The organism is Cetobacterium sp. 2G large, assembly GCF_014250655.1.
Taxonomy (GTDB): domain Bacteria; phylum Fusobacteriota; class Fusobacteriia; order Fusobacteriales; family Fusobacteriaceae; genus Cetobacterium_A; species Cetobacterium_A somerae.
Genome location: NZ_JACHTH010000005.1, coordinates 834,214 through 1,295,586, shown reverse-complemented (window position 1 = coordinate 1,295,586; position 461,373 = coordinate 834,214). Strand labels below are relative to the sequence as shown.

429 protein-coding genes, 7 tRNA genes, 6 rRNA genes, 1 other RNA gene, 2 pseudogenes and 9 riboswitches (2 of these 454 cut by a window edge) are annotated in these 461,373 nt (G+C 29.2%); of the genes and pseudogenes, 269 read left to right on the top strand and 176 right to left on the bottom strand.

Annotated features, from left to right (window positions below):
• The 39 genes from H5J23_RS09010 to H5J23_RS08820 form a co-directional block, all read left to right on the top strand.
• On the top strand, positions 1-2,764 hold the 3' portion of the coding sequence (locus H5J23_RS09010; RefSeq protein ID WP_185891822.1) for an efflux RND transporter permease subunit. Its footprint begins 281 nt before the window's first position; only the last 2,764 of its 3,045 coding nucleotides appear in the window; its start codon lies off the left edge, out of view; it ends in the stop codon at positions 2,762-2,764.
• Positions 2,765-2,872: 108 nt separating this feature from the next.
• Positions 2,873-2,973, top strand: a riboswitch (purine riboswitch).
• Between the two features lie 266 nt (positions 2,974-3,239).
• The gene (purE, locus tag H5J23_RS09005; RefSeq protein ID WP_257162995.1) at positions 3,240-3,707 is read left to right on the top strand and encodes a 5-(carboxyamino)imidazole ribonucleotide mutase; all 468 of its coding nucleotides are present in this window, start codon (positions 3,240-3,242) and stop codon (positions 3,705-3,707) included.
• On the top strand, positions 3,694-4,785 hold the full coding sequence (purK, locus tag H5J23_RS09000; protein WP_185891821.1) for a 5-(carboxyamino)imidazole ribonucleotide synthase: 1,092 nt from the start codon (positions 3,694-3,696) through the stop codon (positions 4,783-4,785). Before purE ends, purK begins: the two co-directional genes overlap by 14 nt.
• Before the next feature lie 9 nt (positions 4,786-4,794).
• Positions 4,795-8,484, top strand: a complete 3,690-nt coding sequence (locus H5J23_RS08995) for a phosphoribosylformylglycinamidine synthase (protein ID WP_185891819.1) — start codon at positions 4,795-4,797, stop codon at positions 8,482-8,484.
• 24 nt (positions 8,485-8,508) lie between these two features.
• On the top strand, positions 8,509-9,231 hold the full coding sequence (purC, locus tag H5J23_RS08990) for a phosphoribosylaminoimidazolesuccinocarboxamide synthase (protein ID WP_023050937.1): 723 nt from the start codon (positions 8,509-8,511) through the stop codon (positions 9,229-9,231).
• 2 nt (positions 9,232-9,233) lie between these two features.
• Positions 9,234-10,631, top strand: coding sequence for an amidophosphoribosyltransferase (purF, locus tag H5J23_RS08985; protein WP_023050936.1), 1,398 nt, complete (start codon positions 9,234-9,236; stop codon positions 10,629-10,631).
• Positions 10,632-10,637: 6 nt separating this feature from the next.
• Positions 10,638-11,669, top strand: a complete 1,032-nt coding sequence (gene purM, locus H5J23_RS08980) for a phosphoribosylformylglycinamidine cyclo-ligase (protein ID WP_370523844.1) — start codon at positions 10,638-10,640, stop codon at positions 11,667-11,669.
• On the top strand, positions 11,663-12,238 hold the full coding sequence (gene purN / locus H5J23_RS08975) for a phosphoribosylglycinamide formyltransferase (protein ID WP_023050934.1): 576 nt from the start codon (positions 11,663-11,665) through the stop codon (positions 12,236-12,238). Before purM ends, purN begins: the two co-directional genes overlap by 7 nt.
• 5 nt (positions 12,239-12,243) lie before the next feature.
• Complete coding sequence (gene purH / locus H5J23_RS08970) at positions 12,244-13,773, top strand: bifunctional phosphoribosylaminoimidazolecarboxamide formyltransferase/IMP cyclohydrolase (protein ID WP_185891815.1); 1,530 nt, start codon at positions 12,244-12,246, stop codon at positions 13,771-13,773.
• Between the two features lie 14 nt (positions 13,774-13,787).
• Positions 13,788-15,038 (top strand): phosphoribosylamine--glycine ligase, encoded by a 1,251-nt coding sequence (gene purD / locus H5J23_RS08965; RefSeq protein WP_185891813.1) that lies wholly within the window; start codon positions 13,788-13,790, stop codon positions 15,036-15,038.
• An 80-nt stretch (positions 15,039-15,118) separates the two neighbouring features.
• Positions 15,119-16,576: an IMP dehydrogenase gene (guaB, locus tag H5J23_RS08960; protein WP_023050931.1), complete on the top strand. Its 1,458-nt coding sequence runs from the start codon at positions 15,119-15,121 to the stop codon at positions 16,574-16,576.
• A 52-nt stretch (positions 16,577-16,628) separates the two neighbouring features.
• Positions 16,629-16,704: riboswitch (cyclic di-GMP riboswitch) on the top strand.
• A 54-nt stretch (positions 16,705-16,758) separates the two neighbouring features.
• Positions 16,759-18,867 carry an HD domain-containing phosphohydrolase gene (locus H5J23_RS08955; protein WP_185891812.1) on the top strand — a complete coding sequence of 703 codons (2,109 nt, stop codon included), beginning with the start codon at positions 16,759-16,761 and terminating at the stop codon, positions 18,865-18,867.
• 17 nt (positions 18,868-18,884) lie between these two features.
• A complete protein-coding gene (locus H5J23_RS08950) occupies positions 18,885-20,351 on the top strand; it encodes an ABC transporter substrate-binding protein (protein ID WP_185891810.1) in 1,467 nt (488 codons plus the stop codon).
• Positions 20,352-20,367: 16 nt separating this feature from the next.
• Complete coding sequence (locus tag H5J23_RS08945) at positions 20,368-21,207, top strand: hypothetical protein (RefSeq protein ID WP_040407371.1); 840 nt, start codon at positions 20,368-20,370, stop codon at positions 21,205-21,207.
• On the top strand, positions 21,207-23,822 hold the full coding sequence (locus H5J23_RS08940; RefSeq protein WP_185891808.1) for a hypothetical protein: 2,616 nt from the start codon (positions 21,207-21,209) through the stop codon (positions 23,820-23,822). Before H5J23_RS08945 ends, H5J23_RS08940 begins: the two co-directional genes overlap by 1 nt.
• 15 nt (positions 23,823-23,837) lie before the next feature.
• Positions 23,838-24,746, top strand: coding sequence for a toxin-antitoxin system YwqK family antitoxin (locus tag H5J23_RS08935; RefSeq protein ID WP_185891807.1), 909 nt, complete (start codon positions 23,838-23,840; stop codon positions 24,744-24,746).
• Positions 24,747-24,754: 8 nt separating this feature from the next.
• The gene (locus H5J23_RS08930) at positions 24,755-25,504 is read left to right on the top strand and encodes a fimbria/pilus periplasmic chaperone (protein WP_185891805.1); all 750 of its coding nucleotides are present in this window, start codon (positions 24,755-24,757) and stop codon (positions 25,502-25,504) included.
• A 239-nt stretch (positions 25,505-25,743) separates the two neighbouring features.
• Positions 25,744-27,256 (top strand): 16S ribosomal RNA (locus H5J23_RS08925).
• A gap of 176 nt (positions 27,257-27,432) precedes the next feature.
• A 23S ribosomal RNA gene (locus H5J23_RS08920) occupies positions 27,433-30,349 on the top strand.
• Between the two features lie 86 nt (positions 30,350-30,435).
• Positions 30,436-30,552 (top strand): 5S ribosomal RNA (gene rrf / locus H5J23_RS08915).
• Together the 16S, 23S and 5S rRNA genes with 1 tRNA gene alongside form the textbook arrangement of a ribosomal RNA operon.
• Before the next feature lie 10 nt (positions 30,553-30,562).
• Positions 30,563-30,638 (top strand) — tRNA-Asn (locus H5J23_RS08910).
• 50 nt (positions 30,639-30,688) lie between these two features.
• Complete coding sequence (locus tag H5J23_RS08905; RefSeq protein WP_023051189.1) at positions 30,689-31,267, top strand: LA_2272 family surface repeat-containing protein; 579 nt, start codon at positions 30,689-30,691, stop codon at positions 31,265-31,267.
• Between the two features lie 104 nt (positions 31,268-31,371).
• Complete coding sequence (gene rplS / locus H5J23_RS08900; protein WP_023051188.1) at positions 31,372-31,722, top strand: 50S ribosomal protein L19; 351 nt, start codon at positions 31,372-31,374, stop codon at positions 31,720-31,722.
• Positions 31,723-31,810: 88 nt separating this feature from the next.
• Positions 31,811-32,737, top strand: a complete 927-nt coding sequence (lepB, locus tag H5J23_RS08895; protein WP_023051187.1) for a signal peptidase I — start codon at positions 31,811-31,813, stop codon at positions 32,735-32,737.
• Entirely contained in the window at positions 32,738-33,163 is a 426-nt protein-coding gene (locus H5J23_RS08890; protein ID WP_185891803.1) for a GNAT family N-acetyltransferase, read from the top strand.
• Positions 33,164-33,188: 25 nt separating this feature from the next.
• Positions 33,189-34,622 (top strand): adenylosuccinate lyase, encoded by a 1,434-nt coding sequence (gene purB / locus H5J23_RS08885; RefSeq protein ID WP_023051185.1) that lies wholly within the window; start codon positions 33,189-33,191, stop codon positions 34,620-34,622.
• A gap of 1 nt (position 34,623) precedes the next feature.
• Complete coding sequence (locus H5J23_RS08880) at positions 34,624-35,139, top strand: Gx transporter family protein (RefSeq protein ID WP_023051184.1); 516 nt, start codon at positions 34,624-34,626, stop codon at positions 35,137-35,139.
• Positions 35,136-36,494 (top strand): phosphoglucosamine mutase, encoded by a 1,359-nt coding sequence (gene glmM, locus H5J23_RS08875; protein WP_185891801.1) that lies wholly within the window; start codon positions 35,136-35,138, stop codon positions 36,492-36,494. Before H5J23_RS08880 ends, glmM begins: the two co-directional genes overlap by 4 nt.
• Before the next feature lie 8 nt (positions 36,495-36,502).
• The gene (locus H5J23_RS08870) at positions 36,503-37,213 is read left to right on the top strand and encodes a class I SAM-dependent methyltransferase (RefSeq protein WP_023051181.1); all 711 of its coding nucleotides are present in this window, start codon (positions 36,503-36,505) and stop codon (positions 37,211-37,213) included.
• 24 nt (positions 37,214-37,237) lie between these two features.
• Positions 37,238-37,447 (top strand): AtpZ/AtpI family protein, encoded by a 210-nt coding sequence (locus H5J23_RS08865; protein ID WP_023051180.1) that lies wholly within the window; start codon positions 37,238-37,240, stop codon positions 37,445-37,447.
• 13 nt (positions 37,448-37,460) lie between these two features.
• Entirely contained in the window at positions 37,461-37,835 is a 375-nt protein-coding gene (locus H5J23_RS08860) for an ATP synthase subunit I (RefSeq protein WP_023051179.1), read from the top strand.
• Positions 37,836-37,858: 23 nt separating this feature from the next.
• A complete protein-coding gene (gene atpB / locus H5J23_RS08855) occupies positions 37,859-38,671 on the top strand; it encodes a F0F1 ATP synthase subunit A (RefSeq protein ID WP_023051178.1) in 813 nt (270 codons plus the stop codon).
• A 45-nt stretch (positions 38,672-38,716) separates the two neighbouring features.
• A complete protein-coding gene (gene atpE, locus H5J23_RS08850) occupies positions 38,717-38,986 on the top strand; it encodes an ATP synthase F0 subunit C (RefSeq protein WP_040407557.1) in 270 nt (89 codons plus the stop codon).
• A 46-nt stretch (positions 38,987-39,032) separates the two neighbouring features.
• Positions 39,033-39,539 carry a F0F1 ATP synthase subunit B gene (atpF, locus tag H5J23_RS08845; RefSeq protein ID WP_051364176.1) on the top strand — a complete coding sequence of 169 codons (507 nt, stop codon included), beginning with the start codon at positions 39,033-39,035 and terminating at the stop codon, positions 39,537-39,539.
• Complete coding sequence (atpH, locus tag H5J23_RS08840; RefSeq protein ID WP_023051175.1) at positions 39,536-40,057, top strand: ATP synthase F1 subunit delta; 522 nt, start codon at positions 39,536-39,538, stop codon at positions 40,055-40,057. Before atpF ends, atpH begins: the two co-directional genes overlap by 4 nt.
• Positions 40,058-40,090: 33 nt before the next feature.
• Positions 40,091-41,593 carry a F0F1 ATP synthase subunit alpha gene (gene atpA, locus H5J23_RS08835; protein WP_023051174.1) on the top strand — a complete coding sequence of 501 codons (1,503 nt, stop codon included), beginning with the start codon at positions 40,091-40,093 and terminating at the stop codon, positions 41,591-41,593.
• 14 nt (positions 41,594-41,607) lie between these two features.
• Complete coding sequence (gene atpG, locus H5J23_RS08830; protein WP_023051173.1) at positions 41,608-42,459, top strand: ATP synthase F1 subunit gamma; 852 nt, start codon at positions 41,608-41,610, stop codon at positions 42,457-42,459.
• A gap of 19 nt (positions 42,460-42,478) precedes the next feature.
• Positions 42,479-43,882 (top strand): F0F1 ATP synthase subunit beta, encoded by a 1,404-nt coding sequence (atpD, locus tag H5J23_RS08825; RefSeq protein ID WP_185891799.1) that lies wholly within the window; start codon positions 42,479-42,481, stop codon positions 43,880-43,882.
• A gap of 2 nt (positions 43,883-43,884) precedes the next feature.
• Positions 43,885-44,292 (top strand): F0F1 ATP synthase subunit epsilon, encoded by a 408-nt coding sequence (locus H5J23_RS08820; protein WP_023051171.1) that lies wholly within the window; start codon positions 43,885-43,887, stop codon positions 44,290-44,292.
• A gap of 23 nt (positions 44,293-44,315) precedes the next feature.
• On the opposite strand, the gene H5J23_RS08815 is transcribed toward H5J23_RS08820, so the two are convergent.
• The 5 genes from H5J23_RS08815 to H5J23_RS08795 are packed head-to-tail and all read right to left on the bottom strand — an operon-like array spanning position 44,316 to position 50,959.
• Positions 44,316-45,668, bottom strand: a complete 1,353-nt coding sequence (locus tag H5J23_RS08815; RefSeq protein WP_023051170.1) for a HAMP domain-containing sensor histidine kinase — start codon at positions 45,666-45,668, stop codon at positions 44,316-44,318.
• Positions 45,649-46,305, bottom strand: coding sequence for a response regulator transcription factor (locus H5J23_RS08810; protein WP_023051169.1), 657 nt, complete (start codon positions 46,303-46,305; stop codon positions 45,649-45,651). The genes H5J23_RS08815 and H5J23_RS08810 overlap by 20 nt, the downstream gene beginning before the upstream one ends.
• 11 nt (positions 46,306-46,316) lie before the next feature.
• Entirely contained in the window at positions 46,317-47,636 is a 1,320-nt protein-coding gene (gene der / locus H5J23_RS08805) for a ribosome biogenesis GTPase Der (RefSeq protein ID WP_023051168.1), read from the bottom strand.
• Between the two features lie 2 nt (positions 47,637-47,638).
• Positions 47,639-49,345, bottom strand: a complete 1,707-nt coding sequence (locus H5J23_RS08800) for a YgiQ family radical SAM protein (protein ID WP_185891797.1) — start codon at positions 49,343-49,345, stop codon at positions 47,639-47,641.
• Between the two features lie 6 nt (positions 49,346-49,351).
• Positions 49,352-50,959 (bottom strand): putative manganese-dependent inorganic diphosphatase, encoded by a 1,608-nt coding sequence (locus tag H5J23_RS08795; RefSeq protein ID WP_185891795.1) that lies wholly within the window; start codon positions 50,957-50,959, stop codon positions 49,352-49,354.
• A gap of 193 nt (positions 50,960-51,152) precedes the next feature.
• Here H5J23_RS08795 and H5J23_RS08790 point away from each other — a divergent pair, with 193 nt between their 5' ends.
• The 7 genes from H5J23_RS08790 to H5J23_RS08760 all read left to right on the top strand — a co-directional run bounded on the left by H5J23_RS08790 (position 51,153) and on the right by H5J23_RS08760 (position 56,906).
• Positions 51,153-51,911: a TatD family hydrolase gene (locus H5J23_RS08790; RefSeq protein ID WP_185891793.1), complete on the top strand. Its 759-nt coding sequence runs from the start codon at positions 51,153-51,155 to the stop codon at positions 51,909-51,911.
• A gap of 9 nt (positions 51,912-51,920) precedes the next feature.
• Positions 51,921-52,295, top strand: a complete 375-nt coding sequence (gene acpS / locus H5J23_RS08785) for a holo-ACP synthase (protein WP_185892122.1) — start codon at positions 51,921-51,923, stop codon at positions 52,293-52,295.
• Entirely contained in the window at positions 52,292-52,711 is a 420-nt protein-coding gene (locus H5J23_RS08780; protein ID WP_185891791.1) for an NAD(P)H-dependent oxidoreductase subunit E, read from the top strand. Before acpS ends, H5J23_RS08780 begins: the two co-directional genes overlap by 4 nt.
• Before the next feature lie 19 nt (positions 52,712-52,730).
• Positions 52,731-53,835, top strand: a protein-coding gene (gene prfB / locus H5J23_RS08775) for a peptide chain release factor 2 (RefSeq protein WP_185891789.1) whose coding sequence is annotated in 2 segments (ribosomal slippage) — positions 52,731-52,802 and positions 52,804-53,835 — 1,104 coding nt in all. Because the reading frame shifts where the segments join, the coding sequence is not laid out codon by codon here.
• A 73-nt stretch (positions 53,836-53,908) separates the two neighbouring features.
• Entirely contained in the window at positions 53,909-55,417 is a 1,509-nt protein-coding gene (gltX, locus tag H5J23_RS08770; protein ID WP_185891787.1) for a glutamate--tRNA ligase, read from the top strand.
• Positions 55,418-55,532: 115 nt separating this feature from the next.
• Positions 55,533-56,441, top strand: a complete 909-nt coding sequence (locus tag H5J23_RS08765) for a hypothetical protein (RefSeq protein ID WP_185891785.1) — start codon at positions 55,533-55,535, stop codon at positions 56,439-56,441.
• Between the two features lie 9 nt (positions 56,442-56,450).
• Positions 56,451-56,906, top strand: a complete 456-nt coding sequence (locus H5J23_RS08760; protein ID WP_023051159.1) for a DUF2147 domain-containing protein — start codon at positions 56,451-56,453, stop codon at positions 56,904-56,906.
• 150 nt (positions 56,907-57,056) lie between these two features.
• On the opposite strand, the gene H5J23_RS08755 is transcribed toward H5J23_RS08760, so the two are convergent.
• Positions 57,057-58,229, bottom strand: a complete 1,173-nt coding sequence (locus H5J23_RS08755) for an IS110 family transposase (protein WP_185890899.1) — start codon at positions 58,227-58,229, stop codon at positions 57,057-57,059.
• Between the two features lie 259 nt (positions 58,230-58,488).
• On the opposite strand from H5J23_RS08755, the gene H5J23_RS08750 reads away from it, so the two are divergent.
• Entirely contained in the window at positions 58,489-59,796 is a 1,308-nt protein-coding gene (locus H5J23_RS08750) for an ATP-dependent endonuclease (protein ID WP_023051158.1), read from the top strand.
• 38 nt (positions 59,797-59,834) lie between these two features.
• Here the strand turns inward: H5J23_RS08750 and H5J23_RS08745 are convergent, their stop codons facing one another.
• The 4 genes from H5J23_RS08745 to H5J23_RS08730 are packed head-to-tail and all read right to left on the bottom strand — an operon-like array spanning position 59,835 to position 63,380.
• Positions 59,835-60,602, bottom strand: coding sequence for a sulfite exporter TauE/SafE family protein (locus H5J23_RS08745; protein WP_023051157.1), 768 nt, complete (start codon positions 60,600-60,602; stop codon positions 59,835-59,837).
• Positions 60,603-60,633: 31 nt separating this feature from the next.
• Complete coding sequence (locus tag H5J23_RS08740; RefSeq protein WP_185891783.1) at positions 60,634-61,170, bottom strand: chromate transporter; 537 nt, start codon at positions 61,168-61,170, stop codon at positions 60,634-60,636.
• A complete protein-coding gene (locus H5J23_RS08735) occupies positions 61,167-61,697 on the bottom strand; it encodes a chromate transporter (protein ID WP_023051155.1) in 531 nt (176 codons plus the stop codon). The genes H5J23_RS08740 and H5J23_RS08735 overlap by 4 nt, the downstream gene beginning before the upstream one ends.
• Before the next feature lie 60 nt (positions 61,698-61,757).
• Positions 61,758-63,380: an ABC-F family ATP-binding cassette domain-containing protein gene (locus H5J23_RS08730; protein WP_023051154.1), complete on the bottom strand. Its 1,623-nt coding sequence runs from the start codon at positions 63,378-63,380 to the stop codon at positions 61,758-61,760.
• A gap of 165 nt (positions 63,381-63,545) precedes the next feature.
• On the opposite strand from H5J23_RS08730, the gene H5J23_RS08725 reads away from it, so the two are divergent.
• Genes H5J23_RS08725 through efp form a run of 3 tightly spaced genes read left to right on the top strand, consistent with a single transcriptional unit; the run spans position 63,546 to position 66,240 of the window.
• Complete coding sequence (locus H5J23_RS08725; RefSeq protein WP_370523829.1) at positions 63,546-64,502, top strand: NADH:flavin oxidoreductase; 957 nt, start codon at positions 63,546-63,548, stop codon at positions 64,500-64,502.
• The gene (earP, locus tag H5J23_RS08720) at positions 64,502-65,665 is read left to right on the top strand and encodes an elongation factor P maturation arginine rhamnosyltransferase EarP (RefSeq protein WP_023051152.1); all 1,164 of its coding nucleotides are present in this window, start codon (positions 64,502-64,504) and stop codon (positions 65,663-65,665) included. Before H5J23_RS08725 ends, earP begins: the two co-directional genes overlap by 1 nt.
• Before the next feature lie 11 nt (positions 65,666-65,676).
• Complete coding sequence (gene efp, locus H5J23_RS08715; protein ID WP_023051151.1) at positions 65,677-66,240, top strand: elongation factor P; 564 nt, start codon at positions 65,677-65,679, stop codon at positions 66,238-66,240.
• 78 nt (positions 66,241-66,318) lie between these two features.
• Here efp and ffs read toward each other — a convergent pair.
• From ffs to H5J23_RS08695, 4 genes are all read right to left on the bottom strand, one after another.
• Positions 66,319-66,418, bottom strand: an RNA gene (gene ffs / locus H5J23_RS08710) — signal recognition particle sRNA small type.
• 58 nt (positions 66,419-66,476) lie between these two features.
• A complete protein-coding gene (locus H5J23_RS08705) occupies positions 66,477-67,742 on the bottom strand; it encodes a hypothetical protein (RefSeq protein WP_185891780.1) in 1,266 nt (421 codons plus the stop codon).
• Between the two features lie 63 nt (positions 67,743-67,805).
• Positions 67,806-68,531: a 3-oxoacyl-[acyl-carrier-protein] reductase gene (fabG, locus tag H5J23_RS08700; protein ID WP_023051817.1), complete on the bottom strand. Its 726-nt coding sequence runs from the start codon at positions 68,529-68,531 to the stop codon at positions 67,806-67,808.
• A 78-nt stretch (positions 68,532-68,609) separates the two neighbouring features.
• The gene (locus H5J23_RS08695) at positions 68,610-70,199 is read right to left on the bottom strand and encodes a ClC family H(+)/Cl(-) exchange transporter (protein ID WP_023051818.1); all 1,590 of its coding nucleotides are present in this window, start codon (positions 70,197-70,199) and stop codon (positions 68,610-68,612) included.
• A gap of 163 nt (positions 70,200-70,362) precedes the next feature.
• On the opposite strand from H5J23_RS08695, the gene dapF reads away from it, so the two are divergent.
• Together dapF and H5J23_RS08685 are read left to right on the top strand one after the other, a co-directional pair.
• A complete protein-coding gene (gene dapF / locus H5J23_RS08690; RefSeq protein WP_040406171.1) occupies positions 70,363-71,196 on the top strand; it encodes a diaminopimelate epimerase in 834 nt (277 codons plus the stop codon).
• On the top strand, positions 71,187-72,497 hold the full coding sequence (locus H5J23_RS08685) for a hemolysin family protein (protein WP_023051820.1): 1,311 nt from the start codon (positions 71,187-71,189) through the stop codon (positions 72,495-72,497). Before dapF ends, H5J23_RS08685 begins: the two co-directional genes overlap by 10 nt.
• Positions 72,498-72,685: 188 nt before the next feature.
• On the opposite strand, the gene H5J23_RS08680 is transcribed toward H5J23_RS08685, so the two are convergent.
• The 6 genes from H5J23_RS08680 to H5J23_RS08655 form a co-directional block, all read right to left on the bottom strand.
• Positions 72,686-73,816: a transposase gene (locus H5J23_RS08680; RefSeq protein ID WP_185891778.1), complete on the bottom strand. Its 1,131-nt coding sequence runs from the start codon at positions 73,814-73,816 to the stop codon at positions 72,686-72,688.
• A 71-nt stretch (positions 73,817-73,887) separates the two neighbouring features.
• On the bottom strand, positions 73,888-75,063 hold the full coding sequence (locus H5J23_RS08675; RefSeq protein ID WP_023051821.1) for an NADP-dependent malic enzyme: 1,176 nt from the start codon (positions 75,061-75,063) through the stop codon (positions 73,888-73,890).
• Between the two features lie 24 nt (positions 75,064-75,087).
• The gene (locus H5J23_RS08670) at positions 75,088-75,630 is read right to left on the bottom strand and encodes a Fe-S-containing hydro-lyase (protein ID WP_185891776.1); all 543 of its coding nucleotides are present in this window, start codon (positions 75,628-75,630) and stop codon (positions 75,088-75,090) included.
• Entirely contained in the window at positions 75,627-76,469 is an 843-nt protein-coding gene (locus H5J23_RS08665) for a fumarate hydratase (RefSeq protein WP_023051823.1), read from the bottom strand. The genes H5J23_RS08670 and H5J23_RS08665 overlap by 4 nt, the downstream gene beginning before the upstream one ends.
• 91 nt (positions 76,470-76,560) lie before the next feature.
• On the bottom strand, positions 76,561-77,058 hold the full coding sequence (locus H5J23_RS08660) for a PTS glucose transporter subunit IIA (protein ID WP_023051824.1): 498 nt from the start codon (positions 77,056-77,058) through the stop codon (positions 76,561-76,563).
• 148 nt (positions 77,059-77,206) lie between these two features.
• The gene (locus H5J23_RS08655) at positions 77,207-78,229 is read right to left on the bottom strand and encodes a low specificity L-threonine aldolase (protein ID WP_185891774.1); all 1,023 of its coding nucleotides are present in this window, start codon (positions 78,227-78,229) and stop codon (positions 77,207-77,209) included.
• A gap of 114 nt (positions 78,230-78,343) precedes the next feature.
• A riboswitch (purine riboswitch) is annotated at positions 78,344-78,441 on the top strand.
• A 90-nt stretch (positions 78,442-78,531) separates the two neighbouring features.
• Between H5J23_RS08655 and H5J23_RS08650 the strand changes: the two genes are divergently transcribed.
• On the top strand, positions 78,532-79,818 hold the full coding sequence (locus H5J23_RS08650) for an NCS2 family permease (protein WP_023051826.1): 1,287 nt from the start codon (positions 78,532-78,534) through the stop codon (positions 79,816-79,818).
• A gap of 25 nt (positions 79,819-79,843) precedes the next feature.
• On the opposite strand, the gene brnQ (H5J23_RS08645) is transcribed toward H5J23_RS08650, so the two are convergent.
• Positions 79,844-81,103: a branched-chain amino acid transport system II carrier protein gene (gene brnQ, locus H5J23_RS08645; RefSeq protein WP_185891772.1), complete on the bottom strand. Its 1,260-nt coding sequence runs from the start codon at positions 81,101-81,103 to the stop codon at positions 79,844-79,846.
• Positions 81,104-81,410: 307 nt separating this feature from the next.
• On the opposite strand from brnQ (H5J23_RS08645), the gene H5J23_RS08640 reads away from it, so the two are divergent.
• From H5J23_RS08640 to H5J23_RS08625, 4 genes are all read left to right on the top strand, one after another.
• Positions 81,411-82,760 (top strand): sodium:alanine symporter family protein, encoded by a 1,350-nt coding sequence (locus tag H5J23_RS08640; RefSeq protein WP_185891770.1) that lies wholly within the window; start codon positions 81,411-81,413, stop codon positions 82,758-82,760.
• 29 nt (positions 82,761-82,789) lie between these two features.
• Positions 82,790-83,644 (top strand): WYL domain-containing protein, encoded by an 855-nt coding sequence (locus tag H5J23_RS08635; RefSeq protein WP_023051829.1) that lies wholly within the window; start codon positions 82,790-82,792, stop codon positions 83,642-83,644.
• Between the two features lie 128 nt (positions 83,645-83,772).
• The gene (brnQ, locus tag H5J23_RS08630) at positions 83,773-85,005 is read left to right on the top strand and encodes a branched-chain amino acid transport system II carrier protein (RefSeq protein WP_185891769.1); all 1,233 of its coding nucleotides are present in this window, start codon (positions 83,773-83,775) and stop codon (positions 85,003-85,005) included.
• 143 nt (positions 85,006-85,148) lie between these two features.
• On the top strand, positions 85,149-85,910 hold the full coding sequence (locus tag H5J23_RS08625) for a formate/nitrite transporter family protein (RefSeq protein WP_023051832.1): 762 nt from the start codon (positions 85,149-85,151) through the stop codon (positions 85,908-85,910).
• A 40-nt stretch (positions 85,911-85,950) separates the two neighbouring features.
• Here H5J23_RS08625 and H5J23_RS08620 read toward each other — a convergent pair whose 3' ends face one another.
• Genes H5J23_RS08620 through H5J23_RS08605 form a run of 4 tightly spaced genes read right to left on the bottom strand, consistent with a single transcriptional unit; the run spans position 85,951 to position 90,369 of the window.
• Positions 85,951-86,724: an SDR family NAD(P)-dependent oxidoreductase gene (locus H5J23_RS08620; protein ID WP_023051833.1), complete on the bottom strand. Its 774-nt coding sequence runs from the start codon at positions 86,722-86,724 to the stop codon at positions 85,951-85,953.
• 12 nt (positions 86,725-86,736) lie between these two features.
• The gene (locus H5J23_RS08615) at positions 86,737-87,255 is read right to left on the bottom strand and encodes a shikimate kinase (protein ID WP_023051834.1); all 519 of its coding nucleotides are present in this window, start codon (positions 87,253-87,255) and stop codon (positions 86,737-86,739) included.
• Between the two features lie 5 nt (positions 87,256-87,260).
• Positions 87,261-87,590, bottom strand: coding sequence for a DUF1904 domain-containing protein (locus tag H5J23_RS08610; RefSeq protein WP_023051835.1), 330 nt, complete (start codon positions 87,588-87,590; stop codon positions 87,261-87,263).
• A gap of 1 nt (position 87,591) precedes the next feature.
• Entirely contained in the window at positions 87,592-90,369 is a 2,778-nt protein-coding gene (locus H5J23_RS08605; protein WP_185891767.1) for a pitrilysin family protein, read from the bottom strand.
• Positions 90,370-90,504: 135 nt separating this feature from the next.
• On the opposite strand from H5J23_RS08605, the gene H5J23_RS08600 reads away from it, so the two are divergent.
• The 37 genes from H5J23_RS08600 (at position 90,505) to tgt (ending at position 131,112) form a co-directional block, all read left to right on the top strand.
• On the top strand, positions 90,505-92,121 hold the full coding sequence (locus tag H5J23_RS08600; RefSeq protein WP_370523828.1) for a putative glycoside hydrolase: 1,617 nt from the start codon (positions 90,505-90,507) through the stop codon (positions 92,119-92,121).
• A 68-nt stretch (positions 92,122-92,189) separates the two neighbouring features.
• A complete protein-coding gene (gene truB, locus H5J23_RS08595; protein ID WP_185891765.1) occupies positions 92,190-93,047 on the top strand; it encodes a tRNA pseudouridine(55) synthase TruB in 858 nt (285 codons plus the stop codon).
• Between the two features lie 18 nt (positions 93,048-93,065).
• Positions 93,066-94,871, top strand: coding sequence for a translational GTPase TypA (typA, locus tag H5J23_RS08590; protein WP_185891763.1), 1,806 nt, complete (start codon positions 93,066-93,068; stop codon positions 94,869-94,871).
• Between the two features lie 19 nt (positions 94,872-94,890).
• Positions 94,891-95,691: an ankyrin repeat domain-containing protein gene (locus tag H5J23_RS08585; RefSeq protein WP_023051840.1), complete on the top strand. Its 801-nt coding sequence runs from the start codon at positions 94,891-94,893 to the stop codon at positions 95,689-95,691.
• A gap of 126 nt (positions 95,692-95,817) precedes the next feature.
• On the top strand, positions 95,818-97,164 hold the full coding sequence (locus H5J23_RS08580; RefSeq protein ID WP_040406173.1) for a TrkH family potassium uptake protein: 1,347 nt from the start codon (positions 95,818-95,820) through the stop codon (positions 97,162-97,164).
• 16 nt (positions 97,165-97,180) lie between these two features.
• Positions 97,181-97,837: a TrkA family potassium uptake protein gene (locus H5J23_RS08575; RefSeq protein WP_023051843.1), complete on the top strand. Its 657-nt coding sequence runs from the start codon at positions 97,181-97,183 to the stop codon at positions 97,835-97,837.
• A gap of 15 nt (positions 97,838-97,852) precedes the next feature.
• Positions 97,853-99,742 (top strand): tRNA uridine-5-carboxymethylaminomethyl(34) synthesis enzyme MnmG, encoded by a 1,890-nt coding sequence (gene mnmG / locus H5J23_RS08570; protein WP_023051844.1) that lies wholly within the window; start codon positions 97,853-97,855, stop codon positions 99,740-99,742.
• On the top strand, positions 99,743-100,447 hold the full coding sequence (gene rsmG, locus H5J23_RS08565) for a 16S rRNA (guanine(527)-N(7))-methyltransferase RsmG (protein WP_023051845.1): 705 nt from the start codon (positions 99,743-99,745) through the stop codon (positions 100,445-100,447).
• A gap of 26 nt (positions 100,448-100,473) precedes the next feature.
• Positions 100,474-104,811, top strand: a complete 4,338-nt coding sequence (locus H5J23_RS08560) for a hypothetical protein (RefSeq protein WP_185891761.1) — start codon at positions 100,474-100,476, stop codon at positions 104,809-104,811.
• Positions 104,812-104,828: 17 nt separating this feature from the next.
• On the top strand, positions 104,829-106,913 hold the full coding sequence (locus H5J23_RS08555) for an outer membrane protein assembly factor (protein ID WP_185891759.1): 2,085 nt from the start codon (positions 104,829-104,831) through the stop codon (positions 106,911-106,913).
• Between the two features lie 25 nt (positions 106,914-106,938).
• A complete protein-coding gene (locus H5J23_RS08550; RefSeq protein ID WP_023051848.1) occupies positions 106,939-107,424 on the top strand; it encodes an OmpH family outer membrane protein in 486 nt (161 codons plus the stop codon).
• A gap of 21 nt (positions 107,425-107,445) precedes the next feature.
• Positions 107,446-108,444 (top strand): UDP-3-O-(3-hydroxymyristoyl)glucosamine N-acyltransferase, encoded by a 999-nt coding sequence (lpxD, locus tag H5J23_RS08545; RefSeq protein WP_185891757.1) that lies wholly within the window; start codon positions 107,446-107,448, stop codon positions 108,442-108,444.
• Between the two features lie 131 nt (positions 108,445-108,575).
• A complete protein-coding gene (locus tag H5J23_RS08540) occupies positions 108,576-109,163 on the top strand; it encodes a TIGR03936 family radical SAM-associated protein (protein WP_023051850.1) in 588 nt (195 codons plus the stop codon).
• A 31-nt stretch (positions 109,164-109,194) separates the two neighbouring features.
• Positions 109,195-110,466, top strand: coding sequence for a serine--tRNA ligase (gene serS / locus H5J23_RS08535; protein ID WP_023051851.1), 1,272 nt, complete (start codon positions 109,195-109,197; stop codon positions 110,464-110,466).
• The gene (locus H5J23_RS08530; protein ID WP_023051852.1) at positions 110,453-110,923 is read left to right on the top strand and encodes a hypothetical protein; all 471 of its coding nucleotides are present in this window, start codon (positions 110,453-110,455) and stop codon (positions 110,921-110,923) included. The genes serS and H5J23_RS08530 overlap by 14 nt, the downstream gene beginning before the upstream one ends.
• A 72-nt stretch (positions 110,924-110,995) precedes the next feature.
• The gene (gene fba, locus H5J23_RS08525) at positions 110,996-111,973 is read left to right on the top strand and encodes a class II fructose-1,6-bisphosphate aldolase (protein ID WP_023051853.1); all 978 of its coding nucleotides are present in this window, start codon (positions 110,996-110,998) and stop codon (positions 111,971-111,973) included.
• A gap of 148 nt (positions 111,974-112,121) precedes the next feature.
• Positions 112,122-112,616 (top strand): NAD(P)H-dependent oxidoreductase subunit E, encoded by a 495-nt coding sequence (locus H5J23_RS08520; RefSeq protein WP_023051854.1) that lies wholly within the window; start codon positions 112,122-112,124, stop codon positions 112,614-112,616.
• Positions 112,617-112,656: 40 nt separating this feature from the next.
• Entirely contained in the window at positions 112,657-114,444 is a 1,788-nt protein-coding gene (locus tag H5J23_RS08515) for an NADH-quinone oxidoreductase subunit NuoF (RefSeq protein WP_023051855.1), read from the top strand.
• Between the two features lie 12 nt (positions 114,445-114,456).
• Positions 114,457-116,217 carry an NADH-dependent [FeFe] hydrogenase, group A6 gene (locus H5J23_RS08510; protein WP_023051856.1) on the top strand — a complete coding sequence of 587 codons (1,761 nt, stop codon included), beginning with the start codon at positions 114,457-114,459 and terminating at the stop codon, positions 116,215-116,217.
• A gap of 138 nt (positions 116,218-116,355) precedes the next feature.
• Positions 116,356-117,459 carry a M20/M25/M40 family metallo-hydrolase gene (locus H5J23_RS08505; protein WP_040406175.1) on the top strand — a complete coding sequence of 368 codons (1,104 nt, stop codon included), beginning with the start codon at positions 116,356-116,358 and terminating at the stop codon, positions 117,457-117,459.
• Positions 117,460-117,461: 2 nt separating this feature from the next.
• Positions 117,462-118,268 (top strand): rod shape-determining protein MreC, encoded by an 807-nt coding sequence (gene mreC / locus H5J23_RS08500; RefSeq protein WP_023051858.1) that lies wholly within the window; start codon positions 117,462-117,464, stop codon positions 118,266-118,268.
• Positions 118,265-118,819 carry a hypothetical protein gene (locus H5J23_RS08495; protein ID WP_185891755.1) on the top strand — a complete coding sequence of 185 codons (555 nt, stop codon included), beginning with the start codon at positions 118,265-118,267 and terminating at the stop codon, positions 118,817-118,819. The genes mreC and H5J23_RS08495 overlap by 4 nt, the downstream gene beginning before the upstream one ends.
• Complete coding sequence (recO, locus tag H5J23_RS08490) at positions 118,816-119,517, top strand: DNA repair protein RecO (protein WP_023051860.1); 702 nt, start codon at positions 118,816-118,818, stop codon at positions 119,515-119,517. Before H5J23_RS08495 ends, recO begins: the two co-directional genes overlap by 4 nt.
• Positions 119,511-119,981 carry a PTS sugar transporter subunit IIA gene (locus tag H5J23_RS08485; RefSeq protein WP_023051861.1) on the top strand — a complete coding sequence of 157 codons (471 nt, stop codon included), beginning with the start codon at positions 119,511-119,513 and terminating at the stop codon, positions 119,979-119,981. The genes recO and H5J23_RS08485 overlap by 7 nt, the downstream gene beginning before the upstream one ends.
• A gap of 9 nt (positions 119,982-119,990) precedes the next feature.
• Positions 119,991-120,452 (top strand): transcriptional regulator NrdR, encoded by a 462-nt coding sequence (gene nrdR / locus H5J23_RS08480; RefSeq protein WP_023051862.1) that lies wholly within the window; start codon positions 119,991-119,993, stop codon positions 120,450-120,452.
• On the top strand, positions 120,449-120,880 hold the full coding sequence (gene aroQ, locus H5J23_RS08475) for a type II 3-dehydroquinate dehydratase (RefSeq protein ID WP_185891753.1): 432 nt from the start codon (positions 120,449-120,451) through the stop codon (positions 120,878-120,880). Before nrdR ends, aroQ begins: the two co-directional genes overlap by 4 nt.
• Before the next feature lie 8 nt (positions 120,881-120,888).
• Positions 120,889-121,821 (top strand): methionyl-tRNA formyltransferase, encoded by a 933-nt coding sequence (fmt, locus tag H5J23_RS08470; protein WP_185891751.1) that lies wholly within the window; start codon positions 120,889-120,891, stop codon positions 121,819-121,821.
• A gap of 25 nt (positions 121,822-121,846) precedes the next feature.
• Positions 121,847-122,497, top strand: a complete 651-nt coding sequence (locus H5J23_RS08465; RefSeq protein ID WP_023051865.1) for a redox-sensing transcriptional repressor Rex — start codon at positions 121,847-121,849, stop codon at positions 122,495-122,497.
• 2 nt (positions 122,498-122,499) lie between these two features.
• Complete coding sequence (gene folD / locus H5J23_RS08460; RefSeq protein ID WP_023051866.1) at positions 122,500-123,354, top strand: bifunctional methylenetetrahydrofolate dehydrogenase/methenyltetrahydrofolate cyclohydrolase FolD; 855 nt, start codon at positions 122,500-122,502, stop codon at positions 123,352-123,354.
• Between the two features lie 13 nt (positions 123,355-123,367).
• A complete protein-coding gene (locus H5J23_RS08455) occupies positions 123,368-123,808 on the top strand; it encodes an ACT domain-containing protein (protein ID WP_040406188.1) in 441 nt (146 codons plus the stop codon).
• A 9-nt stretch (positions 123,809-123,817) separates the two neighbouring features.
• Positions 123,818-124,276, top strand: a complete 459-nt coding sequence (gene accB / locus H5J23_RS08450) for an acetyl-CoA carboxylase biotin carboxyl carrier protein (RefSeq protein ID WP_023051868.1) — start codon at positions 123,818-123,820, stop codon at positions 124,274-124,276.
• Between the two features lie 135 nt (positions 124,277-124,411).
• On the top strand, positions 124,412-125,671 hold the full coding sequence (locus H5J23_RS08445; RefSeq protein WP_023051869.1) for a hemolysin family protein: 1,260 nt from the start codon (positions 124,412-124,414) through the stop codon (positions 125,669-125,671).
• 3 nt (positions 125,672-125,674) lie between these two features.
• Complete coding sequence (locus H5J23_RS08440; RefSeq protein ID WP_023051870.1) at positions 125,675-126,334, top strand: DUF502 domain-containing protein; 660 nt, start codon at positions 125,675-125,677, stop codon at positions 126,332-126,334.
• Positions 126,335-127,123, top strand: coding sequence for a tetratricopeptide repeat protein (locus H5J23_RS08435; RefSeq protein WP_185891749.1), 789 nt, complete (start codon positions 126,335-126,337; stop codon positions 127,121-127,123).
• 52 nt (positions 127,124-127,175) lie between these two features.
• Positions 127,176-127,688, top strand: coding sequence for an adenine phosphoribosyltransferase (locus tag H5J23_RS08430; RefSeq protein WP_023051872.1), 513 nt, complete (start codon positions 127,176-127,178; stop codon positions 127,686-127,688).
• A 67-nt stretch (positions 127,689-127,755) separates the two neighbouring features.
• Complete coding sequence (locus H5J23_RS08425) at positions 127,756-129,936, top strand: bifunctional (p)ppGpp synthetase/guanosine-3',5'-bis(diphosphate) 3'-pyrophosphohydrolase (protein ID WP_023051873.1); 2,181 nt, start codon at positions 127,756-127,758, stop codon at positions 129,934-129,936.
• A gap of 9 nt (positions 129,937-129,945) precedes the next feature.
• On the top strand, positions 129,946-131,112 hold the full coding sequence (tgt, locus tag H5J23_RS08420; RefSeq protein ID WP_023051874.1) for a tRNA guanosine(34) transglycosylase Tgt: 1,167 nt from the start codon (positions 129,946-129,948) through the stop codon (positions 131,110-131,112).
• A gap of 42 nt (positions 131,113-131,154) precedes the next feature.
• On the opposite strand, the gene H5J23_RS08415 is transcribed toward tgt, so the two are convergent.
• Genes H5J23_RS08415 through H5J23_RS08380 form a run of 8 tightly spaced genes read right to left on the bottom strand, consistent with a single transcriptional unit; the run spans position 131,155 to position 138,100 of the window.
• On the bottom strand, positions 131,155-131,367 hold the full coding sequence (locus tag H5J23_RS08415; RefSeq protein ID WP_185891747.1) for a hypothetical protein: 213 nt from the start codon (positions 131,365-131,367) through the stop codon (positions 131,155-131,157).
• Between the two features lie 9 nt (positions 131,368-131,376).
• Positions 131,377-132,408 (bottom strand): asparaginase, encoded by a 1,032-nt coding sequence (locus H5J23_RS08410; RefSeq protein ID WP_023051876.1) that lies wholly within the window; start codon positions 132,406-132,408, stop codon positions 131,377-131,379.
• A gap of 48 nt (positions 132,409-132,456) precedes the next feature.
• Entirely contained in the window at positions 132,457-133,737 is a 1,281-nt protein-coding gene (locus H5J23_RS08405) for an adenylosuccinate synthase (RefSeq protein ID WP_023051877.1), read from the bottom strand.
• 25 nt (positions 133,738-133,762) lie between these two features.
• Positions 133,763-134,464 carry a tRNA (guanosine(46)-N7)-methyltransferase TrmB gene (gene trmB, locus H5J23_RS08400; RefSeq protein ID WP_023051878.1) on the bottom strand — a complete coding sequence of 234 codons (702 nt, stop codon included), beginning with the start codon at positions 134,462-134,464 and terminating at the stop codon, positions 133,763-133,765.
• Positions 134,461-135,690, bottom strand: coding sequence for a 3-deoxy-D-manno-octulosonic acid transferase (locus H5J23_RS08395; RefSeq protein WP_185891746.1), 1,230 nt, complete (start codon positions 135,688-135,690; stop codon positions 134,461-134,463). The genes trmB and H5J23_RS08395 overlap by 4 nt, the downstream gene beginning before the upstream one ends.
• A 3-nt stretch (positions 135,691-135,693) precedes the next feature.
• On the bottom strand, positions 135,694-136,356 hold the full coding sequence (cmk, locus tag H5J23_RS08390) for a (d)CMP kinase (RefSeq protein WP_023051880.1): 663 nt from the start codon (positions 136,354-136,356) through the stop codon (positions 135,694-135,696).
• Between the two features lie 9 nt (positions 136,357-136,365).
• Complete coding sequence (prmA, locus tag H5J23_RS08385; RefSeq protein WP_023051881.1) at positions 136,366-137,295, bottom strand: 50S ribosomal protein L11 methyltransferase; 930 nt, start codon at positions 137,293-137,295, stop codon at positions 136,366-136,368.
• Positions 137,296-137,305: 10 nt separating this feature from the next.
• The gene (locus H5J23_RS08380; protein WP_023051882.1) at positions 137,306-138,100 is read right to left on the bottom strand and encodes a TIGR00282 family metallophosphoesterase; all 795 of its coding nucleotides are present in this window, start codon (positions 138,098-138,100) and stop codon (positions 137,306-137,308) included.
• 166 nt (positions 138,101-138,266) lie between these two features.
• Here H5J23_RS08380 and H5J23_RS08375 point away from each other — a divergent pair, with 166 nt between their 5' ends.
• The 5 genes from H5J23_RS08375 (at position 138,267) to H5J23_RS08355 (ending at position 140,190) form a co-directional block, all read left to right on the top strand.
• Positions 138,267-138,479, top strand: a complete 213-nt coding sequence (locus H5J23_RS08375) for a hypothetical protein (RefSeq protein ID WP_023051883.1) — start codon at positions 138,267-138,269, stop codon at positions 138,477-138,479.
• Between the two features lie 121 nt (positions 138,480-138,600).
• Entirely contained in the window at positions 138,601-139,011 is a 411-nt protein-coding gene (locus H5J23_RS08370) for a SoxR reducing system RseC family protein (RefSeq protein ID WP_023051884.1), read from the top strand.
• A 14-nt stretch (positions 139,012-139,025) separates the two neighbouring features.
• Positions 139,026-139,520 (top strand): toxin-antitoxin system YwqK family antitoxin, encoded by a 495-nt coding sequence (locus tag H5J23_RS08365; RefSeq protein ID WP_023051885.1) that lies wholly within the window; start codon positions 139,026-139,028, stop codon positions 139,518-139,520.
• A gap of 19 nt (positions 139,521-139,539) precedes the next feature.
• Positions 139,540-139,875 carry an STAS-like domain-containing protein gene (locus H5J23_RS08360; RefSeq protein ID WP_051364117.1) on the top strand — a complete coding sequence of 112 codons (336 nt, stop codon included), beginning with the start codon at positions 139,540-139,542 and terminating at the stop codon, positions 139,873-139,875.
• 72 nt (positions 139,876-139,947) lie between these two features.
• Positions 139,948-140,190, top strand: a complete 243-nt coding sequence (locus H5J23_RS08355; protein ID WP_023051887.1) for a hypothetical protein — start codon at positions 139,948-139,950, stop codon at positions 140,188-140,190.
• 276 nt (positions 140,191-140,466) lie between these two features.
• Here the strand turns inward: H5J23_RS08355 and H5J23_RS08350 are convergent, their stop codons facing one another.
• The 8 genes from H5J23_RS08350 to mutL form a co-directional block, all read right to left on the bottom strand.
• Positions 140,467-141,162: an LrgB family protein gene (locus H5J23_RS08350; protein ID WP_023051888.1), complete on the bottom strand. Its 696-nt coding sequence runs from the start codon at positions 141,160-141,162 to the stop codon at positions 140,467-140,469.
• Positions 141,163-141,504 carry a CidA/LrgA family protein gene (locus H5J23_RS08345; RefSeq protein ID WP_040406176.1) on the bottom strand — a complete coding sequence of 114 codons (342 nt, stop codon included), beginning with the start codon at positions 141,502-141,504 and terminating at the stop codon, positions 141,163-141,165.
• A gap of 70 nt (positions 141,505-141,574) precedes the next feature.
• Positions 141,575-143,053 (bottom strand): lysine--tRNA ligase, encoded by a 1,479-nt coding sequence (lysS, locus tag H5J23_RS08340; protein WP_023051890.1) that lies wholly within the window; start codon positions 143,051-143,053, stop codon positions 141,575-141,577.
• Positions 143,054-143,074: 21 nt separating this feature from the next.
• Entirely contained in the window at positions 143,075-144,496 is a 1,422-nt protein-coding gene (locus H5J23_RS08335; protein WP_185891744.1) for a M48 family metallopeptidase, read from the bottom strand.
• 52 nt (positions 144,497-144,548) lie between these two features.
• Positions 144,549-144,917, bottom strand: coding sequence for a DUF1934 family protein (locus H5J23_RS08330; protein WP_185891742.1), 369 nt, complete (start codon positions 144,915-144,917; stop codon positions 144,549-144,551).
• On the bottom strand, positions 144,917-145,258 hold the full coding sequence (locus H5J23_RS08325) for a hypothetical protein (RefSeq protein ID WP_023051893.1): 342 nt from the start codon (positions 145,256-145,258) through the stop codon (positions 144,917-144,919). Before H5J23_RS08325 ends, H5J23_RS08330 begins: the two co-directional genes overlap by 1 nt.
• Before the next feature lie 50 nt (positions 145,259-145,308).
• The gene (gene rlmH / locus H5J23_RS08320; RefSeq protein ID WP_023051894.1) at positions 145,309-145,776 is read right to left on the bottom strand and encodes a 23S rRNA (pseudouridine(1915)-N(3))-methyltransferase RlmH; all 468 of its coding nucleotides are present in this window, start codon (positions 145,774-145,776) and stop codon (positions 145,309-145,311) included.
• Complete coding sequence (mutL, locus tag H5J23_RS08315) at positions 145,773-147,692, bottom strand: DNA mismatch repair endonuclease MutL (protein ID WP_040406179.1); 1,920 nt, start codon at positions 147,690-147,692, stop codon at positions 145,773-145,775. Before mutL ends, rlmH begins: the two co-directional genes overlap by 4 nt.
• 145 nt (positions 147,693-147,837) lie before the next feature.
• Here mutL and H5J23_RS08310 point away from each other — a divergent pair, with 145 nt between their 5' ends.
• The 4 genes from H5J23_RS08310 to H5J23_RS08295 all read left to right on the top strand — a co-directional run bounded on the left by H5J23_RS08310 (position 147,838) and on the right by H5J23_RS08295 (position 155,358).
• Entirely contained in the window at positions 147,838-149,676 is a 1,839-nt protein-coding gene (locus tag H5J23_RS08310; protein ID WP_040406180.1) for a tetratricopeptide repeat protein, read from the top strand.
• Positions 149,677-149,696: 20 nt separating this feature from the next.
• Positions 149,697-152,213 (top strand): single-stranded-DNA-specific exonuclease RecJ, encoded by a 2,517-nt coding sequence (recJ, locus tag H5J23_RS08305; RefSeq protein WP_185891741.1) that lies wholly within the window; start codon positions 149,697-149,699, stop codon positions 152,211-152,213.
• 134 nt (positions 152,214-152,347) lie between these two features.
• Positions 152,348-154,639, top strand: coding sequence for an arginine decarboxylase (gene adiA / locus H5J23_RS08300; protein ID WP_040406181.1), 2,292 nt, complete (start codon positions 152,348-152,350; stop codon positions 154,637-154,639).
• Between the two features lie 17 nt (positions 154,640-154,656).
• Entirely contained in the window at positions 154,657-155,358 is a 702-nt protein-coding gene (locus H5J23_RS08295) for a hypothetical protein (RefSeq protein ID WP_185891739.1), read from the top strand.
• A 56-nt stretch (positions 155,359-155,414) separates the two neighbouring features.
• On the opposite strand, the gene H5J23_RS08290 is transcribed toward H5J23_RS08295, so the two are convergent.
• From H5J23_RS08290 to H5J23_RS08275, 4 genes are read right to left on the bottom strand one after another with little or no spacing between them, the layout of a single operon-like run.
• Positions 155,415-155,990 carry a TetR/AcrR family transcriptional regulator gene (locus H5J23_RS08290; RefSeq protein ID WP_023051900.1) on the bottom strand — a complete coding sequence of 192 codons (576 nt, stop codon included), beginning with the start codon at positions 155,988-155,990 and terminating at the stop codon, positions 155,415-155,417.
• A gap of 23 nt (positions 155,991-156,013) precedes the next feature.
• A complete protein-coding gene (locus H5J23_RS08285) occupies positions 156,014-157,324 on the bottom strand; it encodes an OmpP1/FadL family transporter (protein WP_185891738.1) in 1,311 nt (436 codons plus the stop codon).
• A gap of 55 nt (positions 157,325-157,379) precedes the next feature.
• Positions 157,380-157,868 carry a dihydrofolate reductase gene (locus H5J23_RS08280; RefSeq protein WP_023051902.1) on the bottom strand — a complete coding sequence of 163 codons (489 nt, stop codon included), beginning with the start codon at positions 157,866-157,868 and terminating at the stop codon, positions 157,380-157,382.
• A gap of 2 nt (positions 157,869-157,870) precedes the next feature.
• Positions 157,871-158,329 (bottom strand): tRNA (cytidine(34)-2'-O)-methyltransferase, encoded by a 459-nt coding sequence (locus tag H5J23_RS08275; protein WP_023051903.1) that lies wholly within the window; start codon positions 158,327-158,329, stop codon positions 157,871-157,873.
• Positions 158,330-158,598: 269 nt separating this feature from the next.
• Between H5J23_RS08275 and H5J23_RS08270 the strand changes: the two genes are divergently transcribed.
• The 28 genes and pseudogenes from H5J23_RS08270 (at position 158,599) to H5J23_RS08135 (ending at position 188,322) form a co-directional block, all read left to right on the top strand.
• Positions 158,599-160,111: ribosomal RNA gene (locus H5J23_RS08270) — 16S ribosomal RNA — on the top strand.
• A gap of 176 nt (positions 160,112-160,287) precedes the next feature.
• Positions 160,288-163,204 (top strand): 23S ribosomal RNA (locus tag H5J23_RS08265).
• Between the two features lie 47 nt (positions 163,205-163,251).
• Positions 163,252-163,368, top strand: a 5S ribosomal RNA gene (gene rrf / locus H5J23_RS08260).
• A gap of 10 nt (positions 163,369-163,378) precedes the next feature.
• A tRNA-Asn gene (locus H5J23_RS08255) sits at positions 163,379-163,454 on the top strand.
• 43 nt (positions 163,455-163,497) lie between these two features.
• The gene (locus H5J23_RS08250) at positions 163,498-164,715 is read left to right on the top strand and encodes an FtsW/RodA/SpoVE family cell cycle protein (protein ID WP_023049556.1); all 1,218 of its coding nucleotides are present in this window, start codon (positions 163,498-163,500) and stop codon (positions 164,713-164,715) included.
• 160 nt (positions 164,716-164,875) lie between these two features.
• Positions 164,876-166,987, top strand: coding sequence for a polyribonucleotide nucleotidyltransferase (pnp, locus tag H5J23_RS08245; protein WP_023049557.1), 2,112 nt, complete (start codon positions 164,876-164,878; stop codon positions 166,985-166,987).
• 95 nt (positions 166,988-167,082) lie between these two features.
• Positions 167,083-168,423 (top strand): 30S ribosomal protein S12 methylthiotransferase RimO, encoded by a 1,341-nt coding sequence (rimO, locus tag H5J23_RS08240; RefSeq protein ID WP_023049558.1) that lies wholly within the window; start codon positions 167,083-167,085, stop codon positions 168,421-168,423.
• Between the two features lie 24 nt (positions 168,424-168,447).
• On the top strand, positions 168,448-169,017 hold the full coding sequence (gene pgsA / locus H5J23_RS08235; protein WP_040405889.1) for a CDP-diacylglycerol--glycerol-3-phosphate 3-phosphatidyltransferase: 570 nt from the start codon (positions 168,448-168,450) through the stop codon (positions 169,015-169,017).
• 9 nt (positions 169,018-169,026) lie between these two features.
• Complete coding sequence (locus H5J23_RS08230; protein ID WP_023049560.1) at positions 169,027-169,281, top strand: YggT family protein; 255 nt, start codon at positions 169,027-169,029, stop codon at positions 169,279-169,281.
• A gap of 49 nt (positions 169,282-169,330) precedes the next feature.
• Positions 169,331-170,269, top strand: a complete 939-nt coding sequence (rsmH, locus tag H5J23_RS08225; RefSeq protein WP_185891737.1) for a 16S rRNA (cytosine(1402)-N(4))-methyltransferase RsmH — start codon at positions 169,331-169,333, stop codon at positions 170,267-170,269.
• Positions 170,270-170,287: 18 nt separating this feature from the next.
• Positions 170,288-170,560, top strand: a complete 273-nt coding sequence (locus H5J23_RS08220) for a hypothetical protein (protein WP_023049562.1) — start codon at positions 170,288-170,290, stop codon at positions 170,558-170,560.
• A gap of 18 nt (positions 170,561-170,578) precedes the next feature.
• Positions 170,579-171,939, top strand: a pseudogene (rlmD, locus tag H5J23_RS08215) (23S rRNA (uracil(1939)-C(5))-methyltransferase RlmD).
• Between the two features lie 12 nt (positions 171,940-171,951).
• Entirely contained in the window at positions 171,952-172,554 is a 603-nt protein-coding gene (gene plsY, locus H5J23_RS08210) for a glycerol-3-phosphate 1-O-acyltransferase PlsY (protein WP_040405908.1), read from the top strand.
• Positions 172,555-172,567: 13 nt separating this feature from the next.
• Entirely contained in the window at positions 172,568-173,569 is a 1,002-nt protein-coding gene (locus tag H5J23_RS08205; protein ID WP_023049565.1) for an NAD(P)H-dependent glycerol-3-phosphate dehydrogenase, read from the top strand.
• A gap of 127 nt (positions 173,570-173,696) precedes the next feature.
• Positions 173,697-174,521: an RNA polymerase sigma factor RpoD/SigA gene (locus H5J23_RS08200; protein ID WP_023049566.1), complete on the top strand. Its 825-nt coding sequence runs from the start codon at positions 173,697-173,699 to the stop codon at positions 174,519-174,521.
• A gap of 16 nt (positions 174,522-174,537) precedes the next feature.
• Positions 174,538-175,659, top strand: a complete 1,122-nt coding sequence (gene dnaN, locus H5J23_RS08195) for a DNA polymerase III subunit beta (RefSeq protein ID WP_023049567.1) — start codon at positions 174,538-174,540, stop codon at positions 175,657-175,659.
• A gap of 100 nt (positions 175,660-175,759) precedes the next feature.
• Positions 175,760-176,296, top strand: a complete 537-nt coding sequence (locus H5J23_RS08190; RefSeq protein ID WP_023049568.1) for a DUF116 domain-containing protein — start codon at positions 175,760-175,762, stop codon at positions 176,294-176,296.
• Complete coding sequence (locus tag H5J23_RS08185) at positions 176,293-179,148, top strand: tetratricopeptide repeat protein (RefSeq protein WP_023049569.1); 2,856 nt, start codon at positions 176,293-176,295, stop codon at positions 179,146-179,148. Before H5J23_RS08190 ends, H5J23_RS08185 begins: the two co-directional genes overlap by 4 nt.
• A complete protein-coding gene (locus H5J23_RS08180; RefSeq protein ID WP_023049570.1) occupies positions 179,145-179,477 on the top strand; it encodes a hypothetical protein in 333 nt (110 codons plus the stop codon). The genes H5J23_RS08185 and H5J23_RS08180 overlap by 4 nt, the downstream gene beginning before the upstream one ends.
• 37 nt (positions 179,478-179,514) lie before the next feature.
• Entirely contained in the window at positions 179,515-180,126 is a 612-nt protein-coding gene (locus H5J23_RS08175) for a MotA/TolQ/ExbB proton channel family protein (protein WP_023049571.1), read from the top strand.
• A 12-nt stretch (positions 180,127-180,138) separates the two neighbouring features.
• On the top strand, positions 180,139-180,579 hold the full coding sequence (locus H5J23_RS08170; protein WP_185891736.1) for a biopolymer transporter ExbD: 441 nt from the start codon (positions 180,139-180,141) through the stop codon (positions 180,577-180,579).
• A 10-nt stretch (positions 180,580-180,589) separates the two neighbouring features.
• Positions 180,590-181,501 (top strand): energy transducer TonB, encoded by a 912-nt coding sequence (locus H5J23_RS08165; RefSeq protein ID WP_185891735.1) that lies wholly within the window; start codon positions 180,590-180,592, stop codon positions 181,499-181,501.
• A 33-nt stretch (positions 181,502-181,534) separates the two neighbouring features.
• Positions 181,535-182,926, top strand: a complete 1,392-nt coding sequence (locus H5J23_RS08160; RefSeq protein WP_023049574.1) for a sigma-54 dependent transcriptional regulator — start codon at positions 181,535-181,537, stop codon at positions 182,924-182,926.
• A 24-nt stretch (positions 182,927-182,950) separates the two neighbouring features.
• A complete protein-coding gene (gene dnaX, locus H5J23_RS08155) occupies positions 182,951-184,408 on the top strand; it encodes a DNA polymerase III subunit gamma/tau (RefSeq protein WP_185891734.1) in 1,458 nt (485 codons plus the stop codon).
• 57 nt (positions 184,409-184,465) lie between these two features.
• On the top strand, positions 184,466-185,263 hold the full coding sequence (locus tag H5J23_RS08150) for a hypothetical protein (RefSeq protein WP_185891732.1): 798 nt from the start codon (positions 184,466-184,468) through the stop codon (positions 185,261-185,263).
• 20 nt (positions 185,264-185,283) lie between these two features.
• Positions 185,284-185,730, top strand: coding sequence for a 50S ribosomal protein L9 (gene rplI, locus H5J23_RS08145; RefSeq protein WP_023049577.1), 447 nt, complete (start codon positions 185,284-185,286; stop codon positions 185,728-185,730).
• A 6-nt stretch (positions 185,731-185,736) separates the two neighbouring features.
• Positions 185,737-187,077 (top strand): replicative DNA helicase, encoded by a 1,341-nt coding sequence (gene dnaB / locus H5J23_RS08140; protein ID WP_023049578.1) that lies wholly within the window; start codon positions 185,737-185,739, stop codon positions 187,075-187,077.
• Positions 187,078-187,092: 15 nt separating this feature from the next.
• Positions 187,093-188,322 carry a U32 family peptidase gene (locus H5J23_RS08135; RefSeq protein ID WP_023049579.1) on the top strand — a complete coding sequence of 410 codons (1,230 nt, stop codon included), beginning with the start codon at positions 187,093-187,095 and terminating at the stop codon, positions 188,320-188,322.
• A 35-nt stretch (positions 188,323-188,357) separates the two neighbouring features.
• On the opposite strand, the gene H5J23_RS08130 is transcribed toward H5J23_RS08135, so the two are convergent.
• From H5J23_RS08130 to recQ, 8 genes are all read right to left on the bottom strand, one after another.
• Positions 188,358-189,143, bottom strand: coding sequence for a peptidylprolyl isomerase (locus H5J23_RS08130; protein ID WP_023049580.1), 786 nt, complete (start codon positions 189,141-189,143; stop codon positions 188,358-188,360).
• A gap of 45 nt (positions 189,144-189,188) precedes the next feature.
• The gene (locus H5J23_RS08125; RefSeq protein WP_023049581.1) at positions 189,189-189,962 is read right to left on the bottom strand and encodes an ABC transporter permease; all 774 of its coding nucleotides are present in this window, start codon (positions 189,960-189,962) and stop codon (positions 189,189-189,191) included.
• Positions 189,955-190,800 carry an ABC transporter permease gene (locus H5J23_RS08120; protein ID WP_023049582.1) on the bottom strand — a complete coding sequence of 282 codons (846 nt, stop codon included), beginning with the start codon at positions 190,798-190,800 and terminating at the stop codon, positions 189,955-189,957. The genes H5J23_RS08125 and H5J23_RS08120 overlap by 8 nt, the downstream gene beginning before the upstream one ends.
• Positions 190,801-191,919, bottom strand: a complete 1,119-nt coding sequence (locus H5J23_RS08115; RefSeq protein WP_185891730.1) for an ABC transporter ATP-binding protein — start codon at positions 191,917-191,919, stop codon at positions 190,801-190,803. It lies immediately after the preceding gene.
• Positions 191,920-192,049: 130 nt separating this feature from the next.
• Positions 192,050-192,610: a ribosome hibernation-promoting factor, HPF/YfiA family gene (gene hpf / locus H5J23_RS08110; protein ID WP_023049584.1), complete on the bottom strand. Its 561-nt coding sequence runs from the start codon at positions 192,608-192,610 to the stop codon at positions 192,050-192,052.
• 52 nt (positions 192,611-192,662) lie between these two features.
• Positions 192,663-193,343, bottom strand: a complete 681-nt coding sequence (locus tag H5J23_RS08105; protein ID WP_023049585.1) for an ABC transporter ATP-binding protein — start codon at positions 193,341-193,343, stop codon at positions 192,663-192,665.
• Complete coding sequence (locus tag H5J23_RS08100; RefSeq protein ID WP_023049586.1) at positions 193,336-194,502, bottom strand: ABC transporter permease; 1,167 nt, start codon at positions 194,500-194,502, stop codon at positions 193,336-193,338. Before H5J23_RS08100 ends, H5J23_RS08105 begins: the two co-directional genes overlap by 8 nt.
• 15 nt (positions 194,503-194,517) lie before the next feature.
• The gene (recQ, locus tag H5J23_RS08095; protein WP_185891728.1) at positions 194,518-196,437 is read right to left on the bottom strand and encodes a DNA helicase RecQ; all 1,920 of its coding nucleotides are present in this window, start codon (positions 196,435-196,437) and stop codon (positions 194,518-194,520) included.
• Positions 196,438-196,568: 131 nt separating this feature from the next.
• On the opposite strand from recQ, the gene mnmH reads away from it, so the two are divergent.
• Positions 196,569-197,609, top strand: a complete 1,041-nt coding sequence (gene mnmH, locus H5J23_RS08090; protein WP_040405891.1) for a tRNA 2-selenouridine(34) synthase MnmH — start codon at positions 196,569-196,571, stop codon at positions 197,607-197,609.
• Positions 197,572-198,147, top strand: a complete 576-nt coding sequence (locus H5J23_RS08085; protein WP_023049589.1) for a hypothetical protein — start codon at positions 197,572-197,574, stop codon at positions 198,145-198,147. Before mnmH ends, H5J23_RS08085 begins: the two co-directional genes overlap by 38 nt.
• Here H5J23_RS08085 and H5J23_RS08080 read toward each other — a convergent pair whose 3' ends face one another.
• Genes H5J23_RS08080 through H5J23_RS08055 form a run of 6 tightly spaced genes read right to left on the bottom strand, consistent with a single transcriptional unit; the run spans position 198,148 to position 204,890 of the window.
• Complete coding sequence (locus H5J23_RS08080; protein ID WP_185891726.1) at positions 198,148-198,714, bottom strand: xanthine phosphoribosyltransferase; 567 nt, start codon at positions 198,712-198,714, stop codon at positions 198,148-198,150.
• Positions 198,711-199,988: a selenium cofactor biosynthesis protein YqeC gene (gene yqeC, locus H5J23_RS08075; protein ID WP_185891725.1), complete on the bottom strand. Its 1,278-nt coding sequence runs from the start codon at positions 199,986-199,988 to the stop codon at positions 198,711-198,713. The genes H5J23_RS08080 and yqeC overlap by 4 nt, the downstream gene beginning before the upstream one ends.
• 27 nt (positions 199,989-200,015) lie before the next feature.
• A complete protein-coding gene (locus tag H5J23_RS08070; protein ID WP_185891723.1) occupies positions 200,016-202,268 on the bottom strand; it encodes a xanthine dehydrogenase family protein molybdopterin-binding subunit in 2,253 nt (750 codons plus the stop codon).
• A complete protein-coding gene (locus H5J23_RS08065; RefSeq protein WP_023049593.1) occupies positions 202,255-202,719 on the bottom strand; it encodes a (2Fe-2S)-binding protein in 465 nt (154 codons plus the stop codon). Before H5J23_RS08065 ends, H5J23_RS08070 begins: the two co-directional genes overlap by 14 nt.
• A complete protein-coding gene (locus H5J23_RS08060) occupies positions 202,719-203,513 on the bottom strand; it encodes an FAD binding domain-containing protein (RefSeq protein WP_023049594.1) in 795 nt (264 codons plus the stop codon). Before H5J23_RS08060 ends, H5J23_RS08065 begins: the two co-directional genes overlap by 1 nt.
• Before the next feature lie 27 nt (positions 203,514-203,540).
• Positions 203,541-204,890, bottom strand: a complete 1,350-nt coding sequence (locus tag H5J23_RS08055) for a uracil-xanthine permease family protein (RefSeq protein WP_023049595.1) — start codon at positions 204,888-204,890, stop codon at positions 203,541-203,543.
• Positions 204,891-205,032: 142 nt separating this feature from the next.
• A riboswitch (purine riboswitch) is annotated at positions 205,033-205,130 on the bottom strand.
• Positions 205,131-205,547: 417 nt separating this feature from the next.
• On the opposite strand from H5J23_RS08055, the gene H5J23_RS08050 reads away from it, so the two are divergent.
• Positions 205,548-206,447: an aldo/keto reductase family oxidoreductase gene (locus H5J23_RS08050; RefSeq protein ID WP_023049596.1), complete on the top strand. Its 900-nt coding sequence runs from the start codon at positions 205,548-205,550 to the stop codon at positions 206,445-206,447.
• A gap of 54 nt (positions 206,448-206,501) precedes the next feature.
• Here the strand turns inward: H5J23_RS08050 and ebgR are convergent, their stop codons facing one another.
• On the bottom strand, positions 206,502-207,479 hold the full coding sequence (gene ebgR / locus H5J23_RS08045; RefSeq protein WP_185891721.1) for a transcriptional regulator EbgR: 978 nt from the start codon (positions 207,477-207,479) through the stop codon (positions 206,502-206,504).
• A 198-nt stretch (positions 207,480-207,677) separates the two neighbouring features.
• Between ebgR and ebgA the strand changes: the two genes are divergently transcribed.
• The 6 genes from ebgA (at position 207,678) to H5J23_RS14090 (ending at position 216,428) form a co-directional block, all read left to right on the top strand.
• The gene (gene ebgA / locus H5J23_RS08040) at positions 207,678-210,725 is read left to right on the top strand and encodes a beta-galactosidase subunit alpha (protein ID WP_185891720.1); all 3,048 of its coding nucleotides are present in this window, start codon (positions 207,678-207,680) and stop codon (positions 210,723-210,725) included.
• A gap of 10 nt (positions 210,726-210,735) precedes the next feature.
• A complete protein-coding gene (locus H5J23_RS08035) occupies positions 210,736-211,188 on the top strand; it encodes a beta-galactosidase subunit beta (protein ID WP_185891718.1) in 453 nt (150 codons plus the stop codon).
• A gap of 125 nt (positions 211,189-211,313) precedes the next feature.
• Positions 211,314-212,531, top strand: a complete 1,218-nt coding sequence (locus H5J23_RS08030) for an IS256 family transposase (RefSeq protein ID WP_221892802.1) — start codon at positions 211,314-211,316, stop codon at positions 212,529-212,531.
• 180 nt (positions 212,532-212,711) lie between these two features.
• Positions 212,712-214,109, top strand: coding sequence for an amino acid permease (locus tag H5J23_RS08025; RefSeq protein ID WP_370523843.1), 1,398 nt, complete (start codon positions 212,712-212,714; stop codon positions 214,107-214,109).
• A gap of 61 nt (positions 214,110-214,170) precedes the next feature.
• Positions 214,171-215,226: a hypothetical protein gene (locus H5J23_RS14095; RefSeq protein ID WP_221892794.1), complete on the top strand. Its 1,056-nt coding sequence runs from the start codon at positions 214,171-214,173 to the stop codon at positions 215,224-215,226.
• On the top strand, positions 215,187-216,428 hold the full coding sequence (locus H5J23_RS14090) for a trehalase family glycosidase (protein ID WP_221892793.1): 1,242 nt from the start codon (positions 215,187-215,189) through the stop codon (positions 216,426-216,428). The genes H5J23_RS14095 and H5J23_RS14090 overlap by 40 nt, the downstream gene beginning before the upstream one ends.
• A 44-nt stretch (positions 216,429-216,472) precedes the next feature.
• On the opposite strand, the gene H5J23_RS08015 is transcribed toward H5J23_RS14090, so the two are convergent.
• The 3 genes from H5J23_RS08015 to yedF form a co-directional block, all read right to left on the bottom strand.
• Positions 216,473-216,566 (bottom strand) — tRNA-Sec (locus H5J23_RS08015).
• Positions 216,567-216,594: 28 nt separating this feature from the next.
• Positions 216,595-216,870, bottom strand: a complete 276-nt coding sequence (locus H5J23_RS08010; RefSeq protein ID WP_023049597.1) for a DUF3343 domain-containing protein — start codon at positions 216,868-216,870, stop codon at positions 216,595-216,597.
• A complete protein-coding gene (gene yedF / locus H5J23_RS08005) occupies positions 216,870-217,457 on the bottom strand; it encodes a sulfurtransferase-like selenium metabolism protein YedF (protein WP_185891715.1) in 588 nt (195 codons plus the stop codon). Before yedF ends, H5J23_RS08010 begins: the two co-directional genes overlap by 1 nt.
• 166 nt (positions 217,458-217,623) lie before the next feature.
• Here yedF and H5J23_RS08000 point away from each other — a divergent pair, with 166 nt between their 5' ends.
• Complete coding sequence (locus tag H5J23_RS08000) at positions 217,624-219,048, top strand: amino acid permease (protein WP_185891714.1); 1,425 nt, start codon at positions 217,624-217,626, stop codon at positions 219,046-219,048.
• 40 nt (positions 219,049-219,088) lie between these two features.
• Here H5J23_RS08000 and H5J23_RS07995 read toward each other — a convergent pair whose 3' ends face one another.
• From H5J23_RS07995 to aroB, 5 genes are all read right to left on the bottom strand, one after another.
• Positions 219,089-219,556 carry an SRPBCC family protein gene (locus H5J23_RS07995; RefSeq protein WP_040405898.1) on the bottom strand — a complete coding sequence of 156 codons (468 nt, stop codon included), beginning with the start codon at positions 219,554-219,556 and terminating at the stop codon, positions 219,089-219,091.
• 66 nt (positions 219,557-219,622) lie between these two features.
• Positions 219,623-221,464, bottom strand: a complete 1,842-nt coding sequence (gene selB, locus H5J23_RS07990) for a selenocysteine-specific translation elongation factor (RefSeq protein ID WP_185891713.1) — start codon at positions 221,462-221,464, stop codon at positions 219,623-219,625.
• Between the two features lie 2 nt (positions 221,465-221,466).
• On the bottom strand, positions 221,467-222,852 hold the full coding sequence (gene selA / locus H5J23_RS07985) for an L-seryl-tRNA(Sec) selenium transferase (RefSeq protein WP_185891712.1): 1,386 nt from the start codon (positions 222,850-222,852) through the stop codon (positions 221,467-221,469).
• A gap of 10 nt (positions 222,853-222,862) precedes the next feature.
• A complete protein-coding gene (gene selD / locus H5J23_RS07980; RefSeq protein ID WP_211231148.1) occupies positions 222,863-223,840 on the bottom strand; it encodes a selenide, water dikinase SelD in 978 nt (325 codons plus the stop codon).
• A 96-nt stretch (positions 223,841-223,936) separates the two neighbouring features.
• Positions 223,937-225,916: a 3-dehydroquinate synthase gene (gene aroB, locus H5J23_RS07975; protein WP_185891711.1), complete on the bottom strand. Its 1,980-nt coding sequence runs from the start codon at positions 225,914-225,916 to the stop codon at positions 223,937-223,939.
• A 141-nt stretch (positions 225,917-226,057) separates the two neighbouring features.
• Here aroB and H5J23_RS07970 point away from each other — a divergent pair, with 141 nt between their 5' ends.
• The 9 genes and pseudogenes from H5J23_RS07970 to H5J23_RS07930 all read left to right on the top strand — a co-directional run bounded on the left by H5J23_RS07970 (position 226,058) and on the right by H5J23_RS07930 (position 235,349).
• Positions 226,058-227,650: an FAD-binding protein gene (locus tag H5J23_RS07970; RefSeq protein WP_185891710.1), complete on the top strand. Its 1,593-nt coding sequence runs from the start codon at positions 226,058-226,060 to the stop codon at positions 227,648-227,650.
• 105 nt (positions 227,651-227,755) lie between these two features.
• The gene (htpX, locus tag H5J23_RS07965; RefSeq protein ID WP_023049606.1) at positions 227,756-228,592 is read left to right on the top strand and encodes a zinc metalloprotease HtpX; all 837 of its coding nucleotides are present in this window, start codon (positions 227,756-227,758) and stop codon (positions 228,590-228,592) included.
• A gap of 65 nt (positions 228,593-228,657) precedes the next feature.
• Complete coding sequence (locus tag H5J23_RS07960; RefSeq protein ID WP_023049607.1) at positions 228,658-228,810, top strand: hypothetical protein; 153 nt, start codon at positions 228,658-228,660, stop codon at positions 228,808-228,810.
• Positions 228,811-228,901: 91 nt separating this feature from the next.
• Complete coding sequence (locus tag H5J23_RS07955; RefSeq protein ID WP_023049608.1) at positions 228,902-229,750, top strand: DUF2156 domain-containing protein; 849 nt, start codon at positions 228,902-228,904, stop codon at positions 229,748-229,750.
• A gap of 12 nt (positions 229,751-229,762) precedes the next feature.
• Positions 229,763-231,004 carry a M17 family metallopeptidase gene (locus H5J23_RS07950; RefSeq protein ID WP_185891709.1) on the top strand — a complete coding sequence of 414 codons (1,242 nt, stop codon included), beginning with the start codon at positions 229,763-229,765 and terminating at the stop codon, positions 231,002-231,004.
• Between the two features lie 698 nt (positions 231,005-231,702).
• Positions 231,703-233,334: a group II intron reverse transcriptase/maturase gene (ltrA, locus tag H5J23_RS07945; RefSeq protein WP_185891708.1), complete on the top strand. Its 1,632-nt coding sequence runs from the start codon at positions 231,703-231,705 to the stop codon at positions 233,332-233,334.
• 115 nt (positions 233,335-233,449) lie between these two features.
• Positions 233,450-233,662, top strand: a pseudogene (locus tag H5J23_RS07940) (aminopeptidase); the annotation flags it as partial.
• A 51-nt stretch (positions 233,663-233,713) separates the two neighbouring features.
• Positions 233,714-234,856, top strand: coding sequence for an enhanced intracellular survival protein Eis (eis, locus tag H5J23_RS07935; protein WP_185891706.1), 1,143 nt, complete (start codon positions 233,714-233,716; stop codon positions 234,854-234,856).
• A gap of 25 nt (positions 234,857-234,881) precedes the next feature.
• Positions 234,882-235,349 (top strand): DUF2628 domain-containing protein, encoded by a 468-nt coding sequence (locus H5J23_RS07930; RefSeq protein ID WP_185891705.1) that lies wholly within the window; start codon positions 234,882-234,884, stop codon positions 235,347-235,349.
• A 34-nt stretch (positions 235,350-235,383) separates the two neighbouring features.
• On the opposite strand, the gene H5J23_RS07925 is transcribed toward H5J23_RS07930, so the two are convergent.
• Together H5J23_RS07925 and H5J23_RS07920 are read right to left on the bottom strand one after the other, a co-directional pair.
• Entirely contained in the window at positions 235,384-236,061 is a 678-nt protein-coding gene (locus tag H5J23_RS07925) for an SIMPL domain-containing protein (RefSeq protein ID WP_023049612.1), read from the bottom strand.
• 9 nt (positions 236,062-236,070) lie between these two features.
• Positions 236,071-236,649, bottom strand: a complete 579-nt coding sequence (locus H5J23_RS07920) for a nitroreductase family protein (RefSeq protein WP_023049613.1) — start codon at positions 236,647-236,649, stop codon at positions 236,071-236,073.
• Between the two features lie 140 nt (positions 236,650-236,789).
• Between H5J23_RS07920 and H5J23_RS07915 the strand changes: the two genes are divergently transcribed.
• On the top strand, positions 236,790-239,300 hold the full coding sequence (locus H5J23_RS07915) for an AMP-binding protein (RefSeq protein ID WP_023049614.1): 2,511 nt from the start codon (positions 236,790-236,792) through the stop codon (positions 239,298-239,300).
• A gap of 125 nt (positions 239,301-239,425) precedes the next feature.
• On the top strand, positions 239,426-241,888 hold the full coding sequence (locus H5J23_RS07910) for an AMP-binding protein (RefSeq protein WP_185891703.1): 2,463 nt from the start codon (positions 239,426-239,428) through the stop codon (positions 241,886-241,888).
• Positions 241,889-241,924: 36 nt separating this feature from the next.
• On the opposite strand, the gene H5J23_RS07905 is transcribed toward H5J23_RS07910, so the two are convergent.
• The 4 genes from H5J23_RS07905 to H5J23_RS07890 all read right to left on the bottom strand — a co-directional run bounded on the left by H5J23_RS07905 (position 241,925) and on the right by H5J23_RS07890 (position 243,930).
• On the bottom strand, positions 241,925-242,269 hold the full coding sequence (locus tag H5J23_RS07905) for a histidine triad nucleotide-binding protein (RefSeq protein WP_023049616.1): 345 nt from the start codon (positions 242,267-242,269) through the stop codon (positions 241,925-241,927).
• A 25-nt stretch (positions 242,270-242,294) separates the two neighbouring features.
• Positions 242,295-242,723 (bottom strand): ribose 5-phosphate isomerase B, encoded by a 429-nt coding sequence (gene rpiB / locus H5J23_RS07900; RefSeq protein ID WP_023049617.1) that lies wholly within the window; start codon positions 242,721-242,723, stop codon positions 242,295-242,297.
• 32 nt (positions 242,724-242,755) lie between these two features.
• A complete protein-coding gene (locus H5J23_RS07895) occupies positions 242,756-243,241 on the bottom strand; it encodes a peptidylprolyl isomerase (protein ID WP_023049618.1) in 486 nt (161 codons plus the stop codon).
• 95 nt (positions 243,242-243,336) lie between these two features.
• On the bottom strand, positions 243,337-243,930 hold the full coding sequence (locus H5J23_RS07890) for a DJ-1/PfpI family protein (RefSeq protein WP_185891701.1): 594 nt from the start codon (positions 243,928-243,930) through the stop codon (positions 243,337-243,339).
• Between the two features lie 157 nt (positions 243,931-244,087).
• Here H5J23_RS07890 and H5J23_RS07885 point away from each other — a divergent pair, with 157 nt between their 5' ends.
• Complete coding sequence (locus H5J23_RS07885; protein WP_040405904.1) at positions 244,088-246,439, top strand: aminotransferase class I/II-fold pyridoxal phosphate-dependent enzyme; 2,352 nt, start codon at positions 244,088-244,090, stop codon at positions 246,437-246,439.
• A gap of 17 nt (positions 246,440-246,456) precedes the next feature.
• Positions 246,457-247,302 (top strand): MurR/RpiR family transcriptional regulator, encoded by an 846-nt coding sequence (locus H5J23_RS07880; RefSeq protein ID WP_023049621.1) that lies wholly within the window; start codon positions 246,457-246,459, stop codon positions 247,300-247,302.
• 26 nt (positions 247,303-247,328) lie between these two features.
• Here the strand turns inward: H5J23_RS07880 and H5J23_RS07875 are convergent, their stop codons facing one another.
• Positions 247,329-247,466: a hypothetical protein gene (locus tag H5J23_RS07875; RefSeq protein WP_023049622.1), complete on the bottom strand. Its 138-nt coding sequence runs from the start codon at positions 247,464-247,466 to the stop codon at positions 247,329-247,331.
• A gap of 181 nt (positions 247,467-247,647) precedes the next feature.
• Between H5J23_RS07875 and H5J23_RS07870 the strand changes: the two genes are divergently transcribed.
• Positions 247,648-248,976: an APC family permease gene (locus H5J23_RS07870; RefSeq protein ID WP_185891699.1), complete on the top strand. Its 1,329-nt coding sequence runs from the start codon at positions 247,648-247,650 to the stop codon at positions 248,974-248,976.
• A gap of 37 nt (positions 248,977-249,013) precedes the next feature.
• On the opposite strand, the gene H5J23_RS07865 is transcribed toward H5J23_RS07870, so the two are convergent.
• The 7 genes from H5J23_RS07865 to H5J23_RS07835 all read right to left on the bottom strand — a co-directional run bounded on the left by H5J23_RS07865 (position 249,014) and on the right by H5J23_RS07835 (position 256,025).
• Positions 249,014-250,396 (bottom strand): short-chain fatty acid transporter, encoded by a 1,383-nt coding sequence (locus H5J23_RS07865; RefSeq protein ID WP_023049624.1) that lies wholly within the window; start codon positions 250,394-250,396, stop codon positions 249,014-249,016.
• A gap of 78 nt (positions 250,397-250,474) precedes the next feature.
• A complete protein-coding gene (locus H5J23_RS07860) occupies positions 250,475-251,482 on the bottom strand; it encodes an electron transfer flavoprotein subunit alpha/FixB family protein (protein WP_185891697.1) in 1,008 nt (335 codons plus the stop codon).
• A 22-nt stretch (positions 251,483-251,504) separates the two neighbouring features.
• The gene (locus H5J23_RS07855; protein ID WP_023052071.1) at positions 251,505-252,290 is read right to left on the bottom strand and encodes an electron transfer flavoprotein subunit beta/FixA family protein; all 786 of its coding nucleotides are present in this window, start codon (positions 252,288-252,290) and stop codon (positions 251,505-251,507) included.
• A 19-nt stretch (positions 252,291-252,309) separates the two neighbouring features.
• Complete coding sequence (locus tag H5J23_RS07850; RefSeq protein WP_023052072.1) at positions 252,310-253,455, bottom strand: acyl-CoA dehydrogenase; 1,146 nt, start codon at positions 253,453-253,455, stop codon at positions 252,310-252,312.
• A gap of 20 nt (positions 253,456-253,475) precedes the next feature.
• Positions 253,476-254,684 (bottom strand): acetyl-CoA C-acetyltransferase, encoded by a 1,209-nt coding sequence (locus tag H5J23_RS07845; protein ID WP_185891695.1) that lies wholly within the window; start codon positions 254,682-254,684, stop codon positions 253,476-253,478.
• Between the two features lie 24 nt (positions 254,685-254,708).
• Positions 254,709-255,374, bottom strand: coding sequence for a 3-oxoacid CoA-transferase subunit B (locus tag H5J23_RS07840; RefSeq protein ID WP_023051637.1), 666 nt, complete (start codon positions 255,372-255,374; stop codon positions 254,709-254,711).
• Positions 255,375-256,025: a CoA transferase subunit A gene (locus tag H5J23_RS07835; RefSeq protein ID WP_023051636.1), complete on the bottom strand. Its 651-nt coding sequence runs from the start codon at positions 256,023-256,025 to the stop codon at positions 255,375-255,377. It lies immediately after the preceding gene.
• 264 nt (positions 256,026-256,289) lie between these two features.
• On the opposite strand from H5J23_RS07835, the gene H5J23_RS07830 reads away from it, so the two are divergent.
• The gene (locus tag H5J23_RS07830) at positions 256,290-256,862 is read left to right on the top strand and encodes a TetR/AcrR family transcriptional regulator (protein ID WP_051364108.1); all 573 of its coding nucleotides are present in this window, start codon (positions 256,290-256,292) and stop codon (positions 256,860-256,862) included.
• Positions 256,863-256,910: 48 nt separating this feature from the next.
• On the opposite strand, the gene H5J23_RS07825 is transcribed toward H5J23_RS07830, so the two are convergent.
• Together H5J23_RS07825 and H5J23_RS07820 are read right to left on the bottom strand one after the other, a co-directional pair.
• On the bottom strand, positions 256,911-257,750 hold the full coding sequence (locus tag H5J23_RS07825; protein ID WP_185891694.1) for a 3-hydroxybutyryl-CoA dehydrogenase: 840 nt from the start codon (positions 257,748-257,750) through the stop codon (positions 256,911-256,913).
• A gap of 27 nt (positions 257,751-257,777) precedes the next feature.
• Positions 257,778-258,557: an enoyl-CoA hydratase-related protein gene (locus tag H5J23_RS07820; RefSeq protein ID WP_023051633.1), complete on the bottom strand. Its 780-nt coding sequence runs from the start codon at positions 258,555-258,557 to the stop codon at positions 257,778-257,780.
• Positions 258,558-258,855: 298 nt separating this feature from the next.
• On the opposite strand from H5J23_RS07820, the gene H5J23_RS07815 reads away from it, so the two are divergent.
• From H5J23_RS07815 to H5J23_RS07770, 10 genes are read left to right on the top strand one after another with little or no spacing between them, the layout of a single operon-like run.
• Positions 258,856-260,352, top strand: a complete 1,497-nt coding sequence (locus H5J23_RS07815) for a Na+/H+ antiporter NhaC family protein (protein WP_023051632.1) — start codon at positions 258,856-258,858, stop codon at positions 260,350-260,352.
• A 30-nt stretch (positions 260,353-260,382) separates the two neighbouring features.
• Entirely contained in the window at positions 260,383-260,769 is a 387-nt protein-coding gene (locus H5J23_RS07810; protein WP_023051631.1) for a hotdog domain-containing protein, read from the top strand.
• 3 nt (positions 260,770-260,772) lie between these two features.
• The gene (locus H5J23_RS07805) at positions 260,773-261,591 is read left to right on the top strand and encodes a 3-keto-5-aminohexanoate cleavage protein (RefSeq protein ID WP_023051630.1); all 819 of its coding nucleotides are present in this window, start codon (positions 260,773-260,775) and stop codon (positions 261,589-261,591) included.
• A 10-nt stretch (positions 261,592-261,601) separates the two neighbouring features.
• Positions 261,602-262,636 carry a zinc-binding dehydrogenase gene (locus tag H5J23_RS07800; RefSeq protein ID WP_023051629.1) on the top strand — a complete coding sequence of 345 codons (1,035 nt, stop codon included), beginning with the start codon at positions 261,602-261,604 and terminating at the stop codon, positions 262,634-262,636.
• 60 nt (positions 262,637-262,696) lie between these two features.
• A complete protein-coding gene (gene ablA / locus H5J23_RS07795; RefSeq protein ID WP_023051628.1) occupies positions 262,697-263,938 on the top strand; it encodes a lysine 2,3-aminomutase in 1,242 nt (413 codons plus the stop codon).
• Positions 263,939-263,966: 28 nt separating this feature from the next.
• Positions 263,967-264,989, top strand: coding sequence for a hypothetical protein (locus H5J23_RS07790; RefSeq protein ID WP_023051627.1), 1,023 nt, complete (start codon positions 263,967-263,969; stop codon positions 264,987-264,989).
• Positions 264,979-266,313 (top strand): DNA mismatch repair protein MutS, encoded by a 1,335-nt coding sequence (locus H5J23_RS07785; protein WP_185891692.1) that lies wholly within the window; start codon positions 264,979-264,981, stop codon positions 266,311-266,313. Before H5J23_RS07790 ends, H5J23_RS07785 begins: the two co-directional genes overlap by 11 nt.
• A gap of 11 nt (positions 266,314-266,324) precedes the next feature.
• Positions 266,325-267,884, top strand: a complete 1,560-nt coding sequence (locus tag H5J23_RS07780; RefSeq protein ID WP_185891691.1) for a lysine 5,6-aminomutase subunit alpha — start codon at positions 266,325-266,327, stop codon at positions 267,882-267,884.
• Complete coding sequence (locus H5J23_RS07775; protein ID WP_023051624.1) at positions 267,884-268,672, top strand: OAM dimerization domain-containing protein; 789 nt, start codon at positions 267,884-267,886, stop codon at positions 268,670-268,672. The genes H5J23_RS07780 and H5J23_RS07775 overlap by 1 nt, the downstream gene beginning before the upstream one ends.
• 51 nt (positions 268,673-268,723) lie before the next feature.
• Positions 268,724-269,518, top strand: a complete 795-nt coding sequence (locus H5J23_RS07770) for a PhzF family phenazine biosynthesis protein (protein WP_185891689.1) — start codon at positions 268,724-268,726, stop codon at positions 269,516-269,518.
• A 7-nt stretch (positions 269,519-269,525) separates the two neighbouring features.
• On the opposite strand, the gene H5J23_RS07765 is transcribed toward H5J23_RS07770, so the two are convergent.
• From H5J23_RS07765 to H5J23_RS07745, 5 genes are all read right to left on the bottom strand, one after another.
• Entirely contained in the window at positions 269,526-270,119 is a 594-nt protein-coding gene (locus H5J23_RS07765; protein WP_023051622.1) for an amino acid ABC transporter ATP-binding protein, read from the bottom strand.
• A complete protein-coding gene (locus H5J23_RS07760) occupies positions 270,119-270,745 on the bottom strand; it encodes an amino acid ABC transporter permease (RefSeq protein WP_023051621.1) in 627 nt (208 codons plus the stop codon). The genes H5J23_RS07765 and H5J23_RS07760 overlap by 1 nt, the downstream gene beginning before the upstream one ends.
• A gap of 26 nt (positions 270,746-270,771) precedes the next feature.
• Positions 270,772-271,533 (bottom strand): amino acid ABC transporter substrate-binding protein, encoded by a 762-nt coding sequence (locus tag H5J23_RS07755; RefSeq protein WP_185891688.1) that lies wholly within the window; start codon positions 271,531-271,533, stop codon positions 270,772-270,774.
• Between the two features lie 308 nt (positions 271,534-271,841).
• Entirely contained in the window at positions 271,842-272,288 is a 447-nt protein-coding gene (locus tag H5J23_RS07750) for a hypothetical protein (RefSeq protein WP_023051619.1), read from the bottom strand.
• A 14-nt stretch (positions 272,289-272,302) separates the two neighbouring features.
• Entirely contained in the window at positions 272,303-272,560 is a 258-nt protein-coding gene (locus tag H5J23_RS07745) for a glycine zipper domain-containing protein (protein WP_023051618.1), read from the bottom strand.
• 140 nt (positions 272,561-272,700) lie between these two features.
• Here H5J23_RS07745 and H5J23_RS07740 point away from each other — a divergent pair.
• The 6 genes from H5J23_RS07740 (at position 272,701) to H5J23_RS07715 (ending at position 279,806) form a co-directional block, all read left to right on the top strand.
• A tRNA-Leu gene (locus H5J23_RS07740) sits at positions 272,701-272,787 on the top strand.
• Between the two features lie 97 nt (positions 272,788-272,884).
• Positions 272,885-274,282, top strand: coding sequence for a hypothetical protein (locus H5J23_RS07735; protein ID WP_185891686.1), 1,398 nt, complete (start codon positions 272,885-272,887; stop codon positions 274,280-274,282).
• Between the two features lie 147 nt (positions 274,283-274,429).
• On the top strand, positions 274,430-275,122 hold the full coding sequence (locus H5J23_RS07730; protein WP_185891684.1) for a TIGR00266 family protein: 693 nt from the start codon (positions 274,430-274,432) through the stop codon (positions 275,120-275,122).
• A 116-nt stretch (positions 275,123-275,238) separates the two neighbouring features.
• Positions 275,239-276,561, top strand: a complete 1,323-nt coding sequence (locus H5J23_RS07725; protein WP_040407178.1) for an MATE family efflux transporter — start codon at positions 275,239-275,241, stop codon at positions 276,559-276,561.
• Complete coding sequence (gshAB, locus tag H5J23_RS07720; RefSeq protein ID WP_185891682.1) at positions 276,558-278,885, top strand: bifunctional glutamate--cysteine ligase GshA/glutathione synthetase GshB; 2,328 nt, start codon at positions 276,558-276,560, stop codon at positions 278,883-278,885. Before H5J23_RS07725 ends, gshAB begins: the two co-directional genes overlap by 4 nt.
• Before the next feature lie 21 nt (positions 278,886-278,906).
• Positions 278,907-279,806, top strand: a complete 900-nt coding sequence (locus tag H5J23_RS07715; RefSeq protein ID WP_185891681.1) for a L,D-transpeptidase — start codon at positions 278,907-278,909, stop codon at positions 279,804-279,806.
• A 57-nt stretch (positions 279,807-279,863) separates the two neighbouring features.
• Here H5J23_RS07715 and H5J23_RS07710 read toward each other — a convergent pair whose 3' ends face one another.
• On the bottom strand, positions 279,864-281,417 hold the full coding sequence (locus tag H5J23_RS07710; RefSeq protein WP_185891679.1) for a Na/Pi cotransporter family protein: 1,554 nt from the start codon (positions 281,415-281,417) through the stop codon (positions 279,864-279,866).
• Positions 281,418-281,593: 176 nt separating this feature from the next.
• Between H5J23_RS07710 and H5J23_RS07705 the strand changes: the two genes are divergently transcribed.
• Together H5J23_RS07705 and H5J23_RS07700 are read left to right on the top strand one after the other, a co-directional pair.
• Entirely contained in the window at positions 281,594-282,337 is a 744-nt protein-coding gene (locus H5J23_RS07705; RefSeq protein WP_023050652.1) for a hypothetical protein, read from the top strand.
• A gap of 10 nt (positions 282,338-282,347) precedes the next feature.
• The gene (locus H5J23_RS07700) at positions 282,348-284,030 is read left to right on the top strand and encodes a cation:proton antiporter (RefSeq protein WP_185891677.1); all 1,683 of its coding nucleotides are present in this window, start codon (positions 282,348-282,350) and stop codon (positions 284,028-284,030) included.
• Positions 284,031-284,039: 9 nt separating this feature from the next.
• On the opposite strand, the gene H5J23_RS07695 is transcribed toward H5J23_RS07700, so the two are convergent.
• The 3 genes from H5J23_RS07695 to H5J23_RS07685 form a co-directional block, all read right to left on the bottom strand.
• Entirely contained in the window at positions 284,040-285,254 is a 1,215-nt protein-coding gene (locus H5J23_RS07695) for a dicarboxylate/amino acid:cation symporter (protein WP_185891675.1), read from the bottom strand.
• A 146-nt stretch (positions 285,255-285,400) separates the two neighbouring features.
• Positions 285,401-286,609 (bottom strand): ABC transporter ATP-binding protein, encoded by a 1,209-nt coding sequence (locus H5J23_RS07690; protein WP_255494365.1) that lies wholly within the window; start codon positions 286,607-286,609, stop codon positions 285,401-285,403.
• Positions 286,610-286,709: riboswitch (purine riboswitch) on the bottom strand.
• Positions 286,696-287,175 carry a nucleoside deaminase gene (locus tag H5J23_RS07685; protein ID WP_185891673.1) on the bottom strand — a complete coding sequence of 160 codons (480 nt, stop codon included), beginning with the start codon at positions 287,173-287,175 and terminating at the stop codon, positions 286,696-286,698. Its footprint overlaps the riboswitch before it by 14 nt.
• Positions 287,176-287,439: 264 nt before the next feature.
• On the opposite strand from H5J23_RS07685, the gene H5J23_RS07680 reads away from it, so the two are divergent.
• On the top strand, positions 287,440-288,309 hold the full coding sequence (locus tag H5J23_RS07680) for an FMN-binding protein (RefSeq protein WP_185891672.1): 870 nt from the start codon (positions 287,440-287,442) through the stop codon (positions 288,307-288,309).
• Between the two features lie 37 nt (positions 288,310-288,346).
• Here the strand turns inward: H5J23_RS07680 and H5J23_RS07675 are convergent, their stop codons facing one another.
• Positions 288,347-288,940: a sigma-70 family RNA polymerase sigma factor gene (locus H5J23_RS07675; RefSeq protein WP_040407159.1), complete on the bottom strand. Its 594-nt coding sequence runs from the start codon at positions 288,938-288,940 to the stop codon at positions 288,347-288,349.
• Positions 288,941-289,349: 409 nt separating this feature from the next.
• Here H5J23_RS07675 and H5J23_RS07670 point away from each other — a divergent pair, with 409 nt between their 5' ends.
• The 9 genes from H5J23_RS07670 to H5J23_RS07630 all read left to right on the top strand — a co-directional run bounded on the left by H5J23_RS07670 (position 289,350) and on the right by H5J23_RS07630 (position 300,689).
• Positions 289,350-290,522, top strand: a complete 1,173-nt coding sequence (locus H5J23_RS07670; protein ID WP_185891670.1) for a M20/M25/M40 family metallo-hydrolase — start codon at positions 289,350-289,352, stop codon at positions 290,520-290,522.
• 26 nt (positions 290,523-290,548) lie between these two features.
• The gene (locus tag H5J23_RS07665) at positions 290,549-291,196 is read left to right on the top strand and encodes a nucleoside recognition domain-containing protein (RefSeq protein ID WP_185891668.1); all 648 of its coding nucleotides are present in this window, start codon (positions 290,549-290,551) and stop codon (positions 291,194-291,196) included.
• A gap of 11 nt (positions 291,197-291,207) precedes the next feature.
• Complete coding sequence (locus H5J23_RS07660; RefSeq protein WP_185891667.1) at positions 291,208-291,684, top strand: nucleoside recognition domain-containing protein; 477 nt, start codon at positions 291,208-291,210, stop codon at positions 291,682-291,684.
• A gap of 32 nt (positions 291,685-291,716) precedes the next feature.
• Positions 291,717-292,682, top strand: a complete 966-nt coding sequence (locus tag H5J23_RS07655) for a methyltransferase domain-containing protein (protein WP_185891665.1) — start codon at positions 291,717-291,719, stop codon at positions 292,680-292,682.
• Positions 292,683-292,702: 20 nt separating this feature from the next.
• Positions 292,703-293,875, top strand: coding sequence for a hypothetical protein (locus tag H5J23_RS07650; protein ID WP_185891663.1), 1,173 nt, complete (start codon positions 292,703-292,705; stop codon positions 293,873-293,875).
• A 100-nt stretch (positions 293,876-293,975) separates the two neighbouring features.
• Positions 293,976-296,798 (top strand): DEAD/DEAH box helicase, encoded by a 2,823-nt coding sequence (locus tag H5J23_RS07645; protein WP_185891661.1) that lies wholly within the window; start codon positions 293,976-293,978, stop codon positions 296,796-296,798.
• A 96-nt stretch (positions 296,799-296,894) separates the two neighbouring features.
• Positions 296,895-297,719 carry an Mrp/NBP35 family ATP-binding protein gene (locus H5J23_RS07640; RefSeq protein ID WP_023050635.1) on the top strand — a complete coding sequence of 275 codons (825 nt, stop codon included), beginning with the start codon at positions 296,895-296,897 and terminating at the stop codon, positions 297,717-297,719.
• A 150-nt stretch (positions 297,720-297,869) separates the two neighbouring features.
• Entirely contained in the window at positions 297,870-299,258 is a 1,389-nt protein-coding gene (locus tag H5J23_RS07635; protein ID WP_185891660.1) for a hypothetical protein, read from the top strand.
• 30 nt (positions 299,259-299,288) lie between these two features.
• A complete protein-coding gene (locus tag H5J23_RS07630) occupies positions 299,289-300,689 on the top strand; it encodes an HTH domain-containing protein (protein ID WP_185891658.1) in 1,401 nt (466 codons plus the stop codon).
• Positions 300,690-300,715: 26 nt separating this feature from the next.
• Here H5J23_RS07630 and H5J23_RS07625 read toward each other — a convergent pair whose 3' ends face one another.
• On the bottom strand, positions 300,716-301,522 hold the full coding sequence (locus H5J23_RS07625) for a hypothetical protein (RefSeq protein WP_185891656.1): 807 nt from the start codon (positions 301,520-301,522) through the stop codon (positions 300,716-300,718).
• Positions 301,523-301,686: 164 nt separating this feature from the next.
• Between H5J23_RS07625 and H5J23_RS07620 the strand changes: the two genes are divergently transcribed.
• Positions 301,687-302,832: a cyclically-permuted mutarotase family protein gene (locus H5J23_RS07620; RefSeq protein WP_185891655.1), complete on the top strand. Its 1,146-nt coding sequence runs from the start codon at positions 301,687-301,689 to the stop codon at positions 302,830-302,832.
• 289 nt (positions 302,833-303,121) lie between these two features.
• A complete protein-coding gene (locus H5J23_RS07615; protein WP_185891653.1) occupies positions 303,122-303,817 on the top strand; it encodes a hypothetical protein in 696 nt (231 codons plus the stop codon).
• A 41-nt stretch (positions 303,818-303,858) separates the two neighbouring features.
• Here the strand turns inward: H5J23_RS07615 and H5J23_RS07610 are convergent, their stop codons facing one another.
• The 3 genes from H5J23_RS07610 to H5J23_RS07600 are packed head-to-tail and all read right to left on the bottom strand — an operon-like array spanning position 303,859 to position 306,960.
• A complete protein-coding gene (locus H5J23_RS07610) occupies positions 303,859-304,554 on the bottom strand; it encodes an ABC transporter ATP-binding protein (protein ID WP_185891651.1) in 696 nt (231 codons plus the stop codon).
• The gene (locus H5J23_RS07605; RefSeq protein ID WP_185891649.1) at positions 304,547-305,743 is read right to left on the bottom strand and encodes an FtsX-like permease family protein; all 1,197 of its coding nucleotides are present in this window, start codon (positions 305,741-305,743) and stop codon (positions 304,547-304,549) included. Before H5J23_RS07605 ends, H5J23_RS07610 begins: the two co-directional genes overlap by 8 nt.
• Before the next feature lie 29 nt (positions 305,744-305,772).
• Positions 305,773-306,960: an efflux RND transporter periplasmic adaptor subunit gene (locus H5J23_RS07600; protein WP_185891647.1), complete on the bottom strand. Its 1,188-nt coding sequence runs from the start codon at positions 306,958-306,960 to the stop codon at positions 305,773-305,775.
• 203 nt (positions 306,961-307,163) lie between these two features.
• Between H5J23_RS07600 and H5J23_RS07595 the strand changes: the two genes are divergently transcribed.
• The 5 genes from H5J23_RS07595 to H5J23_RS07575 all read left to right on the top strand — a co-directional run bounded on the left by H5J23_RS07595 (position 307,164) and on the right by H5J23_RS07575 (position 312,322).
• Complete coding sequence (locus H5J23_RS07595) at positions 307,164-308,294, top strand: HlyD family efflux transporter periplasmic adaptor subunit (RefSeq protein ID WP_185891645.1); 1,131 nt, start codon at positions 307,164-307,166, stop codon at positions 308,292-308,294.
• On the top strand, positions 308,291-309,112 hold the full coding sequence (locus H5J23_RS07590; RefSeq protein WP_185891643.1) for an ABC transporter ATP-binding protein: 822 nt from the start codon (positions 308,291-308,293) through the stop codon (positions 309,110-309,112). Before H5J23_RS07595 ends, H5J23_RS07590 begins: the two co-directional genes overlap by 4 nt.
• Complete coding sequence (locus tag H5J23_RS07585; RefSeq protein WP_185891642.1) at positions 309,109-310,206, top strand: ABC transporter permease; 1,098 nt, start codon at positions 309,109-309,111, stop codon at positions 310,204-310,206. Before H5J23_RS07590 ends, H5J23_RS07585 begins: the two co-directional genes overlap by 4 nt.
• A 19-nt stretch (positions 310,207-310,225) precedes the next feature.
• Positions 310,226-311,473 carry a TolC family protein gene (locus H5J23_RS07580; RefSeq protein WP_185891640.1) on the top strand — a complete coding sequence of 416 codons (1,248 nt, stop codon included), beginning with the start codon at positions 310,226-310,228 and terminating at the stop codon, positions 311,471-311,473.
• A 255-nt stretch (positions 311,474-311,728) separates the two neighbouring features.
• A complete protein-coding gene (locus tag H5J23_RS07575; protein ID WP_185891638.1) occupies positions 311,729-312,322 on the top strand; it encodes a PBECR4 domain-containing protein in 594 nt (197 codons plus the stop codon).
• A gap of 35 nt (positions 312,323-312,357) precedes the next feature.
• Here the strand turns inward: H5J23_RS07575 and H5J23_RS07570 are convergent, their stop codons facing one another.
• On the bottom strand, positions 312,358-313,194 hold the full coding sequence (locus H5J23_RS07570; protein WP_185891636.1) for a mechanosensitive ion channel family protein: 837 nt from the start codon (positions 313,192-313,194) through the stop codon (positions 312,358-312,360).
• Positions 313,195-313,431: 237 nt separating this feature from the next.
• On the opposite strand from H5J23_RS07570, the gene H5J23_RS07565 reads away from it, so the two are divergent.
• On the top strand, positions 313,432-314,031 hold the full coding sequence (locus H5J23_RS07565; RefSeq protein ID WP_185891634.1) for a sigma-70 family RNA polymerase sigma factor: 600 nt from the start codon (positions 313,432-313,434) through the stop codon (positions 314,029-314,031).
• Positions 314,032-314,067: 36 nt separating this feature from the next.
• Here the strand turns inward: H5J23_RS07565 and H5J23_RS07560 are convergent, their stop codons facing one another.
• The 3 genes from H5J23_RS07560 to H5J23_RS07550 are packed head-to-tail and all read right to left on the bottom strand — an operon-like array spanning position 314,068 to position 315,476.
• Positions 314,068-314,967, bottom strand: coding sequence for a hypothetical protein (locus H5J23_RS07560; RefSeq protein WP_185891632.1), 900 nt, complete (start codon positions 314,965-314,967; stop codon positions 314,068-314,070).
• Positions 314,964-315,278: a hypothetical protein gene (locus H5J23_RS07555; RefSeq protein ID WP_185891631.1), complete on the bottom strand. Its 315-nt coding sequence runs from the start codon at positions 315,276-315,278 to the stop codon at positions 314,964-314,966. The genes H5J23_RS07560 and H5J23_RS07555 overlap by 4 nt, the downstream gene beginning before the upstream one ends.
• A 3-nt stretch (positions 315,279-315,281) precedes the next feature.
• Positions 315,282-315,476 (bottom strand): hypothetical protein, encoded by a 195-nt coding sequence (locus H5J23_RS07550; protein ID WP_185891629.1) that lies wholly within the window; start codon positions 315,474-315,476, stop codon positions 315,282-315,284.
• A 212-nt stretch (positions 315,477-315,688) separates the two neighbouring features.
• Between H5J23_RS07550 and H5J23_RS07545 the strand changes: the two genes are divergently transcribed.
• Positions 315,689-316,000 carry a hypothetical protein gene (locus H5J23_RS07545; protein ID WP_185891627.1) on the top strand — a complete coding sequence of 104 codons (312 nt, stop codon included), beginning with the start codon at positions 315,689-315,691 and terminating at the stop codon, positions 315,998-316,000.
• 4 nt (positions 316,001-316,004) lie between these two features.
• A complete protein-coding gene (locus H5J23_RS07540) occupies positions 316,005-316,160 on the top strand; it encodes a hypothetical protein (protein WP_185891625.1) in 156 nt (51 codons plus the stop codon).
• Between the two features lie 118 nt (positions 316,161-316,278).
• Positions 316,279-316,354, top strand: a riboswitch (cyclic di-GMP riboswitch).
• A gap of 236 nt (positions 316,355-316,590) precedes the next feature.
• On the opposite strand, the gene H5J23_RS07535 is transcribed toward H5J23_RS07540, so the two are convergent.
• From H5J23_RS07535 to H5J23_RS07490, 10 genes are all read right to left on the bottom strand, one after another.
• Entirely contained in the window at positions 316,591-317,127 is a 537-nt protein-coding gene (locus tag H5J23_RS07535; protein WP_185891624.1) for a toxin-antitoxin system YwqK family antitoxin, read from the bottom strand.
• An 18-nt stretch (positions 317,128-317,145) separates the two neighbouring features.
• On the bottom strand, positions 317,146-320,931 hold the full coding sequence (locus H5J23_RS07530; RefSeq protein WP_185891622.1) for a hypothetical protein: 3,786 nt from the start codon (positions 320,929-320,931) through the stop codon (positions 317,146-317,148).
• Positions 320,924-321,238, bottom strand: coding sequence for a LysM domain-containing protein (locus H5J23_RS07525; protein WP_185891620.1), 315 nt, complete (start codon positions 321,236-321,238; stop codon positions 320,924-320,926). The genes H5J23_RS07530 and H5J23_RS07525 overlap by 8 nt, the downstream gene beginning before the upstream one ends.
• Before the next feature lie 2 nt (positions 321,239-321,240).
• On the bottom strand, positions 321,241-321,822 hold the full coding sequence (locus tag H5J23_RS07520; RefSeq protein WP_185891618.1) for a hypothetical protein: 582 nt from the start codon (positions 321,820-321,822) through the stop codon (positions 321,241-321,243).
• Complete coding sequence (locus tag H5J23_RS07515; protein ID WP_185891616.1) at positions 321,823-322,380, bottom strand: hypothetical protein; 558 nt, start codon at positions 322,378-322,380, stop codon at positions 321,823-321,825.
• On the bottom strand, positions 322,377-325,007 hold the full coding sequence (locus tag H5J23_RS07510) for a hypothetical protein (RefSeq protein ID WP_185891614.1): 2,631 nt from the start codon (positions 325,005-325,007) through the stop codon (positions 322,377-322,379). The genes H5J23_RS07515 and H5J23_RS07510 overlap by 4 nt, the downstream gene beginning before the upstream one ends.
• 34 nt (positions 325,008-325,041) lie before the next feature.
• Positions 325,042-325,767: a FixG Ig-like domain-containing protein gene (locus H5J23_RS07505; protein ID WP_185891612.1), complete on the bottom strand. Its 726-nt coding sequence runs from the start codon at positions 325,765-325,767 to the stop codon at positions 325,042-325,044.
• A gap of 28 nt (positions 325,768-325,795) precedes the next feature.
• On the bottom strand, positions 325,796-326,335 hold the full coding sequence (locus H5J23_RS07500) for a hypothetical protein (protein ID WP_185891610.1): 540 nt from the start codon (positions 326,333-326,335) through the stop codon (positions 325,796-325,798).
• A gap of 83 nt (positions 326,336-326,418) precedes the next feature.
• Entirely contained in the window at positions 326,419-327,000 is a 582-nt protein-coding gene (locus H5J23_RS07495; RefSeq protein ID WP_185891609.1) for a hypothetical protein, read from the bottom strand.
• Positions 327,001-327,053: 53 nt separating this feature from the next.
• Positions 327,054-327,773 carry a hypothetical protein gene (locus tag H5J23_RS07490; protein WP_185891607.1) on the bottom strand — a complete coding sequence of 240 codons (720 nt, stop codon included), beginning with the start codon at positions 327,771-327,773 and terminating at the stop codon, positions 327,054-327,056.
• Positions 327,774-327,943: 170 nt separating this feature from the next.
• Between H5J23_RS07490 and H5J23_RS07485 the strand changes: the two genes are divergently transcribed.
• The 6 genes from H5J23_RS07485 (at position 327,944) to ndk (ending at position 331,626) form a co-directional block, all read left to right on the top strand.
• The gene (locus H5J23_RS07485) at positions 327,944-328,576 is read left to right on the top strand and encodes a recombinase family protein (RefSeq protein ID WP_185891605.1); all 633 of its coding nucleotides are present in this window, start codon (positions 327,944-327,946) and stop codon (positions 328,574-328,576) included.
• A complete protein-coding gene (locus H5J23_RS07480; protein ID WP_185891603.1) occupies positions 328,557-328,886 on the top strand; it encodes a helix-turn-helix domain-containing protein in 330 nt (109 codons plus the stop codon). The genes H5J23_RS07485 and H5J23_RS07480 overlap by 20 nt, the downstream gene beginning before the upstream one ends.
• Before the next feature lie 83 nt (positions 328,887-328,969).
• Positions 328,970-329,716 (top strand): MurR/RpiR family transcriptional regulator, encoded by a 747-nt coding sequence (locus H5J23_RS07475; protein ID WP_185891602.1) that lies wholly within the window; start codon positions 328,970-328,972, stop codon positions 329,714-329,716.
• Between the two features lie 73 nt (positions 329,717-329,789).
• Positions 329,790-330,392 (top strand): recombinase family protein, encoded by a 603-nt coding sequence (locus tag H5J23_RS07470; protein ID WP_185891600.1) that lies wholly within the window; start codon positions 329,790-329,792, stop codon positions 330,390-330,392.
• Positions 330,393-330,402: 10 nt separating this feature from the next.
• Positions 330,403-331,140, top strand: a complete 738-nt coding sequence (locus tag H5J23_RS07465) for an EAL domain-containing protein (RefSeq protein WP_185891599.1) — start codon at positions 330,403-330,405, stop codon at positions 331,138-331,140.
• A gap of 78 nt (positions 331,141-331,218) precedes the next feature.
• Complete coding sequence (ndk, locus tag H5J23_RS07460) at positions 331,219-331,626, top strand: nucleoside-diphosphate kinase (protein ID WP_185891597.1); 408 nt, start codon at positions 331,219-331,221, stop codon at positions 331,624-331,626.
• Positions 331,627-331,811: 185 nt separating this feature from the next.
• On the opposite strand, the gene H5J23_RS07455 is transcribed toward ndk, so the two are convergent.
• Together H5J23_RS07455 and mgtA are read right to left on the bottom strand one after the other, a co-directional pair.
• Complete coding sequence (locus H5J23_RS07455) at positions 331,812-331,991, bottom strand: hypothetical protein (RefSeq protein ID WP_023050731.1); 180 nt, start codon at positions 331,989-331,991, stop codon at positions 331,812-331,814.
• A gap of 81 nt (positions 331,992-332,072) precedes the next feature.
• Positions 332,073-334,694 carry a magnesium-translocating P-type ATPase gene (mgtA, locus tag H5J23_RS07450; protein WP_185891595.1) on the bottom strand — a complete coding sequence of 874 codons (2,622 nt, stop codon included), beginning with the start codon at positions 334,692-334,694 and terminating at the stop codon, positions 332,073-332,075.
• A gap of 158 nt (positions 334,695-334,852) precedes the next feature.
• On the opposite strand from mgtA, the gene H5J23_RS07445 reads away from it, so the two are divergent.
• Together H5J23_RS07445 and H5J23_RS07440 are read left to right on the top strand one after the other, a co-directional pair.
• Entirely contained in the window at positions 334,853-338,848 is a 3,996-nt protein-coding gene (locus H5J23_RS07445) for an autotransporter outer membrane beta-barrel domain-containing protein (protein ID WP_185891594.1), read from the top strand.
• Between the two features lie 66 nt (positions 338,849-338,914).
• Positions 338,915-339,166 carry a hypothetical protein gene (locus H5J23_RS07440; RefSeq protein WP_185891592.1) on the top strand — a complete coding sequence of 84 codons (252 nt, stop codon included), beginning with the start codon at positions 338,915-338,917 and terminating at the stop codon, positions 339,164-339,166.
• Between the two features lie 34 nt (positions 339,167-339,200).
• Here the strand turns inward: H5J23_RS07440 and H5J23_RS07435 are convergent, their stop codons facing one another.
• Entirely contained in the window at positions 339,201-340,394 is a 1,194-nt protein-coding gene (locus H5J23_RS07435) for an MFS transporter (RefSeq protein WP_185891590.1), read from the bottom strand.
• Positions 340,395-340,751: 357 nt separating this feature from the next.
• Here H5J23_RS07435 and H5J23_RS07430 point away from each other — a divergent pair, with 357 nt between their 5' ends.
• Entirely contained in the window at positions 340,752-342,131 is a 1,380-nt protein-coding gene (locus H5J23_RS07430; protein WP_185891588.1) for a hypothetical protein, read from the top strand.
• Positions 342,132-342,256: 125 nt separating this feature from the next.
• Here the strand turns inward: H5J23_RS07430 and H5J23_RS07425 are convergent, their stop codons facing one another.
• Positions 342,257-342,652 carry a YkvA family protein gene (locus H5J23_RS07425; RefSeq protein WP_185891587.1) on the bottom strand — a complete coding sequence of 132 codons (396 nt, stop codon included), beginning with the start codon at positions 342,650-342,652 and terminating at the stop codon, positions 342,257-342,259.
• 88 nt (positions 342,653-342,740) lie between these two features.
• On the bottom strand, positions 342,741-343,427 hold the full coding sequence (locus H5J23_RS07420) for a type 1 glutamine amidotransferase domain-containing protein (RefSeq protein WP_185891585.1): 687 nt from the start codon (positions 343,425-343,427) through the stop codon (positions 342,741-342,743).
• Positions 343,428-343,570: 143 nt separating this feature from the next.
• On the opposite strand from H5J23_RS07420, the gene H5J23_RS07415 reads away from it, so the two are divergent.
• From H5J23_RS07415 to H5J23_RS07370, 10 genes are all read left to right on the top strand, one after another.
• Positions 343,571-344,086 carry a YbhB/YbcL family Raf kinase inhibitor-like protein gene (locus H5J23_RS07415; RefSeq protein WP_185891584.1) on the top strand — a complete coding sequence of 172 codons (516 nt, stop codon included), beginning with the start codon at positions 343,571-343,573 and terminating at the stop codon, positions 344,084-344,086.
• A gap of 12 nt (positions 344,087-344,098) precedes the next feature.
• Positions 344,099-344,722 (top strand): DUF1847 domain-containing protein, encoded by a 624-nt coding sequence (locus H5J23_RS07410; RefSeq protein ID WP_185891582.1) that lies wholly within the window; start codon positions 344,099-344,101, stop codon positions 344,720-344,722.
• Between the two features lie 114 nt (positions 344,723-344,836).
• On the top strand, positions 344,837-345,139 hold the full coding sequence (locus tag H5J23_RS07405) for a hypothetical protein (RefSeq protein ID WP_185891580.1): 303 nt from the start codon (positions 344,837-344,839) through the stop codon (positions 345,137-345,139).
• 135 nt (positions 345,140-345,274) lie between these two features.
• Entirely contained in the window at positions 345,275-346,660 is a 1,386-nt protein-coding gene (locus tag H5J23_RS07400; protein WP_185891578.1) for a hypothetical protein, read from the top strand.
• A gap of 3 nt (positions 346,661-346,663) precedes the next feature.
• A complete protein-coding gene (locus tag H5J23_RS07395; protein WP_185891576.1) occupies positions 346,664-347,596 on the top strand; it encodes a sugar-binding transcriptional regulator in 933 nt (310 codons plus the stop codon).
• A 144-nt stretch (positions 347,597-347,740) separates the two neighbouring features.
• Complete coding sequence (locus H5J23_RS07390; RefSeq protein ID WP_185891574.1) at positions 347,741-348,370, top strand: dihydroxyacetone kinase subunit L; 630 nt, start codon at positions 347,741-347,743, stop codon at positions 348,368-348,370.
• Positions 348,371-348,381: 11 nt separating this feature from the next.
• Positions 348,382-349,380 (top strand): dihydroxyacetone kinase subunit DhaK, encoded by a 999-nt coding sequence (locus tag H5J23_RS07385; RefSeq protein ID WP_185891573.1) that lies wholly within the window; start codon positions 348,382-348,384, stop codon positions 349,378-349,380.
• An 18-nt stretch (positions 349,381-349,398) separates the two neighbouring features.
• On the top strand, positions 349,399-350,280 hold the full coding sequence (lsrF, locus tag H5J23_RS07380) for a 3-hydroxy-5-phosphonooxypentane-2,4-dione thiolase (RefSeq protein WP_185891571.1): 882 nt from the start codon (positions 349,399-349,401) through the stop codon (positions 350,278-350,280).
• Between the two features lie 20 nt (positions 350,281-350,300).
• A complete protein-coding gene (locus tag H5J23_RS07375) occupies positions 350,301-350,621 on the top strand; it encodes a hypothetical protein (RefSeq protein WP_185891569.1) in 321 nt (106 codons plus the stop codon).
• Positions 350,622-350,698: 77 nt separating this feature from the next.
• Positions 350,699-354,229, top strand: coding sequence for a hypothetical protein (locus H5J23_RS07370; protein WP_185891568.1), 3,531 nt, complete (start codon positions 350,699-350,701; stop codon positions 354,227-354,229).
• A gap of 58 nt (positions 354,230-354,287) precedes the next feature.
• On the opposite strand, the gene H5J23_RS07365 is transcribed toward H5J23_RS07370, so the two are convergent.
• The gene (locus tag H5J23_RS07365) at positions 354,288-354,731 is read right to left on the bottom strand and encodes a GNAT family N-acetyltransferase (RefSeq protein WP_185891566.1); all 444 of its coding nucleotides are present in this window, start codon (positions 354,729-354,731) and stop codon (positions 354,288-354,290) included.
• A gap of 1 nt (position 354,732) precedes the next feature.
• Positions 354,733-355,185 carry a MarR family transcriptional regulator gene (locus H5J23_RS07360; protein ID WP_185891564.1) on the bottom strand — a complete coding sequence of 151 codons (453 nt, stop codon included), beginning with the start codon at positions 355,183-355,185 and terminating at the stop codon, positions 354,733-354,735.
• Between the two features lie 178 nt (positions 355,186-355,363).
• On the opposite strand from H5J23_RS07360, the gene H5J23_RS07355 reads away from it, so the two are divergent.
• The 7 genes from H5J23_RS07355 (at position 355,364) to H5J23_RS07325 (ending at position 362,922) form a co-directional block, all read left to right on the top strand.
• Positions 355,364-355,852, top strand: coding sequence for a hypothetical protein (locus H5J23_RS07355; protein ID WP_185891562.1), 489 nt, complete (start codon positions 355,364-355,366; stop codon positions 355,850-355,852).
• Between the two features lie 283 nt (positions 355,853-356,135).
• Positions 356,136-357,791, top strand: a complete 1,656-nt coding sequence (gene ilvD, locus H5J23_RS07350; RefSeq protein ID WP_185891560.1) for a dihydroxy-acid dehydratase — start codon at positions 356,136-356,138, stop codon at positions 357,789-357,791.
• Positions 357,792-357,800: 9 nt separating this feature from the next.
• Positions 357,801-359,465 (top strand): biosynthetic-type acetolactate synthase large subunit, encoded by a 1,665-nt coding sequence (gene ilvB / locus H5J23_RS07345; protein WP_185891558.1) that lies wholly within the window; start codon positions 357,801-357,803, stop codon positions 359,463-359,465.
• 3 nt (positions 359,466-359,468) lie between these two features.
• Positions 359,469-359,951 (top strand): acetolactate synthase small subunit, encoded by a 483-nt coding sequence (ilvN, locus tag H5J23_RS07340; RefSeq protein ID WP_023050710.1) that lies wholly within the window; start codon positions 359,469-359,471, stop codon positions 359,949-359,951.
• A gap of 29 nt (positions 359,952-359,980) precedes the next feature.
• Positions 359,981-360,928, top strand: a complete 948-nt coding sequence (gene ilvC, locus H5J23_RS07335; RefSeq protein ID WP_185891557.1) for a ketol-acid reductoisomerase — start codon at positions 359,981-359,983, stop codon at positions 360,926-360,928.
• A 168-nt stretch (positions 360,929-361,096) separates the two neighbouring features.
• The gene (locus tag H5J23_RS07330; RefSeq protein WP_185891555.1) at positions 361,097-361,258 is read left to right on the top strand and encodes a hypothetical protein; all 162 of its coding nucleotides are present in this window, start codon (positions 361,097-361,099) and stop codon (positions 361,256-361,258) included.
• A gap of 26 nt (positions 361,259-361,284) precedes the next feature.
• The gene (locus tag H5J23_RS07325; RefSeq protein ID WP_185891553.1) at positions 361,285-362,922 is read left to right on the top strand and encodes a BCCT family transporter; all 1,638 of its coding nucleotides are present in this window, start codon (positions 361,285-361,287) and stop codon (positions 362,920-362,922) included.
• A 53-nt stretch (positions 362,923-362,975) separates the two neighbouring features.
• Here H5J23_RS07325 and H5J23_RS07320 read toward each other — a convergent pair whose 3' ends face one another.
• Entirely contained in the window at positions 362,976-363,683 is a 708-nt protein-coding gene (locus H5J23_RS07320) for a glycerophosphodiester phosphodiesterase (protein WP_040407221.1), read from the bottom strand.
• Between the two features lie 81 nt (positions 363,684-363,764).
• Entirely contained in the window at positions 363,765-365,714 is a 1,950-nt protein-coding gene (locus tag H5J23_RS07315; RefSeq protein WP_185891551.1) for a molybdopterin-dependent oxidoreductase, read from the bottom strand.
• Between the two features lie 90 nt (positions 365,715-365,804).
• On the opposite strand from H5J23_RS07315, the gene H5J23_RS07310 reads away from it, so the two are divergent.
• The 3 genes from H5J23_RS07310 (at position 365,805) to H5J23_RS07300 (ending at position 368,602) form a co-directional block, all read left to right on the top strand.
• Complete coding sequence (locus H5J23_RS07310; RefSeq protein ID WP_023050704.1) at positions 365,805-367,187, top strand: MATE family efflux transporter; 1,383 nt, start codon at positions 365,805-365,807, stop codon at positions 367,185-367,187.
• 471 nt (positions 367,188-367,658) lie between these two features.
• The gene (locus H5J23_RS07305) at positions 367,659-367,856 is read left to right on the top strand and encodes a hypothetical protein (RefSeq protein WP_023050703.1); all 198 of its coding nucleotides are present in this window, start codon (positions 367,659-367,661) and stop codon (positions 367,854-367,856) included.
• A 71-nt stretch (positions 367,857-367,927) separates the two neighbouring features.
• Positions 367,928-368,602 (top strand): Bax inhibitor-1/YccA family protein, encoded by a 675-nt coding sequence (locus H5J23_RS07300; RefSeq protein WP_023050702.1) that lies wholly within the window; start codon positions 367,928-367,930, stop codon positions 368,600-368,602.
• A gap of 31 nt (positions 368,603-368,633) precedes the next feature.
• Here the strand turns inward: H5J23_RS07300 and H5J23_RS07295 are convergent, their stop codons facing one another.
• On the bottom strand, positions 368,634-369,587 hold the full coding sequence (locus tag H5J23_RS07295; RefSeq protein ID WP_185891549.1) for a carbohydrate kinase family protein: 954 nt from the start codon (positions 369,585-369,587) through the stop codon (positions 368,634-368,636).
• Positions 369,588-369,757: 170 nt separating this feature from the next.
• Here H5J23_RS07295 and H5J23_RS07290 point away from each other — a divergent pair, with 170 nt between their 5' ends.
• The 7 genes from H5J23_RS07290 to H5J23_RS07260 all read left to right on the top strand — a co-directional run bounded on the left by H5J23_RS07290 (position 369,758) and on the right by H5J23_RS07260 (position 375,893).
• A complete protein-coding gene (locus H5J23_RS07290; protein WP_211231175.1) occupies positions 369,758-370,972 on the top strand; it encodes a DEAD/DEAH box helicase in 1,215 nt (404 codons plus the stop codon).
• Between the two features lie 33 nt (positions 370,973-371,005).
• Entirely contained in the window at positions 371,006-371,587 is a 582-nt protein-coding gene (locus H5J23_RS07285) for an HD family hydrolase (protein ID WP_023050699.1), read from the top strand.
• Positions 371,588-371,657: 70 nt separating this feature from the next.
• Positions 371,658-371,743 (top strand) — tRNA-Ser (locus tag H5J23_RS07280).
• Positions 371,744-371,905: 162 nt separating this feature from the next.
• Positions 371,906-372,178, top strand: coding sequence for an HU family DNA-binding protein (locus tag H5J23_RS07275; protein WP_023050698.1), 273 nt, complete (start codon positions 371,906-371,908; stop codon positions 372,176-372,178).
• Positions 372,179-372,251: 73 nt separating this feature from the next.
• Positions 372,252-373,838, top strand: coding sequence for an FAD-dependent protein (locus H5J23_RS07270; RefSeq protein ID WP_185891546.1), 1,587 nt, complete (start codon positions 372,252-372,254; stop codon positions 373,836-373,838).
• Between the two features lie 84 nt (positions 373,839-373,922).
• Positions 373,923-375,131, top strand: coding sequence for a radical SAM protein (locus H5J23_RS07265; protein ID WP_185891544.1), 1,209 nt, complete (start codon positions 373,923-373,925; stop codon positions 375,129-375,131).
• A gap of 42 nt (positions 375,132-375,173) precedes the next feature.
• Complete coding sequence (locus H5J23_RS07260; RefSeq protein ID WP_185891542.1) at positions 375,174-375,893, top strand: SIMPL domain-containing protein; 720 nt, start codon at positions 375,174-375,176, stop codon at positions 375,891-375,893.
• Positions 375,894-375,958: 65 nt separating this feature from the next.
• Here H5J23_RS07260 and H5J23_RS07255 read toward each other — a convergent pair whose 3' ends face one another.
• On the bottom strand, positions 375,959-376,516 hold the full coding sequence (locus H5J23_RS07255) for a DJ-1 family glyoxalase III (RefSeq protein WP_185891540.1): 558 nt from the start codon (positions 376,514-376,516) through the stop codon (positions 375,959-375,961).
• A 103-nt stretch (positions 376,517-376,619) separates the two neighbouring features.
• Between H5J23_RS07255 and H5J23_RS07250 the strand changes: the two genes are divergently transcribed.
• The 7 genes from H5J23_RS07250 to H5J23_RS07220 all read left to right on the top strand — a co-directional run bounded on the left by H5J23_RS07250 (position 376,620) and on the right by H5J23_RS07220 (position 382,378).
• Positions 376,620-377,270, top strand: a complete 651-nt coding sequence (locus H5J23_RS07250; protein ID WP_185891538.1) for an epoxyqueuosine reductase QueH — start codon at positions 376,620-376,622, stop codon at positions 377,268-377,270.
• The gene (locus tag H5J23_RS07245) at positions 377,254-378,159 is read left to right on the top strand and encodes a TIGR01212 family radical SAM protein (RefSeq protein ID WP_185891536.1); all 906 of its coding nucleotides are present in this window, start codon (positions 377,254-377,256) and stop codon (positions 378,157-378,159) included. Before H5J23_RS07250 ends, H5J23_RS07245 begins: the two co-directional genes overlap by 17 nt.
• Before the next feature lie 15 nt (positions 378,160-378,174).
• On the top strand, positions 378,175-379,032 hold the full coding sequence (locus tag H5J23_RS07240) for a MurR/RpiR family transcriptional regulator (RefSeq protein WP_023050691.1): 858 nt from the start codon (positions 378,175-378,177) through the stop codon (positions 379,030-379,032).
• A 118-nt stretch (positions 379,033-379,150) separates the two neighbouring features.
• A complete protein-coding gene (gene nagB / locus H5J23_RS07235) occupies positions 379,151-379,981 on the top strand; it encodes a glucosamine-6-phosphate deaminase (protein WP_023050690.1) in 831 nt (276 codons plus the stop codon).
• Between the two features lie 15 nt (positions 379,982-379,996).
• Complete coding sequence (gene nagA / locus H5J23_RS07230) at positions 379,997-381,136, top strand: N-acetylglucosamine-6-phosphate deacetylase (protein WP_221892792.1); 1,140 nt, start codon at positions 379,997-379,999, stop codon at positions 381,134-381,136.
• A gap of 134 nt (positions 381,137-381,270) precedes the next feature.
• On the top strand, positions 381,271-381,789 hold the full coding sequence (locus H5J23_RS07225; protein ID WP_023050688.1) for a YeeE/YedE thiosulfate transporter family protein: 519 nt from the start codon (positions 381,271-381,273) through the stop codon (positions 381,787-381,789).
• Position 381,790: 1 nt separating this feature from the next.
• Positions 381,791-382,378 carry a YeeE/YedE thiosulfate transporter family protein gene (locus tag H5J23_RS07220; RefSeq protein ID WP_040407218.1) on the top strand — a complete coding sequence of 196 codons (588 nt, stop codon included), beginning with the start codon at positions 381,791-381,793 and terminating at the stop codon, positions 382,376-382,378.
• Between the two features lie 16 nt (positions 382,379-382,394).
• On the opposite strand, the gene H5J23_RS07215 is transcribed toward H5J23_RS07220, so the two are convergent.
• The 3 genes from H5J23_RS07215 to H5J23_RS07205 form a co-directional block, all read right to left on the bottom strand.
• Positions 382,395-383,231 (bottom strand): NAD(P)H-hydrate dehydratase, encoded by an 837-nt coding sequence (locus H5J23_RS07215; RefSeq protein WP_185891534.1) that lies wholly within the window; start codon positions 383,229-383,231, stop codon positions 382,395-382,397.
• A gap of 158 nt (positions 383,232-383,389) precedes the next feature.
• Positions 383,390-384,382 (bottom strand): tyrosine-type recombinase/integrase, encoded by a 993-nt coding sequence (locus H5J23_RS07210; protein ID WP_255494363.1) that lies wholly within the window; start codon positions 384,380-384,382, stop codon positions 383,390-383,392.
• A 51-nt stretch (positions 384,383-384,433) separates the two neighbouring features.
• Positions 384,434-385,114, bottom strand: a complete 681-nt coding sequence (locus H5J23_RS07205) for a pseudouridine synthase (protein ID WP_023050684.1) — start codon at positions 385,112-385,114, stop codon at positions 384,434-384,436.
• A gap of 249 nt (positions 385,115-385,363) precedes the next feature.
• Between H5J23_RS07205 and H5J23_RS07200 the strand changes: the two genes are divergently transcribed.
• Positions 385,364-385,906, top strand: a complete 543-nt coding sequence (locus tag H5J23_RS07200; RefSeq protein WP_023050861.1) for a hypothetical protein — start codon at positions 385,364-385,366, stop codon at positions 385,904-385,906.
• A gap of 13 nt (positions 385,907-385,919) precedes the next feature.
• Positions 385,920-386,348 (top strand): hypothetical protein, encoded by a 429-nt coding sequence (locus H5J23_RS07195; protein WP_023050862.1) that lies wholly within the window; start codon positions 385,920-385,922, stop codon positions 386,346-386,348.
• A 53-nt stretch (positions 386,349-386,401) separates the two neighbouring features.
• Here H5J23_RS07195 and nfo read toward each other — a convergent pair whose 3' ends face one another.
• Entirely contained in the window at positions 386,402-387,268 is an 867-nt protein-coding gene (gene nfo, locus H5J23_RS07190) for a deoxyribonuclease IV (protein WP_185891533.1), read from the bottom strand.
• 164 nt (positions 387,269-387,432) lie between these two features.
• On the opposite strand from nfo, the gene H5J23_RS07185 reads away from it, so the two are divergent.
• The 3 genes from H5J23_RS07185 to H5J23_RS07175 are packed head-to-tail and all read left to right on the top strand — an operon-like array spanning position 387,433 to position 391,859.
• A complete protein-coding gene (locus H5J23_RS07185) occupies positions 387,433-388,524 on the top strand; it encodes an alanyl-tRNA editing protein (protein WP_185891531.1) in 1,092 nt (363 codons plus the stop codon).
• A 59-nt stretch (positions 388,525-388,583) separates the two neighbouring features.
• Positions 388,584-389,630, top strand: a complete 1,047-nt coding sequence (gene rlmN, locus H5J23_RS07180) for a 23S rRNA (adenine(2503)-C(2))-methyltransferase RlmN (RefSeq protein WP_023050865.1) — start codon at positions 388,584-388,586, stop codon at positions 389,628-389,630.
• A gap of 18 nt (positions 389,631-389,648) precedes the next feature.
• Positions 389,649-391,859, top strand: a complete 2,211-nt coding sequence (locus H5J23_RS07175) for a transglycosylase domain-containing protein (RefSeq protein WP_023050866.1) — start codon at positions 389,649-389,651, stop codon at positions 391,857-391,859.
• A 59-nt stretch (positions 391,860-391,918) separates the two neighbouring features.
• Here the strand turns inward: H5J23_RS07175 and H5J23_RS07170 are convergent, their stop codons facing one another.
• From H5J23_RS07170 to H5J23_RS07155, 4 genes are read right to left on the bottom strand one after another with little or no spacing between them, the layout of a single operon-like run.
• Complete coding sequence (locus H5J23_RS07170) at positions 391,919-392,716, bottom strand: Cof-type HAD-IIB family hydrolase (RefSeq protein WP_185891529.1); 798 nt, start codon at positions 392,714-392,716, stop codon at positions 391,919-391,921.
• Positions 392,717-392,734: 18 nt separating this feature from the next.
• Positions 392,735-393,475: a MipA/OmpV family protein gene (locus H5J23_RS07165; RefSeq protein ID WP_185891527.1), complete on the bottom strand. Its 741-nt coding sequence runs from the start codon at positions 393,473-393,475 to the stop codon at positions 392,735-392,737.
• A gap of 16 nt (positions 393,476-393,491) precedes the next feature.
• Positions 393,492-395,294, bottom strand: a complete 1,803-nt coding sequence (locus H5J23_RS07160) for a polysaccharide deacetylase family protein (RefSeq protein WP_185891525.1) — start codon at positions 395,292-395,294, stop codon at positions 393,492-393,494.
• A 15-nt stretch (positions 395,295-395,309) separates the two neighbouring features.
• The gene (locus H5J23_RS07155; RefSeq protein WP_240218330.1) at positions 395,310-396,425 is read right to left on the bottom strand and encodes an aminopeptidase; all 1,116 of its coding nucleotides are present in this window, start codon (positions 396,423-396,425) and stop codon (positions 395,310-395,312) included.
• 136 nt (positions 396,426-396,561) lie between these two features.
• Between H5J23_RS07155 and H5J23_RS07150 the strand changes: the two genes are divergently transcribed.
• Positions 396,562-397,296, top strand: a complete 735-nt coding sequence (locus H5J23_RS07150) for a YaaA family protein (RefSeq protein WP_185891523.1) — start codon at positions 396,562-396,564, stop codon at positions 397,294-397,296.
• Between the two features lie 16 nt (positions 397,297-397,312).
• Here the strand turns inward: H5J23_RS07150 and H5J23_RS07145 are convergent, their stop codons facing one another.
• Positions 397,313-398,800 carry an NAD(P)/FAD-dependent oxidoreductase gene (locus H5J23_RS07145; protein ID WP_185891521.1) on the bottom strand — a complete coding sequence of 496 codons (1,488 nt, stop codon included), beginning with the start codon at positions 398,798-398,800 and terminating at the stop codon, positions 397,313-397,315.
• A 132-nt stretch (positions 398,801-398,932) separates the two neighbouring features.
• On the opposite strand from H5J23_RS07145, the gene H5J23_RS07140 reads away from it, so the two are divergent.
• Both H5J23_RS07140 and H5J23_RS07135 read left to right on the top strand, forming a co-directional pair.
• Positions 398,933-399,697: a DeoR/GlpR family DNA-binding transcription regulator gene (locus tag H5J23_RS07140; protein ID WP_185891519.1), complete on the top strand. Its 765-nt coding sequence runs from the start codon at positions 398,933-398,935 to the stop codon at positions 399,695-399,697.
• 123 nt (positions 399,698-399,820) lie between these two features.
• Positions 399,821-399,997, top strand: a complete 177-nt coding sequence (locus tag H5J23_RS07135; protein WP_156898027.1) for a hypothetical protein — start codon at positions 399,821-399,823, stop codon at positions 399,995-399,997.
• A 56-nt stretch (positions 399,998-400,053) separates the two neighbouring features.
• Here H5J23_RS07135 and H5J23_RS07130 read toward each other — a convergent pair whose 3' ends face one another.
• A complete protein-coding gene (locus tag H5J23_RS07130; protein WP_185891517.1) occupies positions 400,054-401,541 on the bottom strand; it encodes a mechanosensitive ion channel in 1,488 nt (495 codons plus the stop codon).
• Positions 401,542-401,755: 214 nt separating this feature from the next.
• On the opposite strand from H5J23_RS07130, the gene H5J23_RS07125 reads away from it, so the two are divergent.
• From H5J23_RS07125 to H5J23_RS07110, 4 genes are all read left to right on the top strand, one after another.
• Entirely contained in the window at positions 401,756-402,316 is a 561-nt protein-coding gene (locus H5J23_RS07125; RefSeq protein WP_051364164.1) for a YiiX/YebB-like N1pC/P60 family cysteine hydrolase, read from the top strand.
• Positions 402,317-402,392: 76 nt separating this feature from the next.
• The gene (locus H5J23_RS07120) at positions 402,393-402,965 is read left to right on the top strand and encodes a hypothetical protein (protein ID WP_185891516.1); all 573 of its coding nucleotides are present in this window, start codon (positions 402,393-402,395) and stop codon (positions 402,963-402,965) included.
• A gap of 68 nt (positions 402,966-403,033) precedes the next feature.
• Positions 403,034-403,333: a hypothetical protein gene (locus H5J23_RS07115; protein ID WP_023050878.1), complete on the top strand. Its 300-nt coding sequence runs from the start codon at positions 403,034-403,036 to the stop codon at positions 403,331-403,333.
• 23 nt (positions 403,334-403,356) lie between these two features.
• Positions 403,357-403,611 (top strand): hypothetical protein, encoded by a 255-nt coding sequence (locus tag H5J23_RS07110; RefSeq protein WP_023050879.1) that lies wholly within the window; start codon positions 403,357-403,359, stop codon positions 403,609-403,611.
• 12 nt (positions 403,612-403,623) lie between these two features.
• Here H5J23_RS07110 and H5J23_RS07105 read toward each other — a convergent pair whose 3' ends face one another.
• Positions 403,624-404,208 (bottom strand): DUF4269 domain-containing protein, encoded by a 585-nt coding sequence (locus H5J23_RS07105; protein WP_185891514.1) that lies wholly within the window; start codon positions 404,206-404,208, stop codon positions 403,624-403,626.
• A 328-nt stretch (positions 404,209-404,536) separates the two neighbouring features.
• Between H5J23_RS07105 and H5J23_RS07100 the strand changes: the two genes are divergently transcribed.
• Positions 404,537-404,905, top strand: coding sequence for a hypothetical protein (locus H5J23_RS07100; RefSeq protein ID WP_040407246.1), 369 nt, complete (start codon positions 404,537-404,539; stop codon positions 404,903-404,905).
• A 142-nt stretch (positions 404,906-405,047) separates the two neighbouring features.
• On the opposite strand, the gene H5J23_RS07095 is transcribed toward H5J23_RS07100, so the two are convergent.
• The 3 genes from H5J23_RS07095 to gltS all read right to left on the bottom strand — a co-directional run bounded on the left by H5J23_RS07095 (position 405,048) and on the right by gltS (position 407,620).
• Positions 405,048-405,479, bottom strand: coding sequence for a hypothetical protein (locus H5J23_RS07095; RefSeq protein WP_023050737.1), 432 nt, complete (start codon positions 405,477-405,479; stop codon positions 405,048-405,050).
• A 117-nt stretch (positions 405,480-405,596) separates the two neighbouring features.
• Entirely contained in the window at positions 405,597-406,394 is a 798-nt protein-coding gene (gene murI / locus H5J23_RS07090; protein WP_023050738.1) for a glutamate racemase, read from the bottom strand.
• Positions 406,395-406,420: 26 nt separating this feature from the next.
• Entirely contained in the window at positions 406,421-407,620 is a 1,200-nt protein-coding gene (gene gltS, locus H5J23_RS07085) for a sodium/glutamate symporter (protein WP_023050739.1), read from the bottom strand.
• Positions 407,621-407,910: 290 nt separating this feature from the next.
• Here gltS and H5J23_RS07080 point away from each other — a divergent pair, with 290 nt between their 5' ends.
• Complete coding sequence (locus H5J23_RS07080) at positions 407,911-408,450, top strand: HdeD family acid-resistance protein (RefSeq protein ID WP_023050740.1); 540 nt, start codon at positions 407,911-407,913, stop codon at positions 408,448-408,450.
• Between the two features lie 55 nt (positions 408,451-408,505).
• On the opposite strand, the gene H5J23_RS07075 is transcribed toward H5J23_RS07080, so the two are convergent.
• From H5J23_RS07075 to udk, 16 genes are all read right to left on the bottom strand, one after another.
• Positions 408,506-409,405, bottom strand: coding sequence for an LD-carboxypeptidase (locus H5J23_RS07075; protein ID WP_185891513.1), 900 nt, complete (start codon positions 409,403-409,405; stop codon positions 408,506-408,508).
• A gap of 13 nt (positions 409,406-409,418) precedes the next feature.
• Positions 409,419-409,958 carry a spore maturation protein gene (locus H5J23_RS07070; protein WP_023050742.1) on the bottom strand — a complete coding sequence of 180 codons (540 nt, stop codon included), beginning with the start codon at positions 409,956-409,958 and terminating at the stop codon, positions 409,419-409,421.
• Entirely contained in the window at positions 409,958-410,584 is a 627-nt protein-coding gene (locus H5J23_RS07065) for a nucleoside recognition domain-containing protein (RefSeq protein ID WP_040407248.1), read from the bottom strand. Before H5J23_RS07065 ends, H5J23_RS07070 begins: the two co-directional genes overlap by 1 nt.
• A 16-nt stretch (positions 410,585-410,600) precedes the next feature.
• The gene (locus tag H5J23_RS07060) at positions 410,601-412,004 is read right to left on the bottom strand and encodes an iron ABC transporter permease (protein WP_255494362.1); all 1,404 of its coding nucleotides are present in this window, start codon (positions 412,002-412,004) and stop codon (positions 410,601-410,603) included.
• A gap of 101 nt (positions 412,005-412,105) precedes the next feature.
• Positions 412,106-413,068 carry a thiamine ABC transporter substrate-binding protein gene (locus H5J23_RS07055; protein ID WP_185891509.1) on the bottom strand — a complete coding sequence of 321 codons (963 nt, stop codon included), beginning with the start codon at positions 413,066-413,068 and terminating at the stop codon, positions 412,106-412,108.
• Positions 413,069-413,094: 26 nt separating this feature from the next.
• Entirely contained in the window at positions 413,095-416,160 is a 3,066-nt protein-coding gene (locus tag H5J23_RS07050; RefSeq protein WP_185891507.1) for an exodeoxyribonuclease V subunit beta, read from the bottom strand.
• Positions 416,161-418,689, bottom strand: a complete 2,529-nt coding sequence (locus H5J23_RS07045) for a PD-(D/E)XK nuclease family protein (protein WP_185891505.1) — start codon at positions 418,687-418,689, stop codon at positions 416,161-416,163.
• A 9-nt stretch (positions 418,690-418,698) separates the two neighbouring features.
• Positions 418,699-419,202 carry a molybdenum cofactor biosynthesis protein B gene (locus tag H5J23_RS07040; RefSeq protein ID WP_185891503.1) on the bottom strand — a complete coding sequence of 168 codons (504 nt, stop codon included), beginning with the start codon at positions 419,200-419,202 and terminating at the stop codon, positions 418,699-418,701.
• Positions 419,203-419,212: 10 nt separating this feature from the next.
• Positions 419,213-420,634, bottom strand: coding sequence for a cardiolipin synthase (cls, locus tag H5J23_RS07035; protein ID WP_185891502.1), 1,422 nt, complete (start codon positions 420,632-420,634; stop codon positions 419,213-419,215).
• Between the two features lie 51 nt (positions 420,635-420,685).
• Positions 420,686-421,474: a RelA/SpoT domain-containing protein gene (locus H5J23_RS07030; RefSeq protein ID WP_040407251.1), complete on the bottom strand. Its 789-nt coding sequence runs from the start codon at positions 421,472-421,474 to the stop codon at positions 420,686-420,688.
• 16 nt (positions 421,475-421,490) lie between these two features.
• Entirely contained in the window at positions 421,491-422,183 is a 693-nt protein-coding gene (locus H5J23_RS07025) for a hypothetical protein (protein ID WP_185891500.1), read from the bottom strand.
• 239 nt (positions 422,184-422,422) lie between these two features.
• The gene (locus H5J23_RS07020; RefSeq protein WP_023050752.1) at positions 422,423-423,250 is read right to left on the bottom strand and encodes an SIR2 family protein; all 828 of its coding nucleotides are present in this window, start codon (positions 423,248-423,250) and stop codon (positions 422,423-422,425) included.
• Positions 423,251-423,393: 143 nt separating this feature from the next.
• Entirely contained in the window at positions 423,394-424,449 is a 1,056-nt protein-coding gene (mnmA, locus tag H5J23_RS07015) for a tRNA 2-thiouridine(34) synthase MnmA (protein ID WP_245576462.1), read from the bottom strand.
• A gap of 33 nt (positions 424,450-424,482) precedes the next feature.
• The gene (locus tag H5J23_RS07010) at positions 424,483-425,094 is read right to left on the bottom strand and encodes a LysE family translocator (protein WP_023050754.1); all 612 of its coding nucleotides are present in this window, start codon (positions 425,092-425,094) and stop codon (positions 424,483-424,485) included.
• A 99-nt stretch (positions 425,095-425,193) separates the two neighbouring features.
• Positions 425,194-425,811 (bottom strand): deoxynucleoside kinase, encoded by a 618-nt coding sequence (locus tag H5J23_RS07005; RefSeq protein WP_023050755.1) that lies wholly within the window; start codon positions 425,809-425,811, stop codon positions 425,194-425,196.
• 4 nt (positions 425,812-425,815) lie between these two features.
• Positions 425,816-426,448, bottom strand: a complete 633-nt coding sequence (udk, locus tag H5J23_RS07000) for a uridine kinase (protein WP_023050756.1) — start codon at positions 426,446-426,448, stop codon at positions 425,816-425,818.
• A 161-nt stretch (positions 426,449-426,609) separates the two neighbouring features.
• Here udk and H5J23_RS06995 point away from each other — a divergent pair, with 161 nt between their 5' ends.
• Both H5J23_RS06995 and H5J23_RS06990 read left to right on the top strand, forming a co-directional pair.
• A complete protein-coding gene (locus H5J23_RS06995; protein ID WP_023050757.1) occupies positions 426,610-426,747 on the top strand; it encodes a hypothetical protein in 138 nt (45 codons plus the stop codon).
• Between the two features lie 9 nt (positions 426,748-426,756).
• The gene (locus H5J23_RS06990; protein ID WP_023050758.1) at positions 426,757-427,038 is read left to right on the top strand and encodes a hypothetical protein; all 282 of its coding nucleotides are present in this window, start codon (positions 426,757-426,759) and stop codon (positions 427,036-427,038) included.
• A 37-nt stretch (positions 427,039-427,075) separates the two neighbouring features.
• Here the strand turns inward: H5J23_RS06990 and rnmV are convergent, their stop codons facing one another.
• Positions 427,076-427,639, bottom strand: a complete 564-nt coding sequence (rnmV, locus tag H5J23_RS06985; RefSeq protein WP_023050759.1) for a ribonuclease M5 — start codon at positions 427,637-427,639, stop codon at positions 427,076-427,078.
• Between the two features lie 165 nt (positions 427,640-427,804).
• A riboswitch (purine riboswitch) is annotated at positions 427,805-427,902 on the top strand.
• Between the two features lie 53 nt (positions 427,903-427,955).
• Here rnmV and guaA point away from each other — a divergent pair.
• Positions 427,956-429,506 (top strand): glutamine-hydrolyzing GMP synthase, encoded by a 1,551-nt coding sequence (gene guaA, locus H5J23_RS06980; RefSeq protein WP_370523825.1) that lies wholly within the window; start codon positions 427,956-427,958, stop codon positions 429,504-429,506.
• A 259-nt stretch (positions 429,507-429,765) separates the two neighbouring features.
• Here guaA and H5J23_RS06975 read toward each other — a convergent pair whose 3' ends face one another.
• From H5J23_RS06975 to H5J23_RS06965, 3 genes are read right to left on the bottom strand one after another with little or no spacing between them, the layout of a single operon-like run.
• Complete coding sequence (locus H5J23_RS06975; protein ID WP_185891499.1) at positions 429,766-430,761, bottom strand: response regulator; 996 nt, start codon at positions 430,759-430,761, stop codon at positions 429,766-429,768.
• A gap of 2 nt (positions 430,762-430,763) precedes the next feature.
• Complete coding sequence (locus H5J23_RS06970) at positions 430,764-431,216, bottom strand: response regulator transcription factor (protein WP_185891497.1); 453 nt, start codon at positions 431,214-431,216, stop codon at positions 430,764-430,766.
• Entirely contained in the window at positions 431,197-434,568 is a 3,372-nt protein-coding gene (locus H5J23_RS06965) for a hypothetical protein (RefSeq protein WP_185891495.1), read from the bottom strand. Before H5J23_RS06965 ends, H5J23_RS06970 begins: the two co-directional genes overlap by 20 nt.
• Positions 434,569-435,304: 736 nt before the next feature.
• On the opposite strand from H5J23_RS06965, the gene H5J23_RS06960 reads away from it, so the two are divergent.
• On the top strand, positions 435,305-435,643 hold the full coding sequence (locus tag H5J23_RS06960) for a hypothetical protein (protein ID WP_023051376.1): 339 nt from the start codon (positions 435,305-435,307) through the stop codon (positions 435,641-435,643).
• 325 nt (positions 435,644-435,968) lie between these two features.
• Here H5J23_RS06960 and H5J23_RS06955 read toward each other — a convergent pair whose 3' ends face one another.
• Positions 435,969-436,739, bottom strand: coding sequence for an EFR1 family ferrodoxin (locus tag H5J23_RS06955; RefSeq protein ID WP_185891493.1), 771 nt, complete (start codon positions 436,737-436,739; stop codon positions 435,969-435,971).
• A 165-nt stretch (positions 436,740-436,904) separates the two neighbouring features.
• Between H5J23_RS06955 and H5J23_RS06950 the strand changes: the two genes are divergently transcribed.
• Complete coding sequence (locus H5J23_RS06950) at positions 436,905-437,390, top strand: hypothetical protein (protein WP_185891491.1); 486 nt, start codon at positions 436,905-436,907, stop codon at positions 437,388-437,390.
• 40 nt (positions 437,391-437,430) lie between these two features.
• On the opposite strand, the gene H5J23_RS06945 is transcribed toward H5J23_RS06950, so the two are convergent.
• Complete coding sequence (locus H5J23_RS06945; RefSeq protein ID WP_185891490.1) at positions 437,431-438,465, bottom strand: dihydrodipicolinate reductase; 1,035 nt, start codon at positions 438,463-438,465, stop codon at positions 437,431-437,433.
• A gap of 163 nt (positions 438,466-438,628) precedes the next feature.
• On the opposite strand from H5J23_RS06945, the gene H5J23_RS06940 reads away from it, so the two are divergent.
• Entirely contained in the window at positions 438,629-439,411 is a 783-nt protein-coding gene (locus H5J23_RS06940; protein ID WP_185891489.1) for a nitroreductase family protein, read from the top strand.
• A 42-nt stretch (positions 439,412-439,453) separates the two neighbouring features.
• Here H5J23_RS06940 and H5J23_RS06935 read toward each other — a convergent pair whose 3' ends face one another.
• From H5J23_RS06935 to H5J23_RS06920, 4 genes are all read right to left on the bottom strand, one after another.
• Positions 439,454-439,759 carry a hypothetical protein gene (locus tag H5J23_RS06935; protein ID WP_023051381.1) on the bottom strand — a complete coding sequence of 102 codons (306 nt, stop codon included), beginning with the start codon at positions 439,757-439,759 and terminating at the stop codon, positions 439,454-439,456.
• Positions 439,760-439,795: 36 nt separating this feature from the next.
• Positions 439,796-440,332, bottom strand: coding sequence for a lipocalin family protein (locus H5J23_RS06930; RefSeq protein ID WP_023051382.1), 537 nt, complete (start codon positions 440,330-440,332; stop codon positions 439,796-439,798).
• Positions 440,333-440,428: 96 nt separating this feature from the next.
• Positions 440,429-440,505: transfer RNA gene (locus H5J23_RS06925), tRNA-Asp, on the bottom strand.
• Between the two features lie 16 nt (positions 440,506-440,521).
• Positions 440,522-440,609, bottom strand: a tRNA-Leu gene (locus H5J23_RS06920).
• Positions 440,610-440,818: 209 nt separating this feature from the next.
• Between H5J23_RS06920 and H5J23_RS06915 the strand changes: the two genes are divergently transcribed.
• Positions 440,819-441,031 (top strand): hypothetical protein, encoded by a 213-nt coding sequence (locus H5J23_RS06915; protein WP_040406337.1) that lies wholly within the window; start codon positions 440,819-440,821, stop codon positions 441,029-441,031.
• Positions 441,032-441,056: 25 nt separating this feature from the next.
• On the opposite strand, the gene H5J23_RS06910 is transcribed toward H5J23_RS06915, so the two are convergent.
• Positions 441,057-441,602 carry a hypothetical protein gene (locus H5J23_RS06910; RefSeq protein WP_185891488.1) on the bottom strand — a complete coding sequence of 182 codons (546 nt, stop codon included), beginning with the start codon at positions 441,600-441,602 and terminating at the stop codon, positions 441,057-441,059.
• A gap of 25 nt (positions 441,603-441,627) precedes the next feature.
• Positions 441,628-442,203 carry a 3'-5' exonuclease gene (locus H5J23_RS06905; protein WP_023052063.1) on the bottom strand — a complete coding sequence of 192 codons (576 nt, stop codon included), beginning with the start codon at positions 442,201-442,203 and terminating at the stop codon, positions 441,628-441,630.
• Positions 442,204-442,364: 161 nt separating this feature from the next.
• Positions 442,365-442,440, top strand: a riboswitch (cyclic di-GMP riboswitch).
• Between the two features lie 134 nt (positions 442,441-442,574).
• Here H5J23_RS06905 and H5J23_RS06900 point away from each other — a divergent pair.
• Both H5J23_RS06900 and H5J23_RS06895 read left to right on the top strand, forming a co-directional pair.
• Entirely contained in the window at positions 442,575-444,518 is a 1,944-nt protein-coding gene (locus H5J23_RS06900) for a GGDEF domain-containing protein (protein WP_185891487.1), read from the top strand.
• Positions 444,510-444,586, top strand: a riboswitch (cyclic di-GMP riboswitch). (Overlaps the previous gene by 9 nt.)
• Positions 444,587-444,683: 97 nt before the next feature.
• Positions 444,684-445,133, top strand: coding sequence for a DUF4402 domain-containing protein (locus tag H5J23_RS06895; RefSeq protein WP_185891486.1), 450 nt, complete (start codon positions 444,684-444,686; stop codon positions 445,131-445,133).
• Between the two features lie 68 nt (positions 445,134-445,201).
• On the opposite strand, the gene H5J23_RS06890 is transcribed toward H5J23_RS06895, so the two are convergent.
• Positions 445,202-445,762, bottom strand: coding sequence for a pentapeptide repeat-containing protein (locus tag H5J23_RS06890; protein ID WP_185891485.1), 561 nt, complete (start codon positions 445,760-445,762; stop codon positions 445,202-445,204).
• A 334-nt stretch (positions 445,763-446,096) separates the two neighbouring features.
• A complete protein-coding gene (locus tag H5J23_RS06885) occupies positions 446,097-446,870 on the bottom strand; it encodes a hypothetical protein (RefSeq protein WP_185891484.1) in 774 nt (257 codons plus the stop codon).
• An 886-nt stretch (positions 446,871-447,756) separates the two neighbouring features.
• Between H5J23_RS06885 and H5J23_RS06880 the strand changes: the two genes are divergently transcribed.
• From H5J23_RS06880 to H5J23_RS06870, 3 genes are all read left to right on the top strand, one after another.
• Positions 447,757-447,936, top strand: a complete 180-nt coding sequence (locus tag H5J23_RS06880; RefSeq protein WP_023050895.1) for a hypothetical protein — start codon at positions 447,757-447,759, stop codon at positions 447,934-447,936.
• Positions 447,937-448,145: 209 nt separating this feature from the next.
• The gene (locus tag H5J23_RS06875; RefSeq protein ID WP_370523824.1) at positions 448,146-448,856 is read left to right on the top strand and encodes an NAD-dependent protein deacylase; all 711 of its coding nucleotides are present in this window, start codon (positions 448,146-448,148) and stop codon (positions 448,854-448,856) included.
• A 93-nt stretch (positions 448,857-448,949) separates the two neighbouring features.
• Positions 448,950-450,473, top strand: coding sequence for an ABC transporter substrate-binding protein (locus H5J23_RS06870; RefSeq protein WP_185891480.1), 1,524 nt, complete (start codon positions 448,950-448,952; stop codon positions 450,471-450,473).
• A gap of 66 nt (positions 450,474-450,539) precedes the next feature.
• On the opposite strand, the gene H5J23_RS06865 is transcribed toward H5J23_RS06870, so the two are convergent.
• From H5J23_RS06865 to H5J23_RS06855, 3 genes are all read right to left on the bottom strand, one after another.
• A complete protein-coding gene (locus tag H5J23_RS06865; RefSeq protein WP_040407341.1) occupies positions 450,540-450,869 on the bottom strand; it encodes a helix-turn-helix domain-containing protein in 330 nt (109 codons plus the stop codon).
• Positions 450,870-450,936: 67 nt separating this feature from the next.
• The gene (gene dgt / locus H5J23_RS06860; RefSeq protein WP_185891478.1) at positions 450,937-452,310 is read right to left on the bottom strand and encodes a dGTP triphosphohydrolase; all 1,374 of its coding nucleotides are present in this window, start codon (positions 452,308-452,310) and stop codon (positions 450,937-450,939) included.
• A gap of 102 nt (positions 452,311-452,412) precedes the next feature.
• Entirely contained in the window at positions 452,413-452,805 is a 393-nt protein-coding gene (locus H5J23_RS06855; protein WP_185891476.1) for a hypothetical protein, read from the bottom strand.
• A gap of 198 nt (positions 452,806-453,003) precedes the next feature.
• On the opposite strand from H5J23_RS06855, the gene H5J23_RS06850 reads away from it, so the two are divergent.
• The gene (locus H5J23_RS06850; protein WP_185891474.1) at positions 453,004-453,369 is read left to right on the top strand and encodes a hypothetical protein; all 366 of its coding nucleotides are present in this window, start codon (positions 453,004-453,006) and stop codon (positions 453,367-453,369) included.
• 14 nt (positions 453,370-453,383) lie between these two features.
• Positions 453,384-453,809: a hypothetical protein gene (locus tag H5J23_RS06845; protein ID WP_023050909.1), complete on the top strand. Its 426-nt coding sequence runs from the start codon at positions 453,384-453,386 to the stop codon at positions 453,807-453,809.
• A 36-nt stretch (positions 453,810-453,845) separates the two neighbouring features.
• On the opposite strand, the gene H5J23_RS06840 is transcribed toward H5J23_RS06845, so the two are convergent.
• Positions 453,846-454,433 (bottom strand): DNA-3-methyladenine glycosylase I, encoded by a 588-nt coding sequence (locus tag H5J23_RS06840; protein ID WP_255494360.1) that lies wholly within the window; start codon positions 454,431-454,433, stop codon positions 453,846-453,848.
• A 99-nt stretch (positions 454,434-454,532) separates the two neighbouring features.
• On the opposite strand from H5J23_RS06840, the gene H5J23_RS06835 reads away from it, so the two are divergent.
• From H5J23_RS06835 to H5J23_RS06825, 3 genes are read left to right on the top strand one after another with little or no spacing between them, the layout of a single operon-like run.
• A complete protein-coding gene (locus H5J23_RS06835) occupies positions 454,533-454,901 on the top strand; it encodes a hypothetical protein (protein ID WP_185891473.1) in 369 nt (122 codons plus the stop codon).
• Positions 454,902-454,925: 24 nt separating this feature from the next.
• Complete coding sequence (locus H5J23_RS06830) at positions 454,926-455,333, top strand: NfeD family protein (RefSeq protein ID WP_023050912.1); 408 nt, start codon at positions 454,926-454,928, stop codon at positions 455,331-455,333.
• A gap of 10 nt (positions 455,334-455,343) precedes the next feature.
• Positions 455,344-456,222, top strand: coding sequence for an SPFH domain-containing protein (locus tag H5J23_RS06825; protein WP_023050913.1), 879 nt, complete (start codon positions 455,344-455,346; stop codon positions 456,220-456,222).
• 38 nt (positions 456,223-456,260) lie between these two features.
• Here the strand turns inward: H5J23_RS06825 and H5J23_RS06820 are convergent, their stop codons facing one another.
• Complete coding sequence (locus tag H5J23_RS06820; protein ID WP_023050914.1) at positions 456,261-456,707, bottom strand: hypothetical protein; 447 nt, start codon at positions 456,705-456,707, stop codon at positions 456,261-456,263.
• 27 nt (positions 456,708-456,734) lie between these two features.
• Complete coding sequence (locus tag H5J23_RS06815; RefSeq protein WP_023050915.1) at positions 456,735-457,463, bottom strand: murein L,D-transpeptidase catalytic domain family protein; 729 nt, start codon at positions 457,461-457,463, stop codon at positions 456,735-456,737.
• 146 nt (positions 457,464-457,609) lie between these two features.
• Here H5J23_RS06815 and H5J23_RS06810 point away from each other — a divergent pair, with 146 nt between their 5' ends.
• On the top strand, positions 457,610-458,068 hold the full coding sequence (locus H5J23_RS06810; RefSeq protein WP_023050916.1) for an FUSC family protein: 459 nt from the start codon (positions 457,610-457,612) through the stop codon (positions 458,066-458,068).
• Positions 458,069-458,121: 53 nt separating this feature from the next.
• Here the strand turns inward: H5J23_RS06810 and H5J23_RS06805 are convergent, their stop codons facing one another.
• The 3 genes from H5J23_RS06805 to H5J23_RS06795 form a co-directional block, all read right to left on the bottom strand.
• Positions 458,122-459,771, bottom strand: a complete 1,650-nt coding sequence (locus H5J23_RS06805) for an alkaline phosphatase (protein WP_185891471.1) — start codon at positions 459,769-459,771, stop codon at positions 458,122-458,124.
• A gap of 84 nt (positions 459,772-459,855) precedes the next feature.
• A complete protein-coding gene (locus H5J23_RS06800) occupies positions 459,856-460,869 on the bottom strand; it encodes an ABC transporter ATP-binding protein (protein WP_185891469.1) in 1,014 nt (337 codons plus the stop codon).
• An 8-nt stretch (positions 460,870-460,877) separates the two neighbouring features.
• Positions 460,878-461,373, bottom strand: partial view of an ABC transporter permease gene (locus tag H5J23_RS06795; RefSeq protein WP_185891467.1) — the 3' portion only. It continues 290 nt past the right edge of the window; 496 of the gene's 786 nt are visible here — the last part of the coding sequence; the start codon falls outside the window, past its right edge; it ends in the stop codon at positions 460,878-460,880.

Here is a 461,373-nt window from a genome sequence, read left to right as displayed (position 1 = left end):
GTTTGATTATGGTGTAAACATAGATTTAAAAAGAGGAGATGTTCAAAGAGAGATTGATGCTATATCAGGAGAGTTACCAGATGATGCATCAAAACCTACGACACAGAAAAAGTTAGCAGGTTCAGGAAATACTGCGATGATGCTAAACGTATCAGGTCCAAATTTCTTAGAATTGACAACATTTGTAAATGAGTTCATGACTCCAAGATTTGAAAGAATTGGAGGGGTTGGAAGTGTTGATACATTAGGATCTCCAGATAAACAGATTCAAATTCAATTTGATACAGATAAATTAGCATCATATAATTTAACACCAAATGAGTTGTATGATTTAATAAAAACATCATCAATAAATGTTCCTTTAGGAGTTATTAAAACTGGAGGAAAAGATGTTGTTGCCAGATTTATGGGAGAATTTAACTACTTAGATGAATTTGAAAATATGATTTTAAGAAGTAACGGTAAAACTCTTAGATTAAAAGATATTGCTAATGTAGTACTAACTACTGAAGATCAAAGTGAGATAACTAAACTTAATGGAAAACCATCGGTAATGTTAGTTATTGAAAAGTCTACAGATGGAAATATCTTATCGATTACAGATAATGCAAAGATAGCATTAGAAGAGATGAAGCCATACTACCCTAAAGGTGTAGAAGTAACAACAGTAATGGATTACTCTGAAAATATTAATTCATCGATTTCAGGAGTAAAAGGAAACGCTATAACAGGACTTGTTCTAGCGACAATAGTACTTTTAGTATTCTTAAAAAATATTAGAGCTACAATGCTGATATCATTAGCATTACCAATAGCCATTATATTTACATTCGCTTTCTTATCTCTTTTAGGAGTAACGATAAACGTTATCTCTTTAATGGGATTATCTATTGGAGTAGGAATGCTAACGGACAACTCAGTTGTTGTTATAGATAATATTTATAGACATATAACGGAATTAAAAAAACCAGTAATGGAAGCGTCAGAAGATGGAGCATCAGAAGTTGCTGTAGCAATATTAGCATCAGCATTAACAACAATGGTTGTATTTATTCCAGTACTATTTATTCCTGGTATTGCAAGAGAGATATTTAGAGATATGTCATTATCAATAATATTCTCTAACGTTGCCGCTTTAATAGTATCATTGACTCTAATGCCAATGGTAGCAAGTAGATTTTTAAAAGCTAATGCTGATATTACTAAAGAGGGTAAGATATTTGGAAAAGTAAAAAGTGGATATGAAAAAATAATAGAGTGGGCAATTACAAATAGAAAGAAAACAGTTGCATTAGCATTTTTAACATTTATGGTTATGATGATAATAGGACCAATGTTAACAAGAACAGAGTTTATACCAAAACAAGATTATGGTAGATATTCTGTTGTTTTAGAACTAGAAAAAGGACTTTCTGTTGAAAGAGCAGAAGAGATTACAGAGCAAGCAGTTGAAGTAGTAAAAAATAATCCTTTAACAAAAACATATATCTCTCTTGTAAAAACAGGAGTAGGTATTGTAAACGTTGATATAGGGCCAAAGACTGATAGAGATGTATCAATATTCCAAGTAATGGATAATTTAAGACCTGAATTAGAAAAAATACCTGGAATTAAGTTTAACTTAAAAGATGATTATCAATCAGCAGGTGGAAATAGAGACGTTGAATTTAGAATATCTTCTGATTCATTAGATGTTGCTGAAAATATAGCAAAACAAGTACAAGATAAAATTAGTCAAAATCCTGGTATTATAGATATTACATCAAGTATAGAACCAGGAAATGTAGAAGCTAGAGTTGTCTTAAACAGAGATAAATTAAGAGCACATGGAATTAGTCCATTTGATATAGGTAGAACAATAAGTTACTCTTTCCTTGGAGGAAATAGAGCAACTGGACAAACACTATCTGTAAAAACAGGAACAGAAGAGATTGATGTTTTAATAAGATTACCAAAAGATTCAAGAACTAAGGTTTCAACTTTAGAGGAGTTAAATGTTAGAGGAGCAGATGGTAAATTTGTAAAAGTATCAGATGTAGCGGATATTGTTATGGCAGAGGGAGCATCAGAAGTAACTAAAACAGATAAGATATTCTATGCATCAGTTTCAGCAAATGACGGTGGAATAGGATTAAGTAAAGTTCAAAGTGAAATTGTAGATGCATTTGAAGCAACTAACCCGCCAAAAGGTGTTTCTTATTCATGGGGTGGAATGTCGCAATTGTTTAACGAAGCAATTGTTCAAATGGGAATGGCTCTTGGAATTTCAATATTCTTAATATACGCTATTCTGGCATCACAGTTTGAAAACTTCTTACTTCCAGGGATTATATTAGCATCAGTACCGTTAGCAATGATTGGTGTTTATGGAGGATTATTAATCACAAACTCTCCATTTGACATGATGGTAATGATTGGAATAATAATGCTAGCAGGAACCGTTGTTAATAACGCCATAGTTCTTATTGACTTTATTAAGATTTTAAGAGAAAGAGGATATGAACTTAATGATGCTGTAAGAGAATCATGTAAAACAAGACTTAGACCAATTTTGATGACTACAATGACAACAGTATGTGGTATGATTCCTCTTGCTTTAGGATTTGGAGAGGGAGCAGAGTTATATTCAGGAATGTCTATAGCTGTTATATTTGGTTTATCATTCTCAACACTGCTAACACTAGTAGTAATTCCAGTTCTATACATTATGGTTGAAGACTTTATTGATAGAATGAAGAAAAAGTTAAAGAAGCAAAAAGTATAAGAAAAATAAGGATTCCCTGAGTATTAACTCAGGGAAATTTTTTTATAAAAAAAATAATAGTTGAAAAAAATAGAACAGTGTGTTAGTATTGAAATAGGAAAAGTATTAAAAAACAAAATAAATAAAACTTGTATAATAGTTGAAATAAGGTCAACGAGTCTCTACCTGCCACCGTAAATTGGCAGACTACAAGGATAAATTTTAAATGTATGTTTTTTTGATATATTTTAAATTTGATCTTGTAGGGAATTACTATTGTAATTTCCTTTTTTTATAGACTTTTTTTGTTGACCCAAAAAATAAAGGGGAGTCAATCAAGTGTTAATAATAACGAGAAAACAGAGAAAAGAAAAGATAAAAAATAAAAAAACTAACAAATGGAATAAGTGTGTAAAAACGCAGATTATTAAAAAGGGATAGTTGTAACCTTTTAGTAATGTGCGTTTTTTATTTTTAACTTTAGGGAGGATAAAGAGTGAAAATAGGTGTAATAATGGGAAGTAAATCTGATTTACCAACTATGAATGAATGTGTAAATGTTTTAAAAAATTTTGGAGTTGAGCATGAGATAAAAATAGTTTCAGCACACAGGACTCCTAATTTAATGTTTGACTATGCGAAAGAAGCTAAAAAAAGAGGGCTAGAAGTTATAGTAGCAGGAGCGGGAGGAGCAGCACATTTACCTGGTATGGTTGCTAGTTTAACTGACTTACCAGTTATTGGAGTACCTATTGAAAGTAAAACTTTAAAAGGAATAGATTCACTTTTATCAATTGTTCAGATGCCAGGAGGTGTTCCTGTAGCAACTGTAGCAATAGGAGGAGCTAAAAATGCCGCATTATTAGCTGTAAAGATATTAGCTTTAAAGGATGAAAGGTTAGCAGAAAAAATTGTCGAGTATAGAAAAAATATGGAAAGGATGATTTTAGATGAAAAAATCTAGAAGAGTCGGAATTTTAGGTGGAGGACAACTAGCTAAGATGCTATGTGATTCAGGAAAAAAATTGAACTGTGAAACAATAATTTTAGATCCTAATCCAGATTCATGCGGAAGATTTAGTGCTGATGAGCATATTCAAGCTGAATATAACAACAAAGAGAGTTTAAAAAAGCTATGTGAAATTACTGATGTGATAACATACGAGTTTGAAAATGTGCCAAGTGAAATAATAGATTATTTAAAAGAAAATGATGGGAATATTCTTCAAGGAAAGAGACCACTGCATTTAAGTCAACATAGAGTTAGAGAGAAAGAGGCAGTAAAACAAATTGGAGTTAAAACTGCAAAATTTAAAGGCGTTAAAAATTTAGAAGAATTAAAGAAAGCTATTGATGAAATTGGATATCCATCTATTTTAAAAACTTGTTCAGGGGGATATGATGGAAAAGGACAATGGAAATTATTAGAAGAGAAAGATTTAAAAAGTATTAATTGGAATGAAAATGTAGAGTATATTTTAGAAGAGATGATTAGATTTGATAAAGAAGTTTCATGCTTAGTTGTTAGAGGAATAAATAGAGATATAGTAAGTTTTCCAATTGGAGAAAATATCCATAAAAATGGAATTTTAAATAAAACTATAGTTCCTGCAAGGGTATCGAAAGATATTTTAGAAAAAGTGGAAAAAACATCTCAGGAGATTATAAAAAAATTAAATATATATGGACCATTAGGAATAGAATTTTTTATTAAAGAGAATGAAATTTATTTTAATGAAATGGCTCCAAGACCACATAATAGTGCACATTATACAATGGATGCATGTAATTATTCTCAATTTGATATTCATTTAATGGGGATTTTAGGAGAGAAACTACCTGAAGTAAAACTTTTAACAAAAGTAGTGATGTTAAATATAATGGGTGAAGATCAGGAGAAAGTAAAAAAAATTAAAAAAGAACATAATATGAATGTTCACATATATGGAAAGTCAGAATGGAAAAAAGATAGAAAAATGGGCCATATAAACTATTGTGGTGAAAATCTAGAAGAGCTAATTTTAAAAGCTGATTCATTTTAGGGAGGAATAATGAATAAAAGAGTATTTGTTAAGAAAAAGGATGGATTTCAAGTAGAGAGTTTAGGACTAAAGAGTGAGCTTTTAGAAAACTTAAAAGAGGATAAGATAAATAAAATAGATTTATATAACGTATATGATATTTTTAACTGCACAGAAGAGGATTTAAATCTTTTAAAAAATAAAGTTTTATCTGAACCAGTAACAGATGACGTTTATGAAGAAGTTGAATTAGATGGAAAAAAATATTTAGCAATGGAATTTTTACCAGGACAATATGATCAAAGAGCTGATTCTGCAGAGCAATGCTTAATGTTATTAAATAATAAAGCTGGTATTCAAATAAAAAGTGGTAAACTTTTAATTTTTCATGGAGAGATAAAAAGTTTTGATAAAATAAAAGATTACTTAATAAATCCTATTGAAACTAGAGAAAAAAAATTAAATGTTTTGACACTAGAGGAAAATGTTGATATAGAACCAGTGCCAACTTATGTAGGATTTATAAATAAAAATTCAGAAGAACTAGAAAGTTTTTTATTAGAGCATGGACTAGCTATGACTCTTGAAGACCTAAAACATATTCAAAATTATTTTAGAGATGAAGAGAAAAGAGATCCAAAAGAGACAGAGATAAAAGTTTTAGATACTTATTGGTCTGATCATTGTAGACATACAACTTTTGAAACATATTTAAAAAATATAAAAATTGAATGTGGAGATTTAACAAAAAATATTCAAGATGCTTTTGAAAAATATATAGATATGAGAGCGAAATTAGGTAGAGAAGAAAAACCTTTAACTTTAATGGATATGGCAACAATTGGTGGAAGATATATAAAATCAATAGGTAAATTAGATGATTTAGAGGAATCAGAAGAGATAAATGCATGTAGCATCGAGATAGAGGTAGATGTTGATGGCAAGTTAGAGAAATGGTTACTGATGTTTAAAAATGAAACTCACAATCATCCAACAGAAATTGAACCATTTGGAGGAGCAAGCACTTGTGTAGGTGGAGCTATAAGAGATCCATTGTCAGGAAGAGCATATGTTTATCAAGCTATGAGAGTTACAGGAGCAGCAGATATAACTGAAAGTATAGAAGAAACGTTAGCAAATAAATTACCACAAGAAAAAATATCTAAAGGAGCAGCACATGGATATTCTTCATATGGAAATCAGATAGGACTAACAACTACTTTTGTAAAAGAGATTTATCATAATGGGTATAAAGCTAAAAGAATGGAAGTTGGAGCAGTTGTTGGAGCAGTAAAAAAAGAGTATGTAAGAAGAGAAAGCCCTGTTCCAGGTGATGTAGTAATTTTACTTGGAGGAAAAACTGGTAGAGATGGTGTAGGAGGAGCGACTGGATCATCTAAAGAACATAATGAAACGTCATTAACTAAATGTTCATCAGAAGTTCAAAAAGGTAATGCCCCTGTAGAGAGAAGAATCCAAAGGTTATTTAGAAACCCAGAAGTCACAAAACTTATAAAAAAATCAAATGATTTTGGAGCAGGTGGAGTTAGTGTTGCTATTGGAGAGATTGCAAGGGGAGTAGAGATAAATTTAGATACAGTACCAGTGAAATATTTAGGACTTAATGGAACTGAATTAGCTATATCAGAATCTCAAGAAAGAATGGCTGTAGTAGTAGAGGCAAAAGATGTGGAGAAGTTTCAAAGATTAGTTAAAGAAGAAAACTTAGAATCGGCATTGGTTGCGGTAGTAACAGAGGAAGAAAGATTAGTAATAAAATATAAAAATGAAATACTTGTAGATATTTCAAGAGATTTTTTAGATACAAATGGTGTTAGACAAATTCAAGATGTAAAAGTTGTATCTACAGAAATAGAAAATCCATTTTTAGAAAATAAAGTAACGGATATAAAAGAAAAAGTAGAAAAAGTTTTACAGGATATGAACGTAGCTTCTCAAAGGGGAATGGTAGAGATGTTTGATGCTTCAATAGGAAGAAGCACAGTTCTTATGCCATATGGAGGAAAGTATCAATTAACCGAATCAGAGGGAAGTGTTCAAAAACTTCCAACAGATAAATTTACAAATACTTGTTCAATAATGACTTATGGTTATAACCCACTAATATCGGAATATTCTCCATATTTGGGAGCTCAATATGCAGTAATAGAATCTTTAGCAAAAATTGTTGCATTAGGTGGAAGTTATAAAAAAGCAAGATTATCTTTCCAAGAATATTTTGAAAAATTAGGAAAAGATTCAACAAGATGGGGGAAACCTTTTGCTGCATTATTAGGAGGAATTGAAGCACAACTTGAATTTGAAACTCCAGCGATAGGTGGAAAAGATAGTATGAGTGGAACTTTTAAAGACTTAGATGTACCTCCAACTTTGATATCTTTCGCAGTAACAACAGAGAGTGTAAAAAATATAATATCGTCTGAATTTAAAGAAGCAAGAAATAAAATATATCTAATAAAAAGTGAAAGACTTTTTGGTGATTTACCAAATTATAAAAGATTAAAAGAAAATTTTGAGCTATTAGAAAACTCAATAAAATCAAAAGAAGTAATATCAGCATCAACAATAAAGTTTGGTGGAATAGCAGAAGCTGTTATAAAGATGTCTTTTGGAAATAAAATCGGAGCTAAAATTGAAACAAAAGAAAATCTATTTAATTTAATGCCAGGGGATATAATAGTAGAATCAGCAAAAGAATTAGATTATGGAATTCTTTTAGGAACAACAATTGATGAGAAAGTTATTGAATTAAATAAAGAAAAGTTTGAAATAGACTCTTTAATAAATATATGGGAAAAGAGATACAGTAAAATATATCCATATACAGCAGAAACAATTGGAGAAGTAATCGAAAAAGAATATATTACTAAAAAAGAGTTTAAAGCTAAAAAACTTTATGATAAACCAAAAGTTTTAATAACAGTATTTCCAGGTACCAATTGCGAATATGATACTAAAAAGGCTTTTGAAAGAGCTGGAGCAGAGGTTGAAATATATGTATTCAATAACTTAGGTGTTGAAGAGATAAAAGAAAGTATAGATACCTTATCTGAAAAAATAAAATCAGCTCAAATATTTATGATTCCTGGAGGTTTTAGTGCAGGGGATGAGCCAGATGGTTCTGGAAAGTTTATAGCAAATATTTTACAAAATAAAAAGATAAAAGAGAGTATGGAAAAGTTCTTAGAAAATGATGGATTGGTACTAGGAATATGTAATGGATTCCAAGCTCTTATAAAATCAGGGTTATTACCTTATGGAAATGTAGATAGTGTAACTAAAGACTCACCAACATTATTTAGAAATGATATAAACAGACACGTATCAAGAGTAGTTAGCACAAAAATTGTTTCAAATAATTCTCCATGGATGAGCTCATTTACTGTAGGAGAAACGCATAATATACCAATGTCTCATGGAGAGGGAAAATTTGTAGTGAGTGAAGATTTCGCAAAAGAGTTATTTGAAAATGGACAGGTAATAACACAATATTGCGATGAAAATAATCAAGTGACAATGGATAAAAATCATAATTTAAATGGGTCAACATATGCAATAGAAGGGATTGTTTCTAAATGTGGAAAAATACTAGGGAAGATGGGACATTCAGAAAGATATGAGGATGGACTATTAAAAAATATAGATGGAAATAAGATGCAAGATATTTTTACTAATGGAGTTAATTATTTTAAAAAATAAATATTAAAATGGGAGAGTGACCAAATGTTATTAGTAGAAGCAAATAAATTATATGAGGGAAAAGCAAAGAAAGTATACAAAACAGAGAATCCTAACGAAGTTATTATTTATTATAAAGATGATGCAACAGCTTTTAATAATTTAAAAAAAGGTCAAATACACAATAAAGGAATATTAAATAGTCAAATTACAACATTAATATATGATTATTTAAAGAAAAACGGTGTAGAAACTCATTTGGTAGAAAATTTATCAGAAAGAGCTCAACTTTGTAAAAAAGTAGAGATTATTCCACTAGAAGTAATTGTTAGAAATACTCTAGCAGGATCTACTGCAAAACTTTTTAAGATGGAAGAGGGACAAATTTTAGAAAACCCAATATTTGAAATATGTTATAAAAAAGATGAGCTAGGTGATCCTATGATAAATGATTATCATGCGGTTGCTTTAGGACTTGCTACAAAAGATGAGTTAGAAAATATTTATTCTCAAACTAAAAAGATCAATGAGTTATTGAAAGATTTATTTGATAAAGTAGGGATTGAGTTAGTGGATTTTAAAATAGAGTTTGGAAAAGATAACGAAGGGAATATTATCCTAGCAGATGAGATATCACCAGATTGTTGTAGACTATGGGATAAAGAAACTAGAAAAAAATTGGATAAAGATAGATTTAGAAGAGATTTAGGAGATATCGAAGAAGCTTATCAAGAAGTTTTAGCAAGACTAAATAAAATAGTGGGGTAAAAATGATAAAAGAGATAGAGTATTTTTTAAGTGGAAAAATAAATGAAGAGTGTGGAGTGTTTGGAGTATTTAATGTAGAGGATGCAGCGCAACTAACATATTATGGGCTACATTCATTACAACATAGGGGTCAAGAGGGAGCTGGAATAGCTTCCTCTGATGGAGAAAGTATCATTAGAGAAAAAGGAGAAGGATTAGTAACTGAAGTTTTTAATACAGAAAGAATAGCTAAACTTCCTGGAAATATGTCTATTGGTCATGTTAGATACTCAACAACAGGTGGAGGAGGAATTGAAAATGTTCAACCTATATTAGTTCGTTCTCACACTGGAGACTTTGTAATTGCTCACAATGGAAATATAGTAAATGCAAAAGAATTAAAAATGCAATTAGAAGCAATGGGAAGTATTTTTCATACAACATCAGATAGTGAAATAATAGGACACTTAATTCAGAGAGAAGTTGGGGATTTTCATGAAAAAATACTTAAAGCATTACCTAAATTAGAAGGAGCTTTTTCATTCCTTATAATGAATAATGAAAATCTTTTTGTAATTAGAGATAAAAATGGATTTAGGCCTTTATCGATGGGGAAATTAGAAGATGGATATGTGTTTAGTTCTGAAAGTTCAGCTTTTGAAATAGTAGGAGCTGATTACATAAGAGGGTTAAAGCCAGGAGAAGTTTTAAAAGTTTCTAAAGATGAAATAGAGTCGTTTCAATATACAGACTGTACTCAAGATAAAATGTGTTCTATGGAATACATATATTTTTCAAGACCAGATAGTAGTATAAATGGTTTGAATGTTCATACAAGTAGAAGAAACTGTGGAGCAATACTTGCGAAAGAAAGTCCAGTTGAAGCAGATATAGTTATAGGAGTACCAGATTCATCTTTATCTTCAGCAATGGGATACTCAGATTTCTCGGGAATTCCTTATGAAATGGGACTTGTAAAGAATAGATATGTGGGTAGAACATTTATAAAGCCAAATCAGCACCAAAGAGAACGTGGAGTAAAGATGAAACTTTCAGCTATGGAAGCTGTTGTTAAAGATAAGAGAGTTGTACTTGTAGACGACTCGATAGTAAGAGGAACAACATCTAAACATATAATAAAATTATTAAAGGATGCAGGAGCAAAAGAGGTTCATATGAGAATAGCATCATCTCCAATAATAAGTCCATGTTTTTATGGAGTGGATACCTCTACATATAATGAATTGATAAGTACAAGATTATCACCAAAAGAATTAGGAGAATACATTGGAGCAGATTCGTTAGCATTTTTATCAAATGATGGAATGATAGAAGGATTAGGAAAAAATATATGTCTAGCATGTTTTACTGGAAAATATCCAACTAGTATGTTTAGTTTATTAGAAAATTTAAAGAAATAGGGGTCGATAAAAGTGAGCAATAAATATATGGAAGCTGGAGTTAGCTTAGAAGCTGGATATGAATCAGTTAGAAGAATTAAAAGTCATGTTGAAAGAACTAAAGTAAAAGGGGCAATGAATAGTTTAGGAGCATTTGGTGGAATGTTTGATTTATCAGAACTTGGAATGAAAGAACCAGTTTTAGTTAGTGGAACAGACGGTGTTGGAACAAAATTAATGCTAGCATTTGAAATGGATAAACACGATACAATAGGTCAAGATGTTGTGGCTATGTGTGTAAATGATGTTTTAGTTCAAGGTGCAATGCCATTATATTTTTTAGATTATATAGCTGTTGGGAAAAACTATCCAGAACAAATTGAAGCTATAGTAAAAGGTGTAGCTGATGGATGTGTTAAGGCAGAATGTGCATTAATAGGGGGAGAGACAGCAGAGATGCCTGGAATGTATAGTGAAGGGCATTATGATATAGCTGGATTTACAGTTGGAGCTGTAGAAAAAAAAGATTTAATAACTGGAAAGGGCATAAAAGAAGGGGATGTTCTTGTAGGAATATCATCTAGTGGAGTTCATTCAAATGGATTTTCTTTAGTTAGAAAAATAATAAAAGATGCAAATTTAGATTTGAAAAAAATATATGAGGGATTTGAAAACTCTTTAGGGGAAGAGTTGTTAATACCAACAAAGATATATGTAAAAACAGTAAAAGAAGTTTTAAAAAATATAGATATAAAAGGAATGTGCCATGTTACAGGTGGCGGATTCTATGAGAATATACCTAGAATTATACCTGAGGGGATGGGGGTAGAAATCGATTCTAAAAATATAAATGAGCTTCAAGTATTTAAATTTTTAGAAGAAAAAGGAAATATTCCTAAAAAAGAGATGTTTAATGTATTCAACATGGGAGTTGGATTCATATTTGTTGTATCTAAAGAAAATTTAGATAAATTAGTTGAAAAATTAGAAAAGTTGCAAGAAAAGCCAATGATATTAGGGGAAGTTAATAGAAAAGTAGGAGTAGAAATAAAATGGTAAAAATTGCTGTTTTTGCTTCTGGAAATGGTGGGAATTTTCAGAGGATAGTTGAAGCTCAAAAGTCAGGAGAGGGAAAAGGATACGAAGTTAAAGTTCTAATTGTTGATAAAGAGAGTGCATACGCTATAGAAAGAGCAAAGTCGTTAGGGATACCATATTATTTTATTAATCCAAAAGAGTATAACACAAAAATGGAATTTGAAGAGAAGATTATAGATATATTAAAAAAATCTGAGATAGAATATATAGTTTTAGCGGGATATATGAGGATAATATCGCCAATATTATTGGAGGAATATTTTAATAAAATAATAAATATCCATCCAGCTTATTTACCTGAATTTCCAGGAAAAGATGGTATTGGAGATGCATACAAAGCTAGAGCAAGTAAAACAGGAGTGACTATTCATTATGTGGATAGTGGAGTTGATACAGGGGAGATAATATATCAAGAAAGATTAAAAATAGACCCTCAATGGGGATTAGAGGATCTTAAAAATAAAATACATGAAATAGAACATAGAATTTATCCTATGATTTTAACAAAGTTATTTAAAAAGGGAGAATAATATAGATGAAACGTGCGTTAATAAGTGTATCTGATAAAACAGGAATAGTAGAATTAACTAAAGAGTTAGTAGAGTTAGGATATGAAATAATTTCTACAGGTGGGACAAAGAAAACATTAGATGAAGCGGGGATAAAGACATTAAGTATATCGGATATTACAAGTTTTCCAGAAATTATGGATGGAAGAGTAAAAACATTACATCCAAATGTTCATGGAGCATTATTGTGTGTTAGAGATAATAAAAATCATTTAAAAGCTTTAGAAGATAATAAAATAGATTTAATAGATATGGTAGTTGTAAATTTATATCCATTTAAAGAAACATTAGCTAAAAAAAATGTAACTCATGAAGAGTTAATTGAAAATATAGATATAGGTGGGCCAAGTATGCTAAGATCAGCAGCTAAAAATTACAAATCAGTTACAGTAATAGTTGATCCAAAGGATTATAAAGCAGTGGTTTGTGAGCTAAAAGAAGCTGGAGATACCTTATTAGAAACGAGAGAGAGATTAGCAGCAAAAGTATTTAGACATACGTCATCATATGATACTTTAATTGCAGAGTATTTAACAAATAAAGTGGAAGAAAAATTCCCAGAAATAATAACTGTAACTTATGAAAAAGTACAAGACTTAAGATATGGAGAGAATCCACATCAAAAAGCTGGGTTTTACAAAAAAAGCTTTGCAGGATACTCTATGGGAAATGCCAAACAATTACACGGGAAAGAGTTATCATATAATAATATCCAAGATGCTAATGCAGCATTAGAAATATTGAAAGAGTTTAAAGAACCAACTGTAGTTGCAGTTAAGCATATGAATCCATGTGGTGTAGGAAGTGGAAAAAATATAAATGAAGCTTGGAAAAAAGCTTATGAAGCTGATAAAACATCGATTTTCGGAGGAATTGTTGTAAGCAATTCATGTATAACAAAAATGGTTGCAGAAGATTTATCGAAATTATTTTTAGAAATTATAATAGCTCCAAGTTTTGAAAAAGAAGCTTTAGATATTATTACTCAAAAGAAAAATATAAGAGTATTGCAAATTGATATGGAAAGTGAAATTTTAAATAAAATGAAAGTAACATCTGTTATGGATGGAGCACTAATTCAAGAGTTTGATGAGATGAAAGTATCTAAAGATGAACTTATATGTGTAACTGAAAGAAAACCAACAGATGAAGAGATAGAAGCATTGATATTTACTTGGAATGTTGTAAAACATGTAAAGTCTAATGCGATTGTTGTGGGAAAAGATAACCAGACTATAGGAATAGGGGCAGGACAAATGAATAGAGTGGGTGCTGCTAAAATAGCTTTAGAGCAGGGACACAAAAAGTGTGAAGGAGCGGTTTTAGCTTCTGATGCGTTTTTCCCAATGGACGATACAGTAGAGTTAGCTGCTAAATTTGGAATTACAGCTATAATTCAACCAGGAGGATCAATAAAAGATACCCTTTCAATAGAGGCGTGTAATAAGCATGGAATAGCTATGGTATTTACAGGAGTTAGGCACTTTAAACATTAATTTTGGAGGAGTTTATGAAAGTTCTTATAGTTGGAAAAGGTGGAAGAGAACATGCAATTGCATGGAAAGTAAAAGAAAGTGATTTAGTTAAAGAAATATTTATAGCCCCTGGGAATATTGGTATGGAAAGCTTAGGTACATTGATTAATATCCCAGAAGAAAAAATAGAAGAGTTAGCAGATTTTGCTCAAAAAAATAAAATAGATTTGACAATTGTGGGACCGGAAAATGTTCTTGCTTTAGGAATTGTAAATGAATTTGAAAGAAGAGGATTAAAAATCTTTGGTCCTACAAAAGAAGCTGCAAAAATTGAATCAAGTAAAGAGTTTGCTAAAAAACTTATGAAAAAATATGGTGTACCTACTGGAGATTATGAAACATTTACTGACTTAGAATTAGCAGTAAAGTATGTAGAAGAAAAAGGTGCTCCAATAGTTATAAAAGAGGATGGATTAAAAGCAGGAAAAGGTGTAACTGTTGCGTTTTCAATACCAGAAGCAATTGAAGCTTTAGAAGTAGCTTTTAGTATCCCTAATAATAAGGTTGTAATAGAAGAGTACTTAGATGGGTTTGAATTTTCTATAATCGCTTTAACAAATGGCGAGACAGTAATTCCATTAGAAATAGCTCAAGATCATAAAAGAGCTTATGATAATGATGAAGGGCCAAATACTGGTGGAATGGGAGTTTACTCACCAGTAGATAAAATTGATTCAAATATAATAGATGAAACTTTAGAAAAAATATTAAAACCAATGGCTAAAGGAATGGAAAAAGATGGAATTCCATTTAAAGGATTTCTTTTTGGTGGAATAATGTTAACAAAAGATGGTGTAAAGACGATAGAGTTTAACGCTAGATTTGGTGATCCCGAAGCTGAGGGGATTCTTCCAAGATTAAAGTCAGATTTTGTTAAAGCAATATTGGATTTAATGGAAAATAAAGATGTGAATTTAGAGTGGGATAATAGATATACAGTAGCAGTGGTAATGGCTTCAGAAAATTATCCAAAATCATCAACAATAGGGAGTGGAATAGAGATACCAAAGGATTTGGAATCTGTAGTATTTCATATGGGAACTAGAAAAGTTCATGGCAAAATTGAAACAAATGGTGGAAGAGTATTATCCGTGGTAGCTTATGGAAATACTTTGGAAGAAGCAAAAAAGAATGCTTATTTAGATGTGAAAAAAATAAATTGTAAAAAATTATTTTTTAGAAATGACATAGGCTCAAAAATGTGCTATAATAACGAAAATAAATAAAAAAAGACCTGCACAGTACTAAAAAAAAGTGCAGGTCTTTATTTAAAAATTGGAAAATTATAATTGGAGGCAGTAGGAAAATGATGAATGGAAAAATAATAAAAGAAGCAATAACTTTTGATGACGTGCTATTAGTTCCAGCGAGATCAGAGGTATTACCGCATGAAGTGAGTTTAAAAACAAGACTTACAAAGGATATCGAATTGAATATTCCAGTTTTAAGTGCAGCGATGGATACAGTAACAGAAGGAGACTTAGCAATAGCTTTAGCAAGACAAGGTGGAATTGGATTTATACATAAAAATATGAGTATAGAAGATCAAGCTGCTGAAGTAGACAGAGTAAAAAGAAATGAAAGCGGAATGATAAAAAATCCAGTAACTTTAACTAAAGATTCTACAGTATGGCATGCTGAAGAGATAATGAGAAGATATAAAATATCAGGATTACCAGTAATTGAAGAAGATGGGTCATTGATTGGTATCATAACAAATAGAGATTTGAAGTATAGAAAAGATATGGATCAATTAGTAAGTGACATAATGACAAAAGAAAATTTAGTAACAGCACCTGTTGGAACAACATTAGAAGAAGCAAAAGATATATTATTAGAAAATAGAATAGAGAAATTACCAATAGTTGACGAAAATGGAAAGTTAAAAGGACTAATAACAATAAAAGATATTGATAATTTAGTAGAGTATCCATTTGCATGTAAAGATTCTCAAGGAAGATTAAGAGTTGGTGGAGCAGTTGGTGTTGGAGCAGATACTTTAGAAAGAGTAAAAGCTCTAGTAGAAGCTGGTGTAGATATAATAACTGTAGATTCAGCACATGGTCATTCAAAAGGTGTTATGGAAAAAATAAAAGAGATTAGAGAAAATTTTCCTAAGTTAAACATAATTGGTGGAAATATAGTAACTGCAGAAGCAGCTTTAGATTTAATAGAAGCTGGAGTAAATGCTGTTAAAGTAGGAGTAGGACCAGGATCTATTTGTACAACGAGAGTTGTAGCTGGAGTAGGTGTTCCTCAATTATCAGCAGTTAATGATGTATATGAAGTTTGTAAAACAAGAGGGATTGGTGTTATAGCAGATGGTGGAATAAAACTATCTGGAGACATGGTAAAAGCTTTAGCGGCAGGAGCAGATTGTGTAATGTTAGGAGGATTATTAGCAGGAACAACTGAAGCCCCTGGAGAAGAGATGATATATGAGGGAAGAAGATATAAAGTATATGTAGGAATGGGTTCAATGGCAGCAATGAAAAGAGGATCGAAAGATAGATATTTCCAAAATGATGCTAAAAAATTAGTTCCTGAAGGAATAGAGGGAAGAGTTTCGTATAAGGGAAGCTTGAAAGACGTTGTTTTCCAATTATGTGGAGGAGTAAGAGCTGGAATGGGATATTGTGGAACATCAACAATTGAAGATTTAAAAGTTCATGGAAAATTTGTAAAAATTACAGGAGCAGGATTAAAAGAGAGTCATCCGCATGATATTATTATAACTAAAGAGGCTCCAAACTATTCTAAATAGATATAAAAAGTTGACTTTAATGTTTTGATTGATTATAATTAAAGAGAAATCTTTATTTATAAGGCAAAGTAGGGGAAACCCTATGACGCAAAGCTATAGGGTCTTTAAAATGGCAGCCAGCTGCAGTAGTCTTTGTGATTATTGCAGTTTTTTTTTGCAAAAAATTATTTATGGAGGAAAAAATGAAAAAAATAATATTATTATATTTAATGTTAGTAAGTTGTAGTATTTTTTCAAAAGATAACATTAATATAACAATACCATCAAATACAACAGATATGTATTTGTATAAAGATTTAGAAAAAGGTGAATATCAAGGAGTTTATATAGATATTTTTGCAGATGTATTAAAAAATAAAAATATAAGTATAAATTTAGATGGTGAAGATAGTGACGTTGTACTAAGAACGATTGAAACTCTTGATGGGAAGAGAGTGTATGATTATTTTGATACTCCAATGATATATAGAGTAGGAGTTGTTGTTAATAAAAATTCCACACTTTCCAACTTAGGAAATGTAAAAAATTTGAAAGTAGCATATATTCCAAATCAACATGGATTAAAAGAGTTTAAAGAAAGATACAACAACTTAAATCTAGAAAAAATCGAAGTGAAAAACTTAGACGAAGGATTAGAAAAACTTTCAGAGGGAGAAGTTGATGCTTTTATAGCACAAGATTGGTATGATAAAAATTCAGGAGAAACAAATTATAAACTTTTAGAGAATATTAGATATAACGAACAAATAGCAATTAAGAAAAATTTGAAAAATATTCATAAAGAGATAGAGGAAACTATGGACACTATAGAAGGAGATAGTTTTCAAAAATTATTATCAAAAAATAGAATAGAATTTTATAAGTATTTACTAAAAGATACACCAAGTTATGAAAAAGTAAAGGAAAGCTATAAAACTATAAAAGTGAAATTAGGAAAAGATAAATTTATGTTACCTTTTTACTATGAACAAAAGGGTATTTACCAAGGATTAACAGTTAATATAACTAAAGAGTTAGAGCAAATAATAGGGGTGCCATTTGTTTTTATAAAAAATGGAGAATATGATATGGAAGGAATAGCCATTGAAAATAGTGAAGGTAAAAGTAAAATTAATTATACAAAACCATACTATGAAATGAAATTATCAGTGGCAAATAGAAAATCTGATGGGTTTATACAAAATATTTCAGATTTAGATAAAGCTAAAATATTAGTATTAAAAGGGGATTATAGCTGTACTTATTTAAAAAATATACTAAAAAATAGTCAGATAATAGAAGTTGAAAGTTATGAAGAGGGATTAGAAAAGTTATTAAGTCAAGATGGTGAATATTTAGTAGGTTATTTTAATATATTGACGGGAGTAATAAGTAATAATTTTTTAGATGATAAAATTAAAGTAGCTGGAATATTAAATGATTCTTTTGGAGTTAGTTTTGGAATTTCAAAAGAACAAAAAGAGTTATCAAATTTAATAGAAACAATATTAGAAAGTTTCACTGTTGATAAAACAGTTATAGATAATAATTTGTTAAAAAATTCTATAGTTACTCAAAATTATAAATTAATTTTAAAAATATCAATACCAGTAGTAATATTTATATTTATTTTAATAATATTAATAGTTAAATCTGAAAAAAATAGAAAAAAAGCTGAAGAATTAAGTTTTTCATTAATCGAAGTTTTAGAGATGGCAAATCAACTAAATGATGAAGATACAGGAGATCATGTGAAAAGACTAGGGATGTATTCAACCCTTTTATCTGAAAAGGCAAATGTTCCTACAGAATCAAGAGAGAATATTAAAAGATTTTCTTCTTTGCATGATATAGGAAAAGTTGCAATTCCATCAGAAATTTTGAAAAAACCATCTAAATTAACTAAAGATGAATTTAATAAAGTGAAAGAACATGTAAATATAGGGTATGATCTAGTAAAAAAATTAAAACTAGGAAAAGTAGCTGAAAATATAGTTAGATATCATCATGAAAAGTGGGATGGAAGTGGTTATCCTTTAGGATTGGAAGGAGAGAATATTCCGCTAGAAGCAAGAATTGTAGCTGTTGTTGATGTGTATGATGCATTGAGACAAAAGAAATTCCATAGAGGTGCACTGTCTCATTTAGAAGCCTTAACAATGATTGAAAATGAGAAAGGAAAGAGTTTTGATCCAGAACTAGTTGATATTTTTGTAGCAAATAATAAAGAATTTGAAAAGATTTATGAAGAAAATAAAGAGTCGTTAGATTTAGCAACAGAATTCTATTCTGCAATAAAAAATAATAAATAATATTAAGAGGTGAAAATTTGAAAAGATATTTATGCTTAATTTTATTTACTCTGACAATAACCTTAACTTTTGGAGAAGTGGAAACTTATTTAGAAGAGATACCATTTAATGAGTATAGTGATTTAAATAAAGATAATATAATTAATAGTAATAATGATGAAATAAAAATAGTGCAAGCAGTTAAAATAGCAACTGTAGATCCTATTTTAATGAAGGATCAGTATTCAATGAGAGTTGTAGACTATCTTTATGATACATTATTTAATTATAATGAAAAAGGTGAAGTTGTTCCAAATTTAGTTGAAAAATGGGAATGGAAAGATGACAGAGTTTTAGAACTTAAGTTAAGAGAAGATGTTTATTTTCAAAATGGGGATAAAATGTTAGCAAAAGATGTAAAAGAATCTTTTGAGAGGATGTTAAAAAGTGGTGTTTTTAAAGATTTTTTTAATGATATTCAAAACATAAAAATTATAGATATAAATACAATAGAGATAAAGTTAAGAGGGAAAAATAATCTTTTTTTATCAATGTTGACTTATTATATGTGTTCAATAACTAAATATGAAAATGGAATTATTTATGGAACTGGGCCATATAAATTGGATAAAATAACAAGTAAAGAGGTTATTTTATCTAAGAATGATAAATATTTTAAGAAAAATCCAGGTCCTTTTAAAATAGAGATTTTATCAGAGATAAGTGATAGAAAAAGAGCACTTTTATATTTTAATGAGGATGTTGATGTTATTTTAGATTTGAGTCCAAAACAAATAGAAGAACTTCAAAAAGAAGGACTTATTGATAAGAATGCAATATTAAAAAAGACAAAAGAGTTGGATACAGTTGCAATAATATTTGGAAATAAAAATAAAATTTTTACAGATAAAAAAAATAGACAAGTTATAGAAAGTGCTATCGATAAGGATGAAATTTTGAAAAATATTTTTAAAGAAAAATCTGTAAGTACATTCTTTCCAGAAAGTTTGTTTGAGTCAAAGTTATCTATTGTAAGAAAAAGTAGTTTTTCAATTGATGATTTAAATAAAAGTAGTGTAAAAAATAAAAAAATAGAGATAACTGTTTTAAATGACGATATTTCTATAAAAATTGCTAATAGTTTGAAAAAACAATTAGAATTAAAAGGGGTTTTAGTAGAAGTAGTGCCGTACCAACAAGAGGCTTACTTAATGAAGTTAGAAAATCAAGATTATGAAATAGCTATATATAGTGTTCTTTTTGATGAAAAGTATTTAATTTATAATTTAGGAAAAGTAATGGTGCATGATATAGGTGATCAAGATATGTATAATGCATCTTTACCATTTTTAGAGATTTTAAAAGATGAAGAAGAAAAGGAAAATAGAGATAAAATATATGATAAAATTGTTTTTTTAATATCTAAAAATATACCGTATATTCCATTGATACATAGAGAAAAAATTGCTGTAGAAAATGGGAAATCAAATATATTGCTGAAATAATGGGAGATGATATATTTTGAAAAAAGTTTTGTTGTTTTTTCTATTAATTTTTCGTTTAGTAATTTTTGGAGATATGAAATCAGATACGTCACGACTAGTTGAAAAAAGAGAAGTTGTAGGAGAGGGATATCAAAATATAGATTATTTAACGAATAATTTTAAGATAACAGGATTAGGTGGTTATGACAAATTAATTTATGAATTTGAAAGTTTTGGAAATGATTTTTTTAAGAAGGGTCATATGTTAGAACCGCGAATAAAGATAAAGCAAATGTGGATAGAGCCATTGGATGCAACTATAGATACGAATAATAAAGTTATTTTAGGGTTTAATGGTAATTGTAATTTAAGAGTAAGAACTGTTGTAGGAGTGAGAAATAGCTCGAGATTAAGTGGGAAATATACATCGTATCCGATTATATTAATCTTAAAAGGGAAAAGAAAAAATAGCTCTAGCTATGATAGAATTATGATAGAGGTAAGAATGGAGTTAGATATAGTAAAGACGTTAAAAATTTCAACAACTCCAATGGACTTAGGAATAGGAGTACAAGGGCAGATGCTATCTTCGTCACATGGAAATCATGGATATTTAAACATAGAGGGAGAGCCGAATAGGAATGTAATAATTAACTACCCAAGAGAAGTTGAAATGTTTAATAAAATGGGGAAAGGTAGTATAAAGGTTGAGATATCAAGTCCGGACTTATATTCTACAGGAAATGAAGAATATTCTACAAGGTTATCTGAAAGAGGTGAAAAAAAAGTAACTTTTTTTGGACAGGTTAGAGATACTAAAAAAGCAGTACCAGGTAAGTATAGTGGAGATTTAAAAATAAAGGTAAGGTATAACTAATGAAAATAATAAAAATAGCTTATGTAGGATTGGTAGCTATTTTTTTTCAGTTTTCTTCAGCTAATTTATTTGCACAAGAAGATGTAGGTCTAGATGAAGCATACATTGAAATAAAAAGTAAATCATTAAAAGATGATTTTTTTATGGCTAGATATGACTTTGAAAATGATCAAATATATATACCTATAAAAGGACTATTTTATTTTTTAGAGATTTACTCAGTTGATGTTAATTTAAAAAGAAAAACTGTACAGTTCCAAGTGGATAATGAAAAATATAAAGTTGAGATAAAATCAGGAAAAAACTTTGTAATTGATGATGATATTTATGTGGAATTAAAAGTATTAGAAAATGATTTTAAATTTAAAGAATCTAATTGGTCAAGTCAGGACTTGAAGTTAACTTTAAATCCAGAGTTTATATTGCCTTTTGAAATAAGAGAGAAAGGTAAGGTTGAGAGGCTTAGATTAAATGAAAAAAAAGAGGATGAAGAGTTTAATATAATAAGACCAGAGAAAAGGATATTAGCTCCAGGGTTGATAAAAGTAAATTATTCAAAAATAGATTTGGAAAGTAAAGAAAATCAGCTTAACTTAGAGTATGGAACTCAATTTTTATATGGAGATTTATATTTGAACTATAATTTAGAGCCAGAAAGTTCTATGAAAAATTATAATTTAACTTATAATGATGTTTATAAAAAAAACGATGTGATTTTAGGAGAGTTTTATATAAAAACACCAGATTTTTTGAATATAAATGGAATGGTTGAAGGGTTTAGTTTTGGTGAAAAAAATACGTATAGTTCTACTGTTGGAAATATAACAACGATAAAAGGTGAAGCTCAAGGAGCAGATGTAATTGAATTATATCAAAGTGGAGTATTATTAGATTATCAAAGACCTATAGAAAAGAACTTTGTATTTGAAGTGAGAGATCGAAATTATGGAGGAGACTATTCATTAAAAATTTATTATAAAAATGGCCAAATAGAAACGAGAAAAGTATACACAGTTGGAGATTCAAATTTACTTGGTGAAAATGAGTGGGATTATAATATACAATTTGGACAAGAAAAAAATAATGGAAGAAGTCAAAGTGTAAATGAAATAAATTATGGAGTTACTAAGAATTTGACTTTAGGTATAGGAGTATTAGAATTAGAATCTGAAAAAAATAGAAAATATAGTATATTAAAAAATGAGATTATATATAAAATTGGATTATCCAATAGTTATCCAATGGTAATCAATTTTCAAAATTTTTATGAAACAGAAAATCAAGAAAATAGTTATGAAATTAGAATAAATCAAAAAATAAAAGATTATAGTTTAAATATAAAGCATTTTAAATACTCTCCTTATATAAGTGAAGAGAATAATACAATAGAATATAACTCTTTTGGAATTTCTAGAGACTTTATTACAACAAGAATAGGATTAGGATATCAAGAGGAACTAAAAACTAATGAAAAAACTAGAGAAAAAGGATATTATATAAGTTTGGAAAACAGAAGCATTAGAAACTTTTCATTATTTCTAGATGCGGAAATGACCCAAAAAGAAACGAGCAAAAAAAGTTATTCTATAAATCCTGGAGTGAGCTATGGTGGAATGTCCGGATTTACAATGATTTTACAGGCTAATATAGAAAAGAATGAAGACTTGAAAACAGACTATTCTTTAAAGGTATTAGGAAGAAGAAGAGAGTTTTTTTCTACAGGAATGGAATATGTTTTAGGAACAGAACTTTTGTATAATGAAGAGGAAAAAAGCAGATTTACAATAGATTTTACTATGTATTTAGATAAAAATATTTATGTGGAACTTCCTGTATCTAGAAAAGAAAATGGAGAATTAAACACAGGGATAACCATAGAAAAAACATTTGATATATCTAATTTAAAAAGAGATGTGGGAGATAGACAAGTTGATAACTCGTGGATTTATGGGAAAGTTTATATAGATTCTAATGATAATGGAAAGTATGATGTTGAAGAAACTGTGTTACCAGATGTAACAGTAGTTGTTGATGGTAAAAAAGTAGTTTCTGATTTGAATGGAGAGTATATTGTACCTGGATTACTTCCTCTTGAGAATTATAAAGTAGAGGTAGATAGAAAAAGTATTGATCCAATGTTAACTCAAGTTATAGATAAGAAAAAAGTTCAAACAAGAGCATCAATAGGAACAAGATATGATATAGGGGTTCAAGCAGTATCAATGGTAACAGGAAATATCATTCCAGGAGAAAATATTTCATCACAAGAATTAATAAGAATACTAAGTATGACTAATATAGCCTTAGAAAAAAATGGTGAACTATATAAAGAGATAGATCCGGAGTTTGATGGAATGTTTTTCTTTGAAAATGTATTACCTGGAAAATATAAAATGAAGTTTAACTATTTAGGTAGTGATGATATAAAATTTATAAAAGATTACTTAGAGGTAGATATTAAACTTATTCATGAGGATGAAGGGGAATATTTCGAAGGTTATGACGTTATTGTGAATAAATCTATTAGTGAAGAGAATGAATCTGTATCTAATGAAGATCAAAATGATGAAAGTGATACTGGATATGATTTAGATGATATTTTAAATAATTTTTAAAAGGAGAGAGAGAGGTTGAAGAAAAGATGGGTTATAAATTTTTTAATCACTTATATTGTACTATATAATCTGACCTTTTCCAGTTTAAGGAAAGAGAATATAAATAAAAAGTCATTAAGAAACCAGATAGTTTATTTGGTAAATGAAACCTCTCCTTTTACAGGAGAGTTAATTGGTGAAGGGATAAAAGAACAATATGAAAATGGAATAAAAAATGGATTTTTTCAAGGATTTGTTCAAGATGAAAATGAAAGATTTGTATATGAAGGAAAATATATAAATGGTATTAAACATGGGGTTTGGACATTAAAATACTTGAATGGAGATACTAAGGGAATTCTGAAATATAATTATGATAAACCGAACGGTCAATGGACATATTTTTATGAAAATAAAAATATGGAAGGTTATGAAAATTTAGAGGATGGGATTTTACATGGTAAAGTTGTAAAATATTCACCAGTTGGTGAATTGCTGACAAAAGTAGAATACTATAATGGACTTTTAGAAGGTGAAGCTGTATTTTTCTATAAAGGTGAAATATTAGAAACATTAACAAATTTTAAATATGGAAAAATAGATGGTGGAATAAAAATATTTGGAGCAGATGGTGCACAAATGTTAGAGGGCACTTATAAAAATAATAAGAGAGAAGGAGTTTGGAAGTTTTTTTATAAAACAGGAGATATAAAAACTGTTGTAAATTATAAAAATGGTTTAAAAGATGGTGAAATTATAATTTATGATAAAGCAGGTTTAGTAGCTCAAAAGTCTAGATTTATACAAGGAAATGAAGTTGATAGTAATGGAAACGTATTGAAAAAAGATAAAGAGTTAAAAGATTCTATTGTAGATAGATTTAAGAAATTTAATAGAAGTTTAAAATATGAAAAATATGATAAAATATTAAGTGAAATGGAGTGAGTAAAAAAATGAAAAAATTTATATTAGGAATTATGTTTTTTTTAGTAATGTTGACAAGCTATTCTTTTAATTTTAGTGTAGCTCCAACAAGGTTTGAAATAGGATTAGATAAGATAAACACCAACGAAATAACTTTAATAAATAACACAACAAGTCCAATGAGATTAGAAAGTTTTTTAGAAAGTGCTCCTGGATATGAAAAATATAGTTTAAATAATCATATAAAGTTATATCCTAAAATGGTCGCTATCAAACCAGGTAGCAAACAAGTGGTAAGATTTAGAGTAAAGCCTGAAGCAGGAATGGAAGCTGGAGAATATAAAAGTTATGTTGTGTTTAAAGAAATTCCTTTGAAAGAGTCATTGAATAAAAATGAAGGTAAAGTAGACGCTCAAATAAAAATGATAACAGAAGTTGGAATTAGTATATATGGATATTACGGAGAGATAAAAAGAGGGACAAATATTTCTAATTTACAAATTTCTTATAATTCAAAAACTTCAAATTTAAAAATAACAGCAGATTCAAACTCTAAGGGAAATAGCTCGGAATTATTAAAACAAAAAATAGAAATTCTTGGAGCAGGAGGAACTGTAAGTGATACCATTGATTCACAATTTGGAAGAACAGAAAGAACTGGGAAATCAAAAATAGAAAGTTCAATGAAAATTGAAAAATTGAAAGGAAAAAAAGTTAGAGTAACCATATATGATTCACAAGATAAAGTTATTGATAAAAAAGTAACAGATACTTTATAATTAAATAAAAAATACACATTTGAAAAAAATGTGTATTTTTTTTAAAAAAAGTTATTGACGAACTTTTTATTTTATGATACTATATTTTTTGTCAGCGGGAAACACCGCAGACGAAGGAAAACTAAAGGACATTAACAACCGAATAGAGAAAATAGTCAGAAGTTATGAAAATAACAAAATGCCAGAAATGGCAAACCAATAAATGGTGTAAACGTAAGTCTTAGGACTTTAAATATATTTGAATGAAGAGTTTGATCCTGGCTCAGGATGAACGCTGACAGAATGCTTAACACATGCAAGTCGATTCGATTTACCTTCGGGTATTGAGGATGGCGGACGGGTGAGTAACGCGTAAGGAACTTGCCTCTTGGTCTGGGACAACTGTTGGAAACGACAGCTAATACCGGATATTATGAGATTCTCGCATGGGAAACTTATGAAAGCTATATGCGCCAAGAGAGAGCCTTGCGTTCCATTAGCTAGTTGGTGGGGTAACGGCCCACCAAGGCGACGATGGATAGCCGGCCTGAGAGGGTGAACGGCCACAAGGGGACTGAGACACGGCCCTTACTCCTACGGGAGGCAGCAGTGGGGAATATTGGACAATGGGCCACAAGCCTGATCCAGCAATTCTGTGTGCACGATGAAGGTCTTCGGATTGTAAAGTGCTTTCAGTTGGGAAGAAGAAAGTGACGGTACCAACAGAAGAAGCGACGGCTAAATACGTGCCAGCAGCCGCGGTAATACGTATGTCGCAAGCGTTATCCGGATTTATTGGGCGTAAAGCGCGTCTAGGCGGAAAAATAAGTCTGATGTTAAAATGCGGGGCTCAACTCCGTATTGCGTTGGAAACTGTTTTTCTAGAGTACTGGAGAGGTGGGCGGAACTACAAGTGTAGAGGTGAAATTCGTAGATATTTGTAGGAATGCCGATGGAGAAGTCAGCTCACTGGACAGATACTGACGCTAAAGCGCGAAAGCGTGGGGAGCAAACAGGATTAGATACCCTGGTAGTCCACGCCGTAAACGATGATCACTAGGTGTTGGGGGTCGAACCTCAGCGCCCAAGCTAACGCGATAAGTGATCCGCCTGGGGAGTACGCACGCAAGTGTGAAACTCAAAGGAATTGACGGGGACCCGCACAAGCGGTGGAGCATGTGGTTTAATTCGACGCAACGCGAGAAACCTTACCAGCGTTTGACATCCTAAGAAGTTTCCAGAGATGGATTCGTGCCGGCTTGCCGGAACTTAGTGACAGGTGGTGCATGGCTGTCGTCAGCTCGTGTCGTGAGATGTTGGGTTAAGTCCCGCAACGAGCGCAACCCCTATTGTATGTTGCTACCATTAAGTTGAGCACTCATGCGATACTGCCTGCGATGAGCAGGAGGAAGGTGGGGATGACGTCAAGTCATCATGCCCCTTATACGCTGGGCTACACACGTGCTACAATGGGCAGTACAGAGAGTTGCCAACCCGCGAGGGTGAGCTAATCTCTTAAAGCTGTTCTTAGTTCGGATTGTACTCTGCAACTCGAGTACATGAAGTTGGAATCGCTAGTAATCGCAAATCAGCATGTTGCGGTGAATACGTTCTCGGGTCTTGTACACACCGCCCGTCACACCACGAGAGTTGGTTGCACCTGAAGTAGCAGGCCTAACCGTAAGGAGGGATGTTCCTAAGGTGTGATTAGCGATTGGGGTGAAGTCGTAACAAGGTATCCGTACGGGAACGTGCGGATGGATCACCTCCTTTCTAAGGAGACTAACTTTTTCTCTATTCGATTGATAGTGTTCTTTACTATCAAACTTGGACATTGGAAACTATATAGTAGATATTGAGAAAATATTCTAAATTAACTAACAATTCATTTTTAAGTCAATCTTAAATTGAGTAGTTAGTCTGTCTAAATAATATGAATTATATTACAAGGTTAAAATATTAAGGGCACACGAAGGATGCCTAGGAAGTAAGAGCCGATGAAGGACGTGGTAAGCTGCGATAAGCTTGGTGGAGTTGCAATCGAACTGTGATGCCAAGATTTCCGAATGGAGAAATCTGCTAAGATGGAGTCTTAGCACGAAAGAGGGAACCGGGTGAACTGAAACATCTAAGTAACCCGAGGAAAAGAAAGTAAAAACGATCCCCTAAGTAGCGGCGAGCGAACGGGGGTGAGCCCAAACCGTAGATGTGCCAAGGATGCAGCCGTTGCATCTACGGGGTAGCGGGAAGGTCGTCTGAAGAACTGCAAGGTATTCGACATTATGATACGCCGAACTGGAAAGGTCTGGAAAGGCCTGCCGTAGAGAGTGAAAGCCTCGTACAGGTAAACCGTATCAAATGTATGATCTCTCCCAAGTAGCACGGAACACGAGGAATTCTGTGTGAATCTGCGAGGACCATATCTCGTAAGGCTAAATACTCTTACTTACCGATAGCGCATAGTACCGTGAGGGAAAGGTGAAAAGAACCCCGGGAGGGGAGTGAAATAGAACCTGAAATCGTGTGCTTACAAGCGGTCAGAGCCCTTTGGGGTGATGGCGTGCCTTTTGGAGAATGATCCTGCGAGTTACGTTCAGTGGCAAGGTTAAGTTTAACGGAGCCGAAGGGAAACCGAGTCTGAATAGGGCGACATAGTCGCTGGGCGTAGACGCGAAACCTGGTGATCTAAGCCTGTCCAGGGTGAAGCTGTGGTAAGACACAGTGGAGGCCCGAACTCACCGCCGTTGAAAAGTTGGGAGATGAGGTAGGTTTAGGGGTGAAAAGCCAATCGAACCAGGAGATAGCTCGTTCTCTCCGAAATGCATTTAGGTGCAGCCTTGAGTGTTCAATTATGGGGGTAGAGCACTGAATGACCTAGGGGGCATACTGCTTACCGAAGTCAATCAAACTCCGAATACCATAATTCTAGAGCTCAGGAGTGAGACTATGGGAATTAACTTCCATGGTCAAAAGGGAAACAACCCAGACCACCAGCTAAGGTCCCTAATTATAACTAAGTGGGAAAGGAGGTGGAGATTCACAAACAACCAGGAGGTTGGCTTAGAAGCAGCCATACCTTTAAAGAGTGCGTAATAGCTCACTGGTCGAGAGTCTCTGCGCCGACAATGTAACGGGGCTAAGTTATAAACCGAAGCTGTGGAGTTGCGTAAGCGACTGGTAGGAGAGCGTTCTGTAGGCCGTTGAAGGAGAATCGACAAGAGACTCTGGAGGTATCAGAAGTGAGAATGCAGGAATAAGTAGCGAGAATGGGGGCGAGAATCCCCCACGCCGGAAGACCAAGGGTTCCAGGGTAAAGTTTGTCTCCCCTGGGTAAGCCGGGTCCTAAGCCGAGGCTAGATTGCGTAGGCGAATGGAAAACAGATTAATATTTCTGTGCCACTGATATCAAGTGATGGAGGGACGCAGGAGGTTATGCACGCTGGCGAACGGAAGTGCCAGTTCAAGCATGTAGCGTGGTCTAGTAGGAAAATCCGCTAGACTAAACGTGAGGTGTGATGAGGAGTCGTAAGATGGAAGGTGCAAATACCACACTGCCGAGAAAAGCTTCTAAGCGTTATAAAGATATTAGTGCCCGTACCCCAAACCGACACAGGTGGTCAGGATGAGAAATCTAAGGCGGACAGGCTAACTCTCGTTAAGGAACTCTGCAAAATAGCCCCGTAACTTCGGGAGAAGGGGTGCCTTTTATGGTGAGCGTACACGCGACGCAAAGCTATGAGAGGCCGCAGTGAAGAGTCTCAGGCGACTGTTTAACAAAAACACAGGTCTATGCTAAGCTGTAAGGCGACGTATATGGGCTGACACCTGCCCAGTGCCGGAAGGTTAAGAGGAGGAGTGAGAGCTCCGAATTGAAGCCCCGGTGAACGGCGGCCGTAACTATAACGGTCCTAAGGTAGCGAAATTCCTTGTCGGGTAAGTTCCGACCTGCACGAATGGTGTAACGATCTGAGAGCTGTCTTGACGGGAGGCCTGGTGAAATTGTATTACCGGTGAAGATACCGGTTACCTGCAGTAGGACGGAAAGACCCCATGGAGCTTTACTGTAGCTTGGTATTGGGTTTTGGCATCGTATGTATAGGATAGTTGGGAGACTATGATGCGTGGTCGCTAGATTACGCGGAGTCACTGGTGGAATACCAACCATACTATGTCGGAATTCTAATTTGAGGTTTGTACCCTCGAAGACAGTGCTAGGTGGGCAGTTTGACTGGGGCGGTCGCCTCCGAAAGAGTAACGGAGGCGTTCAAAGGTTCTCTCAGGTTGGATGGAAATCAACCGCAGAGTGCAATGGCATAAGAGAGCTTAACTGCGAGACTGACGGGTCGAGCAGGTGCGAAAGCAGGACATAGTGATCCGGCGATTCCGAATGGAAGGGTCGTCGCTCAACGGATAAAAGCTACCCTGGGGATAACAGGCTGATTCTACCCGAGAGTCCATATCGACGGTAGAGTTTGGCACCTCGATGTCGGCTCATCGCATCCTGGGGCTGGAGAAGGTCCCAAGGGTTGGGCTGTTCGCCCATTAAAGCGGTACGTGAGCTGGGTTCAGAACGTCGTGAGACAGTTCGGTCCCTATCCACTGTAGGCGTTAGAGTATTGAGAAGATCTGTCCTTAGTACGAGAGGACCGGGATGGACAAACCTCTGATGTACCAGTTGTCACGCCAGTGGCACAGCTGGGTAGTCACGTTTGGAACAGATAACCGCTGAAAGCATCTAAGCGGGAAACTGACTTCAAGATAAGTACTCTTTAAGATACCTTCGAGACTAGGAGGTTGATAGGTTGGGGGTGTAAGAGTTGTGAGACTTTTAGCTGACCAATACTAATATATCGAAGTTTTAACCTTAATATACTACTATATAGTTTTGAATGATCCAAGAAGTGACAAAGTCACGACTATGGAAAATTCATAGTTCACACAAATAAATATTGATTGGCAACGATAGCTATGGAGGTACACCCAGTAACATTTCGAACCTGGAAGTTAAGCCCATAAACGCTGAAAGTACTTGGGGGGCAGCCCCCTGGGAGGATAGGAAGTTGCCAATCTTAAAAAAGTGCTTCTTTAGCTCAGTTGGTAGAGCGCACGACTGTTAATCGTGTTGTCGCTGGTTCGAGCCCAGCAAGAAGCGCCATTTTTTTATTTTTTGTAAAAAAAGAATTAAAAATTTTAAAGGGGATTTGAATGAAGAAGAAATTAGTAACAGGATTATTAGGATTATCATTAGCTTCTTTTGGAGCAGAGAGCTTAGAATTAGGGTTATTGTCACCAACACAACTAAATGGACCATCAACAAGTGTAAAAGGTGTAAGATTAGGTCTTATATATACTGAAAATCAAAATGTAGAGGGATTAGATGTAAATATAATAGCTAATAAAAAACAAAATTTTAAAGGGTTATCAATAGGATCTTTTTATGATAGAACTGAGGGGAATTTCGAAGGAGCAAAATTAGGTTGGTTCTTTTTACCATTAACATTTAATAGTGTTGGTGGAAATATGACTGGAGTTCAATTTGGATTAATTAACATGGTTGAACATAACACAAAAGGTGTTCAAGTAGGAGGAGCTAACTTTACAGGAACTGGAACAGGAGTGCAGTTTGGTTTCTTTAATAAAGCTAATCAAATAAAAGGTTTACAATTAGGATTTGTAAATATGGCAGAAAACTTACAAGGTTTACAAATAGGACTAGTAAACATGGCAGATAATAGTGAACTTTTTGAAGTATTACCAATATTAAACTTTAATTTCAAATTTTAATCTTCTAAATTGACAAAGTTAATATTTTATGATACACTTATATAGTTATTAAAACGAATATTCCGCTTTAATGGAATATTAAATGAATATTCAGGGAGGCTAAAATGAAAGAAAAATTAATTCAATTAGTAGAGCAAAACTACTTAAGAAACGACATTCCAGAATTCAAAGCTGGAGATACTATCGGAGTTTACTACAAAGTTGTAGAGGGTAACAAAGAGAGAATACAGTTATTCGAAGGTGTTGTAATTAGAGTAAATGGTGGAGGAATCGCTAAGACTTTCACAATAAGAAAAGTAACTGGTGGAATTGGAGTAGAGAGAATTATCCCTATGAACTCACCAATGATCGATAAGATCGAAGTTTTAAAGATCGGAAAAGTAAGAAGATCAAAACTTTACTACTTAAGAGGACTTTCTGGAAAGAAAGCAAGAATCAAAGAGATCAGAAAGTAAGATTTCTAAAGCTAAGGAAGAACAATTCCTTAGCTTTTTTCTTTTTTTTGTGTTAAAATATAAACAAATTGACTAGAGGAGTGGATTTATGAGCAGAGAGAATATAATTTTAAATACAATATTTTATGTAATTTTAACAGCATTTTTTATATACATATTTGTAAAAGAAAAGAAGATTGTTGCTAAAATAGATAAAAAAAGAACCATATTTGAAGATTACCTTGTTAATAAATTTAATTTAAATGGGAAAACATCTGAAAAGATTTTAAGAAAAACTATTAAATTAGTTGAAAGTTTAGGAAGTGCACTAATTTTAGTTTTAATTATTCAAAAATTCTACATAGGAAATTTTTTAGTACCAACTGGATCAATGATACCAACTATTGTTCCTAAAGATAGACTTTTTGGAAATATGGTAGTATATAATTTTAAAGCTCCAGAAAGAGAAGATATAATTGTTTTTAAAGAACCTATTGAGGATAAAGTTTTATATACTAAAAGGTTAATGGGATTACCCGGAGAAAAAGTACAAATAAAATACGATAGATTATTTATAGATGGAAAGAAGATATCAGATAGAGAGTATACTCCTTTAGGAGAGCTGAGTTACAATGAATGGATAGTTCCTAAAAAGGGGGATATAATAACAATTGAACCTGGACAAAATTATAATGATACATTTGAAAAAGAAAATATTGATGTAGCGAAAGTTCAGAGTCTTTTAAAAGAGAATGGAGCTTATGTGTCTCAACTATTACCAGATGTAAAATTTTTAGTAAATGGAGTACCAACAGGAATGATACTTGATTTTATACATGACCAAGAGGTTTTAAATAAATTATTAAAAGGTGAAACAGTGACAAAAACCTTAGATGAAGATTATTATTTAGCTTTAGGTGATAATACAAATGGTAGTTATGATTCAAGAATGTGGGGATTTGTAAAAGATAGCAGAATTAAAGGGAAAGCTCTTGTAAGATTTTGGCCATTAAATAGAATAGGACTATTAAAATAAATGATTATAGAAATTAATAAGCATGATGAAGAGATATTAAAAAAAATTAATTTATTAGAACAAGAAATATTTATAGAAAGTTACTATACTTTTGAAACTTTAAAAGATATGGTAAATAAAAAAGAATATAAGATTTTAGTTTTTGATGAAGATGTAAAAGGATATTTAATTTTGCATGATTCATACGATCTTTATGAAATAATGAAGATAGCTGTAAAAAAAGAGTTTAGAAATAAGAAAATAGGTGAACAGTTAATAAATTTTTATTTAAATAATTGGGAGCAAAATTTATTTTTAGAAGTTAGAGAAAGTAATGAAATAGCAAGATGTTTTTATGAAAAAATAGGATTTGTAAGTGTAGGAAAAAGAAAAAATTATTATCCTAATGGAGAAACAGCAATTTTGATGTCGCTAGAAAGAAATTAATATATATTTAGGAGGAAAACTTATAATGAACAAAGAAATTTATTCGAATCCTTTAGCAGAAAGATATAGCTCAAAGGAGATGCTAGAAATATTTTCACCAAAATTTAAATTTTCAACTTGGAGAAAATTATGGTATGTTTTAGCTGAAACTGAAAAGGAGTTAGGGCTTGACATTACAGAGGAACAATTAGCAGAAATGAAAGCTAATATAGATAATATTGATTATGAACTAGCAGATGAAATGGAGAAAAAGTTTAGACACGACGTAATGGCCCATGTACATACATTTGGAACAGCAGCACCTAAAGCTATGCCAATAATTCACTTAGGAGCAACAAGTGCTTATGTTGGAGATAACACAGATTTAATTCAAATAAAAGAAGCTTTAAATATTTTAAAGAAAAAATTAATTAATGTTATGGATGGATTAGCAAAGTTTTCTAATGAATATAAAGATTTACCAACATTAGGATTTACGCATTTCCAAGCTGCACAATTAACAACAGTTGGTAAAAGAGCAACACTTTGGTTACAAAGTTTAATTTTAGATTTAGAAGAGCTAGAATTTAGACAAGATACTTTAAGATTTAGAGGTGTAAAGGGAACTACTGGAACACAAGCATCATTCCAAGAGTTATTTAACGGAGATTATAAAAAAGTAAAAGAATTAGATGAAAGAGTTGCAGAAAAAATGGGCTTTAATAAAAGATTTTTAGTTACAGGTCAAACATACGATAGAAAAATCGATTCTGAAATATCAAATCTATTAAGTAATATAGCTCAGTCTGCTCATAAGTTTACAAATGATTTAAGATTGTTACAACATTTAAAAGAAATAGAAGAACCATTTGAAAAGAGCCAAATTGGATCATCTGCAATGGCTTATAAAAGAAATCCAATGAGAAGTGAAAGAATATCTTCTTTAGCAAAGTTTGTAATAGCGTTACAACAAAGTACTGCTATGACAGCATCAACTCAGTGGTTTGAGAGAACTCTTGATGATTCAGCAAATAAAAGATTAGCATTACCACAAGGATTTTTAGCTGTAGATGCAATATTAATCATTTGGAAAAATATATTAGAAGGATTAGTAGTTTATCCTAAGATGATAGAAAAGCATATAATGGCAGAACTTCCATTTATGGCAACAGAGTATATAATAATGGAAGGTGTAAAAAAAGGTGGAGATAGACAAGAGCTTCATGAGTTAATAAGAGTTCATTCAATGGAAGCAGGAAAGCAAGTTAAAGTTGAAGGATTAGAAAATGATTTAATTGAAAGAATTATTAATGATTTATCTTTTGATATAGATAGAGAAAAATTAATGGAAATTTTAGACCCTAAAAACTTTATTGGATTTGCTCCAGCACAAGTAGTAGACTTCTTAGAAACAGAAGTAAATCCTATTCTTGAAAAGAATAAAGAACTATTAGGAATGAATACTGACTTAAAGGTGTAGTATGACAGATAAAAGAAGGAGATATCTAACGGCATTTGTGCTATTAGCTCTTTATTTATCACTGATAGAAACTTTAATTCCAAAACCATTTCCTTGGATGAAGCTTGGATTAGCTAATATTGCAACAATAATAGCTTTAGAAAAATTTGATGAGAAGATGGCAATAGAGATATTGTTGCTTCGGATTTTTATTCAAGGAATGATGTTAGGAACACTTTTTTCACCAAGCTTTATAATAAGTTTAATTTCAGGAGGGGCTAGTACCCTCTTGACCATTTTATTATTTAGATATAGAGAAAATCTATCGCTGATTGCTATTTGTATAGCAGGAGCTTTTGTACATAATTTAACACAACTTATAGTTGTTTACTTTTTGCTTTTTAGAAGTATTAGTATTATGAGTAAATCAATTTTCATATTTATTTGGGGATTTTTGTTTATGGGATGCGTTTCAGGGTTAATAACAGGGTACATATGTGAAAAATTACAACTTAGAAGGGAGAGAGTATTAAAATGAGAAAATATTTTGGAACAGATGGAATAAGAGGAGAAGCTAATAAGGAGTTAACTGTAGAGTTAGCATTAAAATTAGGATATGCATTAGGGTATACTTTAAAAAAGGAATATCCAGATAAAAAAAGAATTAGAGTAATAATGGGATCTGATACAAGAAGATCAGGGTACATGTTAAGATCAGCGCTCACAGCTGGATTAAACTCTATGGGAATAAATATAGATTTTGTTGGAGTTATTCCAACTCCTGGAGTTGCTTATTTAACAGAAAAGAGTACAGCAAAAGCTGGAATAATGATATCAGCTTCTCATAATCCGGCAAAAGATAATGGAATAAAAATATTTTGGGAAGATGGATATAAATTACCAGATGAAGTTGAATTAGAAATAGAAAAGCTAATGGATAATGTGGAAGAAATAACTAAAGACCCTATTGCTGGAGATGAAGTTGGAAGATTTACTTATGCAGAGGATGAATATTATCTTTACAGAGATCACGTTGTTTCAACAGTAAAAGGTGATTTCTCAGGTATGAAAATTATTTTAGATGCAGCTAATGGATCAGCTTATAGAGTAGCAAAAGAGGTATTTTTAGCTTTAGGAGCAGAGATAGTTATAATAAATGATGCTCCAAACGGTAAAAATATAAATGTTAGATGTGGATCAACACATCCAGAGATATTATCTAAAGTTGTTATGGGGTACGAAGCAGATTTAGGATTAGCTTACGATGGAGATGCTGACAGATTAATTGCTGTAGATAAAAATGGAAACATAATTGATGGAGATAAGATTATTGCTGTATTAGCTCTAGGAATGAAAGACAGAGGAGAACTAAAAAATAATCAAGTTGTAACAACTGTTATGAGTAATATGGGATTTGAAAACTATTTATCAAATAAGGGAATTCATTTAATAAGAGCTAATGTTGGAGATAGATATGTTCTTGAAAAAATGAAAGAACTTAATGTAAATATAGGTGGAGAGCAATCAGGACATATAATATTATCAGATTTTGGAACTACAGGAGATGGAGTATTAACATCTGTTAAATTGGTAGAAGCTATAAGAGATTCAGGAAAATCACTAGATGAACTAGTAGGAGAAATAGTAGATTGGCCACAACTATTAATAAACGTTAGAGTAGATAATAGTAAAAAAAATCTATGGAATAAAAATGAAGTGATAGTTAAGTTTATACAAGAAAAAGAGTTAGAGATGGCAGATTTAGGAAGAGTATTAGTAAGAACATCTGGAACAGAACCAATAGTAAGAGTAATGGTTGAAGGAAAAGAGATGGCAACAGTGGACAAAGTGGCAAAAGAGATTGCTGCAGTTGTTGAAAAAGAGTTAATTTAGGAGAGAAAATGTATTATAAAAATTTTTCAAAAGTTTATGATAAGTTTATGCAACATTGCGATTATGATCAGTGGGCTAATTTAATAAAGGATAAAATTAAAGAATCTGGCGTTGAAGGTAAAAAGTTATTAGATTTAGGATGTGGAACAGGAGAAACCCTTCTTAGATTAAAAGATGATTTTGATTGTTCAGGATTAGATTTATCAGCAGATATGCTAACAATAGCTAATAAAAAATTAAAAAATAAAAATGTTAAATTATTTTTAGGAGATATGAGAGAGTTTAGTACAGGTGAAACTTATGATATAATAGTGTCACTTTTTGATACAGTGAATCATTTAACATCACTTGAAGATCTAGATGACTTAATGAACTCTATTTATTCTAATTTGAATCCAGGTGGGATTTATATTTTTGATGTTATAAATAGAGAGTTTATGGATAAAATGTTTCCAGGTGGAGTGTATTATGACGATAGAAAAGATATGACTATTATTTGGGAGCATTTTAGAGATGAAGACTTAGATATTGTTGAAGCAGTATACTTTGTTAAAAATAGAGCAGGACATTATGAAAAACTAAAAGAACTATATGAAAAGAGAATATTTGAAGAGTTCGAAATTAGAAAAATTATTGAAAAAAATAATTTAAACTTGTTAAGTATTGGTAAAAATGATAGAATAGCAGGGGAAAGATTTTTTTACATGGTAAAAAAATAATTTTGCTTAAGGAAGTGGAATTTTATGGTGTTTTTTAATAAAGATTTTATGCATTATTTTTCACTACTTGGATTTTTAGGATTTCTAATAGTTGGGAATATAGGCGTTTTTATTCTCATATACAAGTTAATAGAAAAATATTTTTTTAAAAGCACACCATTATTTATTTTTTTCGTTATAGTAGGTGTATTTAGTGCATTTTATAACGCTTATAAATTGATAATGAAAAAATAAGGTTGAGTGATATATGGATGAGTTAAAAAAAATAATAAAACGTGGAATTATAACTGCAGTGGTAGTTTTAATATACGGAGTTTTATCAGGAAATAAATACGTTTATATGGGTATGTTTTCGGGAGCAATTTTATCAGTAGTTGGGTTTTATATGATATGTCTTGATGCAAAAGCAAGCTTAGCTTCAAACTCTCCATTTAAAGTTGGAGTAATAGGATATTTGAAAAGATATTTTTTATACGGGATATTTCTAGCACTGGCTACAAAATTTTATGGTTTTCCAATGTTAGTTAGTGGAGTTATAGGATTACTAAATATTAAAATTAATATATTAGCTATAACTTTATTTAACAATATAAAAAAGTTTAAATCTAAGTATTTAAAATAAACTATTGAAAGGAGGCGAAACTTATGAGAATAGGACCAATAGAGTTTATTACCCCACCATTAGTAGAAGGACCTGCAGTAATGTTTTACGTGCCATTACCACACTTTTTACATCAAATTCCATTTTCTATGGAATATGCTGATGGAAAGTTTGGATTACCAGTTACAATAACTGTAATAAGTACATGGTTTGTAATATTAGTGTTAACACTTTTATTTAAAATGGGAACAAAAAAATTAGAAATGATTCCAGGAAGGGCACAAGTTGCTGCTGAATCAGTTTACGATTTTCTACATGGTATTATTCATCAAATGTTAGGAGGATGGACAGCAAAGTATTTCTCATACCTAGCTACATTATTTTTATTTATACTAGGATGTAACTTACTTATGTTTGCACCAATTCCTTGGGGAAGCTTCGAAGATGGAGTGTTTGCTATAGCACCTGCATTTAGAGCACCGACAGCAGATCTTAATACAACAGTTGGATTAGCGATGTTAACTACAGCTACATTCTTAGGAACTAGCATAAAATTAAATGGTATACTAGGATATTTTAAAGGATTACTAGAGCCAATGCCGTTTATGTTACCTATTAATCTAGTAGGAGAACTAGCAAAACCAACAAATATTTCTATACGTTTGTTTGGAAATATGTTTGCGGGAATGGTAATAATGGGGCTTATTTATAAAGCGGCACCAATGGTTATTCCAGCACCGTTACATCTTTATTTTGATATATTTAGTGGAGTAGTACAAAGTTTTGTATTCTTAATGCTAAGTATGGTATATATTCAAGGTTCATTAGGGGATGCAGAGTGTCCCGATGATAAATAAAAACTAACAAGATTAAATTTTAAAATAACTAGGAGGTAAATGATTATGGATTTAATGTTAGCAAAAACTATAGTATTAGCAGCATCAGCAGTAGGAGCAGGATGTGGAATGATCGCAGGTATAGGACCAGGAGTTGGACAAGGATACGCAGCTGGTAAAGCAGTTGAGGCAGTAGCTAGACAACCAGAAGCTAAAGGAGATATCATTTCTACAATGGTACTTGGACAAGCGGTATCAGAGTCAACAGGTATCTATTCATTAGTAATTGCACTAATCTTATTATACGCTAACCCATTCGTAGGAATGTTAGGATAATTTTTTATAAAATACATCAAATACTTTTAGGAAGGAGGTAGAAGACTTGGCACCAACAAATATGCCTGCAGTATCGATAGATATTAACATGTTTTGGCAAATAATAAACTTCTTCATTTTAGTGTTTATATTTAATAAATACTTTAAAGCTCCATTAATGAAGTTAATGGATACAAGAAAAGAGAAGATTGCAGCTGAATTCTCAGAAGCTCAAAAGAACAACGAGGATGCTGCATTAAAAAATAAAGAAGCTCAAAAAATATTAAAAGATGCTAAAGATGAAGCTACAAAAATAGTTCAATTAGCAGAGAAAAAAGCTGATGAAAGAAAAGAGATTATCATTTCTGAAGCGACTGTTCAAAGAGACAAAATGCTTAAATCAGCAGAGCTAGAAATTCAAAAGATGAAACATGCAGCTAAGAAAGAGCTAGAGGTTGAAATGAACCAATTAGCAGTAACATTAGCTGAGAAGATAATAAAAGAGAATTTAAACTCTGATTTAGAAGCTGCCCTAGCTGACAAATTTATAGATGAGGTAGGGGGAGTAAAATGATAGGAAACCAAATTGGTAAAAGATATGCAGAAGCAATATATGAAGTTGCTGTGCAAAAAAATGAAGTTAAATCAATATATGATGTATTAAATGCGACTATGGAGCTTTATAAAACAGATGTTGATTTTAGAAACTTTATAACTCATCCTCTAATTAAAGAGAGTGAGAAAAAAGAAACTTTAAAGAAAATTTTCTCAGACTCTAATGAAGGAGTAGAAATTCTTTTCTATATTTTAGAAAAAGGAAGAATTGCACAAATTAGAGAGATTGTAGCAGAGTATGTTAAGTTAGATTATGCAAAAAATCAAATTTTAGATGTGGAAGCTACATTTGCAGTTGCTTTAAGCGATGAGCAAAAAGAGAAACTTTCTAAAAATCTTGAAAATAAAACAGGTAAAAAGATAAAGCTAGTAGTTAATGTGGATAAATCTCTAATAGGTGGAGGAATTATCAAAATAGGTGATGAGGTAACAGACGGAAGTATCCGTAGACAATTAGAAACTCTAACACAAAAATAAAAAACTACTTGTAAAATTAGGAGGTGTAATCAGTTGAAAATCAGACCAGAAGAAGTAAGTAATATAATCAAAACTGAGATCGAGAATTACAAAAAGAGTCTTGATGTCAAAACTTCAGGTTCTGTATTAGAAGTAGGAGACGGTATCGCTAGAATCTACGGATTAAGCAGTGCAAAAGCGGGAGAGCTTTTAGAGTTTCCTAACGGAATAACAGGAATGGTTCTAAACCTAGAAGAGGATAACGTTGGAGCAGTTATACTAGGGGACTATACAAAGATTAAAGAGGGAGACGAGGTTAAGGCTACAGGAAGAATTGCCTCAGTTCCAGCTGGAGAATCTTTGTTAGGAAGAGTAGTTAACGCTTTAGGAGAGCCAATTGATGGAAAAGGTGAAATAAAATTTGAGAAATACATGGAGATAGAAAGAAAAGCTTCTGGTATTATCTCAAGAAAACCAGTATCTGAGCCTTTACAAACAGGTATCAAATCAATAGATGGAATGGTACCTATTGGTAGAGGACAAAGAGAGCTTATTATCGGAGATAGACAAACTGGTAAAACAGCAGTTGCTATTGACGCAATCTTAAATCAAAAAAATACAGGAGTAAAATGTATCTACGTTGCAATAGGTCAAAAAAGATCAACAGTTGCTCAGATCGTTAAGAGATTAGAAGATGCAGGAGCTATGGAATATACTATAGTTGTTGCAGCAACAGCTTCTGAGTCAGCTCCTTTACAATATTTAGCACCATATTCAGGAGTAGCTATGGGAGAATACTTCATGGATAAAGGTGAAGCAGTTTTAATAGTTTACGATGATCTTTCAAAGCATGCGGTAGCATATAGAGAAATGTCTTTATTATTAAAAAGACCACCTGGAAGAGAAGCTTATCCAGGAGACGTATTCTATCTTCACTCAAGATTACTTGAGAGAGCTGCAAAATTATCAGATGAATTAGGTGGAGGATCAATAACTGCCCTACCAATAATCGAAACTCAAGCAGGAGACGTATCAGCGTATATCCCTACAAACGTTATTTCGATAACAGATGGACAGATATTCCTTGATGCACAACTATTTAACTCTGGATTTAGACCAGCAATCAATGCCGGAATATCTGTATCAAGAGTTGGAGGATCTGCACAAATTAAAGCTATGAAACAAGTTGCTGCTAAAGTTAAGTTAGAATTAGCTCAATATACAGAGTTATTAACATTTGCACAGTTTGGATCAGATTTAGATAAAGCTACAAAAGCTCAATTAGAAAGAGGGCACAGAATTATGGAAGTTTTAAAACAACCACAATACAGTCCTTATCCAGTTGAAGAGCAAGTTGTATCATTCTATACTGTAATCAATGGATTCTTAGATGATATCGCTATTGCAGATGTAAGAAGATTCGAAAAAGAATTAATTACTGAAATGAGAAATACAACAACTATTTTAGATGAGATCGTTGAGAAGAAAAGCTTAGATAAAGATCTTGAGGCTAAAATTGTAGAAGCTATAGTAGCATTTAAAAAGAATTTTAATTAAAGAGAGGTGGGCAAATGGCTGGAACTAGAGAGATAAAAAATAGAATAAAAAGTGTTCAGTCTACTCACCAAATTACAAAGGCCATGGAAATTGTTTCGACTACAAAATTTAAAAAGTATTCAACAATAGTAGCTCAATCAAAGCCATATTCAGAAAGTATAGCTAAAATATTACAAAATATTGCAGCTGGTGTAAAAAGTGAAAAACATCCACTTTTTGATGGTAGAGATGATGTAAAAAAAGTTGGAGTTATTGTTATGTGTTCAGATAGAGGACTAGCAGGAAGTTTCAACAGTAATACATTAAAAGCACTAGAAAGATTGATTGCTGAAAATAGTGGGAAACAGGTCTCTGTAATTGCAGTTGGAAAGAAAGCTAAAGAATACTGTGCAAAGAGAAATTACGATGTAAAGGCTGAGTATATACAACTAATTCCTGAAACGATGTTTGATAAAGCGAAAGAAATTAGTGAAAACATTGTTGAATATTACTATAACAACATTTTTGATGAAGTGTACGTAATATATAACAAGTTTATATCAGCTTTAGTAAGTGATCTAACAGTAAGTAAATTAATTCCTATAGAAAGAGCTGAGGGAAGTGAGAATAAAGCTTATATATTTGAGCCGTCTCCAGAAGAGATTTTATCATCTCTATTACCAAAGTATTTAAATATAGAGTTATATAAAGCTTTACTAGATAATACTGCAAGTGAGCATTCTGCAAGAAAAAATGCAATGAAAAGTGCAACGGATAACGCTGAAGATATGATAAAGGGATTAACTTTAGAATATAATAGAAGAAGACAAGCATCGATAACTCAAGAGATATCTGAAATTGTTGGAGGAGCAGCAGCGTTAAATTAAGAATAATGAGGAGGCAATAGTGGAAAACAAAGGTACCCTTACCCAAATAATAGGTCCTGTTGTAGACGTTATGTTCAATGATAGATTGCCTGGAATTTACAACGCTTTAAAAGTAAAAGGTGAAGACGGAAAAGAGTTAGTTCTTGAGGTTCAGCAACACCTAGGAAATAACGTTGTAAGAACAGTAGCAATGGACGCTACTGAGGGTCTACAAAGAGGAATGGAAGTAATAGATACAGGATCAGCTATAACAGTTCCAGTAGGAAAAGCTGTTTTAGGAAGAATTCTAAATGTTTTAGGAGAGCCAGTTGATGAAGCTGGACCAGTAACAACAGAGGAGCATTTACCTATACATAGAGAAGCTCCAAACTTTGATGAGCAAGGAACAGAAGTAGAAATATTCGAAACTGGAATTAAGGTAATTGACCTTCTTGCACCATACATTAAAGGTGGAAAAATAGGTCTATTTGGAGGAGCTGGAGTAGGAAAAACAGTTCTTATAATGGAGCTTATCAACAACATTGCAAAAGGACACGGAGGATTATCTGTATTCGCGGGTGTTGGAGAAAGAACAAGAGAAGGAAGAGACTTATATGATGAGATGAGAGAATCAGGAGTTATTGATAAAACATCTCTAGTATATGGACAGATGAATGAGCCGCCTGGAGCAAGATTAAGAGTTGCTCTTACTGGACTAACAGTAGCGGAAAACTTTAGAGACAAAGAGGGACAAGACGTTCTTCTATTCATAGATAACATATTCAGATTTACTCAAGCTGGAGCGGAAGTTTCTGCCTTACTAGGAAGAATACCTTCAGCAGTTGGATACCAACCAACATTAGCTTCAGAAATGGGTAAATTACAAGAGAGAATTACATCAACTAAGTCAGGATCAATAACGTCAGTTCAAGCTGTATACGTACCAGCGGATGACCTTACTGACCCAGCACCAGCGACTACATTCGCTCACTTAGATGCTACAACAGTTCTTTCAAGAAGAATTGCATCTCTAGGAATATATCCAGCAGTTGACCCTCTAGATTCAACTTCAAAAGCGCTAGATCCAGCAATAGTTGGAAATGAGCACTATACAGTTGCTAGACAGGTTCAAGAGATATTACAAAGATATAAAGAACTTCAAGATATCATTGCAATCCTAGGAATGGATGAGTTATCTGATGAAGATAAGCAAACAGTTTCTAGAGCAAGAAAAATCGAGAGATTCTTCTCACAACCATTCTCAGTTGCTGAGCAATTTACAGGAATGGAAGGGAAATATGTTCCAGTAAAAGAGACAATAAGAGCTTTCAAAGAGATTATCGAAGGTAAGCACGATGCTCTTCCTGAACAAGCATTCCTTTATGTTGGAACAATTGAGGAGGCAATAGCTAAGGGAAGAGACCTTATGAAGGGAGCTGAGTAATTATGGCAAACTCTTTTAAGCTAGAGCTAGTAACTCCATTATCAAAGATATTATCTGAAGAGGTAAACTTTGTTATGCTAAGAACAACAGAGGGAGATATGGGTATATTACCTAATCACTCGCCTTTTGTTGCTGGATTAGCTACTGGAGAGATGAAAGTTAGAAATAATGGGCAAGAAAAGTTTTACTATGTTTCAGGTGGATTTGTAGAAATCTCTGATAATGTTGTAACAATTTTAGCAGATGAAGCTATGGATGTTAAAGATATAGATTTAGAAGCTGCGAGAAAAGAAGCTCAAATTGCTAAAGAAAAATTAGAAAAAATAGCTGAGGATATTGATATCGCTAATGTTCAAAAGACATTAACTCAAGCATTAACTAAAGTTAAATTAGCAGAAAAAATGTTATAAAAAATAAAACCCGATTAGAAATTCTAATCGGGTTTTTTTATCAAGATTTTAAATATAAAATAATTATTTTCGATTTTTAAATCAAAGTTAAATCGATGTAGCTCTAGAATTTTTTTAACTAAAGATAATCCAAGGCCACTTCCCTCAGTATTTTTATCTAAAGCATTTTCTCCTCTTTGGAAAGGTTCAAATAAATCAGTAGTTTTTTTATTGACTTCAGTAGTGATAATGTTCTTAAAAATAAGAGTACCATTCTCTAAAAATATTTCTACATTGGATTCGTCAGGTGCATATTTTAACATATTTTGAACTAAATTATTTATAGCAATTTTTAATAAATTATAATCACCATTTACTTCTATATTTGAAAAATTAGTAATAACATTAATATTTTTTTCAAATTCAATATAATCAAATTGTTCTAATGAACTTTTAATCATATTTTCTAAATTTATTTGTTGTGTTGTTAATTTATAATCAGGAGAGTTTATTTTAGAAAGGGTTAGTAAACTTTCTGTTAAAGTTCTCATCTCTAAAGATTTTTCAAGCATAGTTTTATAATATTCTTTTTTTCGTTCACTAGGAACATTATCTCTAGCTAATGCTTGAGAATATAAACAAAGAACTGAAATAGGTGTTTTTAGCTCATGAGATGCATTAGAAACAAAAAGTTTTAGATTTTCAATAGCAAAAGATAGTTCTTTAGACATTTCATTTAAACTTTGAGCAAGTTCTTCAAGTTCATCACCACTAGACAATTTTATGTTATCAGGATATTCTAATCTCGCAATTTTTTTAGCACTATTTTTTAAGTACATGATATTTCTATTTATTTTTTTAGAAAATATAGATACAAGAATACCACTTACAAATAAAGAGAAAAAAGCAGTAAAAAGATTAAATATAAAAATATCGTGAATATGTTTTGCAATAACAGCCATAGAACTTCTAATACTTAACATATAACCATTGTTTAACTTTTCATAGTAACGAATGAACATAACTCCAGATGTACCATCAACTTCACCTATTTTAAATGTAGATTCATTTAATTTTAAAGAGTTATAAATCTTTTTATTGTTATTCATATGTGAACGATTATTCTGCATAAAGTTTAAATCAATCTTAACTCCAAAATTATCCTCTGCAAAATAGATGTAATTTTCAAGTTTATCTCTATCATCAATTAGTTTAATGATGTTATTTCTAATTTCAATAATACTTTGTTTTTTCCTATAAATATAAAATTTATCTAAGAAAAAAGAGTTGAAAATAAAACTGGTAATTATAGTTAAAAAAACTATCCCTATTGTTAATAGGAATAGTTTTTTAAAGAAGTTCAGTTTTATTGGGAAATTAATCTGTTTTAAAGACATAACCAACTCCTCTTACACTTTTAATATAATTATCACAACTTCCAAGTTTTTTTCTTAACCGTTTTACAATAGTATCTACTGCTCTTTCATCACCAAAAAATTCAAATCCCCAAACTTCATTAAGTAAAGTTTCACGAGAAAAAATTATATTTTGATTTCTTAAAAAAAATTCTAAAAGTTGCGCCTCTCTTCGAGGAAGAATATTACTTTCTTCAGGAGTATCAAGCTTAAATGTATTGAAATCAAAAGTGATATCTCCAATTTTAAAAAATGTGTCATTACTAAGTTTAAATAATTTTTTTAACTTAATAATGAGAAGCTTAGGAGTAAATGGCTTTGTTATATAGTCATCAGCTCCTAATTCAAGTCCTTTAATTTCATCAAATTCACTATCTCTAGCAGTAACCATAATTATAGGTACTTGAGATAATGCCTTCAACTTTTTACAAATCTCCCATCCGTTCATACCAGGAAGATTTATATCTAATAATATAAGATCAGGTTTTTCTTTATAAAAACAATCAATTGCTTCATCACCTCTATGAGTTATAACAGTTTCAAATCCCTCATTTTTTAAAGAATCTGAAATAACTGTAGCAAGAGATTTTTCATCTTCAACAATAAGAACTTTCTTCATAATTTAAATCCTTAGCTATTTTTGTGTTCAAAAATAACGTCAATAGGAGTACCTTCAAATCCAAAAGATTCTCTTAATTTATTTTCGATATATCTACCATATGAGAAGTGAACTAACTCAGGGTAGTTACAGAAAAGAACAAATCTAGGTGGTGCAGTAGAGATTTGTGTAGCATAATTTATTTTAACTACTCTACCTTTTCTTGTAGGTGGATTATTCATGATAATAGCATCACTTATAACAGTGTTTAATAATCCAGTTGAAATTCTCTTGTTATATTCAGCAAATACAGCTTCTGCATGCTCTAATAACTTAGTTGTTCTTTGCCCTGTTAAAGCTGATACGAATTCGATTGGTGCATAAGATAAGAATGGTAACTCAGCATAAAGCTCTTCTCTCATCTTTTTCATCGTGTCATTTTTCTTATCTGGAATAGTATCCCATTTATTTATAACTATGATAATTGGTTTTTTCTCTTCATAAGCAATACCAGCAATTCTCTTATCTTGCTCAGTTAATCCTTCACTTCCATCAATCATCCAAATACATACATCAGCTCTTTTTATAGTTTTGATAGCTCTTAAAACAGAATAATACTCTAAACTTTCCTCAACTTTAGATTTTCTTCTGATACCAGCAGTATCTATAAGGATGTATCTGTTACCATCAAATTCAATAGCCGTATCAATAGCATCTCTAGTAGTACCAGCTATATTACTAACAATAGTTCTTTCTTCTCCTGATAATCTATTAACAAGAGATGACTTTCCAGCATTTGGTCTACCGATAATAGCTAATTTAAGACCTTCTTCCTCTTCGTACTCTTCAACTGTTTGATCAATAATATCTACTACTAAATCTAGCATATCTCCAAGGTTTACTTTATGCTCTCCTGAAATAGGAATTAAATGCTCAAATCCTAATCCCCAGAAATCATAAACATCGTCTTGTTGAGCTTGGAAATTATCAATTTTATTAACACAAAGGATAACAGGTTTTTTCTTTTTTCTTAAAAGGTAAGCAACCTCTTCATCTAATGGATTTAAACCATTTTTTCCATCTACAACGAATAAAATAACATCAGCTTCATTCATAGCAACTTCAGCTTGCTGTTTTATTTTAGTCATCATAAAATCATTATTTCTAGGCTCAAGTCCTCCAGTGTCAACTAGAACAAACTCTTTTCCAGCCCACTCAGTTTCTCTATATAGTCTATCTCTTGTAACTCCTGGCTGGTCATCAACGATAGCTACTCTATCTCCAACCAATTTATTAAATAGTGTCGATTTTCCAACATTTGGTCTTCCAACGATTGCAACAATAGGTTTCAATTTTAATACCTCCTAGTTTTATTTGTTTGAGTGATAATATCTTTTTGTTTTTGCTTTTTACCGTTATCCTTTTCAACAAATATTTTTTTATTGTTAAGTGGATTCATTTCAGTATAATACATAAGTGTAGAATAAGTTGATGGAGTAGGAGTAAAAATTTGTACCTGCTCTGGACTTATTTTTAGTTCAGAGGATGCGAATCTTTTTAAATCTAACATATCTTTTTCGTTACACCCAGGGTGAGCAGCAATTAAATAATAAGTTAAAAACTGTTTTTTATCATGTTTTTTATTTAACTCATAAAAACGATTTTTAAACTCTTTTAAAATGCTTTTCCCTTGTTTTCCCATAAGAGAAAGAATTTTATCCTCTGTATGTTCAGGAGCAATTTTCATCTGTCCTGAAATATGGTCTTTGATAAGTTCTTCAAGATATCTATCACCAGATTTGTTATCATCTAAAATCATATCATATCTAATTCCAGATGCAATAAATATTTTTTTAATTTTATCTATTGATTTTAACTTTTTCAAAAGAGAAATTTGTCTAGAATGATCAAGTTTTAAAGCAGGGCAAGTTTCAGGGTAAAGACATCTTTTGTGAGAACAAGCTCCATGATTTAATTTCTTAGTACATTCAAGACCATACATATTAGCTGTAGGACCACCTACATCCGATATATTTCCTTTAAATCCTTTTGAATTAGCTATATTTGTAACCTCTTTAACGATAGAGTCTTCACTTCTAGAAATAACTGTTCTTCCTTGATGAACAGCAATTGCACAGAAATTACATTCTCCATAACACCCTCTATGTGTAGTAACAGAGTGTTTTATAGTGTCTAGAGCTTTAACATGTCCATCTTTTTTATAATAAGGGTGGACATCTCTTTCAAAATCTAACCCATAAATATCATCCATCTCTTGAGAAGTAAAATTTTCACAAGGAGGATTTTGAATAAAGTATCTATCAGCATTTTTTTGATAAATTCCCTTAGCAGTTATAGGATCACAATTATGATAGAAAAGTTCGAAAGCTTTTACAAAGTTTTCTTTTTTTTCAACACATTCTTCAAAACTTGGAAGAGCTAAATATCCTTCTTTAGGTTCTTTAGAAATGTAACCTATACCTCTAATACTTTTCCAATCTATTTTATTTTTTAATGCATTAGCTAACTCAAGCATAGACTTCTCTCCCATACCATATGAAAGAATATCAGCTTTAGCATCAAAAATAATAGGACGTCTTAACGAGTTACTCCAGTAATCATAATGAACTACTCTTCTAAGACTAGCCTCTATTCCCCCTAATACAATGGGAACAGGACTATTTTTAAAGAAACGACGAATTAGATTTGTATACTGAATAGTAGCTCTATCAGGTCTTTTATTATTAATTCCACCTGGAGTAAAATCGTCACTTTTTCTTCTTTTTTTTACAGCAGTATAGTTAGCAACCATTGAATCTACACAACCAGCAGAAACTGCCCAATATAAATTGGGAGTTCCTAATCTAGTTATATCTTTATCAGAATTAATATCTGGTTGAGCGATTACTCCTACTTTAAAACCATGCTTAACTAACCATTTACCGATAATAGCAGTACCATTATAAGAAGTATCTAAATAGGTATCTCCAGATACAAGTATTATATCTAAAGAGTCCCAACCTAATTTTTTAACCTCTTCCATTGTAGTAGGTAGAAACATTTAAAATCACACTCCTTGAGAAGCAGCCATTAAGAAAGGAACAACTTGTTTCTTTCTAGATACAACACCATCAACCCATGCCGTATTATTAGTTAAAGTTGTATGGAATCCTCTTTCAACAAGCGTTGGCTCACCAACAACAAGTAGCATAGATCCAGCTTTAACGATATCTGTAATAACTAATACAGATAATTGATAATCATTTTTAGCATTTGTTTCAGCCATTGCTTTTTCAAGAGAAGCTTGTTGATCTAATACACCTTTAACGTCAACAGTATTAACTTGAGAAATAGCTAACTTTACACCATTCATAGAAAACTCTTTTTGATCCATAGTTAAAATCTCTTCAGGAGTTTTATCAGAAAGAGACGTACCAGCAATAAGCATATCCATACCGAAAGCCTCATAGTTTTCTATACCAGATATAGCAGCTAGTTCTTTTACAACTTGGATATCTTTTTCTGTACAAGTAGGTGATTTAAATAGTAGTGTATCAGATAAAATAGCACTTAACATTAAGCCAGCAATCTCTTTTGGTGGTACAATACCAGCTTCTTTATATAAACCATAAATAATTGTACAAGTACATCCAACAGTTTCAGCATTTATTTTAACAGGTTCGTTTGTTTCAAAGTTTCCGAACTTGTGGTGATCAACAACTTGAATTATTTTAGCATCCTTTAAACCAGCAACTGATTGAGCAGCTTCATTATGATCAACTAAAACAACATTTTTTCTAGTAAAGTTGATTAAGTTTTTTGTTCTTATAGTACCATAAACTTCTCCATTTTTATCAACAACTGGGAAGTTTGTTTGTGTAGATTCTTTCATAATATCTTTAATATCAATTAAATAATCATCTGTAGAGAATGAATAGAATTTCTCATGATTCATTATTGATAAAATTGAAACTGATTGAGATATTAATGGTATTGTTTTAAATAAAGATTTATTAACTCTTAAAATAGGAGTTTTAGAATCTCTAGGTAAAATAACATCATCTTTATCACAACAAAGAATAATCATATTAACACCTAAATCAATTAAATCATCGATAGAGTCAAGTAATGTCGTAGTAATAACGATATCACCAGCTGCGATGTTTCTATACTCACTTACACCTTTTAAGCTAGCTTCTATTTTACCAGAAGGATATTCTCCACTGATAACTTCTCCTTCTAAAACATCTTTTAAATTTTCATAAGTTGTGTAGTATTTAGAAAATAATTCAGAATAATCAATGTTTAAGTAAGCATTAGCAATATCTGAAACATGAATCATTCCTCTTAGGTGATTCTTACTATTAACAACAGGTAAACTAGAGAAATTCTCTTCTGTCATTATCTCTAAAGCTCTTTTTAATGAATCTTTATGATTAATAGTTTTCTTTTCAACACGAGTTAAATCTGATATTTGAGCACTTACCGTTGAAAGTAGTTTTGGTGCATCTATATTAAAGCTTTTTAAAACAAATTCAGTTTCCTTACTAATGTTTCCTAATCTACAAGCTTGAGCAAATTCTCCTTTTAATTCTTTTAGTCTAGCTAATGAAATAGCTGAACAGATTGAATCTGTATCTGGATTTCTGTGTCCAAAAATTAAAATTGGTTCCATGTAAAATACTCTCCTTTTTCTTTATAAGTCTATTTATTATTCTATCATTTTTTTGAAAATAGAACAACAAAATCTTTACTTTTCTTATAAAAAAACATAAATATTAAATAGAGTGTAGTAGAATCTGGAAAATATACTGTTATTGTGATAAAATATATTAAAAGTTTTTTGAAAATTCAAAAGAGGTGAAGTTATGAAATTAGTGGATACACATTGTCATTTAGACAATGAAAAATTCGATGAAGATAGATTAGAAATAATAGAAAGAATAAAAGAAAATTTAGAGTTTTGTGTAAATATAGGATATGACTTAGCTAGTTCTAAAAAAAGCTTAGAGTTAGCCAAAAAATATGATTTTATATACGCTGTAATAGGAGTTCATCCAATTGATATAGCTGAGTATGATGAAGAGGTTGAAAAAGAACTTGAACTCCTAGGAAAAAATCCAAAGGTTGTAGCCATTGGTGAGATAGGATTAGATTATCATTGGATGACAGAACCTAAAGAGGTTCAACAAGAGAGATTCAAAAAACAACTAGAGCTTGCAGAAAGATTAAATAAACCAGTTGTTATTCATACAAGAGATGCTATGGAAGATACTGTTAACATTTTAAAAGAGTATCCAAATATAACTGGAGTTATTCACTGTTATCCAGGGTCTTTAGAAACAGCAAAGCAATTAGTTGATAGATTTTACTTAGGAATTGGTGGAACTTTAACTTTTAAAAATAGTAAAAAAGCAGTTGAAGTTGTAAAAGATATTCCTTTAGATAGAATAGTTATTGAAACTGATTGTCCATATTTAACTCCAGAGCCTTTCAGAGGAAAAAGAAATGAACCTATTTATGTTGAATATGTAGCAAAGAAAATAGCTGAAATAAAAGAGATTAGTGTTGAAGATGTTACAAAAATAACTACAGAAAATGCTAAGAAGCTATATAGAATAGGTTAGAATATGGCTATGAAATTTATAGGAATAGGAAATGATATTGTAGAAATAGAAAGAATATCAAAAGCTATTGGAAAAAATGGTTTTAAAGAGAGAGTCTTTACATCAAAGGAGATAGCCCAAATACAGGAAAAAGGAGATAAAGCAGAAAGTTATGCAGGAAGATTTTCGGCTAAAGAAGCTATATCTAAAGCTTTAGGAACTGGAGTAAGAGGATTTAATCTTGTAGATATAGAGATTTTAAATAACTCTTTAGGAAAACCTGAGGTAACTTTAAAAGGTAATTTAGAAAATAAAAATGATAGATTTATAGTGGATATATCAATATCTCATTGTAAAAAGTATGCAACAGCTGTTGCGATAATAATGGAAAGAGAGGTAAAATGAAAGAGTTTTATCAAGAATTAGATAATTTTATAGAAAATTTAGAAGATAAAAAAAATGATTATAAGGTTTTATCTTTTGTTGTAGATGAGTTAGGATATTTACCAGATGAAGTTTTGAATTATATAGCTAAAAAAATGGATATTTTTCCATTTTCATTAGAAAGTACAATAAAATTTTATCCTAAGTTACAAAAGGCAAGAACTAAAAACTATGTTCAAATTTGTACAGGAAGAAATTGTATTCAACCTGGTTTAAAGGAGAAACTAGCAGAATTAAAATCAGAAGTTGATTTTCCAATAGAGGAAAGACACTGTTTAGGAAGATGTGGAAAGGGTAGTGCTCTAAAGATTAATGAGGAGTATTATTCGTATAAAACATTAGAAGAATTAGAAAAATTATTATTAAATTTAAAGTAAATATTAGGAGGAGTTTTTAATGGATATTTTGGAATTAAAAAGAGAATATAACCAGTTTAAAAATCAAATAGATGCTATAAGGGGGTCTCTTTGACTTAGATGGTAGAAGAGAAAAGATTGCCACTTTAGAGAAAAAAACACTAGAGGATGGATTTTGGAACGATAAACTTACTAGTGGAAAAATAATAAAAGAGATGAATGAAGAAAAAGATATTGTAAAAGAGTTTGAATCTATAGAGAATATGTTTTTTGATGAGGAAGTTTTAATAGACTTTGTTTCTATGGGAGAAGAAGATTTTGCTGATGAGTTAGAGGAAAAACATAATAAACTTATGCATATGATTGATAATTTTGACACTAAGATGCTTTTAGATGGAGAGTATGATAGCAATAACGCTATAGTTACAATTCACTCAGGAGCAGGAGGAACAGAGGCTTGTGATTGGGCTGATATGCTTTATAGAATGTATATGAGATGGTTTAATACTAGAGGATTTAAAGTTACAGAGATGGATTACATGGCAGGAGATTCTGTTGGAATAAAATCAATCACTCTTTTAGTTGAAGGAACAAGAGCATATGGGTATTTAAAAGGAGAAAAGGGAGTTCATAGACTTGTAAGAATATCACCTTTTGATGCTAATAAAAAAAGACATACATCATTTGCATCTGTTGATATAATGCCAGAAGTTGACGATACAGTAGAGATAACAATAGATTCAGGAGATTTAAGAATAGACACATATAGAGCTTCAGGAGCTGGAGGTCAGCACGTAAATATGACTGACTCAGCAGTTAGAATAACTCATATTCCAACTGGAGTAGTTGTAACTTGCCAAAGAGAAAGATCTCAGTTGAGTAATAGAGAGACAGCTATGAAACTTTTAAAATCAAAACTTTTAGAACTTGAGATGAAGAAAAAAGAGGAAGAATTGAAAAAAATTCAAGGAGAACAAAGTGATATAGGTTGGGGAAATCAAATTAGATCATATGTATTCCAACCTTATACAATGGTTAAGGATCATAGGACAGGAGTAGAGTCAGGAAACATAAGAGCTGTTATGGATGGAGACATTGACGACTTTATAAATGGATACCTGAGATGGTCAAAAAATAAAAACTAGTAAGTAATCTTGAAATTATTATCTATATGGATTATAATATAGGGTACAAATTACAAAAAAGGGAGAGATTATAATGGAAAGAAGAGTAAGAACAAGAATCGCGCCTTCTCCAACAGGAGATCCACACGTAGGAACAGCTTACATTGCGTTATTCAACTTAGCTTTTGCTTATAAAAATGGTGGAGACTTTATATTAAGAATAGAGGATACTGACCAAAATAGATACACAGAAGGATCAGAGCAAATGATATTCGATGCTTTAAAATGGCTAGGATTAGATTATGCAGAGGGTCCAGATGTAGGAGGACCAGTAGGACCTTATAGACAATCAGAGAGATTCCACTTATATGGAGAGTACGCACATAAATTAGTTGAAAAAGGTGAAGCATATTACTGCTTCTGTACTCAGGATAGATTAGAAAAGTTAAGAGAAAGACAAAAAGCTATGGGAAAAGCTCCTGGATATGATGGTCATTGTAGATCTCTTTCTAAAGAGGAAATTGAGGCTAAGTTAGCAGCTGGTGAAGAGTATGTAATCAGACTTAAAATGCCTTATGAGGGAGAAACAATAATAAAAGATAGACTAAGAGGAGATATCGTTTTTGAAAATAATAAAATAGATGATCAAGTTTTATTAAAAGGCGATGGGTTCCCAACTTATCACTTAGCAAATGTTGTAGATGATTACTTAATGAATATTACTCACGTAATTAGAGCTGAAGAATGGATTGCATCTACACCAAAACATATTCAATTATATAAAGCATTTGGATGGCAGGAGCCAGAATTTATACACATGCCACTTCTTAGAAACTCTGATAGAACAAAGATATCTAAGAGAAAAAATCCGGTATCACTAAACTGGTATAGGGAAGAGGGATACTTAAAAGAGGGTATAGTAAACTTCTTAGGATTAATGGGATATTCATTTGGAGAAAATAAAGAAATATTTACACTTCAAGAGTTTAAAGATAACTTTGATATAGACAAAGTATCTTTAGGAGGACCTGTATTTGACTTAGTTAAATTAGGTTGGGTAAATAATCAACATATGAGAATGAAAGATTTAAAAGAGTTAACAGAATTAGCTGTTCCATTCTTTAGAAATGCAGGATTAATTGGTGAAGAGTTAACAGAGAAAGAGTTTGATACTTTATCTAGAGTAGTTGATATCTTAAGAGAGGGAGCTCAAACTATAAAGGAAATTGTAGATCAATCAGAAGTTTATTTTAAAGATGAGTATACTTTACCAGTTGTAACTGAGGAAACAGATAAAAAAGAAGTAAAAGGAATTGAAAGACTTTATACAGTTATTCAAGATGAAACTGGAAAGAAATCAATAAACCTATTCCAAGAGAAAATAGCGGCATGTGATGAGGCTATTTCTATTGATAGAGCTAAAGAGTTATTAAAAGAAACTTTAGACGAAGTTGGAGAGGGACCAGGAAAGGTATACATGCCTTTAAGAGCAGTACTAACAGGACTTCCAAAAGGTGCAGACCTTTACAACCTAGTTTCTATTATTGGTAGAGATAGAACTTTAGCAAGAATAGAGAGAATGAAAAAATTATATAACATTTAATGAATAGTGGAGTTTTTTAACTCCACTTTTTTTAGCAAAAAATAAAAGAAAAATACAAATAAAAAGTAATTAGTAATATAGTTATTTATAAATACTGAAAATATAGGAGGGCATTATGAAAAATCATATTTTACTTGGCAAATTATTAATGAATGCCTTTAAAATTCTAGGAAAAGCACAAAATGAGATTGAAAGTGATTTGAAAAATTTTAAATTTACAAAGGAACTAGAAATAGATTTTAAAAATATAAATTTTAAAGAGTCATTTAAAAAGAATTTTTTTACACTATTAATAATATCAATTCTTTTAGAGAGTAAAGTTTCAAAAAAGCATATTGTTAGTTATAGTAAAATAATAACGTATTTAAGGCAAATAGTGACATCAACTGATAATATTATAGACAATGAAGATAAAGGGTTAATTTTTATAAAAAGTTTAAAAAATAAGATGGTATCAAATAGCTTAATAATGTTAATTTGTCAAAATTTTTTAACAAAAGAATGTTTAGAATTAAACGAAGGGAAAGATATCGCAGTAAAAAAAATTTTTGATAAAATATATCTTATTGCTATGAGTGAAAGTTTAAGAGATAAATCTCAGTATTTGGAATATCCAAATGAGAAATATATATTAGAAAAAATACATAGTGGAATAGGTGGAGAGTTATTAAAGATAAGTTTAGAAGCTCCATTAGTAATTGAAGAAAATTCAAAGCTAAGAGAGTATTCAAATGGAATATTTGAAATAGGTATGGCTTTACAAGCTTTAGATGATTTTTTTGATATAGAAGAAGATGAAGAGAGTGGAAAAATAAATCTTTTAAGATCAGCATTACTTTATAGTGAGAAGGATGAAGAAGTTGTAAGAGAAGAGTATTTAAAAAAAGTATCAGAAAATGCGTATAATGGGTTTAAAATTTTAGAAGATAATGAGTTTCCAATTAATAAGAAGGAAGCTAAAAAAGTCTTGAAGAAACTTTTCGAATTAAGAGGCTTAAAAGAATATGTCTCTATTTTAGATTAAGGAGGAAGGATGAAAAAATATTCTATAATCTTATTTTTAGTCATAGTTAGTCAGCTTTTTTCTAAAGATCCGTATGTTGGGTATTGGGAGATGCCAGATGGAAAAGTAATAATTCAGATTGAAAAAGTAAATAAAGAGTATGTAGGATATGTAAGATGGTTAAAAGATTTAACCTATCCAGAAGGTGATCCTATGGAAGGGATTGAACAGATAGATAGAAAAAATCCTAACTCAAGTTTAAGAAAAAGAAAAGTTATGGATTTACAAGTTGTTGGAGGGTTAAAATTAAATAAACAAGGAACTTCATTAGTAGATGGGTGGATATATGATTCTTGGAATGGAAAAAAGTATTATGGTTCAGCGAAAGTTATTGATGATAATACACTAAGTTTAAAAGGATCAATTGATCCTTGGGGAGTTTTAGGTTATTCTATGAAAGTTAAAAGAGTACAACTACCAAAATAAAAGTAGACTAACTATATGAAGTCAAGTATATAATTTTGTTTTTTCTAAAATATTTTTTAGAATTTTTTAAAAAATATGGGCGTGTTTCTAGGAGACGACTCTTTGAGAAATTTTAAAGTCGCCTTTTAAAAAATAAAATCATTAAAATATTTAGTTTTGTGGAACAAAATTAATATTATTCTTTAAAAGATGAAAAATTACTCTAAGTAGCTTCTTAGATGTATGACTAATTGCAACATAATGATGTTTTCCTTCATTCTTCTTTTTCTCCTGATAAAGTTTGAATGTAGGATCACGCATTGCTACTAAGCGTGCAGCTTGTATGATTGCCCATCGAAGATACGTAGAACCTCTTTTTACCATTGAAGTCCCTGTGGCTTGAAACTTTCCTGATTGGTAAACAGAAGGTTCTAATCCTGCGAAAGCCAATAATTTAGCTGGAGTTTGAAATCGCGAGATATCTCCAACTTCAGATAATATAATCGATGCTAGCGTATAAGAGATTCCAGGTATACTTATCAATGGTGTTTTCATTTGAATAAGAAGTTCTTTGATTTTCTTATCTAAAATATAAATTTCATCTAAATAATAATTAATTATTCTAATTGTTTGTTGAAGCTCAAAAGAAGTTCCACTACTATTGATGCCAATAGATTTGGAAGCTAGATTTTTTAAAGCTATTGCCTTATCTTTTCCATACTTTCCCTTTGAGGTTTTGGATAAAAGATTAGTTAATTTAGTTAAATGACAGTTAGAAATATCATGAGCACTTGGAAACTCTAAAAGCATAGCATAACTAGATTTTTGATGTATCGACCATATTAACGTCCCTAGTTCGGGAAATAAAATTGTAAGTAAACGCGAGACAGAAACTTTTAATTTAGCACACTGTCCGATTAATCTATAACGGTGTCTAGTTAGAGATTTTAATTCTCTAATTTCATCAGATACAAGTGCTGTTGGGGTTTGGTCTGAGTTGAATAGCAAGGTTGTAATAAACTTAGCATCAACTTTGTCAGTTTTGGTTTTTCTTAGTGTTTGAGACTTCCTAAAGGAAGCTACAGCAAGGGGATTAAATACCGTAAGTTGGTATCCCTTGGTACGCAAGAAATTTTCTAAATTGATACCGTAATGACCGGTAGATTCAAGCCCTATACGCACATCACTAGCGACTTGACAGTTTGAGGAGATAATGGAGTAAAGAGTATTAAATCCTTCAAGAGTATTTGTGATTCTTAAATTATCGCTGATAAGAACGCCATCAGAGGTAACAATGTAGCAGTCGTGTTTGTCTTTCGCGATATCAATTCCTACATAAATCATAATTCACCACCTTGAAAATATATTAAAAGTACTGTTTATTTTCCACTAAAGCTTTATACTGAATGTATCCTCGTCCTATATAAAACGTCAAGCGTTATCTAACTAATTAACAAATTAGTATAAAGCTGTGGTTATAGCCTATATTAAAATAGTCTAGTTGAACTAGCTATAGGTGAAAATAATAATCCACAGCACTTTAGTAAATTATAACAGATAAATTGATGAAGATTTTTATATCTTCATTATACGAGGTGAAAAAATGGAGATAAAAAGATTAAGCATAAAGAATTGGCAGAATATTACCTATTTGAATATTGAGTTTGAAAAATTATTAATATTAATTGGTGAATCTAATAAAGGTAAAACTAGTATTTTAAAAAGTCTTTCGGCTATTTTAGGGAAATATGAGATTCAAAATAGTGATTTTAAGAATGAGAATATGGATATAGAGATAAAAATAAAATATTTTGAAAAAACTTTAGGCTTTTGTACTTTTAAATTATTAAAAAAATTAGGAGAAGATAGTAGATATTTTATTTTGAATCATGGAAAAGAAAAAGAGTTGAGATTAGATGAAGTTAAAAATAAACTTTTGACAATAAATGGAATAATAATTACATCTAAAGACGTGGGAGTTTATGATGCACTATGCCAAATAAGAGATATTTTTATTTTAGAAAACAATGAAAGTAAAATAGTAAAAGAACTAGAAAGTAAAATTCAATATTTAAAAGATAATTTTTTATCTCAAAGCTTACAAAGAAAAGTTTTATTTAGTTTTTTAAAAAATATTTTAGATGACATTGAATACTATAAGAATAATTTAAATGGAAAATTGGATAATCTTTTTTTAATATTTGAAGAACCAGAATTACATTTAAGCCCTCAAAGAAGCAGAGAGATGTATTCTCTATTGATTAAATTATCAGAGATTGGGGTTCAAATAGTTATGGAAACTCACTCAAGCTATTTTGTGGGATTAAAGCAGTATAAGTCAATTTGTTTGATAAAAAAAATAAAAAACGACATAAAAGTTTATCAATATACTGGAAAACTTTTAAATGGTGATGAAATAAAAAATTTCAATATGAATTATTGGATAAACCCGGATAGAGGAGAGATGTTTTTTGCCAAAAAAGTAATATTAGTTGAAGGACAAACAGATAAAATAGCACTATCTTACTTAGCTAAAAAATTAGGGATTTATAATTATAATTATTCAATAGTAGAGTGTGGAAGTAAAAGTATTATTCCGCAATTTATAAAAATTTTAAATGCATATAAGATACCATATGTTGCAGTTTATGATAAGGATAATCATAAGTGGAGAAATGAGACTGAAATAGAAAATTCTAATATGAAAAATAAAAAAATAAAAGGACTTATAAATAAATATATAGGTGATTATATAGAGTTTGAAAATGATATTGAGGAAGAGGTTTATCAAGAAGAAAGAGAACGAAAAAATTATAAAAATAAACCATACTATACTCTCCAAAAAATAAGTGAAGATGAATACGAAATTCCTTTGAAATTGGAAGAAAAAATAAAAAGAATATATAAATAAAGATAGAGATTAAAAAACTCTATCTTTTTTATAAAATATCAATTAAAAGCTTTATAAACATTGAAAATATTTAATAAAATTATAAGAATAATAGAAATATTAAATATTTTTTCAATATATTCATTTGATAATCGATGATTAAGTTTTGCTCCAATAAGTCCTCCAAGAATACCACCTATAACCATTAAAGGTAACATCTCCAAGTTATAAATAGAAAATCCCGTTCCAATAAAGATTAAAAACAATTTTGAAAACTGAGATAATAAAATTATAAATACAGAGCTAATAGCAGCATTTCTAGTAGGAAAAGCAAAAAGCATAACTAAAATAGCTACATTAATTGGTCCGCCTCCAATGCCAAGAAATGAAGCGATTCCACCGAGAAAAAGTCCAACTAAAAATATAATAAAAATATTTTTAATTTTATATTTTGGAAGATAGTCTTTAAGTAAAACCAAACTTAAAAGTGCTATTAAAATTAAAGCTTGAATTCCTTTTCCGAAACTTTCATTTTTAAAAAGACTTAAAAAAATATCAAAAGATTTTTTTCCAATACCTCCCCCCAGAATAGATCCAATAGCTAAAATAATTGTATTAAAGTCAGCTTTAAATCCAGATTTAAATTGTTTAATAGTAGCTACAAGTGCCATAGAAAAAACTGTAACAGAAGATAAGACTCCTACTGTAGATAGATTGTAGTCTCCTAAAGCATCAAGAACAGGTTTGATAATTACTCCCCCACCAAGTCCAGCTAAAGATCCTAAAGTTGTAGCACAAATGGCAGTTATAAAATAAATAAAAAACATGAGACCTCCTAAGATGTTAAATTAGATAAGTTTAAAAAATAAAAATACCAAGTAAAGATGTCAGTAATAAAATAATTATAGGATTGATTTTAGAAATATATTTGGTTCCTAAAAAAACAATAAGAAAAATAAAAATTGCTTTGATTCCTTGAGAGTAATCACTTACAAAAAAAGTTGGTTTAGCAATAATTATTCCAGCAAAAGATATAAGAGCTAGAGTAACTGGTTTTACTCCTCTAAAGAATAGGTCTTTTTTAGGATTATCTTTTATTTTATAAAAAATACTAGCTACAATTAGGATAACTATAAAAGAGGGTAAGGCAGAACTGAAGGTAGCTACGAAAGCCCCAGGAATTCCAGCAACCTGATGTCCAACAAAAGTTGCTGTATTAATAGCAATAGGACCAGGTGTAACTTGAGAGATTGCAATGATATCTAAAAATTGTTGTTCTGTTAACCAATTTTGTCTAAAAACTACATCTTGCATAAGAGGAAGCATTGCTAACCCACCACCAAAAGAGAAAAGTCCTATTTTAAAAAATTCATAAAAAAGCGTAAAGTATATCATCTGTCCCCCTTAATAGTGAAAAATATAATACAACCAATTCCAAAGAATAGAATTAAGAATATAGGTGATACATTAAACAGAACTAAACTTAATAGAGATATAAAAAATATAGAATAACTTAATTTATCAACTAAAGTATTTTTAGAAAGTTTAATAACAGAAGATAAAATAAGTGCAGCAATTCCTGCTCTTAGACCAATAAATAATTTTTGCATTACAGGATTTAGAAAACTTTTGGCAAAAAATGCAGAAATTATAATAATAACTAAAAGAGAAGGTCCAACAACTCCTAAAGTAGCAGCAATAGAACCTAAAACACCCATACGTTTTTTTCCAATAAAAGTAGCAGCATTAATAGCAATAGGACCAGGTGTCATTTGTGAAATAGAGATTATTTCAAGAAGCTCATCTTTATCAATCCATTTTTTTCCATAAATCATTTCTCTCTCTATAAGTGGAATCATGGCGTATCCACCTCCGAAGGTAAACATTCCAATCTTAAAAAAAGTAAGAAAAAGTTCTAACATAAAAACCCCCTTAATTGAAATAAAAGCAGAGGAAGACCTCTGCTTTTTATATTTATTTAATTATACATTGTACATATCTTTAATTTTAGCTTGTAACTCTTCGTCAGCAATATAATCGTCATATTCCATTAACTTATCAACAATTCCACTTGGAGTTATTTCAATTATTCTGTTAGCTACAGTTTGGATAAACTCATGGTCGTGAGCTCCAAATAATATAGTTCCTTTAAAATTAGTTAAAGCTTTGTTAAGAGATGTGATTGACTCAAGGTCTAAGTGGTCAGTAGGGTTATCAAAGATTAAAACATTTGCATTAGTAAGCATCATTCTTGATAACATACATCTAACTTTTTCTCCTCCAGAAAGAACTTTAGCCTTTTTAGTAGCTTCTTCTCCAGAGAATAACATTCTTCCTAGGAATCCTCTAACAAAAGCATCGTGCTGATCAGGAGAATATTGTCTTAACCAATCAATTAAATCTAAATCACAGTTCTCAAAGAATGCAGAGTTATCTTTAGGCATATATGCTTGAGTAGTTGTAACTCCCCATGTATAAGTTCCGCTATCTGCTTCCATTTCACCAGATAATATAGAGAATAAAGTCGTTTTAACAATATCATTTTGAGAAATAAATACAACTTTATCATTTGTATTTATTGTAAATGATACGTTATCTAAAATCTTAACTCCATCGATAACTTTTGTAAGGTTTTCAACTTTAAGAAGATTGTTTCCAGCATCTCTTTCAGGTTTGAATTCAACAAATGGATATTTTCTATTAGAGATTTGCATATCCTCAAGTTGTAATTTCTCAAGTTGTTTCTTTCTAGAAGTTGCTTGTTTTGATTTAGATGCGTTAGCACTGAATCTAGCAATGAACTCTTGAAGTTCTTGTCTTTTTTGATCTAATTTTTTATTCTTGTTATTTATTAATGTTTGCATTAATTGGTTAGACTCGTACCAGAAGTCGTAGTTTCCAACATACATCTTAACTTTTCCATAGTCGATATCAGCTATGTGAGTACAAACTTTGTTTAAGAAGTGTCTATCGTGAGATACAACAATAACAGTAGTATCTTCTAAATTCATTAAGAACTCCTCAAGCCAAGCTATAGCTTGAATATCAAGTCCGTTTGTAGGCTCGTCAAGTAATAGAACATCAGGATTTCCAAATAAAGCTTGAGCTAGTAAAACTTTAACTTTATCAGGTTCGCTTAATTCTCTCATTAATTTATAATGTAGGTCAGCTGTTATTCCAAGACCTGTTAAAAGCATCTCAGCTTCAGTTTCAGCTTCCCATCCATTTAATTCAGCAAACTCTCCTTCAAGTTCAGCAGCTCTCATACCATCTTCATCAGAGAATTCACTTTTAGCATAAATTTCATTTCTCTCTTCGATTATTTTCCAAAGTTTTGTATGTCCCATTAAAACAACGTTTATAACTGACTCATCTTCGTGAGCAAAGTGATCCTGTTTAAGAACAGCCATTCTTTTATTTTTATCAAAGATTACTTCTCCCTCAGTAGGATCTAAATCCCCTGAAAGTATTTTTACAAATGTTGATTTTCCAGCACCGTTAGCTCCAATAAGTCCATAACAGTTTCCAGGAGTAAATTTAACGTTTACATCCTCGAAAAGCTTTCTACCAGAAAATCTCATACTTAGATTACTAGTTGCTATCATTTAAAAACTTCCTCCTAAATATTTATAATATAAATTTAAATTTTGAACACATATCTTAAATATTATATCATGAATTTTAAGAATAGGAAATATAATATATTTTCTTTTTTTTTAAATTATGTTAGAATATTCTATAAAATTTATATAAGAAAGAGAGGAAAAAGAGTGAATTTATTTACTCCTTTGGATATAAAAAATAAGAGGTTAAAAAATAGAGTTGTTTTACCACCACTAGTTAGATTTTCAATGGTAGGAAAAGATGGATATGTAACTGAGGAGCTTTTAGAGTGGTATAAAGATGTAGCAGAAGGTGGAACAGGATTAATTATTGTTGAAGCTAGTTGTGTAGCAGAAGATGGAAAATTAAGGGATAATCAGATAGGAATATGGGATGATTCTTTTATTGAAGGATTGTCAAAAGTGGCAGATATTGGTAAAAAATATGATGTTCCAATGCTAATTCAAATTCATCACGCAGGATTTAAAGATGAAGTGGCAAGAGTTCCAGAAGAAGTTTTAGATAAAATTTTAGACCAATTCGTAGAAGCGTTTAAAAGAGCCAAAAAAGCTGGGTTCGATGGAGTTGAAATACACGGAGCTCATACATACTTGATATCTCAATTAAACTCTAGATTGTGGAATATTAGAGATGATAAATATGGAGGATCTTTTGAAAAAAGAATGTATTTTACAAAAACTTTAGTTGAAAGAACAAAGAATTTATTTGATGATAACTTTATATTGGGTTATAGAATGGGTGGAAATGAGCCTGAATTAGAAGATGGAATAGCAATAGCAAAATATTTAGAAGCTATAGGAATTGATCTAATACACGTATCCTCAGGTGTTCCAAGTCCAGAAAAAAAACAAGAAGTAAAAATAGATATTCCTAAAAATTTTCCATTTGATTGGGTGGTTTATTTAGGAGTTGAAATAAAAAAGCATGTTAATATTCCTGTAATAGGTGTAAGAAATATTAAAAGTGAAGAACAGGCAAGTATGTTGATAGAAAGTGAAATGTTAGATCTTGTAGCAATAGGTAGAGGAATGATAGCAAGACCTAATTGGGTAGAGTTTGCTAAAAAAGAGTATTATAAAAGAACAGGAAAAATGGTGAAGTAATGATTATAAAAAGTTTAGATATATTTTGTGAAATTATCGATAATTTTGGAGACATTGGAGTAGTATATAGACTTGCAAAAGAGTTAAAAACTTTTTATAATGATAATGTTAAAATAAGAGTTATTTTAAATAGAGTAAATGAATTTGTAAATATGAATAAAAAAGCAAAAGATACAGACTATCAAGAGATAGATGGAATTATTTATATGACAAACGAATATTTAGCTAAAAATATATGTACATTTTCTCCTGCAAATGTTATAATAGAGGCCTTTGGATGTAACATTTTAGAGACGTATTTAGAAAAAGCTAAACTAGAATCATCACTATTAATAAATCTGGAGTATTTGTCTGGGGAAGATTGGATAGAAGGGATACACCTTATGGAGTCACCTCTTGGAGCTGAAAAATTAAAGAAATTTTTCTTTATGCCAGGATTTACAGAAAAAAGTGGTGGAGTAATAGTAGATAAGTTATTTTTAAATAGAAAAAAAAGTGTTTTAGAAAATAAAAAGTTTTATTTAGAGAAATATATACCTGAAATAGATGAAAGTTACTTTTTAGGAACGATATTTAGTTATGAAAAAAACTTTTTACCATTAATAGATGTCTTATTAGAAAATGGTAAGGAAAATTGCTTGTTAATACTTGGTGAAAAATCTCAAATGAGTATAAATAAGATAATTGAAAATTTAAATTTTACTTATTCAAGTGAAGGAATTTATAAATATAAAAATATTCTAATTAAATTTATGCCATTTTTAGAACAAGAGGAATATGAAGAATTGATAAATTTAGCAGATTATAATTTTGTTAGAGGAGAGGATTCGTTTGTAAGAGCTTTACTAACGGGAAAACCCTTTGTATGGCATATATATTTACAAGAGGAAATGGCTCATATGGATAAGATTGATGGTTTTATAAAAAGATATGATGAAACCTTAAAAAGTTTAGGATTGAATAAAGAGTTAGGTATTCACACAAAGCTATTAAGAGATTATAATTTAAGAGATAGTAACTCATTGGAGTTGGGAAATGAAAAATTTGATGATTTTTTTAAAGAGTTTGAAAATATTTCAAAACTTTCTCAAAGCTATTCAGAGTACATTGAATTAAAATGTAATCTTATAGATAAATTAAATGAATTTATTTTAAAATATTAGGAGGTTCAATTATGAAAACTGCTCAAGAATTAAGAGCTGGAAGTACAGTAAAGATTGGAAACGATCCTTACGTAATTTTAAAAGCAGAGTATAACAAATCAGGAAGAAACGCTGCTGTAATGAAGTACAAAATGAAAAACTTATTAAACGGAAATATATCTGACGCTATATATAAAGCTGACGATAAAATGGACGATATCAGACTTGATAAAGTTAAAGCTGTTTACTCATATAATGATGGAGATTTCTATGTATTCTCAAATCCTGAGACTTGGGATCAAATCGAGTTAAAAGATGAGGATTTAGGAGATGCTTTAAACTATTTAGAAGAGGGAATGGAATTAGAGGTAGTTTACTACGAGTCAACTCCAGTTGCTGTTGAGTTACCAACTTTCGTTGAGAGACAAGTAACTTATACTGAGCCTGGATTAAGAGGAGATACTTCTGGAAAAGTAATGAAACCAGCTAAAATAAATACTGGATTCGAAATTCAAGTACCTTTATTCGTTGAGCAAGATGAGTGGATCAAGATTGATACAAGATCTAACGAATATGTAGAGAGAATTAAAAAGTAATAAAAATTAGGTTGAAGATTATATCTTCAACCTTTTTTGTTTAATTATAAAATATCCAAAAAATAAAAATGCCACAAGGGATAACAGGAGTAATCTTATACCCGTATTAAATACCTTAGTGCTGCTTCCTTCCAGACCTGACACGGTTCGATAATAATACGCCATAGGGCTCCTGCCACCACACTTGTGACATATGTAATTATATCATTAAATAAATAAAAATACAAGTAAAAAAATTAGAAAATATTTTTAAAGAAATTTTTGATTCTATTCTTTTTTTCTTTAAGATTATTTTCATATTTATTTTTTAATTGATTTTCTAAAAAAACACTAAAAAGTTCTCGGTTATTTATTAAAGTTCTCTTAACTTCATTTGGAATTGAAGTTTTGATTGTAACAATATCTGTATTATTAGAAAAATGATTAGTAGTAGATAGAGTATGATAGTTATTTTCAGTTAATTTTATAAGCTCTTCAAGAATATTTTTTTTAATATCGTCTAATTTAGGAGAATTTAAAATAAAGTCTTTATTTAATTTAATATTATCAATAATAGTTGTTCCGTCAATTTTAAGAGTTTCTCCAGAAATAGATATTAATTGTTCACTAGATAAAGTGCCATTTGAAATATAGTTATTTACTTTATAAAAAGAATGAACATTAAAATTAGAAAGACTAACGTAGATATTACCAACTAAAGTATTTGTATTAATATCTCCATAAACTTTACCGCTTCCATTTTCATGTGATAAGAATATATTCAAAGGTAAAGATATATTTTTAGATAAATTAGTATTAAAATCTTTAAAAGAACCATTAAAATCTATTTTTGATATTTTTCCAGAAAAAGATATATTTTCGATAAAAATATTTGTATTTTTTTCTAAATTATTGTGATTTTTTATTTTTAATAAAAGATCCTTTGTTTTTTTAGAAAAGTTATTAATTTGTTCTTTAAATTGTATATTAATCTCTTTTTGTATAATTACATCAATATAATCAGTATTTTGAATTAAAAAATTTATTAAATTATTAGATAGAGTTTTTGAAAAATTATCTTTATTAAAACTAGAGCTAAAAAATTTAGATAAATTTTTATCAAACTGAATTTTATCGTCAATTTCTTTAAGAAATTCAGTAGTTTTTTCATTTGAATTATTTGTGTTAGTAAGGGGTGAAGATATCAAGTTATTATTAAAGCTAATTCCATTAAGAGTTAAATTGCTAATAGTAAAGTTATTTTTAGATTTAAAAAATGTTTTGAAATCCATTTTACATTCAACATTTTCAATTGAAATGTTATATTCAATTAAAGATAAATTTTTTAATTCAAAAGAGTTATTAAAAAAACTAAAATTAGCTTTTTTAATAGTTACTTCTTGCTTAAAAGAAGTTGAAAGCTGTTTTGTGATAATATTTTTAAAATATATATTTTTTCCCCAAAAAAGAATAATTAAAAATATTAAAATACTAGATGTAAAAACTAGCATTTTGTTTTTCATAAAATCCTCCTAAAATATTAAAGGCAAGAAATAAATTTCCTGCCTTTAAATAATTTGTTTTAATTATAATGCTAATCCACCACTAACTTCAATTGTTTGTCCAGTAATGTATGAAGATTCATCACTTGCTAAAAATAATACAGTGTTAGCAATATCTTCAGGCATTCCTAATTTTCCTAAAGCTGTTCTCTCAAGCATTCCATTGATAACATCTTCTGGTAAAACGTCAGTCATTGGAGTAGAGATAAATCCAGGAGCAACACAGTTAGCTCTAACTTGAGCACCTTTTCTAGCTAATTCTTTAGCCCAAGTTTTAGTCATTGCAATAACTCCACCTTTAGTAGCAGCGTAGTTAGCTTGACCAATGTTTCCGTATAAACCTACAACAGATGAGATAGTAACAATTGATCCTTTTTTATTTTTAGTCATTAAAGGAGCAACAGCTTGAGTCATATTGAAAACTCCTTTTAAATTAACATTAATTACAGCATCCCAAGCATCTTCACTCATTCTTACAAATGGTGCATCTTTAGTAATACCTGCATTGTTAACAAGAATATCAATTCTACCAAATTCATCTTTTATTTTTTTAACTAATTCTTTAATAGCATCTCTATCAGTTACATTTAAAATTTCATGTCTAACATTAGTTTGTTCAAAAGTAGCTTCACCCATATCACACGATATAACTAATTCAGCACCTTCAGAAGCTAACTTCTCAACTATAGTTCTTCCAATTCCTCTAGCACTTCCAGTAACTAAAGCAATTTTTCCTTCTATTCTATTCATATAGATCCTCCTATAAAATACATGTGTCATTTAATAGTATAATCATTTTAAAAAAATGTCAATAATTTCCTTAAAAAATTAGTGAGATGTTCCCATTTTGAATAAAGTTTCATTTAATTTATCAGCTTGTTTTTCTGGAAGTAAAAGAACTAAAACATCACCAGCAAGAATTTTACTACTTCCTTTAGGAATATACTCAGTTTCTCCTCTTCTGATGGCAACAACAAGAGTATTTTTAGGCCAAGCAACATCTCTTATTAATTTTTCATCGAATTCGGATTCTGCAGAAACAGGAATACAAATTAGTGTCTTTTCATGATGCTCATGACGATCTTCTTCGAAGTCATCCTCAATTTTTTTCTTAGGCATTCTTTCGTATAAAATTTCATAAATAGGCTCTAATTTTAGAATATCTGTAATATAGTATGCTACTATAGAAACTGTTGCAATTGCTAAAAGATGATCAAAGCTACCAGTCATTTCTAAAATTAGAATAACTCCAGTTATAGGAGCTCTAACAACGGCAACAAAAAATCCAGCCATTCCTAAAATCATATAGTGAATGACAAAATCACTATGAAGATTAAAAGTTGTTATAAGTGTAAGTGCATAAATTTTTCCAAGAATAGCACCTAAAACAAGCATTGGTAAGAATATACCACCTTGAAATCCCGTTGCATATGATATTGTTGTAAACAATAGCTTAACAATAAAAACTAATAAAAGAAATAGTATTGTTTGATTAAGATGAGGCAACTCTTCAACTAAGTGATGTCCACCACCTGTTATATCAGGCATAACAAAACATATAATAAACGATAATGTCATAACAGATGATATTTTTACGGCTCTAGGAAGTTTAATTCCTTTAAAAATATCTTGTGTTTTAATTAGTGAAACTGTAAAAAGCTTTCCAAAAAATGCAATGACAATTCCAAAAACTATAAAAAATAAAAATTGAAAATACGGATTAACATCTGTAGGATACTTAATATTTAAATTAAAAGATGGATCCATTCCAAAAATTCTTCTAGCTACGAAATTAGAGCAAATACTAGCTAAGAATGTGCAGATAATAAGTTTAGAAGAAAAGAAACGATGAAGCTCCTCCATGCTAAATATAACTCCAGCTAATGGTGCACCAAAGGCTCCGGCTAAACCAGCACTTGAACCAGCTGTTACAAGATACTTTTCATCAGTATAATTTCTTTTAAAAATTTTAGTAAATCCATATCCAATATATGATCCTAATTGTACTGAAGGACCCTCTCTACCTAAAGATAAACCAGCTCCAATACCAAGTAAACCACCAAAGAATTTGACTAAAAGTTCTTTTACCCAAAAGATATAATCTAGTTTTCTTAAAATTAAAGCTTTAACTTGTGGAATACCACTTCCACCTGTTGTAGGAAATTTTCTAGATAAATAATCTACAAAAAGACCTATAACGATAAAAATTCCCCATATTAAAAGAAGTTTAGAGGGATTTGTAAGAAGTTCCCTACTAATATAGTGTTCTCTAAGATTACCAGCAATTCCTAAACCATATCTGTAAATAGATACGATAACTCCAGTAATAACACCTACAAGAAGAGAGAGTCCATACAGACCTCTATTTCCTTTTTGGAGAAGTTCAACATGATTTTTGATTTCTCTTTTTCTGCTCATAAAAATCTCCTTGATGACATATTGTACTACTTGGGAATATTAACACAAAACCTATGAAAAGTAAAGTAGAATCAAACAAAAGTGAAGGGGGTTGCGTTAAATGAAAGGATAGGGTAGAATATAATGTAATGTAATAGAAAGTTATACTAATGAGGTGATTAATTTGAAATTTAATAAAATGCAAGGAGCTGGTAATGATTTTTTACTTTTTAATGGAGTAAAAAATAAATATGAAAATTATTCAAAGATGGCCAAAAAACTTTGTGATAGACGTTATGGAGTTGGAGGAGATGGTATAATGATTGCGGAGGAGAGTCAAAAAGCTGATATAAAAATGGTTTATTATAATTCAGATGGCTCAAAAGGTGAGATGTGTGGAAACGGAATTAGATGTTTCTCAAAATTTATTTATGAAGAGGAAATCATAAAAAAAAGCGAAATAACAATAGAGACAGGTGATGGAATAAAAACAGCTTATTTAACTATAGATGATAAAAATAAAGTGCAATCAATAATGATATCTATGGGTAAAGCAAGATTAAATTCTAAAGAGATTCCAGTATTAATAGAAAAAAATAAAGTTATAAATGAAAAAATAAGTATTGATGGTGAAGATATAATTTTTTCAGCTGTATTAATTGGAGTTCCGCATGCAGTAATAATAAGAGAAGATTTGGAGAGTATTGATGTAAATACTTTGGGAGCAAAGATTGAAAAAGATAAATTATTTCCTAAAAATATAAATGTAAATTTTATTCAAATTTTAGATAAATGTAGAATAAAAATAAAAACATGGGAAAGAGGAGCTGGAAGAACACTAGCTTGTGGAACAGGATCATGTTCAGGAGTTTATATTTCTAATTTATTAGGATTAGTCGAAGATGAAGTAGTTGTAGAAACAGAGGGTGGAGTATTAAAAATTAAATTACAAGGGGATGAGGTATTTATGATAGGAACAGCAGAAACCACATTTAAAGGAGAGATAGTATGGGAATAGCAGAAAAATTAATGTTTATTCTTTTTTTAATTTTGATAAGTGCATTTTTCTCTATGGCAGAGATATCTTTGGCAGGAGCAAGAAAAATTAAATTACAATTATTAGTGGATGAAGGTAATGAAAATGCAAAAAAAGTTATTGATCTTCAAAGTAATCCAGGAAACTTTTTTACAACTGTACAAATAGGATTAAATATAGTAGCTATATTAGCCGGTATAATTGGAGATGGAATATTATCACCAATAATAAATAAATATATAGGAAATCCAACAATAGCATTTTTGATATCATTTATATTTGTAACAGGTTGTTTTATAGAATTTGCAGATTTAATACCAAAAAGATTAGCAATGGTTTATCCAGAAAAAATAGCGCTTACTTTAGTAAATCCAATGACTTTAACAATAAAGATTTTAACACCAATTGTATTTATATTTAGTGGTGTGGCTAATTTAGTTTTTAAAGTGTTTAATACACCAAACTCAAGAGATGAACTAATAACCCATGATGATATTTTTGCGTTAGTAGATGCGGGAGCAGAAGCAGGAGTAGTGCATACAAAAGAGCACCATCTAATTGAAAATGTATTTGAACTTGAGCAAAGATGGGTATCATCAGCAATGACAACGAGAGATGAAATAGTATATTTTACTTTAGAAGAGACAGAAGAAAGTATAAAACAAAAAATAGCAGAGTACCCACATTCTAAATTCTTAGTTTGTGAGAGTGATATAGATTCTATATATGGATATGTTGGTTCAAAAGATATCTTACCTAGAATTTTAAAAGGAGAATCTAGTGGACTTCAAAATATAAAAGAGATAACAAATAGAAATATTTTGATTATTCCTAATACACTTACTCTTTCAGAGATGCTAGATAGATTTAATGAAGCTAGAGAGGACTTTGCTGTAATATTAAATGAGTATGCTCATGTTGTAGGAGTTATAACTTTAAATGATGTTGTTTCGACTTTGATGGGAGACGTAGTTTACCCAATGCAAGAGGAATATATAATAAAAAGAGGAGATGGCTCTTGGCTAATAGATGGGGTTACAGCTACTGAGGATGTAAAAAAAGTTCTAGAAATAGAAGCGTTTCCAGAAGAGGATAGCTATGAAACAATAGCTGGCTTTATGATGTATATGTTGAAAAGTATACCTAAAAAAGGTGCCCACATAGAGTTTGATGGTTATAGTTTTGAAGTGGTAGATGTAGATAACTTTAAAATAGACCAACTTTTAGTTATAAAAGAGGAAAAGAAATCAGAGGATGATTTAGAAAATAATGAGAATGAATAAAAAAAGGTAGCTTTGCAGGCTACCTTTTTTATTATATAAGGAAATTATAGAAAAAATTTAGGCAAAAAAACACTGAAAAATTTGAGATAAGACAAAAAAAATAGTATAATAATGCGAAAGCTCAAAGTTGTGAATACCACAAAATACCGCAGGTGTTGTGCGGGTGAATAGTTATTTGAGTCAACGTATTAAGAAAAACCAGTTTTAGGAAATATTACACCATATTTAATATGGAATATTTCTAAAAGAACAAGATTAGAGTTACATTTAGGGCAAATTAATGGATTCGTCTTAAAGGTTTTAAAAATACGTTCAGCCCAAGAAATTTTGCCTTTAAAAAGCTTAATTTTCTTGGGTTTTTTATTTTTATATCTTCTAGAATATAGCCCAAATCTTCTAATCATTTTAAAGTTTTTAGGTGGAATATGTGCTAATAATCTTCCAATAAATTGAGTCATGGGAAGAGTTAGAAATATTTTCTTTGGAGAGTCAGGTTTTTGATACCAAAATGTAACAGAGGAGTCCGTAATATCAGTAATCCTATATTCAGCTATTGCAGGACGCGCGAGATATCGTCCAATATATTTAGCAATTTCAAAAATATTATTAATTTTTTTATCAGACTTTACATAGAATCCATCGTTGTATTTACGATAACACAAAGAAATTTTATTTTTTAAATTTATATTATTATTAATTTTAGCAAAATTTGCGATAATATCTAGTGAACATTTTTGCCAAGATTTTTTAAGCGCAGGGTATGGAATAGATTTAAGTTCTTTCCATTGATCATTTTTTTTATATCCACCATAAGTAAAAATACAATGAATATGAGGATTCCAATCAAGATTTCTTGAAAATGTATGAATATTAACAATAGCTCCAAAAGAATGGATACCAGATTTTTTAAATACATATTTAAGAGACTGATAAGCAGCTTTAGCAAGATCTTGAAGTTTAAACCGATGGGAAAAGAAGAAATCTCTACAAAATCCAGTAGGTAAAGAAAAAACAGCATGAATATGTTGAACATCAAAGAGTTGTTCTTTAAGATTAAGTGCCCAATTTTCAGCATAGATTTTACCACAAGAAGAGCAAAATCTAGATTTACAAGAAAAACCAACAATATGCATATGCGAGCATTGATTGCATTTAAAAGCAGTATATCCTCGCGAAATATCGCCACAATCTAAAAATTTGGAAACATTATTCCAGATAGAAGAGTGAAGGTTTTTAGGGAATTTATGTTTAATATTATTCCAAGTTTGATGGAAATGATTTTCAAAGATATATTTTAAAGGTTTAGTATTTTTATTCATGATGATATTATACAACGTTATGAAGGGAAAAGAAAAGCAGCTCACGTTATTTTGTGAGCTGCTATTTTTTACTATCTTGTTATATTTTGTTCTTTAGCAATTCTTTTAACCTCTTCAGCAACAACAGTAGCTACTCTTGGATCAAAAGCATTAGGGATAACATATTCTGGTGTTATTTCATCGTCCTGAATTAATTTAGCAATTCCAACAGCTGCAGCAATTTTCATCTCTTCAGTTATTTTTTTAGCTTTAGCATCAAGAGCTCCTCTAAATATTCCTGGGAAAGCTAAAACATTATTAACTTGATTAGGGTAGTCAGATCTACCAGTACCTACAATTTTTGCTCCTCCTGCAATAGCATCTTCAGGCATAATTTCAGGATTAGGGTTAGCCATAGCAAAAACAATAGCATCTTTATTCATAGTTTTAACCATATCAACTGATAAAATATTAGCAGCAGAAACTCCTATGAAAACATCTCTTCCAATAACAGCTTCTTTAAGTCCACCTTTAATATTTTCAGGATTTGTAATATCAGCTATTTCTGATTTTAAGAAATTGTAGTTAGCTTTATCGTCTCTGTTTATAATACCATCAATATCATTAACAACAATGTCTTTTGCACCCATTTTAATAAGAAGTTTGATAATTGAACTACCAGCAGCACCTGCTCCACTAACAACAAATTTAGCAGATTCAAAAGATTTATTAACTAATTTAAATGAGTTGATAAGAGCAGCTACAACAACAATGGCTGTTCCATGTTGATCATCATGGAAAACAGGAATATCAAGTTCATTTTTTAATCTTGTTTCAATTTCGACACATCTAGGAGCAGAAATATCTTCTAAATTTATACCCCCAAATCCAGGTGCGATTAATTTAACAGCTTTAATAATCTCTTCAGTATCTTGTGTATCTAAGCAGATAGGAAAAGCGTCAACATCTGCAAATTGTTTAAAAAGAATAGCTTTTCCTTCCATAACAGGGAGAGCAGCTTCAGGACCAATGTTTCCTAAACCTAGTACAGCAGAACCGTCAGTAACAACAGCAACCATATTTCCTTTAGATGTGTATTTATATACATTTTCAACATTTTCTTTTATTGCTAAACAAGGAGCAGCAACTCCAGGAGAATAAGCTAAACTTAGTTCCTCTTTATTTGTAACAGCAACTTTTGACACAACTTCAATTTTTCCTGAATGAGTCTCGTGTAGCTTTAAAGATTTTTCAAAAACTGTAGACATAATATATTACCCCTTTAATTAAATTTATTTTGAGCTATTTCTAGCTATTTCATATAGGTCATTTCCTTCGCAATCATTTATAACGATTGCTGGGAAGTCAACAACTTCAAGTCTTCTAATTGCTTCAGCACCTAAATCCTCATAAGCAATGATTTCACTACTTTTTACAGACTTAGCAATTAATGCAGCGGCTCCACCAACAGCTGCAAAATATATAGCTCCATTTTTAACAATAGAATCTTTAACTTTTTGATCTCTTGCACCTTTTCCAATCATTCCTTTTAAACCTTGATCTAAAATGGCAGGAGAGTATGAATCCATTCTATAACTAGTAGTAGGTCCACAGCTTCCAATAGGTTGCCCAGGTTTAGCAGGAGTAGGTCCAGCATAATAGATAATTTGTCCTTTTACATCAAAAGGTAGTTCTTTACCTTCTTCTAAAAGTTTAACTAATCTAGCATGTGCAGCATCTCTAGCAGTATAAATAACACCAGTTATAGAAACAGCATCACCAGATTTTAATTTTTTTATATCTTCATCTCTTAACGGAGTAGTTAATTTTATCATAATGTTACCTCCTTGTGTCTAGCAGCATGGCAATTTAAGTTAACAGCAACTGGTAAAGATGCAAAGTGACATGCTTGAGTTTCAACTTTAACGGCAAGAGCAGTAGTTTTTCCACCAAGACCTTGAGGACCAACATTAGTATCATTTATTAATTTTAAAAGTTCAGCTTCTAACGCTGCAGCAATTGGATCAGGATTAACATCTTCAATTTCTCTTAGAAGAGCTTCTTTAGCTAACTCAGCACATCTTTCGAAGTTTCCACCAATTCCAACACCAACAACGATAGGAGGACAAGGGTTTCCACCGGCGTTTTTAATACTATCTACAACAAACTTTTTAATACCCTCTACTCCATCAGCAGGTTTGAACATTTTTAATGTACTCATATTTTCAGACCCACCACCTTTAGGAGCTACAATAATTTTAACTTTATCAGAACCAGGTACAAGTTTAGTGTGGATAACAGCAGGAGTATTATCCTGTGTATTAACTCTATCTAGAGGATGTCTAATAACAGATTTTCTTAAATATCCATCTTTATATCCTTTGGCAACTCCAGCATTAACAGCAGAGTAAATATCTCCATTGATTTTAACTTCAGTTCCAATTTCTAAGAAAACAACAACAAGACCAGTATCTTGACACATAGGAACATTATCCTTTGCAGCAATCTCGTCATTCTCAATAATTTGACTTAAAATAACCTTCCCCAACTCACTAGTTTCTGTTTTTTGGCATTCTTTAATTTTGTTTAAAACGTCACTGCCAATAAAGTAGTTAGCTTCAATACAAAGTCTAGCAACTTCATTAGTAACTAAATCTAAATCTAGTACTTTCATTTTTCCTCCTTAAATTTCCGTGTATGCTTTTTTATTAATAAAGAAAGGTACCATCCTTTCCTAAATAGTAAAGAGGCACCTTCTTAAAAAACTACTTTTTGATTTTAACTCTCATTAAAAGGTCTCCTATTTTAACATCTCCAGAAGCAACTACTTCAAGTGCTTCAACTTGGTCCATGTTTGCAATAATAACAGGAGTCTTTGTTGATTTAGCATGTTCTTTAATGTAAGCTAAATCATATTTAATAAGCTCATCTTTAACCTCTACAGTTGATCCAGGTTCAGCAATTCTAGTGAATCCTTCTCCATTTAATTTTACTGTGTCAATTCCAAAGTGAACTATTAACTCAAGTCCGTTAGGAACTTCAAAACTAACAGCGTGGTTAGTAGCGAAAATATCAATTTCACCAGCAACAGGTGAGCAGATTGCTCCCTCAGTAGGATCAATTCCACATCCATCTCCAATCATTTTTTGAGAAAAAGCGTCATCTGGTATTTCGCTTAAAGGAATAACTTTTCCGTTTAATGGTGAATAGATATTAAACCATTCATCCTCTTTTTTCTTTTTAAAGAAATCAAATAATCCCATAGTCAAATCTCCTTTCAAATAAAATGCGAAATATATGTAATATTATTTCACATTTAGTTCATTAAATCAATAATATTTTTAAAAAAAAGCATACAAAGAATAAAAGAAAAATCTATGTACTATAAATAAATTATATCATAAGATTTATTTATTTTCCTAGTAATTCTTTTATTTTTTTAATAAAATTATCAACATCCTCTTTTGTGCTGTCAAAAGATGTAACAAGTCTTACTTCATGGATATTTTCATTCCATATATAGAAATAAAAAGACTTTTGAAGTTCAGAAATTATTTCTTTAGGTAAAATAGTAAAAACAGCATTAGCTAAAACTTCTTTTGTTACGGGTATTTCAATTTTTTCTAACTCTAATTTTAAATATTGAGCAATATCATTTGCATTTTTAGCACATTCAAACCAAATATTGTTTTTTATATAAGGAATGAATTGAGCAGACATAAATCTCATTTTTGAATACAATTGAAGATTTTGTTTTCTTATCCAAGAAAATTCTTTAGCTAATTCTTTATTGAAAAATATAAGAGCTTCACCAAACATTAATCCATTTTTAGTACCACCAAAAGATAAAACATCAACTCCTAAATCTCCAGTCATCTCTTTAAAAGAACATCCTAAGGCTACAGCAGCATTAGAAATTCTTGCTCCATCCATATGTAAAAGCATATTATTTTCCTTAGCAAAATTAGAAATAGCTTTAATTTCATCTAATGTATAAACAGTTCCATATTCTGTAGTTTGGCTGATTGAAATAATTTCAGCTTTTGGTTTATGAAAGTTATTTTTAAAAGTTAACCATTTTTGAGCAGCTTCTAAGTCAAGTTTTCCATCTGTACTTGGAACTGTAAGAAGTTGCATACCAGTTATCTTGCTAGGAGCTCCAGTTTCATCTTGCACAATGTGAGCATTCTCAGGAGTTATAACAGCAGATGCTCGAGCTTTCATTCCTTCTAGTGCTAATACGTTGGCTCCAGTACCATTAAATACAAAAAACACTTCAACATCCCCAAATATATCTTTGAAGCATTCAATCGCTTCTTGAGTGATTTCATCTGCTCCATAAGCAGAAACGTGGCCGTTATTAACTTCAATTATTTTTTCTAAAATTTTCTGATGGACACCACTATAGTTATCACTAGCAAAAGATTTTTTCATAAATTATATTACCTCCCAGTATATTTATTTTAATACATTATAGTTTTTTTCTTTATAAAAAGCAAAAATAAATAAAACTTGACAAAATTGGAAGAAATCTTTAATATTTAGGTAAAGATTATATTTAATTTGAACCATATATACTCCGAATACGGCGGAGAGTTTCTACGAGCTACCTTAAATAGCTTTCTATGGGTCACAACTTAGTATTTTTTATTAAGTTTTTTGACCTGTTTTTGCAGGTCTTTTTTATTTTAGTCAGTAATTATTATAAAATATTAAAATAAATCTAGGAGGGAAACATGGAAAAATTGTTTCAATTAAAAGAGCACGGAACGACAGTAAAACAGGAGATAATAGCGGGGGTTACAACATTTTTAACAATGGCATATATTATATTTGTTAATCCCTCAATATTATCAATGACGGGAATGGATAAAGGTGCATTAATAACAGTAACATGTTTAGCATCAGCGATAGGAACGGCTATAACAGCATTTTGGGTAAATGCACCATTAGCTATGGCACCAGGAATGGGATTAAATGCATTTTTTACTTTTACACTTGTTTTAGGAAATGGAGCGACATGGGAACAGGCTTTAGGAGTAGTATTTATATCTGGAGTTATCTTCTTAGCGCTAACATTTTCAGGATTGAGAGAGAAAATAATTGATGCTATACCAGCTGAGATTAGGTTAGCTGTGGGAGCGGGAATAGGTTTATTTATAGCTTTTATAGGAATGCAGGGAATGGGATTAATTGTAAGCAATCCAGCAACAGTGGTGGCTTTAGGGAAATTTAATTTAAATGTTGTTTTAGGATTAGTAGGTTTTGCAATTATGGGATTCTTAGAGATGAAAAAAGTTAAGGGTGGAATTTTAATAGGAATTGTAGCTACAACAGTTTTAGGAATTATATTTGGTGCAGTTCAATTACCATCACAAATAATATCAATGCCTCCAAGTCCAGCACCAATTGCTTTAAAACTTGATGTTTTAGGAGCAATTAAGCCAATATTTTTAGGATCGATTTTTTCATTTATGTTTGTCGATTTATTTGATTCTTTAGGAACTATAATGGCTTGTGCTCATGAAGCTGAAATGATAGATGAAAAAGGTAAGATAAAAAATGTTAGTAAAATATTAGAGGCTGATGCAATAGCGACAGTAATAGGTTCTTTATTAGGAACATCAACAACTACAACATTTGTAGAGTCAGCTTCAGGAATTGCAGTTGGTGGAAGAACAGGATTAACAGCGCTAACAACAGCGGTATTATTTGCGATTTCACTATTCTTTTCTCCAATTATAGGGGTTGTACCAGCATTTGCAACGGCTCCAGCTTTAATACTTGTAGGAGTTTATATGTTTAAAAATTTATTGGATATAGATTTTCATAATATAGAAGTTGCAATACCTTGTTTCTTAATAATAATAATGATGCCATTAACTTATAGCATATCAATTGGAATTTCTTTTGGATTTATTTCTTACATATTAGTATGTTTATTTGGTGGGAAAATTACACATGTAAAGCCTATAATGTGGGCGATAGGATTTTTCTCAGTTGTAGAGTTAATGTTTAAATAAAAAAAAGGAGCTTAGCTCCTTTTTTTTATGCATTCTTTTTTAAAGTTAGTTTTTCAGTTTTAAAGGTAAAAGATATTCCAAAAGCTATTAAAGCTGGTATAATCCAAGGGAATCCGTGGTTAGCAAGAGGAATAAAGCTTAAATCTACTTTTAACATTTCAGCTATACTGATTATTAAAGTTACTACAACAACAGATTTAAAGGTAAAGTGATTTTTAATACCAAAAATATTTAGTAAAATAAGAACGATAGTAACTGGATAAAGTATTACTAAAACAGGTACAGATAAACTAATTATATAGTCTAATCCTGCAACAGAAAGTATTGTTGAGAAAATACAAATTCCAAGAGCTATTTTTTTATAAGATATTTTAAATAGTTTTGAAAACCATTCACTAGCTAAAGCAACTAATCCTACAGAAGTTGTTAAACAAGCTGCAGCAACACAAATTCCAAAAGCTATTTTCCCAATATTTCCAAGAGTCAGTTCTGCTAAAGTTAATGTTGTTTGAGCAGTTGTAAGACCTTTTATACTACTAATTTGTGCTCCTAAATAGATTAAGCTTAAATAGATAAATCCAAGACCAATAGCAGCAATAAATCCAGCATTACTTAAAAAAGATTTTTGTTCATTTGTATCAGTTACTCCCTTTCCTTCAAGTCCTCTAATAATTATAACTCCAAATAGAACAGAAGCTAAAGCATCCATTGTCTGGTAACCACTAACAAATCCATAAGAGAAAGGGTTTCCATTTATTATAGAGTCAACAGGCGTTCCTAAATCGCTAGTTATTCCTAAAATAGTTATTAATGAAAGAATTAATAAGATAATAGGTGTTAAAAATTTACCTAGAATATCAGTTATACTTGATTCATTTAAAACTAAGAATAAAGTTACCCCAAAGAAAATAACAGATGTTAACACAGCTATAATAGTAGGGTTTGAATTAGGAAATAAAGGTAAAACTCCCATTTCAAAAGTAGTTGATCCTGTTCTTGGTATAGCAAATAGAGGACCTATAACTAATATTAATATAGTAGAGTAGATTGTATTAAATTTATTTGAAACTTTATTTGCAAACTCATCTAGACTTCCAACTTTTGTGAATGCAAGAATTCCAAGTAGTGGTAAACCAATTCCAGTTAGAAAAAATCCTAGACCAGCCTCAAACCAATCCTTTCCTACAGCTACTCCAACAGAAGGTGGGAATAGTAAATTTCCTGCTCCAAAAAACATAGAGAATAGAGCGAAACCTAAAATTAAAATTTCTTTCTTTTTATTCATTGTAACCTCCAAAAAATTAGTATTATTGTAATAAAAAAATGTGTGTGTTTAAATAATTAGAAAAATTGTATCAAAAAATCAGAAAAAAATCAAGAATAAAATAATGAAAAAAAGGTATGAATGTACTAAAAAAATGGTATATAGAACAATAAAGTTTAGAAAAAAATACAAGAACCCTTTAAAAACAATGGGTTTGTTTTCCAAAAATACGAACAAAAAAATAAAAAAATTGTTATCTATTAAGTAGGAAAAATAAATGTTAGGATTATTTTAGAAAATATTAAGGGTAAATTAAGGAGGAGTCATTATGGAAATATTGAAGTCTATAATAAATGGAACTAATGCAATTTTATGGGAAAAAAATGTACTTGTGGTAATGCTTATTGGGATGGCTTTATATGCCAGCTATAAAACCAAATTTATGCAAATTAGATTATTTGGAGAAATAGTAAAAACTTTAAAAGGTGAAAAAACAACTGGAGAAAAAATAAGTTCTTTAGAGGCTTTTTATTTAGGAACAGCTTGTAGAGTAGGAGCAGGAAATATAGCTGGAGTTGTAGCAGCTATATCTATAGGAGGACCTGGGGCATTGTTTTGGATGTGGATAGTAGCATTACTAGGGGCCTCAACAGCATTTGTTGAATCAGTTCTATCTGTAGTTCATAGGGAAAAAGACTCTAATGGAAATTATAGAGGTGGGACACCGTGGGTTATAAAAAATAGATTAAAAAAGAGATGGTTAGGAATAGTTTATGCAGTAGCTTCGGTAATATGTTATATTGGAGTTATTCAAGTTATGGCAAACTCTGTAACTGAGTCAGTAGTTGGAGCTTATAAATTAAATCCAACAATAATTTCAGTAATATTGGCATTATTAGTTGCAATAACAATTTTTGGTAAAGGAAGAAAAGATAAAATTGTAATAGCATTAAATAAAATTGTTCCTGTAATGGCTTTTATGTATTTAGCAGTTGTATTATATGTTCTTTTAACTAATATAACAGAAATACCAATGGTCTTTGGAAAAATATTCTCGGCAGCATTTGGAATAAATCAATTTGCAGGAGGAGCTTTAGGTGGAGCAATCATGCAAGGAGTAAGAAGAGGGTTGTTTTCTAATGAGGCAGGGAGTGGTAACGGGAATTACGCAGCAGCCTTAGCAGATGTAGATGAACCTGTAAAACAAGGAATGGTTCAATCATTAAGTGTTTTTGTGGATACATTAGTTATTTGCAGCGCAACAGCCTTTGTTGTGTTATTAGCAAGTGATTCTAGGTTAAGTGAGCTAAATGGAATGGTGCTATTCCAAGAAGCTTTAAAAAGTCATATTGGCTGGATAGGAATACCCTTTACAGTAATAATATTATTTTTCTTTTCTTTTAGCACGATACTGGGAGTTACTTTTTATGGAAGAAACGCATTACAATTTATTAGTGAGAATCCTAAAGTAAATACAGGTTATCAATTGATAGTTGTATGGATGGTTTATGTTGGTGGAGTTGAACAAAATTATTTTGTTTGGTCTTTAGCTGACTTTGGATTAGGATTAATGACTGTAATTAATATTGTAGCGATAGCTCCCCTAATAAACGAAAGTATTGTATATTTGGAAAAATACGAGCAAAAATTAAAGGGATGTGCTAAAATAAACCCATAAATTATGTAAAGTTATGGGGGAACTGAAGTATGAAAAAAGTAAGAGTTACAGTTTCAGAAGATATTTGGAGACTTTTAAAAAAAGATTCAGAAGAGTTTGGAATAAATAATAATAAATTATGTAATTTTATTTTAGATAAATTTAAATACACTAAAAAGTTTGATATTGATAAGTTTATAGAACCTCAAGGAAGACCTTTAAAAAAAGTTATACAATTTGATTTAAATGTAGCTAATAAAGGTATATATTATGATATTTTAAAGGCAAATGATGTAGAGGTAGAAGCTGAGTTTTTTAGAGATCTTTTTGAAATATATTCATCACAATTTAAGTATCAACGAGAAATATTTATATTTCAAGATACTTACAAAGTAGTTTTAGAAGCTATAAAAAATAAATCAAAAATGAGAATATTATATATGGAAGATAATTTAATAATATCTCCATATTTTATAAAAAGAGAGGATCAAGGAGATGAAAATTTTATATTTGCTTATGATGATGAGAATAGAATTTATAGAAGTATAAAATTAAAAGATGTGATTATTTTAGGTGTGCTAAATGAAAAAATTCAAATTAGAGATAAAAAATATATTGAAAATATGAGGAAAAATTTCGATCCATTTTTAGGAGAGAGATTATTAATAAAAGCTATTTTTACTCCAATAGGAGAGAGTATGCTAAAAAGTTTTACTAACTATAAACCTAAACTTATAAAAAAAGATGAAAATATTTATCAATTTGAAATGACTTTAGAGAATGCTAAGTTTTATTTTGCTTCTTTTTTAAAAGAGGTTACGATAATAGAGCCACAAAAATTAAGAGATGAATTAAGAAGTTCTTTTTTACAAGCATATAAAATTTATGATGATAAAAAAATTTAAAAAACTTGAAAAAATAAAAAAAAAGTGTTATTATTTACAAAAATTAAAATTAATTATCAAAATAAAGGCAATCTTTTCTAAACAGGTTGCCTTTTTAATAATATTTATTTTATATGGGGAGGAAAAGAATGAATAAAAGAAAAGAGATTTTAGTTTTAGGGTTAGCATTATTTTCGATGTTTTTTGGAGCGGGGAACTTGTTATTTCCACCATCTCTTGGGGTAGCAGTTGGACAAAGTTGGTTTATAGCAGGAATAGGATTTTTTATAACTGGAGTTGGATTACCACTACTTGGAATTCTTGCTTTTACAAAAGGTGGAAGTCTAGATGAGTTTGCAAGTAAAGTTTCTAAAAAATTTAATACAGCATACTTAACAACATTAATTTTAGTAATTGGACCATTATTTGCAATTCCAAGAACAGGATCAACTACTTTTGAAATGGGAGTATTACCACTAATAGGAGGAGCGGACCCTAAAATTTCTGCAATAGCTTGTTCTGTTATATTTTTCGGAATAACACTATTTTTAGTTTTAAATGAATCTAAAGTAACAGATGTTTTAGGAAAGTTTCTGACACCTATTATATTAGTGATTTTAGCTTTAATAACAGTATTTGGAATTTTAAATCCGATTGGAGAACCAGTAGCAAGCATAGTTGAAGGAAGTCAATTTTCATATGGATTTATAAATGGTTATCAAACAATGGATGCATTAGCTTCAGTTTTATTTGGTGTAATAATAGTAAAAGGATTAGAAGGAAAAGGTGTTACAGATTCTAAAGAGCAAAAATTTTTTTTAACTGGAGCAGGATTTATAGCAGCATTAGGATTAGGATTAATATATTTTAGTTTAATTTATCTAGGAGCACAAATTAGCAGTATGCAAAATTTATCTACAGCTCAAACAGCATTAATGGTAGCTGAATTAACATTAGGAAGTTCAGGAAAGATTGCATTTGGTATTTGTGTAGCTGCAGCATGTTTAACAACTTCTGTAGGATTAACAGCATTAGTGAGTGATTGGTTTTCAAAGCTAACAAATGTATCATATAAAAAAGTAGCTATTATAACATGTATATTTTCAGCAATATTAGCAGTAGCAGGTTTAGACTATATCATAAGCTTAGCTGTACCAGTTTTAGTAATCCTTTACCCAGTTACTATTGTATTAATTGTTTTAAATATTTTTGGAGTTGAAAATAGAAATTGTTTTGCCTTTGCAACGATAATTACTTTAATTATAAGCATTTTAGAAGTTTTAAAAGTAAACTTATCATTTATACCTCTATCAAATTTAGGTTTTGCATGGATTATTCCAGCAATAATTGCCTTTTTAATTGGAAAAGTTATAAAAAATTAACTAGAAAGTTTGTTTGTATATACTTAATATATTAAAATAGAACTCAATCATATTTTGATTGAGTTTTTTTAATATTATCTTGAAAAAAAAGGATAAAGGGTGTATAATTCCAAACTGTATGAAAAAAAATCAGGAGGGAAAAAGTGAAGGTTTATTTAACAAACAAAGAAACAACAGAGCAAGTTCTTCTTTTAGGAGAGAATAAGGGGCATTACTCATTTACTAAAACTACTTTACTAGGATTTATGGGAGGAGTGTACATAGCTCTTTCAGCTTTGGGAAATTTAATAGCTAACTTTACTGTAGGTGGAGGCGCTGGAAAATTTATAGGAGCTGCTGTTTTCCCAACAGGATTAATGCTTGTTGTATTAGTAGGAGGATCATTATTTACAGGAGATTGTCTAGGATTATTGGCTTTTACTAAGGGAAAGGTAGAAAAGACAACATACACAAGAAATTTATGTGCAGTATGGATAGGGAATTTTTTAGGATCAATATTTATAGCGTATGTGTCTTACTTAGCAGGAAATTATTCATCACCAGAATTTTCTAAATATGTAGTTGGAGTTGCAGAACATAAAGTTCATCTTACATTTACAGAAGCAGTAGCAAGTGGATTTTTATGTAACGTATTAGTTGCTATTGGTGTTTGGTTTGCTTTAGCAGCAAAAGATTTAGCAGGAAAAATATTAGCTATTTGGTTCCCGATAATGTTATTTATCTTAGGAGGATTCCAACACGTGGTTGCTAACATGTACTATGTAAGTATAGGAAAAATACTTATGTCTACAGTATATTCTCCAAGTGAAATGGCAATTCATTTCTTAGCTGTTACAATTGGAAACTTTTTATCAGGAGCATTATTTTTACCATTAATATATAAAAAGTTATACATGAATGATTAATTAAAAAGGAGTAGAAATTAAATTTCTACTCCTTAATTTTTTAATTTTCTCTATGAACAGTTCTTCCATCAGCTTGATGGTTTGGTGTCATTGCAATTTCTGTCAACTGTATATTTTCAGGAAGGCCAGTAGCATAAATAACAACATTTGCTACATCATCAGGAGTTAAAGCATCGATGCCTTTATACGTATTATTAGCTTTTTCAAGATCTCCTTTAAATCTTACCTTACTAAATTCTGTTTCAACTAAACCAGGCTTAATATTAGTAACTCTAATATTTGAATCAACTAAATCAATTCTTAATCCATCAGAAAAAGTTTTAACAGCGGCTTTAGAAGCGCAATAAATAGCTCCACCTGCATAAGCAGCATCCCCAGCGATAGAACCGATATTAACAACATATCCAGAGTTATTTTTTAACATTAAAGGAACTATAGCACTTGTAACATAAAGCATCCCTTTAATATTAGTATCAATAACAGTGTCGATATCTGTAGGAGAGGCCAGATAAACTTTGTCTAGACCTAAAGCTAATCCAGCATTATTGATTAAAATGTCAATTTTTTTAAAAGACTCAGGTAAAGATTTTACCTTATCTTCAACATCTTTGCTATTACGCACATCAATAACTAAAGTATGAACTCTTATACCATATTTTCTAATTAATTCTTCTTTTAAAGAATCAAGTAAATCGGAACTTCTAGCAGTTAAAATTAGGTTTGCACCTTTTTCTGCATACGCTAAAGCACAACTTCTTCCAATACCTTTTGTTGCTCCAGTAATAAAAATAGTCTTACCGTATAAATTGTTCATAGAAAAACCCCCTTAGCTTAATATATAAGCATTTTTTATTTTTTCAACACTATCATAAATATTTGTGTTTGAATCTATTTTAATTGAAAAATCAGAAGATATTTTGTACAATGTTTGTCTTTTATCATACAAGTCTTGTATTGTTTGTAACATGTCTTCTGAGTTTGTAAGAAGTGGTCTAGTTTTACTTCTTTTTACTCGTTCGTAAATAGTATTAACATCACAATCTAAATAAACTACAAAAGAAGTGGATTTTAGATTTTTAATATTAACATTATCAATAATTGCTCCACCACCAGTGGAAATAACTATATTGTTATCTTTAGATTCTTCTTCAATAATAGATCTTTCTAAATCTCTAAAATATTTTTCTCCATGTTCTTCAAATATTTCAGGGATAGTTCTTTTTTCTTTCATAGATATGCAACGATCAATATCTATGAATTTCATATCTAGGCTTCTAGCTAGAATTCTACCTATAGTAGTTTTTCCACTTCCCATAAAACCTATAAGAGCGATATTAGCTTTCATAAAAATTAAAAATGTTCCCCATTATCATAATAATTTGAACCTTCAAGGGGATAGAAGATAACAGTAGTATCGTTGTTGTTTGTTAATTTTTTACAAAATTTTGTGATGAAGTCTGCAACAATATTTTTAGTTTCTTGTCCTCTGTCAAACCAAGCAACATCAACAAAAGTATAACCAGGAACGATAGCTCCATCGAAAATATACTCAGTTTCAGTATGCTCAATAGTAAACCAAGTTCTATCACATTGTACAATTGAAGTAAGTCCATCAATTAATTCTTTACTATTTTCAATTAAACTTTTTTTATCAATACCTCTAAATTTTAAATGTGGCATTTTATTCCTCCTTTTCTGGCAAAAGAATAACTTCTACACAGTTTTTTATATTAAGTGCTCTATTAGAAAAATTTATAATAGAGTTATAGTTTACTGTCTTATTATACCTCATAGGAGTATAAAATTCATAGTCAGATATTAAATTTTTTTTCTCTAGGTAATTATTCCAAAAACTATTGGTATTTAATGCAGTCTCAAAATTTAGTTTATAGTTTTTTTGAATATCTAAAATTTTATTTTCTGGAAAAGTTCCTTTTTGAATATTTTCAATAGTATTTTTGACTTTAGATACAACTTCATCAACTCTTTTAGTATCTGTACTAAACATAATTTGAAGATAATTTTCACCAAAATTTAATTTCTCAAGGTTAGAATATGAAGAAATAGAATAAACACCACCAATTTTTTCTCTAACATCTTCGATTAGGAGTATATTTAATAAATTAGAAAAAGCTCCATATAAAACTCTATTTTCTAATGAAAAATTACTTTGATAAGGAAAAGTTAAAATAACTGTAGCTTTTTTATCAATTCCTTTGATAATAGTTTTTTTAACAGACTCAGTAGGGTAAACTACATTTAAGTCTTTGTATTCTAATTGATTAGTATTTATAGGAAGATTAGCAAAGTAATAATCTAAATTTTTAATTAAAATTTGTTCATCAATAGAACCTGTAACAACTAGTTTATAATTTTTAAAATTACTAAATAAATGTTCAAATGTATTTAAAAGAGATTCTTTGTTAACATAAGAAATATCATCTATTTCTAAAGGAACTTTTCTTGGATGATTGTTATTTAAAGTTTCTAGATATGTTTTTTTAAATAAAGCTTTAGGAGAAAAGTCTCTATTTTTTATTAACTCTCTATTTGTTTTTAAATTTGATTCAATAATATTTTCATCAAATTTTGGATTAGAGATAAGTGTTCTAAAAAACTTTAATGCTTCAGAAAGATTCTCTTTATTTGTAGATATTGTAAACCCTTGTGTATAATCATCAATAAATGGTTCAACACTAAAATTTTTTCCTTTGAAATATAACTCTAAAGAGCTATAGTTAATATCTCCTACTCCAGAATTAGAAAGAATTTCTGGAAGGAAAAGTGAATTAATGTATTCAGGATATTCTAAACTAGAGCTACCTTGCAATTTAGTTAATTTAAAAGTTATCTTATCTTTGTCAAAGTTAGTTTCTTTATAAAGAACTTCTATTCCATTTGAAAGAAGTAGTTTTGTATAATCTTTTTCTTTTGTAATAATTTTAGAAGTACCAGGTATTAAATTTAACTCTGGTAATTCAGTTTTAAAAGATTTTTCTTCAATAGAGGTTGTATTTTTTGTTAAAAGTAAATCAATTAAAGATTTAATTTCATTTGTTTTAGGTAGCTTATCTTTCATATTTTCTCTAGAAGTTATTAAAACGTCGTAATTTAAAGAAGTAAGATTACTAGCAATATTTTTTAAGTCATCAATAGTTATACTTTTTAAAATATTTTCAGTTAATTCATATTCCGCATCAGGTTCCATAAAAACATTATTATTTAAAATATAATCAACGATAGAATCCATGTAGATATCATTTTTAATACTTTCTTTATTGCTAACAATAGTCTTTAGATTGTTTAAAAGATTTATTTTTTCATTTTCTAATTCTTGAGATGAAACTCCATTTAATGAAATACTTTTTAAATTATCAATTATATCCGTTATAGATTTATTTATATTTTCATCCTTTATAAGTGCTGAAATTGCATAAATTCCAGTGTTTTTATTAAGAGGAAAATTATAAATAGAGGAATATACAAAAGGTGAATCTTTATCTTTAGATAAAATAGAAAATCTAGTATTTAAAATAGAATTAAGTAAGATTTTTTCTAAGTTATTTTTGAATGAAGCTGTAGTATCAATAGTAGATATAGGTTCTTTCCACATTAAATTAAAATTAGTTGTAGTAAGTTCAGGATCAGTAAAAATAGTAACTGAATCCTCAAGGGGTAAAGATATTTCATAATTTGTATTAACAATATTTGTTTTATTTTTTAATGATGCAAAATTATTAGTAATAAGGTGTTTGATATCTTCAGGATTAAAATCTCCAACAGCAACAACAGCCATATTTTCTGGTTGATACCATTTTTCATAATAGTCTCTAAGTTTTTTAGAAGTTGCGCCCTTTATAGTTTCAGGAAAACCTATAGGAAATCTTTTAGAATACCAAGAATCACCATATAAGATTTTCTTTTGTAAATCTCCAACTCTTTGAGAAATTCCTTGTCTTAGTCGCCACTCTTCAATAATTATATTTTTTTCATTTTCAATATCTTTTGGATCGAGAGTTACCTCTGATGCCCACTCTTTAAGAACATTAAAACCAGTTTCTAAATCTGACTTAGAAGTGGGAACTTGAAGTTTATAAACCGTTTCTGAAAAACTGGTATATGCATTTAAATCTCCACCGAAACTTAAACCTAAAGACTGGAGATATGTAACAAGCTCATTTTTTTTATACTCTGTAGTACCATTGAAAGCCATATGTTCTAAAAAATGTGCCAATCCTTGTTGATCTTCCTCTTCGTAAAGAGAACCAGCTTTTACAACAAGATTTAAAGAAGCTCTATTTTCAGGTTTTTTATTTTTAAGTATATAGTACTGTAAACCGTTGTCAAGTGTTCCAGAAATTAGATTTTTAGATACTTGTAGATTTGGTTGGTTACTAGCAAAAATAAAAAGTTGTAAAATTAAAAATATTATAGTAAACGGAAATATTCTTTTTTTCATTGGTAAAACCTCCTCGTATAAGTTAAAGATATTTAGATAGTAACATTTTATAAGTTTTATTAAAAGGATTATTTAGTAGATTTTTTTAGATAAAATTGTTAAAATATGACGAATAAATAATAAATGGAGGATAACGTGAGAGTAAAGGACAAAAAGAAATTCTTTAGATTTTTAATACTAGTAACAATTTTTATTTTTACAATTTCTTGTGGGGTTAAAAGATTTGTTTTTAATGATGAACCTAAAAAAGTAGAAATGGTAAGTGATGAAATAAAAGTGGATGTCTTATCTTTAAATAAAGTAAATACAGACACAGAATTAAAAAAAAAAGATTCAATTATAAAAGAGGATAAAAAAGAGATAGAGTTAAAAAATATAACTGAACAAAAAATACCTGAAATAAAAGAGGAAGTATCAGTAAATGAACAAAAAGAAGAAAAGAATATTGAAAAAAATGCAGTAAATAACTCAAAATATATTAAAAATCAAACGCTGTTTGTTTATAGAGATGAAATGCAAAAAGAAAAAACAGACACTTTGAGAAAAGGGACAAGAGTTGATATTATAGATGAAAAAGAAATAACTGTAAATGATAAGAAAAAGTCATTATTAAAGATTCAATATAAAAAAGATTTGAAAAATAAAAGTGGTTGGATAAGTAAAGTAGATTTAGCAAATAGTTTAAATGAAGTTTTGCCAAAAGAATGGAAAAATCTAGATTTTACATCAAATTATCCAACTAATAATTTTAGTAATAATCCAAGAGTAGATGTAAAAGGAGTGTACTTAAATATTTATACAATTGGAAGTTCTAAAAAAATGGAAAGACTCATAAATCTTGCGAATACAACAGAAATAAATGCTTTTGTAATAGATGTAAAAGATGATAATGGAGTACTATCTTTTGAAATGGAAGCTCCTAAAAAATTTGGAATACCAGTTTCGAAAAATTATCCAATAAAAAATATAGAAGAGTTTATGAAAAAAATGAAAGAAAATAATATATATACGATAGCAAGAATTGTTTCATTTAAGGATCCAACGTATGCAAAAGCAAATCCAGATAAAGTTATTATTTCAAGAGATACAGGAAAACCTTATACAAATAGTGATGGAATAATTTGGGTATCAGCACACGATAGAAATCTTTGGGATTATAATTTATCAGTTGCAGAAGAAGCAGCAAAAGCAGGGTTTAATGAGATACAATTTGATTATGTAAGATTTCCAGCTTCAAATGGTGGGAAGTTAGATGCAAAACTAAATTATAGAAATACCAAAAATGAATCAAAACCAGAAACTATTCAAAAATACTTAAAATATGCAAAAGAAAGATTAAATGTTTTAGGTGTTTATACAAGTGCGGATGTTTATGGGCAAGTAGGAACATTTAGTGATGATATGGGATTAGGACAGCATTGGGAAGCTGTAACTCAAGTTGTAGACTATATTTCACCAATGATGTATCCAAGTCATTATGGAAATGGAGCTTATGGAATAGCAGTTCCAGATGCACAGCCATATAAAACAATATACCACTCATTAAAAGATTCTATAAATAGAAATGAAAATGTTAATTCACCAGCAGTGATAAGACCGTGGATTCAAGCTTTTACTGCAAAATGGGTAAAAGGATATATTCCTTATAATGAAAAGGAAATAAGAGAGCAAATTAAAGCAATGAATGATTTGGGAGTAACAGAGTATTTACTTTGGAGTCCAAGTAATAACTATAAGATTACAGGGAAATAAAAATAAATGTTTAAAAAAAGTATAGTGTATGATATAATGTCATTTGAACTAATTTAAAGGAGAAAAGATTGGAAGGAATAATAGTTATAGATAAACCTATCGGTATAACTTCCTTTGATGTTATAAGGATTTTAAGAAGAAATTTGAAAGAAAGAAGAATAGGACATACAGGAACTTTAGATCCTTTAGCAACTGGAATTCTAGTTATTTGTGTAGGAAAAGCTACAAAATTAGCACAGGATATAGAAGGATATGAAAAAGAGTATGTTGCAGATTTAGAACTTGGTTTTAAAACAGATACCTATGATATAGAGGGGAAAGTTTTAGCTAAAGTAGAAGAGTTTAATATTTCTTATGAAAATTTTGAAGAAACATTAGAAACATTTAAAGGAGATATAAAGCAAATACCACCAATGTATTCTGCTATAAAAGTGGATGGAAAGAAGCTTTATGAGTTAGCAAGAGAAGGTGTAGAGATTGAGAGAAAAGCTAGAGATGTTAGTATAAAAAATCTAGAAACTATATCTTTTGATGGAGTAAAGGCTAAGATTGATTGTACAGTTTCAAAAGGTACATATATAAGAAGTCTAATTTATGATTTAGGTGAGAAATTAGGAACTTTTGCAACAATGACTGGTTTAAGAAGAACTAGAGTTGGAGAAGAGGATTTAGCAAGAGCATTCACATTAGAAACTATTGAAAAAATGGTATCAGAGAATGATTTTTCTTTCTTAGTTTCAATAGAGGATTATTTTAAATTTCCTAAAGTAGATATTGAAGATGAAAATGATTTAAAACTTTTTGTTAATGGTCAAAGATGTAAAAAAAGAATAAATGAAGGAAAATATAGAGTTTATTCTAAGAATAATTTTATAGGCTTAGGCGAGGTTACAAAAGGATTATTAAAAGGTTACAAATATTATTAATTATAGAGAGGAAGAAATATGAAGATTAAAAACATTGCAATTATTGCACACGTTGACCATGGAAAAACAACTTTGGTTGACTGTTTATTAAGACAATCTGGAGTTTTCGGAGCTCACGAACTTGAAAAAGTTGCTGAGAGAGTAATGGACTCTAACGATATTGAAAAAGAAAGAGGAATAACAATATTCTCTAAAAATGCTTCAGTAAGATATGGAGATTGTAAAATTAATATTATAGATACTCCAGGACACGCGGACTTCGGTGGAGAAGTTCAGAGAATTATGAAAATGGTTGATTGTGTTGTTTTACTAGTAGATGCGTTTGAGGGACCAATGCCACAAACAAAATACGTATTAAAGAAAGCTTTAGAGCAAGGACACAGACCAATAGTTGTAGTAAATAAAGTAGATAGACCAAATGCAAGACCTGAAGAGGTTTTATACATGGTTTACGATTTATTTATCGAACTTAATGCTAACGAATTACAATTAGAGTTCCCAGTTGTGTATGCTTCAGGAAAAGCTGGTTTTGCTAAAAAAGAGTTAAATGATAATAGCGACAATATGCAACCTTTATTCGAAACAATAATAGAACATGTTGAAGATGCAGAGGGAGATAACAACAAACCTACGCAATTTTTAATAACAAACATTGAGTACGATAACTATGTTGGAAAACTAGCTGTTGGAAGACTTTACAATGGTACATTAAAAAGAAATCAAGATGTTATATTAATAAAAAGAGATGGAAAGCAAATTAGAGGAAAGGTTTCAGTTCTTTATGGATATGAAGGTCTAAAAAGAGTTGAAATTCAAGAAGCTTTCTCTGGAGATATAATCTCAGTTGCAGGTTTAGATAACATTGATATTGGAGAGACAATTGCTGATTTCAATGAGCCAATTGCTTTACCAGTAATTGATATAGATGAGCCAACTTTAGCAATGACATTCATGGTAAATGATTCTCCATTTGCTGGAAAAGAAGGTAAATTTGTAACATCTAGAAATATTTGGGATAGACTTCAAAAAGAGCTTCAAACAAACGTTAGTATGAGAGTAGAAGCAACAGAAAGTCCAGATGCTTTCGTAGTAAAAGGAAGAGGAGAACTTCAACTTTCAATACTTTTAGAGAATATGAGAAGAGAAGGATTTGAAATTCAAGTTTCTAAACCAAGAGTTTTATTAAAAGATATTGATGGAGAAAAATATGAGCCAATCGAATTAGCAATGGTTGACGTTGATGATGCATTCGTAGGTGTTGTAATTGAAAAAATGGGTATCAGAAAGGGAGAAATGATAACAATGACTCCTGGAACTGATGGATATACAAGATTAGAGTTTAAGGTACCTGCAAGAGGATTAATTGGATTTAGAAATGAATTCTTAACAGATACAAAAGGAACAGGAATCTTAAATCATTCATTCTATGATTTCGAATTATATAAAGGTCCAATTCCAACAAGAGCTAAAGGAGTTTTAATCTCTTTAGAGCAAGGAACAACTGTAGCTTATGCTTTAGGTGGACTACAAGATAGAGGAGTATTATTTACTGATCCAGGAGTAGCTGTTTATGAAGGAATGATCGTAGGAGAGCATAACAGAGATAACGATTTAGTTGTAAACGTATGTAAGGCTAAGAAGTTAACTAACATGAGAGCATCAGGAAGTGACGATGCTATAAAGCTTGCTACACCTAGAAGATATACTTTAGAGCAAGCTCTTGATTACATAGCAGATGACGAGTTAGTAGAAATCACTCCAACTAATATCAGAATAAGAAAGAAATTCTTAAAAGAGAGCGACAGAAGAAAAAACTCTAAATAATAATTAAAGAGGTATATCTATGAAAAAATTATTGTTTGTAATTTTACTGTTATCAATCTTTGGAGGTTGTAGTGGTTTAAATACAAAAAAGTATACGGAAGAAGAGATTATAGCAGCAGTAGTTGTAGATAATGTGTATATTTTAAATAGAGCAATAAAGAATGGTTTTAACATAGATCAACAGTTAAAAAATGGAGATACTCTTTTAAGCCTAGCTTTAAAAGAGGATTCTCTACAAGTTATAGCTAGTTTGTTATCAAATGGAGCAAATATAACTAATGATTTACCTGCAAAGAAGAATATAGGAACTAATTTAATAACTTCAGCAAGACCACCAATTTTTTATGTAAATAGCATGGATGCTTTACAAATGTTTTTAAATGATAAAGCTGATGTAAATGTATTCACTAGTGATGGTGAACTTCTTTTGAATTTTTATATAAAGACAAGGCCACAAAATTTAGCGATAACATTAATAGAAAATGGAGCATCACTTAGAGTTCTTGATTCTAGCCAATGGTATCCAATATTCTGGGCTGTTAATATAGAAAATGAAAATATTTTAAAAGCATTACTAAAAAAAGATAATAGTCAATATTTATTAAAAGATAAAAAAGGGAATTATCCGATATATTATGCTAATTCAAAAGAAATTATAAAAGAGTTATTAGATGGTGAATATAATCCTAAAGAAAAAAACATATATGGGGAAAATATATTAGGAGAAGTATACCTAAAAGTTAAAAGATTAGGTTATAATGATTTGATTCCTATTTTATTAAAAAAGGGAGTAAATCCTAATTATACCTCATATAAATAGAAAATTATAAAAGTTAAGACAAGGATAGAATTTATTAGTTCTATCCTTGTTAACTATTTAGTGAACTTGAAAAAATGATAAAAATAATGTATAATTGCAAAAGCATTTTTTCATAGGAGGAAATAAATGATAAGAAAACTTTTAAGCCCTATAGATAGATTATCTTTTTCGAGGAAATTAATACTTGGATTTTTAACAGCAATAATTTTAGGGTCAATATTACTATACATGCCATTTTCTCTTCAGGATGGTCAAAGGATAAGTTTTTTAACAGCACTTTTTACAATAACATCGGCAATATGTGTGACAGGGTTATCAGTTATTGACATAAGTAAAGTTTTATCTTTTGAAGGACAAATAATACTGCTTGTATTTATTCAATTAGGTGGTTTAGGTGTAATGACTTTTTCATCTTTATTTTTTCTTTTAATTGGAAAAAAAATTGGATATAAAGATAGAGAGTTAATAAAAGAGGAGAGAAATGCTGAAAATAGTGGAGAAATTGTAGATTTTATAAAAAAAATAGTAATAATTGTTTTTTTAATAGAAGGAATAGGAGCATTTTTTTTAACATTGGAATTTTTAAAAATTTTTGATTTTTCAAAAGCTTTATATTATGGAATATTCCACTCTATATCAGCTTTTTGTAATGCAGGATTTGCATTATTTTCAAATAACTTGGAAAACTATCCAGGAAGCATATTAATGAATATGACAGTAGCGTATTTAATAATATTAGGTGGAATAGGATTTTCCGTGATAAATTCAGTACTAGTAGCAGTTAGAAGGGATGTAAAAAGATTTACTTTGACATCAAAAGTAGCTATATTAGTTTCAATGTTTTTAACATTTGTTGGAATGATTTTATTCTTTTTATTAGAATATAAAAACCCTTTAACAATTGGAAGTTTAAATTGGTTTGATAAAGTTTTGGCTTCTTTTTTCCAAAGTGTTACAACTAGAACGGCAGGGTTTAATACCGTTCCTATGGGAGCTTTGAAACCAGCTACTATATTTATGTTTTGTATTTTAATGTTTATTGGAGCTTCTCCTGGGTCAACAGGTGGAGGAATAAAGACAACAACAATTGGAGTAATTATATTTTATGTTATTGGAGTTGTTCAAGGAAAAGAAAACATAAATGTTTTTAATCGAAGAATAAGTTGGGATATACTAAATAGAGCTTTAGCAATATTAATAATATCAATTATATATGTTTCTATAATAATAATGGCAGTTATGACAATAGAAGATATGAGTTTTGAAAAAGTAACATTTGAAGTTATATCGGCTTTTGCCACTGTTGGATTATCGATGGGAATAACTGCAGATTTAAGTGCAATGTCAAAGATACTATTAATAATAACAATGTTTATAGGAAGATTAGGTCCAATGACATTTGCTTTGGCTTTAGGAGAAAAGAAAGTAAAACAAAACTTAAGATACCCAAAAGAGAATATTTTAGTAGGTTAATTAATGGAGGGAAATTATGAAACAATATGTAGTTATAGGTATGGGAAGATTTGGGTCAAGTGTTGCAGAAACACTATACAAGGCTAATGAAGAGGTTTTAGCAATAGATGAATCTGAAGATATAATTCAAGAAGCAGTAAATAGTGGAGTAGTTGAAAATGCAGTAGTGGCAGACGCAACAGATGATAAAGAATTAAAAAATATAGGATTAGAAGGGTTTGATGTTGCTTTTGTATGTATTGGAGCAATAGAGCCGAGCATAATGGTAACTTTAAATTTAAAAGAGTTAGGTGTAAAAAAGATAATTGTAAAAGCAGTATCTAGAAGACATGGAAAAGTTTTAGAAAAAATAGGTGCAAATCAAGTTGTATATCCTGAAGAGTATATGGGTAAAAGAGCTGCAATGGCTGCAATGGATCCAAATATGATTGAACACTTTAGATTTTCAAAGGACTTTTTATTGGCAGAAATAAAATCACCAGAAATCTTTTGGAATAAAACACTTATAGAATTAGATATAAGAAAAAGATATAATGTAAATATTGTTGGAATAAAAAAGGGGAATAGAAACTTTATTCCTAATTTATCAGCGGATACAATAATAGAGCAAGGAGATATTCTTCTTGTAATAACAGATGCTAAAACAGCAGCAGAATTAAAGAATTTAAAGTAATAGAGAGGAGTAAAAATGCAAAATTTTGATGTTATAGTTGTAGGTGCAGGACATGCAGGATGTGAAGCAGCATTAGCAGCAGCAAGAATGGGAGCTAAAACAGCTATCTTTACGATATTATTAGATAATATTGGATATATGTCTTGTAATCCATCTTTAGGAGGGCCAGCTAAGTCTCATTTAGTGAAAGAAATAGACGCTTTAGGTGGAGAAATGGGAAGAAATATAGATAAAACATTTATCCAAATTAGAGTATTAAATACAAAGAAAGGTCCAGCAGTAAGATCTTTAAGAGCACAAGCAGACAAGGTAAATTATAGTAAAGAGATGAAAAAAACTCTTGAAAATACAGAAAACTTAGATGTTATACAAGGAATGGTAACAGAGATTATCGTTGAAGATAGTAAAGTTGTTGGAGTAAAAACTAAAGAGGGTGTAGAGTACAGAGCAAAAGCTGTAGTAATAGCAACTGGAACATTCATGAGAGGTTTAATTCATATTGGAGAAAAGCAATTTCAAGGCGGAAGAATGGGAGAGTTATCTTCAGAAGAATTACCAGTATCATTAGAAACATTGGGGTTAAAATTAGGAAGATTTAAAACAGGAACTCCACCAAGAATAGATGCTAGAACAATAGATTATTCAAAGGTAGAGGTTCAACCAGGAGATCAAGGAGTATTAAAATTTTCAAGTAGAACAACTGCAGAAGAAGTTTTATCTAGAAAACAGATTCCTTGTCATATGGTATTTACAAACCAAGGAGTTCATGACACAATTATTTCAAATAAAGACAGATCGCCTCTATTTAATGGAACAATTCAAGGAACAGGACCTAGATATTGTCCATCAATAGAGGATAAAGTATTTAGATATCCGGATAAAGATAGACATCATCTTTTCTTAGAAAAAGAGGGATATGATACTAACGAGGTTTATATTAGTGGATTTTCTTCGTCATTACCAACAGATGTTCAATATAAAATGTTAAAAGGCATAGAAGGTTTAGAGAATGCAAAAATAATGAGATATGCTTACGCAATAGAGTATGACTACATAATTCCAGAAGAGATAAAATATAGTTTAGAAACTAAAAAAGTGGAAAACCTATTTTTAGCTGGACAAATAAATGGAACATCAGGTTATGAAGAAGCAGGATCTCAAGGACTTATGGCAGGGATAAATGCTACAAGAAAAGTATTTGGAAAAGAACCTATTATTTTAGATAGAGCAGATTCGTATATAGGAACATTAATTGATGATTTAGTTTCAAAAGGAACAAATGAGCCATATAGAATGTTTACCGCAAGAAGTGAGTATAGATTGGTTCTAAGAGAAGATAATGCAGATTTAAGATTATCTAAAATAGGATATGATATTGGTTTAGTTTCTGAAGAAGAATATGCAAGAGTTCAAAAGAAAGAAAAGGATGTTGCTGAAATAATAGAAAAATTAGAAAAGCAACACGTAGGAAGTAGTAACCCAAGAGTTAATGAAATTTTGATAAAAGCCAATGAACCTGAAGTAAAATCAGGAATAACTTTATTAGAGTTATTAAGAAGACCAGAAGTAACATATTCAGATATAAAATATATTTCTGAATTAATAGAAAAGTTTGATTTAGGGTCTTACGATGAAGATACAGAGTACCAAGTTGAGGTACAAGTTAAATATTCAGGATATATTCAAAAATCTTTGAAAATGATAGAAAAGCATAAAGGATTAGAAAATAAAAAACTTCCAGAAGATATGGATTATGACTCTTTAGAAAATATGCCAAAAGAAGCAAAAGATAAATTGAAGCAAGTAAGACCATATAATATTGGACAAGCTTCAAGAATTTCAGGAGTTTCTCCAGCGGATATTCAAGTTCTATTAATGTATTTAAAGTTGAAAGGAAATAAATAGATGAGAGAGTATTTAGTTGAAGGAATAAAAAAAATAGGATTAAAATATACAGATAAAAAAATTGATAATTTAATAAAGTATTTAGAATATTTGGTAGCTTATAATAAGCATACAAATTTAACAGCCATCAGAGATACTAAAGATGCGATAGAGAAGCATTTTTTAGATTCTCTTCTTTTACAAAATTTATTGGATGAGAAAAATGGGACGAAAGCTATAGATATAGGAACTGGAGCTGGATTTCCAGGGATGGTTTTAGCTATTTTTAATCCTAATATAGAGTTTGTATTAATGGATTCTGTAGGTAAAAAGACAACATTTTTACAAAATGTAAAAGAGTTATTAAATTTAGAAAATGTAACTGTAGTTAATTCTAGAGCAGAAGATTATATAAATGATTCTAATAGAGAAAGTTTTGATATAGGACTTTGTAGAGGAGTTAATAAATTAAATGTTATTTTAGAGTATATGATTCCTTTTATAAAAGTTGAAGGTCATTTTTTAGCTCAAAAAATGGCTGGTACAGAGGAAGAAGGAGAAGCAACAAATGCGCTAGAAACTTTAGGTGCAAAAATTGTTAAAATACATAGATATAAGTTACCAAATTACGGTGATGAAAGATTAGTTGTTGAAATTTTAAAAGAAAAATCAACAGATAAAAAATACCCAAGAAGAGCTGGAGTGGCTTTAAAAAAACCATTATAAATATACTAATTAGGGAGGGAAGAGATATGAGAATTTTTGAAAAATACAAAAAATTAATAATCATATCTCTTTCCATTTTTATTTTTTTGAGTGGAGGATTGTTAATTAAATATAATTTACCAAAAGTTGTAGAAATTATATTGAAAATAGCAGTAGGGCCAACAATATCTTCTCAAGAAATTAAATTTCCAAAATTTGGAGAGATTGATATAACTGATGTGGTATTATCAAAGGGAGATGATGTAATAGTAAAAGCTCCCAAGGTAGTTATAACATATTCAAAAGAATCATTAAAAAACTTTAGATTGAAAGAGATTAACGTTGAAAAACCATGGGTTCATATAGAGCGAAAGGAAGAGAGTGTAAATATTGTAGATGCTTTTTCTAGTGGAACTAAAGGGGAATCTACAGCTAAAGCAGGAACAGCAGTTCCAATAGATATAATAACAGTAAAAGATGGTGAGCTTTTATTTCTAGATACAACATATTCAAGAGAAATAAAACAAGAGTTGAATAATGTAAATGGATATGTTTCATTTAATAAAATAACAGGTATAGATTTAGAGTTTAAAGGTGAATGTCAAAAAGAAAAATATGAATATAGATTTAATAATTTAAATGAACCTTTAGATATGAATATAGTTTTAAAAAATATTGTAGTTAAGCCAGAGCTTATTCAGTATGGTTATGATGATAAAGAAATAAGTGGAGCTACAGGATTATTCGATATGAATTTGACTATTGCAACAAGTGGATTAACTGGAGATGCTGAACTTAAAAATGGAACAGTAACATATGATGGTCTAAGTAGTAAAGTAGAGAATGTAAATGGTAAGATTGATTTTAGAAAAGATAAAATTGATGTTAATTTTACATACTTGTTAGAAAATAATCCTGGAACTTTTGATGTTTTTTATTCAGAGAAATCAGGAGTGAAGGTTGATTTTAAATTTAAAGATTTACCTTATTCTGTTGCTAAAAGTTATAAATTATTAGGAGATTTAAATTTACCTTTAGACAATTTAAAATTTAAAAATGTTGATGTTCAATTGTCTTATGAGAAAAGTCAAGGTTTTAAAGCTGAAATTTTATATAATGGTTATCCTTTTGTCTCTTCTGGAGTAGAGATTAGTAACTTAAATGGGAAAGTCTTATTTAAAGATGGAATATTGACTTTGTCAGGAAATAGTTTGAATATATTAGCTTCAGGATTGGAATATAAAAAAGATTTAACATATGAAGTAGCTTTAGATTTAAATGGAGAAGATTTAAAATTTGATGTTATTTCAAATTTTATTAATTTAAATGGAGAATATAAAAAGAAAGAGGAGATATTAAACTTATATCAAGATAAAAAGCTTGTAATGTCTTATAATTTAAAAACTCAAACATTAGAGTTATTAGATTTAGCAGGTAGTAATTTACTTAATAATTATGATTTCTTTTTAAAAGCTCAAGAAAAAGATAAAGTAATTAACTTTGAAGAGATTTCAATGATTAATAAAGATGGACAGATGGTTTTACAAGTCGTTGGAGAGTTAAATAGAGAAAATTTAAAATATAAATTTAAAATGCATACAAAAAATCTTCGTGAAAAAAGTTTGTTGAGCAATCTAAATTTAGATACAAAATTAGATTTTATAGGTGAGATAGCTGGAGAGAGAGATAAATTTATTTTACGAGGAGTAGTTAATGATTTAAAAATAGAAAATAAAGATATTCTTTTAGATGCTTATGCGAATGTTTCAGTGATTAATGATAATGGAATTCAGGCTAATATTCAAGGAGAGTTAAGAGAAGGAAAATACAAAAAAATTAAAGTGCAAGGTATAAAAATTGACTCTACATTTGATAATGGGAAATTAACAATATCTGATATAAGAAATGGATTATTTAAAGTCCGAGGAGAAGTTGATATCTTAGATAAAAAGTTGGATTTGAATTATCATATAACAGGATTAAAAAGTAGTGAATTTGAAAAAAGTAGTGTAGTTTTACTTTTAGAAAATGTATATGGAAGTATATCAGGAACTTTTGAAGAGTTTCAAGCTGATGCACAAGTAAAAGAAGCATACTTAGAAATGCCAAATAAAGCTTTGGTATCAATGAGTGGAGATATTTTATATAAAGATAACACTATATCAACAGAGAAGTTTAAATTAAATCAAAGTTTAGCTAGTGGAAAATATAATTTAAAAGAAAAAGATGGAAAGTTTATACTTAATATATTGGAAGAAAATTTATCAAAATATTATAATTTTAAAGCACTAAAATATCGTGTATTATCTAGAGTTGAAGGACAAATATCTGATGGAGTTATTGAAGCAAGTGCAGGAGTAAATATTGATAGAGTATATTTAAATGGCGATATATTACCAAATTTAACTTCAACTTTAAAATATTTAAAAAATGATAAGGAAAATATACTATATATAGATAATTTAGACATATTTAGCTTAGAAGGAAAAAGAGTTTTATTCTCAAAGGGTAGTGTTAATTTAATTGAGAAAACAATAGAATACAATATTCCAAAACAAACACTGCATCTAAGGGATTTTCAAGGTATAATAAATGTAAAGGATATGAGTGGAAGTATAGGAATAGAAAGTGAAGTTAAAGGTTATTTAGATAATCCACAATATAATTTAAAATTATATGATGGAGAGTACGAAATTAAAGGATTTAATTTTGACGATATTTCTTTGGAGTTAGCAGGAGATAAAGAGATTTTAAAAATTAATGAAATTTTAGCGTATTATGAAAAAAATATGATAAAAGGAAAAGGAGAGTATATAATCTCAAATCAAGAATACAATTTTAATATTTTTTCAAAAAATATAGATTTAAGTTTTTTAAATGCAATTTTATCAAAGGATGATTTAAAAGATATTAGTGGAACAGCTAATATAGATGTACAGTTATCAAGTGATTTAAAAGAAAATAGTGGCTATATAGATTTAATTGATTTTAATGCAACTCTACCAAAAGCTCTATTAAATTTAAATAATTTAAATATGATTTTAAAGATTGATAATGAAAGATTAACAGTAAATTCCTTAGAAGGAAAGTTAAATGATGGTGAAATAAAAGGAAAAGGTTATTTAAAGTTACCATCATTAGATGAGATAAAGGCAGACGATGAGTTTTATAAAAATTTAGACTATGCATTTAATATAACTTTAAAAAATATGATTTATCAATTAAAAGATTATTTTAAAATAGATCTTTCAACAAATTTAGTATATTCTGAAAATAAAGTATCTGGAAATGTTATTATAAATAATGGTGAAATAACGGGAATACTAAAAGAAGATAAGGGCTTGATTTTAACGATTTTAAATTTTATAATAGATAAGACTAGAGCTATAATTGGCGAGAGTAAAAGATTGGGAAAAGATTTTGAAATAAAGAGTGGATTAAATGAAACTCCTGAGTTTAATATAGGGGTTATGATAAGAGATGGTATAAATATAAACATACCAGATATATCAACTTTTGCTCAAGATGTTCAAGGTGTTTTATTAGGAAGATTTAATATTGTTGGAAAAAATGAAAAGATTGGTGTAGTTGGTGAATTAGAAATACAAAAAGGTAGCTTTGTTCTGGGAAGCGAAGACTTTACTGTTACTAGAGCATTACTTTTAGCAGATAAAAAAAATGGCTTAATTTCAGATTTTAATCCGAATTTAATATTTGATGTATCTTCATTAACGGCTAATGGGAATGTAGAAATATCTTTACAAGGAGAGCTAAATAGTTTAAGATTAAATATAGTAACCAATCAAGGAAGTGAAAGCAGTAGTTTGAAAAATCTTTTCGACGGAAGTGGAGAGGGTAATGATAAAAACGTAGTGGCATTGTTATTTAAAACTATTATAGATAGTCAAATTTCAAGTACTTTATTAAGACCAATATCAAGAACTATCCAAAATGTTTTTCATATATCTAAATTTAGGATAGTATCAGATGTCTTTAATCAAGAGGTTTTAGCCAATTCAGATGATCCAAAAACACAAGATCCAAATGTATTTGGATTTGGTGCATATTTAGAAGCGGAGAATCCTATATATAAAGATAAATATTTTTGGATTTTAAAGCTAGGAATAATAGATGGAACGAAGTATGATATAGGTGGGTCTGATAGTGAAAGTCAAAGTAATGAGTTTTCTAACTCTGTAAATCAGTTAGATTTTAAAGTAGAGAGAAGATATAAATCAGGATGGTCTTATGGAGTAGGAGTAGCAAAATTAAACGATGCAAATATGATTGATGAAAAGAAAAAAGGAAAATTAAATTATTATGTTGATTTTAAGTTTGAAAGAAAATATAATAGTATAAAAGATATTTTTTCTAATAAAAAATAATTGGAGGGCAATTTGGGATGAAAAAGCACCTAATCGGAATAATATCACTAGTAGCTTCTATAGTTTCATTTGGAGCAGAGGGAGAATATTTAGTAAAAGGGGTAGAGTTTAAAAACTTAAACGAAATACCTCAAGATGTTTTAATACAAAAGATGAGTTTAAAGAAAGGTCAAGTATTCTCAACAGAGGGATTATTAAAAGACTATAACAACATAAAGAAAAGTGATTATATAGACGAATTAGCTATTTATCCTCAAGTTTATGATGGAGGAATAAAACTAGTAGTAGACGTAAAAGAGAAAAAAGATACTAAAGAACTTTTAGAAAAGCAAGGTATTTTACCAGCTTCTGAAAGAGAGAGAGTAGATACAACATTAGTTGTTTCTAGTTTAGAAATAATTGGTAGTGTAAATGTTCCTGTTAATGAAGTTGCAAAGAAAATACCAATTAAAGTTGGAGGGTATTTTTCAAAAAATAAAATAATTAAAGGACAAAGAGAGCTTTTAGAAACAGGGATGTATAGAGAGGTTATACCTGATGTATACCAATACCCAGAAGGATTAGTTGTTGTGTATTCTGTTATTGAAAATCCAATTATAAATGGAGTTCAAATTAAGGGAAATACTAAATATACTACAGAAGAATTAAAAAGTTTAATTAATATAGAACCAGGAAAAGTTTTAAATCTTAATAATTTGAGAGATGCTAGAGATAAAATATTAAAAAAATATAATGAAGATGGTTATGTTTTAGCTGAAATAGAAGATATTGATTTAACTGGTGGTAATGACTTAACAATAGTAATTAATGAAGGTACAGTGGATAAAGTTAATTTCACAAAAATGGTTACTAAACAAAAAGGTCAAAGAAGAAAAGCTACTGATACATTATTAAAAACTAGAGATTATGTAGTTGAAAGAGAAATAGAGATACAACCTGGTGAAGTATTTAATATAAATGATTATAATGAGACTGTATCAAATTTAATGAGAACAGGATATTTTAAAAATGTAAAATACGAAACAAAACCAGCACCAGGAGAAAATCAAGGTGTTGACTTAGTTCTTCTATTAGAAGAGGAGAGAACTGCAACTTTACAAGGAGCGGTATCTTATGGATCAGAGATAGGATTACTAGGGATGTTATCAGTAAAAGATATGAACTGGCAGGGTAAAGGACAAGAGTTAGGAGTAACTTTTGAAAAATCAGATGAAAATTATACAAGTTTCTCAATCAATTTCTCAGATCCTTGGATAAAAGGTACAGATAGAATATCTTGGGGATGGAGTTTATATAAAAACGAATATGAAAATAGTGACAGTGTACTTTTCAATGAGACAGATACATATGGTGCTAAGTTAAATATAGGAAAAGGATTAACTAAAAACTTAAGATTAGGTTTAGGAACTAAAGCTGAATATATAACAGAAAAGGCTGATAAGTCGGAGTTAGCAAACTATACTAACTATGATGGAGAAAATCTTCTTGATAAATGGGGAGATAAGAGAAGTTATGGATTATTTAGTGTTTATCCGTCGATAACATATGATACAAGAAATAGCTATTGGAATCCAACATCTGGTTGGTATGGAAAATATCAAGTTGAAGTAGGATATGCTGATACAATAGATTCTGGAACTTTTGCTAATACAACTTTAGAATTAAGAAAGTATCATAGAGGATTATTTAAAAATAATACATTTGCATATAGAGCTGTAGGAGGAGTTATGACTACAACTACTCCGGAATCTCAAAGATTCTGGGTAGGAGGAGGAAGTACTCTTAGAGGATACGATGGAGGATTCTACCAAGGAACACAAAAGATAACTGCAACAATAGAAAATAGAACTCAAATAAATGATGTATTAGGATTTGTTCTATTCTCAGATATAGGAAGAGCATGGGATTATCAAGGGGAAGACCCAGGATATTTAAATGAAAAAAGAGATGCTAGATTCCCAGATGATATAGGAACAACAGTGGGAGTTGGATTAAGAGTTAATACACCAGTAGGACCATTAAGATTTGACTTTGGATGGCCAGTAGGAAATTCAGAAGAAAGTGGAATGAAATTCTACTTTAATATGGGACAATCATTCTAATAAATATATATATGGAGGATTCACAATGAAGAAAATAGCAATAATAGCAATGTTAGCAGCAGTATCTACATCTGCTTTCGCATTAAAAGTAGGATATGTAAATAGTCAAGAGTTATTTGCAAAATACTCACAAACAAAAGTTATTAGAGATAATTTAACTAAAGAAAAGCAAACTTTAGAGACTACATTACAAAAGAAAGAGATTGAATTACAAAAACTTCAAGTTGAATTACAAGGAAAAGGGAAAGATGTAACTGAAGCTGAAAAAAAGGCTTTTGAAGAAAAAGTTGCAGCATTTCAAAAATTAGTAAGAGAGTCTCAAGCTAAACTTTCAAATGAAGAAGCAAAAAAAATGCAAGAGATAGATAGATTAATAAATATTTCTATTCAAAACGTAGCAAGATCAGATAAGTATGACTATGTTCTTGAGCAAGGTGCAATTAAATTTGGAGGAGAAAATATAACTCCAAAAGTGTTAAATGTTATGGAAAAAAGTAAAAAAGTAAACTAATAAAAAATAGAGAGGGATAAAATGACTTATAAAATAGATGAGTTAATAACCCTTCTTGAATGTGAGGTAAAGGGAGATGCCAAGGTAAACATTACAGGGTTATCTCCCTTTTTTCAAGCTGAAGAAGGAGAAGTAACTTTTGCATCAGATGAAAAATTTTTAAAAAAATTAGACGAAACTAAAGCAAGTGTTGTAATTGTTCCATTTGGAATGGTATTACCAGAAAATGGAAAGACATATTTACTAGTAAAGGATAATCCAAGAGTTTTAATGCCTAAGTTATTAGCATTTTTTAAAAGAAAGCTGAAAAAAATGGAAAAATTAGTTGAAGAATCAGCTATAATAGGTGAAGGAACGATTGTTGGAATAAATGCTTATATTGGGCATGATGTGAAACTTGGAAAAAATGTAATGATTTATCCAAATGTAACAATATGCGAAGGGGTCGAGATAGGGGATAATACAATAATTTATCCAAATGTAACAATAAGAGAGTTTTGTAAAATTGGAAAAGAGTGTGTTATTCAACCAGGAGCAGTAATTGGATCAGACGGATTTGGTTTTGTAAAGGTAAATGGAAATAATACAAAAATAGATCAGATAGGATCTGTAATTCTTGAAGATTTTGTAGAAATAGGTGCCAATACAACGATTGATAGAGGAACGATTGGAAATACAGTAATTAAAAAATATACAAAAATAGATAATCTAGTTCAAATTGCTCATAATGATATAATTGGTCAAAACTGCTTAATCATATCTCAAGTAGGAATAGCTGGAAGCACTGAAGTGGGAGATAACACAACTTTAGGTGGACAAGTTGGAGTTGCAGGACATATTAAGATTGGTAGCAATGTAATGGTTGGAGCAAAATCCGGTATTATAGGAAATGTTGATGATAATCAGGTTTTAGCTGGACATCCATTAATGAATCTAAAAGATGACTTAAAAGTAAAAGCTGCTCAAAAGAAATTACCAGAACTATTAAAAAGAGTAAAAGAGCTGGAAAAGAAACTTTAAAAATAATAAAATAAAGAAAAATCTAAAGAGGTTAAATCAACTTTAGATTTTTTATTTTTTTGAAGAAAGGTATTTAATTTAAAGGTGTAACATGATACAATATATTAAAATAAAAAAAATGAGGTAGTTTAATGAAAAAGAGAATAACTTTTGATAAGTATGGTGAAATGAGATTTATATCCCATTTGGATATGCTTAGATTTGCAGATAGATTATTAAAGAAAGCTCATATACCTATGAAATATACTCAAGGATTTCATCCAAGACCAAAGATATCCTTAGGAAATCCAGTATCTTTAGGAACAGAAGCTTTTAATGAATTAATGGATATAGAGTTATCAGAAATGATGACAAATGAAGAGGTAATGGAAAGAATGAACTCTGCAGCAGTTCCAGGATTTAAAGTAACTAAAGTAGAAACAATCGAAGATAAAAGAAGTATTGTAGATGTATATACAAATGCTATATTTGAAATAACAGGTTCTAAAAGTGATATAGATACCTTAGAAACTCTATTTAATCAAGAGGAAATAATTGAGCGAAAAGAGAAAAAAGGAAAGATATCAGAAAGAAACTTAGGAGAAAGAGTTAAAGATTTTTCAAGAGTAGATGACACAATAAACTTAGAATTGGTTAATACTTCACCAAACTCTTTTTTAATCTTAGCAGGAGTAGATATAAAGGACGTACATATAATAAAAAAAGGTTATAAAATCTAAAACATATAATTAATTATAAAGGAGAAAAGCTATGCTAGATTTAAGATTTATTCGTGAAAACATTGATATGTTACAAGAAATGCTTGTAAACAGAGGAAGCAATATTGATCTTCAAGAGTTTGTAAAATTAGATACAGAGAGAAGAGAGATTTTATCCAAAGTTGAAATGCTAAAAAATAAAAGAAATACAGAGTCTGCAGAAGTAGCTAGAAGAAAAAAGGCAGGAGAGGATGCTTCTGAAATTATAGCTGAGATGGGAAAAGTTTCTGCTGAAATAAAAGAACTAGATGCAAAACTTGCAGAAGTAGAAGAGAAGGTAACATATTTCCAAATGACATTTCCAAATATGTACCACTCAAGTACTCCTATCGGAAAAGACGAAGAGGATAATGTTGAAATAAGAAGATGGGGAACACCTAGAGAGTTTACTTTCCAACCAAAAGAGCACTGGGAAATAGGAGAAAATCTTGAAATTTTAGACTTTGAAAGAGGAGCAAAATTAGGAGGTTCAAGATTTGTAGTATATAGAGGAGCAGCAGCAAGATTAGAGAGAGCTTTAATTAGCTTTATGTTAGATACTCATACAACAGAGCATGGATACACAGAGCATTTAACACCATTTATTGTAAAAAGAGATATCTGTGAAGGAACAGGACAATTACCAAAATTTGAAGAGGATATGTATAAGACAACTGATGATATGTTCTTAATTTCAACATCAGAAATAACATTAACAAATATACATAGACAAGAGATATTAAATGAAAGTGATTTACCTAAATATTATACAGCTTATTCACCTTGTTTCAGAAGAGAGGCTGGTTCTTATGGAAGAGATATGAAAGGGTTAATAAGATTACATCAATTTAATAAAGTTGAAATGGTAAAGTTAGCAACACCTGAAACATCATATGATGAGCTAGAGAAAATGGTTGCTAATGCAGAAACAATATTACAAAGATTAGGATTACCATATAGAGTTATTCAATTATGTTCTGGAGATATGGGATTTGGAGCAGCTAAAACTTATGATTTAGAAGTATGGTTACCTGGTCAAAATAAATTTAGAGAGATTTCATCTTGTTCTAACTGTGGAGATTTCCAAGCTAGAAGAATGGGACTAAAATATAGACCAGAAGGAAATTCGAAAAGTGAATTCTGTCATACATTAAATGGATCAGGATTAGCAGTAGGTAGAACTCTAGTAGCAATTATGGAAAATTATCAACAAGAGGATGGATCATTCTTAATACCAGAAGTTTTAGTACCATATATGGGTGGTATGACTGTTGTTAAAAAGTAGTCTTTTAATTTTATTTGTTTTGAATCTATTTGTTAAAAATATGACGGTATTGGGAGTTCTTCTTTTTATTGGAGTTGTATTGAATATTATATTCAATAAAGAACTTTTAAAACATTTAAAGAAATTAAAATTTCTTATATTTATATATTTAACTACTTTTTTGGCTCAGATATATTATCATCAAGAGGGAGAGGTTCTATTTAAAATTTACAGTATATATGTTACAAAGGGTGGAATCTTAAATTTTGCTTCAAGCTTTTTAAGGATTATAAATTTAATTCTTTTATCTTGGTTAGTAAATACTCAAAATATATTGCCCAAAAGTCTATCTTCATACCAAAGGGTAATAGAAGATGTAATAGAGTTAATACCTGAGGTTTTTAAGATATTTAAAAGCAAAAGAAAGATAAAGTGGTTTTTTAGATATATTTTAAGTCAAATAAAGATAAAAAACTAATAGTTTCAAAAATTGATTTTAGTGTAAAAATTTGTTATATTAATAGATGAATAAAATATTAGGAGGAAAATTATGTCATATAATTACAAAGATTTAGGATTATCTAATACTAGAGAAATGTTCGCAAAAGCTAACAAAGAGCACTATGCTGTTCCAGCATTTAACTTCAATAATATGGAGCAAATGCTTGCAATCGTTGAAGCTTGTGCTGAGATGGGATCACCAGTTATATTACAATGTTCAACAGGAGCATTAAAGTATATGACAAAAGAGGTTACTCCACTTTTAGCTAAGGCAGCTGTAGACAGAGCAAGAGCTATGGGATCAGATATTCCAGTAGCACTTCACTTAGATCACGGACCAAGCTTAGATGCAGTAAAATCATGTATAGATGCAGGATTCTCATCAGTAATGATCGATGGATCTCACTATTCATTTGACGAGAATATAGCAATCACAAAAGAAGTTGTTGAATATGCAAAGAAATTTGACGTTACAGTAGAAGCTGAATTAGGAGTTCTTGCTGGAGTAGAAGATGACGTTGTTGCTGAGCACAGCATATTTACAAATCCTGATGAGGTTGAAGAGTTTGTATCAAGAACTGGAGTGGATTCATTAGCTATCGCTATTGGAACTTCACATGGAGCTCACAAATTCAAACCTGGAACAAATCCAAAGTTAGAGTTAGAAATATTAGCTGAAATCGAAAGAAGAATCCCAGGATTCCCAATCGTATTACACGGATCATCAGCAGTACCTCAAAAATACGTTGAAGAGATCAAAAAATATGGTGGAGTATTAAAAGACGCTATTGGAATCCCTAACACTGAGTTAATGGGAGCAGCAAAATCAGGTGTTGCAAAAATAAACGTAGATACAGATGGAAGACTTGCATTTACAGCAGGAGTAAGAAGAGTATTTGCTGAGCAACCTGGAGAGTTCGATCCAAGAAAATATTTAGGTGTTGCAAAAGAAGAGATGAAATCATACTATAAAGAAAAAATTAAAGAAGTTTTCGGATCAGAGAACGCTTACAAAGCAGCAAAATAATTAAACAATTAAAACCTGTAGATTATGTCTACAGGTTTTTTTATTTGAAAATTTAAATTGTTCTAGCTATTGATTTTTTAAAAAAAATATAGTAATAAAATAGAATAAATTCTTTGGGAAAAATTAAAATAAAAAATAGGAGGTAAAAATGGCTTGTGATAATAAATTAAAAAAAGAGATGTTTGAAGAGTTAAAGAAGTATATAAGTGAGATTGAAGAAAAAAATGGAGCATTAATCTCTGTACTTCATAAAGGACAAGAGATTTTTGGATATTTACCACAAGAAGTACAGGAGTTTATAGCAAAAGAGATGAATATTCCAATTGCTAAAGTGTATGGAGTGGTAAGTTTTTATCATTTCTTCTCAATGAAACCAAAAGGAAAGCATCCGATATCAGTTTGTATGGGTACAGCTTGTTATGTTAGAGGGGCTGAAAAAGTTTTAAATAGTGTAAAAAATTACTTAGGAATTGATGTAGGAGAAACAACAGAGGATGGATTGTTTTCTATAGATGCATTAAGATGTGTTGGAGCATGTGGACTAGCTCCAGTAGTTTTAATAGGAAAAGATGTTTATGGAAAAGAAGAGGTTAAAGATATGAAAAAAATCTTAGAAAAATATAGGAAAGAAGCATCAAAATAGAGGATCGATATTACATTAAAAGTATTTTAGGAGGCTAATTATGAAAGAAAAAAAGAAAATACTTGTTTGTGGTGGTACTGGTTGTTTATCTGCAAAAGGAGAACAGATTGTAGAAAATTTAAGAAATTCAATTAAAGAGCATGGATTAAAAAATGATGTTGAAGTTATACAAACGGGTTGTTTTGGATTTTGTGAAAAAGGACCTATAGTAAAAATAATGCCAGAAAATACATTTTATATTGAAGTAAAGCCAGAAGATGCAGAAAGAATAGTAGTAGAGGACATAATTAGTGAGAAAAGAATAGTAGAGCTACTTTATATAGACCCTAAAAATGGTGAGAGAGTTTTTGAAGGGGAAAATATGGAGTTTTATAAAAAACAGATAAGAATTGCTCTTAAAAATTGTGGTAGTATAGATCCAGAATCGATTGAACAATATATGGCAGCTGAAGGTTATGCAGCTTTAAAAAAAATATTAACAACAATGACCCCTGAAAGTGTTGTAAAAGTAATTAAAGATTCAGGTTTAAGAGGAAGAGGGGGAGGAGGATACTCAACAGGTTTGAAATGGGAATTTGCCTCTAAAAATATATCAGATCAAAAATATGTAGTGTGTAATGCTGACGAAGGAGATCCAGGTGCTTTTATGGACAGATCTATTTTAGAGGGAGATCCACATAGTGTTATTGAGGGTATGATTATTGCTGGATATGCTATAGGAGCTACAAAGGGATTAGTTTACATTAGAGCTGAATATCCATTAGCAATAGAAAGATTGAGAAAGGCGATTGAAACGGCTAGAAAGAATGGAATATTAGGAGAGAAAATATTTGGAACAGATTTCCAATTTGATATTGAAATAAAATATGGTGCTGGAGCATTTGTATGTGGAGAGGAAACAGCATTAATACACTCTATGGAAGGTGGAAGAGGAGAACCAACAACAAAACCACCATATCCAGCTGAATCGGGATATTGGGGGAAACCAACAATAGTAAATAATGTTGAGACTTTAGCTAATATTGCTCAAATAATTTTAAAAGGGGTAGAGTGGTTTAGAAGTATTGGAACAAAAAATTCTCCTGGAACAAAAGTTTTTGCTTTAGCTGGAAAGATAAATAATGTTGGATTAGTGGAAGTTCCTATGGGAACAACTTTAAGAGAAGTTATTTTTGAAATCGGTGGTGGAATAAAGAATAATAAAAAATTTAAAGCTGTTCAGACAGGAGGTCCATCAGGTGGGTGTTTAACTGAAAAAGATTTAGATACACCAATAGATTTTGATACTCTTTTAGCTAAAGGGTCTATGATGGGATCAGGTGGAATGATAGTAATGGATGAAGATGACTGTATGGTTGCAGTATCTAAATTTTATTTAGAATTCACTGTTGATGAATCTTGTGGAAAGTGTGCACCTTGTAGAATAGGAAATACTAGATTGTGGGAAATTTTAGATAGAATAACAAAAGGAGAGGGAAAGGAAGAGGATATAGGACTATTAAAAGAGCTATCTCAAACAATAAAAACAACTTCTCTTTGTGGACTAGGGCAAACTTCACCAAATCCCGTTTTATCTACAATAAATCAATTTTTAGATGAGTATTTAGAGCATATACATGATAAAAAATGTAGAGCCGGACAGTGTCAAGCTTTAAGAAGATATCTAATAAATGATAAATGTGTAGGATGTACAGCATGTGCAAGAGTATGTCCAGTTGCATGTATTGATGGAAAAGTTAAAGAAAGACATGTTATAGACCAAAGTAGATGTATAAAATGTGGTGCTTGTTATAATGCTTGTAAGTTTAGTGCAATAGATATAGCTTAGTGGAGGTAATTTATGAAAAATGTTATTGTTATAATAGATGGTAAAGAAATAGAAGCTTTAGCAGGAACAACAATATTAGAGGCAGCTAAAACAGCTGGAATAAAAATACCAAGCTTATGTTATATGAATATTCCAGAGATTGGATTTAAAAATGATTGTGCTTCTTGCAGAATATGTGTTGTTGAAGTTGTAGGAAGAAAAAATTTAGTTCCAGCTTGCGCAACACCAGTATCACCAGGAATGATAATAAATACAAATACTATGGAAGTTTTAGAAAAAAGAAGGAATGTACTAGAATTAATGTTATCAAATCATCCAACAGATTGTTTAATATGTGCTAAGAATGGTAAATGTGATTTACAGACTTTGGCAATGGAGTTTGGAATAAGAGATATCAGATTTAAGGGGAAAATATTTGAGTATAGAAGAGAGGTTTCTCCATCGATAGTTAGAGATTTAGATAAGTGTATAATGTGTCGAAGATGTGAGAATATGTGTAATAATATTCAAAAATGCCAAGTTTTATCAGCAGTTAATAGAGGATTTAAATCAGTTGTTTCAACAGCTTTTGAATCAGATTTAGATAAAACTAACTGTACATTCTGTGGACAGTGTGTAGCTGTATGTCCAGTTGGAGCATTGTATGAAAAAGATTACACATGGGGGCTTATAAAAGATATTGCAAATCCAAGAAAAAGAGTTACAGTTCAGGTAGCACCTGCAGTAAGAGTTGCAATAGGTGAAGAATTTGGATATGAGCCAGGAACAGATGTAACTGGAAAGTTGGTAACAGCATTAAAAAAATTAGGTTTTGATGATGTATTTGATACGGATTATGCAGCAGATTTAACTATAATGGAGGAAGCAGCAGAATTTAAGCAAAGATTAGAAAAGTATTTAAGTGGTGATAAGAGTGTAAAACTTCCAATTCTAACTTCGTGCTGTCCAGCTTGGGTTAATTTTATAGAACACCATTATCCAGATATGCTAGATATACCATCTTCAGCAAAATCACCACAACAGATGTTTGGAGCGGTATTAAAGAACATATGGGGACCAGCAAGAGGAATTAAAAGAGATGAAATAATAAATGTTTCCATAATGCCTTGTTTAGCAAAGAAATACGAATCCTCTAGGCCGGAGTTTGCAACTGATGGAATTCCAGATGTAGATTATTCAATATCGACAAGAGAATTAGCTCATCTTTTAAAACAATCAAATATAGATTTAAGAAAATTAGATGAATCAGAATTTGATAATCCTTTAGGTTATTCAACAGGAGCAGCTGTTATTTTTGGTAGAACAGGCGGAGTTATAGAAGCAGCAACAAGAACACTATATGAATGGGTAACAAATGAAACTTTAGAAGATGTAGATTTTAAAGCTATGAGAGGAATGGAAGGTATTAAAATAAGTGAAGTTAAGGTTGGAGATACTATTGTAAAAATTGGAATAGCAAATGGGTTATCTGCAGCAAGAGATATTTTAGATAGAGTTAAAACAGGAGAAGAATTTTTTCATGCAATAGAAATAATGGCATGTAAAGGAGGATGTGTTGGAGGGGGAGGACAACCTTACCATCATGGAAATTTTGAAAAAATTGTAAAAAGAGCAGAAGGATTGCAAAGTATAGATAATGGAAAAACATTTAGAAAATCACATGAAAATCCATACATACAATCACTATACGAAAAATATTTAGAGCATCCATTAAGTTCAGAGGCTCATAGAATACTACATACAAAGTATTACTCAAAAAAAGACTTAAAATAACATAAATATATTAGAAAAAAATAACAGTAGTACCTAACTACTGTTATTTTTTGTTACCTTTAACTCTTTACAAAGGAATGACAATGTAATATAATCTAGAGAAGAATATCAAAAAACAGATAACCTGTGGGAGGGCAAATGATAAGAGAAGCTAGATTAGTAGAAAATTTTTTAGATATGGTAAAAATTTCATCTCCTTCAAAAAATGAAAGAGCTATGGGAGACTATTTATTAAAAGTTTTAAGAGAATTAGGGTTAGAAGTAAAAGAAGATAATGCAGGTGAGTTAAATGGTGGAAACTGTGGAAATATAATTGGAATTTTAAAAGCTACAGGAAAGAAGAAGTTTTTATTTAGTGCTCATATGGATACAGTTGTGCCTTGTGAAAAAGTTGTTCCAGTAATAGAGAATGGTATAATAAAATCAGATGGGACATCTATATTAGGTGGAGATGACAAAGGTGGAATTGCAGCTATCATAGAGATGTTAAGAGTAATAAAAGAAAATAATTTAGATCATCCAGAAATAATTGTAGTTTTTTCTATGGGAGAAGAGATTGGGTTATTAGGATCAAAATCTTTTGATATTGATAGCTACGGTGTAGATTTTGGATTTATATTAGATTCAAGTGGAAAGCCAGGAAAAATAATTACAAAAGCTCCGTCAGCAGCTAGAGGAAAAATAACAATTATAGGAAAGCCAGCACATGCAGGTATTTCTCCAGAAAGTGGAATAAATGCATTGACAGTTGCAGCACATGCAATAACTAAAATAAAATTAGGTAGAGTTGATACTGAAACAACTTCAAATATAGGAGTTGTAAGTGGAGGACAAGCCACAAATATCGTTATGCCATCAGTTGAATTAGATTATGAAGCTAGAAGTTTATCAAATGAAAAATTACAATCTTTATTAGATGAAACATTTAATATATTCCAAAAGGTTTGCGATGATTTTGGAGCAAAATTAGAAAATGATGTTAAAGTTGAGTATCCTGGATTTGCACTTGAAGATTGTGAAGAGGTTGTAGAGATTGTAAAAGCTGCTTGTGAAAAAGCTGGTGTAAAAAGTGAGACTGCATCTTCAGGTGGAGGTAGTGATACAAATATTTATAATAGTAAAGGTGTTCCAAGTGTAAACTTAGCTGTAGGAATGACAAAAGTTCACACTTTAGAGGAGTATATTGAGATAAAAGACTTAGTAGATTTATCAAAAATATTAGTTGAAATTATAAAAGGATAGAGATGAAAATAGGAAAGAAAAAAAATAAAGTATTAAACATTATATATATTTTTATAATTTTAATGGTTGTAGTTTTCTTTGCTAAAGACGTATTTATGTATACAATGACAGAGATTGAAGAGATTTTTTTACCTCTTCAATCTCGTGTATATTTTTTAGGTAAAAAAGCTAAAGAGAGCACAGAGAGTGTTATAAATTATAAAGAGTTATTAAATGAAAATAATAAATTGAAACATACGTTAGCAGAAAAGTCTTTAATTGAAGAAAAGAATCAAAGGTTATTAGAGGAAAATGATAGACTAAGAGAACTTTTAGATATGAAAGATCATTTTAAATTTAAATTTAAAGTTGGGAAAATAAGTTTTCAACAAACTAGAGAGATGTATGAAAGTTTTGCTATAAATATTGGTGAAATAGATGGAATAGAAAAAAATATGCCAGTTTTATATAATGAATCTCTAATTGGAAAAGTAGAAAAAGTATTTAAAAATTACTCTGTTGTTCAAATGATAACTTTTCAAGATTCAGTAGTTAGTGCAACTGCAACAGGGGATACAGTAGGTATAGTAAAAGGAAATAGAAGTGATGAACTTATTTTTGAACCTGTATCATTTCATGAAGCACAATTATCTGTAGGAGATAAAGTTTATACTTCTGGAATAAGTGATATATACCCAAAAGGTTTATATATTGGAGAGGTATGTGAAATAAGAAAAAAATATGAAAACAATGTAGAATATTTAGTAAAATTACCATTTAATATAATAGATATGAATGAAATAATAGTTCTTACAGAGGTGGATAGATGATAAAAAAAATAGCTATGTTTTTATTAATAGGAACATCAATTTTTGCATCACTAAATAGAATTTCTGATATAAAAGATATATATTCTACAGTAAAAGAAACAGTATATTTAAATGGTGAGAAAAAAGTGAAGGAATATAAAATTGAGTATATCTCACCAGATTATTTGAGAAAAGAAGTAATCTCGCCAAATGTAAATAAAGGAGAGATATTTCAATATGAAAATGAAAAATCTTTAGTTTATATTCCATTATTTGATGAGGTATCTGAAAATAATAGTGAAGATGTGAGTAATTTTTTATCAATTATAAAAGATTTGAAAAATAAAGATCAAAATGATAAAAACTTTAAAGATAACTATTATTTACAAAAAGTAAAAGAATTAAAATATAAAGATACTTACAGAATAAAAATAAAAGAGTATAAAAAAGTAGATGGGTATTTATTACCGATTAAGATGGAGATATTTGAAAGTGAAAGTAAAGTCGCTGATTTAGACTTGAAAGACACAAAAGTAAATAGTGACCTTAAAAGAAAGGAACTAAAAAAATGAAATTTATAAAAACTAAAGGATTAATAATAAAAAAAGTAGATTTTGGAGAAGGAGATCGAATTATAACTGTTTTTTCTGAAAATTTTGGAAAGATTGATCTTTTAGTTAGAGGAATTAGAAAAAGTAAAAAAAGAGACCAAAGTTCGGTAGATTTATTAACTCTATCAAATTTTACATTTTATAAAAAAGGTGATAATTTTATACTAAATACAATTGATTCGATAGATTTTTTTTATGATTTAAAAAAAGATATAGAAAAATTGGAGATAGTATCTTATATTCTCTCTATTATTAATGAGATAGTCTTGCCAGGAGAGAGAAAAAAGGAGTTTTTTCAAAGAATAGAAAAAGCTTTATACTTTATTATAAAAAGTGATAACTATAATAATTTTATTATGGTTTTAAAAATGATGAATTGGATTATAAAAAATGAAGGTTATAGAATAAATATATCAGGTGAAAAATATTTTAGTATTTCTGAATCAGTTATAACAGATTTTGGAAATGATAAAGTTATACCTTTGAAAAGAGATTTATTTGAAGTGTTAGCAAATGTGGAGAAAAAAGTATCAGATGAGAAAAGGGTGGAATTAAGCACTTTAATTGATGCGATTATTCTTTATGAAAAATATATAAATTATCATTTAGATACAAAATTAAATCTAAAGAAACATTTATTTGGAGGTTACTCATGTTAAACATAGTTAAAATAACTGACTATATGTCAGAAGAACTAATATTACTTAATCTAAAAGCTAAAAATAAAGATGAAGCTTTAAAAGAACTGTCTGCTTTAATAGGAAAATCAGAAAAAATAGAAAAAAAAGATGTAATATATAAAGCTCTTTTAGAAAGAGAGAATTTAGGAAGCACAGGGATAGGAAAAGGGGTAGCAATACCACATGCTAAAACTGATGCAGCAGAGAGTTTAACAATAGCTTTTGGAATAAGTAAAGAGGGAGTAGATTTTAAATCTTTAGATCAAGAAAAAGTAAAAATATTTTTTGTATTTGCATCACCATTTAAAGATAGTCAAATTTATTTAAAAGTGCTGGCAAGAATTTCAAGATTAATAAGAGATGAAAATTTTAGAGAAAAGCTTTTAAATTGTGAAAATGCAAAAGAAGTATTAGAGTGTATAGACAAAGAGGAAGCTTTATAGGGAGAGAGTATGAGATGTCCATTTTGTAATAGTGAAGACACAAAAGTAATAGATAGTAGAGCGTTTTCTGAAAATAATTCTATAAAAAGAAGAAGAGTATGTAATAGTTGTGAAAAGAGATTTACTACCTATGAACGAATAGAAGAAAATCCAATCTATGTTGTAAAAAAAAATAAAAGTAGAGAAAAATTTAATAAAGATAAACTTTTAAGGGGATTAGAAAGAGCAACTAATAAAAGAAACATAAGTAGAGATGATTTAGAAAAATTTATTGCTGATGTGGAAAAAGTAATACAAAACACTTTAAAAAATGAGATAACAACACAGGAACTAGGGGAGCTTGTACTAGAAAAATTAAAGGTATTAGATGAAGTAGCATATGTTAGATTTGCATCTGTATATAAAGAGTTCGATGATATAAAATCTTTTATAGATGTCGTAGAAGATATAAAAAAGGATAAAAAGATATGAAAGTTTTAATAATAAATGGACCAAATTTAAATTTTTTAGGAAAGAGAGAGCCTAAAATATATGGAGATGAAACTTTAGAGTTAATAAATAATAAAATTAAAGAATTTGGTATGAATCATGGGATGGAGGTAGAATTTTTTCAATCCAATCATGAAGGATATATAATTGATAAGATACAAGAAAGTTATGAAAATGTTGATTATCTAATAATAAATCCAGGGGCATTAACACATTATGGGATAGGAATAAGAGATGCAATTTTGTCAACTAATCTAAAAACAATAGAGGTTCACTTATCAAATGTATACTCTAGAGAGGAGTTTAGACATAAATCTGTAATATCGGATATATGCATAGGTAAAATTACTGGATTCGGTTCTGAAGGGTATAAAATGGCTCTTCAATACTTAAGTAATTTAAAGAAATAGGAGGCAAAATGAGAATTTTATTTATGGGAACGCCAGAGTTTGCAGTTCCATCATTAGATATATTAAGAAAAAAGCATGATATAGTAGGAATATTTACAAAGGTAGATAAACCTAATACTAGAGGTAAAAAAATAAAGTATACACCAGTTAAAGAGTATGGAATTGAGAATAATATACCAGTTTATCAACCTAATTCATTAAGAACAGAAGAAACATTTGAGTTAGTAAAAGAATTAAATCCAGATTTAATTGTTGTTGTAGCATATGGAAAAATAATACCAAATAATATTATTGATTTTCCAAAGCTTGGAATAATAAATGTACACTCATCTTTACTTCCAAAGTTTAGAGGTGCAGCACCAATTAACGCAGCAATAATAGCTGGTGAAGAAGAAACAGGTGTTACTATTATGGATATTGCTGAGGAATTAGATGCAGGGGATATTATTTTAAAAGGAACTACTCCAATTTATGAAGAGGATACTTTTTTAACACTTCATGATAGATTGAAAGAAATTGGAGCAGAAAAATTAAATGAAGCTGTAGATCAAATAGAAAATGGAACAGCAAAAAGAGAGAAACAAAACCATGAGTTAGCAACATTTGTAAAGCCATATAAAAAAACTGATTGCTTAATTAATTGGAATAAAAATAAAGAGGAAATTTTTAATTTTGTAAGAGGAATGAATCCATTTCCAACAGCTTATACACACCACAATGATAAGATTTTAAAAGTTTATGCAGTTGAAAAACTTGATAAAATTTATGAAGAAGGGGAAAATGGTGAGATAGTAGATTTGATTAAAGGAAAAGGATTTGTTGTAAAAGTAAATGAAGGAAGCATAATTTTAACTGAGATTAAACCTGAAAATAAAAAAAATATATCAGGAAAAGATAGTATAAATGGAAACTTATTTAAAATAGGTGAGATTTTAAAATAAAAATAATGGGGGGAGAGGTTAAATAATGAAAACTTCAGAAAAGAGAGAAAAAATTTCAAAAAAAACTATACAGAGGTTAACAATGTATTTAAAATGTTTGGAGAAATTTTCGCCAGATGATTATATATCATCAGAAGAGATGGGTGTTTTACTTGGAGTAACGGCTGCTCAAATTAGAAAAGACTTTTCAAACTTTATAATGGATTTAGATTCTTGTATAGGAATAAGGGGTAAAGGGTATAACGTAAAGTGTCTTTACGAAATGATTGAAGATATATTGGGAATAAATAAACAAAACAATGTAATTATTGTTGGAGCTGGAAAGTTAGGGAATGCTATTTTGCTAGAAGGTGACATAGAAAAACCAAGATTTAATATTGTGGGAATTTTTGATATTACAAAAAGCAGAATTGGTAAAGAGTATAAGGGAATAAAGATAAGTAGTGTAAGTGATATACCAAAAATTGCATCTGAGAAAAAAATAGATATGGCAATTATAACAGAAAATAAATCTATAGCTCAGCAAGTAACAGATATAGTAACTCAATCAGGAATAAAAGCTATATTGAACATGACTTCCTTAGAAATAAAAGTACCAAAAGATGTTGTAATAGAACACATAGATTTAAATAGAAAGCTTCAAGAATTAAATTACTGGAAGGAAAAGGCGGAATAGTAATGAAAATTTTAGATGGTAAATATGTATCTCAAAAGGTTAGAGATTTAATAAAAAAAGAGATAATAGAGATAAAAGAAGTTAAAGGAACAGTTCCAGGATTGGCAGTAATACAGGCGGGAGATAACTTAGCATCTAAAATTTATGTTAATTCTAAGATAAAACAATGTGCAGAAGTTGGAATAGAATCAAAAAATTTTATTATGCCAGCAGATGTAACTGAAGAAGAGCTTTTAAGAAAAATAGAAGAATTAAACAGTGATGAAACAGTTGATGGAATATTAGTTCAATTACCATTACCTGATCATATAGATACACCAAAGGTAATAGAAGCAATAGATATAAATAAAGATGTGGATGGATTTAAACCAGAAAATTTAGGAAAAGTAGTTTTAGGAGATGAAACAGCACTAATTTCATGTACTCCTGCAGGTATATTAAGATTATTTGAAGAGTATGAGATAGCTTTAGAGGGAAAAGATATCGTTGTTATAGGAAGAAGTAACATTGTTGGAAAACCTATGACAGCACTTTTAATAAATGAAGGAGCAACAGTAACAGTTTGTAATAGTAAAACAAAAAATCTTGCAGAAAAAACAAAAAATGCAGATGTTGTAATAGTAGCTATAGGAAAAGCTAATTTCTTAAAAGGTGATATGATTAAGACAGGTGCTATTATAATAGATGTTGGAATAAACAGAGATGAAAATAATAAGATTTGTGGAGATGTGGACTTTGAATCTGTAAAAGAAAAAGTATCATATATAACACCTGTTCCAGGGGGAGTAGGACCCATGACTATAGCAATGTTACTTAATAATACGTTAAAGGCGTTTAAAATTGGAAAAAAAATATAGGGGAGAGTTTAGAATGGATAAAAAAGAATTTTATATTGTAGATAAGAGAATACTACCAAATTCGATTCAAAGTGTTATAAAGGTAAATGAGATTGTTCAAGCTGAAAGAATTTCAAAGTATGAAGCTATAAAGAGAGTTGGAATAAGTAGAAGTACATATTATAAATATAAAGACTATATAAAACCATTTTTCGAAGGTGGAAAAGAAAAAGTATTTAGTATACATTTATCTTTAATGGATAGACCTGGAATTTTAGCAAGGGTTTTAGATATTATTGCAGGAGAGCAGATGAACATCTTAACAATTGTTCAAAATATAGCAATAGATGGTGTGAGTAGAGTAACAATTTCTATACAAACAACAGAAAATTTACTTAGAAAAATTGAAGAGATGTTAGAAAAAATCAGTTCTTTAGATTCTGTAAAGGAATTAAGAGTAATAGGAAGTAATTAAGGAGGAACAATGAAGTTAGATTTAGAAAGCGTAAAAAAATTAGCTAAAAGTATAGAGGAGCATAATCTTTCTGAAATTAGTATAGAAGTTAATGGAACAAAGCTTACTATGAAAAAGGAAGAACTAAGACAAGAGGTAGTAACTTCAAATATTAAGTACGTAGAACAACCGACTTTAACTAATAAAGAGATAGAAATTGAAGAAATAGAATCTTCAGAAGAAGTAGTTGTAGAAGGAAAAGAGATTGTTTCTCCAATGGTTGGAACATATTACTCAGCACCTTCACCTGACTCAGAAGACTTTGTAAAAATTGGAGATAAAGTAGAGGTAGGAGATACAGTATGTATAGTTGAGGCTATGAAAATGATGAACGAAGTAAAATCATCAGTAGCAGGAACTGTTGTAGCTTTGAGAGCAGAGAATGGAAAAGTAGTAAAAAAAGGTGACATATTATTTTTAGTAAAATAAGGAAAGCTAACAGCTTTCCTTTTTATTCTTTATTAAAGTGCTGGTTTAAAAAGCACAGTATATTGTTTTTTATGGAGAATTATGGTAGAATATATAAGCATTCAATTTAAAAAATAAGGAAGGTGTATTATAAAGTTGGACACGTATCGTGATATTATTATATTAGTTGTATTAATTTTACTATCTGGTTTTTTTTCAGCCTCAGAAACAGCATTAACATCTTTTAAAACAACAGATTTAGAAGATATTGAGAAGTCGAATAAGAAAACAGCACATTTATTGAAAAAGTGGTTAAAAAGTCCAAATGAGATTTTAACAGGGATGCTTTTAGGAAATAATATAGTAAATATTTTAGGATCATCTATTGCAACTGCTTTAGCAATTAATATAATGGGGAATTCTCCTAGAAGTTTGGCTATCGTAACAGGGATTATGACAGTTTTAATTCTTATATTTGGAGAAATAACACCGAAAATAATGGCCAAAAATAATTCTAAAGGGTTCTCAAAATTAGTAATTGGTCCTATGTATTATTTTGGATTATTAATGAAACCAATTGTAAAAATATTGATGTGGACATCTATATTAATTGGTAGAATTTTAGGAGTTGAAGTAAAAACTGAAAATATAATGTTTACAGAAGAGGATTTAATATCTTTTGTAAATGTAGGTGAAGCTGAGGGTATTATAGAAGAAGAGGAAAAAGAAATGATTCACTCAATTGTAGGATTAGGTGAAACTAATGCAAAAGAAATTATGACACCTAGAACATCAATGTTTGCAGTTGAAGGAAATAAAACTTTAGATGATATTTGGGAAGAGATGATAGAAGCTGGATTCTCAAGAATACCTGTATATGAAGAGACTATTGATAATATTATAGGTGTTTTATATACTAAAGATGTTTTAAATTACTTAAAAGCACATAGCACAGATACTCAAGTTAAAGAGTTAGTAAGAGAGGCTTACTATGTTCCTGAAACAAAGTCAATTATAGAAATTTTACAAGAATTTAAAAGTAAAAAAGTTCATATTGCACTTGTATTAGATGAGTATGGTGGTATTGGTGGAGTTTTAACAATAGAAGACTTATTAGAAGAGATTGTTGGAGAAATTCGTGATGAGTTTGATAATGAAGAGGAAGAAAGCATTAAAGAGATTGATGATAATAGATATGAAGTTGATGCAATGCTTGATATAGAAACAATAAATAAAAGTTTAAATATTGATTTACCAATATCAGAGGATTACGAAAGTTTAGGCGGATTAATAATGTCAGAGCTTGGAAAAATTCCTGCAATAGGAGATATTGTAGACTTTCAAGATGTTAAGCTGGTAGTAGTTGAGGTTGAGAAGATGAGAGTGTCTAAGGTAGAGATACAAAGAGGAGAATAAAAGATGAAAAGAGTAAAAGCCAGTTTTTATAGTGGGCTAATTGCTATATTACCTATAGTTATTACAGTATATATTTTTAACTGGATATTTCAAATTTTCTTAAACTTATTGCAAGATTCTGTTTTAACAGTAGCAATAAGAAAGATTGTTTTACAAACTGGATTAGGAAAAGAACAAGATCTTCATTTATATACTCAAATACTTATAAATGTTTTATCTTTTGTAACTTTGATATTATTATTAATAGCTATAGGAACAGCTATGAGAGTATTTTTATTTAAAAAAATTGGAGCTTTTTTAAACAATCTTTTAGTAAAAATACCATTATTTAGTCAGATATATAGTACAATAACTCAAATAATATCTCTATTTGCATCAGATAGACAAAAATCATACCAAAAAGTTGTGATGTTTGAATATCCTAGACATGGGATTTATAGTATCGGATTTATGACTTCAGATAGTAATCATTTTGTAGAAGAGGTAACTGGTGAGGAGATGTGTAATGTATTTTTACCGACATCACCAAATCCTACTTCAGGGATGTTCATAGTTTTAAAAAAATCAGAAGTAAGAGTTTTAGATTTAAAAGTAGATGACGCAATAAAGCTTATAATTTCAGGAGGAGTAATATTACCACCAAATAATAAAAAGGAGAACTAAATGTGGAAATATCTTTTTTTAGTTTTTGTACTAATTGGTTGTAGCAATAGTGAGGTAGTAAAGACAACGAAAAATCTTGAAACAAAAAATGAAAAGTATCTATTACTTAAGGGAGCTAACTTATATTCTTTAGGTAAAAAAAGTGAAGCGTTAGAAATATATGAGGAAATACTAAAGATTAATAGTAAAAATAGTGTAGCACTAAGAGAAAAAGCAATAATTGAAGGGCAACTTGGGAATATAGTTCAAGCAGAAAAAGATTTAAATAGATCTTTGGCACTTAATCCTAAAGATAATTTAACTTTGAAGAATTTAGGTTATTTAAATTTTGAAAAAAGAGATTATGGTAAAAGTTCTAAGTATTTAAAAAGTGTGTCTAAAGATTTTATGAATGATCAAGATTATTTTATTTTAGGATATATAGAGTTTTTGAATGGGAACTATTTAAATTCTTTAAAGTATTATGAATATGTAGAGGATGATGAAATATTTAATAATAGTTTGTTTTTTGATTCATATTTAAATAATTTAAAAAGAGTAGATAGTTTAAAGAAAGATTCATATTTAAAAATCGAAAATAAAATTAAATATAATAAAGTTAATACAATAAAATTATCAAATTTTTATAGTTTATCTTTAGATAAAGATGATTATTCAGAAAGAGTTTTAAAGAATTATTTAACTTATAATGATATTGATAAAGAAGTAGTAGAAAAATTAATAAACATATACTATAAAAATGGAGATAAAGTAAAGGAAAAAGAAGCTTTAAATTTAATTTTCAATTAGTATAGATAATTTATGATAAATTTTTAAAAGAGTAATATTTAGGAGGAATTAAATGGATTTAAAAAAATATGTAGCATTAGTAGAGGATTATCCAAAACCGGGAATAAAATTTAGAGATATAACTCCGCTAATGGGAAATGGTGAAGCATATAAATATGCAACAGATAAAGTTGTAGAGTTTGCAAAGGAACACAATATAGATTTAGTTGTAGGACCAGAAGCAAGAGGATTTATATTTGGATGTCCAGTATCTTATGCTTTAGGAGTTGGATTTGCTCCAGTTAGAAAACCAGGAAAATTACCAAGAGAGGTAATCGAGTATGCATATGATTTAGAATACGGTTCAAATGTTTTATGTATGCATAAAGATTCTGTAAAACCTGGACAAAGAGTATTAATAGTTGATGATTTATTAGCAACTGGAGGAACTATAGAAGCTACTGTAAAATTAATAGAAGAATTAGGTGGAGTAGTAGCAGGATTAGCATTTTTAATTGAACTAGAAGACTTAAAAGGTAAAGAGAAATTAGAAGGTTATCCAGTATTAACTTTAATGAAGTATTAATAACTTTTAAGGCGGCACAAACTAGTGTCGCCTTATTTGTATAGGATTATTAAAAAAGAGGTGTATTATGAAATATTGGCAAGAAATAGAAAGTGAAATAGATAAGCACAATTTAAAAGTGGACAAAGAAAAGATCAGAATGGCTTTCTTTTTTGCAGAAGAATGCCATATAGGACAATACAGAAAATCTGGTGACAGCTATATAATACATCCTGTAGAAGTAACCAAAATATTAATAGATATGAAGATGGATACAGAGGGAATAATAGCGGGAATACTTCATGATATAGTTGAAGATACACTGATAACTATAGCAGATATAAAGTATAACTTTGGAGACGAAGTTGCCCATCTTGTAGATGGAGTTACGAAATTAGACCATTTACCTAATGGAACTAAAAAACAGGATGAAAATATTAGAAAAATGATAATAGCAATGGCAAAAGATGTTAGAGTTATTATTATAAAATTGGCAGATAGACTTCATAATATGAGGACTTTAAAGTTTATGCCACCAGAAAAACAAAAAAGAATTGCTCAAGAAACTCTTTCTATATATGCCCCTTTAGCTCATAGATTAGGTATAGCAAAGATAAAGTGGGAATTAGAGGATATGTCTTTACATTATTTAGAACCAGAAAAATATAAAGATATAAAAGCATTAATTGATGAAAAAAAAGACGAGAGAAAAAAATATTTAGAAGAGATGGTAAATAATATAACTCGTTTGTTAAATGAAGTACAAATATATGCAAAAGTTAAGGGAAGATTTAAACATTTTTATAGTATTTATAAAAAAATGTTTGAAAAAGGCAAAGATTTTGATGGAATTTATGATTTAATAGGTATTAGAATTATTTTAAATACAGAAGCAGAATGTTACAATACTTTAGGAGTTATACATAGTAATTACAGACCTGTTCCTGGAAGATTTAAGGATTATATAGCAGTTCCTAAATCAAATAACTATCAATCAATTCATACAACAATTGTAGGACCTTTGGGAAAATTTGTTGAGATTCAAATTAGAACTGAAGATATGGATAGAGTAGCTGAAGAGGGAGTTGCAGCTCATTGGAGTTATAAAGAAAATAAAAAAATAAGTAAAAAAGATCAAGTTTATGGATGGCTTAGAAATATTGTAGAGTTAAATCAAGGTGCAGAAAATACTGAAGAATTTATTAAAGAAGTAACTGGAGATATAGTAAAAGAGACGGTATTTGTATTTTCTCCAAAAGGAGATGTTATTGAGTTAGCCCAAGGTGCTACACCAATAGATTTTGCTTTTAATATTCATACAGAGATTGGGATAAAGTGTGTAGGTGCAAAAGTTAATGGAAAAATAGTTCCATTGGATTACAAATTAAATAATGGTGATAGAGTAGAAGTTATTACATCTAAAACTGGTAGAGGACCTGGAAATGATTGGTTAGATATTGTAGCTACACAAAGTGCAAAAAGTAAAATAAAAAAATGGTTAAAAGACCAAAAACTTGATGAAAATATTAAAGTTGGAAAAGAGCTTATCGAAAAAGAAGTTGGAAAATTAGGAATGACTTTAAAAGAGTTTGAAGATAGCCCAATTCTAAAAAAGCATTTAGAGAAACATAATATACCAACAATGAGTGATTTCTATTTCCATATGGGAGAGACAAAAAGTAAAGTAGATGTAGTTGTTGCTAAATTAAAGATAGAGCAAGAAAAAAGTAAAGCGTATATAGAAAGTAATCTAGAAGATTTTATTAAAGAGCCTATAAAGAAAAAATCAGCAAAAAAGGATGATCAAGGAATTATAATTGATGGGACAGAAAATACTTTAATAAGATTTGCAAGATGTTGTACACCTCTTCCTGGAGACGATATAGGTGGATATGTAACAAAATTAACAGGAATTGCAATTCATAGAAAAGATTGTCCAAATTATATTTCAATGGTTAACCATGATCCTGCAAGAGTTATAGATGTTAATTGGGATGAGAGACTTTTAGAAGCACCTTCGAAAAAAAATAGATATACTTTTGCTTTTACAATAAAAGCTATAGATAGACAAAATATACTTATGGATGTTGTAACAATGATTTCAAACCATAAAATAAATGTATTATCTTTAAACTCTCATAATATAAAAAAGGGATTAGATACAATTGCAATTATAAAAGTGACGGTTGAGTTAAATAATAAAGATGAGTATAAACAATTAGTTAGTCATCTATTAAAAATAAAAGATGTAATGTCAGTAGAAAGATAGGAGAAAGAAATGAGTAAAAAGTTACCAGTAACGTATGAATTATACGATAAAGATGGAAAAGCGAGAACAGGAAAAATAACAACTCCTCATGGAGAGATTGAAACGCCTGTGTTTATGCCTGTTGGAACTCAAGCCACAGTAAAAGGAATGACTCCAGAAGAGTTAGAGGAAATGGGAGCTGAAATAATTTTAGGAAACACGTATCACTTGTATTTAAGACCAGGTGATGAGTTAGTTGCTAAATTTGGTGGATTACATAAATTTATGAATTGGAAAAAACCTATTTTAACAGATAGTGGTGGATTCCAAGTATTTAGTTTAGGTGATTTAAGAAATATTAAGGAAGAGGGAGTTTATTTTAGATCACATTTAGATGGTTCTAAACACTTTATTTCTCCAGAAAAATCAATAAATATTCAAAATAATTTAGGATCAGATATAGTTATGTTATTTGATGAGTGCCCACCAGGAATGTCATCAAAAGAGTACCTTATTCCATCTATTGAAAGAACTACAAGATGGGCAAAAAGATGTGTAGAAGCACACAAAAGACCAGATGAGCAAGGTTTATTTGCAATAGTTCAAGGTGGAATTTATGAAGATTTAAGAGATAAAAGTTTATCTGAATTAAGTGAAATGGATGAATACTTCTCTGGATATGCTGTTGGAGGTTTAGCTGTTGGTGAACCTAGAGAGGATATGTATAGAGTATTAGATTATATAGTTGAGAAGTTACCTGAAGATAAACCAAGATATTTAATGGGAGTAGGAGAACCTTTAGATATGCTAGAAGCTGTAGCATCAGGAATAGATATGATGGATTGTGTACAACCAAGTAGAATTGGAAGACACGGAACAATATTTACAAAATATGGAAGACTTGTTGTAAAAAATGCTTCATATTCTGAAGACACTAGACCTTTAGATGAGGGATGTGATTGCTATGTATGTAGGAATTATACAAGAGGTTATATAAGACACTTATTTAAAGCTCAAGAAATATTAGGTGGAAGATTAGCAACATACCATAATTTATATTTCTTATTAAAATTAATGAAAGATTCAAGAACTGCTATAAAAGAGAAAAGATTTAATGAATTTAAAGCTGAATTTGAAAAAAACTATGCTATGGGAAAAAATAGTGATTGGATAAAACCAATAAAATTTGATAAATAAAAAAAAGCTGACTTTTTTAAGTCAGCTTTTTCTCTATTTAAATTATAAACTATATTTTGTAAACTTAGTTTTAAACTCATCTTCAGATCTAACAAAAAGTTTTTCATTTCCTTCTGAATCTAGAACTTCTTCAGAAAAAACTCTGTATAGATACATAATTTGTCCATCTTGTTCATTAGTACAATTTAATATATTATAATTTAAAACTTCATAAAGTTTACCATTTTTATTATTTTTCCAAAGATTTTTGTTCATAGCACTCCTTCAAACAGTTATTTCACCACATAAATCAGATTCCATAAAAACTTTAATTTCTTCAATAGGAAGATTTTTTCCTAATAAATACATTAACTTGGTTATGGCTGCTTCTGGAGTCATATCTCCACCGCTGATTACTCCAATACTTTTTAATGCGCTACTAGCTTCATATAATCCCATTTTGACAGCACCAGTTGCACATTGAGTAATATTAACAACAACAACTCCTGAATCAATAATAGATTTTAAAGCTGAAACAAAATTATCAGTAGTTGGAGCATTACCATTTCCATAAGTTTTTAAAATAACTCCCTTTATTTCAGAATGAGATTCTACAAGTGTTTTTATATATTGAGGATTCATTCCAGGGAAAATCTCAACAATAAGTATATTACTATTGATAGAAGAATCTGTATAAAACTCATTTTTAGGCATATCTAAAACCTTTTTATCATGAATTTTAATTTCACATCCAATCTCTCCCAAAGCTCTATAATTTGGTGAAGCAAACCCAAAATAATTTGTAGCATCAATTTTTCTAGCTCGATTTCCTCTCAATAACTCATCTCTAAAACAGATTGTAACTTCAGGTATACTTTTAACACCGTATATTCTATTACCTGCAATTTGAATAGATGTAATTAAATTTTGAAGTGCATCACTTCTTGGTGTAACTAAAGGAACTTGAGACCCAGTTAAAACCACAGGTTTATCAAGATTTTTAAGCATAAAAGATAGAGCTGAAGCTGTAAAAGCCATAGTATCAGTTCCATGTAAAATTACAAATCCTCTGTAGTCATAATAATTTTTTTCTATAATTTTAACAATATCAATCCAAATTTCAGGATTCATATCTGAAGAATCAATTAAAGTTGAAATTTGACAGTAGTCAGCAGGAAATCTTTCTAAAATAGGATGATTTTTAGCTACTTCAAACCAATTTTTAGCAGGTCTTAAAGGACTATTAGGATTATTTTCCTCGCTGTTGACCATACCAATAGTGCCCCCAGTATTTATGATAAGAATTTTTTCTAACATTTAGCTCCTCCTAAAATTAATCCCCTAGTAAACTAGGGGATTGATTTCTTATATATCTTTTAAGAATATGTTTTGACTTCTATCAGGACCAACAGAAACAACAGTTATTTGACATCCTAAATACTCTTCAACTCTAGCAAGGTATTTTTTACAGTTCTCAGGTAACTCATTGTAATCTTTCATATTAGAGATATCCTCTGTCCATCCAGGTAACTCTTCATAAATTGGTTTAGCATAAGCTAATTTTTCTGTAGCAGCAGGTACAGTTGTATAAACTTTTCCATCGATTTCGTATCCAGTACAAATTTTTAAAGTGTCTAATCCGCTTAAAACATCGATTTTTGTTATTACAACGTCAGTTAATCCGTTTATATCAACAGCATACTTACCAACAACAAGATCTAACCATCCACATCTTCTTGGTCTTCCAGTTGTAGCTCCAAACTCTCCACCAATTTGTCTGATTTTTTCTCCTAAATCATTATTTAACTCAGTAACGAAAGGTCCTTCTCCAACTCTAGTTGTATAAGCTTTCATAACTCCAATTATTCTATCGATTTTTCTAGGAGAAACTCCAACACCAGTAGTAACTCCTCCACTTGTAGGAGATGATGAAGTAACGTATGGGTATGTTCCATAGTTAATATCTAGCATCATAGCTTGAGCTCCTTCAAATAAAACGAATTTGTCATCATCTAAAGCTTTGTTAATTTCAGGAGTAGCATCAATAATTCTATGCTTTAATCTTTCAGCATATCCTCTGTACTCTTCAAAAATATCTTCAAACTTCATAGTAGGAGCATCATAGATTTTAGTGAAAAGTTCATTTTTCTCTTCTAAATTCATTTGTAATTTCTTAGCAAATAGCTCCATATCTAATAATTCAACAGCTCTAATTCCAACTCTTGAAAATTTATCAGAGTAACAAGGTCCAATTCCTCTTTTTGTAGTTCCAATTTTGTTATCTCCACTTCTCTCTTCTTTTAAGATATCTAATTGAATGTGGTAAGGCATAATAAGATGAGCTCTATCACTTATAAATAGGTGATCAACTTTAGCTCCTTTAGCTTCTAATGTATCAAGTTCTTTTAAAAGAACTTTAGGATCAACAACAACTCCTGGTCCGATGATACATTTACCTTGTCCATGTAACATACCAGATGGTAATAAATGAAGTATAAATTTCTCTCCATTAACAACAACTGTGTGTCCAGCATTATTTCCACCTTGGAATCTAACAACGTAATCAGCTCTATCTCCAAGAACGTCAATTATTTTTCCTTTTCCTTCGTCTCCCCATTGAGTTCCAACTACAACATATCCTGCCATTTAAATACCTCCATGTATTATTTCGTTATTTGATTTTTTTTATTTCAATATAGTTGATATTTTTGTTATGTTTACATATAAATAAATCTTCAAACTCTGTTCTGATATTATCAGCAGCTTTAGGGCTGTTATGTAAATCAGGTGTATGATAAACTACTTCATAGTTTTTTAAATCTTTAGCAAATTCAAGAACATCTGAATAATATTGATCATGGTCTGTTTTAAAAAATAAAGTTCCATCAACTTTCATTATAACATCAAGAAGTTCGAAAAGTTTAGGTTGAAGTATTCTATTTTTTTCATTTCCCTCCCAAGGGTCAGGGAAATTAATGTAAAGTCCTTCAATCTCTTCATTTCCTATAAATTTTGTAATATCTTCACCACGTCTTCTTAAGAAAACAACATTATTAAGATTTCTTTTAACGGCTTTAGTAGCAGATAAAACTAATCTTTTAAATCTTATTTCAAGAGCTAAGTGATTTCTCTCTGGATATTTAGCAGCCATTCCAACTGCAAAGTTCCCACTTCCAGATCCTATTTCAAGATATACAGGATTATTGTTTCCAAAAGCTTTTTGGTTCCAATTTCCTCTATAAGAGTCCATAATTTCACTATCATAGATAATGTGATTAGGATATTCTACTAATTTAACCATGTATGGATTATAATTAGTTCTAGGATTTGTGAAGAAGTGTTTCCATAGAGTGTCTTCTAATCTTTCTTTCATTCTTCCTCCATAAATTTAATCGTTTTTTCAGCAGCATTTTGATTGCTTTTGAAAAATGCTTTTATTTTATCCTCAGAAACAGGTTTTGTTTCTAAGAGATTAATAGTATTTAAAAACTCCTCTTTATTGTTAATTTTATATCCAATATTAAGATTTAAAATATCTTTAGATATATCTTTAACATTTTGTAAATATGGGCCAAAAATTGGAGATTTTCCATAAAATAGTGGCTCTAGTAAACTATGACCACCAACATTAACTAGTGTTCCACCAACAAATACAACATCAGCAATAGAATAGAATTTTCTGAGAACACCCATTTTATCAACAATAAGTATTTGAAACTCTTCTGAAGATGGATTTAATTCTAAATCAGTTAATTTTTTATATGTTAAATTTGAATTTTTTACTAAAGTTTCAATTTCAGGAACTCTTTCTAAATGTCGTGGGACAATAATAAGAAGTGTATTTTTAAGTTCTTTAAAAACATCTATAAGAATAGAATCTTCTCCTTGTCTAGTACTACCAGCAACAAAGATTTTTCGTGTATCACTTTTTATAAATCTTTTTAAATTTGACATATCTTCAGAAGAAAATGTTTCAAAAGAAATATCAAATTTTAGATTACCAGTTACAAATACTTTGTTTTTATCAGCACCTAAAAGAATTATTCGATTTTTATCTTCTTGAGATTGCATAAAAAATCCAGATATTTTAGAAAAAAGAGGTTTTATAATCCAAGAAATTTTTTTGTATCTAGGAAAACTTTTATTTGAAATTCTGCCATTAACAATAAATATTTTTGAATACTTTGAACCTAAGTTTATAAAGTTAGGCCAAATTTCAGTTTCTATTAAAATTATTTTAGAAACTTGAATATAATTGAATATTTTTTTTAGTATAAAAATATCATCTAATGGAAATCTTAATATAGATATTCTATCATCTTTTGAGTATTTATTCATAGCTATTTCATAACCCGTATCAGTAAAAACTGTAAGTAAAATATTTTCGTTGAAATCATTTTTTAGTTTTTTTACCAATGCGTCTATAAGATTGATTTCTCCCACAGATGAGCAATGAATCCATATATATTTTGCTTTTTTTTCTAGAGTTGACAAATCTTGAAAAAGTCTTTGAAAAACAAATTTCAATTTTTTAGGTTTAAAAAGCAAAAAAATAAAGAGGAAAGGATATAAAAATCCTCTCAGTAGATTGTAAAACATAGTTTACCCTCCGATTTTCTCTTTAATTAAGTTAGATATTGTTTGAACACTTTCTTCAATGTTAAGAAAACTAGTATCAACTTCGATAGCATCTTCGGCTTTCTTTAAAGGACTTTCTTTTCTTGTAGAATCAGTATGGTCTCTTTCTAAAATATCTTTTAAAACAGTTTCAAAATCTTCTGTAATCCCTTTTGATGCGTAATCTTTAACTCTTCTTTTAGCTCTTTCTTCAGGAGAAGCAACTAAAAATATTTTTAAATCAGCATTTGGAAAAACAACTGTTCCAATATCTCTTCCATCTAAAATAACTTTTTTTCCTTTACTAATCTCTCTTTGTAAATCTACTAATTTAACTCTAACAGCTTTGATAGCAGATACTGGAGAAACAATTTTAGTAACTTCAGGTGTTCTAATTTCTAAAGAAACATCCTTACCATTTAATATAAATTTATCATCTATAATATCAACTTTAATATTATTTAAAATATTTTCTACATCAGCTACATTATTGAAATCAATATTATTTTCAAGGATATAAAGAGCTACCATTCTATACATAGCTCCTGTATCAAGATATGTTAGGCCAAAATTTTTAGCTATAACTTTAGCAATAGTACTTTTTCCGCTTCCAGCTGGACCATCTAAAGCAATAATATAGTTTTTCATTTAATCCTCCTAAGCTTTAATAAGAAGAGCTCTCCACTCTTTATCTCTTTTTATTTCTAGTATTTCAAGTCCTTTCTCCTCAACCTGTTTAACTATTTCAGGAAGCTTGTCTTCTATAATACCTGAAAAGATAATTAATCCATCTTTTTTAACAACTTTAAAAATATCTTTTAAAAGTAAAAGAATAACATCAGCTAGAATATTTGCTACTACAACATCAAATTGCTTATCTTTAACAACTGAGATTAAATCTCCTAAATAAACTTCAGCAGTATCAGAAGAAATTTTATTTAACTCAAGATTTTCCTTAGTAGCTTCAACAGCTAGCTCATCGATATCAGTACCATAAATATCAGTAGCTCCTAACTTTTCAGCTGCAATCATCAATATTCCAGATCCAGTTCCTACATCGATAACAGAATTTCCAGGCTTTATATTCTCTTCCATGATTTTTAAACAAAGAGATGTTGTTGGATGCGATCCAGTACCAAAAGCTCTTCCAGGATCTAATTCAATAACTAATTCATTTTCCTCAGGTTCATATTCTCTCCAAGTTGGTTTAACAACAAACTTTTCACTAACTTTTTCAGGATATAGATATTTTTTCCAACTGTTTTGATAGTCTTCCTCATCATATTCATAAAAATCAATTGTAAAAACAACATCATCTCTATCATTAAATTTTTCCTCAAAGGCAGCTTTTATTAAATCGTTTCTTCTTTGAGAATATGGATTCATTGGAAAATATGCTGAAACAGCATAATCTACCATTAAAAATTGCTTTTCATCTTTATAAAAATCTAAAGGATTTTTCGTTTTTAAAGGTTCATCAATTTTTAAACCAGTAGCTCCAAATCCATAAAATATATCACAAATCTCTTTTTGAGTATCCTCAATACTATCACTATCAAATATAACTTTTATTTCAACAACTTTCATAAAAACCTTCCTAATTAAATATTCCTAACTCAATAAGAGAAAGGTTGATTCTTTCTATTTTTATACATTCACCAGTTTCATCATCTAATTCGATATCTAAACCATTTATTCTTTCTTTTCCTTCTGCTATCTCAAACTTTTGAGGCAAAGCAGTTAAAAATTTAGGAATAATAGATTCTTTATTCATTCCAATTATTCCATTGTCTGATCCTGTCATCCCAACATCACTTATATAACCAGTGCCTTCAAGAAGGATTTTATTATCAGCAGTTTGTACATGTGTATGTGTTCCGTAAACAACAGAAACTTTTCCATCTAAATAGTTTGCTAAAGCTAATTTTTCTGATGTTGCTTCAGCATGAAAATCTATAATAATATGTTTACATTCTTTTCTAATCTCTTCTATTAATGGATTTGCCACTGTAAATGGACAATCAATTGGTGGCATGAAAACTCTTCCTTGAAGAGAAACCACAGCTATTTTATTTCCTTTTTTATCTTTTAAAATTGTATATCCAGTTCCAGGAACACCATTAGGATAATTATGTGGACGTAGAACTCTGTTAGATCTATCTAAATAGTCATAAATTTCTTTTTTATCCCAAATGTGATTTCCACTTGTTATAACATTTACTCCCCAATCTAAAATCTCATCACAAAGTTTTGCAGTTATTCCAAATCCAGCGGCAGCATTTTCACCATTAACGATAATAAAATCGTAATTACTTTTATACTTATCAAGGTATGCCTTTAGAGTTTTTCTACCTGGATTTCCAACAACGTCACCTACAACTAAAACTTTCATTATTTACCTCATTTCTATATTTGTATTACCAAAAAATATTATAACATTTTTTACTAAAAATTAAAACTTAAAAAATAGTTTTAAAAAAAACAAATTGAAAGTTGACATCTACACAAAAATAGTGTATTATTGAGACAGATAATATAACAAACTAGGAGTGACGCATATGTTAACTAAAGAAGAATTTTTAAAAAAAATAGGACAAAGTGAAGAGGAATTAAAAGCAAAAGGTCTTGAGCTAATGTTCATAGGTGAAGTTGGATATGGTGACGATGAAGATGACGGTTGGGATGTAGTTTATATTGATCCAAGCAAATGTGTAGAAGTAGGAATGGGTTGTAAGTGTGCTGTTGGTGGTACATTACACGATAAATTATAATATAAAATTAAAATTAACTAAGTATAGGATTTTCCTATACTTTTTTTTATTTAAATTTACTTTAATTTCTAGAAAAAAATATGTTATAATTCATTATAACTATTTGAATGAGGAGCAAAGAATGAAAAGTAGTGGGTTAGTAAAAAAAATAGTAGGAAGTAAAGTAACAGTTTCAATGTATAAAGAGAGTGCTTGCTCGCATTGTAGTAAATGTAGTGATAGTGCTAAAATAGCAAATGATTTTACATTTATATCTAATGTAGATAATATTAAAATAGGTGATATTATAACTTTTGAAATGGAAGATAATCAAGTTTTTAAAGCTGCAATAATAGTTTATATAATACCGCTGATATTTATGTTTTTAACTTATTTTATAGCTTCTAATATGGGATTATCAGAGGGAGAATGTATTGGGGCAAGTTTTAGTGGGTTAGTGATAGCTTTTATAGGAATATTTTTTTATGATAAATTTGTTGTAAAAAATAAGATGGAAAAATCTGTAAAGATAATAGATATAGAAAAGAGATAGCAGGGGGAATAATTATGTTAAAAAAAATATCAGTAGTTTTTTATTTAATGTCTCAGTTAGCTTTTGGAAACTATTCACAAGTAGATTATTCTAAAATTTTAAACAAAAATGGAAAAATTTTCGTCAAAAAAACTGGAAGTCCTCTTACTGGAATGGTGACTTTTCAAAAAGATAGAGAGTTTTATAAAAATGGAGTTCCAGAAGGGAAGTGGTTATCTTTTTATACTAACGGAAATATAAAATCCATAGAAAATTGGAAAAATGGAGAGTTAAATGGAAAATATGTCTTGTATAGTGAAGATGGGCATAAAACATTTCAAACATATTATTTAAAAGGAAAAGATCACGGACTATTTAAATTATTTCATGAAAATGGAAATCCACATATAATAGGTAAGTTTTATAATGGCCAAGCAATTGGAATTTGGAATTATTATAGTAAAAGTGGAAAATTAGTAGGTAAAAGAGACTATACTTTAAATATAGATCATTTTGATCAAACAAATTAAATTAGGAGAAAATAACTTTATGAAAATAAAATTAAAAAGATACTTCAATAGTTCAATGCTAGTAAATCCGGATAAAGCTAAAAGTTTTTGTGATAAATTAAAAGAGATTTTAAAAAAAGAGGAGGAAGTTGTCTTAGATTTTGCTGGAATTCAAGCAACGACTTTAGTGTTTTTATTTGTACTTTTTACTAATTTATGGAATGAATATGGAAAAGATTTAAAAAATAAATTAACAATAAAAAACGGTTCTCAAGGCCTATTTAAGCAAATGATATATTTAAAAGAGAACTATAAAGAACTAAAATCAAAGTTCTTAGGTGTTCACCAGAATTTTGAAATAGCTTATATTGGATAATTGTTGACAAAATTAATAAAAAATGTTAATATTGAGAAGTAAAGAAACTATACCAAAAAGGGGTGTAAAAATATGTTTTTTGAAGAAATACAAAATGAAATTTACGATAGTACTTTTGATGCAGTTTATAATGCATTATTAGAAGAGTATAAAGAGGGAACGTTAACACTAGAAAGGTTAACAATGAATATAGATGAGCAGCAACAAGTTTTGTTAAACGGATTTTTCGAAGGAGAAACAAAATTTGCTTATGCTAGTGCAACAGTAGATGCGCATCAATATGCTCTTGCTATGATAAAAAAAGGATTAGTATAAAATAAAAGGAGTGGAATATAATCCACTCCTTTCATTTTTATAACAAAATTCAAAATTTTTATATTCAAATTAGAACAAAGTATAAAAAAAGAATGTACTAAAAAAAAACTTGACAGAAAACCGTACTTATTATATACTAATAGCGAGACCGAATTTGATTGAATAGATCTATATACCCCCCAAAAATCTATTTTAATCTTTTTTATTTTTTAACACTCCCCCGTGTTATGAAAAAACCCTCCCCCCCAGGAGGGTTTTTTATATTTCCATAAAATATTATTTTAGAAGATTTAAAAGTAACGGTGCAATAAAAATTGTAATTATACCGGCGATAACTATAGATAGAGCACTCATTGCTCCTTCAACTTCTCCCATTTCAATAGCTTTGCTTGTTCCTACAGCATGACTTGAAATCCCAATTCCAAGACCTTTAGCAACAGCATTTTCAATTCTAAAAAGCTTTAACATAAATGGTGCAAAAATATTTCCAGCTATTCCAGTAACCATTATAGCAAAAACTGTAATAGCAGGTATTCCGCCAAGAAGTTTACTAACTTCTATTCCAATTGGAGTTGTAATAGACTTAGGAACAAATGATAAGAGAATGATATCTTGAATACCTAGTAATTTTCCTAAAAGAACAACGGACAAAATGGCGGTAATAGATCCAATAAGAGCTCCAATCAAAATAACTTTATAGTGCTTTTTTAGTGTTCCCAGCTCTTTATATAAAGGAATAGCTAAACATACTGTAGCAGGGGCTATAAAAAAACCTAATATATCTCCTCCTTTACTATAATAAGATGTGGGAATATTAAAAACTTCCATAAATATAAAAATAAGGATAAGAGCTACAAAAATTGGATTTAAAATAGGCCATTTAAATTTATTAAAAATATCTTTTCCAATTTTAAAAGCAATTAAACTAATAAAAATTCCAAAAAAAGCATTATCAAATAAAAGTTCTTTCATTTATTTTTTCCCCCTCATCATGAAGTCTACACATAAAGCAGTAACAACCATTGTAATTAAAGTTGTTAATATAAGTAAAAAAATTAATTTAAAAAAGTCAGTTTTTAAAATATCAATAACATCTAAAAGTTTAACACTAGGTGGAATAAAAGTTATGATCATATTTGCAATAAAAAATTCACCAACATTTTTAATACTATTTAATTTTACTATCTTTAAAGAAAGAAAAATAAATAAAAGAATTAAACCATTAACTGTTCCAGGAGTAGGAAGATGAAAAATCTTTTCTAGGATAACTCCCAAGTAGTTAATACTTAAAATAATAAGAAATTCATATAACAAAATAAAACCTCCAGTACGATTGTATAAAAGATTAAAGAGGTGTTCCACAGGAACACCTCTAAATATAAAACTAGTCTCTTCTTTTCATTTGTGGGAAAAGTACAACGTCTCTAATTGATGGAGAACCAGTTAATAGCATTATAGCTCTATCGATACCAATTCCTAATCCACCTGTTGGAGGTAAAGCATACTCTAAAGCCTCGATATAATCATCATCGATAACTGCAGTAGCTTCATCGTTTCCTAGTAAAGCCTCTTCAACTTGAGCTTCAAATCTTCCTCTTTGATCAGCAGGGTCATTTAACTCAGAGAATGCATTTGCATATTCTCTTGCATCAATAAATAACTCGAATCTATCTGTAAATCTAGAATCTTGTGCATTTCTTTTTGCTAGAGGAGAGATCTCAACTGGGTGACCATAGATAAATGTAGGTTGAACTATATGCTCTTCACATTTTTGCTCAAAGAACTCGTTGATGATATGTCCAACACTTGTCATGTGATCAGCAATTTCAACGTGGTGTTGCTTAGCTAAAGCTTTAGCTTCTTCAACTGTTAAATTTTGCCAGAAATCAGCACCAGTAATATCTTTTATCATATCAACCATATGAATTCTATAGAACTTTCCAAGGTCAATCTCTTTTCCATTATACTCTATTTTAGTTGCTCCTAAAACCTCTGTTGCAAGGTATTGGAATAAACTTTCAGTTAAATCCATCATATCATTATAGTCAGCATAAGCTTGGTATAATTCCATCATTGTAAATTCTGGATTATGTCTAGTAGAAATACCTTCATTTCTGAAGTTTCTATTAATTTCATAAACTTTATCAAATCCACCAATTATTAATCTTTTTAAATAAAGTTCAGGAGCTATTCTTAAATATAATTCCATATCTAAAGCGTTATGATGAGTGATAAATGGTCTTGCAGCAGCTCCTCCAACAATTGGATGCATCATAGGAGTTTCAACTTCTAAGAACCCTTTTTTATTTAAAAACTCTCTGATACCATTTATAATTCTAACTCTTTTCATGAAAGTTTCTTTAACATCTCTATTCATGATAAGGTCTAAATATCTTTTTCTATATCTAGTTTCAACGTCTGTAAGACCGTGGAACTTTTCAGGAAGTGCTCTAACATTTTTTGATAGTAACTCAACTTGAGAAACTCTTAAAGTTAACTCACCTTTTTGAGTCATAAATAAAGTACCTTCAACACCAATAATGTCTCCAACACCTAATTTCTTAACTATTTCAAAAGCCTCTTCTCCAATTTGATCTTGTCTAATATAAACTTGGATTTTTCCAGTTTGGTCTTCAATGTGAGCAAATACGGCTTTACCTTGCTCTCTGAATCCCATAATTCTTCCTGCTGTTTTAAAAGTTGTCTCTGTTTCAGGAGATGATTTTAAAAGATCTCCAATCATATGAACTTTATCATATTTTTTTCCGAACGGGTAAACTCCAAGAGCTTCAATCTCTTTTATTTTTTCCCATTGCTCCATAACAAGACGTTCTTTTCCAACTCTGTCAAAGTATTTTTCCATAGTTTTTCTCCCTTTTTAAATTTATAGTTTCAATAAATATATGCTACTTTTTCTACCCCAAGTACTACTTGGATTATTTTCTCTAGATTTTCTTAAGTAATCTTTTGCTTTTTCAATATCTCCTTTTTTATGATAGATAACTCCTAAGTAATAATATAACTCAGATGTATTTTCACCTGGAGTAGTAACTTTATCAAAATCAGATAAGGCTTTATCAAAATTATTCATTGAAAAGTATGTCTTACCACGATAGAAGCTAACTTCAGAGATATTTGTTGAACTGCTTTCAGCTTTGTTAAAGAATATTAAAGCTTCACTATAACTTTTACGATTAAGAGCATCTATTCCATTTGTAATATTTTTAGAAGAATCAGAAGGTGATACAGATGTAACAACTTCATCTTCACCTATGTTATTAGAAGATAAAATAGAGTTCTCTGATGTTGGAGTAGTTAAGTTTGAAAAATTAGAATTCAAGTTAGAAGATGAACCAGCTAAGCTTAAATAGTAATTTCCTTTATCACTGTCTCCTTTTTGCATGTATAAATTTCCAATTAATAAGGCTAGTTCTGTACTTTGTGAGTCACCGTAAAAATTTTCTAAGAATTGTAATTCATCTGCATTAGCATTATTTTTACGTTGAATAGCTCTCATTATTTCAGTGTTTAATTTTAAATTACTTCTGTTGTAATCTAAATAATAGTTATTAATAATAAAACTTCCATCGCTAGACTTTTCTTCAAAAGCTAGAAGTTTTATTTTCTCGTCTTCATTAAGAGAGAAGTTTTCTTTTAAATATCGAATCTCTTTATTAATTAAAAGTTGATTTCCATTTGCAGAACCTAAATTAAGTACCATGAAGGCTACATCTTTTTGTTTGCTGTTTGTTGGAAAAGCAATTAGATATAACTGGGCACTTTTTACCAATAGATCTAAATTTTTATTATTGTAGCTGTTTAAAATTATATCATAATTATCTTTCTCAGTAAAATTATATTTCAATTTATTTTTTATCTTAACAGTACCAACATATGTGAATCCTTTATAAATCTCAGCAATATATTCACCTTGATAAAGACTATTAAAATTCAAACTATTTCCACTAATATTAAATGTAAAATCATTTTTTATAGGAGAAGAAATTATCTTAACTCTGTCAGCATTAATGTTGTTAACAATTAAAGTTTCTCCTGCATAAACCTCCATAGGTGCCATCATTTGAGATGGAAGATATTCACGAATAGCATTTGTTGATGAATCTCTTTGTATAAGATCATATAAATAAGCTACACCAGATTCATTAAGAAAAAAGTTATCTTGCTGTAAAACTGGATTTTTTACACTAGGAACAACAACTTTGCTTTGAGTAGGAAGTTGTGTTTGAAGATTAGTACAACTAAAAAAAATTAAAGCTGTTGCAGAAATTAAAAGTATTTTTTTCATTTACCCCTCCTTTAATAAAAAATAGAGCAAAGAGATTGCTCTATTTTAGTGTTTATTGTACTTCAATTATTTCAATCTCTAATTGGTTTATCTCTATATTATTATCATATATAACATAGGCAATTGTCAACTTATTTTCAGAATAAACATATTTTTTACATAAAACTGTAAAATTTTTATTGAAGTAAGAAGTTTTATAAATAAAATTTGTTTTAATTTCTGGTTTAATTAAAAGTTTACTTTGAATCTCTCCAAACTTCAGTATTTCAGTAGAGTAAGGGGATATTCTTATCTCGCCTTTACCATATTTATTATCATAAGTAAAAATAGTGACATCGTTTTCAATCACTTTTTTTGCAATCATTTTTTGAGAAATGTTTTCTCCAAAAGAATCAGTACTGTTAATAATAATCTTAGCCATTAATAATAATCCTTTTCGTCATCGTCATATCCCATATCATAATAATCATCTTGGTCATAAGAGTCTTCACGGTCGTAATATTCATCATCATCCCAATCTCCTATGTTGTCTGCACCTAAATACTCTTCTTTCCAGAAATCTAAAACAGTATTTATTTCTGCAGCATCATCAACAAAAATTAAATCGTCCTCATCCTCATCATATAAAAATATATAATTAGTCCCATCGAAATCCTCAGTTATAAGATATTCTTTATCTCTTATAATTAGATTTTCTAAAACTGTTAGTTCAAACTCCTCGTCATCGATGTTGTGATAAAAAGTTTCTCCTTGCGAATACATTGTTTCCTCCTAATAATTTATAAAAATAAAGTTAAAAATAAAATTAAAAACTACTTATGATATTTAGTATTTTTTATAATGCTAAACCATCTGTAAATTTGCTCAATTAAAATTAATCTCATTAATTGATGCGGGAAAGTCATTTTTGAAAAACTTAGCCTTAAGTCAGCAGATTTTCTAATATCTTCTGAAACACCATAAGAACCACCAATAATAAAGTTGATAGTACTGTCTCCATTAAGACCTATTTTTTCAATTTGTGAAGCCATATCTTCAGAAGAAAAATTCTTCCCTTGAATATCTAAAAGGATTTTAAATCCTTTATTTTTTTCTAAAGTTTCAAGAATGGATTTTGATTCTTTTTCTATAGACATATTTCTATTTGAATCGTTACCATCCTCTTTTAATTCGAAAATTTTTAATTTACCAAAAGCTTGCATTCGTTTAGCAAACTCTTGTATACCATCTAAAATATATTTTTCTTTAATTTTACCAACACATATAATATTTATATTCATTTTCTTTTAAATCCCTTCTCCATATCCAATAAACTTATTTTAAAAGTTATTGGTCTTCCGTGAGGACAAGTAAATCGTCCAATTTTATGTAACTCCCAAATAAGTTTCTCCATTTCAGAAATAGATAATTTTTCATTAGCTTTAATTGCGCTTCGACAAGACATTGAAATAATCATACTTTCGATAACTTCATTTTTAGAATTTACTTTAGTAATTCCTTCTAAAACTTCAAAAAAAATATTTTCGAAAGAATCTTTAGTATCTAACACAGGAACAGCTCTAATCAAAAACTCCATATCATTAAATTGATCAATCTCAAATCCAAAATCTTCAAAGAAATTTAATTTCTCTTTTAAAATCTCTATTTGTTTTAATGTTAGTGAAATTTTAATAGGAACTAATAAAGCTTGTGAAGATATTTTATGTTGTGCATACTCTTGTTTTAATTTTTCATAAAGAATTCTTTCATGAACAATATGCTGGTCATAAACTATAAGATCACCATCTTGTTCAACTAATATAAAAGAGTTAGAGAATTGTCCAATTATTTTTATATTAGTTTTTAAATTATCAAAATAGATTACTTCATCAGAAGAAATCAAAGATTTATTTTCAATAGAAGAATCACTAATAGTACTTTTAAGTGGAGCATCAGGCTCTTTAATAGGTACATCTAGAGAAACATTTAATTCTTCAGTTTCTAATTGGAGAGTAGTTACTTCACTTTTAGTCGGAATAAACTTCGTTTCTGTTTGAAAGTTTAAAAAATTTTCTTTATTAATAACTGAATTATTCTTTTTTTCTAAAGAAGATTTATTTTCCTTTTTTATTTCAATCTCTCTTTTTATATCATTAATTTCAAAATTTTCAAAAGGTTTTTTTGAATCTTCAGAAATTTTTATATTTTCAAAGTTTAAATTTTCTTTTTTTACCTCAAAAGTAGGCATATTAAAATTCTTATCAAAATTTAATTCAGACTCTGTAATTGAGTAAATGTCATGATAAATTTTATTTTCATCAGAGAATTTGATGATTTTTTTTGAAGGATGAACATTAACATCAATAGATTTAGGATCTACTTTTAAGTTAACTATGGCAAATGGATATTTTCCTCTCATTAAATGAGTATAGTAACCATCGATTAAAGCTTCTTCAATAATTTTAGCTTTTACAGGTCTATTATTAACAAATGTGAAAATAAAATCTTTTGTAGATCTTGTTAAAGAAAGATTTCCAATATATCCAAATTCAACAGGTTTTAAATTTTTAAGTGTTGAAACTCCAAAAATCTCAATGATAGTATTCTCAATTCCAGTACCACTAGTACGAATATTTTCTTTACCATCAATAACAAGTATTATAGAAACATTGGGATTGGCTAACGCTTCTTGTAAAACAATTTCTTTAATTTTTGTATTTTCAGTTGTATCTTTTCTTAAGAATTTTAATCTAGCTGGAGTATTAAAAAAAAGATTATTTATTTCAATTTCTGTACCAGTACTTTTTTGAGTATCTTTTAAATTTGTTATTTTACCAGCTGTAACACTGATTGAATATCCAGAAGAATCTTCTTTTCGTTTTGTTGCAATAGTCATTTTAGAAACAGCAGCTATGGATGAAAGAGCTTCGCCTCTAAAACCATAAGTATTTAAATTAAAAAGATCATCTTTAGATGAAATTTTACTGGTAGCATGACGTTCAATACAAAGAAGCAAGTCTTCTCTACTCATTCCTTTTCCATCATCAGTAAATTTAATATTTTTACCGCCATTTTTAACGTCTATTTTTATATATTTACTATTGGCATCTAAAGAGTTTTCTAAAAGCTCCTTAACTAAACTAGCAGGATTTTCAACTACTTCTCCAGCAGCAATCATATTAGATAAAGATTCGTCTAAAATTTTAATAATTCCCAAAATATCACCTCCTACAAAAATTGTAACATTATTTATTATTATACAGATTTAAAATAATTTCAACTATTTTTTTTAGAAAATATAAATTTTATAGTAAAAATTATTATGATATAATAAAAATATAAAAACAGCGGAGGGAGAAAAGATGAGATATTTACATCTACTTATATTAACAATAATGCTTGGAATTAAAAGTTTTTCCTATAATGTTGATGATTATATATTTTTTAATAAAGCTTTAGAAGCTAACAAAAAAGAGGACTATAAAAATAGTTTGTTTTATTATGAAATTTATCAAAAAAACTTTCCTTATTCTTATCCATTAACGAGTAATTATGCAAAATATTATATAGCAAAAAATTATATGGATATGAAAAAATATGATGAAGCACTTTTGTTTTTTAGTAGAGCAGTATACGTGCCCGAAAGTTATGTAAAACAAGAGTTTAAAAAAACAAATTATTTTCAATATAGAAGAGATTACAATGTTGCTAGAATATATCAATTAAAAAATGATAAAAGTCAATCAATTGAATATTATAAAAGATTAGTAACTGATTATTATGATCCTCAATTAGAGCCTTATGAGAAAAAAGCTTTAAAGTTTTTAGAGAAAACTAATGAAAAATATAGATATATTTATGAAATAAAATATCAAAATAATTTAAAATTAATTAATAAATTAGAGAAAAATGAGTTGTTAAATTTAGCAAATTATTTTTATGAAAAAAAAGAGTATGAAAAAACAGTTGAAATTTTAGATAAATTAGGTAGCTATAATGAGAAGAAAGTAAACCAAAAAATAATTTACTTAGAGAGTTTATTAAAGTTAGATGCAAATAAAAAAGTTATAGAGCTGACAAAAGATGCACAAGTAGGAGAAGCAAATTTTTTATTTATAAGAGCTGTTGCTTATGAACAAAATAAAGATTATTCAAGAGCTATTTTTAACTATGAAAAAATACAAGATATAAAACTTAAGGATCGGGCAGCTTTTAGAATTGGAAGAATTTATTATAAGATAGAAGATTATACTAAAGCTAGAGAAGTTTTGGAAAAAACAAATCAAAAAAATGAAAGAATAGATTCTTTGCTATTAGATGTATATATAAAATTACAAAATAGAAAAAAATTTATTGAGTTATACGATAGATTTAAAAATAAATATCCAGAAAATCCTAAGACAGGGTTATATTATATGGTCTATACAAAACTTATGGAAAGAGATAGTAATTCATGGCAATTGGCAAATTATAATATATTTTTTGCAAGTAATTATGTTGTTAGAAACTATATGAACTCTATAACAGATTTTGAGATAAAAAATACATATAAAGAAGAAGTGTTAAAAGATGCTTTAACTCAAATTGGAGCGTTAAAAAACCCTGAATTATTAGAATTGGCTGTTCAAAGTAATAATTTTGATTTAGATACGGAAACTATCCAAGATAAAATTACAATAATGAATAGTTATATTGAGAGTAAATTTTATAAAGAATCTTTTAAAAAAGTTAATACATTTAGAAGAGAGTTTTATAGATATAGAAATTTATTACACTATGTTTATCCTAAATATTATAGAGAGGAAGTTCAAAATACTAGAAAAAAATACTTAGTACCACAATCATTAATTTATACAGTTATGTACATAGAAAGTGGTTTTGATAATGAAAATAATAAATTTGAAAAACTTGGATTAATGGGTATACCAAAAAAATTAGTCGAAAATAAAGATGAATATTATTATAACCCACAAATTAATATAGATACAGGAACAGAGATATTAAAAAAAATATATGATAAGCATAATGGAATGATTTTAAAAACATTGATTGAGTACATCTACGGAGAAAAGGTTTTAAAAGGTTTAAACTTTGAATTAGATGGAGATTTAAAGTTAGAAACAATAGTGGATGAAAAATTTCAAACTGAAATAGAAGAGATAGTTTACACATACGCATTTTATAGTGCAATATATAATTAGATAAAAGAAAGGTATAGGGAATGAGAAATACAAAATGGATATTTAAATCAGAAAATTTTAAAAGTGGAAATAACAATATAGATAAAGAGATAGAACAAATTTTATATAATAGAGGAATCCAATCAAAAGATGAAGTTGAATTTTTCATAAATGGAACACTAGAAAATTTAATGAACCCAAGTGATTTATCAGATGTAGACAAAGGAGTAGAAAGAATATTAAAAGCTAAAGAAAATAATGAGACAATTTGGATATATGGTGATTATGATGTAGATGGAATAACATCAACATCCCTTTGTTATTTAGCACTGAAAGAGTTAGAGATTAATGTAAAGTACTATATTCCACTAAGAGATGAAGGGTATGGGTTAAATAAGGATGCTTTAAATTATATAAAGGAAGAGGGCGGAAATTTAATAATAACGGTTGATTGTGGAATCTCATCTATTTCTGAAGTTGAACATTGTAATGCTTTGGGCATGGATATGATTATAACAGATCATCACGAGATAAATAATGAACTGCCTACTGCTCATGCAATTATAAATCCCAAAAGAGAAGATAATAAAAACTCTTATAAATATTTTGCAGGAGTTGGAACAGCTTTTATGCTATTACTTGCTCTGTATAAAAAATTAGATAAAAAAAATGAAATATATAAATATTTAGATATAGTAGCTATTGGAACAATAGCTGATATAGTTCCATTGAAGGGAGAAAATAGACTTTTAGTTAAGAGAGGGTTAGAGCTTTTAAAAAGTAGTAAGTGGCAAGGGCTAAATATGCTTATGAAGAGATTGTTTGAAAATCCTATAGATAAAAAATTCGATACATATGATGTTGGATTTATAATAGCTCCTATTTTTAATGCTGCTGGAAGATTAGAAGATGCTAAAATGGCAGTGGAACTTTTTGTTAGTAATTGTCATATAACATGCGACAAATTAATATATGAATTAATAAATAAAAATAGTGAGAGAAAAGAGATTCAAGAAGAAATTTTAAAAAAAGCTATAGATAAAATTGAAAATGAAAAATTAGATGAAAATAGTGTAATTGTTGTTGCAGAGAAAAAATTCCATCATGGAGTTATAGGGATAGTAGCTTCAAAGATTCTAGATAGATATTACAAGCCTACTATTATTATGGAAATAAAGCCATTAGAAGGGATAGCAACAGCTTCATGCAGAAGTACAGAAGCTTTTAATATGATAGAAGCTTTAAATTCGATGAGAGATATCTTTATTAAATATGGTGGGCATGCAGGAGCGGCTGGTTTTTCTATTGCTATTGAAAATATAGAAGAGTTTTCAAAGAGAATAAATGAATATGCTGTTGAAAATTTAAATAGTGAGGATACAAAAAAACCTATAAAAATAGATTGTGAGCTTTCGATGATAAAAATATCTTTTGATTTAATGGATAAGTTATCTTTATTAGAACCATATGGTTTTGGAAATGCTTCACCAATGTTTGCGATTAGAAATTGTAAGTACACGAACTTTAGGGCTATTGGTAAAGAAAAAAATCATTTAATGATGGATTTAATAAAAAATGGAGTAGAAATGAAAAATTGCGTATGGTTTAATAGTGAAGATATGCTTGAAACTATACTTAATAATAAAGAGATTGACATAGCTTTCAAACTTAAAATGGAGACATATAAAGATAAATACCAATATAAGATTTTTATAGAAGATATAAAACCATCTAAAAAGATTATGAATGACATAAAGGATTTAGAAAGTTTATATAATTTGAAGTTTCCTATAAAATCTATTTTTTATACAAGAAGAGATTTGGAAAATGAAAAGTTAAATATTAGTTTTATTAATGAAGAAGTTTCTATTAATATTGGAAGAAATAGTATTGGGTTTTTAGATAATCAAACAAAATTAGTTTTAAAAAAATTGAATGATTATTACGGATATAAATTTAATGTTGAGATTGATAAAATAATAAGAAAAGATGAAAATTATAATGTTCATATTTGGATAGATAAAGATGATGAATTTAAAACTTTATCTTTTGAAACTGGAAAAATATTTAAAGAGATAAAAGAGTTTTTGATAGGAGATTTAGAGTATAATTCGTTACAAAAAAAAGTTTTAAAAACAATATTTAAAGATAAGAAAAATGTAGTTGTTAGTTGTAAACCAGGAAGAGGGATGGATACAGTTGTAAAAACAATAGAGATATATTATAAAATGCTTGGAAAAAAAGTGTTAATTGTAAAAGAAGGAGAGAGAAGAGAAGAGGGTTATGATTTTTATATCTATATGGGAAATGAAGTTTTAGAAGCGAGTAATTATAATTTGTTTATAACGAATAATAAGATTTATTGTGATACTTCTGAATATATAGAAGATGACTATAAAATTCCTTCAAATGTAGAAGTAGTTGATGCAGATGAGTTAGAATATCATGAAAATATTTTTAGTATAATGCTTCCGTTAAAAGATAAAAAAAGAATAATTGAGAGTATAAATAAAGGAGAAAAAATCTTTACTTCTGAAGATATAAAAATTATTTTATAAAAAGAAATTATTAAAGTAGGAAAGTTCATAAAAAAATAGAAAAAACAGGAAGAGAATGATTTTCCTGTTTTTTGTTTACTAAAGAATAAAAAATGATATTAGAAATTTATTTGGATAAAAGGAGAGTAAATTTTATGAAAAAAATAGTTTATGGAGATGGAAGCAAAGTTGTACTATTTAAAGAGGGCATTAAAGAGGGAACAGAGATTGGAAATAGAATTGAAGAATTAGTAGATGAAATAAAAAGAAGATGTATGGGGGTTTATACTTCAGAATCATATGAGGATTTAGAGGATGTAGTAACATATGACAAGGGGATAGATTGCTTGTTATTATCTTGGCCAAATAATAGAGAAGAAAAAGAAGCTGTAGATGTTATAAATAAGTTACATGAAAGTCAAGAGGGTGTACCTGTATTTTTATTAACACACAAAGCTGATGCTTTAGAAAATTTAAGTAGAGAAGTTTATGAACATGTAGAAGAGATAATTTGGATTTTACAAGAAGAGATAGGATTTCTAGGAGAGAGAATTCAAAGGGCAGTAGAGAGATATAATGATAATTTACTACCTCCATTGACAAAAGCTGTATTTAACTATAATAAAGTAGCTGAGTATTCATGGGCTGCTCCTGGGCATCAAGGAGGAGTTGGATTTACTAAAACAGCTTTAGGAAGAAGATTTTTTGATTTTTATGATGAAAATTTATTTAGATCAGATACAGGAATAGAAAGAACATCTATAGGGTCATTATTAGATCATACCGGAGCATTTTTAGAGGGTGAGAAACTAGCAGCAAAAGTATTTGGAGCTGATAGATCATATAATGTTCTTGTTGGAACCTCTGGTTCTAATAGAACAATAATGCAAGGTGTTTTAACAGATGAAGATATAGCTTTAGTGGATAGAAATTGTCATAAGTCTATTGAGCAAGGGTTAATAATAACAGGTGCAAAACCAGTTTATATGAAACCAACAAGAAATAGATATGGAATAATCGGACCGATATTACCAAATGAAATGAAAAAAGAAGAAGTTATTAAAAAAATAGGTGAAAGTCCATTAGTTCCTGAAAAGATGAAATCACAAAATCCAATCTATTCAGTTGTAACAAACTGTACTTATGATGGAGTTTGTTACAATGCAATGAAGGTAGAGGATTTATTTCAACCGTATATAGAGAGAATACATTTTGACGAAGCTTGGTATGGATATGCTAGATTTAATGAAATGTATAAAAATCACTATGCAATGAGAGGAGAAGCTAAAGATTATAAAGGTAATGCAACAGTATTTGCAACACATTCAACTCATAAATTATTGAATGCTTTATCTCAAGCCTCATATGTACATATGAGAAAAGGAAAAAATCCTATAATAGAGGAACGTTTTAATCAGGCTTATATGATGCATGCGACAACTTCACCTCTTTATGCAATTGCAGTATCGAATGAAGTTGGAGCAGCAATGATGCAAGGCAAAACAGGTAAATTTTTAACAGATGAGGTATTAAAAGAAGCTATTGATTTTAGAAAAATGGTAGGGAAATATCATAAAGAATATGGACAAGAAGGAGAATGGTTCTTTAAACCTTGGAATGCTGAAACAGTAAAGGATCCCAAAACAGGAAAAGTTTATAATTTTGAAGATGCTCCAACAGAGTTATTAATGACAGAACAATCTTGTTGGAGAATGGATCCAAAAGATACATGGCATGGATTCCAAGGGTTACCTGAGGATTGGGCAATGTTAGATCCTATAAAAGTAAGCATTTTAGCTCCTGGAATGAATGAAGATGGAGAATTAGCAGAAAAAGGAGTTCCAGCTCAATTGATTTCGTATTATTTTTCAAAATACGGTGTAGTTCCAACAAGAACAACTGATTTCCAAATAATGTTCTTATTCTCGATGGGAATCAGTAAAGGTAAATGGGGAACATTATTAGACTTATTAGTTTCATTTAAAAGAGAATATGATAATAATACTCCATTAAGAAAGATCTTCCCAGAATTGGTTGAAGGAAGGGAAGAGAGATACGGAGATTTAGGAATGAAAGATTTGGGAGATGAAATATTCCAATATCTAAAAGAGCATAATTTAGGAAAATACTTAAATGAAGCTTATTCAGGGTTGCCAGAACAAGTTATGAGTCCTAGAGAAGCGTATAATAAAATAGTTAAAAATGAAGTAGAACTTGTTCCTGCTAAAGAGCTTGAAGGAAGAGTGGCAGCAAATGCTGTAATACCATATCCACCTGGAATTCCAATGTTAATGTCAGGAGAAAGTTTTGGTGCAGCGGATAGTGCTCAAATATCTTATTTAAGAGCTCTAACTACATGGGATAAGCAATTCCCAGGATTTGAACATGAAACAGAGGGTACGGCAGTGATAGGTGGAGAATATCATGTTCTTTGTGTAAAGAAATAAAAAATGGCGGTGAGACCATGTATAAAGAGTTAACTACAAAAATAAGAAAGGCTTTAAGGGAACAGTGGTTTTATCATATAATAGTTGGTATGATATTTCTAGTTTACGTTGCTATAGTAGTAATTGGGAATGGAATATTTTTAGATGATGTAGTAAAAATTTTAGGGTTCTTATTTCTTTTGACAGGAATAGGAAACTTGATTTATTCTTTTTCTGGAATAGGAGAAAAAGAGTTCCATTGGGGTGAAATATTCTTTTGGGGAATACTTGAATCTTTTTCTGGATTTTTACTTCTCTCAAATAAACTTTTAATAGCAGAAAGAAATTTGATAGAAGAGGTTAGTTTAGCAATAGAAAAAGTTACTGCTACAAGAGTGGAGCTTCAAGGTTATATAGTAATATTTTATATAGGAACATTTTTAACCTTTAGAGGCATAAGTCATATTGTAACTAAAATTTACGAACCAGAAGGAATAACTCATAATAAAACTTTAATAGTAATAAAAAGAGTGTTGATTTTAGATGGTTTTGTAGACTTTATATTTGGAATAGCAGTGACATTAAGTATGTATCTAGCTCAAGGAATATTTTATTACATTCTATTAATATATATATTAATAACATCGATATTAACAATTACATTTGGTTTAGCATCGAAATATTCTCTGAAAATTGAAAAATTAGAAGAAGAAAAAGAGATAAAAGAAGCAAATAATTAAATAAAACCATGAGATGAAATAACTAAGAATTTCATCTCATGGTTTTTTATTAAAGTCTATTTATTTTTTGAATTAAAGTCATCTAACTTCTTGTAAAGCATTACAGCAGCACTGTTTAAAAGCTTATCTTTGATGAAGTCATTTGTAGGATTCTCAAAATAATCTGTTGCAATGAGTGTAGCTAAACCATGTCCAAATAACCAACAATCTAAAAAAAGGTCGTGTTTAAATTCAGTTGGTAAATTTTCAAATCTCTCATCCTTTTCCATTTCAACTTTCATAAGATCTCTGAATTTTTTTAAGAGATTACCATATGAATTATCTCTAAGAAATATTGACTTAAATAGTTGTTTCTCTTCTCTTGCAAATGCACAAAGTCCGATACCACTATTAAGGAAGACCATATCAGTTTCTGGTCTAATTACATACTCTAAGAAAATTTTCTTGGCTCTTTCTATAAGTTCTGTTTTTAACTCATCCATAGAAGAGTAACAGCTATAGATTGGAGCTGGAGAACAGTTTAAAGCTTTAGCTAAATTTCTTGCAGTAATGTCATCTAAACCGTGTTTTTCAAACATTTCAAAAGCTTTTTCATGTATTTGTTCTCTTTTAAAAATTGCTTTTTTGGGCATTAATTCCTCCTAAATTTTATAAATTAAAACTTTTTTACAAAGTTGATACCTATACTAGATATCTCTTTTTCATATTTTATATCACTAATTGTTCTTGTATCATAAATATAATGATTGAAAGCAACAGTCCATTCTACAGTTTCGTTAGGTTTGTATTTAACTCCTGTTCCTAACATTGTAGAGTTTAAAGCGTACTCAGTAGCTGCGAAACTCTTATCAGGAGCTCCTGTATCAGCATAGTTAAATCCAACAAGCCAAGCGATTTGTGGAGTGAACCAGTACTCAGATCCAACAGATATTTCCCATCCGTTTTTATAATCAACACTTGTTTTTCCAACTCTATCCATAGTAGCTGACTCATTAAAGTAGTAATTTCCACCAATAAAAGTAGTCCATTGATCTGTAACTTTATATGAAGCTCCTAAAGCAGCTATAGCTGGAAGATCTCTTCTGATTTTTTCTCCATCTTTATAAACTGGATATAATCCTAGAAGAGCATCAGAAATACCAATACTAGGAATTTTTATTGGGCCAATATTTACAGCTTGTCCATAAGTATTATCATTTATGTCTGATTTAGTTTTAAACTTTAATTTAACTTTAGTATCGTATCTAAATCCGATATTTAATCTATCATTAGGTGCGTAATTTAAACCGAATTGTCCACCGAATCCATAAGCTTCTCTTTCAGAATCTATAGATGCATCTCCCTCTCTAAAAATAGGTAGTGGTAAAGGTTTTCCAATAAGATCACCAATATTAACATTTTTTGCAACATGAGCATTAGCTTTTAAAGTTCTTTTACCATAAACTCCTCTAACTGCTAATGAAGCTGACCATTTATTAGTTAAGTCAAAAGCTTTTCCTAAAGTAGTTTGAGCATACATGTTTGAACCTTTTATTTCTGCAGTGCTTAAAAAGTTATTGAAGTCAATTCCAGAAACGTTTAAAGGAATACTATCTTTATAGCCTAATTCAGCGCCTCCTGCAACTCCTCCCATTGTCCAGAAGTAAGCTCCATCATCTGTCTTCTTATAAAGAGCAAAGTTAGGTATAGGTGAAGAAAGGTTTGTGGAGAAATCCCTACCGTCAGAACTCATATTTTGGTCACCAAAGGCATATTGAATTCCACCAACAATGTAAGTTCCGTTTTCTAATCTCATTAAACCAGCTGGGTTGAAATAAACCGTAGATCCTACGTTTATAGCACCTTGTTGTGCTGGGTTCCCACCGTATTCAGCTGAATAGTTTTGAATATGATCTATAGATGCTCCCATAGTAGAAACACTTAAACTAGCTATTAAAGCTAGTAACGATAATTTAAATCTGTTCATTAATATAATCCTCCCTAGTATTTTAACAATTACTAGTGTAATATAACATATGTTTTTAAAAATTACAAGTGTTTTTTATGTAGTGTATATAGATGAAATCTTTGAATTCTCTTGTGTTAGCTATATAGAAATTAGAAGTATTTATTTCAGGAAAAAAGGTATCTCCAAAAAATTTACCTTTAATATAAGAGAAATGAAATTCGTTAATTAATGGTAAAAAATATTCATAGATAGTTTTTCCACCAATAATAAAAATTTTTTTGTTAGTAATTTTTTGTAAAGATAACGCTTTTTTTAAAGCGTTATCTGGGCAGTTAAATATTTGGATATCTTTGTGAAAAAAATTCTTATCCTTAGTCAAAACAAAATTGATTCTATTTGGAAGAGGTCTTCCAATTGATTGGAAAGTTTTTCTTCCCATAATTACAATGCTATTACTAGTAATTTCTTTAAAAAGATTTAGGTCTTCAGGAATATCCCAAGGCATACAATTGTTGTTACCAATTAAATTGTTTTCATCCATTGCTACGATGAGTGAAAGCATTCTTACTCTCCTAAATCAAAATTATTTTGTCTTAATGCTTCATAAAGAACTATAGCGGCAGAATTTGATAGATTAAGAGATCTACCCATTTTAATCATTGGAATAGTTATACAAGTTTCTTTATTAGCTTCTCTAATTTCTGCAGGAATTCCTCTAGACTCAGGACCGAAAACAATAAAATCATTTGGATTATATTTTACATCTGAATATTTTTGTGTAGTTTTAGTAGTAGCAAAATAAAAATTAGATTCAGGGTAAGCTGCTCTTAACTCTTCATAATTTTCCCATACCTTTAAATCGATCAATTCCCAGTAGTCAAGACCAGATCTTTTAATTTGTTTTTCATCTAAAGAAAACCCTAAAGGTTTAATTAAGTGTAGTGTTGTATTTGTAAGAACACAACTTCTTCCTATATTACCTGTATTATAAGGAATTTCAGGTTCCATTAGTACTATATTCATAAAATCCTCCTAAAAAATAATATATATTAAAAATATATGTAATTTTATCATAAAAGTAATTATAAAACAAAATAAAAAAAGTTGTTGACTTAGTTTAAAAGTTATGGTACTATAATTTCTGTCAGCGGGAAACACCGCAGACGAAGGAAAACTAAAGGACATTAACAACCGAATAGAGAAAATAGTCAGAAGTTATGAAAATAACAAAATGCCAGAAATGGCAAACCAATAAATGGTGTAAACGTAAGTCTTAGGACTTTAAATATATTTGAATGAAGAGTTTGATCCTGGCTCAGGATGAACGCTGACAGAATGCTTAACACATGCAAGTCGATTCAATTTACCTTCGGGTATTGAGGATGGCGGACGGGTGAGTAACGCGTAAGGAACTTGCCTCTTGGTCTGGGACAACTGTTGGAAACGACAGCTAATACCGGATATTATGAGATTCTCGCATGGGAAACTTATGAAAGCTATATGCGCCAAGAGAGAGCCTTGCGTTCCATTAGCTAGTTGGTGGGGTAACGGCCCACCAAGGCGACGATGGATAGCCGGCCTGAGAGGGTGAACGGCCACAAGGGGACTGAGACACGGCCCTTACTCCTACGGGAGGCAGCAGTGGGGAATATTGGACAATGGGCCACAAGCCTGATCCAGCAATTCTGTGTGCACGATGAAGGTCTTCGGATTGTAAAGTGCTTTCAGTTGGGAAGAAGAAAGTGACGGTACCAACAGAAGAAGCGACGGCTAAATACGTGCCAGCAGCCGCGGTAATACGTATGTCGCAAGCGTTATCCGGATTTATTGGGCGTAAAGCGCGTCTAGGCGGAAAAATAAGTCTGATGTTAAAATGCGGGGCTCAACTCCGTATTGCGTTGGAAACTGTTTTTCTAGAGTACTGGAGAGGTGGGCGGAACTACAAGTGTAGAGGTGAAATTCGTAGATATTTGTAGGAATGCCGATGGAGAAGTCAGCTCACTGGACAGATACTGACGCTAAAGCGCGAAAGCGTGGGGAGCAAACAGGATTAGATACCCTGGTAGTCCACGCCGTAAACGATGATCACTAGGTGTTGGGGGTCGAACCTCAGCGCCCAAGCTAACGCGATAAGTGATCCGCCTGGGGAGTACGCACGCAAGTGTGAAACTCAAAGGAATTGACGGGGACCCGCACAAGCGGTGGAGCATGTGGTTTAATTCGACGCAACGCGAGAAACCTTACCAGCGTTTGACATCCTAAGAAGTTTCCAGAGATGGATTCGTGCCGGCTTGCCGGAACTTAGTGACAGGTGGTGCATGGCTGTCGTCAGCTCGTGTCGTGAGATGTTGGGTTAAGTCCCGCAACGAGCGCAACCCCTATTGTATGTTGCTACCATTAAGTTGAGCACTCATGCGATACTGCCTGCGATGAGCAGGAGGAAGGTGGGGATGACGTCAAGTCATCATGCCCCTTATACGCTGGGCTACACACGTGCTACAATGGGCAGTACAGAGAGTTGCCAACCCGCGAGGGTGAGCTAATCTCTTAAAGCTGTTCTTAGTTCGGATTGTACTCTGCAACTCGAGTACATGAAGTTGGAATCGCTAGTAATCGCAAATCAGCATGTTGCGGTGAATACGTTCTCGGGTCTTGTACACACCGCCCGTCACACCACGAGAGTTGGTTGCACCTGAAGTAGCAGGCCTAACCGTAAGGAGGGATGTTCCTAAGGTGTGATTAGCGATTGGGGTGAAGTCGTAACAAGGTATCCGTACGGGAACGTGCGGATGGATCACCTCCTTTCTAAGGAGACTAACTTTTTCTCTATTCGATTGATAGTGTTCTTTACTATCAAACTTGGACATTGGAAACTATATAGTAGATATTGAGAAAATATTCTAAATTAACTAACAATTCATTTTTAAGTCAATCTTAAATTGAGTAGTTAGTCTGTCTAAATAATATGAATTATATTACAAGGTTAAAATATTAAGGGCACACGAAGGATGCCTAGGAAGTAAGAGCCGATGAAGGACGTGGTAAGCTGCGATAAGCTTGGTGGAGTTGCAATCGAACTGTGATGCCAAGATTTCCGAATGGAGAAATCTGCTAAGATGGAGTCTTAGCACGAAAGAGGGAACCGGGTGAACTGAAACATCTAAGTAACCCGAGGAAAAGAAAGTAAAAACGATCCCCTAAGTAGCGGCGAGCGAACGGGGGTGAGCCCAAACCGTAGATGTGCCAAGGATGCAGCCGTTGCATCTACGGGGTAGCGGGAAGATCGTCTGAAGAACTGCAAGGTATTCGACATTATGATACGCCGAACTGGAAAGGTCTGGAAAGGCCTGCCGTAGAGAGTGAAAGCCTCGTACAGGTAAACCGTATCAAATGTATGATCTCTCCCAAGTAGCACGGAACACGAGGAATTCTGTGTGAATCTGCGAGGACCATATCTCGTAAGGCTAAATACTCTTACTTACCGATAGCGCATAGTACCGTGAGGGAAAGGTGAAAAGAACCCCGGGAGGGGAGTGAAATAGAACCTGAAATCGTGTGCTTACAAGCGGTCAGAGCCCTTTGGGGTGATGGCGTGCCTTTTGGAGAATGATCCTGCGAGTTACGTTCAGTGGCAAGGTTAAGTTTAACGGAGCCGAAGGGAAACCGAGTCTGAATAGGGCGACATAGTCGCTGGGCGTAGACGCGAAACCTGGTGATCTAAGCCTGTCCAGGGTGAAGCTGTGGTAAGACACAGTGGAGGCCCGAACTCACCGCCGTTGAAAAGTTGGGAGATGAGGTAGGTTTAGGGGTGAAAAGCCAATCGAACCAGGAGATAGCTCGTTCTCTCCGAAATGCATTTAGGTGCAGCCTTGAGTGTTCAATTATGGGGGTAGAGCACTGAATGACCTAGGGGGCATACTGCTTACCGAAGTCAATCAAACTCCGAATACCATAATTCTAGAGCTCAGGAGTGAGACTATGGGAATTAACTTCCATGGTCAAAAGGGAAACAACCCAGACCACCAGCTAAGGTCCCTAATTATAACTAAGTGGGAAAGGAGGTGGAGATTCACAAACAACCAGGAGGTTGGCTTAGAAGCAGCCATACCTTTAAAGAGTGCGTAATAGCTCACTGGTCGAGAGTCTCTGCGCCGACAATGTAACGGGGCTAAGTTATAAACCGAAGCTGTGGAGTTGCGTAAGCGACTGGTAGGAGAGCGTTCTGTAGGCCGTTGAAGGAGAATCGACAAGAGACTCTGGAGGTATCAGAAGTGAGAATGCAGGAATAAGTAGCGAGAATGGGGGCGAGAATCCCCCACGCCGGAAGACCAAGGGTTCCAGGGTAAAGTTTGTCTCCCCTGGGTAAGCCGGGTCCTAAGCCGAGGCTAGATTGCGTAGGCGAATGGAAAACAGATTAATATTTCTGTGCCACTGATATCAAGTGATGGAGGGACGCAGGAGGTTATGCACGCTGGCGAACGGAAGTGCCAGTTCAAGCATGTAGCGTGGTCTAGTAGGAAAATCCGCTAGACTAAACGTGAGGTGTGATGAGGAGTCGTAAGATGGAAGGTGCAAATACCACACTGCCGAGAAAAGCTTCTAAGCGTTATAAAGATATTAGTGCCCGTACCCCAAACCGACACAGGTGGTCAGGATGAGAAATCTAAGGCGGACAGGCTAACTCTCGTTAAGGAACTCTGCAAAATAGCCCCGTAACTTCGGGAGAAGGGGTGCCTTTTATGGTGAGCGTACACGCGACGCAAAGCTATGAGAGGCCGCAGTGAAGAGTCTCAGGCGACTGTTTAACAAAAACACAGGTCTATGCTAAGCTGTAAGGCGACGTATATGGGCTGACACCTGCCCAGTGCCGGAAGGTTAAGAGGAGGAGTGAGAGCTCCGAATTGAAGCCCCGGTGAACGGCGGCCGTAACTATAACGGTCCTAAGGTAGCGAAATTCCTTGTCGGGTAAGTTCCGACCTGCACGAATGGTGTAACGATCTGAGAGCTGTCTTGACGGGAGGCCTGGTGAAATTGTATTACCGGTGAAGATACCGGTTACCTGCAGTAGGACGGAAAGACCCCATGGAGCTTTACTGTAGCTTGGTATTGGGTTTTGGCATCGTATGTATAGGATAGTTGGGAGACTATGATGCGTGGTCGCTAGATTACGCGGAGTCACTGGTGGAATACCAACCATACTATGTCGGAATTCTAATTTGAGGTTTGTACCCTCGAAGACAGTGCTAGGTGGGCAGTTTGACTGGGGCGGTCGCCTCCGAAAGAGTAACGGAGGCGTTCAAAGGTTCTCTCAGGTTGGATGGAAATCAACCGCAGAGTGCAATGGCATAAGAGAGCTTAACTGCGAGACTGACGGGTCGAGCAGGTGCGAAAGCAGGACATAGTGATCCGGCGATTCCGAATGGAAGGGTCGTCGCTCAACGGATAAAAGCTACCCTGGGGATAACAGGCTGATTCTACCCGAGAGTCCATATCGACGGTAGAGTTTGGCACCTCGATGTCGGCTCATCGCATCCTGGGGCTGGAGAAGGTCCCAAGGGTTGGGCTGTTCGCCCATTAAAGCGGTACGTGAGCTGGGTTCAGAACGTCGTGAGACAGTTCGGTCCCTATCCACTGTAGGCGTTAGAGTATTGAGAAGATCTGTCCTTAGTACGAGAGGACCGGGATGGACAAACCTCTGATGTACCAGTTGTCACGCCAGTGGCACAGCTGGGTAGTCACGTTTGGAACAGATAACCGCTGAAAGCATCTAAGCGGGAAACTGACTTCAAGATAAGTACTCTTTAAGATACCTTCGAGACTAGGAGGTTGATAGGTTGGGGGTGTAAGAGTTGTGAGACTTTTAGCTGACCAATACTAATATATCGAAGTTTTAACCTTAATATACTACTATATAGTTTCAAATGATCCAAGTAAATTAAATATTGATTGGCAACGATAGCTATGGAGGTACACCCAGTAACATTTCGAACCTGGAAGTTAAGCCCATAAACGCTGAAAGTACTTGGGGGGCAGCCCCCTGGGAGGATAGGAAGTTGCCAATCTTAAAAAAGTGCTTCTTTAGCTCAGTTGGTAGAGCGCACGACTGTTAATCGTGTTGTCGCTGGTTCGAGCCCAGCAAGAAGCGCCATTTTTTTATTTTTTGTAAAAAGAATTTTAAGGGGAGAATTTAAATGGAAAATACAACTGGACAATTTTTTCAAGAAAATTTAAAAAATCAACAACAAAAAATTAAAAATAAAATGATTAGATTAAGACAGAGACGATTTTCATTGTTTTTTATAATAGTAATATTGATGGTTTTAAGTTCAATTAATATGGTTAGTGCAGCTTTTTATATGAAACCTGAAAATATAAAAAAACACTTTGTATACATATTAATTTTTTTTATAATATATCTTTTTATTGGTAATGCTGGAAAAATTAAAAAATTAAAATTGACATATAAAATTTTAAGTAATAGAAAGGTAAATGGATTTATATTCCTAACAAGTATTTTTATTTTATTAGGAATGTATATCGGAGGAAAAATGAATTTACCATTTATTCCCAAGATAAATGGAGCCTATGGTTGGATAAATCTAGGGCCAGTTTCTATTCAACCAGCTGAAATTTTAAAATGTGCATTTGTTATAAATATGGCAAATTGCTTGGCAAGAGCGGAAGATAATGATTTGAGTGAGAGCGTAACAATAATAAATGCTTTAATATACCTAGGAGTTTATGGTGTGTTAATTTTAGCTCAGAAAGATATGGGAACAGCAATTCACTACTTAGCAATTTGGTTATTTATGATATTCATGAGTAAATTAAAAGATAAATGGATTTTAAGGGTTAGTTGTTTAGGAGGAGTATTAGGTATAGGTGGACTAGCAGCGGTTTATAAATATGCCAGCGAAGAGGGAGCTTCCTATAAGATAATGAGAATAAAAAGTTATATAGATGGATTATTTTTTGGAAACTACTCAGATGATTACGGTTATCAGGTGAAGCAATCTGTTTATGCTTTTGGTAGTGGAGGGTTATTTGGAAAAGGGTATGCTAATGGTGTTCAAAAGTATAGTTACCTTCCAGAGATACATACAGACTTTATAATGGCTACTTTTGGAGAAGAGTTTGGAATAATGGGTATGTTTGTAGTTGTTGGATTATTTTTTGCATTATATCATTTTATAATGGTAACAGGAAGAGAGTGTAAAAATTATTTTGGAAAATACTTGGCCTTAGGAATGGGAGCTCAAATAATAACTCAAGTAATAATAAATATATTTGTAGCTGTTGGATTACTACCAGTTTTTGGATTACCAATGCCATTCTTCAGTTATGGAGGAAGTGCAATGGTAACTATGGGAATAGCTCTTGGTTTGATTCATAATATGAATGTTGAATAAATATATTTTGATTTTTATATGTAAAAATGATATACTTTAATGTAAGAATATAGAGGATAAATATAAGGTAAGTAGTAAGAGATTAAAGCTAAAATCTTTAGTTTTAGTTCCTTATTATTTGCTATATTTATCCTCTACCAATTTAAAAGGAGGAAACTTAATGTTTAATGAAGTAAGCTTAAGCTTAGAAATAGGTGGAAGACAATTAACGTTAAAAACTGGTAAAATAGCAAGACAATCAAACGGAGCTGTAATGGTTCAATATGGTGATACAATTTTATTAAGTACAGTTAACAGAAGTAAAAGTGCTAGAGAGGGAATAGACTTCTTTCCTTTAACAGTAGATTATGTAGAAAAATATTATGCAGCTGGGAAATTCCCAGGAGGATTTAATAAAAGAGAAGCTAGACCATCAACAAATGCTACACTGATAGCTAGATTAATAGACAGACCAATAAGACCAATGTTCCCAGAAGGGTTTCATTACGATGTTCATATTGTAAATACAACACTTTCATATGATGGAGTATGTACTCCTGATTTCATGGGAATTGTTGGATCATCAGTAGCTTTAACAGTATCTGATATTCCATTTATGGGGCCAGTAGCTGGAGTAGTAGTTGGAATGATAGATGGAGAGTTTATTTTAAATCCAACACCAGAGCAATTAAAAATAAGTGAATTAGATTTATCGGTGGCTGGAAGTATGGATGCCATCAACATGGTTGAAGCAGGAGCAAAAGAAATTGATGAGGAAACAATGTTAAAAGCTATAATGTTTGCTCATGATAATATAAAGAAATTATGTCAGTTCCAAATGGAGTTCCAAGCTTTAGTTGGTAAAGAGAAGATAGAGTTCCAAGCACCTGAAGTAATGCCGATAGTTAAAAACTTTATCGATCAAAATGGAGCTACTAAGTTAAAAGAAGCTGTTTTAACAACTGGAAAAAAAGCTAGAGAAGAAGCTGTAGATCAATTAGAAGAAGTTTTATTTGAAGAATTTGTAAATACAAACTTTGGAGAAGAGGAAGTTCCTGCAGAAGTAGTTGCAGAATTTGCAAAATATTATCACGATTTAATGAAAGAGCAAGTTAGAGATGCTATTTTATACAATAAACATAGAGTAGATGGAAGAGCTACAACAGAAATTAGAGACTTAGCAGCAGAAGTAAATGTTTTACCAATTGTACATGGATCAGCTTTATTTACAAGAGGAGAAACACAAGCGTTAGTTGTAGCAACTTTAGGAACTAAAGAGGATGAGCAATTAATAGATGGGCTAGATGAAGAGTATTTTAAAAAATTCTATCTACACTATAATTTCCCTCCATATTCAGTTGGAGAAACGGGAAGAATGGGTGCACCTGGAAGAAGAGAACTAGGACATGGATCTTTAGCAGAGAGAGCATTAAGCTATGTAATGCCGTCAGTAGAAGATTTCCCATACACAGTTAGATTAGTTTCAGAAATAACAGAATCTAATGGATCGTCGTCTCAAGCGTCAATCTGTGGAGGATCATTAGCATTAATGCATGCAGGAGTGCCTATTAAAGAACATGTAGCTGGAATTGCAATGGGTCTAATCAAAAAAGATGATGATTATGTTGTGTTAACAGATATAATGGGTCTAGAGGATCACTTAGGAGATATGGACTTTAAAGTTGCAGGAACTAAGACTGGAATAACTGCTTTACAAATGGATATGAAGATTGCAGGAATATCAGAGGACATTATGAGAATAGCTTTAAAGCAAGCTTTAGACGCTAGATTACAAATATTAGAATTAATGAATAGCACAATATCAAATACAAATGAATTAGCACCAACTGTTCCAAGAATTCACCAAATGGTAATTCCAAAGGATAAAATTGCAGTTTTAATAGGACCTGGTGGGAAAAATATAAAAGGAATTATAGAAGCAACAGGTGCAACTATTGATATAGAAGATGATGGAAGAGTATCTATATTCTGTAAAGGATTAGATGTTTTAGAGGATACTATAAAGTTAGTAAATGGATATGTTAAAGATGTTGAAGTAGGAGAGGTATATTTAGGAAGAGTGGTAAATATAGCTAAGTTTGGAGCTTTCATGGAAATATTACCAGGGAAAGAGGGACTTCTTCACGTATCAGAAATATCTTTAGAAAGAGTAGCTAATGTTGAAGATGTATTAAAAGTTGGAGACACATTTGAAGTAAAAGTAATTTCTACAGAAAATGGAAAAATCAGTTTAAGTAGAAAGAAATTATTACAAGAAATGGCAGCTGAATAATTTTAAAATTAAGGGGGATAACACAGAGGACTTCAACCTCTGTGTTATTTTTCCGTATAGAAATAAAAGCAACAAAAAATGAAGGATGGTAAAAAATGAAATTAGGTTTAATAAGTTTAGGTTGTAGTAAAAACTTAGTTGACAGTGAGCACTTAATAGGGCTAATGGTAGCTAGAAAAGGATTTGAAATAACAAATGATTTAGAAGAGGCAGATGTTGTTTTAGTAAATACATGTGGATTTATTGGAGATGCAAAAGAGGAGTCAATTCAAGCAATATTAGAAGTTGCAGAAAAGAAAAACTCTGGAAAAGTAAAAAAAATAATTGTTGCAGGATGCTTAGCGCAGAGATATGCTGATGAATTAATTTCAGAAATTCCTGAAATAGATGCTGTAGTTGGTACAGGTGAAATACATAAAATAGAAGAGATCGTAGATACAATTTTAGAGGATTCTAAAATTGTGAGATGTGATTCTTTTGAATTCTTAGCAGATGCAGGAACAGAAAGAATTTTAACAACAAATCCTCACACAGCTTATTTAAAAATAGCTGAAGGATGTAATAGAAGATGTACGTATTGTATTATACCTCAACTTAGAGGAAATTTAAGAAGTAGAACAATAGAGGATATTGTAGAAGAAGCAAAAGCTTTAGCAGCAAATGGAGTTAGAGAAATAAATTTATTAGCTCAAGAAACAACAGAGTATGGAATTGATTTATATAAGAAGAAAGCTTTACCTGATTTATTAAAAGAATTAGCAAAAGTAGATGGAATAGAGTGGATTAGATCATATTATATGTTCCCTAACTCATTAACAGATGAACTAGTTGAAGTTATAAAAAATGAACCAAAAGTTTGTAAATATTTTGATATTCCAATTCAACATATTTCAGGAAATATACTACAAAATATGGCTAGAGCAAAATCAGGTGATCATATAAAATCAATTTTAAATAAAATAAGAACTGAAATTCCTGAAGCAACAATCAGAACTACTGTAATTGTAGGATTCCCAGGAGAAACAGAAGAAGATTTTGAAGAGTTAAAAGATTTTATAAAAGAGTTTAAATTTGATTATGTAGGTGTATTTAAGTACTCTAGAGAAGAGGGAACTGTTGCACATGATTTAGAGAATCAAGTTCCAGAAGAAATAAAAGAAAAAAGATGGGCTGAATTAACAAATTTACAAGCTGAAATTGCAGAGATAAAAAATAGAGCAATGATTGGAAAAGTTGTTGAAGTTATGATTGACGGTATTTCTTCAGAGAGTGAGTTTATGCTAGAGGGAAGAACTAGAGGACAAGCCTTAGATATAGATGGAAAAGTTTTAACAAATGATGGAACTGCAAAACAAGGGGAAATAGTAAAAGTAAAAATAGAACAAAATTTTGAATATGACTATATAGGGGCAATTGTAGAAAACGAAATAAAATAGTCTTAAAATAAGGAGGAGTCAGTCTTGAATTTGCCAAATAAACTTACAGCAATTAGATTAATATTAGCAATACCTTTTATATACTTTTTACAAGAATCAGCAGGGACTACACATCATACTTTGTATAGAATGATAGCGTTTGGTATATTTATTTTTGCATCGCTGACAGATTGGTTAGATGGATATATAGCAAGAAAATATAATTTAATAACTGATTTGGGTAAGATAATGGATCCTTTGGCAGATAAAATACTTGTTATATCAGCATTGGTAATCTTTGTAAAATTAGATTATATTCCAGCATGGATGTCTATAGTTGTTATAGCAAGAGAATTTTTAATTAGTGGGATAAGAACTATAGCTGCAGCAAAAGGGGAAGTGATTCCTGCAGGAATTTTAGGAAAATATAAAACAACTACTCAAATGATTGTGATTATAATTATGCTGTTCTTTGGGCTAGGAAATACTCCTGAAAAAGAAACTTTGTATAAAACAATTTATTTTTATATGACATTAATTCCAGTTGTTTTAACAATTTGGTCTGGATGGGAATACTCGGTAAAAGCAAAACATTACTTTTTAGGAGAGAAATAAGGAGAAAATATGGGTTTAATTTACAGAATTATAAATTTAGCTTTTGAAATTATGAATATACTTATATTAATAAGAATAGTAATCTCTTGGTTAGCTCCATATTCAAGAAATGACTTTACAAATCTTGTATATGCTTTAACAGAGCCAATTTTAAAACCTTTTAGGACTTTGATACCTATGGGAAATGTTAGAATAGATTTGTCACCAGTATTGGCTTATTTTGCTTTGAAGATTCTAAGATATATTATTTTTTATTTATTATAATAGAATAGAGAGGCCAATGGCTTCTCTATTTTTTGTAGGAGGAACAAAAATGCACGAAATAGAAAGTGAATACCACATACCAGTTTTATATTATGAAACATTAGAAAATTTAATAACAGATAAAGATGGTATATATGTAGATTGTACTTTAGGAGGAGGAGGACACTCTGAAGGTATATTAAAAGAAATTAGTGATAAAGGAAGATTAATTTCTATAGATCAAGATGATCAAGCAATAGAATTTGCAAAAAAAAGACTTGAGAAATATGGAAAAAAATGGTCTGTATATAAAAGTAACTTCGAAAATATAGAAACAGTTCTGTATATGGCTGGGGCTAATGAAGTTACAGGAATTCTTATGGATATTGGAGTTTCATCTACTCAACTTGATGATCCAGAAAGAGGGTTTTCATATAGATATGATACAAAGCTTGACATGAGAATGAATAGAGAAGAAGCGTTGTCAGCTTATGAAGTTGTTAATGAATACGAAGAAGGAGAATTAGTTAGAATTTTCTTTGAATACGGAGAGGATAGATTTGCTAGAAAGGTAGCTAGATTGATCTGTCAAAGAAGAGAGGAAAAGCCTATTGAAACAACTGGAGAACTTGTAGAGATAATAAGAAAAGCTTATCCACCAAGAAGTGAAAAACATCCAGCTAAAAAAGTTTTCCAAGCTATTAGAATTGAAGTTAATAGAGAATTAGATGTATTAAAAAATGCGATAACAAAATCTTTTAATAGTTTAGAAAAAGGAGGACGTTTAGCAATAATAACGTTCCACTCTTTAGAAGATAGAATTGTAAAAAATATGTTTAGAGATCTTTGTACAGGATGTAAATGTCCAAAAGAGATTCCAATATGTGTATGTAACGAAAAACCTAAAGGTAAATTGGTAAATAGAAAGCCAATAACTTCAGGTCAAGATGAGTTAAAATTTAACAATAGAGCGCATTCAGCTAAATTAAGAGTTATCGAAAAATTATAAAAATAAAAGGAGGACCTGATGAAGAGAAAAAAAGTTTTATTAACACTTGTTGGTATAATTTTAATCTGGTCATTTTATGGGTACCTTATAAGAACAATCTCATATTTAGAAAAAAGTAATTTGAAGATTGAAAGAGAGTTAAGAGAGCTTGAAAAAGAGAGAAGTAAAAGAATATATGAATATGACTTACTCATGGATTTAAGTAAAATAGAACAAGAAATGAATAAACAAAAAAATATGGTTATTTCTGAAAAGATAAATTTCTTTAAAATAGATGATAGCTCTTTTTAAAAATAAAGGAGAGTATTTATGAAACTAGAAAAAGGACAAATAGTTGAAATTAAGATAGAAAAAATAGTCTACGGTGGAGAGGGATTAGGTTACTATAATGGCGAGTTTGCTATGTTTGTGCCTATGTCTGTCCCTGGAGATATTTTAAAAGTTGAGATAATTTCTTTAAAAAAGAGTTATGGAAGAGCTTTAATAAAGGAGATTATAACTCCTGGAGCTGAAAGAATTAAAGATTTAAATCATGTAACTTTCGAAGATTTTCAAGGGTGTGATTTTGGAATGCTAGATTACACTGCTCAGTTAAAATATAAAAAAGAGATGGTAGAGGATGTAATAAGAAGAATAGGTAAAAATAGTGAAGTTTTAATAGAGGACACATTAGAATCACCTATTGAAAAAAACTATAGAAATAAAGTTATTGAACCATTTTCTTTTAATGGACAAGAAATTATAACTGGATTCTTTAAAAGAAAAAGTCATGATGTATTTCAAGTAGAAGATAATATGTTGAATTCAGTATTAGGAAATAAAATAATCACAGAGTTAAAAAATGTTTTAATAAAAATAAAGTAACTGTGTATGATGAAAAAAAACATTCAGGAATATTGAGACATGTAATGGTTAGAACAAACTCTTTTAATGAAGCTATGTTAGTTTTAATAATAAATGATACAAAAGTTTCTGAAAAAATTAAAAGTATTTTGAAAGAGGTAATGGATAAGTTTAAAGAGATTACATCGACTTATATTTCGTTAAATGATAGAAAAACGAATGTAGCTTTAGGCCATAAAAATCTACTTATTTTTGGAGAAAAAACAATTAAAGAGGATATTGATAATATTCATTTTAATATATCTCCAACATCTTTTTTCCAGATAAACTTGGATCAAACAAAAAGATTATATAGTTTAGCTATAAGTATGTTTGAAAATATAGAAAACAAAAAAATTGTAGATGCTTATGCAGGAACTGGAACAATAGGAATGATTCTATCTAAAAAAGCAAAGAAAGTTTACTCAATAGAAATTGTAGAATCAGCTGTAAAAGATGGAATTCAAACTGCAAAAGAAAATAATATAGAAAATGTTCAATTTATATGTGGGGATGTAAATAAAGAGCTAGGAAAATTAATAAAAGCAGAAAAAGTGGATTCAATAATATTAGATCCACCAAGAAAAGGGATTGATGAGGAAAGTCTAATAAATATATCTAAAGTTGGAATAGAAGAGATTGTATATATATCTTGTAATCCATCAACTTTTGCTAGAGATATAGAAATTTTAGAAAGAGAAGGATATAAGTTAGTTAGAGTAAAACCAGTGGACATGTTTCCTCAAACAAGCCATATTGAAGTAGTGGGAAGATTAGTTAAAAAATAGGAGGGCTTTATGATAAAGTTTTTAATATTTGCAGTAATTGCATATATATTTGGTTCACTTCCTTGTGGTGTTTGGTTAGGAAAGGGAGTTAAAAATATTGATATAAGAGAATATGGAAGCAAAAACTCTGGTGCAACAAATGCTTATAGAATTTTAGGACCAAAGTATGGTATAATGGTTCTAATATTAGATGCTTTAAAAGGATATATTCCACTTTATATAGCAAGTTTATTTGATATTGGTGGCATATATATTATATTATTAGGTTTGGTAGCTATACTAGGTCACACTTTTTCATTCTTTTTACAATTTAAAGGTGGAAAAGGGGTAGCAACAAGCTTAGGAGTTTTTCTTTTCTTAATGCCAAAAGTGGTAGGCGTTTTGGTATTGGTATTTATACTTGTGGTAGGAATTAGTAAATACATCTCTTTAGGATCAGTTATATGTGCAGGGTTATTACCAATTTTAGCATATTTTATGCCTGTAAGAGATGACGCAACTAGACTTCCATTAGTGGTAATATCTCTAATAGTTGGAATATTTGTAATTTATAAACATAAAGCAAATATTCAAAGGCTCATGGAAGGGAAAGAAAATAAATTTAATTTAAAGTAAGGAGATAAATTAAATGGAAAAAGTAGTTGTAATAGGAGCAGGAAGCTGGGGAACAGCTTTAGGAATGATTTTAGCAAAAAAAGGTTATGAAGTTGTAATGTGGGAACATAATAAAGAGATTGCTGAAAAATTAAATCTGGAAAAAGAAAATAAGAGATTGCTTCCAGGAGTAAAATTTCCGGATAATCTGAAAGTTACGTGGGAATTAGATGGACTTTTGGCTAATGTTAAATATGTCATTTTCTCTGTACCATCACAAGTATTAAGAGGTGTAATGGCGATAGTATCTTCACAAATTGAAGAGGGTATGATATTAATAAATACAGCAAAAGGAATAGAAGTTTTAAGTGGAGAAACGTTATCTCATGTTATGAAAGATGAGATAAAAGGAAAATACCATAAAAATATAGTGATTTTATCTGGTCCAACTCATGCAGAAGAAGTAGCTCAAGAGCTACCAACAACTATAGTTGCAGCAGGAGAGCTAGAGAATGCTAAAAAAGTTCAAGAACTGTTCAACACAGAAAACTTTAGAGTTTATGTAAGTGAAGATATAGCAGGAGTAGAGCTAGGAGGAGCAGTAAAAAACTGTTTAGCAATAGGAGCAGGAATCGCAGATGGATTAGGTTATGGAGATAACGCAAAAGCTGCTTTAATAACAAGAGGAATCGCAGAGATGATAAGATTTGGAAAAGTTATGGGAGCTGATGAAAGAACATTTTCAGGGTTGACTGGGATTGGGGACCTAGTTGTAACTTGTGCTAGTCAACATAGTAGAAATAGATATGTTGGTGAAAGACTTGGAAAAGGTGAAAAAATAGAGGACATCTTAAATAGTATGGTAATGGTTGCTGAAGGTGTACCTACAGTTAAGGCTGTGTATGCTAAAAAGTTAGAGTTAGGAATAAGCATGCCAATAGTTGAGGCAATTTATGAGATAATATACGAGGGAGCAAACACAAAAGAAAAGGTTAAAGAGCTAATGACAAGAGAGTTAAAAGAAGAATTTTATTAAAAAGAAATTTTGCAAGTTATACTTAAATTATTAATTACATTAAAAGAAATTCATAAATAAAAAAATTAAATAAGCAACACGGAGATTCAAAATAGAAAAAGATAACTAATGAGGGTATGGGGTGTGTATGACAGAAAAAGATTTAGTTTCATTTTATCTAGATGATATAAAAGAGTATGAAGTGTTAGGAAAAGATGAAGAGATATTACTTTTAAGAAAAGCAAAAAATGGTGATATTGAAGCAAGAGAAAGATTAATTTTATGTAATTTGAGATTAGTAGTTAATGTAGCCAAGAAATATGGAAGTAAAGGTATGAGTTTTATAGACTTAATTAGTGAAGGTAACTTTGGTTTAATTCATGCAATTGAAAAATTTGATGTAGAGAAGGGGTATAGATTCTCAACATATGCTGTTTGGTGGATTAAACAAGCTATAAGTAAAGCTATAATAAGCAAAGGTAGAGAGATAAGGATACCGTCATATAAACATGATATGTTGAATAAAATAAATAAATTTATAATGGATACCGTTATGTTAAAAGGTGATTATCCAAGTATATATGAAATATCAGATGGATTAAGTATAAATTTAGAAAAAGTTCAAGATTTAATGCTGGAGTTTCAAGAAACAATATCTCTTAGTTCTCCAATAGGAGAAGATATATGCTTAGAAGATACTATAGCTAGTGAGATGCACAATGATTTAGAGGATAATCTAATTAGAGAGATGAGTACATCTCAGATAAAAGAGATATTAAATAAATTAAACGATCGAGAAAAACAGATATTAAAACTTAGATTTGGATTTGATGGAAACCAAATTCATACTTTAGAAGATATTGGGCAAAGTTTTAGCATAACAAGAGAAAGAGTAAGACAGATTGAGCAAAAAACATTAGAAAAATTAAGAATACGTTATAGTGACTTACTAAAAGGAAACTATTACTATTAAAAGCAAGGAGGTTAAATTGATTTTAAAAGTTAATAGATTAGAATTTCTAAAGAAGATAAAAATAGTAGAAAAAGCAATCAATGAAAATAAAATTAGACCCATAATCTCTTATGTTTATATGGAAACAAGAGAGAATAGATTATGGTTTTGTGGAACAAATTTAGAGTTAACAATATCAACACATATGGAATGTGATGTAATAGCAGAGGGAAAGGCTGTTTTTCAACATAATTTAGTAGAAGAGTACTTAAAGGAAATCAAAGATGAAGAGATTACTTTAAATATAAAAGAAGATGTTTTAACAATAGAAACATCAGATTCAGCTTCTGAGTTTATGTTAATGAATGCAGAAGAGTTTCCTAAAATTCAAGAATCAGAGTTAGAAGATAACGAGTTCGAGTTTAAATTAAAAAAATTAGATTTAGCTGATTATTTTGATAAAGTAAAGTTTTCAGCTTCGATGTCTAGTGACAATTTATCAATAAATTGTATAAGAGTAGAGATTGAAAATAATAAAATAAAGTTTATATCTACAGATACTTATCGTTTAACATATTTAGAGCACGACTATTTAGATAGTGACGGAACTTTTAAAGTTAGTATCCCGATAAATACAATAGATGCAATGTCTAAATTATTAAGAAACGGAAATGAAGAAGAGATTGCATTTACACAAAAAAACAAGCAGTTATACTTTAAGTTAGGAAATATCTCAATAATAAGTAGAGTTATTGACTTACCATTCCCAAACTATAAAACAATATTAGAAGCTAGTGGATATAACAAGAAATTACAAATAAATAGAGTTGAATTCGAAAAAATGTTAAAAAGAATTCAAATTTTTGTAAAAAACAATTCAGAATCAAAGTTTGGAGCAATATTTACCTTATCTGGAAATGATATTGAAATTGAAGGAATAGGAGAGATTGCAAAGGCTAAAGAGATTGCAAAAGTAAATTATGAAGGAGATAATCTTAAGATTTCTTTAAATGTGAAGTTCTTATTAGAGTTTGTTCAATCAAGTGATAAAGATATTATCACATTGGAGTTTACAACATCAAATAGTGCTGTAAGAACAAGAAATATACAAGAAGATAATTATACTTATATAGTAATGCCTTTAGCTTTGAAAGACTAGATCATAAAAACTAGCTTACAGAGTGAGCTAGTTTTTATTTTGCAAAGATAAATTCTTTATGGTATAATTTGGATAATATTTTTTCATTTAAGGAGAAATAATGAGCAAATTTTATATACTAAAAATTATATATGAACTTCAATACTTCAGGTATTTACTATTGGAATATATAACTAAAAATCCATATGATAATAATAGCGCAAAAAAGTTTATAAATTTTAACAATAAGAGAGTCTTAAAAAAAATAAAAAAAGAGAAAATAAAAAAGATAGCAATATTATTACCTCACTGTATACAAAAGTATGATTGTAATTTAAAAATAACAAATAATATAGAAAATTGTAAAATGTGTGGATTGTGTGATATATCTGAAATTATAAGATTAAAAGATGAATTTAAACATATTAGCATAAAAGTGGCTACTGGTGGAACATTGGCTAGATTATACTTAAAAGAAGAGAGACCTAACTTAGTAATAGCTGTAGCTTGTAAAAGGGATTTAACTTCTGGAGTTAGAGATTCATTTCCAATACCAGTTTACGGAGTTTTTAATAAAATTATAAATACGCCGTGCAAAGATACTAGAGTAGCCGTAGATGAAATAAGAAAGGTATTAAGAGAGGTGGGGACAACGTGAGAAAATTAAAACTATTTATTGCTGGACTTTTAATATGTTCTGGGTTAATTGCCTCAGAAAAAGAGGATATTAAATTTTTGGATGAGCTGTTTATTCAGAGAAAATATTCTATGGCACTTCAAGAGTCTAATAATTTTATAACAAAATATCCACGTTCTAAATATATAAAAAATATAAAAATAAGAATGGGACAAGTTTATTACGTAGAGGGAAGATATCAAGAAGCAATAAACACTTTAAACGGGTGTTTAAAAGATTTAAAATTAAATCAAAATGAAAGTAATAATATATATTTATATTTAACTAAATCTTATATAGGGTTAAAAGATTTTGATACAGCATCTAAAGCAGCAAATTTAATAGTTAGAACGACTCCTGAAGGGAAAAATGACTATGAAGAAGCTTTATTATCAATAGGAAAGGGTTATATGGATAATAAAGATTATATCAGGGCTCAAAGGGAGCTTACAAGTGCTTTAAGTGTACAAGGAAAGAACTATGAAGATGTTGTGCTAAATCTTGCTTTAGCAGCATATAATAACTCTCAATATATAAAAACTATAGTTTATTTAGATGAATATTATAGAGGTGCAAAAGTTGGTACAAATAGAGACTTAGTTAATTATCTATATGGATCTTCTTATTATAAGACAAATGAAACATCAAAAGCATTGGAGTATTTCAAAAAAGTAAAAAATAGCAATGTAAGTTCAGAATATAAAACTCTATCAGTTTTAACAATGATAGAGATTTACTTAAAGCAGGGTAATGCTAAAGAAGCTGAAAATATATTATCTAGTTTATCATCGGATCCAAAATTATATAATACAGCATTAAAAAGTTTTGGTGATTTCTATTTAGTTAGAGGATCAAGTGATGTCGCATTATCTTATTATAATAAAATAACAACTAAAGATATAGATGTGTGGTATGGAATAGCACTTTCTCAATATAGGTTGAAAGATTATAAAAATTCTTTAGAAAATTTTAGAAAATTATACCCAACAAAATATAAAAATGAAAGTATATACTATCAATTATCTATTGAGTATTTAAATAAAAATTATAAGTGGGTTTTAAATAACAGAAACTTAGCAGTTGGATTAAATTTAAGTAGAGAAGAAGAGATTGCAATAAATAATCTAATTGGAACTTCGGCTTTCCAAGAGGGAGATTTTAAAATAGCAGAAGAATATTATGCTAAAAATTATAATATATCTCCTAATAAAGAATCTCTTTATAAAATGATTGTAACCTTGAGTAAAACAAAGGATAGAGTAAAGTTAAATAATCTGATAAAAGAGTATAATACAAAATATCCAAGTGACCAAGAATATAAGAAAAATATAACGATAATAACTTCAGATAATTTACTAGCAGAAGGCAAAGGAGAACAAGCTATAAATCTTTATAAAGAATATTTAGCAGTAAATAGAGATCCTGAAATTGTTTCTAGTTTGATAGAAGTTATGATAGCTCAAAAAAAATACAGTGATGTAATGCAATATTTAAACATTCAAGATGCTTCTTTAGAAAATACTTATCAAAAGGGAATTGCTACTATGGGAATGGGAAGATACGATGAAGCAGAAATGTATTTTAATCAAATTTTAAATAGTGGAGATAACGTTGATAAATCTCTTTATGAAAAATCAAAATACAATGTAATAAAAAATTATTTTTTATGGGAAAAGTATTCAGATGCAATAAATTCAGGAGAGGCTTATATAGCTGGAGATAACTTATATGCATTAGAGGATGTTGTTGATAAAGTTGCAATTAGTTACTTTAGACTAGATAATCCAGAAAAAGCAAGAGAGTATTTTGAGAAGTTAAAATTAGTTTCAAATATGGGAGATTATGCACAGTTTCAAATAGGAGAAACATATTATAGTGAAAAGAGATACCAAGATGCAATAGATGCATATAGAATAAGTGCACAAAACTCAAAAAATCCAGAATATAAAGAAAAAGGATTGTATTGGGAGATTTCATCTTTATATCTACTAAAAAATACAAATGAGTTTGATGCTAAAAGTAAAGAATTTTTTAAATCATATCCTAACTCAAAATTAAAAGATAATATTCTTTTAATGGAGGGGGAGCTATATGGAATTCAAGGAAATAATACAAATAGTTTAAAAACTTATGAAAAACTATATGGTGAAACTAAAGATGATGTTTTAAAAGAAAAATCTCTTATGAAAATAATAGAGTTATCTGAAAATACTAAAAATATTCAAAAAGAATTAGAGTGGATAAATAAAATAACTAATGATAACAAAAAAAGTTACTATATGGCAAAACATCTTCAAAGAGAGAAAAAGCATGAAGAAGCAAAAGTTGAATTTGAAAAATTAATAGTAACCAATGATTATAAAGATTTTGGAGCATTAGGACTAGGAGATTATTATTATTCTAAAAAAGATTTTTCAAAAGCAAAGGAATATTATGAAAGTATATTAGTTTTAGAAAATAGTGCATATAAAGATAAAGCATTGTATCAAGTGGCTAATATTGAAAAAAATACTGGATTAACAAAAGAAGCTGTTAGAAATTATACTAAACTTTATGTTTTATATCCTACAAGTGAATACGCACTAGAATCAAAAATAAGATCAGCAGAGGGATATGAGAATTTAAATAATTTTAAAGATGCAATAGCTCAATATGATGAATTGTTAAGAACAGAAAGTAAAAATAAAGATTATTTCTTAGAGAAATTAATATTTTTAAATTTAAAAATTGAGAAAAAAGATTTAGCAAAAGTATATTATGAGCAGTTAAAAAGAGAGAATTTAAAACTTTCTGAAAAATATAAAGATTTTTTTAACGGAGGAGAGAACATATGAAGAAATTAGTTATTACAGGTTTAATGGTTTTATCTTTAGGGGTTTTTGCTAATGAGGATGTAGTTATTGATAAGCAGGTAACTGGTGTAAATAAAGAGCAACTAGAAAGTTATCCAAAAGAAAGTAATGTACAGTTAGAAAAAAAAGTTATAAAAATAGATGATAAAAATATAACTGCAGATAAGTTTAAAGATCAAAAACAAGTTATTCAAATAAATGAAACAAACGATTCAATGAATAAGAGTCTAACTGAAACTGATAGCGGAACTCCAATTTGGAAGTACATAATAGGAGTAGTTGCATTAGTTACATTGGGAATAGCATTATAATTAAAATTACAACACAAAAGATTAGGAGGTCTATAGAATGTACTGGTTAGTTAATGGTGGAATACTTATGTATTTTATAGTTTTTATGTCAATATTAGGGTTGTATGTAATAATAGAAAGAGCAATTTATTTTAGAGTAAATGAGAATATAGATATGTCTAGAATAAGACCTATATTACGTAGTGCAATTGAAAAGAACGATATTAAAGGGGCAATTACAACTTTAGGAAATCAAAAAAGTTCAACTGCTAAGGTTATAAAGGAAGTTTTAATCTATTGGTACAAAACAAGAAGTACAAATGTAGAGACATTAGAAGAGAAAGCTAGAGAAGTAGCTTTAGCTCAAGTTCCAAAATTAGAAAGAAATATGTGGCTTTTATCAGTAGTTGCTCATACAACACCATTAATTGGTTTATTAGGAACAGTTACAGGTATGATAAAAGCATTCCAAGCTGTATCATTACATGGAACAGGAGATGCATCTGTATTAGCAAGTGGAATATCTCAGGCTCTATTGACAACTGCAGGAGGATTATTTGTTGCTATTCCATCAATTATTTTATATAACTATTTTAATAAAAAAATTGATGATCAGATTAATGATATGGAAAAGGGTAGTGCAGAGTTAATAAACTACTTTAGAAAATAAAGGAGGGGGAGCATGAAACTTAATAGAATTAAAAGAAGATCAGGTAATTCTTTAATACTTGAATTAACTCCCTTAATAGACGTAGTATTTCTGTTGCTAATATTCTTTTTAGTTGCTACAACTTTTGAAGATGTTAATAGTAGTATAAAAATAGATTTACCTACATCTACGGTAAAAAGTACTAAGCCAGTTAATGAGTTGCAAGTTATTGTAACGAAAGATAAAGAATTTTTTATAAGTTATAAGGATAAAGGAAAAAGTAAGAGGGAAAAAGTAAGTGCAAAAGATTTAAAAGAGGAACTTGCACAAAAGCTTATTGAATCAGAAGATAAAAATGTTATCATTAGTGCTGACAAAAGTGTTAATCATGGTATAATTGTAGATACGATGACAGCAGCTAAAGAGGCAGGAGCTATTTCTTTAGATATAGATACAGCTTCGCCTGGAAAGTAGGTGCGAATCTATGAATAGACAAAATAATGATTTAAAAATATTTATAGCATCGGTAATCATAAACCTTCTTATTTTATTTTTGATTCCTGGAATTAAAATAGATGAAATAGTTGATAAAAAGTTAAAGGTTGGTTTAGTTTCTCTTGAAACAAATACTAAAAGAACAACAACAAAGCTAGAGCCAAAGAAAAAAGTTACTCCTATAAAAGAGGAGAAAAAAGAGGAAAAGAAAGTTGTTAAAAAAGAGGAACCTAAACCAGTAGAGCAAAAACAAGAGATAAAAGAAACTAAAAAACTTTCATTAGATGATTTAGCAAAAAGTATTTCAAAGAGAGAGACAGAGTTCTTAGCCATTGATAAACCTTCAACTAGAGAGATAAATAGTGATTTAAAGAATGAGTTATTAAATAAAAAAGATTTGCAAGAAGCTGAAAAAAAATCTTCAATAGATCCAACTAAAGATATAACAATATCTAAAGATGATACAATTTTAGATAAAAGCGTAGATTATCAGTTAGATGAAAGTAGTAAAGATTTAGCTTTTCAAGGAGAGGGAGAAGAGGAGCTAGGATTTAAAACTATGGTAGAAAAAAACGGAGCTGATGGACTTCCAAGTGGTTATAGATTAGGAGTAGAAGATGGAGATGTAGTTGCTAAATGGGATCAAGGAAATAGAGAACCTAGATATCCAGAAGCTGCTCAGCTAAGAGGTATGCAAGGTAAAGTATTATTAAAAATACAAATAGATGAAACAGGTAAAGTTACATCAGTATTTATAGAAAAGGGTAGTGGAGTTCCAGAAATAAATATGGCTATAGAAGAAATTGCAAGAACTTGGAGAATCTATTTAACAAAAAATGGATTAAATATAAAAGGGAATGTTAATTTAGAATATAGTTTTAAACTTTTAGGAGCTTCATAAATAGAAGTAAAAATTAGAGGATGGTGAAGAGATTTGACTCTTTTAGGATTTAGATTAGAAAATGAATTAAAAGATGAGTTAGAAAGTAATTTTGAAAATGAATTAAGGTTTGCAGAAAATATTAGTTCTTTTATGGAGCTATTAAAAGAGAGAAAATATGAGGCTGTTGTAATTGATGAAACAAATTTACAACAAGACGCATTAGTTAACCTTGTTAAAAAAATTACAGAAACACATAAAAGATCAGTAATTATAATAATGGGAGAAACTTCAAACTTAAAATTAGTTGCAGGTGTGATAAAAGCAGGTGCTTATGACTATATTTTAAAACCAATTAGTCCAAAAGATGTTAATAAAATCTTAGAAAAAGCAGTAAAAGATCACAAACTTTTAGCTGAAAGAGTAGACAGAAATAAAAATACTGGAGACAAATTAATAGGACAAACAAAAGAGATTGTAGAAGTATATAAGATGATTGGAAGAGTTGCAAATAGTAGAATTCCAGTTTTAGTAGTGGGAGAGAAAGGAACTGGAAAAAGTAGTGTGGCAACAGCGATACATCAATTTAGTGATTGGAATACAAAGCCATTTTTATCAGTAAATTGTACATCTTTTCAGAATAATCTTCTAGAAAGAAAGTTATTTGGTTATGAAAAAGGAGCCTTTGAAGGAGCAGCGTTTTTACAAATAGGAGATTTAGAAAAAGCTAATGGAGGAACGCTGCACCTAGGAAATATAGAGTCTTTAAGCTTAGATATGCAATCAAAGATTTTGTATTTATTACAAGAGGGAGAATTTTTTAGAATGGGTGGATCTGAACCTATCGAAATGGATATAAGAATAGTAGCTACTACAAGTGAAAATTTAGAAGAATTAATTAATAAAAAATTATTTATTGATGAATTGTATAATAAATTAAAAATATTAGAGATTAATATACCACCACTAAGAGAGAGAAAAGATGATATTCCATTTATAATAGATCATTATTTATCTAGTTGTAATGAAGAGTTACATAAAGCTGTAAAAGGTGTAAGTAAACCTGCAATGAAAAAAATAATGAGATACGATTGGCCAGGAAATGTAAATGAATTAAAAAATGCTATAAAGTCAGCAGTAGCTCTTTGTAGAGGAAGCTCTATTCTAGTTGAAGAATTACCAGGAAATGTAACAGGAAATAAAATATCTAAAAGAAAAGGGGATAACCAAAGTTGGGTATTAACTGATTGGATAGAGGGAGAGCTTCTAGGATTAAAAAATAATAAACAAAATAACTATTATGGGATAATAATATCAAAAGTAGAAAAAGAGTTAATACGTCAGGTTTTAGAGATAACAAGTGGTAAAAAAGTTGAAACAGCTGAACTACTTGGAATAACAAGAAATACATTGAGAACAAAGATGAATAACTATGGCTTAGAGTAAAACTCTAGGCCTTAGGAGGAAAAAATGCACGTAACATTATATAGAAAATACAGACCAAAAGGTTTTGAAGAGATTGCAGGAGAGCAAGAGATTGTTCAGACTTTAAAAAACTCATTGAAATCTAATAGGTTAGCACACGCTTATTTATTTACAGGACCTCGTGGTGTAGGAAAAACATCTATAGCTAGACTTATGGCAAAGGGTGTAAACTGTTTAACAAATGGTATAACAGATACACCTTGTAACGTATGTGAAAATTGTAAAGAGATTTCTATGGGAAATTTTTTAGATTTAATTGAAATAGATGCAGCTTCAAATAGAGGAATCGATGAAATAAGACAATTAAAAGAAAAGATAAATTATAGCCCAACTAAGGGAAGAAAAAAAGTTTACATAATAGATGAAGTTCATATGTTAACTAAAGAAGCTTTTAATGCTCTTTTAAAAACTTTAGAGGAGCCTCCAGAGCATGTTCTATTTATTTTAGCTACAACAGAGCCTGATAAAATTTTACCAACTATCATCTCAAGATGTCAGAGATATGATTTTAAAAGTGTTAATTATAGAGATATGAGAGAGAAATTACTATATATAGTAGATAGCGAAGGATATAAAATAGATGAACCTAGTTTAGTCGCTATTTATGAAGCTTCTGGTGGAAGCATGAGAGATTCAATATCAATTTTAGAAAGACTTATGATAAATACAGAGGAAAAAAATATTGTAATTGAAAAAGCAGAGGATGTATTAGGAATAACTCCTTTGAAAACTATAGATTTATTTATAGAAGCTATAGAGAATAAAAATCAGTCTCAAGGAATTGAACTTTTAGAAGATATCTGGAAAAATTCTATAGATATAGAGTTATTTTTTAAAGATTTAGCCAAAAGAGCTAAAGATAGAATTATAAAAGGTGATTTAGAAACTGAAAAAGGTCTAGAAATAATTGACACAATTTATGATATTTTATCGAAATTTCGTTATGAAGAGGATAAACGTCTAATTGGATATGTTATTTTAAATAGATTAACAGAGAGAAAAGAAAAAGAGGTTATAGTTGAGAAAATTATAGAAAAAGTTCAAGAAGTTGATAAGGATGTAGTAGACATTTCAGAAAATGATGTTAATCAAGAAATTGTATCTAAAGTAACTTATGATGAAGTAAAAAAATCTTGGAATAAAATAATAGAAGAGTCTAAAAAAGTAAAAATGACATTTGGAGCATTTTTAATTAAAGCATATTTTAAAGATTTTTCAAACAACACTTTAACTATTGGGTTTCCAGAAGATCAGGGATTTGCAAAAAATATGATGGAAACAGAACCTTATAGAACATTGTTCTTAGATGTAGCAAGAAAAGTTCTTAAGTCAAAAATTATGATAAAATATGAATTGCAAGAGGTTAATAAAAATAAAGATAGAGGAGAAACTGAGGATTTTTCTAAAAAAATAATAGATTTTTTTGGAGGAGAAATAATATAGCTTAACAAAACTCTACCTTTATGGTATAATTATCCTGATAAAGTTTTAGGAGGATTAATGTTTTTAATAACAGGAATAATAATAGCAGCATTATTTTTAGTTTCTACCTCGATGCCTTTTTTAAGTTGGATTTTACCATATTATAAAATCAAAAAATTAGAAAATGCAGATTTAAAAACTAAAATTATAGCCAATGTAGTTGCTTTAGTTGCTATAGGTTGGATAGATATACATTTTTTAGTAACTTATATTGGAGTTTTTGTTTCAATAGAAGTTCTTTACTATATATTAAAAAGATATGACAGAAAAATACAATATTTTGATAGAATATTTATAACAAGCTTATTGATAGGTATTGGAGTTTGTATATACATATATTTTAATAGAGTTGGGTTAAATATAGGATTTGAACAATTAAAAAGTTTATATTTACAAAAAACAACATTTACTCAATATGAAGTAGATATGGCATTTAAGTATATTAAAGATAATTTTACATATTTAGTATTTGCGTATTTAAATATGACAGTATTTTTAACATATTACTTTTTAAATAAAGAAGATTTCTTTAAGTGGGAAGCTTCATATTTATGGTTAATTCCTTATATAGTTGTATTTTTTATAGAGAAATATACTTCTTTTGGAGGAAATTTAACAAGTAATATATTAGAAGTTTTAAAAATAGTTTACATAATGTATTTTATGAAGATTGTTGCAAGTATATTAAATGAAAAAGTAAAAAAACAATCTTTATGTTTTACAGTAGGTGTATTTTTAGCTTTAATATCTCCAGAATTTGCATTTATTTTTGGAGCATTAGCTAGTGGAATAAAAATTAAAATAGTAAAATCATAAAATAATTAGGAGGAGTTTTTATGTCAAAAATACAAGTAATTTTAACAGCGGATGTGGCAGGACAAGGAAGAAAAGGAGAGATTGTAAGTGTTTCTGAAGGGTATGCAAAAAACTTCCTATTAAAAAATAATAAAGGAATTGTAGCAACTCCAGAGGAGTTAAAAAAGATAGAGAATAAAAAAATAAGAGATGCTAAAAAAGCTGAAGAAGAAAAGAAAAAAGCGATTGAAGTAAAAGCATTATTAGAGAGTAAAAAATTATCAATAGTTGGAAAAACAGGAGATAATGGAAAACTATTTGGAGCAATAACAAATAAAGAGATTTCTGCTGAATTAAAAAAAGAATTTGGACTAGATATAGATAGAAAAAAAATAGAGTGCACTATTAAGAGCTTAGGAGAACATACAGTAATTGTTAAATTACATACAGATGTAAAGGCTGAGGTTTTAGTAGTTATAAAAGGATAGTGAAATATGGAAGATATAGAAAAACTTAGAAAAATTCCAAGTAGTTTAGAAGCTGAAAGGTCGGTTCTAGGTGGTATTTTTTTGAAGCCAGATATTTTTAGTGAGGTAATAGAAATTATTACCTCAAGTGATTTTTATAAAATGGCTCATAAATTGATTTTTGAAGTTATGCAAGAGATATATGGTTCTGGGGAATCAATAGATCCAATTATAGTTATGGATAGATTAAAAAGAAAAGATAAGTTTGATGATATTGGTGGAGAAGCTATCTTTTATGAAATTATAGAAGAAGTGCCAACAGCAGCAAATATCTTGACTTATGCAAGAATTATAAAAGAAAAGGCAACTTTAAGAAAACTTGGAGATATTGGAACTAAAATAGTAGAAATGACTTATGAAGGATATGAAGATGTGGATACTATATTAGATAAAGCTGAAGGAATGATATTTAAAGTTGCTGAAAGTAAAGAGTCAAAAGACATTGTTAGTTTAAAAGAAGTTGTTACAAATGAATTTGAAAGATTAGAGCAACTTTTACAAAATAAAGGTGTAACAACTGGAATATCAAGTGGATTTAAACATTTTGATGAAATGACAAGTGGATTCCATCCGTCAGATTTAGTAATTCTAGCTGCTAGACCATCTATGGGAAAAACAGCCTTTGCTTTAAACTTAGCTTTAAATGCAGCTATGAAGGCTGAAAAAGGAGTTTTAGTATTTAGTTTGGAGATGTCAAGTTCACAACTATTACAAAGACTTTTAGCTATAGAGGCTGGTATAGGATTACAAAAGATTAGAAATGGATTTTTAGGAGAAGACGATTGGGGAAAATTAGGAATTGCCAGTGGTAAATTAGCAAATGCTGAAATAAATATTGCAGATGTTCCCAATGTAAATGTTTTAGAGATTAGATCCATAGCAAGAAGATTAAAAGCGGCTGGAAAATTAGATATGATTTTAATTGACTATTTGCAACTTATAAAAGGAACAAGTGGAAAATCAGATAATAGACAGCAAGAAATCTCAGATATCTCAAGATCGTTAAAAGGGATAGCTAGAGAGTTAGATATACCGATAATTGCACTATCACAGCTTTCTCGTGCTCCAGAACAAAGAGCTGATAGAAGACCAATGCTATCAGACTTAAGAGAATCAGGAGCAATTGAGCAAGATGCTGATATGGTTGTATTTTTATATAGAGATGATTATTATAATGATGAGTCAGAACAAAAAGGTATAACAGAAGTTATCATAGGAAAGCAAAGAAATGGACCAGTTGGAACTGTAAACTTGAAGTTCTTCCACGAAATTACCAAGTTTGGAGATTACACAACTAAGGTTGAATAGAAAGGTGAGAAAAAAATGAAAAGAGCAGAATTATTAGCTCCAGCAGGAAATATGGAAAAGTTAAAAATGGCTTTCCATTATGGAGCAGACGCAGTATTCTTAGGAGGAAAAATGTTTAACCTAAGAGCTGGAAGTCACAACTTTAATGATGAGGAGTTAAAAGAGGCTGTTGAATATGCACATTCAATGGAAAAAAGAGTATATGTAGCTCTTAATATAATACCTCATAATAATGAATTAGAGTTATTACCAGATTATGTAAAATATTTAGAAGAGATTGGAGTAGATGGTGTAATAGTTGCAGACTTAGGAGTATTCCAAGTTGTAAAAGAACACACTAACTTAAATATAAGTGTAAGTACTCAAGCAAGTAATACTAACTGGCGTTCAGTAAAAATGTGGAAAGATTTAGGAGCTAAAAGAGTAGTTTTAGCAAGAGAAATATCTTTAGATAACATTGCTGAAATAAGAGCTAAAGTACCTGATATTGAGTTAGAAGTATTTGTTCACGGAGCAATGTGCATGTCAGTTTCTGGAAGATGTTTACTAAGTAACTATATGACTGGTAGAGATGCTAATAGAGGAGATTGTGCTCAATCATGTAGATGGAAGTATAATTTAGTTGAAGAAACGAGACCAAATGAGTATATGCCTGTTTATGAGGATGAAAGAGGAACGTATATATTCAACTCAAAAGATTTATGTACAATAGAGATTATAGATAAAATTCTTGATTTAGGAGTAGACTCTTTAAAAATTGAGGGTAGAATGAAAGGTATTTATTATGTTTCAAATGCTGTAAAAGTATATAAAGAAGCAATAAATAAATATTATGCAGGAGAATATGAGTATGACCCAACTTGGATGGAAGAGATTCAATCAACATCTAATAGATCATACACTCAAGGGTTCTATCATGGGCAACCAGGAGCAGAAGCTAATAACTATAATGATAGAAATTCTTATAGTCAAACACACCAATTAGTTGCTAAAATAGAGGAAAAAATTGGAGAAAATGAATATGTTTTAGGAATTAGAAATAGAGTTTTAGCAGGAGAATCTTTAGAAGTTATAACTACTTCAGGAAAACCTAGAGTTATTGTAATGCCTAAGATGACTTTAATAACTAAAGCAGGAGAAGAAGTTGTAGAAGCTGCTAATCCAAATTCAACTGTAAAGGTAGTTTTAGAGGGTGGATTTGAAGCTATGGATATGATTAGAAGAGTTAAAGAAACTCAAGAGTAATAAAAAAAAGAGGCAATGCCTCTTTTTTTATTTAATTAATTATTTTTTGAATCTTTTATTTTTTTCTCAGTAGCTCTTATAAATCTAGGAATGAACCATTCCTTTTCTTCTTCTTCTTTTTGATCTTTCTTTGTATAAATTCTTTGAAGCTCATCATAGTATGCTTGAGATTCTCCACTGAATTCATTTTTATCCTTTATAGGATATTTCTTTAAATTTGGGAAATTTTTATCTAATGTAGCATTCCACTCTTCTACTTGTGCTTTATGTAAAGATAAGAATAAATCAACATCTCCTGTAAATTTAATCTCTTTAATAACATCTCCAACTTCTAATTTTTTGATATTGTTGAAATCTTTTTCTTCAATATATTCTCCAAATATAGTATGCTTATTGTTTAGCCAATCAGCAGGATAAAGAGTAAAGAAGAATTGTGATCCTCCTGTTTCAGGTCCTGTATTTGCCATTGCTAACATTCCTGGTTGATAGAAATCTAACCATTTAGAGAATTCATCAGGAATAGAATAACCAGGTCCTCCATCTCCTCTTCCAGTAGGGTCTCCACCTTGAACCACAAAATTTTCTACAGCTCTATGAATTTTTGTATTGTCATAGAATCCTCTTTTTGCAAGGTTTATAAAATTAGCTACAGTTACTGGGGAAGCTTCTGGATATAAATAGAAACTAATATCCCCTTGTGTTGTTACAAAAGTAGCTCTAATATCGTTATATTTTACTGCTTGAGTTTTACTAGTAGATGAACAACTCACCATTACAGCTAACATCACTACTAGAGATAGTAATTTAATGATTTTTTTCATATATGCCCTCCTGTTTTTTCTGCTAGTATTATACTATATAAAAACCTATTTTACAAAGTACTTTTGTAAACTTTTTGTAGATAGGGTTAAAGCTATGGATAAAACAATAAGTAATACAGACAATGCATTTACAACTGGAGAAACTCCTAACCTTATCATAGAGTATATTCTTAATGGTAATGTAGAAGATCCAGGTCCAGCAACAAAGAACGTTGTAACGAAATCATCAAATGATAAAGTTAAAGCCATTAAAAATCCAGATATTATAGCAGGCATTAACATAGGTAAAATTACCTTTTTCAATGTTTGAAACTCATTAGCACCAAGATCATAAGCAGCCTCAACAATAGAGTAGTCAAACTCTCCAAGTCTAGATAAAACAATAAATAAAACAAAAGGTATATTAAATGTTGTATGGGCTATAAAAATACTAGTTAATCCTAATTCTAACTTTACTGTAGCAAACATAATTAAAAGAGAAACTCCTAGAATTATATCGGGAATAACTAAAGGTAAAAAAGTAATAACTTTTAAATAATTTTTATGTTTAAAGTTATACCAATGTATACCAATAGCTCCTAAAGTTCCAATTAGTGTCGATATTGTACTAGATAAAACTCCGATTATTAAACTATATTTAAAAGCTTTCCAAATATTATCAGAATATAAAAATAGCTCTTTATACCATTTCATTGAGAACCCTTGCCAAGTACTAGATCTACCTTCGTTAAAGGAATACATAACAAGAATTACTAGTGGTAAATAAAAGAATATCATAGAAAGAATAAAGAAAAATAAAGATGTTCTTCTTCTATTCATCACTTACCTCCTTAGACTTTTTTTCAGCTCTCATAAAAATTAATAGAGCAATTGATGTAACTAAGATAAGCATAGCAGATATAGCAGAGGCTAAAGGCCAGTTTCTTGTTACAGTTAAATGTTGGGCAATGATATTTCCAAGCATAGTAGCCTGAGTACCACCCACAAGCTTAGGGATTGCGTATGATCCCATTGCAGGAATAAAAGTAAATAAAATAGCTGTAATGATACCAGATTTAATATTTGGTAAAAATACTTTTCTAAAAGCTTGACTATTAGTAGCTCCTAAATCTCTTGCAGCTTCAACTAGAGAAAAATCAAATTTTTCAATAATTGCATAAAGTGGTAATATAGCAAAGGGTAAACTAGTATAAACAGTTATTAAAATAACCGATCCAGTATTATATAATAGCTTTAATGGAGTTTCAATTATTCCTAATTTAATTAAAAATGTATTTAAAAATCCATTTGAACCTAAGATTGATATCCAAGCATATATTCTAATTAGAAAATTAGTCCAAAATGGAATAATAACAAGGATAAGTAATTCTTGTCTAAATTTAGACCTAGCAATAAAGTATGCAGTAGGGACAGCTAAAAGTACTGTTATAAAAGTCACAGCTATAGATATATATATTGTTCTAAATAATATTTTCAAAAATATAGGCTCAAAAAATACATTGAAATTTTTGAGAGTGAAGATCATTTGAACTCCACCATAAGTTCCTTTTGTTAAAAAAGCATAACTTAAAACAATAAGCATTGGAATGACAAAGAATACAGACATCCAAAGAGTTAAAGGAATACTGTAAAAACTTCCAGAAGATATTTTTTTCAATTATATCACCTCAACTAAGAAGCTATCATCAGCATGCCAAGATATATAGGCATCTTCATCCCAGTGTATTGTATCATTGTCTTCTTCATCAAAATAAACAGCGTGTTGTTTAAAAGCTTTAAATAGAATATTCTTATCACCATTTACCCAAACAAAATATTTACTTTGGAATCCTGAATAAATAAGTTCGTCTACATAAACTTTTAAAGTATTGTGTTTATTTGAAAGTCCAGTAGGTATATGTTTAGAAACTCTAATTTTTTCAGGTCTTATTGAAACTCTGATTTTATCTCCAATTTTAACAGGTTTATCTAATTCAAAAATTAATTCACCTAGAGATTCACTTTGAATTTTTCCATATGTTTCATCAAAAATTTCAGTTACCACACCTTCAAAAAAGTTATTCTCACCAATAAAATCAGCTACAAATGAATCAGCAGGAGCTTCATAAACTTCAGCAGGAGTTCCTACTTGTAAAATCTCTCCTTTATTCATAACTGCAATACGATCAGAGATAGATAGTGCTTCTTGTTGATCGTGTGTAATGAAAATAAAAGTTATTCCTACTTCATCATGAATATTATCAAGCTCAATTAAAAGATTCTGTCTTAACTTAGCGTCTAATGCTGATAAAGGTTCATCTAACAGTAAAACACCAGGTTTATTGATAAGAGCTCTAGCAATTGAAACTCTTTGTTGTTGTCCACCAGAAAGTTGATTAGGCTTTTTGTACATATGATCTTTTAAATCAACAAGTTCGATGAATCTTTTTACTTCAATATCAATTGTTTTCTCATCAACCTTTTTTAACCTAAGAGGAAAGGCTACATTTTCATAAACTGTTAAATGAGGAAACAAAGCATATTTTTGGAAGATTGTATTTACGTTCCTTTTATTTGGGGCTAATTCAACTATATTCTCATCTCCTAAATAGATTGCTCCACTATCAGGAGTTATAAATCCTGCAATCATTCTTAAAAGAGTAGTCTTACCACATCCAGATGGACCCAAAATAGAAAAAAACTCTCCATCTTTAATATTTAAGTTAATATTTTTTAAAACATCAACTCCGTCGAAACTTTTCTTAATATCGACAATTTTAATATCTGTTTTTTTCAATTTTACCTCCTAATATATAATAAATTTGTTCACAATAATAATATTCTATCACATTTAACAAATAAAATAAACCAGTTTATTTGTTATAAATAAAAAAGAATCCTAGCTAGACTAGGATTCTTAAATTTTTTTAGAAATGAGCGGGTTCTACGTGACCGTAATCTCCATTTCTTTTTTTATAAACGATATTCATATCACCAGTTTCTGAATTTGTAAAAACATAGAAATCTTTATTTAAAGCTTCTAATTGTAATATAGCTTCTTCTACATCCATAGGTCTAGGATTAACTGTGATACTCTCAATTTTTTTCGTAAATTCAACAGTAATTGAGTTATCAGAAGATTCGAATGTAATTTTTTTAGCAGTAGGAATATTAGGTGAAGAGTGGTTATTATCTCTTAATTTTTCCTTATGCTTTTTAATTTGTTTTGCTAAAATTTCAGTTACACGATCTATTGCATTATAAAGGTCGTCATCTGTATAAACACCTTTAATCACATTTCCGTTCACATGAACTCTGGCATCGACTCTTTGTAGAGGTCCTGTTTTTGATTTTGTAGCAGATAAAGTAACGTTTACAGTTAAGATGTTATCGAAGAATTTTTTTAATTTAGAAAAATTCTTTTCACAATGACTTTTGATGGCGTCAGTAATAACAAGATCTCCGTTAGTATTATAGTTTATTCTCATACAAACCACCCCTTATGGATATTTATGTAGCTTTCTTACTCTATCTATACCTTTATTCTGAAAGAATTCCTTTTTTTAAGAATAATTTTTTATTAGATATCTCAGCAAGCTCTCTTGAATGTGTTACTGTTATAATTGTTTGACGTTTTTTGCTATTAATTTGTTTGAAAATATTAAAAATTTTTTCACTTGTCTCATTATCTAAGTTTCCAGTAGGCTCATCTAAAAGTAAAATTTTAGGATTGTTTATTAGAGCTCTAGCAATAGCCACTCTTTGTTTCTCTCCACCAGAAAGTTCAGTTGGTTTATGATTGGCTCTATGATCGACTCCAACCTCTTTAAGAAGTTCAAGAGCTCTTTTCTCAATCTCTTTCTTTTTAGAATAATCTTGAGTTAGAGCGGGTATCATAACATTTTCTAAAGCAGTGAATTCTGGTAAAAGATAATGAAATTGAAAAACAAAACCAATTTTTTTATTTCGTACTAAATCAATATTAGAACTATTTACAGAAATATTTTCATTATCAATATAAATATTTCCAGAAGTAGGAGAATCTAAAAGACCAATTAAGTTTAATAAGGTAGTTTTTCCTGAACCAGATTGTCCAAGAATAGATATAAAATCACCCTCTTCAATTTGTAAGTTTAAGTTTTTAATAATTTCTAAAGTTTCTGTTTTAGTTGAATAGTTTTTACAAATATTTTTTAATTCAAGTACAATGTTTTTAGTCATGTCTTAAAGCCTCCACAATTTTTAATTTTCCAGCTCTATATGCAGGAAATACACTAGATAAGAATATCAATAATATATTAGCTCCTACAATAGTTAGTAACTCTTTTAACGATAACTCTATTGGAACTTTTGTTAAATAATATATAGAAGATATACCTGGAAGAGAGTATGTTTTAATATACCAAAGTAAAAACAAAGATATAGCAACTCCGAAAACAATTCCAGTTAAACCTAAGATTATTCCTTGGATTAAAAATATTTTAATAATAGAGCTATGAGATATTCCAACTGATCTCATAATTCCTATATATCTAATTTTTTCTCTTACCATTGTATTTAGAATTACCCAAACTACAAACCCAGCTATAATAACAATTAATGAGAAACCTATAATCATTACTGTTTTTTCAAGAGTAAGAGCTTTTAAAAGATTCTGATTTAGACTTCCCCAAGTTCTATTATAAAGACCTGTATCAGAATAAATTTTATTAGAAATTTTATCAGCATCATATGGATTTTTTAAAATTAAATCGATTGAACTAATTGTTCCATCTCTTTCTGTTATATACTGGGCAGTTTGAAGAGGTAAAATAATCATTGATAAATCATAATCGTAGTATCCACTTTGAAAAGTTCCCATTATTTCTAATTGTAATTCCTTATTATTTGCAGAAATTATATTAATAGGATCTCCAATGTTACCACCAATTCTATTTAAAAGTTCTTCTCCAATTAAAACACCTTTTTTATTTGATAAATCAATACTTCCTCTTTTTATTTTACTTTCTAAATTAAGAGCAGGAATAGCTTTTTTTAAATCTAATCCATCTAGTTTAACTCCAGAAACATAAGTTCCTAAAATTCCGTTATATTTAACAATTCCTTGACTAGAAACTTTAGGAATTACTCCTTTAACTTCTGGATATTTTTCAAAAGTATTTTCTAAAGAATCATAATTTTTTAAGTTTTCATTGCCAATAACAGTAACATGACTAGATAGAGAAAGAATACTATCAATCATATTTTTATTTAATCCATTTGAAATACCAATAGATACAGTAAGAACTATAATACCTATAGCAATACCAATAATACCAATAAAACTTTGTTTTTTATGTTCGCAAATATGTTTTTTAGCTATAAAAAATTCAAATAACATTAGTTCACCTCGTAGTTAGTTAGTAAAAAGAGTTTTTATTAAAATCTCTTTTAATTCATCAGTTGTAATTTCAGTATTTAAAGCTTTTTTTAATTCTATGAGCTGTTTATTACCTAAATACTTTTCATCAATAATATTATCTACATAAAGCATATCGATTTCTTGGGGAGAAAGTTTATTAATTGTCTTTAAAAAAAGATCTCCGTAATTTTTAAACTTTTGATTACCAATTCCTCTAATTTTTAACATTTCCCAACGATTTTGAGGCTTTTTTTCAGCCATTTCCATAAGAGTTAAGTCTGAAAAAATAATATAGGGAGGAACTCCCTCTTTTTGAGCAATCTCTTTTCTTAAGTTATTTAATGTTTCAAAAAGTGGATCTTCAAAATAATCAAATGTTACAGATTCATTTACTCTTCTAAATACAGCTTTGATATTCTTTAAAACTTCAAAGGCTTTAGGAGTTAATTTGAGTGTGGGAAAACTTCCGGCACTTTGTTCTAAATAGTTTTCAGATATAAGATAGTATATAAACTCTTCAAGATTAGTTCGATTATAAGAGGACATAATTCCAAATGTAGTAAGTTTAAAATACTCCTTTCTTTCAATTTTTGTATCAATTTTTCCCATTAAAATATTAGTTAGAGTAGAGATACCAATACTTTCTTTTGTACGACCGATGCATGAAAAAACCTTTTGTGCATCTAGGGTAAAAGATTTAACATCTTTAAAATTTTTACAATTACCACAATTGCCACAGTAATTTTTAATTCTTTTATCACCAAAATACTTTAAAATGTATTCTCTATAACAACTTTCTAAGTAAGCATAATCAATCATTTGATCGAGTTTTTTTCTTTTTGTATTTTTTAAATGATTTGAACTTTCTTCATTTTGTTCAATTAGAAACTCTTGAGTCGAAACATCTTCTTCGAAGAAAAGTAGTATTGCCTCAGAAGGCGCACCATCTCTTCCGGCTCTTCCAGCTTCTTGATAGTAACTTTCCAAATCTTTTGGAATATTTCTATGTATTACATACCTAACATTAGATTTGTCAATACCCATTCCAAAAGCATTAGTAGCAATCATAACTTTAACGTCATCTCTTAAAAATTTATCCTGAAACTCTGTACGTTCTTTTTCATCTAAACCAGCATGATATTTTCCCACACTAAATCCTTTAAGTTGTAAATAACTATATAAATTATCAACTTCTTTACGAGTAGCAGCGTATATTATTCCAGATTTTTTTGAATTTCTTTTTAAATATTCACTGATAAATGCTTCTGGAACAACTCCCTTTTCAACTTTAAAAGTAATATTTTCTCTGTCAAATCCATCAACAGAAACTTTAGGATTTTGTAAATTAAGTTTTTCAATTATATCTTGTCGAACTTTACTTGTAGCAGTGGCAGTAAGTGCTAAAATTTGTGGTCGTTGATTGATTTTATTTAAAAAATCTGGAATTTCTAGATAACTTTTTCTAAAGTCATGTCCCCATTGAGAAATACAGTGAGCTTCATCAACAGCAATCATAGATAGTTGTATATTTTTTATAAAGTTTATAAATTTTTCATTTGCTAATCTTTCTGGTGCAATATAGAGAATTTTGATACTTTTATTTCTAATTCCTTGAACTAATTTAAGATATTCCTCTTTACTCAGTGTAGAGTTTAAAAATCCAGCTCTTACACCTAAATATTTTAAAGAATCTACTTGATCTTTCATTAAGGAGATAAGAGGAGAGATAACAATGGTAAGGTGAGGATAAATTAAAGCTGGAATTTGATAGCAGATAGATTTTCCACCACCAGTTGACATAACACCTAAAGTATCTTTTTTAGAAAGGATATTATTTATAATTATATCTTGTCCTTTTCTAAAATTTTCATATCCATAAATAGTTTTTAGTAACTCTTTTGCTTTTGTTTTCATAACTTCCTTTCTTTTTAAAAGTTAATTTCTTAATAGATTTTATCATAATAAAGATATTTTTTATATAAATAATATTCAATTTTATTAAAAATCATAGTAAAATATAATAAGCATAAAAAATGGAGGAAAAAATGATTTTAGTAAAATATGAGGATTTGTTGAAGGAGAAGAACTACACTTTGATAGATGTAAGAACTCCAAAAGAGTTTAAAGAAGAGCCTATTCCAGGAGCTATAAATATACCATTACTTTTAGATGAAGAGAGAGTAGATGTTGGAACTGCTTATAAACAAGTTTCACCTGAAAAAGCTAAAGAATTAGGGGTTGAAGCTATTGCAAAAAGATTACCTGATATATTTAGAGAGGTTCAAAAACATGCTAAAGGTAGACTAGCATTTTATTGTGCTCGTGGTGGAATGAGAAGTGGATCTATGTCAGCTTTATTTGAAGCTTTAGGATATACAACTTGGAAGTTAGAAGGAGGATATAGAGCTTATAGACAGTATATTTTAGAGAATATAAAAACTTATAATAAAGATGTAAAGTATATTATTTTACATGGAAAAACAGGTATAGGAAAAACAAAAATTTTACAGCAATTAGAGAATAAGGGATATTCAGTTTTAGATTTAGAAAAGATGGCTAATCACAAGGGTTCATTTTTTGGTGGAGTTTGTGAAAAAGAGGAGCAGAGTCAGAAAAAATTTGATTCTTTAATATTTGATTATTTTTATAAAAATAAACCTCAATATGTAATTGCAGAAAGTGAAAGTAAAAGAATTGGAAATGTATATGTTCCTGAAGATGTATTTCAATCTTTAGGTAATGGAGTACATTTATCATTAGAAACAACAATAAAAAATAGAGTAGAAGTAATAAGAGAAGATTATGCAGGTGCAACAGTAGATGAACTTCAAAAATGTTTAGATAAAGTAGGAAGATATATTGGTAAAGAAAAATATGAAGAATACTCTCAAATGTTAAAAGATAATAAAATAGATGAACTTTCAGAAGTACTAATGTTAGATTACTATGATCCTCTTTATCAAAAGAGTATTGAAAAGTATATTTATGATTCAGAGATATTTTATGAAACTATAGATGAGGGAGTAGAGAAAGTGGTGAGATATCTAAATGAAAAAGGTATTTTTGGAAAAGAGGTCACTGAATAAAATATTTATAGTTTTAGCATCATTTGCTTTAGCCGTTTTAATATATTTACTTTTTAGAAGTAGAAAGCTTTTTTACTATCAAATTGTAGAGTTGATGAATTTAGATTCTCATGTTAGATCAATAAGAAAAGTAGTATGGGTTTATAGAAAACACATACCTAATTGGGTAATATACTCCTTACCAGATGGGTTATGGTTATTTTCAATGGGTGTATCCATTTTACATAATAGAGTTTTTTACAAAAAGGCTCAAAATATATTTAATATAATATTTTTTACTATGATTGGAATAGAAGTGTTTCAAGGGATCTATGGAGGACATGGTACTTTTATAGGAACCTTTGATGGAGCAGATGTAATCTGCTATACAATAGGATACATAATGGCCTCTATACTGGGATATTTAAGTTGGGTTAAGAATTCTAAAGAGATAAAAATTCAAAATGAAGATGAGGTTTTAAAAAAAGAAAGGAAAAAAATCCTAATAATTGTAATTGTATTTACAATATTAGGATTCTTTCCAGCCTTGGTTACTTAATTATCTTAAAGTAATTGTATTATCTTCTAAAGATTCAATAATAGCAAGGGATTCAAGGTGGATTCCTTGCTCTTTTAATATAGTCCCACCTGGTTGAAATCCTTTTTCAATAACAATTCCAACACCTTCTAGAGAAGCTCCAGCTTGATCAATTATATTTTTAAGTCCAATAATAGCATTTCCCATAGCTAAAAAATCATCAACAACAAGAATACGATCTTCAGATGATAAAAACTCTTTAGAAACAGTTATATTATAGTCTGTTTTCTTTGTAAAAGAATGAACATTAGCGTTGTAAGCATCTCCCATAGTAGAAGGTTTCTTTTTCTTAGCAAAAACCATAGGAACTTTGAAAGCATAAGCAGCAGCTATACCAATAGCAATCCCAGAAGCTTCTATTGTAAGAATTTTATTTATATTTTTTCCTTCAAAACGTTTTTTTAATTCTTCTCCAATCTCTATCATTAAAATAGGATCAATTTGATGGTTGATAAAGCTATCTACTTTTAAAATAGAGCTATCAGTAACTGACCCGTATTTTTCAATATATTCTTTTAATAATTTCATATTTGTTCCTCCAATATTTCTAATTTTTTTAAATCATTTTGTGTATCTATATCAAAAAACTCCAAAGAGTTTTTAAAATTACATTTTATAAAGTTTTCTTTTTTTAAAATTTCACGTCCTCCGCTATCACCTTTGAGCTTGACAAGCTCATTACGATAACGCTTTGGAAAAAGTACAGGAGCCTTTTTATTTCCATCAATAAATGGAACTACAATTTGATTATATTTTTGAAATTCATATATCAATTTTAATAAAGTGCTCTTTGTTAGGAAGGGCATATCTCCTGGAATAAATAGATAACCAGATAAAGATGAGTTTAAAGTTCCTAATATAACAGAGTAACTTTGACCAAACTCAGGATTAGGATTGATTATATAGGTGTAGCCATATTTATGACTTAGCTCATCATGAAAAGAGTTTTTTCCAATAAGTATTTTCTCTTTAAAATTTATTTGAGAGATATTTAAAAGAGTTTGCTCTAATATGGTTTTTCCATTAACCAATTTAAAATTCAATTTATCGCCTAAAAATCTTTTTGAAAAACCTGCTGCTAAAACAATTGGGGTAATATTTTTAAAAGAAAAAAATTCATTTTTAAAAATAGATCCAAAATAGATTTTAGAGGTAATATTAACTTTATTTACAATATTAAAAAACTCTTCAAATAAATCAATAGATTCAATTTTATTAAAAAATAGTATTTTTTCATTTGAAGTTCCTTTAAAAAAGGTATTTGAATTAATATAACCTATATAATCATTTTTTTCAATAGTTTTATTAGAATTAAAATATTGTTTTTGAAAAAGATCAAATCTATGAATAGTATTTTCATTTTTCTCTTTATGTAAAGCTGTTATATCAATAATAGCGATAGTTTTAGTAGAAGCAGGATAAATTACAGGCTCGTTATTCTTCCATCCTTTTAAAGCTTTACTAGCACTTCCATCAGCCTCTATTAAAATAAAATCAAAACGATTTTTAAATTTATTTAACTCTTCAAAAGAGGCACTATCAATTTTATCATTTTCAATCTTTGGACAAAAAATGTGTATAAAATTATCCTGAGGAGATATAAAATCTATCTCCTCAGGATATATGAAAATAAAACTATTATTTTCTGTGCTCTCTGGTTTAAATATTTTAGTGGTTGTAGCTATTAAGACAGTTCCTCTTTTTTTTAATTGATTTGCTAGATAAAACATTAAGGAAGTTTTACCACCAGCTCCAGTAATAGATATAATATCTCCTTTAATGATATTAAAAAGTTCTGACATAAAAATCTCCTCCCACTTTGAATAGTTTTAGATATCTAAAATTCCCATTAAAACTTTTTCAGATGTTACAGGTAAATTTCTAACTCTAACTTTAGTTGCTTTATATACAGCATCTACAATAGCAGGTGCAGGAGTATTTACAACAACTTCACCAACAGATTTAGCTCCAAAAGGTCCTGTTTTTTCATAAGAGTTTGAAAATTCAACTCTTATATTTTTACAATCAAGTCTAGAAGGAATTTTATATTGCATTAAAGAGTCGGTCATAACTCTTCCATTTTTATCATACTTAATATCTTCAAAAAGAGCAAGTCCTATTCCTTGAGCAGCTCCACCTTCAACTTGAACTTGAACTAAGTTTGGGTTGATAGGAGTTCCACAATCTACAACAGAAAGGTAGTCAGTAACTTCAACTTCTCCTGTTAAAGTATCTACTTCGACCTCAGCAAATCCTGCAATAAATGGTGGCGGAGAAGTTTCTCCTCCCCAAGTTCCAGTTGTAGTAATTTGATTCATTCCTTCAAAAGAGATAGAACGTTGAGCAAACTCTTCTAAAGAGATAATTTTGTCAGCTATTTTTAGCTCAGTTCCAAGATAATCAATATCACCAATTTCAACATTGAACATTTTAGATGCACCTTTTAAAATTTCCTCTTTCATATTATTTGCAGCAATAATTACAGCATTTCCAGTAACATAAGTACCACTAGATGCATATGCTCCAGGATCATATGGAGATAAATCAGTATCAGCTGAATGAATAGAGATTCTATCCATAGGAACTTCTAAAACTTCGGCAGCCATTTGAGTAAGAACCGTATCACATCCTTGTCCCATATCAGTAACTCCAACCATAAGATTAAAATCACCTCTATCTCCAAGCTTTATTGTTGCAGCAGCAGTATCGATACCACCAATTCCAGATCCTTGCATTGTAACAGCCATTCCAGCAGCTCTAACTTTATTAGGAGCTACTTCTCTAGGAATTGATTTTTCTGCCCAATTAAATTTTTCTTTACCAATTTCAATACATTTTTTAATATCACCACTTGTAATATACTTTCCTTCACCTGGTTCAACAAGATTTTTCATTCTAACTTCAGTAGGATCAAGTTTTAGATGATGAGCTAATTCATTAATAATAGATTCTACAGCAAAAGTTCCTTGAGTAGCTCCGTATCCTCTAAAAGCACCAGCATTCATAGTGTTAGAATAAACAATATTAGCATTAAATCTCATAGGTACAGTATCGTAAAGAGGAAAAGTTTTGTATGAAACAAGAGAAGTAACTGTAGGGGCGTGCTCACCGTAAGCACCAGCATTTGATAAAACATTGATATCAATAGCTTTGATATTTCCATTTGTATCTGCTCCTATTTTAACATCAAGTTTCATTCCATGTCTTGTAGTTGTGCAAGTATGTGTTTCTTTTCTGTTGTATACTATTTTAGATGGTTTTCCTGTTTTTAAAGTAACAAAAGCTGAATAAATTTCGCAAACAGCTGTTTGCTTACCACCAAAACCACCACCTATTCTAGGTTTAATAACTCTTATTTTACTACTAGGCATCTCTAAAGCTCTAGCTAAGTGTCTTCTAACATGAAATGGAATTTGTGTTGAACTTACTGTTGTCAATCTACCATTAACATCAAAGTAACTATAAGATCTATAAGTCTCCATCATAGCATGTATTTGCGGTTGAGTATAGTATGTTCTTTCAAGAATAATATCACTATTTTCAAATCCTTCATCAACACCAGGTTTTTCAGCATAAGCTTTAGAGGCTATATTTCTCTCTCTTTCGTACCCAATTTCAAAATTAGTATGAACTTCTTCTGGGTGAATAATAATATGAGAATCAATAGATTTTTCAAAGTCTAAAATCGGTTCTAAAACTTCATATTGAACTTTGATTAGTTTCATAGCTTTATCAGCAGCTCTTTCATCTTCAGCAGCTATAATAGCTACAGGATCTCCAACGTACCTAACATATTCATCAAGAATTCTTCTATCATATGGAGATGGTTCAGGGAAACTTTGTCCAGCTAAGGTAAATCTAGTTTTAGGAGTATCATTATGTGTAAAAATAGCTTCAATACCAGGAACCTTTAAAGCTATTGATGTATCAATAGCTTTAATTTTAGCAAAAGGATGAGGTGATCTTAATAATTTTATAGTTAAAACATTATTATTTAAAATTAAATCTTCAGTATAAGCAGGATTTCCTGTAACAACTCCCATACCATCAACTTTTTTAACTGATGTATTAACAATTTTCATTTTTTATCTCCTCCATAAAATTTCTAATTGCTCTAAGTTGAGATACATATCCGCTACATCTACAAAGATTTCCATTTAAATAATGCATAATTTCGTCATCAGTAGGGTTTTGTAATTCTTTAATCATTGCAATAACAGTTAATGTGAATCCAGGAGAACAAAAACCACATTGTTCAGCCCCTTCGCTAGTCATAAAAGAAGCAAATTTTTTAGCTTCTACTGGAAAATGTTCAATTGTAGAAATTTGTTTTCCTTGTGCTCTAGCTGCAAGAGTGCTACAAGAAAGTGTAGGAGAACCATTTAAAAGAACTGTACATAAACCACAAGCTCCAGTGTCACAACCTCTTTTAACACTTAGGTATCCCTCTTTTCTTAAAACATCAAGTAGATAATCGTCATCTTTTATAAGAATCTCTTTTTTTCTACCATTTATAGTAGTTGTTAATAACATTAATTTAAAACCTCCTGAATTCCTTTTCTAAGTAATGCTGCTAGAAGAAGTTCTCTATAAGACTTTGAACCTCTCATATTTGAATCTAAAGGAATTTCATTTCCAATATATTTCATAGCATTGATAATTTCATTTTCAATATTTTCACTATGGTTAAAAATATCCATAGTTTTTCTAGCCAATATAGCTTTTCCAGGTCTTGATCCAACAGCAATAGTTATACTATTATCAAATTTACAAATAGCTAAATTTATAATAGAATAATCAGTTTTACTTTTTCTTACACATTGAAAAGATGTTTTACAAACTTTTTTAGGTATTAAAATCTCTACTAGTATATCTCTTCTAATATCTGATTCATTTAAAAACGACTCTAATGTTAAGATCCCACCATTGAAAAGCTTAACTTTACTATCTAAAGCAAGTAAAACTGGAATTAAATCAGAGAAACCATACTTACTAAAAACTGTTGCTCCAACAGTTACATTTGTTCTAAATTGTACACCAATAATATCCTTTAAAGCAGTATTAAAAATTTCTCCAAAATAATCTTTTAAAAGAGAGTTTGTTTCAAGAGATCTAAAAGTAGTCATAGCGCCAATTGAAATAAAATCCTCTTTTTCTAAAATATAATTTAAATTTAAATTTGATAAATCAATAGCTGTATTCCAAGAGGTATTTCCCATTCTTAAATAAGAAGTTCCACCTAGAATAATATTTTTTTTATTTTTTAAAAGTTCTGAATAAGCTTCTTCAAGAGAAGAGGCTAGAAAAAATTTTGAAAAAGAAAACAAGTTAAAACCTCCAATTAATCTAATTTATTAAGCAACTTTTTTGGCTAATTTAGCTTCTTCAGTTACTTTTTCTTCAACTGTTTCATTCTCTGGAGGTAAAATTATATTTAAGAATACAGCAATTGTACCAGAAACAACAATTCCAGATCCACCAAATATAAGTTTTATACTTTCAGGGAAAACAGTTAGAGCCTCAGGAACATTTCCAAGTCCATATCCAAGTCCTAACGAAACAGCTAATATAACAGAATTTCTACCTTTTAAAGGTTCTTTAGTAATTAAATTGATACCACTTATTGAAATCATAGCAAAGACCATAACTAAGCTTCCACCAATAACACTAGCAGGAATGATTGTGAAAAGAGCACCTATTTTAGGGATAAAAGCTCCAACAACTAGGAACATAGCTCCAGTTGCAACAACGAATCTACTCATAATACCAGTCATAGCAATAATACCAGTATTTTGACTAAAAGATGTAGTAGGTAAAACAGAGAATACTGCAGCTAAAGCACTTCCAAGTCCATCAGCAAGGATTCCACCTGACAGTTCTTTATCAGTTGTTTCTCTACCAGCACCACCCATAGTAACCCCAGACATATCTCCAACAGTTTCAACAGCAGAAACGATAAACATTAAAATCATAGCTAAAATAGCATCAAAATGAAACGCAAATCCAAACATTAAAGGTCTTGGTACAGTAAGATAATCAGCTTGAATAAGAGGTTGTAAATTTACTTTTCCAAATATTAAAGCTACAATAAAACCAACAATTGTTCCAATGAATATAGAACCAGTACTTAAGATACCTTTTGTAAATTGTTTAAAGAAAACAACAGTAATAAGAACAACCGTTCCAATAAGTAAATTTTCAACAGAACCAAAATCTGGAGCACCAACACCACCAGCAAAACTTTTAATCCCGACAGGTAAAAGAGAAAGACCGATAGAAAGAACAACAACACCTGTAACAATAGGTGGAAAAAACTTTCTTACCCTTTTTATAATAAGACCTAAAAGTCCTTCAAAAATTCCTCCAATTAATGCAGCACCTAATACTCCTTCAAAACCATATCTTGTTCCAATAGAGATAGCAACAGGAACAAAAGCAAAACTAGTTCCAACAACAATAGGTAGTTTAGCTCCAATAGGACCAAGAGTATATGCTTGAATTAAAGTATTTAACCCTGCAACAAACATTGAAGCTTGAATAAGAAGCGTTTTTTGCTCAGATGAAATTCCTAAAACACCAGCAACGATTATGATAGGTGTAATATTACTTACAAACATTGCTAAAATATGTTGTAAACCTAAAGGTAAAGCTGTTTTTAACTCTGGAACTCCATCTAAGTGATAAGGTGATCTGTTTTTTTTCATTGATAATAATCCTCCTAAAATTCTTTTTTGAATTTTACTCAAATATATATTTGGGATTAAACTATTGTAGAAAATAAAAAAAGATTATCCTTTTTCATCTTCTACAAGTGAAAAATAGATAATCTAAAAAAACTAGACTAAAAAATCTATTTATTTCACCCATAGTGGCTAATTTAAGGTTAGCCGTAGAAACTTCCGACCGTATTACGGATATATATGAGTAATTCTTTAATTTCCTTTGAATTTACTTCAAAGGCATTACATACTATACTTAAAACTTGCTCTTAAAAATAAACTAGTAAATGAATTAATCAAATTTTAGTGAATTTAAGAACGTTTACTTAGGAAAAATGATACCATAATTTAGTTAACTTTTCAATATTTTTTTACTAAGTCGACAAAGGTAAAATATAATTATCTAAAACGAAAATAATGATTAACAAATTATTTTATATAAAAAGTTTGACAAACGAATTATTTTGTTATAAACTGTTAAAGTAAATGCTGTTATTTACGCCAACCAAAAAATTAGTTAAAAATTGAAGACCCTTCCCAAGGTCTTCTTTTTTATATTGATTTATTTTATTGTTTGTTTTGACAATTATATATTTTAAGAATATACTAAGTGTAACCAAAACTAATATAAGGGGGCTTTTTATGAACTATACACAGTTAAGTGAAAAATTAAAGATGTCAAAAATAGCATTAGGATTTTGGCGTTTAAATGATTGGGGAATGTCTAAAGAAGAGTTATCAGAATATTTAGAAAAAGCAATTGATTTAGGTGTTACAACATTTGATCATGCAGATATTTATGGACGTTATACTTGTGAAAAAATTTTTGGAGAGGTTTTAGCTTTAAAACCAGAGTTAAGAGCAAAAATGCAATTAGTAAGTAAAGTTGGAATAAAACTAGTATCAGAGAATATGCCTGAAAATACATATCATTGTTATGATACAAGCTATGAACATATAGTTAAAAGTGTAGAAAAATCTTTAAAAAATTTAAATACAGATTATTTAGATTTAGTATTGATTCATAGACCTGATATGTATATGGATGCTGATGAAACAGCAAGAGCTTTAACTGATTTAAGAAAGGCTGGGAAAGTTTTAGAATGGGGAGTTTCTAATTTTTTACCATCAGATTTTAATCTTTTACAAAGTAGATTGGATTTCAAACTTGTTACTAATCAAATAGAGTTATCACCATTAAAAACACAACATTTTTATGATGGAACAATAAACTTAATGCAGGAAAAAAGAGTTCCTATAATGGTTTGGTCTCCCTTAGCAGGTGGAGAAATCTTTATTTCTGGGGATGAAAATGCAGTAGAGTTAAGAAAAGTTCTAGAGAGATTATCTAAAAAGTATAATTGTAAGTCTGATACGATAATCTATGCTTGGCATTTATCTCATCCAGCAAATTTAATACCAATTTGTGGAAGTGGAAAGATAGAAAGATTAGAGTCTGCTGTGAAAGCGTGTAATATAAAATTGACAAGAGAAGAGTGGTTTGAAATATTAGTAAATGGAATGGGAAATGATATTCCATAAAATTATAGAAATAAAAAAGCCTTACTATATAAGAAATATAGTAGGGCTTTTTACTTAAAGTGTATTTTTTGTTGTTTCTCTTAAGATTAAAGAAAAAGGAACTGTTATTTTTAGTGGCATCGTTCTGTTGCTCTCGATTTTATCTTTTAAAATTCTTATAGCTTCTTTTCCCATTAAATCTGAATGAATTTTAATTGTTGAAAGAGCAGGATATGTAAAACTTGATGCTGGAATATCATTTATACTTATAATAGCAATCTTATTAGGAATTTCTATTTTATTTTCATTTAAAGCTTTTAAAACTCCAATAGCAATAGAATCGTTAGCAATAAAAAGAGCATCAGGTAAATTGTTATTATCAATCATAGTTTTAGCAAGATTATAACCAGAGCTACTAGAAAAATCTCCAACATAGAAGTTATCTTCATCCACGACCTTTTTAAGAAGAGAATATTTTATAAAAGCTTCTTCTCTCTCATCTAAAATATTTTCAAAATCTCGACCACCAATATAACCAATTTTTTTATAATTACATTGTATAAAAAAATCTACGATGCATTCTGAGATTTCTTTTAAGTCAGCAGTAATACAATCAAATTCTTTATTATTACAAGAATCTATAAAAATTATATTACTAGATATTTTTTGTATTTTTTTTATTTGAATATCATTAAATTGTCCAATACATAAAATCCCATCATATTTTTTTTCGACAGAACCAATATTACTATTATAAATTTTATCAAGGTTTATATCCAAAATTTTGCATTCTTCTTCGATAGCAAATCTAATTGACAGGTAATAAGGGTCGTTAAATTCAAGCTCTTCACTATAGTTAAAAAGAGCTAAAAAGTTGATTTGTTCCTGTAAATTTATTTTTGAGGATATTTTATATCCAATTTTCTCAGCTACTTCTAAAACCTTTCTTTTTGTTTCATCTTTAACAGATAATGTAGAATCATTATTTAAAATTCTTGAAACAGTAGCAGAAGATAATCCTGTTAGGTTTGAAATTTCCTTTAAAGTTGCCATGAAACCTCCTAATTATTATATATTCTTGTATATATAATAACATATTTTTTTATTGTTGCAATAATTAAAAAATATTTTAGTAAAAATTTTAGTAAAATATTTACTAAAAAAATTGACAAAGCAGATTAAAAGTTGTATACTCGATTTGTGTAACAAAAAAACTTAAAAAGCACTTAATTGGGAGGTTGTATATAAAATATGAACAATTGGGAAAATGTTAAAAAAACTAATGAAAATAGAATGAGAGAAAGAGCATACTTTTTTAGTTATAAAAATAAAGAGATAGCTAGAACATATCAAAGAGATAGAAGTGGAAATTTTATGCTTTTAAATGGGCAGTGGAACTTTAAATATTTTGAAAATCCATTTTTAGTACCAGAAGAATTTTATGAGAAAGAGATTGAAAATTTTGGAAAAATAAATGTTCCAAATATGTGGCAATTTGAAGGACACGGAAAGCTTCAATATACAGATGAAGGATTTCCTTTTCCAATAGATATACCGTTTGTTCCAACAGATAATCCAACAGGAGCTTATCAAAGAACTTTTGTTTTAAATGAAAATTGGAAAGATAAACAAGTTATAATAAAATTTGATGGAGTAGAAACATATTTTGAAGTTTATGTAAATGGAAAATATATTGGATTTAATAAAGGAAGTAGATTAACAACTGAATTTGATGTATCACAATATGTTAAAGAAGGAAAAAATTTATTATCAGTAAAAGTTTTACAATGGGCAGATTCAACATATGTAGAGGATCAAGATATGTGGTGGACAGCTGGTATTTTTAGAGATGTTTATTTAATTGGAAAAACAAAATCTCATATTCAAGATTACTTTATAAAAACAATTTTTGATGAAAATTATATTGATGCAAAATTGGAAATAGATATAGAAGTTGAAAATTTAGATGAAGTTACAAAAAAAGATTATAAGTTAAGATGGTCTTTATTTGATAAGGATGAAGTAATTTTTTCAGAAATAGTTGAAAATTTAGAAATTGATAAAATAAAAAAAGTAACATTAGAAAAAACTATAAAAAATCCAAAACAGTGGACTGCAGAGACACCTAATTTATATGATTTAATATTAGAGTTAATAGATGAAAAAGATGAAGTATTAGAAGTAGTACCTCAAAGAGTAGGGTTTAGAGATATAAAAGTAAGAGATGGATTATTTTATATAAATGGAAAATACTTAATGTTACATGGAGTTAATAGACATGATAACGACCATATGAGTGGAAGAGCTATAAATATAGATAGAGCTGAAAAAGATATCATTTTAATGAAGCAACACAATATAAACTCAGTAAGAACAGCTCATTATCCAAATGATCCAAGATTTTATGAATTATGTGATATTTATGGATTGTTTGTTATGGCAGAGACTGATGTTGAATCACATGGATTTGCTAATGTTGGAAACCTAAGTATGATAACTGATGATATTGAATGGAGAGATGTATATGTTGAAAGAATAGAAAGACATATAGCTGCTCAAAAAAATCATCCAAGTATAGTAATGTGGTCTTTAGGAAATGAGTCTGGATATGGAGTTAATATTCGTGAAATGTGTAAAAGAGCAAAAGAGCTTGATAATACAAGATTGGTTCATTATGAAGAGGATAGAGATGGAGAGGTTGTAGATGTTATAAGTACAATGTACTCTAGAGTTCAGATGATGAATTACTTTGGAGAACATCCAATGGATAAACCAAGAATTATATGTGAGTATGCTCATGCTATGGGTAATGGACCAGGAGGATTGACAGAGTATCAAAATGTGTTTTATAAACACAATCATATACAAGGGCACTATATTTGGGAATGGTGTGATCATGGAATTTTAGAGTTTGATGAAAATGGGAAAGAGGTTTATAAATATGGAGGAGATTACGGAGATTACCCAAATAACTATAATTTTTGTATGGATGGATTAATATTCTCTGATCAGACTCCAGGACCAGGTTTAAAAGAATACAAACAAGTTATTTGTCCTGTAAAAATTAAAAACACAAAGAATAAGAATGAATTTGAAATTGAAAATAAATATTGGTATATAAATTTAGATGATATAACTCTTCATTATGAAATAGTAGCTGAAGGTGATATTTTATCTCAAGGAACTATAAAAAAGTTAGGAATAAATTCAGGAGAGACATTTAATGTATCGTTAGGTGAAGAAATTAGAGATAATAGAGAAGTTTATGTGAATTTTAAAGTGAAAAAAGACTCAAAAACATTATATAGCTCAGAAAATTATGAGTTAGGAATATATCAGTTTAAATTACAAGATAGAAAAGTAATTGAAGAAAGATACGAATCAAATAATAGAACTTCTTTAATTATAAAAGATAATAAATTAGATTTAACGATTGAAGGATTTAATTTTGAAGTGAAATTCTCAAAATTAAATGGAAAATTAGAAAGTTGGATATTTAATAGTGAAGAGATAATAGAAAAATCACCTAAATTAAACTTCTTTAAACCTATGATAGATAATCATAAACAAGAGCATAATGATTTATGGATTCCTAATCATTTACAGATTTTACAAGAGCAATTTAGAACTTTAGATATCAAAGAATATGAAGAAAAAGTTATTGTAACAGTTAAGTCTTTAGTTGCTCCACCAGTATTTAATTTTGGTATTAGATGTAATTATGTCTATGAAATAGATAGAAATGGATATATAACATTTAAGTTATCAGGAGAGAAGTATGGAGAATACAATGATATTATTCCAAAAATAGGAATGGAGATGGGAATTAATAAAAAGTATCAAAATGTAGAATACTATGGTAGAGGACCTGGAGAAAATTATCAAGATAGCAAAGTTTCGAATATAATTGGAATATATAAAAATACTATAGATGGAATGTTTACTAATTATCCGTTTCCACAAGATAATGGAAACAGACAAGATGTAAAATGGATATCATTAACTAATCATTTTGGAGAGGGGATATTCATAAAATCTAAAGATATTCTTAATTTTAGTGCTTGGAATTTTACTCAAGAAAATATATATAAAGCACAACATATAAATGAATTAGAAAAATCTAATTATATAACTTTAAACTTAGATTATAAAGTTCTTGGATTAGGATCTAATTCATGGGGGTCTGAAGTATTAGATTCGTATAGAGTTTATATGAATAATTTTGAGTATGAATTCTCAATTTTACCTTATAGTTCTGGAAGTATAAAAGGTAAAGAGTTATCTAAATATAGTTATTAAGGAGGAGTAGATGTTAATTTTAAATAGTTTTGATGAATTTAAAGATATATTTAGAAGTGGGAAGAAATGGATTAGATGTAAAGAAGCTATTGAAAATATATCAAATATAAAAGAGAATAGATATCATAGTATCGGGGACTCTTTAGTTTATATGTTTAAAACAGAGAACCATATAAACGAAGTAGATTTTCAAGGTCATAGAAGATATATGGATATTCATTATTATATAGAAGGACAAGAGGCGTTAGAAATATCTAAAAAAAATGATTTAAATATAAAAAATAGTTATTCTGATGAAAATGATACAGAATATTTTCATGGAGATGGAGAGATTGTAAACTTAACAGCTGGAAACTTAATAATAATTGAAAATGATGAAGCTTTTAGATTTAAGGAGGCAAAAAATTTAAAAAAAGTAGTTTTAAAGGTAACAATTGAAGATAATTATTTCTTAAATAAATAGTATTATGGAGGATATATGTCAACAAGAGCAAAGATAGGAAAGGGTCTAATTAAATATTTGTGTAAACCTTCAAGTTGGGGTAATATTAAATTATCTAACTTGGAGGTTTTTTTATGAGAAGAAATATGTCTGAAGAAGAAAAGCAAAAAAGAATTAAAGTGAGAGAATTTTTGAAACAAAATCCTATCTCTAGTCCTGATGATCTTAATACTTTTTTTAAAGATATGATGAAGGTTATGATAGAAGAGTTTTATCAAGGAGAGCTAGAAGAGGAGTTAGGATATACTAAGTATGACTATCGAAATAAAGATTCTAACAACTCAAGAAATGGCTATAGCTCTAAGAAACTTAAAAGTAGCGCTGGTGAAATTGAGGTTAATGTTCCCCGTGATAGAAATGGCGAATACGAACCTCAAGTTGTCAAAAAACATCAAAATACAATTGGGCAAGACTTAGAAGCTAAAATAATTTCTATGTATGCTAAAGGAATGACAACTAGTGATATTGAGTCACATATCGAAGAAATCTATGGTTATCAAGTTTCGGATAGTTCTATTACTAGAATTACTGATAAGATCCTTCCTCTTGTTAAAGAATGGCAAACTCGTCCCTTAGAGGCAGTTTATCCAATTGTTTTTATGGATGCTATCCACTATCATGTAAGAAGTGAAGGACAAATTGTAAAAAAAGCTGTATACATAGCTATTGGAATTAGTTCATCTGGAGAGAAAGATGTTATTGGAATGTGGGTTGGAGAAAATGAATCTGCTAAGTTTTGGCTTAGTAAACTGAATGAACTTAAATCAAGAGGAGTTGAAGATATATTAATTGCTTGTGTTGATGGACTTATAGGGTTTGCCAATGCTATAGAAGCTGTCTATCCTCAAACTCAAATTCAGCAATGCATAATTCATCAGATAAGAAGTTCTACACAATTTGTATCATATAAAGATATAAAGGCTTTAATCGCTGATCTAAAGCTAGTGTATAAAGCGACTACAGAAGAGAGCGCGCTATTAAACTTAGAGTTATTCGACGAAAAATGGGGTAAAAAATATCCAAAGATTGCAATATCTTGGAAAAATAACTGGTCTAGATTATCAACATATTTTAAATATCCTCAAGAAATAAGAACCTTAATTTATACTACAAATACAATCGAAGGATACAATAGGCAGCTAAGAAAAGTCACAAAAAACAAGTCAGTTTTCCCAACAGATGATAGTTTACTAAAGATGCTTTACTTAGCAACACAAGACATTACTAAAAAATGGACAAGCCGTCAAAGAGATTGGGGGCAAATGATTTCACAATTTCAAATATATTTTGAAGGAAGAATTTAAAATTAAGCGTATGAATTTATAAAATTAATAAAGTGGAAAATTCGTCCACTTTGTTAAAGTTACACTAAAATATGTAAAAATGGATATTTAAAAAGGGATGACTTTAAAAAAAATCATCCCTAAAAAATATAAAATATTACTCTAATTTTTTAGAATTTACACAAAATTTGAAGAAGACTCATAGGAAAATTTTCACTATTATCAATGACAATAGCAGCAGTATTTAATTTTAGAAATGTAATTAATAATAATATAGAAATCGGGATGGCTTCGGCTCCTGGTTTCTTATTTGCAACATTGTTTTACTTTATACCATTTGTTTTTATTATATCAGAGTTTGTTAGTTTGAATAAAGATTCTGAATCAGGAGTTTATCAGTGGGTAAAATCATCGTTAGGTCCTAAGTGGGCATTTTTAAGTGCATATGCATACTGGTTTGTAAATTTATTTTATTTTACATCATTGCTTCCAAGCATTTTAGTTTATACATCATATGCATTCTGGGGATATGAGTACACATTTACTCCAATGACTATATCAATCCTATCAATTCTAATTTTTACTGTATCAACTTGGGTTTCTACTAAAGGTGCAGAATGGATAGGTAAAGTTACAAGTTTTGGAAGTTCTTTAATGTTATTTATGTCATTTGCTTTTATTATCCTATGTGGAGGCGCGCTATTAGGTGGAGTCCAACCAGCAACTCCAATAACAATTCAAGCTATGACTCCAACATTCAATTGGAAGTTTTTTGGAGCAATGGCATGGATATTCTTTGCTGCAGGAGGATCTGAAGCTATAGGTGTTTATATAAACGATTTAAAAGGAGGATCTAAAGCTTTTGTTAGAATGATAGTAGTTGCAGGAATAATGATAGGTGGATTATATTCAGTAGGATCATTACTAGTAAATGTTTTTGTTCCGCAAGATCAATTATCTTATGCATCTGGAATATTTCAAGTATTTGTAGGCCTTGGAAATCATTTTGGAATAAGTCAAAAGTTAGTTCATCACTTTATAGGTGTGGTTATGTTAGCTAGTGCTTTAGGAGCTCTTCTAGTTTGGACATCAGCTCCAGTTAAGGTTTTTTTCTCAGAGATTCCAAAGGATATGTTTGGAGAGAAAACAGTAGCTTTAAACAAATATGGAATTCCAGAAAGAGCTACATGGATTCAATTTTTAATTGTAATACCCTTACTATTAATACCTGCCTTAGGATCTGGAGATATAAATGAATTATTGGGAATAATTATAAATATGACAGCAGCAACATCACTTTTACCACCATTGTTTATAATGGTTGCATATTTTAACTTAAGATTAAATAAAGATTATTTAGAAAGAGATTTCAAAATGGGATCAAGAAAATTTGGTTTAATAGTGACATCATTTTTACTATGTATATTTTCAGTAGCATTTATTGCAGCTATTTTTCCGGAAGGTCAAAGCATTATGTTAACATTAGTTTATAATGTTGGAGGAGTAGTTATATTTATGGGATGGGCACTATGGAAATATAATAGTTATGAAAAGAAAGCATTAGGAATAGAAAAGAGAAAATCTAATAAATTAGCATAAAAAATTAAATAGTGCGGATATTTTTAATATCCGTACTATAAATTTTATATAAGGAGAAAATATGAAAAGAATATTAACATTGGGGTCAATTAGTTTTTTACTTTTTAGTTGCTCGACAAAAGAGAAAAATAATAATAAAAATATTAATAGAGAGAGTTATAAAAATATATTAAATCTTCAAGGTGAACCAAAGGAATTTACGTATTTTGCCCCAAGAAAAGAAACTGATAAATTAGGAACAAACTATATAAATAGTTTTGTAGATTTAGGAGCTTGGCATGGTTACTATCAACCAGAATATGGCAAATACTCTATGTATGGAGGGTTTGCAGGGCCGTTTTATTTAGCAGAAGAGTATGCTGCAAATTTATCAGATAGTTTTAATAAAATTGAGATTATAAATAAAGCGACAAATGAGAAATATAATTTATCAACAAGTAAAGCAAAGTTTGATTATATTCCTGGTAAATTAATTCAAAGTTATAGTTTGAAAGACATGGATTTAGTGTTAGAATTAATTTATGTTACAAATAGAACAGCTCTTGTAAAAACAATTATAACAAATAAAACAGATAAAGATTTAAATATTAGTTTAAATTGGTCTGGAAAATTGTATAATAAATTAGGAAAATGGAATGAAAAAAATAAAGAGTATAATTATATATCCCTTAATAATTCTTTGAAAAAATCTGAAAATGGAGTCATAGTTGATTTTAAAGAAAAGAGGCTAGTTTGGGATTATTTAATGAGTAATGATACACAGTTTCAAATAAAACATTCATTATCTGTAAAAACACAAATTAAAAATGATACATATAAATCTGAACTTGAAAACTCTATAATTATTCCACCTAAAGATGAACTAGTTACTTATACTACAGAATCATATACATTTACAAAAGATGAAGCTGATAAAGAAAAAAAATTAATAGAAGATATATTAAAAAATGGTGATAAATATTTCGTTGAAAATAATAAAAGATGGCAAGGATATATAGATAAAACTGTAAAAATAGAGAGTTTGAATTCTAAATATGATATAGCAGCAGTGAAATCAGTTAATACATTAATTACGAATTGGAGAAGTCCTGCAGGAGCCATAAAACAGATGGAATAACACCTTCTGTAAGTTATAAGTGGTTTAATGGATTTTGGGCATGGGATTCTTGGAAGCAAGCTGTAGCTACAGTTAATTTTAACGAAGAGTTAGCTAAGAATAATATAAGAGCTCTTTTTGATTACCAAATAACGAAAAATGATAAAATAAGACCTCAAGATGCAGGAGTGATTATAGATGCTATTTTTTATAATAAAGATGAAGATAGATATGGAGATGGTGGAAATTGGAATGAAAGAAATTCTAAGCCAGCTTTAGCAGCATGGGCAGTTTGGGAAGTTTATAAAGTGACTGAGGATAAAGAGTTTTTAAAAGAGATGTATCCTAAATTAAAAGAGTATCATAATTGGTGGTATACAAATAGAGATTTCGACAAAAATGGTATTGCTGAATACGGTGGAATGGTACACAGGTTAAATAATACTTCGGAAGAGATAATATTAGCAGCAGCATGGGAAAGTGGAATGGATAATGCTGTTAGATTTGATGTAGAAGGATATGGAGTAGATGATGTAGGTGTTAAGGTTTTAGAAAATAAGGATTTAAAAGGAAATTTAATAGGCTATTCTATAAATCAAGAATCTGTAGATTTAAATTCATTTTTATATGCTGAAAAAATATACTTAAGTAATATGGCAGAAGTGTTAGGTCTGCTTAGTGAGAAAAAAGAGTATTTAGCATCTGCAAAAAAAGTTAAAGAATATGTGAACAAAAATATGTTTGATGAAAAAACAGGGTATTATTATGATTTACAGATAGACAAGAACGGAAATAAAAAACTTCTTGTAAATAGAGGAAAAGGAACAGAAGGGTATATTCCATTATGGGCAAATTTATCTACAAAGAAGGAAGCTAAAAGAGTGGTTGAAAATATAATGGATAAAAATGTTATGAATACATATTTACCGTTTCCAACATCAGCAAAGGATAATCTAAAATATAATCCAGTAAAATATTGGCGTGGACCAGTATGGTTAGACCAAGCATATTTTGGAATAGTAGGTTTAAATAACTATGGATATAAAAAAGAAGCACAAGATTTAAGTATAAAACTTTTTGAAAACTCAGAAGGGTTATTAACTGATGGAGTAATTAGAGAGAATTATAATCCAGAGACAGGAGAGGGATTGCATTGTTCAAATTTTAGTTGGTCAGCATCAGTTTATTATTTAATTTATAAAGATTTTTTAGGAAAAAAATAGAAATAAAAAAGCCTCACTATTTAGTGAGGCTGAACTTTTAAAATTGGCGGAAGCGTATAGGAATCGAACCTACCAGCGATTTAACTCGCCAAGACAGTTTTGAAGACTGCTGAGTACACCAGTAACTCATCCGCTTCCAATTTCATATTTATTATATCATAAATATTTAAAAATTAAAAGTAGAAAAGTTCTTTTTAAAACCATTTTTTTCACAAAGATAGAAATTATATATATTTTTATCTATATTATTTTCAATTAAAAGTTCTAATATTTTATGTGCATCTTCAATATTTGCTTTTAAAGAAAGACCACAGCTAGCTTTTAACTCACCAGGTAGTGGTATGATTCGAACATCTATTCCGCTATCAACTAAGAATTTTTCTACCTTCATAACTAAATGAGTTGAATCGATTGTTATAATTAAAAAATTTTCTGAGTTCATTATGGTCTAATCACCTTATTTGCTTTCATTTGTTTTTCTATTATGTTGTACATATTTGTGATGCTCCCGACAGCAATATTGTTTTCTAAATGATAGAAATTAAGACAAGCTCCACAAGATAGAATTTCAACTCCTCTTTCCTCAAGAATTCTTAAGTCTTTTATAGTAGTCTCATTAGAAGCTGTTAAAAAAACACCTTTATTATAGAAAAGAATAGCTTTTGGCAGAGATTCCATTTCAGTAAGAGTATATATAAAACCTTTCATTAAAGTTTCACCAAGAGCAGTTTCACCATCACCCATTTTATCAGAAGCAATAACTATAATAGTGTTATTTTCATCATTAGAAGTACTAGAATTTGATAAAGCTTCATTAATTGTTTTATTTATTTGAATAAAAAATATTCCATTTTCTTCTCTAGTAGTAAATGAAAACCCCATCTCTTTAGAAAACTTTTCAATATTTTCCTTAGAAATTTTGTTATCTATAGAAACTTCAATTGAACCTTCTGTTATTTCTTTTAAAGCATTTTTTGTCATAATAACTGGTATAGGACAAGTCTGTCCAATAGCATTAACTTTTATCATTATTCCACACTCCTTGAAAATTATACTTTTTTTAATTATACAATATTTATACAAAAAATTATACTTTAAAATTGATATAATATAGACAATAAAAAAATTGATTTTTAATGTAAAAGGTGTTATTATAAAAATTGTTTTAAATATAATACAGTACGAGGAGTTGAGAATGAAAAAGAAGTATCTATCTGTGTCATCACTAGTAATGATGATATTCTTGGGAGTATTTGGATTTGGAAATATTGCCAATAATTTTAAAGAAGTAGGAATGTCATCCGCCACAATGTTGGTAATAGGAATATTATTTTATTTTTTACCACTTTGTTTAATAATGGCAGAATTTGGAGCGTATGCTCAAGATAGAACGAGCGGAATATATTCATGGATAGAGATAGGATTAGGAAAAAAAATGGCCTATTTTGCAATTTGGTCATATTTTATAGCAAATATATTTTATTTACCAACATTGGCAACAAGAGTGCCAACATACTTTAGTTTTGGACTATTTGGAGATGCGAATATATCAAATATACAAACAGCTACTTTATCTTTAGTAGCATTGGTTATATCATTAATTATTGGTGTGAAGTATCAAAAAGCTATTGGAGCTCTTTCAAAGCCTATAGGTTATGTTTCTTTATTTACAGTTTTAATATTTTTAGTAGCTGGAATATACCTTCATTTAACAGGTCAAGGAGCTACAAACTTAACAACTGAAATGTTTATAATAAAAACTACATCTAAATCTGATTTAGCTAGATCTTTAGGAACGTTTTCATGGATATTATTTGCATTTGGAGGAGGAGAGGTAGTAGGACCATATGTAAATCAAGTAGAAAATCCAGAGAAAAACTTTGTAAAAGGATTACTTGTAGCCTCAATGTTAATAGGAATACTTTATGTTTTAGGAATTGTTTCAGTTTCAGCATTTGGAACGCAAGAGGATTTTTCAAAAATATCTTTAATAAATGCAGTTTTAGCAGGTTTTAAATTTATGGGAGATAAGATAGGATTAGGAATTTGGTTTGTTAAATTAATGGGAATAGCTTATTCATTAATAACGTTAGTTGCTCTTATTCTTTGGGGAAGCTCTCTGGCTGCTGGAGTATTCAGTGAAGCACCAAAAGGAACTTTTCCAGATTGGTTAACAAAGAAGTCTGATAAAAATGGAATTTTAAGAAATGCCTTAATATTCCAAACAATATTAGCATTTTTATTCATAGCTCTTACAACTTTTGGTGGAGAAGCAGCAGGAGAGCTTTACTATAGAGTATATGATATGACAACGATGGCTTTAATTGTGCCGTATTTTTGTTTAGGAATAAGTTATATATTCTTTAGAAAAAGAGGTTATGTATCACCGTTTCAAATATCAAAAGGGAACTTAATACCTATTTTAGCAGGATTATCAGTTTCAGCAATGACATTTATAGCTTTTATTTTTGCAGGATATGACTTTACAGTACCAGTAGTGAAGCAATTAGATAAAATGAAGCTATATTATGGTGGTCTATTAATGTTTATGTTAATAGGTTTAGTTATTAAATTTTTAAGTGGAATAAATCATAAATCTAAAGAAAATAAGAAAAAATAGGTTAAATAAAAATGGAAGAACTTGAGTTCTTCCATTTTTGTTATTTTGTTTTATTAAATTCAGTTTCAGCAACAACTTTTAATCTAGTTAGTTGATCTTCTAGAATTCTTTTATTAAAAACATTGAAAAGTTTATGTAATGAAGTTCCTTTTAATGTCCAAGCTGTTAGTATTAAATGAGTTTTAGTTGGATTAACCTCTTCAAAATCATATTCAAGTTTAAAGTCTACCCATTTATCGCCTACTTCAATTTGGTACATTTTCCCTTCTTCATAAGCTAAAACTTTTCCACAATACTCCTCTTTAAAACCATACATTTTTATTTTTTCACAGAAAGTAGAACCAGTAACTTCTGGTGCATCTGTATGCTTCTCGTCTTCTAAACCAGTAATCCAAAGAGCATGCTTACTGTAATCAGATATAAGTTTAAATACAAAATCTTTTGGGGCTTCAATATCAATACCTTGAACAAAAAATGGTACTTTTTCGTTTAATTCTTTTAGTTCCATACAAATCACTCCCATTTAATAGAATATATTATATTATTAAGTGATTTTATGAAATTTCCTTCAAGATTAAATATTATTTTTTATTCTATAACTATCAATTTTTTTAGTAACTTTTTTTTCATCAAAATTTTCAAGGTATACAAGAGCCATTTTACGGCTAGTTTTGAGAAGATCTCTAAACTCTGCTAGTGTAATTTGAGTATTTAATATAAGGAAGTTATCTAATCTATTTAAAGCTTCTTGATAAAAACCTTTTAAAAGAAAATATTCATTTAATTTTATAATAAGCCCTTCTCTAACTAAATATTGAAAAACTTCTTTAAAATTTAGATTTTTATGAAAATAATCATTTAACTTTTCAAAACTTAATCCATTAAACTCCTGTTTTTTTAATAGAATTAAAATTTCATCTTTTATTTTTTTTTCATCTTTTGAAAGCTTAACTTTAAATGTTTTAAGTGAAACAAAGTTATCTTTTTCTTGAAACTCATCTTGAAATTCATTTATTAAGTTGATTCCTTTAAAAAATAGGTTGTTAATAGTTGCTAAAGGAACCCCTTTTCTAAGAGGGTTTTTTAAATGAAAATCATTTAAATATAAATTAATTTCATTTTTAAGATTTTTAAGATTTTCTTTATGAATAATAGCTTTTATTGTTTTAAAAACAAAAATATTATGATCAAAACTATTTTCATTTAAAGAGAGGTTAAACTCTTTATTCAAATCGTTTATATAAGTAAAACTTCCCTTATTTAAAAGATACTCTGAAACATTAAGTTGTTTATTTAAAAGATAATTTAATTTTTTTAAATAAATAGAATTATTTTTTTTAGTAGGAACTCCAAAAGGTGTTAGAATTCGAGCTCCTCCAAGTAAAGCGGATGTACTAAGAGTTCTTAATATACCAATATCGTCAAAATCGACAGGAATTTCTTTGTCCATTATAAGTTGGAAAAAGGTTGATTCCTCTTCAAAATCTTGAAGATATTTAATCTTTCCATAATACTCTCCAGTACCAATATTCAATCTTATTTTAGTATTGTTTTTAGGAATAGTTCCTTCTGATAATCTATTGAATACTACATCTATTATTTTGCTATTTGTAATAGTTTTACTGTTAGTTAAAAGGTTACCTCTTTCAAGCTCCTTTGCTGTTACTCCAGTTATATTTAAGGCACATCTTTGTTGAGATGAAATGTATTCTAAATCTTTTCCATGATTTTGAATTCCCTTTATTTTAATATTAATTTTTTGAGGATAAAGAGTTAAAGTATCCCCTTTATTTATATTACCAATAGTTGTACCACTAACAATAGTTCCAATTCCTTTAGGAGAATAGATTTTATCAATATCTAGTCTAAAAATATTTTGAATATTATTAGATGAAGAGAAATCAAAATTTTCAATCTCTTTTAAAATTAAATTATATAGGTTTTCATAGGTTGAACTATCTTTTAGGTTAACTTCAACAATAGGAAAATCTTTAAAAAACTCCTCTTTAAACTCTTGAGAAATTTGAGCTTTAACTTCGTCAACTCTTTCAGAAGTAACTAGATCTCTTTTTGATAAAACAATAATTCCATTTTTTATTCCAAGAAGTTTTAAAATCTCTTTATGTTCTATTGTTTGAGGCATAATACCATCATCACAAGCTATTAAAAAAAGCACAAAGTTAATACCTTTAGCACCAGCAACCATATTTTTTATAAATTTTTCGTGCCCAGGAACATCAATAATACTGATAATATCACCAGAAGGAATATTTAAAGGGGCAAAACCAAGATCAATGGTCATCCCCCTTTCTTTTTCCTCTTTCATAGTATCGGTATTTATATTTGTCAGCATTTTGACTAAAGTTGTTTTTCCGTGATCTATATGACCAGCTGTACCAATTACTATATTCTTCATATCTATACTCTCTCTAAGAACTTTTTAAAGTTTTTTATGATTATAGAGTACTCATCACTGTGAATTGTTTTTAAATCAATAAAAAATTGATTGTTTTGAACTCTTCCAACAATAGGTGTATCCTCTTTTAAAAAAGCTGTTTCAACTTGTTTTCCATCTAAAGAAGTGATAGCGACACCATAACTATCGATAGTTGCATCAGGCATAGAGCCTCCGCCAATTATAGCTTTTGTTTCAATGATTTCACTATCGATTTCAATATCTTTTAAAAGATTCTTTAAAATCTCTGCTCTTTTAAAAACTTCGCCTATAGGTTCTAAAATTCTATTTAGAGTAGGGTTTTTTTCGATTGCAACCTTTTCATCAACATATTGTTTAAAAGTAAATTCTAAAGCACTAATAGTCATTTTACAAACTCTGAAAGCTCTTAAGAATTGATTTTTTTTCAATTTTGAAATTAACTCTCTCTTTCCAATAATCACTCCACATTGTGGTCCACCTAAAAGTTTATCCCCACTAAAAGTAATTAAATCAATACCAGAGTTTAAAGATTCAAAAATTGTAGGTTCCTTTTTTTGTCCATATTTAGAAAAATCTATTAATACACCACTTCCTAAGTCTTCCATTGAAATTATTCTATGTTCTTTTGCTAATTCAGCAATCTCTTTATTAGACACAGATTTTGTAAAACCAGAGATATGATAGTTAGATGTATGAACTTTTAAAAGCATTGATGTATTTTCATTTATTGCTTTTTGATAGTCAGCTAGATGAGTTCTATTAGTAGTTCCAACTTCAACAAGTTTAGCACTTGAGAGTTCCATAATATCTGGAATTCTAAATGAGCCACCAACTTCAACAAGCTCTCCTCTAGATATAATAACCTCTGTATTTTTACTGAATTCATTTAAACAAAGCATAACAGCAGCAGCGTTATTATTAACTACTAATGCAGCTTCAGCGCCAGTAACTTTTGCGATAAGATCTTCTACATGAGAGTATCTACTTCCTCTTTCACCTGTTTTTAAATCAAATTCAAGATTGCTATATCCGCAAAGTGAATTTTGCAGATGCTCAATTAATTCTTTTGAAAAAAGAGCTCTTCCTAAGTTTGTATGTAGGATAGTTCCTGTACCATTTATAACTCTTTTAAAATTAAACTCTAAATTTTTAGTTAGAGATTTTGTAATTTCATTTTCGATATCTTCAATAGAGTATTGAGTGATAACTTCCTCAAGAATTCCTTTTCTAAAAAAGTTAATTCCTTCGTTAACAGCGTCGTAAACCTCTTTATAAGGTTTATCTTTAAAAAACTCCTTTTCATTCAGTAGATCGATAACTTTATCTACTTTAGGAAGATTTCTTAAAAGAGTTTGTTTATTAGTCATAATATTCCCCTTATCTAACTACAATATATTTTCCGTTATATTTATCTACAGTTCCAATTAAAGATGACTTTATTTGAAGAGTATTTAGTTTTTCCATAACCTCTGATGCATATTTTGAAGAAACAGAAAATAGTAATCCACCAGATGTTTGTGGATCTAGCATAATCTCTTGTAACCAAAATGGAACTGCTGAAATATCAACTTTATCATTTAAATAGTTTCTATTTTTTTGTCCCATAGAGTTTATATAAAACTCTTTAGCGAACTCTTTAGCAATGTCTAAATATGGAATAAGTTCTTGTTCTAAAACGAAAGTTTTTTCAGAAGCTACTGCCATTTCATATGCGTGCCCTAAAAATCCGAATCCTGTAATATCTGTACAAGCAGTTATTGGATAGTCTCTTATAATTTCAGCAGAGTATTTATTTAAAGTTGTCATTATTTCAATCCACTCAGTTTTTACTTCATCAGAGAGAGTTTCAACTTTAGAAGCTGTAGAAATAATACCTGTTCCAAGAGGTTTTGTTATGATTAAAACATCTCCTTCTTGAGAACCGTAATTTTTAAAAACTTTATCAGGATGTACAAGTCCAGTTACAGAAAGACCATATTTAATCTCAGGATCATGAATAGAGTGTCCACCACTTAGAACAGCTCCAGATTCAGCAATTTTTTCAGCTCCGCCTCTTAAAATTTCTCCTAAAATTTCGATATTTTCCTTTTCAGGAAAACAAACTATATTCATAGCTGTTCTAGGTTCTCCTCCCATTGCATAAACATCACTTAAAGAGTTAGCCGCAGCTATTTGTCCAAATATATATGGATCATCAATCATAGGTGTAAAAAAGTCTAAAGTTTGGATTAAAGCTATATCATCTGTTAATTTATATATAGCAGCATCATCAGATTTTTCAAAACCAACAATTAAATTTTTATCTTCCACACTTGGAAGATTTTTTAATAAACTTGAAAGAACCTCCGGTCCTATTTTGCTTGCTCAACCACCAATTGAGCATCTATCTAATAAAAGTTTCATTTAGCGCCTCCTTATTCATAAAAAATGAACCTATAAATTATACCACAATTATATATTTAATACCATACCGCCTTCTAAATTATCAACTGTTGAAACTGTGATACTATTTTTATTTAAAATATCTAAAAGAGTTAATAATATTAGATTTCCAGCAATAATAACATCAGCACGGTTAGGTTCTAAACCAATAATTTTTTTACGATCTTCTAAAGTTTTACTTAAAAATAGATATAAGTTTTCCTCTAAATCCATTTTTGTTAAAACATAGCCATTTATCTCTTTCTCATCAAACTTAGGAAGTTTTTTAACAATAGAAACATTAGTTGTAACAGTACCTGCAACTCCTATAATTTTAAAGTTATTACCTTCAAATTTAATTAATTCGTTAAAAAATCCTTTTAAATAGTTACGAGCAGATAAAAGAGTTTCCTCATTATAGTTTTCATCTGAAAAAAACATCTCTGTTAATTTAACAACTCCAATGGGGAAACTTTTGATATAGTCAATTCCATTGTAATCACCAATGGTAATTTCACTACTACCGCCTCCTACATCAATAGTTGCTATTTTTTCTCTATAGATATTGCTATTTCCATTAAAACTTAATTTTGCTTCAATCTCTCCAGGAATAACTAAAGTATTTATATCAAATTCATTTTTTATTCCTTGAACAAACATACTACCATTACTAGCTTCTCTTGTAGCAGCAGTGGCAAATGCAATAAGCTCAGTTACACCCATAGAATCAGCTTTTTCTTTAAATCTTTTAATAATATAGTATGTTTTTTCAATAGATTCTTTCGAAAGAACACCAGTTTGATTAAGGTTCTTTCCTAATCTAGAAACTTCTAAATCCTTATATAATGGTGTAATAATCTCTATTTTATTATCAGTTTTTTCAATCTCTGCAATAAAAAGTCTACACGAGTTAGTTCCTATATCTATAACACCTTTTAAAATTCTATTTTTAAAAGAGTGGTTAACTTCAGAGATAACTTCTTTAGAAATTGGTATATTTTCAAGAGTTCCATTTTTATCAATAATAAATTTAATTTTATCATGGGTATTTTTTTTATCTTTTTTCATAACATTTATTAAAGTTTCTTCCTCTATATATATAGGAGTAGGATCAATTTTATAAAGACTGAAAAGTTCTTTGATAGAATTAATGTATTCTTCTGTAGCAAAACCTAAAAATTTAGAGATTTGCATTTCAAAAAGTATACCTTTAGCTACTCCTTCGCCGTGAGAGATATGTTGATAATCAAAAAGAGTTTCTAAAGCATGGCCATAAGTATGACCTAGATTTAAGAAGGCACGATCACCTTTCTCAAATTCATCTTTTTCAACAAACTCTTTTTTTATTTTACAAGATTCATAAATCATTTCAATTAAAACTTCAGGTTTTAACTTTAAAATATCTCTATATGACTCAATTAAGAAGTTAAAATAACTTTTATCTTTTGCGATGATACTATGCTTAATAACCTCTCCCATACCTGATTTAAATTGGCATAAAGGTAGAGTTTTTAAAAAATTAATATCTATAATAACTCCAATAGGTTGTTTAAAAGAACCAATTAAGTTTTTTCCAAGAGAGTGATTAATAGCAACCTTACCTCCAATACTAGCATCAACTTGAGCTAATAAAGAAGTGGGAACTTGTAAAAAATCAAGACCTCTCATAAAGGTAGAAGCAATGAATCCTCCTAAATCGCAAACAACTCCACCACCAACACATATGATTAAAGAGTTTCTAGAAAAATTATTCTCTATTAAAAATGAAAAAATTTCCATAGAAGTTTCCATATTCTTATATATTTCACCGTCTTCAATTTTATAGACATAGGTTTTTTTCTTTGGAAGATTACTTAAAATCTTTTGACCATAAAGTTCACCTATAGTTTTATTTGTAAGTAGTAGTATTTTGTCATAATTTTCAGTAAAATCATTAAGTCTATCTATTGTATTTTGTCCAATAAAAATGTCGTATGAATTTATAGAAGTCTTCATAACTAAATTTTTCATAATATTGGTCTCCTTTTGTTTAATTTTCTATAGTTAAAGTATAATATTTTTATAAAAAAAAAGCAAATTTACCAAAAAAATGTTTGCAGAAAAAACAAAAAATATTATAATAAGAACATATAAATGATTTTGGAGGGGAAAATGAAAAGGAAAGTCTTATTTTTTACAGCATTGAGTGTACTAGCGTTTGGTCAAAGTGAGAAATCTTATATTGGAAAAGGAAAAGGTTATGGTGGTGAGTTAAAAGTAAATGTAAAAACAAAGGGGGAAGAGATTGTTGATTTAGAATTAATATCTCATAAAGAAACATCACCAGTTGTAAAAAGAGCATTTCCTGTTATTAAGGAGAGAATTATAGAAGCACAAAGTCCTATTGTAGATAATGTATCAGGGGCAACTTATACATCTTTTGGAGTAAAAAGAGCAGTAGCACAAGCTTTAAAAGCTCAAGGAAAAGACTATGGTAAGATTACAGTGAAAACAGGTGGACCAAAAGAGGAAATAGCATATTTAGAACCGGTAAATACAGATATAGTTATAGTAGGAGGGGGACCTGCAGGTCTTGCAGCAGCAATATCAGCTAAAGAAGCGGGAGCTAAAAATATAATATTAATAGAAAAATTAGATATTTTAAGTGGAAATGGAAAGTTTGATATGAACTTTTTTGATTTAATAAATTCAGAAGCACAAAAGAAAAATGGAACATTTGATACTGTAGAAGCTTTTGTAAAAGATAAAGCAAATAAAATGGATACAATTGAAAGAACTCAAGCTCAAGCTGAAGGAGCATTTAAACTTGATGCTTGGTTAAGAGGTATGGGAATAGAATTAAATCATAACTACGGTTTAAGAAATCATATGGCTGAGAAAGATGCGTATGCTGGAGAAGAGATTCAAGATGGGTTAGAAAAGAAAGTAAAAGAGTTAGGAATAGATGTAAGAACAGGAACAAAAGGTTTAGACTTAATTGTAAAAGATGGAGAAGTGACAGGGGTTAAGGTTCAAAATAAAAATAAATTTTATGATATAAATGCTAAGGCAGTTATTCTTGCAACAGGAGGATTTTCTCATAATAAAGAACTACTTGCAAAATATGCACCTGGTTCAGAGACATTAGCAACATCAAATCAAATGTCAGCAACAGGAGACTTTATTCCTGTATTTGAAAAGAATAATTTAAAGATGGATAACTTAGATGTTTTAAGCATATTCTCTTTTATACTTGTTCCAAGTAGAGATTTAACAGGAGGAGGAGACGGTTATATACTAGTTAACCAAGAGGGAAAAACATTCTTAAAAGATAAACCAACGAGTATGGAAAGAGCTAAATCTATTGAAGCTCAAACTGGTAGTTATGCTTATTATATATATGATCAAGATCTGTATGATTCTTTTTATCGTTTACAAAAACATAATAATTTAGGACTTCATACAAAGGCTGAAACAATTGAGGAGTTAGCTAAAAAGTTAAATATTCCAGTGGAAGAGTTAAAAAATTCAACAAAAACATTGAGAAAAGAGGGACCTTATTATGGAGCTAAGGTTCAATCAGCTATTCATATGACAAAAGGTGGAGTAGTAGCTGACGAGAAAACACAAGTTGTAAATACAAAAGGTGAAAAGGTAAAAGGACTTTATGCAGCTGGAGAAGTTACAAGCACTAGTGCAGCATATAGTGCAGCAGTTGTATTTGGACGTATTGCAGGTGAAGAGGCTGCAAACTCTATAAAATAGCTAAAAGAAGAGGGATATTAGATTAAATATATCCCTCTGTTTATTTACAAAAAATAAAAAATATGGTACTTTATAGAAAAAAGTCAAAAAGACTGGAGGTAAAAAATGCAAGGTTTTAAAACGTTTATATTAATGCTAGTAATGACCTTATTGCTATTATTTATAGGAGGAGCTATTGGTGGAAAAACAGGAATGACAATAGCTTTAGTTTTAGCAGGAGTAATGAATTTTGTATCATATTGGTTTAGTGATAAAATTGTACTATCAATGTATGGAGCACAAGAGATACCAGAAAATAATAAAGTTTATTGGATAACAAAGAAGTTAGCTGACAATGCAGGATTACCTATGCCAAAAGTATATATGATAAATCAAAGTCAGCCAAATGCATTTGCAACTGGAAGAAATCCTCATCATGCAGCGGTTGCAGTGACAAGAGGATTAGTTGAACTTATGGATGATAATGAGTTAGCAGGAGTAATAGGACATGAATTAGGACATGTTTCTCATAGAGATATACTAATTCAAAGTGTGGCAGCAACTTTAGCAGGAGCTATTGCATATATGGCTAATATGGCAAAGTGGGCAGCTATTTTTGGTGGAGGAAGAAGAGATGAGGACGATAATCACGGAGGAATTTTTGGGTTATTGGCAATAAGTATTTTTGCACCTTTAGCAGCAATGTTGGTTCAAATGGCTATATCTAGAAGTAGAGAGTATAAGGCTGATAATTTTGGTGGGAAAATTTGTGGTCATCCAAGATATTTAGCAAATGCTTTAAGAAAATTAGAGTCATATGCTACAAGGATTCCCATGGATGCAGCACCAGCTACAGAAAATATGTTTATTGTTTCACCTTTAGCAGGAAGTAAGATGGCAAATTTATTTAGTACTCATCCAAGTACTGCTGATAGAATAAGAAGATTAGAGGAAATGGAATAAAATAAAATTTGACAAATCCAATAATATGAAGTAAATATAAAAAGTAAAGAGATGGAGGAATAGTTATGGAAAAAACTGTTATTTCTCAAAAGATTCTACTTATATTTACATTAATATTATTGACTTATCTTATTGTTGTTTTATTTGAAAAAGATATAAACACCTTTGATGAATTAGAAAGAATTCTCCTTTTTAGACATTTTAGGCTACATATGTAGAGAGTCAGAGTTATATCTGACTCTTTTTAATTTGACACTAAAGCCTTATTGGTATATACTTGCAATAGTATATTAAGGCGGTGTAGAATAAATGGACTGGAAAAAATTAACAATAGATAGTAGAGAGGAACTACAAAAATTTTTAAAAAATAAGTTTGAAACTTCAGATATGAATTTTACAAATCTTTTTTTATGGAGTTTTAGTGAAAATATTCAATATGCAGTTGAGAATGAGATACTTTATATAAAAGGATTTTATGAAGGTAATGAATATTATTTTTCACCTGTTTCAAAAGATGATAATAAAGATAAGATAATAACTGCTGTAAAAAAAATTAAAGAAAAGAATGGAAAGATAGTTTTCATTCCTGAAAGCTATAAAGAGTTCTTAAAAGAGGATTTTATAGTGACAGAGGAGAGAGATTCCTTTGACTATATCTATTTACAAGAGGATTTAGCAGAACTTAAAGGAAGAAAATTTTCTTCTAAAAAAAATAAAATAAATAAATTTAAAAAAACATATAACTTTACTTATGAAAAAATATCAAGAGAAAATATAGAGGATATAAGAATTTTTCAAAGAGAATGGACTGAAAATAGAAAAGAGGATACAATTATAATATCTGAAACTATGGGTATAGAAGAGCTTCTTAATAACTATGAAATTTTAGAATTAAGAGGAGGAGTTATAAAAGTTGATGGAAAAATAGTGGCTTATGCTATTGGAGAAAAATTAACAGAAAATATGGGAGTTATCCATATTGAAAAAGGGATATTTGATTACCAAGGAAGTTATCAGATGATAAATATGTATGTTGCAAAAGAGGAGTTTTCAGATGTTAAACTTATGAATAGAGAAGATGATTTTGGAAGCTTAGGATTAAGAGAAGCAAAACTTTCTTATCAACCAATTGAATTTATAAAAAAATACAGTATATAGAGGAGGAGTGCTATGTTTAAAGTTATCAACAAAATTGAAAAAGGTTATGATTTAAATATTGTATTATGTTTTGAGGGACAAGTTAATATTTGTGAACACATATCTTCAACAAACAAGGATTTAATAGAAAAGTTAATAAATAAAAAAGAGTTTACAGGGAAAAAAGGTGAAACTTTAAAAGTTGAATTTTTAGAAGGAACATACTTAATTTCAATGATTTTTGTAGGAATGGGTAAAGAGGAAGAGTTTAATTTAGATATATATAGAGAGGTAATGTTTGATGTATTGTCTAAAGAGAAAGGTTCAGTTTTAATATCAGCAGAGAATGAAAAATTACTAAACTATAATGTTTTAGGGGAAATTTCATCAAATGTAAATTATAACTTTGATACATTTAAAGAGAAAAAAGGTGAAACTTTAGAAATAGAGCTATTTATTCCTGGAGAAGAAAAAGATTTTTCAGAAACAATTCTTTTAGGAGAAGCAACAGATATAGCTAGGGATTTAGTAGATCAACCTGCAAACGTTATTAATCCAATAACTTTAGCAGAAAAAGCTGTTGAACTTGGGAAAAAATACGGATTTGAAGTTGAGATTTTAGATGAAAAAGAGATTGAAAAATTAGGTATGAATCTTCTTTTAGCGGTTGGTAGAGCATCTATAACAAAACCAAGACTTATTGTAATGAGATATCTAAATGGAAAAGATAACAATGAAAAGATAGGATTAGTAGGAAAAGGATTAACATATGATACAGGTGGACTTTGTATAAAGCCAGCAGACTCTATGTTTGAAATGAAAAGCGATATGGCAGGAGCAGCTTCTGTAATAGGTGCTATGTGTGCTATTGCTAAAGGAAAAGTTGAAAAGAATGTAGTTGCAATAGTTCCAGCATGTGAAAATGCTATAAATGAGAATGCTTATAGACCAGGAGATATTATAAAATCAATGAATGGAAAAACTGTTGAGATTATAAATACAGATGCAGAGGGAAGATTAGCACTAGCAGATGCATTAACTTATGCTGTAAGAAATGAAAAGGTGACAGAAGTTGTTGATTTAGCAACACTTACTGGGGCAATTCTTGTTGCATTAGGAACAATTACAACAGGAGTATTTTCAAATAATGATGAAAAATACGCTATGTTAGAAAAAAGTAGTAAGCTATATGGAGAAAAAGTTTGGAGAATGCCAATATTCGATGGTGCGACACGTTTCGTGATGAAAAGTCACGACATATTAAGAGTAGCTTAGGAATAAGCGAAAATAATAGAGAACTGTATTTCTGAGAAGTAGAATGAAGGAGTAACGCCCTGAAATGCTTCCCCTAATACTCCGATATGCAACGAGGATTAACTAGTTAATTAATATTAACTCCATAATTGTATAAAGCTCGGTGAAGTCGGCTAAGAGCTATCCCTAACATGTTAAGATGAGGAAATGCGAACCAGAGGTGGTCGAGGTAGTGATAGGTCGGGGGTCAAATCTATATGGTGAGAATGCACAAAGTGCTGACGAAGTTGCGAATGTACGAATCGAGAGATTGATATAGTAGAAATGCTATAATCACAAATTGTGATGTAAGTGGCGATTAGTAAAATTTGTCGATATGAAAATCGCTATACTGTTACAGGCAGTATCAAGCTTACCGGTTTATAGCAGCCACCTAAGTAGATTTTAATGATAAGGAATATGGAACGTGGAAAGCAAGACACAATAGTAGAAGCTTTAGTTAGAGTGTTGGTAGATATAAGCTATTAAATAATAGTGAAATTCTTTTAGTCTTGTGAGAGTAGGGGCACAGTACCAGTGAAACCATGATAATAAGTGGTGGAGGGATAGCCCTAAGTCAATAATTTTAAAATTATTTAAATTTAGAATTAATAAGTGAATGGTAGTAAACCGAGAAAATAAAGTTTCCAAATTATTTAAAGAAAGGAAACGGACAACTTATGAGTTTAATAGAAAAGATTTCATCAAATGAAAATATATATTTAGCTATTGAAACTATTAAATTAAATCCTGGAAGTAAAACTCCAGGGGTAGATGGAAAAACCATTGAAAATATTATTGCGAATATAAATAAAGTTGTATTAAAAATTAAAAAAGAGTTAAGCGATGGGAAATACCATGCCGGTGAAATAAGAAGAGTAAATATACCAAAAGGAAAAGGCGAAACAAGACCACTAGGAATTCCAAATATTTATGATAGAATAGTTCAGCAATGTATAAAACAAGTTATAGAACCTATTATAGATAAAAAGTTTCATCCAAACTCATTTGGATTTAGACCTGGACGTAGTGCAGAACATGCAATTGCACAAAATAATAATTTAATCAATATAGCAAAATTTTATTTTGTAGTAGATATAGATATTAAAGGTTTCTTTGATAATATTAATCATAGTAAGTTAATAAAACAACTAAGAGCAATAGGAATTAAAGAAAATAAAGTAATATCTATCATAAAAAACATGTTAAAAGCAAAAACCAAATTACCAACAGGTGAAATAATAGAAAATAATAAAGGCGTGCCACAAGGTGGAGTACTTTCTCCTCTTTTAGCTAATATAGTTCTAAATGAACTAGACTGGTGGATTCATAGGCAATGGACAGGAATAAAGTTAAAAAATAAATACTCAAATATTGCAAACAAAGAAAAATCACTAAGAATAAGAACTCATCTGGATGAAATTAAAATTGTCAGATATGCAGATGACTTTAAACTCTATTGTAAAAGTATAGGATCCGCCCAAAAGTTCTTCAAATTGACAAAGTTATTCTTGAAAGAGAGACTGAAGTTAGAAATATCTGAAAAGAAATCTAAAATAGTAAATCTTAAGAAACAATCAAGTGAATTTTTAGGAATAAGAATTACTACAATCAAAAATAGTGGTAAAAGAACGGTGAGAACCTTTATTTCAAGCAAGGCAAAAATGAGTATTAAAAAGACTATCGCAAAAGAAATAACACAACTTAAAAAGAACTGCAATAAGTATCAAGCGCAAAAGTATAACACGATAGTAGCTGGAATTCAAAATTACTATTGTAAAGCAACAATGGTTAGTAAAGATTTAGGTAAAATAGGATATATAATGGGAAGAAAGTTAATAAAACTATTTGGCAAAGGAAGTTACACAAAAGATAAGTCCTACTGTAGAAGATATAAAAACTATAACTTCAAAGTATGGAATGTCGCTGAAGTTACCTTGTATACAATTGGAGCATGCAAATATAAAATTGTAAAATCATACTCAAGTAAAAAAGAAATATTTGACAAAATAGATGAGGAACTAAATGAAACAAGCGATTTAAAAGTTATCGAATGGGAAAAAATAAAAGCCAAACTAAGATTTCTAAGGAATTCAACTTGCGAGATAACAAGAGAATATATAAGTGGGCAAGATAGATTTTATGTTCATCACATAATACCAAAAGAAAAAGGCGGAACAGATGAAATGGAAAATTTAATTTTGTTAAAATATGAATTTAAAAAGTTATTGAACAGTGAAAATCCTAATGAATATTTTCCTGAGAATGAGATGTATCAAAAACTATTAAAAGCACTTTCTAAACAAATGTAATTTTAAAATTATGATGGAACGCCGTGTGCGGTGAAAGTCGCATGCACGGTGTGGAGCGGGGGAAAACTTAGAGATAATTTCAAAGAGTTACCTATCGCTATAGTATAGCGAATTATTAAAATCAACTGTTGCAGATGTAAAACATACTGGTGGAAGAATGGGTGGATCAATAACTGCAGCTAAGTTTTTAGAAGGATTTGTTGAAGGATTACCGTGGATACATATGGATATAGCAGGAACTGCATTTAATAGCGGTGTAAAATGGTTTAAAAAAGGTGCTACAGGAGTTGGAGTAAAAGCACTTTATAGTTATGTAAAAAATAGATAAAATAAAAAGGTGAGAAATTCTCACCTTTTCTTATATAAGGTAGGTGGGAAAATGATAAAAAATCAATTAAAAGTTTTATGGAAGGATCTTTTTAATGATGAGTCAGATTATATAAATTGGTATTTTGATAATGTTTATAATGAAGAAAATACAAAGATGTTTTTAAAAAATAATAAAGTTTATGGAATGCTATTTGAAAATAGTTATCATATATCAGTTGATGAAGATAGGTTTATGGGAAGATATCTTGTAGGTGTAGGAGTAACTCCTGAAAAAAGAGGAGAGGGGGTTATGAAAGAGTTACTTTTAAAAAGTTTAAAAGAAGCATATGATTTTGGTGAAGAGTTTATATATTTAACGCCAATTGATAAAAAAATATATGAAAGATTTGGATTTGCTTATATTTCAACACTTTCTAAATATGAACTAGAGTTTCCTGTATTATGTGATTTTAAAAAAGAGTTTAAAATTGAGAAAATACAAGATGAAAGTTATGACCAAAATATTTTAATAAAATTAAAAGAATTTTATAAAGAAGTTTCTCAAGAATATTATGTAAAAGTTGCTAGAGAAAAAGAGGACTACAAGAAGATATTATCAGAAATTTTTTGTGAAGATGGATTAATCTATATTAGCTATGATATAGCTGGAAAAATAAATGGTTATATGAGTTTAGTTAAGTCTGAAAGTATATATGTAAAAGAAATTTTATTTAAGGATAAAGATACTTTAGAAGGATTATTATCTATTTTATATGGATATAAGGATTACTATAAAAAAATAGAGATTATTCTTCCTGAAAATACATATTTAGAAGATTATTTAGATAGTGAAAATTTAGTTAAAAAAACTCTAAAAAATAAAGTACAAGTAAGAATTTTACATGTTGAAAAAGTATTGAAAAGACTAAGTAAAAGTTTAAAAGAGAATGAAGAGATTAAAATATATGTACAAGATAGATATATAGAGTCTAATACAGGGGTATTTAAAATAAATAAAAGTGAAGTTGAGAAGATAGAGGGAGAGTTTGATTTAAGTTTGGATATAAATGACTTAGCAACTTTAGCTTATGGATTTAGAGATTATAAATCTTTAAAAAAAATAGAAAGTTTTTATATAAAAAATAAGGATAAAGAGCAAATATTAAGTAGTATATTTATAAGAAGAATAAACTATTTTAATCAAGATTTTTAGAACTTTAAATAGCTAAGGAGGGACTATGGAGAGTAGAATAGAATATGTAGAAAAACATCTAGGAAGTTTAGAAGACTTTGTAAGAAAAAATTCCAAATATTACTTAGAAAGTTGGAGAAGTGAAAAGATTAAATTTAATTTTGCAGCATTTCTATTTGAAACACTATGGTTTGCCTATCGGAAAATGTATAAAAGTGCAGTTGTACTTTTACTTATGAATCTTCTTATAAACTTAGTAACATTTTTATTTTTAATAAAAACAAAGTTTTTTATGGGAGGAACTATTTTAGTTCTATTTATTAGGATATATATTGGCTTTAAGGCGAATGATTTTTATTTTATGAAAGCAGAAAAAGTTCTTGAAAAAAGAGGTTTTGAACCAGAAGATAGAGATTGTGGAACAAGTATGTTAGGAGTAGTAATAATAATATTTATAGCAATTGTTTTTCAAGTGTTATTAGATTTTTATTTAGGAGTGACCTTATATTATTAAAATTAAAAAACAGCTGAGAAATCAGCTGTTTTTTTTATTTTTCCATATAGAAAATTACATTCATACTTGCAGTAACATCGACATCATTTGGAACTGTTAAAGGAATTGGTGTATCATCAGCTTTAGCTGCTGAGTTTAACATAAAAGATATTGGTCTAGGCATTGAGTAATTTAAATCAATATTTTTAGGAGAAACCTTAAAGTCATCTATACCTGCGATTAAAGCAGCTTTATATTTAGCATTTTCATAGGCTAATTTATATGCTTTATCCTCTAACTCTTTTCTATCAGCTATAAAAAAGTTAATCTCTCCAATATTATTTACACCACCATTATTAAGAGCAGTAAGTACAGTACCAGCTTTATCTAAATCATTACTAGTAATTAAAATTTGATTTCTAACAAAGTACTTCATCTCTCCATCTTTTACATTGTAATCATTTCTATAATTTAAAGAGTAATTTTCAGTTTTTATATTATTTTCTTTTAAACCACTTTTCTTTAATAAACCAATGGCTTTATTAACAATATCTGTATTTTCACTAATAGCTGTTTGTGAGTTTTTATTTGTTGTTTCAACAGTAGCTATTATGCTAAAAGTATCAGGTTTTCCTGAAACAGTTCCTGTTCCAGTAACAGAGATTGTAGGCGTTTCATTAGCTAAAGAGAAAGCTGAAGTTAAAAGAAATAAAGTTCCAATTGTTTTTTTCATAAAATCCTCCTAGAATTTTTTTAAAATCAAAGTTTCTAGAGAAAGTTTAGGCACATAGTGTACATTTTCCTCTACATCTCTATGATACTTTAAATTACCAATATTTCCTTTAGTTAAAATAACTTTGTCAGTTGGTTTTCCTAGGGCTACTAAAATTTGAGGATTGTAAGTATCCATATCTAAATCAAGAGTTTTAGATACATCTAATTTATTAAAAGCTCCAATTAAACATCCACCAAAACCTAGCTCTGTAGCTTTTAAAAGAATATTTTGACATGCAATTCCAATATCAATACCTAAAGTTATAGGAGATAAAAGATTTTCTTTAAGAGTACTAATAAGGATATAGGCTTTGGGTCCCTCTTCTAAAGTTGGACTCCAAGGAATAGCTCCCGCCCAAGCTGTATGAGGAAAAATTTTGTGACATAAACTTTGAGAACTAACAAGGGTATATCTAAGTGTTTGGCTATTTCTAGCAGATCCACCTAGATGAGCAGCATTGATTAAACTTTCTAAAGTTTCAATATCAATTTCTGTAGAATCGAAAGTTCTATGAGAACGAGTTTTGATTAATAGTTCATTTAACATGGATAACCTCCTCAATTATTTTAACACAATACTACTTTATAAATACTAAAAAGTCAACATGTTAAGAGGAAAAAGTGGACAATTGGTGTAAGTTATTATAGAATAAGTTATTATTTTTACAAATTAGGGAGGGAAAATTTATGAATTTTATATACGACAGAAAAAAAACTGCGGTAATTTATAAAGATAAAGAGCATTCGTACTATGAACTTATAAAGATGGCAAAGATATATTCAAGTTTAATGAATATAGAAAAAGAGGATAGAGTAGCTATTTTTATGGAGAATAGACCGGAGTATATGGGAGCTGTACTAGGAGTATGGGATAAGAAAGGGACGTGTACTAACTTAGATGCAAGTTATAATGCAGATCAATTGATATATGTTTTCAATGATTCTCATCCTAAATATATAATTACTTCTAATGAGAATATAGAGGTAGTTAAAAAAGCTAAAGAGGCATCAAATTCAAGTATAAATATATTGAATGTTGATGAAATAGATATAACAAAAGATATAGATATTGAAAATGTAGCTGTAGAATGTTTAGAAAAAGATGCAGTAGCAGTTATGTTGTATACATCAGGGACAACAGGAAATCCAAAAGGTGTAATGTTAACTTTTGATAATATAATGTCTAATGTAGATGCTATAGAAGAGATAAAAATGGTAACACCTGAAGATAGATTACTAGCTTTATTGCCATTTCATCATATACTACCACTATCTTTTACAGTATTAATGCCACTAAAATTTGGATGTTTAGTTGTTATTTTAGATGAGTTATCATCAGAAGCGATAAAAAGAAACTTACAAAAATATAAAATAACTATTGTGATAGGAGTACCAAGAGTTTGGGAGATGTTCCACAAGGGAATTAAAGGAAAAATTAAAGAAAATGCGTTAAGTTATAAACTTTTTAATATATGTAAATCTTTAAATATTATGCCTTTAAATAAAATTGTGTTTAAAAAAATTCAAGATGCTTTTGGAGGAAATATAAAGTTCTTAGTTTCAGGTGGAGCTAAGTTAGATAAAGAGATTTGTGAAGATTTTAATATATTTGGATTTAAAATGTTAGAGGGATATGGACTAACAGAAACGTCACCAATTATATCTTTCAATAGAATAGATAATGTTATTGCTGGTACAGTTGGAACTCCTTTACCAGGAGTTAAAGTTAAATTAGAAGAAGATGGAGAGATTGTTGTAAAAGGTAGAAATGTTATGAAAGGATATTATAACAAACCTGAAGCAACAGCTGAAGCTATAGATAGTGAAGGATGGTTCCATACAGGAGATTTAGGACAGTTTGATGGAGATCATTTAAAAATAATTGGTAGAAAAAAAGAGATGATCGTTTTATCAAATGGTAAAAACATTAATCCGTCAGATATTGAAGCTGAAATTATGAAAGGAACTAATTTAATTCAAGAGGTTGCTGTAACAGAGGATGAAAAACATCTAATAGCAATTGTTTATCCTGATTTTAAAGTTTTAGAAGAGAAGAAAATTGCAAATGCTAAAGAAGCTATTAAATGGGAAGTTATAGATAAATATAATGTAACAGCACCAAAATATAAAAAAATATTAGATATAGTTATAGTAAAAGAGGAGTTGCCAAAAACAAAACTTGGAAAACTTAGAAGATTTATGTTAAAAGATTTACTGAAAGGAAGTAATTTAATTAAAGGAACACCAGATGAAATAGTATCAGAGAAAGAGGTTGAAAAAAGAGTATCTACATCTAAAGAGATTAATACTCAAGAGTTTAAAGCAATTTCAAAATTTATTGGAACTCTTCATGATGAAATAGAGATAATTCCAGAATCACACTTAGAAATTGATTTAGGACTAGATTCATTAGATATAGTTGAAATAATAACATTTATTCAAAATACTTTTGGTGTTGATATTTCAGAAGAGGATTTCTCAAGAATAAAAACTGTAGAAGCTCTTTGTCAATATGTAAGAGAAAAAGGTGGAAATTTTGAAGAGAAAGAGATTAATTGGAAGAAGATATTTGAGGAACCAGTTGATTTAAAAATGCCTAGTTCAAAATATGTCATTCCAATAACAACGATATTAAAACCTTTATTTACTTGGTATATAAAATTAGAAAAAAATACAAATAAATTGGAAAAAACATCTCCTGTTATATATATAGGAAACCATCAAAGTATGTTAGATGCTTTTGCTTTTGGACAAGCTTTACCAAAGGATATATTAAAAAATACATATTTCTTAGCTATAAATATTCATTTTGAAGGTAAAATAAAAAAATATTTAGCAGAAAATGGAAATGTTATTTTAATAGATGTTAATAAAAATCTAAAAGAAACATTGAAAATAGCAGCTAAAGTCTTAAAGGAAGGGAAAAATTTAGTGATATTCCCAGAGGGAGCTAGAACAAGAGATGGAGAGTTACAAGATTTCAAAAAAACATTTGCTATGTTGTCAAAAGAGCTAGATATTCCAGTTGTTCCTTTTGCAATAAATGGAGCTTATGACTTAATGCCATATGGAAAAGGAGTTCCAAGTTCAGGAAAAATGAGTATCACAATTTTAGATAAAATATTACCTGAAAATAAATCAGTAGAAGAGATTGTAAAAGTAACTAGAGACTCGATAGAAAAAAGTATAAATAACTAAAAATAAAAGCTGACATATTTTCTATGTCAGCTTTTTACTTACCTCATGATATTGAAATAATAACACAATTATGCTATAATCACTTGATGATTAAAAAAACACCTGTAATAATTTGGGAGGAAAAATTGGAATTTGTAAAGAATCATAATAAAACAGCGATATTTTATGAGGGGAAAGAATATTCGTATAAAGAGTTAATAGCTGGAGCTAAAGAGTATGCATCACTTTTAGATTTAGCAAAAGAGGAAAAAGCAGTAATATTTATGGAAAATAGACCAGAACTATTATATGCTTTTTTAGGGATTTGGGATAAAAAAGGAACGTGTGTATGTTTAGATGCTGCTTCAAAAGTATCTGAGTTTCAATATTTTATAGAGGATTGTACACCTAAATACATATTTGTTTCAAATAATACTTATGATATAGCAAAAGAAGCTATTAATCTATCTGGAGTCCAAACAATAGTTTTAAATGTAGATGAGATAGATCTATCAAAAGCAGATAAAGAGGGAATTATTTATGCCCCAGATAGAGAGGCAGTGGCATTAATACTATATACATCTGGAACAACTGGAAGTCCAAAAGGAGTAATGTTAACTTTTGATAATATATTGGTAAATATAGAGGGATTAAATAAATATAAAATGTATGAACCAACAGATAGAGTTTTAGCACTACTACCAATGCATCATATATTCCCACTTTTAGGATCTGGAATTGTTCCATTACAACAAGGAGCAACAATAGCATTCTTAAAAGAGTTATCATCTCAAGCAATGGTAGATGCTTTAAAAAATTATAAGATAACTATGATGATTGGAGTACCTAGACTTTGGGAGATGTTACATAAAAAAATAATGGAAAAAATAAACTCAAATAAAGTTATAAAATCATTATTTAAATTATGTGAAAAGCTTGATAATAAAGAGTTAAGTAAGAAAATCTTTAAAAAGGTTCATGAAGGATTTGGAGGAAATATAAGATTTTTTGTATCAGGAGGATCTAAACTAAATCCAGAAGTATCAAGAGATTTTAAAACTTTAGGAATAGATGTATGTGAAGGATACGGACTTACAGAAACAGCACCTATGATATCTTTTACACCTATAAATCAAGTAGTACCTGGGTCAGCTGGTAAAATAATGGATGGAGTTCAGGTAAAAATAGCTGAAGATGGTGAAATTTTATCTAAGGGTAGAAACCTAATGAAAGGGTACTATAAAAAACCTGAAGCAACTGCAGAGGTTATAGATTCAGAGGGATGGTTCCACACAGGAGATTTAGGAGAGTTAAAAAATGATTATCTTTTTGTAACAGGAAGAAAAAAAGAGATGATAGTTTTATCAAATGGAAAAAACATAAATCCTGTGGAAATTGAGCAGTTTATTTTATCAAAAACAGATTTAATAGAAGAGATGGTTGTAATAGAGTATAACTCTTTACTTACAGCAGTTATATACCCTAATTTTACTAAGGTAAAAGAGCATAGAGTTACAAATATAGCTGAGACACTAAAAACTGGTATAATAGATAAGTATAATGGTTCTACACCAAATTACAAAAAGATTTTAGATTTAAAAATAGTACAACAAGAGTTACCCAAAACAAAGATTGGAAAGATAAGAAGATTTATGGTTCCAGCTCTTTTAGAAGGTAAAATAGAAGAGGAAAAAGAGGAAAATATTCCAACTTTTGAAGAGTATAAGGCTATTTCAGATTATTTAACGAACTTAAAAGGTAAAAAAGTTATGTCAAATGCTCATCTTGAGTTAGACTTAGGATTAGATTCTTTAGATTTAGTTGAATTTATAGCTTTTGTTGAAAGTAGCTTCGGAGTTACTTTGACAGAGGAGGTTTTAACAGAAAATCCTACAGTAATTAAAATTGCAGAATATTTAAAAGAAAATTCAACAAGTTTAGAGATAAAGGATGTTGATTGGAAAAAAATATTAGAAAAAGATAATTTTGAAGGATTACCAAAATCTAACTCTATGGGAAAATTAGTAAAAGCACTATTTAAACCACTATTTTCATTATATATAAAAATAGAAAAAGAAGGTTTAGAGAATTCTAAAGTTACAAAGCCAACAGTATTTGTTGGAAATCACCAAAGTTTCTTAGATGGTTTTATATTTACTCAAAGTATAGATAATAAAACTTTAGATAATACATATTTCTTAGCAAAAGTAGCACACTTTAAAAAAGGATTTATGAGTTACTTAGGAGAAAATTCTAATATTATGTTAATTGATATTAATAAAAATTTAGCAGAAACACTACAGTGTGCTGCAACAGCTTTAAGACAGGGGAAAAATATAGTTATATTCCCTGAAGGAACAAGAAGTAGAGATGGAGAGATGAGAGAGTTTAAAAAGTTCTATGGAATATTAGCTAAAGAACTAAATGCAGATATAGTTCCTTTTGGAATAAAAGGAGCATACGAATTATTTCCAGCTCATAGAAAAATGCCAAAAAGTGGAACAGTAAAAATAAAATTCTTCCCTAGAGTTTCTTCTGAAACTTTACCTGTTGAAGATATTGTAAAAAACAACTTTAATGAGATTAAAGAGTGGGTAGATAAGATATAAAAAAAGGTTGCCTATTGGCAACCTTTTTAATTACTATTAAATTGATAGCATAGGACCAAGGTGTTGTCCACCTAACAAATGGAAATGTAAGTGAAACACTTCCTGTCCTCCATGAGTATTGCAGTTTGCAATAACTCTATATCCATCTTCAGAAATATTTAAATCCTTAGCAATATCTTTAATAGCTAGATACATAGCAGTTAAATATTCAGAATCCTCAGCAGTAATATCATTTAAAGTTGGTATCTCTTTTTTAGGTACAACTAGAATATGAATTGGAGCTTGAGGATTTATATCTTTAAAAGCTATAACTTTATCATTTTCAAAAATGATAGAAGCTGGAATCTCTCTATTTATAATTTTAGTAAATATAGTAGCCATTGTATTTTACTCCTTTAATAAAAGATTAAAGTTCGATAGCTTGGATTCTTGTTAAGTGTCTTCCACCTAAGAATTCAGTTTTTAAGAATTCGTCTACAATTTCAAGAGCTAAAACGTCTCCAGTCATTCTAGCACCAAGGGCAAGAATGTTAGCGTCGTTATGCTCTCTAGTTAATTTAGCCATAGTAGTATTTGAACATAAAGCTGCTCTTATTCCTTTAAATCTGTTGGCTGCAATTGAAATTCCAATTCCAGTACCACAAATAAGGATACCAAAATCTGCTTCTTTATTAAGAATAGAGTTAGCTACAGCTTTTGCATAAACAGGATAATCAACTGATTCAGTTGAATAACATCCTTTATCTAAAACTTCAAATCCTTTATCTTCTAAGTGTTTCTTAACAATCTCTTTTAAAGCAAATCCACCATGATCTGCACCTAAAGCTATTTTCATCTATTTATACTCCTTAATTCTTATAGTAATAATTAGTCTTCAAAACCGTGGAAATGAGGATGTCCGTGCTCAATCTCCTCTTCAGTAGCGTCTCTAACATCAGAAACAGTAACTTCAAATCTTAAATCTTTACCTGCAAAAGGATGGTTTCCATCTGCTGTGATAATTTCATCTTCGATTTTTGTGATGATAAATGATTGCTCAGAACCATCATCCATATCAGCTATAAAGTCAAGTCCTTCATAGATATCATCAAATTCAACAAACTCAGATTTTTCCATATCAACGATTAAATCCTCGTCGTACTCTCCGTATCCTTCTTCTGGAGTTAATTCAATAGTAGTAGTATATCCTTTTTCTTTTCCTTCTAAAGCTTCTTCGATAGCTGGAACAAAGTTTCCAAATCCGTGGATATAGAAAAATGGTCCTACATCTTGTGTGTCCTCTAAAAGTTCTCCGTTGTTTTTGTCGTAAACTTTAAACTCAAGTGTTACTACTTTTCCTTCTTCTATTTTCATATAAAACACCTCACTAAAATCCCTATACAAGATAGGGTTATTTGACACTTTAAAGCATAACATAAAATACAAGAAATTTCATTAAAAATCTTAAATTATTTAAAAAAATTCATATTTTTTTTAACTACCATACAATTTTCTTGATTAGTTAATTTTTCAAGAAGATAAAAAGCTAAATCAATAGCAGTACCAGGGCCTGAAGAAGTAATAATGTTATCAGATATTACAATATCTTTTTTAATAGGAATGGCATTATATTGTTCTAATTGTTTAAAATATCTTTCATTATCTAAGAGGTATGTTGTAGCAGGAATATTTTTTAAATATCCATGAATTCCAATTGCTAAAGCTCCAGTGCATATTCCAATTATAGTTTTTTTATTTGAAATAAAATGATTTAACAAGGAATTTAGTGTTTCTGATTGAATATCATTAAAGAATCCAGCTTTACCAAATCCACCGGGAATTATTAAGGCATGAAACTCGTCTAAATTAATAGATGTTTTTAATAAGTTAACTTCAGGAATAATTTTTAAATTCCAAGTGGCGTTAAGTACATCATGAATGGCACAAATTGTGGGGAAAACTTTTTTAGTTCCAACAATATTATTCCAGCCAAAAACATCGATAAATGGCGATAATTCGAGGCTTTCAAAGCCATTAGATGCAAAAATTAAAATTTTTTTCATAAATTTTATGGTTCCTTTCAAAAAATAGTTGACTTAATTTCCAAAAAGCTCTACAATATCTCGTATTTTAAAAGAAATTAATAATGTAAATTATATATTATTTTATAACTTTTTGATATCATTTTTAAGAACAAAATTTATTAAACAAGGAGGTAAGATGACTAAATTAAATCAATATCAAACACCTATATTCTCAACACTGAAGGACGTATATGCGAAAAGAGACATAATTCCTTTCCATGTTCCAGGGCATAAGAGAGGAAAGGGAATGGATAAAGAGTTTTACGAGTTTATGGGACCTAATCCCTTCTCAATTGATGTAACTATCTTTAAGATGGTTGATGGATTACACAATCCAAAGAGTTGTATAAAAGAAGCACAAGAGTTAGCAGCTGACGCTTATGGAGTAAAGAAAACCTTTTTCGCTGTCAACGGAACATCAGGAGCGATTCAAGCTATGATTATGTCTGTTGTAAAGCCAGGAGAGAAAATATTAGTCCCTAGAAATGTGCACAAATCAGTTTCTGGTGGAATTATATTAAGTGGATCAGTTCCAGTATATATGAATCCTGAAGTAGATGACGAATTAGGAATAGCTCATGGAGTTAGACCAGAAGTTGTTGAAAATATGCTTAAGCAGCATCCAGACACAAAAGCTGTATTAATCATTAACCCAACATACTATGGAGCGGCAACTGATATCAAAAAGATTGCAGATATAGTTCATAGCTATGATATTCCTTTAATAGTTGATGAGGCTCACGGAGCTCACTTACACTTCCATGAAGAGTTACCAATATCAGCAATAGATGCAGGGGCAGATATTTGCTGTCAAAGTACTCATAAAATAATTGGAGCAATGACACAAATGTCAATGTTACATGTAAACTCAACAAGAGTAGATGTAAATAGAATACAACAGATATTAAGTATTCTACATACAACATCACCTTCATATCCGCTAATGGCATCATTAGATTGTGCTAGAAGACAGATAGCTACAGAAGGAAGAGAGTTATTAACAAGAACATTGAAATTAGCAAGAGATTTAAGAGCAGAAGTTAATAAAATTCCAGGGATCTTCTCTTTTGGAAAAGAGATTGTAGGAAGATATGGAATACATGATTTCGATGAAACAAAACTTTCTATATCAGCAAGAGAGTTAGGATTAACAGGATTTGAGTTAGAAACTTTACTTGTTGATGATTATAATATCCAAGTTGAGTTATCAGATTTCTATAATGTATTAGGACTAATTACATTAGGGGATGACGAAGTAAGTACAGGTAAATTACTTGATGCTTTAAAAGATATCAGTAAGAGATTCTTTGGAAAAGGAAAGAAAATAGGAGAATCAGTTGGAAAAATGCCAACTATACCTGAATCAATCTTAATCCCGAGAGAAGCTTTCTACAGTGAGAATAATAAAATTAAATTCTTAGAAAGCGAAGGAAAAATTTGTGCTGAGATGATTATGGCATATCCACCAGGAATTCCAGTAATCTATCCAGGAGAAAGAATTACAAGAGATATAATCACATATATTCAAAACTTAAAGGCAGCAAAGCTTCACGTTCAAGGAATGGAAGACCCTGAGTTAGAATATATTAAAGTTATAGATGAAGAAGATGCAGTATATTTATATACTGAAAAAATGAAAAATAAAATGTTTGCTGTTCCAATGAACTTAGGAGCAAATAAAGCAGGTATTGAATTTGGACCAGAAGTTTTAGAGGAGTACTTCCCAGATACATTTGGTGAGATGACTTATATAGATATTGAAAAGCAAAGAGAGAATTTCAATGAGTGGTCATTAAAATATAAAAATACAATACTTAATACTTGTGAGAAGTTAGCAACAGCAGTAAACGAAGCTGTAAGAGATGGATATAGACCAATAACTATTGGAGGAGATCACTCAATAGCACTAGGATCAATATCAGGGGTAGCGTTAGAAAAAGAAGTTGGGGTAGTGTGGATTGATGCTCACGGAGATATGAATACTGATGAAACAACAATGTCAGGAAATATTCATGGAATGCCGTTAGCACTTTTACAAGGAGCTGGAGATAGAGACTTAGTAAATTGTTTCTACGAAGGAGCTAAAATTGACAGCAAAAATGTTGTAATTTTAGGAGCTAGAGATTTAGATGTAAAAGAAAGAGACGTTATTGAAGAGTTAGGAGTAAAAGTAATTCCTTATGATGAAGTTGTTCATAAAGGATTAGATAATGTTTTAGATGAGATAAGAGACTACTTAAAGATTGATAATATCCATATAAGTTTTGATGTGGATTCAGTTGATCCAGAGTTTGCTCCAGGAGTAAGTACACCAGTTAGAAATGGATTCACTCCAGAAGAGATGTTCAAAACATTTAGATTCTTATTTAAAAACTACTCTATAACATCAGTAGACATAGTAGAATACAATCCAGTAAACGATAAAAATGAGAAGACTATGAATTTTGTAAATGATTTAACGGAGTTTGTATTAAATCCAAACGTATAAGTATATAGAGGTGTGAGATGAAAAAGGCGGTATTAGCTAATTTAGAGCAGAATTATTCAACGTATAGTAAGAGTTTTAAAAAGATTGTGGACTTTATAAAACATAATCAGAGTATAGTATCATTTATTTCAATAAATGAGCTAGCTAAAGAGACAGGAACAAGTCCAGCTACAATAACAAGATTTTCAAAAAATTTAGGTTTTAAAGGTTATCCTGATTTCCAAAGAGTTTTCCAAAAAGATGTAGAGATATCAACTTCTCAAATGAAAGAGTTCAGACAAGAGATTGATTCAATGTCAGGGGATGGAATACTATCTGAAATCATAACTACGAACATAGAGCTTTTAGAGGAGATAGATACTGTAGCTATAGAAGAGCAATTAGAAAAAGCTATGGAGATGATAAAAACTAGTAGAAAGTTATATATATTAGGAGCAAGAGGGTCATATGCTCTAGCATACTATCTATATTTTATGTTAAAAGAATTAAGAGAGGATGTAGAGTTAATGATATCAGGAGCATCTGATTTTACAGATAAGCTTCTTTATTCAAGCCCGGATGATGTACTATTTACAATATCATTCCATCCATATACAAACTTTACTTGTCAAGTAACTGAGTTTTTTAAAGAGCAAGGAAATAGAATAATTACTATGACTGATAAAAAAGATTCTGTATTAGGTAATATATCTGATTTAGTAATCACCACAAAAAATGGAGGAAAAGCTTATACTTTTGTTCCAGGTATAATTATTTTAAATGCTTTACTTTTAAAATTTGGAAAACAAAATAAAGAGGAAAGTATTGAAAGATTAGACAAATTAAAGAAAATAACAGATAGATTTAATATCTATCAAAGATAAAAAAAAGAGAGCGAAAGCTCTCTTTTTTATCTTTGATATTTTAACTTTATAAATAGATTATCTAAACTTCTTAATATAAGACCAATTAAAAGTAGCGGAAATAAGTAGAACTTTGCTGAATAATCCACTATAGAGTTATTATTAGTTCTTTTCTTTTCTAACATTTTTATTTTGTTCACCCCTTTTATTTACAAAAGTAATTATATACCACTTTTTCCATTTATGCAAGAAATAAAAAATACTTGTTTTGAAAGGTGAATTGTGATAAAATGTTTAATCGAAAAGTGCTTTAAAATAAGTAAAGAAATACTAAAAAAGTAGAATACATTAACAAGGAGAAAAGAAATGAGTGAAAATTTAGAAAAAAGATACGGCTTTTCAGTAGCTTTTTCAATGGTTGTAGGAATTGTTATTGGAATTGGAATCTTCTTTAAAGCTGGTCAAATTTTAGTAGCAGCTAATATGAATCCAAAAATTGCAATTGCAGCTTGGGTACTTGGAGGTATTATATCAATATTATCAGGTCTTACTGCAGCAGAAGTTGGAGCAGCTATTCCTGAAACAGGTGGTATGATTGCATGGATTAAGAAAATTTATGGAAAAAGAATAGCCTTTTTAGTTGGATGGGCTCAATTAATAATATATTTTCCAGCTTTAATAGGTTTAATTGCATATTATTTTGCAGTATTTACAGGAAACTTTTTAAATATAGATCCTAGTAATACTATGTTTTTAGGAGGAACAGCATTTGTTGCTATATCTTTCCTATTTGCAATAAATATATTTACAAAAAATGTAGGTGGAAAAATTCAAACACTAGCTACAGCAGCTAAAATTGTACCACTATTATTGATAACTATATTTGGATTTTTATCTGCAGATAATTCATCGGGAATGTTTTATATGACAGAGATTACAAGAGAAACTACATCTTCATCACCCTTAGTTTTATTAGGATTATCATTAGTACCAATTATGTTTGCTTTTGATGGATGGATATATGTTGGAACAATTGCAGGAGATTTAAAAAATGTAAAAAAAGATCTTCCTAGAGCAATTATATTAGGATTAGGATTTATAGCGATATTTTATGTGGCATTAAACCTAGCACTATTAAATGTATTCACAGCAGAGGAGATTGTAAAAGTTGGAATGTTTGGAGTAGCTACAAAATTATTTGGACCAATGGGAGCTAAGTTTATATTCTTAGGAATTATGATATCAGCATTTGGTGGGCTAAATGGTATGATATTAGCATCAACAAGAATACCGTATACTTTAGCAATAGAGGGACACCTTCCAAAGAAGGAGTTTTTTGCTAAAATAGATGATAAACATAAACAACCTATAAACTCTTCAGTAGTTATGTATCTATTATCAGTTTTCTTCTTAATAGCTATGATTATAACAGGAAATCCAGATGTATTTGGAGATATTCCAGTAGCATTGTTCTGGTTATTCTACTGTTTAGTATTTTTAGGATTATTTATTTTAAGAAAAAACGAACCAAATTTAGAAAGACCATATAGAGTTCCATTTTATCCAGTTGTGCCAATACTTGCATTAATAGGTGGAGCATCAATATTTATTTATGCAGCTATATCAAATCCAACATATATGGCAGTATCAGTGGCATTAACTTTAACAGGTCTTTTTGTTTATAGAGAAAATTAATAAGATATAAAAAAGGTTGCTAAAGAGCAACCTTTTTTTATAGGAAAGTTAATCCCAACATAATAACAATACCAGAGTAAATTGTAATAATTACTCCATATCCCATAATATCTTTTGCACCTAATTTAGCAATACCTAAGGCAGGCAGAGCCCAGAAGGGTTGAATCATATTAGTCCAAGCATCTCCCCAAGCGATAGCCATACCAGTTCTTGCTGTTGAAACCCCGAGTTCTACACTTGCTGGCATCATAATAGGAGCCTGAACAGCCCATTGCCCACCACCAGATGGAACAAAGAAATTTACAATTCCAGCACTTAAGAAAGTTAAGCTTGGAAATGAAAGAGCAGTGGATGAACTGATAAAACTTTGTGATATTATACCTGCTAAAGAAGCTCCATCACTGTTTTGTCCGACCATCATTCCCATTATTCCAGCATAAAAAGGAAATTGTAGTATAATTCCAGCAGCTCCTTTACAAGCATTTCCAAAAGCTAAAAGAAGATTTTTAGGAGTTTTATGAGCAACTATAGCAGTAACTAAAAAAATCATATTTACAATGTTAAGATTCAAATCAAATCCCTTTTGAAGGAAATATCCAATTATATATGTATATCCAAGAATACCAATTAAAATGTTAACAACTGGACTATTTTCAATTTTGTCAGCAGGAGTCATCTCAGCTTTATCAAAAGTAACTGGTTGCACATCATCTTCTAATAATGCAGGGTCAACTTGAAAAACATCCTCTTTATTTTTAGGGTGCATGGCAGCATTTAATAAAGGAAGCGTAAATAATAAAGCAAAAAGGATGATTAAATTATATGATGAAAATAGAGTTTGAGATGTACTAATTCCTTTATCTAAAGCTCCAGCAGTAGCTTTTGAAAGGTTTCCAGAAGCTAAAGTAAGAGGAATAGATCCAGAAATTCCTCCATGCCATAACAAGAAACCAGAGTAAGCAGAAGCAATAAGAAGACGATAGTCGACACCTTTGATTTTCTTTGCAATCTCTTTAGCATAGATTGCTCCAATAACAAGTCCAAACCCCCAGTTTAAAATACAAGCTACTCCAGATACAAAAGTAACATAGATAATAGCTTGAATAGGAGATTTTGGAAGATTAGAAAGCTTATCTAAGATTCTTTTAAAAAAAGGAGCAGTTGCTAAAGTATGTCCTGTTACAAGAACCATTACCATTTGCATAGAGAAAGCTAAAAGAGACCAAACACCATTACCCCAATGCATAGCTATTTGAAAAGGTGATTGTTTAGTCATTATAGTTGCAGCAATAAAAACAATAAAAGTAAGGATTGCTGCAAAAAGGAAAGCATCAGGAAGATACTTTTGCATTATAGTAACGCAAAGTTGAGTGAATTTTTCAAAAAGATTAAATTGTTTATTTTTAACTGTATTATCCAATTTTCATACCCCCATATCTTATTTAAAAAAGCAAAGGATATTTTCTATCCTTTGCTTTAAAGTGGTAACTTTTAAGGTTTATTTTTCAGCTTTTGCTTTTCTAATCTCTTCAACTAAATAAGTTGCTGTTTTTCCTAAATCAGTTACTAATCCTAAATCTGCTACTCCAAAAATAGGTGCCGCTTTATCTTTATTTATAGCTATTATGTACTCTGACTCCTCCATTCCAGCTAAGTGCTGTATTGCTCCAGAGATTCCAAATGCAAAGTATACATCTGGTCTAACTGTTTTTCCTGTTTGTCCAACTTGTCTATCATGACTTACTATTCCAGCATCAACTAATGCTCTAGAAGCCGCTGCTACTCCACCAAGTTCATTTGCAAGAAGTTCTAAGTTGTCAAATCCACCTTGAGCTCCAACTCCTCTTCCTCCTGAAACTAGTATTTTAGCCTCTGTAATATCTACTTTTGCTTTTGCTTCTTTTATTATATTTAAAACTTTTACTTTCATTTTTGAGTGATCAAAATTAACTTTAAAATCTGTAATTTTTCCACCTCTATTCTCATCTTTTGATAATCTTGTCATAACTCCAGGTCTAACTGTTGACATTTGAGGTCTGTGATCAGGACAGATGATAGTGGCCATTAAGTTTCCACCAAAAGCTGGTCTTGTCATTAAAAACTCTCTATTTTCTCCAATCTCTAACATTGTACAATCAGCTGTAAGTCCTGTTTCAATTCTAGATGAGATTCTAGGTCCTAAGTCTCTTCCAAGTGTAGTCGCTCCAATTAATACAATCTCAGGTTTTCTTTCGTTAATAACTGCTGAAAATGCTTGTGTATAAGCTTCAGTATCATAGATTGCTAACTCTTTTGAATCTACTACTACAACTTCATCAGCACCATAAGCAACTAACTCTTTAGCTAAATTTTGGATGTTATATCCTAAAAGTACAGCTGTAACTTTCTCATCAAGAGATTTAGCTAACTCTTTTCCTTTACCGATTAACTCTAATCCAACATTTTGTAGTACTCCCTCTCTTTGCTCAGCAAAAACAAGGATCCCTCTATATTCATTTAAATTCATGACATTCTCCTTCTTTAAAATTTTAGATTATAAATTTTTCCTTTAATTTTTCAACAATAATTTTCGCTGCTTCTTGAGGGTCAACTTCATAAAGCTGTCCAACTGCTTTAACACCTTTAGTAAATGATTTTTTAACTTTTGTTGGAGAACCTTTAAGTCCTAATTTTTCTTCATCTATATCAGATAATCTATCTACTCCCCAAACCTCAACCTCTTTATTGAAAGCTTCTACAATGTTTTTAACGTTCATATATCTTGGTTTATTTGCTTCAGCTAAGATTGTCATTAAACAAGGTTTTTGAACTTGAAGTAACATGTATCCCTCTTCAGTAGCTCTTTTTACTTCAAATGTATCTTTTCCATCAAACTTAATATCATTTACATATGTAATTTGTGGAAGATTTAAAAATTCAGCAATTTGTGGCCCAACTTGTGCAGTATCTCCATCAATAGCTTGTCTTCCTGCAATAATAAGGTCATAATCTAACTCTTTTAAAGCTGCTGATATCGCATGAGATGTAGCTAGTGTATCTGCTCCTGCAAATTTTCTATCAGTTAAAAGTATTGCTCTATCTACTCCCATAGCAATAGCTTCTCTTAAAGCTGAATCAGCTTGAGGAGGTCCCATTGTTATAGCAGTAACGTGAGCTCCAAATTTATCTTTTAATCTTAATGCTTCTTCTAATCCACCTTTATCATCTGGATTTATGATACTAGGTACTCCATCTCTAATAAGAGTTCCTTTAACAGGATCTAATCTAATCTCTGTAGTATCAGGTACTTGTTTTATACATACAACTATTTTCATTCTGTTTAATCCTCCTAATTTACTTTAGTAATGATCCTGCGATAACCATTCTTTGAACTTCTGAAGTTCCCTCATAAATCTCAGTAATTTTAGCATCTCTCATCATTCTCTCAACAGGATACTCTCTTGTATATCCATATCCTCCATGAAGTTGAACAGCTTTTGTTGTTACATCCATAGCTGTTTCAGCAGCAAATAGTTTTGCTGTAGCAGCATCAACTGAGTAGTTTTCTTTTCTAGATTTTTTCCAAGCAGCTTTGTAAACTAGGTGTTTCGAAGCTTCTACTTTTGCATACATATCAGCAATTTGGAACTGTGTATTTTGGAATTGAGAAAGAGCTCTTCCAAATTGTTTTCTCTCTTTTACATATTTAATAGTTTCATCTAAAGCTCCACCAGCAATTCCAAGAGCTTGAGCAGCAATTCCAATTCTTCCTCCATCAAGAGTCATCATTGCAATTTTAAATCCTTTTCCAATAGCTCCAACTAAGTTTTCCTTTGGAATTCTACAATCTTCAAAGATTAACTCACAAGTAGCAGAACCTTTAATTCCAAGCTTTTTCTCTTTTTTACCTACAGAGAATCCAGGAGTATCAGCTTCAACTATAAAAGTAGAGATACCTTTTAAACCAGCTGATTTATCAGTCATGGCAAATATAATATAAACGTGAGCATATCCAGCATTTGTTATAAATATTTTAGAACCGTTTAATACCCACTCATTAGTTTTTTCATCAAACCAAGCAGTAGTTTGTTGTCCAGCAGCGTCAGTACCAGCGTTTGGTTCAGTTAAACCAAAAGCACCAATCCATTCACCAGAAGCCATTTTAGGAAGATACTTTTGTTTTTGCTCCTCAGTTCCAAACTCTAAAATAGGAGCAACTCCTAAAGATGTATGAGCAGAAAGGATAACTCCAGTAGTACCACAAACTTTTGAAAGCTCTTCAACAGCCATAGTATACATAATTTGGTCTCCACCAGCACCACCGTATTGAGTAGGAATAACAATTCCCATAAGACCAGTTTTACTCATTTTTTCAACAGTTTCAACAGGGAATCTCTCTTCCTCATCAATTTCAGCAGCAAGAGGTTTAACTTCATTTTCAGCAAAAGCTGTAATCATTTGCTTAAAAAGTTCTTGCGATTTAGTTAATGTAAAATCCATTTATTTCCTCCTAATATATTTTATTGAACATTTTTTACTATTATTGCAGTCCCCATTCCTCCACCGATACAAAGACTTGCTAAACCATATTCAGATTTTCTTTTTTTCATTTCATGTACAAGGGTAGTTAGTATTCTAGCTCCACTAGCACCAACAGGGTGTCCTAAAGCAATTGCTCCACCGTTAACATTAGTTTTATCGTTAAACCAAGCAGGGTCTATTGAATACATTTCACAAAGTTCTTTCATAACTCCAAGAGATTGAACTGCAAAAGCTTCATTAAGTTCTAAGATATTCATATCTTTTAATTTCATTCCAGTTTTATCTAAAACATTTTTTATAGCTGGAACAGGTCCAAGTCCCATAACTAAAGGATCAACTCCTCCTTGTCCAACTCCAACAATCTCAACTAAAGGAGTTAAGTTATATTTTTTAACAGCTGATTCAGAAGCTATAAGTAAAATTGCAGCTCCATCATTTATACCAGAAGCGTTTCCAGCTGTAACAGAACCATCTTTTTTAAATGCAGGTCTAAGTTGAGAAAGTTTTTCTAAAGATGTTTTTCTATTTGGATATTCATCTGTATCAACAACTATTGTTTCTTTTCTATCCTTTACTTCAATAGGAACAATCTCATCTTTGAAACGTCCACTATCAATTGCAGCAATTGCCTTTTGTTGAGACTCTATAGAAAATTGATCTTGTTCTTCTCTAGAGATATTATGCTTTTCAGCTATATTTTCAGCAGTTATTCCCATGTGAACTCCATGGAAAGCATCTGTTAAAGCATCTAAAATCATATGATCTTTAGCTAAAGAATCTCCCATTTTAATTCCTGTTCTAATGTTGTGGTTAAGTAGATGTGGAGCTTGTGACATAGATTCAGTTCCACCTGCTAAAATAAGAGAAGCTTCACCAGATTTTATAATTTGATATGCTGACATAACAGCTTTCATTCCACTTCCACAGATAATATTTAAAGAGTAAGCTGGAACTGAGTAAGGAACCCCACCCCTAACAGCTGATTGTCTTCCAACTCCTTGAGCATGTCCAGCAGATAAAACATTTCCAATAATAACTTCATCTAAGTTATTAGGGTCAACTTTAGTTTCTTCAAGAATATTTTTTATAACTTCTCCTGCTAAATGACTTGGAGATACTTTGTTTAAAGAACCTAAAAAAGATCCAATGGGAGTTCTTTTTGCAGCTACAATATAGATTTTTTCCATTTATTTAAAAACCTCCTAGTAAATTTATACTTCCATAACTTTTAAATCTTCATCAATAATTAAAGTAGCTTCAGTAGATTTTTCAATATCCTCAATAGATGAGTATGGACTAAGTTCTTTTAAAATAATACCTTTATCAGTAACTTCCATAACACCTTTTTCTGTAATAATCATATTAACTTCACTAGCAGCTGTAAGAGGTAACGTACAGTTTTTTAAGATTTTTGGAGCTCCCTTAGCTGTATGCTCCATAGCAATAATAACTTTTTTAGCTCCCACAACTAAATCCATAGCTCCCCCCATTCCAGGAACCATTTTCCCAGGAACCATCCAGTTTGCTAGATTTCCTTTTTCATCAACTTGTAAAGCTCCTAAAACAGTGGCATCTACATGCCCACCACGAATGATTCCAAATGATGTGAAGCTATCAAAGAAACATCCTCCAGGAGCAATAGTAACTAATGACCCCCCTGCATTAGATATTCTACAATCCTCTTCAGCTTCACAAGGAGTAGGTCCCATACCAATTAAACCATTTTCAGATTGTAGTGCAACATATATAGAATCTGGGATATAGTTAGCAACTTCTGTAGGTAATCCAATTCCTAAATTAACTACATCTCCATCTTTAAATTCTTTAGCAACTCTTCTAGCTATAATCTCTCTAACTCTTTCTTTTGTAAGTTCCATTTATCTTCCTCCCTTAACGATATAGTCCACAAATATTCCTGGAATAACCACTTCGTTAGGATCTAAACATCCATCAATAATCTCTTCAGCTTCAACAATTACTGTATCAGCAGCAGTAGCCATTATAGTATTAAAGTTTCTAGTTGAACCGTGAAATGATACGTTTCCAAAAGAATCAACTTTTGTTCCGTAAATAAGTGCTACATCAGCTCTTAATGGTTTTTCAAGAAGATATTTCTTTCCATCGACTTCAATAACTTCTTTTCCCTCTTGAACAACAGTTCCAATTCCAGTTGGAGTTAAAATTCCACCAAGTCCAGCTCCAGCAGCTCTAATTCTTTCAGCAAGAGTTCCTTGAGGAACTAGAACAACTTCCATTTCACCACTATGCATCTGCTTACCAGTTTCAGGGTTAGTACCAATATGAGATACAATAGCTTTTTTAATTCTTTTGTTAACAACAAGCTTTCCTCTTTCAAAATCTGGAAAACTTGTGTCATTGGCAATAAGAGTTAAGTCCTTAGTACCATTTTCCAATAATTTTTCGATAACCTCCTTAGGAGAGCCACACTTTAAAAAACCTCCAGTCATAAGAGATGAACCGTCTTTAATAAGTGATGCTGCAAAATCAACAGAGACCAATTTTTTCATAACTTCACTCCTTTGTTTAAGTTAGCAAGTACATACTTGCCTATTTTCAGTATGAATATATACCTCATACAGAAAGTAAATGTCAATAGTGAAATAAAAAATATTTTTTTCGAACACAAAAAAGGTGTTACAAACATATAATTAGAGAGAGTTTTTTAAAATAAAAAAATATTTTTATTTTTCCAAAAAATATTTGACAAAAGAGTCAAAAGTAAGGTATATATTGGGATAACATTTAAAAATATGGGCAGAACTGGAGGAATGATGAAAACACGGGATAAAATTTTAGATTGTGCACAAAGACTCTTTTCAGAAGAGGGATTTGATAAAGTTTCAACAAAACGTATTGCCAAGGAAGCAGAGTGTAACGAAGTTACTATTTTTAGATTGTTTGGAACTAAAAATAGAGTTTTAGAGGAGATAATAAATAAATTTGTAGAGGAGAGTAAAATTATTCGTTCTCTACATGAAAGTTTAACGGGAGAGTTAGAACAAGATATAGCTAAAAGCATACTACTTTATCAAAATTTCTTACATCAACATGAGATAATTTTTAGACTTCAACTAAAATTGTCAGATAGTGAGAATCAAAAATTTCTTAGAACAATTGATTTTAAAAACTACTTAGTAGACCATTTTATTGGAGTTTTTCACGAACACAAAATTCATTACTCTCCTGAAACTTTTGTAAACGATATGTTAAGTAGTGTAATGGGTAGTTTTCTTTTAAAAATTTTAACGCAGGGAAAATTCACAGGAGAAAGGGATGGGCATTTTTTAAGTGAAAAAATTAAATTTTATCAAAATTCAATTAATCAATATAAAAAAACTGAGTAAAGAAAAGTAAAAAAGAGAAAACCCTAAAAGCAGGTTTTCTCTTTTTTATTAGTATTTATAGAATCCTTCACCAGATTTTCTTCCAAGTTTTCCAGCTCTAACCATTTTCTTTAAAAGTGAGTGAGCTCTATATTTAGGGTCTCCAAACTCTGTAGCTAAAACATCCATAATTGCTAAAACAACATCAAGTCCAACTAAATCTCCTAAAGCTAGTGGTCCAATTGGGTGATTAGCACCATATTTCATAGCATTATCAATATCTTCAGCAGTGGCAACACCATCAGCTAAAATTCCAATAGCTTCGTTAATCATAGGAATTAAAATTCTATTTACAACAAATCCAGGAGCTTCTTCACATAAAACAGGTTCCTTCCCAAGTTCCTTAGAAAGTTTTAAAATAGTTTCATAAACTTCTTGACTTGTAGTATAGCCTTTAATAATTTCAATAAGCTTCATAACAGGAGCAGGATTGAAGAAGTGCATTCCTATAACTCTTTCAGGGTGCTTTGTAGCACATGCAATCTCAGTTATAGAAAGCGAAGATGTATTAGTTGCAAATATAGCTTTCTCAGAACAGATTTCATCTAATTTAGAAAATAACTCTTTTTTAATATTCATTCTTTCAGATACAGCTTCAATAACTAAATCAGCATCTTTTGCATCAGCAATATTTGAAGTTGTATGAATCTTTGCTAAAATCTCATTTTTTCTATCCTCTGTAATTTTCTCTTTTTCAACTAACTTACTTAAACTTTTTACAAAACCTTTTTTTGCTTTTTCAAGAGCTTCAGCACAAATATCTGTCATTAAAACCTCATGACCACCTGTTGCAAAAACTTGAGCAATACCACTTGCCATAACTCCAGCACCTACAATAAATACTTTCATTGTTCCTCCTTATAACTTTTGTATAGTTTATTTGTTAATAAAGTTTGCTTTTCTTTTTTCTAAAAATGCTGACATACCCTCTTTTTGATCCTCTGTTGAGAAACAAAGTCCAAATAAACTACTTTCAATGAACATTGACGTAGTTTCATCCACTTGAATTCCCTTATTTATAGCTTCTTTTGAATACTGAACTGCCAATTTAGCATTAGAACTAATTTTATTTGCCATATTTAGTGCATATTCCATAAGCTTATCATGCTCAATAACTTGATTAACTAAACCGATAGATTTAGCTTCTTGAGCATCAATAATATTACCTGTATATATAAGTTCTTTAGCTTTAGCTAGACCAACTAATCTAGGAAGTCTTTGAGTTCCACCTGAACCTGGAGTAATACCAAGTGTAACCTCAGGTTGCCCAAGTTTTGCTTTATCAGAAGCAATTCTAATATCACAAGACATAGCAAGTTCGCATCCACCACCAAGAGCAAATCCATTAATAACAGCAATAACAACTTTATTGATATTTTCCACTGCATTAAAAGCATTTGTACCTAAAATACCAAATTCTTTAGCCTCTTTTGTACTTAAATCTTTCATAAAAGAGATATCAGCTCCTGCCACAAAAGAACGTCCCTCACCTGTTAGTAAAATAACATCAATCTCATCATTTTTTTCTAACTGAGAAAAGCATTGGTGAATCTCTTTGTAAGTTTCTTCGTTTAAAGCATTTAAAGATTCAGGTCTGTTAATTTTAACTATACAGATTTTTCCATGAATTTCAGTTAAAAGATTTTTAAATACCATTTTTTCCTCCTTGTTACACAAATTGTAGTTAAAAAATACTTAACGAGACCCTTATTACCTCATAAAAGTTAAATTTGTCAAATTTTTTTATTTTTAAAAAATTTTTTAATGTTTAAAAGTGTCTGTAATGGGATGTTTTAGTGCTAAAATAAAACTTTATAAAAGAAAAAAGTTTTAAATTACTATTGACTTAGAAAAAAACGTGAGGTATATATAGCTACTGACAAAACTAAAGTAAGCACTCACTTACATCCTACTTGAAAAATTTATGAGAAATTAAACATTCTAGGAGGAAAATATGGGAACGGTAACGGCGATAATAAAGCTTAGTCCAGTTTTAGTTTTGGCAGGACTAATGATGAGTGGGTATGATGCATTATTAGCAGCACCTTTAGCAACAGTATATGCAGCACTTGTAGCATCACTTGTGGCAAAGAAAAAAATAAGTGATATTATAGATGCTTGTATAAAAAATGCAAGAGAGATGCAAATAGCCTTTTTTATCCTAATGATGGCATATGCAATGGCAGAAGCTTTTATGTCAACAGGAGTTGGAGCTTCTATAATTAACATAGCTTTAGGATTTGGATTAACAGCTAGAACTGTTGCAGTAGTTGGAGTTATAGTAACATCAATTCTATCAATTGCTACAGGAACAAGTTGGGGAACATTTGCAGCATGTGCACCGATATTCTTATGGCTAAACCACATAGTTCAAGGAAATATGTTCTTAACTTTAGCAGCAATAGCTGGTGGAGCATGTTTTGGAGATAACATTGGTCTTATATCAGATACAACAATAGTAAGTTCTGGAATTCAAAGAGTTGAAGTTGTAAAAAGAATAAGACATCAAGGTGTTTGGTCAGGTTTAGTACTTGTGTGTGCAGTAATAACTTTCTATGTAGTGAGTGTTGCTATGGGATTACCAACAGAAGTTGGAAGTCCAGTTGAGGCTATAAATCAAATACCTGAATCAGCATGGGCCGCTCTAGCAGAAAAAAGAGAGAGTGCAGTAGCATTGCTTAATCAAGTTAAAAGTGGAGTGCCTTATTATATGGTTATTCCTCTAATTCTAGTTTTAGTTTCAGCATTTAAAGGAGTAAATACACTATTATGTTTATTCCTTGGAATTTTTGCATCTTTTGTATGTGGAACTTTTGCTGGAACTGTTGAAAGTCCATCAGCGTTTTTAGATTTAATCTACACAGGATTTGAAGGAGCAGGATCTTGGGTTATCGTAATGATGATGTGGGTTGCAGCATTTGGTGGAATAATGAAAATTATGGATGCCTTCAGACCGGTATCGATTCTTATTAAAAGGATTTCTGGAAATGTTAGACAACTTATGTTCTACAATGGTGTTTTATCAGTATTAGGAAACGCTGCTTTAGCAGATGAAATGGCACAAATTGTAACTATAGGACCAATTATAAAAGAACTTGTTGAAAAAAATGTAAAGGGAAGTCCACAAGATATTGAGACTTTAAGACTTAGAAATGCAACATTTAGTGATGCATTAGGAGTTTTCGGATCTCAACTAATTCCATGGCACGTTTACATAGGGTTCTACTTAGGAATTGCAAATGCAGTGTATCCTTTAGCATCATTTACAGCAATGAGTATTATAAAGTTTAACTTTATGGCTTACATAGCTGTTGGAAGTATTTTAATACTTACTTTAACAGGGCTTGATAGATTTATTCCAAGATTTGCGTTACCATCAGAGCCAAATGTGCAGTTAGCAGGAGAAAACGAAGAGGTAGAAGTAGCAGCAGAAACAGAAGAGTTAGCATAATAAAAAACATGTGAAGGAGAGATAGGAGTTATGACAAAATCAATGATAAGATTAAGAATGAGTTCAGCAGATGCTCATTATGGTGGAAATTTAGTAGACGGAGCAAGAATTTTACAGTTATTTGGAGACGTAGCAACAGAGCTACTTATAAAGCATGATGGGGATGAAGGTTTATTCAAGGCTTATAGTGAGGTAGAGTTCATGGCTCCTGTATATGCTGGAGATTATTTAGAGGTTGTAGGAGAGATTACAAAAGTTGGAAATACTTCAAGAGCCATGAGTTTTGAAGCTAGAAAAGTGATTATTCCAAGAGCTGATATTTGTGATTCAGCAGCAGATTTTTTAGAAGAACCTATTGTAGTGTGTAAAGCAGTTGGTACTTGTGTTGTTCCAAAAGCTGTTCAGAGAAAGGGGTAGACTATGGAAAAGTTGATAATAACAGCAGCAATATGTGGTGCTGAAGTGACAAAAGAACACAATCCAGCTATACCATATACAGTAGAAGAGATTGCTAGAGAAGCTTACAGTGCATATAAAGCGGGAGCGAGTGTTATCCATCTTCATGTTAGAGAGGACGATGGAACTCCAACTCAAAGAAAAGAAAGATATGATGAGTGCATAAAAGCTATAAAAGAGAGATGTCCAGATGTAATAGTTCAACCTTCTACAGGGGGGTCAGTGGGGATGACCTCAGCTGAAAGATTGGAGCCAGTTGATTTAAAACCAGAGATGGCAACATTAGATTGTGGAACATTAAACTTTGGTGGCGATGAAATTTTTGTGAACACTGAGAATATGATTAAAGAGTTTGGAAAAAAGATGATAGATTTGGGTGTTAAGCCAGAGGTTGAAGTTTTTGATAAATCAATGATAGACATGGCAATTAGATTGTGTAAAAAAGGATTTATTAAAGAGCCGATTCACTTTAGTTTTGTAATGGGAGTAAATGGTGGAATTTCTGGAGATTTAAGAGATTTCATATTTTTAAAAGAGAGCATACCTTGTGGATCTACATATTCAGTTGCTGGAATTGGAAGATTTGAATTCACTCTTGCGGCGGCTTCTATAATATCAGGAGGTCACGTAAGAGTTGGATTTGAAGACAATGTATATATTGAAAAAGGTGTATTAGCAAAAAGTAATGGTGAATTAGTTGAAAAAGTTGTAAGACTTGCAAAGGAGTTTGGAAGAGAGATTGCAAATCCAACTGAGGCAAGAAAAATATTAGGTTTAAATTAAGGAGGATATTATGAAAAAGGGATGCAAATTTGGAACACACAGAGTAATAGAGCCTGTTGGATCATTACCACAAGGAGCATTAAAAATATCTAATGATATGGAGATTATGTCAAATGAAGTATTAATTAATGTACAAACTCTAAATATTGATTCAGCTAGTTTTACACAAATTAAAGAAGCATGTAATAAAGATGAGAAAAAAATGGCAGAGATGATTGAAAGTATAGTAGCAGAGAGAGGAAAAATGCAAAATCCTGTTACAGGATCGGGAGGAATGTTAATTGGAACTATTGAAAAAATAGGACCAGATTTCCCTGATAAAAACTTAAAGGTTGGAGATAAAATAGCAACTTTAGTTTCTCTTTCATTAACGCCTTTAAAAATAGAGAAGATTAAAAAGATTAATATTTCAAATGATCAAGTAGACGTAGATGCAAAAGCAATTTTATTTGAAAGTGGAATATATGCTGTTTTACCAAATGATATTCCTGAAAAATTAGCACTTGCAGCACTAGATGTAGCTGGAGCACCTGCTCAAGTTGAAAAGTTAGTTAAAGAGGGAGATACAGTTTGTATAATTGGTGGAGGAGGAAAATCAGGAATCCTTTGTTGTTATCAAGCTATGAAAAATGTAGGAAAAACTGGAAAAGTTATAGTATTTGAATATTCAGAAGCAAATGCTCAAAGAATCAGAGACTTAGGACTTGCTCATGTTGTATTGGTAGGAGACGCAACAAAGCCAGTAGAGATCTATAATAAAATAAATGAAATCACAAATGGGGAGTTATGTGATGTTGTAATAAATAACGTAAATGTTCCTGGAACAGAGATGTCATCAATATTAATAACAAAAGATGATGGAGTAGTTTACTTCTTCTCAATGGCTACATCATTTACAAAAGCTGCTTTAGGGGCAGAGGGTGTAGGTAAAGATGTAACTATGATAGTTGGAAATGGATATACAAAAGGACATGCTAATTTAACTTTAGAAATTATAAGAGAATCAAAAGCAATTAGAGAGTTATTTGAAAAGCTATACGTTTAATTAAAAAATTTATTAAAAAATAAAAAAGGTTTCAATAGAAAATTTTGGAGGAGTTTATCAATGATGAATTTGAGAGAAAGATTTAACGTAACAGATGAGCAGTGGAATGACTGGAGATGGCAAGTTAGAAATAGAATAGAGACTTTAGAGCAACTTGAAAGTTTAATGACATTAACAGAACAAGAGAAAGAGGGGATTAAAAAGTCTTTAGAAACTATTAGAATGGGAATTACTCCATACTATTTAAGTATAATGGATCCTAATAACCCTAAGTGCCCAGTTAGAATGCAAGCAGTTCCATCTATAAATGAGCTACATAAATCAGCAGCAGATCAATTGGATCCACTTCATGAAGATGGTGACTCACCTGTTCCAGGATTAACTCATAGATATCCAGACAGAGTATTACTTTTAGTAACTGATATGTGTTCAATGTATTGTAGACACTGCACAAGAAGAAGATTTGCAGGGCAAACAGACCACGCTTTACCAATGGAAAGAATTGAAAAAGCTATTGAATATATAAGAAATACACCTCAAGTAAGAGATGTACTACTTTCTGGAGGAGATCCATTACTTTTATCTGATGAGAACTTAGAGCATATCATTAGTAAATTAAGAGAGATTCCTCACGTTGAAATTGTAAGAATTGGATCAAGAACTCCAGTTGTTATGCCTCAAAGAATAACTCCAGAACTTTGTAACATGTTAAAAAAATACCACCCAATCTGGTTAAATACTCACTTTAATCACTCTAAAGAGATAACTCCAGAAGCGATTAAAGCTTGTAATATGTTAGCAGATGCAGGAGTTCCTTTAGGAAATCAATCAGTTTTATTAAAAGGAGTAAACGATTGTGTGCATGTAATGAAAGATTTAGTTCATAACTTAGTTAAAATGAGAGTTAGACCATACTACATCTATCAATGTGACTTATCAATGGGGATTGAGCACTTTAGAACACCTGTATCTAAGGGTATTGAAATCATTGAAGGATTAAGAGGTCATACATCAGGATATGCAGTACCTACATTTGTTGTAGATGCTCCAGGTGGAGGAGGAAAAACTCCAGTTATGCCAAACTACATAATCTCTCAATCTCCAGATAAAGTTGTTCTTAGAAACTTTGAGGGAGTAATCACAACATATACTCAACCTACAAACTATGAGAATACTTGTGAATGTGATGTTTGTAAAGGTGAAACAAAGAAAAAACAAGTTGGAGTTGCAGGACTTATGAGTGGATGTGAAGAGACTTTAGAGCCAAGACAACTTGATAGAAAACAAAGAAACGCTCATTAATATATAGAAAGCTTGAAAGGAGAGAATCATGCCCTTTATAAAAGATATAAAAAATTATAAAAGTATAGCAACTATTGGATTAGAAAAAAATGTTGGTAAGACAGAAACTATGAATTATATCTTAAAAAGATTGAAGGATGAAGGGGTTACAACAGCCGTTACCTCAATAGGAATAGATGGAGAAACAGTTGACATAGTGACAGATACATCAAAGCCTGAAATAACAATCTATGAAGGGATGATTTTTGTAACTAGTGAAAAACACTATATAAAAAAGAGATTTCAAGCTGAAATTTTAGATGTTAGTGAAAAATCCACTGCTCTAGGGCGTCTTGTAACAGCAAGAGCCCTAGGAGAGGGAAAAGTTTTACTATCTGGACCATCTAACGGAACTTGGGTAAAAGATATTATAGAGGAAGTTCTAGAAAAAGGTGTAGACAGTGTATTAGTAGATGGGGCCCTATCACGTTTAAGTGTGGGGTCTCCTATTATTACAGAGGGAATAGTTCTATCAACAGGAGCGGCAGTTTCTATTAATAGTAAAGAGATTATAAAAAAAACAAAGCATGTTATAAATCTTTTAAAATTAGATAGTTTAGAGAGGGAAAGAAAAGAGAAAATAATAGATTTAGAGGATGGAATTTATAAAATTTTATGGGAAAAAGATATTATAAATAAGCTACCAATTAAATCAATATTAAATTTTTCACAGTTGGAAGAAAATATATTTCAAGAGGATTGTTCTCTTTATATAACAGGAGTTTTAACAGAAAGATTTATAGAGAGCTTAACAAAGCAGAGTTTTTTAGAAAATATAGAGATAGTTGTAAAAGATTTTACCAAAGTATTTGTATCTGGAGAGATACTAAGTAGATTTATAAGAAAAGGTGGGAAATTAAAGGTATTATTAAAAACAAAATTAGTAGCAATAACAGTTAATCCAGTGGCTCCAACAGGGCATATATTAGATTCAAAGGAGCTCATAAAAGCTATCGAGGAGTTTACAGAGGTACCTGTTGTTAATCTAAGGGAGGAAGGTTATGAACTTTGAAAAAATAGGATTTGATTATATAATTGACACCTTAGATATAGTTAGTAGATTGGGAAGAAGAACATTAAAAAGTATTGAGTTTTCAAAAGATATTTTGAAATTGGAAAAAGAGTTTGAAAATTTACAAAGTGTAATAACTCTTTTAGAAAATAATCCCAAGATTTATACTACATTAAAGAGAAAATTATCAGCATTAAAAGATATTGAGAGTATTGTAAATAGATTATCTAATGGATATATATTAGATGATGTTGAACTTTTTGAAATTAAAATTTTTTCCATGATCTCCCAAGAGATATATGAAATTTTGAGTGAAAATTATAAATTTTTAGCTCCTCAAAATTTGGAAAAAGTAATTGATATATTGGATCCAGATAAACTTAGAATAGCAAGTTTTCATATATATAGTTCCTACTCCATAGAATTATCTGAAGTTAGAAAAGTTATAAAAGAAACTAAAGATGAGACATTATATGAAACTGAGATGCAGTTGGAAGATGATGTAAGAAAGGTTATTAGTAGGAAATTATCAAACTATAATCAAGTTTTAAAAAGTTCTATAAAAAGATTAGGATATTTAGATTTAATTTTAGCAAAAGCACACCAAGCTCAAAAATTAAATTTAGTGAAACCTATATTTACAAATAAAACTGAGCTTAAAGGTGTTTTCAATCCAAAGGTTTTAAAAATATTAGAGGATAAAGACAAGGCATACCAAAAGGTTGATATAACATTGCACAACGGCGTGACAGTTATAACTGGAGCAAATATGTCTGGAAAAACTCTTACATTGAAAACTTTAGGGTTGGTACAAAATATGGCACAAATGGGATTTTATATTCCAGCAATAGAGGGAGAAATACAACTTGTTGATGAGATATGCTTATCAATTGGAGATACTCAATCTTTAGAAGAGGGATTATCATCCTTTGCAGCAGAGATGTTAGAGATAGATAGAATAGTTAAAAAGATAAAAAAAGGTGTAAGGCCTCTTGTTTTAATAGATGAGTTAGCAAGAACGACTAATCCCCAAGAGGGAAGAGCTCTTTTAAAAAGTGTAATAACAATTCTTAATAATTATTTTATAGAATCTGTAATAACAACTCATTATGATCAAGTTGGAGAAGATGTTGTAAAGTTAAGAGTTAAAGGGATTAAGAAAACGGAAATAGAAGAGAATGTAAACTATAAAAATATTGAGGATTATATAGATTACTCTCTAATTCAAGTAGAAGATGATAGTGTTCCAGAGGAAGCATTGACAATAGGGAAACTATTAAAAATAGATGAAGATATTATAAATAACGCATATAAGTATTTATAAGGAGGACGTTAATGTTTAAAAGTAAGTTAGGTTTAGATTTCAATAAGGTAGATAAAGCTAGAGGACTAGCTAAAGATATAGCAGTAGATGTGCAAAAATTTGTAGACTCATATACAACTGTTGCAGTTGAAAGAACAATTTGTAGATTGTTAGAGATAGATGGAGTAGATTGTGACGAGGTGCCATTACCAAACATTGTAGTAGATCATTTAAAAGATAAGGGTGTTTTATCAGAAGGGGTAATGTATTTTATAGGAAACGCTATGCTAGAAACAGGAATGTCTCCTCAAGAGATAGCTGAAAAAGTAAGTTCTGGAGAGTTAGATCTAACTAAGATTAAACAACATAGTAAAGATGAGGTTCAAAAAGCTGTAGAACCTGTTGTAAATAAAGTTGTAGAGAGAATCAAATCAAATAGAGAGCAAAGAGAGAAGTATTTAACAACTATTGGAGAGGGACCAAAACCTTACTTATATGTAATAGTTGCAACAGGAAACATATATGAAGATGTTATCCAAGCTCAAGCTGCAGCAAGACAGGGAGCAGATATAATAGCTGTTATTAGAACAACAGGGCAAAGTTTACTAGACTATGTTCCTTACGGAGCTACAACAGAGGGATTTGGAGGAACTTTTGCAACTCAAGAAAACTTTAGAATTATGAGAAAAGCCCTAGATGAAGTGGGAGAAGAGGTTGGAAGATATATAAGACTTTGTAACTATTGCTCAGGTCTTTGTATGCCAGAGATTGCAGCTATGGGAGCTTTAGAAAGACTTGATGTAATGCTAAATGACGCATTATATGGAATACTATTTAGAGATATAAATATGCAAAGAACATTAGTTGACCAGTTCTTCTCAAGAGTAATAAATGGATTTGCAGGAGTTATAATAAATACAGGAGAGGATAACTATTTAACAACAGCTGATGCAGTGGAAAATGCTCATACAGTTTTAGCGTCAGATTTAATAAATGAGCAGTTAGCATTTATGGCAGGTCTTCCTGAAGAGCAGATGGGATTAGGACATGCATTTGAAATGGACCCAGAGTTAGAAAATGGATTCTTACTAGAATTAGCACAAGCACAAATGACTAGAGAGATTTTCCCTAAGGCGCCATTAAAATATATGCCACCTACAAAGTTTATGACAGGAAATATATTTAAAGGGCACATTCAAGATGCGCTATTTAATCAAGTTGCAATAATGACAGGGCAAGGACTTCAACTGTTAGGAATGATGACAGAGGCTATCCATACACCGTTTATGTCAGATAGATATTTATCAATAGAAAATGCAAGATATATATTTAACAATATGAGAGATTTTGGATCTGAAATTGAGTTTAAAGCAGATGGAATAATTCAAAAAAGAGCTCAGCTTGTTTTAGATGAATCAGTGGAGCTACTTGAGAAAATGGTTGAAGATGGACTGTTTAATTCACTAGAAAAGGGAACTTTTGCAGATATAAAAAGAAGTAGAACAGGTGGAAAAGGATTAGCTGGAGTTGTAGAAAAGGGTTCTAGCTACATGAATCTGTTTATTCCAAAAATGTTAGGAGGGGTTAAGTAATGAGTGGTGGATTATATTCAATGGAAGAAAGAACATTTGATACAACACTAGATTTAAAAGCAGTTAAACCATATGGAGATACAATGAACGATGGAAAAACTCAACTTTCATTTACTTTACCAGTTCCAGCAGGAGCAGAGGGAGTTGAAGCAGCTAAACAACTTATGAAGAAAATGGGATTTGAAAATCCACAAGTTTCATACTTTAAAGAGTTAACAGATGGATTTACATTTTTTAACTGTTATGGAAACTGTACTCATACAGTTGACTATGAGTCTATCTATGTTCCAAAAGTTGAATCAACAACATGGTCAATGGAGGAAACTGATAAGTTTGTAAAAGAAAATATTGGAAGAAAAATAGTTGTGTTAGGTGCAAGTACAGGAACAGATGCACACACTGTTGGAATAGATGCTGTAATGAACATGAAAGGTTATGCAGGACACTATGGATTAGAAAGATATGAGATGATAGAGGCTTTAAACATGGGAAGTCAGGTTTTAAATGAGGACTTTATAGCTAAAGCTATTGAAATAGGTGCTGATGTGCTTTTAGTTTCTCAAACAGTTACTCAAAAGGATGTTCATATTAAAAACTTAATTGAGCTTATTGAAATGTTAGAGGCAGAGGGATTAAGAGATAAGATGTTAGTAATTTGTGGTGGAGCTAGAATCACACATGAACTAGCTAAAGAGTTGGGATATGATGCTGGATTTGGAACTGGAACATATGCAGATGATGTAGCTTCATATGCTGTTCAAGAGTTAGCAAAAAGATTGAATAAATAAAAAGAATTGGGTGTACTTATGTATACCCTTTTACTTTTAAAAAGGAGAGTTATGGAGTTTGTAGTTAATGTTTTTACACATAATGGAAAAGGTGGGAATAAAGCTGGAGTAGTAATGTTAAAAGAGGATATTTTAAAAGATGAGTGTCAAAAAAAAGCTAAAGAGTTGGGATTTTCAGAGACAGTTTTTGTAAAAAAAATATCTGAAAAAATATTTGAATTAAAATTTTATACTCCTCAGTGTGAAATAGAGTTTTGTGGTCATGCTTCTTTAGGAGCTTTTTACATTTTGAAAAAAACTGGTATTATTGAAGAGGGGGAGTATATAGAAAGGTTGAATTTTAAGGATTTAAAAGTTAGAGTAGAGAAAAGAGAGATATTTTTAGAACAAGATAGTATAAAAATAGAGGGGATATCAGAAATAGAGCAAATATTAAATTCCATAGGAGTAAAAAATGAGGAGCTGCATGAGAATTTAGAAATAGTTATTGGATATAGTGGATTAAGAGATATATTAATTCCAGTTAAAAATAGAAAGGTATTAAATAATTTAAAGATTGATTTAGAAAAAATAAAGTATATATCAAAAGATTATAGCGCAGTGGGATATCATGTATATACTATTGAAAATAATAGAGTTTATTGTAGAAATTTTGCACCACTTTATGGAATAGATGAGGAGGCAGCAACTGGAAGTTCAAATGGAGCACTTTTTGGATATTTAAATACAATTGAAAGATATAAAAGTGATTATTTGGAGTTTTTTCAAGGAGAAAACTATGGAGCTTGTTCTAAAATAACAGGTAGAGTTATTGATGGTAAGATATATGTAGGGAGTGAGTTTTAAGCAAAGCTTAAAACTCAATTATTCTAGTTGAGATTTTATTAACAAAATCCATTTCATGGCTAACAATGACCATAGTCATATCTTTATTATCTTTTAACTCTTCAATAACTTTTAAAACCTCTGCAGTCATAAAAGGATCTAAAGCTGAAGTGGGTTCATCAAAAAGTAAAACTTCAGGGTCTTTTGCTAGAGCACGAGCAATAGCGACTCTTTGTTTTTGTCCACCAGAAAGATATTTGGGATAAGTATTTTCTTTATCAGATAATCCAACTCTTTCTAGAAGTTTTTTAGCTTTTTCAATGGCAGTAGCCTTTTCAATTTTATCAACTAATATAAGAGGTTCAGTAATATTTTCTAATACTGTTTTATTTGGAAAAAGGTTAAAATTTTGAAAAACCATACCCATTTTTTTTCGATTGCATATAATTTCACCAGAACCAAACTCTTCAAGTCCAATTAGACATCTTAAAAATGTTGATTTTCCTTTTCCAGAAGGCCCAATAATTGAGACGATTTCTCCTTTTTTTATTTCTAGAGTTAAATTATTAAAAACATTGTTTTCTCCAAAAGATTTATTTAAATTTTTAACTTGAATAGCCATTATATAGTCACCTTCTTCTCAATATTTTTTAAAATTAAAATAATAATAGTTGATAATCCTAAGTAGATTCCAGCACATATAATAAATGGCGTAATTGTAAACTCTCTTGTAACAATCTCTTTTGAATTTCTTAGTATCTCAGCCATTCCAATAGCAGAAACTAAAGATGTATCTTTAATAAGAGCGATAGCTTCATTTGAAAGAGCTGGTAAAGCTGTAATTAAGCTCTGTGGAAGAATTATTTTAAACATAGTTTGCCAATAACTATAACCTAAAACTTGAGCAGCTTCAAATTGCCCAGAATCAACTCCTAAAATACTTCCTCTAAAAATTTCAGATATATATGCAGCATAATTAATTGTAAAAGTTATAAGTGCTGCATGAAAAGGTTCTAAAACAACTCCAAAAACAGGTAAGCCATAATAAACGAAGAAAAGTTGTAATAAAAGAGGTGTTCCTCTAAATATCCATGTGTATATTTGAATTCCAACATTTAATATCTTATTTTTTGAAACTCTTCCAAGAGAAAGTAAAATTCCTAAAGGTAAAGATAAAATCAAAGTAAAGAAGTAAAGTTTTAAAGTTAGAGTTAATCCTTGTAGTATATAAAATAAATTGTTTTCCATAAATAATCCTTCCTTAAAATAAAGTTTTAGTTATTACCAAACCATTTTTGGTAAATTTTATTAAATGAACCGTCGGCTTTCATATTAGCTAAAGTTTCATCTATTTTATTTTTTAGTGATAAATCTTGCTTTCTCATACCAATTCCCATTTGTTGTTTGTCTAAAATTTCATTTAAAACAACAAAGCCATCTTTTTTAGCAACATAGTATTTACCGACAACAGCATCAATAACAACAGCATCAGTTCTACCTGCTTCTAAATCTAAAAGAGCTTCAACATTCGTAGAGTACTTATTAACTTTACCAGTTGTTTTAGCTAAAGGTGAATTTTCAAAGGCAAAGTATGAAGCACTACCTAATTGAACACCAACATTTTTACCTTTTAAATCTTCAAAAGATTTTATATTAGGATTTCTAACAATAACAATTTGATCATCATCAAAATAGGGTGTAGAAAAAGCTATTTGTTGCTCTCTTTGAGGAGTTATAGTAAGACCATTCCAAATTAAATCAATCTTTTTACTTCTTAAATCAAATATTATTCCATCCCATTCGCATGGTTTAAAGACAGCTTTAACTCCCATTCTACTAGCAACTTCATTAGCTAAATCAATATCAAAGCCAATGATATTTCCTTTTTCATCTCTAAATCCCATAGGAGCAAAAGTATCGTCAAGCCCAATAACCATCTCTCCTTTTTCTTGAAGATTTTTTAAAGCATTATCCTTAGCAAAAGATATTGAAAATATAGTGAAAGTCAATAATAAAAGTTTAAATATTTTTTTCATAAAATTCCTCCTTAATATAGATTATTAAAAACAAAAAAGCCACCTAGAACGTATCTAGATGGCTTTAAAAGAAGAGATATTTTTCTTTTTCGTTGTCATCATAGATACAGACTCAAGTTTGCAATACAACAAGAGTCTGTATCTATGAAAAATTCACAGGAACAAACTCTAATATCTATGATGATGATGTAATGAGTTTAAAACAACGAACAATTGCGACATATCTTCCTCCTAAATTTTTTTTTGTTTTATATTTTACAATAATACTGCTAAATTTTTAATATGTCAAGAAAAAATAAAAAAAATTTTTATTTTTTAACTGGTTTTAAAGTTTCTTGTAAAGTTTTTACAGAAAACTCAACATCTTTAGGTGAACCACCAGTATTTAACATAATATTTTTTTTATAATTTGCAGATAGAACAAAAGCATAGTCTTTTATAGATGGATTAGTAAAAACTAAGATACCATTTCCAAAGTCACACTCTTGTGTAACAAGTTTAAATCCTTTTTCTTCTAATAAGTTTATAGAGTTAGCTATAGCATCATTTAACTTAGCGTATGTTTTATAATCTGTAACTTCAACATGAGAATCTCCTTTTTTAAAGTTAAATCCTTCATCTTTTTTCACATACTCTAATTTATAACCATCTTTTTCCATTTTTTCTTTTAATTTAGGAAAGTTATAATTATCGCTATTAGCTAAAAGACTAGCTGAAAGAGTAAGAGAGAATAAAAATAATAATATTTTTTTCATTGAAAACCTCCTAATTAATATCTATTTCTATAATAGTTTCTAAAAGCTCGTTCATCTCTTTCATGACCGATAGCAGCTCCAGCAAGAGCACCAATACCAGCACCAATTAAAGTACCAGCAGTATTTCTACCAATAAGTTGACCAGCAAGAGCACCAACAGCAGCTCCACCTAAAGCACCATCTCTAACTCTTGGAGTATTGTACATACCATTATTAGCACATCCAACTAAAGCAGAGAGTAAAACTGATAAAAAGATAAATCTTTTAAGCATATAAGTTACCTCCTTAAAATTATTAAAAAATTTAGATTTTAAACTTTAAGTTATTTACGTACAAAATTAGAATATTCCTTTTAAAAAAATATAAAAGTTATTGACAAAGCTCTCTAATTGGTATAGAATAACAACGAAAGGCCTGAGTGACGGAATTGGTAGACGTAGCGGACTCAAAATCCGCCGGTGTTTGCACCTTGGGGGTTCGAGTCCCCCCTCAGGCACCAATAAGCTCTTAATCATATATGTTTTATTGAAATTTTACTAAAAAGTATTATTTAAATAGAATATATATGATTTTTTTTTTAACAGTGGGGGAAGAAAATGAATGATACAAATATTAAAATATTAATGCTTTTGCTTCAAGATACCTTTGTATTAGAAGAGCTTTCAATGTATCTAAATTTAGAAAAAAGCTCAATAAGTAAGTCAATAAAACAGATAAATAGCTTTTTAGAGGAGGAAAAATATCCAAAGATAGAGATGAATGAGAATAAATATATTATCTCTTTATCGAAAAAACAGCAAGAGATACTCTTTAATAGAAAAATACTTATGACATCTGATGAGATATATGACTACTTATATATAAAGTTTATACACAATGGTTTTATAAATTTAGAAGAGGAACGAGAAAAATTAGATTTATCTAGAAGTTCTATTTTTAGATTGTTTACAAAAGTAAAAGACAGCTTAAATAAAAATGGGTCTAAATATGTATATATTCATGGAAAAGGAATAGAGTTATGCCACCTTTCTCCTAAAGATTTACATCTTTTTTTTAAAATTTTAGTTAAGTATTTTTTTAAAATAGATTTTTCTTTAAATAGAGTCAATCTTTTAGATGAAGTTTTAAAAATATATAATACAAGAGAGTTAACAATTAAATTAGGAAAAGTTTTTAAAGAGAATAAGATGTCTTTAAGTAGTTTCTTAATAGCATTTTTATGTGCTCTACATGTATGTACTAGATTATTTAAGGAGATAGATTTAAAGTTAGAGTGTAACTATGATGAGTATGTTAACCTTAAAAATAGTTTAAATAATCATTTAAAAGATTTTGATTTGAGATATCAGGAACAAGTTTTTTACTTTTTAGCAAATAATTTAAGTAGTGCTGTACCATTTGAACCTGAAGTTTTAGCTAAAGTAAAAAAGCTTATGCCTAAGATAAAAGAGGTTTTTAATCTAGGGGAAATGAAAAGTATTTATGAAAAAATGTTATTAAAAAAGCTCTGTTATTCAATTTTTAAATATGAAGGAAAAATACTAAAAGTTAAAAAAATCGATTTAAAAGATATTGATTCTATAATTTTAAATATTTTTAATAATATTTTAAAAAGTGAAAACATGGGAATGTACTTTAGTGATAAAGTTATTATAGTTCAAATATTAAAAAAAATAATTTTAGATAAAAATAAATTAGAATTAAAGAAAATATTATTATTGTTTAATGAAGTAAATATATTAGATGATAGCTTTTTGAGAAATGAATTGAAAAGACATTTTAAAAATTATGAGTTTACAGTTGAACCATCATTTTTTTATAAAATAAATAGAGAGTTTTATAGTAACAATTTTGATTTAATATTAAGTGACGAACCAAGTTTAAAAGGAAATATAAAAATTATAAATATTCTTAATTTAAATGATATTGTTGAGAGCATTCATGAGGAGATTTTAGAAAATCATTTAAAAAGGAGAAAAGCCTCTACGAATTAGAGGCTTTTTTAGGGATTAATTATTTTTATCTTTTAACACTTATAAACTTTAGACTACTAAAGTAGTTAAAAAAGTTTTAAAATTATAATAAAATTATAATAAAATTAAATTTAATACAATTTATAAAAAAATATGAGGTGAAAAAAATTGAAAATAGTTCAAACATCATCAACAAGCGCTTCTCTTGTTGAATTTCAGTTAGAAAGAGGAGAAAGTATAAGAATAGAACCAGGGTGCATGGTTTATAAAGATGGGTGCATAAATTTAGAAGGGAAAGTAAATGGAGGTTTTTTTGCAGCAATAGGAAAAGCTTTTTTAGGAGGAGAGAGTTTTTTTACATCTGTAGCTACAGCTAAATCTTCAGGAAGAGTTGCAGTTGCTCCAAAGGGATTTGGAAATATAAAAGTTTTAAATGTATCTTCAGGAAATCAATGGTATATTAATGACGGAGCATTTTTAGCATGTAATACTTCAGTTGATTATACATCGACTAGACAAAAAAGACTGTTGAACTCTATTTTAGGAGGAACAGGTGGTTTCTTTATTTTAAAATCTAAAGGAGAGGGAGAGCTTTTAGTTAATGGATTTGGAGATTTAATTGAAATAGAACTAGATGGTTCTCAACCTTTTCAAATTGACAACGGGCATGTAGTATGTTGGCAAGAGACATTAGATTATAGATTAGAAATAGCAAGTGGACTATTTGGATTTAAATCTGGAGAGGGACTATTAAATACTTTTAAAGGAAAGGGAAAAGTGATTATTCAAACTAGAAATATTCAATCTTTTGTAGATATTTTAGTTGATTATATACCATTCCCAAAGCAGGATAAAAACTAAGTGTTTCGTAAAGATGTGAGAAATCACATCTTTTTTTATTTTAATTAGTTTGACAAAGATATGAAAAAGTGTTAAATTCATATTAGAAAAAACTAATATACTTTGAAGGAGATTTTATGAAAAAAGTAGATTTAACAACAGGAGATATAAAAAAAATATTACTCTCATTAGCTTTTCCAATAATGGGGTCATCATTTTTACAGATGATATATGGATTGGTAGATATGTTTTGGGTGGGCAAAATAGGAAGCAATGCTGTAGCAGCAGTTGGAACAGCTAGTTTTTTTATAAATTTAGGTTATGCAATCAACTCAATGATTGTAATAGGAGCTGGAATAAAGATTTCTCATGTAATAGGAGCAAAGGATATTGAAAATACCAAAGAGTATATAAAAGCATCATGTACATTAAATTTTTTAATGGCAGTATCATTCATTCTTCCAATTATAATTTTTTCAAAAAATTTAGTAAGATTTTTTAACTTAGAAAATGAAGTTGAAAAAATGGCTCAAATATACCTAATTATTGGTGGAATAGGATTAATTTTTAAGTTTTTTAACTTTTTATATACAAGAATTTTAAATAGCTATGGAGAAAGTAAACTACCTTTTAAAATAAGTAGTGTAGGAGTTATTTTAAATATAATTTTAGATCCTATATTTATTTTTGTGTTTGATTGGGGAGTGGCAGGAGCAGCTATAGCTACAGTTCTAGCAGAGGGAATTAATACATATTTATTTGTAAAAAAATCAAAAGATTATTTTAAAGTTGAAAGCTATATATCTAAAAGTTGGAGTAAGATGAAAGAGATGATGTCTTTAGGAACCCCTATTGCTCTTCAAAGAGTATTGTTTACTGGATTTGGAATAACTATTGCAAAAATTATATCTCAGTGGGGACCAGATGCAATTGCAGCACAAAAGATAGGACTTCAAATTGAGTCTATAACTTTTATGACTATAGCTGGATTACAAGGAGCAATTTCGAGTTTTATAGGTCAAAATTATGGAGCAGGTCTAGAAAATAGAATAAAAATGGGATATAAAAAAGCAATGCATCTTTGTACAGGAATTGGAGTTGTAACAACTGGAGTATTTGTATTTTTCCCAGAATATCTAGTTAGAATATTTGTAGAAAAACCAGAAACTGTTGAGATAGCAATAAATTATATGAGAATAATTGGATTATCTCAACTATTTATGTGTTATGAAATTGTAACAAATGGTGCTTTTAGTGGGGTGGGAAAACCTAAAGTTCCATCGATAATAAGTATAATATTTACATCTTTAAGAATACCAGCTGCTCTAATTTTATCAAAAGAAGAGTATTTTGGATTAAATGGAGTTTGGATAAGTATATCATTGTCAAGTGTAGTAAAGGGAGTTTTATCACCATTGATTTTTAAAAAATACTTAAATGAGGGAGTTGATAAAAAATGAATACAATAGAAAAAATTATAAAAGAAAATAGTTTAGGTTTAGATATAAAAAAAGGAAGATTTGGTATTGAAAAAGAGAGTTTAAGAGTGAATGAAAATGGAGAGTTAGTACTAACTAATCATCCTAAATTTTTTGGAGATAAAATAAAAAATCCATATATAACAGTAGATTTTTCTGAAAGCCAAATAGAGATGATTACTCCTACAGAGAGTAGTGTAGAAAAGGCCTATGATTTTTTAAGAAATATTCATGAGATAGTTGCAACAAATTTAAAAGATGAATATTTATGGTCTCAAAGTGTACCTCCGATATTACCATCTGAGGAGTTAATTCCACTTGGAAAGTTTCCTCAAAATAAAGAGTTGGAGAAATATAGGGAAAAGTTAGCATTAAAATATGGTAGAAAAAAACAACTTTTATCAGGAATACATTTTAATTTTTCTTTTGACGATGAATTTTTAAAGGAGTTATATGAGTTATCTAAGGAGAAAACATCATTTAAAGAGTTTAAAAATAATATTTATTTAAAAATATCTAGAAATTATTTTAAATATGGTTGGATGATTATATATCTATTAGGTGCAAGCCCTGTTATTCATGAGACATACCTTCAAAAATGTATAGACAAAATGAAAAAATTTACAGAGGATACATACTACTTTGAAGATTTGGTTTCTTTTAGAAATGGTAGCTGTGGTTATAGAAATGAAAAAGATTTTTTTGTAAATTATGAAAGTGTAGATAAATATGTTGAAAGTTTAGAAAGATTAATAGAAAAAGAGAGTATTTCAAGTGCAAAAGAGTACTATAGTCCAATTAGGTTAAAAACAAAAAATCCTAAAGAGATATTGCTAGAGTTAAAAAACAGTGGAATTGAATATTTAGAGTTTAGATCAATAGATTTAAATCCTTTTTCAGAGATAGGTATAGAGAAAACAGATTTAGAGTTTTTACATCTATTTATACTTTTTCTATTTTTAAAAGATGACGAACCTTTTGAAGAAAAGGACTATTTTAGATATTTAAAAAATCAAGAGATTCTTGCTAATAAGGGTAATTCAGATGAATTTAGGTTAATTTGTTGTGAGGATAAAAATGTTTCTCCAAAAGAGTATTCAATAGTTATTTTAGAGGAGATAGAAAGGCACTTAAAAGCTATAGGAGCCTTTACAAATAAGGATGAGAAAGTTTTGCAGTATCAAAAAAATAAGATTTTATCAAATAGATTATATTCAGATTTAGTCTTAAAAGAGGTGAAGCAAAAGGGATTTGTAAAGTTTCATATAGATAAAGCAAAAGAATTTTTAAATGAAATGAAAAAAACACCATATACTCTTAAAGGTTTTGAAGATCTAGAGTTATCTACCCAAATACTTCTAAAAGCAGCTATAAAAAATGGAGTTAAGTTTGAAATTTTAGATAGAGATGAGAATTTTATAGTTTTGGAAAAAGATAAGAAAGTGGAGTATGTGAAACAAGCTACTAAAACATCTTTAGATTCATATGTGACTATGCTTATTATGGAGAACAAGGTTGTAACAAAAAAAGTTTTGGAAAAAGAGAATATTATAGTTCCTCAAGGAAAAGATTATTTTAATATTGAAGAGGCTAAAAGTGATTATAGAAAATATGGAGCTGGAATAGTTATAAAACCTAAGTCTACAAATTTTGGACTTGGTATTACAATATTTAAAGAGGAGTTTTCAAAAGAGGATTATGAAAAAGCATTGGAAATAGCTTTTAAAGAGGATAATTCAATTCTTATAGAGAGATTTATAAAAGGAAAAGAGTATAGAATTTTTGTTATAGGGGATGAAGTAGTTGGTATTTTACATAGAGTTCCTGCTAATGTAAAAGGAGATGGAGAGAGAAGCATAAAAGAGCTTGTAGAAGAGAAAAATTTAGATCCATTAAGGGGTATTGGATATAAAACTCCTTTAGAGAAGATAAGATTGGAAGACCCAGAAAAACTATTTTTAAAAGGACAGGGATTAACTATAGAGTATATTCCTAAAAAGGATGAAGTTGTATACCTAAGAGAAAATTCAAATATAAGCACAGGAGGGGATAGTTTAGATTATACTGATGATATTTTAGATGCTTATAAAAAGATTGCTATAAAAGCATCAAAGGCTGTGGGAGCTAAAATATGCGGGGTAGATATGATGATAGAGGATATAAAAAATCCAAATCCAATTGATAACTACGCTATAATAGAGTTAAATTTTAATCCAGCAATACACATTCACTGCTATCCATATAAGGGAAAGAATAGAAACCTAGGAGAAAAGATATTAAAAGCATTGGGATATATTGAAGAATAACTATTTAGAAGGAGGGATATTATGAAAAAAATAATCATCGGTCTTTTTACTTTATTTAGTTTAACTTTTTCAAATGAAGTTATTTTAAAAAAAGAGTTAACTTATAATAAATACACTTTAGAAAATTTTTATAAATATAAAAATACATCTAGAGAGTTTCAATGGGAAAAAATTGAGAATAAAATATCAGCCATAGAGAGATTTAAAAGTGAATATCCTAAAATAGGAACTTTAAGAAATTTTAAAAATTCAAATGGTAATCCAGCTCAATTAGAAAGTTTTTTAACATCCCCAGAAAGAGATAAATATGGTGTTAGAAGATATCAAGGTATACCACTATATGAATCGTTAGATAAAAAACCATTAAGATATGGATGGGATGGATCTTTAGTGGGGATTATAGAAGAAAAGGATGGTTTTGTAAAAATAAAAATAGAGGGTATAGATGGAGAGTGGTGGACTCCAAAGAGGTATGTAAAACAGATATTAAATGAACCTACAGATAAATTAATATTTATAGACAGAAAAAATCAGAATATAGTTACTTTACAGAAAAATGACGATGTTTGGTTAATTAGAAGTATGAATCCAGCTACTACAGGGTTAGATAAGTTACCTCACAACTATCCAACACCATTAGGAACTTTTGTTGTTCAAGATAAAAAACCTAGGATGAACTATTTAAAACTAGGAAGCTCATCTGAAATTGCTGGATTTGCACCATATGCAACTAGATTTTCAGGTGGAGGATATATTCATGGAATACCTGTAGAGCTACCTAGAACAGAGATTATTGAATACTCTCCAACTTTAGGGTCAACACCTAGATCTAGAATGTGTGTTAGAAACGCTTCATCTCATGCTAAATATGTTTACGAGTGGGTAAAACCCCTTAGAACTCTTATTGTTATCATTGAATAATTTATAATTTAAATATGGGATAAGAAAGTTATTAAAGAAAAAGAGCTTTAAAGTTGACTAAACTCTAAAGCTCTTTTTTATAAATTTGATATCTTTAATTTCTATATATAATTTTACTAAATCTCTAAAGTGAACTATTACTCGCTTATATAGTGTTAATATTTTTAAATTTTCTAAACTTGTCTCTTTTTCTTGAAAAGCTACTATCTCTTTTTCTAAAAACGTTATATTTTCTAAAGTATCGTCTAATCCATTATTTTTCTTATCCTCATAAGATTCTCTAATATCATTAAAGATAATATTTAAGATTTTATAAAAATTTGTAATCTCTTTTTTTTGATTCTCTTTTGATAAATTTTTCTTTATTTTTAGTAAATATTTAGCAATGGCTTTTAATTCAGATAAAATTTTAATATAACGATATATTTTAAAACTATCTATATTTTTTTCTAAAGTACCTGATTTTAAAATAAAGTATTCCGTAATCTCGTTATCTATTAGCACTATTTTTTTATAGCTTTCACTCTCTTCATTTTTTGAAAAAATATCTTCAATAATATTCATAACTTTTATTATCTCTTTGTTAAAGATGTTTATCATTGTATTTGATGTTATCTCTAAAAATGTATTTAATTCTGTCTCTGAAATGGATACTTTATCAATCTTACCTTTATAAATATTAGAAAATACTCTTTCTATCGTTCCAAAAAAAGGTAAAAATATAATAGTATTTACTACATTTACAAAAGTATTTGCCACTGCAGTTTTTATTGCTACACCACTAGATGCTGTTAAAATTTCTACAATCTTTACATAGGCAGGAAATACTAGAATAAAAAATATAGCTAAAATAAACTTTACAAAAAAACAAAGTATGGCTGTTCTTTTAGCCTCATAACTGCTGTTTAAAGATGATATAATAGGAGTTATAGTTGTTCCTATGTTTGCTCCTAATATTAAAGCTAATATTGTTTCTAAATTTATTAATCCTTGAAGACCAAGTGTTAAAATAATTCCCACTGCTGCTGAGGAGGATTGAATTATAGCTGTTACAGCTGTTCCTATGGCAACAACTTTTATTATATTAAAATATGTGTCAGCTTTGAAAAGTGTAAAAAGAGCTATAAAGTTAGGATCATTTCTCAGTGGGTTTATAGAGCTACTCATATATTGAAGCCCTAAAAGTAGCAACCCAAATCCAAAGATAAACTTTCCTTTTGATTTCTCGACCTCTTTATTTGAGAAAAAATAAATTATACTACCCACAGCTATTAGAGGTATTGAAAAAGTTGTTATTTTAATGCTAAATATCCATCCTGTTGCTGTAGTTCCTATATTCGTTCCTAAAATTAATCCTATTGAATCTCTTAAATTTAAAATTCCTGAATTTACTAAGTTAACAATTAAAACTGATACAACTGAAGAGGACTGAACTATACCTGTTACAATAGCTCCTGTAGCAATAGCCTTATATTTATTTTCAGTTAATCTTTTTAAATATTCTTTTATATTTTCTCCAAAAACTTTTTGACTTTCCTTTGACACTAATTCTAGTGCATATAAAAATATTCCTAAACTTCCTATGAAATCAATTAAAATAGCCCAAATCATACGCACCTCACATTTTTATTATAGTAAGCATCTAGTTAAAAGTTTTTCTTGATATAATTTTTCAAGTGAAAAAATAAAAATCCTTGTAAAAAGGCCTAAATAAAAAAAGATTATTATTTATTCTAAAGTAATAAATAAAATAAGTATAATTTTAAAACGTATGGCAGGGAGGAAAAATGAAAAAAGCGATGGTTATTTTTAAAAATACAAATGATTTAAACTATCTAATAGAAAGTTGTAAATTTTTAAAAGAAAATTATGGTTATGTTATAAAACCAGTATATATGGTAAATCCTGCAATTATTGATTTAAGTAAAGATAATTTAAAAGATATAGTTAATAAAGTTGAGGATAAATTTTTTAAAAATTTAAACATAAAATTAAGAGAGGAAAATTTAACAGATGAGTATATATCTTTAATAGATGAAAATAGTAATTCAGTAAAAGAGTTGTTGAAAACTACTGATATTATCCTAATCAGTGAAGAACCTGGATTAAATAACTTTATATTAGAAATTTTAAAGAAGCTATATAAACCAATGATTATTTTAAAGGGAAAGAAGTTAAGCTTTGATAATGTTGTATTAACAAGTGATAATGGAGTAAAAATAAATAAAAGTTTTCATGATTTTTATTTAAACTTTTATAAAGAGGATATAAAAAAAATAGATGTATTAACATGGAATTATACTGAATTAGATCACAGTTTAATTGAGCTAATAGAGAGTAAAAATATAAAAGTTGAACTTTATAAGTATTTTCCAAAAGAGAATAGTTTAAATGAATTTATTGAAAAAATAGATGAGGAAGATCTATTAATAATGGGAAATTTAAGTAAAAGATTTTTTCTAGAAAAAGTTATGAATAAATTAGGAGTACAAATTTTAGAGAGAGTAAAGACTAATATATTTATAAGTTAGGAGGCGTAACATGATAGGAATAGATGAGGCTAATATATTTTATTTACTACTTCAGCTTTCTATAATCTTTATATTAACAAATTTTGTAAACAGTTTTTTGAAAAAAAATAATCAGCCAACTATAACAGGAGATCTATTAGTAGGTATTATTTTAGGTCCCACTATATTAGGGTCATTTTTTCCTAAAATATATAACTTTATATTTCCCCAAAATCTTGTTCAAGTAGCTATGTTAGATACATTAGGATGGTTTGGACTATTTTTAGTTCTTTTATCAACTGGAATAGAGGTAGATTTTTCAAGTATTTGGAAACAAAGGAAAAATGCTTTAGTAATTTCAATTTTGGATATAATAATACCGATAGTATTTTCAATGGCTTTCATATATTTTTTACCAAGTAGGTATTTTGAATTTAGTGATAATAAGTTTATAACCTCATTTTTTATCTCAGTTATTATGACTATAAGTGCTCTGCCCATAGCTATTAGAGCTTTAAGAGAAGTTGGAATAATGAAAAGTGATTTGGGATTTTTAATAATATCAGCACTAACAATTAACGATATTATAGGTTGGATTGTATTTACTCTTTTACTTTCTCTTTTTTCAATGAAATTTTTTGATTGGGAGATAGCTGTAAAGATAACTCTTTATACAGGTGTATTTACATTTTTAGCTTTAAATATAGGAAAAAAAGTTGTAAACTGGCTTTTTTCAAAAGTTGTAAATCAAGATAGTGATGGGGTTCAAGGAGTATTAGCTGTTTTAATATCAACTGGAGTTGTTTTTGGACTGATAACTTTAGAGATTGGTATTCATACACTTTTTGGTTTTTTTATAGCTGGAATTGTAGCTGGAGATTCACCAATTTTTACAAAAAGTGCTAGAAATACTGTACATAATTTTGTCTACTCTATATTTGCGTCTCTGTTCTTTGTAAATATAGGACTTAAGATTAATTTCTTTGAAAGTTTTAATCTGTTTTTAGCTCTTTTTATAACACTTGTAGGTGTTACAGGAAGATATTTAGGAGCATGGATTGGTTCAACTTTATCGAAGAATATAAAGTATAGAAATATAATCTCAATAGCTCATACTCCTGGAGGAGAGATGCATATAGTTGTAAGTTTGATAGCTTTAAGCTTTGGATTATTAAATAAAGAACTTTTTGTAGCCATAGTTTTTGCAGCAATTTTATCATCTATAATTAATGGTCCTTGGTTAGCAATTGCATCTAAGCGTTTTAATTATTTAGAGAGTTTCGAAGTATTAGTGTATCCAGGTATAAAGTTAGAAGCTCAATATAAAGAGCAAGCAATTAGTAAACTCTTAGATTTATTGAAATTAGAATATAGAGAAGCTAATATTTTAGAAAATGTTTTGGACAGAGAGGATATTGTTTGTTCTGGATTACAGAATAGTATAGCTATTCCCAAAGGAAATATAGAGGATGAAACTAAAACTAAAATAATATATGCACGTTTGGAAAATCCTATAAACTGGAACTCATTAGATGGGAAATTAACTAAAAATATATTTTTAATATTAACTTCAAGAGAGGAACAGGAAAATCAAATTAAAGTTGTAAAAAAAATTACAAATTTTTCTAAAAAATGTGATGAAATAAAAGGGTTAGATGAGTTAGCTACAGAGAAAAACATTGAGGATTATATAACAAAAATATTGTCAGATTAAAAAAAGAGGTTATATAACCTCTTTTTCTTTGTTTAATATGCTTTCCATAATAACTGCACATGAAGCATCTCCTAAGATGTTAGTAGAAGTTCTCATCATATCCATTATTCTGTCAATTCCAAATACTAGTGGAAGAGCTATAACAGGAACACCAGCAGCAGCTAAAACAGCAACAACAAGCAGTGATGGACCAGGAACTCCAGCAGTTCCAACAGCTCCAAGAACAGATGTAAGAACTATTGCTACATATTCACTTGGCCCAAGATCTACTCCAAACATCTGAGCAAAGAACATTGTTACAAGTCCATAAAGCATAGCATTTCCATTCATATTAACAGTAGCTCCCAAAGGTAATATAAATGAAGCAGTTGAGTTTTTTACTCCAAGTTTTTTACAACACTCAGTATTAACTGGCAGTGTGGCCATAGATGAAGCAGTTGAAAATGCTAAAATCTGTGCAGGAGCAGTTTTCTTAATAAATTTAATTGGTGATATTCCAGTAAACAGTTTAACAAACCCTGGTAACATAATAAAATGTATTAAACCAAGAGCTAAAGAGAATACTAAAAATAATTTTGTAACTAATAAAAGTATATTGATACCAAAAAGTGCAATAGAGTTAGCCATCAGTGCAAAAACACCAAGTGGAGCTAAAAGAAGAATCTTTTCAATCATTTTTATTAAAGTTTCATTAACTGTTTCTAAAAGATCTATAATTGGTTTTTGTTTTTCATCAGATACTTTAGATAAACATAGTCCAAAGAATAGTGAAAAGAAAATAATTTGTAAAATATTTCCTTCGATTAATGATTTAAAAGGATTATCAGGTATTATATTGATAATAGTTCCCCAAAAATCTAATCCAGAGTTCGCACCTGCATAGGCACCCTCTTTTGCTAGTAGTGATGCAGGAACTATAACTCCCACTCCAGGATTGAATATATATCCAGCTCCAATTCCAATAATAACAGCGATACACGATGTAAATAAATAGTATCCTAAAGTTAAAAGTCCAACTTTTCCAGCGGATTTTGTTTTACCTAAAGATATTGCTCCAAGAATGATGTTAAAAAATACTAGTGGAACTATAAGCATTGTAATTAATTTTAAAAATATATCTCCCAATGGTGCAAATATAGCTGCCTTATCCTGTAAAAGAATTCCAGCAATTATACCTAAAAACATAGAAATAATTATAGTTGTACTGTTACTAAGTTTCTTCATAAAATTTTTTCTCCTATTTGTAAAATTATATTGTTAATTTTATCACATTATAAATAAAAAGTAAAATTTTAATTTTAAAAATATTGAAAAAAGTTTTTCAAAAATAAGAATATATAAAAAGCAGTTAGTTTTTACTAACTGCTTTTTTAATTTGTATATTGTTCGTTAAACATTGTGTAATAGAATCCTTTTTTATCCATGAGTTCTTTATGTGTACCTTGCTCCTCTATTTTTCCATCTTTTATAACTAAAATAAGATTAGCACTTTTTATAGTAGATAAACGATGTGCTATGACAAAGCTAGTTCTTCCATGAATCAAGTTTTCCATAGCTTTTTGAAGTCTCATCTCTGTTCTTGTATCTACCCCACTTGTAGCTTCATCTAAAATAAGAAATCGAGGATTTCTTAAAATAGCACGAGCTATAGTAATAAGTTGTTTTTGACCTTGGGATAAAGTTATATTATCTTCACTAATTTTTGTTTCATAACCTTGAGATAGTTTTATAATAAAATCATGAGCACAAGCTAGTTTTGTTGCATTTATAATCTCTGCCTCAGTAACATTTTCATTTCCATAAACTATGTTTTCTTTAATAGTGCCTGTAAAAATCCAAGTATCCTGAAGCACCATTCCGAAGAGTTTTCTCAGTTCACCTCTTGAATACCTTCTTATATCTATTCCATCAATTATAATTTTACCAGAATCAATATCGTAAAATCTCATTAAAAGATTAGTTATAGTAGTTTTTCCAGCTCCAGTAGGTCCAACTATTGCAATCATATTTCCAGGTTTAGCTTCAAAGGTAAATTTGTCAATAATCTTTTGTTCTTTTTGATATCCAAATGTTACATCTATAAATTGTATATCACCCTTTGCTTGCTCTAGAATTACTTTTTTATCTCCTGTTTCCTTTTCTTCATCTTGGTTGACTAAAGTGAAGAATCTTTCAGCACTAACAAGAACAGTTTGAATAATACTATAAACATCTGAGATATTAGCTATTGGTCGATTAAACATTCTAGAATAGATTATAAAACTCGAAAGACCACCTAAGGTAATTTCATTATTTAAAATAAAAATAGATCCAATAAGTACTATAAGGGCATATCCTATATTTCCTATATAGTTTAAAGAGGGATAACTAAAACCTGTAAAAAAATATGCTTTAATAGCATTCTCCTTATATTTTTCATTGAGACTTTTAAAATTTTTAATAGCATTTTCTTCATAAGTAAAGGATTTAACTTCAGCTTCTCCCATGAGCATCTCCTCTACATATCCACTTAATTCTCCTAAGTATCTTTGCTGTTCTCTCATTTTTTCACGACTTTTAATACTTTTTCTATTGTTCAAAATTCCTCCGATTTTTTTAGTAGTAGGCAATTTACGGCTGCCTGTAGAAACATTTGATCCCTATTATCAACTTTATACTAAACAATCTATTTCCAGAAAGTTCTATGTATCTTAACTATCTCTTCTTGTAAAACAGCATCATCAATTGGACCGATAACTTCGATATTTTTTTGTCCTTTAGCTAAAACCTCTCTACACGGAACGTCAAAGGTAGGGTTTTTCTCATGGCTACCAGTAAGCTCAAGAAGTTGTTTTTCTGTTATTCCAAATACTACTCTTCCGACATTTCCCCAATAGATAGCTCCAGTACACATACAACAAGGCTCAGCAGTTGTGTAAAGAGTACAATCCCATAAAAACTCCTTAGAATAAAGTTTAGTAGCTTTCCTCATAACTGTTGTTTCAGCATGACCTGTACAATCTTTTTCAGTAATTTCGATATTTCCAGATTCTACGATAATATCTCCTTTAGAATCTACTAGAAGTGCTCCAAATGGATTATTTCCACTAGCAATTGCTTCATCTGCAATTTCAATACATCTTCTTAAGTAAAGTTTGTGATCCATAATAAAATTCCTCCTGATAAAAAATAATAAATAAAAAAAGGTAATCCTAGGATTACCTTTGCTAACGATACACTTCACCCTAGCAAGATGAGCTATTATAAAACAACCTAATGAGTCTCTTGTGGGCGCCATGTTGCACTAAAGTACAACTTTATTTAATTTATACAGTAATAATATCCGAAAATTTTACATTTGTCAATTAAAATCTTGACTTACTTTAAAATACAAGTATACTATTTGTAGAAAAAAGTTTTGGAGGGTAAAGTGAAAAAAATATTTTTATTAAGTATGTTAACATTGGTATCATCACTTTCTATGAGTGAAATAAAAGTTCCTAATTGGACAGTTCAACCTAAAGATGGAGTTGTAAAAGGTGATTATTACAAAATTGAAGAGAGATTTCGTCAAGGACATTTAGGAACTTTAGAAGTAGTAAAAAATAATGGTAAGTTAGTTCATGTAGAGTTTAATGAGTTAACAAGACCTAACTATTATAATCGTTTTTATCAAAATGTATCAAAAAGATTATCACCATACAATTTTTCAATGGCAGAAAAAAGTGGAGTAGCTTGGATAGAGGGAGTTTTAGTTGCTGAAAATCAAATGATAAAAGAGCAAAGATTAACGGGAACTTTTGATATGGTAGCAGGGGCATCAAATAGTATTCAACAATCTATGGTTCCACTAGCAGAAAAATTAAACTCTCAAATGGATAAAAAATCTAACTCTAAATATTATAGCGTTTCAGAAAACTTTGGCAATGGTCTAACAGGAGTTTTAAAAGTTATTGTTGAGAAAGGTAAAATAATAGAGTGTAGATATGATGAAATATTTGCAGATACTAAAGACGAGATAAAAGATAAAAATTTAAAAGAGTTTTATAGACAATCAAAATATTGGAGTATTATGTATGATGAGCCATCTCGTATTGGATTTAATGTACAGATGGATGCTTTAAATGACAAAGTTGTAAAAACACAAAACCTTTTAGATTTAACAGATTTACCAGCTACTGAAAAATCAGGAAATTATAAACAAAGTGGATTTACAAGAAGAAATACTGCTTGGGATAACTATTTAAAACTAGCAGAAAAAATGAAAAATGAATTAGAAAAAGATAAAGTATTAAAGTAAAAAAGTGTGAGATTTTCTCACACTTTTGTTTTAATAACTATTTTTCAACATAAGTTCCTAAATAGTTTAGTATTTTCTTTTTAATTCTTTGAATAGTGTTGTCTATTTTCTTTGGAGTTTCATCTAATGTTTCAGCAATTTCAATATATGAATACTCTTTACATAAATAATAGAACACTTTTTTCTCTAAATCACTTAAATTTTCAACTAAGAAATTTTCTAAAAGTTTAACTAACTCTTTTCCTAAAACAATCTCTTCAGGATTATAGAAGTTTATAGATGGAGCGTTATACTTAGTAACCTCTTCAAATCCAACATACTCTTCTCCCATAACAGCAGAGTTTAAGTTTTGATATTTAGCAGAACTATGTGTTTTTACAGCTGTTATAATCTGTCTTCTAATACATAGATTTGCAAAAGTGTTAAAACATGCGTTTTTTGTTTCATCATAAGATTTAATCGCTTTCATAAGGCCGATATAACCTTCTTGTAGTAAATCGTCTGATTCTGCACCTTTTAAGAAAAATTTACGATTGTTTCTTAAGATTGAAGATTGATACTCGTGGAAAATCTTTTCAGTAGCTTCCTCGTCTCCTTGTTGTGCTAATTTAATGTCTCTAATTTCTATCATGGCTTTCGTCCCCCGACTTTCTTTGATATGTTTCTTACTCTGTAATGATATCAAAAAAGTAAAAGAAAATAAATATTCCAAATTTTTCTTTTTTTATTTATTTTTTGATATATAAACACATTTTTTGAAAATCGGAAAGCTAGTGTTTGCAAGGCGAACTAAATAACTACTATTTTAGTGTATTAAAAAAACTTTTGTTAAAAGAATAAAAAAATAAAAAAAAAGGAAAGATAGAATAAAAATTGTATAATAATTAATTTCAATTTCTAGAGACAATTTATAGACAGTATATGGAAAGAGACACGACAATGGCTTGTAGAATGAGGCTTGGAAAAAAAAAGTGGACAATTATTTTTTTGAAAATATAATAGGAGAGTAAAAACTAATAGGAACTGGAGGGTGCAAAATAATGAGAAATAATTTAGAGAAAGCTTTTAGTTTTATAGACAATAAAAGTGATGAGATGAGATTACTGTGGGAAAATATTTGTAAAATGGAATCATACTCTTATGACTTTGAAGAGATTGATAAAGTTCAGTCGTATTTAGAAAAAGAGTTTTCAAAAGCAGGGATGGAAACAAAAATATATGACTTCGAAGGAAGTGGAAATAGTTTGGTAGCTTCTTATAAAGGAGAAAATATTCTTCCTGGTGTAGCATTTATGGGTCATGTGGATACTGTTCATAAAAAAGGAAGGTTTGGAGAGAACCCGGTTAAAATAGAGGATGGAATTATTTATGGACCAGGAGTTCTAGATTGTAAAGGTGGGGTAGTTGTAGGATTTTTAGCTGCTCAAGCGTTAAAGCATATAGGAATAGATAGAGAGATAAAGCTCGTTTATTCAGGAGATGAGGAGATTCAACACTCTACATCTTTAGGAAAAGGAGCAGATGTATTTTTAAATGAAGTAAAAGGATTTGCAGCAGCTTTTGATTGTGAAACTGGATTTGTAGATGGAAGAATAGCTGTAGGACGTAAAGGTGGAGCAGTTTATAAAATAAAAATAACAGGAAAAGGAGCTCATGCAGGAAATGAGCCTCAAAATGGAATAAGTGCTATAAAAGAAGCTGCTTATAAAACTATTAACTTAGAAAAGTTAACAAACTATGATGGGATAACTTACAATGTTGGAGTTATAAAGGGTGGAACAGTTGCAAATAGTATTCCAGCTGATTGTGAACTTCAAATAGATGTAAGATTTAGAACAAACAAAGATGTAGAGGTAGCTCAAAAAGTTTTAGAAGATATTACAAATACATCATATGTAGAAGGAACTACAGCAATTTTAGAAACAGTATCTTTAATGCATCCTATGGAAAAAACAGAGAGAAATATGAGATTGTTTGAATTAGTAAAACAAGCATCTTTAGAATTAGGTTTTGTAGAACCAAAAGAGTGTGTATTAGGAGGGGCATCTGATGCAGCGTACAGTGTTATGGCAGGAGTACCAACTGTTTGTGCAATAGGAGTTAGAGGGTATGCTAATCACACTTTAGAGGAAAGAGCTGTTGTAAGTTCTTTAGAGGAAAGGGCAAAACTATTAGTTGCAACTGTTTTAAATATACCAAAAGATTTTAAATAAAAAATAAAAAGAAAGGAAATAAAAAAATGAATAACAATAATACTAAAAAAAATATAATAGCATGGATATCATTGGTTATGCTAATAATGATATTTTCAGGAGCATTTCAAAAAGCTGAGGGACCTTTAAGAGCACTTGACTTTAATACGTTAGCAGGAAGTTTTGGAAAGGTATCTGGAAAACTAGATTTTAGAGGCGCTGGTGGAACTGGAGCAAAAGAGGGTTTTTTATTTGCGTTAACACTTATTCCTACAACAATGTTAGCTTTAGGACTTATTGAAGTTGCTCAAGAACTAGGTGGATTAAGAGTAGCATCAAAAATATTTACACCACTTTTAAAACCTTTAATGGGTTTACCTGGTGTAGTTGGATTAACATTTGTAAGTACATTTACATCTTCAGATGTAGGAGCTGTAATGACAAAAGAACATTTTGAAAATGATGAGATAACAGATGATCAAAGAGCGATTTTTGTAGCCTACCAATATGCAGGATCAGGAGTAATAAACAATACTTTAACTGGAGGAGCACCACTTATAGCAGTTTCAATTGTTCCAGTTGGATTAATTATTCTTATTCAAATTGTAGTAAAAATTATAGGAGCAAATATAGTAAGACTTTACTGTAAAAGATTAAATCAAAAAGAAGCGAAAAAAGATAAAGCATTTGCTTAGGAGGAAATTTAGTGAGTACATCAAATACAAAACAGGTTAGTGTAGTAGAAACATTTATGAAAGGAGCTAAAAAAGGTCTTTATATAGGATTAGAATTAATAGCTCCAGCAATGGTTATGGCATATGCTTTAATAGCAATATTGACAGTAACAGGGATGATGCCAATAATAGGAAAGTATCTATCTCCTGTAATGGCAATCTTTGGATTACCAGGAGAAGCAACAGTAGCTCTAATAGCAGCTTTTTTTGCTAAGGCAGCAGGAGCAGCAAGTGCACTACTTCTTTATGAACAAGGACTTATAAATCAAGAACAAGCAACTATACTATTTCCAACTGTTATAATAATGGGAACTTTAGTAGGACATTTTGCTAGAATAGTTTTAGTTTCAGATGTGGCAAAAAAATATCACAAGTTACTATTAATCATTCCTCTTATCGATGCAGTTATAGTGATGCTTTTAATGAGAGTGATATTAAAATTTTATTAATTTAATTGATCTCTGGTAAAGAGAGGGATAATATGATTGAAAAGGATTTTGAGAGCGTTGTTGAACTTAGAAAAAAAAGAAAAATGACGCAAAGAGATTTAGCTAGAGTAACTGGATTAAATATAAGAACTATAAGTCGTTTTGAAAATGGGGAAACAATATCGGCTACTTCAGAAAAAAAGATATATATAGCATTAGGTTATGATTTTTTACAAGATACAGATCTTTATTTAGAAAAAGTGAAAAGATCTTTTGATAAACAAGCAAGTGGTTATAACGAATACACTCTTTTAACAGATAATACATATTTAAGTAGAATATTAAATATAGGATATCCATTTAAAGATAAAAGAGTTTTAGATTTAGGGTGTGGAACAGGTTTGTTATCTTTAAGTCTTGCAGATAAAGCAAAGGAGATAGTTGCTCTAGATATAAGTAATGGTATGATTAACAGTTTAAAAGCTAAAATAAAAAAAAGAGAGATAAAAAATATAAATGCTATAAAGGGGGATATCCACAATACAGAATTTCCAGATAACTTTTTCGACACAATAGTATGCGTTCTTTCCTTTCATCATTTTCATGATATAAGTAGAGTTATGCAAATATTAAAAAGAATATTAAAACCTTTTGGGGAGATTATAGTAGTTGATATATATAGTTCATCAAATGAGGGAGATCAGATTTTACAAAATACTTGTGAAAAAATCAGAGATTTTTCTCATAATAAATTTTTTACATTAAAGGAGTTAAAAGAACTTTTAAAAGATTTTGATTTTGGTGGATTTGAAGTGGAGAAATTTGAGGTTAAAAGAAATTATAAAGACTGGATAAAAATGGCAAATTTTGAAGATAGTGACAAGATATTATTTAATTTATTAAAAGGGTTAGCTTTAAATGGGATTTCAATGGGGAGTGATTTAAAATTGGAAAATGATACCATAGAGTTCATTCAAAATATGGTGACAATTAAGGCTATAAATTTTAAAAACTTCTAAAATAGAAAAAGAGGTAATAAATGAAAGAGATGTTATTAATGTTAGCAATTATAATATGTATATTTGCTATTGGGGATGTATTAAGTGTTTTTACAAAAGCTAAGTTATCATCAATATTTGTAGCTTTACTTATTTTTTTAATACTATTTATGTTGAAAATAATACCAGTTGATATTGTTGAAATATCTGGTTTAACAAAAGTTGGTCGTTGGGCTAGTCCTATTTTGGTTTTTGGAATGGGAACAATGGTAAATTTCAAACAATTGAAATCAGAGTGGAGAACAGTTTTAGTTTCAATGATTTCAATGTTTGGAGCTATTGGGTTTATGATGTTAGCAATACCGATAATTGGTAAAAATTCAACTTTAGTAGCAGTTCCTATAATAAATGGAGGAATTGTTGCTACAAATATAATGGTTAGCGGAGCGTTAGAAAAAGGATTTCCAATGGCAGCTGCATTTGGTACATTGATATACGCTTTACAAAAATTTGTAGGTACACCAATAGCTTCTTACTATGGATTAAAAGAAGCAAAAAATATAGTGAAAAAACATAGAGAAAACTTTAGTCTACAAAATGAGATTAAAAATGAAATAGATGACGAAAGAAAAAAGATAAGATTTTCAGAAAAAAATAAAGCATATTTTACCCCTTTTGTTTGCTTTGGAATAACAACTTTAGGAGCTTACATTGGGTTTTTATTACAAGATTTAACTAGTATAAATAATACAATATGGTGTCTAATTATAGGTGCTACACTTTCTCACTATGGGGTTGTTCCAGAGAAAATTTTAGATCACGGAAAGGCTTCAGGATTTATAACTATAGCTGTTTTTGCGGGAATAATTCCCTCTTTGGCAAAAATAACAACAACAGATTTACTTTCTTTAGGATGGCATTTAATAGTTGTGTTTGGAGCTTTGGTTATAGGAAGTTTTATAACTATGTATATTTTGCCAACTTGGAAAATAATTGGATCTAGAAATATATCTATGGGAATTGCTATGGCTCAGCTTTTGGGATTTCCAGCAACCTTACTTGTAGCTCAAGAGATATCTTTAGCAGTAGCTGAAACAGATTTAGAATATAAAGCTATTATGGAAAAAATAGGACCAGCATATGTAGTCTCAGGATTAGTTTCTGTAACAACGCTGTCTGTGGTAGTAGCGGGGTATTGTTTAGAATTTTTATAATATATAGAGAAGCGGTTAAACTTTTGAAGTTTAGCCGTTTTTATATTTAAAAATTATGTTATAATATACTATACAAATTAAATGTAATAAAAGGTGAGAGATGGAAAAATACTTAGTAGAAAGTTTAAAAACGAGCTCTATTAATTTTGGAATAGAGTCAAAAAGTGAATATCAACATAAACTTTTATCAAATAAAGAGAAAAAGATAGTTACCGATATAAGAAAAGAACTTGAAAATTGTGATGAATTTATAATTTCAGTAGCTTTTATAACAGAGGGAGGGATCTCCTTAATATTAGAGCAACTAAAGGAGTTAGAGAAAAGAGGAGTTAAAGGAAAAGTTTTAACAGGGGATTATCTAAACTTTACCCAACCAAAAGCTTTAAAAAAACTACTTTCATATAATAATATAGAAGTAAAACTTTTAAGCAATGAAAAGTTTCATGCTAAAGGATACTTTTTTAGAAAAAATGATATTTGGACACTAATTGTAGGAAGTAGTAACTTAACTCAAACAGCTTTAACTGTAAATTTTGAATGGAATTTAAAAGTGAGTTCTTTAGAAAAGGGAAAAATTGCCAATGAGATACTAGATGAGTTTAATAGAACTTTTAATACTCTACCTAAATTGACTTTAGATATGGTTAAAGAGTATGAAGAGATATACGACTTAAATAGAAAGATGGTAAAACTTCAAAAAGAAAGAGCTATAAAAAATATAGAGATTAAACCTAACTTAATGCAAATAGAAGCTTTAAAAGCTTTTAAACTCTTAAGAGAAAACAAAAATAAAGGATTACTAATAAGTGCTACGGGAACAGGAAAAACATATTTAAGTGCTTTTGATGTAAAAGCAGCAAACCCTAAAAAAGTTTTATTTTTAGCACATAGAAAAACAATACTTGAAAAATCTAAAAAAAGCTTTGAACTTATAATGAAAGATAAAAACATGTGTATATATGGTGAAGATACATTAATAGATAAAGATATAGTTTTCGCAATGGTTCAAACATTGAGTAAGGATAAACATTTAGAATTATTTTCAAAAGAAGAGTTTGAGTACATAGTTGTAGATGAAGTACATCATAGTGGAGCTAAGAGTTACCAGAAAATCTTAAACTATTTTAAACCTAAATTTTTATTAGGTATGACTGCTACTCCAGAAAGAAGTGATGATTTTGATATATACGCTTTGTTTGATCACAATATAGCTTATGAGATTAGACTTCATGATGCTTTAAAAGAGGAGTTATTATCTCCCTTTCATTATTTTGGAATCTCAGATATATCTATAGATGGTAAAGAGATTGATGAAAAAACATCAGTAAAAAACTTAGTGATAGATGAAAGAGTAAATCATATAGTTGAAAAAAGTAGATATTATAGTTATAGTGGTGATAAACTTCATGGACTTATATTTGCATCAAAAGTTGAAGAGGCTATGGCTTTAGCAGAAAAATTAAATGAAAAGGGTATAAAGAGCAAAGCTTTAAGTGGGAAAAGTAGCGATTTAGAAAGAGAGAGCACAATAGAGAGCTTAGAAAAGGGAGAGCTTGAGTATATAGTAACTGTAGATATATTCAATGAAGGTGTAGATATACCATGTGTAAATCAAGTTATTTTTTTAAGACCAACTGAGTCTTCAATAGTATATATTCAACAGCTTGGTAGAGGTCTTAGAAAAAGTGAAAATAAAGAGTATGTGGTAATATTAGATTTTATAGGAAACTATGAGAAAAACTTTTTAATACCAACAGCTATATCACAAAACAATAGCTTTGATAGAGATTTTATGAAAAGATTTCTAATAAATGGAACAAATATGATTCCAGGAGAGAGTAGTGTAACATTTGAGACTATTGTAAAAGAAAGAATTTTTGAAAATATAAATAAAACAAATTTTTCAACTAAAAAAAATATAGAGCATGATTTTAATCTTTTGGAAAAACAGTTGGGAAGAATACCTCTACTTAATGATTTTTTCCAAAGAGATATGATAGAGCCTAGTGTTATATTAAAGTTTAGAAAAGATTATGATGAGATTTTAAAGACATTGAGACCTAAACTATTTTTAGGAGAACTTTCAAAAGTTGAAAAAAATTATCTAACATTTTTATCAAGTATTTTTACTCCAAGTAAAAGAGTTCATGAGATGGTTATTTTAAAAACATTACTATTAAATAAAGATGTGTCTATAGAGGATATAGAAATTATTTTAAAAAGAGATTACTCTTTAGTAGAACAAAGAGAAAATATTGAAAATGCTATGAAGCATCTGTCTAAAGATATTTTTACAAGCTTATCTACAATAAAGGAGTTTGAACCTATAATTGAATTAGAAAAAAAATATAGTTTAAAAAAGAGCTTTAAAAGTAGCTATGAAAAAAATAGTTATTTTAAGATGTTAATAGATGATCTTATTGATTATAATTTAAATTATGTTTTAAAAAATTATAAGCAAAGTACAAAAGAGACAATATTAAAATATAAAGAGTACACAAAGCAACAAGCTTTTTGGAATTTGAACTTAGATTTTAATAATGGTTATCAAGTAAGTGGTTATACAATATTTGAAGAGCAAAAAAAAGTAATAATATTTATAACTTTAGATGATTCCTTACCATTTGTAGCATATGATAATGTATTTTATGATCAGCAACGATTCACTTGGTTTTCTAAGAGCAATAGGTGTATTAATAGAAATGGTGTTTTAACAGGAGAGGGAAAGATTGCAAACAACTGTTACACAATAGAGGTATTTTTAAAGAAAAAATCAGGAGAAAATTTCTTCTATTTAGGAGAGGTTGAAAAAGTCTTAAGTTTTAAAGAGAGTGTAGGAAAAAAAGGAGAACCTTTAGTAGAGTATGAACTAAAGTTAAAATATGAGATAGATTCAAATCTATTTAGCTATTTTAATTTATAAAATGAAATTGACAAATGAATTAAACTATACTAAAATGTGCATATATAAGAAAGTGTAATTTTTCTTAATCTATGTACTTAAAAGGAGGACACAAAAATGTCAAGTTGTAATTCATGCCCATCTCAAGGGTCATGCTCAAAGGAATCTACAAGTTGTGGAATTGTTAATAATCCTGCAAATAAAATAAAAAAAGTAATAGGTGTTATGAGTGGAAAAGGTGGAGTAGGGAAGTCTACAGTTTCAACTTTATTAGTAAAACAGTTAGCTGATCAAGGATATAAAGTAGGTATTATGGATGCTGATATAACAGGACCAAGTATACCAAGATTATTAGGATTAAGTGGAGAGAGAGCTGGAGGAAAAGGTAATGATATATATCCAGTGGTAACAAAAGATGGAATAAAAGTAATCTCTTTAAATTTCTTAGTTGAAAATGAAAACGATCCAGTATTATGGAGAGGACCAATAGTAGGAAGAGCTGTAAAACAGTTTTGGGAAGATGTTATCTGGGGAGAGCTTGATTATTTAGTAATAGATATGCCTCCAGGAACAGGAGATGTAGCTTTAACTGTTATGCAATCTATTCCATTAAATGGAATAGTGATGGTTTCAGTACCTCAAGATATGATATCTATGATTGTTGCAAAAGCTGTTAAAATGGCAAATCAAATGAATGTAGAGGTAGTTGGAGTAGTTGAAAATATGAGTTATGTAGTTTGCCCAGGTTGTGAAACTAAGATCAAGCTGTTCAATGGAGAGTCAACAGATAGCTTCTTAAAAGAGAACGGATTAGATTTATTAGGAGAACTACCTATGATATCAAGTATTTGTAATCTTTCAGTTGAGGGATATGATGCAAATAAAGAGGAGATAAACAAAATTTTTAGTCCAATTACTAAGAATGTATTAAATAAAATCTAAGTGAAAAAGAGTCTATTTAGACTCTTTTTTTTTACAAAAAAAGTACAAAATATGTTCTATGTAGAAGTTTTTGTGTTATAAATATTTAAATTTTTCATATATTTTTTTTATATTAACTGTGTTAAAATTTACACTAAGGAGGTGATTGTTTTGAATTCTACAAATGTAGGAATACTAAATTTATTATACCATGGGCGTTTTTCTCAAAATGACTTAGCTTTATACTTAGATGTAGACAGTAAAACTTTGGTTAAAAATATATCTCAATTAAATAGTAGTCTAAATGATTTAGGGTTAAATTTGATAGAAGTAAAAGATGGAAAACATCAATTAAATTTAGAAAAGGATCAATGGAGTTATATTTTAAATGCTAAAGAGTTTATGAGCTCAGAGGATATTATAGATTATTTATATATAAAATTTATTTTTAAAGGTTTTATAAATTTGGAATCAGAGAAAAATGAGTTTCAAATTTCAAGAAGTTCTATAAATAGATATTTTTTAGTAGTAAAAAATATGTTAGCAGAAAACAATAGTAGCTATAAATATGAAAATGCTAAAGGACTAAGATTAATTCACTTGTCTCTTCAAGATAAAAATCTATTTTGTAAAAAACTTATAAAACTATTTGTAAAATGTGATTTTATAATATCCCCATCAACAATTTATTACAATCTTTTTAAAGACTCTCAAGTTAATGAACTTTCAGAAAAACTTTATAAAATATTTACTTTTTCAGAAGTTTCAGCGACAAAGTTTATTGTAGCGTTTTCTTTGGCTTTAAAAATTTGTGTAGATACTTTTAATGGTTTTGAATTTGCTGATGATTATGATAAATTAGAGCAGTATGCTGAAATAAAAAAACTAGTAGAAAAAGAGTTGGAAAGTTATTCAAAAGACTATAAACAACAGATTTTCTCATTTTTATTAAATTTAAAAAATAAAGAGAACTTTTTTGAGCAGGGAATAATAGAGCGTGCGAAATTATTGATGAAAGAGTTAAAAAAACAGTTAAATATTGAAAATATTGAAAAAGGATTTAAAGAACTTTTATTGAAAAAGCTTTATATGTCTCTATTTAAATATGAAAATAACATTTTAAAGGTGTATTCTTCTAAACTTAATAATGATGATAAAAGATTGTTAAAAATACTTGATGAAACTTTATTGAAAACAGGGCTTAAGATATATTTTTATGATAAAGTTGTCATTTTGGGTATATTGAAAAAAATCATAATAGAGAAAAATAGAAAAGATATAGGTAATATTTTACTTCTTTTTAACGAGATAATACTACCTCATGATCTATATTTAAAAGAGAACTTACAAAAGCAGATACCACATATAAATATAGATATTATGCCATCTTTCCATTTGAAATTTAACTATTTAAACTGTGTTAATCACTATGATTTAATATTAAGTGATGAGATAACTCAAGACTTAAATGTTGAGAAAATATCGTCGTTTAACTATCTGAAGGTTTTAGAAAAAATAGATAAAAAAGCGATAGAAAAAGGTTTAAATAACTTGGTTTAATATTTAGGTATAAGAAAAGAGGGTGAAGTTATGAATGTAACATCAATACACTTTAAAATCATGTATTGCTTAAGAAGAAATGTTTACTCAACAAGTGAGTTGGCGCAAATTTTAAATATTTCTGAATTTAAAGCTAAAAGATACTTAAAAGATTTAGAATGCTTATTTGAAGAGGAATCTATAGAAAACATTCATAATAAGATTAACAAAGTACCTAAAATAATAGAAAAATTAAGAAAAAAACAGAGTTTCACTCCAGAAGAGAGACAGATGTATGTAATTTTAAAGTTTTTAAAAGCAGATATAATAAATTTAAGTCAAATAAGTGAAGAGATTGGTGTAACAAGAAGAACTTTAACAAATGATTTAAATGAATTAAAGGAGATTTTAGAAAAATTTAATTTAGAGATTAAAAATCTAACTAGATATGGAATTATTTTAGAGGGTAAAGAGAGCGATAAAAGAAGTTTTTTTAATTTATATCTAATAAAAATATCCATAGAGCAAAAATATTTGCCAAAGGCTTTTGATGGAATTTTTCAAAAGTTTCAGGAATTAAAAAAAGAATATAATGTCTATAATATCGTGAAAGAGATGTTTAATTTTATGAATCTTGTAGATAATAGTTTTGCTTTCTTAAATTTAGAATTAAAATCATATATTGCTATATTGAGAAAAGAGTATCAGGATCTTAGTACAGATGTAGAAATTAAAGAAACTGATAACTATAAAGAATTTATAGAATTTTTAAAAAAAACAAAGCTCTATACGAATTTTGAAATTAATTTAATAATAGAAACTTCTAAAGAGAAATATCAAGGAGATTTAAAAAGTTTATATCCGCAAAATGCTATAGAAGCAGAAATGCTAATTAAGCATATTAGTGAAAATATGAAGATTAATATAGAGATTACAAAAGATCTTTTAGCGAGAATTATGGTAATAATAATAATTAGAGATTATAAAATAGAGTTTAATATAAATGAGTTTTATATATTTAATAATGCTATAGGAAAAGCTTATTTAATTCCATATAAAAAGATATCAGAGCTTTTAAAAGAATATTTTGGTGAGATAGATAGTTTTGACTTAGCTAATTTAACTATGACTTTTTTAAGTAATATATATTTAGATACTCAAAATAAGATTGAAAAAGCTAAAGATATAGCTATAGTTTATAATTTCTTACATAGAGATATGATAGTAGATTTATGTGAGGATATTGCTCTTAAAAGAGATGAAAAAAGATATGAACTAATTTCTATTTTTGATTTTGAAGAGTATTTAATGAAAAATAATCCTAAAGTAATCATAACTTTTGAAGACATAGATTTTTCTAAATATAATATAGAGGATAGATTAATTGAATTTAATTTTCCTATAACAAAATATGATAAATTAAAGTTAAAACCATTTTTAGAAAATGTATAAGAGGCTGACCTTTATGGTCAGCCTCACTATATTTTTTGTATATATTGTAACTCATTTGATTCAGAATCTTTTAAGTTAAGATTTACCATAAGGTCTTTAATAAAAGTATCTCCTAAAACATATTTTAAAATAGAGTAGTAAGATACTAAAAAAGGTTTATAGTCATGAAGTTCAAATCCAATGGGATTTTCTCTTCTAAAGTATGGAGAAGTAGATTTTTCAATATCCATACATGGAAAATCTGAGTCGTTCATAGCTAAGTAGTTATTCTTTTTAGTTGGAACAAAAATATAAAGTGTATCCTCTTCTTGAATAATTTCTAATGGATATATAGAACACCATAAAGGTTTTGTATCAATAATCTCTTCTAAAGAGAAGTTTTGGTCAATACATATTTTGTGAATAGCACAAAGATGTCTATCAACATGAACACATGAGCAAGTACATCTATCAAAAGTTGTATTTACATGCTCTTCTGGAATAAGCATTCTGTCCTTTTTTATTGAGGAAACAATCTCACTTTCTATTAACCCTTCAGCCTTTAATATAGAAACAGCTTTGGTTAAATTGTCATACTCTTTTAAATTTTCTACTATAACTTTCCTAGATCTCTTATTAAACTCATATGGAAACTGTACACAACAGTTAGTTAAACAATTGAAACAATCAAAATTTGTTAAGTGAAGAAAACTTTCAACATCAACAATAGCTTTATACTCTTTGTTTTTTAAGAAAACAACAGTTTCAATAGTCTTTATACTTTGAAAATATTTATATGTTCTAATTTTATTCTTTTCAGAAATTATAAAATCTTTATGTAAAAAATAATTCATTAAACTCTCCTAGAATCGTGTTAAATTTTTTAAATACTATCTTAAATTATAGTATAAAAATATAAAAAAACCAAGATAAATATAAAAACATCTAGAAAAAATTTGACAAAATAAAAAGGATAAAGTATATAAAATAATTGAAACTAATAACAAGGAGGGGTATTATGAAAAAAATCATGTTAGGTTTATCATTGGCAACTTTAATATTAACGGGATGCTCTGGAACTACAACAAAAACTAGTGGAAACACAGATGTAGCTTGGAGATATATTAAAGATTTACCAGTTCCAAAAGGTTATGAGGTACAAAAAGGAGTAGCGGGACCTTTAGCTGGAAACATAGGTGACTATGTAGTTGTAGCTGGTGGAGCAAATTTCCCACACAAATCAGTTCTTGAGGGTGGACCAAAGGTAGTTTATTCAGATTTATATTTAATGAAAAAAGTAAAAAATGGCTTAGAGTTAGTTAAGCATACTCAACTACCAAAAGAGATTGGATATGGAACAGCAATATCTACAGATAAGGGAATCTACTATGTTGGAGGAACATATCAAAGTGGGATATCAAATGAAGTGTTATTTATAACTTTAAATGCTGATAAAACAGATGTTGTAGTTAAAACAATAGGAACGTTACCATTTAATTATCATAGTGGAGTAGCAGTATTGCGTGGTGATGATATATATATTGTAAGTGGAAAGCAGGACGGAAAAGATAGTAAGAATTTTTATAAATATAATTTAACAACTGGGAAAACAACAGCTTTAAAAATGTTCCCGGGAACAGAAAGAAGTCAGCCAGTTGGACAAATTTTAAATAATGGTTCAGAGGATCTTTTATATGTATTTGGTGGAGGAACAGGTGTAGCATTTACAGATGGTTATGCATATAACTTTGCTAAAGATACATGGGTAAAAGTAAAAGATGTAGAGTTAAAAAATAAAGGGATATCTCTTTTAGGTGCTAACTCTGTAAAATTAAATAGTAATGAGATGTTAGTAATTGGTGGATTTAATAAGGATGTTTGGGATGATGCAAACCTTAAGTTAGGGTCATTAAAAGGTAAAGAGCTAGAAAAATACAGACATAACTATTTTACTATGGATCCACAAGATTTTAATTGGAATAAAGAGATGTTAGTATATGATGCAACTAATAACACTTGGAAATCAATAGGTCAAGTACCATTTATGGCTCCATGTGGAGAAGGTCTTGTAAAAATTGGAGAGACAATCTACTCAATAAATGGAGAGATAAAACCAGGTGTTAGAAGTGAAAGAATTTATCAAGGAACTATAATTAAAGACTAGTAAAAAGTATACAAAAGTTAAGAAAAATATAAAAAATAATCAAATAACGAACATAAGTTGAGCAGTTAAAAGTTCGACAAAATAAGGGATTTAATATATAATTCAATTACTGAACTTTTAATGCTCATCAATTTTCTCTCAAATTGATGAAAAAATTTTCTAATTTAGATAAGCAGGTACATTCCCAGTACCTGCTTATTTATTTTTTAATATTTATTAATAAAAAACAGGAAAAAAGAACGACAGTCAGTAGTAACTATTAAGAATTTAAATGGGAGGGGGAGATACTATGATTAGTTCACTATTTAAAAGCAAAAAGGTTGTTGAAGCTGAAAAAGATCAAAAGATTATGGAGAAAGAGATAAAAAGGTTATCTTTAGAAATTGTAAAAAAAGATGGTTTTTTAAAATGTAAAAATGATTTGTTTATCTCTAAGGAAAAAGCTGGTAAAAAAGTTTATGATTGGGAAAAAATGGGAGATGAACTAAAGAAGTATCATGAGGAGAACATAGCTCTAAAAAAAGAGTTGGAAAAAATAAATAAAATACTATCTATAGGCTGTGTAGAAAATCACTACCTTATTAAAATAGAAAAGTTTTTATCTGAAATTAGATTTTCAGAATCAGTAAATAATTTAAAGCTAAATGGAGTGCTTTATGTTCAGTGCTTAAATGACTATATAATAGAAAGTTTAGTTGAAGATGAGAAGTTAAGAAGTGAGATTTTAAAAAGATATAAAAACTTTCTAAATGGGATTATGAATTGGGAATTAAAAACTAATCTATTAAAAGGTGAGAAAATTACAAAAATTTACTCAAAGTATAGAAAGGTTATAAATATATTAAACGAAAAAACAATTTGTTACATGGATGAGTTAAACCATGATATTCTTGATAGGTTAGTAGAATCTGGGTATTCTCAAGAGGAGATAAAAACTTTAAAAGATATATATGATGATTATGAGAAAAAGTATCTTGTAAAATAATAGAAAATAAAAAAATGGTAAAAGAAAATTTTACCATTTTTTTATTTTCTATTATTTTCATCTCTAATAATTCTACCATCCATAATCTCTATAACACGATCACACATATCAGAAATACGTGAGTCATGAGTTACAATAATAAAAGTTGTTTTAAATTTAAGATTTATTTCTCTAAGAAGTTTATAAATCTGTTTACTACTTTCAGAATCTAGATTTCCTGTAGGTTCATCTGCTAAAATAATATCAGAGTTATTCATAAGAGCACGGGCAATAGCCACCCTTTGCTGCTGACCTCCAGAGAGATTACTAGAGTTTCTATTTATAAAATCTTTTAGTCCAACATATTCAAGAAGTTCAAGGGCCCTCTCTTTATCCTTTTCAGTGTCATAACCATATTTTATCCAAGTGGGCATTAAAACATTTTCTAAAACAGTAAATTCAGGAAGTAGAAAGTGAAACTGAAATATAAAACCAATAGATCTATTTCTAAAGTTAGCCATTTCATTATTAGTAAAGTGTGAGATATTATCTCCTCTAAAAAGTATATCTCCAGAAGTGGGTTTATCAAGAGACCCTATTATATTTAATAGAGTACTTTTTCCACTACCACTTTGACCTATTATTGCAGTAAACTCACCTTCATAAAATGTTAAATTTATATTATTAAGAACTTTAGTAACTATTTTTTCACCATAAGATTTATCAATGTTTATAAGTTGTAAAACCTCTCTATTCACCTTTAATCACCTCTATAGGACTAAGTTTCATACATTTTTGTGCTGGGATAATACCTGAGATTATACCAGAGAGCGTTGAGATAAATATTATTAGTACAAGTTTTTCAGGTTGAACAATAATATTGAAGTTGGGCTGTGCTAAATTAACATAGAACTCTATTACACCTAAACCAAAAAACAAACCTAAAATAGAACCTACAAAACCAATTAAAGCTCCTTGAATGATAAAGAGATAACCAGTTGAGCGGTCTAAAGCTCCCATGGCTTTAAGAATACCAATCTCTTTCATCTTTTGTAAAACAGTGACTAAAAGTACACTAGCAATACTCATAGATGTAGCAAGTGTAACAACAACTTGAATAATAAAACTTGAACTACTTTGGGCTTTTAAAGCTTTTAAAATATTGTCAGCATCTCTGGTCCAAGGGACAACTTCAAGATCAGGATACTGCTTTTGGATAATCTCTCCTAGATTAGAAGCATCAAAAACATCATCTATTTGAATATTTATATTTGTAACATTTCCTTTTTTATTAAAAATCCTTTGAGCTTTATTAAAGTCCATTATAACAAGAGAGGTATTTGAACCTACATTTTCCAAATCAAAGATTCCAGAGATTCGAACGGTTTCTAACTTTCCATTGGGAAGAGTAAGTTGCATAACATCTCCAGCTTGAAGTTCATAATTTTTAGCTAAACGAGTTCCAATTAAAATATTATCAGAGTCAACTACTGGTGAACCAGATGTAACCCTTCCTATTATATTATAAAGTCTATCTCCAGAGTTTAAATCCATTCCCTTTATCATAAGTGAGGTAGTTTTTCCATCTCTAGTGTAAAGAGCATTTCCCTCAATAGTTGGAACAATAACTTTAATCTTTTCAAAAGTACTAAGGTAGTCAATAATCCCTTGAAACTCTTCAATCTTATTTTTAGTCGTTGGAAAGTTCCCATAAACAATGGGGCTATCCTCTATAAGGAGAAGTTTATCTCTCATATTTCCATCATCAATATAGATATGTGGAGAGTCTCCAAGAATTCTTTGTATAAGACTAGCCTGTAAAGAGGTTATAAGAGAAGCTATAAAAATCTGTATGGCAACTCCAAGGGCAATAGCGGAGATTATAAAAAGAGATTGCCCTTTATTGTGAGTCATAAAATTGATACTAACTCTAAATTCATATCTCACTTTTCATCACTCCTTAAGTTTATATTTATTTAAGATTCAAAAATTGGAGTTACTCGAATATTTTCAGTTATATTCTTAGGTGATAAAACAATATCATCATTTTCTAACCCACTTATAACAATAAATCCATCAATTACAGGAACTCCTTGAACTTCAACTAGTTTAGATCTGCCATTTTTTAATAGATATACATAGGTTTTATTTTTTTTCTGTATAGTGTATACCCCTTGTAAAAGAACGGCATCTTTAAAGCTTTCCCCTTGAATTATTGTATTAACAGTACTATTAAAAAGAAATTCAGGTAGAGTTTTATCAATATCCCCTCTAACCTCAAGAGTGCCATTTGTTTCATCTACATTGATGCCTATATAATAGATATTTCCAGAGGAAAATTTAGTTGTATCAGCATAGGGATATATTTTAATAGGTGAACCAAGGGTAACTTTATTTATATATTTTTCATCTAAGTTTATACTAACAACTTTTTCATCATTAGATGAAATTTGAAACATATTTGTATATGGAGCAACAGTTTGACCAACTTCAACATTTCTAACAGTTATAAAACCATCATAAGGAGCAGATATATAGTATTTTGAAAGGTTATTTTCTAAAGATTTTAAGTTACTTTCAGCTGAATTTCTGTTTTCTAGTGCACTTTTATAAGAAGCACCCTCCTTTTTAAAGGTATTAAAATTAATTTGAGCATCTTTTAGGTTTTTTTCAGAGTTAATAAACTCCTGTTTTTTTGAATCAAACTCCAATCGACTTATATATTTCTTTTGATAAAGTTTTTCATGGTCTAAAAACTCACCTTTACTAATATCATAGTTAATTTGAGCTGACTTTAATTGAGCCTTTGCATTTTCTAAAGATACACTACTAACTACTTCTAAATCATATTTAGATTTTTCATAAAGTGCTTTGGCTTTAGCTATATCAGCTTCAATTTCTTGAGTATTAAGTTTAGCTATAATACTTCCTTTTGTCACTGGTTGTCCTTCACGGATATATATATTTTCAATAACTCCATTGATACCAGAGGTAAGAGTAGAAAAGTTTTTACCTTGAATAGTTCCAGTAACAAGGATTTTTTCAGTATAATCTTGTTTTTTTGCTTTTACAGCATCTATTTTAGTGCTTCTAAAGTAAAAGTATAGAAATACCAGTATTAAAATAGTTGAAACTGTGAGATACATAATCCATTTCTTTTTCACTTTATTCCTCCAATCTGTAGTTATTATTTAGTAAATACGGTGAACAATAACTCTTTCATTTTTTCCCAGAGGAAATATTAAAGTCAAATAACTATTTTGTTATAAAAACAGGAAAAAAGAACATGAAGTAGTAAATGAGAGTAAAAGAAAAGCCAAGTAAATAAAGTATTAGTTCTAGAATAAAAAAACATGAGGTGAGAGCAGTGGAAAAGGAAAAAGTAATGGAAAAATTTAAAAAAGTTGATGTGAAGTATGTAGGTATAGGTGTTCTTATTGCTATTTTATTATATTTTATAGTTGATTATATAGTTGCTAAGAGAGAGGATAAGATATATTACGGTGTTTTAGAGATGGATAAGATAAACGTTTCTTCTGAAATTCCTGGAAAGATAGAGGTTTTGTATGTTGATGATGGATATGTAGTAAAAAAGGGACAGGAACTTGTGGCAATAGATGATAAAGAAAACAGATTAAAGGTAGAGAATAGTGAGATAAACCTAAAGTCTTCAGAAAATCAATTACAAAAAACTTTAGATGGAACAAGAGAGGAACAGATAGCTGCTCAAAGAGAGGTTGTTAAGCAGTTAGAAACTCAAGTGGATCAAGGAAGAAAAAACTTAGTTACTTTAACAAGTAGTTTTAAATTTGCAGTTTCAAATTTAGAAAATAAAAAGAAGATATATAGTGACACAAAAGACCTTTTTAATAAAAAATTTGAAAGTCAGTATAACCTAGATGTAGCTAGATTAAACTATGAAAATGCTCAAAACCAATTTATTACAGCTCAAAATAGTTTAGAAAATGGAAAAGAGGCTCTATTGGGATATGAAGCACAGAAAAAGGCAGCAGATGAAAATTTAAGATATATGGTAAATGGTTTTTCTAAAAGAGATGTTGAATCAGATAAACTTAAAATCCAATCATCTGAAAAGGGATTGGAGTTAGCTAAGGTGTATGCAGATAAAAATAAACTTGTATCACCAATTGATGGATTAGTTGAAAGTGTAAATTTAAAAATTGGAGAGGTTGCTAATCCAGGAATTGCAGTTGTGACAATGTTAGATATGAATAATCTTTGGACAAAGATATATGTTCCTGAAAAAATTCTACCTTTAATAAAGTTAAATCAAAAAGTTACAGTTAAAAGTGATTTTATAGATAAAGACTATGAGGGAGAGATAGTTTACATAGCTTCTGATTCAGAGTTTACACCAATGAATATAGTTACTAAAAAAGATAGAATGAAATTAGTTTATGAGATAAAAGTAAAAGTTTTAAATAATGATGGAAGATTAAAAAGTGGAATGCTTGTGGGGGTGGACTTAGGACTATGAACAACGAAGAGGTAAATAAAGATGAATACTCTATAGAGATAAAGGGGTTAACTAAGAAGTTTGATAAATATGTAGCTGTTGATAACCTTTCATTTTCAATACCTAAGGGGGTTATATTTGGTTTTTTAGGACCAAATGGTAGTGGAAAATCAACAACTATTAGAATGATATGTGGTGTTTTAACTCCAACTTCTGGAGAGGGAAAGGTACTGGGATATGATTTGAAAAGTAATCCAGAAAAGATAAAATCTAAAATTGGTTATATGTCTCAAAAATTTAGTCTTTATGAGGATTTAACAATAGAGGAGAATCTCACTTTTTATGGAGAGATATACTCTATTCCAAAGGAGCGTTTAAAAAATAGAATTGAAGAGATTATAGTTATGTTAAATCTAGGTGAGAAAAGAGCGGTTTTATCAAAAAATCTTTCTGGTGGTTGGAAGCAAAGATTAGCTCTAGGGTGTGCAATAATTCATAAACCTGAACTTCTTATACTAGATGAACCAACAGCTGGAGTTGACCCTGTTGCTAGAAGAGAGTTTTGGACAACTATAAAGGACTTAATAAAAGATGGAGATATAACTGTTTTAGCAACAACTCACTATATGGATGAGGCTTCTGTTTGTGATATAATCGGTTTTATTTTTGAAGGAAAATTAGTTACAATTGATACACCAGCAAATCTATATAAGAAATATAATACAGATAATCTTGAAGATGTATTTATAATATATGTAAAGGAGCTTTCACATAAAGAGGTTATATCATCCTTTGATCAACTAAAAAAAGGTAGTGAGGAAAAGAAGGAGAAACTATGATTAATATAAATAGGACTTTAACTATTGCAAAAAAAGAGATAATTCATATAAAAAGAGACAGAGCTAGTCTTGTAATAGCCTTAATACTTCCCATTTTTCTACTGTTACTATTTGGATTTGCAGTTAGCTCAGATGTGGATAATTTAAAACTATCAGTTTATGATGGAAGTAAAAGTATTGAAAGTAGAGAGCTTATAAATAGTTTAAATAATTCAACCTATTTAAAAGTTTATGAGTATGTTGATACTCCAGATGCAGTTGAAAAAAGTTTAGACTATGGAAGAACAAAAATAGGTGTTATTATCCCAGACTATTTTACAACTAGGTTACGAAGAGGAGAGCCTACAGATGTGCAGTTTTTAATAGATGGTTCAGATCCATATATTGCTAAAACTGCTGCGTCTTATTCAGCTCTTATTGTAAATCATCACTCTCAAGAGTTACAAAAGAATGTGATAAAGCCATTTAATCTATTACTATATAATCCAACTTTAGAGAGTAGTAAGTTTAATATTCCAGGAATAATAGGATTGATTTTACAAAATATAACAATAATGCTCACAGCCTTTTCCATTGTTAGAGAGAAGGAAAAGGGAACTATGGAGCAACTTATTATGACTCCAATAACTCCTTTAGAGCTCGTAATAGGAAAGATAATTCCATATGTTTTTATAGCTTTTTTAGAACTAGATATGACTTTAATTCTTGGTAAAATAATATTTGGTGTTGATATAAAGGGAAGTTTAACGCTACTGATAACTTTAGGAACAATATTTTTAACCTCATCTTTAGCAATAGGTATTTTTATCTCAACAATATCAAATACTCAACTTGAAGCTATGCATCTATCACTAGCTTATCTTCTACCAAGTGTAATACTATCAGGATTTGTATTTCCAAGGGAGGCTATGCCAAAAATAATATATTTTGTAAGTTGCTTTATTCCATTAACATATTTTAATGAGATATTAAGAGGGATAATTTTAAAAGGTGTTGGATTTAAAGAGCTACTTCAACCAATAGCAGCTCTTATGGGTTTGATTATTGTAATAATTATAGTCTCAATAAAGAAGTTTAAAAAGACACTAGATTAATAGCAGGAGGAAGAGCAAAATGAAGTTAAAAATATTAATGATGTTTACAGTTACACTCTCTTTATTTGCTAAAGTTATAACAATAGATAAAGCTATAGATTTAGCTATAAAACAGGGAGAGGAGGTAAATATCTCTACTAAAAATCTAAATATCTCTGAAAAGGAGTTAAACTCTGCATTTAAAACAGCACTGCCAAATCTTTTTTATGTAGGTGGTTATTTAAAAACAGATGGTGCATTTTTAGAGAATACACCTATACAAACAGCTAAAAGTGGATATGTTAATTTCATAGGTATATCTCAACCTATATTTCAAGGGGGAGCTATAACAGCAAAGATAAAAAAAGCTAAAGTAGATGAGAGAAGAGCAGCCTTAGCTCTTTTACAAAACATAAGAGATACAAGATTAGAAGTGATATCTATATATACAGGGATACTTTCAGCTAAAAATAGTTTAGAGGCTTATAGTATTTCAAAAGAGCAGCTAGATGAAGCTTTGAAATATGAAAAAGAGAAGGAGAAGATTGGGAAAACAACAAAAGCTGATCTTTTAAAAGCTGAATATCAACTTTTAGATATGGAAACATCTATTTTAGAGGTTCATAACCAGATAGAGATTGGGCTTTTAACATTAAAACAAAAGTTGAATATTTCGACCTCTGAAAGTATAGATGTGGAAAACTTCTATATAGATGGAAATATATTGAAAAATATAGATTATGATAGTGATTTAAATCAAGCTTTAACATCTGGAATAGCAGCAAACTTTGCTAAGTTAAATATAAGTGAAGCTGATATTGAAAAGATGCTAGCAAAATCTGAGATGCTACCTCATGTAAAAGGGTTTGTAGGAAAAGAGTATGTAACTGAGGACCACAGAACTGAGAACTCTTGGGGTGGTGGAGTAATTGTAAACTGGAACATATTTCAATTTGGTAAGGATTATGACAACTATGAAGCTGCTCATATAGGCGTAGAAAAATCAAAATCTCAAGAGAGATTGGTTCAAAATGATATTAGAATAAATGTGAGATCAGCTTATTTAGATATGGTGAAATTAACTAAATTAGAAAGAGTTTACTTTAAAGCTTTAGAAGAAGCTGAGGAAAACTACAATAGAGATAAAATCAAGTTTCAAAAAGGGATGATATCTATTTTAGATTTTCTTATCTCTCAAGAGGTTTTAACAACAACTCGAGTAAAATATGACAATATAAGACTAACACTATATAACTCTTTAGAGAGATATAGATCGCTATTAATATAAAAAAATAATTAAATTCTGTAATTTAGTTGATTTTTTTATAAAAATATTGTATATTATTAATATATCTCGACTATCTGAGTTTAAGGAGATAGAGCTAACTTGTTACAGGGTTGGTACCCACGTAGGGGCTTTGAATATACTACGTTTATGTTGAGGAATAACAACTGAAAAGTATTCCACTGTAAAAATAACAAAAATATAATACAACTTTTAAAGCCTGTTTTTTAACAGGCTTTTTGTATATAAGGAGACTAAATGCCTGAGCAATTTCTTAACACCACAAAAAAAGTTAGTAAAAATAAGATAAATTTAAAATTATTTTACTCATTTTATAGAGATTATATATGTCCTTATAGATATATTTATACTTTAGAAACTGGTGAAGTTTTAGAAATAAAATTTGAAAAAAATAATTTTCCACATTTGCTAGGTCTACATAAGTTTAAAAAAGTAGCATCTATAGATAAAGCAGAAGAGATTCTAATTGGAATTTTTGAAGAAACAATTACTGCTCAACTACTAAAAGAAACGGATAATACTGTTTTTAATGTAACTGCAGATAGACTAACTTATTTTCCAACCTTACAAACAATTTTAGATACATCTAAAACTCTGATAAAATTTGATCCCACTAAGTGTATTCCTACCAAAGTAGATGCAGATTTTTTTATTTATTCTGAAGAGATTAAAGTTATTGTTTTTTTAGCAATAAGAGAAATAAATTCTAAAGATAATAAGATTATTTGTTGTCCTGTATCATTTATGGTAGATAGAACAGATAAATTTCAAAAGAGTAAACAAAAGCATATAAAAATAAAAACATTAAAAAAAGAAGATCAAATTCCTTAATAAGGAGATTGACCTTCTTTTTTATTAAAATATTATTATTCACCTGTTGTTTTACAATAAACATCAAGTTTGTTGTATGGAATCTCAATTCCCTCTTGATCAAATCTCTTTTTAACAAGCTCTTGTAGATCAAAGAAAACATCCCAATAGTGCTCTTTCTTAGCCCAAACTCTCATTGTGAAGTCTAAAGAGCTTGAGTTGTGCTTACTAAGTCTAACAAAGATATCTTTATCTTGAAGAATTAGAGCATGATTTTTAGCTATATCTGTTAATAGTTCTTTAACTTGATCAATAGATGTGTCATAAGAAACAGAAAAAACACAATCTACTCTTCTTTCAGCATTAGCTCCAGCGTTAACAATAACCTCTCCAGAAAGTTTACCATTAGGAACAACAACAAATTTGTTGTCTACAGTGTGTAAAACAGTATAAAGGAAAGTGATTCTTTGAACAGTTCCTTCAACGCTACAAGTAATTATATAATCACCTTTAGTGAAATATCTAGAAGCAAGAATCTGCATACCACCAGCAAGATCAGATAAACTTCCCTTTAAGGCAAGTCCAATACCGATACCAATAGATCCAAGAAGCGCTAATATAGATGTCATTTCAATACCAAGTATTTGAATAACATTTAAAGCATAAAAGATAATTATTAAAATATTTAAAAATGACTGTAAAAAGTGTATTAAAAGCTCATCAAGTTTTTTAAGTGATAAAAACTTATTAAAAGCTTTCATAATAAACCCTTGAACAGGTCTATAAGTTACCCAAAGGATAGCTAAAAAGATTAGTTTTTTAATGAAAATAGGTGCTGATTTTGCAAGAGCAGCAGTAAATTCATTAATAAAAGTTGATAATGTTTGTTCCATTAATAAAAGTCCTCCTAAAATATAAATTACAGAGTAAATTATAGAGGATTTATTACTATAAGTCAAAGAAAATTTGGAAATATAATAAAAAGTGTTCTTTAATCCATCAAATAAAAAACGTTTATTGTACTATATTAAAAATAAAACGACAAAAACAAGACGTTTCAAAAGGAAAAAAATAAAAAAATGGTAATTAATACTTTAAGAGAAAAAATATATAAAAAAGGAGAAAAAGATATGGATGAAAAAGATGAAATATTTTTAGCTCAACAAGGAGATGAAGAATCAATTGAAAGGATATTAAAGAGTTTTGAACAAAGAGTTTATAAAAGCACTCAACCATTTTTTTTAAAAGGTGGAGATAGAAATGATTTAGTTCAAGAGGGATTTATAGGTCTTATAAAAGCTATTAAAAATTATGATGAAAATAAGGAAGCTAGCTTTAGTACTTTTGCAACACTATGTATAAAAAGACAGATGATAACAGCTATACGACGTCAAAATTTAGAGAAACATAAAGTTATTCATACAGCAATACAAAATAAGGAGAATCCAACTGATGAATTTGAAATTTGTAAAAGCATCCCTTCCTTTGAATACTCATCTCCAGAAGATATTCTATTGGGAAAGGAGTTAGCAAGATTACTACAAGAGCATTTAAATAAAAATTTAACCAAATTAGAAAAGCGAATTTTTTATTATTTTTGTCAGCAGTATAATTATTTAGAGATATCTAAAATATTAAATGAATCACCAAAGCGAGTTGATAATACAATTCAAAGAATAAAAAGAAAAGTAAAGTCATATTTAAAAAGTTATTTAGAAAATATAGATTAAAGAGATTAAGATGCTAATCTCTTTAATCTTATTATTTCAAATTATTAGTGATTCTAGTTCTTTTTTTAAAACAGCTTCGTACTCATCAATTATATCCTTAGTATAGGATTTTATACAATCATTTCGAAATTTATTTATAATTTCTTCATGAGACTCTCTAGTTTCTAAATAAAGATCTTTAAAATATCTAATTTTGGAGTTAAAGACTCTTTTATCTCGTTCGATTTTTTCAGAAGTTTGAAATCTCCACTCTTTTTTTAGTGCTAAAATAAGAGTGGAGTTAAGATTTTTAGAATAACCTAATTTATACTCTGTTTTGCATTTTTCAAAAATAGTTTTAAAATCTTCTAAAGTTATATGAGGTGATATTTTTAAAACGTTATTTTTAGTAACTTCATCAAGATGAATATTCAGGAAGTCCAAAAGTAGAGGGTCAATATTATTATTCTCTTTTTTATTAATATCTTTATTTTTAAAAGATAAATTATTATTAATATTAATTATATTGTCAGTAGGATTTTTCTTATACGAAGAATTCGGTAACGGATTTTCAGTAAAAGGTGACAACGTATTTTGATTAGATATAGAATCAGTATTTTTTATATCTCGAGAGACAACTTCTTTATAAAGATGTTCTTTAGAGTCAGAGATATAATAAAATACTGACTGTTCATTTTTTTTAGCAAAAGTAATGTAACGACATCTATGCATATACCCATGAATAATAAGTTCGTTAAATATCTTTTTTAACTTATCTCGCCCAATCTCTAGTTCTTTACAGATATTTTCCTGATTTATGACCCAGTTATTAGGTTTAGAAAGTAAAAATGTGCCAATTCCTCTAGCTAATATAGAGATGGAATTATCATGTAAAAACTCATTTGAAATTTGAGTGAAATTGTCAGAGAGATTTCTTTTTAATATAAAATCACTCATAATTTTCCACTCCTTAGTTTTCTTTTATAAAAATCAGCGAGTAAAATAGAAAACTCTTTTGTACAAAAGATTTCATGTCTATTATCGTTATTATAAGATTGAACTGTTATTTTTCCACGTTCAATAGCAGAATCAATAAAATATGCTTTTATTTTAGTTGTTTTACAAAGAGGTTTTCTAAAATCAAACTCCCCATGATATTTTTTTAAAAAATTGAAAAAATAGTTTTCAAGATCTTTATCACTCATATTTAAAAAAAGATGTAAATCTTTAGAAAGTGTCTTTTGAAAAATTTCCTCTCTATTTATCATAAATTATAACCCCCTCATTATGATAAAATTTTCAATAGTTTTTTTTGAAAAAAGAAGTTTATTTTTAGATCCATCAGCTATTAAAAACCCAGCTTTTTTATAACGCCAAATAGTTTTAATTGATTTGTTAAAAAAATTAGCAACCTCCAATGTAGAATTAACTTTGTTTAAAAGATGTATTTTTTCAATTAAATACATAAAACTACCTCCCTAATTTAATTTGATTACGTATAAAATAAACTATTTTAAAACATTTTGTCAAGTAGTAAAAAAAGATTGATTCTCAAACGGACAAAACTTCTTTCAAGTTCTCAGACGGACAAAATCTATTTTAAATTTTTTTTATTGTGGTATGATTAAAGTATCTCGAGAGAACGTGAAAAAAATAAAAGATTTGAAGGAGGTAGTTAATGAGTATGACAGTAGCAGGAGCAAAGATAGCATTAGAAGGAGTTATAGCAAAAACAGAGAAAAGTATTGAAAGAGAAGTAAGTTATTTAAAGGAACTGGCAGATGATAAGGCAACACTTTCTCATATTGAGCAGTTACAAAATGATGGAGAGCCATTGCCAGCAGGAAATCCATATGGATCATATTCAGAGTGGAGAGATCAAATTGAGAAAGAGATAAAGACAGGACAAAATTCCTTAGACAGAATAGAGATTGAAAAAGCGGAATTAATGGCATTTAACTACTTTATGGAAAATGCACCAGAGGCGTAGGCCTATGATGAAAACTTTAAAAATAATATATACTGTTATGACGTTGATTGGAGTGTTAGTAACAGGAAATAATACCCTTGTTTTAAGAAATATAGGTGTGAAAGTTGAAAAGATGGCTATCCCCCAAGTCACTTCTCACTCACAGATAAATATCAACTAATATACAAAAACCCTAGAGAAATCTAGGGTTTTTATATATGGAAATTTTTGAAAAAAAATAAAAAAATTTCTAGTTGAAAAAATAAAAAAAATTAGTTATAATAAAATTCCATTAAGAAAACTAAATACGGCAAACTGTGGGAAACTGCAGGACGCAAAGCTATAGGGCTTGTAAAATGGCAGCCAGTTGCACTCATTTCTTTTTTTATTTAAGGGATAGGTGCAATTTTTTTTTGAAAAAATAAAATTATTAAAAAAATTATGAATTAAAAAAGGAAAAAATATTTCTTAGTGGAATAAAACTATCAAGAAAATAAAATTTTTAACAAAAGAGTCCAAAATATTAAAACATTTTGGACTCTTTTGTTAAAAAGAACACTTTTTTGACTTTAATAAATAGAATAACAAATTTTTAATAAAATTTCAATATTTTAATTCATTTTATTAGGAAAAAAATTAGAAGAAGTTAATTCATCAAAATAATAGTTTTCAATTATTTTAAGAACTCCATCTTCTGTGTATGTCTCTCGTTTTCCATGGAGAAAATCATCTTTATAATTTTCAACAGTTTTTAACTGACCATTTTCATAAAACTCTTTTTTTTCTCCGTCTAAAACACCATTTTTAAAGTTTTCTTCAATGTGTAATCTACCATTATTATTATACTCTTTAATTACTCCATTTGGAATACCATTTTTAAATTCTCCATAAAATTTTTTAGTTCCATCTTCATAAAAATTTTTACAGATACCATTATTCTTTCCATTTTCATAATTCCACTCTGTTATAATTTTATTTGTTTTTTCATCTCTTTTTATAAGAGTTCCTGTAAAAGGTTTTGTTGAATCTTTTTCATAAAAAAGACCATCAGTTTGATTATAAACTAAATCAGAAGATTCAATAGTCTTATTACAACTTATAACTAAAAGAAAACCAAATAAAATCATAAGTAAATTTCTAAAAAACATAAACTCTCCTTTTATAATTTATTGTAGCTTTATCTCTATTTCAACTATATTTTGATAAAGTTTAGTACTAGTTCCTATTTGTGCATTGGAGATATCGTTAATTTTTCCATTTATATCAATAGATCTTTTTTGTAAATTATTATTATCTTTAACTTCATTCCCTAACCAAATATCAGTAGTTACAAAATCATCAGATATTTCTACACCATTTGGATGAAGTTTAAAATTAGTATAATAGTTATTTGTAGTTGTAGGAGATGTTTTTATAGCATAGGATAAAGTTGGATTAACAATATCATCAGCTAAAGTTAGATTTAGTGTTGTCTTTGCTTCGTTATAAGCTTTGTTATTAGCAATAGCAGCTCCAAAATCAAGATCATCAACACTGTAATCAGCAACAAAAGAATCATTAAGCTCTAAATTGAGAGTATTTCTTAAGTTGTAGTAGATTCCACCACTATCATTTGTTCCTAATTTTATTAAAATAGGAGTAGCTGTATATGTTATTCCAGGAGTAGGAGTTCCATTAGTTATATTTAAAATTAACTCTCGTCCTGTTTCATCAGCACCTTCTGGACTAAGCTCTATTGTTCCACTAATAGTTGTTGAATCTGTTCCTATAAATGTTAAAATTTCTCCTGTTTGGTAAAACGTAAAGTTAGTTAAAAGACCTTTATCTACTTCAGAACTATTTTTAACTTTAACTTTTCCTAAAGAGATTTTTCCTTCTCCGCTTCTAGGAATTTTTAAGTTTTGAACCCCATCTTTAACTATTAATTCAGAGTCATTAGGGTCAACTTTATAATAAATTTCAGGATTTAAGACATCAATATTCATGGTAAATTGATCTCGACCAAAAGCTTGAGCTTCTGAAGCAGTTAATGGGTCTAGAGTATTATCAAAATGCAAAATTTTAACTATTATTCCAGACTTATTAGTAAAATTCCAATTTTGAAGTCCTAAAGAGAAGTTTCCATCACTATTAAAGTCACCAAAAATATATGTATTTCCTCCAATAGATATTGTTCCTGTTTTAGTTCCACTTAATTTACCAGTAGCATCAGTTGTAAAGCTGACCTTTTGTGTATTACCACTATCAGTAATCCAAACACCAATTTTATGAGTAATAGGAGAAAGAGTCATTCCTGAAGTGGGAGCATTATTAGTTGCCCATACTAAAGTATTTTGATTAGTGCTAATTCCAGTAGGATTTGTTGCACCATTTAAAATATATGAACCTGTTCCATTAGAAAGTCCTTTGGGAATAGGATTTCTAAAGGTAAAGCTACTACTTTTATCAAAAGTTAATCCTCCTGGAACTAATGTTAAGTTATTTATAAGATTATAGTAAATATCACTAGGATTTGTAGGATTGTTAGTAGTGGATTTAATACCTAACTTTATTAACGTTGCATTACTTAATGTGTAGTTAGCACCAGAAAAGATAACCCCTGAAGTAAGGTTTAAATAAAGATTTCGACCAGTGGTATCATTAGATGGTGAGTTATCTATTGAAACAGTTCCTGTAACGGTGTTTGTTCCATTGGAAAATGTTAGTGTTTGTCCTGTAGTTGCAAAGGTTATTCCATTAGGGTTAGTGGGAGTTGTATTAGTATCAATAGTAATAGTTTTATCATCATTTTTTAATTGAACCTTTCCAATTAAAATAGATGGATTAGATACTTTAGGAATATTTAAAGTTCTACTACCATTTTTTACAATTAAATTAGAATCACTGCCATCAACTTTATAATAAGTTTCAGGGGTTAAAGTCTCAATATTCAAGGTGAAAGTATCTTTAGCGAAAGCTTGATTATCAGTTGCACTAGCAGGATTAGTATATGAATTATCATAGTGTAAAATATCTATTTTAATACCAGTTTTATTAGCAAAATTCCATTGATCCATTCCTAAAGAGAATTTTCCATCTCCAAAATCTCCAATAGTATATGTATTTCCACCAACAGAAACAGTTTGATATTTCGTTGTTCCTGTAATCTTTCCATTAACATCAGTATCAAATACAACTCTTCCTATATTAGCTCCATCAGTAAATCTTACAACCACTTTATGTGTAAAGTTATAAAGGGAGTATCCATAATCTGTGGAGATTGGAGATCCTGTCCAAGACAGAGTACTCTGATTTGTACTCATTCCACTAGGACTAGTTGCACCAGTTAAATTATAATAACCACTAGTTGTTCCATTTCTCTTAGGAACAGGATTTTTTAGTGTAATTGTGGCAGCTTTATCAATTCTATTTATAGTTAAATTCAAATTAGTTATAAGTTCTGTAAGAAAGCTTGGTTTATTAACAACTTCTAGTTTTAATAATCGATTATTTGAAGATGCGTAAGCTAAACCAGTTTCAAGATTTGTAGTATTATTCAGTTTGAAATAAACGTTTAGGGCTGATCTAGCTCCAGTTCCTGAAAAATAAGGATTAGAATTTACTCCAGTAGGGTCAGTTCCAACTGGGGTAGTATAGATAGTTCCATTCATAGTTTTAGTACCATTACTTAAAGTGACATTGGCATTACCAACAAATCTAACTCCACCATGAGGGTCAGTTGCTAAATTTGGAACTACACTACCATCTCTTAACTTTACAGTTCCAAGTAAAATGCCACCTCTAAAGTCTAAAAAAGTTCCATTTTTAGTAATAGTACTACCGCTAGATTGAATAGTTGCATTAGTATTATCATAATATCCTTTAACATCTAAGGCAGGTAAATTTATCGTCCATGTTATATCATGTGTATATATATTCCTAAAGTTAAAAGTTGTAGCATTTAAGTCCCATTTTAAAATTTCAAAACCAGCACGATAGGTTGATTGTCCCCAAGCTCCAAAAACAACAAATCGAACAATAGTACTGCTATCCCCATTTAAATATCTAAGTAAAGATGTATTAGTTCGAGTATTTCCAGAGTTAAGTCCACTAGTGTTATTATTATAGATTGCAAATCTATTCCAATCTCTAGTTCCAGCGCTAGTGGGGTAATATATGAAAACAGTACTACTTTGTCCACCAGAAGAAGCATTAAGAGTACTACTAACAGGTTGGCTATCACTTGAACCTGGAGTTCCAGCAAAAAGAGAGAGCCCTTGTGGCCCGTTAATTTGAAATGGACTATCAACAGAATATCCATAACTAGATGTACCTTGAGCATAAAAAGTTCCTGTGGCAGTTAAACCAAATATATATATACCTTGAGTATTGCTTATACCTTCAACGTTAACACTTGTATTTCCAGAACGTATAAAAATAGGATTAGTAAGTGTATATGTCTTACCTATTGATACTCTTGGTAATATATATTTTTCTAAATTTAGTTTGAAAACTTTTTCTACATTAGATGTATTTTGATTAAATACTGCAAGATAAAGTTTCTCAGGTTTTTCCTCATAATTTATATTAATGCTTGTATCAGATTTTGTAACTTGGAATTTATTTTGATTAAGATTACTACGCATAAATTTTGATTTTGGATATTGTAAATTTTCTAAGTTTTCAATTGGATAGATTTCATATTGTGATTTATCAATATTCATTTTATTTTTTCGACTATTTAAAAGCTCGCTAAAATCAACTGTAATAACTTTACTTTTTTCATCTATCTGCCCTGTAATCTCTTGACTTTTTACTTTGGTAACCTCAATATCTAAATTAGCTTGTGGCTTACGAGGTAGTGTTTGTATAGTTTTTATCTCCTTTTCAGGAGAAAAATGAGCTGAAATAATTGATGAAATTATAAAAAAAATTGCTAAGATAAATATATTGATTTTTCTTTTTTTATTCATTCTTTTCCCCCTTTTTATCTCCTGTTAAATATATTACGGTTCCTGATTTTAATCTATCAAAACGGCTTATTTTATTAATTGATTCGAGAGTTTCTAGTTCAATCTTGTATTTTAAAGAGATATCCTCTAGTTCATCCCCAGGATTTACGATATGATATGTTATTTTTAAGTTAGGAGTTTGAGATTTAGATATATTTATAAAAATAAAATTATTGTCAGAGTATTTAATATCATATTCAAGTTTGCTATTGTTAGCTAGTAAGGATAAATATATAATTAAAAAAATTGATAAATATAATTTAATCATAACTACACCTCCTTACTATTAGGTAACATAGGTTTTGTTGCAGGTTTATCTGGAAATATAGGTAAAATAGTAGGTTTATTTTCCTCTTCATCAGGGAAAATTGGAAGTATTGTAGGAACATCTTCAGGTGCTAATTCAGGAAGAGTTACAGGAAAATTCTCTTTTCTTTTATAGACAGAGAAAACTATTGGAAACTTACCAAAATACTCTCCTTCAATAGTTTCAATAGTTTCTCCTTTATCAAGTTCTCTTTTATCTAATACAGCATAGAAAATGATAGGAACTCTCTCTCTTTCAAGTATGATCTCTTGCTCTTTTATTTCCATTCCAATTTTATTTATCTTTATCCATTTTTTTCTATTTGTCATTAATATATAATCAGGATATTTAAAAACAACTCTTTTACCTATATCTTCATCTTTATTATCAGTAAAAATTTCAATTTGTGAAGTAGCTAAAACTTGATTTGGACCTATTTCAGTACTATTTATATCTCTGAATTTTAATGGTTCAACTATTTTTATTTTTATCTCACCAAATACTAAAGATGAGATTATTGAAAATAGTAAAAATATTTTTTTCATCTATCTCACCTCCTCTTTTAATTCAACAGTGACGTAAACTCTTTTTCTATGAACTCCTTCTTTAGAGATATTAGCTCCATCAATATGTAAATAGTTGTCTTTTACAACTTTTTGATTGATAAATCTAGGAGAAAATATTTTAGTATCAATAGCCCCATCTTGATCAATATCAATCTCTGTTTCACTATAGTTAAGTTTATAAAAATCCTTTTTATCAGGCTCTTTATTCATTTCAAGTTCAAATGGAACAACAACTTTTTGATCATCTATAACAAGAGCTTTAATTTCAACATCAGATATAATCTCTAAAGGAACAATAACATTAACTTTTGTATCGAGAAAGAAAGTTGAAGTTTTTTCTAATTCCCACTCTGTTATATTATTATTTTCATCAGTTGTTGTATCTGTGTTCGGAGCTGCTGGAATAAGAGGTATCATTGGTATTTCTAGAGGAGGAACTATATCTTCCTCTTTTGATTGTTCTATATTTCTAGCTTTTGGAGCACTAAAACAATTTAAAGATAAAAAAAGAGTTAGTAGCAAAATTGCTATTTTCATAAAATCCCCTCCTCTTTGTTACTATTGCTAAAACTAAATTTTCCATTTTTATATTGAATAACAACTCTATTATCATTTTTATTATAAGCTAATTGAACATTTTTAGCTGTTCCTTGTATATCATAATCTGTCCCCATATATAAAATTTCAACAGTATACTTTTCGCTGAACAATCCATTGATTTCAAAACTTCCATTTGTTTCAGGATTTATATATTCAACAAGCTTTCCTTTTGAATCGATAATTTTAATAAGAGTATTTTCTAAAATTCCCTCTTTCTGTTTTTGGGAAAGTTTTAATGCATCATCAAATGCTAAAACTCCAGTTAGATTAAGCATTGGTTTAACTGGTATTTCAGCTTCTATTGTTCCAACTTGTCTTCCAAGAACTTTCATTTTATGATCCCCCATGGTATAGTTAGGTTTTATAACTGTTGGAGTCATTTGATAGATAACATCATTTGGAATTCCATGGAACCAAGCAATACCATCTTCATCAGTAGTCTGTTCGTCTTCTCTTAATTTTATAATAACATTATCAACAGCTTTCTCGTTGTTATCTCTAATACCATTATTGTTTTCATCTAAGTATGTTGTTATTTTTACTCTAGAACTATCTAATGTTTCAATTGGTCTTCTAATATCTCTTAAATCAACAACTTTATCTATTCCTGCTGAATATCTTTGATTTTTTCCATTGATGTTAATATCAGATGTAAACCAGTTATCATAATCTAAACTAACACTAAAGGTAACTTTTTCTTTATCTCTTTCTGAATAGGAAACTTCAATTGTATAATCAAATATATCAAATATATTCTTGTTACTAAGGGATATTGTAGCTTCATAATCCCCACTACGTTCACTCCAACTATTAGACATTTGAACATTATAATTTTTAAGTCCATTATAATAAAGGTTTAAGCCATATGTATCTTGACTATTTAAAGATTTACTGTAATCAACTGTAACTAAAAGATTTTTAAACGCTTTACTAGCATTAAATCCAACACTCTCATCGCTATTTTTACTACCATCATAATATTTTGTTTTTCCCCAATCATAATTAATTTGGAAAGCTCCTCTTGGGTTATAAACAATAGAGTACTCAGAAACCTTTTCCTCATCAAAATATTTTCCAAAATGTTTTTGATGTGCTATAAATCTAAAGTCTTTAATATCAATTTGTCCTTTATAATCGTAACCATATCTATCTTTATTACTATCACCTTCAGTACTTTTATAAGTACTTAAAGCTTTTTCTCCACCTAAAACAAGTGTATATGGGAAATTAAATAAAGCGTTAGTATAAACACCTTCTCCTCTTACACTATCAAGATATCCAGTTTTTTCATTCTCTGTTTCAATTGTACGTGAATAATTAACTCCTGTTGTAAAGCTACTTGTAATACCATAGTAAACATTAGCACGTGTCTCATATTTTTTATGTTCATCATTTTCTCTAACGGTGATATCGTACTCAATCTCACCTTTTTTCTGTTGGTTATAGTCACTTGTTGTATTAACATCAATGTTATATATTTTTCCATCTGGAGTATGGACTCTAAGAGTATATTGTCTATCCTCTTGGATTTCACTATTACTAAATTCTATAATACCATTATCAGCCTCTTTTATTTCAATAGGAAATCCTAAATATAAAAGTTCAACTTTACTGCCGATTGGTACATTTTCTCGAATAATAAAGTTTCTACCAACTTTGAAATATCCTTTTTCTTTTCTAAAACTAACTTCCCACTCTCTTGAAGAACCACTACCACGACTATTTTTAACTTCAAAAGAGTGATCTTTCCAAATATCAGGATAGTAAAGAGCTGCATCTCCAAGTTCATTGTTTCTAATATCGTAGTTAGTTGTAAGTTCTCCATAAAGAAGTCCACCTTGATACTCTAAACTTGCACTCCAATCGGTATTAAATTTGCTATCAGTCTCTGTTCTTTCTGTATATCCCTCTATATTTATTCCAAGGTTTCCAAGTTCGAAAAGTGATCGTTTACTTGTAAACATTATTTCTCCAGCATTTTGAGCATCAATTAAACCATCCTCTATATTTTTAAGATACATTTTTATTTCATCAGGTGTTTCAAATGATAAAGCCATTGCCACCTTATAGTTTTCGGAGTCAATGGTAAAAGATTTTAATAGTATTTTCTTAAAAAGCTCACTTTCAACAAAGAAATCACTATCAGTAGCAATGATATCGTCATTGGTAAATTTAATTTTATTTTCATCTTTAAGACCAGAGATAGTTTTATTATTGCTATTAATTGTAATCTCCTCTTCATTAGTTCCAAGGTTAAAAGTTAAAACATTACTTAAAACACTATAATTTGCAAATCCTATGGTGTTAAAAAGATTAATAATTGGAAAGTATGTTTTATTATTTTCTTTTAAAACAGGGTATATCTGGCTTACTCTAAGATTGTTGACACTAAGAGAGTACATAGCTTCTCCAGCTTCTATTCCTAGTAGCTCATTTTTGAAGATTTCATACTCTTCATCAGAGATGAAATTTAGTTCTTTTAACTTATTTAGTTCATCCATTGTATATTCAGCTGAGAAAGCTAAAGTTGAAAGTAAAAGATAAACTATTGCCTTTTTTAACATAGATTGATACACCTCCATACTATAGAATCAGTAGCTATAAAAGAATTTCAGTAATATTTCTATTACTACCCTGTTCTCTAATTATGAGCTTTTTATAAGATTTTATTTTTTTTTCCTGAGCTTTATTTTCCAACTCATGAGATAGCTTAGAAAGATCAATTTTTTCATTTTTTAAAACTCTAATGCTGCCTAAAAGGTATTCGTCACGTTTACTCCCATTAGTTAAGATAATATCAACCTTCCCTCTTCTTTCACCAATATTTTCAATGCTTCCTTTAACATTTAAATTTTTATTTGAAGGAGTTATTGAGAAGTTGTTTATTTTAAATTTAGGTTTAATATCTCCTATAAAACCAGCAATATCCATTTTCAAATGAGTTAGTATTTGAACACCATTTTTAGGTGGTGTTTTCTCTAAACTTGGAACAAGATTTTCTTTAATCTCTAAAGTTGTTAAGTATTCACCTTTTTGAGCATATTTTGGAGCTTTAATAAAAACTTTTATTTTCTCACTTTTTCCAGGTTTTACAGTAATATTTTTGGGGTAATATTCAACCCACTCTTTCATGCTGTTTTTTATTCCTGTATCATTTAAAGAAATGGAGTATCTAATAGGATTTTTAGTTTTGTTATAAAGGATAAACTCCTCTTTACTACCGTTTCCATCAATAGGTTTATCAAAGGTTATTGGATAGATATTTATATAAGCAAGAAGGTTTAATGATAGTGTGAAAAAGAATAGAAATATATTTTTGAACATAAAAAAATCCCCCTTTATTTTTATTATTTTAGTCAATAGCCAAATTAAGAAAAACCTTTACAGTGGCTTCTCTTGTGTAAAAGCCAGGTGTTTGAGTAGAACTAATATTGTTTACAGCAGATTCAATAGTGAAATCAACCTCAGACACGTTGCCACTTACATCAGTATCTGTAGAATTTATTCTAAAAGTATGGGGGATTGTGTTTGAATTATACTCTAAATTTCCTGGATATATTCCTGTTGGATTAATAGGCTCAATCCCAATGGATAAGTTACCTTTATTAGGTGCTATGTTAGCTAAAATAGAATCATTGGTACGTCTAACTCTAAAAAATTTTGTGATGCTAGGGTTAGGCGCCCATTTTTGGCCAGAAACTATAGTTCCATGATTAAATTCTATATTTGAAGATACAGGTTGCCAGTGACCAGCATCTGTTCTAAACTCTATGACAAGATTGTCGTTTTGAGGATGTATCATAAGTTTTGCAGGAACACCTATATTGGCTTCATTGGCACTAAAAGAGATAAAAGATAAAATACTAAATAATAAAATTGAAATCAACTTCATATATTCACCCCGCTTTTATTTAACTAATTTTTTTAAAAAAGAGGAGAATGAGAATTCTCCTCAAATTTAACTAAATTAGATTGTTAGTTTAAAGCAACAGTAACAGTTTCAGTTCTAGTGTAAACACCAGGATCTTGGTTAGCAGGAATAACTGATGCAACTTTAGAAGTTATTTCAAAAGGATGTGCTACAGAATCAGTTGTTAATGTAGGTTCTGCTCTTAAAACAAATTCGTGTGTAAATGTATTAGTATTATCTAAATCTGATAATGTACCTGTAACAATTGCTCCAGCTGCTGTTGCTGCTGTTGTACCCATTGCTATATCAATATTTGTATATGAAGCTGGTGGAGTTAGCGCTGTTCCATCTAATTTCCCATCATTTCCTCTTCTAACTCTATAGTTTCTAGCAAGAACAGGGTTAGGGATTACTACATCATCTGTAGTACTAGCCATAACAGTTCCGTGATCAAATAAAGAAGTTCCTGTAACTAATCCCCAAACTCCACTCTCACTTTGCTCTTCAATAACTAAATCATCTGTCGCAGGTAAAATTGTTAATTTTGCTTCAACAACCATAGAAGCTTCTGTAGGTGTTCCTGGATTAGCAGCAAAAGTAGCTGCTGATAAAGATAATGCTAATAAACCGAATAATAATTTTTTCATTTTGTTACCTCCTGATTAATTTATATATCAAAAAGGGTCCCCCTTTTTAATAGCTACTTGATTTTTATTTTTAAAAGTTCTTTATTGTCTTCCATGTTTCTAATTGTAAGACCATCAACATCAGATTTTTTTATATCTTTGTTAAAGACATATGAAAAATCTTTTTTTCCATTAACAGGAACTCTTAAATCTGTACTTAAAATAGTTCTATTTCCACTAATAACAGTTATGCCACAATAGATACCTCTTTTTTTTGTTTTATTTACAATAGTTCCATTGAGAACCACATTGCCGTCTTTATTTATATCAACTCTTGGATTAATTAACTCTATTTCAGGCTTTAACTCACCTGCATATCCAATAAACTCTAAATGAAAATCAAAATTTAATTTGGCACCTGCCTGTACAACACTTGTTTCTCCAGGAAGTTTTGGTAAATCCATAGTTTTTAAACTAAGAGTGTACGCGTACTCTCCTTCAGGAACATCTTTTGGAGCATTGGCAAAAACTTTGAACTTTCCAATTTTTCCAGGTTTTATTGTTACAATTTTAGGTGATACCTCTGTCCATTTGCTCATATCCATATATTTTCCAGAACTAGGTAAAATTGTAAGTTTATATCTAAGAGTCGTTTTACTAGAATTTTTTAATGTAAACTCTTTGTATCCTCCTGAACCATCAATTCTTTGCTCAAACATTGGTGGTCCAATTTGTAAGGCAAAAAGAAAGTTAGTTATTAGAAAAAAGATAGATAAAAAATTTTTTAATCCCATGTTATTCCCCCTATTTATTTAATTTTATTTTCGATAATATTTTTTATTGAAGTGTTGATTTTGTTAAAAAAATGTTTTAAATGCTAAAAAAATTGTGTGCAAATTAGGGTCTAAAATATCTTAATATTTTGGACTCTTTAAGACTTTAATAAATAGGAGGCAAAATTTAAATGGTTTATGGATATTGCAGAGTTAGTACGAAACATCAGAACTTAAAGAGGCAAATAGATGCGCTATTGAATTATGGAGTAGAAAGGGAAAATATCTTTGTTGATAAGATAACAGGAAAAACTTTAGAAAGAGATGGTTTAAAGAGTCTAAAAACTGTTCTTACTTCTGGAGACACTTTAGTTATTAAAGAGATTGATAGATTGGGGCGTAACAGAAAACAAACAACTATGCTAATAAAAGAGTTAATAGAAAATAATGTAGAGATAATAGCTTTAGATATGCCTTATTTAAAAGATTTTATAATAGAGGAGATAAAAAGAAATAAGGGGTTTATGGAGATAATGGCAACAACTCTTTTAGCTATGGTTTTAGAGATATCAGAGCAAGAGCGAAATAAAATAATAGTACGAACTAAAGAGGGAAGAGATAAAGCTTTAGAGTTTGGTGTAAAATTTGGTAGAAAAGAGAAAATATCGAAAAAAAAATTTTTGTATCATTATAAAGAGATGATTCAATATGATGGAAAGCCAATTGATTTACAAAAAAAATTAGGAATTTGTAAACAGACTTATTATAATTATAAACGTAAATATATAAAAGGGGAAAGTGCTTATGACAAGAGTAAACAATAGATATACAAGTGATTTTAAATTAGAAGTGGTAAAAAAATATTTAGAAGGAGATATGAGTATCCAAGAAGTAAGTGATGAGTTTGGAATAAAATCAAAAACACAGGTTCATAATTGGGTAAAGCGTTATAAAGAACAAGGTATAGAAGCTTTTAAGTTTGAAACTAGAGGAAATCCTAAAGAGAAAAGATTAGTTGATGGAGAGTTTCTTTTTGATGATAAAGATGATGAACTAAAGTTTTTAAGAATGGAAAATGCCTATTTAAAAGGATTATGTGCCATGTTAAAAGCAAGCATCCAAAAAAAATTTTAAAGTTGTATAAACAAGTAGACTGATAGTGTATAAAATGATAAGATATAAAGTGCACATTAAATAAAAATAAAAGGAACAAAAAAATGATTAAAAAAGAATTAATTGATGGATTAACAGAAAATGAGTTAAGAGTTTATAACTATTTAAATGAAAACTACAAAATAGTTACAAGTTTAAAAATAAAAGATGTAGTTAAAGAAACATACACATCAGCATCTACTGTAGTAAGAACTGCACAAAAGTTAGGATTTGAAGGATTTAAAGAGTTAGCATACAGAATAGCTAAAGATAAATCTTGCGAAATAGATATAGATGATAAGTTTTTTGTAAAAAATAAAGATGAACTAGATGAATTTTTTAAGATAATCGATTCTGGAAAAATACTAATTTATGCAGAGGGGTTAGCAACTACAGTAGCTTCTTATATTAATATTAAATTTTTAATGTTGGGAAAAGAAAGTTACTTGTTTACTAAAATATCACATGATTTAACATGGCAAGATGATTTATTAAATAATCTTTATGATGGAGTTATAATAATATCAAAATTTGGACGAGAAACTTATCCATTTAAATTAGCTGAGTGCATGAAAAATAATGGAGCTAAATTGATAACTTTTACTGCTAATGAAAATAGTGAACTCTGTAAAATGTCTGATATAGCTTTTATATCTAAAGAAAGTCATAATGAAACAAATGAAAATTATCTTCCGACTATGTTTTTTGGACATACAATACTTTTAATTGAAAAATTAATAAAAGTATATTTTAATAGATATTTTAATTTTGATGAAATAAATTCCAAGATTTTGGAAAAAAAACCTAAGTAAGCTTTAGCTATTGAAAAAATATGAAAATCAACTTAGAATATATAATGGAAGTTTATTTTAGGGGGTTTTTAGCATGATGTATGGTTACTGTAGAGTAAGTACAAAAAATCAGAGTTTAACAAGACAAGTAGAGGCCTTATTGGACTATGGTGTAAAATATGAAAATATTTACTCAGATACTTATACAGGAGTCCAAATTAGACGAAAGGGATTAAACGAATTAAGAGAACTATTAAATTCAGGAGATATTTTAGTTATTAAAGAAATTGATAGATTAGGACGTAATAGAAATCAAACTATTGAGTTAATTAAAGAGTTAATAGCAAAAGATATTGATTTAATAGTTTTGGATACTCCATATTTAAAAGATTTTATAATTAGAGAATTAAAGAAAAATGAAGGGTTTATGGAGATAATGGCAAACACTCTTTTAGCGTTGATTCTAGAAGTAGCAGAGCAAGAAAGAAAAAAAATATTAGTTAGAACAAGCGAAGGGAAAGAGAAAGCTAAAAAACGAGGAGTAGTTTTTGGAAGGAAAGTTAAACTAACAAAAGAAATATTTTTAGAAAAATATAGAGATGTAGTGGACAAAAAAATATCTCCTAAAGAAGTTCAAGAGATATTTTCTATCTCAAAACAAAGTTATTATAACTATGTAAAAAAATATGTAGGCTAACGGGGGAAATGTGACGGTAGATAAAAGTAAAAAAAAGATAAATTTTGAAAAAATTTTAACAACAGAGTTGGTTAATCATTTAGAAATTGTCTTTCAACCAATTTATTCATTAAGTAAGAAAAAAAATGTAGCTTATGAAATTTTATCAAGGTTTTGTAAAGAAGAATTAAAAACTTTATCAACATTGGAGATAATTGAAATACTTGAAAAAATTGAACAAATACATATATTAGATTTTTTAATTTTAGAAAAATCTAAAAAGTATTTAAATAAAAAAGATTTAAAAATATGTATAAATCTTTCGCCAAAAACAATTGTTAGAGAAGATTTTTTAGAAAAATTTAATTTTTCTAAAAATGAGCTTAAAAACTTAGAAATAGAGATAACTGAAAGGGGAGAATTAAATTATACAGAGTTAATGTATAAGTTTTTAAAATTAAAAGAGCTAGGAATAAAGGTGGTAATGGATGATTTTCCAATAGGTGGATCAAATTTAGAAAATCTTTTAAAAACATATATAAATACTGTAAAAATTGATAGAGGTTTAATTAAGTATTTAAGTAGTGATAAAGGAAAAATTATTTATAAGAGTATTGTTAGATTTTTAAAAGAGCTTGGAAGTGAGATAACTGCTGAAGGAGTAGAAACAATAGAGGAGCTAGAATTTATAAGAAGTATAGATGTTGATTTAGTACAAGGTTATTATATAGGAAAACCAATAGGTGAAGAAGAGTTTATAAAATTATAAATCAAAAAAAGGAAAACTTTATATAGTTAGGTATATATGTAACAGATGATAAGTTACTTAACTATATAAGGGGGACATGTGGAGAGAACATTACTAATAATAAAGCCTGATGCTGTGGAAAGAAAACTGATAGGAGAAATCATTCAGAGAATAGAGAGAAAAGGATTGGAGATTAAGGCTTTAAAAATGGAAAATATAACTGTAGAAAAAGCAGAGAAACACTATGAGATTCATAAGGGGAAAGAGTTTTATAATGGTCTTATAGAATTTATTACATCTGGGCCAGTTGTATTAATGGTTGTAGAGGGAATAAACTGCATTCAAATAGTTAGACACATGGCAGGAAGTACATCTCCTTTAGATGCGATTCCTGGAACTATAAGAGGGGACTATTCAATGGACACTTTAAGAAATATTGTTCATACCTCAGATAGCGTGGAAACAAGTGCAAAGGAGATTAAAAACTTCTTTAAAAATATAGATTAAAAATATGAGAACTCTTTTATGACATAAAAAAGAGTTCTTTTTTATTTTTCTTATGAGTCGATTTCACTTTTGATAGCAACATTTTACCACTAAAAGACATACCAATTTTAATTATTTTTAAGGATAAATCTATAAAAGAGTAGTAAAACTAAAAAAGCTGAGTTCATTGAACTCAGCTCATATTTTTACTTGTCTAATAATGGCTTTGGTAAAGGCTTAGTTGGAGCTTCAACTGGCTCAGGAGTAGCTACTACAACCTCCTCAACAACTGCCTCTTGAACTACTACTTCTTCTTGAGGTTGAGTGCTTGAACATCCAACTAAGAATAAGCTAAAGAAAATACTTCCTAATACTAATTTTTTCATATTAAAATCCCTCCTTGTATATATTTGAAATTGCTTTCATTCCTTAATTATAGCACATTTTCATTAAGTTGTCTTCAAAATTCATAACCAACTATTGAATTTTTTAATAAAATATTTTTTTGCAAAAATTATAGTAAAAAAGTATCCAGTAAGTATTAAAACAACCCAAATAAAATAAGAAATAGGCATAGGTACGAATCCTAAAGTTCCGTTAATTTTAGAATATGGAACAAATAAAGCAAAAATCATAATAGCAGAAGTTAAAAGAATAACTTTTATATTGGCATTAGATTCAATAAAAGGTATTTTTCTAGTTCTAATAAGATGAATTATAAGAGTTTGAGATAAAATACTCTCTATAAACCAACCAGTGTGGAAAAGAGCTTGTGTTTCAACTGAGTTAGCTTTAAATATGTAAAACATAACTAAGAATGTAACAACATCAAAAATAGAACTTAAAGGACCTATGTAAATCATAAATTTCCCAACACTTTCAGCACTCCAGTTTTTAGGCTTTAAAATATCCTCTGTATCAACATTATCCCAAGGAATAGAGATTTGAGAGATATCATAAAGTAGGTTTTGAAAAAGTATCTGTATAGGAAGCATTGGTAAAAATGGTAAAAAAGCACTGGCTAAAACAACACTAAATACATTTCCAAAATTTGAAGATGCTGTCATCTTTAGATATTTAATCATATTAGTAAATATTTTTCGACCAATTATAACACCTTCTAAAAGAACAGATAACTCCTTTTCTAAAAGTATTATCTGAGCAGATTCTTTAGCTATATCCATACCATTTTCAACTGAAATTCCAACATCACATTGTCGAAGAGCTGGAGCATCGTTTATTCCGTCACCCATATAACCAACGGTATTTCCCATCTCTTTTAAAAGTCTAACAACTCTAGCTTTATCAAGTGGTGAAAGCTTACAAAATATAGTTGTGTCTTTTAAAAGTTTTTTTAACTCTAAATCATCAATAGCTTCCATGTAACTTCCATCAATAGCTCCTGTAACTTCAATTCCAATATCTTTACATATTTTTTGAGTAACTAGTTCATTATCTCCAGTTAAAATTTTAACATCTACTCCGTACTGATATAAAGATTTTAAAGTATCTCCTACACCCTCTTTAGGTGGATCTAAAAATCCCAACATTCCAACAAAAGTTAAAGACTCCTCATCTTTATTGCTAAAGTTAAGATCCCTATCTTTGGGAAGTGTTTTTTTACCAATACCAATAACTCTCATTCCATCCTCATTTAAATTAGAAACAAGATTTTTGATTTTTTCTTCAATCTCATCTTTTATTTCAAACACCTGACCATCAATCTCTACAAAATTTGAGATATATAGCATCTCTTCAATGGCACCTTTAGTAATCATAGTTCTATTCCCATCACTATCTTCAACTATAACAGACATTCTTCTACGTTCAAAATCAAATGGTAGCTCATCAATTTTTTTATACTCATTTTTTATAGAGTAGTGTTCCTCTTCAAACTCTAAGATTGCTCTATCCATAAGATTTTTAAGTCCTGTTTGAAAATAGCTGTTTAAATATGCTAAATATAAAACATTATCATCATCAATACCTTTGAAATTTAAATACTTAACAACAGTTACCTTATCTTGAGTTAAAGTTCCTGTTTTATCTGTACATAGAATATTCATAGCCCCAAAGTTATGGATAGAATCAAGTTTTTTAACTATAGTTTTTTTCTTTGAAAGCTCAATAGCACCCTTAGTTAAATTACCAGTTACAATCATAGGAAGCATCTCAGGAGTTAAGCCAATGGCAACAGACAAGCTAAATAATAGGGATTCAAACCAAGCATCTTTTAAATAACCATTTATTAGAAAAACAATTGGTACCATAAAAATCATAAACTTAATTAAAAGTCTTGAAACATCATCAATTCCCTTTTCAAAACTAGTCTCAACTTTTGTACTTTTTAAACTTTCACTAATAGTATTTAAAAATGTGTGTTTTCCAGTTCCAAGAACTATTCCAGTAGCAGCTCCACTTAAAATATTAGTACCCATTAAAACTATATTGGATAAATCAGAGATAGCTCCTGCTTTAACAAGTAGATTGGAGTATTTTTCCACAGGGTTAGACTCTCCAGTTAATACAGATTGACTAATGAAAAGGTCTTTACTAGATACAATTCTAATATCTCCAGGAACAATATCTCCAGCAGTAAGTTTAACAATATCCCCAGGAACTAAAGTTTTTATATCAATTTCCATAGGAAGATTATCTCTAACTACTGTAACTTTAGTAACAATTAGATTTTTTAGTTTTTCAGCAGTTTTACTAGAACGATACTCTTGAATAAACTTAATAAGACTGCTTATTAAAATCATAGTTATAATTAAAATTATAGATATCCAGGAACGCTCAGTCTCTTTAGCAAAAATAACATCAGTAAAAAGAGAAACAAAGGCTAAAGTTCCCAAAATAAAATTAAAAGGATTTAAAAAAGCGAGTAAAAGTTGGATATACCAAGGTTTTACTTTTTCTTTTGAAATCTCATTTAATCCAAATTTCTCTAAACGACTTACAGCTTCTTCATTTTTAATACCTCCTAAAGAGGTTTCTAAAGTCATAAAAACAGTTTTTATATCAGCTTCAGAAAATAGTTTTAACGTTCCATTTATACCATTTTCACTGTTATCAAAATTTTCATACATGTATTGTCTCCTTTTATAAATGTTTATATATGTTCTATTTACTATAAAGAGGTAAACCTCCTTTAAATTTCTTTAAAAATTTTTTAAAAAAAATTGCAAGATTACTAAAAAATATTTTGTATAAGAATACAAGAATTTAAATCAAAGTGAGGTGCTCTATGAAAGAAAAAATACTGCTTATATTTTCTCTACTAGTTATATGTAACAGATTATCTTTTTCAGCAACTGATACTAAAGAGGAGGGATTGATTTTTTTTACTAATTTTAACTACTTTAAATCAAATGAGAGAAATTTTAAAAGTGTAAAAGAGACAGATAAAATTGAAATAAATATTGATGAAACAACTATTCCAACAAAGCCCCCGGAAACTCCTAAACCACCCTTACCTACAGTACCAGTTGTAAAGCCAACAAATGTAAAAGATCCAAATACTAATTTAACTAAGCCAATTACAAAACCAACTGTAAAACCAGAAACTCCAGAAAAACCAACTCCACCAGTTGAGGAATACACAGATATTTTTTATAATACTAATTGGATATATAATACTCATCTATATGTGACCCCAAAAAATTTACTAGTATCATCTTCAAGTGGTGTTTTAACAGGAATGGGAGCTGTAGCTTCAGGCTTTACTGTTGAAAATAATGCTAATTTAGTTGTTGAAAATGGAAACTCTACAACTAATTTAATAGGGATGCTATCATTAAATGGAGGGCAGATAACAAATAGTTCATCTGGAAACATCTCAGTAGAAGGAGAGGGGAACTTTGGAATGTCTGTTATAGGAGGTGGAGAGGGAACAAATAATGGAGTTATAACTGTGGATAATGGAGCTTATGGTATGTATACAGAAACCTCTAAGCTATTAAATAATAATAAAATAGTAGTAGATAATGGAGCAGGGATGGTTTCTACTGAAATTGGAGTTATATCAAATACAGGAACAATTGAAACATCAACAACATCAACAATACCAGGATTTGGAATGACAACTTTTGGAACATCTCAAGCTATAAACTATGGAACAATTGTAGTAAATAATTCACAAATAGGGATGTTAAGCTTTGATTCAAGTAAGTTGACATCTTCAGGAACTCTTGAGGTTAATGGAGGAATAGGTGGATATGTAGATGGAATAGGGCAGATGACAAATGATGGTATTATTAACACTACTAATAGTGGAACAGGGATATATATAGATGGACAAGGTCAAAATCAAGATCAAGGTCAAGGGTTTAATAACGGAACTATAAATGTAGAGAGTGGTTCTATTGGTATGAGTGCTGTAAATAGTGGTTATATTACTAACTATGAAAATATTAATCTTATAACTTCAACTCCTAAAACAGTAACTTCAACAACAACTCAAGAGGTTGGAATGTATGTAGCAACAAATGGATTAGCAACAAATAGTGGAGATATAACAGTTGGCAGTAACCAAGTTGGAATGTACAATGAAGGAGCAGCAAACTCTAGAAACTATGGGAATATTATAATCACATCTCAAGGAACAGGAGTAGTATTAAATAATAGTGTAAATAATGGTTCTACATTTTTAAATGAAAATACAGGAGTTATAAAGGGTGATGCTGTAACTGGTATTTTACTAGGAGGAGCGGGATATGTACAAAACTATGGAGATATAGATATCTCTAATGGAACAGCAGCAGTCATGGTTAATGGAACAGGAACAATATATAACTATCATAATATAAATATAGCTAATACAAAGTATGGAATGCTATCTTTAAATGGAGGAGGAATAATCAACGAAAATATATCTGGATATACATCAAGTATTACAACAGATAATAATGAAACTGCTAAAATGGCTGTAATAGGAACTGGATATGCTTTAAATCAAGGGACGTTAACTTCGGGTAATGCTCCATATATAATGTATCTATCAGGAGAGGGAAGTTTAACAAATAATGGAACTATAACTTCAAATATAACGAATAACTATACAACATATACTGCTATGTATGGAGAAAAAGGTGGAACAATTACAAACGATAAAGGCGGAGTTATAAATATAAATGGTGGTAGTGGAAACTATGGTATGATGATAAGTGACTCAGGAGAACTTACAAATGATGGTATAATTAATGCAGGATCCTTTCAAAATGGAGTTCTTGTAACAGGATCAGCAAGTGGAATAAATAGTGGAACTATAAATGTTGGGATTTATGGAACAGGAGTTAGTGTATATAATACCACTTCTCAAGGAAGCTTTGAAAATAGTGGAAGTATAATAGGAGCATCATCTAACTTTCAAGGTAGTACATATGGTATATATGCTTTTGGAGCAGGTCAAGTATCAAATACAGGATTGATAAAATTAGATTATGGAAATGCTGCAATATGTATTTCAGGAAGCGGAACAGCAATAAATGAGGGAGAAGGAAAAATTGAAATCTATGATTCTAATTATGCAATGTATTCAACAAATGGTGCAACTATAAAGAACTTAGGAGATATTCAAGTGACACCAATGTATGACTCATATAGTATTGGAAATAGTGCTATGTATGTTAGTGGCTCAGGAACAGCAATAAATGAGGGAGAATTAGTTGTTGGTGGAGCATATTTTAATGCTATGGGAACTTCAGGAAGTGCTACAATAAAAAATGCATCAGGTGGAACTATAACTATTTTAGATGGAGCTATTCAAAGTTTTGCTTTTGACTTATCAGGTGGAACAGCAACAAACGCTGGAACAGTTAATTTAGGAACAACTGGTGAGTTAGTAAATAATGGAACTTTATTCAACTATGGATATATTGATGCACCTAACGGAATAAAAAATGGAAATGATGGATTTTTAATTATGGAGCAAGGAGGAACAACAAATACAACATTAGATACAGCAACAGTTGGATTAAGCTATGCATCTGATATATATAATAGAGGAGATAAAGCATTTGGAACACTAAATTTAACCTTTAATGCTAATGGAATATCGTCTTATTCATATTTATATGATATAGGAAAGAATGAAGATAATTTTTTAATTAGAAGAAAGGATTTTACAGAGATAACTGAAGAGTCTTTAGGTAGATTTTTAGAGGACATATATTTTGATAGTGGAGATACTACCAAGAATCAATTTTTTAATATTCTGAGAAGTGCAAGAACTGAATCTCAATATAATAGCTACTTAGATAGTTTCTTTGGAAGAGATATATATCCAAATATTATATTTCAAACGAAAGATACTATTGAGTATACAACAACTAGCATATTAGATAACATAGAGGAGAAGTTAACAAATAATAGAAGAAGTAGTTTTATTGTTGGATATACTTTTGAAAAGTTTAGACAAAAAGGTTTTGATAGAGTAGAGGGACACGATGATAATTTAAATGGATTTTATTTAGGAAAACAATATTATTTAAACGATTCTAGTGACTATGGATTTGTATTTAGTTATACAAGATTAGATAGTGATTATTATTCAAATGCTGGAAAAAGAGAGGATAACTTCTTACAAGGAACAGCTTTTATGAATTATAATCAAAATGATGTAAAAGGTGTTGGAGCTATGTATCTAGGTTTTGCAAAGGGTGATATTAAAAGAAACTTTAATTTAACATACTTAGATTATAGTGATAGTATGCCTGAATATACAAATGTTAATGATAGATATAAAGGGGATACTAAAAACTTTTATATAGGTACATCAGGAAAGATTTCTAAAAGATATAATCTTTTAAGTATATTTGTAGAGCCTGAATTAAGTGCTTATTTAATGGGAGTTTTCCAAAATAAAATAAATGAATCAGGAGGAGAGTTTAATCTTCATGTAGACGAACTAAATAGATTTTTTAGTAAGGTAAAAACAGAAGTTGGAATTGGAAAAGTATTTACACCTATTGATAACTATCAACTTACATTTAAAGTTGTTGGAGCTCTTGCTCAAGAGATAAATAGTCCAAATGATGACTTAAAGGTTAGTTTGAGAGATATATCAAGAGAAAAAGGAAAGATAAAAGTAAATAGAGATAACCAATTCTCTAAAGAGGTAGGAGCAAAAGTAAATTTAGAAAAAATAGATAATACTAGTTTGGAGTTTTATGTTGATTATAGATATATTTTTGAAGATGATGACTCTTGGAAAGTTGGAGGGGGAGTTGTATATAAATTTTAGATAAAAAGGTTTTTTGAAAAAAATTTGTATATATAGGTATAATTGGGAAAAAGGAGAGTGTTTTTTATGGAGAATAAGAAAAAACTAGATGAATTAAAAGATGAGGCAAAAGAGAGTTTAAAAAAGGATGAACCTCCTAAAAAAGCGGAAGTAGAAGACTTTTGGGACAGATTTAAAAAGCTAGAGAAAATTTATAAGGATAATTTTGATAAATTAATAGCTGCTGAACTTTTAGATATAAAGATGTTAATATTTGAAATTGAGGAAAAACATAAAGAGAAAGAGGCTCATGAAAAAGATGAGCAAGATAAAAAGTAATATAAAAGAAGGAGCTATGAAAATAGCTCCTTTTTTAATCTGTATTTGTAATAGTAAGGTAGAATAAAGCAATAATGATAATACCAACTCCAGAATAAAGAAAAAAGTTTTCAATACCAATTCTATCTGATATAACTCCAGAAAATCCGATTCCAATGGGTGTACCAATAACCATTAGACTTCCAGATAAAGACATAACTCTTCCAAGATACTCCTCTTGAATTTTTTGTTGAAATACTACAATTTGAAGTCCTTGATAAAACGGTGTTACAAAACCTAAAAGAGTAGAGCAAAGAGCGAATCCTAAAAACATATTTTTCCCTAAAACTCCAGAAATATATAGACTAACTCCTATCATAAAGCAAGAAAAAGAAATTGTAATCATTTTTCTTTTTCCACCACCAGTAGCTCCTAAAACAACAGAACCAATAAGCATACCAATAGCAAAAACTACTTCAATAGCTCCAGCATACCATTGATTTTTTCCAAAATATGATAAAGTCATCATAGGGTAAAGAACAAAAATGGGAATATATACAATAGAGAAAACTGCTCCTAAAAGCATAAAATTAAAAAGTTTATTTTCTTTAAGAGTAACAATACCCTCTTTCATTTCTACTAAAATATTTATTTTGGTATGTTCAAACTCTGTTTTAATTTTAGGAATATTGACTATACATAAAGTAAAAACACCAATAATTGCTCCTAATACATCAAGCATTACAATAGCTTGAAGACTCCAAATAGAAAAGAAAAAGCTAGCTAAAACTGGACTTAGTAGCAATGAAACAGATTGTAGAGTTTGAGAATATCCTGAATATTTAGGAAGTTCATTTTTAGGTATTATAAGTGGTGTTATAGCTTGAAGAGATGGAACATGAAAAGCTGTTCCAATAGAACGAATAAATAAAACACTCATTATAAGAGGTATAGATGTATCTCCAAAAAAACCTGAAATAGAAAGAGCTAAACTAGCAGTAGCTATAAGAAGGTCTGAGACAATCATTATATTTTTTCTATTAAATCGATCTATAAAAACACCAATGAAAAGGCCTAAAACTCCTTGAGGAAAAAATCCTACAATTCCAGAAAGAGCAACTATATTTGAAGAGTTTGTTTTAGTAATAAGATACCAGACTATAGCCATTTGAAGTATTGAACTTGTTAGTTGTGAAATAGCTTGTCCTGTGTAAATAATTAAAAAAGTTTTGTTAATATTTTTTAGCATTTAAATTCTCCTTAATTTTTTTAGTAGTATGATAAATTTGATAAATAAAAAAGGTCGTAGATTTTACTCTACGACCATAGACTACAGTTGGATGAGAGCAAAAACAAAATTACTTAGAGTACAACAAAAACAACCATTAAAAATGATTATTTTTATACTCTTTAATTGTAATTTTATTTTTTAGCTCCGTACCACATCTATTTTGATTATATTACAAAATAAGATATGAGGATCAAATCACATCCTTATTATTTAATTTATATTTATCATACTACTTGAAATATTCTAGCATAAATAGATAAAAAAGTCAAAAAGTGGTATTATATGTGTACGGGGACAATTTAAAGGGGGGAAGTTATGCATAGTACAGCAATAAATATATTAAAGATGCTACATCAAACAAAAATGAAAAAAGAGAATTTAGCCTATAATTTAGAGATAAAAGAGGGAGCACTGTTAAAAAATATAAATCTAATTAATAACTTCTTAAGAGATTTGAAGTTAAACGAGATTATAATTGAAAAGGGTGTTGTAAAACTAAAGTTAGAAAAAAGAGAGTGGAGTAAAGTTTTTGAAAAGGTTGATACTTTAACATTTGAAGAAAAAGTTGATTATCTATATATTAAAATAGTATATTATGGGTTTATAAACTTAGAAAAAGAGAGAGAGAAGCTCCAAGTATCAAGAAGTTCTATAACTAGATGCTTTTTATCTGTAAAAGAGTTACTAGAAAATAGTAAATCAAAAATAATTTATAATAATGGAAAAGGAAATAAAATAATAAGTCTGAGTAATGAAAATGAAATTTTATTTTATCAAAAGTTAACAAAGTTGATTCTAGAAGAAGAGATACTAACTCCTTTGCAAAAAGAGTTATTAGGTGTTATAAAAAAATTTTCTATAAAGCTGAGAGTTGCTAAATTAACTTCGATATATAATTGTTTGAAATTACCAGCAGCACCTGGAATAATAGCATATTTATGCTCATTAAGTATATGTCCTAAATACTTCCAAGAGAAGAATTATAATATAAAAGATATTAAAAATAGAGAGTTGTTACAAAAGATTGAAACAGCTGTAAACACAATAGGAGGAGCTGGATTTTCTGAAAGTTATAAAGAAGTACTTGTTTACTATATATATTCAATAGCAACTAATAAACACTATTTATTTGAAAATATTGTTTGTAAAACAAATGAGATAATAGATGATTTATGCATTTTAGTAGACATAAAATGTAGTAGATTAAAATCTCTTTTATTTCAACAAATATATTTTGGAATTTTGAGAAAAGAGTCAGGAATTTTAAAAATAAGAGATGTAGATATGCACTCAGAAGATATTGTGCTATTAAATATAGTTGAAAAAATATTAAAAAAACATTCTCAAAAATTATATATTTGTGATAAGTATATAATAATATCTTTTTTAAAAGAGCAAATTTTTAAAAAGTATATAGATGAGATAGATAATGTTTTAATTTTAGTTGGAGAGATAAACACTCTTTTTCAACTATCTTTAAAAGAGAAACTGAAAGAAAATTTTCCAAATATAGATTTTAATATAGAGTATAATTTTTTAAATATTAGAACAAATAAATATAAATTTTATGATATCATTATAAATGATACTCAAACAACATTAAGAGATGGGGATATTTTTTATAGAATAAAAAAATCTTTAGAAAAGGAAGTCGTTAAAAATAGAATTAAAAATAGCATATGCCTTTTTTCGTAAGAAAAAAAAAGGAATATTTGAAATATTGATGCATAAAGATTTATATATTAAAATATAAAAAGCTAAAAGTGTTGGCGTTGGGGAACTTCAAGCATTTTAGAGATTAGAGATTTAGTAATAATATATTAAGAGAGAGTTATATTACCCTCTCTTTTTATATTACTATTTTCTTGAGATCTATTTTTACAAAAATCTTTATAGTCTCTTAAAACCTCTCCGTAACCACGTGCAACATAACCAATTAATGTAGCATCATCAATCCATCCAACTCCAGGAATTAAATCTGAAACAGCATCAATAGGAACTATAACATATATTATAGCTGCACTTAAAATAAGGAGGTATTTTTTATCTAATTTATATTTTTTATTTTTTGCATCTTTAACTAAATTGACTATTAAAAGAAAATCCTCTGCACTTGCTCCTAAGTTCATGGCCTTTTTTAAAGCCAATTTTAAATCTTGAGAGCTGATTTTTTTTCCTTGAAATTTTTTAAAAAATTTAATGATTAATTTATCCATAATATCTCTCCAATTATAAAATTACATAATATAGTATAGTATAAATCTTTTTCCAATTTAATTCAAGGAAAGAATTTTTATTAAAAGATTATTTTTGTAAAACCTTAAGAACCTCTCTAGCAACAGCAGCACCAGATGATGGGTTTTGTCCTGTAATTAATCTTCCATCAGCAACAGCATACTCTCCCCAGTTATCAGTTTTACTATATTTAGCACCTCTTTTAACAAGTTCATCTTCTGTTAAAAAAGGAACGAGTTTATCAAGTTGAACCTCTTTTTCCTCACTATTAGAGAATCCAGTGACTTTTTTATCTTTTATTAAGTACTCACCAGAACTATCTTTTATATTTAATAAACCAACCAAACCATGACAAACAGCTGAAACAACTCCACCATTATTCCAAATACCTATAGCAATCTCTTGTAATTTTTCATCATTAGAGAAGTCCCAAAGAACTCCGTGACCACCTGTGTAATATATAACAGAGTAATCATTATAATTAATATCTTTAGCAGAAACAGTTACACCAAGACTATTCATAAAATTTCGATTAGTATAGAATTTCCAATCTAAATCAGACATCATTTCAGCTTCGATACTGTGTGGATCAATTGGAGTATATCCACCTAAAGGGCTAACATAAGTTATTTCAAATCCATTGTTTTCCATAACTTCAACAAAATGAACAGCCTCACCTAACCATAGACCTGTAGCTCTATTAACATTTGAATATTTTGAAACATTTGTAACAACGACTAAAACTTTTTTACTCATAAAAGCCTCCTAATAATATGGATAAAATAAAATCTATTTGAAATACTTTTACTGAGTTTATATATATATTCCTATAAAAATTTTCAAAGAGGATAATAGTATTTTTTTTGAATAAAAAAGAAAAAGAAGTTCAAGGAGGAAAAATGAAAAAAAGTAGAAACTTTATATTGAAAAGTGATAGTATTATAAATGGTTGTATTAAAAATGAGTTTGGTAAACATGGAGACTCATGGATAGATAACGTTCCTTCAAAATCTATAGGTTTAAAATGGGAAAATGCTCCTGAAGGTACAGAGAGTTTTTTAATTGTTATGCAAGATTATGATGCTGTTCCTGTAGCTGGTTTTTCTTGGATACATTGGATAGCTATAGTTCCAAAAAATTATACTGAACTTAAAGAAAATGCAAGTAGAGAGGATAAAAATATAATTCAAGGAATTAATAGCTGGGCATCTAAACTAGTTGGATTGCCTAAAGAGAGAGCAACTTTTTATGGAGGACCAACTCCACCAGATAAAGATCATGTATATGAAGTAAAAATATATGCTTTAGATAAAGTACCAAATTTAAAAAATGGATTTTATTTAAATGAAGCGTATAAAGAGATAAAAGGTCATGTATTAGGTGAAGGAGAGGTAGAGGGGATATATAAAGCATAGGGAGGATAAGAGATGTATAGTTGTGCAAATTGTAAAGTTCATGGATGTAGAGAGCAAAATTATGAGAAAATGCCTAAAAATTGTCCTAGTAGAGATAAGGAGTTTCAAGAAGAGAATAAGCTTCTTTATTTAGAAGAGGAAAATTACAAATTAGCTCACAACTCAGCTTTAGTTGAAAGTGAGGGATATTGTAGATTAACTAGGGTAGAGGAGATAATGGAGTTTGCTAAGAAAAATAACTTTACAAAAATAGGGTTAGCGTTTTGTGTAGGTCTTAGAAATGAAGCGGAAACTTTTACAAAAATACTTAAAAATAGAGGATTTCAAGTATGCTCAATAATTTGTAAAAATGGAGCTGTGTCTAAAGAGTTTATTGGAATATCTGATTGTGAAAAAGTTAGACCAGGTACTAATGAGGTAATATGTAATCCTATAGGACAAGCAAGACTTTTAAACAAAATGGAAACTCAGTTAAATGTTATGTTAGGACTTTGTGTAGGCCATGACTCTCTATTTATGAAATATTCTGAGGCTCCTGCAACAGTTTTAGCTGTAAAAGATAGAGTAACAGGACATAACCCACTAGCTCCTATATATATATCTGAAACATATTATCACAAAAAACTTTACAAATAAAAACGTATTAAAATAAATCAAAATGATAATTATATAAAAAATATATTTTAAAATAATACTTGCATAGGGTATAATTGATATCATGAATAATAATATCCTAGGGAGGTACACACTATGAAAAAAGCGTTTTTATTTTTACTAGCACTTTCTACATTGAGTTATTCAGCACCAAAGACATCATATAGAACTGGAGTAGCCTTCGCATTAGGAGACTATTTTAATTCTCCAGCTACAAAAGTCTTAGAGGCTGGTAAGGTTGTACAACTAGAGGATAACATATTTGCTCAAAAAGTAAAATATCAAGCTTATAGCGACTTTGGTGGACAAATAATTAAAGAAAAAATTTTTATACTAAAAAAGATAGATTCTACTTTTAAATTTGTAGAAAAATTAGATGTAGGAGAGATAGAGTTATAAAAAGTGGGGCTAATATTAGCCCTATTTTATTTTTTAAAAAATAAAGACCTATAATCAATAGATAAAAAAATACATATCAAGACTTCTCAGAATCCTCAATATATGATAACATATAACATAGAGGGGGGTGGTATAATGAATACAACAGCTGCCAATATTCTTAAAATTTTATCTCAGAGTGAAATGTCTGTAGATGATATGCAGTTGTATTTAGAAGTAGAAAAAAATTCTATAATAAAATCTATATTACAATTTAATCAATTTTTAATATCAATTGATTTACCAACCATAGAAAAAAATGAAAATTTATACTCTTTAAATCTTTCAAATCAACAGATGCAAACACTATTAAACAATTTTAACACCTTAACATCAACAGAAAAAGTAGATTATCTATTTATTAAATTTATAGCAACAGGATTTTTAAATTTAGAAAAGGAAAAAGAGATATTAGATGTATCAAGAAGCACTATTTTAAGAGCCTTTAAAACAGTGAAAGAGATATTTGCAGCAAATGGAACAATGTATGAATATGTGCACTCAAAGGGTCTAGTTTTAAAAAATTTAAGTCAAACTGATAAAGGGACATTTTGTAAAAAATTAATGATCTATTTTATAGAGGAGCATATTTTAGTTCCAAGTAGAAAAAAGCTATTAGATAGTATAAAAAGATTTGATACAAAAGAGCGTATGGAAAAACTGTATCCAATTTTAAGTAGTTCAGATATATCTATAAACTATGTTATGCTTTCTTTTGTTCATGCTTTAGAAATTTGTATTGAATTATTTGGAGGATTTAATTTTAAAATAGATAAAAACTCTGATTTAGAGAAGTATATAAAATTAGAAAATTTAGTAAATAAATACGGAGTAGGTTTTGGTAATGAATATAAAAAGCAGTTAACTGAATTTTTATTTTCATTTTCCTATGAAGAGGGACAGCTAGATGGGACACTAATTAATAAAAGTTCAAAATTTGTAAAAGATTTAATGGCGTATTTTAAACTAGAGATACCTAATAAAGATTTATATAGATTACTTTTCAATAAAGTTTATCTTTCGTTTTTTAAATTAGAGAATAATATTTTAAAAATATCTAATTTAAAAAGAGATAAAACTCAATTAAAAATTTTAGAAAAATTAGATAGATTTTTAGAGAAGTACTCATATAAAATGTACCTTGCTGATAAATATACAATAGCTTTTGTATTGAAAACTGTTATTATAGAGGAAAATCTTAGTGATATAAAAAATGTATTGTTACTATTTCAAGATGCAGTAGTTAATAAAAAAAGTGCATTTAATGTATATTTGAAAAGGTATATTCCAACTGTTAACTTTGATGTTGAACCGATACTTTTTTATCAAAGAGATGTAGCTTCGCTTAAAAAAAACTATGATATTATTATAAGTGATAGTAAAATATCTTATGATTCAATTTTAATTGATTCATATAATAATATTAAAATTTATGAAATCTTAGAAAATCATGCTTTAACAAGAGGATTAAATAAGGAGTAGTGTATGAGCGCAGATAATGAAAAAATTCAAAGATTAATATCTATTGCTAAGTTATATTATTTAGAAAATATGACTCAAAGTGAGATTGCAAAAATAGTTGGAGTTTCTCGTCCCTTAATTAGTAAATTTTTAACAGAAGCTAGAGAGTTAGGGCTGGTAAAAATAGAGATAAATGATATTTTAAAAGATAATATTCAGGAGAGTAGATCAGAGGAGTTAAGTAAAAAATATAGTTTAAAAGATGTGTACATAGTTCCATCTAGTAGCAATAAAAACTTAAATGATCAAATCTTTATGGATCACTCTTTAGAATATATTTTTAATCAGTATAAGAATAGTGAAGTGTTAGGAGTTGGATGGGGAAATACAATAGGTGGAATTGTAGAGAGAATAGATAATAGAGAAAGATATATTTTTTCAGGAACGGCTGTACCACTAATAGGAAATGCACCAGTTTCCCATAGAAACTACCATACAAATGAACTTATAAGAATGCTTTCAGAAAAAACTAGTTTAATTTCAAAGTATCTATATCTACCATTTTTATGTTCATCTCATAGTGAAAAAGAGATGTTTTTAAAAACAGAGAATTTAAAAGAGATAATAGATCTTTGGAATAAAATAGATTGCTCAGTAATACAAATAAGAAACTTTCCATCAGTACCAGATTTAGCAACAGAAGCAAGATTTGGAAAAGTATTACAAGAGGAGAAAGCTGTTGGAATGTTTTTAAGTTATTACTTTGATATTGATGGAAATATTTTAAAAGGTGAAAATGATTTTTCTATCCAAATTCCGTTAGAAAGTTTAAAAAGTAATAAAAAAGTAATTGGAATAATAAATAAGAGAGTTAATCCACTAGCTGTTATAGGTGCTTTAAAAACAAAGGTTTTTACTCATATAGTTATTGATAGTGATGTAGCTAGTCTGATTTAAAATTAAATAGACATTAAAATTTAAGAAGCTTATTAAAGCTTCTTTTTTTTATCAAAATTGTTGAAATAAAAAAATTTGACATTTGTCAGAACAAAGGTTATATACATATTAAAAGAAAAAAATCTATTTTTAAGAGGTGGAGATATGGTTATAACAAAAGAAAGATGGATATCTATTTTTCAAAATATTTCAGAGCTTATGATAGAGAACAAAGAGATTTTATCAGATATTGATTCTAAATTTGGAGATGGGGATCATGGGATTACAATTGAAAGAATTGGAATGGTTATAAAAGATAAAAGTCAAGAGTGGAAAGAGAAAAATCAATCTTTAAAGGGATTTTTTCAAGAAATTGGAGATGCAGTTACAAATATAAATGGAGGTTCTGCAGGACCTCTTTATGGAACATATTTAAGTGGATTAGGTGAAGACTTAGATGAGGATATTATTAATGTAGATGGAAAAACATTAAAAAAAATACTGAGCTCTGGATTAACAGAACTTCAATATCTAACTACAGCCAAAGTTGGAGATAAAACTATGATGGATACACTTATACCAGCTACAGAAGCAGCATTAAATGCAAGTGATAATGTATTAGATATAGTGACTAAAGCTAAAGATGCAGCTCTTGAAGGTGCTGAAAAAAGTAAAGATTTTATTAGTAAATTTGGAAGAGCTAAAAGTTATAAAGAGAAAACAATAGGGACACCAGATGCAGGAGCAACAAGTTGTACATATATATTTTTAGGATTATATAACAGTTGTAAATAGGAGGAGTTTTAATGAAAATGAAAAAGTTTATTAATGACCCATCAAAGTTAACAGCAGAGCTATTAGAGGGATTGGCTTTAGCAAATAGGGATATATTAGAGTTAAAACCTAATAATCTAGTTGTATCAAAATCTTTAAAAGATGCCAATAGAGTTACTGTTGTAACTTTAGGGGGAGCAGGACATGAACCAGCTTTATCAGGATTTGTTGGAGATGGGATGATTGATATCTCAGTTGTAGGAGATATATTTGCAGCTCCAGGTCCTCATGCTTGTATAGAAGCGATTAAAATGGCTGAAAAAGGACACGGTGTTTTATTTGTTGTTTTAAACCATGCAGGTGACATGCTAACAGCAAATTTAACAATGAAAGAGGCTAGAAAACAGGGGTTGAATGTTATAAAAGTTGTTACTCAAGAGGATGTATCTAATGCTCCAAGAGAAAACAGTGATGATAGAAGAGGATTAGTTGGGTGTGTTCCAACATATAAAATTGCTGCAGCTGCAGCTAAAGCAGGAAAAACTTTAGAAGAGGTTGCAGAAATAGCTCAAAGATTTGCAGATAATATGGCTACTATAGCAGTTGCAGCTAGAGAAGCAACACATCCACAAACAGGGGCACCATTTGCAGATCTTGGAGATATAGATATGGAGATTGGAATGGGGCAACATGGAGAGGGAGGAGGAGGTCGTCAACCTATGAAAACAGCAGATGAAACTGTTGAGATTATGATGGGGGCACTTCTTAAAGATTTAAATGTAAAATCTGGAGAAAAATTGATGGTTATTATAAATGGTTCAGGTGGAACTACTTTAATGGAACAGCTTATACTTTTCCGTGGGTGTGTTAAATATTTAGAGAAGTTAGAAATTGAAGTTGTTGCAAATATGGTAGGAGAAATTTTAACAGTTCAGGAACAAGCAGGATTTCAGATGTTTATAGCTAGAATGGATGAAGAGTTGTTGAGTTATTGGAATGGTCCTGCAAGAACGCCATATTTTTCTAAGTAATTAAGGGGGTAAGTAAAGATGGCTGATTTAGATGGAAATAAAATAGCAAAAGATTATAGCCTTGATAAACCTTTTTACAATCAATCTTTTTATATAAAGGGGATGGATAATATTGATTGGGGAATGAAAGATCGTTTATCAAAAATATTTAATCCTAAAACAGGGAGAACAGTTATGTTAGCCTTTGATCATGGATATATTATGGGGTCTACTTCTGGACTTGAAAGATTGGATTTGATTTTGCCTGACCTTTTAGAAGAGGTCGATTGTATAATGGGGACTAGAGGAGCTATAAGAACATGTGTTCCACCAATTTATAATAAAGGTGTTGCACTTAGATGTTCTGCTGGAGCCAGTGTATTAGATGATGATATGTCATTTGAAGTTATAGGTGTGGATATAGATGATGCTATAAGAATGAATGCAAGTTGTATGGCTATTCAAACTTTTATTGGAGCACCTGGACAAAAAGACTCTATTGAAAATTTAGTAAAAACAATAGATGCTGGAAATAGATATGGTATTCCTACTTTAGGAGTTGTTGCAGTGGGAAAAGATATGGAAAGAACGACAAAGTTTTTTCTATTAGCTACAAGAATGTTAGCTGAGTTTGGATGTCAACTTATAAAAACATATTACTGCGAAGATTTTGAAAAAGTGATAGCAGCATGTCCAGTACCTTTGGTTGTGGCTGGTGGGAAAAAACTTCCTGAAAAAGAGGCTTTAACATTAGTTTACAATGCTATAAGTAAGGGAGCAGCTGGTGTAGATATGGGGAGAAATATATTTCAAGCAGAAAATCCTAAAGCTATGGCAAGATGTGTAGGAAAAATTGTACATGAAAACTATAGTGATGATGAAGCATATAATCTTTATTTAGATTTAAAAGATAAAATTTAAACTTAAGTAGGAGGGATAAAATGTTTAAAAAATTTGTTCATATAGGAGCACCTACTGATAAAAAAATGCCAAATGAAGAGTATAATGAAGATATGAAGGTTTGGATTTCAGATCCAGAAAAGGATGAGTTTAAATTTGAATATTTAAGATTTGAAAAAGATTCATGGATGGCTAAAGAGATTCAAACTCAAACACATATTGCAGTTGAGGTAGAAAGTATTGATGAAGTTTTACCAACATGTGATAAAGTTTTATTAGAACCAACTGTGGTAAATGAAAACTGTAAAATAGCTTTTGTTTTGAGAGATGGGGTTGTGTTAGAGTTGATGGAACTAAAATAAAAAAAATAAAAAAACAATAAAAGAAACGACAATTGGAGTTAGTATCTATTTAGAAACATGTGAAAGTGAGGGTACTTATGAAAGAAAAATTGTTGTTTCTTTTTTCGTTATTAATTATTTGTAATAAAACATCTGTATCACTAGAGGAGAATAGTGGTCTTATTTTTTTTACTAATTTTAATTATTTTAAATCCAATGAAAAAAACTTTAAAGATGTAGGAGTTCAAGATGAAGCTTTATCAGCTACATTAACTTCAGAGGATAATCCAGTAACACCACCTTTTGAAAAGCCAGATACTGATAAACCAATTTCACCAGAGGTTAAACCTGAGTTACCAATACCACCTGATGAAAATACACCATCAATAAAGCCTCCAGCTCCAGAGCAACCAGAAGTACCTGAAGAAAAATATACTGAGATTTTTTTTGAAAATACTTGGATTTGGAATACACATTCATATGTAGATTCAGAGGATGTGATAGTTTCAGCAGAGAGTGGAGTGTTAACAGGAATGGGAGCTGTACAATCTGGTTTTTCTGTTGAAAATATTAAAAATATTTTAGTAAATGGAGTGGAAGGAGAAGCGAGTTACTTGGGTATGTTATCTTTAAATGGTGGAGAGATAACAAATGGGGAGAGCGGAACAATATCTCTTCAAGGAACTGGAAATAATTTTGGAATGGGTGTAATTGGAGATGGAAGAGGAACTAATTTAGGAAATATATATCTTCAAACAACTGGAGTAGGAATGTATGGAACAGGAACGTCTACTGTAAATAATAAAGGAACAATAACTTTAAGTTCATCAAATACTAAAAGTAGTAACACTCAAACAGGAGTGGGGATTTATATTACTGAGCAAGGAGTTGGAGAGAACACAGGAACAATAACTGTAGGAAATAATCAAGTAGGTATGCTTGTAAATCAAAGTGGAAGTATATTTAATTCAGGAGTAATATCAGTTAACTCACAAGGAATAGGGATGTTAGCAAATAATGCTAGCACAAACTCATTTTTATTAAATGAGGAAACAGGAGTTATAAAAGGAGATGCTCAAGCAGGTATAGTTGTAAGTGGTAGTTCGAGTACACAAAATTATGGTGAAATAGATATATCAAATGGAGTAGCTGGAATGGTAATAGATGGACAAGGAAGTGGGTATAACTTTGGTTCAATAAATCTAACAAATACAAAATATGGAATGTTATCTCAAAATGGTGGTCTTATAGTAAATGGTGCTAGTGGGTATGATAGTACCATTGTAACTGATAATACAGAGTTTGCCAAAATGGCTGTTTTAGGTAGTGGAACAGCACTAAATTACAATACTTTAAGTTCTGAAGATGTGAAATATGTGATGTATCTATCAGGAACTGGAAACATAACAAACTATGGAACATTGTCTTTAAATTTAGCGGATGAGTTTGAACAATCTGTAGTTATATATGGTGAAGATGGAGGATCTATTGTTAACTATCAAGGAGCAACTATAAACATAGATGGTGGAGTGGATAACTATGGAATAGTAATGAATGGATCTGGAAGTGTTTCAAACTATGGAACTATAAACGTAGGAGCATATCAACATGGAATACTATTATCAGAAGATGCAACAGGAACAAATAATGGAGATATAAATATATCTGTTTTAGGATCAGGAGTTGTGCTATATAATACAACAACTAATAGTTTATTTAGAAACTTTGGAACAATTAAAGATGGATATCAGGGACAAGGAGCTTATTATGGTATTGTTGCTAATGGTGCTGGAAGTGTAGAAAATAGTGGAATAATTAACTTGACAAACGGATCAGCTGGAATCTCTATTTCAGGAACAGGAACAGCAACAAATATGAGTGCAGGGGAAATATTAATTAAAGGAACAAGATATGGGATGTATGCTACAAAAGGAGCAACAATAATAAATGAAGGAATAATCTCTCGAGAACCAGTTTTTGGAACATATTTAGGATCAGTTGGTTCTATGTATGTAAGTGGTAGTGGTAGTGCTTTAAATGATGGAACAATAACAGTTGGAGGGTCTCATATTAATGCTATGGCTTCAACAGGAAGTGCTTCAACATTAGTAAATGGAACTAGTGGTACAATAAATATTTTAGATGGAGCAGTGGATAACTTTGCATTTAATGTTTCAGGAGGAACAGCAACAAATAAAGGAGTTATAAATTTAGGAGATTCAGGAGGTTTAATTACAGGAGGAACACTATTTAACTATGGAAATATAGAAGCACCAAATGGGATAATTAATGGTCCTAATGGAAAATTAGTTATGGAACAAGGTGGAACTACTAATGCAAAACTACAGATGGCAACATTAGGTCTTAGTTATGCTTTAGATTTATATACTGTAGGAGATAGTTCTTATTCACCTGTTTCAATCTCTTTTGATACTGAAAATGTCCAAGCTTATTCATATTTATATGATGTTAATTTAGTTGGAGACTCAATTTATATGAGAAGAAAGGATTTTAGAGAGATTACAGAAAGTGAAATTGGAGAATTTTTAGAAAGTATATACTATGACAGTAACAATCTATCTAAAGATAAATTCTTTAATATTCTAAAAAGTTCTCAAACTCAACAACAGTATCGAAATTATTTAGATAAGTTTTTTGGAAGATATATATATCCAGCTGTTATATTTCAAACAAGAGATAGTATCATCTATACAACTGAGGATATTTTGGAAAATTTAAATCAAAAATTAACAAATAATAGAAAAGAGAGCTATATAGTTGGTTATACTTTTGAAAAGTTTAGACAAAAAGGGTTTGATAGAGTTAAAGGGCATGATGACAATTTAAATGGTTTTTATTTAGGTAAACAGTATTATTTAGATGAAAAGTCAGATTATGGAATGGTATTAAGTTATACTAGATTAGATAGTGATTATAAGTCTAATGTAGGAGAGAGAGAGGATAATTTTCTTCAAGGGACAGCATTCTTAAATTATGACTTTGAAAATGTAAAAGGTATAGGTACTATGTATTTAGGTTTTTCAAAGGGAGATATAAAAAGAAATTTAAACTTAGAATATCTAGATTATCAAGATCTTTCTCCTATATATGAAAATATAAATGAAAGATATAAAGGGAATACTAAAAACTTTTATGTTGGGACTTCAGGAAAAATATCTAAAAGATACAATATGTCTAAATTTTTCTTAGAACCAGAACTTGGGGCATATGCAATGGGAATATTCCAAAATAAAATAAATGAATCAGGTGGAGAGTATGAGTTAAAAGTTGATGAGTTAAATAGATTTTTTGGTAAAGTAAATGCTCAAGTTGGAGTAGGAAAAGTATTTAATCCAAAAAACTATATGTTAACATTTAAAATAATTGGTGGGTTAGGACAGGAAATAAATAGCCCAAATGATGATTTAAAAGTAAGTTTAAAAAATGTAGAAAATGAAAAAGTAAAAATAAAGGTAGATAGAGAGAATCAATTTTCCAAAGAGTTAGGAGTAAAAGTTAATGTTGAAAAAGTAGGAATAAATAATCTTAATCTATATGTGGATTATAGATATATATTCGAAGATGAAAATTCATGGAAAATTGGAGCAGGATTAGCATATAGATTTTAACAAAATAAAACAGCTTAAATCTTTTTTCGATTTAAGCTGTTTTTAATTGAATCGATTATTATACAATATTTAATGTCATATCTAAATGAGGAATACCATCTTCATCATAAACTTCAGAAACTGGTTTAAACCCAAATTCGCTGTAAAAATCTTTTAAATATTCTTGAGCACCAATAGTGATTTTATTTGTATTGAAATTTCTTAAAACACAATTGATTCCTTCTGTAACAATAGCTTTAGCATACCCCATACCTCTAGCATCCTTTGCTACTAAAACTCTACCTAAAGAAGCATTTTCATATGAAATACCTGGAGGAAGTACTCTAAGGTAAGCTGTAATTTCATTATTTTCCTTTATTATAACATGAAAAGATGCCTTATCTTTTCCATCAATATCATTATAAATACAATTTTGTTCTACAACAAAAACTTCAGATCTTAATTTTAAAATTTCATAAAGTTCCTCAAGTGTTAGTTCTTCAAATTTTTTACATAAAATCATTTTAATACCTCCTAATAAATCCCTTTTTTATATTTTCCCACTCTTTTTCTATATTGACCCTCATTTTGTAAAGAGCTTTAAGTGTAGTTTCAATTTCATCTGGAGTAAGATTTTCAGTCATAATCTGGGTACTATACTCTTCCTCTCTTTGAAGAAAGGGATAAAGTTTTTCCCCTTTTTCAGTACAGTATAGTTTTAACTCTTTTTTATTATTTTCATCCTTCTCTTTTTTTATTAATCCATCTTCTACTAATTTTTTAATAGATTTAGCAGCAGTAGACCGGTCTACTTTTAACATAGAAGCGACCTTATCTTGGATTATTCCTGGATTTTCATAAATCCTTACAAGATACAGATATTGACCTTTTGAAAGATTAATATCTTTAAACTCAATATCACTAATAGTTGCACAACACCGACTAATCATTCCAATCTCTCTAAGTATTTCTTTCATAAACCCACCTTTAAAAATATATTAAAATAAGTATACAGTAAAATTGTGGAAAATTCAACAAAAATAAAAAAATCATGTTATTTTTTGAGGTATTCATGTATAAAAAAACTAAATAAAGGTATTTTGTAGTAGGATATAATGTAAAAAAATAATTTAATCATTTAAAAGGAGAAAATAGATGAAAAAGATAAATGGAGTTTTATTAATATTTTTTATTTTAACAGGATGTGCCGCAACATCATATGAAGGGCAGCAAACAAGAGGTAATGGGTTAGATATGAATCTAGTAGCAAATACAATATTAGCTACAGCACTATATAATAGTTCAAATAATAGCTCTTTTAATCATGATTTTGAACGTAACTTTAATAATAATTTTGGAAGTTCAAGTAGTAGTAATTTTGGGCATATGAATAGTGGATTTAGCAATGAGATATATGGAAAAAATAAAACAGTTACAGAGACACATAAAACAGGAACTTCAACTTCTAATACTGTTGGAACTAGTAAAACTGAGACATATACACAACCATATGGTTCTAACGGAACAATGACAACTACCATGAGAAATTCTAATACAACTACTCATTCAAACTCAGTTGAAAGAACAACAACAAAAAGCAAATCTGTTGGTTCAAGTGTTAGATATAACCCATTTGGATTTTAAAAAAATAAAAAAATATTGACATTTAAAAAAAATTAATATAGAATCTATAAAAATTAGAAAAAGGAGGAAGCACTCATGAACAAATTCAAAAACTTATTTACTATAATTATAATAATATGCTTTTGGGTTTGGATTTGACGAGTTGTTTCTCTGAAAATATTCAAGCCTTATTTTGTTTAAAAAATAAAGGCTTGAGCAATAGTTAGAAGTTTTAAGAGCTTAAGTCTACGGATTTAAGCTCTTTTTTTATATATTTTTGCTTGAAAGTTAAAGGAGGGTAACAATGAGAAGCGATATTGTAACAAAGGGATTAACAAAAGCACCACACAGATCACTATTTTATTCAATGGGGTTAACTGATAAGGAGATAGCTCTTCCTAAAATAGGAGTTGTCAACTCATATAATGAGTTAGTTCCAGGACATATTCATTTAAAAGAGCTTGTAGAAGAGGTGAAGGCTGGAATCTATATGTCTGGAGGAGTTCCTATGGAATTTAATACTATAGCTATTTGTGATGGGATAGCCATGGGACATGAGGGAATGAATAACTCTCTTCCAACAAGGGAGATTATAGCTGACTCTATTGAAGCAACAGCTTATGCCATGCCTTTTGATGCATTAGTTTTTATGCCTAGTTGTGATAAGGTTGTTCCAGGGATGCTAATGGCAGCTATGAGATTAAATCTTCCATCTATTTTTGTAAGTGGAGGTCCAATGCTAGCTGGGAAATTTCAAGGTAAAAAAATAGGGATATCAGATCTTTTTGAGTATGTTGGAAAAGTTCAAAATAAAGAGATGACACTAGAAGAGTTAAATGAAGCTGAGCATGAAGTTTGCAAAACATGTGGGTCATGTTCTGGAATGTATACTGCAAATACAATGAACTGTTTAACTGAAGCTTTAGGAATAGCACTTCCTGGAAATGGAACAATACCTAGTGTTTATTCAGAGAGAAAGAGATTAGCAAAAGAAACAGGAATGCAAATAATGGAGTTATTAAAAAGGGATATAAAAGCAAGAGATATTTTAAATAGAGATAGTTTATATAACTCTGTTGTAGTAGATATGGCTTTAGGTGGCTCAACAAATACTACGTTACATATTCCAGCAATAGCTTATGAAGGAGGAATAAGTTTAGATTTAAATGTCTTTGATGAAATATCTAAAAAGACAAAACAGATTGTAAAACTGTCTCCTGCTAGTTCAATTTTTATAGAGGATTTTAATGAGGCTGGTGGAGTAAGTGCTGTATTAAATGTTTTAAAAAAATATAATCTTTTAAAATCAAATAACACAGTTTCATTAAGAAATATTTTAGAAGTTGCAGAAGATGGAAGAGTTTTAGATAAAGATGTCATTAGAGATTTTTCCAATCCATATTTTACTAGTGGAGGTATATCTATATTAAAAGGAAATTTAGCATTAAAAGGAGCTGTTGTAAAATCAGGTGCAGTACATCCAAGTATGTTAGTTCATAAGGGAACTGCTAAAGTATTTAATTGTGAAGAAAGTGCTACAGAGGCTATCTTAGGTGGGAATATTGAAAAGGGAGATGTAATTGTTATTAAGTATGAAGGACCTAAAGGAGGACCAGGAATGAGAGAGATGTTATCTCCAACAGGAGCTCTTTCTGGAATGGGACTAGATATGTATTGTGCTTTAATAACAGATGGAAGATTTTCAGGTGGTTCTAGAGGAGCAGCTATAGGTCATATATCACCAGAAGCTTTAGATGGTGGACTTATAGCTTACGTAAAGGATGGAGATTATATTGAAATAGATATACCCAATAAAAAACTAGAGTTATTAGTTTCTAATGAAGAGATAGAGGAAAGGAAAAAAAATATGTCTATTTTAGAAAAAAATGTAAAAAATAGAATGCTACAAAAATATATGAAGTTAGTTTCAGATGCATCAGAGGGAGCAGTTATGAAATAGGAGGAAAGTATGGAAAAAATAACAGGAGCTAAAATAGTTTTAGAAACATTAAAGTATTTAGGAGTTAAAGATATATTTGGATATCCAGGTGGAGCAGTAATTCCTATATATGATGCACTATATGATTTTAAAGGAATAAATCATTATATGACAAGACATGAACAAGGGGCAGTTCATAGTGCAGATGGTTATGCAAGAACTAAAAAAGTTCCTGGAGTTTGTTTAGCAACATCTGGACCTGGAGCAACTAATTTAGTTACAGGAATTATGACTGCTCATATGGATTCGATACCTTTACTTATCATAACAGGACAAGTAAGTACATCTTTTTTAGGAAAAGATTCTTTTCAAGAGAGTGATATTATTGGAATCACTTCTCCAATTACTAAAAATAACTATTTAGTGAGAGATATATGTGAGCTTCCAAAAATATTGAAAGAAGCTTATACACTATCAAAACATGGGAGACCAGGACCAGTTTTAGTAGATATTCCTAAAAATATTCAAGAGTTAACAATTGATTATTCTTTATTTGAAAGATTTTTAAAAGAGGATATCCAAGAGATGAGAAAATTTAAATCTACATATACAAATAAAGAGATAGAAGAGTTTGAAGATTATCTTAATAGCTCAAAAAAACCAGTTCTAGTAGTGGGGGGAGGAGTGTTAAATGCTAGATGTATAGAAGAGGTAAGAGAGTTTATTAATAAAACTAAAATTCCTGTTGTATCAACCCTTATGGGATTGGGAGTATTTAATAAAAATGATAAAGGGTATTTAGGAATGATAGGAATGCATGGACTAATAGAAGCTAATAGAGCTGTTAATGAAAGTGATCTATTAATATGTGTTGGAATGAGATTTGATGATAGGATAGTAGGAGATAAAAATAGGTTCTCACCAAACTCTAAAAAAATCCATATAGAGATAGATAGAGCGGAAGTAAATAAAAATATTGTTGTGGATCTACCAATTATAGGAGATGCAAAAGATATTTTAAATAGAATTTTAAACTTAGATTTAAAAATAGAGTTTGAAATGTGGCGAGACAGCTTTAAAACTTTAGAAGTTTTTAAAGATGAAGAATTAAATCAAATATCTACATTAAGTATGTTAAATGAAATTTTAGATGAAAATTATATTGTAGTAACAGATGTTGGACAACACCAGATGTTTACAGCACAACATTTAGATATAAAAAAACCATTTCAGTTTTGTACATCAGGTGGAGCAGGAACAATGGGATATGGATTACCAGCAGCAATTGGAGCACAGATAGCTAATCCAAATAAAAAAGTGTTAGCTATACTAGGAGATGGAGGATTTCAAATGAATCAACAGGAGCTGATTTTACTAGCACAATATAAATTACCTGTAAAAATTTTGATTTTCAATAATGGTGCCTTAGGAATGGTAAAACAGTGGCAGGAGCTATTTAACAATAAAAGGTATTCAAGTGTAATTTTAGATGTTAATCCAGATTTTGTAAAACTAGGAAATGCTCATTTTATAGATGGGGATAAAATAGATAATATTGATAATCTTAAAAAATTAAAAGAGATTTTAGAAAATGATAAACCCTATTTAGTTGATATTCAAATGTCTTATAAACACAATGTATATCCAATAATACCAGCTGGAAAATCCTATGAATATACAATTGGAGGTGAATAGTTTATGGATGCTAAAAGAATACTATTAGTTATGAAAAATAAACCTGGAGTTTTAAATAAAATATCTGGACTATTTCAAAAAAGAGGGATAAATATAGAAAATATAACAGCAGGAGAGGGATATCCAGAGGATACTGTAAGAATGACAATAACTGGATTTTGGGATGAATACACATTAAATCAAGTTATTGTACAAGCTGAAAAATTATTTGATGTTGAGTTTATTAAAGCTTTTTCAAGAGAGAGTGTTTTTAGAGAGTTAGTTTTAATAAAAATAAAAGTTAATTCTAAAAATAGACAGGAGTTACTTCAAATATTAGATATATATAGAGGGTCAGTTGTAGATGTAGCACTTGAAAGTTTAATTGTTGAGATAACAGGAGATATTGGAAAAATAGATGGTTTTTTAAAGCTTATTAAAAATTTTAATGTTTTAGAGATAGCAAGAACAGGTGTATCAGCAATGAGTAGAGGATTAGAGGTTTAAAATAAAAATAGATATGAGGAGGAGTTGTTATGAGTTTATCAGGAAAAAAGGTTGTTGTATTTGGGTATGGGTCACAAGGGCATGCACATGCTTTAAATTTAAAAGATTGTGGTTATGATGTAAGTGTAGCATTAAGAGAGGATAGTCAAAGTTGGGATAGAGCTAAAGAGGATGGATTTGAAGTTTTAAATTTGAAGGATGGAGCAAGAGTTGCAGATGTAGCTATGCTTTTAGTACCTGATGAAAACCAACCAGAATTATATAAAAATTACTTAAAGAGTGAGCTAAAAAATGGAGCGTTTTTAGGATTTGCTCATGGTTTTAATATTCATTATTCACAAATTACTCCAAGAAAGGATTTAAATGTGTTTATGGTTGCACCAAAGTCTCCAGGTCATAAAGTGAGAGAAAAATTTTTAGAAAAAGAGGGAGTACCTGCCTTAATCTCTGTTTATCAAGATCCGTCTAAAGAAACACTTCAATTGGCTAAAGATTGGGCTAAGGGAGTTTGTTTGAATTTAGGGGTTTTAGAAACTACCTTTAAAGATGAAACAGAAACAGATTTATTTGGAGAACAAGCTGTTTTATGTGGGGGATTAGTAGAATTAATGAAAGCAGGTTATGAAACACTATTAGATGCAGGCTATGATGAAAAATTAGCATATTTTGAATGTGTTCATGAGATGAAATTAATAGTAGATTTAATCTATTCAAAAGGGTTTGCAGCAATGAGAGAATCGATTTCAAATACTGCGGAATATGGAGACTATACAACTGGAAAAAAAATTGTTACAAAAGAGAGTAGAGAGAATATGAAAGAAGTTTTAGAGGATATTAGAAATGGAAGATTCGCTAAAGATTTTATTTTAGAAGGGCAAGCGGGATATCCAATTTTAAAAACTATGAGAAATAGATGTAAAGATGAAAAAATTGAAGTTGTTGGAAATGAATTAAGAGAGATGATGTTTAAAAAATAAAAAAAAGACAGATCACAGACACAGTTCTGTGATTTTTATTTGTTATAACATAAAAAACCTATAATCATAAATTAAGAAAAATAAATTCAAATAAAGATAAAAAGGATTATAAAATAAATTTTTGAATATATTTACAACATAGTTAGTATAAAAAGGAGGTAGATAGTTATGAAATTTTTAAATACTGTAAATTTAAACTATATAAACAAAAGTAATAACAGTCGAAGAAAAATTTATTTTAATAGAAGCAAATTAACTAATTCTTTAGAAAATTATATTATCTATCTTATATTTTTATTATCAACTATATTTTGTCTTTTTTATGGATAAAACTAATGGTTTAAAGGAGGAATAATATGGGAAGCTATAGTTATGACAACGGCAAAAACTCTGGTGAAATTGATAAAAAAACAAAAATTTTAGAAAAAGCTATACCTAAAGAAAACACCATATTTTATACAACATTTTTAATTATTTTTGTCATTTTATCAATAATTGGTTTGGACAAAATTACTTTTGAAAAAGCTACGACAAATCTTCTTGATTCTATAATTACAAACTTTGGATTTTTATATTTAATCATTGTACTTGTAATAGCATTAGTTTGTTTATTTCTATGTTGTAGTAGTTATGGAAATATAAAACTTGGAAAAGATAATTCTAAACCTGAGTACTCTAACCTTTCTTGGTTTTCTATGCTTTTTTCTGCAGGAATGGGAGTAGGATTAGTGTTCTTTGGAGTAGCTGAACCAATGACTCATTATGCTTATCCAATAGGAGGGATAGATGGCGGAACTAAAGAGGCAATAGATTTTGCTTTTAAAACATCATTTTTTCATTGGGGTATTCATCCTTGGGCAATTTATAGTTTTTTAGCATTGGCAATGGCATATTTTCAATTTAGAAAGGGAGAAAAAGGACTTATAAGTTCTCTCTTTTCACCTATTTTAAAAGGGAAATCCTATGAAAAAAAAGTGAAAACTATAATAGATATAATCGCAATTTTAGCTACAATAACTGGTGTTGCAACAACTTTAGGGTTAGGAGCTCTACAAATAAACAGTGGATTAAACTATCTTTTTAATATACCAAATAGCATATTAAGCCAAATAGTTATAATAACTATTGTAACAGTTATATTTATAGCTTCAGCTTTGGGATCTTTAGATAAAGGCATAAAAATACTTTCAAATATAAATGTATTAATATCTGTTGTATTACTATTAATGGTTATTATATTAGGACCTACTATATCGATATTTAATGTTTTTTCTGAAAATTTAGGAAACTATTTAAATAATTTTTTAAAAATTAGTTTAAAAACAAATAGTTTCGGTGATAATAAATGGATGTCAGCATGGACAATATTTTATTGGTCTAACTGGGTTGCATGGACACCTTTTGTTGGAACTTTTATTGCTAGAATATCAAAGGGAAGAACTATAAGAGAGTTTGTAATTGGAGTAGTTATAATTCCATCAGTAGTTTCCTTTATATGGTTTTCAGCTTTTGGAACTTTAGGTGTAACTCTTGGAAAAGAGTTTGCAACAGTTGCAGTTGAAAATACAGAAACAGCTCTATTTTTAGTTTTTGGTCAATATAGATTTGGAGCCTTAATGAGTGGAATAGCAATACTGTTATTAGGATCATTTTTTATAACTTCAGCTGATTCTGCTACATATGTTTTAGGAATGATGAGTTCAGATGGAGATTTAAATCCTCCAAGTTATAAAAAGTTAATATGGGGTATTACACAATCTCTTCTGGCCATAGCTCTAATATTTGCTGGAGGATTAAATATGCTTAAAACCGCTTCAATTATAATAGCTTTTCCATTATTGATTTTATTTCCAATAATGATATTTACAATGTTTTACTCTTTAAAAAGAGACATGTATATAAAAAAACAAATTGCTTTAAGAAATGAACTTCGAAAGATGTCTTTAGAAGAGATTAATGATCTTTCAGATGCAATTAAGAGTATAAAAAAATAAAATATATCGTAAAAAAAGAGGTCTAAGTTTATTAAGACCTCTTTTTTATATAATTACTTTTTAATCTCTTTTGGAAAATTAGTGATTATTCTTGTAACACCCATATCTTTTAATATTTTAGCATCTTTAGAAGAATTAACAGTCCAAACATTAATATCTATATTTTTAGAGTTTAGGTAATTAACATCTTTTTGATTAAGAAAACTTTTGCTAGGATGATATCCATCTATGTTAAAACCTAAATTTTCAATATATTTATCTAAATTAACAAGAGCACTTTCTAAAAGAATACCCACCTTAATAGAGCTATCTAACTCTTTTAAATTTTTTAAAAGATTATGGCTAAAAGATGAAACGATAATATTTTTATTCGGATATCTTTTAATTATTTCTAGAACTTTATTTTCGGTACCTCTTTCAACAGAGTGCTCCTCTTTTAATTCAATATTAATAAGTTTATCATCTGGAATAATATCTAAAGTTTCCTCTAAAGTTGGAATTTGTTCTCCTTTAAATTTATCACTAAACCAACTTCCTACATCTAATTTTTTTAGCTCTTCCAATGTATAATCTCTTAAGTGTCCTTGACCGTTACTAGTTCTTTCTAAAGTCCAATCATGAAATACAACAATTTTCCCATCTTTTGTTTGTTGAACGTCAAACTCGAAACCATCACATCCATCAATTAAAGCTTTTTTAAATGCTGCAATTGTATTTTCAGGCGCAGTTCCAGATGCACCTCTATGTGCTAATATTTCCATATTTCCTCCTAGAATAAGTTTGTATAAATTCAAGGTCATTATATTTTTTTTATATTAACTTGTCAAATTAGTTTACAAGTTTTAAACAATACTTTTTCTTATATTTATAAAAGTATCGTAATATGCAACTTGACCACCAATATCAGAGGAAAGACTATTTGTTAAAAAATTTGGATTGCCCTGTTTTTTACTCCATTGCATAAAAATATAAGCTTCATCTTTTTTTAAATTTGAATCAATTTTTACTTGGGATAAAATACTTCCATTTTGAGATGAAACAATAACTATCTCCCCCTCCTGAAAGTTTTCAATATTTTTTGTTGATAGATATATACTTGATATACCATCAATATCTCCAACATGTTGGTTAAATAAAGAATCTTTACAATGAGGTGTCACAAGTCTAATTGGATACTCATCACTTCCTTTTGTTGCTTTCATAAAAATAGGCATTGGTTCAAATCCATCTGCTAAAGCTGTTTCACTATAAATTTCAATTTTTTCTGATGGTGTTTTAAACTTTTTATCTTCCCAAGCAATATATCCTTTTTCTATATTTAAATCTTGTTTTTTTAAATCTTCAACATTTATATTTAAAGGTGCTAAAACTTTATTTAAATACTCTGTTTTAGAAACTTGTGGATAATTTTTTAAATCTAAAATTTTTGCTAACTCCTTAAAAAACTCAAACTCCTCCATTCTATAATCTAAGGGCTCAACAACCTTTTCATTATACATTAAAGATGGCATAAGCATAGATGAGTATATAATATCTTCACTTTCAAGTGTGTTTGTAACAGGAATTATAAGATCACTGTTTTTTACAGTATCAGTTAAAAACATATCAAAACACACTTTTAAAGGTATAGACTTGTAAGCCTCTAAAGTTTTATTTAAATTTGGAAGTTGATTTAAAGGATTAGCTTTACTTATAAAAATAGCTTTAATTTCATTTTCTGCAACAAACTCACTAAATTTTGTAATTGGAAACTCGCGAGAGTTTTTAGCAAAGTTTGAACTTTTATAAGGATCTCTATCTAATACTTGAGGATAAATCTTACTAGAATAGAAAACACCAGTTCCACTTTTTCCAACATTTCCTGTTATGCTCATTAAAGCGTCAATAGCTCTTACACTATTTCCACCATTAACATATCTTTGTAATCCATATCCAATAAAAGTCATAATGTTTCCAAGAGATATATAATCTAAAAGTTTTGTTATTGTATCTTTAGTGATGCCACAATCTAACAGAAGTTCATCTAAAGTTATAGTATCAAGATACTCTTTAAAGGTTTCAAAACCAACTATATTATTTTTAGAAAAATTATAATCAACTAGGTTGTGTTCAAAAGCCATTTTACAAAGTGCTAGAGCTAAAGCTCCATCACTTCCACCCTTAACATTAATATGTAAATCACTTATTACGGAAGTTTCATTTGTTCTAAAATCAATTGTTATAATTTTAACTCCTAATTTTTTCATTTCAATTAATTTTTTATACAGATGAACTGATGTTATCGCTGGATTTCTAGACCAAAGAATTATAACTTTAGCATTTTTCATATCATCTAAATCACTTGTCTTTCTTCCTCCAAAATCGTAATCATGAGCAGCACATCCTGCAGACCAACAAGTTCCTCCGCTAGCTGTTGAAATTCCTCCTAAAAAATTAAAAAATATATCATGTATTCCTTTTAAAAGTCCTCCAGCTCCAGATTCACTATAGTGGATAATAGAGTTTGTAGAGTTACTATTTTTTATTTCACTCAATCTATTTTTTAAAATATCTAAAGCTTCTTCAAAAGAGATCTCTTTAAATCCCTCTCCTACTTTTAAAAGCGGTTTTAAAATTCTATTTTCATCATAAAGACGGTTTAAATGTTTAAGACCCTTAGAACATAAAAAACCATCTGTTAAATTATGCTCCTTATTTCCCTGAAGCTTAACCACTTTTCCATCTTCTTTATATACATCAATTTTACATACATCAAAACAATCAAGAGAACAACTATTTTTAAATATTTCCATTAAAAATCCTCCTAAAAAATAAATAAATTATATCATATTTTTAAAAAAAATGTTATGATGAAAGGATGAGAAAAAATTAAGGAGGAACACGTGAAACAACAGGAATTAACTCTACATAATGGAGACATTAAAAAATTACTTATAAAATATTCTATTCCTGCAATAATTAGTATGCTTGTAAGTGCCCTATATAATGTGGTTGATAGAATTTTTATAGGAAATATGGATGAGATTGGAGCTTTGGCTATTACTGGAGTTGGAATAACAATGCCAATAGTAACAATTGTATTAGCTTTTTCAATGTTAATAGGAATAGGAGCTACTGCAAATATTTCTATAAAACTGGGAGAACAAAAAAGAGATAGTGCTGAAAAAATAATGGGAAACATTATTACACTTTCAATAATTTTAGGAGTAATAATTACAGTTCTAGGAACAATATATAGAGATCCTATTTTAAAAGCTTTTGGAGCAAGTGAAAGTACTTTAAAATATGCAAGAGAGTATATAACTATTATTTTATATGGTACAGTTTTTAATATTATGGGATATGCATTGAACAGTACGATTAGAGCTGATGGTAATCCAAAGATATGTTCAGCAATAATGGTATTTAGCTGTTTTGTTAATATAGTTCTAGATCCAATATTTATATTTACTTTAGGTTTAGGTATAAAAGGAGCTGCGTATGCAACTGTACTTTCTCAAGTTATGACAGCACTACTTTCTTACGTATATTATATGAGTAAAAAATCTGATTTAAAAATAAAAAAAGAGAATCTAATGCTAAACCTTGATATTGTTAAACTTATATTTGCTATAGGAATATCACCATTTACAATGCAATTAGCAACAAGTATGGTACAGGTTGTAAATAATAATGCTTTGAAAACTCATGGTGGAGATTTAGCAATTGGAGCAATGGCCACAGTAAATGCAGTAGCGCTACTTTGTTTCATGCCAGTGTTTGGAATATCTCAAGGAGCCCAACCTATAATTGGATATAATTTTGGAGCTAAGCAATATGGAAGAATGGAAGAGGCTTATAAAATAGCGACATGGACTGGAGTAGTAATATTTTCTATCGCATTATTCTTAGTTGAGGTTTTCCCTGCAACAATAGTTGGATTATTTAATAAAAATCCAGATATAATGGCAATATCTATTCATGGAATGAGAATCTATTTAATGGCTATGCCCGCAATTGCTTTAGGAATGGCAGGAAGTAATTACTTCTTAGCAATAGGTGAGGGAAAAGCAGCAATGTTTTTAAGTTTACTAAGACAAGTAATCTTATTGATACCACTAATTATGATTTTCTCAAAAGCTTATGGATTAACAGGTATCTGGTTAGCTCAGCCAATATGTGATATAATTGCAGCAATAGTAACGGTTCTAATGGTAGGAAAAAATCTTAATAAATATAATGGTGGTTCACAATTCTCACTATTTAAAATTAGAGTTTATGAATAAAAAATATTAATAAAAATTTGAAGGGACCTATTTTTCTGTAAAAAGAAAAATAGGTCCTTTTTTCAAGAACCTATTTTCCACACACACACACACTTTATTATACATTATAAGGAAACAATGTACTGGTTGTAGTATATATCAGATTAATAATTTACACAAATATAATAATTATATGACATGGATATATAAAAAATAATATAGCTATTTAAAAAAGGAAAAATATTTAAATATAAGTATAATAGAGTAAATTCATTACAAAAGAGGGGATATATGAAAAGCGAAAATAGTGTTGTAAAAAAAATAATTATGGGAGTTATTTTAATTTTAATTTTAGCCATAGGATTTATAATGTTTCCTTGGAACATTTGAGGGGTGTGAAAAATTTAAAATAAACTTGTTGACAAAAACTAGAAAATATAATAAATATTAGTATGAGGTTAATTCCTCTTTATAAACTTAAAGGAGATTGAAATGGCTAACGGAAGAATGAACTTTGATCAATTTGAAGATGATGAAATGAACTACATTCCAAGAGAATTCACAAAATGTGGAACTAAGGAGGACAAAAAGAAAATTCCAAAAATGAAAAAAGAGGTAAAGGAAAAAATAAAAACTAAAGTGGTGAATGATAAGAAAAAGCTATATGAGTTTATAAATGATGAAGATTAAAAATATAGATTTTAACAGCTGGCTTAGCCAGCTTTTTATATTTAATTTTAAAATAATTGAGGAGGTTAATTATGTATAATTCAATTGAGATTTCTACAAAAAATAGTTTTCTAAGAAAAGTTTTTATGCAAATGTTCTTAGGGCTTTTAATTACAGGAGGTGTTTCTTGGTATGTTGTCCAAAGTCAACCGTTAATATCTTTTGTAGCTAACTATATGACTTTTATAATAGTAGCAGAGTTGTTATTAGTTCTTGGTATAAACTTTGGTATAAATAAGATAAGTAGTGGAACTGCAAAACTTTTATTTATAGCGTATTCAGCTATGAACGGTTTAGTTCTTTCTGTAGTTATGTTAATCTACAATCCATATTCTATTCTTTATGTTTTAGGAGTTACATCTCTTATATTTGTTGGAATGACAATTTATGGATTAAAAACAAAAGAGGATCTTTCATCATATGATGGTTTCTTTAAAGGAGGATTAATTGCTTTAGTAATTGTCTCTCTCCTAAATCTATTCTTAAAAATATCAATTCTTGGATGGTTTATATCTGTATGTGCAGTAGTACTATTTACAGCTCTAATTGCTTATGATATAAATAGAATTGTAAAAATATTCCAATCTAATGATTTAACAGAGGAAGATTATAATAAGTTTTCAACTATTGGAGCTTTAATGCTTTACTTAGACTTTGTAAACCTATTCCTAAATCTTTTAAGATTATTTGGTAAAAGAAATAACTAATAAAAAAATGGACTAAATTTAGTCCATTTTTTTAATTTTCATTCCAATTTGTTTTTGCTATTATTTCTTGAATTAACTCATGCCCCATGTTTGGGTGAATAGTCTCTTCATGAGATATTGTAACAATTGACATCGCCATAGCGAACTTAACAGTCTCTTTTATAGGAAGGTCATGCATATAACCAAATCCTAATCCTGCAACAAAAGAATCTCCTGCTCCTGTAACATTTTTAACTGTAACTCCAGTAGCTTTTAATGTTCCACTCTCTACTCCGTTAGTATAGTAAATTCCATCGGCATCTAAACTTATAAATACATTTTTAATTCCTAAAGATAAAAAGTGAGTTCCTACTTTTTCTAAGTCCTCTCTAGTATTAATTTTAATACCAGATAAAACTTCAGCTTCAACTCTATTAGGCTTTATTGTATGGAAATATTTTATAAGATGTTTAACCTTTTCAGCTTTTATTGAAGAGATTGGGTCTAAGATGAAATTTGTTTTTCCTTGAAACTTAGTTAATAGGTACTCTAAGTTCTCTGGATCATCAGCATCTAAGAATGTAAATGCAGCATTTTCTATCATAGGTGCTTTCGAGTCTATAAAATCAGTTGTCATAGCACTTATACTATCTAAGTCTGCTACTGCTGAAACCATCTCTCCGCTCTCATCTAAAATAGCCATGTACGTTGGTGTGCTTTTTCCTTCTAAAACTAAAGAATTTCTCATATCATATCCAATTTTTAAAGAGTGAGTTAACATTGAACGTCCTATCTCATCATCTCCTATGATAGATATGAACTTAGTTTTAACTCCAACTCTAGCCATATTTTCAGCTATATTTCTTGAAACTCCTCCGAAAGATATTTTTATCTTTCCTGGAATAGAATCGCAGGCTTTATATGATGAGTTGCAAAAACCAAACATATCAACAACAGAAGCTCCAAAAACTAGTATATATTTTTGTCCGCTTAGACAATCTTGCATTACAAATTCCTCCTAAATATAAAAAAAATAAATAAATATATTTTAACAGATTTTTTACAAAAGTCAAAGATTAAAATTGTACAATAAAACTTAATTTTATACTTGTTCCCTTTTTAGCGAATAAATGCTATAATAAACAATTGAATAAAGTTAAAATCGAAGGAGAATATGTGAATAATTTTAATAATTTAAATGTTAATAAAAATATAATAGAACTTTTAAGTAAGATGGGAATTAAAGAGCCAACTGATATACAAAAAGAGGGAATTCCACCAATATTAAATGGTAAAGATGTCATAGCTCAAGCAGCTACAGGAAGTGGAAAAACTTTAGCTTTTATAATACCTATTATACAAAACTTAGGTGGAAATGGGAAATTACCACAAAGTTTAATAATAACTCCAACAAGAGAGTTAGCAATCCAGATTGCAGAAGAGTGCGAAAAAATAAATTACGATAATAAAAAAATTATGCTAGCTTATGGTGGTAGAGAGATAGCTGGTCAAATAGAAACTTTAAAATCTGGAGTTGATATTGTTATTGGAACTCCTGGAAGGTTAGTTGATTTAATAGAAAGAAAAGCAATTGATCTATCTAAAATAAAAACATTAGTTTTAGATGAGGTTGATCAAATTCTTATGATGGGATTCAGAAATGAGATTGATAAAGTTATTGAAGTTTGTAGTAGAAAAAGACAAACTCTTTGTTTCTCTGCAACAATAGATTCTACAGTTAAGAAGATAGCTTATAGAATAACAAAAGAACCACTAAATATTGTTATTGAAAGTAAAGAGAATAAACTAGCAAATATAAATCAGCATATTATAAAAACATCAGATAGAAGAAAATTAGATACTCTTTGTTCTCTATTAAATGATACAAATCCATTTATGGGAATTATTTTCTGTAGAACTAAAGTTAGAGTTGATAGTTTAGAAGAGGAGTTATCATCTAGAGGATACTCTTGTCAAAAACTACATAGTGATATACCTCAAGCTAAAAGAGAGAAAATAATGAAAGCATTTAAAGATGTAGAGTTTCAATTTTTAGTTGCAACAGATGTTGCAGCAAGAGGAGTAGACATCACTGGAGTAACTCATATATTTAACTATGATATTACAGAGGATGTTGAAAGTTATATCCATAGAATTGGAAGAACTGGTAGAGCTGGAGAAAAAGGAGAATCATACCTTTTTGTTACAGATAGAAATGAAAGTATGTTAAAAGATATTGAAAATACAATTGGATTCTCTATTCCTGAAATGGAGATAGAGTTTGCTCAAGGAGTTATGTCTACATTAGAGCTACCTAAAAAGAAGTACAATAAGAAAATAAACGCAAGAACAAAAAATATAGAAGAGCAAAAAAAGCGTTACAGAAGATAAAAATGAAACTAAAAGAAGGGGGATACATAAAAAATGGAAAGAATTCAAAAACAGATGGCATTTTTATTTGAAATTGATAAAGTGAAGGATATTTTTAGACAATCACTTGTTGTAAATGGAAAAAGAGAGGAAAATGATGCAGAGCACAGTTGGCATATGGCTTTAGTTGCTTTGACAATAAAAGAGTACTTTCAAGGAGAGGTCAATTTAGAAAGATCTCTGAAAATGATTTTAATCCATGATTTAGTTGAGATATACGCTGGGGATACTCCCGCTTTTGGTGAAGTAAGACCTGATAAAGCTGACGATGAGTTAAAAGCTGCAGTTAAACTTTTCTCTCTCCTACCAGATGATCAAAAAGATGAGTTTTTAAACCTTTGGTTAGAGTTTGAAGAGTGTGAAAGTAATGAAGCTAAATTTGCAAATGTTTGTGATAGATATCAAGGATTTATGCAAAACTTAACTTCTGATGGACATACTTGGAAGAAATTTAACGCTCCTATGGAGAGAGTTTTAAAAAGAGCTGAAGTTATAAAAATCTATGTTCCTGAACTATATGAAAAAGTTATGTTACCTGAGTTTTTAAAGTATCAGGAGAGGGGAATTATAAAGTAAAAAATACATGAAGTTTATTGATTTTTCTCTTTTCATGTGATATTATTAAAAAGTATTAATTAATGAGCAAGGTAGAGTGACCGAGTGGCTAAGGAGCACGCCTGGAACGCGTGTAGAGCGTAAGCTTCGTGGGTTCGAGTCCCACCTCTATCGCCATATTTTTACATTTTTTTAAAATAAATACAAAAAAATATACATAAAGTATTGACATTTAAGGGTTTACTGAGTATAATCGGTTTAAAGATACCATAAATAAAGGGTTTTCAACTTTTTGGTTTCTTGCATACTATATTCTATAATAGTTCAAGGAGGGTAACAATGACTAAAAAAGAGTTTATCGATTTATTTGCAAAAACAGGTGAATACACTAAAAAAGATGCAGAGAAGGCAGTTAAGTTATTTTTAGATTTAGTTGAACAAAAGTTAGTTGAAGGTGAACCAGTATCATTTATAGGATGGGGAAAATTTGAAGTAGTTACTAGAGCAGCAAGACACGTAAGAAACCCACAAACAGGTAAGAAAATGAAATTAAAAGAGAAAAAAGTTGTTAAATTTAGAGTTGGAAAAACTTTAGAGGAAAAAATAGTATAATTACAAAATGCTTCGAATACAATTCTTTTGAAGAATATCATTCGGAGCTTTTTTATTTAAAAAGAGGTGTAAAGTGAAAGTCGTTATAAACAATATTAATGTTTCTATTGAAAAAGATCAAACCCTTGAACTTAAAAAAGAGATCATTAAAAGAGGAATAAAAGAAGAGAATATAGAAAAAATAGAGTATTCAAAAAGATCAATAGATAGTAGAAAAAAAACTGATATAAAATTTGTTTACAATATAGAGGTTACATTAAAAAATGATGTAGATATCTCATCTCTAACAAATGTAAATCCATTTAAAGAGAATGAGGAAGTAAACTATAAAGCAAAAGATGGAATAGAAAGAGTTGCTGTTATAGGAGCTGGACCAGCTGGACTTTTTGCTGCTCTTAGACTTTGTGAACTTGGAATAAAGCCTATAGTTTATGAACGTGGAGAAAAAGTTGACGATAGAGATAAAACTATTGATGAATTTATAAAATTTAGTATGCTTAATCCTAATTCAAATATTCAATTTGGAGAGGGTGGAGCAGGAACATATTCAGATGGAAAGTTAAACACTAGAGTAAAAAGTGGATATATGAATAAAATATTTTTAGAGTTAGTCGCTAATGGTGCCCAAGAACAAATACTTTGGGATTATAAACCACATGTAGGAACTGATGTATTAAAGGTAGTAGTAAAAAATTTAAGAGAAAAAATTATAAATTTAGGTGGAGAGTTTCATTTTAACACTTTAATAAAGGATGTTATAATTTTAGATGGAAAAGTAAAAGGTATAAAGATTCAAAATCTGAAATCACCAATCTTAGTAGAAGAGAATGTTTTATTTGATCATGTAATATTAGCTATAGGACACTCATCGAGAGATACTTATAGAATGCTTCATAAACATGGTGTTTTTATGGAAAATAAACCTTTTGCCATAGGAGCAAGAATCGAACACCCAAGAGTGGATATAGATACAATGCAGTATGGTAAGATGTGTTCTCACCCAAATTTAGAAGCTGCAACATATAGCTTAACTTATAACAATAGAGATGAAGAAAGAGGAGTATTTTCATTTTGTATGTGTCCAGGTGGTGTAATTGTAAACGCTGCTTCTCAAGAGGGAGGGACACTTGTTAATGGAATGAGTTACTCTCAAAGAGATGGTAGATTTTCTAACTCAGCACTTGTTGTAGGAGTTAAAGCTAATGAGTTTGGAGATGAACTTTTCTCAGGAATGGAATACCAAGATCAACTTGAAAAGAAAACTTATGATATAATTGGAAATTACGGAGCACTATATCAAAATACTCTTGATTTCTTAAAAGGGAAAACTACAAATAGAAAGATCGAGTCTAGTTATGAGATGGAATTGAAAAGCTATGACTTAAATAATCTTTTCCCAGAGGTAATATCTAAGAATATGAAAATGGCTATGGGGTATTGGGAAAAAACACAAAGAAACTTTATAAGTGAGCATGCAAATTTAATAGGGCCAGAAACTAGAACATCTGCTCCTGTAAAAGTTACAAGAAATGAGTTTGGAGAATCAGTAAATACAAAAGGTCTTTATCCAATAGGAGAGGGAGCTGGATATGCAGGTGGAATTATAAGTGCTGCCATTGATGGTTTTAAAGTAGTGGACTTAGCCTTTGCAACACTTTAACATATTATTTAGTTGTAATCTTTACTCAAAAGGTATATAATTAAAGATAGATTATATTTTAATTTTAGAATTGGAGAATAAATAATGAAAATATCAAAAAAAGATGCATTAGAGTGGTTTAGTCATTTATCATCACTTTCTGGAGATAAAACAGAAGTATTTAAAAGATTTAGCCCAATTATAGATTCAACTGTTAGACAGATTGAGTTAGCAGTTAATAAAAGACACCAAGAGATGAAAGATGAGATTGCTGATCTGAAAAATCTTAAAGGAAGAACATTCTTCGTTGGAGATCAACAAAAATTCCCTAAAGGATGTGTTTCTTGCTTATTTGGTGACGGTCTTGGTGGAATAAGAAAAACTCACCAATGTAACTTACTATGTAAGTTCTGTTACTACCATGATAATATTGATAATCAAGAGCCAATTCCAGATGGAATGTGGGAAATTGGAGAGACTCTTTATTATGAAGAGGATATAGACCTATTATTATCAATACAGAAAAAACCTAGTGGAATTGCATATGTATACTTAGAGCCGTTCTTAGATATTGAAAAATATTATGGAATTATAAAAAAGCTAAGTGAAGCTGGAATTTATCAACATATGTATACGAATGGTTCTCTATGTACAAGAGAGAACTTACAAAAACTTGGTGAAGCTGGATTAAATGAGTTAAGATTTAATTTAGGTGCTGTTAAATGTAGTGATAAAGTTATTGAAAATATGGCAATAGCTAAAGAGTATATTCCAATGGTTGGAATAGAGACTCCAATGACTCCAGAATTTTATGAAGAGTTCCAAGAAAAGAAGGAAAAGATTCTAGCAACAGGTATAGACTTTATAAACTGTGCTGAACTTCACTTTGGGGAAGACAATATAAATAACTATGTTGGAGAGAGAATGTATATGGCTAGAAGAGGATATATATCTCCACTTTGGTCAAGAGAGATTACATTTAAACTTATGAAACAAGCTTGTGATGAGAATTGGCCAGTAGTTGTTCACGATTGTTCAAACCATACAAAATACTCAAGAGAGTTAAATAAAAACTCTAAACAAGGACAACCTTTTGGAAGTACAACTTATGTTAGTGAGTTTGATAGATTCTTACCACATCTATTCTTAGCAACTTTAGAGGATGAGAACTTTGCTTTTATTGAAGAAGCTGAGTTACCAGAAAATTTAAAATTAGAAAATTGTTTAGATGAAATAGATTTTCTTATAGTTGATGATGAAGATGAGATGTATGAGGATTTCTTTGTTGAAGAGGACGAGGAAGAAGAGGAGTAGTATATTACAGTTTCAAAATAATTTTTCAATTAGGAGGGTTATATGAGAAATAGGTTAAATACAAGTTATGGAATTTTAGGAGTATGTATTTTTCTTGGCCTTTGGATTTTAGGTTACACTTTAGGAGAGAGCTTTATAAAAGCAAAAACAATGGACAGAGTTGTAACTGTAAAAGGATTAGCTGAAAAAGAGGTTATGGCTGATGTGGTTCTATGGCCAATTGATTTCAAAGTTGCTGGAAATGAACTTTCAGAAATCTACTCTAATTTAGAAAGAGATAATGGTAGAATTATTGAATTCTTAAAAGAGAACGGAATAGAGAGCAATGAGATAACTATTTCAGCACCTACTATTGAAGACAAGATGTTATATCAATATGATAATAATGTTGCTGCTTTTAGATATGTAGCAACTCAAACAGTCACTGTTTATTCAACTAAAGTGGATAAGGTATATACTTTAACGAATAAAATTGGTGAACTTGTTAAAGAAAATATAGCTCTAGGAAATTCAAATCAATATGGAACTACAACTGACTATATTTATACAAAACTTAATGATTTAAAACCTGAGATGATTGAGATGGCTACTAAAAATGCTAGAGAGGTTGCTGAAAAATTTGCAAAGGATTCAAATAGTTCTTTAGGAAAGATTAAATCTGCAAATCAAGGACAGTTTACTATAACTAACAGAGATCAACACAATCCACAGATTAAAAATGTGAGAGTTGTTAGTACAATCGAATATTACCTAGTTGATTAAAAAATATACTATATTATATAAAAAAGGAGACTTTAATAGAGTCTCCTTTTTACTTACTAATTTTATTATATAAGTTCCATTCCTTTTTTAACTTTAGTTATAGTAGCTTCATCTACAAAAACACTAGCTAAAGCAAGACCAAACTCAACAGATTTTCCAGCTCCTGGAGAAGTAATTAAGTTTCTATCAACTACAACATCTTTATGCTCATACTTTTCACTAGCCATCTCCTCTTTAACAGATGTGTGACAAGTAAATTTATAATCTCCAATTAATCCATTTATTCCTAAAGTTGTTGGTCCTCCACAAATAGCTCCAACAAACTTATCACTGCTATTTAAATATTCCTTAACAATCTCAACAACTCTTAAATCGCTTCTTAAGTTAACATATCCAGGGAATCCACCAGGTATAACAACCATTACTCCCTCTCCTACATTAATATCAGAAATATTTATATCAGCAACAACTTTTACTTTTTGAGCTGACTCAACTTCTAAAGTGTTTTCCATAGTAGATACAGTAACCACATTAAGTCCTGCTCTTCTTAAAACGTCTACTGGTGACATCGCTTCAATTAGTTCAAATCCATTAGCTAACATAACAAAAATTTTCTTGTTCATAAAACACCTCCGAAAAATAATTAACTTAATTATATCAGAAACATTAAAAAAACTCTAGGTTATATGATATAATCATAATATAAATGAAAAAAGGAATGATAACATGAAGGTAAATTATGAATTAGAAATGCAAAAAGAGCTGGATAAGATAGGTCTTAACAGTGGAAAAAAACTTTTAATACACTCATGTTGTGCACCATGTAGTTGTGCTATACTTGAGTACCTAAAAACATATTTAAATATTGATATATATTTTTATAATCCAAATATAACAGAGAAAGAGGAATACATCACTAGATTAAATGAACAATTTACATTTAATGATGCTATGGAATTTGGGATGACTATAATCGAAGGTGAATATAGTCCAGGTAAAGATTTTATAGAAAAAATTAAGGGATTTGAAAAAGAAAAAGAGGGCGGAGCTAGATGCTACAGATGTTATAAACTTAGAATGGAAGCTACTGCAAAAAAAGCTAAAGAGTTGGGATATGAATATTTTTCAACTGTTTTAAGTATAAGTCCTATGAAAAATGCTCAGTGGATAAATGAGATTGGAATTGAACTTGAAGAAAAGTATGGAGTTAAGTTTTTAAGAGGAGATTTTAAAAAGAAAAGCAGATACTTAAGAAGTGTAAATCTATCTAAAGAACATGAGTTATATAGACAGGACTACTGTGGATGTATATATTCTAAACTTGAGAGAATGGAAAAAGAGAAAGAGAAGGAAAAAGAAAATGGAGAAACACAATAATAGAAGATTTTATTCTTTAAATGATTTTTTTAAAGATGAGTTTAAAGACAAGATATTTAAAGTATCTTTAGATGGTGGATTCACTTGTCCAAATAGAGATGGAAAAGTTGCTCACGGTGGATGTATATTTTGTAGTGACGCTGGAAGTGGAGAGTTTGCTGGAAATAGAAGAAAAAGTATAACAGAACAAATTGATGAACAATTAGAGTTTCTAAAAGATAAAGTTAAAGATAAGAAAGTGATCGCTTATTTTCAAAACTTTACAAATACATATGGTGATGTAGATTATTTAAGAGAGATTTATTATGAAGCTTTAAATCACCCAAAAGTTTTAGGATTAGCAATAGGAACTAGACCTGATTGTATAGAGGATGATACTTTAGAACTTTTAAAAGAGATAAATGAAAAACATTTCTTTTGGATAGAGCTAGGTCTTCAAACAATTGATGATAAAGTTGCAAAAATAATAAATAGAGGTTATCCTCTTTCTACGTACCTTGAAACATCTAAAAAACTAAAAGATAATGATATAAAGTTTGTTACACATATGATTGTAGGATTACCTACAGAGGAGAGGGAAGATATTTTAAATACAGCTAGGTGCATCGTTCAATCTGGTGCTTGGGGAATAAAAATCCACTCTCTTCATATTATAAAAGGAACTCCTTTAGAAAGATTATATAATGATACAAACTTTAAAGTTTTCACTTTAGATGAGTATGTGGATATTGTAGTTACTATATTAAAACTTCTACCTGATAAAATGGTTGTTCATAGAGTAACAGGTGATGGAAAAAAGGATGAGGTTGTTGAACCTAAATGGAGTTTGAATAAAAGGAAAGTTTTAAACGAAATTGAAAAAGAACTTAAAAAGAGAGAGAATATATAACGGAGGTTTTAAATTATGGGTGGAACGCTTATAAAGTTAAAAGAGTTTCAAGAAAGCTTTACTAAAAACGAGAAAAAGATATCTCACTATCTATTAGAGAATATGGATGAGATAAAAACATTAAATACATATGACTTAGCTGTTAAGTGTGATGTGAGTCAAGCTTCAGTAGTTAGATTTGCTAAAAAACTTGGATTTAAAGGATTTCCAGAGTTTAAAATAGCATTAGCTGGAGATTTGGCTATGAAGAATAATGAAAAAGAGATTCAAATAATCTATGATGAGATTAGTGTTGACGACAGTACAGAAATATTAGCTAAAAAAGTTGTTTATGAAAACATTAAAAGTGTAGAGGATACATATAAAGTTTTAAACTTCCAAGAGATAGAAAAAGCTGTTGAAGCTATAGAAAATGCAAATAGAATATTTCTTTTAGGAGCTGGATTTTCTGGAATAATTGCAAGAGACTTTCAATATAAACTATGGGAGCTAGGTAAAAATGTTATATTTGAAACTGATCAACATATACAGTTAACAAATGCTTCTACAGCTCAAGAGGGAGACTTAGTATTTGTAATATCTTATAGTGGTCAAACTTTAGATATATATCAAAGTATTTTAGAGTTTAAAGAAAAAGGTGTAAAAGTAATTACATTAACTAAAGTAGCAACAAATCCTATAAAGGATATTGGGGATATATCTTTAAGTACTATAGTTGAAAAAAGTAATTTAAGATCGACTTCTCTTTCATCTAGAATGGCACAATTAACTGTTATTGATATCCTTTATGTTAAGTTAATTCAAAGGGATAGAGAAAAAGCAAACAGATTAATTGGAGATGCTGTAGAAAGTGTAAAAAAATTCAAAATGTAAATATAATTCATTTTTATAAAACATTTTAGAAAAAAAGTTTCTAAAAAGGTTGACTTTTCCAAAAATAAATGGTAACTTTAATGTAGAATATGTAAACAATTCAAGGGAGTGATTTAGAATGAGAGTAATTATAACTGAGAAAAATATTGGGGACTGGGCAGCAGTTTATGTTGCAAAGAAAATATTAGATGCAAAGCCAACTGCAGAGAAGCCATTTGTATTAGGTTTACCAACTGGGGGAACACCTTTAGCTATGTATAAAAGATTAATTCAATTTTACCAAGATGGAATTATATCTTTTGAAAATGTAGTAACATTTAATATGGATGAATATGTTGGGTTATCTCCAGCTAACGACCAAAGTTACCATTACTATATGTATGAAAACTTCTTTAAACATATAGATGCAAAAGAGGAAAACATCAACATATTAAATGGATTAGCAACTGATTACAAAAAAGAGTGTGAAGATTACGAAGCAAAAATAAAAGCTATTGGAGGAATCGATTTATTCTTAGGAGGAATTGGACCTGATGGACATATTGCTTTCAATGAGCCAGGATCATCTTTAAGTTCAAGAACTAGAGATAAAGAGTTAACTATGGATACAATAATTGCAAATGCTAGATTCTTCGGTGGAGATATAGATAGAGTACCTAAGTTATCTTTAACTGTTGGAGTTGGAACTATTCTTGATGCAAAAGAAGTTTTAATAATGGTTAATGGACATAATAAAGCAAGAGCATTACACCATGCAGTTGAGCAAGGTGTAAATCATATGTGGACTATCAGTGCACTTCAATTACATCCAAAAGGAATTATTGTTTCTGATGAAGCTGCTTGTACAGAGTTAAAAGTTGGAACTTATAGATACTTTAAAGATATTGAAAAAAGTAATTTAGATACAGATTTATTAATAGAAGAGTTATACAAAAGTTGTGGAAAATAGGGAGATGAACTAATAATGAAGGCTATTGTAAATGGAGAGTTATTTATAGGAAATAAATTTTATACTGGTAAAGTTTTAATTATAGATGGAGAGAGAATAGTTGATATTATACCTCAAGAGGAGTTAACAACTACTTATGGAAATATTGAAACTATAGATGCTGAAAATGCATATGTAACTCCTGGATTTATAGATTTACAATTAAATGGTTGTGGAGGAGTTTTATTTAATGATGATATATCATTAAAGACTTTAGATACAATGCATAAAACTAATTTAAAATATGGATGTACTTCTTTTACTCCAACACTTATTACAACTGGAGATGAAAATATTGAAAAAGCTATTGAGTTAGTTAAAGGTATTGAGAATAAAGGTAAGTATGGAGTTGTTGGACTACATATAGAAGGACCATATATCTCTTTACAAAAAAAGGGAATTCATAATCCTAAATTTATAAGAAAAGCTGATGAAGCTATGATAGATAAAATGGTAGAAGCTGGAAAAGAAAATGTAAGAATAGTTACATTAGCTCCAGAAAATACAGATAAAAAAATAATTTCGAAACTAAACGCAGCTGGAATACATGTGGCAGTAGGGCATTCTAACTCTACTTATGAGCAAGTGAAAGAAAAAGAAGGTTTCGGAATAACTCTTGCAACTCACCTATACAATGGAATGTCATCTTTCAACCACAGAGAACCTGGAGTTGTTGGTGCTGTATTTGATAGTGATATTAAAGCTGGAGTAATTGCTGATGGATTCCACTGTCACTACTCTGCTATAAAATCAGCTATTAAAGTTATGGGAGAAAGATTATATTTAGTTACTGATGCTGTTTCTCCTGTTGGAACAGATATGGAATACTTCTACTTTGAAGGAAACAAAGTTTTCTATAAAGATGGAAAGTGTTTTGGAGAGGATGGAACTTTAGGTGGTTCTGCACTAACTATGGATGCTGGAGTTAGAAACTTAGTTAAATATTGTGATATAACTTTAGAAGAAGCTGTAAGAATGGCAACTTTATATCCTGCAAAAGCTGTAAACATTGATAATGAGTATGGAAAGCTACAACCTGGATGTTTTGCTGATATCGTATTTTTAGATAAACATTTAAGACTTAAAAAGGTTATTGCAAAGGGAGAGTTAGTATAGTTAGACAAGGGGTAGATTATTCTACCCCTGTTTTTATATAAATTATAAAAAAGAAAAAATAATTTTTTATCGAATAAACTTATACATATATAGAGTTATACTCAAATGACTCTTTTTAAGGAGGGTAAGAAATTATGAAAAGAAAATGGATCTTAAAAGGTGTTTTTTTAGGAAGTGTGTTTTTTATATCTATACTACTTATAAAACCAATTGGAATTTCAACACAATTTAGTGTCGCATCTGGAATGATTCAAACAGTTTTTCAAGATGATATAATTTTCAGAGAAGGAACTGAATTTTATAGTTTAATCGATTATTATAATCAAGATGGTATTGCTAAAAGTATAGTGACTCCGTATAACTATGGAATTATATTTGTTGTTGGTGTTTTTTTAGGAGGTATGTTAGGTAGAATATTTTTTAGAAAAAAAGAGGAGTTTATAGAAAAGGAAAGCTTGTTAGAAAAAGATAGAATCTCTAGAGTAAAACTTTTTCTAGGTGGAGTACTTTTACTTTTTGGAGCTAGAATGGCTGGTGGATGTACAAGTGGACATATGATGAGTGGAATAATGCAACTATCTGTAAGTAGCATTATTTTTACAATAGTTTTATTTCCAATAGCTGTAATCATTGCCAAAAGGATAGGTGAATAATATGAGAAATCTATTTTTTGATAATGTACCACTTTTAGGATTAATACTAGGTTTACTTTTTGGATTAGCACTATATTATGCTGGAGCAACAAATAGAGTTGTTATATCTAAAATGTTAAAACTTCAAGATTTAACTCTTATGAAAATAATTGTTTTTGCCATAGGATTTAGTATGTCTCTTCTATATCTAAGTGTAGCTTTAAATATAATTCCTTTAGATCATTTTAGTATTAAACCTATGAATTTTGGAGTTATACTAGGAAGTGCAATTTTAGCTTTAGGTTTTGGAATGATTGGACTTTGTCCTGGAACTGCAGTTGCAAGTTTTGGAGCCGGATATTTAAAAAGTATATATGTTATTTTAGGGGGATTGATTGGAGCTTTTCTTTTCACACTTGCTTATCCCGTATTAAATAGTATCGGACTTTTTAAAAATGTTATTGGTGGTAAAACTACTTTACTTTTTTTATCTGAAAAGTATAATTTTCTTTTTCATGGAACGCCTTGGATAGGGGTATTTATAGGAATTGTTTTAATTGCAATATCATTAGCTATTCCCTATTCTTTATCTAGAGATGAGAAAAAATAAAATAAAGGTATAGAGTTTAAAACTCTATACCTTTTATAATTTTAGGAAGTATATTGATTATATCAGTTGGAGTTGTGCAGTAGTAACTTTCTGAAAAATGTTCTCCACTTTTTCCATGTATATATGTTCCTAATAAAGTTGCATCTAAAGGTAAATATTTCTGACTTATAAAAGATCCGATTATTCCACTTAAAACATCACCCATTCCTCCTGTTGCCATAACACTATTTCCTGTTGTATTTATAAAGATATTTTCTCCATTAGTAATTAAAGTTTTGTGGTCTTTTAAAAGTAGTATACAACTATACTTTTGGGCGAACTCTTTTGCGATAGCTACTCTATTTACTTTTATATATTCTATGTCTAAATTTGTAAGTCTTGAAAACTCCCCATAGTGAGGTGTTAAAATTGTAGGATAAGTTCTATTTTTTAAAAAATCTAGATTACTATTTTTGGCTAACATAGTTAATCCATCTGCATCAATAACTATAGGTTTTGGAAAATTTGAAAGCAGCTCTTTTAAAAGGTGCTCATTTTTTTGATTTATTCCAAATCCACTTCCAAAAACTATACATGAGAATTTTTCTAAATTATCTAATATATTGATCTCATCTAAATTAAGCAACATAACTTCGTTTAGTTTTATAGAGAAAATATCAAAAGTTTCACGATAAGTTCCTAAAGTTGTAAGTCCTGAACCTGATTTTACAGCACCCATACTTGCAAAAAATCCAGCTCCGACCATTCCAGAACTTCCGCATAAAATCAGAGTATGGCCAAAATCACCTTTATACGATTCTAACTCTCTAGGTTTATATATCTCTTTTACATAATCTAAATCTATAAAATTCATAGAAAAACCTCCTTAAATTATTCGAAATAATAATTATCTTTTATTTGTTAAAAATAAACTACATATAATGTTAATTATATGTAGTTTTGTTTCGAAAATAACAGTTATTTTCATTAAAATTAGTTGTATAACCAAATAATATAGCTTTTAAATCGTGTTTAAAAGTCTTCATCCATAGATTGCACAGGTATTTTATCAAGGACCTTCTTTTCGATTAATGATTTTGCATTTATATAAACTTCAGTAACTTTTGTATCTGAGTGACCTAAAAAGTCTCTAATCTCTATTAAATCTGCTCCATTTAATGAAAGTTCAGTCGCAATGGCGTGACGAATATTATGTGGACTAATATCCTTATTTATAACTTGACCCATTTCTTGAACAACATTGTATAGAGCTCTATAGGATAAAGGTCTGTTTTTTTCAAAGGAACTACAGAAAAGATACCTCTCTTCTAACTCCTCCTCGTCCATTCTATACACATTAATTATATAATTTTTATAGTCTGCAATTTTGTTTATTAGAAAATTATGTAGTGGTTTATATTGTTCTCTTCCACTTTTCGTTTTTTCTAATTTTACAAAATACTCTCCATTTCTTTTTAGTATATGTTTAAACTGTAAAGACAGAAGTTCTTGACTTCTCATTCCTGTATAAAAAAGTGTATGTAAAATAAGAGTGTTTCTATACTCCTTTTCTCCACTAACTTTATAATTTTTCAAAATCTCTTTTATATCATCAAAGGATACTTTTAATATATTATCTAAATTTCTTGCTGTTTTAAAAAGTCCAATATATTTAAACGGATTATCATACCCGTTTTTTTCCAACTCTTTATAAAGAGATTTTAAAGATGATATAACTTTATTTACAGATGTTTTTTTCATCTCTCTCTCATTTAGAAGATGTGATAAATAATCTTCTATATCACTTTTTTCTATTCCAGTCATAAGTTCAATTATCTCATCCCCTTCTATTGGAGAATCACCATCATAAACATAAGTTAAAAAATCCTTTAGATAGAAAAAATAATCTTTCATTGTTTTTGGAGATTTGTATATTTCAAATATACTCTTTTTCTCCTCTTTACTTTTTTTCTTTCTACGTTGGGTACTTATTTCATGTTTTTCTTTAATAACTATCTCGTTCAATGTTCCTCCTAAAAAAGTCCTATCATTTTTTTTATGGAAATTTATAGAAAACTATATAACATCATCTCTTTCAATCTCTCTAACTTCACATGGAACCATATCCTCTAAAGTTAATTTTCCAAAAGTCTCTCTTTTTAAATATGTAACTTCATTTCCAACAGCTTTCAACATTTTTTTTACTTGATGGAACTTACCCTCTTTTATATTCAAAAGTATCTCTTTAGAATTTACAATTTCAGCTTTTGCAGGTTGAGTTATATATCCACCAATATCTACTCCAGCTTCAAGTTTTTCAATCTCTCCCTCTCCAATATCATCTCTTAAAGAAACACGGTATATTTTATCCACATGTTTTTTAGGAGATGTTAATTCATGGGCTAACTTACCATCATTTGTAAAGAAAAGTAATCCTTCAGTATCTTTATCCAATCTTCCAACTGGAAATAGATCTTTTTTATTTACCCACTCAGGTAGTAGCTCCATTACAGTTTTTTCTTTTTTATCTTCAGTAGCAGTTATATATCCATCTATTTTATATAGCTTATAATATCTAAACTCTTTATATATAACTCTTCTACCCTTATACTCTACCACTGTATTTTTCTCATCTATGTTTTTATTGTTATCTTTACAGATACATCCATCTATAGTTATTTCAGCAGAAGATATCAGTTTCTTTACCTCACTTCTACTTCCAATTCCACATTCTACTAAAAATTTATCTAATCTCAATTTTAATCCTCCTAAATAGTAATAATATAATTATAATTCTTATATTTTATAAAATCAAGCTTTATAATTTTTAATTTATTTTTATAGGTTATTTTTATATGTAGAGTTTCTAAAAACGAGTTTTAATATCAAATTACAAATTATAAAAAATAATAATTTTTTTAAATTTTTAGTTGTTCAACTAATTAAAGTTGTGATATAATAAGTAGCAAATATTTTAATTCTTATTTTTCAGGAGGGTATACAAAAATGGTTGATTTCAAAAAAATTGATTTAATGATAGATTACATCGAAGAGGGAACTATTCCAGAAGGTAAGAGTTTCAATGAATTTGCAATAGACTTTTATCTTGAAACAAAAACTTTAACTTTATCAAAATACTTAAGATTAAAGGATAGAAGTTCAAAGTTACCTAAAATTATGAATACTAAAAAAGCTGGGGAGGTTCTTTTTGAAACTGAAAAAAATGATGAAATGAAATCATTTCTATCTAGAAAAGGATTTAAGACTCTTCCAGAACTTAACTATACAGCAGTAATGCTTCTTAGAAAAGTAGACCTTTTTGCAAACTGGCAAAAACTTGTTTTCTTTTTCGAAGGAGGAAGAACAATACAAGAGATTAACAGTTCACTAAAAAAAGAGTTACTACCTATGGAAGTTGAGAAATTAGAAAGATTTATAAAAGAGGAGCTTCGTCTAAATGACCAAGAACTTAACTGGTTTTTAGGAAAGATGGAAAAAGTCGAAAAAGATAAAGCTTTATATAGAGCTATAAGAAAACTTACTAAATAGGGAGAACAAAATTATGAAAAAATTATTATGTGGATTTTTATTACTTTCATCTTTAGCTTTTGCATCAGATGTTTCTAAAAAAGAAGCAAACGCATTAAAAGATAGATTAAAGATGTATACTACTGGATATCAAAAAAGAGCTTTTTCTATGAAAAATCACTTAGGAAAAAGAGAGATTGTTATAGACTCTAAATTAAGAGACTTACCTCAAACTTCAAGAACTGCTTTTGGTGATAATCAATACAACAGATCTGGTGATTGGGAAATGAATAGAGAGAAGAGAGGAATTCAATACTTCTCAGTTCCTGGAACAACTAGAAGAAAAGCTGTACAAAAAATAGATGGAAAATATGTTGTATTCTTCTACAACGCTATTGGTAAAAACGATAATATGGTTGAAGATACATTAGAAGATGTAAAAAAGGCATTAGAGAGAAACTAATCTCTATAAATCATATATATAAAAAGACACAGAATTTTCTGTGTCTTTATTTTTTAATCTATTAAACTTCTAAGTAGTTCAATCTCTTCTTTCCAAATAGTTTCATCTATTGTTTCCATAACTATTGGAATATTTCTAAATCTATCATCATTCATAAATCTTTTAAAGAAGTCCATACCAAGAGTTCCCTCTCCTATACTGTGATGTCTATCTTTTTTACTTCCTACTCCAAACATAGAGTCATTTAAGTGTATTCCTTTTAGATATTTAAATCCAACAATGTTTTCAAAGGCATCCATAGTTGCATTATATTCCTCCTCTGTTGAAAGAGCATATCCAGCTGCTACTGTATGACATGTATCTAAACAAACACCTATTCTAGTTTTATCTTCAACAAGATTTATTATATCTCTTAAATGCTCAAACTTATAACCCATATTTGATCCTTGTCCTGCTGTATTTTCTAAAACAACTATAACATTTGGAACAGCTTTATGTGCTTTATTTATTGAATCAGCTATAAGTCTTACGCACTCATCTTCACTTATCTCTTTTAGATGACTTCCTGGATGAGTATTCAGGTATATAAGTCCCAATTGATTTACTCTTTGCATCTCATCTAAAAAAGCATTTAGTGATTTCTCTCTTTTCTCCTCATCAGGACTTCCTAAGTTTATAAGATATCCATCATGTGGTAAAATCTGTTCTGGAGTAAACTTATATCTTCTCATAGCATCTTTAAATTCTAAAATTTCATCCTCTGTATATGGTTTAGCATCCCATCTTCTCTGGTTTTTAACAAACATTCCAAATCCATTTGCATCTATAGCCATTGCATTTTTAAAAGCATTAGCTACTCCACCTTGTATAGATACATGGGCACCTAAATATGTATTTTTAATTTTTTCCTCTCTTGTCATATATACACCTCTATCTAAATTGATTGTTATTTTACTATTCGTATATAGTATAACATAATCTATACTTTTTGAATAGACAATGTAATTAAAATACTTTCTTGAAATAGATTGAAATACTTAGGATATCGTTATAAAATAAGGTATCAAAACATTTAGGAGGAGCTATGATTAAAATACTTTCTTGTATAAAAGAAAAAGATAATTGGGTTATTGAAGTAGAGTCACATAATCTATATATAGATGGTAAAGGTGGACAAATAGGAGATCAAGGTTATATAGGGGATACAAAATTTTTAACTGTTATAGATGATAAAAAAATTATAGTTGAAAATGAAATTGCTCCAGGTGAATATACATATACTGTAGATACTAATAGAGTTTTTGATATAGGAGTGCAACATACAGCTCAACATCTTTTTTCTGCTATAGCATATAATGACTATGGATTAAATACTGTTGGATTTAGAATGACTGAAACTTATACAACAGTGGATTTAGATTCTAAAGATTTAGATGAAAACTTCGTAGACGAATTAGAAAGAAAAATTAATAGTGCTATAGGAGAGGGAAGAGCTATTTTAGAAAAAATAGTTACTAGAGATGAAGCTAACTCTATTGATACATTTAGAAAAAAAATAAGTGATAAAGTTACTGGTGATGTTAGAATTATAACTATAGATAATATGGATACAAGTGCTTGTGCTGGATACCATGTATCTGACATTTCAGAGATTAGAGTATTCAAAATTATAAGTTTTGAGAAAATCAAAGGAAATTACACTAGATTTTATTTTTTAAGTGGAGAGAGAGCTATCGAAGATTTTGTTAAGAAAAATAAAACTATTAAAGAACTAGATAGAATATTTAGTTGTAGAGATAACGAGATAATTTCTATGGTAGAAAAATTTAATAACGAAAAGAAAGAAGTTGAAAGTAGATTTAAAGAGTTAAATTTAAAATATTGTAATTTCTTATCTAAAGACCTATTAAGTTCAGCTATTGAAAAGGATGATAGAAAATATATAGTATATAAAGATGATAAGGATACAATAACAAACTTAAATAAAATTATACCAGGTGATTATATTTTTATAGGTATTTGGGAAGATGCAGGAGTGATATCTAGTAAAACTATTGATTGTGGTGAACTATTAAAGGAGTTCTCTAAAGTACTAAACATAAAAGGTGGAGGAAAAGGAGAGAGAGCTAACTTTAAAGGAGAGGTTTCAGTAGCGGAGATTACAAATATATTGTAAAAGTCTGAAATATCTGTTATAATGGAAATTAGGTATTTATTAGTAACAATGGAGGAAATATGTCAAATAAAATAAATTTACTTAATTTAAACGAACAAGAGCTTACAGACTTTATAGTTTCTTTAGGAATGAAGAAATTTTACGGAAAACAAATCTTTACATGGTTAAACCAAAAAATAGTAAGAGATATTAACGATATGACAAACATATCATTAAAGGATAGAGAATTACTTTCTGAGAAAGCTTACATCCCTTTCTTAAACCTATTAAAACACCAAGTTTCTAAAATAGATAAAACTGAAAAGTTTTTATTTAAATTAGAAGATGGAAATACAATTGAAAGTGTTATCTTAAGACACAAAGATAGAACAACTCTTTGCATCTCATCTCAAGTTGGGTGTGCTGTTAAGTGTGGATTCTGTGCTACAGGTCTTGGTGGATTTACAAGAAACTTAGATGTACACGAAATTACAAACCAGTTCTATACAATTGAAAGAAGATTATTAAAGCAAGGATTACAAATTAATAACATTGTATTTATGGGTATGGGAGAACCTATGCTTAACATTGATAATGTTATAAAGGCTATTGATATCTTATCAAGTGAAAAAGGAGTAAACGTTTCTAAGAGAAGAATCACAATTTCAACTTCTGGAATTATTCCTGGAATTGAGAAGTTATTAGAAGAGAGAATCCCAGTAGAATTAGCTATATCTTTACACAGTGCTATTGATGAAAAGAGAAGCGAGTTAATGCCAATTAATACAAAATATCCATTAGAGGATTTATTCCCAATATTACAAGAGTATCAAAGACAAACTAAGAGAAGAATCACTTTTGAGTATATCTTAATCAATGACTTCAACGTTTCTGATAACGATATCGCTTACTTAGCTGATTTTGTTCACAACTTTGATCATATATTAAACCTTATTCCATGTAATCCAGTAGATGGAAAAGATTACCAAAGACCTTCTCAAAAGAAAATTGATAAAATCTTCAATTACTTAAAAGATTTTAGAAAAGTAAACGTAACTGTTAGAGGAGAAAAGGGAACTGATATAGACGGTGCTTGTGGACAATTAAGACAAAAAAATCTAAAATAATTAAAATGGAGATATTTTATGAAATGGAAAATTCTTAAGTATGTTGCCATATTTATTGTATCTTTAGGTATTGTTGGAGGGATTGGAGCAAGTCTTTTAGTAAATAAATACTATAAAGAACTACCAAATGTTTCAGAGCTAGTTGAGAATTATAGTCCTCCTATTCCTACTACAATTTATGATAGAAATGGACAAGTAATTGATGTTATTTCAAAAGAAACAAGAGAACCTGTGGATATAGAACATATACCACAAAATTTACAAAATGCTTTTATAGCCATAGAGGATAGACAGTTTTTAACACACTATGGAATCGATCCATTTAGAATTTTAGGTTCTGCTATAGTTAACTTAAAATCTGGAAGAGCAGCTCAGGGTGGAAGTACAATAACTCAGCAATTAGCTAGAAATGCTTTTCTGTCTCATGAAAAAAAGTTCTCTAGAAAAATAAAAGAGATTATAATCACATTTGAAATTGAAAGAAAATATACAAAAGATGAAATAATGGAGAAGTATCTAAATGAAATCTACTTTGGTTCTGGAGCTTACGGTGTAAAAACTGCAGCTTATAACTTCTTTAGAAAAGATGTTAATAATGTTAACTTAGCTGAATCAGCTCTTTTAGCAGGAATTCCAAATAGACCAAATATGTATAATCCAAGAACTAATCTTGAAAGATCTTTAGTTAGACAAAGATTAATATTAAAACAGATGCTTAAATTTGGATTAATAACTGAAGCTGAATATAATGAAGCTTTAAATCATAAATTTGTCAATGAATCAAAAGCTTCGTCAAATGATTTTAAGGATAAGAACACTACAGTAGTTTACGGTGCTCTTGATAAAAAGATAGAGTTTAATGCTCCTGACTTTACAGATTTAGTTGAGAAGTTTCTATTTGAAAACTTTGAAGAAAAACAGATTTATAATGATGGACTTACAGTTCAAACTACTTTAGATTTAAATATTCAAAAAGTTGCTAAGGATAAATTTGAAAACTATCCACGTTTAAAAAATGATAAAAAACTTCAAGGTGCTATGGTAACAATTGATGCTAAAAATGGAGAAGTTATAAGTATTATAGGTGGTAAGAACTTTAAAACTGGTAACTTCAATAGAGCTGTTCAAGCTAAACGTCAAGTTGGTTCATCTTTTAAACCTTTTATCTACTATACAGCTTTAGAAAAAGGTTTTGAAGAAAACTTAGTTGTAGAAGATTCGAGAATTGTATTTGGTACTTGGGCTCCTAGAAACTTTGGAGAGAGATATTATAACGGTATGACATTAATGCAAGGTTTTGATAAATCTCAAAATATTGTTTCTATAAAACTTTTAAATAAAGTTGGAATTCCAGCTCTTATGGATACTATGAAGAAAATTGATGCTGGATTTATTGTTCCAAACAATTTAACAGCAGCTTTAGGAACAACTGAAGGAACTCCATTACAAGTGGCTCAATCATATGCAGTTTTTGCTAATGGTGGATACTCAATAAAACCATTCTTTGTTATGAAAGTAACTGATAAGTTTGGAAATACACTATACGAAGCAAAACCTCAAATAGAACAAAAATTTGAAAGTGCTGATATTGCTCTTATGACTAATATGATGAAAAACTCTGTTAAGCAAGGAACAAGTAAAAGTGCTCAAGTAAAAATAAATAATGTTCCTATTGAGCAGGGAGGAAAAACTGGTACTACTAATAACTCTAGAACAGTTTGGTATTCAGGTATGACTCCAGATTATGTTACAACAATATATGTTGGATATGATAATAACGATCCTTTATATAAAGCAACAGGAGGGGGAGTAGCAGCACCTCTTTGGAAAAATTTCTACCAAGAGATTATAGAAAAAGGTTACTACACTCCAACTACATTTACATTCTTAGATAACCATGTTAAAAATGGAGATTTAACTTATCAAGAGTTAGATCCTATATCTGGATTATTAAATGGTAGTCCTTCTGATAAAACTTTCTTATTAAGAAGAGGAAGAATTGCAGTGGAAAAAGATAGTAAGTATACAAATGGTATTGCAGGTGTTCTTGGATACTATGTTCCTACTCAAGAGACAACTTCAAAAAATGAAGCTATGTCTTCTGAAGAAGTAACTGGTCCAGCTGCACAACAAGTTACTCAACCAGTGCAACAGCAAAATCAACAAAAACCTCAGCAACAAAAGAAAGAGGAGAAAAAAGGATTCTTCCAAAGATTATTCAATTTCTAAATATACAAAAGGAGAGAGAAGTTAATTCTTCTCTCTCCTTTCTATTTTATATAATCTTTTTATAAGAATATCTCTTGAAGTTTCTTTGCCACTCCATTTTCTGCATTTGTCTTTATTACTTCATTTTCAGGTAATAAAGCCTTTAGTCTTGGACTTCCATTTCCCATGATAAATCCTTTTCCTACAGATGATAACATTTCAAGGTCATTTAATCCATCTCCAAAAGCGATTGTTTCTTTAAGATCAATCCCTTCAGCTTTTAAAACTTCCTCTATTGCACTAGCTTTAGAAACTCCCTCTCTCATAACCTCTAAACAAGATCCAAGTGAAAGAGTGATATTTAATCCCTCGTGGAATTGTTTTCTTAATTTTTTCTCTAACTCAGAGATATGCTCTTCATCATCACATATAAAGAAAAATTTTGTAATCTCTTTTCCTACTAAAGATTGGAAAGGAGCTATTACATGATGAAATCCAGACTCTTTGTGGAAAACTAATGCTTCCTCTAAAGGCTTTTCAGCATACCACTCTTCATCTAAATAAACATTCTTATGTAAGTTCTCATTATAGTTATAGTTTAATAACTCCTTAGATAAGTGAGCTGGAATATTGTGAGATATAATCTCGTTGTTATTATAGTCATGCACCTTAGCACCGTTTGAAGTGATTAAGAAACTATCTAGCTCTAACATATCTTTAAATGTTATTGCATCATTGTGATGTCTTCCAGTAGCTATTATAAACTTCACTCCAGAATTTACAACTTTTCTTATAGTCTCTTTTGTTTCTTCAGATATAGTGTGATGCTCATTTAATAGTGTTCCATCTAAGTCACATATAATTGCTTTGTATTTCATTTGTTCTCCTTAAAATTTTTAGAAGTAGTACTTTGCTCCTACTCCTACTAAATATAAAACTCCATCGTCTACAATAGGTGAGTCTGAAATTTCACTACTGAATTTCTCAACACCTAAAAATGCCATAAGAGCTACGTTGTCAGTTAATCTATAGTCAGCTGTTAAGTTAAGCCCCATTGAATAAGCTGCATCCGCTTTATAAGCTCTATCAATTTTGCTATTTCTTCTAGCTTCATCTGAAGTTACACCAAAGTAGTAATCAGTATAATCTCCTGAGTATCCTTTAACGTGAATAGAAGGAACTATTGTAAGTTTGTCATCTACTTTATAAGCTTTAAACGCACTTATCTTTCCCTCTCCTCCATGTTCTCCAACTTGAGCAGAAAGCCCAGTTCTAACTCCATAGAATCCAGTATCAGCATCTAATCTAATTCCAAACATCGCTTGGAACTTTCTATCATCAATATTGTCGTATCCTCTTGCTAGGTCAGCACCATCTACAGCAAATCCAGCTAATGGATCAACAAATAGTGACGCAGCAAAAGCATCATCTTTATAAAATTGGAATCCTACAGTTGCGCCCTTAACATATAAATCATAGTAGTTAATATCTAATAGTGGCATTGGATATGCTTTATCTTCTGCACCTTTATAGATACTGTCAGAAACTCCTACTCCAGCTCCAATTCCAAATTTGTTTTCAGCTAATGCTGTAGCAGAAAGTGTTAATGCTAATAACCCCATTAATATTTTCTTCATATTAATCCTCCCTAAGTTACTTTTTCCCATAACTTTTTTCTTCTCTTTTTACTTTTATAAAGTTGTATTTCCCAGATACTTTTCTTTTAAAATTAAAAAGATTATTTGTTGGAAATATTCCAATTCTTCTAATTTCAAATAAATCATCAGAAAAAACTATACTACCTGAATCAGTAGCTACTGCAAATTTATAACCAGCTTCTTGAGGTATTCTTTTTACCTCTTCATTTAAACTACCGTAAGGATATGCAAAAGACAATAGCTCTTTTCCTATTATTTTTTCAATATTAGATTTCGAGTTAATTATCTCAGACTTTACCTGTTCAGTTGATAGTTCAGCTAGTCTTGGGTGAGTAGATGTGTGTCCACCAAACTCTATTCCATAGTTTTGCATCTCTAGAAGTTCATCTTGATTCATTAAAGTAAATCTTTTTTCAGGATTTCCAGGATTATCTACATCCCATTTATTATACTCTATCCCATCGAGTACATATATAATACCTTTAAACTGATATTTTTTCAAGATAGGAAAAGCATTTTCATAGTTATCTTTATATCCATCATCAAACGTAAGCATAATCCATTTCTTATCTTTATCAAATCTTTGTTTATACCTATTATTTAGCAAGTCTTTAAAAGTTACAGTTTCGTATCCTTTCTTTTTAAGATATTTCATCTGCTCTTCAAACTGCTCAACAGTTACATAAGTACCATGAACGCCTTTTTCACTTTCATCTTTTATAACTCTATGATACATGATAACAGGCATCTCATATTTTTTCTTTTTTACAATCTCTCTTTGATAAACTTTCTCAATATTTTCAACTATAGACTCTATTGAAAACTCCTCTATAACTCTTTCTCTTAAAGTTTTCAAATCATCTTTATTTATATTGAAACCTTTATCGATTTCTGGAATCACATCTGTCCATCTAAATGTTGGAGCATGATTTAAAGAGATATCGCCAAAGTTAGATTTTAAAGCTGTATTTAATCTATCTAAAGTTACTATTCCCACAGATTCAGCTTCTCCTATTGCTAAAACTGGAACTTCACAAAGGATGGCTTCAACAGCAACTCTTCCAGCTCCTATTACAATAGAAGACTCTCTTATTTTCTCAGAAACATTATTAACATATCCTAAGAACTCTACATTTCCTGTAAATTTTTTAAATCTTGCTGGAACCTCTTTTCCTCCAATAACTTGAATCTTAAAATCTTTTCTTCTATGAAGAATATCGAGTAAGTTATAAGTTACATCTCCTTTAGGACCAGATAATCTTCCGATTATTGATATAACCTTTTGGTTCTTTTCAATATCAGTAAAAGTGCTCTTTTGATACTCTTTTGTATTAATCATATTTCTAAGAACAGTTATATTTTCAGGTTTAACTTTTAGATCATTAACAATATGATCTCTTATATTTTCACAAACACTTAAAGAGTAATCTCCAAATGCTTTAACTAATTTTCTGCTCAAGTGCACAGGTTGTCTCCCGTGTATTGTTGTAATCAGGGGAATCTTTGCTATTCTACAAGCTATTGCACAACTCCAAGAGGATGCTCTTGAATGAGCATGTACAACTTGGATATCTTTTTCTTTTATAATCTTAAGAAGTTTTCTAACTTGACTAACTCTATCTTTAAGTTTTCTTTTATTAAACTCTATTTTTTCATATTGTGCGTTTGTAGGTTTAGTTAAAGTATCTGAAACTATATAAACTTTGTTCCCTCTCCTAATAAGTTCATCACTTAGAACCGTTCCGTACACCTCAGCACCAGTTACTTCTAACTGTGAAAGTGCCATAAGTATATTCATTATTAAATCCTCCTACTACTTTAAATTTTCTGGATTCAATACTTCTAACTCTTCAATTACAAAGATACCATCTTTTCTAATTAAAACATCATCAAACCAAATCTCTCCACCACCAAAGTCTGGTCTTTGAATTAGAACTAAATCCCAATGTATAGCTGATTTATTTCCATTGTCAGCTAATTTATATGCTTGTCCTGGAGTAAAGTGAATACTTCCAGCAATTTTTTCATCAAACAGTGTATCTTTCATAGGTTTTAAAATATATGGATTTACACCTATTGCAAATTCACCAATGTGTCTTGCTCCATCATCTGTATTTAAAATTTCATTTAATCTCTCTGTATTATTAGAAGTAGCTTCTACAATTTTTCCATTCTCAAATCTGAAACAAACATTTTCAAAAGTTGTTCCTTGATAAACAGATGGTGTATTGTATGATATAACTCCATTTATAGAGTCTCTCACTGGAGCTGAGTAAACCTCTCCATCTGGAATATTTCTAAGTCCACAACATTTTACTGATGGTATATCTTTTATAGAGAATGTTAAATCTGTTCCAGGTCCAACAATTCTAACTTTATCTGTTCTATCTAAAAGTGCTGTTAATGAATCCATAGCTCTACTCATCTTTGAATAGTCTAAGTTACAAACGTTATAATAGAAATCTTCAAAAGATTCTAAAGATGTATTTGCAAGTTGAGCCATAGAGTTATTTGGATATCTTAGTACAACCCATTTTGTATTATTAACTCTTTCTGATAAATGAACTGGCTTCATAAAGTAATCTGTATATATTTTCATTTTAGCTGAATCTATATCAGATAGTTCTGATGCATTTTCAGAACCTCTAATAGCAATATAAGCATCCATGTCTTTCATTCTTTCTAATTCGTATTTTGCCATTAACTCTGCTTGTGTTTGATCCATACCTTTTAAAAGTTCTCTTGTAACACTTTGATCTTTTATTGTTACAAAAGGATGTCCTCCAGCAGCATAAACCTCTTTTACTAAAGCCTTAACTAAATTCTTAGAATCCTCACCAATAGACTCAATTAAAACTTTTTCTCCTTTTTCTACTCTACACGAGTAAGTAACTAAATTTTTTGCTAGTATTTCAATTCTTTGATCCACGGTAACCTCCATTTAATCACATATTATATTCTATAATTATACAATGAAAAGCTATAAATATATAGTTAATTTTTTATAAATCCTCTTTTAAGTAAAAAAAAAGATGTTATAATAACTATTATATGGAGGTGATTTAATGAAATTGTTTTTTTCCCCAAGTAAAGGAATGCAATATAAAACTTTTAAATATTCTGAGGAAAGTGGTATTATAGATATTCCATTTAAAGAGAAGACAGATTTTTTAATATCAGTTTTAAAAAATTTTTCTCAAGAGGAGATTTCAACTAAATTAAAAATAAAAGGTAAAATATTAGATGATGTTTTAAACATATATAGTAATTTTTATAATCAAGAGGAGAGAGAGGCAATATCTCTTTATGATGGTGTTAGTTATAAGCAACTGGATTTGGAAAAATTTTCTAGAGAAAGCTATAAATATATGAGAGATAATGTTTTTATTTTTTCAGCTTTGTATGGAGTATTAAATGCTTGCACTCCAATAAGACCATATCGTTTAGATATGACAAATAAAATACTTGAAATATCTCCATATGATTTTTGGAGAGAGAATATAGAAAAGTATTTACTACAATTTAAAGATGAAACTTTTATAAATATTGCATCAAATGAATTTTCTAAAATTTTAAATAGAAAAGTTTTTAATGTGATAGATATTGAGTTTAGACAATGTGATGGAGATAAAATAAAAAATATTAGTACAGAAGCTAAAAAAGCTAGAGGAGCTTTACTTAATTATCTTATTGAAAATAAAATAGCATGCGTAGAAGAGATTAAAAATTTTAATAACCTTGGTTATACATTCTCTTTAGAACTGTCTTCTGAAAAAACTATTTTCTTCATAAAAAAATAGGTTAGATTTTTCTAACCTATTTTTTATCTATTAAATCAGCTACTATTTTGGCTGAACCGTAAATAGTTGGAAGTCCACTTCCTGGGTGAGTACCACCACCTACTAAAAATAGATTTTTATATCCTTCCAATTCATTGTGCGGTCTAAACCATAACATCTGCATTATATTATGCGATAAATTAAAAACAGCACCTTTATACACATCATAATCTATTTCCCAATCATTAGGTGTTATTATCTTTAACTCCTCAATGTGATCTCTTATTCCTTTAAACTCTCCTATTTTCTCTAATTTATCTAATAGCAATTGAGTAAAATCATCCTTTTCTAATTCCCAATCTATTTTAGAACTATTATTAGCTACAGGAACTAAAACATAAACTGAAGATTTTCCGTTAGGTGCTAGTGTTGAATCTGTAACTGAGGGATTTTGAACATAGAAAGAAAAATCTCCACCAACAGATTTATTTTCAGATATTTTTTTAACATTTTTTTTATAATCTTTTGCAAAAATTATGTTGTGGTGAGGAATGTTTTTGTATATTTTATCTACTCCTATATATAGCATAAACGTTGAACATGAATATTTTTTCTTTTCTAAATTTTTATTAGAATATTTATTTCTTAGGTCTTCTGGAATTAACTTTTTCATTGCTGTTGAAAAATCAGCACTTATTATTACAGAATCACTCTCGATTATATTACCATTATCTAATTTAACACCAATAGCTTTTTTATCTTTAAATAAAATCTCTTTAACTGGAGTATCTAAAAATATTTCTCCTCCTTTTTTTATAATAAGTTCACTTATTACTTTAGAAACTCTATTTAATCCACCTTCAACATGAAAAACTCCATATTTATGTTCAAGATATGAGATCATAGAAAAAGTTCCAGGAGCAACCCACGGAGACATACCAATATATTTAGCTTGAAAAGTAAAAGATAATTTTAACTCCTCTTCTTTATAATAGTTCCCCAAAACATCATATATTGATTTATGAGCATCTAAATACGGAAGAGCTTTTAAAAAATTAGGTTTTAAATAATCAACTAAAGAAAGGTAGGGGACTTTTAAACAAGGCTCTAATTTTGAAAATTTTTTAGCTTCTCTATTCATATATTCATCATAAGCTTTTGAACTATAGGGAAATATTTTTTCCATCTCTCCATACATAAGAAATTTTTTATTGTATGAATATGGATTAAAATCATCTAGTCCATAGAATTTTAATCTATACATTGGATTTATTTCAATTAGATTCACCTGTTCATCTAATCTTTCTCCAGCCTCAATAAATATATCCTCTAAAACTTGTGGCATTAGAAAAAATGTTGGACCTAAATCAAATTTATAATCTCCTAAATTAAAGGATGAATTCCTTCCTCCTACATAAGGTTTTTTTTCATAAATTTTAACAGAGTATCCTTTACTAGATAAAAGTAATCCTGCTGCTAATCCTCCTGGACCAGCTCCTACTATTATAATTTTTTTCTTTTCCATTCCCTCACCTCCCATTACGCATTTTTCCTTATATAAATGTATACTCAAGAAATACAACTTTCTTTTTTAAAAAAGTTTTTTTTATGATATAATTTTTTTAACTATTTAGGTAATTAGAGGAGGTTTATAAACGTGTTTGTTGAAGAGAGAAAACAAAGCATTTTAAATATATTAAAACAAAAAGAAAAAGTTTCTGTTAATGAATTAAGCGATCTTTTTTCTGTGAGTAAAGTTATTATTAGAAAAGATCTTTGTCAAATGGAAGAGGAAAATCTTTTAACAAGAACTCATGGCGGAGCGATTTTAAAAAGAAAAATTGTGGATAAAATTATTTTAAAAGATATTGCCAAAGAGGATTTAGAAGAAAAAACAGCATTGGCAGAAAAAGTTGTTTCACTTATCCAAGATGGCGATATAATTTTTTTAGATGATTCAACTGTAACAATAATTGTTGCAGCACTTTTGCAAAAAAGAAAAATAAAGATTTCTGTTATAAGTAACATGTTAGAGATACAAAAGATTTTATCCGAGAATAAAGGCATTGAGATTATATCTTTAGGTGGGATATACGATGCGAGAACAGATTCTTTCGTAGGTGAAATGGCTAGAGAGAATTTAGAACTCTTTAATCCAAACAAAGTTTTTATTGGAATTGGTGGAATTAATGTAGATAAAATGCAATTAAGTACTTGTACTATAGATGAGGGAAAATTTAAAAGTACTGCACTTAAAGTTGCTCAAGAAAGTTTTATAATAACACAAAGTAAGAAGTTTTATCAAGACTCGATATTTAACTTCTCTAAAATTAAAGAAGGGATGACAATCATTACAGATCATAATATCTCTGAAGATTTTGAAAAAAAACTTATAGAAAACAATATTAAAATAATAAAATGAAAAAAAACGAAAGTTGTCTTTCGTTTTTTTTATTGATTTTTTATTGACAAACTGGGTTTTTCGTAATAGAATACAACCATAAAACAACTTATCGAAATAAAACGAAATATGGTGGTGATTAAATTGAAAAGAAAAATAAGTTTAATGAATGGAAATGGAGAGAGAATAACATTTGAAATTGGTGGTCTTTTTAGTTTTTTTCAAATTTTAAAAATAAAAAAACTGCTTCAAAGTAATGAGTACTCTTTAGCAACAGAAGAGGATGCTAAAATAGCATTGGAATTAAAATTATACAACTAAAAAATCCCCTCTCTTAATTAGGTATTACTCTCTAATTAGGAGGGGGATTTTATATATTAATCTTCTTTTGGAGGTTCTACGTCATCCTTTTCTTCATTTTTTTTACAACAATTTAATTTTTGAAGTTTCTCTTTTGCTAAGTCCTTTCCACCGATTCCGAAAGCTATTGCAAAGGCTACTGCTAAAGCTCCAACAGTAAATCCAAATGCTAGATTTATAATCTCATTAGCAATTCCCATCTGTCTTAGTCCCATAGCTCCAACAAAAACTATTATCGCTATTTTTGCAATACTAGCTATTTGATCTTTATTTACTAAAGATGTATTTTTAATTATTTTAGCTGCATAGTTTGCTATTACAATTCCAATTGCTATAACTATAACACCTAATAAAATATCTCCTAATAAAACTGTCAGTCTTAAACTTAAATCTTGTAATGATCCAAAATTTAAAATCTCTATTGATTGAATTATTGCAAAATATATTATTAAAATTTTTGAGAATTTTCCAACTAATTTAGAATAATTATTTTCAATAGTTTTTAATCCAGCTTTTTCAAGATATGAATCAAACTTTAAACCAATTAGTAAATTTGTTATTATGTTTTCAATGATTCTTCCAAAATACATTGCAACAACTAAAACTAATGCTACACCTACTAAATTTGGAACATAGTTAAATAAAATATTTAACATACTTATTACTGGTGATATAATTATATCTAACCCTAAATAATTTAAAGATGCTGAGAATACAGGGATTAATACTAATACATAAACTATATTTGCTATAACACTTGAAAGTTTTCCTTCAAATAAAACTCTTCCATCTATACTTAATTTTTCATCAAGTTTAAAAGAATCTAAAACTCCTTTTAAAATATCTCTTAATTTAGATGCTATAAACCAACCTACAACTAGAACTAATGCAGCTGCAACTAAACTAGGAACATAATTTAAGAATTTAGTTAGCATGTCAGTAATTGGAATAAGTATTTTATCTAATTTCAATGCTGCTAAAACACCTGGTAAAATAAGAATAAATATTACCAGTGAAATAATTTCACTAAATATTTTTGATAAAGATATTCCATTTTCATTAGAATGTATCTTTTCATCAACTTTCATCTTTCTAAAGAATATTTCCGAGAACTTTTGAGAAAGTTTTGCTAAAATAATTGCAACTATTAGAAGTACTATTCCTCCTAATACATTAGGAATGTATGAGAAGATTGGATCTAAAAGATTTAAAATTGGATTTACTAATCTACTAAATCCTAATTTTTCCATTATTATACCTATTATAAAAATTACAAAGATATAGTAGATAAATTTAAGAAGTATCTTTATTGCAGATGTGCTTGTTCCACCCTCTTTTCCAGTAATTTCATGCTCTAAGTTAGAAAAAAGTTTAGTTTTAGTTAAAACATGTTCTAACTTACTCACTACAACTGATGCTAGAGCTAACCCCACTAATAGTATAATGATTGATGCAATGATGTTAAGTGTTACGTTGTTGAGAATTAAAAGCTTAATCTCTTCCATTTTTTACCATCCTCCTATTTCTTCTAATTTATTTATAATCAGGCAAATTATAAATATTGCTATAAAAATTGTTATTGATAAAACCATATTCATCACTCCCTAATTAATTTTTATTTATAGCCTTTTTTACTATTATTTTTCAACTTTTCTTTTTTTAATATTTACTTTTTTATGTTTTTTGTGGTATTACTAATAATGCAAGGAGGTGGATAGATTGAATTGTAAATTTATTAAAAAAATGTTTTTCTTTATTTTTTTATTACTTATGATTATCGGATGTTCTAGTAACCCTTATAAATGGGAATCAACTCAAGTTGCTATTAATAATTCATATAAGTTGCAAACAGGAGATATTATTATTAAAGATAAACTAATCACTGACCCTATTTCTTGGTTAGGACATAGCTCTGTTATGATTAGTGATACTCACATTGGAGATTTCCCAATGCCTGGAAGTGATTATTATACAATTAGTGTTAGAGCTTGGCTTAATGAACCTGATCGGAAAGTTATCGTTTTAAGATATCCTCAATTTAATCAACAGTTTAAAGAGGCGTTTTTAAAAAATGTAGAAAAATATGGTCACGGTAAGTATAGAACATCTTTCTTTAAAAATAATGACACAGATTTTTATTGTTCTAAATTTGTTTGGTTTTTATTTTCAAAAACTGCTCAAGACTTAGGTTATAATTTAGACTTAGATTCTAACAACGGCCCTATTGTTTTTCCATATGATTTCTTAAATTCAAAAAATTTAAAACAAGTTATTCTTTAATCATTTTAATTTGTTGACCTCTTATTTTAAAAGGTGTATAATTATAAGAAGTTTTAATTACTAAAAGGAGAAATTAATGGATAGGCAAGTTACAATTGAATCAGTTAAATTAGTTGAGCAACTGAAAAAAATATTCCCTAAGGATGGATATCATCTTATCAGTTTACAAGAAAAGTTTTACATTTGGGAAAAACATATGGATATTTCAAAAGATAAACCTGTTGAGGAATATGATACTGGAATAAAAACAAGAGATTTATTAAACTCAAATGAAAAAAAGTTTTATGAAAATCTATATGGTAATATAAAGCCTGAAAATCTTATAAATTTTAATTTAAAACCAAAATTAATTGAAAATAGTGATGAGATTCTTAGTAAAACTTTAATTTTAGGAGAAGATTTTATAAATCCTAAAAATCAAAGAGTTTTAAAATTTACTTTTCTGAATTTTAGAGATTATGATGTTGAAGAGTTAAAAAAGAAAAAACTTTCTGAGCAAGACTTTATTGATTCTTTAGTAAATAGTTTCTATCCAAATAGTGTTGATGAAATAGAAATAGATGAACCAGGATATTATTTTTTTGAAACTGAAAAAATTGTTATTCCAGGTATTATTATTTTAACTGCTTCTATACTTTTTATGGTTTAAAGATTTTTAAAGGATTTAAAAGATATTTTATGTATATAATTATATAAATCTATTGCGGAGGTTTTATTATGTATTATAGAGAATATTTTTTCTATCTAAAAGAAAGATTACCAGAAAAGTGCTATGAGGTGCTAAAAGAGTGTTATAAAACACAAAAAAATGATATAGAAAATAATTTTAAATTATTACACAACTCTATAGTAAAAGTTGAAACTGTAGATATTTTATTACCGATTAAAGAAACTTATTACCATATGGATTATGAAATTCTTTTAAGAGAAGAACTCATAATGAAAGATCATTCAAGAGAGAATCGTTATAAACTTGATCGTTTTGGTATATATCTTTTACACTATTTAAATGATTAAATTTAAAAATAAATGGAGGCACTATGAAAGAAGCAAAGAGCTTTGCTGATACCTTATATCTTTTAATGGAGGATTTTGAATACACTATTCCAGAACTAGAAGATGATATTTTTTCACTTTTACGTGATGATTTTCAACTTACACTAACAGAAGAGAATAAACATCTTTATTTTCTTTTAGAGAGTTCTAATTTAGATCAAAATATTAAACTGAATGTTGAAAGAGTTGAGTATGATGGAGAGGAGTTCTTTATTGTGTCATCTGTAAAGGTAGCTTAGGGAGTAGTTTAACTACTCCCTTTTTTCATATCCTAGTTCTCTTAATTTATCTATAATCTCTTTATCAGTTAAAAATTCCAAATTTAAAAGTTCTTCATAAGGATTACCATTTAAGTTTAAAAGTTTAGCAAAAGCTGGCTCTGTTTTTACTCCATCTCTTTTTAAAGCTATTATCATCTTCTTAAATTTTAAACTAGCATAATTTAAAAATCTATCCTCTATAATCATATGTCTATATCCATTTGTTTCAATAGAAAAAAGTTTTGAAGCATATATTTCTATCTCTATATTATCTATAAAAAAATTAATTAAAATTATTCCATCACTTAAAAATTTATCTGTAATTTTAAATTTTTTTAATTGAGAAAAATATTTAACAATAATATCTTTAAAATTTTCTTTATTTTCTAAATTAATTTGGCATACTATGTCTAAGTCACTTTTTTCTATATCAATTCCAATTGGTATTGTTCCAACTAAAATCGGGTTAAACTCTTTTAAAATATTAAAAATATTTATACTTTTTAATATTTTATAACTTTGTACTTGCCTTGAATTTCCATTTTTTAAGTACTCTATACTTTCAAATCTTTTCATATATAACTCCATTTTCGTTTATTTTTTAATTAATAAGTTTTTTTTCAAAACACTATTTTTATTTAATTTTACTATTTAAAAACATATTTGACATTTATATACATTTATAGTACTATATTCATGAGACCGAATTTGATTGAATAGATCTATATACCCCCCAAAATCTATTTTAATCTTTTTTATTTTTTAACACTCCCCCGTGTTAATAAAAAACTCCTTTTCCCCAAAAGGAGTTTTTTTTATTCTCCAATAATTTCAAAATAAAAAAGGAAATAAGAATTTTATAAGAATAATATCTTAGAAGTTTAGAACTATGGGAGGTTTATATATGAAAAAATTACTTTTAAGTTTAAGTGTTTTATTATCACTTACAGCTTTTGCCAACTCTAAAGAGGATATGATTGAAATGGGATTGAGAAATAAGTTTCCTGCTTTAACAGATGGTAAAACAACTATCAATGTTCATGAATATGATGTTGATTTAGATCACCATAAAATAGAACTAAAAGTTGAACTAAAAGGTGACGCTTCAAAAGATGAATATGATAAATTAGATAAAGCAAAATTAGAAACACTTGCTGCTGAAATGGCAAAATATACTCAAACTGAATCAGGAAAAACTCTTCCAGTTTATGTTGAGATTGAACTAGATAGAGATATGCTTCCAGATGAAGTTTTATATAAAAATACTTTTTAAGCAAAAATTAAACTAAAAAGGCAACTTTCAATGCTCAATCATTGAAGTTGCCTTTTTTTAAAATCTAATACCCCCGTATTTATCTATATATTACCATATTTTCAAACTAATTTCAAGTAATTTGTTCAATTTTTGTAGTTTTCTATTCAAAATCATCTATTAAAAAATTCTTTTTAATTCTATCTGAGATTTGGTCAAAATAAATAGAGTTATTTATATAACAATCTATAAAATTTTCATCCAAAATATTATAATTCTCTAATCCTTCTAACAAATCTGAACGATTAATAATCAATCTATCTTTAAAAATTTCATTGATATATTTTTTTATATCTTTAGCTGAAAAAATAGATATATATTTATCAAAAAATAGATGTAAACTATTCTTTGTATAATTTTCATAAATTTCTACTGCATCAGAGTGATTCTTTATATAGTTTATATTATCTACATACTTTTTAAACTCATCGATAGGAATTACAGATCCTGAGATATAAAATATACTGTCTATATAAACTAGATAGGGTTGTATCTTGTATATTGTTTCTAATTTTTTATCTATTAAACTATTCATGTCTCTCCTCCTTCTTTAATCCCGTATCTGTTACTTTATTCTACGAAATAATTTATCTATTTCTTTTTTTTGAATAAAAAAAAGTAACAACATTACATTGTTACTTTTTCCAATTAACTATCCCATCAAAGGCTGATAAATATTTGAAAGTTCTTCACCTAAAAATCTTTCTCCTACTTTCTTAAATCTATCTATATCCCCTGTTACAAAATAGTCTATATTTATTTTTTCTTTCCTACTTTTTTTAAATCCATTTTTTAATGCTAACTTATTTAATTCAAATAGTACATGCATAGCAGTTTCCTCTGCTGGATCCACTATTTTTTTGTCTATTAGCTTTTCAATCTCACCTCTTATTAAAGGATAGTGTGTACAACCTAAAATTAAAGTATCGATATCTTTTGGTAATTGATCCACATATGATTTTAAAAGTTTTGTATTTCTATCGTTATCTTCCCATCCTCTCTCTATCATAGGACAAAGAAGATCACACCCTTTTTGAAATACTTCATATTTTGGATTTAGAGTTTTTATTACCTTTTCATAAATTCCGCTTTTAGCAGTCAATGGTGTTGATAAAACACCAATTTTTTTATTTTTGCTTTGCTTTATAGCCATAGCTGCACCAGGTTGTACCACTCCAATTATTGGAATACTTGTAAATCGCTCTCTTAGAGTATCTAAAGCTGCTGCTGTTGCTGTATTACAAGCTATAACTATTATGTCTACTTGATTATCTATTAAAAACTCTCCTATATTTAAACAAAGTTCTTGAATCTCTTTTATACTTTTACTTCCATAAGGGGAGTTCATACTATCTCCATAATAGATTACATCTGCAAAGTCTATTTTTTCTTTTATTTTTTTCAACACGCTTAATCCGCCAACTCCAGAATCAAAAACACCGATTTTCACTTTGCTCCTCCCTTTTTAATTATATTTTACTTCCCAAAAATATTCATAAATACTGTGATTAAAGAAGCATTAGTAAAGTCAATAAATAAAGCTCCTACTAAAGGTAGTACAAAGAATGCTGTTGGTGATGGCCCATTTGCTGCTGTAAATGATTCCATATTTGCCATTGCATTTGGTGTTGCACCCATTCCAAATCCACAGTGTCCTGATGCCATTACAGCTGCGTCGTAATCTTTACCCATAATTCTAAATGTTACAAAGTATGCGTATAGTGCCATTACTACTGTTTGAACTAATAGTATAACTACTAATGGAATTGCCAATGCTGCTAATTCCCATAACTTCATAGACATTAAAGCCATTGCTAAGAATAGTTGTAAAGATATGTTTCCAACTACATTTATTGTATGAAGTGGTAACTCTGTATCTTTGTTATCTATAACGTTTCTTATAATAGCAGCCACTAACATTGGTCCGATATATGCAGGTAAAACTACTCCTACTTTTTTAGATAAAGGTATTAATAATCCTCCAATTCCCATTGAAATAACAATATAAACAATTGCATGGAAAAGATTTTCCTCTGTAATTTTTTCTTTTACAACCTCTTTTGAATCCTCTTCTGGAATCAAAAACTCCTCTTCTTTATGTCCAACTAATCCATAACGTTGCATTAATCTTTTTGCAACTGGCCCACCTATCATACATCCAGCAACTAGTCCAAATGTAGCTGAAGCTATTGCAACTGACATCGCTCCTGTTGCTCCTGCTGCTTCAAGAACTGGTCCAAATGCTCCAGAAGTTCCATGTCCTCCAGTTAGTGGTACTGATCCTGCTGCTATTCCTAACAATGGATTTAAACCAAAAAACTTAGCTAATGTAACTCCAACAAGGTTTTGGATTATTACTAAAACACTTGCTACACACAAAAATACAAATACCTGAATACCACCTTTTTTTAACAGCTTTAAACTTGCTAAGAAACCTATTGTTGTAAAGAATGCTATCATTAAAAGATCTTTTAATGCTCCATCAAATGAGAATGTAAATGTTTGTGAAAGTCTACCGATCAATGTAAATACTGAAAATATTACTCCACCAATTACTGGTGCTGGTATAAAGAACTTTTCAAAAAAATTAACTTTTTTCTTAACCCATCTTCCAAGCAATAATAAAATAACTGCTATTGCTAAAGTTTCTGCCATGTTAAATTGATATTCAAACATAAAATCCCTCCTACTATATTTTTGTACTTCATCTTGGCACAAGTATACTTCGCAAAAAGTACAATTTCAAATATATAAATAATATATAATCTATTCTTTAAATATATACATGTTTTATATTATGCCTCTATTTGAGCATTTTAGTCACTTTTTACCCAATTTTTGAAAAATATTTTTTCTAAATAAACACAAATTGAAATTAACTTTTACATAAAAAAATTTTTTAAAGGAGATTTCCTATTTTAACAGAATAATAAAATATAAAATATTATTTTTAAGGAGGGATTTCAATGCAAGAGTTTAACAAAAAAGTTTTTACTTATCTTTTAGTAACAGGAATTCTATTTAGTTTAGTTGGAATTTTTGGAATTTTTAGCCCTACTATATTCTCTGTATATTTAGTTGATATACTAGCAGCATTTTTCTTAGTTAGTGGTGTTAAAAACTTTACTAAAGGATTTCAATTTAGAAAGGTACCTAATTTCCACTGGGGGCTTTACATCTTTATAGGTGTTTTAGAGGTGGTAATCTCTTTATCACTATTTAGTACTCCATTTGCTAGTCAAATATATATGATTATATATGCTGGAATTTTTATGATTTTCAAAGGTATATTTATTGTTTTAAATATTCTTTTCAATAGAAAAATATTTCCAAGCTTAGTTGACTTTAGTTTAGGTTCTGGTATTATTGATTTACTATTTGGTGTGCTTTTAGTTGCATTACCATTCTTCTCTCAACAGTTTATATTCTTATGTATCGCTTGGTACATACTGTTTAGTGGAGCAAACTTAATCTTATCAGCATTTTACTTTAAAAGATCACAATAATAATTTTTCAACCAAATATAACAAAGAGGGTAGAACTAAGTTCTACCCTCTTTACTTATTTTATAACTATTATCTCTTCTTTCTCTCCATCTATCTCTAAAATTTCACCAAATTCTAGTGTTAACATTGGAGTGCAATGTCCCGATTTTAAATTATAACAAACTGGCTTCTTTAAATCTTTAAAATGACTATAAAAAACATCTTGTAAAGACATATCATCCTCACTTGATTTGTCACAATTTTTAAAATCTCCTAGCACTATACCTGAAACTTTATCAAAAATTCCTAGATTTTTTAACTGCCACAACATTCTATCTACCTTATATGTTGATTCTCCAATATCCTCTAAAAATAGGATTTTATTGTCATACTCTAAATCAAACTCTGTTCCTAAATTTGATACTAAAACTGCTAAGTTTCCTCCAACTAGCTGTCCTCTTCCTTTTAAAGTATTATAAAAGTATATTTTTTCATAAAAGTTTTTTATTGTGTAACTTTCATTACTAGTCATAACTTTTATAAAATCATCTAAAGTATCCAAACTATAGTCTTCTGAAAAATTACTTACAGCCATAGGCCCATGAAAAGTTTTTAAATTACATTTTTTAAAAAATGCCATATGTAAAGATGTCACATCACTGTAACCTATAAAAGGTTTTGGATTATTTTTAATAACTTCATAATCTAAAAGCGAAAGCATTCTAATACCTCCATATCCACCTCTTACACACATAATTGCATCTACATCTTTATCTTGGAAAAAATTATTAATATCTGTTGCTCTCTCTTCATCTGTTCCAGCAAAAGAGTACCATATATTTTCTACGCTTTTCCCAACTTTAACTTTAAAGCCTAATTTCTCTAAATTTTCAATGGCACTTTTCAATTTATCTTTATTAACACTACTTGCTGGTGAAACTAGTCCAATAGTATCTCCTACTTTTAATCTTTTCATATATTATCACAACCTAACTAAACATTAAATTACAAATCCACACTGCTGCTAAAATTCCAGCTATATCAGCTAAAAGTCCTGCTGCAACTGCATGTCTTGTTTTTCTAATACTAACAGCTCCAAAATAAACTGCTAAAACATAGAAAGTTGTTTCTGTTGATCCCATCATAACTGAAGCCATTCTTCCAATCATAGAATCTGGTCCGTGAGTTATAAAGATATCATTTAAAATTCCTGTTGATCCTCCTCCTGAAAGAGGTCTCATAATAGCCATTGGTAAAACTTCTCCAGGCATTCCTATAAACTCTAAAATTGGATTTAAGTATCTTATTATTACATCAATAGCTCCTGAACTTCTAAAAACTCCAATTGCTACTAGCATAGCAACTAAAAATGGAATGATTCTAATAGCTGTAGAGAACCCTTCTTTTGCTCCTTCACAAAATACCTCATATACTTTTACTTTTTTTACAAAGTACGCATATGAAACTATAAACAGTATAATTAAAGGAATTGCATATAATGATATTCTTTCCATTATAAGTGTAAACATTATTCATCCCCTCCTACAGCATCTGTTTTTACAACTGTCTCTCTCTTAAATGTAGGTAACTTTTGTAAAACTTTACACGATACAACTGCAACTATTGTTGAAATTGCTGTTGCTATTATTGTTGGAGCGATTATCTCTGTTACATTAGCTGAGTTTGCTGCTGCTCTATAAGCTATTACACTTGATGATATTAAAGTAACTGAAGATGTATTTATAGCTAAAAATAGTACCATTGCATTTGATGCTTCCTCTTTGTTGTCATTTAACTCTTGTAACTCCTGCATAGCTTTAATCCCTAATGGAGTAGCTGCATTTCCTAATCCAAAGAAGTTTGCTGCCACGTTAGCTACAATACTTCCAACTGCTGGATGATCCTCTGGAATCTCTGGAAATAATCTTTTCATTATAGGTCTTAATCCTCTTCCCAAAGCTTTAACTAATCCTGCTTCTTCAGCAACTTTCATTAATCCTAACCAAAAGGCCATAATCCCAATAAGCCCTATTGCTATCTCCACTGCTGTTTTTGACGATGATATAACAGAATCTGTTACCGCTTGTACATTCCCTGTAAACATTGAAATGACAATTCCAATTAATATAAGTCCTAACCATATTGCGTTTATCATAGTTATTTCCCTCCCTTTATTCTTTTTCTGTAATTTTATTTGATAAATAAAATAATACAACTACTATTATTATATTTACAGATGACAATGCTGCCCCTTCTAAAAGCTTTTTATCTGAAAAAAGTGAATAGTTTACTAAAGCTATAGTTGGAAAGTCTCTTCCTAACTGCATCGAGTATGAAATTGTAAACTCTCCTAAAATTATTGCAAATATCTGTAAATAAGTACCTAAAAATACATTTTTTAAAATAGGACACTCTATTAATAAAAATGTTTTAAAAGGTGAAAGTGCATCAATTTTTGCTAAATCCAATATATCCCTTGGAAACTCTCTCACATATTGATACATAAAGGAGTAAGCTATTGGAACTGTTACCAAAAAATAACCAATAACTAAAAGTATCCATAGTTTTATATCATAAAGTATGTTTATATAGATTAAAGCAATTCCTAGAAAGGCACTTGAAAATCCCAGTGTAGAAAATACAATAGCACTTGTTACTTTTGTAAAATTTTTAAGTAATAAATACGTAAAAACAATTACAAATATAGGTGTTATTGATGCTAAAAGTAAAGAGTTTCTAATCCCTTGTAAAACTGGATAGTATGCGTTGAAATCACTAGAAAAAAGTTTATAAAATCCCTCTAAAGAAAAACTACCAGTATAATAGTTATAAAAACCATAAAATATTCCTATAAGAACAACTGAACACTCTAATAACAGATATATCGTTGTCCAAACTGTCGTTAACGTTGAAACTTTTCTTTCTCTAAAGTCATCTCGTAACTCATAAGGTGGATATAAATCACCTAAAAGATTTAAAGCTATTAAAAAGAAAAATTGTACAATTCCTAATACAAGAGCTTTTGAAAAATTTGCATCTCTTAAAAGAGTATTTGCAATTTCAACCTCTAAGTTAGAGTATCTAATTCCTCCTAGTGCTAGTACGATTCCAAAAGAAGCAAAGGTATATATAAAAACTAAAAACATTCCTCTAAAAACTTGAGGAAACATCAATGGAAGCTTTATTTTAAAAAATATATTAACTTCATTTAAGCCATCTATTTTAGCCGCTTCAACTATATTTTTAGGTATATTTCGCATTCCCTCGCTTAGATACTTTATCATAATTGGACTATTATAAAATACATTTGCAAGTATTATAGCTTTTAGTGTATATAAAACACTAAAATTTTTAAGGATGGGTAGATTAAATATAAGTGTGAAAGCTACTACTGTTGATATGGTTGGAAAGAAAAACGGAATAAATATAAGTCCCTCTAATATTTTAGTTAGTGTATTTTTTTTATAACTCATATAATAAGCTGGGATAATGGCAATTATTGTTGAAAAGATAACTGACAATACCCCTTGAGTTAAAGAGATTTTAAAAAGTTCGAAGTTTTCATAAAAACTCAAACTTTTAATCTCTTCTAGATGAAAAAAATCCTTTATAAAAAATATTAGAGGGATTACCCATAGAATAAGATATATATAACTATAGGTTTTATTTCTCCTCATTATTTTTTCAATACCTCAATTAGCTGTTTTTTCCAATTTTCCATATTTTTATTTACATATTCTGCATCTAATTTAACTATTTTATCTGTTGTAGGTACATATTTATAATCCTCTGGTAACTTATAGTTTATAACAGGGAACATATAGTTTTTCTCAAGAGCAAGCTTTTGAAACTCTGGTTCTAAAACAAAGTTTAAAAACTCCTCAGCTGATTTTTTTATATTTTTCTTGTTAACTAAAGCTGCACCTTCTAAATATATATATCCACCCTCTTCAGGTATATAACTTTTGTATTTATTTTCATTTCCATCTTGATAGAAGTAGATTGAGCTCGAAGCATATCCACTCATAATAGCTCCCTCTCCTACAGAGAATTTAGCAAAGGAATCTGACCATCCTGAAGAAACTGTTAATATACTTGGTTTTAAACTCTCCCAAAACTTTAACCAGTTTTCTCCATAAACTCCAATCGTCCAAAGCATAAATGCCTCTCCTGTAAAACTTCTTGGATCTTGAACTAATAGCTCCTTTGGATATTTTTTTAAATCTTCAAAAGTTTTTAAATCTGAACCTGTTTTTTCATAGTTATAATTTAATGCAAGCATTCCATAATCAATAGGTGTAACTGACCACTCCTTATCAATTATAAACTCCTCTTTTGCAATGTTTCCAGCAGTAGTTGGCTTATAGTTCTTTATAAGCTTCTCTTTCTTAGCTTCTAAATAGTTAATATCTGTTAGACCTACAATTATATCCGCCTTTGGATTTTTCTTTTCTAACTTCATCCTAGGTATAACTCCATCAATTGGAACATACTTAATAGTTGTCCCTGTTTTTTCCTTAAAAATTACCCCAGCTGAACTTTCAATCCATTTCATTGACTCTGGTCCATAAACTACAATCTCTTCCCCAAATGATACTAAACTCATTAAAAATAATCCTGTTAAAACTGTTTTTTTCATTTCATCCCCTTTAATTATTTTAATTTTTATAGTTTAATTTCTAAAAACTCACCAGACACTTTATAGTTATCTATCTCTCCTAAATTATACAGATGATTTTCTACAATTTCAATATACTCATCTAACTGAGCTTGATTTATTCCTCCAGTTTTATAATCTATTACAAGAATCTTTCCATCACTTGTTGGTGTAGGTTTTTTTATCATAATTCTATCTATTCTTTTTAACTTTCCTTCATCATATATCTCATACTCTGGATATATATAATCCCACTCTTCTGAGAAAATAATTGGGTTGTCATTAAAGAAATTTTTAAACTCTGGTCCTTCAAGAATATTTTTTAGTCTCTCTTCACCTATTATAGATGCATATTTTGAATAAGTTCTATTTTTTGCTTCTATGTGTTCATCTAAACTATTATTTATTATAAACTCTAAATAATAGTGAATGGCATTACCCACTCTTCTCTTTTCCTCTGTTACTATATCAACTAAAAGCATTCTATTTGGTTGTTCACACTCTTCTACACTCTTTTCAATAAAATCTATAGAATCTAATAGCTCTACATTCTTTACTCTTTGTACACTTTCATTTTTTTCAGTCCTACTAATTTTACCACACTTTACGTTAAATAGTCCATCTATTGAACTCTTTAAATATTTATTTTCGCTTCCTCCCATAACTAAGAATAGATTTTTCTTAGCTCTTGTAAGAGCAACATAGATATTGTTTATCTCCTCTTGGTCTTTTTTTATCTCTAACTCCCTTAAAAAGTTATAGCTATCTCCTAGATAATCTAAGATCTTTTCATATTTTTTATCTACAAATATAAAATTCTCTATCTCATTAAAAGGTGATTTAAAATCTATATGAAACTGTATTCCACTTTCTAAACCTCTTTTTTGTCCTTGATGGAAATAGTAAACTGTTTCAAACTCTAACCCTTTAGATTTATGGATACTCAAAAGAGTTATCGCTTTTTCCTCCTCTAAAGATACCTGCTTAAACTTAGGATTATCCTTTTCATTTATGAGTGAGTTATAAAAATCAAATATATTTCCATGCTCTTTAGACATCTCTAAAAATTGGAATATATTTTTTAAATCTGATTTTCCAGAAAACATTTGAGAGATATTAAATGCCTTTATTACATCTAAAACAAAGTTTTTATTCTCTAATCCCTTTTTAGCTATTTTCTCTATTCTATTTAAAACATCTAAAAGACTACTTGAGATATCTTCTGGCATCTCTTCTAATTTTTCTATAACCTCTTTATTTTTTAGAATAGTTTTTAATTCATCATTTCCTATTTTTACAACATCACTTCTTAAAAATTCAAGCAACGAAAAGACATCTCTATTTACAACAAATTTTAAGATTTTAAAAATCGGATTAACTGCTCTATGATATATAATAGAATCATTAGAATCTATTACAAAAGGTATTTTTCTATCACTTAAAGCAACAGCTATCTCATTTAACTGTTTATTACTTCTTGCAATTATACCTATTCCACCATAGTTTCCATCAAAATTAGTTTCAATAGAATCCACCATAGTTTCTATCATATTTTCCTCTTCTAATACTTCATCCTCATCCTCTAAAGGTTCTTTTTTTGTTAAAACCTCAAAGTATCCAAGTTCATCACTTTTTCCATCTACTGGAGTAAACTCCCACTTATAGCTATGATCTTCTAAAGCTGCAACCTCTTCATATGTTTCAGCTACTCCATTAAATACACCATTTGTAAAATCTACTATATTTTTACAACTTCTATAGGAAACACTCATAGTCTCCTCTTCTACTCCTATTATACTTGGAAGGTTTTCAAAAAGAGCTTTCTCTCCCCCTCTCCAACCATATATACTTTGCTTTTCATCTCCAACACATATTAAATTTTCACAACTATTTATAAGCCCTTTTAAAATTCTCCATTGAAGAACACTTGTATCTTGGAACTCATCTATAAATACTGTTTTAAATTCACTATCAAATATATCTTTAAAGTAATCTGTTATATACCCATCCTTTATAAGATTTATCTCTTCCCTATCTATATATTGGAACATGTAACTACTTATATCTAGATGAGTAAATCTTTTTTCATTAAATTTTATATTATCATATATTGAGTATAGATTTTCAATAAAGTATAGTATCTCCCTTTCAAAAGATAGAACCTCTCTATTGAAAACCTCTTTAGATATCTCCTCTTTTAGTTGATCAAAGGCTCTTTGTAAAATCTCAATCTCACAATCTAAATCAATTTTACTTGTTGTTTTTACTCTACGCCCATCCCAACATTTATCACTTTTAATAATTTCATTCCAATTTTCAACTGCATGCTCTCTATGAGTTGAGCTATCTTTTTCTAAAACCCATTTTACAACTTTACTCATATAATCAGATAGATCTTTGCCATCTTTCTTTTTCTCTTTTACAGCTAAAAAAGCATCAGTTAAATGTTTAATCAACTTTTCTATAGATATATCTGAATCACACTCATCTTTATTTTTTAACTTTTGAGATTGTTCAATTAAAATTAGTTTCCATCTATTATCAATTAGATTTTTTAGTATATCCAAATACTTTTCTATACTACGCTCTGTTCTATTTTGTAGAAAAATTTTAAATCTATCAAACTCATTTTTATCCTCTACAATTTTTTCAAAACATTTTAATAGAATCTCAATATTTTCAGTATCATCTATAATCTCATATAAAAATATATTTAGATATGGAGCTATAACATTTTTAAATATATTATTTATAAACCCATCAATTGTTGAAATTTTTAATCTATCTTTATTATCTAATACCTCATAATAAACTTTTCTAACATTTTCAAAAGAAAGGTCAATCTCTGGATATAAGTTTTTTAAATTTTCATATAGAGATGACTCTTTATCTCTATACATCTCCTCTAAAAATAGGATAACCCTCTCTTGAATTTCTGATGTAGCTTTTTTAGTAAAAGTCATTACTAAAACATTCTTATAATTTTCACCTTTTAAAAGAGTAGCTAAATACTCTAAAGATAGTCTATATGTTTTTCCTGTTCCAGCACTAGCTTTTAAAACTATCCCTTTCATTTAAAACTCCCTCCTACAGATATTCCCATACTCACAGTATAAACATCCACTTTTCTTCTCACTTAAAAAGTAGTTCTCTCCTTTAAAAAATTCTATTAGTCTCTCTTTTAAAAGCTCTCTTGTAAGTTTAGGTTTTTCTTGATTCTCTATACTTCCTTCAAAGGCGTTATATATAGATTTTTGAGCAGCATTTTCATCACCATATAGCATAATTGTATAAAAATCCAACTGGTTATCAATTTTACTTCCTGTTTTAAAATCTATAATATGATTATTTGTTGTTGTTTCAATTACAAGGTCAACTCTACCACCTAAAGTAACCTCTACATCGCCTTTTAAAAATGGTTCTTTTCTACTGTTTTTCTCACTCTCTATACGTTTAACTTTCTTTTCTATATATAGATTCTCTATCTCTTTATAAAACTTTACTATATTTTTTGTAAAACGTGGAATTAATATCTGAGTAAAATAGTTATCTAGATATACTGGAACTCTTTTTCTATTGGCATAAAAACTCTTATATAATAGTTCCTCTACTTCTTCATTTGTCACTGAATAGTCTGAAACATTCAAAATCTTTTTCCACATCTTATCTGTTAACTTTTCAAAAACCTCATGGACATAAGTTCCTAAAAATTTAAGTGATAAACCTAAAGAATCCTCTTTTTCAAAAGAACTAAGTCCACAAACTTTATCTAAATAGAATCTATACTCACATCTAGTTAAAGTATCATAGTCATATGGACCTATACTTAACTCTCTGTTTTTAAAGTCATCTCTATTTTTCATTAAATCTTTTTGAATAAACTCGCCAATCTCATTTGATTTAAATGTTATTAGTCTCTCTAGTATATCCTCACTATAAACAGTTTTTTCAAGTTTGCTTATACCATATCTATTTAAGACTTCAGAAAGTATTGGTGATACTCCCTCTCCACTATTTTCATTTTTTATATAGATAACTGTATTGTATCTATTTTTTAAAAGCCCTTGATAAAATCTGTACTTTTCCTCTTTTCTTTCCTTTTCGTAATAAGTAAATCCATTCTCTTTTTTCTGTTTCTCTGTTAAATAAAGAGAATCTCTTTTTACTCTAGGAAGATATCTTGTACTTATATTTATAAAAATTGACTCTCTCGATGGAGTAACCTTACAATTTTCCATTGGTTTTATTAGATATTTTCCCTCACTATCATCATTTCTTATAATTTCAACATCATTAAAATATTGAAGTAAGAATTTTAAAATATCTCCACCATTTCTAAAGCAACTTTTAATCTCTTTTTCCTCAAGCATTATCTCAGTTGTTTTAGCATATCCCATATACTCTTGAAGTTTATCATAAAAATCTACATATATTTTCTCTCTAAACATATCTAATGATAAAAGCTCATTAAAGTATGTAATAAATTTATCTATACTTTCAACTTTTGATACTTTTACAATATCTTCATAGATTTCAGAAATTTTTTCATTACTCTCTGTTCCAATATACTTATAATCCCAATCTATTTGATTATAAATATACTCCATATCCTCTTTTGTTATTCCATAATACTCTTGCATCTCTAAGTTTTTAATTCCCTCTAAAAATTTTTTAATAGGAATCAAGTTATCCATTCTAGGTTCCATTGCTCCTATAAGTTCACTTTGAGTATTTAAAAATTTAAAAAACTTAGTGTCATTTAAAGTATAAAAACTCCCTCTCATAAAGTTATTTGGAAAAACTTTAGAATATTCATTTGTATCAGCTTCTGGAGAAAAGATATTCGTCATGTGATTTTTCATTTTCATAATATCTAACAGATTTCCTATAAGTTCTAACTCATCTTGAACCTCTAATAGTGATATCTCTACTTTTTGTGTTCTAGGCAAATATACCTCTTTTAACTCAAGATTTTCCTCATCAAAAACTCCAGGTTCTCCTTGAACTCTAATTACAACATCTATAAACTCCTCTAGCTTAGATATTACATACTTATCTAGAGGTGAAAAGTTTACTATATCTACAAATACTATTTTTTTATATTTTTTAAAGATTGTTAAGTCTAGATATTTTATATCTTCAACCCAATCTTTTGGTATATAATTTCTTTCAGTCAAATATACCTCATATTTTTCTTTAAATCTATGGAATATTTCAAAATATTTTTTTTGCCACTCCTCTAGCTCTATATCCTTTGCACATAAACTTCTATTTAATTCAGTATAGTATTTAAAAAACTTATCTGAAAACTCAATAGATTCAAAATAGTTATTTATATTTATCTCTGCGAACTCTTTTTTCATATAGTTATATAAACTTACAAATCTTTTTGCTTCACTTAAAATTATCTTATCAGTGCTAAAGGCTACTCCTTTAAACTCATCTATTGTTAAATAAAGTGGATCTGGTTCAAAGATATTTCTTTTACTCTCTTTTCTCTGACTATTTTTTAATGGATAATCAGAAAACACATATACAACAGAGGGATCTTTTTTCAATCCCTGAATTAAAGACCCCCCGTAGCTTATATACTCAAACTTCATTGTTCCCTCCTATTTTTTAATAGGTGTTGCACACTCTACAGCTGCACCCTTTAGTATCTCAACTCCATGAACTAATGCATCTATTACAAAGTTTAGATTCTCTGTTGCTCCTTTTGGACTTCCTGGAAGATTTAAAATTATACTTCCCTTTCTTATTCCACATCTTGCTCTGCTTAACATCGCCTTTGGTGTTATCTCAAATGATTTAGCTCTCATATATTCAGCTACTCCTGGAGCTTCTCTTTCTATTATAGCAAGTGTTGCTTCAGGTGTAACATCTCTTTTTGAAAATCCTGTTCCTCCATTTGTTACGATTAAATCAGCTATATCTTCATCAGCTAATTTTATTAACTCTTCACAAATCTCTTCATAAGTATCTGGAAGCATATTATAATAAACAGTTTCATAACTTAAATGCTTTTCAAAAATCTCTTTTAATTTTTGTCCTGTTACGTCTACTCTCTCTCCTCTTGAACCCTTATCACTTAGTGTTACTATAGCTACTCTTATCATAACTTCCTCCTTATAATATTGGTGCTAACAATTTAGAAATAGATTCTAGCACCCTATCTTTTTTTCCTCTATTTTTATACTCCTCTAATGTTACTCTTTTAGAATCTAAAATATCTTTATCTATTCTTTTTTCTAATTCAGTAATGTTATTTCCCAAAATCAGAAGACTTATTTCAAAATTTTGATACATACTTCTATAATCAAAGTTTGCAGTTCCTAAAAATGCAATCTCTCCATCTATAATAACTAATTTACTATGAATAAATCCATATTTATATTTGTATATCTCAGCTCCAAGTTCAAGTAACTCTCCATAAAAGTATTGATTAGCCCAGTAAACAAAAGCGTGGTCTCCAACACTAGGTATCACTATTTTAACTTTTACTCCTGAAACTAAAGCTGCCTTTAGAGCATCTAAAATAGGTTCATCTGGAATAAAATATGGTGTTTCTATATGTATACTTTTTTCAGCTTTTACTATTAAACTTAAAAATGTATCTTTTATAGTATGAAACTCATAGTTTGGTCCTGAACTTACAACTTGAATTGGAGTTAAACTATGGTCATCTTTATCAATAGCAATATTTTGAAATATATCTGTTGTATCCTTTTTTAAGAATTTCCAACTTCTTTCAAACTCATGCAAATAGTCTATTATAGCTTCACCTTTTATAGAAAATCCTATATCTTGCCAATTCCCTAAACGACCCTTACCAATATAGTCTTTTCCTATATTTAATCCACCTGAAAAACATATTTTGTTATCTATAAGAGCTATTTTTCTATGATCTCTATAGTTAGCTCTTAAATTTCCAACTTTTACAAATGGAAAGTACGATGGGAAGAATACCTCAAACATTATACCTGATCTTTTTAACTCTTCAACTCTTTTTCTAGAAACTCCTCTTGTTCCAGCTCCATCTACTATTATTTTTATCTCCACTCCCTCTTTAACCTTTTCTAAAAGTAAATCGTAAATTGGAGACCCTACCTCATCATCATCAAATATATAATACTCCATATATATAGATTTTTTTGCATTTTTTATAGATAGTGTTAGATTTTCAAAGTAATACTTAGCTTCTGGATAAAATGTAAAACTGTTATTATGAGTCATTTTTCCTAAAAGGACTCCATCTAAATATCTACTTAATCCTATCCATTTTTTAATACTAACCATAGATTTTTTATTTAAATTTTTTAAATAATCATGACTATTTTTTAAATAATATTTTGCTAAAGCTCTACGTTTTTTAAAGCTAATACCAAAAAATAGATACATTATAAATCCAAAATAGGATGTTAATAACAATATTGTTATCCAAAATAGTGTGAATACTGGTCTTCTTCTTTCAAAGAATATAACGATACATGCAAATATAATATTAACAAATACTAAGTAGTCCTTTAATGCTATGAATATCTCTTTCATCTAGTCACCTCTAACTTTTTTAGAAAAAAGGAAGAGTCGAAACTCTTCCTTTTATTTGAATTTTAAATCCAACTCTCTGAAATTATCTTCTAAACCTTTTCCATTAGAAAACTCTTTTTTTATTTTTTTTATAAACATACCCATCTCATCTGCACTTCCAACTATTCTATTAAAAATACCTAAGTATTCAGTTATAATTGGATTATCAACATCATATGGATATCTCATTAAGTGATCTATCTCACTCCAAGCTTCTTCAAAAACTGTTCTCACTTGAATCTCTACAAGTACCTCATCTTGCTTTGTAACTGGCACGCCAATTAGATAATGGATTGACCTGTAACCATGGTCTCTCACAATTATCTCACAATCTAAGTCTTGAATAGTATTTTTTAGATCTTGGATATTATAATCCCCTCGTCTGATGTTTATCTGAGGAGTTTCTTTTGTATCCCATAACTTTGTTATTTCACAATGAATTCCACGCCAATCATCTTTAAATAGATGTAGCACACGAATTCCTATGAGGTCAGTTATAATCTCTTTGTAGTTTTCTACACTTATTCCACGATCTGCATATTTGCGACCTTTTCTTATTATTTTTTCAACAAGATGTGTTGCTCTTTTTACTCTTCTTCTAACTGAGTGAACCCCTTCACTATCAATTAATTTAGATACTATATGTTCAGCTTCTTTTTCTAAATAAGGAACTAATGTTATATAGTCAGCATAAATTTTCATAAGCTCATCCCAATTAAGACCAGTGGAATTAAAATACTCCTCTGTTATACAGAAAGCTTTAAAAAATTCTTCTCTGTCTATCGTATTATCTAATACCAAATTAAACACCTCTTTATTATTTTCTAGGTATCTTCTCTAATGAAATTTCACAAGTTTTCCTATACGCTACTGCTTCAGTAGTTTTTATCTCTCTTTTTTCTACTGGAGCTACTGTAACTATTCTCTCTCTAATATTAAAGTCATTTCCTTTAATAATATGAATTCTTTCAACAGATATTTTATCTCCTTCAATTAACTGAACTTTATCTAAGTCACATCTAAAGTTTACCCAACTTTGAAGTGTTGGAGTTTTATCAATAAGATTTAATAAAGCTAAAGAGTATAGTGAGTTCTCCTCTTGTAATAACTTCTCTTTCTTTATCTCTTCTAATCCTAAAATCTCTTTTTCTAATAAATCTAACTTCATAACCTCTATTCTATTTTCAAAAGATACTTTACCAGTTACTAACTTCCCACTGATTTCAATAAGCTGTCCCATAAAAATCTCTTTTAAAAGTTTTATATTGGGCATAAATCTCTTTATGTTGCTATATTGATATATCTTGTAGTAATAGTTATTTACTATTGTATTAAAAGATCCATCATCTTTTAAGTCAATCTCTAAACCTAATTTAAACTCTCTGTTCTTTAGTTCTAAATATTTTTTTCTATTTATTTCAACTATTCTACTATGACAGTCTTTCAAATTTAGTTGACCTATTTTTAATTCGGTAACTCCAAAAGTTTTTATTAGGTTTTGATTTTTCATATCTTTTATCGTAGAAAATTCAATTGGTAACCTATCCAATTTTAAAGAGCTATACCTTATTTCTAAAGCACTCTCTATTATTTTAAAATCTTCATTTTTAACTTCTAATACTTCTGGGTCTCTTGTTTCAATTTCAACCTCTTCAGTAGTTTCTTCAACAACTACCTCTACAGTTTCATTTAAAATCTCCTCTTCAACTACTTCTTCAGATTCAACTATCTCTTCAGAAATATCTGGAGTTACCGAAAGAGCTTTTTTCCAATATATGCCTCTTTTAATTCAGATTCATCTAATTGTGCTGAGCTTAAGTATCCCTTTAACTCTTTAAAAAACTCCTCTTCGCTATGTGGTAATAATTTTATTCCTAACTCATTTAATCTTTCAATTGTTTTTGTTTTTAATACATTTGAATTGCTCACAGCATATATAACATCTTTTGGATTTACACCTGTTAATACAACCTCTAACATATCTATAAAATCTGAGTTATTTAAGTCTAATCCTAAAATTAGCGTTGGATAGTTTTCCATATCCTCTTTTATATTTTTGAAAAAGTTTTTGTAAAAATCTAAAACTTTTAGTTTTCTAAAGTCTTGGATAGAAACGAAAATCTTTTCATGTCTATTAACATCTCCAAGAATCTTATAATGCTTAACCTCTCCATTTGATGCTATTGTAAACTCTTCATCTGTAGGTAGTATCTTTACCACTTTGTTGCAGTTTATATCGTCTAAAACTATATCATAATCTGTTGAAAAAACAGCATTAATCTTATTACTTTCAGAGAAAATATTTAATACCTCTGCAGTTTCTCTGTTTGTTTCGTACAAATTTTTGATTTTTTTCAATAATGAACTTCTGCTGCTAACAACTCCATCTAAATAAACTTGGCTAACTTGGAATAAAGAGTTTTCGTCTCTTATGTAGCCCTTTATATTTTCTTTCATATCTTTCATTAACAGTTTTGCTAACTCTCTTCTTGTTGGATATCCAGCGTTTCTCACTAAAAAATCACCTAAAAAAAGATTAATTTTGTCTGTATCATTAAATTTATTGAAAAAACTCATAGTAACACCTCTCTTTCTTTAAAAAATAAACACTTTGGCAATATAAGTATATCTTAATTTTACCTATTTAACAAGTATATTCTTTTAAAAAAATTAAAAAAAAGCCTGTAAATAATAGTTTATTACTTACAGGCTATTAAAATCTATTTAATTATAAAAGAACTTGCGATAACTTTTCCATCTTCAGTATATAATACTGCTCCTTGTCCTGGAGTAACAGCTCTTACGTTATCCTCTGTAAATAAAATCTCTATTGTGTCTTTATCTACTACTTTTACTTTACATGGATGTAATTTATCTCTAGAACGTGCTTTTACAAAACAATCCATTCCATCTAACTCTTTTACATCCTCTACTAAAAATAGGTTCAGTTGATTTGCAATTAAAGTATTCTTCATAAGATCTTCGTTGCTTCCAACAATAACTCTGTTGTTTTTTCTATCTAACTCTATAACATAAAGTGGGTTTGCTGACGCTATTCCCAATCCTTTTCTTTGTCCTATTGTGTAGAATGCTAATCCATTGTGTTTTCCTAAAACTTTTCCTTTTAGATTAACAATTTGTCCTGGCTTTCCGATTTTTCCACCAGTTTTCTCCATTAAAAACTCTTTTAACTTTCCATCCTCAACAAAACATATCTCTTGAGAGTCTTTTTTAGCGTAAACTCTTACACCTAAATCTTTTGCTAGCTCTCTAACAGCTGGTTTTTCCATTTTTCCAATTGGGAAAATGATATACTTTAAGTTTTCTTTTTTTATTTGTGATAAGAAATAAACTTGATCCTTATTCATGTCATCACCAATAGCTAATGTACCATCAATGATGTTTGCGTAGTGACCAGTTGCTAATGCCTCTGCTCCTAACTCCTTTGCAAACTCAATAAGTTTTCCAAATTTTATTTTTCTGTTACAAACCATACATGGATTTGGAGTTCTTCCTGAGCTATATTCATCTACGAAATAGTCAATAACCTCTTTTCCAAAATCCTCTGTTACATCTAAAAGATAATGATCAATACCTAAATCATCACATATTCTTTTAGCATCCTTATCCTCTTCTCCACAAGTTTTCATAGTTACACCAAAAATTTTGTAACCTTGCTTCTTTAAAAGATAAGCCACTGTAGACGAATCTACTCCTCCACTCATAGCTACTGCTATAACTTTGTTTTCGTTTTCTTTATTAAACTCTAAGTTCATAAATATTACCATCCTTAATAAAATATTCTATTATTATTTGTAGAAGGCAAATATAATAGTTGCAATTCCGAAGATTAGAATTATTAATCCTGAAAGTTTGCTTAGTTTTAAAAGAATATCCATAGTTACTTTCTTTTTAAAATGATATATTAAAAAGATTGTTGTAAACCATAGTGATGCTCCTCCAATTCCAATTCCAGTTCCTAACTCTAATACTGTCATCTCTCTAATAGGGCTATCCAATATCCCAAGAAGTGTATAAATTCCTGCTATTACAAGAATTGATGAGATATTAAATATTGCTAGTAAAAAAGTTTCAAAATAGTCTTGCACTAAAGTGTAGTTGTCATCTTCGACCTCTTTAACTTTAGGCTTTCCAAAAAACTTTTTACTTCCCACAAAAATTAAAAATACACTTATCAACACTTTTAGCGGAGTTTCGAATTTAATAACATAACTTTCAACTCTACTTATAAATAGAAATGATATAATACCATAAATTATGTCTACAGTTACCATTCCTAGCGCTGATACATACGCTTTTTTTTCTCCTTCGATCATAGCCTTTTCCATACAGTAAATGCCCACTGGTCCAAAGGGAAGTGATAATATTAAACCTGTTATAATCCCTTTCCAAAAAATCATAATTTTTCTCCTCAAAAGTGTATTTCTATAAATGTTTTTTCATTTATAATTCTAGCATAATTCTACTAAAATATAAAGCAATTTCCTTTAATTGGGACTTTACAGGCTTAGTTCTTTTAATTTAGACTTAACTATATCAAAAAATAACTTTCTATCCTCTTCATTATCTCTGATATCCATATTATCTATATTTATTTTTAATACAACTGTTTCATTGTATTCATTAAAAAAGTTAGAGTACTCCTCATTTAAAGATGTCCAATATTCTTTTTCCACTCCAAGTTCGAAATCTCTTCCTCTTTCTTTTATCTTTTTTATAGCATTATCAACAGTTGTTTCTAAATAGATAATTAATAATGGATTAGTTCTTGCTGAGATTAATTTTTCCCAAAAAGATTGATATAACGAAAATTCATCTGCTGTCATAAACCCATTTCTTAAGTGCATTTTAGCAAATAGATAGTCACCATAGATACTTCTATCCATTATACAACCATTGAATTTAGAAGCTTCCTCTATTATCTCTATTCTTTTGTTTAAAAAATACATTTGACTAAGTAAAGAGTATCTCTCTTTATTTGAATAAAATTTATCTAAAAAAGGGTTATCTATATACGGTTCTTGAAAAAACTCTATTGATAACTCTTTAGCTAATAACTCTCCTAAAGTTGTTTTCCCAGCTCCAACAACTCCCTCTATACAGATAACATTTTTCATAATCCTATCCTAACACTCCTTTTTGAAGGAATCTCTTTAAGTTACTTGTTACCATTCCAATAGCAACCTTGTTCTCTCCACCTCTTGGAATTATAACGTCTGCATATCTTTTGCTTGGCTCACAGAACTCTAAGTACATTGGCTTTACAGTTTTTAAATACTGATTTTTAACAGATTCAAAACTTCTTCCTCTCTCTGTCATATCTCTTTCGATTCTTCTTAAGATCATTTCATCAGCATCTGTATCTACAAATATCTTTACATCAAACAGCTCTCTAATCTCTGGAACAGCAAAAATTAGTATTCCTTCAACGATTATTATTTTTGATGGATGTATCTTTACGCATCCCTCTTTTCTAGAGTGAGTTGTGAAATCATAGATTGGTCTATCTATTGACTCTCCATTTACAAGTTTAGTTAAGTGCTCTCTTAATAAATCAAACTCTATTGAATCTGGATGGTCAAAGTTAACTGCAGCCTTCTCCTCTATCGTTAAATTAGTTAGCTCTTTATAATAAGCATCTTGCTCAACTAGTACTGCATCTTCTGATTTGAAAGCCTTTACTAAATTATGTGCTACTGTAGTTTTTCCGCTTCCACTTCCTCCAGCTACTCCGATCAATATGCAATTTTTCATTTTTTGTTTTCCTCCTTAAGTGTTACTGCTTATATTTTTTTAAATCTTATACATTATAGCACACTTTTCAAAAAAAAATAAAATATAATATAAATATAGACTATATATTTTTTTTGATGTATACTTTACGATATAGTTGTTTTTAAAGGAGAAGATTTTTTATGAGTATGACTGAAAAAGAGATTGACCTTCAGATGAAAAAGGCATTGGAAAAGGTTCCCTTTGAAATAAGAAAAATTAAATTTGTACTATCTTTATTAAAGATAGTTAAAAGAATTAAAAAAATTTTTAAATTTTAGGAGGAAGATATGACAGAAGAGTTAATGAAAAAAATAGATAGAATTAATGAGGAGTTCGAAAAAAGAGAGTTCTTTATAAAAGAGGACATTTTAGAGCTTTTTGAACAAAGAGAGGATTTAAGAGAAAAGTTAGATGCTATAAAGTTTAAAAAGATAGAGTTCTTCACAGTAGAGGATGAGAACTGTGTTGGATTTACTTTAGAAGATGTTCAAGTTAACTTCTTTATTGAATTTGGAGAAGATGAAGAGGGTGAGTGGTACGAAGCTACTGCTGAAATAATCTCTTTCTAATAGTAAAACCTAATGAAAGAAAAATAAAAACCAAGGATTAATTTTCCTTGGTTTTTTTTATGTTATCTATTGCTGCTAAAAACTGATCCATAGTTATTCCATATCTATTTAATTTAGATAGAAACTGCTTTGCATTAGAGTATCCTATTCTTAACTCTGTTCCAAGCTTTTCTCTTAACTCTTTAGACTCAGTAAATCCTGAAAGTTTATGGTCCATTAAAATCTCCATAGTAAATATAGCTTCTGTGGTTTGCACTACTTCGCACTTTGCATTTTCTAAGGCTTTTATAATAGCTTCTGGAGTTGCATTTTCAACACCTATATCTCCATCTTTTGATCCTTCTTTTCTGCTTATATAAGCTTGCTTTGCTTCTGGGAAAAACTTTAAGATATATTTTCTTAACTCTTCTCCTACGAAATCTGGATCTGTTAAAACTATTATCCCTTTATTTTCATAAGCAACTCTTAATTTTTCTATGTTTCCTTTTTTTCTAATAGCAAAACCATTAGTTTGTATAATCTCAGCATCTACTGCTGCTTTTACTGCAGATATATCGTCTCTTCCTTCAACTACGATAACCTCTTTAATTGTCTTTTTCATAAATTTATATCCTCTCAAACTTTAAACATGAATTTTATATTTAATTGTAACATTTTTTTAAATGTAATACTATTTTTTTATTTTTATATGATTATAGGTCTTTTTACTTGTGATTAAATTATTTAATTATTGTTGACAACCTTTCTATTTATGTGCTAGAATGTTGCAAAAGTAAATATATTCATTCGTATAAGTTGCAAATATGGTGCGGCGTCTCTACAACTAACCGTAAATTAGTTTCTATGAAAAAGATAAAAGGGATTAGTCTACCTTCTGTTTTTTTATAGAGTATGATTGTCTCTTTTTTTATTATATTTTGGAGGTTTTTATGAAGAAAAATAGCATCATTATTCTTGACTTTGGTTCTCAGTATAACCAGTTAATAGCAAGAAGAGTAAGAGAAATGGGAGTTTACGCTGAGGTTGTTCCTTATTTCGAACCGTTAGAAGATATTTTAGCTAGAGAGCCTAAAGGTATTATCCTTTCTGGTGGACCTGCTTCAGTTTATTTAGATGGATCACCAACAATTGAAAAGGCATTATATGAGCAAGGAATTCCAGTTTTAGGAATCTGCTACGGAATGCAATTAACTTCTCAATTATTAGGTGGAACTGTTGAAAGAGCTGATAAGCAAGAGTTTGGAAAAGCTGAGCTTATTATTGACGAATTAGAAAGTCCATTATTCAAAGATGTTCCTAACTTAAACCAAGTTTGGATGAGTCATGGAGACCACGTAACAGTATTACCAGAAGGATTTAAACAAATCGCTCATACAGATTCTTGTATAGCTGCTTCTGCTAATGTTGAAAAAAATATCTACTGTATCCAATACCACGCTGAGGTTACTCACTCTGAGTATGGAGCAAAGATGTTAGAAAACTTCGTATTCGGAGTTGCTAAATGTGAAAAGAACTGGTCAATGGGTAACTACATTGAAGAAACAGTTAAATCTATAAAAGAAACTGTAGGAGATAAGAAAGTTTTACTTGGACTTTCTGGAGGAGTTGACTCTTCTGTTGCTGCTGCATTAATACACAAAGCTATTGGAGATCAATTAATCTGTATTTTCGTTGATACAGGACTTCTTAGAAAAGACGAAGCTAAAAACGTAATGGAAATCTACGGAGAAAACTTCCACATGAACATTAAATGTGTTGATGCTGAAGAGAGATTCCTAAGCAAATTAGCTGGAGTTACTGATCCTGAAGCTAAGAGAAAAATAATTGGAAAAGAGTTCGTTGAAGTATTCAATGATGAGGCATCTAAATTAACTGATGTTAAATTCCTTGCTCAAGGAACAATCTATCCAGATGTAATAGAGTCTCAATCTGTAAAAGGACCTTCTGCTACAATTAAATCTCACCACAACGTTGGAGGACTTCCTGAGGATATGCAATTTGAATTGTTAGAGCCTTTAAGAGAGTTATTCAAAGATGAGGTTAGAGCTGTTGGAAGAGAGTTAGGAATTCCTGCTCACATGGTTGACAGACACCCATTCCCAGGTCCAGGACTTGGAATCAGAATCTTAGGAGCAGTTGATAAAGAGAAAGCTGATATCTTAAGAGAAGCTGATGATATCTTTATTAAAGAGTTAAGAGCTGCTGATTTATATAAAGAGGTTAGCCAAGCTTTCGTTGTACTTTTACCTGTTAAGTCAGTTGGAGTTATGGGAGACGAAAGAACTTATGAGTACACTGCTGTTTTAAGATCAGCTAACACTATTGACTTTATGACTGCTACATGGTCTAGATTACCATATGAGTTCTTAGATAAAGTTTCTAATAGAATCATAAATGAGGTTAAGGGAATCAACAGATTAACTTACGATATCTCATCTAAGCCACCAGCTACAATAGAGTGGGAGTAGTTTTATATTACTTATAAATACAGAATATTTTAATTGAAAAATACCTTGGAATACTCCCAAGGTATTTTATTATTTTCAATATTTTACTTAAAGACATTTTTATAATTCTCTCTATAACCTTCAAAATATGAGTGTTTTGATTTAATTAAAGATATTTTTTATAATATTTTTTAGTTTTTTTTAGAATTTTTAAACTTTAATTCCAAAATTTAATTTCTTTATTTTTCTCATAAAAACTTCCTATAAAAATTGTAAATTTTTATTTTAAAAACTTTTCTAACCATTCTTTTTTCATTGTTATTTTACTAAATCCATCACTATGCTCTGCTCCTGGTAAATCAATATACTCTATATTGCTTGGAGTCTTTTTAAACCCTTTATATCCAGACTTTCCTAATCCTGCAAATCTTGAAAAATTTTTCAATACCCAATCACTTCCAAATTTATAAAAATATAGTTTTTTAAATTTTTTATTAGCTCCTTTTTTTTCCCAATTTGTATTTTCTTTTAATGGACTTCCCATAAAAATAATCTTTTCAAACCTAACTTGTTCAAATCTTTCAAGCGATTTAAACAATATATACGTTCCAAAACTATGTGCAACTGCATAAACTTTTTCATAATCTTTTCCATATAAAATCCTATCATAAAATTCTGCAAAATTTTCAACAACTTTTTTTCTTTCTAAATAATTAAAAATTTTTAATTTAAAATCACCATAATCCCATAAATAACAAGCTATATCTGGTCTATTCTCAGAAATAACTGTTGCTAAATCATTTTTCCATGTTCCTCTAGTATTGATTCCATGAATTGCAAATAAAGCTACTTTTTTTTTCTTTTGTTCACTAGACCTTTTAAGTAATATTAATCTTTCTTTTATCAAATGTTCCCATTCATACGACATAGGATCATATTTCACCATATAATATAATCTCTTCTCTATAGATAACTTTTCTATTGATTCTTCATATTCACTAGTTATTATTAAAACATCTGGATTATTATAATTAATATTCCTTCTTACTTCATTTAATAAAATAACTCCTCCTTCCTTTTCAATACAACCTTTTTTTCTTCTTGGAATTTGAATATCTAAAAAACAAATATCATAATTAGTTTTCAATAGTGCTTTTTTCGCACAATTTATATTGTCAACTATTTCTACTTTAAACTCTTTTCCAAATACATCTTCTATACAACTTCTAATTTCAAATTGTTTTTTTTCACTATCATCTATTATTAAAACATTCATTTTTACTCCCCTCTTATCAAATCAATTAGTTCTGTTTCCCATGAATCACTTGTAACATCGTAATAAACTAATCCTTTGTAATTTTGACTTTCAAGTGCTTCCAATTTTTTTCTTAATTCTGTTATTGAAATTTCTTCTCCACGCCCTCTTGAAGTAGAAAAAATTTCAAATTGTGTTACTACTATCGTTCTAATTTTTTTTTGATATCTTTTCATTTGATTTAAAATATCAATTCCTGTAAATGGTTTTATTTCAAGTGAATTAGATTTTTCATTTTCATATATCGGTAGACTCATATCCAAAAGAATTAAATCATACTCTATCTTCAATATTTCTCTAAGACCAGAATTATAAGATTTCTTTAATGTTATACTTTCCAAGGGGAAATATTTCAATAAAACTCTTGATATATTTTTATATTTGTTATCGTCGTCTTCAATAATTAATATTTTCATCTATCAGTACTCCTTTATCCAATATAATATCTACTATAAATTCTTCCTTATCTGATATATATATGTTAATATCGTTCTTTATTTTCAATGTATTATCCAAAATATTTTTTATTTTATAAAATCCTGTCCCACCTTCATTACTAATTTTTTTCTGATTTGGACTATTCAATTTTAATCTTATATTTGAAATTTCATTTTGAGCCTTTTCTAAATCTATATGTAATTTATTTTTTAAACATAATATTACATTATCCTCATCTTTTGTTATTTTTAAATTACACAATATATCTTCTCTTCCTGAATGACTAACAGCATTATGACATAAATTAAATAAAATATGAAATATACTATTTAAGGTTTCTCCTTTAAACATTAACATTTCCTCATCATCCACTTTTAAATTACATCTTATTGAGTGATTTAATAATTTTTTTAAAATATCACTATCATAATTTCCAATTCTATTTTTAGCACTCAAATTAAACCACATTGATATTTTGTTTATCTCATTTTGTATTGATTGTCTTCCACTTATAACTTTACTTTTTAATTCTGATACATTCAACCCTTGTAATGTACTAACCTCTTTTAAGCTCCAATTCAATATTTCTACAAATTGTGGTTGTATTTTTAAAAGCAAATTTTTCTGAACATTTATTAAATTAATCGCTGTCCTTTCTAATAACCTTGATATTACAAAATCTACAACTTCATTTATAGAACTCATTTTTTTTATTTCTTTTTCCCATTCTTTTACTTCTTCTATATAAAGATAATAATTAAATAAACCTTTTTCATTATTTTTTTTCTCTGTATTTATTTGAATTAGTTCATTTTTTATACTCAAAGCTAGTTCATCTATCTTCTTCGAAGTACCTTTTAATATTCTAGATAGTTTTTCTGCGTTACTATCACCACTTTCTAAAACAAGCCCATAATTTGAAAGCCAATATTCATTTTCTAAATACTCACCACTTTTACCTTTTCTAGTTATTAATTTTAAATCTTCAAAAACACTTCTCAAAGCATTTACAATTATTCCATGCCTTATTTGTGTACTTAAACAAGTATCTAAACCAAATTTTTCATTTAATATAAGTATATCTCTTATTTCTCTTATTATCATATGAAGTAAATTAGTAGTTTCCAATGTTTTTATTTCAGAATCTTGAATTTGAAATAATTTTAATGGTTCAAAAAAATCTTCAACTATATTTAATCCTAATTCTTGTGTTGTTTTATAGATTTTAAACTTATCTCCTAATTCTTCTATTGTAATTTTTTTTATTTCATCTATATTCAAATTTATTTTTCCATCATTTAATTGCGCTATTCCTTGTTCAAATATTTTTTGCTTATTTAAATTTAATATTTCATCAACAAGTTTTGAACTATTATTTTTTTTAACTAAATATTGACATATTCCCATTCTCTCATCGATTATTTCAACTTCAGAATCAAAGTAAATAGATCTCTCCATATTTTCTATACTGCATACATTTTCTAAAAAATAATTCATTTTTTTGCTATCTATTTTTATCTTTTCATCTATCTTTATCAATTCTAAAGGTTTTTCTATTTCACAAAATCTCAAAAAATCTTCATATGTTTCAAATTCTTTAAAAGAATCTAATTCATAATCCTCAATTTCTTTAAAGTATATATTAAAAATAATTGGCAACTCTATTTCTTCAGCTAATTCTAAAATAGTTCTTGAATAAACAATTTCTTTTAATGGTAAATATATTGATAAATTTTTATTTTCTAAATATTTTTCAACTAAAACCTGTACAGCTTTCTTTACTTTTCCAACATAAAAATAACTAAGTATATAACACCTTACAATTGAACTAAAAGAAAGTATATCCAATTCATTTATTTCATTTTTTAATGATAAAACTTTTTTATAATTTTTTAGCTTAAAATATCCTTCTACTATATACCTAATCTTTCTTTCTTCAGGTATAATCATTTTTTCTATTCTTTCAAATTTATTTTCATAGAAATTATTAAGTAGTTGCATTACGGTTAAGTTTTTATTTTGCTGAAATATCTGAATATAAATATTATTTGTCCCATTATATCCTTCTATATTTTTTATATCATAAAAAACATTATTTAATTGATATAAAAAAACATCTTTTTTTTGTATTTTATAACTATTCAATATAAATTCCTTCATATAATAAATTGCTGTACTCCAATTATTTGAAGAATAAATTCTTAAATAATTATTAATTTCTTGAAGAATATCTTTAGGATTATTTTTTAACATTTTAAGATCTCTAATTAAATTTAAAATATTATAAAATACACTTTCAGGTTTTAGAAAAAAATCTTCTCCTATTCTTATGCAAGAGTTTATATAAATATCGTAAATTTCGCTAATAGTCATACTTTTTTCAAGTAATATTTCACATTTATTTTTGCATTTATCATATAATCCTCTTTCATATAAGTCAAAACATTCTAATATCATTTTATCTTCAAATAATAATCTATCATTTATTTTTTCTTCCATTTTTCTAACTCTATAATCATTAATATTTCTAAATTCATTTGCAAAAAGTGTAACTAATTCGTTTGCCTTTTCATTTTCCTCTAATAATAGTAATTGTAATAACTTTACTAATGTTTCATATCCATCAAATATTGAAATTTTAGTTTCAGTTCTTAAAATAAACTCTTTATTACTTAAATTCTTAAATTGATTATAATAATCAATTTTATATTTCACATAACTACTTATCACATCACTTTCTTTTAAATACTCTTTAAAAAATAAATAATATTCTTTTTCAGTCTTTAATTGAGCTTTGTATGAACAATTATATACTATAAATCTGACAATAAAACCAATTTTATTATTTTCTACTATTAATCTTACATATTCTTTTTGTGCTTTTTTACCTTGATACAATTCAATTAAGTTTATTTTGTTTTCTATAACCCATAATGAATACCCTAACTCTTCTTCTATATTATTTAATATTTTTAAAGCTTTCTCATAATTTCCACATAAAAAATTATGTAAATACTCTGATTTTAATTCTATGAATCTTTTTATTTTATCTTTATAAAAAGATAATAATGCTATAGTGAAATTAAATTCTTTTAATCTATCACTTGAAAAAATCAAATTATGTTTTTGTGTTTCTTTCAAATTTTCTAGTGAATTTAATCTTGGATATGTTATATACTTTAGTACTTCTGGATTTTTTATACATAATTTCTCTAGAGCCAATTTAATTTCTGAATATCTATAACTCTTCATATAAGAAAGCTCTTTCAAATAGTTATCCAAATAATTTTCTCTTTTCTCTTTTTTCTTTTCTTTGATCCTTTGTACCATATCTCCCCCTATACATGTTAAATACATGATTTTACTTGATTATATACTACTCCATTTTTAATAGATTTTTATCTCTTTTCCCTAATTACTACCTCCCTTATATTTTTTATACTTATTAACTATTTTATAATATATTAAATTTGAATATTTATATCAAATAACGTTATTACCTATATTTACTTAACATAGACTAAATCTATAATAAAAAAATACCACCTAATATTTTTGGAAAGATTAATTCTTTATAGACATGTAATATAAAAATTTTTCTTTTAATAATTTTTCTATTTTAAACATTTATACTTTATCTCAGATAAAATACATAAAAACTCAATGCTTTAATTTAATTCTTTTATTTTTTTGAATTGATTATATTACATCACATCTCCTTCTTATATATTATTATATTTTTTTTTATTTGTTAAGTTTTTTATTAAACTCTTTAGTTACTATTATTTATAATGCAGTTTTATTGCTATCCAAATACAAACATATTCTCTGTATTGGAAAAAACAAAACTAATAGCTAGCAATCTAAAGTTCAAATGAACCTTCTTATTTCATAGCAAATTCAAACTCTTAATTTCTCAAAACACAATTAAAAAAAGTGTACATTTTTAAGATGTGTTTTAAAAATTGTATCAAAAAACAACTATTTTTCTTCCTAAATTATAGAAAAACCCTTTTTTTTATGTTAAAATATTTATAACACTTACCGGGGGAGGGAATAATAAATTATGTTAAAAAAAATTAAAACTATTTCTGAAAATCTTTCTAATAGCGAAATTCCTAAAGTTTTTGATCATTTTGGAAAAAAGATACTTCCTTTTTATAGAAGAGAAGTAAGTACTCGAACAACTCATGGGGGAACTTGGGATATAGAGGAAGAGTTTATCATTGGAATCACAAATCATGGTTGGGCAAAATATGACTATATTCTTAATTGCTCATCAGAAGCAGAAGTTAAGAATCATCTTTCTGAAGAGATTATGACACCTTTAACTTATGAAAATATACTATTTTATTGTAATACAATACCTGAGCTTAAAGAGAAGATCCAAGAGTGTGGTATTTAAACAAAAAAGAGAAGAAAATCTTCTCTTTTTTTAGTTCTTATCACCTTATTTTTCACCTTGAAATCCCTTTGTAATACAATGTTTTCAAGGCTTTATATGAATATCTACAACTCGTTATATGACATTTTTTTACCCTACTACTACTAATTAGGGTAATTTCAAACGAACGCCTTAAAACTCATATTAGAGTGTCATTTTTATGTACTTTTGTCTATAAAATAGTAACCGGCCATTACTATACTTAAATTTCAACACTTTAATATAAATACTCTATATTTTAAGCACTTTAAGTATTTTTTTACAACTATTGCATTATAATAAACCTTTATTTTTTCAACTCATTAACCCCAATATAAGGATTTTTATACCTATTGTCATACTTACTTTTACCACCACAAGATATAGCAACAGTTGGACATAGATTTGCACATGCTAAGCAATCTTCACAATTTTTATCCCAAACAGGTTTCCCATCAACTAGTTCTATATTTTCAACAGGACAAACATCTTTACATATTCCACAACTTATACATCTTTCATCATTCAGTTTAAACTTTTTAGAAACTGTTTTTAATCCAAGTCTCCAAAACTTATAAATCAATAAAAATATTGGATACAAAAAGATATTACTATTCGCTGAAGATTTTTTTCCTTTTAATATATCATCACAAATTGTTTTCATCTTACCTTTAGATGATTCAATATCAATTTTAGCTTTATCTTCTGGCATAGCCTTGAATAGTTTTAAATAGTTATCTGGCATATGGCAGTACTCAGAGTACTCTAACACTCTTCCTTTCTCTAATAAAATATTATTAACTTGATTAAATGGTATTCCATAATCACTTCCACCACAAGTTGCAACTGCAAACAAATAATCTACTTTTTCAATTTCAACTTTTTTTAGAAATTCTTCCACTATTTTTGGAATTCCCATGGCATACACTGGAAATAAAAAACCTACCTCTCCATTTAATATTACTTTTTCATCTTTTACTGCTGATATATTCACTAAATTATACGAACAATTTTCTTTTAAATATTTTCCTAAATATAATGTATTCCCTGTTCCTGAAAAATAATATATTGTCTTCATCTTCACTCCTATTTTCATCTCTTTTTACTTAGTATACCTTATGTAGTTATAGATAACAAGATTAGAAATAGTTCTATCTCAATCAAATTTGCTTATTACTATAATTAATGTTAAAATCTATTTTAAGAAATAGACATTTTTTCATATAAGAGGTGAAATAAATTTATGACTAATGAAATAAAAATTGCTACTTTTTTAAAAGTTGCTAAAATATTAAATGAAAATAATATCACTTGGGCTGTTGGAGCCTCTCTATTATTATACCTTAAAGGGATTACTGATAAATTTAATGATATTGATCTTATGGTAGCTGAAAATGATATTGAAAAAACTAAAAATATATTTTTATCTCTTGGAAAAGAATATGCTAAGAATCCTAATCTTCAATATAAATCTAAATGCTTTTTAGAATTTAATGTTGATGGTATAGATTTTGATATTATCAGTGGATTTGTTATAGTAAACAATAACTGCGACCACTATTTTCCACTTGAAAAAAACAGTATTGTAGAATACTTTTGTTTAGAAAATACCTCTATTCCTCTACAATCAGTAAATGACTGGCTTACTTACTATACTTTGATGAATAGAAAAGAAAAAGTGGAAATGATTAAAAACTATCTTAATAAAAACATTAAAGAATTAAAATAAAAGTACCCTTGAAGAACTTTTATCTTCAAGGGTACTTTCTTTATTTTTTATAGAAGCTAATAGGACTACTTAAATAAACTGGATTTTCTAATTTATCTACAGTTAAATATCCTGCTGGAGCATTTATTATGCTTGGAATTCTATTTACAATAGTTGCACAAGTATGCTCAACTGTTGCTGGTTTTTTCACATAAAACTCTGTATCTGGCTCACCTATAATTTTCCAATCACACATATCTCCATCTTCAGGTCCATAAACCTTTCCTATACATTGTGTTTCTATTATTGGTCCTTGGAATGTTTCAGTTGTCACAACAGCACTCATTCCTATACACATTCCAACCTCTATTGTTTTATCTAAAGTTTTTGAATAAATCTCTTTTTCGTGGAAGTATGGAACACATTTTTGAGTTTGACTCTTAATAGTCCATCCCATTAAGTTACAAAGAGCTTCATTGGAATTCCAAACATAGCTTGGCTCTAAAGATTCTGGATGAGCTAAGCTTTTTTCAAACTCCTCTTTTGTAAATCCAGCTCCATGAGCTTTAGCCAAAGCCAAACCATAATCCTCAACATTATAACTAACAGCTCCTGTTATTTTCTTTATATCATGAACTCCACTTGCAACTAACGCTACCATATTTATCCAATAAAGATCCTGCATTCCTGAACCAGTTATTGTACAACAGTTCTCTTTAGCTAATACATCTAATTTATTAGTTAAAGCTGATACTGTTGTCCAAGGATATATAGCCTCTTCACAAGTTGTTACCACATTTATTCCTCTTAACAAACATTTTTCAAACTGCTCATAACAATCCTTTATAAAGCTAAAAGTTGTTACTATTGCTATGTTTGGATCTGTTTCATCTAAAACTTTATCAGCATCATTACTTATTTTTACACCTAATTTAAATCCTAATCCAGCATATTCACCAACATCTACTCCTTCTAAAGCTGGATTTGAGTCTATTGCACCTACAATTTCAGCACCTTTCTCATATAAATATCTCAAAATATACTTAGACATCTTGCCACAACCATACTGAACCACTCTAATTTTTTCATTTTTCATAACAACTCACCTCTTAAATTTTTGTATAAGTATATATATCCACATGTTACTATAAATATTTCACAAATCCTTTAAAATTCAATAAAAGAAAATAGACAAGGACACTCTTTTATGATACTATTCTTTAAACTTTTAAAAATAATATTTATCAAGGGGGAGTTAAATGAATAGTTTATTAAAAAATCTTGATGTATTAATGAATCGAAAATCTGTTAGAGCTTATAGCGATGATAAAATCTCTGAAGAGATTAAAAATGCAATTATTGAATCAACTTTAAGAGCTCCAACTGCTGGAAATATGATGATGTACTCTATCATTGAAATTACAGATGAAAATTTAAAAAATAGGTTAGTTGAAACTTGTGATAACCAACCTATGATTAGTAAAGCTCCATATCTTTTACTATTTTTAGCAGATTTTCAAAGATGGATGGACTATTTAAAAACTTCTGGAGTAGATGAGTACAATAAAGAAAACAGTCTTGAAATGTATCACCCTGGTGAAGGAGATTTGCTACTTGCTATTAACGATGCACTAATTGCTGCACAAACAGCTGTTACCTCTGCTGAAATGTTAGGTGTTGGAAGTTGCTATATTGGTGATATTATGGAAAATTTTGAAATTCATAAAGATATGTTTAATCTTCCAAAATATACTTTCCCAGTTACTCTTATCTGTTTTGGATACCCAACTGAGCAGCAAAAAAATCGACCTCAACCACCTAGATACCCTAAAGAAATGATTGTTTTTGAAAATAGCTATAGACATATTGAAAGCGAAGAGTTTAAAGCTATGGAGATTGAAAGAAATAAAATTTCAAAACCTAATTTCCTTCCTGGATGTCACAACGAAGCTATCCATATGTATAAAAGAAAAATAACTTCTAGCTTTATGAAAGAGATGAATAGATCTGTTAAAGCTGCCATAGATTCTTGGACTAAATAGAATTAAAAAGCCTCTTAGAACTAAATCTAAGAGGCTTTATTTTTATTTTACAGTAAACTTACCATTTAAAGATTCATATACAACAAACTGCTGCAATTTCCCATTGATTTCTAATATAAATTTATGATTTATACCAGCTACAATCTGCTTTTGATACTCTATTAATTTATAATTTTTTCCAAGTTTTTTCTCTTGAACTAATTTATTTAAAGCAATCTCTCCCATAGCATCCATTTTACTACTTCCATATGCTCCAACCATTTTAGGAGAGCTATTTGTTTCCACTTTTTTACTATTAGAACATCCCACAAGTCCTAATATTGCAACTGCTAAAATTATTTTTTTCATACCCTACCTCTTTCATATTTATTTTATTTTATTTTATTATTGCCCATCTATTAAATTCTCTGTTTTAAAGCCTAATGCTTCAGCTTTTTGGATCATCTCATTGTAAATATTTAAAGGAATACTTTTCTCTCTTGATAAAAACCATAAATATTTATATGATGAGCTTGTTACTATAGCATATTTATAATCAACACTTATCCATGCTACATTATATTGAGCTCCTATTATAGGAAATGCGTTAGGGTATACTTTTAAGAAGTTTGGAATATCTGTTTGTTTAGCCGTTGCATAAAATATACTTTCTTTATTTTTAGAATCTATACCTCTATTAATAACAGATATTTTTCCATTTTTCTCTAACTCATAGTTTGCTGTTACTTCTTTTAGTCCTCTTTCAAATCCGTGATTAAATCGTTTTATCTCATACCATTTTCCCAAATACCTGTCTATTGAAAAATCAAAATTTTTCTCTACTTTAGGTGAACTTGAACAACTAAAAAATAAAATAGAACTTAATAAAATAGAGATTACTCTTAAATAAAAAAAATTATTTTTATCTCTTTTCACTAACATCTAAAACACCTCCATGTTCTAGATATACTAAATTATTTTATATTTCCTAATAAAAAATAAAAAAAGATGTATCTCTACATCTTTTAAGTTCTTTAATGGCGGGAGTGACGAGGGTCGAACTCGCGACCTCATGCGTGACAGGCATGCGCTCTAACCAACTGAGCTACACCCCCATTAAAAAAATATATATGGTGCCTGGGGCCGGAATCGAACCGGCACGCTATCAGATAGCTCAGGATTTTAAGTCCTGTGCGTCTACCTATTCCGCCACCCAGGCATTTCAGTTAAGAAGTCTCTTCAATCTTCCTTATTCGTTATTAATTCTATCAATTTTTGCAAAAAAAATCAACTAGTTTTTTCATTTTTTTTATTTTTATTTTTTAAGACTAACTTTCGAACAATTAGTTTAATTTCTTTTCTTTTTCAACTAATAATGATATAATAATTCTAGTTTAAATTAATTATAGTACTTTAAGGATGGTTTTTATGAAAAATAATGCATTTTTTAAAAATAAAAGAAAAAGAGCTCTTTTCTTTGCAAACATAATATTAATTTTATTTATATCTTTTCATTTAATTCAAATGGAATCTACTGATGAAGAGTTAATGACTTTTGTTCTCTTTTTAATTGGAGATATAGCTTTATTAATATATCAAATCGTTGAAATTATAAGAAGTAATAAAAAAGACACTAAATAATCTCTAGTGTCTTTTTTATTAAAAACTATTCTAAAGGTATTCCTACATTTGGTACAAATTCATCTGCTAAAATTTTAACTCCTTTTATTTTAGCATCTTTTCCTAACATAGGTTGAGTAGATGGATTAGAGGGATATTTTTTTCCATTAAACTTTAATATTGCTTGTCCAGGAGTTGCTCCTCCTCCTGAAACTTCCATTATAATGTCATTCCATCCCTTTGTTTTATTATCACTTATAATTATTGGTGTACAAACTAATGATAGTTCAGATATAACTTGATATCCTTCACTAACCTCTTTTAAAATAAGTCCGGAATCTCCTCCCGAGCCTCCTAACATAGGTCCATATGCATAAACTATAACTTCAGGTTTTTTATCTCCATTTAAATCTACTTTATTATACATGTAGTGAACTATATCCTCTCCTCTTTTAAGAGAATAAGTTTTAATTAAAGTTTCCTCAACTTCTCTGTCTCTTTGAGTTTCCGATTTCATTGATTTCATCTCTGCACTTAAAGATACCATACTTGTTAAAACTACTGACATTATAACTAAACATACCTTTTTCATCTTTCCTCCTATTATAATTTTTTAATTATTTGGCTTTTTCAAGAACTTTAGCTATGTTTTTATAAACCTCTCTTGTTGCTCTAATATCTTCTAAAGCATCGTGTGCATTTTCTAGTGAAACATTAAAATGTTTACACCACGTTTCTAATCTATTGTTTTCTAAAACTGGTAAAATTCCCATAACTTGAAGTGATTTTACTAAATTAAGAGTACATACGTTTAATTTAAAATCAATAAAGCTTCCCATAAATCTATTATTTAATCTATTATAAAAATTATATAACATTCTAAAATCAAATGGATAGTTATGACAAATCATAACTAATTTATCATTTTTATCATATCTATCTACATATTTTGAAAAAATTTTCTCTAACTCTTTTAATGCCTCTTCTGGCTCCTGCTCTTTGTTAAGTTCTTCTACTGTAAATCCTATAGTTTTTAAAGCACTTTCTGAAATATCTGCTCCGTTATGAGGTTTACATCTAATATTAAACCATTCTACAACCTCGTTATCTATCTCTATAGCACCAGCTATTTGAACTATTGCAGAGTTATCAGTTAATCCAGTTGTTTCTGTATCTAAATATAATAATTTCATACCTATCCTCCCTTTTATCTATATTTTAATAATACTCTATCATTTTTAAAATTACAATATAAAATATTTTATAAAACTTATTGAAATTCTCTACATACTTTTTTACAGTAAATTTCAAATTGATTAAACTACATTTATAATATATCATATGAATGCTTATTCAAACAAGCAGGCAAAATAAGGGAAACTTTATGACGCAAAGCTATAGGACCTGTAAAATGGTAGCCAGTTGCAACAATTTTTTTATAAAATTGTTGTTTTTTTTATTTTAGGATTAGTCCACCTAAAAAATACACATTTTTAGTCACTACTAAATAAGAATAACTTTACAAGCTAAATTTGTATTTAGATAAAATAAATGGAGGACAAAGTTGAAACTATTAAAAAATAGATTTTTAAAACTACTACTATTCTTAACTATGACAATGGTAGCTTTTTCAAATGATAATACTTTTTACCTAGGAATTCAAAACTATCCAGAGACTGAAGTAGAAATTGATGGTATTTCTATCAATGGAATTATCCGTGACCTCTTTAAAAATGAGTTAAAATTAAATGTAAAAGAAGTTCATGGTTCTTGGAGAGAAAGTCATAATAATCTTGAAAAGGGAACTATCGATGCCTTAGGGTTGGTCACAAAAAACACTGTTAGAAAAAACAATATATTACTTTCTAAACCTATTTTTAGTGAAAATCTATATGTCGCTTCTGATAAAATTCCTTTAGATTCACCATATGATTTAATGAATCAAACAATTTATGTGTTTAAAGGGGATGAAATTCCCATAAAGCATTTAAAAGATTTTTTAGAAAAAAACAACATAGATGCAAATATCGTAGAAGTTGATAATATTGATGATTTTAAAGATAATTTTTACTTAGACTCAGAGTTTATCGCTCTCAAATCTCAAAATAGACTATTAGTCTCATTTTTAGCTCCTGTTTGCATTGGTGTAAATAAAAAATATGAGTATTTATTACCTCACATAAATACTGCTTTGAATAAAAAATATAGTAAAAAAATATCTAATCACTTTAAAAATCTTCCATTATACTATCAAAGAGAAAGATTCCAAAATAGCTTAACTGAAGAGGAAAAAGATTTTTTATCACAAAAGAAATTTATAACAACTTCTCTTGAAGATGACATCTCTTTAAGTATATATATTAAAAATAGTGATCAATTTATTGGAATACTACCTGAATATATTGATAAAATTGCTAGTATTATTGAAATTCCAATAAAATATACCTACAACGGGAAAAAGTGGACATATATACAAAAAAAATTTAAACAAGAAGAGATTGATTTTTTAACACTTTCAACAACTGCTGAAGGAAAATCTAGCTATATCTTTTCAGAAGCAATCGATTATATCCCAATGCATCTACTTAACCATATTGATAGTGGTGATTATAATGTCGGCGTTTTAAAAGATGGAAAGTCTCAAGATATTGGTAAAGAATATTTTATAGAGGAAGATATGAAAATATACAACTCCACAGCAGAGTTATTTGAAGCTTTTAAAAAAGATGAAGTTGGTTATATAATAAGCCCATATAACATCTATGATAGAGACTGTGGTAAACAACATAAAGATATAAAAATAAAAGATATTCCTATTAATTTTGCTTTTTCAAAAAAACAAAAAATTTTAAGAGATATTTTTAATAAAGCAATTGCAGTTATTGGGGATATTGATAAAAATGAAATTAGAAATTTTGTTGAAATAGACCAGAAAGAATATGTTCTCAACATAACTGAAGAAGCTGAGGAAAAGAAAAAAATTTGGTATATAACTATATTTATACTTTTAGTACTAATTAGTAAAATAGTTTTCCAAAAAAAATTAACAAAAGCTTTAAAGTATGACCAATTAACTAATCTACCCAACAGGTATCTTTTTAATGAGTTTTGTAAAAAAAATGATTTTATCAAAGGTGCTGTTATTGTAATCGATTTAGATAATTTCAAAAAAACTAATGATAAATATGGTCATAGTAAAGGGGATTCAGTTCTTTCTGAAGTTGGAAAACTTTTATTAGATGTATTTCCAAGAGAAAATACTTTTAGAATATCTGGAGATGAATTTTATTTATATTATGGTGAGAAAAATCTTTTAGAAAGATTAGAAAAATTAATATATCTAGGTAAAAACTCCAATATTATAACTAAGTATAATATCTCTTTTAGTATCGGATACTATATTAAAAATGATGATGAAAGCTTAGAGCTGTCATTTGAAAAAGCTGATATAGCAATGTATGATGCTAAAAAAATAAATGGATTTTCAATTATGCAATATAAGAAGTAAGGGCAAAGTAAGGGAAACTTTATGACGCAAAACTATAGGGCCTATTAATGTGGCAGCCAGGTGCAACAATTTTAATTAAAATTGTTGCTTTTTTTATTCTGAAAATACATCGAATAAAAATTTTTCATAGTTACAAACTAAAAAATTTACAGGAGGATTCAAAATATGAAAAAAATATTAAGCTCACTTTTTATGAGCATTGGAGTTTTGGCTGTTGCTCAAGAGGAAGCTATTATGGAGGTTAAAGCTCAAGTTATTAAACCTTTAAAGGTAGAAGTCACAAAAAATATCGATTTTGGAAAAGTTGTCGCTGGAAGCTTTTCAAGAGTAGACGGTGAATTTAAAGTAACTGGTGAACCAGGAGAGAAGTATATTGCATATATTAAAGAACTTGCAGAAAACAGTGGTGAAGGTACAATAGAAATGGTAAATAGTGCTGATTCTTCAATAAAATTTCCAGTAAGAGCATGGACAGATTTATTTAATTTTATTCCTACAATCAATAGTAAAACTGGTTATAATTATCATACTGTAGGAGTTGATTTAGCTGTTCCAACAACTCAAACTCCAGGTAGCTACACTTCTAATCTTACAATGATTGTTAGATACGAATAGTTAAAAACTTAAACAAAAAAATAGACGACAGAAAAACTCAATAGTTTTTCTGCCGTTCTTAGTAATTTTTAAACTATCTTTAAACCTAATTTTTTTACAATATTCAAAGCTAAATCTATCGAAACTTTAGCCCCTTTTGTTCTATTATTCATAACATCTATCTCTAAACTACTACAATCACTTAAGTCTGACTTTTCTAAATTACACTCGTAAAAAACGGTATCTTTAAAGTTGCTATTATTAAACTTTGATTTCTTTAAACTGCATTTTTGAAAAGTGCAGCTCTCAAATTCATTTTTCAAAAATTCTAAGTCATCTAGCTCTAAATCATCAAAAATACAGAACTTAATAAAGGAATCTATAATTTTAAAATCTATTATGAATTTAGATATTTTACTAAAGTTTACATTTTTAAACTCACAATTTTTGAATGTAACTCCATTTAATTTTACATTATCTAGTTTCACTGAATCAAATTTACACTTTTCAAAAACTACCTCTTCAAACTCACAATCTGAAAAAGTTACATTATTAAAACTGCATTTTTCAAAATTAGTTTTTACTATCTCTTTACTAAAAATAGTTTTATCTTCTAAGTTTATTCCAATTATATCCTCTTCAAAGTACATTTTTTCCCCTCTTTAATTTTTAATAATAGTTTAATTATAATTTTTATAAAAGTCAATTTCTTTAAATAAATTTGCTTTTTTCTTTTTTATATAGTAAATAGATATTATCCGACTCTGTCATAGTCAAGGGGGCTAACGGGGGAAGCTTCTTAGTTATCTAGATCTAAGAAGCTTTTTTCTTTTTTTTGTAAAATTTAAAACTTTTTTATAAAACCTATAGTCTAAATATTATAAAAAGTGTTAAAAGTAAAAAATAATTTAATCCCCCCCAAATAATAAGAACCTCTCCCCCCCAGAGGTTCTTGTTATTTTTTGCAAATGTACCCTAATAATATTATAGTAAGTCTGTTAATTTCTTTTCTGCAGTTTTTATATTTTCTTCAGGTAACTTAGCAATTAATTTTCTTAACTTTTCTCTCTTCGATTTTGTTGCTGCCTTTTTCATAAATCTTTTCCAATCCTCTTTTCCTATATAAGATTTTAATCTTTCTTCTGAAACTTCTAAGGTTAAATTTAAATCATTTGGTATTTGAGGAAGTTCTTCCTCTACTCCTAAAAAATTATCCTTTACTATATTTCTTTTTTCTATTTTTTCTACGGGATTATAGATAAGCCATTCTTTATATTCATAAAGAGCCACATATTGTGGAGTTTGATTCTCTACAAAACGTATACAATATCCTTTTAAATTTAGTTCATTATTTTCTATAAGTTTTCTAAGCCCTAAAGAATAAATTCTAAAATATTTATTTGCATCTGAATCTTCCTGTTCTTTTAATTCTTTTGCACTTTTCCCTACTACAGATAATGAAACTAATAATTCTTTTATTAAATCTTTATCCCTTTTTTCATATTTCTTTAAAATAGTAAAAATTTCATGGTCTGCATTTCTTTTTAATAAATTTGGATGACTTATTCCATATGCTCCATTTTCTATCCAAGAAGTTGTACTCAGCATTTTACTCATTGTAGGGCTTTCTTCTATATCTTTTATCAAATCATTCAAATTCCCTTCAAATTTTCCAATTCCATCTATATCATATTCAAAAAAATCATAGCCTTTTTTTATTCTAAAACATGTACTTTTTAAAATTCTCTTTTCTTCCATAATAAAACTCCTCCTTTGGAATTTGTTACTCGTAGTTTAATATTATTGTTATTAAAAGTCAATTTTATATTATAAGATTGTTTCAACAGTCTTTTTTTATTATTTTTTTCATTTCTATCATTACTTTCCATATACAATCTAATTTATATTAATTTTTAATTTTATGTAGATTCTTTTATTTTATATGTTTAGATTTAAAGTTTTAGTGTAAAAATTAACCCCAGTAATATTATTCATTCTATAATAACCATATCAATAAAATACTTACCTATCTAATTACAAAATAACTTAATTAGGGGAGTGACACTATAATGAATATTGTAAATCTTATAAAAAAGCACTGGAAAGAATTTTTTTTAATAACTATAATCATTTTTATTCTCAATTTAATCGAAGTTAAATTTTTTAATAAAATATTCAGTTGGTGGGAGGCTTTAAAAATAATAATTATTTCTTTCATAGTATCTCTAAATTTAAAGAAAAAATAATTATATAAACTTTAGTTAAACTGGAGGATTAAAATGAATGTCTTGGATTTTGTAAAAAAATATTATAAATCTTTTTTTCTATACTTCGTAGGAATTACCCTTTTTAATTTTCTATATGCATATTTTTTTAATGATACATTTAGTCTATTAAGTAGCTTGCTTCTCTCATTTATTTGTTTTTTTGTATCTTTAACAAATTCTAAAAAATAATTTTAATAAATTTATCTGGAGAGTTCTGAAATGAAAAAAATTGATTTTGATGATTTAATTGGAGTACTTATAGGAATTTTAACTTTAATTTTAGGGTTTTTTCTTCATTTAAGCACCCGCTGAAAAGGTTAAAACTTTTTTTATTTTATAAATTAATAATTTTATTTTTTTAGAAAGTGAGAATTAAAATGAATATTATAAATTTTGTAAAAAAACGATATAAATTACTTATTTTAAGTTTTGGTGGAACTATTTTATTTAGATTTTTATTTGCTAAACTTTTCAATGGGACGTTTAGTATTTCTAATAGTATAGTTTCTGGTGGAATTCTATTTTTTATATTTTTAAAAGATTCTAAAAATAAATAAAATCTTAATTTATAATAAATTTAAAACTTTTTTATAAAACCTATAGTCTAAATATTATAAAAAGTGTTAAAAGTAAAAAAATAATTTAATCCCCCCAGATAAGAACCTCTACCCCCCCAGAGGTTCTTATTATTTTTTGCAAATATACTCTAATAGTAATATAATTAAAAAAATAGATCTTTTAATTCTTACAAATGGAGGTATTTAAAATGAATGAGAAATGGGATAACCTAGCTGAAATTCTAAAAACCAGCAATAACATTGTTTTTTTCGGTGGAGCAGGAACTTCCACAGAGAGTGGTATTCCAGACTTTAGAGGAAAGGCTGGTCTTTATAGTAGAAAATATAAAGGCTATGCCCCTGAAGAAATTTTACATATTGATTTCTTTTTACAAAACAGAAAAATTTTCAATGAATTTCTAGAAGAAAAAATGAACTTTAAAAATATAAAACCTAATAAAGGTCATCTTGCTTTAGTTAAATTAGAACAAATGGGAAAACTTAAAGCTGTTATTACACAAAATATTGATAATTTGCACCAAGATGCAGGTTCTATAAATGTATTAGAACTTCATGGAAATATCTCTCATTTTTACTGCTTAGCTTGTGGAAGAAAGGAACCTAAAAATTTTAGATGTGACTGTGGTGGTATAACTCGCCCACCTGTAACTCTTTATGGAGAAAATTTAGATGAAGAGGTCACTGAGCTTGCCATTACTGCTATAAAAAAAGCGGATACTTTAATTGTCGCTGGAACAAGCTTAACTGTATATCCAGCAGCTTATTATATACAATATTTTAAAGGAAAAAATTTAGTTATTATAAATGCAGATGAAACTAAATATGATCAATATGCAACTCTAGTTATTAGAGATAGCTTTGCTCAAGTTATGGATTATGCAGTAAATAAACTAAAGTAAATCAACTTTTTAGTGGTTACTTTTTTGTAACCAATTTACCTTAAACTTAAATTATGGTAATATAGCTCTTATCATAATTTAACGGAGGTAAGCATGAAACCTATTGAAAAATCAAAAAAAATAAAATTTCTCATATTCTTAATTTTTACAGTGATTTTTTTCAGTTGTACTAAAGAGAATACGAAAAATACAGATAATACATTGAAAATAGCCCAGAGTGGAAATCCTAGATCTCTTGATGTTCATAATGCCAATGATGGATTTTCTTTAAGAATAAACAAACAAATCTATTCTAGGTTAGTTGAAATTGATGGAGATAGAAATATCATTCCTGGGTTAGCTGAAAGCTGGAATAAAGTTGATGATAGAACTTATGATTTTAAAATAAGAGATAATATCAAATTCCATAACGGAGATAAACTACAGCTAGAGGATATTAAATTTTCTTTTGAAAGAATGATGAAATCTCCTAGAATAAGTTTTATTGTTCCCCCCATTGAAAAAATTGAAATAGTAGAACCTAATACAATTAGAATTGTTACAAAAACTCCTTTTGCACCATTACTATATCACCTTTCTCATCCTGCACTTGGGATAGTTAGTAAAAAAGTAATTGAGTCTTCTGGAGAAAATCCTGAAATTGTTGGAACTGGTCCTTATAAATATAATTCATGGATTATTGGAGATCAAGTAGTTTTAGATAAAAATAACGATTACTTTTTAACTCCACCATCATTTGATAAACTTATATTTAAAACAATAACAGAACCTACAAATAGAGAGATTGCTTTAGAAACAAAAGAGATTGATGTAGCTCTAGATATAAGTACTGTTGATGCCTCAAAAATAAAGGAAAACAATGACCTTGTTTTATATACAAAACCCTCATATTCATATAGATACTTAGGGTTCAATAATAAAAAAGATGTTTTCAAAAATGAAAATCTAAGAAAAGCTATTGATTATGCCATTGACAAAGAAGCCATTGTTAATATTATTTTAAATGGTTATGGAGATGTTGCCAACTCAGTTATAGCTCCAAATGTATTTGGTTTTACAGATACTGTTAAAAATGTGGGCTATAATCCTGAAAAAGCAAAAGAATTAATGAAAAGTTTAGGTAATGAAGGAGATATCACTTTAGAACTTCTTACTATGGGATCTAGTGGTGAAAAAGCTATTGCTGAAGTGATTCAAGCTAATTTAAAAGAGATTGGAGTAGATTTAAAAATAAATATCGTTGAAAGTGGAACTTTTTATGATTTAACAGAAAAAGGATTCTTTGATATGTTTTTAGGTTCTTGGGGAACTGTAACTGGAGATGCTGATTATGGTTTATATCCTATGTTTCATTCTAAATCTATAGGTAGTCCTGGAAATCGTTCTTTTTACTCTAATGAAACTGTAGATAAACTTTTAGATACAGGAAAAACAACAGTAGTCGAAAGTGAGCGTTTAAAAATATATCAACAAGCTCAAGAGCAAATTATTAAAGATACTCCACATGTTATGCTTTATAATAGTGTTATTATTGTTGGAGCTCAAAAAGATTTAAAAGGATTAAATATACACCCTGTAACACTACACGATTTCTATCCTCTTTATAGAGAAAATTAATATAAAATACTTAATACCAATTATGAGAAAAAGGAGGAAATAATTCCTCCTTTTTTAAAAAATAACTTATTTTTTTATATTCTCTTCAAACTTACAACCAAAAGATTTCATATCTTTTAAAATTGGCAAAAGCTCTTTCCCACAATCTGTTAAAGTATAGTAAGACTCAACTGTATTCCCCTTATATACTTTTCTATTTTCTACAATTTTATGTAAAACTAATATATTTAGTTGTTCAATTAGAATCTTCTTACTACAACCTAATAGACGCTGTAACTCTCCAAGTCTTAGCTCTATATCTTTTAAACTAAAAATAATTGTCGGAACCCATTTTTTACCTAAAATTAAAGCTGTTAATTCTACTGGGCAATGATCTGTATTTTTGTTCTCTACCATAATTTCCTCCACACTTTTTATAAAGTATATCAAAGAAATTTTTCTTAGGCAAATCATATTAATTTTTTTATTCACTAATCCCCTGTAATTTTTTATATAAATCAACTGCAAATTGATCTGTCATCCCACTTATAAAATCTACACATAGTTTAAGAGTCGTATAGATTTCATCTCCTTTATTTTTACACTCTTTTAACTCTGACTCATAATTAATAATATAATTTTCAGAAATTAACACTCTTATATTTCTAGATGTTAAAGATGCCTCCTCTTCATTGTTTAACCAATCTATCATCCCTTCAATAAAAATATTCAATAACTTTCTTAAAACTTTAGCTGCTAAAATATCTGTAAAAACTCTTTCTTTTGATTGAAATATCTTGTTTTTAGCCAAATTCTTCAATCCATCTTTTATCTCTTTATATGCCCCATCATCTAGTAACTCTTTATTAAAATCACCATTTAAAATAAACTCTTCATTTTTTATAAAAGATTTTATAACCTCTTGAATCATTTTTCCTTGAATATATATTTTAATTTTTTGAACAACAATCTTTTCAAATAAACTACTATTTTCTATCTCTTTGTTTTTCTCTTCGTACTCTTTTATTTTCTCTAATAACTCCTGTACTTCTAAAGATTTTCTTCCTATTTTTTTCAACATATTCTTTAAATCTTGAAGTGTTATAAATTTCTTCTGAACTCCATCCTCTATATCAGCAACACAATATGCTATATCATCAGCTGCTTCTAACAAAAATGTTATTGGATGTCTTTTTCCTTTTATACCCATCTCTTCAAAAATTTTATCGTAATCACTTTTTTCACTATCAAAATATCCAAACTTTCTTTCAATAAGTTTTCCTTTGTCTTTTTTATTTCCTTCTACAGAGTTTGTTGGATATTTCATTATCGTAGCTAAAGTTGCATAAGTTAAATTATAACTATCTTTATCTCCTAGATACTGTAGTTTTCTCAATATTCTAAATGTTTGAACATTTCCATCAAAACATAATAAATCTTCTTTTTGTATATTTGTTAATATGTTGTCATAGCCACTTTTTTTTAAATACTCTTTAAAAAAATCCTGAATTATATATTCTCCTGAATGACCAAAAGGTGGATTTCCTAAATCATGAATTAATCCTGTAACTGATAGTAATGACGATATCTTTTGATCTCCTCTTTGTAAATATTTTTCTATAGATTTTCCAATAGATGAGGCTATATGAGAAACTTCAAGAGAGTGAGTCAATCTTGTTCGTACAAAATCCCCTCTTTTTAAAGGATACACTTGAGTTTTATCCTGTAATCTTCTAAAGGATGAACTAGAAATTATTCTAGAATAATCTTTATCAAACTCATTTCTTTCATCAAATTCATAAGCTTCATTTGAACTTTGTTTAAATCTTTTTTCACATAACAATTTATTCCATTTCATTCTCTTCCCCTCCAGTAAATTTCCTCATATTTAAAAAGCTGCCAAATGATATTTCAATCTAGCAGCTTTTTCTATAGCAACTTAATCTTTTAAAATTCTAAATTATTTCCCTACAGTTACACCAATTACTTCATCATAAAATAAAGCTAAAAAGTTTAACTTAGTTATATGCTCAGAATTGGTAATGGATACATCTCTCAATGGTAGAAAACTATCATAAATAGAATTTTGTAAATCATTGTCATGAAGAACTAAGCTTAAAGGATTCACTTCTGATAAAGATTCATGATCTTTTTTATTAGAACCAAATGCTAAAAACTCCTCCTTTAGCTCCTCAAGAGTCATAATATCACCAGTTATTATTCCCCCTCCAGTAACAAAAGATAATCTTATTTTAGGAATTGTTACTCCTGTTGCTGTATTTTCCAATAACGACTTCTCTAAATTAAATTTACTTAATATATTAAGTTTTTTTATAAGTTCTTTTTTGTCCATAGATTTCAACCTCCAATGTAGTTGCTATAATAACTGTATTATATCCCTTTAATTTAGATTGTCAACCTCTATTCTTACTCTTTAAATGATTACTTTTTATTTTTTTAATATTTTATTTTTTTTAAAAGAAATCGTATTTTTTTTAGTATTTATAAGGTAAAAGTTCATTTAATTTTTAAGAAGGAGGAGTTTATTATTATGTCAAATCAACTTCAAAATTTTATTAATTATTTAGTTATTACAAAAAATATCAATTCTTCTGAAACAGCAATTGTTTTACAAAAAGAAATTTACTCTATTCAAACTATAATTTTAAAGTCTAACTACTTATCTCCTAAAGATATACAGAGTTTTATCATTGAAAAAACTAATGCATATTATGATGAGTTAGATAGAAATCATCTAATTCAAATATATAAAGAGATGGAAGCATTACCACTGTATTCACATCTTCATAGTTTACATAACTATCTAGTTATGAAAAGAAATAGACTTCTTTATGATGAGTGTGGACAAAATTTAGCTAACCACATTATAAAAAATATTCTTTTTGAAATATATTAAATAGGAGGGGCATTATGAAAAAGTTATTAGCTTCATTAGTTTTCATGTCTTTATTAGTAGGGTGTAATAATGACAACGCAGTATCAAAAACACCTGTTGATTCTTCAAGTCCATATAAGGAGTATTCTGTAAACGATACTAAGGTAGCTGATACTGTTGAAACAAATATTTTGAAAGCTGAAGCTGAAAAATATGGTTTTGATTTAAAAACTTCTTCAGCTCATATGGTTAGCTTTAAAAAAGTTGGAACTTATGGTTCTGGAGAGCTTAAAGTTATTGCATTTTTAAATCCTAAAGGTGTTGAAGCTGCTGAGGATAAAGGGTATATTAATATCAATAGAGTTGTTTCATATACTTGTAAATTTGAATATAGCTATAAAACAGAAAAATACGTATGGACATCTGATTATCCATACGCATCTACAAGCACTTTATTTTAAAGACAAAATGGATGAACCTATTGTTCATCCATTTTTTTAATCTCTAAATTGACATTCTAATAGATGATCATTTACTATTCCTATAGCTTGTAGATACGAGTAAATAGTTGTGCTTCCTAAGAACTTAAATCCTCTTTTTTTCAAATCTTTTGCTATTGTATCTGATAACTCTGTTTTTGCTGGAACTTCACTTAAAGTTGTCCAATTATTTTTTATAATTTTCTTTTCTGTAAAAGACCATATATATTCATTAAAAGACCCAAACTCTTTTTGAATTTTCAAAAACTCTTTTGCATTACTTATAGATGATTCTATCTTTTTTCTATATCTTACTATACCAGGATTTTCTAACATTTTTAGTATTTTGTCTTCATCATACAGAGCCACTATATCTGGATTAAAGTTATCATACTCTAATCTATAATTTTCTCTTTTTTTTAATATTGTTATCCAACTTAGCCCTGATTGAGCTGATTCTAAAACTAAAAACTCAAAATGAGTTCTATCATCATAAACAGGCTTTCCCCACTCTTCATCATGATACTTTCTATATAAATCACTACTTTCACACCAAGGACATCTTATCATATAATCACCCTCCAAATTTTTATCACATAATATCATTTATCCCTCTCTATTTCAATTTAATATTTTCTTAATTCATTGCTTCTTAAGTAGTTTTATGTTAGTATTTTTATAACTAGATTATTAAGGAGGTTTTTTATGAAAAAGATATCTTTACTTCTTTTCTTAAGTTTTTTCTATTTAAGTTGTACCAATAACTCTATTTATAATAAAAATCTCTCTACATATACTATTGAAAGTAGTGTAGTTGAAAATCAAACAACTCAACAAGAGATTAAAAGTATTTTTGGTGAACCATACTCAGTTGATGTAAATAATCAAGGGAATACTGTTTGGACATACCATGATGTAACTATTAATAGTCCTGGATATAACTCTTTTTCTGCTTCATTTAGAGCCGGTAAGGGAAGTCGTTCTAGAGATAATCATAATCCTCAATATAAATGGGTTATTATTTTTAACTCTGATGGTGTAGTTATTAATTCTGATGTTAGAACATTATATTAATCTTTTAAGAAAGGAGCTGTAACTATGTTACTTTGGTTTATTATAGGAGTAGTATTTTTAGTTATTGAGATTTTAACATTTGGGCTTATATCCATTTGGTTTGCATTAGGAGCTTTTTTAACAATGATTTTCTATGAAGCTTCCTTAGAAAATCAGTTTTATATTTTCGTTGGTGCTTCTTTACTTTTTTTAGTCCTAATTCGAAAGCTTGCCTTAAAACATTTTAAAGGAAATAGTAAGGAGTTAAATCGTATTAAAGGAAAAGTTGTAAAAATCGAAAAAATCGAAGTTCGTGGAAGTAATAATTTCTATACTGTATATTTAGATGGGAAAATCTGGGAAGGTATATCTAAATCTAACTTTAGTGTTGGAGATGAAGCTATTGTAGAGAAAATTGTGGGAAACAAATTAGTTTTATCTAAAAAATATTAGGAGGGGTTATATGTTATTTTTATTTATTTTAATACTTATTGCTGTATTTTTAATTGGAACACATATTAGAATCGTTGCTCAGTCACAAGCTTTCGTTGTAGAAAGATTAGGAGCATACTTAGCTACTTGGGATGTTGGTTTAAATGTTTTAATCCCATTTGTTGATAGAATTGCTAAAAGAGTATCTTTAAAAGAGCAAGTTATAGACTTTCCACCACAACCAGTTATTACAAAGGATAATGTTACTATGCAAATAGACTCTGTTGTTTATTTCCAAATTACTGATCCTAAGTTATATACTTATGGTGTTGAAAATCCTTTAAATGCTATTGAAAATTTAACAGCAACAACTTTAAGAAATTTAATTGGAGAGTTAGAACTTGATGCTACTTTAACATCAAGAGATACAATCAATACTAAGATGAGAGTTATTTTAGATGAGGCTACTGATCCTTGGGGAATAAAGATAAATAGAGTGGAACTTAAAAATATTATTCCTCCTGCTGAAATTCAAGATGCTATGGAAAAGCAGATGAAGGCAGAAAGAGAGAGAAGAGAGTCAATTCTTAGAGCTGAGGGACAAAAAACATCTGCTATATTAGTTGCTGAAGGAGAAAAAGAGGCTGCTATATTAAGAGCTGAAGCTAAAAAAGAAACGGCTATTAGAGAGGCTGAGGGAGAAGCTGAAGCTATTCTTAGTATCCAAAGAGCTAATGCTGAAGCCATTAAACTTATTAAAGAAGCTGCTCCTGATAAAAGTGTTCTTATGATAAAAGGGATGGAAGCTTTTGAAAAAGTTGCAAATGGTCAAGCTACAAAAATTATTATTCCTAGTGAATTACAAAATATTGTTACTTTAAGCGAACTTTTCCACGAGTCTAAAAAATAATAAATATCTTTATAAAAAAACCGTAAGTTTTAATTAACTTACGGTTTAAATATATATATTCCATTTTTTCCAGTTTCCATATTATCCACATGTATATAACCCTTAGCTAATGTCACATTAGGATCCTCTATTCTTGTTATCATTGAATATCTTCTAGGATTATTTATTATTCTTTCATAGACTTTTTTCATATCCATACTTGGAACTTCAAAATCTACACCTCTTCCTAATACATGTGCACTTAGATATAACTTATTATTTTTAACTTTATCTTTTACTATACTATCAATAGTTGTCCTTAATCCTCTTTGAGTTATCCCTACACTAGGTCTATTTACTAAAATAGGAACTCCCAAATCCTCTCTCAATAAATCTAAAAATATTAATATATCCTTTGCTATAAATTTAATTGCTTCCTCACCATAAATTTTATATACCTCTGGTGAAACTAACTCTTTCCCTTTAAAATATTTACTCTTTTGCATCAATCCTCCGCTGTAGTACTATTTTAGTTATATTATTGAACTCTTTTGAGCATAACTTTTTTCATTTGTATGAATATATAGCAATCTTCCATCTTTTATCTTATTTATAACTTTGTCTGATATCTCTTTTGGTATAGCAGGACACCCTAAGCTTCGATCTAATTTCTTCGCACCTGGTTTTGGTTTAGCATACTGAGAGCCATGAACAACTATAGCTCTTTCTCTAGCCTTATCATTAATCCCTTTTTCCAATCCATTTAATCTTAAAGAGTATCCGTATTCACCGTTATATGTATTCTCTGTTTTATAAAATCCAGGTGAACTTTTAAAAGAGTTTACAGCATTTGAAAACTCTCTTGGTATACTTTCTCCACTATTTTTTCCATGCATAACATATGTTGAAAATAGTGTCTTTTTATTTTTCAAATCAATTACAAAAAACCTCTCTTTAATTGAAGATTTTGTAAAATCGATTATCGTTATAATATCCTCTTTTACATCTTTTAATTTTTTCATTCCCGAAATAGCATTTGAAAATGTTGTAAAATCCATTTTATTTGTTAAATTTAACTCTCTATATAGATTTTCTACTGAACTATTTGGTGTAAATGCAAAACTATTACTCTTTCTTACCTTAATATTTTCTATTGAAAGAGATGAATCTAAATTTAATTTCTCATTAATTGAATAACTTCCCATTGAAGCCATAGCAGAACTAGCTAAAGTAAGTAAAATAAACATCATATTCTTTATCATAGATACTCCTTACTATTTTTCTATTATCTTAAATTATATATGAGTATCTATAATTAGTAAAGATTTTTTTCTTTTTTATAGGAAAGTTTCATCAACTATTGTATTAAAAGTTAAACACACAATTTAAGTGAAGGAGTTTAAATTTTATGGATCAATTAATTCAAAAAACTATAATCACTATTACATCTATCGTTATTACAACTGTAGTTGGTCAATTTTTCAATGTAGAACCCATTGGTCTTTTTTATACAGCAATAACTTGTGTTATCATAACTCATGTGGATTTTGAAAAGCTAATAGAAAATGCTAAAAATAGAGGCTTTGGTACTCTAATCGGTGGAGTTATTGGTATCATATTTTCTTATATTCCATTCCCGTTAATACTAAAAGTCATTGTTGGAGAGTTTATCATCATTTTCTTTTGTGAGAAAAAATTAAAAATACCCTCTGCTATTGCTTCTGTAGTTTTTCTAATTATTGTTTATAGAATTACCTCTGAAGCTCCATACTTATATGGATTCAAAAGAGTTCTAGACACATTTATTGGAATTATTATAACCGTGGTTATTACATATATCTTTAAAAAATTAAACATTTTAAAATAATAAAAGCCACTTTAGAGTATTTTTTATATATTTTACTCTCAGTGGCTTTTTTATTATTTTATATCTTTTATAGCTGCATTTGGAATGAATACCTCTTTACCATTAAATACAACTATTCCATTAAACTTAACTTTTTTTCCATCTGTTTCATAGTAATTTTTATTTTCATGGAATGTGTACTGCTTTCCATTTTTACTTAATTTGAATACAGGTTGGAATTTATTTGTTGAATCTATATCTAACTCTATTCCCATATCTTTAATTTTTTTACCAGATACAAATAACTCATCTGTTGCTTTATCTAAATCTAAATTCATAGCTTTTGCAATATACAAAGCTATATCAGAATTATTAACAGTTCCTGTCAACTGATTTGCATAGTTAGACGTGTAAACATAAAGAGGTACATCCTCTCCCGTATGCCCATTTGTTGTCCAACCTAAATGAGCTCTTTCACTCATAGCTTTTCCTAAAATCGTCTCTATCTCAGATGTTTTTTGAGTTTTTTCAATCATATTTAACTCTTCAGTTGTTAAATCTAACCCTAACATCTCTTTAGCTAAACTTTTTGTATTAGCTTTATCTTTAGATATTTTTTCAGCTGTTAGAACCTCTGTAAATTTAGCTTTTTTCATATCTTTTGTAAATACATCTACAGGCAGTTCAGGATAATTATATGACGTTTTTAAGTTTCCTATAGATAATCCACCAGTTCCATGATCTGTTACTGCTACTACTAAAGTATCATTATTTTTCTTTGCATAATCTAATGCTACTCCTACAGCTTTGTCAAAAGCTGCATACTCTGATGTAATGGCAATTGGATTATTTGCGTGTCCAGCCCAATCAACTTTAGATCCCTCTACCATTAAGAAAAACCCATCTTTATCTTTTGATAAAAGTTCAATAGCTTTCTCTGTCATCTCTGCTAAAGATGGAGTTGTACCTTTATCACGATCTAAATCATAAGGCATATCTTTTTCAGCAAATAGCCCCCATACAAAATCTTTATTTAAACTTTTCATCTCATCTAAAGTTTGAACAATATTATAACCATTAGCTTGTAATGACTCTAACATATCCTCTCCATCAGTACGCTTTTTAGAGTTTGCCTCTGTTGCGTTATCTTTTTTAAGATAACTTTTCCCCCCTCCAAAAACTACATTTAAATTTTGATGAACTTGCTGTTCTCCTATTACAGAGTAGTTATTTCTATGTATTGAGTGTGTTGTAAAATCTGCTGGAGTAGCATGTAATACTTCAGAAGTTGCAACAATTCCAACAGCTTTCCCATCTAACTTAGCTGCTTCTAAAACTGAAGCTGCTGGTGCTAACTCATCTCCTACCTCTGGAACTCTTGCTCCATTTAGAGTTGCTGCCTTAGGTTTTACCCCTATTAGTTTATCCTGTGTTTTCCATCCTGTTGCAAGAGCTGTCCCTGCTGGTGCTGAATCTGCTATAAAAGTATCTGAGTTATAAGTTTTTACCATTCCTGATGCCATCTCGTCAATATTTAAACTTTCACCATCATTATATACTGCTCTAGTTAAAGTTGATACTGTTGAACTTGATCCATCTGGAATTAAAAAGATTACATTTTTAGCAAATCCTGGCTTTACATCTTTTAATTGTACCCCTTGTGTTACAGCTGTCATTGCTAAAAATGCTGTTAGTGTTACTAACTTAATCTTCATTTTACTCATCTTTACTCCCCCTTAGTTTTTATTTTCTAAAATCAGTCTAACATACAGATGTTAAATAAGTATAAAGTTTTCGTAAAAGATTTGTTAATAGTATTTAATCTCCTTTTTCAAAAACATCAAATCCAAAACTGATCCTATTTCATAAAGCTTTCCAAGTCCTCTATTTAAAAGATCCACTCTTAAGCTGACACCCTTACACTCAATAAAATATCTAATTACATTTCCTAAAATAGAAAAATCCTTAACTATTCCTTTTTTTAGTATGAAATCATCTAGATTATAGTTTCTTTCAATCTCTCTTACATATATAGCCTCTGGTCTTATAGCTATATTTCCAAATATTTCATTTCCAAAAACTTTTCTTGTTTCCTCATCTTTCAAAATATTATAGTTTCCAATAAATTGAGCCATAAAAACTGTCTTTGGATTTGTATATATCTCTTCTGGAGTTCCCACTTGAACTATATTTCCCTTATCCATTATAAAAACTCTATCTGAAATTGTAAGAGCTTCCTCTTGATCATGAGTTACAAAAATTGTTGTAACGTTAGTTTCTTTTTGAATCTCTTTTAATTGTTCTCTTAAAGATTTTCTAACTTTAGCATCTAAAGCTGATAATGGCTCATCTAAAAGCAATATTTTAGGTTCTGTGGCTAAAGATCTAGCTATAGCTACCCTTTGCTTTTGTCCTCCTGAAAGTTGGACTGGATAAAAATCTCTTTTCTCCTCTAAATGTACTAACTTTAACATCTCATCAACTTTTTTCTCTATATAACCTTTTTTTAACTTTTTCATCTCTAAACCAAAAGCTATATTTTCAAATACAGTCATATTTGGAAAAAGAGCATAGTTTTGAAAAACCATTCCTATGCCACGATCTTTAGCTGATTTATCTGTTACATTTTCTCCCTCAATATAAATATCTCCATTGTTTATCTCATTTAATCCAGCTATACATCTTAAAAGAGTGGACTTCCCACAACCTGATGGTCCTAAAAGTGTCACAAACTCACCTTTTTTTATATTAAAGTTTATATTTTTAAAAACTGTAGTTTTATCATATCTTTTCTCTAAATTTTTTCCAACTATAAAACTCATAATATTATCTATCTCCTATTATTTTTTTCTCCTATATAAAAAGCTATTGTTGTTAACATCAATAGTATCCCAAAATACATTATTACTAAAGCACTTGAGTAATGACCACTATATCCAGATTTTATACTATTTATATACATTTGAACAGTTTGAAACTTTCCTCCAACCAACATATTTACTAATAGAAACTCTCCAAATAGCATAGAAAAAGTTAGCAACATTGAAACACTCAATCCCTTTGAAATATTTGGAACTATCACTCTAAAAAAAGCTACTTTTGTGCTAGCCCCTAATATATTAGCACTTTCAACTAACTCCTTTATATTTAATCCAGCTAAACTATTTTTTATCCCTCTATAAACAAAGGGATAAGCTAAGACAAAATATACTCCCACTAAAATATATGTTGTTCCTACCAATCTAAAAGGTTCATTTGAATATAATTTTATAAGTCCTACAACTGAAACTGCACCAGGAACAGCAAAACAAATTAACACCAATAAC

Excerpts from the sequence above, each read along its gene's own strand:
- purK (WP_185891821.1), top strand. The coding sequence starts at position 3,694 with ATGAAAAAATCTAGAAGAGTCGGAATTTTAGGTGGAGGACAACTAGCT.
- H5J23_RS08995 (WP_185891819.1), top strand. The coding sequence starts at position 4,795 with ATGAATAAAAGAGTATTTGTTAAGAAAAAGGATGGATTTCAAGTAGAG.
- purC (WP_023050937.1), top strand. The coding sequence starts at position 8,509 with ATGTTATTAGTAGAAGCAAATAAATTATATGAGGGAAAAGCAAAGAAA.
- purF (WP_023050936.1), top strand. The coding sequence starts at position 9,234 with ATGATAAAAGAGATAGAGTATTTTTTAAGTGGAAAAATAAATGAAGAG.
- purN (WP_023050934.1), top strand. The coding sequence starts at position 11,663 with ATGGTAAAAATTGCTGTTTTTGCTTCTGGAAATGGTGGGAATTTTCAG.
- purH (WP_185891815.1), top strand. The coding sequence starts at position 12,244 with ATGAAACGTGCGTTAATAAGTGTATCTGATAAAACAGGAATAGTAGAA.
- purD (WP_185891813.1), top strand. The coding sequence starts at position 13,788 with ATGAAAGTTCTTATAGTTGGAAAAGGTGGAAGAGAACATGCAATTGCA.
- guaB (WP_023050931.1), top strand. The coding sequence starts at position 15,119 with ATGATGAATGGAAAAATAATAAAAGAAGCAATAACTTTTGATGACGTG.
- H5J23_RS08955 (WP_185891812.1), top strand. The coding sequence starts at position 16,759 with ATGAAAAAAATAATATTATTATATTTAATGTTAGTAAGTTGTAGTATT.
- H5J23_RS08940 (WP_185891808.1), top strand. The coding sequence starts at position 21,207 with ATGAAAATAATAAAAATAGCTTATGTAGGATTGGTAGCTATTTTTTTT.
- H5J23_RS08930 (WP_185891805.1), top strand. The coding sequence starts at position 24,755 with ATGAAAAAATTTATATTAGGAATTATGTTTTTTTTAGTAATGTTGACA.
- H5J23_RS08905 (WP_023051189.1), top strand. The coding sequence starts at position 30,689 with ATGAAGAAGAAATTAGTAACAGGATTATTAGGATTATCATTAGCTTCT.
- rplS (WP_023051188.1), top strand. The coding sequence starts at position 31,372 with ATGAAAGAAAAATTAATTCAATTAGTAGAGCAAAACTACTTAAGAAAC.
- lepB (WP_023051187.1), top strand. The coding sequence starts at position 31,811 with ATGAGCAGAGAGAATATAATTTTAAATACAATATTTTATGTAATTTTA.
- H5J23_RS08890 (WP_185891803.1), top strand. The coding sequence starts at position 32,738 with ATGATTATAGAAATTAATAAGCATGATGAAGAGATATTAAAAAAAATT.
- purB (WP_023051185.1), top strand. The coding sequence starts at position 33,189 with ATGAACAAAGAAATTTATTCGAATCCTTTAGCAGAAAGATATAGCTCA.
- H5J23_RS08880 (WP_023051184.1), top strand. The coding sequence starts at position 34,624 with ATGACAGATAAAAGAAGGAGATATCTAACGGCATTTGTGCTATTAGCT.
- glmM (WP_185891801.1), top strand. The coding sequence starts at position 35,136 with ATGAGAAAATATTTTGGAACAGATGGAATAAGAGGAGAAGCTAATAAG.
- H5J23_RS08870 (WP_023051181.1), top strand. The coding sequence starts at position 36,503 with ATGTATTATAAAAATTTTTCAAAAGTTTATGATAAGTTTATGCAACAT.
- H5J23_RS08865 (WP_023051180.1), top strand. The coding sequence starts at position 37,238 with ATGGTGTTTTTTAATAAAGATTTTATGCATTATTTTTCACTACTTGGA.
- H5J23_RS08860 (WP_023051179.1), top strand. The coding sequence starts at position 37,461 with ATGGATGAGTTAAAAAAAATAATAAAACGTGGAATTATAACTGCAGTG.
- atpB (WP_023051178.1), top strand. The coding sequence starts at position 37,859 with ATGAGAATAGGACCAATAGAGTTTATTACCCCACCATTAGTAGAAGGA.
- atpE (WP_040407557.1), top strand. The coding sequence starts at position 38,717 with ATGGATTTAATGTTAGCAAAAACTATAGTATTAGCAGCATCAGCAGTA.
- atpH (WP_023051175.1), top strand. The coding sequence starts at position 39,536 with ATGATAGGAAACCAAATTGGTAAAAGATATGCAGAAGCAATATATGAA.
- atpG (WP_023051173.1), top strand. The coding sequence starts at position 41,608 with ATGGCTGGAACTAGAGAGATAAAAAATAGAATAAAAAGTGTTCAGTCT.
- H5J23_RS08820 (WP_023051171.1), top strand. The coding sequence starts at position 43,885 with ATGGCAAACTCTTTTAAGCTAGAGCTAGTAACTCCATTATCAAAGATA.
- H5J23_RS08815 (WP_023051170.1), bottom strand. The coding sequence starts at position 45,668 with ATGTCTTTAAAACAGATTAATTTCCCAATAAAACTGAACTTCTTTAAA.
- H5J23_RS08810 (WP_023051169.1), bottom strand. The coding sequence starts at position 46,305 with ATGAAGAAAGTTCTTATTGTTGAAGATGAAAAATCTCTTGCTACAGTT.
- H5J23_RS08800 (WP_185891797.1), bottom strand. The coding sequence starts at position 49,345 with ATGTTTCTACCTACTACAATGGAAGAGGTTAAAAAATTAGGTTGGGAC.
- H5J23_RS08795 (WP_185891795.1), bottom strand. The coding sequence starts at position 50,959 with ATGGAACCAATTTTAATTTTTGGACACAGAAATCCAGATACAGATTCA.
- H5J23_RS08790 (WP_185891793.1), top strand. The coding sequence starts at position 51,153 with ATGAAATTAGTGGATACACATTGTCATTTAGACAATGAAAAATTCGAT.
- acpS (WP_185892122.1), top strand. The coding sequence starts at position 51,921 with ATGAAATTTATAGGAATAGGAAATGATATTGTAGAAATAGAAAGAATA.
- H5J23_RS08780 (WP_185891791.1), top strand. The coding sequence starts at position 52,292 with ATGAAAGAGTTTTATCAAGAATTAGATAATTTTATAGAAAATTTAGAA.
- gltX (WP_185891787.1), top strand. The coding sequence starts at position 53,909 with ATGGAAAGAAGAGTAAGAACAAGAATCGCGCCTTCTCCAACAGGAGAT.
- H5J23_RS08765 (WP_185891785.1), top strand. The coding sequence starts at position 55,533 with ATGAAAAATCATATTTTACTTGGCAAATTATTAATGAATGCCTTTAAA.
- H5J23_RS08760 (WP_023051159.1), top strand. The coding sequence starts at position 56,451 with ATGAAAAAATATTCTATAATCTTATTTTTAGTCATAGTTAGTCAGCTT.
- H5J23_RS08755 (WP_185890899.1), bottom strand. The coding sequence starts at position 58,229 with ATGATTTATGTAGGAATTGATATCGCGAAAGACAAACACGACTGCTAC.
- H5J23_RS08750 (WP_023051158.1), top strand. The coding sequence starts at position 58,489 with ATGGAGATAAAAAGATTAAGCATAAAGAATTGGCAGAATATTACCTAT.
- H5J23_RS08745 (WP_023051157.1), bottom strand. The coding sequence starts at position 60,602 with ATGTTTTTTATTTATTTTATAACTGCCATTTGTGCTACAACTTTAGGA.
- H5J23_RS08740 (WP_185891783.1), bottom strand. The coding sequence starts at position 61,170 with ATGATATACTTTACGCTTTTTTATGAATTTTTTAAAATAGGACTTTTC.
- H5J23_RS08735 (WP_023051155.1), bottom strand. The coding sequence starts at position 61,697 with ATGTTAGAACTTTTTCTTACTTTTTTTAAGATTGGAATGTTTACCTTC.
- H5J23_RS08730 (WP_023051154.1), bottom strand. The coding sequence starts at position 63,380 with ATGATAGCAACTAGTAATCTAAGTATGAGATTTTCTGGTAGAAAGCTT.
- earP (WP_023051152.1), top strand. The coding sequence starts at position 64,502 with ATGATTATAAAAAGTTTAGATATATTTTGTGAAATTATCGATAATTTT.
- efp (WP_023051151.1), top strand. The coding sequence starts at position 65,677 with ATGAAAACTGCTCAAGAATTAAGAGCTGGAAGTACAGTAAAGATTGGA.
- H5J23_RS08705 (WP_185891780.1), bottom strand. The coding sequence starts at position 67,742 with ATGAAAAACAAAATGCTAGTTTTTACATCTAGTATTTTAATATTTTTA.
- fabG (WP_023051817.1), bottom strand. The coding sequence starts at position 68,531 with ATGAATAGAATAGAAGGAAAAATTGCTTTAGTTACTGGAAGTGCTAGA.
- H5J23_RS08695 (WP_023051818.1), bottom strand. The coding sequence starts at position 70,199 with ATGAGCAGAAAAAGAGAAATCAAAAATCATGTTGAACTTCTCCAAAAA.
- H5J23_RS08685 (WP_023051820.1), top strand. The coding sequence starts at position 71,187 with ATGGGAATAGCAGAAAAATTAATGTTTATTCTTTTTTTAATTTTGATA.
- H5J23_RS08680 (WP_185891778.1), bottom strand. The coding sequence starts at position 73,816 with ATGAATAAAAATACTAAACCTTTAAAATATATCTTTGAAAATCATTTC.
- H5J23_RS08675 (WP_023051821.1), bottom strand. The coding sequence starts at position 75,063 with ATGTCTACAGTTTTTGAAAAATCTTTAAAGCTACACGAGACTCATTCA.
- H5J23_RS08670 (WP_185891776.1), bottom strand. The coding sequence starts at position 75,630 with ATGATAAAATTAACTACTCCGTTAAGAGATGAAGATATAAAAAAATTA.
- H5J23_RS08665 (WP_023051823.1), bottom strand. The coding sequence starts at position 76,469 with ATGAAAGTACTAGATTTAGATTTAGTTACTAATGAAGTTGCTAGACTT.
- H5J23_RS08660 (WP_023051824.1), bottom strand. The coding sequence starts at position 77,058 with ATGGGATTATTTGATTTCTTTAAAAAGAAAAAAGAGGATGAATGGTTT.
- H5J23_RS08655 (WP_185891774.1), bottom strand. The coding sequence starts at position 78,229 with ATGAAAAAATCTTTTGCTAGTGATAACTATAGTGGTGTCCATCAGAAA.
- H5J23_RS08650 (WP_023051826.1), top strand. The coding sequence starts at position 78,532 with ATGGAAAAATTGTTTCAATTAAAAGAGCACGGAACGACAGTAAAACAG.
- brnQ (WP_185891772.1), bottom strand. The coding sequence starts at position 81,103 with ATGAATAAAAAGAAAGAAATTTTAATTTTAGGTTTCGCTCTATTCTCT.
- H5J23_RS08640 (WP_185891770.1), top strand. The coding sequence starts at position 81,411 with ATGGAAATATTGAAGTCTATAATAAATGGAACTAATGCAATTTTATGG.
- H5J23_RS08635 (WP_023051829.1), top strand. The coding sequence starts at position 82,790 with ATGAAAAAAGTAAGAGTTACAGTTTCAGAAGATATTTGGAGACTTTTA.
- brnQ (WP_185891769.1), top strand. The coding sequence starts at position 83,773 with ATGAATAAAAGAAAAGAGATTTTAGTTTTAGGGTTAGCATTATTTTCG.
- H5J23_RS08620 (WP_023051833.1), bottom strand. The coding sequence starts at position 86,724 with ATGAACAATTTATACGGTAAGACTATTTTTATTACTGGAGCAACAAAA.
- H5J23_RS08615 (WP_023051834.1), bottom strand. The coding sequence starts at position 87,255 with ATGAAAGCTAATATCGCTCTTATAGGTTTTATGGGAAGTGGAAAAACT.
- H5J23_RS08610 (WP_023051835.1), bottom strand. The coding sequence starts at position 87,590 with ATGCCACATTTAAAATTTAGAGGTATTGATAAAAAAAGTTTAATTGAA.
- H5J23_RS08605 (WP_185891767.1), bottom strand. The coding sequence starts at position 90,369 with ATGAAAAAAAGAATATTTCCGTTTACTATAATATTTTTAATTTTACAA.
- typA (WP_185891763.1), top strand. The coding sequence starts at position 93,066 with ATGAAGATTAAAAACATTGCAATTATTGCACACGTTGACCATGGAAAA.
- H5J23_RS08585 (WP_023051840.1), top strand. The coding sequence starts at position 94,891 with ATGAAAAAATTATTGTTTGTAATTTTACTGTTATCAATCTTTGGAGGT.
- H5J23_RS08580 (WP_040406173.1), top strand. The coding sequence starts at position 95,818 with ATGATAAGAAAACTTTTAAGCCCTATAGATAGATTATCTTTTTCGAGG.
- H5J23_RS08575 (WP_023051843.1), top strand. The coding sequence starts at position 97,181 with ATGAAACAATATGTAGTTATAGGTATGGGAAGATTTGGGTCAAGTGTT.
- mnmG (WP_023051844.1), top strand. The coding sequence starts at position 97,853 with ATGCAAAATTTTGATGTTATAGTTGTAGGTGCAGGACATGCAGGATGT.
- rsmG (WP_023051845.1), top strand. The coding sequence starts at position 99,743 with ATGAGAGAGTATTTAGTTGAAGGAATAAAAAAAATAGGATTAAAATAT.
- H5J23_RS08560 (WP_185891761.1), top strand. The coding sequence starts at position 100,474 with ATGAGAATTTTTGAAAAATACAAAAAATTAATAATCATATCTCTTTCC.
- H5J23_RS08555 (WP_185891759.1), top strand. The coding sequence starts at position 104,829 with ATGAAAAAGCACCTAATCGGAATAATATCACTAGTAGCTTCTATAGTT.
- H5J23_RS08550 (WP_023051848.1), top strand. The coding sequence starts at position 106,939 with ATGAAGAAAATAGCAATAATAGCAATGTTAGCAGCAGTATCTACATCT.
- lpxD (WP_185891757.1), top strand. The coding sequence starts at position 107,446 with ATGACTTATAAAATAGATGAGTTAATAACCCTTCTTGAATGTGAGGTA.
- H5J23_RS08540 (WP_023051850.1), top strand. The coding sequence starts at position 108,576 with ATGAAAAAGAGAATAACTTTTGATAAGTATGGTGAAATGAGATTTATA.
- serS (WP_023051851.1), top strand. The coding sequence starts at position 109,195 with ATGCTAGATTTAAGATTTATTCGTGAAAACATTGATATGTTACAAGAA.
- fba (WP_023051853.1), top strand. The coding sequence starts at position 110,996 with ATGTCATATAATTACAAAGATTTAGGATTATCTAATACTAGAGAAATG.
- H5J23_RS08520 (WP_023051854.1), top strand. The coding sequence starts at position 112,122 with ATGGCTTGTGATAATAAATTAAAAAAAGAGATGTTTGAAGAGTTAAAG.
- H5J23_RS08515 (WP_023051855.1), top strand. The coding sequence starts at position 112,657 with ATGAAAGAAAAAAAGAAAATACTTGTTTGTGGTGGTACTGGTTGTTTA.
- H5J23_RS08510 (WP_023051856.1), top strand. The coding sequence starts at position 114,457 with ATGAAAAATGTTATTGTTATAATAGATGGTAAAGAAATAGAAGCTTTA.
- H5J23_RS08505 (WP_040406175.1), top strand. The coding sequence starts at position 116,356 with ATGATAAGAGAAGCTAGATTAGTAGAAAATTTTTTAGATATGGTAAAA.
- mreC (WP_023051858.1), top strand. The coding sequence starts at position 117,462 with ATGAAAATAGGAAAGAAAAAAAATAAAGTATTAAACATTATATATATT.
- H5J23_RS08495 (WP_185891755.1), top strand. The coding sequence starts at position 118,265 with ATGATAAAAAAAATAGCTATGTTTTTATTAATAGGAACATCAATTTTT.
- recO (WP_023051860.1), top strand. The coding sequence starts at position 118,816 with ATGAAATTTATAAAAACTAAAGGATTAATAATAAAAAAAGTAGATTTT.
- H5J23_RS08485 (WP_023051861.1), top strand. The coding sequence starts at position 119,511 with ATGTTAAACATAGTTAAAATAACTGACTATATGTCAGAAGAACTAATA.
- nrdR (WP_023051862.1), top strand. The coding sequence starts at position 119,991 with ATGAGATGTCCATTTTGTAATAGTGAAGACACAAAAGTAATAGATAGT.
- aroQ (WP_185891753.1), top strand. The coding sequence starts at position 120,449 with ATGAAAGTTTTAATAATAAATGGACCAAATTTAAATTTTTTAGGAAAG.
- fmt (WP_185891751.1), top strand. The coding sequence starts at position 120,889 with ATGAGAATTTTATTTATGGGAACGCCAGAGTTTGCAGTTCCATCATTA.
- H5J23_RS08465 (WP_023051865.1), top strand. The coding sequence starts at position 121,847 with ATGAAAACTTCAGAAAAGAGAGAAAAAATTTCAAAAAAAACTATACAG.
- folD (WP_023051866.1), top strand. The coding sequence starts at position 122,500 with ATGAAAATTTTAGATGGTAAATATGTATCTCAAAAGGTTAGAGATTTA.
- H5J23_RS08455 (WP_040406188.1), top strand. The coding sequence starts at position 123,368 with ATGGATAAAAAAGAATTTTATATTGTAGATAAGAGAATACTACCAAAT.
- accB (WP_023051868.1), top strand. The coding sequence starts at position 123,818 with ATGAAGTTAGATTTAGAAAGCGTAAAAAAATTAGCTAAAAGTATAGAG.
- H5J23_RS08440 (WP_023051870.1), top strand. The coding sequence starts at position 125,675 with ATGAAAAGAGTAAAAGCCAGTTTTTATAGTGGGCTAATTGCTATATTA.
- H5J23_RS08435 (WP_185891749.1), top strand. The coding sequence starts at position 126,335 with ATGTGGAAATATCTTTTTTTAGTTTTTGTACTAATTGGTTGTAGCAAT.
- H5J23_RS08430 (WP_023051872.1), top strand. The coding sequence starts at position 127,176 with ATGGATTTAAAAAAATATGTAGCATTAGTAGAGGATTATCCAAAACCG.
- H5J23_RS08425 (WP_023051873.1), top strand. The coding sequence starts at position 127,756 with ATGAAATATTGGCAAGAAATAGAAAGTGAAATAGATAAGCACAATTTA.
- tgt (WP_023051874.1), top strand. The coding sequence starts at position 129,946 with ATGAGTAAAAAGTTACCAGTAACGTATGAATTATACGATAAAGATGGA.
- H5J23_RS08415 (WP_185891747.1), bottom strand. The coding sequence starts at position 131,367 with ATGAACAAAAATCTTTGGAAAAATAATAAAAATGGTAAACTTTATGAA.
- H5J23_RS08410 (WP_023051876.1), bottom strand. The coding sequence starts at position 132,408 with ATGTTAGAAAAAATTCTTATCATAAATACTGGGGGCACTATTGGTATG.
- H5J23_RS08405 (WP_023051877.1), bottom strand. The coding sequence starts at position 133,737 with ATGGCAGGATATGTTGTAGTTGGAACTCAATGGGGAGACGAAGGAAAA.
- trmB (WP_023051878.1), bottom strand. The coding sequence starts at position 134,464 with ATGAAAGAAAGATTAGAAGACACTCTATGGAAACACTTCTTCACAAAT.
- H5J23_RS08395 (WP_185891746.1), bottom strand. The coding sequence starts at position 135,690 with ATGTTTTACAATCTACTGAGAGGATTTTTATATCCTTTCCTCTTTATT.
- cmk (WP_023051880.1), bottom strand. The coding sequence starts at position 136,356 with ATGAAAAACTATATTATTGCTTTAGATGGTCCAGCTGGAAGCGGAAAA.
- prmA (WP_023051881.1), bottom strand. The coding sequence starts at position 137,295 with ATGAAAGTTGTTGAAATAAAAGTTATATTTGATAGTGATAGTATTGAG.
- H5J23_RS08380 (WP_023051882.1), bottom strand. The coding sequence starts at position 138,100 with ATGAAAGTTTTAGTTGTAGGTGACGTTGTTGGAAATCCAGGTAGAAAA.
- H5J23_RS08375 (WP_023051883.1), top strand. The coding sequence starts at position 138,267 with ATGTTAACTAAAGAAGAATTTTTAAAAAAAATAGGACAAAGTGAAGAG.
- H5J23_RS08370 (WP_023051884.1), top strand. The coding sequence starts at position 138,601 with ATGAAAAGTAGTGGGTTAGTAAAAAAAATAGTAGGAAGTAAAGTAACA.
- H5J23_RS08365 (WP_023051885.1), top strand. The coding sequence starts at position 139,026 with ATGTTAAAAAAAATATCAGTAGTTTTTTATTTAATGTCTCAGTTAGCT.
- H5J23_RS08360 (WP_051364117.1), top strand. The coding sequence starts at position 139,540 with ATGAAAATAAAATTAAAAAGATACTTCAATAGTTCAATGCTAGTAAAT.
- H5J23_RS08355 (WP_023051887.1), top strand. The coding sequence starts at position 139,948 with ATGTTTTTTGAAGAAATACAAAATGAAATTTACGATAGTACTTTTGAT.
- H5J23_RS08350 (WP_023051888.1), bottom strand. The coding sequence starts at position 141,162 with ATGAAAGAACTTTTATTTGATAATGCTTTTTTTGGAATTTTTATTAGT.
- lysS (WP_023051890.1), bottom strand. The coding sequence starts at position 143,053 with ATGGAAAAATACTTTGACAGAGTTGGAAAAGAACGTCTTGTTATGGAG.
- H5J23_RS08335 (WP_185891744.1), bottom strand. The coding sequence starts at position 144,496 with ATGAAAAAAATACTTTTAATTTCTGCAACAGCTTTAATTTTTTTTAGT.
- H5J23_RS08330 (WP_185891742.1), bottom strand. The coding sequence starts at position 144,917 with ATGGCTAAGATTATTATTAACAGTACTGATTCTTTTGGAGAAAACATT.
- H5J23_RS08325 (WP_023051893.1), bottom strand. The coding sequence starts at position 145,258 with ATGTATTCGCAAGGAGAAACTTTTTATCACAACATCGATGACGAGGAG.
- rlmH (WP_023051894.1), bottom strand. The coding sequence starts at position 145,776 with ATGAATATAAATATTATATGTGTTGGTAAAATTAAAGAAAAATATATT.
- H5J23_RS08310 (WP_040406180.1), top strand. The coding sequence starts at position 147,838 with ATGAGATATTTACATCTACTTATATTAACAATAATGCTTGGAATTAAA.
- recJ (WP_185891741.1), top strand. The coding sequence starts at position 149,697 with ATGAGAAATACAAAATGGATATTTAAATCAGAAAATTTTAAAAGTGGA.
- adiA (WP_040406181.1), top strand. The coding sequence starts at position 152,348 with ATGAAAAAAATAGTTTATGGAGATGGAAGCAAAGTTGTACTATTTAAA.
- H5J23_RS08295 (WP_185891739.1), top strand. The coding sequence starts at position 154,657 with ATGTATAAAGAGTTAACTACAAAAATAAGAAAGGCTTTAAGGGAACAG.
- H5J23_RS08290 (WP_023051900.1), bottom strand. The coding sequence starts at position 155,990 with ATGCCCAAAAAAGCAATTTTTAAAAGAGAACAAATACATGAAAAAGCT.
- H5J23_RS08285 (WP_185891738.1), bottom strand. The coding sequence starts at position 157,324 with ATGAACAGATTTAAATTATCGTTACTAGCTTTAATAGCTAGTTTAAGT.
- H5J23_RS08280 (WP_023051902.1), bottom strand. The coding sequence starts at position 157,868 with ATGCTTTCACTCATCGTAGCAATGGATGAAAACAATTTAATTGGTAAC.
- H5J23_RS08275 (WP_023051903.1), bottom strand. The coding sequence starts at position 158,329 with ATGAATATAGTACTAATGGAACCTGAAATTCCTTATAATACAGGTAAT.
- H5J23_RS08250 (WP_023049556.1), top strand. The coding sequence starts at position 163,498 with ATGGAAAATACAACTGGACAATTTTTTCAAGAAAATTTAAAAAATCAA.
- pnp (WP_023049557.1), top strand. The coding sequence starts at position 164,876 with ATGTTTAATGAAGTAAGCTTAAGCTTAGAAATAGGTGGAAGACAATTA.
- rimO (WP_023049558.1), top strand. The coding sequence starts at position 167,083 with ATGAAATTAGGTTTAATAAGTTTAGGTTGTAGTAAAAACTTAGTTGAC.
- H5J23_RS08230 (WP_023049560.1), top strand. The coding sequence starts at position 169,027 with ATGGGTTTAATTTACAGAATTATAAATTTAGCTTTTGAAATTATGAAT.
- rsmH (WP_185891737.1), top strand. The coding sequence starts at position 169,331 with ATGCACGAAATAGAAAGTGAATACCACATACCAGTTTTATATTATGAA.
- H5J23_RS08220 (WP_023049562.1), top strand. The coding sequence starts at position 170,288 with ATGAAGAGAAAAAAAGTTTTATTAACACTTGTTGGTATAATTTTAATC.
- H5J23_RS08205 (WP_023049565.1), top strand. The coding sequence starts at position 172,568 with ATGGAAAAAGTAGTTGTAATAGGAGCAGGAAGCTGGGGAACAGCTTTA.
- H5J23_RS08200 (WP_023049566.1), top strand. The coding sequence starts at position 173,697 with ATGACAGAAAAAGATTTAGTTTCATTTTATCTAGATGATATAAAAGAG.
- H5J23_RS08190 (WP_023049568.1), top strand. The coding sequence starts at position 175,760 with ATGAGCAAATTTTATATACTAAAAATTATATATGAACTTCAATACTTC.
- H5J23_RS08180 (WP_023049570.1), top strand. The coding sequence starts at position 179,145 with ATGAAGAAATTAGTTATTACAGGTTTAATGGTTTTATCTTTAGGGGTT.
- H5J23_RS08175 (WP_023049571.1), top strand. The coding sequence starts at position 179,515 with ATGTACTGGTTAGTTAATGGTGGAATACTTATGTATTTTATAGTTTTT.
- H5J23_RS08170 (WP_185891736.1), top strand. The coding sequence starts at position 180,139 with ATGAAACTTAATAGAATTAAAAGAAGATCAGGTAATTCTTTAATACTT.
- H5J23_RS08165 (WP_185891735.1), top strand. The coding sequence starts at position 180,590 with ATGAATAGACAAAATAATGATTTAAAAATATTTATAGCATCGGTAATC.
- dnaX (WP_185891734.1), top strand. The coding sequence starts at position 182,951 with ATGCACGTAACATTATATAGAAAATACAGACCAAAAGGTTTTGAAGAG.
- H5J23_RS08150 (WP_185891732.1), top strand. The coding sequence starts at position 184,466 with ATGTTTTTAATAACAGGAATAATAATAGCAGCATTATTTTTAGTTTCT.
- rplI (WP_023049577.1), top strand. The coding sequence starts at position 185,284 with ATGTCAAAAATACAAGTAATTTTAACAGCGGATGTGGCAGGACAAGGA.
- dnaB (WP_023049578.1), top strand. The coding sequence starts at position 185,737 with ATGGAAGATATAGAAAAACTTAGAAAAATTCCAAGTAGTTTAGAAGCT.
- H5J23_RS08135 (WP_023049579.1), top strand. The coding sequence starts at position 187,093 with ATGAAAAGAGCAGAATTATTAGCTCCAGCAGGAAATATGGAAAAGTTA.
- H5J23_RS08130 (WP_023049580.1), bottom strand. The coding sequence starts at position 189,143 with ATGAAAAAAATCATTAAATTACTATCTCTAGTAGTGATGTTAGCTGTA.
- H5J23_RS08125 (WP_023049581.1), bottom strand. The coding sequence starts at position 189,962 with ATGAATAGAAGAAGAACATCTTTATTTTTCTTTATTCTTTCTATGATA.
- hpf (WP_023049584.1), bottom strand. The coding sequence starts at position 192,610 with ATGAGAATAAACTATAATACTAACGGAGATCTTGTTATTACTGACGCC.
- H5J23_RS08105 (WP_023049585.1), bottom strand. The coding sequence starts at position 193,343 with ATGACTAAAAACATTGTACTTGAATTAAAAAATATTTGTAAAAACTAT.
- H5J23_RS08100 (WP_023049586.1), bottom strand. The coding sequence starts at position 194,502 with ATGTTATTTGAATTTTTTATAGCTAAAAAACATATTTGCGAACATAAA.
- recQ (WP_185891728.1), bottom strand. The coding sequence starts at position 196,437 with ATGAAAACAAAAGCAAAAGAGTTACTAAAAACTATTTATGGATATGAA.
- mnmH (WP_040405891.1), top strand. The coding sequence starts at position 196,569 with ATGATTTTAGTAAAATATGAGGATTTGTTGAAGGAGAAGAACTACACT.
- H5J23_RS08085 (WP_023049589.1), top strand. The coding sequence starts at position 197,572 with ATGAAAAAGGTATTTTTGGAAAAGAGGTCACTGAATAAAATATTTATA.
- H5J23_RS08080 (WP_185891726.1), bottom strand. The coding sequence starts at position 198,714 with ATGAAATTATTAAAAGAATATATTGAAAAATACGGGTCAGTTACTGAT.
- yqeC (WP_185891725.1), bottom strand. The coding sequence starts at position 199,988 with ATGTCAGAACTTTTTAATATCATTAAAGGAGATATTATATCTATTACT.
- H5J23_RS08070 (WP_185891723.1), bottom strand. The coding sequence starts at position 202,268 with ATGAAAATTGTTAATACATCAGTTAAAAAAGTTGATGGTATGGGAGTT.
- H5J23_RS08065 (WP_023049593.1), bottom strand. The coding sequence starts at position 202,719 with ATGTTATTAACAACTACTATAAATGGTAGAAAAAAAGAGATTCTTATA.
- H5J23_RS08055 (WP_023049595.1), bottom strand. The coding sequence starts at position 204,890 with ATGAAAAAAAACAGATCACCTTATCACTTAGATGGAGTTCCAGAGTTA.
- H5J23_RS08050 (WP_023049596.1), top strand. The coding sequence starts at position 205,548 with ATGAACTATACACAGTTAAGTGAAAAATTAAAGATGTCAAAAATAGCA.
- ebgR (WP_185891721.1), bottom strand. The coding sequence starts at position 207,479 with ATGGCAACTTTAAAGGAAATTTCAAACCTAACAGGATTATCTTCTGCT.
- ebgA (WP_185891720.1), top strand. The coding sequence starts at position 207,678 with ATGAACAATTGGGAAAATGTTAAAAAAACTAATGAAAATAGAATGAGA.
- H5J23_RS08035 (WP_185891718.1), top strand. The coding sequence starts at position 210,736 with ATGTTAATTTTAAATAGTTTTGATGAATTTAAAGATATATTTAGAAGT.
- H5J23_RS08030 (WP_221892802.1), top strand. The coding sequence starts at position 211,314 with ATGTCTGAAGAAGAAAAGCAAAAAAGAATTAAAGTGAGAGAATTTTTG.
- H5J23_RS14095 (WP_221892794.1), top strand. The coding sequence starts at position 214,171 with ATGAAAAGAATATTAACATTGGGGTCAATTAGTTTTTTACTTTTTAGT.
- H5J23_RS08010 (WP_023049597.1), bottom strand. The coding sequence starts at position 216,870 with ATGAACTCAGAAAATTTTTTAATTATAACAATCGATTCAACTCATTTA.
- yedF (WP_185891715.1), bottom strand. The coding sequence starts at position 217,457 with ATGATAAAAGTTAATGCTATTGGACAGACTTGTCCTATACCAGTTATT.
- H5J23_RS08000 (WP_185891714.1), top strand. The coding sequence starts at position 217,624 with ATGAAAAAGAAGTATCTATCTGTGTCATCACTAGTAATGATGATATTC.
- H5J23_RS07995 (WP_040405898.1), bottom strand. The coding sequence starts at position 219,556 with ATGGAACTAAAAGAATTAAACGAAAAAGTACCATTTTTTGTTCAAGGT.
- selB (WP_185891713.1), bottom strand. The coding sequence starts at position 221,464 with ATGAAGAATATAGTAATTGGTACAGCTGGTCATATAGATCACGGAAAA.
- selA (WP_185891712.1), bottom strand. The coding sequence starts at position 222,852 with ATGACTAATAAACAAACTCTTTTAAGAAATCTTCCTAAAGTAGATAAA.
- aroB (WP_185891711.1), bottom strand. The coding sequence starts at position 225,916 with ATGAAAAATTTAGTTATGAAGACTTCTATAAATTCATACGACATTTTT.
- H5J23_RS07970 (WP_185891710.1), top strand. The coding sequence starts at position 226,058 with ATGAAAAGGAAAGTCTTATTTTTTACAGCATTGAGTGTACTAGCGTTT.
- htpX (WP_023049606.1), top strand. The coding sequence starts at position 227,756 with ATGCAAGGTTTTAAAACGTTTATATTAATGCTAGTAATGACCTTATTG.
- H5J23_RS07960 (WP_023049607.1), top strand. The coding sequence starts at position 228,658 with ATGGAAAAAACTGTTATTTCTCAAAAGATTCTACTTATATTTACATTA.
- H5J23_RS07955 (WP_023049608.1), top strand. The coding sequence starts at position 228,902 with ATGGACTGGAAAAAATTAACAATAGATAGTAGAGAGGAACTACAAAAA.
- H5J23_RS07950 (WP_185891709.1), top strand. The coding sequence starts at position 229,763 with ATGTTTAAAGTTATCAACAAAATTGAAAAAGGTTATGATTTAAATATT.
- ltrA (WP_185891708.1), top strand. The coding sequence starts at position 231,703 with ATGAGTTTAATAGAAAAGATTTCATCAAATGAAAATATATATTTAGCT.
- eis (WP_185891706.1), top strand. The coding sequence starts at position 233,714 with ATGATAAAAAATCAATTAAAAGTTTTATGGAAGGATCTTTTTAATGAT.
- H5J23_RS07930 (WP_185891705.1), top strand. The coding sequence starts at position 234,882 with ATGGAGAGTAGAATAGAATATGTAGAAAAACATCTAGGAAGTTTAGAA.
- H5J23_RS07925 (WP_023049612.1), bottom strand. The coding sequence starts at position 236,061 with ATGAAAAAAACAATTGGAACTTTATTTCTTTTAACTTCAGCTTTCTCT.
- H5J23_RS07920 (WP_023049613.1), bottom strand. The coding sequence starts at position 236,649 with ATGTTAAATGAACTATTAATCAAAACTCGTTCTCATAGAACTTTCGAT.
- H5J23_RS07915 (WP_023049614.1), top strand. The coding sequence starts at position 236,790 with ATGAATTTTATATACGACAGAAAAAAAACTGCGGTAATTTATAAAGAT.
- H5J23_RS07905 (WP_023049616.1), bottom strand. The coding sequence starts at position 242,269 with ATGGCTACTATATTTACTAAAATTATAAATAGAGAGATTCCAGCTTCT.
- rpiB (WP_023049617.1), bottom strand. The coding sequence starts at position 242,723 with ATGAAAATAGCTTTAGGTGCAGATCATGGTGGATTTGCTTTAAAAGAG.
- H5J23_RS07895 (WP_023049618.1), bottom strand. The coding sequence starts at position 243,241 with ATGAAAATAGAAGAAGGAAAAGTAGTAACACTTGAGTTTAAAGTTTAC.
- H5J23_RS07890 (WP_185891701.1), bottom strand. The coding sequence starts at position 243,930 with ATGAAAAAAATTTTAATTTTTGCATCTAATGGCTTTGAAAGCCTCGAA.
- H5J23_RS07885 (WP_040405904.1), top strand. The coding sequence starts at position 244,088 with ATGACTAAATTAAATCAATATCAAACACCTATATTCTCAACACTGAAG.
- H5J23_RS07880 (WP_023049621.1), top strand. The coding sequence starts at position 246,457 with ATGAAAAAGGCGGTATTAGCTAATTTAGAGCAGAATTATTCAACGTAT.
- H5J23_RS07875 (WP_023049622.1), bottom strand. The coding sequence starts at position 247,466 with ATGTTAGAAAAGAAAAGAACTAATAATAACTCTATAGTGGATTATTCA.
- H5J23_RS07870 (WP_185891699.1), top strand. The coding sequence starts at position 247,648 with ATGAGTGAAAATTTAGAAAAAAGATACGGCTTTTCAGTAGCTTTTTCA.
- H5J23_RS07860 (WP_185891697.1), bottom strand. The coding sequence starts at position 251,482 with ATGAATTTAAATGAATATAGAGGGATCCTTGTTTTTGCTGAGCAAAGA.
- H5J23_RS07855 (WP_023052071.1), bottom strand. The coding sequence starts at position 252,290 with ATGAAAATAGTTGTATGTATAAAACAAGTACCTGATACTACAGAGATT.
- H5J23_RS07850 (WP_023052072.1), bottom strand. The coding sequence starts at position 253,455 with ATGGATTTTACATTAACTAAATCGCAAGAACTTTTTAAGCAAATGATT.
- H5J23_RS07845 (WP_185891695.1), bottom strand. The coding sequence starts at position 254,684 with ATGGAAAAAATCTATATTGTAGCTGCAAAAAGAACTCCCATTGGATCT.
- H5J23_RS07840 (WP_023051637.1), bottom strand. The coding sequence starts at position 255,374 with ATGGAACTTACAAAAGAAAGAGTTAGAGAGATTATAGCTAGAAGAGTT.
- H5J23_RS07835 (WP_023051636.1), bottom strand. The coding sequence starts at position 256,025 with ATGAAAAAATTGGTCTCTGTTGATTTTGCAGCATCACTTATTAAAGAC.
- H5J23_RS07830 (WP_051364108.1), top strand. The coding sequence starts at position 256,290 with ATGAAAACACGGGATAAAATTTTAGATTGTGCACAAAGACTCTTTTCA.
- H5J23_RS07825 (WP_185891694.1), bottom strand. The coding sequence starts at position 257,750 with ATGAAAGTATTTATTGTAGGTGCTGGAGTTATGGCAAGTGGTATTGCT.
- H5J23_RS07820 (WP_023051633.1), bottom strand. The coding sequence starts at position 258,557 with ATGGTATTTAAAAATCTTTTAACTGAAATTCATGGAAAAATCTGTATA.
- H5J23_RS07815 (WP_023051632.1), top strand. The coding sequence starts at position 258,856 with ATGGGAACGGTAACGGCGATAATAAAGCTTAGTCCAGTTTTAGTTTTG.
- H5J23_RS07810 (WP_023051631.1), top strand. The coding sequence starts at position 260,383 with ATGACAAAATCAATGATAAGATTAAGAATGAGTTCAGCAGATGCTCAT.
- H5J23_RS07805 (WP_023051630.1), top strand. The coding sequence starts at position 260,773 with ATGGAAAAGTTGATAATAACAGCAGCAATATGTGGTGCTGAAGTGACA.
- H5J23_RS07800 (WP_023051629.1), top strand. The coding sequence starts at position 261,602 with ATGAAAAAGGGATGCAAATTTGGAACACACAGAGTAATAGAGCCTGTT.
- ablA (WP_023051628.1), top strand. The coding sequence starts at position 262,697 with ATGATGAATTTGAGAGAAAGATTTAACGTAACAGATGAGCAGTGGAAT.
- H5J23_RS07790 (WP_023051627.1), top strand. The coding sequence starts at position 263,967 with ATGCCCTTTATAAAAGATATAAAAAATTATAAAAGTATAGCAACTATT.
- H5J23_RS07785 (WP_185891692.1), top strand. The coding sequence starts at position 264,979 with ATGAACTTTGAAAAAATAGGATTTGATTATATAATTGACACCTTAGAT.
- H5J23_RS07780 (WP_185891691.1), top strand. The coding sequence starts at position 266,325 with ATGTTTAAAAGTAAGTTAGGTTTAGATTTCAATAAGGTAGATAAAGCT.
- H5J23_RS07775 (WP_023051624.1), top strand. The coding sequence starts at position 267,884 with ATGAGTGGTGGATTATATTCAATGGAAGAAAGAACATTTGATACAACA.
- H5J23_RS07770 (WP_185891689.1), top strand. The coding sequence starts at position 268,724 with ATGGAGTTTGTAGTTAATGTTTTTACACATAATGGAAAAGGTGGGAAT.
- H5J23_RS07765 (WP_023051622.1), bottom strand. The coding sequence starts at position 270,119 with ATGGCTATTCAAGTTAAAAATTTAAATAAATCTTTTGGAGAAAACAAT.
- H5J23_RS07760 (WP_023051621.1), bottom strand. The coding sequence starts at position 270,745 with ATGGAAAACAATTTATTTTATATACTACAAGGATTAACTCTAACTTTA.
- H5J23_RS07755 (WP_185891688.1), bottom strand. The coding sequence starts at position 271,533 with ATGAAAAAAATATTTAAACTTTTATTATTGACTTTCACTATATTTTCA.
- H5J23_RS07750 (WP_023051619.1), bottom strand. The coding sequence starts at position 272,288 with ATGAAAAAAATATTATTATTTTTATTCTCTCTTACTCTTTCAGCTAGT.
- H5J23_RS07745 (WP_023051618.1), bottom strand. The coding sequence starts at position 272,560 with ATGCTTAAAAGATTTATCTTTTTATCAGTTTTACTCTCTGCTTTAGTT.
- H5J23_RS07735 (WP_185891686.1), top strand. The coding sequence starts at position 272,885 with ATGAATGATACAAATATTAAAATATTAATGCTTTTGCTTCAAGATACC.
- H5J23_RS07725 (WP_040407178.1), top strand. The coding sequence starts at position 275,239 with ATGAAAAAAGTAGATTTAACAACAGGAGATATAAAAAAAATATTACTC.
- gshAB (WP_185891682.1), top strand. The coding sequence starts at position 276,558 with ATGAATACAATAGAAAAAATTATAAAAGAAAATAGTTTAGGTTTAGAT.
- H5J23_RS07715 (WP_185891681.1), top strand. The coding sequence starts at position 278,907 with ATGAAAAAAATAATCATCGGTCTTTTTACTTTATTTAGTTTAACTTTT.
- H5J23_RS07710 (WP_185891679.1), bottom strand. The coding sequence starts at position 281,417 with ATGATTTGGGCTATTTTAATTGATTTCATAGGAAGTTTAGGAATATTT.
- H5J23_RS07705 (WP_023050652.1), top strand. The coding sequence starts at position 281,594 with ATGAAAAAAGCGATGGTTATTTTTAAAAATACAAATGATTTAAACTAT.
- H5J23_RS07700 (WP_185891677.1), top strand. The coding sequence starts at position 282,348 with ATGATAGGAATAGATGAGGCTAATATATTTTATTTACTACTTCAGCTT.
- H5J23_RS07695 (WP_185891675.1), bottom strand. The coding sequence starts at position 285,254 with ATGAAGAAACTTAGTAACAGTACAACTATAATTATTTCTATGTTTTTA.
- H5J23_RS07685 (WP_185891673.1), bottom strand. The coding sequence starts at position 287,175 with ATGGATCACAAACTTTACTTAAGAAGATGTATTGAAATTGCAGATGAA.
- H5J23_RS07675 (WP_040407159.1), bottom strand. The coding sequence starts at position 288,940 with ATGATAGAAATTAGAGACATTAAATTAGCACAACAAGGAGACGAGGAA.
- H5J23_RS07670 (WP_185891670.1), top strand. The coding sequence starts at position 289,350 with ATGAGAAATAATTTAGAGAAAGCTTTTAGTTTTATAGACAATAAAAGT.
- H5J23_RS07665 (WP_185891668.1), top strand. The coding sequence starts at position 290,549 with ATGAATAACAATAATACTAAAAAAAATATAATAGCATGGATATCATTG.
- H5J23_RS07655 (WP_185891665.1), top strand. The coding sequence starts at position 291,717 with ATGATTGAAAAGGATTTTGAGAGCGTTGTTGAACTTAGAAAAAAAAGA.
- H5J23_RS07650 (WP_185891663.1), top strand. The coding sequence starts at position 292,703 with ATGAAAGAGATGTTATTAATGTTAGCAATTATAATATGTATATTTGCT.
- H5J23_RS07645 (WP_185891661.1), top strand. The coding sequence starts at position 293,976 with ATGGAAAAATACTTAGTAGAAAGTTTAAAAACGAGCTCTATTAATTTT.
- H5J23_RS07640 (WP_023050635.1), top strand. The coding sequence starts at position 296,895 with ATGTCAAGTTGTAATTCATGCCCATCTCAAGGGTCATGCTCAAAGGAA.
- H5J23_RS07630 (WP_185891658.1), top strand. The coding sequence starts at position 299,289 with ATGAATGTAACATCAATACACTTTAAAATCATGTATTGCTTAAGAAGA.
- H5J23_RS07625 (WP_185891656.1), bottom strand. The coding sequence starts at position 301,522 with ATGAATTATTTTTTACATAAAGATTTTATAATTTCTGAAAAGAATAAA.
- H5J23_RS07620 (WP_185891655.1), top strand. The coding sequence starts at position 301,687 with ATGAAAAAAATCATGTTAGGTTTATCATTGGCAACTTTAATATTAACG.
- H5J23_RS07615 (WP_185891653.1), top strand. The coding sequence starts at position 303,122 with ATGATTAGTTCACTATTTAAAAGCAAAAAGGTTGTTGAAGCTGAAAAA.
- H5J23_RS07590 (WP_185891643.1), top strand. The coding sequence starts at position 308,291 with ATGAACAACGAAGAGGTAAATAAAGATGAATACTCTATAGAGATAAAG.
- H5J23_RS07585 (WP_185891642.1), top strand. The coding sequence starts at position 309,109 with ATGATTAATATAAATAGGACTTTAACTATTGCAAAAAAAGAGATAATT.
- H5J23_RS07580 (WP_185891640.1), top strand. The coding sequence starts at position 310,226 with ATGAAGTTAAAAATATTAATGATGTTTACAGTTACACTCTCTTTATTT.
- H5J23_RS07575 (WP_185891638.1), top strand. The coding sequence starts at position 311,729 with ATGCCTGAGCAATTTCTTAACACCACAAAAAAAGTTAGTAAAAATAAG.
- H5J23_RS07570 (WP_185891636.1), bottom strand. The coding sequence starts at position 313,194 with ATGGAACAAACATTATCAACTTTTATTAATGAATTTACTGCTGCTCTT.
- H5J23_RS07565 (WP_185891634.1), top strand. The coding sequence starts at position 313,432 with ATGGATGAAAAAGATGAAATATTTTTAGCTCAACAAGGAGATGAAGAA.
- H5J23_RS07560 (WP_185891632.1), bottom strand. The coding sequence starts at position 314,967 with ATGAGTGATTTTATATTAAAAAGAAATCTCTCTGACAATTTCACTCAA.
- H5J23_RS07555 (WP_185891631.1), bottom strand. The coding sequence starts at position 315,278 with ATGATAAATAGAGAGGAAATTTTTCAAAAGACACTTTCTAAAGATTTA.
- H5J23_RS07550 (WP_185891629.1), bottom strand. The coding sequence starts at position 315,476 with ATGTATTTAATTGAAAAAATACATCTTTTAAACAAAGTTAATTCTACA.
- H5J23_RS07545 (WP_185891627.1), top strand. The coding sequence starts at position 315,689 with ATGAGTATGACAGTAGCAGGAGCAAAGATAGCATTAGAAGGAGTTATA.
- H5J23_RS07540 (WP_185891625.1), top strand. The coding sequence starts at position 316,005 with ATGATGAAAACTTTAAAAATAATATATACTGTTATGACGTTGATTGGA.
- H5J23_RS07535 (WP_185891624.1), bottom strand. The coding sequence starts at position 317,127 with ATGTTTTTTAGAAATTTACTTATGATTTTATTTGGTTTTCTTTTAGTT.
- H5J23_RS07530 (WP_185891622.1), bottom strand. The coding sequence starts at position 320,931 with ATGAATAAAAAAAGAAAAATCAATATATTTATCTTAGCAATTTTTTTT.
- H5J23_RS07525 (WP_185891620.1), bottom strand. The coding sequence starts at position 321,238 with ATGATTAAATTATATTTATCAATTTTTTTAATTATATATTTATCCTTA.
- H5J23_RS07520 (WP_185891618.1), bottom strand. The coding sequence starts at position 321,822 with ATGAAAAAAATATTTTTACTATTTTCAATAATCTCATCTTTAGTATTT.
- H5J23_RS07515 (WP_185891616.1), bottom strand. The coding sequence starts at position 322,380 with ATGAAAATAGCAATTTTGCTACTAACTCTTTTTTTATCTTTAAATTGT.
- H5J23_RS07510 (WP_185891614.1), bottom strand. The coding sequence starts at position 325,007 with ATGTTAAAAAAGGCAATAGTTTATCTTTTACTTTCAACTTTAGCTTTC.
- H5J23_RS07505 (WP_185891612.1), bottom strand. The coding sequence starts at position 325,767 with ATGTTCAAAAATATATTTCTATTCTTTTTCACACTATCATTAAACCTT.
- H5J23_RS07500 (WP_185891610.1), bottom strand. The coding sequence starts at position 326,335 with ATGAAGTTGATTTCAATTTTATTATTTAGTATTTTATCTTTTATCTCT.
- H5J23_RS07495 (WP_185891609.1), bottom strand. The coding sequence starts at position 327,000 with ATGAAAAAATTATTATTCGGTTTATTAGCATTATCTTTATCAGCAGCT.
- H5J23_RS07490 (WP_185891607.1), bottom strand. The coding sequence starts at position 327,773 with ATGGGATTAAAAAATTTTTTATCTATCTTTTTTCTAATAACTAACTTT.
- H5J23_RS07485 (WP_185891605.1), top strand. The coding sequence starts at position 327,944 with ATGGTTTATGGATATTGCAGAGTTAGTACGAAACATCAGAACTTAAAG.
- H5J23_RS07480 (WP_185891603.1), top strand. The coding sequence starts at position 328,557 with ATGACAAGAGTAAACAATAGATATACAAGTGATTTTAAATTAGAAGTG.
- H5J23_RS07475 (WP_185891602.1), top strand. The coding sequence starts at position 328,970 with ATGATTAAAAAAGAATTAATTGATGGATTAACAGAAAATGAGTTAAGA.
- H5J23_RS07470 (WP_185891600.1), top strand. The coding sequence starts at position 329,790 with ATGATGTATGGTTACTGTAGAGTAAGTACAAAAAATCAGAGTTTAACA.
- H5J23_RS07455 (WP_023050731.1), bottom strand. The coding sequence starts at position 331,991 with ATGAAAAAATTAGTATTAGGAAGTATTTTCTTTAGCTTATTCTTAGTT.
- mgtA (WP_185891595.1), bottom strand. The coding sequence starts at position 334,694 with ATGTATGAAAATTTTGATAACAGTGAAAATGGTATAAATGGAACGTTA.
- H5J23_RS07445 (WP_185891594.1), top strand. The coding sequence starts at position 334,853 with ATGAAAGAAAAAATACTGCTTATATTTTCTCTACTAGTTATATGTAAC.
- H5J23_RS07440 (WP_185891592.1), top strand. The coding sequence starts at position 338,915 with ATGGAGAATAAGAAAAAACTAGATGAATTAAAAGATGAGGCAAAAGAG.
- H5J23_RS07435 (WP_185891590.1), bottom strand. The coding sequence starts at position 340,394 with ATGCTAAAAAATATTAACAAAACTTTTTTAATTATTTACACAGGACAA.
- H5J23_RS07430 (WP_185891588.1), top strand. The coding sequence starts at position 340,752 with ATGCATAGTACAGCAATAAATATATTAAAGATGCTACATCAAACAAAA.
- H5J23_RS07425 (WP_185891587.1), bottom strand. The coding sequence starts at position 342,652 with ATGGATAAATTAATCATTAAATTTTTTAAAAAATTTCAAGGAAAAAAA.
- H5J23_RS07420 (WP_185891585.1), bottom strand. The coding sequence starts at position 343,427 with ATGAGTAAAAAAGTTTTAGTCGTTGTTACAAATGTTTCAAAATATTCA.
- H5J23_RS07415 (WP_185891584.1), top strand. The coding sequence starts at position 343,571 with ATGAAAAAAAGTAGAAACTTTATATTGAAAAGTGATAGTATTATAAAT.
- H5J23_RS07410 (WP_185891582.1), top strand. The coding sequence starts at position 344,099 with ATGTATAGTTGTGCAAATTGTAAAGTTCATGGATGTAGAGAGCAAAAT.
- H5J23_RS07405 (WP_185891580.1), top strand. The coding sequence starts at position 344,837 with ATGAAAAAAGCGTTTTTATTTTTACTAGCACTTTCTACATTGAGTTAT.
- H5J23_RS07400 (WP_185891578.1), top strand. The coding sequence starts at position 345,275 with ATGAATACAACAGCTGCCAATATTCTTAAAATTTTATCTCAGAGTGAA.
- H5J23_RS07395 (WP_185891576.1), top strand. The coding sequence starts at position 346,664 with ATGAGCGCAGATAATGAAAAAATTCAAAGATTAATATCTATTGCTAAG.
- H5J23_RS07390 (WP_185891574.1), top strand. The coding sequence starts at position 347,741 with ATGGTTATAACAAAAGAAAGATGGATATCTATTTTTCAAAATATTTCA.
- H5J23_RS07385 (WP_185891573.1), top strand. The coding sequence starts at position 348,382 with ATGAAAATGAAAAAGTTTATTAATGACCCATCAAAGTTAACAGCAGAG.
- lsrF (WP_185891571.1), top strand. The coding sequence starts at position 349,399 with ATGGCTGATTTAGATGGAAATAAAATAGCAAAAGATTATAGCCTTGAT.
- H5J23_RS07375 (WP_185891569.1), top strand. The coding sequence starts at position 350,301 with ATGTTTAAAAAATTTGTTCATATAGGAGCACCTACTGATAAAAAAATG.
- H5J23_RS07370 (WP_185891568.1), top strand. The coding sequence starts at position 350,699 with ATGAAAGAAAAATTGTTGTTTCTTTTTTCGTTATTAATTATTTGTAAT.
- H5J23_RS07365 (WP_185891566.1), bottom strand. The coding sequence starts at position 354,731 with ATGATTTTATGTAAAAAATTTGAAGAACTAACACTTGAGGAACTTTAT.
- H5J23_RS07360 (WP_185891564.1), bottom strand. The coding sequence starts at position 355,185 with ATGAAAGAAATACTTAGAGAGATTGGAATGATTAGTCGGTGTTGTGCA.
- H5J23_RS07355 (WP_185891562.1), top strand. The coding sequence starts at position 355,364 with ATGAAAAAGATAAATGGAGTTTTATTAATATTTTTTATTTTAACAGGA.
- ilvD (WP_185891560.1), top strand. The coding sequence starts at position 356,136 with ATGAGAAGCGATATTGTAACAAAGGGATTAACAAAAGCACCACACAGA.
- ilvB (WP_185891558.1), top strand. The coding sequence starts at position 357,801 with ATGGAAAAAATAACAGGAGCTAAAATAGTTTTAGAAACATTAAAGTAT.
- ilvN (WP_023050710.1), top strand. The coding sequence starts at position 359,469 with ATGGATGCTAAAAGAATACTATTAGTTATGAAAAATAAACCTGGAGTT.
- ilvC (WP_185891557.1), top strand. The coding sequence starts at position 359,981 with ATGAGTTTATCAGGAAAAAAGGTTGTTGTATTTGGGTATGGGTCACAA.
- H5J23_RS07330 (WP_185891555.1), top strand. The coding sequence starts at position 361,097 with ATGAAATTTTTAAATACTGTAAATTTAAACTATATAAACAAAAGTAAT.
- H5J23_RS07325 (WP_185891553.1), top strand. The coding sequence starts at position 361,285 with ATGGGAAGCTATAGTTATGACAACGGCAAAAACTCTGGTGAAATTGAT.
- H5J23_RS07320 (WP_040407221.1), bottom strand. The coding sequence starts at position 363,683 with ATGGAAATATTAGCACATAGAGGTGCATCTGGAACTGCGCCTGAAAAT.
- H5J23_RS07315 (WP_185891551.1), bottom strand. The coding sequence starts at position 365,714 with ATGGAAATATTTAAAAATAGTTGTTCTCTTGATTGTTTTGATGTATGT.
- H5J23_RS07305 (WP_023050703.1), top strand. The coding sequence starts at position 367,659 with ATGGCTAACGGAAGAATGAACTTTGATCAATTTGAAGATGATGAAATG.
- H5J23_RS07300 (WP_023050702.1), top strand. The coding sequence starts at position 367,928 with ATGTATAATTCAATTGAGATTTCTACAAAAAATAGTTTTCTAAGAAAA.
- H5J23_RS07295 (WP_185891549.1), bottom strand. The coding sequence starts at position 369,587 with ATGCAAGATTGTCTAAGCGGACAAAAATATATACTAGTTTTTGGAGCT.
- H5J23_RS07285 (WP_023050699.1), top strand. The coding sequence starts at position 371,006 with ATGGAAAGAATTCAAAAACAGATGGCATTTTTATTTGAAATTGATAAA.
- H5J23_RS07275 (WP_023050698.1), top strand. The coding sequence starts at position 371,906 with ATGACTAAAAAAGAGTTTATCGATTTATTTGCAAAAACAGGTGAATAC.
- H5J23_RS07265 (WP_185891544.1), top strand. The coding sequence starts at position 373,923 with ATGAAAATATCAAAAAAAGATGCATTAGAGTGGTTTAGTCATTTATCA.
- H5J23_RS07260 (WP_185891542.1), top strand. The coding sequence starts at position 375,174 with ATGAGAAATAGGTTAAATACAAGTTATGGAATTTTAGGAGTATGTATT.
- H5J23_RS07255 (WP_185891540.1), bottom strand. The coding sequence starts at position 376,516 with ATGAACAAGAAAATTTTTGTTATGTTAGCTAATGGATTTGAACTAATT.
- H5J23_RS07250 (WP_185891538.1), top strand. The coding sequence starts at position 376,620 with ATGAAGGTAAATTATGAATTAGAAATGCAAAAAGAGCTGGATAAGATA.
- H5J23_RS07245 (WP_185891536.1), top strand. The coding sequence starts at position 377,254 with ATGGAGAAACACAATAATAGAAGATTTTATTCTTTAAATGATTTTTTT.
- H5J23_RS07240 (WP_023050691.1), top strand. The coding sequence starts at position 378,175 with ATGGGTGGAACGCTTATAAAGTTAAAAGAGTTTCAAGAAAGCTTTACT.
- nagB (WP_023050690.1), top strand. The coding sequence starts at position 379,151 with ATGAGAGTAATTATAACTGAGAAAAATATTGGGGACTGGGCAGCAGTT.
- nagA (WP_221892792.1), top strand. The coding sequence starts at position 379,997 with ATGAAGGCTATTGTAAATGGAGAGTTATTTATAGGAAATAAATTTTAT.
- H5J23_RS07225 (WP_023050688.1), top strand. The coding sequence starts at position 381,271 with ATGAAAAGAAAATGGATCTTAAAAGGTGTTTTTTTAGGAAGTGTGTTT.
- H5J23_RS07220 (WP_040407218.1), top strand. The coding sequence starts at position 381,791 with ATGAGAAATCTATTTTTTGATAATGTACCACTTTTAGGATTAATACTA.
- H5J23_RS07215 (WP_185891534.1), bottom strand. The coding sequence starts at position 383,231 with ATGAATTTTATAGATTTAGATTATGTAAAAGAGATATATAAACCTAGA.
- H5J23_RS07200 (WP_023050861.1), top strand. The coding sequence starts at position 385,364 with ATGGTTGATTTCAAAAAAATTGATTTAATGATAGATTACATCGAAGAG.
- H5J23_RS07195 (WP_023050862.1), top strand. The coding sequence starts at position 385,920 with ATGAAAAAATTATTATGTGGATTTTTATTACTTTCATCTTTAGCTTTT.
- nfo (WP_185891533.1), bottom strand. The coding sequence starts at position 387,268 with ATGACAAGAGAGGAAAAAATTAAAAATACATATTTAGGTGCCCATGTA.
- H5J23_RS07185 (WP_185891531.1), top strand. The coding sequence starts at position 387,433 with ATGATTAAAATACTTTCTTGTATAAAAGAAAAAGATAATTGGGTTATT.
- rlmN (WP_023050865.1), top strand. The coding sequence starts at position 388,584 with ATGTCAAATAAAATAAATTTACTTAATTTAAACGAACAAGAGCTTACA.
- H5J23_RS07175 (WP_023050866.1), top strand. The coding sequence starts at position 389,649 with ATGAAATGGAAAATTCTTAAGTATGTTGCCATATTTATTGTATCTTTA.
- H5J23_RS07170 (WP_185891529.1), bottom strand. The coding sequence starts at position 392,716 with ATGAAATACAAAGCAATTATATGTGACTTAGATGGAACACTATTAAAT.
- H5J23_RS07165 (WP_185891527.1), bottom strand. The coding sequence starts at position 393,475 with ATGAAGAAAATATTAATGGGGTTATTAGCATTAACACTTTCTGCTACA.
- H5J23_RS07160 (WP_185891525.1), bottom strand. The coding sequence starts at position 395,294 with ATGAATATACTTATGGCACTTTCACAGTTAGAAGTAACTGGTGCTGAG.
- H5J23_RS07150 (WP_185891523.1), top strand. The coding sequence starts at position 396,562 with ATGAAATTGTTTTTTTCCCCAAGTAAAGGAATGCAATATAAAACTTTT.
- H5J23_RS07145 (WP_185891521.1), bottom strand. The coding sequence starts at position 398,800 with ATGGAAAAGAAAAAAATTATAATAGTAGGAGCTGGTCCAGGAGGATTA.
- H5J23_RS07130 (WP_185891517.1), bottom strand. The coding sequence starts at position 401,541 with ATGGAAGAGATTAAGCTTTTAATTCTCAACAACGTAACACTTAACATC.
- H5J23_RS07120 (WP_185891516.1), top strand. The coding sequence starts at position 402,393 with ATGGATAGGCAAGTTACAATTGAATCAGTTAAATTAGTTGAGCAACTG.
- H5J23_RS07115 (WP_023050878.1), top strand. The coding sequence starts at position 403,034 with ATGTATTATAGAGAATATTTTTTCTATCTAAAAGAAAGATTACCAGAA.
- H5J23_RS07110 (WP_023050879.1), top strand. The coding sequence starts at position 403,357 with ATGAAAGAAGCAAAGAGCTTTGCTGATACCTTATATCTTTTAATGGAG.
- H5J23_RS07105 (WP_185891514.1), bottom strand. The coding sequence starts at position 404,208 with ATGAAAAGATTTGAAAGTATAGAGTACTTAAAAAATGGAAATTCAAGG.
- H5J23_RS07100 (WP_040407246.1), top strand. The coding sequence starts at position 404,537 with ATGAAAAAATTACTTTTAAGTTTAAGTGTTTTATTATCACTTACAGCT.
- H5J23_RS07095 (WP_023050737.1), bottom strand. The coding sequence starts at position 405,479 with ATGAATAGTTTAATAGATAAAAAATTAGAAACAATATACAAGATACAA.
- gltS (WP_023050739.1), bottom strand. The coding sequence starts at position 407,620 with ATGTTTGAATATCAATTTAACATGGCAGAAACTTTAGCAATAGCAGTT.
- H5J23_RS07080 (WP_023050740.1), top strand. The coding sequence starts at position 407,911 with ATGCAAGAGTTTAACAAAAAAGTTTTTACTTATCTTTTAGTAACAGGA.
- H5J23_RS07075 (WP_185891513.1), bottom strand. The coding sequence starts at position 409,405 with ATGAAAAGATTAAAAGTAGGAGATACTATTGGACTAGTTTCACCAGCA.
- H5J23_RS07070 (WP_023050742.1), bottom strand. The coding sequence starts at position 409,958 with ATGTTTACACTTATAATGGAAAGAATATCATTATATGCAATTCCTTTA.
- H5J23_RS07065 (WP_040407248.1), bottom strand. The coding sequence starts at position 410,584 with ATGATAAACGCAATATGGTTAGGACTTATATTAATTGGAATTGTCATT.
- H5J23_RS07055 (WP_185891509.1), bottom strand. The coding sequence starts at position 413,068 with ATGAAAAAAACAGTTTTAACAGGATTATTTTTAATGAGTTTAGTATCA.
- H5J23_RS07050 (WP_185891507.1), bottom strand. The coding sequence starts at position 416,160 with ATGAAAGGGATAGTTTTAAAAGCTAGTGCTGGAACAGGAAAAACATAT.
- H5J23_RS07045 (WP_185891505.1), bottom strand. The coding sequence starts at position 418,689 with ATGAAGTTTGAGTATATAAGCTACGGGGGGTCTTTAATTCAGGGATTG.
- H5J23_RS07040 (WP_185891503.1), bottom strand. The coding sequence starts at position 419,202 with ATGATAAGAGTAGCTATAGTAACACTAAGTGATAAGGGTTCAAGAGGA.
- cls (WP_185891502.1), bottom strand. The coding sequence starts at position 420,634 with ATGAAAGAGATATTCATAGCATTAAAGGACTACTTAGTATTTGTTAAT.
- H5J23_RS07025 (WP_185891500.1), bottom strand. The coding sequence starts at position 422,183 with ATGAAAAATCAAAACCTAATAAAAACTTTTGGAGTTACCGAATTAAAA.
- H5J23_RS07020 (WP_023050752.1), bottom strand. The coding sequence starts at position 423,250 with ATGAGTTTTTTCAATAAATTTAATGATACAGACAAAATTAATCTTTTT.
- mnmA (WP_245576462.1), bottom strand. The coding sequence starts at position 424,449 with ATGAACTTAGAGTTTAATAAAGAAAACGAAAACAAAGTTATAGCAGTA.
- H5J23_RS07010 (WP_023050754.1), bottom strand. The coding sequence starts at position 425,094 with ATGATTTTTTGGAAAGGGATTATAACAGGTTTAATATTATCACTTCCC.
- H5J23_RS07005 (WP_023050755.1), bottom strand. The coding sequence starts at position 425,811 with ATGAAAAATGTTATCTGTATAGAGGGAGTTGTTGGAGCTGGGAAAACA.
- udk (WP_023050756.1), bottom strand. The coding sequence starts at position 426,448 with ATGAAAAATTGCATATTGATCGGAGTAGCTGGAGGAAGTGGAAGCGGA.
- H5J23_RS06995 (WP_023050757.1), top strand. The coding sequence starts at position 426,610 with ATGAGTATGACTGAAAAAGAGATTGACCTTCAGATGAAAAAGGCATTG.
- H5J23_RS06990 (WP_023050758.1), top strand. The coding sequence starts at position 426,757 with ATGACAGAAGAGTTAATGAAAAAAATAGATAGAATTAATGAGGAGTTC.
- rnmV (WP_023050759.1), bottom strand. The coding sequence starts at position 427,639 with ATGAAAAAGACAATTAAAGAGGTTATCGTAGTTGAAGGAAGAGACGAT.
- H5J23_RS06975 (WP_185891499.1), bottom strand. The coding sequence starts at position 430,761 with ATGAATGTTTTAATAATAGATGATAGTGAAAAAAAACAATTTGAAATT.
- H5J23_RS06970 (WP_185891497.1), bottom strand. The coding sequence starts at position 431,216 with ATGAAAATATTAATTATTGAAGACGACGATAACAAATATAAAAATATA.
- H5J23_RS06965 (WP_185891495.1), bottom strand. The coding sequence starts at position 434,568 with ATGGTACAAAGGATCAAAGAAAAGAAAAAAGAGAAAAGAGAAAATTAT.
- H5J23_RS06960 (WP_023051376.1), top strand. The coding sequence starts at position 435,305 with ATGTTAAAAAAAATTAAAACTATTTCTGAAAATCTTTCTAATAGCGAA.
- H5J23_RS06955 (WP_185891493.1), bottom strand. The coding sequence starts at position 436,739 with ATGAAGACAATATATTATTTTTCAGGAACAGGGAATACATTATATTTA.
- H5J23_RS06950 (WP_185891491.1), top strand. The coding sequence starts at position 436,905 with ATGACTAATGAAATAAAAATTGCTACTTTTTTAAAAGTTGCTAAAATA.
- H5J23_RS06945 (WP_185891490.1), bottom strand. The coding sequence starts at position 438,465 with ATGAAAAATGAAAAAATTAGAGTGGTTCAGTATGGTTGTGGCAAGATG.
- H5J23_RS06940 (WP_185891489.1), top strand. The coding sequence starts at position 438,629 with ATGAATAGTTTATTAAAAAATCTTGATGTATTAATGAATCGAAAATCT.
- H5J23_RS06935 (WP_023051381.1), bottom strand. The coding sequence starts at position 439,759 with ATGAAAAAAATAATTTTAGCAGTTGCAATATTAGGACTTGTGGGATGT.
- H5J23_RS06930 (WP_023051382.1), bottom strand. The coding sequence starts at position 440,332 with ATGTTAGTGAAAAGAGATAAAAATAATTTTTTTTATTTAAGAGTAATC.
- H5J23_RS06915 (WP_040406337.1), top strand. The coding sequence starts at position 440,819 with ATGAAAAATAATGCATTTTTTAAAAATAAAAGAAAAAGAGCTCTTTTC.
- H5J23_RS06910 (WP_185891488.1), bottom strand. The coding sequence starts at position 441,602 with ATGAAAAAGGTATGTTTAGTTATAATGTCAGTAGTTTTAACAAGTATG.
- H5J23_RS06905 (WP_023052063.1), bottom strand. The coding sequence starts at position 442,203 with ATGAAATTATTATATTTAGATACAGAAACAACTGGATTAACTGATAAC.
- H5J23_RS06895 (WP_185891486.1), top strand. The coding sequence starts at position 444,684 with ATGAAAAAAATATTAAGCTCACTTTTTATGAGCATTGGAGTTTTGGCT.
- H5J23_RS06890 (WP_185891485.1), bottom strand. The coding sequence starts at position 445,762 with ATGTACTTTGAAGAGGATATAATTGGAATAAACTTAGAAGATAAAACT.
- H5J23_RS06885 (WP_185891484.1), bottom strand. The coding sequence starts at position 446,870 with ATGGAAGAAAAGAGAATTTTAAAAAGTACATGTTTTAGAATAAAAAAA.
- H5J23_RS06880 (WP_023050895.1), top strand. The coding sequence starts at position 447,757 with ATGAATATTATAAATTTTGTAAAAAAACGATATAAATTACTTATTTTA.
- H5J23_RS06875 (WP_370523824.1), top strand. The coding sequence starts at position 448,146 with ATGAATGAGAAATGGGATAACCTAGCTGAAATTCTAAAAACCAGCAAT.
- H5J23_RS06870 (WP_185891480.1), top strand. The coding sequence starts at position 448,950 with ATGAAACCTATTGAAAAATCAAAAAAAATAAAATTTCTCATATTCTTA.
- H5J23_RS06865 (WP_040407341.1), bottom strand. The coding sequence starts at position 450,869 with ATGGTAGAGAACAAAAATACAGATCATTGCCCAGTAGAATTAACAGCT.
- dgt (WP_185891478.1), bottom strand. The coding sequence starts at position 452,310 with ATGAAATGGAATAAATTGTTATGTGAAAAAAGATTTAAACAAAGTTCA.
- H5J23_RS06855 (WP_185891476.1), bottom strand. The coding sequence starts at position 452,805 with ATGGACAAAAAAGAACTTATAAAAAAACTTAATATATTAAGTAAATTT.
- H5J23_RS06850 (WP_185891474.1), top strand. The coding sequence starts at position 453,004 with ATGTCAAATCAACTTCAAAATTTTATTAATTATTTAGTTATTACAAAA.
- H5J23_RS06845 (WP_023050909.1), top strand. The coding sequence starts at position 453,384 with ATGAAAAAGTTATTAGCTTCATTAGTTTTCATGTCTTTATTAGTAGGG.
- H5J23_RS06840 (WP_255494360.1), bottom strand. The coding sequence starts at position 454,433 with ATGATATTATGTGATAAAAATTTGGAGGGTGATTATATGATAAGATGT.
- H5J23_RS06835 (WP_185891473.1), top strand. The coding sequence starts at position 454,533 with ATGAAAAAGATATCTTTACTTCTTTTCTTAAGTTTTTTCTATTTAAGT.
- H5J23_RS06830 (WP_023050912.1), top strand. The coding sequence starts at position 454,926 with ATGTTACTTTGGTTTATTATAGGAGTAGTATTTTTAGTTATTGAGATT.
- H5J23_RS06825 (WP_023050913.1), top strand. The coding sequence starts at position 455,344 with ATGTTATTTTTATTTATTTTAATACTTATTGCTGTATTTTTAATTGGA.
- H5J23_RS06820 (WP_023050914.1), bottom strand. The coding sequence starts at position 456,707 with ATGCAAAAGAGTAAATATTTTAAAGGGAAAGAGTTAGTTTCACCAGAG.
- H5J23_RS06815 (WP_023050915.1), bottom strand. The coding sequence starts at position 457,463 with ATGATAAAGAATATGATGTTTATTTTACTTACTTTAGCTAGTTCTGCT.
- H5J23_RS06810 (WP_023050916.1), top strand. The coding sequence starts at position 457,610 with ATGGATCAATTAATTCAAAAAACTATAATCACTATTACATCTATCGTT.
- H5J23_RS06805 (WP_185891471.1), bottom strand. The coding sequence starts at position 459,771 with ATGAGTAAAATGAAGATTAAGTTAGTAACACTAACAGCATTTTTAGCA.
- H5J23_RS06800 (WP_185891469.1), bottom strand. The coding sequence starts at position 460,869 with ATGAGTTTTATAGTTGGAAAAAATTTAGAGAAAAGATATGATAAAACT.